The sequence below is a fragment of the Microbacterium sp. Leaf436 genome (genome assembly GCF_001424715.1).
GTDB lineage: Bacteria > Actinomycetota > Actinomycetes > Actinomycetales > Microbacteriaceae > Microbacterium.
Genome location: NZ_LMRB01000003.1, coordinates 115344 through 573855 on the forward strand (window position 1 = coordinate 115344; position 458512 = coordinate 573855).

423 protein-coding genes, 18 tRNA genes and 2 other RNA genes (2 of these 443 only partly in view) are annotated in these 458512 nt (G+C 70.3%); 296 read left to right on the forward strand and 147 right to left on the reverse strand.

Annotated elements, in window-relative coordinates; translation table 11 throughout:
- On the reverse strand, positions 1-1374 hold the 5' portion of the coding sequence (locus ASG45_RS09445) for a zinc-dependent metalloprotease (protein WP_235561611.1). Its footprint begins 48 nt before the window's first position; the window shows 1374 of its 1422 coding nt (coding positions 1-1374); it begins with the start codon at positions 1372-1374; its stop codon lies beyond the left edge, outside the window.
- A 186-nt stretch (positions 1375-1560) separates the two neighbouring features.
- Between ASG45_RS09445 and ASG45_RS09450 the strand changes: the two genes are divergently transcribed.
- Together ASG45_RS09450 and ASG45_RS09455 are read left to right on the forward strand one after the other, a co-directional pair.
- The gene (locus ASG45_RS09450) at positions 1561-2688 is read left to right on the forward strand and encodes a YlbL family protein (protein ID WP_055836282.1); all 1128 of its coding nucleotides are present in this window, start codon (positions 1561-1563) and stop codon (positions 2686-2688) included.
- A gap of 43 nt (positions 2689-2731) precedes the next feature.
- Positions 2732-5689: a UPF0182 family membrane protein gene (locus tag ASG45_RS09455; RefSeq protein ID WP_082516551.1), complete on the forward strand. Its 2958-nt coding sequence runs from the start codon at positions 2732-2734 to the stop codon at positions 5687-5689.
- Positions 5690-6528: 839 nt separating this feature from the next.
- Here ASG45_RS09455 and ASG45_RS09460 read toward each other — a convergent pair.
- The 7 genes from ASG45_RS09460 to idi are packed head-to-tail and all read right to left on the reverse strand — an operon-like array spanning position 6529 to position 12167.
- Positions 6529-7422 carry a prenyltransferase gene (locus ASG45_RS09460; protein WP_055836285.1) on the reverse strand — a complete coding sequence of 298 codons (894 nt, stop codon included), beginning with the start codon at positions 7420-7422 and terminating at the stop codon, positions 6529-6531.
- Positions 7419-7766, reverse strand: coding sequence for a lycopene cyclase domain-containing protein (locus ASG45_RS09465; protein ID WP_055836287.1), 348 nt, complete (start codon positions 7764-7766; stop codon positions 7419-7421). The genes ASG45_RS09460 and ASG45_RS09465 overlap by 4 nt, the downstream gene beginning before the upstream one ends.
- Complete coding sequence (locus tag ASG45_RS09470) at positions 7763-8131, reverse strand: lycopene cyclase domain-containing protein (RefSeq protein ID WP_055836290.1); 369 nt, start codon at positions 8129-8131, stop codon at positions 7763-7765. The genes ASG45_RS09465 and ASG45_RS09470 overlap by 4 nt, the downstream gene beginning before the upstream one ends.
- A 1-nt stretch (position 8132) precedes the next feature.
- Positions 8133-9689, reverse strand: coding sequence for a phytoene desaturase family protein (gene crtI, locus ASG45_RS09475; RefSeq protein ID WP_055836293.1), 1557 nt, complete (start codon positions 9687-9689; stop codon positions 8133-8135).
- On the reverse strand, positions 9686-10555 hold the full coding sequence (locus ASG45_RS09480; protein ID WP_055836296.1) for a phytoene/squalene synthase family protein: 870 nt from the start codon (positions 10553-10555) through the stop codon (positions 9686-9688). The genes crtI and ASG45_RS09480 overlap by 4 nt, the downstream gene beginning before the upstream one ends.
- Positions 10552-11619 (reverse strand): polyprenyl synthetase family protein, encoded by a 1068-nt coding sequence (locus tag ASG45_RS09485; protein WP_055836298.1) that lies wholly within the window; start codon positions 11617-11619, stop codon positions 10552-10554. The genes ASG45_RS09480 and ASG45_RS09485 overlap by 4 nt, the downstream gene beginning before the upstream one ends.
- Entirely contained in the window at positions 11616-12167 is a 552-nt protein-coding gene (idi, locus tag ASG45_RS09490; protein ID WP_055836301.1) for an isopentenyl-diphosphate Delta-isomerase, read from the reverse strand. Before idi ends, ASG45_RS09485 begins: the two co-directional genes overlap by 4 nt.
- A 109-nt stretch (positions 12168-12276) precedes the next feature.
- Between idi and ASG45_RS09495 the strand changes: the two genes are divergently transcribed.
- A complete protein-coding gene (locus tag ASG45_RS09495) occupies positions 12277-12708 on the forward strand; it encodes a MarR family winged helix-turn-helix transcriptional regulator (protein ID WP_327037388.1) in 432 nt (143 codons plus the stop codon).
- On the opposite strand, the gene ASG45_RS09500 is transcribed toward ASG45_RS09495, so the two are convergent.
- The 4 genes from ASG45_RS09500 to ASG45_RS09515 all read right to left on the reverse strand — a co-directional run bounded on the left by ASG45_RS09500 (position 12692) and on the right by ASG45_RS09515 (position 15026).
- Complete coding sequence (locus ASG45_RS09500) at positions 12692-13351, reverse strand: formylglycine-generating enzyme family protein (protein WP_055836304.1); 660 nt, start codon at positions 13349-13351, stop codon at positions 12692-12694. The genes ASG45_RS09495 and ASG45_RS09500 overlap by 17 nt on opposite strands.
- The gene (locus ASG45_RS09505; protein ID WP_055836307.1) at positions 13348-14268 is read right to left on the reverse strand and encodes an SMP-30/gluconolactonase/LRE family protein; all 921 of its coding nucleotides are present in this window, start codon (positions 14266-14268) and stop codon (positions 13348-13350) included. Before ASG45_RS09505 ends, ASG45_RS09500 begins: the two co-directional genes overlap by 4 nt.
- 48 nt (positions 14269-14316) lie before the next feature.
- Positions 14317-14805: a hypothetical protein gene (locus ASG45_RS09510; protein ID WP_055836310.1), complete on the reverse strand. Its 489-nt coding sequence runs from the start codon at positions 14803-14805 to the stop codon at positions 14317-14319.
- Positions 14806-14952: 147 nt separating this feature from the next.
- Positions 14953-15026, reverse strand: a tRNA-Met gene (locus tag ASG45_RS09515).
- Positions 15027-15287: 261 nt separating this feature from the next.
- On the opposite strand from ASG45_RS09515, the gene ASG45_RS09520 reads away from it, so the two are divergent.
- Positions 15288-16094 (forward strand): carbon-nitrogen hydrolase family protein, encoded by an 807-nt coding sequence (locus ASG45_RS09520; RefSeq protein WP_055836313.1) that lies wholly within the window; start codon positions 15288-15290, stop codon positions 16092-16094.
- 43 nt (positions 16095-16137) lie between these two features.
- Here the strand turns inward: ASG45_RS09520 and ASG45_RS09525 are convergent, their stop codons facing one another.
- On the reverse strand, positions 16138-17343 hold the full coding sequence (locus tag ASG45_RS09525) for an aminotransferase class I/II-fold pyridoxal phosphate-dependent enzyme (RefSeq protein WP_055836316.1): 1206 nt from the start codon (positions 17341-17343) through the stop codon (positions 16138-16140).
- Positions 17344-17619: 276 nt separating this feature from the next.
- Here ASG45_RS09525 and ASG45_RS09530 point away from each other — a divergent pair, with 276 nt between their 5' ends.
- The 3 genes from ASG45_RS09530 to ASG45_RS09540 all read left to right on the forward strand — a co-directional run bounded on the left by ASG45_RS09530 (position 17620) and on the right by ASG45_RS09540 (position 22008).
- Entirely contained in the window at positions 17620-19161 is a 1542-nt protein-coding gene (locus ASG45_RS09530) for a S1C family serine protease (protein WP_055836318.1), read from the forward strand.
- Positions 19162-19261: 100 nt separating this feature from the next.
- The gene (locus ASG45_RS09535) at positions 19262-20554 is read left to right on the forward strand and encodes a CDP-glycerol glycerophosphotransferase family protein (protein WP_082516552.1); all 1293 of its coding nucleotides are present in this window, start codon (positions 19262-19264) and stop codon (positions 20552-20554) included.
- Positions 20551-22008 (forward strand): CDP-glycerol glycerophosphotransferase family protein, encoded by a 1458-nt coding sequence (locus tag ASG45_RS09540; RefSeq protein ID WP_055836321.1) that lies wholly within the window; start codon positions 20551-20553, stop codon positions 22006-22008. Before ASG45_RS09535 ends, ASG45_RS09540 begins: the two co-directional genes overlap by 4 nt.
- 49 nt (positions 22009-22057) lie before the next feature.
- On the opposite strand, the gene ASG45_RS09545 is transcribed toward ASG45_RS09540, so the two are convergent.
- Complete coding sequence (locus ASG45_RS09545; RefSeq protein ID WP_055836325.1) at positions 22058-23140, reverse strand: glycosyltransferase family 2 protein; 1083 nt, start codon at positions 23138-23140, stop codon at positions 22058-22060.
- Positions 23141-23182: 42 nt separating this feature from the next.
- Between ASG45_RS09545 and ASG45_RS09550 the strand changes: the two genes are divergently transcribed.
- Positions 23183-24436 (forward strand): hypothetical protein, encoded by a 1254-nt coding sequence (locus tag ASG45_RS09550; protein ID WP_055836328.1) that lies wholly within the window; start codon positions 23183-23185, stop codon positions 24434-24436.
- A gap of 12 nt (positions 24437-24448) precedes the next feature.
- Here ASG45_RS09550 and ASG45_RS09555 read toward each other — a convergent pair whose 3' ends face one another.
- The 3 genes from ASG45_RS09555 to ASG45_RS09565 form a co-directional block, all read right to left on the reverse strand.
- Positions 24449-25786 (reverse strand): maltokinase N-terminal cap-like domain-containing protein, encoded by a 1338-nt coding sequence (locus ASG45_RS09555; RefSeq protein WP_055836331.1) that lies wholly within the window; start codon positions 25784-25786, stop codon positions 24449-24451.
- A gap of 70 nt (positions 25787-25856) precedes the next feature.
- Positions 25857-26813, reverse strand: a complete 957-nt coding sequence (locus ASG45_RS09560; RefSeq protein WP_055836335.1) for a hypothetical protein — start codon at positions 26811-26813, stop codon at positions 25857-25859.
- 157 nt (positions 26814-26970) lie between these two features.
- Entirely contained in the window at positions 26971-27663 is a 693-nt protein-coding gene (locus ASG45_RS09565) for a phosphocholine cytidylyltransferase family protein (RefSeq protein WP_055836338.1), read from the reverse strand.
- Between the two features lie 836 nt (positions 27664-28499).
- Here ASG45_RS09565 and ASG45_RS16485 point away from each other — a divergent pair.
- The 3 genes from ASG45_RS16485 to ASG45_RS09585 are packed head-to-tail and all read left to right on the forward strand — an operon-like array spanning position 28500 to position 31815.
- Positions 28500-29960: an ABC transporter ATP-binding protein gene (locus ASG45_RS16485; RefSeq protein WP_235561597.1), complete on the forward strand. Its 1461-nt coding sequence runs from the start codon at positions 28500-28502 to the stop codon at positions 29958-29960.
- On the forward strand, positions 29936-31498 hold the full coding sequence (locus tag ASG45_RS09580; protein ID WP_055836345.1) for a hypothetical protein: 1563 nt from the start codon (positions 29936-29938) through the stop codon (positions 31496-31498). The genes ASG45_RS16485 and ASG45_RS09580 overlap by 25 nt, the downstream gene beginning before the upstream one ends.
- 50 nt (positions 31499-31548) lie before the next feature.
- Positions 31549-31815 carry a DUF3039 domain-containing protein gene (locus ASG45_RS09585; protein WP_055836348.1) on the forward strand — a complete coding sequence of 89 codons (267 nt, stop codon included), beginning with the start codon at positions 31549-31551 and terminating at the stop codon, positions 31813-31815.
- Between the two features lie 3 nt (positions 31816-31818).
- Here ASG45_RS09585 and ASG45_RS09590 read toward each other — a convergent pair whose 3' ends face one another.
- Both ASG45_RS09590 and ASG45_RS09595 read right to left on the reverse strand, forming a co-directional pair.
- Entirely contained in the window at positions 31819-32307 is a 489-nt protein-coding gene (locus ASG45_RS09590) for a hypothetical protein (protein WP_156459418.1), read from the reverse strand.
- A 209-nt stretch (positions 32308-32516) separates the two neighbouring features.
- Positions 32517-33842, reverse strand: a complete 1326-nt coding sequence (locus ASG45_RS09595) for a nicotinate phosphoribosyltransferase (RefSeq protein ID WP_055836353.1) — start codon at positions 33840-33842, stop codon at positions 32517-32519.
- A 249-nt stretch (positions 33843-34091) separates the two neighbouring features.
- On the opposite strand from ASG45_RS09595, the gene murI reads away from it, so the two are divergent.
- From murI to ASG45_RS09620, 5 genes are all read left to right on the forward strand, one after another.
- Positions 34092-34946: a glutamate racemase gene (gene murI, locus ASG45_RS09600; protein ID WP_055836356.1), complete on the forward strand. Its 855-nt coding sequence runs from the start codon at positions 34092-34094 to the stop codon at positions 34944-34946.
- Positions 34943-35668, forward strand: a complete 726-nt coding sequence (gene rph, locus ASG45_RS09605) for a ribonuclease PH (RefSeq protein WP_055836360.1) — start codon at positions 34943-34945, stop codon at positions 35666-35668. Before murI ends, rph begins: the two co-directional genes overlap by 4 nt.
- 2 nt (positions 35669-35670) lie before the next feature.
- On the forward strand, positions 35671-36267 hold the full coding sequence (rdgB, locus tag ASG45_RS09610) for an RdgB/HAM1 family non-canonical purine NTP pyrophosphatase (protein ID WP_055836363.1): 597 nt from the start codon (positions 35671-35673) through the stop codon (positions 36265-36267).
- A gap of 16 nt (positions 36268-36283) precedes the next feature.
- Positions 36284-37102: a glycosyltransferase gene (locus ASG45_RS09615; RefSeq protein ID WP_055836366.1), complete on the forward strand. Its 819-nt coding sequence runs from the start codon at positions 36284-36286 to the stop codon at positions 37100-37102.
- 135 nt (positions 37103-37237) lie between these two features.
- A complete protein-coding gene (locus ASG45_RS09620) occupies positions 37238-38155 on the forward strand; it encodes a cation diffusion facilitator family transporter (protein ID WP_055836369.1) in 918 nt (305 codons plus the stop codon).
- Between the two features lie 79 nt (positions 38156-38234).
- On the opposite strand, the gene ASG45_RS09625 is transcribed toward ASG45_RS09620, so the two are convergent.
- Positions 38235-40733, reverse strand: coding sequence for an ATP-dependent DNA ligase (locus tag ASG45_RS09625; RefSeq protein WP_055836372.1), 2499 nt, complete (start codon positions 40731-40733; stop codon positions 38235-38237).
- Positions 40734-40814: 81 nt separating this feature from the next.
- Here ASG45_RS09625 and ku point away from each other — a divergent pair, with 81 nt between their 5' ends.
- The gene (ku, locus tag ASG45_RS09630; protein WP_055836375.1) at positions 40815-41675 is read left to right on the forward strand and encodes a non-homologous end joining protein Ku; all 861 of its coding nucleotides are present in this window, start codon (positions 40815-40817) and stop codon (positions 41673-41675) included.
- Position 41676: 1 nt separating this feature from the next.
- Here ku and ASG45_RS09635 read toward each other — a convergent pair whose 3' ends face one another.
- A complete protein-coding gene (locus tag ASG45_RS09635) occupies positions 41677-42441 on the reverse strand; it encodes a DedA family protein (RefSeq protein ID WP_055837845.1) in 765 nt (254 codons plus the stop codon).
- A gap of 48 nt (positions 42442-42489) precedes the next feature.
- A tRNA-Leu gene (locus ASG45_RS09640) sits at positions 42490-42571 on the reverse strand.
- A gap of 137 nt (positions 42572-42708) precedes the next feature.
- Between ASG45_RS09640 and ASG45_RS09645 the strand changes: the two genes are divergently transcribed.
- Positions 42709-43734, forward strand: coding sequence for an NADPH:quinone reductase (locus ASG45_RS09645; RefSeq protein WP_055836379.1), 1026 nt, complete (start codon positions 42709-42711; stop codon positions 43732-43734).
- Positions 43735-43875: 141 nt separating this feature from the next.
- On the opposite strand, the gene ASG45_RS09650 is transcribed toward ASG45_RS09645, so the two are convergent.
- Together ASG45_RS09650 and ASG45_RS09655 are read right to left on the reverse strand one after the other, a co-directional pair.
- Positions 43876-45672 carry a M20/M25/M40 family metallo-hydrolase gene (locus ASG45_RS09650; protein WP_156459419.1) on the reverse strand — a complete coding sequence of 599 codons (1797 nt, stop codon included), beginning with the start codon at positions 45670-45672 and terminating at the stop codon, positions 43876-43878.
- A 203-nt stretch (positions 45673-45875) separates the two neighbouring features.
- Positions 45876-47147, reverse strand: coding sequence for an MFS transporter (locus ASG45_RS09655; protein ID WP_055837847.1), 1272 nt, complete (start codon positions 47145-47147; stop codon positions 45876-45878).
- Positions 47148-47217: 70 nt separating this feature from the next.
- Here ASG45_RS09655 and prfB point away from each other — a divergent pair, with 70 nt between their 5' ends.
- The 4 genes from prfB (at position 47218) to smpB (ending at position 50991) form a co-directional block, all read left to right on the forward strand.
- A complete protein-coding gene (prfB, locus tag ASG45_RS09660) occupies positions 47218-48327 on the forward strand; it encodes a peptide chain release factor 2 (RefSeq protein ID WP_055836385.1) in 1110 nt (369 codons plus the stop codon).
- 127 nt (positions 48328-48454) lie between these two features.
- Positions 48455-49501 (forward strand): cell division ATP-binding protein FtsE, encoded by a 1047-nt coding sequence (gene ftsE, locus ASG45_RS09665; protein ID WP_055836389.1) that lies wholly within the window; start codon positions 48455-48457, stop codon positions 49499-49501.
- Complete coding sequence (gene ftsX, locus ASG45_RS09670; protein WP_055836391.1) at positions 49498-50415, forward strand: permease-like cell division protein FtsX; 918 nt, start codon at positions 49498-49500, stop codon at positions 50413-50415. Before ftsE ends, ftsX begins: the two co-directional genes overlap by 4 nt.
- Before the next feature lie 99 nt (positions 50416-50514).
- Positions 50515-50991, forward strand: a complete 477-nt coding sequence (smpB, locus tag ASG45_RS09675) for an SsrA-binding protein SmpB (protein WP_055836395.1) — start codon at positions 50515-50517, stop codon at positions 50989-50991.
- A 92-nt stretch (positions 50992-51083) separates the two neighbouring features.
- Here smpB and ASG45_RS09680 read toward each other — a convergent pair whose 3' ends face one another.
- Positions 51084-51740, reverse strand: a complete 657-nt coding sequence (locus ASG45_RS09680) for an SIMPL domain-containing protein (protein ID WP_055836399.1) — start codon at positions 51738-51740, stop codon at positions 51084-51086.
- Between the two features lie 244 nt (positions 51741-51984).
- Between ASG45_RS09680 and ssrA the strand changes: the two genes are divergently transcribed.
- Positions 51985-52355: a transfer-messenger RNA gene (ssrA, locus tag ASG45_RS15905) on the forward strand.
- A gap of 97 nt (positions 52356-52452) precedes the next feature.
- On the opposite strand, the gene ASG45_RS09685 is transcribed toward ssrA, so the two are convergent.
- The gene (locus ASG45_RS09685) at positions 52453-52992 is read right to left on the reverse strand and encodes a YaeQ family protein (protein ID WP_055836402.1); all 540 of its coding nucleotides are present in this window, start codon (positions 52990-52992) and stop codon (positions 52453-52455) included.
- A 125-nt stretch (positions 52993-53117) separates the two neighbouring features.
- On the opposite strand from ASG45_RS09685, the gene ASG45_RS09690 reads away from it, so the two are divergent.
- Entirely contained in the window at positions 53118-53486 is a 369-nt protein-coding gene (locus ASG45_RS09690) for a hypothetical protein (protein WP_055836406.1), read from the forward strand.
- Between the two features lie 48 nt (positions 53487-53534).
- On the opposite strand, the gene ASG45_RS09695 is transcribed toward ASG45_RS09690, so the two are convergent.
- Positions 53535-54113 carry a hypothetical protein gene (locus tag ASG45_RS09695; protein WP_055836409.1) on the reverse strand — a complete coding sequence of 193 codons (579 nt, stop codon included), beginning with the start codon at positions 54111-54113 and terminating at the stop codon, positions 53535-53537.
- Positions 54110-54931 carry an inositol monophosphatase family protein gene (locus ASG45_RS09700; RefSeq protein WP_055836412.1) on the reverse strand — a complete coding sequence of 274 codons (822 nt, stop codon included), beginning with the start codon at positions 54929-54931 and terminating at the stop codon, positions 54110-54112. Before ASG45_RS09700 ends, ASG45_RS09695 begins: the two co-directional genes overlap by 4 nt.
- 102 nt (positions 54932-55033) lie before the next feature.
- Here ASG45_RS09700 and ASG45_RS09705 point away from each other — a divergent pair.
- Both ASG45_RS09705 and ASG45_RS09710 read left to right on the forward strand, forming a co-directional pair.
- Positions 55034-55109: transfer RNA gene (locus ASG45_RS09705), tRNA-Lys, on the forward strand.
- Positions 55110-55220: 111 nt separating this feature from the next.
- A complete protein-coding gene (locus tag ASG45_RS09710) occupies positions 55221-55790 on the forward strand; it encodes an NUDIX hydrolase (protein WP_055836415.1) in 570 nt (189 codons plus the stop codon).
- A gap of 211 nt (positions 55791-56001) precedes the next feature.
- Here the strand turns inward: ASG45_RS09710 and ASG45_RS09715 are convergent, their stop codons facing one another.
- From ASG45_RS09715 to ASG45_RS09730, 4 genes are all read right to left on the reverse strand, one after another.
- Positions 56002-57696, reverse strand: a complete 1695-nt coding sequence (locus tag ASG45_RS09715) for an HNH endonuclease signature motif containing protein (protein ID WP_055836418.1) — start codon at positions 57694-57696, stop codon at positions 56002-56004.
- A 180-nt stretch (positions 57697-57876) separates the two neighbouring features.
- Positions 57877-59100 (reverse strand): MFS transporter, encoded by a 1224-nt coding sequence (locus ASG45_RS09720; RefSeq protein WP_055836420.1) that lies wholly within the window; start codon positions 59098-59100, stop codon positions 57877-57879.
- Positions 59097-59552: a MarR family winged helix-turn-helix transcriptional regulator gene (locus tag ASG45_RS09725; RefSeq protein WP_055836423.1), complete on the reverse strand. Its 456-nt coding sequence runs from the start codon at positions 59550-59552 to the stop codon at positions 59097-59099. Before ASG45_RS09725 ends, ASG45_RS09720 begins: the two co-directional genes overlap by 4 nt.
- Positions 59553-59587: 35 nt before the next feature.
- Positions 59588-60349 carry an IclR family transcriptional regulator gene (locus ASG45_RS09730; protein WP_055837849.1) on the reverse strand — a complete coding sequence of 254 codons (762 nt, stop codon included), beginning with the start codon at positions 60347-60349 and terminating at the stop codon, positions 59588-59590.
- Between the two features lie 187 nt (positions 60350-60536).
- Here ASG45_RS09730 and ASG45_RS09735 point away from each other — a divergent pair, with 187 nt between their 5' ends.
- From ASG45_RS09735 to ASG45_RS09745, 3 genes are all read left to right on the forward strand, one after another.
- On the forward strand, positions 60537-61307 hold the full coding sequence (locus tag ASG45_RS09735; protein WP_055836427.1) for a CoA transferase subunit A: 771 nt from the start codon (positions 60537-60539) through the stop codon (positions 61305-61307).
- A gap of 84 nt (positions 61308-61391) precedes the next feature.
- On the forward strand, positions 61392-62045 hold the full coding sequence (locus ASG45_RS09740) for a 3-oxoacid CoA-transferase subunit B (RefSeq protein WP_191914919.1): 654 nt from the start codon (positions 61392-61394) through the stop codon (positions 62043-62045).
- A gap of 58 nt (positions 62046-62103) precedes the next feature.
- Positions 62104-63306, forward strand: a complete 1203-nt coding sequence (locus ASG45_RS09745) for an acetyl-CoA C-acetyltransferase (RefSeq protein ID WP_055837854.1) — start codon at positions 62104-62106, stop codon at positions 63304-63306.
- Between the two features lie 56 nt (positions 63307-63362).
- Here ASG45_RS09745 and ASG45_RS09750 read toward each other — a convergent pair whose 3' ends face one another.
- Complete coding sequence (locus tag ASG45_RS09750) at positions 63363-63617, reverse strand: hypothetical protein (protein WP_055836430.1); 255 nt, start codon at positions 63615-63617, stop codon at positions 63363-63365.
- A gap of 200 nt (positions 63618-63817) precedes the next feature.
- Here ASG45_RS09750 and ASG45_RS09755 point away from each other — a divergent pair, with 200 nt between their 5' ends.
- From ASG45_RS09755 to serA, 9 genes are all read left to right on the forward strand, one after another.
- Positions 63818-65275, forward strand: a complete 1458-nt coding sequence (locus ASG45_RS09755; RefSeq protein ID WP_055836433.1) for an alpha,alpha-trehalose-phosphate synthase (UDP-forming) — start codon at positions 63818-63820, stop codon at positions 65273-65275.
- Positions 65272-66063: a trehalose-phosphatase gene (gene otsB / locus ASG45_RS09760; protein WP_055836436.1), complete on the forward strand. Its 792-nt coding sequence runs from the start codon at positions 65272-65274 to the stop codon at positions 66061-66063. The genes ASG45_RS09755 and otsB overlap by 4 nt, the downstream gene beginning before the upstream one ends.
- Positions 66064-66161: 98 nt before the next feature.
- The gene (ilvD, locus tag ASG45_RS09765; protein WP_055836440.1) at positions 66162-67880 is read left to right on the forward strand and encodes a dihydroxy-acid dehydratase; all 1719 of its coding nucleotides are present in this window, start codon (positions 66162-66164) and stop codon (positions 67878-67880) included.
- A gap of 43 nt (positions 67881-67923) precedes the next feature.
- Positions 67924-69729, forward strand: coding sequence for an acetolactate synthase large subunit (locus ASG45_RS09770; protein ID WP_055836442.1), 1806 nt, complete (start codon positions 67924-67926; stop codon positions 69727-69729).
- A gap of 1 nt (position 69730) precedes the next feature.
- Entirely contained in the window at positions 69731-70240 is a 510-nt protein-coding gene (ilvN, locus tag ASG45_RS09775) for an acetolactate synthase small subunit (protein ID WP_055836445.1), read from the forward strand.
- Positions 70241-70303: 63 nt separating this feature from the next.
- On the forward strand, positions 70304-71329 hold the full coding sequence (gene ilvC / locus ASG45_RS09780) for a ketol-acid reductoisomerase (RefSeq protein ID WP_055836447.1): 1026 nt from the start codon (positions 70304-70306) through the stop codon (positions 71327-71329).
- A gap of 159 nt (positions 71330-71488) precedes the next feature.
- Complete coding sequence (locus ASG45_RS09785) at positions 71489-72049, forward strand: hypothetical protein (protein WP_055836450.1); 561 nt, start codon at positions 71489-71491, stop codon at positions 72047-72049.
- Entirely contained in the window at positions 72046-72384 is a 339-nt protein-coding gene (locus tag ASG45_RS09790) for a hypothetical protein (RefSeq protein WP_055836453.1), read from the forward strand. The genes ASG45_RS09785 and ASG45_RS09790 overlap by 4 nt, the downstream gene beginning before the upstream one ends.
- 207 nt (positions 72385-72591) lie before the next feature.
- Entirely contained in the window at positions 72592-74196 is a 1605-nt protein-coding gene (gene serA, locus ASG45_RS09795) for a phosphoglycerate dehydrogenase (RefSeq protein WP_055836456.1), read from the forward strand.
- A 237-nt stretch (positions 74197-74433) separates the two neighbouring features.
- On the opposite strand, the gene ASG45_RS09800 is transcribed toward serA, so the two are convergent.
- Entirely contained in the window at positions 74434-74976 is a 543-nt protein-coding gene (locus ASG45_RS09800; protein WP_055836461.1) for a TetR/AcrR family transcriptional regulator, read from the reverse strand.
- A gap of 79 nt (positions 74977-75055) precedes the next feature.
- Here ASG45_RS09800 and ASG45_RS09805 point away from each other — a divergent pair, with 79 nt between their 5' ends.
- From ASG45_RS09805 to ASG45_RS09825, 5 genes are all read left to right on the forward strand, one after another.
- Positions 75056-76594, forward strand: coding sequence for an MFS transporter (locus ASG45_RS09805; protein WP_055836464.1), 1539 nt, complete (start codon positions 75056-75058; stop codon positions 76592-76594).
- A gap of 25 nt (positions 76595-76619) precedes the next feature.
- Positions 76620-77669, forward strand: a complete 1050-nt coding sequence (locus tag ASG45_RS09810) for a 3-isopropylmalate dehydrogenase (RefSeq protein ID WP_055836467.1) — start codon at positions 76620-76622, stop codon at positions 77667-77669.
- Between the two features lie 55 nt (positions 77670-77724).
- The gene (locus ASG45_RS09815) at positions 77725-78831 is read left to right on the forward strand and encodes a branched-chain amino acid aminotransferase (protein WP_055836469.1); all 1107 of its coding nucleotides are present in this window, start codon (positions 77725-77727) and stop codon (positions 78829-78831) included.
- A gap of 284 nt (positions 78832-79115) precedes the next feature.
- Positions 79116-79883 carry a fumarylacetoacetate hydrolase family protein gene (locus ASG45_RS09820; RefSeq protein WP_055836472.1) on the forward strand — a complete coding sequence of 256 codons (768 nt, stop codon included), beginning with the start codon at positions 79116-79118 and terminating at the stop codon, positions 79881-79883.
- The gene (locus ASG45_RS09825) at positions 79876-81126 is read left to right on the forward strand and encodes an MFS transporter (protein ID WP_055836475.1); all 1251 of its coding nucleotides are present in this window, start codon (positions 79876-79878) and stop codon (positions 81124-81126) included. Before ASG45_RS09820 ends, ASG45_RS09825 begins: the two co-directional genes overlap by 8 nt.
- Before the next feature lie 93 nt (positions 81127-81219).
- Here the strand turns inward: ASG45_RS09825 and ASG45_RS09830 are convergent, their stop codons facing one another.
- Complete coding sequence (locus tag ASG45_RS09830; RefSeq protein ID WP_055836478.1) at positions 81220-82308, reverse strand: aminotransferase class V-fold PLP-dependent enzyme; 1089 nt, start codon at positions 82306-82308, stop codon at positions 81220-81222.
- Positions 82309-82389: 81 nt separating this feature from the next.
- Here ASG45_RS09830 and ASG45_RS09835 point away from each other — a divergent pair, with 81 nt between their 5' ends.
- From ASG45_RS09835 to ASG45_RS09860, 6 genes are all read left to right on the forward strand, one after another.
- Complete coding sequence (locus ASG45_RS09835; protein WP_055836480.1) at positions 82390-83352, forward strand: LysR family transcriptional regulator; 963 nt, start codon at positions 82390-82392, stop codon at positions 83350-83352.
- A gap of 10 nt (positions 83353-83362) precedes the next feature.
- Positions 83363-84877 carry a glutamate--tRNA ligase gene (gene gltX, locus ASG45_RS09840; protein WP_055836484.1) on the forward strand — a complete coding sequence of 505 codons (1515 nt, stop codon included), beginning with the start codon at positions 83363-83365 and terminating at the stop codon, positions 84875-84877.
- A 100-nt stretch (positions 84878-84977) separates the two neighbouring features.
- Positions 84978-85049: transfer RNA gene (locus ASG45_RS09845), tRNA-Gln, on the forward strand.
- Between the two features lie 101 nt (positions 85050-85150).
- Positions 85151-85840, forward strand: a complete 690-nt coding sequence (locus ASG45_RS09850; RefSeq protein ID WP_156459420.1) for a hypothetical protein — start codon at positions 85151-85153, stop codon at positions 85838-85840.
- A 126-nt stretch (positions 85841-85966) separates the two neighbouring features.
- Positions 85967-86179: a hypothetical protein gene (locus ASG45_RS09855; protein ID WP_055836492.1), complete on the forward strand. Its 213-nt coding sequence runs from the start codon at positions 85967-85969 to the stop codon at positions 86177-86179.
- 87 nt (positions 86180-86266) lie between these two features.
- The gene (locus tag ASG45_RS09860; RefSeq protein ID WP_055836494.1) at positions 86267-86680 is read left to right on the forward strand and encodes a hypothetical protein; all 414 of its coding nucleotides are present in this window, start codon (positions 86267-86269) and stop codon (positions 86678-86680) included.
- Positions 86681-86733: 53 nt separating this feature from the next.
- Here the strand turns inward: ASG45_RS09860 and ASG45_RS09865 are convergent, their stop codons facing one another.
- A complete protein-coding gene (locus ASG45_RS09865; protein ID WP_055836496.1) occupies positions 86734-87414 on the reverse strand; it encodes a TetR/AcrR family transcriptional regulator C-terminal domain-containing protein in 681 nt (226 codons plus the stop codon).
- A 102-nt stretch (positions 87415-87516) separates the two neighbouring features.
- Between ASG45_RS09865 and ASG45_RS09870 the strand changes: the two genes are divergently transcribed.
- The 5 genes from ASG45_RS09870 (at position 87517) to ASG45_RS09890 (ending at position 92834) form a co-directional block, all read left to right on the forward strand.
- Complete coding sequence (locus ASG45_RS09870) at positions 87517-88533, forward strand: SDR family NAD(P)-dependent oxidoreductase (protein ID WP_055836498.1); 1017 nt, start codon at positions 87517-87519, stop codon at positions 88531-88533.
- Between the two features lie 169 nt (positions 88534-88702).
- On the forward strand, positions 88703-89485 hold the full coding sequence (locus tag ASG45_RS09875; protein ID WP_055836503.1) for a DeoR/GlpR family DNA-binding transcription regulator: 783 nt from the start codon (positions 88703-88705) through the stop codon (positions 89483-89485).
- Positions 89482-90447 (forward strand): 1-phosphofructokinase family hexose kinase, encoded by a 966-nt coding sequence (locus ASG45_RS09880; RefSeq protein ID WP_055836508.1) that lies wholly within the window; start codon positions 89482-89484, stop codon positions 90445-90447. Before ASG45_RS09875 ends, ASG45_RS09880 begins: the two co-directional genes overlap by 4 nt.
- A gap of 19 nt (positions 90448-90466) precedes the next feature.
- Positions 90467-92536 (forward strand): PTS fructose transporter subunit IIABC, encoded by a 2070-nt coding sequence (locus ASG45_RS09885; protein WP_055836512.1) that lies wholly within the window; start codon positions 90467-90469, stop codon positions 92534-92536.
- A 28-nt stretch (positions 92537-92564) separates the two neighbouring features.
- Complete coding sequence (locus ASG45_RS09890; RefSeq protein ID WP_055836516.1) at positions 92565-92834, forward strand: HPr family phosphocarrier protein; 270 nt, start codon at positions 92565-92567, stop codon at positions 92832-92834.
- Between the two features lie 169 nt (positions 92835-93003).
- Here ASG45_RS09890 and ASG45_RS09895 read toward each other — a convergent pair whose 3' ends face one another.
- The gene (locus tag ASG45_RS09895; protein ID WP_055836519.1) at positions 93004-93642 is read right to left on the reverse strand and encodes an MBL fold metallo-hydrolase; all 639 of its coding nucleotides are present in this window, start codon (positions 93640-93642) and stop codon (positions 93004-93006) included.
- A 186-nt stretch (positions 93643-93828) separates the two neighbouring features.
- Between ASG45_RS09895 and ASG45_RS09900 the strand changes: the two genes are divergently transcribed.
- Both ASG45_RS09900 and ASG45_RS09905 read left to right on the forward strand, forming a co-directional pair.
- Positions 93829-93904: transfer RNA gene (locus ASG45_RS09900), tRNA-Glu, on the forward strand.
- Between the two features lie 214 nt (positions 93905-94118).
- Complete coding sequence (locus ASG45_RS09905) at positions 94119-94928, forward strand: hypothetical protein (protein ID WP_156459421.1); 810 nt, start codon at positions 94119-94121, stop codon at positions 94926-94928.
- A 3-nt stretch (positions 94929-94931) separates the two neighbouring features.
- On the opposite strand, the gene ASG45_RS09910 is transcribed toward ASG45_RS09905, so the two are convergent.
- Complete coding sequence (locus ASG45_RS09910) at positions 94932-96554, reverse strand: tyrosine-type recombinase/integrase (protein WP_156459422.1); 1623 nt, start codon at positions 96552-96554, stop codon at positions 94932-94934.
- A gap of 274 nt (positions 96555-96828) precedes the next feature.
- Here ASG45_RS09910 and ASG45_RS16195 point away from each other — a divergent pair, with 274 nt between their 5' ends.
- From ASG45_RS16195 to ASG45_RS16200, 3 genes are read left to right on the forward strand one after another with little or no spacing between them, the layout of a single operon-like run.
- Positions 96829-97266, forward strand: coding sequence for a hypothetical protein (locus tag ASG45_RS16195; RefSeq protein ID WP_156459423.1), 438 nt, complete (start codon positions 96829-96831; stop codon positions 97264-97266).
- Positions 97260-97757 carry a hypothetical protein gene (locus ASG45_RS09915; RefSeq protein ID WP_156459424.1) on the forward strand — a complete coding sequence of 166 codons (498 nt, stop codon included), beginning with the start codon at positions 97260-97262 and terminating at the stop codon, positions 97755-97757. Before ASG45_RS16195 ends, ASG45_RS09915 begins: the two co-directional genes overlap by 7 nt.
- 46 nt (positions 97758-97803) lie before the next feature.
- Positions 97804-98286 carry a hypothetical protein gene (locus tag ASG45_RS16200; RefSeq protein ID WP_156459425.1) on the forward strand — a complete coding sequence of 161 codons (483 nt, stop codon included), beginning with the start codon at positions 97804-97806 and terminating at the stop codon, positions 98284-98286.
- 4 nt (positions 98287-98290) lie between these two features.
- On the opposite strand, the gene ASG45_RS09920 is transcribed toward ASG45_RS16200, so the two are convergent.
- Positions 98291-98785 carry a hypothetical protein gene (locus ASG45_RS09920; protein ID WP_055836531.1) on the reverse strand — a complete coding sequence of 165 codons (495 nt, stop codon included), beginning with the start codon at positions 98783-98785 and terminating at the stop codon, positions 98291-98293.
- A 196-nt stretch (positions 98786-98981) separates the two neighbouring features.
- On the opposite strand from ASG45_RS09920, the gene ASG45_RS09925 reads away from it, so the two are divergent.
- The 4 genes from ASG45_RS09925 (at position 98982) to ASG45_RS09940 (ending at position 106554) form a co-directional block, all read left to right on the forward strand.
- Entirely contained in the window at positions 98982-103745 is a 4764-nt protein-coding gene (locus tag ASG45_RS09925; RefSeq protein ID WP_082516587.1) for a DEAD/DEAH box helicase, read from the forward strand.
- 134 nt (positions 103746-103879) lie between these two features.
- Complete coding sequence (locus tag ASG45_RS09930; RefSeq protein WP_235561598.1) at positions 103880-104575, forward strand: hypothetical protein; 696 nt, start codon at positions 103880-103882, stop codon at positions 104573-104575.
- A 9-nt stretch (positions 104576-104584) separates the two neighbouring features.
- The gene (locus tag ASG45_RS09935; protein WP_082516555.1) at positions 104585-105607 is read left to right on the forward strand and encodes a DUF4238 domain-containing protein; all 1023 of its coding nucleotides are present in this window, start codon (positions 104585-104587) and stop codon (positions 105605-105607) included.
- Positions 105608-105651: 44 nt separating this feature from the next.
- A complete protein-coding gene (locus ASG45_RS09940) occupies positions 105652-106554 on the forward strand; it encodes a hypothetical protein (protein ID WP_055836542.1) in 903 nt (300 codons plus the stop codon).
- A gap of 136 nt (positions 106555-106690) precedes the next feature.
- Here the strand turns inward: ASG45_RS09940 and ASG45_RS09945 are convergent, their stop codons facing one another.
- On the reverse strand, positions 106691-107275 hold the full coding sequence (locus ASG45_RS09945; RefSeq protein WP_055836545.1) for a recombinase family protein: 585 nt from the start codon (positions 107273-107275) through the stop codon (positions 106691-106693).
- Between the two features lie 188 nt (positions 107276-107463).
- Between ASG45_RS09945 and ASG45_RS09950 the strand changes: the two genes are divergently transcribed.
- Positions 107464-108150: a hypothetical protein gene (locus ASG45_RS09950; protein WP_055836549.1), complete on the forward strand. Its 687-nt coding sequence runs from the start codon at positions 107464-107466 to the stop codon at positions 108148-108150.
- Positions 108151-108170: 20 nt separating this feature from the next.
- Entirely contained in the window at positions 108171-108377 is a 207-nt protein-coding gene (locus tag ASG45_RS16205) for a hypothetical protein (protein WP_156459426.1), read from the forward strand.
- Between the two features lie 29 nt (positions 108378-108406).
- On the opposite strand, the gene ASG45_RS09955 is transcribed toward ASG45_RS16205, so the two are convergent.
- Positions 108407-110857, reverse strand: a complete 2451-nt coding sequence (locus ASG45_RS09955; protein WP_055836552.1) for a hypothetical protein — start codon at positions 110855-110857, stop codon at positions 108407-108409.
- 7 nt (positions 110858-110864) lie between these two features.
- Between ASG45_RS09955 and ASG45_RS09960 the strand changes: the two genes are divergently transcribed.
- Together ASG45_RS09960 and ASG45_RS09965 are read left to right on the forward strand one after the other, a co-directional pair.
- Positions 110865-111107 carry a hypothetical protein gene (locus ASG45_RS09960; protein ID WP_055836554.1) on the forward strand — a complete coding sequence of 81 codons (243 nt, stop codon included), beginning with the start codon at positions 110865-110867 and terminating at the stop codon, positions 111105-111107.
- Between the two features lie 131 nt (positions 111108-111238).
- On the forward strand, positions 111239-111820 hold the full coding sequence (locus tag ASG45_RS09965) for a hypothetical protein (protein WP_156459427.1): 582 nt from the start codon (positions 111239-111241) through the stop codon (positions 111818-111820).
- A 13-nt stretch (positions 111821-111833) separates the two neighbouring features.
- On the opposite strand, the gene ASG45_RS09970 is transcribed toward ASG45_RS09965, so the two are convergent.
- From ASG45_RS09970 to ASG45_RS09980, 3 genes are all read right to left on the reverse strand, one after another.
- Complete coding sequence (locus tag ASG45_RS09970) at positions 111834-112028, reverse strand: helix-turn-helix transcriptional regulator (protein WP_055836561.1); 195 nt, start codon at positions 112026-112028, stop codon at positions 111834-111836.
- 351 nt (positions 112029-112379) lie between these two features.
- Complete coding sequence (locus tag ASG45_RS09975; RefSeq protein WP_055836564.1) at positions 112380-113462, reverse strand: DUF4349 domain-containing protein; 1083 nt, start codon at positions 113460-113462, stop codon at positions 112380-112382.
- The gene (locus ASG45_RS09980; RefSeq protein ID WP_055836568.1) at positions 113459-114013 is read right to left on the reverse strand and encodes an RNA polymerase sigma factor; all 555 of its coding nucleotides are present in this window, start codon (positions 114011-114013) and stop codon (positions 113459-113461) included. The genes ASG45_RS09975 and ASG45_RS09980 overlap by 4 nt, the downstream gene beginning before the upstream one ends.
- A gap of 155 nt (positions 114014-114168) precedes the next feature.
- Here ASG45_RS09980 and ASG45_RS09985 point away from each other — a divergent pair, with 155 nt between their 5' ends.
- On the forward strand, positions 114169-115224 hold the full coding sequence (locus tag ASG45_RS09985; RefSeq protein ID WP_055836571.1) for a TerC family protein: 1056 nt from the start codon (positions 114169-114171) through the stop codon (positions 115222-115224).
- 204 nt (positions 115225-115428) lie between these two features.
- On the opposite strand, the gene ASG45_RS09990 is transcribed toward ASG45_RS09985, so the two are convergent.
- Positions 115429-116742: an LLM class flavin-dependent oxidoreductase gene (locus tag ASG45_RS09990; protein ID WP_055836574.1), complete on the reverse strand. Its 1314-nt coding sequence runs from the start codon at positions 116740-116742 to the stop codon at positions 115429-115431.
- Positions 116739-118061, reverse strand: coding sequence for an O-acetylhomoserine aminocarboxypropyltransferase/cysteine synthase family protein (locus ASG45_RS09995; RefSeq protein ID WP_055836577.1), 1323 nt, complete (start codon positions 118059-118061; stop codon positions 116739-116741). The genes ASG45_RS09990 and ASG45_RS09995 overlap by 4 nt, the downstream gene beginning before the upstream one ends.
- Positions 118062-118354: 293 nt before the next feature.
- Between ASG45_RS09995 and leuC the strand changes: the two genes are divergently transcribed.
- The 6 genes from leuC to ASG45_RS10025 all read left to right on the forward strand — a co-directional run bounded on the left by leuC (position 118355) and on the right by ASG45_RS10025 (position 124773).
- Positions 118355-119875 carry a 3-isopropylmalate dehydratase large subunit gene (gene leuC / locus ASG45_RS10000; RefSeq protein WP_055836580.1) on the forward strand — a complete coding sequence of 507 codons (1521 nt, stop codon included), beginning with the start codon at positions 118355-118357 and terminating at the stop codon, positions 119873-119875.
- Position 119876: 1 nt separating this feature from the next.
- On the forward strand, positions 119877-120473 hold the full coding sequence (gene leuD / locus ASG45_RS10005; RefSeq protein WP_055836584.1) for a 3-isopropylmalate dehydratase small subunit: 597 nt from the start codon (positions 119877-119879) through the stop codon (positions 120471-120473).
- Between the two features lie 63 nt (positions 120474-120536).
- Positions 120537-121910, forward strand: coding sequence for a UDP-N-acetylglucosamine 1-carboxyvinyltransferase (gene murA, locus ASG45_RS10010; RefSeq protein ID WP_055836587.1), 1374 nt, complete (start codon positions 120537-120539; stop codon positions 121908-121910).
- Complete coding sequence (locus tag ASG45_RS10015) at positions 121907-122656, forward strand: lysophospholipid acyltransferase family protein (protein WP_055836590.1); 750 nt, start codon at positions 121907-121909, stop codon at positions 122654-122656. Before murA ends, ASG45_RS10015 begins: the two co-directional genes overlap by 4 nt.
- Positions 122646-123788, forward strand: coding sequence for an NAD(P)H-dependent glycerol-3-phosphate dehydrogenase (locus ASG45_RS10020; protein ID WP_055836593.1), 1143 nt, complete (start codon positions 122646-122648; stop codon positions 123786-123788). Before ASG45_RS10015 ends, ASG45_RS10020 begins: the two co-directional genes overlap by 11 nt.
- The gene (locus ASG45_RS10025; protein ID WP_055836596.1) at positions 123688-124773 is read left to right on the forward strand and encodes a D-alanine--D-alanine ligase family protein; all 1086 of its coding nucleotides are present in this window, start codon (positions 123688-123690) and stop codon (positions 124771-124773) included. Before ASG45_RS10020 ends, ASG45_RS10025 begins: the two co-directional genes overlap by 101 nt.
- 69 nt (positions 124774-124842) lie before the next feature.
- Here ASG45_RS10025 and ASG45_RS10030 read toward each other — a convergent pair whose 3' ends face one another.
- Positions 124843-125346 (reverse strand): DUF3515 family protein, encoded by a 504-nt coding sequence (locus tag ASG45_RS10030; RefSeq protein ID WP_055836600.1) that lies wholly within the window; start codon positions 125344-125346, stop codon positions 124843-124845.
- Positions 125347-125371: 25 nt separating this feature from the next.
- Between ASG45_RS10030 and thiL the strand changes: the two genes are divergently transcribed.
- Positions 125372-126376, forward strand: a complete 1005-nt coding sequence (gene thiL, locus ASG45_RS10035; RefSeq protein ID WP_055836603.1) for a thiamine-phosphate kinase — start codon at positions 125372-125374, stop codon at positions 126374-126376.
- 84 nt (positions 126377-126460) lie between these two features.
- Here the strand turns inward: thiL and ASG45_RS10040 are convergent, their stop codons facing one another.
- Entirely contained in the window at positions 126461-127024 is a 564-nt protein-coding gene (locus ASG45_RS10040; protein WP_055836607.1) for an RsmD family RNA methyltransferase, read from the reverse strand.
- Between the two features lie 99 nt (positions 127025-127123).
- On the opposite strand from ASG45_RS10040, the gene ASG45_RS10045 reads away from it, so the two are divergent.
- The 6 genes from ASG45_RS10045 (at position 127124) to mutM (ending at position 132326) form a co-directional block, all read left to right on the forward strand.
- Positions 127124-129304, forward strand: coding sequence for an ATP-dependent DNA helicase RecG (locus ASG45_RS10045; RefSeq protein ID WP_055836609.1), 2181 nt, complete (start codon positions 127124-127126; stop codon positions 129302-129304).
- Between the two features lie 42 nt (positions 129305-129346).
- Complete coding sequence (gene coaD, locus ASG45_RS10050) at positions 129347-129844, forward strand: pantetheine-phosphate adenylyltransferase (protein ID WP_055836612.1); 498 nt, start codon at positions 129347-129349, stop codon at positions 129842-129844.
- Between the two features lie 147 nt (positions 129845-129991).
- Positions 129992-130486: a YceD family protein gene (locus ASG45_RS10055; protein WP_055836614.1), complete on the forward strand. Its 495-nt coding sequence runs from the start codon at positions 129992-129994 to the stop codon at positions 130484-130486.
- Between the two features lie 2 nt (positions 130487-130488).
- A complete protein-coding gene (rpmF, locus tag ASG45_RS10060; protein ID WP_055836618.1) occupies positions 130489-130698 on the forward strand; it encodes a 50S ribosomal protein L32 in 210 nt (69 codons plus the stop codon).
- Between the two features lie 52 nt (positions 130699-130750).
- Positions 130751-131443, forward strand: a complete 693-nt coding sequence (gene rnc, locus ASG45_RS10065; RefSeq protein ID WP_055837861.1) for a ribonuclease III — start codon at positions 130751-130753, stop codon at positions 131441-131443.
- Positions 131436-132326: a bifunctional DNA-formamidopyrimidine glycosylase/DNA-(apurinic or apyrimidinic site) lyase gene (mutM, locus tag ASG45_RS10070; protein WP_055836621.1), complete on the forward strand. Its 891-nt coding sequence runs from the start codon at positions 131436-131438 to the stop codon at positions 132324-132326. Before rnc ends, mutM begins: the two co-directional genes overlap by 8 nt.
- A gap of 75 nt (positions 132327-132401) precedes the next feature.
- On the opposite strand, the gene ASG45_RS10075 is transcribed toward mutM, so the two are convergent.
- Together ASG45_RS10075 and ASG45_RS10080 are read right to left on the reverse strand one after the other, a co-directional pair.
- A complete protein-coding gene (locus tag ASG45_RS10075; protein ID WP_055836624.1) occupies positions 132402-133484 on the reverse strand; it encodes a GNAT family N-acetyltransferase in 1083 nt (360 codons plus the stop codon).
- Between the two features lie 70 nt (positions 133485-133554).
- Complete coding sequence (locus ASG45_RS10080; protein ID WP_055836626.1) at positions 133555-133821, reverse strand: hypothetical protein; 267 nt, start codon at positions 133819-133821, stop codon at positions 133555-133557.
- 461 nt (positions 133822-134282) lie between these two features.
- On the opposite strand from ASG45_RS10080, the gene smc reads away from it, so the two are divergent.
- The 3 genes from smc (at position 134283) to ASG45_RS10095 (ending at position 139256) form a co-directional block, all read left to right on the forward strand.
- Entirely contained in the window at positions 134283-137801 is a 3519-nt protein-coding gene (smc, locus tag ASG45_RS10085; RefSeq protein ID WP_055836630.1) for a chromosome segregation protein SMC, read from the forward strand.
- Between the two features lie 4 nt (positions 137802-137805).
- Entirely contained in the window at positions 137806-138678 is an 873-nt protein-coding gene (gene ftsY, locus ASG45_RS10090) for a signal recognition particle-docking protein FtsY (protein WP_055836633.1), read from the forward strand.
- Between the two features lie 77 nt (positions 138679-138755).
- Positions 138756-139256 (forward strand): DUF2004 domain-containing protein, encoded by a 501-nt coding sequence (locus ASG45_RS10095; RefSeq protein WP_055836636.1) that lies wholly within the window; start codon positions 138756-138758, stop codon positions 139254-139256.
- Positions 139257-139376: 120 nt separating this feature from the next.
- Here ASG45_RS10095 and lipA read toward each other — a convergent pair whose 3' ends face one another.
- Together lipA and lipB are read right to left on the reverse strand one after the other, a co-directional pair.
- On the reverse strand, positions 139377-140411 hold the full coding sequence (gene lipA / locus ASG45_RS10100; RefSeq protein ID WP_200943410.1) for a lipoyl synthase: 1035 nt from the start codon (positions 140409-140411) through the stop codon (positions 139377-139379).
- A complete protein-coding gene (lipB, locus tag ASG45_RS10105; protein WP_055836639.1) occupies positions 140408-141046 on the reverse strand; it encodes a lipoyl(octanoyl) transferase LipB in 639 nt (212 codons plus the stop codon). Before lipB ends, lipA begins: the two co-directional genes overlap by 4 nt.
- 63 nt (positions 141047-141109) lie before the next feature.
- On the opposite strand from lipB, the gene ASG45_RS10110 reads away from it, so the two are divergent.
- A complete protein-coding gene (locus ASG45_RS10110; RefSeq protein ID WP_055836642.1) occupies positions 141110-141658 on the forward strand; it encodes a TetR/AcrR family transcriptional regulator in 549 nt (182 codons plus the stop codon).
- Positions 141659-141733: 75 nt separating this feature from the next.
- Positions 141734-143278, forward strand: coding sequence for a signal recognition particle protein (ffh, locus tag ASG45_RS10115; protein ID WP_055836644.1), 1545 nt, complete (start codon positions 141734-141736; stop codon positions 143276-143278).
- 85 nt (positions 143279-143363) lie between these two features.
- Here the strand turns inward: ffh and ASG45_RS10120 are convergent, their stop codons facing one another.
- Positions 143364-144086 carry an SGNH/GDSL hydrolase family protein gene (locus ASG45_RS10120; protein WP_055836646.1) on the reverse strand — a complete coding sequence of 241 codons (723 nt, stop codon included), beginning with the start codon at positions 144084-144086 and terminating at the stop codon, positions 143364-143366.
- Between the two features lie 46 nt (positions 144087-144132).
- A complete protein-coding gene (locus ASG45_RS10125; protein WP_055836648.1) occupies positions 144133-145296 on the reverse strand; it encodes a glutamate--cysteine ligase in 1164 nt (387 codons plus the stop codon).
- A gap of 252 nt (positions 145297-145548) precedes the next feature.
- Here ASG45_RS10125 and rpsP point away from each other — a divergent pair, with 252 nt between their 5' ends.
- Genes rpsP through trmD form a run of 4 tightly spaced genes read left to right on the forward strand, consistent with a single transcriptional unit; the run spans position 145549 to position 147557 of the window.
- Entirely contained in the window at positions 145549-145962 is a 414-nt protein-coding gene (gene rpsP, locus ASG45_RS10130; protein ID WP_055836651.1) for a 30S ribosomal protein S16, read from the forward strand.
- 5 nt (positions 145963-145967) lie between these two features.
- The gene (locus ASG45_RS10135; protein ID WP_055836655.1) at positions 145968-146198 is read left to right on the forward strand and encodes an RNA-binding protein; all 231 of its coding nucleotides are present in this window, start codon (positions 145968-145970) and stop codon (positions 146196-146198) included.
- Positions 146198-146866, forward strand: coding sequence for a ribosome maturation factor RimM (gene rimM / locus ASG45_RS10140; RefSeq protein WP_055836658.1), 669 nt, complete (start codon positions 146198-146200; stop codon positions 146864-146866). Before ASG45_RS10135 ends, rimM begins: the two co-directional genes overlap by 1 nt.
- 1 nt (position 146867) lies before the next feature.
- A complete protein-coding gene (gene trmD, locus ASG45_RS10145; protein ID WP_055836661.1) occupies positions 146868-147557 on the forward strand; it encodes a tRNA (guanosine(37)-N1)-methyltransferase TrmD in 690 nt (229 codons plus the stop codon).
- Between the two features lie 139 nt (positions 147558-147696).
- On the opposite strand, the gene map is transcribed toward trmD, so the two are convergent.
- Positions 147697-148479: a type I methionyl aminopeptidase gene (gene map / locus ASG45_RS10150; RefSeq protein ID WP_055836664.1), complete on the reverse strand. Its 783-nt coding sequence runs from the start codon at positions 148477-148479 to the stop codon at positions 147697-147699.
- Positions 148480-148587: 108 nt separating this feature from the next.
- Between map and ASG45_RS10155 the strand changes: the two genes are divergently transcribed.
- The 10 genes from ASG45_RS10155 (at position 148588) to ASG45_RS10200 (ending at position 156594) form a co-directional block, all read left to right on the forward strand.
- Entirely contained in the window at positions 148588-149079 is a 492-nt protein-coding gene (locus ASG45_RS10155) for a hypothetical protein (protein ID WP_055836667.1), read from the forward strand.
- Between the two features lie 159 nt (positions 149080-149238).
- The gene (gene rplS / locus ASG45_RS10160; RefSeq protein WP_055837868.1) at positions 149239-149586 is read left to right on the forward strand and encodes a 50S ribosomal protein L19; all 348 of its coding nucleotides are present in this window, start codon (positions 149239-149241) and stop codon (positions 149584-149586) included.
- A 144-nt stretch (positions 149587-149730) separates the two neighbouring features.
- Positions 149731-150480, forward strand: coding sequence for a signal peptidase I (lepB, locus tag ASG45_RS10165; protein WP_055836669.1), 750 nt, complete (start codon positions 149731-149733; stop codon positions 150478-150480).
- Entirely contained in the window at positions 150471-151130 is a 660-nt protein-coding gene (locus tag ASG45_RS10170; protein ID WP_055837870.1) for a ribonuclease HII, read from the forward strand. Before lepB ends, ASG45_RS10170 begins: the two co-directional genes overlap by 10 nt.
- Before the next feature lie 89 nt (positions 151131-151219).
- Entirely contained in the window at positions 151220-151543 is a 324-nt protein-coding gene (locus ASG45_RS10175) for a DUF2469 family protein (RefSeq protein WP_055836674.1), read from the forward strand.
- 92 nt (positions 151544-151635) lie between these two features.
- Positions 151636-151998 carry a YraN family protein gene (locus ASG45_RS10180; RefSeq protein ID WP_055836677.1) on the forward strand — a complete coding sequence of 121 codons (363 nt, stop codon included), beginning with the start codon at positions 151636-151638 and terminating at the stop codon, positions 151996-151998.
- Positions 151995-153518, forward strand: coding sequence for a YifB family Mg chelatase-like AAA ATPase (locus tag ASG45_RS10185; RefSeq protein WP_055836680.1), 1524 nt, complete (start codon positions 151995-151997; stop codon positions 153516-153518). Before ASG45_RS10180 ends, ASG45_RS10185 begins: the two co-directional genes overlap by 4 nt.
- A complete protein-coding gene (gene dprA, locus ASG45_RS10190) occupies positions 153515-154666 on the forward strand; it encodes a DNA-processing protein DprA (RefSeq protein ID WP_055836683.1) in 1152 nt (383 codons plus the stop codon). Before ASG45_RS10185 ends, dprA begins: the two co-directional genes overlap by 4 nt.
- A 132-nt stretch (positions 154667-154798) precedes the next feature.
- On the forward strand, positions 154799-155704 hold the full coding sequence (locus ASG45_RS10195; RefSeq protein ID WP_055836686.1) for a tyrosine recombinase XerC: 906 nt from the start codon (positions 154799-154801) through the stop codon (positions 155702-155704).
- 269 nt (positions 155705-155973) lie between these two features.
- Positions 155974-156594, forward strand: a complete 621-nt coding sequence (locus ASG45_RS10200; protein ID WP_055836689.1) for a DUF3060 domain-containing protein — start codon at positions 155974-155976, stop codon at positions 156592-156594.
- 59 nt (positions 156595-156653) lie between these two features.
- On the opposite strand, the gene ASG45_RS10205 is transcribed toward ASG45_RS10200, so the two are convergent.
- Complete coding sequence (locus ASG45_RS10205; protein ID WP_055836693.1) at positions 156654-157154, reverse strand: murein hydrolase activator EnvC family protein; 501 nt, start codon at positions 157152-157154, stop codon at positions 156654-156656.
- 314 nt (positions 157155-157468) lie between these two features.
- Here ASG45_RS10205 and rpsB point away from each other — a divergent pair, with 314 nt between their 5' ends.
- The 9 genes from rpsB to ASG45_RS10250 all read left to right on the forward strand — a co-directional run bounded on the left by rpsB (position 157469) and on the right by ASG45_RS10250 (position 164244).
- On the forward strand, positions 157469-158398 hold the full coding sequence (gene rpsB, locus ASG45_RS10210; protein WP_055836696.1) for a 30S ribosomal protein S2: 930 nt from the start codon (positions 157469-157471) through the stop codon (positions 158396-158398).
- Between the two features lie 154 nt (positions 158399-158552).
- Entirely contained in the window at positions 158553-159380 is an 828-nt protein-coding gene (gene tsf, locus ASG45_RS10215; protein WP_055836699.1) for a translation elongation factor Ts, read from the forward strand.
- Between the two features lie 116 nt (positions 159381-159496).
- The gene (pyrH, locus tag ASG45_RS10220; RefSeq protein WP_055836701.1) at positions 159497-160216 is read left to right on the forward strand and encodes a UMP kinase; all 720 of its coding nucleotides are present in this window, start codon (positions 159497-159499) and stop codon (positions 160214-160216) included.
- Between the two features lie 75 nt (positions 160217-160291).
- The gene (frr, locus tag ASG45_RS10225; RefSeq protein ID WP_055836704.1) at positions 160292-160846 is read left to right on the forward strand and encodes a ribosome recycling factor; all 555 of its coding nucleotides are present in this window, start codon (positions 160292-160294) and stop codon (positions 160844-160846) included.
- Between the two features lie 3 nt (positions 160847-160849).
- A complete protein-coding gene (locus tag ASG45_RS10230) occupies positions 160850-161899 on the forward strand; it encodes a phosphatidate cytidylyltransferase (protein ID WP_055836707.1) in 1050 nt (349 codons plus the stop codon).
- Positions 161896-162471, forward strand: a complete 576-nt coding sequence (locus ASG45_RS10235) for a DivIVA domain-containing protein (protein ID WP_055836710.1) — start codon at positions 161896-161898, stop codon at positions 162469-162471. Before ASG45_RS10230 ends, ASG45_RS10235 begins: the two co-directional genes overlap by 4 nt.
- 49 nt (positions 162472-162520) lie before the next feature.
- Positions 162521-163225 (forward strand): transglycosylase SLT domain-containing protein, encoded by a 705-nt coding sequence (locus ASG45_RS10240; RefSeq protein WP_235561599.1) that lies wholly within the window; start codon positions 162521-162523, stop codon positions 163223-163225.
- 9 nt (positions 163226-163234) lie between these two features.
- Positions 163235-163522 (forward strand): hypothetical protein, encoded by a 288-nt coding sequence (locus tag ASG45_RS10245; RefSeq protein WP_055836713.1) that lies wholly within the window; start codon positions 163235-163237, stop codon positions 163520-163522.
- On the forward strand, positions 163522-164244 hold the full coding sequence (locus ASG45_RS10250; protein ID WP_055836718.1) for an alpha/beta hydrolase: 723 nt from the start codon (positions 163522-163524) through the stop codon (positions 164242-164244). The genes ASG45_RS10245 and ASG45_RS10250 overlap by 1 nt, the downstream gene beginning before the upstream one ends.
- A gap of 60 nt (positions 164245-164304) precedes the next feature.
- Here ASG45_RS10250 and ASG45_RS10255 read toward each other — a convergent pair whose 3' ends face one another.
- Positions 164305-165378, reverse strand: a complete 1074-nt coding sequence (locus ASG45_RS10255; protein ID WP_055836721.1) for an AI-2E family transporter — start codon at positions 165376-165378, stop codon at positions 164305-164307.
- A 174-nt stretch (positions 165379-165552) separates the two neighbouring features.
- On the opposite strand from ASG45_RS10255, the gene ASG45_RS10260 reads away from it, so the two are divergent.
- Together ASG45_RS10260 and ASG45_RS10265 are read left to right on the forward strand one after the other, a co-directional pair.
- The gene (locus tag ASG45_RS10260) at positions 165553-167355 is read left to right on the forward strand and encodes a hypothetical protein (protein ID WP_055836724.1); all 1803 of its coding nucleotides are present in this window, start codon (positions 165553-165555) and stop codon (positions 167353-167355) included.
- A complete protein-coding gene (locus ASG45_RS10265; RefSeq protein ID WP_055836728.1) occupies positions 167352-168293 on the forward strand; it encodes a tetratricopeptide repeat protein in 942 nt (313 codons plus the stop codon). Before ASG45_RS10260 ends, ASG45_RS10265 begins: the two co-directional genes overlap by 4 nt.
- A 55-nt stretch (positions 168294-168348) precedes the next feature.
- On the opposite strand, the gene glgB is transcribed toward ASG45_RS10265, so the two are convergent.
- The 3 genes from glgB to glgX all read right to left on the reverse strand — a co-directional run bounded on the left by glgB (position 168349) and on the right by glgX (position 174726).
- A complete protein-coding gene (gene glgB / locus ASG45_RS10270; RefSeq protein ID WP_055836736.1) occupies positions 168349-170490 on the reverse strand; it encodes a 1,4-alpha-glucan branching protein GlgB in 2142 nt (713 codons plus the stop codon).
- On the reverse strand, positions 170487-172571 hold the full coding sequence (locus ASG45_RS10275; RefSeq protein WP_235561600.1) for an alpha-1,4-glucan--maltose-1-phosphate maltosyltransferase: 2085 nt from the start codon (positions 172569-172571) through the stop codon (positions 170487-170489). The genes glgB and ASG45_RS10275 overlap by 4 nt, the downstream gene beginning before the upstream one ends.
- Before the next feature lie 67 nt (positions 172572-172638).
- Positions 172639-174726, reverse strand: coding sequence for a glycogen debranching protein GlgX (gene glgX / locus ASG45_RS10280; protein WP_055836739.1), 2088 nt, complete (start codon positions 174724-174726; stop codon positions 172639-172641).
- A gap of 49 nt (positions 174727-174775) precedes the next feature.
- On the opposite strand from glgX, the gene ASG45_RS10285 reads away from it, so the two are divergent.
- From ASG45_RS10285 to ligA, 3 genes are all read left to right on the forward strand, one after another.
- Positions 174776-175957, forward strand: a complete 1182-nt coding sequence (locus ASG45_RS10285) for a cysteine desulfurase family protein (RefSeq protein ID WP_055836741.1) — start codon at positions 174776-174778, stop codon at positions 175955-175957.
- Positions 175958-175966: 9 nt separating this feature from the next.
- Positions 175967-177064, forward strand: a complete 1098-nt coding sequence (gene mnmA, locus ASG45_RS10290) for a tRNA 2-thiouridine(34) synthase MnmA (RefSeq protein ID WP_082516557.1) — start codon at positions 175967-175969, stop codon at positions 177062-177064.
- A gap of 140 nt (positions 177065-177204) precedes the next feature.
- Complete coding sequence (gene ligA, locus ASG45_RS10295) at positions 177205-179751, forward strand: NAD-dependent DNA ligase LigA (protein WP_235561601.1); 2547 nt, start codon at positions 177205-177207, stop codon at positions 179749-179751.
- 222 nt (positions 179752-179973) lie between these two features.
- On the opposite strand, the gene ASG45_RS10300 is transcribed toward ligA, so the two are convergent.
- Positions 179974-180387 carry a hypothetical protein gene (locus tag ASG45_RS10300; RefSeq protein ID WP_055836747.1) on the reverse strand — a complete coding sequence of 138 codons (414 nt, stop codon included), beginning with the start codon at positions 180385-180387 and terminating at the stop codon, positions 179974-179976.
- Between the two features lie 120 nt (positions 180388-180507).
- Positions 180508-182187 (reverse strand): long-chain-fatty-acid--CoA ligase, encoded by a 1680-nt coding sequence (locus ASG45_RS10305; protein WP_055836750.1) that lies wholly within the window; start codon positions 182185-182187, stop codon positions 180508-180510.
- Positions 182188-182332: 145 nt separating this feature from the next.
- On the opposite strand from ASG45_RS10305, the gene gatC reads away from it, so the two are divergent.
- From gatC to ASG45_RS10335, 6 genes are all read left to right on the forward strand, one after another.
- Positions 182333-182632 carry an Asp-tRNA(Asn)/Glu-tRNA(Gln) amidotransferase subunit GatC gene (gene gatC / locus ASG45_RS10310; protein WP_055836752.1) on the forward strand — a complete coding sequence of 100 codons (300 nt, stop codon included), beginning with the start codon at positions 182333-182335 and terminating at the stop codon, positions 182630-182632.
- The gene (gene gatA, locus ASG45_RS10315; RefSeq protein WP_055836757.1) at positions 182629-184149 is read left to right on the forward strand and encodes an Asp-tRNA(Asn)/Glu-tRNA(Gln) amidotransferase subunit GatA; all 1521 of its coding nucleotides are present in this window, start codon (positions 182629-182631) and stop codon (positions 184147-184149) included. The genes gatC and gatA overlap by 4 nt, the downstream gene beginning before the upstream one ends.
- A complete protein-coding gene (gene gatB, locus ASG45_RS10320) occupies positions 184149-185666 on the forward strand; it encodes an Asp-tRNA(Asn)/Glu-tRNA(Gln) amidotransferase subunit GatB (RefSeq protein WP_055836760.1) in 1518 nt (505 codons plus the stop codon). The genes gatA and gatB overlap by 1 nt, the downstream gene beginning before the upstream one ends.
- A gap of 124 nt (positions 185667-185790) precedes the next feature.
- Positions 185791-187047, forward strand: a complete 1257-nt coding sequence (locus ASG45_RS10325) for a DNA polymerase IV (RefSeq protein WP_055836763.1) — start codon at positions 185791-185793, stop codon at positions 187045-187047.
- Positions 187048-187110: 63 nt separating this feature from the next.
- Positions 187111-187431: a hypothetical protein gene (locus tag ASG45_RS10330; RefSeq protein WP_055836765.1), complete on the forward strand. Its 321-nt coding sequence runs from the start codon at positions 187111-187113 to the stop codon at positions 187429-187431.
- Positions 187406-187999 carry an aminobenzoate synthetase gene (locus tag ASG45_RS10335; RefSeq protein ID WP_055836770.1) on the forward strand — a complete coding sequence of 198 codons (594 nt, stop codon included), beginning with the start codon at positions 187406-187408 and terminating at the stop codon, positions 187997-187999. Before ASG45_RS10330 ends, ASG45_RS10335 begins: the two co-directional genes overlap by 26 nt.
- A gap of 94 nt (positions 188000-188093) precedes the next feature.
- Here the strand turns inward: ASG45_RS10335 and ASG45_RS10340 are convergent, their stop codons facing one another.
- From ASG45_RS10340 to ASG45_RS10365, 6 genes are all read right to left on the reverse strand, one after another.
- The gene (locus ASG45_RS10340; RefSeq protein WP_235560608.1) at positions 188094-188576 is read right to left on the reverse strand and encodes a DUF2017 family protein; all 483 of its coding nucleotides are present in this window, start codon (positions 188574-188576) and stop codon (positions 188094-188096) included.
- On the reverse strand, positions 188573-188881 hold the full coding sequence (gene clpS, locus ASG45_RS10345) for an ATP-dependent Clp protease adapter ClpS (RefSeq protein WP_055836772.1): 309 nt from the start codon (positions 188879-188881) through the stop codon (positions 188573-188575). Before clpS ends, ASG45_RS10340 begins: the two co-directional genes overlap by 4 nt.
- Positions 188872-189153, reverse strand: a complete 282-nt coding sequence (locus ASG45_RS10350) for a metallopeptidase family protein (RefSeq protein WP_374754289.1) — start codon at positions 189151-189153, stop codon at positions 188872-188874. Before ASG45_RS10350 ends, clpS begins: the two co-directional genes overlap by 10 nt.
- 239 nt (positions 189154-189392) lie before the next feature.
- Positions 189393-189468: transfer RNA gene (locus tag ASG45_RS10355), tRNA-His, on the reverse strand.
- Positions 189469-189504: 36 nt separating this feature from the next.
- Positions 189505-190131 (reverse strand): oligoribonuclease, encoded by a 627-nt coding sequence (gene orn, locus ASG45_RS10360; RefSeq protein ID WP_055836780.1) that lies wholly within the window; start codon positions 190129-190131, stop codon positions 189505-189507.
- Between the two features lie 35 nt (positions 190132-190166).
- Positions 190167-190242: transfer RNA gene (locus ASG45_RS10365), tRNA-Arg, on the reverse strand.
- A gap of 101 nt (positions 190243-190343) precedes the next feature.
- On the opposite strand from ASG45_RS10365, the gene ASG45_RS10370 reads away from it, so the two are divergent.
- On the forward strand, positions 190344-190556 hold the full coding sequence (locus ASG45_RS10370) for a hypothetical protein (RefSeq protein ID WP_055836783.1): 213 nt from the start codon (positions 190344-190346) through the stop codon (positions 190554-190556).
- A 10-nt stretch (positions 190557-190566) separates the two neighbouring features.
- On the opposite strand, the gene yczE is transcribed toward ASG45_RS10370, so the two are convergent.
- Positions 190567-191175, reverse strand: a complete 609-nt coding sequence (gene yczE / locus ASG45_RS10375) for a membrane protein YczE (RefSeq protein WP_055836786.1) — start codon at positions 191173-191175, stop codon at positions 190567-190569.
- Between the two features lie 61 nt (positions 191176-191236).
- Between yczE and yczR the strand changes: the two genes are divergently transcribed.
- Positions 191237-192655 (forward strand): MocR-like transcription factor YczR, encoded by a 1419-nt coding sequence (gene yczR, locus ASG45_RS10380; protein WP_055836789.1) that lies wholly within the window; start codon positions 191237-191239, stop codon positions 192653-192655.
- A gap of 139 nt (positions 192656-192794) precedes the next feature.
- On the opposite strand, the gene ASG45_RS10385 is transcribed toward yczR, so the two are convergent.
- Positions 192795-193052, reverse strand: coding sequence for a hypothetical protein (locus ASG45_RS10385; protein ID WP_191914978.1), 258 nt, complete (start codon positions 193050-193052; stop codon positions 192795-192797).
- Between the two features lie 205 nt (positions 193053-193257).
- On the opposite strand from ASG45_RS10385, the gene ASG45_RS10390 reads away from it, so the two are divergent.
- The 4 genes from ASG45_RS10390 to ASG45_RS10405 all read left to right on the forward strand — a co-directional run bounded on the left by ASG45_RS10390 (position 193258) and on the right by ASG45_RS10405 (position 196792).
- Positions 193258-193812: a single-stranded DNA-binding protein gene (locus ASG45_RS10390; protein WP_055836792.1), complete on the forward strand. Its 555-nt coding sequence runs from the start codon at positions 193258-193260 to the stop codon at positions 193810-193812.
- Between the two features lie 67 nt (positions 193813-193879).
- On the forward strand, positions 193880-194392 hold the full coding sequence (locus tag ASG45_RS16490) for a DUF6993 domain-containing protein (protein WP_055836794.1): 513 nt from the start codon (positions 193880-193882) through the stop codon (positions 194390-194392).
- Between the two features lie 170 nt (positions 194393-194562).
- Complete coding sequence (gene ettA, locus ASG45_RS10400) at positions 194563-196242, forward strand: energy-dependent translational throttle protein EttA (RefSeq protein WP_055836803.1); 1680 nt, start codon at positions 194563-194565, stop codon at positions 196240-196242.
- A 67-nt stretch (positions 196243-196309) separates the two neighbouring features.
- Positions 196310-196792 (forward strand): acyl-CoA thioesterase, encoded by a 483-nt coding sequence (locus ASG45_RS10405; protein WP_055837884.1) that lies wholly within the window; start codon positions 196310-196312, stop codon positions 196790-196792.
- A 13-nt stretch (positions 196793-196805) separates the two neighbouring features.
- Here ASG45_RS10405 and ASG45_RS10410 read toward each other — a convergent pair whose 3' ends face one another.
- Entirely contained in the window at positions 196806-197675 is an 870-nt protein-coding gene (locus ASG45_RS10410) for an acyl-CoA thioesterase (RefSeq protein WP_055836806.1), read from the reverse strand.
- A gap of 53 nt (positions 197676-197728) precedes the next feature.
- Between ASG45_RS10410 and ASG45_RS10415 the strand changes: the two genes are divergently transcribed.
- Together ASG45_RS10415 and ASG45_RS10420 are read left to right on the forward strand one after the other, a co-directional pair.
- Positions 197729-198397: a hypothetical protein gene (locus ASG45_RS10415; RefSeq protein ID WP_055836809.1), complete on the forward strand. Its 669-nt coding sequence runs from the start codon at positions 197729-197731 to the stop codon at positions 198395-198397.
- A 170-nt stretch (positions 198398-198567) separates the two neighbouring features.
- Positions 198568-199431, forward strand: a complete 864-nt coding sequence (locus tag ASG45_RS10420) for a hypothetical protein (RefSeq protein WP_055836812.1) — start codon at positions 198568-198570, stop codon at positions 199429-199431.
- A gap of 202 nt (positions 199432-199633) precedes the next feature.
- Here ASG45_RS10420 and ASG45_RS10425 read toward each other — a convergent pair whose 3' ends face one another.
- The 5 genes from ASG45_RS10425 to pepN form a co-directional block, all read right to left on the reverse strand.
- Positions 199634-200083 carry a globin domain-containing protein gene (locus ASG45_RS10425; protein WP_082516559.1) on the reverse strand — a complete coding sequence of 150 codons (450 nt, stop codon included), beginning with the start codon at positions 200081-200083 and terminating at the stop codon, positions 199634-199636.
- Positions 200080-201327, reverse strand: coding sequence for a mechanosensitive ion channel family protein (locus ASG45_RS10430; RefSeq protein ID WP_055836815.1), 1248 nt, complete (start codon positions 201325-201327; stop codon positions 200080-200082). Before ASG45_RS10430 ends, ASG45_RS10425 begins: the two co-directional genes overlap by 4 nt.
- Positions 201328-201397: 70 nt before the next feature.
- Positions 201398-202207 (reverse strand): ABC transporter permease, encoded by an 810-nt coding sequence (locus ASG45_RS10435; protein WP_055836818.1) that lies wholly within the window; start codon positions 202205-202207, stop codon positions 201398-201400.
- Complete coding sequence (locus ASG45_RS10440; RefSeq protein WP_055836821.1) at positions 202204-203115, reverse strand: ABC transporter ATP-binding protein; 912 nt, start codon at positions 203113-203115, stop codon at positions 202204-202206. The genes ASG45_RS10435 and ASG45_RS10440 overlap by 4 nt, the downstream gene beginning before the upstream one ends.
- Positions 203116-203244: 129 nt before the next feature.
- Entirely contained in the window at positions 203245-205794 is a 2550-nt protein-coding gene (pepN, locus tag ASG45_RS10445) for an aminopeptidase N (protein ID WP_055836824.1), read from the reverse strand.
- Positions 205795-205944: 150 nt separating this feature from the next.
- Between pepN and ASG45_RS10450 the strand changes: the two genes are divergently transcribed.
- The 5 genes from ASG45_RS10450 (at position 205945) to ASG45_RS10470 (ending at position 210968) form a co-directional block, all read left to right on the forward strand.
- Positions 205945-207132 (forward strand): ferrochelatase, encoded by a 1188-nt coding sequence (locus ASG45_RS10450; protein WP_055836825.1) that lies wholly within the window; start codon positions 205945-205947, stop codon positions 207130-207132.
- A 93-nt stretch (positions 207133-207225) separates the two neighbouring features.
- The gene (locus ASG45_RS10455; RefSeq protein ID WP_055836828.1) at positions 207226-207768 is read left to right on the forward strand and encodes a ribose-5-phosphate isomerase; all 543 of its coding nucleotides are present in this window, start codon (positions 207226-207228) and stop codon (positions 207766-207768) included.
- Positions 207768-208760, forward strand: a complete 993-nt coding sequence (locus ASG45_RS10460) for an Fpg/Nei family DNA glycosylase (RefSeq protein WP_055836831.1) — start codon at positions 207768-207770, stop codon at positions 208758-208760. Before ASG45_RS10455 ends, ASG45_RS10460 begins: the two co-directional genes overlap by 1 nt.
- A 94-nt stretch (positions 208761-208854) precedes the next feature.
- Positions 208855-209478, forward strand: a complete 624-nt coding sequence (locus tag ASG45_RS10465) for an FMN-binding negative transcriptional regulator (RefSeq protein WP_200943411.1) — start codon at positions 208855-208857, stop codon at positions 209476-209478.
- On the forward strand, positions 209475-210968 hold the full coding sequence (locus ASG45_RS10470; RefSeq protein WP_055836835.1) for an amidohydrolase: 1494 nt from the start codon (positions 209475-209477) through the stop codon (positions 210966-210968). Before ASG45_RS10465 ends, ASG45_RS10470 begins: the two co-directional genes overlap by 4 nt.
- Before the next feature lie 109 nt (positions 210969-211077).
- On the opposite strand, the gene ASG45_RS10475 is transcribed toward ASG45_RS10470, so the two are convergent.
- The 5 genes from ASG45_RS10475 to ASG45_RS10495 form a co-directional block, all read right to left on the reverse strand.
- Positions 211078-211563, reverse strand: coding sequence for a Dps family protein (locus tag ASG45_RS10475; protein ID WP_055836838.1), 486 nt, complete (start codon positions 211561-211563; stop codon positions 211078-211080).
- 110 nt (positions 211564-211673) lie between these two features.
- On the reverse strand, positions 211674-212891 hold the full coding sequence (locus ASG45_RS10480) for a signal peptidase I (protein WP_055836840.1): 1218 nt from the start codon (positions 212889-212891) through the stop codon (positions 211674-211676).
- On the reverse strand, positions 212876-213376 hold the full coding sequence (locus tag ASG45_RS16390) for a hypothetical protein (protein WP_055836845.1): 501 nt from the start codon (positions 213374-213376) through the stop codon (positions 212876-212878). The genes ASG45_RS10480 and ASG45_RS16390 overlap by 16 nt, the downstream gene beginning before the upstream one ends.
- Positions 213373-213888 carry a hypothetical protein gene (locus ASG45_RS10490; RefSeq protein WP_055836848.1) on the reverse strand — a complete coding sequence of 172 codons (516 nt, stop codon included), beginning with the start codon at positions 213886-213888 and terminating at the stop codon, positions 213373-213375. Before ASG45_RS10490 ends, ASG45_RS16390 begins: the two co-directional genes overlap by 4 nt.
- 13 nt (positions 213889-213901) lie before the next feature.
- Positions 213902-214498, reverse strand: coding sequence for an alternate-type signal peptide domain-containing protein (locus ASG45_RS10495; protein ID WP_055836851.1), 597 nt, complete (start codon positions 214496-214498; stop codon positions 213902-213904).
- A 161-nt stretch (positions 214499-214659) separates the two neighbouring features.
- Between ASG45_RS10495 and ASG45_RS10500 the strand changes: the two genes are divergently transcribed.
- Both ASG45_RS10500 and ASG45_RS10505 read left to right on the forward strand, forming a co-directional pair.
- Complete coding sequence (locus tag ASG45_RS10500) at positions 214660-215232, forward strand: gamma carbonic anhydrase family protein (RefSeq protein ID WP_055836854.1); 573 nt, start codon at positions 214660-214662, stop codon at positions 215230-215232.
- 339 nt (positions 215233-215571) lie between these two features.
- Positions 215572-215958 (forward strand): A1S_2505 family phage non-structural protein, encoded by a 387-nt coding sequence (locus tag ASG45_RS10505; RefSeq protein WP_055836858.1) that lies wholly within the window; start codon positions 215572-215574, stop codon positions 215956-215958.
- 12 nt (positions 215959-215970) lie between these two features.
- On the opposite strand, the gene ASG45_RS10510 is transcribed toward ASG45_RS10505, so the two are convergent.
- Positions 215971-216044 (reverse strand) — tRNA-Gly (locus ASG45_RS10510).
- A gap of 255 nt (positions 216045-216299) precedes the next feature.
- Between ASG45_RS10510 and ASG45_RS10515 the strand changes: the two genes are divergently transcribed.
- The 7 genes from ASG45_RS10515 (at position 216300) to ASG45_RS10545 (ending at position 222987) form a co-directional block, all read left to right on the forward strand.
- Positions 216300-216373: transfer RNA gene (locus tag ASG45_RS10515), tRNA-Pro, on the forward strand.
- Positions 216374-216446: 73 nt separating this feature from the next.
- Positions 216447-217916 (forward strand): trigger factor, encoded by a 1470-nt coding sequence (gene tig / locus ASG45_RS10520; RefSeq protein WP_055836861.1) that lies wholly within the window; start codon positions 216447-216449, stop codon positions 217914-217916.
- Between the two features lie 413 nt (positions 217917-218329).
- A complete protein-coding gene (locus tag ASG45_RS10525; RefSeq protein WP_055836863.1) occupies positions 218330-218818 on the forward strand; it encodes a tetratricopeptide repeat protein in 489 nt (162 codons plus the stop codon).
- Positions 218819-218896: 78 nt separating this feature from the next.
- A complete protein-coding gene (locus ASG45_RS10530; RefSeq protein ID WP_055836866.1) occupies positions 218897-219481 on the forward strand; it encodes an ATP-dependent Clp protease proteolytic subunit in 585 nt (194 codons plus the stop codon).
- Between the two features lie 23 nt (positions 219482-219504).
- Positions 219505-220167, forward strand: a complete 663-nt coding sequence (locus tag ASG45_RS10535; protein WP_055836869.1) for an ATP-dependent Clp protease proteolytic subunit — start codon at positions 219505-219507, stop codon at positions 220165-220167.
- 269 nt (positions 220168-220436) lie between these two features.
- The gene (clpX, locus tag ASG45_RS10540; RefSeq protein ID WP_055836872.1) at positions 220437-221705 is read left to right on the forward strand and encodes an ATP-dependent Clp protease ATP-binding subunit ClpX; all 1269 of its coding nucleotides are present in this window, start codon (positions 220437-220439) and stop codon (positions 221703-221705) included.
- A gap of 160 nt (positions 221706-221865) precedes the next feature.
- Positions 221866-222987, forward strand: a complete 1122-nt coding sequence (locus tag ASG45_RS10545) for an epoxide hydrolase family protein (protein WP_055836874.1) — start codon at positions 221866-221868, stop codon at positions 222985-222987.
- A gap of 69 nt (positions 222988-223056) precedes the next feature.
- Here the strand turns inward: ASG45_RS10545 and ASG45_RS10550 are convergent, their stop codons facing one another.
- Entirely contained in the window at positions 223057-225108 is a 2052-nt protein-coding gene (locus ASG45_RS10550; RefSeq protein WP_055836877.1) for a M3 family metallopeptidase, read from the reverse strand.
- Positions 225109-225189: 81 nt separating this feature from the next.
- Between ASG45_RS10550 and ASG45_RS10555 the strand changes: the two genes are divergently transcribed.
- Both ASG45_RS10555 and ASG45_RS10560 read left to right on the forward strand, forming a co-directional pair.
- The gene (locus ASG45_RS10555; protein ID WP_055836879.1) at positions 225190-225783 is read left to right on the forward strand and encodes a winged helix-turn-helix domain-containing protein; all 594 of its coding nucleotides are present in this window, start codon (positions 225190-225192) and stop codon (positions 225781-225783) included.
- Complete coding sequence (locus ASG45_RS10560) at positions 225780-225992, forward strand: hypothetical protein (protein ID WP_055836883.1); 213 nt, start codon at positions 225780-225782, stop codon at positions 225990-225992. The genes ASG45_RS10555 and ASG45_RS10560 overlap by 4 nt, the downstream gene beginning before the upstream one ends.
- A gap of 1 nt (position 225993) precedes the next feature.
- Here the strand turns inward: ASG45_RS10560 and ASG45_RS10565 are convergent, their stop codons facing one another.
- Complete coding sequence (locus ASG45_RS10565) at positions 225994-226242, reverse strand: hypothetical protein (RefSeq protein WP_055836886.1); 249 nt, start codon at positions 226240-226242, stop codon at positions 225994-225996.
- Complete coding sequence (gene valS, locus ASG45_RS10570) at positions 226242-228809, reverse strand: valine--tRNA ligase (RefSeq protein WP_055836891.1); 2568 nt, start codon at positions 228807-228809, stop codon at positions 226242-226244. The genes ASG45_RS10565 and valS overlap by 1 nt, the downstream gene beginning before the upstream one ends.
- Before the next feature lie 244 nt (positions 228810-229053).
- Here valS and ASG45_RS10575 point away from each other — a divergent pair, with 244 nt between their 5' ends.
- The 8 genes from ASG45_RS10575 to ndk all read left to right on the forward strand — a co-directional run bounded on the left by ASG45_RS10575 (position 229054) and on the right by ndk (position 240469).
- On the forward strand, positions 229054-230667 hold the full coding sequence (locus ASG45_RS10575; protein WP_055836895.1) for an ABC transporter substrate-binding protein: 1614 nt from the start codon (positions 229054-229056) through the stop codon (positions 230665-230667).
- Positions 230668-230681: 14 nt separating this feature from the next.
- Positions 230682-231659, forward strand: coding sequence for an ABC transporter permease (locus ASG45_RS10580; protein WP_055836899.1), 978 nt, complete (start codon positions 230682-230684; stop codon positions 231657-231659).
- Positions 231656-232465 carry an ABC transporter permease gene (locus ASG45_RS10585; RefSeq protein ID WP_055836902.1) on the forward strand — a complete coding sequence of 270 codons (810 nt, stop codon included), beginning with the start codon at positions 231656-231658 and terminating at the stop codon, positions 232463-232465. Before ASG45_RS10580 ends, ASG45_RS10585 begins: the two co-directional genes overlap by 4 nt.
- On the forward strand, positions 232462-234081 hold the full coding sequence (locus ASG45_RS10590) for a dipeptide ABC transporter ATP-binding protein (protein ID WP_235561602.1): 1620 nt from the start codon (positions 232462-232464) through the stop codon (positions 234079-234081). Before ASG45_RS10585 ends, ASG45_RS10590 begins: the two co-directional genes overlap by 4 nt.
- A 795-nt stretch (positions 234082-234876) precedes the next feature.
- A complete protein-coding gene (gene ileS / locus ASG45_RS10595) occupies positions 234877-238290 on the forward strand; it encodes an isoleucine--tRNA ligase (RefSeq protein WP_055837896.1) in 3414 nt (1137 codons plus the stop codon).
- Positions 238287-239639 carry a bifunctional folylpolyglutamate synthase/dihydrofolate synthase gene (locus tag ASG45_RS10600; protein WP_055836905.1) on the forward strand — a complete coding sequence of 451 codons (1353 nt, stop codon included), beginning with the start codon at positions 238287-238289 and terminating at the stop codon, positions 239637-239639. The genes ileS and ASG45_RS10600 overlap by 4 nt, the downstream gene beginning before the upstream one ends.
- Entirely contained in the window at positions 239636-240049 is a 414-nt protein-coding gene (locus tag ASG45_RS10605; protein WP_327037594.1) for a DUF4233 domain-containing protein, read from the forward strand. The genes ASG45_RS10600 and ASG45_RS10605 overlap by 4 nt, the downstream gene beginning before the upstream one ends.
- A 3-nt stretch (positions 240050-240052) precedes the next feature.
- Positions 240053-240469: a nucleoside-diphosphate kinase gene (ndk, locus tag ASG45_RS10610; protein ID WP_055836910.1), complete on the forward strand. Its 417-nt coding sequence runs from the start codon at positions 240053-240055 to the stop codon at positions 240467-240469.
- A gap of 111 nt (positions 240470-240580) precedes the next feature.
- Here ndk and ASG45_RS10615 read toward each other — a convergent pair whose 3' ends face one another.
- Entirely contained in the window at positions 240581-240817 is a 237-nt protein-coding gene (locus ASG45_RS10615) for a PLDc N-terminal domain-containing protein (RefSeq protein WP_055836914.1), read from the reverse strand.
- Positions 240818-240898: 81 nt separating this feature from the next.
- Positions 240899-241495, reverse strand: coding sequence for a vitamin K epoxide reductase family protein (locus ASG45_RS10620; RefSeq protein ID WP_055836918.1), 597 nt, complete (start codon positions 241493-241495; stop codon positions 240899-240901).
- Positions 241496-241774: 279 nt separating this feature from the next.
- Between ASG45_RS10620 and ASG45_RS10625 the strand changes: the two genes are divergently transcribed.
- Positions 241775-244462: an Rne/Rng family ribonuclease gene (locus tag ASG45_RS10625; protein ID WP_055836920.1), complete on the forward strand. Its 2688-nt coding sequence runs from the start codon at positions 241775-241777 to the stop codon at positions 244460-244462.
- Positions 244463-244543: 81 nt separating this feature from the next.
- On the opposite strand, the gene ASG45_RS10630 is transcribed toward ASG45_RS10625, so the two are convergent.
- Positions 244544-244810 (reverse strand): DUF4031 domain-containing protein, encoded by a 267-nt coding sequence (locus ASG45_RS10630; protein WP_055836923.1) that lies wholly within the window; start codon positions 244808-244810, stop codon positions 244544-244546.
- A 212-nt stretch (positions 244811-245022) separates the two neighbouring features.
- Here ASG45_RS10630 and rplU point away from each other — a divergent pair, with 212 nt between their 5' ends.
- From rplU to rsfS, 9 genes are all read left to right on the forward strand, one after another.
- A complete protein-coding gene (gene rplU / locus ASG45_RS10635) occupies positions 245023-245331 on the forward strand; it encodes a 50S ribosomal protein L21 (RefSeq protein ID WP_055836929.1) in 309 nt (102 codons plus the stop codon).
- 18 nt (positions 245332-245349) lie between these two features.
- Positions 245350-245610 carry a 50S ribosomal protein L27 gene (gene rpmA, locus ASG45_RS10640; protein WP_055836932.1) on the forward strand — a complete coding sequence of 87 codons (261 nt, stop codon included), beginning with the start codon at positions 245350-245352 and terminating at the stop codon, positions 245608-245610.
- A gap of 95 nt (positions 245611-245705) precedes the next feature.
- The gene (gene obgE / locus ASG45_RS10645) at positions 245706-247250 is read left to right on the forward strand and encodes a GTPase ObgE (RefSeq protein ID WP_055836935.1); all 1545 of its coding nucleotides are present in this window, start codon (positions 245706-245708) and stop codon (positions 247248-247250) included.
- On the forward strand, positions 247247-248083 hold the full coding sequence (gene proB / locus ASG45_RS10650; protein ID WP_055836938.1) for a glutamate 5-kinase: 837 nt from the start codon (positions 247247-247249) through the stop codon (positions 248081-248083). The genes obgE and proB overlap by 4 nt, the downstream gene beginning before the upstream one ends.
- A gap of 4 nt (positions 248084-248087) precedes the next feature.
- The gene (locus ASG45_RS10655; protein ID WP_055836941.1) at positions 248088-249347 is read left to right on the forward strand and encodes a glutamate-5-semialdehyde dehydrogenase; all 1260 of its coding nucleotides are present in this window, start codon (positions 248088-248090) and stop codon (positions 249345-249347) included.
- 51 nt (positions 249348-249398) lie between these two features.
- The gene (locus ASG45_RS10660) at positions 249399-249623 is read left to right on the forward strand and encodes a hypothetical protein (RefSeq protein ID WP_055836944.1); all 225 of its coding nucleotides are present in this window, start codon (positions 249399-249401) and stop codon (positions 249621-249623) included.
- A 10-nt stretch (positions 249624-249633) separates the two neighbouring features.
- Positions 249634-250230, forward strand: coding sequence for a nicotinate-nucleotide adenylyltransferase (nadD, locus tag ASG45_RS10665; RefSeq protein WP_055836947.1), 597 nt, complete (start codon positions 249634-249636; stop codon positions 250228-250230).
- A complete protein-coding gene (locus ASG45_RS10670; protein WP_055836950.1) occupies positions 250227-251483 on the forward strand; it encodes a hypothetical protein in 1257 nt (418 codons plus the stop codon). The genes nadD and ASG45_RS10670 overlap by 4 nt, the downstream gene beginning before the upstream one ends.
- Positions 251480-251860 (forward strand): ribosome silencing factor, encoded by a 381-nt coding sequence (rsfS, locus tag ASG45_RS10675; RefSeq protein ID WP_055836953.1) that lies wholly within the window; start codon positions 251480-251482, stop codon positions 251858-251860. The genes ASG45_RS10670 and rsfS overlap by 4 nt, the downstream gene beginning before the upstream one ends.
- 100 nt (positions 251861-251960) lie before the next feature.
- Here rsfS and ASG45_RS10680 read toward each other — a convergent pair whose 3' ends face one another.
- Genes ASG45_RS10680 through ASG45_RS10690 form a run of 3 tightly spaced genes read right to left on the reverse strand, consistent with a single transcriptional unit; the run spans position 251961 to position 254922 of the window.
- Positions 251961-252884 carry a TAXI family TRAP transporter solute-binding subunit gene (locus tag ASG45_RS10680; RefSeq protein ID WP_055836955.1) on the reverse strand — a complete coding sequence of 308 codons (924 nt, stop codon included), beginning with the start codon at positions 252882-252884 and terminating at the stop codon, positions 251961-251963.
- Entirely contained in the window at positions 252881-254269 is a 1389-nt protein-coding gene (locus ASG45_RS10685; protein WP_055836958.1) for a sensor histidine kinase, read from the reverse strand. The genes ASG45_RS10680 and ASG45_RS10685 overlap by 4 nt, the downstream gene beginning before the upstream one ends.
- Entirely contained in the window at positions 254266-254922 is a 657-nt protein-coding gene (locus tag ASG45_RS10690; RefSeq protein ID WP_055836961.1) for a response regulator transcription factor, read from the reverse strand. Before ASG45_RS10690 ends, ASG45_RS10685 begins: the two co-directional genes overlap by 4 nt.
- Before the next feature lie 192 nt (positions 254923-255114).
- Between ASG45_RS10690 and ASG45_RS10695 the strand changes: the two genes are divergently transcribed.
- Positions 255115-256479, forward strand: coding sequence for an MFS transporter (locus tag ASG45_RS10695; RefSeq protein WP_055836964.1), 1365 nt, complete (start codon positions 255115-255117; stop codon positions 256477-256479).
- Between the two features lie 154 nt (positions 256480-256633).
- Here the strand turns inward: ASG45_RS10695 and ASG45_RS10700 are convergent.
- The 5 genes from ASG45_RS10700 to ASG45_RS10720 all read right to left on the reverse strand — a co-directional run bounded on the left by ASG45_RS10700 (position 256634) and on the right by ASG45_RS10720 (position 260249).
- Positions 256634-256706, reverse strand: a tRNA-Ala gene (locus tag ASG45_RS10700).
- Between the two features lie 42 nt (positions 256707-256748).
- Entirely contained in the window at positions 256749-257657 is a 909-nt protein-coding gene (locus tag ASG45_RS10705; protein ID WP_055836967.1) for a hypothetical protein, read from the reverse strand.
- Positions 257654-258364, reverse strand: a complete 711-nt coding sequence (locus ASG45_RS10710; protein WP_055836970.1) for an SOS response-associated peptidase — start codon at positions 258362-258364, stop codon at positions 257654-257656. The genes ASG45_RS10705 and ASG45_RS10710 overlap by 4 nt, the downstream gene beginning before the upstream one ends.
- A gap of 167 nt (positions 258365-258531) precedes the next feature.
- Positions 258532-259563 carry an App1 family protein gene (locus ASG45_RS10715; protein ID WP_055836972.1) on the reverse strand — a complete coding sequence of 344 codons (1032 nt, stop codon included), beginning with the start codon at positions 259561-259563 and terminating at the stop codon, positions 258532-258534.
- A 5-nt stretch (positions 259564-259568) separates the two neighbouring features.
- Positions 259569-260249 (reverse strand): DedA family protein, encoded by a 681-nt coding sequence (locus tag ASG45_RS10720; protein ID WP_055836975.1) that lies wholly within the window; start codon positions 260247-260249, stop codon positions 259569-259571.
- A gap of 41 nt (positions 260250-260290) precedes the next feature.
- Here ASG45_RS10720 and ASG45_RS10725 point away from each other — a divergent pair, with 41 nt between their 5' ends.
- From ASG45_RS10725 to holA, 5 genes are all read left to right on the forward strand, one after another.
- Positions 260291-261541 (forward strand): anthranilate synthase component I family protein, encoded by a 1251-nt coding sequence (locus tag ASG45_RS10725; RefSeq protein WP_055836978.1) that lies wholly within the window; start codon positions 260291-260293, stop codon positions 261539-261541.
- A 67-nt stretch (positions 261542-261608) separates the two neighbouring features.
- Complete coding sequence (gene leuS / locus ASG45_RS10730; protein WP_156459428.1) at positions 261609-264182, forward strand: leucine--tRNA ligase; 2574 nt, start codon at positions 261609-261611, stop codon at positions 264180-264182.
- Between the two features lie 226 nt (positions 264183-264408).
- The gene (locus tag ASG45_RS10735) at positions 264409-265050 is read left to right on the forward strand and encodes a helix-hairpin-helix domain-containing protein (RefSeq protein WP_055836984.1); all 642 of its coding nucleotides are present in this window, start codon (positions 264409-264411) and stop codon (positions 265048-265050) included.
- A 44-nt stretch (positions 265051-265094) separates the two neighbouring features.
- Positions 265095-267395 carry a ComEC/Rec2 family competence protein gene (locus ASG45_RS10740; RefSeq protein ID WP_055836987.1) on the forward strand — a complete coding sequence of 767 codons (2301 nt, stop codon included), beginning with the start codon at positions 265095-265097 and terminating at the stop codon, positions 267393-267395.
- 160 nt (positions 267396-267555) lie between these two features.
- Complete coding sequence (holA, locus tag ASG45_RS10745) at positions 267556-268593, forward strand: DNA polymerase III subunit delta (protein ID WP_055836989.1); 1038 nt, start codon at positions 267556-267558, stop codon at positions 268591-268593.
- A gap of 440 nt (positions 268594-269033) precedes the next feature.
- Here the strand turns inward: holA and rpsT are convergent, their stop codons facing one another.
- Complete coding sequence (gene rpsT, locus ASG45_RS10750; protein WP_055836993.1) at positions 269034-269294, reverse strand: 30S ribosomal protein S20; 261 nt, start codon at positions 269292-269294, stop codon at positions 269034-269036.
- A gap of 117 nt (positions 269295-269411) precedes the next feature.
- On the reverse strand, positions 269412-270134 hold the full coding sequence (locus tag ASG45_RS10755; RefSeq protein ID WP_055837002.1) for an alpha/beta fold hydrolase: 723 nt from the start codon (positions 270132-270134) through the stop codon (positions 269412-269414).
- A gap of 172 nt (positions 270135-270306) precedes the next feature.
- Between ASG45_RS10755 and lepA the strand changes: the two genes are divergently transcribed.
- The 15 genes from lepA to ASG45_RS10830 all read left to right on the forward strand — a co-directional run bounded on the left by lepA (position 270307) and on the right by ASG45_RS10830 (position 286037).
- On the forward strand, positions 270307-272151 hold the full coding sequence (lepA, locus tag ASG45_RS10760; protein WP_055837006.1) for a translation elongation factor 4: 1845 nt from the start codon (positions 270307-270309) through the stop codon (positions 272149-272151).
- A 22-nt stretch (positions 272152-272173) separates the two neighbouring features.
- Entirely contained in the window at positions 272174-272818 is a 645-nt protein-coding gene (locus ASG45_RS10765) for a DUF1990 family protein (RefSeq protein WP_055837008.1), read from the forward strand.
- The gene (gene hemW, locus ASG45_RS10770; protein ID WP_055837011.1) at positions 272818-274035 is read left to right on the forward strand and encodes a radical SAM family heme chaperone HemW; all 1218 of its coding nucleotides are present in this window, start codon (positions 272818-272820) and stop codon (positions 274033-274035) included. The genes ASG45_RS10765 and hemW overlap by 1 nt, the downstream gene beginning before the upstream one ends.
- 140 nt (positions 274036-274175) lie before the next feature.
- Positions 274176-275216 (forward strand): heat-inducible transcriptional repressor HrcA, encoded by a 1041-nt coding sequence (gene hrcA / locus ASG45_RS10775; RefSeq protein ID WP_055837014.1) that lies wholly within the window; start codon positions 274176-274178, stop codon positions 275214-275216.
- Positions 275217-275265: 49 nt separating this feature from the next.
- Positions 275266-276393 (forward strand): molecular chaperone DnaJ, encoded by a 1128-nt coding sequence (gene dnaJ / locus ASG45_RS10780; RefSeq protein ID WP_055837017.1) that lies wholly within the window; start codon positions 275266-275268, stop codon positions 276391-276393.
- A gap of 2 nt (positions 276394-276395) precedes the next feature.
- Entirely contained in the window at positions 276396-277130 is a 735-nt protein-coding gene (locus ASG45_RS10785; protein ID WP_055837021.1) for a 16S rRNA (uracil(1498)-N(3))-methyltransferase, read from the forward strand.
- 207 nt (positions 277131-277337) lie between these two features.
- Positions 277338-277685, forward strand: a complete 348-nt coding sequence (locus tag ASG45_RS10790; protein WP_055837024.1) for an HIT domain-containing protein — start codon at positions 277338-277340, stop codon at positions 277683-277685.
- A 49-nt stretch (positions 277686-277734) separates the two neighbouring features.
- Positions 277735-278757: a PhoH family protein gene (locus ASG45_RS10795; RefSeq protein ID WP_235561613.1), complete on the forward strand. Its 1023-nt coding sequence runs from the start codon at positions 277735-277737 to the stop codon at positions 278755-278757.
- Complete coding sequence (ybeY, locus tag ASG45_RS10800; RefSeq protein ID WP_055837030.1) at positions 278754-279221, forward strand: rRNA maturation RNase YbeY; 468 nt, start codon at positions 278754-278756, stop codon at positions 279219-279221. The genes ASG45_RS10795 and ybeY overlap by 4 nt, the downstream gene beginning before the upstream one ends.
- Positions 279218-280528 (forward strand): hemolysin family protein, encoded by a 1311-nt coding sequence (locus ASG45_RS10805; RefSeq protein WP_055837033.1) that lies wholly within the window; start codon positions 279218-279220, stop codon positions 280526-280528. The genes ybeY and ASG45_RS10805 overlap by 4 nt, the downstream gene beginning before the upstream one ends.
- Positions 280525-281418: a GTPase Era gene (gene era / locus ASG45_RS10810; protein WP_055837036.1), complete on the forward strand. Its 894-nt coding sequence runs from the start codon at positions 280525-280527 to the stop codon at positions 281416-281418. Before ASG45_RS10805 ends, era begins: the two co-directional genes overlap by 4 nt.
- A gap of 77 nt (positions 281419-281495) precedes the next feature.
- On the forward strand, positions 281496-282443 hold the full coding sequence (locus ASG45_RS10815) for a quinone oxidoreductase family protein (protein ID WP_055837039.1): 948 nt from the start codon (positions 281496-281498) through the stop codon (positions 282441-282443).
- 186 nt (positions 282444-282629) lie between these two features.
- Positions 282630-284390, forward strand: a complete 1761-nt coding sequence (gene leuA, locus ASG45_RS10820; RefSeq protein ID WP_055837043.1) for a 2-isopropylmalate synthase — start codon at positions 282630-282632, stop codon at positions 284388-284390.
- 23 nt (positions 284391-284413) lie between these two features.
- On the forward strand, positions 284414-285202 hold the full coding sequence (locus ASG45_RS10825; RefSeq protein ID WP_082516566.1) for a methyltransferase domain-containing protein: 789 nt from the start codon (positions 284414-284416) through the stop codon (positions 285200-285202).
- A gap of 52 nt (positions 285203-285254) precedes the next feature.
- Positions 285255-286037 (forward strand): MOSC domain-containing protein, encoded by a 783-nt coding sequence (locus ASG45_RS10830; protein ID WP_055837047.1) that lies wholly within the window; start codon positions 285255-285257, stop codon positions 286035-286037.
- A 64-nt stretch (positions 286038-286101) separates the two neighbouring features.
- On the opposite strand, the gene ASG45_RS10835 is transcribed toward ASG45_RS10830, so the two are convergent.
- Positions 286102-286806: a trimeric intracellular cation channel family protein gene (locus ASG45_RS10835; RefSeq protein WP_055837050.1), complete on the reverse strand. Its 705-nt coding sequence runs from the start codon at positions 286804-286806 to the stop codon at positions 286102-286104.
- Between the two features lie 190 nt (positions 286807-286996).
- Between ASG45_RS10835 and recO the strand changes: the two genes are divergently transcribed.
- The 12 genes from recO to ASG45_RS10895 all read left to right on the forward strand — a co-directional run bounded on the left by recO (position 286997) and on the right by ASG45_RS10895 (position 299963).
- On the forward strand, positions 286997-287725 hold the full coding sequence (gene recO / locus ASG45_RS10840; protein WP_055837054.1) for a DNA repair protein RecO: 729 nt from the start codon (positions 286997-286999) through the stop codon (positions 287723-287725).
- On the forward strand, positions 287722-288525 hold the full coding sequence (locus ASG45_RS10845; protein ID WP_055837057.1) for an isoprenyl transferase: 804 nt from the start codon (positions 287722-287724) through the stop codon (positions 288523-288525). The genes recO and ASG45_RS10845 overlap by 4 nt, the downstream gene beginning before the upstream one ends.
- 57 nt (positions 288526-288582) lie before the next feature.
- Entirely contained in the window at positions 288583-289266 is a 684-nt protein-coding gene (locus ASG45_RS10850; protein ID WP_055837060.1) for a DsbA family oxidoreductase, read from the forward strand.
- Between the two features lie 80 nt (positions 289267-289346).
- On the forward strand, positions 289347-290513 hold the full coding sequence (gene dusB, locus ASG45_RS10855) for a tRNA dihydrouridine synthase DusB (protein WP_055837065.1): 1167 nt from the start codon (positions 289347-289349) through the stop codon (positions 290511-290513).
- A gap of 1 nt (position 290514) precedes the next feature.
- Positions 290515-291837, forward strand: a complete 1323-nt coding sequence (locus ASG45_RS10860; protein ID WP_156458893.1) for a deoxyguanosinetriphosphate triphosphohydrolase — start codon at positions 290515-290517, stop codon at positions 291835-291837.
- The gene (gene dnaG, locus ASG45_RS10865; RefSeq protein ID WP_055837070.1) at positions 291837-293690 is read left to right on the forward strand and encodes a DNA primase; all 1854 of its coding nucleotides are present in this window, start codon (positions 291837-291839) and stop codon (positions 293688-293690) included. Before ASG45_RS10860 ends, dnaG begins: the two co-directional genes overlap by 1 nt.
- A gap of 46 nt (positions 293691-293736) precedes the next feature.
- Entirely contained in the window at positions 293737-294510 is a 774-nt protein-coding gene (locus ASG45_RS10870; protein ID WP_055837073.1) for an ATP-binding cassette domain-containing protein, read from the forward strand.
- A 62-nt stretch (positions 294511-294572) separates the two neighbouring features.
- Positions 294573-294645: transfer RNA gene (locus tag ASG45_RS10875), tRNA-Asn, on the forward strand.
- Between the two features lie 209 nt (positions 294646-294854).
- Positions 294855-297200 carry an acyltransferase family protein gene (locus tag ASG45_RS10880; RefSeq protein ID WP_055837076.1) on the forward strand — a complete coding sequence of 782 codons (2346 nt, stop codon included), beginning with the start codon at positions 294855-294857 and terminating at the stop codon, positions 297198-297200.
- A gap of 37 nt (positions 297201-297237) precedes the next feature.
- Positions 297238-298167, forward strand: a complete 930-nt coding sequence (glsA, locus tag ASG45_RS10885; RefSeq protein WP_055837081.1) for a glutaminase A — start codon at positions 297238-297240, stop codon at positions 298165-298167.
- 117 nt (positions 298168-298284) lie between these two features.
- Positions 298285-298659, forward strand: coding sequence for a hypothetical protein (locus tag ASG45_RS10890; RefSeq protein WP_055837084.1), 375 nt, complete (start codon positions 298285-298287; stop codon positions 298657-298659).
- Positions 298659-299963 (forward strand): glutathionylspermidine synthase family protein, encoded by a 1305-nt coding sequence (locus tag ASG45_RS10895; RefSeq protein WP_055837087.1) that lies wholly within the window; start codon positions 298659-298661, stop codon positions 299961-299963. The genes ASG45_RS10890 and ASG45_RS10895 overlap by 1 nt, the downstream gene beginning before the upstream one ends.
- A gap of 15 nt (positions 299964-299978) precedes the next feature.
- On the opposite strand, the gene def is transcribed toward ASG45_RS10895, so the two are convergent.
- On the reverse strand, positions 299979-300545 hold the full coding sequence (gene def / locus ASG45_RS10900) for a peptide deformylase (RefSeq protein WP_082516567.1): 567 nt from the start codon (positions 300543-300545) through the stop codon (positions 299979-299981).
- Between the two features lie 41 nt (positions 300546-300586).
- Between def and ASG45_RS10905 the strand changes: the two genes are divergently transcribed.
- Both ASG45_RS10905 and ASG45_RS10910 read left to right on the forward strand, forming a co-directional pair.
- Positions 300587-301549 (forward strand): DMT family transporter, encoded by a 963-nt coding sequence (locus tag ASG45_RS10905; protein WP_181015958.1) that lies wholly within the window; start codon positions 300587-300589, stop codon positions 301547-301549.
- Positions 301550-301646: 97 nt separating this feature from the next.
- A tRNA-Ile gene (locus ASG45_RS10910) sits at positions 301647-301720 on the forward strand.
- A gap of 207 nt (positions 301721-301927) precedes the next feature.
- Here ASG45_RS10910 and ASG45_RS10915 read toward each other — a convergent pair.
- The 5 genes from ASG45_RS10915 to ASG45_RS10935 form a co-directional block, all read right to left on the reverse strand.
- Positions 301928-302950: a CNNM domain-containing protein gene (locus ASG45_RS10915; protein WP_055837090.1), complete on the reverse strand. Its 1023-nt coding sequence runs from the start codon at positions 302948-302950 to the stop codon at positions 301928-301930.
- Positions 302947-304350 (reverse strand): hemolysin family protein, encoded by a 1404-nt coding sequence (locus ASG45_RS10920; RefSeq protein WP_055837093.1) that lies wholly within the window; start codon positions 304348-304350, stop codon positions 302947-302949. Before ASG45_RS10920 ends, ASG45_RS10915 begins: the two co-directional genes overlap by 4 nt.
- Before the next feature lie 238 nt (positions 304351-304588).
- Entirely contained in the window at positions 304589-305284 is a 696-nt protein-coding gene (locus ASG45_RS10925; RefSeq protein ID WP_055837095.1) for a hypothetical protein, read from the reverse strand.
- Positions 305281-306192, reverse strand: coding sequence for an ATP-binding cassette domain-containing protein (locus ASG45_RS10930; protein WP_055837098.1), 912 nt, complete (start codon positions 306190-306192; stop codon positions 305281-305283). Before ASG45_RS10930 ends, ASG45_RS10925 begins: the two co-directional genes overlap by 4 nt.
- A complete protein-coding gene (locus ASG45_RS10935) occupies positions 306189-306587 on the reverse strand; it encodes a GntR family transcriptional regulator (RefSeq protein WP_055837101.1) in 399 nt (132 codons plus the stop codon). Before ASG45_RS10935 ends, ASG45_RS10930 begins: the two co-directional genes overlap by 4 nt.
- 231 nt (positions 306588-306818) lie before the next feature.
- On the opposite strand from ASG45_RS10935, the gene ASG45_RS10940 reads away from it, so the two are divergent.
- The gene (locus ASG45_RS10940) at positions 306819-307160 is read left to right on the forward strand and encodes a DUF7882 family protein (protein ID WP_070407949.1); all 342 of its coding nucleotides are present in this window, start codon (positions 306819-306821) and stop codon (positions 307158-307160) included.
- Positions 307161-307220: 60 nt separating this feature from the next.
- On the opposite strand, the gene ASG45_RS10945 is transcribed toward ASG45_RS10940, so the two are convergent.
- Positions 307221-308639 (reverse strand): sensor histidine kinase, encoded by a 1419-nt coding sequence (locus ASG45_RS10945; RefSeq protein WP_055837104.1) that lies wholly within the window; start codon positions 308637-308639, stop codon positions 307221-307223.
- On the reverse strand, positions 308636-309310 hold the full coding sequence (locus tag ASG45_RS10950) for a response regulator transcription factor (protein WP_055837107.1): 675 nt from the start codon (positions 309308-309310) through the stop codon (positions 308636-308638). The genes ASG45_RS10945 and ASG45_RS10950 overlap by 4 nt, the downstream gene beginning before the upstream one ends.
- A 145-nt stretch (positions 309311-309455) precedes the next feature.
- On the opposite strand from ASG45_RS10950, the gene ASG45_RS16215 reads away from it, so the two are divergent.
- The 3 genes from ASG45_RS16215 (at position 309456) to ASG45_RS10965 (ending at position 311678) form a co-directional block, all read left to right on the forward strand.
- A complete protein-coding gene (locus tag ASG45_RS16215) occupies positions 309456-310016 on the forward strand; it encodes a hypothetical protein (RefSeq protein WP_156459429.1) in 561 nt (186 codons plus the stop codon).
- A 78-nt stretch (positions 310017-310094) separates the two neighbouring features.
- Positions 310095-311003, forward strand: a complete 909-nt coding sequence (locus ASG45_RS10960; RefSeq protein ID WP_200943412.1) for a hypothetical protein — start codon at positions 310095-310097, stop codon at positions 311001-311003.
- A 171-nt stretch (positions 311004-311174) separates the two neighbouring features.
- On the forward strand, positions 311175-311678 hold the full coding sequence (locus tag ASG45_RS10965; protein ID WP_055837115.1) for a DUF3145 domain-containing protein: 504 nt from the start codon (positions 311175-311177) through the stop codon (positions 311676-311678).
- 140 nt (positions 311679-311818) lie between these two features.
- On the opposite strand, the gene ASG45_RS10970 is transcribed toward ASG45_RS10965, so the two are convergent.
- The 6 genes from ASG45_RS10970 to aceE all read right to left on the reverse strand — a co-directional run bounded on the left by ASG45_RS10970 (position 311819) and on the right by aceE (position 319499).
- Positions 311819-313057, reverse strand: coding sequence for a beta-ketoacyl-[acyl-carrier-protein] synthase family protein (locus ASG45_RS10970; RefSeq protein ID WP_055837117.1), 1239 nt, complete (start codon positions 313055-313057; stop codon positions 311819-311821).
- A 67-nt stretch (positions 313058-313124) separates the two neighbouring features.
- A complete protein-coding gene (locus ASG45_RS10975; RefSeq protein ID WP_022880558.1) occupies positions 313125-313373 on the reverse strand; it encodes an acyl carrier protein in 249 nt (82 codons plus the stop codon).
- A gap of 68 nt (positions 313374-313441) precedes the next feature.
- Positions 313442-314446: a beta-ketoacyl-ACP synthase III gene (locus tag ASG45_RS10980; RefSeq protein WP_055837120.1), complete on the reverse strand. Its 1005-nt coding sequence runs from the start codon at positions 314444-314446 to the stop codon at positions 313442-313444.
- Positions 314443-315363 carry an ACP S-malonyltransferase gene (locus ASG45_RS10985; protein ID WP_055837127.1) on the reverse strand — a complete coding sequence of 307 codons (921 nt, stop codon included), beginning with the start codon at positions 315361-315363 and terminating at the stop codon, positions 314443-314445. Before ASG45_RS10985 ends, ASG45_RS10980 begins: the two co-directional genes overlap by 4 nt.
- A gap of 82 nt (positions 315364-315445) precedes the next feature.
- Positions 315446-316615 carry a PucR family transcriptional regulator gene (locus ASG45_RS10990; RefSeq protein WP_055837903.1) on the reverse strand — a complete coding sequence of 390 codons (1170 nt, stop codon included), beginning with the start codon at positions 316613-316615 and terminating at the stop codon, positions 315446-315448.
- A 157-nt stretch (positions 316616-316772) separates the two neighbouring features.
- On the reverse strand, positions 316773-319499 hold the full coding sequence (gene aceE, locus ASG45_RS10995; protein ID WP_055837128.1) for a pyruvate dehydrogenase (acetyl-transferring), homodimeric type: 2727 nt from the start codon (positions 319497-319499) through the stop codon (positions 316773-316775).
- A gap of 206 nt (positions 319500-319705) precedes the next feature.
- Here aceE and ASG45_RS11000 point away from each other — a divergent pair, with 206 nt between their 5' ends.
- Positions 319706-320401 carry a DUF1345 domain-containing protein gene (locus tag ASG45_RS11000; protein WP_055837129.1) on the forward strand — a complete coding sequence of 232 codons (696 nt, stop codon included), beginning with the start codon at positions 319706-319708 and terminating at the stop codon, positions 320399-320401.
- Between the two features lie 6 nt (positions 320402-320407).
- Here the strand turns inward: ASG45_RS11000 and ASG45_RS11005 are convergent.
- Positions 320408-320480 (reverse strand) — tRNA-Val (locus ASG45_RS11005).
- A gap of 94 nt (positions 320481-320574) precedes the next feature.
- On the opposite strand from ASG45_RS11005, the gene ASG45_RS11010 reads away from it, so the two are divergent.
- The 3 genes from ASG45_RS11010 (at position 320575) to rnpB (ending at position 323483) form a co-directional block, all read left to right on the forward strand.
- A complete protein-coding gene (locus ASG45_RS11010; RefSeq protein ID WP_055837130.1) occupies positions 320575-321303 on the forward strand; it encodes a zinc ribbon domain-containing protein in 729 nt (242 codons plus the stop codon).
- Positions 321304-321318: 15 nt separating this feature from the next.
- Entirely contained in the window at positions 321319-323025 is a 1707-nt protein-coding gene (locus tag ASG45_RS11015; protein WP_055837132.1) for a bifunctional 3'-5' exonuclease/DNA polymerase, read from the forward strand.
- A gap of 85 nt (positions 323026-323110) precedes the next feature.
- Positions 323111-323483: RNase P RNA component class A (gene rnpB / locus ASG45_RS12260), an RNA gene on the forward strand.
- Positions 323484-324510: 1027 nt separating this feature from the next.
- Here the strand turns inward: rnpB and ASG45_RS11020 are convergent.
- Together ASG45_RS11020 and ppgK are read right to left on the reverse strand one after the other, a co-directional pair.
- Positions 324511-324912 (reverse strand): DUF732 domain-containing protein, encoded by a 402-nt coding sequence (locus ASG45_RS11020; protein ID WP_055837135.1) that lies wholly within the window; start codon positions 324910-324912, stop codon positions 324511-324513.
- Positions 324913-324981: 69 nt separating this feature from the next.
- A complete protein-coding gene (gene ppgK, locus ASG45_RS11025; RefSeq protein ID WP_055837137.1) occupies positions 324982-325767 on the reverse strand; it encodes a polyphosphate--glucose phosphotransferase in 786 nt (261 codons plus the stop codon).
- Between the two features lie 97 nt (positions 325768-325864).
- Between ppgK and ASG45_RS11030 the strand changes: the two genes are divergently transcribed.
- From ASG45_RS11030 to ASG45_RS11040, 3 genes are read left to right on the forward strand one after another with little or no spacing between them, the layout of a single operon-like run.
- Positions 325865-326074: a hypothetical protein gene (locus tag ASG45_RS11030; protein WP_055837140.1), complete on the forward strand. Its 210-nt coding sequence runs from the start codon at positions 325865-325867 to the stop codon at positions 326072-326074.
- Between the two features lie 26 nt (positions 326075-326100).
- Positions 326101-327441 (forward strand): type I glutamate--ammonia ligase, encoded by a 1341-nt coding sequence (gene glnA / locus ASG45_RS11035; protein WP_055837906.1) that lies wholly within the window; start codon positions 326101-326103, stop codon positions 327439-327441.
- Between the two features lie 11 nt (positions 327442-327452).
- Complete coding sequence (locus ASG45_RS11040) at positions 327453-330443, forward strand: bifunctional [glutamine synthetase] adenylyltransferase/[glutamine synthetase]-adenylyl-L-tyrosine phosphorylase (RefSeq protein WP_055837143.1); 2991 nt, start codon at positions 327453-327455, stop codon at positions 330441-330443.
- A 54-nt stretch (positions 330444-330497) separates the two neighbouring features.
- Here the strand turns inward: ASG45_RS11040 and ASG45_RS11045 are convergent, their stop codons facing one another.
- Entirely contained in the window at positions 330498-332192 is a 1695-nt protein-coding gene (locus ASG45_RS11045) for a long-chain-fatty-acid--CoA ligase (RefSeq protein ID WP_055837146.1), read from the reverse strand.
- A 116-nt stretch (positions 332193-332308) separates the two neighbouring features.
- Between ASG45_RS11045 and ASG45_RS11050 the strand changes: the two genes are divergently transcribed.
- Positions 332309-332620, forward strand: a complete 312-nt coding sequence (locus tag ASG45_RS11050) for a DUF2277 domain-containing protein (RefSeq protein WP_055837149.1) — start codon at positions 332309-332311, stop codon at positions 332618-332620.
- A 74-nt stretch (positions 332621-332694) separates the two neighbouring features.
- Here the strand turns inward: ASG45_RS11050 and phoA are convergent, their stop codons facing one another.
- Positions 332695-334596, reverse strand: coding sequence for an alkaline phosphatase (phoA, locus tag ASG45_RS11055; RefSeq protein WP_082516570.1), 1902 nt, complete (start codon positions 334594-334596; stop codon positions 332695-332697).
- A 162-nt stretch (positions 334597-334758) separates the two neighbouring features.
- Between phoA and ASG45_RS11060 the strand changes: the two genes are divergently transcribed.
- Entirely contained in the window at positions 334759-335151 is a 393-nt protein-coding gene (locus ASG45_RS11060) for a hypothetical protein (RefSeq protein ID WP_055837153.1), read from the forward strand.
- A gap of 85 nt (positions 335152-335236) precedes the next feature.
- Entirely contained in the window at positions 335237-336199 is a 963-nt protein-coding gene (locus ASG45_RS11065) for a hypothetical protein (RefSeq protein ID WP_235561603.1), read from the forward strand.
- A gap of 93 nt (positions 336200-336292) precedes the next feature.
- Here ASG45_RS11065 and glnA (ASG45_RS11070) read toward each other — a convergent pair whose 3' ends face one another.
- The gene (gene glnA, locus ASG45_RS11070; protein ID WP_055837159.1) at positions 336293-337717 is read right to left on the reverse strand and encodes a type I glutamate--ammonia ligase; all 1425 of its coding nucleotides are present in this window, start codon (positions 337715-337717) and stop codon (positions 336293-336295) included.
- A gap of 101 nt (positions 337718-337818) precedes the next feature.
- On the opposite strand from glnA (ASG45_RS11070), the gene ASG45_RS11075 reads away from it, so the two are divergent.
- Entirely contained in the window at positions 337819-338277 is a 459-nt protein-coding gene (locus ASG45_RS11075; RefSeq protein ID WP_055837162.1) for an RDD family protein, read from the forward strand.
- 44 nt (positions 338278-338321) lie between these two features.
- Here the strand turns inward: ASG45_RS11075 and ASG45_RS11080 are convergent, their stop codons facing one another.
- Complete coding sequence (locus tag ASG45_RS11080) at positions 338322-339032, reverse strand: DUF4191 domain-containing protein (protein ID WP_055837167.1); 711 nt, start codon at positions 339030-339032, stop codon at positions 338322-338324.
- Positions 339033-339154: 122 nt separating this feature from the next.
- Here ASG45_RS11080 and ASG45_RS11085 point away from each other — a divergent pair, with 122 nt between their 5' ends.
- On the forward strand, positions 339155-340159 hold the full coding sequence (locus tag ASG45_RS11085; RefSeq protein WP_055837170.1) for a hypothetical protein: 1005 nt from the start codon (positions 339155-339157) through the stop codon (positions 340157-340159).
- 17 nt (positions 340160-340176) lie between these two features.
- Here the strand turns inward: ASG45_RS11085 and sucB are convergent, their stop codons facing one another.
- Genes sucB through ASG45_RS11100 form a run of 3 tightly spaced genes read right to left on the reverse strand, consistent with a single transcriptional unit; the run spans position 340177 to position 344789 of the window.
- On the reverse strand, positions 340177-341898 hold the full coding sequence (sucB, locus tag ASG45_RS11090) for a 2-oxoglutarate dehydrogenase, E2 component, dihydrolipoamide succinyltransferase (RefSeq protein ID WP_055837173.1): 1722 nt from the start codon (positions 341896-341898) through the stop codon (positions 340177-340179).
- 54 nt (positions 341899-341952) lie between these two features.
- Positions 341953-343326, reverse strand: coding sequence for a dihydrolipoyl dehydrogenase (lpdA, locus tag ASG45_RS11095; RefSeq protein WP_055837176.1), 1374 nt, complete (start codon positions 343324-343326; stop codon positions 341953-341955).
- Positions 343323-344789: a leucyl aminopeptidase gene (locus tag ASG45_RS11100; RefSeq protein ID WP_055837180.1), complete on the reverse strand. Its 1467-nt coding sequence runs from the start codon at positions 344787-344789 to the stop codon at positions 343323-343325. The genes lpdA and ASG45_RS11100 overlap by 4 nt, the downstream gene beginning before the upstream one ends.
- An 86-nt stretch (positions 344790-344875) precedes the next feature.
- Between ASG45_RS11100 and ASG45_RS11105 the strand changes: the two genes are divergently transcribed.
- The 3 genes from ASG45_RS11105 to ASG45_RS11115 all read left to right on the forward strand — a co-directional run bounded on the left by ASG45_RS11105 (position 344876) and on the right by ASG45_RS11115 (position 348148).
- Positions 344876-345802 carry a PAC2 family protein gene (locus ASG45_RS11105; protein ID WP_055837183.1) on the forward strand — a complete coding sequence of 309 codons (927 nt, stop codon included), beginning with the start codon at positions 344876-344878 and terminating at the stop codon, positions 345800-345802.
- 319 nt (positions 345803-346121) lie between these two features.
- Positions 346122-347453, forward strand: a complete 1332-nt coding sequence (locus ASG45_RS11110) for an RNA polymerase sigma factor (protein ID WP_055837186.1) — start codon at positions 346122-346124, stop codon at positions 347451-347453.
- Entirely contained in the window at positions 347450-348148 is a 699-nt protein-coding gene (locus tag ASG45_RS11115; RefSeq protein WP_055837189.1) for a coenzyme F420-0:L-glutamate ligase, read from the forward strand. The genes ASG45_RS11110 and ASG45_RS11115 overlap by 4 nt, the downstream gene beginning before the upstream one ends.
- 138 nt (positions 348149-348286) lie before the next feature.
- Here the strand turns inward: ASG45_RS11115 and ASG45_RS11120 are convergent, their stop codons facing one another.
- Complete coding sequence (locus ASG45_RS11120; protein ID WP_055837192.1) at positions 348287-349309, reverse strand: sugar-transfer associated ATP-grasp domain-containing protein; 1023 nt, start codon at positions 349307-349309, stop codon at positions 348287-348289.
- A 45-nt stretch (positions 349310-349354) separates the two neighbouring features.
- Here ASG45_RS11120 and ASG45_RS11125 point away from each other — a divergent pair, with 45 nt between their 5' ends.
- A complete protein-coding gene (locus ASG45_RS11125) occupies positions 349355-350005 on the forward strand; it encodes an alanine racemase C-terminal domain-containing protein (protein WP_055837195.1) in 651 nt (216 codons plus the stop codon).
- Positions 350002-351045: an alanine racemase gene (locus ASG45_RS11130; RefSeq protein WP_055837199.1), complete on the forward strand. Its 1044-nt coding sequence runs from the start codon at positions 350002-350004 to the stop codon at positions 351043-351045. The genes ASG45_RS11125 and ASG45_RS11130 overlap by 4 nt, the downstream gene beginning before the upstream one ends.
- 90 nt (positions 351046-351135) lie before the next feature.
- On the opposite strand, the gene ASG45_RS11135 is transcribed toward ASG45_RS11130, so the two are convergent.
- Positions 351136-351357 (reverse strand): DUF7455 domain-containing protein, encoded by a 222-nt coding sequence (locus ASG45_RS11135; protein ID WP_055837203.1) that lies wholly within the window; start codon positions 351355-351357, stop codon positions 351136-351138.
- 161 nt (positions 351358-351518) lie between these two features.
- On the opposite strand from ASG45_RS11135, the gene ASG45_RS11140 reads away from it, so the two are divergent.
- Positions 351519-353591: a DNA gyrase/topoisomerase IV subunit B gene (locus ASG45_RS11140; RefSeq protein ID WP_156459437.1), complete on the forward strand. Its 2073-nt coding sequence runs from the start codon at positions 351519-351521 to the stop codon at positions 353589-353591.
- 75 nt (positions 353592-353666) lie between these two features.
- Here the strand turns inward: ASG45_RS11140 and ASG45_RS11145 are convergent, their stop codons facing one another.
- Positions 353667-356126, reverse strand: a complete 2460-nt coding sequence (locus ASG45_RS11145) for a DNA gyrase/topoisomerase IV subunit A (protein ID WP_055837208.1) — start codon at positions 356124-356126, stop codon at positions 353667-353669.
- Between the two features lie 70 nt (positions 356127-356196).
- Between ASG45_RS11145 and ASG45_RS11150 the strand changes: the two genes are divergently transcribed.
- Entirely contained in the window at positions 356197-357324 is a 1128-nt protein-coding gene (locus ASG45_RS11150; protein WP_055837211.1) for an alkaline phosphatase family protein, read from the forward strand.
- Positions 357325-357394: 70 nt separating this feature from the next.
- On the opposite strand, the gene sepH is transcribed toward ASG45_RS11150, so the two are convergent.
- Positions 357395-358432, reverse strand: a complete 1038-nt coding sequence (gene sepH, locus ASG45_RS11155) for a septation protein SepH (protein WP_055837214.1) — start codon at positions 358430-358432, stop codon at positions 357395-357397.
- Positions 358433-358654: 222 nt separating this feature from the next.
- Between sepH and ASG45_RS11160 the strand changes: the two genes are divergently transcribed.
- Positions 358655-358948, forward strand: coding sequence for a DUF4193 domain-containing protein (locus ASG45_RS11160; RefSeq protein WP_055837222.1), 294 nt, complete (start codon positions 358655-358657; stop codon positions 358946-358948).
- On the opposite strand, the gene ASG45_RS11165 is transcribed toward ASG45_RS11160, so the two are convergent.
- Positions 358923-359414 carry a DUF3093 domain-containing protein gene (locus tag ASG45_RS11165; RefSeq protein WP_055837225.1) on the reverse strand — a complete coding sequence of 164 codons (492 nt, stop codon included), beginning with the start codon at positions 359412-359414 and terminating at the stop codon, positions 358923-358925. The genes ASG45_RS11160 and ASG45_RS11165 overlap by 26 nt on opposite strands.
- A 12-nt stretch (positions 359415-359426) precedes the next feature.
- Between ASG45_RS11165 and dut the strand changes: the two genes are divergently transcribed.
- The 5 genes from dut (at position 359427) to dxs (ending at position 366341) form a co-directional block, all read left to right on the forward strand.
- Entirely contained in the window at positions 359427-359882 is a 456-nt protein-coding gene (gene dut, locus ASG45_RS11170) for a dUTP diphosphatase (RefSeq protein WP_055837227.1), read from the forward strand.
- Positions 359879-360502 carry a DUF3710 domain-containing protein gene (locus ASG45_RS11175; RefSeq protein ID WP_055837231.1) on the forward strand — a complete coding sequence of 208 codons (624 nt, stop codon included), beginning with the start codon at positions 359879-359881 and terminating at the stop codon, positions 360500-360502. Before dut ends, ASG45_RS11175 begins: the two co-directional genes overlap by 4 nt.
- Positions 360499-361254, forward strand: coding sequence for a DUF3159 domain-containing protein (locus ASG45_RS11180; protein ID WP_055837234.1), 756 nt, complete (start codon positions 360499-360501; stop codon positions 361252-361254). The genes ASG45_RS11175 and ASG45_RS11180 overlap by 4 nt, the downstream gene beginning before the upstream one ends.
- 133 nt (positions 361255-361387) lie before the next feature.
- A complete protein-coding gene (locus ASG45_RS11185; RefSeq protein ID WP_055837237.1) occupies positions 361388-364228 on the forward strand; it encodes an aconitate hydratase in 2841 nt (946 codons plus the stop codon).
- A gap of 166 nt (positions 364229-364394) precedes the next feature.
- Positions 364395-366341 carry a 1-deoxy-D-xylulose-5-phosphate synthase gene (gene dxs, locus ASG45_RS11190; RefSeq protein ID WP_055837240.1) on the forward strand — a complete coding sequence of 649 codons (1947 nt, stop codon included), beginning with the start codon at positions 364395-364397 and terminating at the stop codon, positions 366339-366341.
- A 162-nt stretch (positions 366342-366503) separates the two neighbouring features.
- On the opposite strand, the gene ASG45_RS11195 is transcribed toward dxs, so the two are convergent.
- The 4 genes from ASG45_RS11195 to ASG45_RS11210 form a co-directional block, all read right to left on the reverse strand.
- Positions 366504-368642: a 3-hydroxyacyl-CoA dehydrogenase NAD-binding domain-containing protein gene (locus ASG45_RS11195; RefSeq protein ID WP_055837243.1), complete on the reverse strand. Its 2139-nt coding sequence runs from the start codon at positions 368640-368642 to the stop codon at positions 366504-366506.
- The gene (locus tag ASG45_RS11200) at positions 368639-369847 is read right to left on the reverse strand and encodes a thiolase family protein (protein WP_055837246.1); all 1209 of its coding nucleotides are present in this window, start codon (positions 369845-369847) and stop codon (positions 368639-368641) included. The genes ASG45_RS11195 and ASG45_RS11200 overlap by 4 nt, the downstream gene beginning before the upstream one ends.
- Positions 369848-369919: 72 nt before the next feature.
- Positions 369920-371116, reverse strand: coding sequence for a ribonuclease D (locus ASG45_RS11205; RefSeq protein ID WP_055837249.1), 1197 nt, complete (start codon positions 371114-371116; stop codon positions 369920-369922).
- A complete protein-coding gene (locus ASG45_RS11210) occupies positions 371109-371699 on the reverse strand; it encodes a DUF3000 domain-containing protein (protein ID WP_055837908.1) in 591 nt (196 codons plus the stop codon). The genes ASG45_RS11205 and ASG45_RS11210 overlap by 8 nt, the downstream gene beginning before the upstream one ends.
- Positions 371700-371724: 25 nt before the next feature.
- Between ASG45_RS11210 and ASG45_RS11215 the strand changes: the two genes are divergently transcribed.
- Positions 371725-372942, forward strand: coding sequence for an alpha/beta hydrolase family protein (locus ASG45_RS11215; protein ID WP_055837252.1), 1218 nt, complete (start codon positions 371725-371727; stop codon positions 372940-372942).
- Positions 372943-372984: 42 nt separating this feature from the next.
- Here ASG45_RS11215 and ASG45_RS11220 read toward each other — a convergent pair whose 3' ends face one another.
- Positions 372985-373425, reverse strand: coding sequence for a SufE family protein (locus ASG45_RS11220; RefSeq protein ID WP_181015961.1), 441 nt, complete (start codon positions 373423-373425; stop codon positions 372985-372987).
- Positions 373426-373459: 34 nt separating this feature from the next.
- Complete coding sequence (locus ASG45_RS11225) at positions 373460-374362, reverse strand: sulfurtransferase (RefSeq protein WP_055837257.1); 903 nt, start codon at positions 374360-374362, stop codon at positions 373460-373462.
- Between the two features lie 120 nt (positions 374363-374482).
- Between ASG45_RS11225 and zapE the strand changes: the two genes are divergently transcribed.
- The 3 genes from zapE (at position 374483) to ASG45_RS11240 (ending at position 377579) form a co-directional block, all read left to right on the forward strand.
- Positions 374483-375520, forward strand: a complete 1038-nt coding sequence (gene zapE, locus ASG45_RS11230; protein ID WP_055837261.1) for a cell division protein ZapE — start codon at positions 374483-374485, stop codon at positions 375518-375520.
- 166 nt (positions 375521-375686) lie between these two features.
- Positions 375687-376961 (forward strand): ammonium transporter, encoded by a 1275-nt coding sequence (locus ASG45_RS11235; protein ID WP_055837263.1) that lies wholly within the window; start codon positions 375687-375689, stop codon positions 376959-376961.
- Positions 376962-377033: 72 nt separating this feature from the next.
- Positions 377034-377579 (forward strand): type II toxin-antitoxin system PemK/MazF family toxin, encoded by a 546-nt coding sequence (locus tag ASG45_RS11240; protein ID WP_082516571.1) that lies wholly within the window; start codon positions 377034-377036, stop codon positions 377577-377579.
- A 177-nt stretch (positions 377580-377756) separates the two neighbouring features.
- On the opposite strand, the gene ASG45_RS11245 is transcribed toward ASG45_RS11240, so the two are convergent.
- Positions 377757-377829, reverse strand: a tRNA-Val gene (locus ASG45_RS11245).
- 163 nt (positions 377830-377992) lie between these two features.
- Here ASG45_RS11245 and ASG45_RS11250 point away from each other — a divergent pair.
- From ASG45_RS11250 to ASG45_RS11260, 3 genes are all read left to right on the forward strand, one after another.
- Positions 377993-378064, forward strand: a tRNA-Gly gene (locus ASG45_RS11250).
- Positions 378065-378129: 65 nt separating this feature from the next.
- Positions 378130-378200: transfer RNA gene (locus ASG45_RS11255), tRNA-Cys, on the forward strand.
- Positions 378201-378226: 26 nt separating this feature from the next.
- A tRNA-Val gene (locus ASG45_RS11260) sits at positions 378227-378298 on the forward strand.
- A 150-nt stretch (positions 378299-378448) separates the two neighbouring features.
- Here ASG45_RS11260 and ASG45_RS11265 read toward each other — a convergent pair.
- Together ASG45_RS11265 and ASG45_RS16220 are read right to left on the reverse strand one after the other, a co-directional pair.
- Positions 378449-378658 (reverse strand): hypothetical protein, encoded by a 210-nt coding sequence (locus tag ASG45_RS11265; protein WP_055837266.1) that lies wholly within the window; start codon positions 378656-378658, stop codon positions 378449-378451.
- A 475-nt stretch (positions 378659-379133) separates the two neighbouring features.
- The gene (locus tag ASG45_RS16220) at positions 379134-379316 is read right to left on the reverse strand and encodes a hypothetical protein (RefSeq protein ID WP_156458880.1); all 183 of its coding nucleotides are present in this window, start codon (positions 379314-379316) and stop codon (positions 379134-379136) included.
- A gap of 150 nt (positions 379317-379466) precedes the next feature.
- On the opposite strand from ASG45_RS16220, the gene ASG45_RS11270 reads away from it, so the two are divergent.
- From ASG45_RS11270 to ASG45_RS11280, 3 genes are all read left to right on the forward strand, one after another.
- Positions 379467-379874 (forward strand): PPOX class F420-dependent oxidoreductase, encoded by a 408-nt coding sequence (locus ASG45_RS11270; RefSeq protein WP_055837269.1) that lies wholly within the window; start codon positions 379467-379469, stop codon positions 379872-379874.
- A 200-nt stretch (positions 379875-380074) separates the two neighbouring features.
- On the forward strand, positions 380075-380458 hold the full coding sequence (locus ASG45_RS11275) for a DUF7882 family protein (protein WP_055837273.1): 384 nt from the start codon (positions 380075-380077) through the stop codon (positions 380456-380458).
- A 39-nt stretch (positions 380459-380497) separates the two neighbouring features.
- The gene (locus ASG45_RS11280; RefSeq protein WP_055837276.1) at positions 380498-380890 is read left to right on the forward strand and encodes a TIGR03618 family F420-dependent PPOX class oxidoreductase; all 393 of its coding nucleotides are present in this window, start codon (positions 380498-380500) and stop codon (positions 380888-380890) included.
- A gap of 3 nt (positions 380891-380893) precedes the next feature.
- On the opposite strand, the gene ASG45_RS11285 is transcribed toward ASG45_RS11280, so the two are convergent.
- On the reverse strand, positions 380894-382045 hold the full coding sequence (locus ASG45_RS11285; protein WP_082516572.1) for an SLC13 family permease: 1152 nt from the start codon (positions 382043-382045) through the stop codon (positions 380894-380896).
- Between the two features lie 82 nt (positions 382046-382127).
- Here ASG45_RS11285 and thrS point away from each other — a divergent pair, with 82 nt between their 5' ends.
- Genes thrS through ASG45_RS11300 form a run of 3 tightly spaced genes read left to right on the forward strand, consistent with a single transcriptional unit; the run spans position 382128 to position 385344 of the window.
- The gene (thrS, locus tag ASG45_RS11290) at positions 382128-384113 is read left to right on the forward strand and encodes a threonine--tRNA ligase (RefSeq protein WP_055837279.1); all 1986 of its coding nucleotides are present in this window, start codon (positions 382128-382130) and stop codon (positions 384111-384113) included.
- Positions 384110-384676 (forward strand): HIT family protein, encoded by a 567-nt coding sequence (locus tag ASG45_RS11295; protein WP_055837282.1) that lies wholly within the window; start codon positions 384110-384112, stop codon positions 384674-384676. Before thrS ends, ASG45_RS11295 begins: the two co-directional genes overlap by 4 nt.
- 56 nt (positions 384677-384732) lie before the next feature.
- On the forward strand, positions 384733-385344 hold the full coding sequence (locus ASG45_RS11300) for a hypothetical protein (protein ID WP_055837284.1): 612 nt from the start codon (positions 384733-384735) through the stop codon (positions 385342-385344).
- A gap of 61 nt (positions 385345-385405) precedes the next feature.
- Here the strand turns inward: ASG45_RS11300 and pdxY are convergent, their stop codons facing one another.
- Together pdxY and ASG45_RS11310 are read right to left on the reverse strand one after the other, a co-directional pair.
- On the reverse strand, positions 385406-386260 hold the full coding sequence (pdxY, locus tag ASG45_RS11305) for a pyridoxal kinase PdxY (protein ID WP_055837287.1): 855 nt from the start codon (positions 386258-386260) through the stop codon (positions 385406-385408).
- Entirely contained in the window at positions 386257-387612 is a 1356-nt protein-coding gene (locus ASG45_RS11310; protein WP_055837291.1) for an aminotransferase class I/II-fold pyridoxal phosphate-dependent enzyme, read from the reverse strand. Before ASG45_RS11310 ends, pdxY begins: the two co-directional genes overlap by 4 nt.
- A 96-nt stretch (positions 387613-387708) precedes the next feature.
- On the opposite strand from ASG45_RS11310, the gene pdxS reads away from it, so the two are divergent.
- The 10 genes from pdxS to ASG45_RS11360 all read left to right on the forward strand — a co-directional run bounded on the left by pdxS (position 387709) and on the right by ASG45_RS11360 (position 397900).
- Positions 387709-388593, forward strand: a complete 885-nt coding sequence (pdxS, locus tag ASG45_RS11315; protein ID WP_055837293.1) for a pyridoxal 5'-phosphate synthase lyase subunit PdxS — start codon at positions 387709-387711, stop codon at positions 388591-388593.
- Positions 388583-389200, forward strand: coding sequence for a pyridoxal 5'-phosphate synthase glutaminase subunit PdxT (gene pdxT, locus ASG45_RS11320; RefSeq protein WP_082516573.1), 618 nt, complete (start codon positions 388583-388585; stop codon positions 389198-389200). The genes pdxS and pdxT overlap by 11 nt, the downstream gene beginning before the upstream one ends.
- Before the next feature lie 10 nt (positions 389201-389210).
- Positions 389211-389969 carry a YebC/PmpR family DNA-binding transcriptional regulator gene (locus ASG45_RS11325; RefSeq protein WP_055837296.1) on the forward strand — a complete coding sequence of 253 codons (759 nt, stop codon included), beginning with the start codon at positions 389211-389213 and terminating at the stop codon, positions 389967-389969.
- A gap of 48 nt (positions 389970-390017) precedes the next feature.
- Positions 390018-390620: a crossover junction endodeoxyribonuclease RuvC gene (gene ruvC / locus ASG45_RS11330; protein ID WP_055837300.1), complete on the forward strand. Its 603-nt coding sequence runs from the start codon at positions 390018-390020 to the stop codon at positions 390618-390620.
- 9 nt (positions 390621-390629) lie between these two features.
- Positions 390630-391250 (forward strand): Holliday junction branch migration protein RuvA, encoded by a 621-nt coding sequence (gene ruvA / locus ASG45_RS11335; protein WP_055837302.1) that lies wholly within the window; start codon positions 390630-390632, stop codon positions 391248-391250.
- Positions 391243-392289 (forward strand): Holliday junction branch migration DNA helicase RuvB, encoded by a 1047-nt coding sequence (gene ruvB / locus ASG45_RS11340; RefSeq protein WP_055837305.1) that lies wholly within the window; start codon positions 391243-391245, stop codon positions 392287-392289. The genes ruvA and ruvB overlap by 8 nt, the downstream gene beginning before the upstream one ends.
- A gap of 80 nt (positions 392290-392369) precedes the next feature.
- A complete protein-coding gene (locus tag ASG45_RS11345) occupies positions 392370-392846 on the forward strand; it encodes a preprotein translocase subunit YajC (RefSeq protein ID WP_055837308.1) in 477 nt (158 codons plus the stop codon).
- Positions 392847-392896: 50 nt separating this feature from the next.
- A complete protein-coding gene (gene secD, locus ASG45_RS11350; protein WP_055837311.1) occupies positions 392897-394603 on the forward strand; it encodes a protein translocase subunit SecD in 1707 nt (568 codons plus the stop codon).
- Complete coding sequence (gene secF / locus ASG45_RS11355) at positions 394603-395589, forward strand: protein translocase subunit SecF (RefSeq protein ID WP_055837316.1); 987 nt, start codon at positions 394603-394605, stop codon at positions 395587-395589. The genes secD and secF overlap by 1 nt, the downstream gene beginning before the upstream one ends.
- Positions 395590-395650: 61 nt before the next feature.
- Positions 395651-397900: a RelA/SpoT family protein gene (locus ASG45_RS11360; protein ID WP_055837319.1), complete on the forward strand. Its 2250-nt coding sequence runs from the start codon at positions 395651-395653 to the stop codon at positions 397898-397900.
- On the opposite strand, the gene ASG45_RS11365 is transcribed toward ASG45_RS11360, so the two are convergent.
- The 3 genes from ASG45_RS11365 to ASG45_RS11375 all read right to left on the reverse strand — a co-directional run bounded on the left by ASG45_RS11365 (position 397879) and on the right by ASG45_RS11375 (position 400714).
- A complete protein-coding gene (locus tag ASG45_RS11365) occupies positions 397879-398556 on the reverse strand; it encodes a hypothetical protein (protein WP_055837322.1) in 678 nt (225 codons plus the stop codon). The genes ASG45_RS11360 and ASG45_RS11365 overlap by 22 nt on opposite strands.
- 64 nt (positions 398557-398620) lie before the next feature.
- Positions 398621-399913, reverse strand: coding sequence for a DUF349 domain-containing protein (locus tag ASG45_RS11370; protein ID WP_082516590.1), 1293 nt, complete (start codon positions 399911-399913; stop codon positions 398621-398623).
- A 519-nt stretch (positions 399914-400432) separates the two neighbouring features.
- Positions 400433-400714 (reverse strand): hypothetical protein, encoded by a 282-nt coding sequence (locus ASG45_RS11375; RefSeq protein ID WP_055837924.1) that lies wholly within the window; start codon positions 400712-400714, stop codon positions 400433-400435.
- Positions 400715-400857: 143 nt separating this feature from the next.
- Between ASG45_RS11375 and ASG45_RS11380 the strand changes: the two genes are divergently transcribed.
- The 11 genes from ASG45_RS11380 (at position 400858) to ASG45_RS11430 (ending at position 412871) form a co-directional block, all read left to right on the forward strand.
- Positions 400858-402285: a replication-associated recombination protein A gene (locus ASG45_RS11380; protein ID WP_156459430.1), complete on the forward strand. Its 1428-nt coding sequence runs from the start codon at positions 400858-400860 to the stop codon at positions 402283-402285.
- A 187-nt stretch (positions 402286-402472) separates the two neighbouring features.
- Entirely contained in the window at positions 402473-403102 is a 630-nt protein-coding gene (gene rpsD, locus ASG45_RS11385) for a 30S ribosomal protein S4 (protein ID WP_055837326.1), read from the forward strand.
- 192 nt (positions 403103-403294) lie between these two features.
- Entirely contained in the window at positions 403295-403582 is a 288-nt protein-coding gene (locus ASG45_RS11390; RefSeq protein ID WP_191915104.1) for an ATPase, read from the forward strand.
- Positions 403583-403644: 62 nt separating this feature from the next.
- Entirely contained in the window at positions 403645-406314 is a 2670-nt protein-coding gene (alaS, locus tag ASG45_RS11395) for an alanine--tRNA ligase (protein ID WP_055837329.1), read from the forward strand.
- Entirely contained in the window at positions 406311-406784 is a 474-nt protein-coding gene (gene ruvX / locus ASG45_RS11400) for a Holliday junction resolvase RuvX (RefSeq protein WP_055837333.1), read from the forward strand. Before alaS ends, ruvX begins: the two co-directional genes overlap by 4 nt.
- A 1-nt stretch (position 406785) precedes the next feature.
- Positions 406786-408636, forward strand: a complete 1851-nt coding sequence (gene mltG / locus ASG45_RS11405) for an endolytic transglycosylase MltG (RefSeq protein ID WP_055837336.1) — start codon at positions 406786-406788, stop codon at positions 408634-408636.
- Positions 408630-409472, forward strand: coding sequence for a shikimate dehydrogenase family protein (locus ASG45_RS11410; protein ID WP_055837935.1), 843 nt, complete (start codon positions 408630-408632; stop codon positions 409470-409472). Before mltG ends, ASG45_RS11410 begins: the two co-directional genes overlap by 7 nt.
- A 4-nt stretch (positions 409473-409476) precedes the next feature.
- Positions 409477-410703, forward strand: a complete 1227-nt coding sequence (gene aroC / locus ASG45_RS11415; protein WP_055837339.1) for a chorismate synthase — start codon at positions 409477-409479, stop codon at positions 410701-410703.
- 79 nt (positions 410704-410782) lie between these two features.
- Positions 410783-411271: a shikimate kinase gene (locus tag ASG45_RS11420; protein ID WP_055837939.1), complete on the forward strand. Its 489-nt coding sequence runs from the start codon at positions 410783-410785 to the stop codon at positions 411269-411271.
- Positions 411268-412344, forward strand: a complete 1077-nt coding sequence (gene aroB / locus ASG45_RS11425) for a 3-dehydroquinate synthase (protein WP_055837343.1) — start codon at positions 411268-411270, stop codon at positions 412342-412344. Before ASG45_RS11420 ends, aroB begins: the two co-directional genes overlap by 4 nt.
- A complete protein-coding gene (locus tag ASG45_RS11430) occupies positions 412341-412871 on the forward strand; it encodes a GNAT family N-acetyltransferase (protein WP_055837345.1) in 531 nt (176 codons plus the stop codon). Before aroB ends, ASG45_RS11430 begins: the two co-directional genes overlap by 4 nt.
- A gap of 106 nt (positions 412872-412977) precedes the next feature.
- On the opposite strand, the gene ASG45_RS11435 is transcribed toward ASG45_RS11430, so the two are convergent.
- From ASG45_RS11435 to ASG45_RS11445, 3 genes are all read right to left on the reverse strand, one after another.
- Positions 412978-414297: an MFS transporter gene (locus ASG45_RS11435; protein ID WP_055837349.1), complete on the reverse strand. Its 1320-nt coding sequence runs from the start codon at positions 414295-414297 to the stop codon at positions 412978-412980.
- A 13-nt stretch (positions 414298-414310) separates the two neighbouring features.
- On the reverse strand, positions 414311-415216 hold the full coding sequence (locus ASG45_RS11440; RefSeq protein WP_055837353.1) for a shikimate dehydrogenase: 906 nt from the start codon (positions 415214-415216) through the stop codon (positions 414311-414313).
- A gap of 436 nt (positions 415217-415652) precedes the next feature.
- Positions 415653-416285 (reverse strand): TetR/AcrR family transcriptional regulator, encoded by a 633-nt coding sequence (locus tag ASG45_RS11445; protein ID WP_055837357.1) that lies wholly within the window; start codon positions 416283-416285, stop codon positions 415653-415655.
- 50 nt (positions 416286-416335) lie between these two features.
- On the opposite strand from ASG45_RS11445, the gene ASG45_RS11450 reads away from it, so the two are divergent.
- The 35 genes from ASG45_RS11450 to ASG45_RS11625 all read left to right on the forward strand — a co-directional run bounded on the left by ASG45_RS11450 (position 416336) and on the right by ASG45_RS11625 (position 457379).
- The gene (locus ASG45_RS11450) at positions 416336-418156 is read left to right on the forward strand and encodes a bifunctional sugar phosphate isomerase/epimerase/4-hydroxyphenylpyruvate dioxygenase family protein (RefSeq protein WP_055837360.1); all 1821 of its coding nucleotides are present in this window, start codon (positions 416336-416338) and stop codon (positions 418154-418156) included.
- 13 nt (positions 418157-418169) lie between these two features.
- On the forward strand, positions 418170-418628 hold the full coding sequence (locus tag ASG45_RS11455) for a type II 3-dehydroquinate dehydratase (protein ID WP_055837362.1): 459 nt from the start codon (positions 418170-418172) through the stop codon (positions 418626-418628).
- A 111-nt stretch (positions 418629-418739) separates the two neighbouring features.
- Complete coding sequence (efp, locus tag ASG45_RS11460; protein ID WP_055837365.1) at positions 418740-419300, forward strand: elongation factor P; 561 nt, start codon at positions 418740-418742, stop codon at positions 419298-419300.
- A gap of 18 nt (positions 419301-419318) precedes the next feature.
- The gene (gene nusB, locus ASG45_RS11465) at positions 419319-419729 is read left to right on the forward strand and encodes a transcription antitermination factor NusB (RefSeq protein WP_055837367.1); all 411 of its coding nucleotides are present in this window, start codon (positions 419319-419321) and stop codon (positions 419727-419729) included.
- Between the two features lie 142 nt (positions 419730-419871).
- Positions 419872-422823 carry a DEAD/DEAH box helicase gene (locus ASG45_RS11470; protein WP_055837370.1) on the forward strand — a complete coding sequence of 984 codons (2952 nt, stop codon included), beginning with the start codon at positions 419872-419874 and terminating at the stop codon, positions 422821-422823.
- A gap of 120 nt (positions 422824-422943) precedes the next feature.
- Positions 422944-424506, forward strand: a complete 1563-nt coding sequence (locus ASG45_RS11475; protein ID WP_055837373.1) for a Rieske 2Fe-2S domain-containing protein — start codon at positions 422944-422946, stop codon at positions 424504-424506.
- 143 nt (positions 424507-424649) lie between these two features.
- Positions 424650-425180: a bifunctional pyr operon transcriptional regulator/uracil phosphoribosyltransferase PyrR gene (pyrR, locus tag ASG45_RS11480; protein ID WP_055837376.1), complete on the forward strand. Its 531-nt coding sequence runs from the start codon at positions 424650-424652 to the stop codon at positions 425178-425180.
- The gene (locus ASG45_RS11485; protein WP_055837379.1) at positions 425177-426145 is read left to right on the forward strand and encodes an aspartate carbamoyltransferase catalytic subunit; all 969 of its coding nucleotides are present in this window, start codon (positions 425177-425179) and stop codon (positions 426143-426145) included. Before pyrR ends, ASG45_RS11485 begins: the two co-directional genes overlap by 4 nt.
- Positions 426142-427464, forward strand: coding sequence for a dihydroorotase (locus tag ASG45_RS11490; protein WP_055837383.1), 1323 nt, complete (start codon positions 426142-426144; stop codon positions 427462-427464). Before ASG45_RS11485 ends, ASG45_RS11490 begins: the two co-directional genes overlap by 4 nt.
- Entirely contained in the window at positions 427461-427964 is a 504-nt protein-coding gene (locus ASG45_RS11495) for a PH-like domain-containing protein (RefSeq protein WP_055837386.1), read from the forward strand. Before ASG45_RS11490 ends, ASG45_RS11495 begins: the two co-directional genes overlap by 4 nt.
- On the forward strand, positions 427961-429130 hold the full coding sequence (carA, locus tag ASG45_RS11500; protein WP_055837389.1) for a glutamine-hydrolyzing carbamoyl-phosphate synthase small subunit: 1170 nt from the start codon (positions 427961-427963) through the stop codon (positions 429128-429130). Before ASG45_RS11495 ends, carA begins: the two co-directional genes overlap by 4 nt.
- Positions 429123-432410 carry a carbamoyl-phosphate synthase large subunit gene (gene carB, locus ASG45_RS11505; protein ID WP_055837393.1) on the forward strand — a complete coding sequence of 1096 codons (3288 nt, stop codon included), beginning with the start codon at positions 429123-429125 and terminating at the stop codon, positions 432408-432410. The genes carA and carB overlap by 8 nt, the downstream gene beginning before the upstream one ends.
- On the forward strand, positions 432407-433267 hold the full coding sequence (pyrF, locus tag ASG45_RS11510; protein WP_055837396.1) for an orotidine-5'-phosphate decarboxylase: 861 nt from the start codon (positions 432407-432409) through the stop codon (positions 433265-433267). The genes carB and pyrF overlap by 4 nt, the downstream gene beginning before the upstream one ends.
- The gene (gene gmk / locus ASG45_RS11515) at positions 433260-434165 is read left to right on the forward strand and encodes a guanylate kinase (protein WP_055837399.1); all 906 of its coding nucleotides are present in this window, start codon (positions 433260-433262) and stop codon (positions 434163-434165) included. Before pyrF ends, gmk begins: the two co-directional genes overlap by 8 nt.
- A 342-nt stretch (positions 434166-434507) precedes the next feature.
- Positions 434508-434762, forward strand: coding sequence for a DNA-directed RNA polymerase subunit omega (gene rpoZ, locus ASG45_RS11520; protein WP_055837405.1), 255 nt, complete (start codon positions 434508-434510; stop codon positions 434760-434762).
- Between the two features lie 121 nt (positions 434763-434883).
- The gene (metK, locus tag ASG45_RS11525) at positions 434884-436077 is read left to right on the forward strand and encodes a methionine adenosyltransferase (protein WP_055837408.1); all 1194 of its coding nucleotides are present in this window, start codon (positions 434884-434886) and stop codon (positions 436075-436077) included.
- 244 nt (positions 436078-436321) lie between these two features.
- Positions 436322-438304, forward strand: coding sequence for a hypothetical protein (locus ASG45_RS11535; protein ID WP_055837414.1), 1983 nt, complete (start codon positions 436322-436324; stop codon positions 438302-438304).
- A gap of 61 nt (positions 438305-438365) precedes the next feature.
- Positions 438366-439283 carry a methionyl-tRNA formyltransferase gene (fmt, locus tag ASG45_RS11540; protein WP_055837416.1) on the forward strand — a complete coding sequence of 306 codons (918 nt, stop codon included), beginning with the start codon at positions 438366-438368 and terminating at the stop codon, positions 439281-439283.
- A complete protein-coding gene (locus ASG45_RS11545; RefSeq protein WP_055837419.1) occupies positions 439280-440650 on the forward strand; it encodes an RsmB/NOP family class I SAM-dependent RNA methyltransferase in 1371 nt (456 codons plus the stop codon). Before fmt ends, ASG45_RS11545 begins: the two co-directional genes overlap by 4 nt.
- 122 nt (positions 440651-440772) lie before the next feature.
- Positions 440773-441444 (forward strand): ribulose-phosphate 3-epimerase, encoded by a 672-nt coding sequence (gene rpe, locus ASG45_RS11550; protein WP_082509713.1) that lies wholly within the window; start codon positions 440773-440775, stop codon positions 441442-441444.
- Positions 441445-441817: 373 nt separating this feature from the next.
- Positions 441818-442081 carry a phosphoribosyl-ATP diphosphatase gene (locus ASG45_RS11555; RefSeq protein WP_055837422.1) on the forward strand — a complete coding sequence of 88 codons (264 nt, stop codon included), beginning with the start codon at positions 441818-441820 and terminating at the stop codon, positions 442079-442081.
- A gap of 46 nt (positions 442082-442127) precedes the next feature.
- Positions 442128-442970: an ATP phosphoribosyltransferase gene (gene hisG / locus ASG45_RS11560; protein ID WP_055837425.1), complete on the forward strand. Its 843-nt coding sequence runs from the start codon at positions 442128-442130 to the stop codon at positions 442968-442970.
- Positions 442970-443734 (forward strand): imidazole glycerol phosphate synthase subunit HisF, encoded by a 765-nt coding sequence (gene hisF / locus ASG45_RS11565; RefSeq protein ID WP_055837428.1) that lies wholly within the window; start codon positions 442970-442972, stop codon positions 443732-443734. The genes hisG and hisF overlap by 1 nt, the downstream gene beginning before the upstream one ends.
- On the forward strand, positions 443731-444069 hold the full coding sequence (hisI, locus tag ASG45_RS11570; RefSeq protein ID WP_055837432.1) for a phosphoribosyl-AMP cyclohydrolase: 339 nt from the start codon (positions 443731-443733) through the stop codon (positions 444067-444069). The genes hisF and hisI overlap by 4 nt, the downstream gene beginning before the upstream one ends.
- The gene (locus tag ASG45_RS11575; protein WP_055837435.1) at positions 444069-444656 is read left to right on the forward strand and encodes a Trp biosynthesis-associated membrane protein; all 588 of its coding nucleotides are present in this window, start codon (positions 444069-444071) and stop codon (positions 444654-444656) included. The genes hisI and ASG45_RS11575 overlap by 1 nt, the downstream gene beginning before the upstream one ends.
- A gap of 129 nt (positions 444657-444785) precedes the next feature.
- Positions 444786-445016, forward strand: coding sequence for a DUF6704 family protein (locus tag ASG45_RS11580; RefSeq protein ID WP_055837438.1), 231 nt, complete (start codon positions 444786-444788; stop codon positions 445014-445016).
- 2 nt (positions 445017-445018) lie between these two features.
- Positions 445019-445795 (forward strand): indole-3-glycerol phosphate synthase TrpC, encoded by a 777-nt coding sequence (gene trpC, locus ASG45_RS11585; RefSeq protein WP_055837441.1) that lies wholly within the window; start codon positions 445019-445021, stop codon positions 445793-445795.
- Positions 445792-447135 (forward strand): tryptophan synthase subunit beta, encoded by a 1344-nt coding sequence (gene trpB, locus ASG45_RS11590; protein WP_055837444.1) that lies wholly within the window; start codon positions 445792-445794, stop codon positions 447133-447135. The genes trpC and trpB overlap by 4 nt, the downstream gene beginning before the upstream one ends.
- A complete protein-coding gene (trpA, locus tag ASG45_RS11595; protein ID WP_055837447.1) occupies positions 447132-447923 on the forward strand; it encodes a tryptophan synthase subunit alpha in 792 nt (263 codons plus the stop codon). Before trpB ends, trpA begins: the two co-directional genes overlap by 4 nt.
- A gap of 10 nt (positions 447924-447933) precedes the next feature.
- Positions 447934-448938 carry a prolipoprotein diacylglyceryl transferase gene (gene lgt / locus ASG45_RS11600; RefSeq protein ID WP_055837450.1) on the forward strand — a complete coding sequence of 335 codons (1005 nt, stop codon included), beginning with the start codon at positions 447934-447936 and terminating at the stop codon, positions 448936-448938.
- Positions 448939-448990: 52 nt separating this feature from the next.
- Positions 448991-453568 carry a glutamate synthase large subunit gene (gene gltB, locus ASG45_RS11605; protein WP_055837454.1) on the forward strand — a complete coding sequence of 1526 codons (4578 nt, stop codon included), beginning with the start codon at positions 448991-448993 and terminating at the stop codon, positions 453566-453568.
- On the forward strand, positions 453561-455027 hold the full coding sequence (locus ASG45_RS11610) for a glutamate synthase subunit beta (protein WP_055837457.1): 1467 nt from the start codon (positions 453561-453563) through the stop codon (positions 455025-455027). The genes gltB and ASG45_RS11610 overlap by 8 nt, the downstream gene beginning before the upstream one ends.
- A 54-nt stretch (positions 455028-455081) precedes the next feature.
- Positions 455082-456527 carry a pyruvate kinase gene (pyk, locus tag ASG45_RS11615; protein WP_055837460.1) on the forward strand — a complete coding sequence of 482 codons (1446 nt, stop codon included), beginning with the start codon at positions 455082-455084 and terminating at the stop codon, positions 456525-456527.
- Between the two features lie 77 nt (positions 456528-456604).
- Positions 456605-456685 (forward strand) — tRNA-Leu (locus tag ASG45_RS11620).
- A 73-nt stretch (positions 456686-456758) separates the two neighbouring features.
- The gene (locus ASG45_RS11625) at positions 456759-457379 is read left to right on the forward strand and encodes an ANTAR domain-containing response regulator (protein ID WP_055837463.1); all 621 of its coding nucleotides are present in this window, start codon (positions 456759-456761) and stop codon (positions 457377-457379) included.
- A gap of 121 nt (positions 457380-457500) precedes the next feature.
- Here ASG45_RS11625 and ASG45_RS11630 read toward each other — a convergent pair whose 3' ends face one another.
- Positions 457501-457932, reverse strand: coding sequence for a hotdog fold thioesterase (locus ASG45_RS11630; protein WP_055837944.1), 432 nt, complete (start codon positions 457930-457932; stop codon positions 457501-457503).
- 59 nt (positions 457933-457991) lie between these two features.
- Here ASG45_RS11630 and polA point away from each other — a divergent pair, with 59 nt between their 5' ends.
- Positions 457992-458512: the 5' portion of a DNA polymerase I gene (gene polA / locus ASG45_RS11635; RefSeq protein WP_055837466.1), read on the forward strand. The gene runs 2119 nt beyond the window's last position; the window shows 521 of its 2640 coding nt (coding positions 1-521); the start codon lies at positions 457992-457994; the stop codon falls past the right edge of the window.

A 458512-nucleotide genomic window follows, 5' to 3' on the forward strand; every position in this document is an offset into this window, starting at 1 on the left:
GTCGCCGGGGAGCACATCGCCCGGGAGCACGTCGCCGGGGAGGGCCTCGTCCGCCGAGGAATCGGCATCCGTCGCGCCATCGCGGCCGTCGCCACTGGTCTCTTCGGCGATGAGCTGGGCGAGAGCGTCGTCCATGGCATCCGAGGGAGCCGCTTCGCCCCGTGATGCGGCGGTCAGACGGGCGATGAGGGCGGCGGGGTCGTCGATGTCGTCGGCCGACGGCATGAGGTCGGGGTAGTCCCACAGTGCGTCGCGTCCGGCGACGCCCACGGCGTCAGTGACGGAGCGCCACATCGCGGCGGCCTCGCGCATGCGACGCGGACGCAGCTCGAGACCGACGAGCGAACCGAGCGCCTGCTCGGCGGGCCCGCCCACGGCACGGCGTCGACGCACGGCCTCGGCGATGCGCGCGGCCGACGGGAGGCGCGAGGTGGCGTCTTCGGTGACGACGTCGACCCAGCCCTCGATCGTCGCCAGGAGGTTCTCGAGACGCGTCAACGCCGCTGTCTGCTCCTCGGAGCGCGCCGGCAGCAGCGCGCCGCTCTCGAGCGCGCCGCGCAGCTCTTCGGGCTGCGACGGATCGAAGCGCGAGGCGAGGTCTTCGAGGGCGTCGGTGTCGACGCGGATGCCGTGGGCGAAGTCGCGCACCTGCGCGATGACGTGCAGCCGCAGCCACCGGGCGTGCCGGAAGAGGCGGGCGTGCGCGAGCTCGCGCGTGGCGAGGTACAGCGCGAGCTGGTCGTCGGGGATCTCGAGATCGCGACCGAAGTCCGCGAAGTTCTGCGGCAGGATCGCCGCGTCGCCCTCGGGCATGACCGGGATGCCGACATCGCCGCCGCCGACGACCTCGGTCGACAGGCGACCGACGACGTGCCCGAGCTGGGTGGCGAAGAGCGAACCGCCGACCGTGCGCATGAGCCGCCCGGCGCCCGCGATCATCTCTTGCATGTCGTCGGGTGCCTGCTGGCCGAGGGCCTCGGTCAGCGCGTCGGCGATGCTGGTCGCGACGGGTTCGGCGAGCTCCTGCCAGAGGGGCAGGGTCGCGCTCACCCAGGCGCCGCGGGTGACCACGCGCGGGGGACGCGGAAGGTCCGAGATCGTCGTCGCCTCGCCGAGCCAGAGACCGGCGAGCGTGAACGCCTGGTCGATGTCGGTGCGCTGGCCCGTCGACACGCCGAGGCCGTCCTGGTTGGCGATGTGCAGGGCCTGGCGTTCGGCGAGGCTCCAGTCGACGCCCTCCTGCGTGCCGGCGAAAGCGCCCTGCAGTTGGTTCATCACCTGCTGCAGCATGGCCGGATCGATCTGCATGCCCGACAGGCGCGACAGCTGCTCGGGGTCGATGCCGCTGGTGTCGCCCGACATGAGGCGACGCATGAGTTCCTGGAACTCTTCTTCGGGGCTCCGGTCGTCGGCGCCTCGGTCGTCGTCTGCCACTTCAGCCGCCTTTCAGCCGGGTCATCGGGATCACGACCTACGCTAGTCGCACGCTTCCCCGCTTCCCCCGGCACGGCTCCTCGCCGCTTACGCCGCGCGCGAACGACCCGGCAAAGGATTGAGACCGTGACCCTGTTCGACGACAACGCCTCCGTCGTGCCCGCATCGCCGCAGCGGTGGCGGCGCAGCACCGTCGCGGGCCTGTGGTCGCTCGCGATCGCCGTGATCCTGCTGTTCGTGATGACCTTCCTGCCGTCGGCGTACGTCATCCAGCAGCCCGGACCCGTGTTCGACACCCTCGGCACCTCGACCAACGCCGAGGGCGAGGAGGTGCCGCTGATCAGCGTGCCCGACGAGGACGACGACACCTCCACCGGTCAGCTCGACCTGCTCACCGTGCAGGTCAGCGGCAACCGCGAGCGCACACCGTCGTGGATCGAGCTCGCGCTGGCCTGGTTCGACCGCTCGCGCGCCGTGGTGCCGATCGACCGCATCTTCCCCGCCGGGCAGACGACCGAGCAGCGCAACACCGAGAACGCCGCCCTCATGACCGACTCGCAGGTCGAGTCCTCGGCCGCGGCGCTGCGGGCGCTGGGCTACGACGTGCCGCAGCAGATCGCCGTCGCGACGGTCGATGACTCGGGTGCGGCGGCCGGCCTGCTGCAGCAGAACGACGTCCTCACCACGGTCGACGGCGTCGCGGCGCCGAACGTCGACGCCGTGCGCGCGGCGGTGCAGGCAGCCGCCGGTGCGCCGGTGACGATCGGCTACGAGCGCGACGGCGCAGCCGGGACGGTCGAGATCACCCCGCGCCAGACCGACGTCAACGGTCAGCAGCAGTACCTGCTGGGCGTCGGCCTCATGCTCTCGTTCGACCTCCCCGTCGACGTCAAGATCCAGCTGAACGACGTGGGCGGCCCGAGCGCCGGCATGATGTTCGCCCTCGGCATCATCGACAAGATGTCCCCGGGCGACCTCACGGGCGGACAGCACATCGCCGGCACCGGCACGATCGACGCCGACGGCAACGTGGGCCCCATCGGCGGCATCCGACAGAAGCTCTACGGAGCACGGGATGCCGGGGCCACCTGGTTCCTCGCACCCGCGGCGAACTGCAACGAGGTCGTCGGCCACGTGCCCGACGGCATCCGGGTGTTCTCGACCTCGACGCTCCAGGAGTCGCTCACGGTGCTCCAGACGATCCGCGACGGAGGCGATCTCGACGCCCTCCCGACGTGTGGTTCGGGATCGTAGCATTCACGGCGTACCCCGAGAAGGGCGCGCCTAGGATGGGGGAGTGACCACGACCTCAGCGCCGAACCAGGCCACGCCCCCGAACCGCTCACGACGGATCATCTCGATCACCCTGGCGGTGATCGCAGCTCTCCTCGTCGCCTTCTTCGTCTTCGCGAACCTGTACTCCGATTGGCTGTGGTTCGCCCAGCTCGGCTTCACGGAGGTGCTGACCACCCAGTGGATCGGGCGCACCGTGATGTTCGTCGTGGGCTTCCTCGCGATGGCGGTGCCTGTGTGGGGCGTCATCCAGCTCGCTTACCGACTCCGCCCCGTCTACGCGCGTCTGAGCTCGCAGCTCGACCGCTACCAGGAGGTCGTCGAGCCGCTGCGCCGCCTGGCGATGTGGGGCATCCCGATCTTCTTCGGCTTCTTCGCAGGCTTCGCGGCATCCGCCCAGTGGGAGACCACCTGGCTGTGGTTCAACGGGGTCGCCACCTCGGTCACCGATCCCCAGTTCGGCCTCGACACCGGCTTCTACCTGTTCGGGATGCCGTTCTACGCGGCCGCGCTCGGCTTCGCCTCGGCCGTCGTGCTCGTCAGCCTGCTGCTCACCGCCGTGGTGTCGTACCTCTACGGCTCGGTGCGGGTCGGTCAGCGCGAACTGCGCATCTCGAAGGCCGCGCGCATCCAGCTCGCGATCCTCGCCGGTGTCTACCTGTTGCTGCAGGGTGCGAGCCTCTGGCTCGACCGCTTCCGCACGCTCGTCGAGCCGTCGGAGCGCATCACCGGACCGGGCTACGTCGGTGCCAACGCCGTCATCCCCGGACAGACGATCCTGGCGATCGCGGCGGTCATCGTCGCGGCGGCGTTCTTCGTCACGGCTTTCATCGGCCGCTGGCGCTACCCGCTCATCGCCACCGCGCTGCTGGTCGTCTCGGCGATCGTCGTCGGTGCCGCGATCCCGTGGGCGGTGAACACCTTCCAGGTGCGCCCGAACGAGCTCGCCCTCGAGAGCCAGTACTACCAACGCAACCTCGACGGGACGAAGGCCGCGTACGGCATCGACGGTGTCGAGAAAGAAGACTTCCAGGCCGAGACGCAGGCCCAGGCCGGTCAGCTGCGCAACGACGCCGAGTCCACCGCGCAGCTGCGCATCATGGACCCCGCGATCATCGGCCCCACCGTGCGTCAGCTCGAGCAGTACCGCGCGTACTACCAGTTCAACACCCCGCTCGACGTCGACCGGTACACGATCGACGGCCAGACGCAGGACACCGTCGTGTCGCTGCGCGAGCTGAACATCGGTCAGCTGGGCGATGCCGCATCGTGGCAGAACACGACCCTCGTCTACACCCACGGCTACGGCATGGTGGCGGCAGCGGGCAACGAGCGCACCGCCGACGGCGACCCGGTCTTCCTCGAGCAGGCCATCCCCGGCACCGGTTTCCTCACCGACCTCAAGTACGAGCCGCGCGTGTACTTCGGCGAGCAGTCGCCGGCGTACTCGATCGTGGGCGGAGAAGAGGGCGGCGAGCAGATCGAGCTCGACTACCCGCTGGGTGCCGACGGGGGCAGCGAGACCCGCACGACCTTCGCCGGCGACGGCGGACCGAGCGTCGGCAACGTGTTCAACCGGCTCATCTACGCGCTGAAGTTCCAGTCCGAGCAGATCCTGTTCTCGGACTACGTCAACTCCGAGTCGCAGATCCTGTACGACCGCAACCCGAAGGAGCGCGTGCAAAAGCTCGCGCCCTACCTGACCCTCGACAGCGACCCGTACCCCACGGTCGTCGACGGACGCATCAAGTGGGTCATCGACGGCTACACCACGAGCGCGAACTACCCGTACTCGTCGGGCGTGTCGCTGTCGCAGGCCATCGCGGACTCGAACAACCCGGCCCCCACCTACGCGCTGGATGACATCAACTACATCCGCAACTCGGTGAAGGCCACGGTCGACGCCTACGACGGTTCCGTGAGCCTCTACGCCTGGGACGACGAAGACCCGCTGCTCAAGGCGTGGCAGAACATCTACCCCACGACGATCAAGCCGTGGACCGACATGTCCGCCGATCTCATGAGCCACGTGCGGTATCCCACCGACCTCATGAAGGTGCAGCGCTCGATGCTCGGCGTCTACCACGTCGACGACGCGCGCTCCTTCTTCCAGCAGGACAACCGGTGGACGACGCCGAACGACCCGCAGGACCCGGCCGCCTTCCAGCCGCCGTACTACCTGACGATGAAGATGCCGAGCCAGGACGACCCGTCGTACTCGATGTTCACGAGCTTCATCCCTGCCTCGCAGGGCGGGCAGGCTCGAAACGTGTTGACGGGCTACCTCGCCGTCGACTCGAACGCGGGCGATCAGAAGGGGACGAAGCGCGAGGACTACGGCCGATTGCGCATGCTGGTGATCGATTCGTCGACCACGGTGCCCGGACCCGGACAGGTGCAGAACACGTTCGACTCCGACACCAACGTGTCGTCGCAGATCAACATCCTGAAACAGGGACAGTCGCAGGTGCTCAACGGCAACCTGCTGACCCTCCCGGTCGGCGGCGGTCTGCTCTACGTGCAGCCGGTGTTCGTGCAGTCGTCGGGCGACACCAAGCTCCCGCAGCTGCGGCGAGTCCTCGTGGCGTTCGGTAACAAGATCGCGTTCGAGAACACCCTGAGCGAAGCGCTCGACACCCTGTTCGGCGGCGACTCCGGAGCCAACACCGGCGACGAGACGGTCACCCCGACCGACCAGGGCGACGGCACCGGGAACACCGGGGGCACCACCCCGACGGTCCCGGCCGGCGACTACGCGGCCGCGTTGGCCGAGGCACGCAGCGCCCTCGAAGCGCGTCAGTCGGCGTTGACGAGCGGAGACCTCGCGGCCTTCGCGACGCAGGACGCCCGCCTCACCGCGGCCGTCCAGCGCCTGCTCGACCTCGAGAGCGAAGGCCAGGGCGGCACGGTGTCGCTCGACCCGTCGGCGACCCCGACCCCCGAGGCCACTCCCGCGGGCTGATTCCGCTCACCGACGCCGGCGCTCCGCTCACGCGGGGCGCCGGCGTCGTCGTTGCCGCCGCGGATCCCCGTTGAGTGTCCACGACACGCCGTGTCGCCCCGGGCCGGGACGGCGCGTCTTGGACACTCGACGGTGGGGTGCTGGCATCCCGGGCCCGTCCATGTGCGGTGACGGCCGCGACGCCGCGCTCACCGTGCCGCGCTCACCGCGGCGCCCACCCTGTTGAGTGTCCACGACACGCCGCGTTACCTCGGCCCGCGACGGCGTGTCTCGGACACTCAACGGTGGGGTGCCGGCATCCCGCGCCCGCCCGTGCGCGGTGACGGTCGCGCTGCCGACCGCGACGCCGCGCTCCCCGCGCCGCGCGCCCCGCGCTGCCCACCCCGTCGAGTGTCCACGACACGCCGCGTCGCCCCGGCCCGCAACGGCGTGTCTCGGACACTCGACGGTGGGGTGCCGGCATCCCGCGCCCGTTCGTGCGCGCTGCCGACCGCGACGCCACGCTCACCGCGCCGCGCTGCCCACCCCGTCGAGTGTCCGAGACACGCCGCATCACCCCGGCCCGCAACGGCGTGTCTCGGACACTCAACGGTGGGGTGCTGGCATCCCGCGCCCGTTCGTGCGCGGTGACAGCCGCCCTGCCGACCCCGACGCCACGCTGACCGCTCCCCGCGTCGCGCTCACCGCCCCCGCCCACCCCGCCGAGTGTCCACGACACGCCGCATTGCCCCGCGCCGCAACGGCGTGTCTCGGACACTCAACGGTGGGGATGCCGCCACCCCCGCACCCGTTCGCGCGCGCGGACGGACGCGCGGGCCGAGCGCGGCGCCCGCGACGCGTCAGGCGCTCAGGAACCACCACCAGATCAGGAGCATCGTCGTGCCGAAGCCGGCGATCTGGTTGAGCCAGAGGAAGCGGTTCCATCCGGCGGTGGCGCGGTCGCTCTCGGCGTCGGTGACGTTGCGATACGGCCAGCAGACGACGAGGTACGGGATGACGAGCACGGCGGCCAGCGGCCCCGGCCACGCGGTGAGCAGCATGGCGACTCCGGCCAGGGCGTAGGCGACGAGGGCGAAGCGCACGGTCCAGCGGGCGCCGCGCGCCGTGGCGATCGACGAGATGTCGGCGGCGCGGTCGGCTTCGACGTCCTGCACGGCGCCGAAGGCGTGCGACGCGATGCCCCACAACGCGAAGGCGACCAGCACGGCGACGAGCTGCCAGGTCCACGTCGCCCCGGCGAGTACGAGGCCGTACACGGCGGGGGAGAAGAAGTGGATGCTGCTCGTCATCGAGTCGGCGAACGGGCGCTCCTTCAGCCGCAGGGGAGGGGCGGAGTAGAACACGACGAAGAACAGGCTGATGGCCAGAACGAGCCACGACAGCGGCGATCCGATGGCGACGAGGTACACCACGAACGGCACGCACGACAGCGCCGAGGCCCACAGGGTGATGCGGTGCATGCGCTTGTCGAGCACGGCGCCGTGGGTGCCGCCCTTGCGCGGGTTGCGCAGGTCGGACTCGTAGTCGAAGACGTCGTTCACCCCGTACATCGCGAGGTTGTACGGCACGAGGAAGAAGATCGCGCCGACGATGAGCGGGGCGTCGATCTGCCGGGTCGTGAGCAGGTACGCCGCGGCGAAGGGGAAGGCGGTGTTGATCCAGCTCACCGGCCGTGAGGACACGAACAGCTCGCGCAGCACGCGCGCGGGGGTGAGGGCGGCGGGGGTGGTCATGCGGGGTCCTTCCGCGACGAACGCGAGGGTGAGGGCTGCGGCGACGGAGACCGCGACGAAAGCAGGGTGTACACCGCGGGCACGAGGAACGCGGCGCACAGCGGGTACGCGAAGTCCTCGATCGGGGCGAGGCCGAGACGCAGCCCGCTCAGGTGCTCCTCGGGGTATGAGAACAGGTCGACGGCGATCATGAGGTTGTCGAACACGAGGGTGAGACCCGCCAGGACAAGGGCGGTGAGCCCCGACGAGACCATGCGCTCGGCGAAACGCGGACGCCGGAGTGTGGCGAGCGTCACGAGGACCGTGACGATCACGAACGGCAACACGATCAGCGGGTACGTCACGTCCGCTCCCCGGGCGCCCCCGCGGGGTGCCGCGCCGAGACGCCGAGCCCCCGTCGCCGCGCCGCGCGCCGCTCGAACACCGCGAACATCACGATCGACAGGTAGCTGAGGAACAGCAGGAAGAAGACTTCCTCGAGGGGCAGGTGAGGGGCGACCATGACCCCGACGAACAGCGGGCTCTCGCCCTTGACGAACACTCCGGTGACGATGCCGACGACGTCCCAGACGAGGAAGAACGCCGTCGACAGCAATACCGCGGCACTGGTGCGCACCGGGGCGACGCGCAGGGCCAGACCGAACTTCAGATCGATCGCGATCATGCCGGCAAATGAGAAGAGGATCGCGCCCAGGTAGATCCCCGGCACCTCAGACCGCCGTGTGCACGGGCTCTGCGAGGGGACCGGCGGAGGTGTCGCCCGTCAGGCGCTTGACCACGAGCTCCGCCGAGATCAGGCACATCGGCAGGCCGATCCCCGGAAGCACCGAGGTGCCCGCGTAGTACAGGTTGCGCACCTTGCGGGAACGGTTCTTCGGTCGGAAGATCGCGCTCTGGTTCAGCGTGTGCGCGAGTCCGAGCGAGTTGCCGTGCCACGCGTGCAGGTCGTTCGCGAAGTCCTCGGGGGCGATCGTGCGGCGCACGACCACGCGCTCGGCAAGATCCGGGATGCCGGTCCACTCGGCGATCTGCGCGATGACACGGTCCGCGGCCTTCTCGATCCGCTCGTCGCCGGCTCCCGAGACGCCTCCGCGTCCGCTCACGGGGTCGGCGGGCACGGGGACGAGCACGAAGAGGTTCTCGTGTCCCTCGGGTGCCACGGAGTCGTCGGAGGCGCTGGGGCGGCAGATGTAGATCGAGGCGGGGTCGGGGATCTTCTTGTTCTCGCCGAAGATCGCGTCGAAGTTGGTGTGCCAGTCGTCGGTGAACAGCAGGGTGTGGTGGGTGAGCTGCGGAAGCTCGCCCTTCACCCCGAGCAGCAGCAGCAGGGCGCCGGGGCTGGGCACCTTGTCCTTCCACCACTTCTCGGGGTACTGACGGTCCTTCTCTTCGAGCAGGTCGTTCTCGGTGTGGTGGAGGTCGGCGCCCGACACCACGGCATCCGCCGAGATGACGCGGCCGTCGGCCAGACGCACGCCGCGCGCGACACCCGACTCGGTGATGATCGCATCCACCGGCGACGAGGTCTCGATCTGCACGCCGCGCTCACGCGCGAGCCGCTCGATGGCCGTGATGATCTCGGTCATGCCGCCCCGGGGGTAGAGCACGCCGTCGCCGAGGTCGAGGTGGCTCATGAGGTGGTACAGGCTCGGCACCTCGAACGGGGAACCGCCGAGGAACACCGCCGGGTAGGCGAGGATCTGCTGCATTCGCGTGTTCTTGAAGTCCGTCGTCACGCGCTTCCACAGCGTGCGGGTGAGCAGCGGGATGAGCGTGGGCAGACGCTTGACCAGCGCGGGGTCGCGCAGGCCCTTCGTCGACGAATACGGGTCGTACAGGAACTTCGAGGTCGACAGCTCGTAGGCGTCCTTGGCGGAGTCCAGGTAGGCGTCGATGTTGTCGCCGGAGCCCGGCTCGTGCTCTTCGAACAGGGCGCGCACCGCTTCGCGTCCCGAGACGATGTCGATGGGCTCGCCCTTTCCGGGAGGGCCGTAGACGCGGTACGCCGGGTCGAGACGCACGAGATCGAGCTGCTCCGCCGCGCTCGTGCCGAGCAGGCGGAAGAAGTGGTCGAACACCTCGGGCATGAGGTACCAGCTGGGGCCCGTGTCGAAGCGGAAGCCGTCGCTCTCCCACGACCCCGCTCGGCCGCCGAGGGCGTCTCGGGCTTCGAAGAGCTGGACGTGGTGACCCCGGTCGGCCAACAGGGCGGCGGTGCCGAGTCCGGCGATCCCGCCTCCGACGACGACGATGCGCTGGGCGCTCATGAGCGTGAACCTTTCGGGGGACGCCCGAGGAGGGCGCGGGCGGCGAGGGTGGCTTTGACACCGTCGGGGACGCGGACGCGGGGGGCGCCGGCGGGAGACGCGCGCAGTCGACGCGACAGCTCGGCGAACAGGTCGTGCGCCGTGGTCACCGCCGCGCGGCAGTCGGGCGGGAGGGTGGGGATGACGGCGGCGGCCGCCGCCAGGTCGGCGTCGATGCGATCGAGCACGGCGATGCGGCGCTCGTCGTCGGCCGCGCCGTCGAGGTAGTCGCGCCCGAGTCGGTCGGCGTCGTCGGCGAGGTCGCGCAGGAAGTTGACGTCTTGGAAGGCGGCGCCGAGGCGTCGCGCGCCGTCGACGAGGTCGGCCGCGGGCCGGGCGGGCGCCGACATGCCGGCGTTGAGGAACACCTGCAGGCACATCAGTCCGACGACCTCGGCGGAGCCGTAGACGTAGGCGTCGTGCGACAGGTCGTCGTGGGCGGCGGTGTCGAGGTCGGTGCGCATGGATGCGAAGAACGGGGCGATGAGATCGGCTCCGATGCCGCATTCCCGTGCGGTCCGGGCGAACGCGTGCACGACGAGGTTGGCGCTGAAGCCGGTGGCGATGGCATCCATCACCTCGGTCTCGAGACCGTCGAGAACGGCGCGCTCCCGCTCGGGCGTGAGGCCGGCGTCGTGAGCGGGACCATCGACGATCTCGTCGGCGACGCGCACCAGGGCGTAGATGTTGCGCACGTGCGGGCGGGGTCGCGCGCCCAGCAGCCGGGCGGCGATGCCGAACGACGTCGAGTACCGGTTGATGACGGCGGCGGCCGCGTCGTCGGCGGTCTGGGAGTACAGCGCCAGACCCGTGGGGACGGAGCTCACGGCATGCGCCCCTGCACGGCGTCGACGAGGTTCAGCAGCATGGACTGGCACGCGGGCGGCAGCGTGGAGGCGGCGGCGATGCCTCGAGCCTCGTCGAGCGTCTCGCGCACGAGATCCTCGAGTCGCGCGCGGGCACCGGATGCCGACAGCGCCACCTGCGCGGCGCGCACCGCCACCGGGCCGGTGTGGGCGTGCGCCAGGGCCTCGCTGACGACGGGCCAGTTCTCGCTCTCGCGGGCCAGGGAGATGAGGTGGGTCTTCTTCGCCTCGCGGAGGTCGCCGCCCTCGTCCTTGCCCGCGTCAGCAGAGGTGCCGAACGCACCGATGAGGTCGTCGACGAGCTGGTAGCCCAGGCCCAGACGCTGACCGAAGCGCGACAGCGCGTGTCGGAGCGGCGCGTCGGCGCCCGCCATGACGGCGCCCGCCTCGAGGGGGGCCGAGAAGGAGTACACGGCGGTCTTGTCGTGGGTGGTGCGCAGGATGGACTCCGCGTCGACCTCACCGCCCGACACGGCGTTCTCGACGTCGGACAGCTCGCCGGCCGCCGAGATGAGCACGGCGTCGTCGATCAGGCGCAACAGTTCGGCGCGGATCGGCGCGGGGATCTCGGCGAGGGCGACCAGGCGTCCGGCCTCGTGCAGCAGCAGGTCGCCGGCGAGGATCGCGGCGGCGTCTCCGAGCAGGGCTGCGCCCACGGCATTTGCCCCCCGACGCAGTCCGCGCTGGCGGAACTCGCCGCCGACGTTGGGGACGCCGCGGCGCTCGGTGTCGTGGTCGATGACGTCGTCGTGCACGACGAACGCCGTGTGCAGCAGCTCGAAGGCCGCGGCGACCTCGAACAGGGCGGGGCGCGCGATGTCGGGGCCGTCGAGCGTGTCGAAGGCGGCGACGACGAGCAGGGGGCGGAAGCGCTTTCCGCCCTCGGCGGCGCGACGGATCGCGGATGCCAGCGCCCGGGCGCCGTCTCCGAGATCGGCCACGCGGCTGTCGAGGCGGGCCAGTGCCGCTTCGATCGCGGCGTCGATGCCCTCACGGGCGACGGGAGTCGTCGACAGCGCGATCATGAGGCGCGCCGCACGGCGGGAGAGGAGTCGAAGAGGTGAAGTTGCTGGGCCTGGAGGACGAGCCAGGGGCTGAACGCCCAGGGAGTCGCCTCGAGCGACGCGGCGAGCTCGAGGGGGTCGACCCAGCGGTACTCGGCGACCTCGTCGGGGTTCGGCTGGGGCTCGGCGTCGGTGCGCGCGATGTAGACGGGGCAGATCTCGTGCTCGACGATCCCGCTGGCGTCGACGGCGCGGTAGCGGAAGAGCGGCAGCGCCACCTCGAGGTCGCGCAGCGGGAGGCCGACCTCGAACTCCGCGCGGCGGTGCACCGCCGAGGCCACGGGCTCGGCCGGTCCCGGGTGCCCGCAGAAGGAGTTCGTCCACACGCCCGGCCACGTCTTCTTGTGCAGAGCCCGGCGGGTGACGAGCACCTCACCGGCGGCGTTGACGACGTGGCACGAGAAGGCCAGGTGCAATGCGGTATCGGTGTCGTGCACGCTCGCCTTGGGCGCGGTGCCGATTTCGTTGCCGAAGTCATCGAGAAGGACGACATACTCGGTCTCGCTCATCGTGCCTCCTGTTTGCTAGTTTAGCTAGCGATGTCAGCGACTATACCCAGCCGGAAAGGGGGTGTCCACCGTGAGGAAACCCGCTTCGGCGTCTGGTACGCGACCCGCTGTGACCGACACATTACGTGCGGTTCAGACCCTCAGTGACGCCCTTGACCGCATGCACAGCGGCATGAAGGGCGACATGGACATGAACGCGAGCGATCTCGCGACGCTGCGCATGCTGACCATCCGCGAATACCGGGGGCAGAGCGTGAGTCCGCACGACGTCGCGACGCACCTGCGCATCTCGACCGCGTCGACCACGAAGCTCATCGACCGCCTCGTCGCGTCCGGCCACCTGGAGCGCCGGCCGCACCCGTCCGACGGTCGCGCGCGTGTGGTCGTGCTGACCGAGAAGTCGCGGCGGGAGTTCTTCCAGCACTTCGGTGCTCATCTGAGCGCGATGGGAGAGGTCGCCGCGCGGTACGACGACGCCCAGCTCTCCACGATCAACGACTTCCTGGGTTCGCTCACCGAGGCCATCACGACCGACGGCTGAGGGCGCCGCGCGCCACGCGCACGCCGACGTCGTCGTAGGCGTCGCGGGGACGACCGGCGCGACGGGTGGCCGCGCGCACCTGTGCGGCGCTGTCGGCCCAGCCACCGCCGCGGAACGTCCGTGTCTCGCTCGCGCCCTCGGGGTCGAAGCGGTCCCAACACCACTCCGACACGTTTCCCAGCGTGTCGAACAGGCCGTGCAGGTTGGGCAGACGCAGGCCCACATCGACGGGGGAGCCCAGGCGATCGGCGGCCGTCCATCCGATCTCGCGGATATGGCCGTAGGTCGATCCGGTCGCCCCGGCGCGGCACGCGTACTCCCACTCGTCTTCGGTGGGGAGGCGGAACCCGTCGCCCTCGGCATCCCAGTCGACGACCTCTCCGTCGAACGAGTAGACCGGGTCGAGTCCCTCCCACTCGCTCAGCGCGTTGCAGAGGCGGATCGCGCGGAACCAGCTCACCTCGACGGCAGGGCGCCGGGGATGCCGCGCGGACACCCCGAGATGCTCGGCGAGCTGTTCCTCGGTGATCGGGTACACGCCGATCTCGAAGTCCGCGACGGTGATCTCACGCCGCTCGGCTCCCCGCTGGTCGCCCCGCAGAACGGTGCCCGCGGGGATGCGGGTCATCTCGACGTCGCTCACGCGAGCTCCACCATCCACAGGTCGCTGTCGCCCGTGATGAACAGGCGCTTCTCGTCGGCGTCGAAGGTGCAGTTGCTCACCACGTGAGGAGTGGGGATGACGCCGAGGCGCCGACCGGTGTCGTCGACGATCACGACGCCCGCCTCGCTCGAGATCCAGAGCCAGTCTCGGCTGTCGACGACGAAACCGTCGGGGATGCCGGCATCCACCGTCGCGAAGGTGCGCGGGGCGCCGAGCGTCTCGCCGTCCCAGCTGCACGCGACGACGCGGGGGAGACCGTCGGCGCGTGACTCGGCGACGTAAAGGGTGCGCTCGTCGCGGCTGAAGGCGAGGCCGTTGGGCTGGTCGAGGTCGATCATGCGCTGCAGGGCCTCGCCCTCTCGCCAGCGGTACACGCTCTGGTGGTCGATCGCCGGATCCGCGGGGTACCCCTCGCGGGGGTCGGAGATGCCGTAGGTGGGATCGGTGAACCAGATCGCCCCGTCGGAGGCCACGACGAGATCGTTCGGGCTGTTCAACGGCCGGCCCTCGAACGCGTCGGCCAGAACCGTCGTGCCCTCGGCGTCGGTGCGGCTGATCGCGCGACGGCCGTGCTCGGCCTGTACGAGGCGCCCCTGGGCGTCGAGGGCATTGCCGTTGGCGAATTCCGAGCGATCACGCACGGTCACGATGGCCCCGTCTTCGCGCCACGCGAGCGTGCGGCGACCGATCACGTCGCTGAAGACGAGCGACTGCTCGGCGGGCCGCCACACCGGTCCCTCGGCCCACGTCGCGTCGGCGTAGAGCGAGAGCAGGCGCGACGACGCGGGCAACACCGACGCGAGGCGGTCGTCCCACACGCGCGGGGGAGCGACGTCGACGGGCTGCGGCTCCCGCGGGTTCTGCAGGACCTGGCCGTCGAGGGAGAAGCGGAGCATGCCCCCAGTCAACCTGGTGCCCCGGCATCGCGAGGCCGGGTTGACGGCTCAGCCGAACGGGTGCGGCGTGGGAGCACCGGGCGAGGCGGCGAACTGGATGAGCACCTGCAGGCACGGCTCGTCGCCGACCGTGCCCGAGAGGTGTCCGGTGCTGCCGTCGACCTCGGTGGTCTCGGTGTCCTGCCCGAAGTGCAGGTCGCCGGGTCCCATCTCGACGCGGGAGCCGTCCTGCGTCTCGAGGAACCACCGACCGCGGAGCGGGATCACCCACTGCGGATGGGGAGAGGGATGCCACTGACCGACCCATCCGACCGGGAGCGCCGCGAAGAGCACCGCCGACACCTCGCCGGGGAAGGGGCGCATCCACTGGGGGTCGGCGCCGCCCCCGACGCTCTGCAGTCCGAAGCCGCGCAGCATCGACTCGTCGAGGCGGCTCCGGCCGTCGAGTCCCGTCCACATGTGCACGAAGGGGAGTGCCGGCGGGCTGCTCTCATCGCGGCCGTCGTCGTCGAGCGGGGTGGTGGTCGTGGTGCGCATGCCCCGAGTCAAGCAACGAGGTCGCGAGGGAAGGGCCGGGTTGACGGCGCGCGCGCGGATGTCGCGGTGTGCGAATGGCAGCGGGCGGGAAGCGTCGCCGAGAAAGGCAGAAGGCCCCGGATCTGACGATCCGGGGCCTTCTTCTTGTTGCGGGGGCAGGATTTGAACCTACGACCTCTGGGTTATGAGCCCAGCGAGCTACCGAGCTGCTCCACCCCGCGGCACAAGAGAAAACATTACGCCGAGATGAACCGGAGCACAAATCCGCAGGGGTGGCCCGGGCGTGTTGCAAAATAATGTCCTGGTGAGCGGCATCTTCGGGGATCTCGGGTGTCACGGGCGTCGACCGGCGTGGTTGCGGTCGACGTCGTCGTGAACCGTGCTGCCGGCGGCACAGACGGGGTCGTGCGCGCCCTGGTGATCCTCGTACTGTGGGTCGTGGCGCCGGCGTTCACCGGGTGCCGCCGAGAGGAGAACCCGCGATGAGCCACGACACCGTCGGCGTCGCCGTCGCGCAGTTCGCGCCGGCCGCTTCCCGCGAGGGCAACCTGGCCGACATCGACGCCACCACCCGCACCGCGGTGTCGCGCGGTGCGCGCGTGGTGGTGTTCCCCGAGTACTCGAGCTACTTCGTCGACCCCTTCGACGACTCGCTCGCGCAGAACGCCGAGGACCTCGACGGCCCCTTCGTCTCGGCGCTGACCACCCTGGCCGCCGAGCTCGACGTGATCGTCGTCGCGGGGCTGCTCGAGCGGGCCGACGACGGCCGACGGGTGCGCAACACCGTCGTGGCGGTCGGTGCAGACGGCATCCGCGCGGTGTACCGCAAGCTGCACCTCTACGACGCCTTCGGCCAGCGCGAGTCGGACTGGGTCGAGCCGGGTGAGATCTCGCCGCCGCAGACCTTCGAGGCGCACGGCCTGCGATTCGGTCTGATGACCTGCTACGACCTGCGCTTCCCCGAGGTGGCGCGCACGCTCGCCGACGCCGGTGTCGAGGTGGCACTCGTGCCGGCCGAATGGGTGCGGGGGCCACTCAAGGAGCACCACTGGCGCACCCTCGTACAGGCACGGGCCATCGAGAACACGTTCTTCGTCGCGGCGGCCGACCACCCGCCGCCCCTCGGCGTGGGGCACTCGATGATCGTCGACCCCCAGGGCGTCGCCCTCGCGCAGGTGGGCACGGCGACCGACGTCGCCGTCGCGCACATCGACCCGGATGCCATCGCCCGGGTGCGCCGGGTGAATCCGGCCCTCGCGCTGCGACGATTCCGCGTGACGCCGCGCTGACGGGCGTCGCAGGCGTGCTGCGCCTGGGCGACCGCCCGACCGGTCAGCCGCGCGACATCCCCGCGAGCCGCTCAGCCGCGTCGGTGAGGACCTCGACGCGCTTGCAGGCGGCGAAGCGCACCAGGGTGGCGTACTGTCCGCGATGCGGCGGCGACACGAAGGCGGTGAGGGGGATGCCGACGACGCCCGCGCGAGCGGGGAGCTCACGGCAGAACGCGTCGGCGTCGACGGCGCCGAGCGGGGCGGCATCCACCACCGTGAAGTACGAACCCCCCGGCGTCGACACGTCGAACCCCGCGGCGCGCAGGCCCGTGCCGAGCAGGGCGGCCTTGGCGGCCATCTCCGCCGCCACCGAGGCGAAGAACGCGTCGGGGAGGCGCAGACCCACCGCGATCGCGGGCTGGAAGGGCGACGCCCCGACGTAGGTGAGGAACTGCTTCACCGCGAGCACGGCCGACACGAGGGCGGCGGGACCGGTGACCCACCCCGTCTTCCACCCCGTCAGCGAGAACGTCTTGCCGGCCGACGAGATCGACAGCGTGCGCTCAGCGGCGCCGGGAAGGGTCGCCAGCGGTACGTGGGGTGCGTCGAACACGAGGTGCTCGTACACCTCGTCGGTGACGATGATCGCGTCGTGCAGGTGCGCGAGACGCACGATCTCGTCGAGCACCTCGCGCGAGAAGACCGTGCCGGTGGGGTTGTGCGGATCGTTGACGAGGATCACGCGCGTGCGGTCGGTGACGGCGGACGCCAACTGCGCGAGGTCGGGCTGGAAGTCGGGCCAGCGCAGCGGCACCGGCACGAGGCGTGCACCCGAGAGGGCGACGCACGCCGCATACGAGTCGTAGTAGGGCTCGAACACGACGACCTCGTCGTCGGGGCCGTCGACGAGAGCCAGCAGGGTGGCGGCGAGCGCCTCGGTGGCCCCGACGGTGACGAGAACCTCGCGCGTCGGATCCAGCTCGATGCCATAGAAGCGCCGCTGGTGCTCCGCGATCGCGGCCAGCAGGTCGGGGAACCCCCGCCCGGGGGCGTACTGGTTCACCCCGTCGGCGATGGCGCGGCGAGCCGCTTCGAGCACGGGCTCGGGCCCGTCTTCGTCGGGGAAGCCCTGTCCGAGGTTGAGCGCACCGGTGGAGGCGGCGAGCGCGCTCATCTCGGCGAAGATCGTGGGAACGGCGCTGCCGTCGGGCGAGAGGAGGCCCGCTCCGCGGGCGGTGCGCTGCCAGGCGCCGGGGATCTGCTGCATGGTGGGGCTCTCCGAAGGAACGGGGCGGGTGGCTTTCACCGTAGCGGAGCCCCGGTCGGGGCCGGCGACCGAGGACACCCGGATGCCGGGAGCCACGGCATCCGCGCCGCCGACGTCGGGCGGTGGGAGAGGGGGCGGCATGTCGCGCCCTCGTGCGCAACCGGGGCATGCCCCGCGGGCGACTGCTGTTACACCCATAGAGAGGGCTCACGCGCGTCATAGGTAGACCACAGGATGCGCGGTCATCGTAGAAGCGCCTGGAAGAAGGAGCACCCCATGAGCGACACCACGAACAACCGTCCTGACGGTCACGACGACAGCACCACCCCCGCGGGCGACGCCGCCGCGCCCACGCCCTCGCAGCCCGAGGCCCCGCGGGCCGAGGCGGCGAACGTGCCGCCGAAGCCGACGCGCTCGCCCGCCGCGGCCGCCGCCGCCTGGCCGCCGCCCGTCGCGGGCAGCGCCGCGCCGCAGCCGACCGCGCCGCAGCCCACCCCCGGCTACGCCTCGGCCCCCTCGGGCGCCACCTCGCCCACCGGTCAGGCCTTCGGCCCCGCCGCGTCGGGCGCGCACCCCACCCTCGTGCTGCCCGAGAACGCCGCGCACGCCACGCCGCGCAAGAAGAGCTCCGTGCCGCGCATCGCCGCCCTCGTGGTGGCGGCCGCCCTCGTCGGCGGCGCCGCCGGTCTCGGGGGCACCTACGCGGGCCTCAGCATGTGGGGCGGATCCGACAGCTCCACCGTCGCCGGCCCCACGGCCGTCACCGTGAACGACCGCGACGACGTCAACGAGACCGCGGCCGTGGCATCCAAGGTCGTCCCCAGCGTCGTCACCATCAGCGCCACCGGCACCTCGTCGGGCGGCACCGGCTCGGGCGTCATCCTGAGCGACGACGGCTACGTGCTCACCAACACGCACGTCGTCACCCTCGACGGGGCCACCGGCGACGCCAAGATCTCGGTCACCACCTCCGACGGTCACGTGTACGCCGCCACGGTGGTCGGCACCGACCCCACGTACGACCTGGCCGTCATCAAGCTCGAGAACGCGACGAACCTCACGCCCATCGAGTGGGCCGACTCGTCGAAGCTCAACGTCGGCGACGCCACCACCGCCATCGGCGCCCCGCTGGGCCTGCCCAACACGGTCACCACCGGAATCGTCAGCGCGCTCAACCGGTCGATCCAGGTCGCGTCGTCCGCCGCGCCGAAGGACGGATCCGAGCAGGACCAGGGCTCCGAGCCCGGAGGCGAGAGCCCGTTCCGCTTCGACTTCGGCCAGGGCCAGCAGTCGCAGCAGGCGACCCAGACCATCAAGATCGCCGTCATCCAGACCGACGCCGCCATCAACCCGGGCAACTCCGGCGGAGCACTCGTCGACAACGAGGGCAAGCTGATCGGCATCAACGTCGCCATCGCCAGCGCGGGCGGCTCGTCGTCGGGTGCGCAGTCGGGCAACATCGGCGTCGGCTTCTCGATCCCCTCCGACATCGCCAAGCGCATCTCGCAGGAGATCATCGACAACGGCTCCGCCACCCACGGCCTCTTGGGCGCCTCGGTCCAGGATGCCGCGTCGATCCAGGGAGCGACCACGACCGGCGCGTACGTGGCCGAGGCCACCAGCGGCGGTGCGGCCCAGGCCGCGGGCCTCACGAAGGGCGACGTCATCACGGCGTTCGACGGCGTGCCCGTCACCAACTCGATCGACCTCACCGCCCAGGTGCGCGCGCTCGCCGCGGGCGCCCAGGCCGAGGTGACGTACAACCGCAACGGTCAGGAGAAGACCGTCGAGGTCACCCTCGGCACGATGCAGAACTGACCTCGGATCGGGTCGTCGCCGACCCGCCGCCCGCCGCCGGACGACCGGAGCGGGTCCTCCTCTCCAGGTGACGGACGCCACCCCGCGATAAGCTCGCGGGGTGGCGTCTTTCTCGTTCGGTGCGGGGAACGCGCAGAAACTCCGCCGTCTTCCGCTGTATCTCGCGGGTCGGCTCCTGACGTTGCTGGTGCCCCGGTCCCGCGACGAATGGGTCTTCGGCAGTGCGGTCGGCGTCGCCGACGGTGCTCTGGCCCTGCACCGGGTCGCCGCCGACCACGGTGAGAAGACGACGTGGCTCGTCGCCGACGACGGGCAGGTGCGGACGGCCCGGGATCTCGGCATCCGGTGGGTCAGGCGCGACTCGGCACGCGGCCTGTGGCGCACCGCGCGCGCCCGGGTGATCGTGGTGACGCACGGCTTCGGCGACGTGCAGCGTTACGCCGTCGGCGGGGCGTTCGTCGTGCAGCTCTGGCACGGCATTCCGCTCAAGCGCATCGGCCTCGACTCGGCCGAGACCACGCGCGCTCCCGTGCTGCCGAGCGTGCTGAGTCCGGTGCTGCGGCTGCTGTACCGGCGCACCACGCGTCGAATCGACCTGGTGCCGGCCGCCTCGCATCTCGTGCGGGGCCGCCTCGAGACGGCGTTCGCGCTGACCGACGCCCAGGTTCCCGTGACGGGGGAGCCCCGCGTCGACGTGCTGTCTTCCGGCGAAGCGGCGGAGCGCCGTGCCCGTGCCCGCGCGGCGCTGCAGACGCTCACGGGCACGCTGCTCGGCGAACGTCCCGTCGTGCTCTACGCCCCGACCTGGCGAGACGGCGACCCCGATCCGGCGATTCCCACGGCCGACGAGTGGGCGGCCATCCGCGCCGTGCTCGACCGCCACGACGGCGTGCTGCTCGTGCGCTCGCATCCCCTCGGCGCGGGGGAGTACCGACCTCCCTGGCCCACCGATCGGGTGCGTCCGCTCGGCAGCGACCTCGTCGCCGACGTCACGCCCCTGCTCCCCGGTCTCGACGTGCTGGTGACCGATTACTCCTCGCTCGCGTTCGACGCCGCCCTCGTGCCCCTGCCGGTGGTCTTCTTCGCCCCCGACCTCGAGGCGTACACGGCCCGCCGCGGCCTGTACGGGCGCTATGCCGACGTCGCCGGCGACGTTCCCGCCCGCACGTGGAGCGCGGCGGTCACCGCCATCGAGGCCGTCGTGAATGACCCGACCGAGGCGCTGGCCGCCTCCGTCGCACGCAGCGCCACCGTGCACGCGCACCGCGACGGACGGAACGCCGAGCGCGTGCACCGCCTGATCCGTGACCGCCTCGATCCCCGCGGCACGACACCCGGCACCGGCGTCCTGCGCGGTGCGCGCCGGCGGACGACGAGAAAGGCGACGCGATGACCGAGGCGCGGTTCTTCGACGACGACGGCACTCCCGCGCTGGAGCTCAGGGGAACGGGCGCCCGTCCGGCATCCGTCGACCTGGTGGGTGCCCGGGCGCGATCCACCGCGCGACTCTCCGGACGCGGGCGTACCTGGCGCGCGGTCATCCCCCTGCGGGCCGCGCGGTGGGGTGGATCGGCGCTGGCCCTGCCGTCGGGTCGGTACCGCCTGCGCATCGACGCGGACGGGGCTCCGGATGTCGCGCCTCCGGCGACGACCCTGCCGGAGGTCGCCCTTCCGGGTCTCCGCGCGGCGTTGTCGGACGGCACGGTCGTCATCGGCCCTCCCGGTGACCCCGCCGACCGCACGCCGGCGGGCCGGGCCGCTCTCGAGCGCCGGTACGCGCGCGAACGCGACCCGCTCGAGAACGCCGTGTTCTTCGAGAGCTTCTACGGCCGCACCGCCGGCTGCAACCCGCTCGCGATCGACCGCGAGCTCGCCCGCGTGGCACCGGGGGTGACCCGTTACTGGAGCGTCGTCGACCACTCCGTCGACGCGCCCGCCGGAGCCGTCGCCGTCGTCGAGGGGAGCCCCGAGTGGTGGCGTGCCCGTGGGGTGTCGCGACTGCTCGTGGTCAACGACTGGCTGCGGCGCCGGTTCGTGCGCCGCCGCGGGCAGGTCGTACTGCAGACCTGGCACGGCACGCCCCTCAAGCGCCTCGCGCTGCACCGGCCCGGGTTCGACCCGCGTCGTGCGCTCGCGGTGCTGCGCGAGAGCCGCCGGTGGAACGTGCTGCTCGCGCAGAGCCCGTACGCGGCGCGCGTGCTCACCCGCGCCTACGCGTTCCTGCGTCGACCGGTGTGGATCGAGGGCTACCCGCGCAACGACGCCCTGCGCACCGACGACGGCGCGCTCACGCGCCGACGCCTCGGCATCGGCCCCGACGAACGGGTGCTGCTGTACGCCCCCACCTGGCGCGACGACCGCGAGGCCATGGTCGACTTCGTCGACCCGGCGGCCCTCGCCCGCGCCGCCGACGCCGTGGTGCTCGTGCGCGGCCACACGCGCACCCTGCAGCCGGGCCGAGACGCCGACGGGGCGCGGGTCATCGACGTCACCGGGTACCCCGACACCAGCCGCCTGCTCGCCGTCGCCGACGCACTGATCACCGACTACTCCTCCGTGATGTTCGACTTCAGCGTGACGGGCAAACCCCTGTACTTCCTCGTGCCCGACCTCGAGCACTACCGGGGCGAGCTGCGCGGGTTCTACTTCGACCTTCTCGACGCCGCCCCCGGGCCCGTCGTGCGCACGCAGCACGAGTTGGAGCGAGCCCTGGCCGAGGTCGACCCCGACGTCTTCACCGAGCGGTACGCGCGCTGGCAGCGCGAGTTCACCGCCCGTGACGACGGGCGCGCCGCCGAACGCGTCGTGGCGCGCATCCTCGACCAGGGTTTCGTCGACCGCGCCTGATGCCCTCGCCTCACGTGCGCGACCGGACGCCTCGACGAACGGGGCAGGGCTAGGGCAGAGGCGTGTTCCGGCCGTCCAGGCGCGACGTGTCGACGGTGTCGCGCGCACCGCGCGCGAGCGCCCAGACGAACCCCCACCCCCACGAGACGTGCATCGACGGCAGCACGGCGGCCGTCCACGCCTTGTCGCGCCACCCGCGGCCGCCGCCCCGACCGAGAGCGACGAGGGCGATGAGCAGGGCGTACCCGGCGACCGGCAGATGCAGCACCCAGGAGCGCCCCCGCCGACGGCGGCCGAGCTGCACCCCGGCCGTCACCGCCGAGACCGCCGCCGCGCCCACCAGCGCCGGGGGAGCGAAGTACCGCAGGGAGTTGCCGCGCCCGTAGCGGCGCACGAGCTCGCCCCGCCATGCCCCCGTGGCGCGGAACTGGCGCACGAGTCGCGTCCAGCTCTCGCGCGGCCAGTAGACCGCTTCGAGCCGCGGGTCGAACCAGACGCGGTACCCGGCGCGCCGGATGCGCAGGTTCAGCTCCCAGTCCTCGCCGCGGCGGATGCTCTCATCGAACAGTCCGACCTCGTCGAGCACCGCGCGCCGCATGACGCCGAGGTACGCCGACTCGGCGGGGCCCTCCTCGGTGCCGCCGTGGTACGCACCCCCGCCCAGGCCGACGCGGGAGTTGTAGGCCCGGGCGACGGCGCGCTGGAAGGGGGAGCGCCCGTCGGCGCGCATCACTCCGCCGACGTTCGCGGCCTGCACCCGCGCGAGGGTCCGCAGCGCCCGCCGCGCGTAGCCCGGCGCCAGTTCGGAGTGGGCGTCGACGCGGACGATCGTGGGGTACCGGCTGGCGCGGATGGCCCGGTTCAGCCCCACGGGGATGTCGGCGGCGGGGTTCTCGATCAGCACGATGCGGTCATCGGCATCCGCCAGTTCTCGAGCGAGGGCGTCGGTCCCGTCGGTGGAGGGGCCGAGGGCCACGACCAGCTCGACGGGTCCGGGGACGTCCTGCGCGAGGGTGGAGGCGACGGCGCGACGCAGGTACCGCTGCTCGTTGAGCACGGGCATGACGAAGCTCACGCCGGCATCGTCGGGGGGAACGGGCGCGTCTCTTTCGCCGAGGGTCGAAAGGGGCATCCGTCGATCCTGTCACGAGAGGCTGGCCGGTACCCTGGAACGATGCCCCTCGCCCGCGACACCCGGCTCGCTGTGGGCCTGCTCCGCAAAGCCCTCGCCACCCGACGCGCGCGCCGCGACCTGCGCGCGGCGCTCGACGCCCGCGGTCCACTGCCCGAGGGGCGGTTCCGCGTGGCGGTTTACTTCGCCGACGGCGCCGCGAACATGTACCAGATGCGGCAGTGGTACGCGCCCCTGCAGCACCTGGCCGAACGCTGGCCGGTCGTCGTCATCAGCCGGGCGATCCGCGGGGCCGACGCGCTCCTGCGCGACGACGCTCTGCCGGTCGCGTACGCGCCGACGGTCGCCGACGTCGAGCGGGTGCTGAGCGAGCAGGACATCCGCGTGGTGTTCTACGTCAACCAGAACACCCGCAACTTCCAGATGTTCCGCTACGGGCGGCGCTGGCACGTGTTCATCAACCACGGCGAGTCCGACAAGATGTACATGACCACGAACCAGGTGACGGCGTACGACTACGCCTTCGTCGCCGGAGACGCGGCCCGCGAGCGGCTGTCGCGGGAGCTCTGGGACTACGACCTCGATCGCCGCACGTTCTCGATCGGGCGCCCGCAGGCCGACCACTACGGCGGTGAGCCGCCGTTCCCGCCCGACGAGCGCACCGTGGTGCTGTACGCCCCCACGTGGGAGGGCGACCGGCCCTCGGCGCGGTACGGCTCGGTCCTCACCCACGGGGAGTCGCTCGTCGCGGCCCTGCTCGCGACGGGACGTCATCGCGTGATCTACCGCCCGCACCCGCGGTCGGGCATCGTCGATCCGGCGTACGGGGCGGCGAACGCCCGCATCGCGGCGGCACTTCAGGCCGCCAACCGCGCCGACCCCGGCGCGGGCCACGTGCACGACACCGGCGCCGAGATGGGCTGGCAACTCACCGCGGCCGACCTCGCGGTGGTCGACATCTCGGCGATGGTCTACGACCGTCTCGCCGTGGGCAAGCCCCTGCTCATCACGCGGCCCGTGGACCCCGCGGCCGTCGTCGACGAGGGCGGATACCTGTCGGCGTGCGAATGGCTGGATGCCGCGGCATCCGGCGACATCGTCGGACACGCCGAGCGCGTGCTCGACGACCCCGCGTCGGGTGAGCGTCTCGCGCACTGGGTGCGGCACTACTTCGGCGACACCACGCCGGGATCGGCCACCGTCCGGTTCGAGACCGCGGTGGCCGAGCTCATGACGCGCTGGCACACCTGGCACGCGCGCGAAGAATCGCGCCACGACACCCCGCCCTCGGACTGAGGCTCCGGGCCGTCACTCCAGCGGAGCGAGCCGACCGATCGCGGCGAGGGGGATGCCGACCCAGTCGGGGCGGTTGCGCGTCTCGTAGATCGCCTCGTAGACGGCCTTGTCGAGTTCGAACGCGGCACGCAGCGTCTCGTCGTCCGTGCTCTGGGGGCCGGCGGTCTCGGCGTAGCCCTCGAGGAACGCCTGCTGGGCGGCGATGACCCACGCGCGCACCGCGGCGCCGTCGTCGTCGGCCACGGCGCCCGAGACGTAGTCGAACGAGCGCAGCATGCCGGCGACGTCGCGCACGGCGACGTCGGGCTGCAGGCGTTCGGCGATGGGACGCAGCGGCTCGCCCTCGAAGTCCAGCAGCACCCAGCCGTTGCGGGCGGTGTCGAGCACCTGCCCGAGGTGCAGGTCGCCGTGCACGCGCTGCAGCGCAGGCCAGGGGGCGGTGGCGGCGGCCGCGTACACGGCACGGATGCGGTCGGCGTACGGCTCCAGCGCCGGGACCTCGGCGAGGGCGATCGACAGACGCCGCTCCCACGCACCGACCACGGCCGCGCGGTCCTCGGCGTCGGGCTCGCGCGTGGGGAATGCCCGCGCGAGCGAGACGTGCATGCCGGCGACGCTCGTGCCGAGCGCGTGGGCGCGCGCAGCGAAGTCGTCGTCGGCGGCCGCGGCGTCGAGGGCGACGCGCCAGGCGTCCTCGACGCCGTCGAAGAACTCCTGGGCGAAGGCGAGCGACCCGCTGACGGGAACGCCCTCGGGCGTCACCCACGATCCGCGCACCTCACCGATCGCGGCGGGCACGAACGCCGCGCCGGCGGCGGCGAGAGCCGACTGCAGCTCCACGTCGGGGTTGATGCCCGGATGCACCTGCCGGAAGAGCTTGCAGATCACGGGAAGGCCGGCATCGTCGGGCCGGAAGATGAGCGAGGTGTTCGACTGTTCGCCGCTCAGCACGCGGGCGGTGGCGCGGGGCGCGGGCGCTTCACCGTCCGGCGAGGCGAGGGCGAAGGCGGTGAGGCCGTCGTCGGGGGTTCCCGCCGCCCCGCCGCGAGTGACCCAGGAGTACAGCAGGTCGGTGAAGGCGGGGTCGGTGGTGGCATCCGCCCACACCCGCCCCTCGTCGGCCGCGCCGATCAGGCTGCCCGGCAGCACGGAACCCTCGGCCCGCACGACGACAGGTACCTGATAGAGGATCGCCGGCGCCGCAGCGTCGTCGCGCACGAGAAGCAGTCGCGTGTCGGTCGCGTCGAGTGCCCAGTCGGCCACGATGGTCAGCCGCGGATCGCGGCCCTTCGTGCCGTACCAGCGCTGACGCGGCATCCAGACCGCGAGGAGATCGAGGAGGTCGCCCATGCGGCGAGGCTAACGCGCCAGGGCGAACGACGCGCGGGACTTGCGCCGGAGGCCGTGTCGGTGAGATGGGTCAGGATGCCGCGCCGGCGGTCTCGCCCGTCGTGTCGTCATCGCGTGCACCCTCCGCACCCGTGCGGCGCCGACGAGGCAGGGCCTTTCGGGCCGCGGAGCCGGTGCGGCGACCCGCGCCGCCGACGACCTCGGCGATCGCGCCGCCCACGCGGTGGATACCGCCCAGGGTCGCACGTTCCATCGTCTCGGCACCGGGCCTCGGCTCGAGGTCGGCGGGGAGCTGGAGCGGGGCAGACCCGAAGGCTCGTCGCGCGTTGACGAGAACGCGCCGGCCGAGGAGGTGGTTCCCCGCACCTCCGACGACGGCCCCGACGCCGAAGGGGAGGGCCTTCCCGAGCCACGACGCGCCGCCGCGCGTGGCGAACTGGCGCACGAACATCGTCTTGAGGCGGTCGACGAGGGGACCGACCGCGGCGCGCGGCAGGGTCTTGGTCACCATCTCGCCCCAGTAGCTCGCACGGGTGCCGCCGCGACCGGCGGCCTGCGAAGCGAGCTGCGACACGAGGTCGACGCCCTCTTTGCCGAGCAGCAGAGCGAGAACCAGCGCCCGACCTCGATCGGGGTCCGCCACGACGAGCCCGTGCACCTCGGCGACCGACTGCGCGTACAGCGCGGTGGCCTCGAGGAAACCGACGGTCTCGACCCCGCTCAGCGCGAGGGTCACACCGGTGCCGATACCGGGGACCACCGCGGTCGCCCCCACGGCCGCGCCTCCGGTGGTGACGGCGGCGAGGTAGCGGCGCTCGAGGATCCGCAGGATCTCGTCGGGAGCGGCATCCGGATGCCGCAGCCGGATGCTGCGGAGATGCGCGAGCACCGCGGGGCGCTGCACGGCGAGCACGCGGTCGAGCATGCGGACGGTTCGGGGGTGTTCCTCCGACCCTGCCGGGGGGAGCCCGCCCTTCCAGGGCGCGTCGTCGGGGAGGGAGTGGATGCGGTGCACCTTCTCGGACATGGAACCATCCTTGCTCGTCGCGCGCCGAGGCGAGGGCGACTTGACGATGACGTGTCGGCGCGTGCGGGGGAGAGGTTCGGGGCCCTGCCGAATGACGGTCGGGTGAGGCCTTCGCCGCGCAGTGCCGCCGGAGGACCCCGACGACTGACCGCGACGGTCAGACGAAGAGGTTTGCCCGCTCGAGGTCTTCGGCGAAGTCGACCTCGACCGCGTAGAGATCGGAGATGTCGAGCGGTTCGACGCGCATGCCGTCCTCGGCGATCGCGAGCTCGATGCCCCGTTCGAAGTAGTCCTGGTCGTCGACGCGCTGCAGCTGACGTTGCAGGGCCTTCTTGTCGCGCGCCGAGACGTAGTTGATGCCCACGGCTTCGCCGATGCCGCCGACGACGACCTTCGACAGCTCGGCGATGAAGCCCTCGGCATCCACCGTGTACTTCACCTCTTCGTCGCTGACATTGGCGGTGTCGACGGTCACGAAGGAACGGTCCGCGTCGATGAGTTCGACCGCGCGACCGAGGACGCGGGGATCGAAGACCACGTCGCCGTTCATCCACAGCACTCCGCCTCGGCCGCTCTTGGCCAGCGCGCGCAGGAGGCTCTTCGAGGTGTTGGTCTGGTCGTATCGGTCGTTGTAGACGTAGTCGACGTGCGGGAACGTGTCGACGATGGTCTCGGCGCGGTAGCCGACGACGCTGGTGATGCGAGCCGTGCGGCCGAAGGCGGCGCGGATGTTGTCGTGCTGCTGCTGCATGATGCTGCGGCCGTCGGCGAGCACGGTGAGGGGTTTCGGCAGGCTGCGGCCGAGGCGCGAGCCCATGCCCGCGGCGAGGATCACGATCTGAACAGTCAAGGCTGGCTCCTGGGGGGATGAGTCGTCATGTCCGGTTCACCGGAATGTCACGCCTTCGTGTTCGATCGATGCTAGCGAAAGGGCCCTGTGAGGTGGCATGATTCGCGCCGGTCGTTGTGGTTTCGTGATGCCGTCCTGGGGTTGCGTCCCGCGACCCGGCGTCGGGCGATGTCGGAGGTGCTTGCTAGTTTGGGATGATGACAGCGTCGCTGCCGCAGCCCCCCGAAAGTTCCTCGTCCGACACCGAGGGCGCCGCGGCGAGCGCCGAATCCTCCGAGTCTCCGCAGCCGGCCGCGAAACCGCGAGCCCCACGCGCTCCGCGTACCACCGCACCCCGCGCTCCCCGTCGTCCTCCCGCTCGTCCGAAGGCGACGGTCGAGGCGGCAGATGCCGCGACCGACGCGTCCGCGGATCCGTCCGAGGCCGCCGACACGCCGCAGCCCACGCCGAAGCCGCGAACTCCCCGCACGACTGCCAGCCGCGCGGCGTCCACAGGCGCGGCGCCGCGCACCCCCGCCAAGAAGCCGGCCGCGCCGCGTACCTCCGCAGCGTCCGCATCCACGTCATCGACCCCGCGCACGACGGCCGCGAGAAAGCCCGCGGCCAAGCGCCCCACGGCGAAGAAGCCGGCGACGCCCCGCGCGTCTGCGGCGACCGAGACGGGCGTCGACGCCGCCACGCCGCCCGACGCGGTGGTTCCGTCACCCGACCTCGTGATTCCGCCGCGTCCTCCGCTCCCGGTGCGCACGACGGATTCCGGCGCCTCGGCAGACGCGATCTCCCCCGACGCCGTGCCCGCGGATCCCGCGACCACGGACGCTGTGGCGGAGAACGCTGTGCCTGCCGATGCTGTGCTCGCGGATCCCGCGACCGCCGATGCTGTGCCCGCCGATCCCACTCCCGCCGACGTCGCCGTCGAGGAGCCCGTCGTCTCCGAGGCCGCCCCCGGTGCCGACGCTGCGAGCGCCACTGACGAGGACGAGACCGCGATCGACGCGCCGGCTGACCAGGCATCGCCGATCTCCGCCGCTCACCCCGACATCGTGGTCGATACGCCTCTCGCCGACAGCGAGACGGGCCCCGCCGACGCGCTCACCCCTTCGGTGGCCGACGACGCCTCGGGGGAGTCCGAGTCGGCCGAGCCCGAGGCGACCGAGCAAGAGGCCACCACCGAGCCCGCGCCGACAGAGCTCGAGGCAACGGAACCCGAACCCGCGGAGCCCTTCTCCGATCCGACGCCTCCCGATGTCCGGGTCGCTGACGAGAACGATGTCGTCCTTTCAGACGAGATCGACCCCGCGTCCGAGGCCGGGGCGACGCGCGAGTCCCCCCTCGCGTCCGAGGCCGGGCCGGCGGGCGAGACGGAGTCCTCGCCCGAGAACGACGCCCAGACCGTGCGCGACGAGCCCGAGCTGGCAGCCGATCCGGAGCCCGAGCCCGCACCCCTCACCACCCCGCACTCCGGCTCCGCGTCAGCCGATACCGCCGATGCCGCTACGGCGGACGCCGACCGTGCCGACCAGGACAGCGCCGACGCCGTCCCGGCGCTCACGCTGCGCGGCGTCACCAAGACGTTCGGCGAGCTGCGGGCCGTCGACGCGATCGACCTCACCGTGCCGGCGGGTTCGTTCTACGGCCTCGTCGGGCCGAACGGGGCGGGCAAGACGACCACTCTGTCGATCATCGCCGGCCTGCTGCGCGCCGACGGCGGCACCGTGCAGATCAACGGTGTCGACGCCGCCCGCCGCTCACGCGAGGCGAAGAAGCTCATCGGCGTGCTGCCCGACCGTCTGCGCACCTTCGACCGGCTCACGGGTCGGCAGCTGCTGTCGTACTACGGTGCGCTGCGCAGTCTTCCCGCGCCCCTGGTCGAGAGTCGCATCGCCGACCTGGCGCGCGCGTTCGATCTCGTCGACGCCCTCGCACGGCCGGTCTCGGACTACTCCGCCGGTATGACGAAGAAGGTCATGCTCGCCGGCGCGATGATCCACTCGCCGCGACTGCTCGTCCTCGATGAGCCGTTCGAGGCCGTCGATCCCGTCTCGAGCGCGGTCATCCTCGACATCCTGGGCACGTACGTCGACCACGGCGGCACCGTCATCCTCTCCAGCCACGGCATGGAGCTCGTCGAACGCGTCTGCTCGCGGGTGGCGGTCATCGTGTCGGGCCAGGTGCTCGCCGAGGGCACCGTCGACGAAGTACGCGGCGAGGCGACGCTGGAACAGCGCTTCCTCGAGCTCGCGGGTGGTCTGGGCGACGTGGAGGGCCTGGAGTGGTTGCACACGTTCTCCGCCTGAGACTGGCGATGATGTGGGGCGCCCTGCGGGGCGATCCCCGCGAGGTCGTCCGGCGCGTCATCGGTGTGGTCCTCCTCGTCGCTGCAGCGGCGGTCGCGGCCGTGAGTGCCGCGGGTCTCGCGGATGCCGATCGGCTGACCACCGCCGTGGTCACCGTGCTCGCGGGGTCGGCGGTCACGCTCGGCTTCGCGGTGGGTCCGCCCGTCACCGCCTCGATCGACCCGCTCGACCCCCGACGATTCGCGGTGGTCGGGCCGGAGCCGCGGCCGCTCGCCGGCGCCCTCCTGCTCGCCGGGTTCCTCAGCGTCCCGGTTCTCGTCGTGCTGGTGCTCGGGGTGAGCCTCGCCGTCGCGTGGGGCGCCCATGGTGCCGCGGCGGTCGCCAGCGTGGCCTCGGTCGTGCTCGGTCTCGCCACGTGCGTGCTGTTCGCCCGCGTCAGCATGGCGCTCGGTGCGCTCGTGCAGCGCCCGCGGCAGTCGCGGGAGCTCATGGGCGTGTACCTCGTGGCCGTGCTCGTCGTCGTCGTTCCGGTGGGGGTGTTCCTCGGCTCGCTCGAATGGCGCGGGGCCGTTCCCTCTCAGCTCGCCTCGGCCGCGGAGATCCTGGCGTGGACGCCGATCGGCGCCGCCTGGGGGATCGCGTTGGCACCGTCGGCGGGGGCCGCCGTCGGAAGCCTGGTCGTCGCCCTCGCCACGGTCGGTGTGCTGGCCGTCGCGTGGTTCGTCCTGGTGGACCGCCTGCTCACCACGACCCGTCGTCCCGTCGCCGCGCGCGAGCGCGGGGGAATGGGATGGTTCGCGATCCTCCCCGGTACGCCCGGGGGAGCGGTCGCCGCCCGCAGCCTGTCGTATTGGCTGCGCGACCGCCGCTACATCGTGAACGTCATCATCGTGCCCGTCGCCGCCGTCGTGTCGACCGTGCCGCTGCTGGTCGCGGGCGTGCCCTTCGAGATCGCGGTGCTGCTGCCCGTGCCGATCATGGCGCTGTTCTTCGGATGGCTCCCGCACAACGACCTCGCCTACGACTCCACCGCGTTGTGGATGCACATCGCCTCGGGCGTGCGCGGTGCGCCGGATCGCATCGGACGTCTCGTTCCGGTGCTGCTGATCGGCCTGCCGGTCCTCGCGCTCACCCTTCCCCTCGCGGTGGTGGCCCACGGCCGCTGGGCCGTCTTCCCCGCCCTGGTCGGAGTGTGTGCGGCCCTCTTCCTGGCGGGGCTCGGCTTCTCGAGCATCTCGTCGGTCGTGGCGCCCTATGCGGTGTCGCGGCCCGGAGACAGCCCGTTCCAGCAGCCTCAGCGGTCGGGCTCGGGGGGCGTCATGGCGCAGGGCCTCGTGATGGTGGGAGCGCTGCTGGCCGCGGCCCCCGCGATCTGGCTCACCTGGCGTGCCGTGGCGGGCGACTCCATCGACGCGATGTTCGCGCTGGCGGTCGGCGTCGGCACGGGACTCGTCGTGCTCGTCGCGGGTGTGGCGATCGGAGCGGCCCTGTTCGAGCGCCGCGGAACCCGTCTGATGGAGTTCGCCGAGGCGACCTGACGTGGGCTCCACCGTCCCCTCGGCGCGGTCCGCGGCTACACTGGCTGACCATGAGCACGCCTCTCGACAGTCCTGACAGCGGGGGTCTCGCGACCCTGGATCGAGAGCTCGAAGAGCTCATCCGCGAAGAGAACATCGAGCCCGGTGACCACGAGCGTTTCTCGCATTACGTCAAGAAAGACAAGATCCTCGAGTCGGCCCTCACCGGCAAGCCGGTGCGGGCGCTGTGCGGCAAGAAGTGGACCCCGGGCCGCGATCCCGAGAAGTTCCCCGTGTGCCCGCAGTGCAAAGAGATCTACGAGTCGCTCATCAAGTGAGCGTCAGACCACCTCGACGGTCGTCGTCGCCGAGGTGGTTCCGTCGGAGCCGTACAGCGCCAGCGTGAAGCGATAGGTCCCCACGGGCAACGGGTGGAACCCGTCGAGCGGGTAGGTACGGACGTCTTGGGCGTACCCGCCGATCGAGATGGTGAGCACCCCCGTCATCGATGACGGCCCGAGGGGCCCGTCCACCGAGACGGTGTACGGAATGACCGCCACCGCGGGGTCGGGCCGCGGCCACCACACGATGTTCTGGTCGTACCGCGCGCGGACGTACACCGCGATCGGTCCCCGGTTGGTGTTCGTCGCCGGGTCGTATTCGTGCAGATCCTGCGCCGCGAAGTCGGAGCTCGGGCGGATCTTCGCGACCGGGACGCCGCCGCCGGATGTCGCCAGGGCGGGGGTCACCGTCACCGACACGATCGCGGGAACCGCCCACGCGGCCGCGGAGATCACCCGGCGGCGCGTCGATCGAGGAGCGTTCGGCATCAGGATCCCCTCCTGCGGCGTCGGTGGCCGCATCGCAGAACGCTCCACGCTAACCGGGGGGTCTGCGTGAGAACGCCGCCTCCGCGTTCCGCTCACCCCGCGTCTCACCCGTTTGCGATCACAGACCGAACCGCACGCCGACGTGCGTGCGCGATGCGCCCCCGCGGCATCCCCTGTTCACGCCGGTGCAGGGGCAAACCGCCCGTCGGTCAGCCCGCCTCGCGGTACTCCGTCGGCAGGGCGGGCTCCGACCCGCTGAGTGCGAGCGCCCGCACCGGCAACTCCTCGCGCACGCGGGCGTGGTGCGCGCGTGCCGCCTCGACGCCCTCGTGGCCGAGGGTTGCGGCATCCGCCTCGCCGTCGACCATGAGCGTGGCCTGGAGGGGACGGGCATCGGGATGCTCGGCGGCGGTGGACAGTTCCTCGAACCCGTCGCTGACCATGATGAGCTCCGAGGTGGCGGTCCCCCCATCGAGGGTGCGGAACGCCGCCTTGCGGCCCCCGTGCGAGGCCTTCTGCGCCGATGCCTTCGCGACACCCACCCATGAGCCGTCGGCGGATTCGCGCGCGACGAGCTTGAACACCAGACCCGCGGTCGGAACGCCGGAGCCGGTCGCGACCGACGTGCCGACGCCGTAGGAGTCGACCGGAGAGGCCGCGAGCGCGGCGAGCGCGTACTCGTCGAGGTCGCTCGTGACGGTGATGCGCGTGCCCGTGGCGCCGAGCTCGTCGAGCAGCGCCCGCACCTCGCCCGCGACGATCGGCAGGTCGCCCGAGTCGATGCGTACGCCGCCGAGCTGCGGACCGGCCACGCGCACGGCGGTTCGCACGCCCTCGGCGATGTCGTAGGTGTCGACGAGCAGGGTGGTCCCGCTGCCGAGCGCGTCGATCTGCGAACGGAAGGCGTCTTCCTCGCTGTCGTGCAGCAGCGTCCACGCGTGGGCGGCGGTGCCCATCGTCGGCACGCCCCAGCGACGCCCCGCCTCGAGATTGCTGGTGGCCGAGAAGCCGACGATGTAGGCGGCACGCGCGGCGGCGACCGCTGCCTCTTCGCTCGCGCGACGCGAGCCCATCTCTGCGAGCGGTCGGTCGCCGGCGGCGATGCTCATGCGCGCTGCCGCCGTGGCGACGGCGGAGTCGTAGTTGAGGATGCTGAGCGCGAGCGTCTCCAGCAGCACCGCCTCGGCGAAGGTTCCCTCCACGGTCAGCAGGGGGGAGCCGGGGAAGTACAGCTCACCCTCGCGGTAGCCGGTCACCGATCCCGTGAAGCGGTAATCGGCCAGGAAGTCGAGGGTCGTGGCATCCACCACTCTCGCGTCCCGCAGGTAGCGCAGTTCGTCGTCGCCGAAGCGGAAGTCGCGGATCGCCTCGAGCAGCCGGCCGGTGCCCGCGACGACACCGAAGCGGCGTCCGCCCGAGAGTCGGCGCCCGAACACCTCGAACACGCAGCGTCGCGAGGCCGTGCCGTCGCGGAGGGCCGCGTCGAGCATCGTCAGTTCGTAGCGGTCGGTGTGCAGGGCGGTGCTGCGGCTCATCGCGCCAGCCTATTCCGGCGTCGTGGGCAGCTCGGGAGTTTGTGCGCGTATTCATACGGCCTTGCGCTGTGCCGAATTCCTGAGTTCTGCGCCCGCGAACACCCCTGAGGGCTGGATCGGCTTGGGCGCGCGGAAGTCCTCAGGAGTTCGGCACGCGCCCCGCACCGCCCCCGCGCCCCCGCCGCAGGTGTGCGGCCCCCGCGGCCCCGCACCGATCCGTGTCGGCCCTGCCCGGTAGGCTGGGCACCTATGGACAACGCGCCGATCGGGATCTTCGACTCGGGAGTCGGCGGTCTCACCGTCGCCCGGGCCGTGTCGGCGCAGCTGCCGCGCGAGTCGATCCTCTACATCGGCGACACCGCCCGCTCTCCCTACGGCCCGAAGCCCATCGCCGACGTGCGCAAATACGCGCTCGAGGTGCTCGACACCCTCGTCGAGCAGGGCGTGAAGATGCTCGTCATCGCCTGCAACACCGCGTCGGCGGCGATGCTCCGCGACGCGCGCGAGCGCTATGACGTACCCGTGGTCGAGGTGATCGGCCCCGCCGTGCGCACCGCCATGTCGACGACCCGCAACGGCCGCATCGGCGTGATCGGCACGGCCGGGACGATCGGCTCGCGGGCGTACCAGGACATGCTCGAGGTCAACGAGAACCTCACGGTGTTCGCCGAGGCGTGCCCGCGATTCGTCGAGTTCGTCGAGGCCGGCGTCACCGACTCGCCCGAGGTGCTCGCCACCGCCGAGCAGTACCTCGCGCCGCTGCGGCACGCCGGGGTCGACACGCTCGTGCTCGGCTGCACGCACTACCCGTTCCTCGAGGGCGCCATCAGTTACGTGATGGGTCCCGAGGTCAGCCTGGTGTCGAGCGACAGCGAGACGGCGAAAGACGTCTATCGCCAGCTCGTCTCACGCGACCTCCTGGCGAGCCCGGATGCCGTTCCGACGCACCGCTACGAAGCCACCGGGTCGTCGGCCGACGACTTCCTGCGCCTGGCGCACCGCCTCATGGGCCGCGAGGTGCGCGAGGTGCAGCTCGTGCAGACCGGCGCCATCGACCTGCCGCGCCGAGGCACGGCATCCCTTTCGTCCGAGGAGGACACATGACCCGTAAAGACGGCCGCACCGCCGATCAGCTCCGCCCCGTCACCATCGAACGCGGATGGTCGGCACACGCCGAGGGCTCGGCCCTCGTCACCTTCGGCGGCACCAAGGTGCTGTGCACGGCGTCGTTCACTAACGGCGTTCCCCGCTGGCTCACCGGCAAGGGCAAGGGGTGGGTCACGGCCGAGTACGCCATGCTGCCGCGCGCGACGAACAGCCGCAACGACCGCGAGAGCATCAAGGGCAAGGTCGGCGGTCGCACCCACGAGATCTCGCGCCTGATCGGCCGGGCGCTGCGCGCCGTCGTCGACACCAAGGCGCTGGGCGAGAACACGATCGTCATCGACTGCGACGTGCTGCAGGCCGACGGCGGTACCCGCACCGCCGCCATCACGGGTGCCTACGTCGCCCTGGCGGATGCCATCGCCTGGGGACGCGAGAAGAAGTTCATCGCGCAGCGCTCCGAGGTGCTGCGCGACTCGGTCGCGGCGGTGTCGGTCGGCATCGTCGACGGCGAACCGCTGCTCGACCTGGCCTACGTCGAAGACGTGCGCGCCGAGACCGACATGAACGTCGTCGTCACCGGTCGCGGTCTGTTCGTCGAGGTGCAGGGCACCGCCGAGGGCTCGCCGTTCGACAAGGCCGAGCTCGACCGCCTGCTCGAGCTGGGCGTGAACGGCTGCGCCGAGCTGCGCGGCATCCAGATCGCGACGCTCGAAGGCTGACCATGCCGCGCATCGTGCTGGCCACGCACAACCCGCACAAGGTCGAGGAGTTCCAGGCGATCGTGGCCGAGGTGCGCCCCGATCTCGACGTCGTCGCCTATGACGGTCCCGAACCGGTCGAGGACGGCGTCACGTTCGCGGCGAACGCGCTGATCAAGGCGCGTGCGGCCGCGGCCCACACGGGGCTGCCCGCGTTGGCCGATGACTCCGGGATCGCCGTCGACGTGCTCGGCGGGTCGCCGGGGGTGTTCTCGGCCTACTGGGCGGGGCACAAGAAGGACTCCGCGGCCAACCTGGAGCTGTTGCTCGATCAGTTGTCCGACGTCGCCGATCCGCACCGCGCGGCGCAGTTCGTGTCGGTGATCGCGCTCGTGCGCTCCGACGGCACCGAAGAGACGATCGAGGGACGCTGGCCGGGCCGCCTGGCGATGCAGCCGGCCGGACCGGGTGGGTTCGGGTACGACCCGATCTTCGTGCCCGACGGTCAGCCCGCCGATGCCGAGCGGACGGTCGGCGAGTGGAGCGCGGCCGAGAAGAACGCGTCGTCGCACCGGTCCCGCGCCTTCGTCGCCCTCGCGCCGCTCCTCGAGTCCCTCTGAGCGTGGAGGAGGACCGATGAGCCCTCTTCCGTCGGTGTCGATCATCGTTCCCGCCTACAACGAAGAGGCGGTCATCGAGCAGTGCCTGAACGCCATCGTGGGCCAGACGCTCCCCGCCACCGAGGTGCTCGTCGTCGACAACCGCTCGACCGACGGCACGCGCGCGGTGGTCGAGGGCGTGAGCGCGCGGCATCCCGACGCCGGCATCCGTCTGCTGCGTCAGGACGACCGCCAGGGACTGGTGCCCACCCGCAATCTGGGGATGGATGCCGCCACCGGCGACGTGCTCGCGCGGATCGACGCCGACACCGTCCTCAAACCCGAGTGGGTGGCCCGGGTCTCGCACATCTTCGCGTCGACAGACGTGGATGCCGCGTCGGGACCCGTCGAGTACTACGACCTGCCTCTGCGTGCGGTGGGACATCAGATCGACGATGCCTTCCGACGCCTGCAGGTCAAGCTCGCCGGCGACTTCGTGTTCCTGTTCGGCAGCAACATGGCCGTGCGGCGGGAGGCGTGGCACGACGTGCGGGAGTTCCTGTGCGACGACGAGGCCGACGTGATGCACGAAGACCTCGACATCGCCATCCACCTCGCCCTCGGGGGGCGTCGGATCGGCTACTTCTCGCGGATGGTCGCGGGCATCGGCGCGCGGCGCCTCGACGACCGCCCTCGGGACTTCCGGCGTTACATCGACCGTTTCGAGAACACGTACGCCGCGCACGGCATCCGCGACGTGCGACTCCGGGCTCCGATGGCGGTGTTCCTCGGCGTGTACCCGGCGCTGCACGCGCATCGGCGGATCCAGGCGCAGCTGAATGCACGTCGGCGCTGACCGAGAAGGCGGTCGGGCGACCGCGTCGGGCCGGGACAACCCTGTCGGGTCGCCGCGGGGGAGCCGACACCGGTTCTCATTCCCGACTACCGCGATATCACGCGGCGCCCGCGGTGCGCGGCCTAGCCTGAAGTCATGCACGATCACGCGCCTGCCGGCGGCATCCGCGATGCCGGCAACAGACGTCTGCTCACCATCGCTCTCACCCTGACCGCGACGGTCATGGTCGTGCAGATCGTGGGGGCGATCCTGTCGGGCTCGCTCGCCCTGCTGGCCGACGCGGCGCACATGTTCACCGACGCGGCCGCGCTCGTGGTGGCGCTGATCGCCACGGCGATCGCCGCCCGCCCGGCCGATGACCGCCGCACCTTCGGATACCAGCGTGCCGAAGTGCTCGGCGCGCTCGCGAACGGCGTGATCCTCATCGCGCTGTGCGCCTGGGTGGGCGTCGAGGCCGTGCAGCGGCTGCTCGCGCCGGCCGACGCCGAGGTGCAGGGCGGGCTCATGCTCGTCGTCGCGACGGTCGGCATGATCGCCAACGCCGTGTCGATGTGGGTGCTCGGTCGCGCGCAGAAGCGCAGCATCAACGTGCGCGGCGCGTATCTCGAGGTGCTGGGCGACCTGGTCGGGTCGATCGCGGTCATCATCGCGGCGATCGTGATCGTGACGACCGGATTCGCGCAAGCGGATGCCATCGCCTCACTGCTCATCGCGGTGCTGATCGTGCCGCGTGCCATCGGTCTTCTGCGCGAGGTCGTCGTCGTGCTCACCGAGTCGGCGCCCGTCGGCGTGCACGTGGCCGAGATCCGGCAGCACCTGCGCGAGGCCGACGGCGTGGTCGACGTGCACGACGTGCACGTCTGGCAGCTCACGCGGGGCGCGCCGGTGTTCAGCGCGCACGTGATCGTCGACGACGCGGCGCTGTCGGACGGTCGCGCCGCCGCGATCCTCGCGACGCTGCAGGGCTGCCTCGCCGAGCACTTCGACGTGGAGCACTCGACCTTCCAGCTCGAGCCCGCCGGGCACGTCGAGCACGACTCACAGCACGCGTAGAGCCGGGGATCCCGCCGGGCTCGGCCCGGGTCGGCGAGGGCGCGCATACGCCCGGGCTCCGCGCTCAGCCGGCCCGTGCTCAGACCTCCCGCACCACCTCGCCCGGATCCTTGTCGGGCCGCAGACCCCGCCAGCGTGCCTGGCGCAGGATGCCGCCGGGGGTGAACTCCGCGAACTCCACCTCGGCGACGAGTTCGGGCCGCACCCACAGCGCGTCGCGGGCGTCGGCGGCGGGCACCCCCACGAACGGGTCGGTGTCGCTGCCGAGCGCACCGAGCACCTCGCCGAGTCTGGCCAGCGTCTGCTCGCCGAAACCCGAGCCGACCCGGCCCGCGTAGTGCAGGCCGTCCGGCCCGGGAACACCGACCAGCAGCGACCCGATCGTGCCCGCGCGGTTGCCCTTGCCCGGGCGCACGCCGCCGATCACGACCTCCTGCGTGCGCGAATGCTTCACTTTGAGCCACTGTTCCGAACGCTCGCCGCGGCGGTAGGCCGAACCGGGATCCTTGACCACGACGCCCTCGAGTCCGAACCGGCCGCTCGTGGCGACGGCGGCGTCGACGTCGTCGAACACGGGCGGCAACACGACGGGGGGCCCGGCATCCTGCGCCAGCGCCTCCAGGATGCCGCGCCGCTCGGTCAGCGGCAGGGCGGCGACGTCGCGCTCACCGACCGAGAGCACGTCGAACAGGTACAGCTGCACCGGTGTCCGCCGCGCTTCGCGCTCGATCTCGCGGGGCTGTGCGAGGTTCATCCGCTTCTGCAGCAGGGGGAAGCTCGGGCGCCCCTGCGCGTCGAGCGCGACGATCTCGCCGTCGACGACCGCGGGCTTCGGGCCGAGTCCGAGGTCGACGGTCGTGAGTTCGGGGTAGGCGGCGGTGAGGTCGTTGCCGTTGCGCGATCGCAGGCGCAGCCGCTCGCCGTCCCAGAGACCGATTCCCCGGATGCCGTCCCACTTCATCTCGACCCACGGCTCGCCCCAGCGGCCGGCGGCGGCTCGGGCGATACCGGCCGTGGCGGCGGTGGACAGCATGGGGCGCAGCTGCGCGGGGCTCGGGAGACTCGCGGGGGTCGGGGAACGGGCGGGGCTCGGGGGCGTCGGCGACGTCGAGGTACGCGGCGCCGACTCGGGGGAGGATTCCGGCTCGGGCGCGGCCCGATCCGCGCGGCCGTGATCGAGGGCCACCACCGGGTCGCCCTCGCTCTGCGGCCGACCCTCGGCATCCGTCTTCATCCGGTGCAGCAGCCACTGCGACTTCTCGCCCGCGCCCTCCGTGCGGATGAGGGCCAGACGCACTCGGCCGAGCGGCCCGTCGGGCCCGCCCTCGAGGGTGGCGATGACCTCGTCGTCGCGCCATTTCTCGAGCTCGTAGGTGCCCGTGTCCCACACCGTCATGATGCCGGCGCCGTACTCGCCGCGGGGGATCTCGCCGGCGAAGTCGAGGTACTGCATCGGGTGGTCCTCGGTCATGACCGCGAGGCTGTTCTTCGCCGTCGTCGGGGGGACTCCCTTCGGGACGGCCCAGCTGACCAGTACCCCGTCGTGTTCGAGTCGCACGTCCCAGTGCAGACGGGTGGCGTGGTGCTCCTGGATGACGAAGCGAGGGAGACCGTCGGGTGCGGCGTCGGCGTGCGGGGCATCGGGCACGGGCTCGGGGGTCGCGCCCGCCGTGCGCTTGGAGATGTACGCGCGGAGCGGTCCCGCGTCGCGCTCGACCGGCGAGAGCGGATCGCCGGGGCGATCGAGCACCTCGGTGAACAGCAGGTGGCGCAGGCCGGGGTCGTCGAGCTCTTCCCACGTGCGCGGTGCCGCGACGGTCGGGTGCGATCGTCCCCGCAGCGAGTACGGCGCGATCGTGGTCTTCGAGCCGTTGTTCTGGCTCCAGTCGATGAAGACCTTCCCGGGGCGCGCGGACTTCGACATCTGACTGACCACCAGGTCGGGGTGGTCGGCTTCGATCGCCCGGGCGAGTTCTTTCGCGATGGCGCTGGCGGCGTCGCTGGACTGGCGGCCGTCGAGGTGCGCGTAGAGGTGGATGCCCTTGCTGCCGCTCGTCACCGGCAGCGGGTCGAGGCCGATGTCCTGCAGGATGACGCGCGCCCACCGTGCCACCTCGGCGCACTCGGCCAGGCCGACGCCGGGTCCGGGGTCGAGGTCGAGCACCAGGCGATCGGGGGGGAGTTTCTCGCCGTCGGGCGAGAACCGCCACTGCGGCACGTGCAACTCGAGGCTCGCGACCTGCGCCAGGTAGACGACGGTGGGCAAATCGTCGACGAGGGGGTAGTCCTTGGCGCCCGAGGAGTGGTCGATCGGCAGGCGCCGCACCCAGGTCGGCGCTCCGGGTTCGAGGGCCTTGGCGAAGAAGGGCTCGCCCGGGTCGGCGTCGGTGCCGACCCCGTCGGGCCAGCGCTTGCGGGTGACGGGACGCTCCCGCACGTGGGGGAGCAGGCGCGGGGCGATACGGGTGTAGTAGTCGATCACCTCGCCCTTGGTGGTCCCCGTCTCGGGGTACAGCACCTTGTCGAGGTTCGACAGGCGCAGGCGGCGTCCGCCGATGCGCACCGTCTGCTCCGTCATCGCCCCAGCGTAGAGCGGGGGCGAGTCCCTCGCGCGGCAACCCCCTCGGCATCCGCCCCTCTTTCGGTGTTCACTGTTCCCATGCGATCGATCTGGAAGGGCGCCCTGACCTTCGGCCTGGTCAACGTGCCCGTGAAGGTGTACTCGGCCACCGAGGACCACGACGTCTCTCTGCACCAGGTGCACAACAAGGACGGCGGGCGCATCCGGTATCAGCGCATCTGCGAGGTCGACGGCGAGGTGGTGCCCTACGCCGACATCGATCGCGCGTACGACGACGGCGAGCAGACGGTCGTGCTGACCAAAGACGACCTCGCGTCGCTGCCGAGCGAACGCAGTCGCGAGATCGAGGTGGTCGAGTTCGTCCCCAGCGATCAGGTCGATCTGCTGACCCTCGACAAGGCGTACTACCTCGAGCCCGACTCCTCGTCGCCGAAGGCGTACGTGCTGTTGCGCAAGACGCTCGAGCAGACCGACCGCACCGCGATCGTGCGCTTCTCGCTGCGTCAGAAGACGCGGCTCGCGGCCCTGCGCGTGCGCGACGACGTGCTCGTGCTGCAGACGCTGCTCTGGGCCGACGAGGTGCGCGAGGCTGCGTTCCCCGCGCTGGATGAGAGCGTGCGCATTTCGGCGAAGGAGCTCGAGATGTCGGCCTCTCTGGTCGAGAGCTTCTCGAAGGATTTCGACCCCGAGGAGTTCACCGACGAGTACCAGGCCGAGCTGCGCACCCTCATCGACGCGAAGCTCGAGCAGGGCGACGCCATCGACACCGCGGCGACCTTCGGCGAGCAGGAGAGCGACGACGACGGCGGCGAGGTCATCGACCTCATGGAGGCCCTGCGCGCGAGCGTCGAGCGCAGCCGCGCCGCCCGCACCGAGAAGGCCGACGACGCGCCGACCAAGAAGGCGCCGGCGAAGAAGAAGAGCTCGAAGGCGTCCTGAGTCAGCGCGCGGGCTGGTCGCCGTCTTCGAGCGTCTTCGGGTCGAGCGTGAGGGCCTCGGCCTCGGCGTGCGTCACCACTCCGTGGCCCGCGGCGGCGTCGCGCTTGGCGGCGGCGCGTTCGCGGAAGTAGTGGATGCCGATGAACACGACCGTGCCCGCGACGGCGGCGAGCAGGATGACGTCGATGTACTCCGTCACGATGTCGCGGATGAACGGGATGTATCCCACCACGTAGCCGAGCATGGTGAGGCCGATGCCCCAGATGATCGCGCCGATGAGGTTGTACAGCGTGTACTTGCGCCACGGCATGTGGCCGACGCCGGCGGCGATGGGGGCGAACGTGCGCACGACGGGCACGAAGCGGGCGAGGATGACGGTCAGACCGCCGAACCGCTCGAAGAACGCGTTCGTGCGCTCGACGTTCTTCCTGCTGAAGATGCCGGATTCCTTGCGCTCGAAGATCGAGGGCCCGGCCTTGTGCCCGATGTAGTACCCGACTTCACCGCCGATGAAGGCGGCCACACCGATGGCGAGCGCCACCCACCAGGCGTTCAGTCCGAACACGCCGTTGGGTGCCTGCGGGGTGGAGTGCGAGAGCAGCCCGGCCATGATCAGCAGGGTGTCGCCGGGCAGCAGGAAGCCGATGAGCAGACCGGTCTCGGCGAAGATGATGAAGCACACGACCAGCAGCGCCCAGGGCTGCGAGTTGGTGATGATCGTCGCGGGGTCGAGCCACGGGAGCAGCGCGCTGGTGGTGTGGATCACATCGGTCCCGTCGGGTCGGAGTATCGGTGCGGGGAGCAGCGAGAATCGTGCGGAAGGGGGGACTTGAACCCCCACGCCCGAAGGCACAGGAACCTAAATCCTGCGTGTCTACCGATTCCACCACTCCCGCGAATGGGTTCATTCTAGGTCCGCGTGAGCGGCGCTACGTGTGAAGCGGCCCCCAACCGCCGCGACCTCACCCGCGGGTGGTGCGCGGGGGCGACACGCCGGGGGAATGCGGGCGTCGACCGCGTGCTTGTCTTCCGCATGAAGGCGATCACGTACTCCCAGCCCGGTGACTCCTCCGTTCTCTCGCTCGCGGAGCGCCCGCTTCCCGAACCCGGCGCGGGCGAAGTGCGCGTGCGCATCGTCGTGTCGGGGGTGAACCCCACCGACTGGAAGGCCCGGGCCAGCACCGACCGGCCACTCGCGTTCGACGAAGTGACGCCCAACCAGGACGGGGCGGGAATCGTGGATGCCGTCGGCGACGGCGTCGAGGGTCTCTCGGTGGGCCAGCGGGTGTGGGTATACCTCGCCGCGCACCAGCGTCCGACCGGAACCGCGGCCGAGTACTCGGTGCTCCCCGCCGAGCGCGCCGTCCCGCTGGCCGACGCGGCGTCGTTCGAGCTCGGCGCGAGCCTCGGCGTTCCCGCGATGACGGCCCACCGCGCCCTCACCGTGCACGAAGACGGCCCGTCGCGCCTCGCCCCGGGCGCCCTGTCCGGGCGCACCGTGCTCGTGCAGGGCGGGGCCGGAGCGGTCGGACACGCCGCCATCCAGCTCGCCGTCTGGGCCGGAGCCACCGTCATCGCCACGGTCAGCAGCGACGCGAAAGAGGCGCTCGCGCGCGCGGCCGGCGCCCACCACGTTCTGCGCTATCCGAACGAGGCGCTCGCCGACGGCATCCGCGAGCTCGCTCCGAACGGGGTCGAGCACATCGTCGAGGTCGCCATCGCCGACAACGCCGGTCTCGACGTCGAGGTGATCGCGAACCACGGCACCATCGGGTACTACGCCGACAACGGGGGCGATGCCTTCACGGCGGCGGTGCGCGCGAGTTTCGCCAAGAACGTCCGCTGGCAGGGCCTGCTGCTGTACACGGTGGGCGAGCGCGCGCTCGCCGCGGCCGCCGAAGACGTCTCGGCCGCGGTGGCGGCCGGAGCGCTGCCGGTGGGCGAGGAGGCCGGACTGCCCCTCAGCGGGTTCCCCCTCGACCAGACCGCCGCCGCGCACGACGCGGTCGAGGCGGGCGTCACCGGTAAGGTCCTGATCCGCGTGGCCGACGAGCGCTGAGCCCCGACCGACCCGCAGGGCAGCGGGACGGATCGTCCCGCCTCGAACGACGACGTCCCGCCGGGATCACGCACCTCACGGTGCGGATCCCGGCGGGACGGTCGTTCCGGGGCCGCGCGTCTCACGCGGCCCCGGTCCTCGTCACTGCTGCGGACGTCGGCGGACGACGGCGGTGCCGGCGGCCACGATGACTCCGAGGGCGAGCATGCCGATGCCGATGGCGGGCAGCGGCGAACCCGCGACGTCGGAACCGGTGCGCGGCAGGTTGCTGCCGGGGCCGTTCGCGCCGGGACCCGTCGTCGCCGTGGGCACCGGGCTCGGGGTGGCCGTCGGCTCGCCGGTGGGCTCACCCGTCGGCTCCGGGGTCGGCTCGGTGGTGGGCTCGGGCGAGGGCTCGCCGGGCGTGGGCTCGGGAGTGGGCTCCGGATCGACGGCGGCGTCCCACGCCAGGGCGAAGGCGGCGTGCCCGATCGCGGGAGTGAAGATGTCGATCGAGTCGCGGTTCACGTTCGCGAGGGTGTCGTCGACCGTGTGGTAGTTGCGGTCCATGAAGACCCCGGGGGTGCCGCCGAAGAGCTCGGCCTGCTCGTCGGTCTTGATGTCGTCGCCACCCGAGAAAAGGCCGCCCGAGGGGATGCCGTTGTCGATGAACGCCTGGTAGTCCGAGCGACCCGAGTACTCGGAGTCGATCCACGGCTGTTCGATCGAGTCGAAGTAGTCGGTGTAGATCTTCTCGATCTCGACCGAACCGTCGGGGATGGTCACCCCGTCGGCGGGGAACGTCGAGCGATCGGCGTCGTACACGCCCACCGTGAAGTTCTCGGAGCCGATCATGTCGTAGTTGAGGTACGCCGAGATGCGCGCGAGTTCGGCGGGGTCGTTCTGCACCAGGTCGTCGACGTAGGCGGTCGAGCCGAGCAGGCCGATCTCCTCGGCGCCCCAGAGCGCCAGACGGATGCGCTTGTCGTTGGGAACCTCGGATGCCGCGACCTTCTCGGCCAGGGCGAGCACGGCGGCCGAGCCCGAGGCGTTGTCGTTCACGCCCGGGCCTTCGGCCACGCCGTCGAGGTGCGCGCCGATGACGACGGTGTCCTCGGGGTCGCCCGCGATGCTGTCGGCGATGACGTTGAAGGTCTGTGAGACGAGGAACTGCTTCTCGATGACGGCGGTGCCCTCGACGGGCGCGTCGGCGGCAGCGGCCTCGACGAGAGCGGCGAGCGTGTCGCCGGCGGACTGGGGAAGGGTCGCCGCGGGGGAGTCCTCTTCGTTGCGGGGACCCGAGCCGACGTTGGTCAGCTGGTCGTCGGGCGAGATGCCCTCTTCGGCCGGCCGTTCGTTGTTGTAGACGAAGACGCTGCCCGCTCCGGCGGCCGAGGCGAAGTCGATCTTCTCCTCGAAGGTGCAGACGCCGCGCTGGACCAGCACGATGGCGCCGGCGGGGACGGTGGCGTAGTCGGTCGCGGCGCAGCCGATGTGCGTGCCCTCGGCGTCGAGGGGCAGCGCCAGAGCCGCGGTGTACGGCTCGTCGGTGCCTTCGCTGTTGTCGAAGTGCGAGCCGGTGTAGGTCGTGCCATCGACGGTCAGCGAGGCTTCGCCCAGCTCGGAGTAGGGCACGTCGAAGGTCTGCCGCGAGACGGTGAACGCCCCGGTGCCCTCGAGGATCTGCTCTGCGTACTGCGCCGCGGCCTCGTAGCCCGGACCGTTCCAGGTGCGGTAGCCCTGATCGGCGAACGACTCGGTGATGTCGGCCAGCTCGGTCAGGTGGGTCATGACGTCGGCGCCGGTGAGGCCGAGGTCGTCGGGGGCGTCGCCGGGGGCGGGGGCGGCGAACGCCGCGGGGGCGATCATCAGGGCGCCGCCGACGAGAGCGCTCGTCGCCAGCACGGCCGACGCGCGTCGAGCGCGTGAGGCAGTGGGGTGCAGGGTGTTCCGGGGCACGATGGGGAAACCTCTCCGCGGGCACCATCGCCCGCTTCATCCAGGGGGAATGACACGTCACCGTCAAAATGGCGATCGCGTGACCGATTCTCATCGGAAATTCATCAGATGGCCAGAGTCCGCCGGATTTTTTACCGTCCCGAAACACGTCCCGGCTGTCGGGGGAGTGTCGGATGGCAGCCGTTCCGGCTCGCTCCCGCGCGTCAGGGGCGGCGTCGAGGGACGTATCGCGGCACCCATCGCACGAACCCGATCGCGCCGAGCAGGGCGATGAATCCCATGGCCCCCACGCCGACCGACAGCGAGACGAGCGCGGTCAGAGCCGACACCAGCAGGGGGGCGGTCGCGCCCCCGGCGTCGGTGAGCGTGCGCCACGAACCGAGGAACGCGGCCGGCTCCGTCGGCGGGGCGATGTCGGCACCCAGGGTGAGCAGGATGCCGCTCGACAGCCCGTTGCCGACGCCGAGCACCGCGGCGAACAGGGCGAACCACATCTCCGCGCTGCCGAGGTCATGCGTGAACGAGAGCGCGAGGAAGCCCGCCCCCATCAGCACCATCGCGGGCAACGCCGCCCACAGGCGCCCGAAGCGGTCCATGACCTGGCCGCTGGCGTAGAACAGCGCGAAATCGATGGCGCCCGAGACTCCGACGACCACGGCGATGGTCCCGGCATCCAATCCCAGCGACACACCCCAGAGCGGCAGCACCACCTGACGCGCCGAGCGGACGGCAGACAACGAGGCCGCCGCGAGACCCAGGCGCGCGAGCACACCGCGGAAGCGCCACATCGTGCGGAACACCCCCACCCGCTCGACGACGGGAATCGCTCCGGTCACCGGCTCGCCGCTGTCTTCGGCATCGCGGGAGTCGGCCTCGCGGGAGTCGGGGTCGCGGGAGTCGCCCTCGTTGCGTCGGCTCACGGAGCCCGCGCCCACCGGCACGGCCTTCTCGGGATCGGGCCCGAAGAACACCAGGAGGATCGTCGCGACCTGGCACACGGCGAAGAAGACGATGGATGCCGTCTCGTCGCCGAAGATCCCCAGCAGCGCCGCCGAGACGAACGGCCCGACGAACATTCCGAGGCGGAAGGTCCCGCCCAGCAGCGACAGCGCGCGAGCGCGAAAGTGCAGGGGCACCCGGGTGGTCATGAAGGAATGGCGCGCGAGGGCGAACGCCGCGGCGCAGAATCCGATGAGGAACACGGCCGCGGCGAACAGCAGCAGGGAGTTCGCGAAGACCACTCCTGTCAGACCGCCCAGGATCACGATGCCGGCGACACCCATCGTCAGGCGCTCGCCGAATCGCGCGACCGCCCATCCGGCGGGGATGTTGCCGCAGAGCTGGCCCACGACCAGGGCCGCCGCCACGAGCGCGGCCACGGCGACGTCGGCCCCGAGGCGGTCGGCGATCACCGGGATGAGGGGGATGACGGCCCCCTCGCCGAGGGCGAACAGCAGGGTGGGACCGTAGATCATCGGCGCGAAGCTCACCAGCACGTTCCGGGGAGAGTCGGCTGTCACCGTCTCCACGATAGGCTGAATCCAAATGCTCGAACTCGATCTGACCGCCGACATCCAGGCTCTTCGCTCGACCTTCGCCGATATCCAGGCCGTGGTCGACGTCGATGCACTCACCGCCGACATCGCTCGCCTCAGCGAAGAGGCCGGCGCACCCAACCTCTGGGACGACGTCGACAACGCTCAGAAGATCACCAGCCGTCTCAGCCACCGCCAGGCCGAACTCAAGCGCGTGACCGAGATCGAGCAGCGCCTCGACGACCTCGAGGTGCTCGTCGGTCTCGCGATCGAGATGGACGACGACGAATCCGCCGACGAGGCGCGGCGCGAGCTCGCTTCGCTCAAAGACGTGATCGGTCAGCTCGAGGTGCAGACGCTCCTCGACGGCGAGTACGACCCGCGTTCGGCGGTCGTCACGATCCGCTCCGGCGCCGGGGGCGACGACGCCACCGACTTCGCCGAGATGCTGCTGCGCATGTACCTGCGCTGGTGCGAGCGTCACAAGTACCCCGTGAAGGTCATGGACACGTCCTTCGCCGAGGGCGCGGGCATCAAGTCGGCCACCTTCGAGGTCGACGTCCCCTACGCCTACGGCACCCTGTCGGTCGAGGCCGGCACGCACCGCCTGGCCCGCATCAGCCCGTTCGGCGGCGCCGACAAGCGCCAGACGAGCTTCGCCGCGGTCGAGGTCATCCCCGTGATGGAAGAAGCCGTCGAGGTCGAGGTCCCCGAGGGCGACATCCGCGTCGACGTCTTCCGTTCGTCGGGCCCCGGCGGACAGTCGGTCAACACGACCGACTCCGCCGTGCGCATCACCCACCTCCCGACCGGCCTCGTCGTGTCGATGCAGAACGAGAAGTCGCAGATCCAGAACCGTGCGGCCGCCATGCGCGTGCTGCAGACTCGACTGCTGCTGCTCAAGCGCGAAGAAGAGGCCGCGAAGAAGAAGGAACTCGCCGGCACGATCACCGCGAGCTGGGGCGACCAGATGCGCTCCTACTTCCTCTACGGCCAGCAGCTCGTGAAAGACCTCCGCACCGGGTACGAGGTCGGCAACCCCGCGGTCGTCTTCGACGGCGACCTCGACGGGCTCATCGCCGCCGGCATCCGGTGGCGCAAGCGCAAGGACGACGACTGATCCGCGACCCCCGCGGTCCGAGAGTCCTGTGGATGCCACCACCCCGGCATCCATAGGACTCTCTCGGTTTGCGGACACGGCGCGTCCTGTCGAGGTCGTCGGGGCACCCGCTTAGGCTCATCGAGCCATGATCCGGTTCGAGAACGTCACCAAGCGGTATCGCGGCACCGCGAAGCCCGCCCTGAACGCCGTCGACTTCGAGGTGCAGCGCGGGGAGTTCGTCTTCCTCGTCGGTGCCTCGGGTTCCGGCAAATCGTCGTGCCTGCAGTTGATCCTGCGCGCCGAGACCCCCAGCGACGGTCGTGTCGTGGTGCTCGGTCGCGACCTGCGCACGCTGTCGAACCGCAAGGTTCCCTACTTCCGTCGCCACATCGGCTCGGTCTTCCAGGACTTCCGCCTGCTGCCGAACAAGACCGTGCATCAGAACGTGGCTTTCACCCTGCAGGTCACGGGCGCTTCGCGCGGGTTCATCCAGCAGGCCGTGCCCGAGGTGCTCGCGCTCGTCGGTCTCGACGGCAAAGAGAAGCGCCTTCCTCACGAGCTGTCGGGCGGTGAGCAGCAGCGCGTCGCGATCGCCCGCGCGCTGGTCAACCGTCCCCAGGTTCTGCTCGCCGACGAGCCGACCGGAAACCTCGACCCCGGCACGTCGATCGACATCATGCGTCTGCTGGCCCGCATCAACGCCGGTGGCACGACGGTGGTCATGGCGACCCACGAGGCCGGCTTCGTCGACCAGATGCAGCGTCGCGTGATCGAGCTGAGCGGGGGCGAGATGGTGCGCGACGAGCGCCACGGCGGCTACGGCGACACGTCGAGCCTGCCCCGCCTGGCCCCCGAGGTCGAGAAGGGTGCGGCCGCGGTCGCCGCCCTCACGGCCGTGCTCGAGGTGCAGCGCGAAGTGACCAACATCTCCGGCCCCGTCGAGCCCCTGCGCGGCCCCGAGGGCGCGCCGGCCCCGTCCGCTCAGCCCGCCGCGGCCCCCGCGCGCGCGTCGGCGACCCCGGGCGCCACGCCCGCCGTGACCACACCGTCCGACGACGCCCCGCGCGAGCCGGGCACCAACACGCGCTCCATCCCGGTCAGTACGCCGGACGTCGACGCCCTGGGCCTGGCCGACCGGCTGGGACTGGGCGGGAAGAAAGACCGCAACGACGAAGTGGGACCCACGTCATGAGGTTCGGGCTCATCCTCTCGGAGGCCTTCACCGGCCTGCGTCGCAACGCGTCCATGGTGATCTCGGTCATCCTGGTCACCTTCGTGTCGCTGACCTTCGTCGGCGCCGCGATGCTCATGCAGATGCAGATCGGCAAGATGCAGTCGTACTGGGCCGATCGTGCCCAGGTGGCGGTGTTCATGTGCGCGGCGGTGTCCGACGTCGACACCTGCACCCCGGGGCAGGCCGCGACGCAGGAGCAGATCGACGCCGTCAAGGCGACGCTCGACGGCGAGGCGCTCGCCCCGCTCATCCGCGACTACACCTACTCGACGAGCGACGAGGTGTTCGAGAACGCGAAGAGCCTGCTGTCCGACGACATCGCCGACGTGGTGACGGCCGACCAGTTCAACGCGACCTTCAGCATCAACCTCGTCGATCAGAATCAGGCCGACGTCATCTCGGAAGCCTTCGGCGGCCAGACCGGCGTCGAAGAGGTGAAGGACCAGATGCAGTACCTCGAGCCGCTGTTCCAGGCGCTGACGGTCGCGACCTACGTCGCCGTCGGCATCGCGGGTCTCATGCTCATCGCGGCGGTGCTGCTGATCGCGACGACCATTCGCCTCTCCGCCTTCGCCCGACGGCGAGAGCTCGGCATCATGCGCTTGGTCGGCGCCTCCAACCGCTTCATCCAGACGCCGTTCATCGTCGAGGGCGTGTTGGCGGCCCTCATCGGGTCGGCTCTGGCGAGCGTGGCCGTCTGGGCGATCGTGGGGGTCGGAGTCAACCAGTACCTGCGCGACCGCATCGGCTTCATCACGTCGTGGGTGGGACTGTCCGACGTCGCTTTCGTGATCCCCGTCATCGTGGTGATCGGCGTGATCCTCGCCGCGCTCAGCGCGAGCTTCGCGATCCGTCGCTGGCTGCGCGCCTGAACCCCTGCGTTGTCCGGCATCGGATCCCGGATGCCGGTGACCCCGGCATCCTGTACGCTGGAGGGCTCTGTGTGCCCATGATCATGAGGAGGTGGCACCATGCCTCGTGAGCAGGGTGAAAAACTGATCGCGTCGAACAAGAAGGCGCGCCACGACTACGCCATCGAGAAGACCTACGAGGCCGGTCTCGTGCTGACCGGAACCGAGGTCAAGTCGCTGCGGCAGGGTCGTGCGAACCTCACCGACGGGTACGCCTACATCGACGGCGGGCAGGCGTATCTCGATGCCGTGCACATCCCCGAGTACTCGCAGGGTCACTGGACGAACCATTCGGCCAAGCGCACCCGCAAGCTCCTGCTGCACCGCGAAGAGATCGTGAAGCTCTCGCACGCGGTGTCGGCCGGCGGGTACACGCTCGTTCCGCTGCGGTTGTACTTCCTCGACGGTCGCGCGAAGGTCGAGATCGCGGTGGCCAAGGGCAAGCGCGAGTTCGAGAAGCGTCAGACCATCCGCGAACGCGAAGACAAGCGCGAAGCCGAGCGCGCCATGCGTACGAAGAACCGGCTGGGTGACTGAGGTCGGATTCGTGGCGGTGACCTGCGTTGCCGTGACGCTCGTTGCGGTGACCTACGTGCGCGTTCAGCGCGCTGGGTTGCCGCGGGACGCGGTCATTCCGCGCGGAAGCGCCCCTCGACGACCGACCTCACGACGATCTCGGGCGGCTGCAGGCTGAACGACGGGCCGCTCGAGTCCGAGGCCGCGGCGAAGCGCGCCGACAGGTGTGCCGTCGGTTCCGGCCGTGCCCCGAGCAGGCCGGCGTCGGCGATCTCGACCGGTGACACGGAGGCCAAGCCCAGAGCGCCCGCGTACGCGCCCGCGCGCTCGACGGCGACGTGTACGGCGGCGGCGGCCACGTCGCTCTCGACGCGCACGCGTGTGGCAGGGGAGAGGCGCCATTCCACGGCGATGACCTGCACGTCGTCGGACTCGGTGACGTCGCCGAGCCACCACGACAGGGCCCCGGCGTCGGTGAACGTCGCCGACAGCTCGACGCTGGCGTGGTGCACGAGCGGCAGCTGCGCGCCGTCGCTGTTCCACGGTCGGTCCGACCAGACCGACACCCGAGCACTCGACCATTCCGACACCTCGCCGGAGCGCAGGTGCGCCACCAGGCCGTCCTGCACCGACGAGGCTCGTACCTGAGCGCCCTCGATCACGGGTCCGCGGGACGGCCCGTCGGTCGACACCGTCACCCGGACGGCGGCCTCTTCGGCGCGCACGCGTGCTTCGCTCTCTCCTCGGACGGTGACCACGACCTCGCTCATGCGGTGAGCCTACGCGAGGGGTGTGGTCGTTCTGCGGATGAGATCGAGGGGGAGGGGTGCGGGGGCCGCTCGTGGTGCTGACCGCCGCGGGGTCGCGTCGAGTTCCCGGCACCACCTCGCCACCGCTGCGGGCCACGCGGAATGCGCCGGGTGTCGGAGCGTTGTAGACTGTGAGGCTCCGGTGCTTCGGCATCCGGATTGGTAATTCAACAGCGTGACAGTGGCCGCTCCACACGGAGTTCACGGGGCTGATCGGTTTCGACAGCGTCTGCGAACCCGCGAGAAAGCGGGCCGAGGATGTGGGGTTATCTCGTAAACGCTCCCTGCAAAACAATAAGTGCCGATGCTAAGCGCACTGACTTCGCCCTCGCTGCGTAAGCGAGCCCGATAGTCCGTCAGACCGTGTGCGACCCCGCCACGGATCCTGGCGTCATTTAGGGGTCTTGCTGTGTGATGGCGTCTGGACGTCACACGGGACTTTTCCCAGGCTGGGCTTGTCGACTTAGGTGTCTGTGACAAAGGTCGGAGCCGAGTAGAACGTCTGCACAGACTGCGCCCGGAGAAAACGCGGAGACCCAGCGTTGGACGGGGGTTCGATTCCCCCCAGCTCCACGAGTCACTGTCACGTGAGAAAGCCCTCGTTCCCGCCCGTTTCGGCGGGGACGAGGGCTTTCTTGGTTTCGGGATCGAACCGAGCGCGTGGTCTGCGCGCTCAGGCGGCCGTGCGGGTGTGCACGTCGCTCTCGCCCGACACCTCGTTGAGTTCGAGGTACACGCGCCCCTCGGTGCGGGTGAGGGTGGCCGTGTTGCGCCGCTCGATGCCTTCGGAGACGCGCTCGACGAAGCCGGGCTCGAAGCTGTGCAGCAGCAGGTCCTCGGCGCGGTGGATGCGTTTGCCCGCCCACGCGGCGGCGACCTTCTCGGGGTCGCGGTGCGTGTAGACGACGGTGCGCTCGGCCTTCATGCTGCCGTTGTGCAGGCGGGCGGCATCGGGGGCACCTACCTCGACCCAGGCGACGATCGAGCCGGTCAGGTCGCGCACCATCACGGCGGGCTCGTCGGTGGCGGCGACGCCCTCGCTGAACGTGATGCCCTCTTCGTACTCGAGGCAGTACGCGAGCACGCGAGTCAGCATGTACGGGGCGGTCTCGGAGGGATGCCGCGCGACGCGCAGGGCCAGCTCCTCGTAGACGCCGCGGTCCACGTCGGACAGTTGCACGGTGAACGTGTGAATGGTCGCGCCGATAGCCACGAGGCTCGAGCCTACGTCAGGACGGGGCGGGGAAAAGGCTCGCGCGAAGCGGGGCGGTCCGCCCCGGTGGCCGGTCGGCTGCGGGACGGTTGCCGCGCATGCCGCCCCGACCGTAGCGTCGAGGGATGCCAGACCCCCGCGCCGCACGGATCGACGTCGGTCCGTTCCACCTCGCTCCCACCCCGAACGCCGGAACCTGGACCGCCCTCGCGCGCCGAGGCACGGGGACCGGTCCCGGGCAGAGCGGGGGTGCGCCGGCATCCGGGCTCAACGCTGCCGATGACGACGGGGACCGGGGTTCGGGTCTGCACGCGACCCAGCGGCCGGGGGAGCCGGCATCCGGGATCACCGCCTCGTGGGCGGATTGGGTCGCGTTCGCCCACCGCGTCGTGCAGGCGGATGCGCTGTGGCGCGATGTCGAGGCGCGTGGTGACGCCTGGGACGAGGGGTTCGGGGCCGCGCGCGATGCGGCTGCGGTCAACCCGTACCGGTGACCGCCCGGGTGGACGCCCTCGACCGGGTGTACCGAGGCGGGGGGTGCGTTACTGGGGACCCTCGACGAGCACCAGGCTCTGCCGGGTGTCGGCGAGCTTCACCCAACCGTCACCGAACAGGTAGGTGATGCCGTACCCGTCGCCGTCTGTGCTGATCGCCCACGAGGGGTCCTCGGTGATGTAGGTGCCCGCGTCGCCGACCTCGCGACGCCAGCCCGAGGCGGCGAGCTCCTTTTCGGCCGCCGCGGCGTCGGTGTCGTCGATGCGTGCCCAGCCGAACATCTGCACGCGATCGGTCGTGATCTTCTGATCACCCCACTTGCACTGGATGCCCTCGTCGAGCTCGATGCTTCCGATGCGGAACGGCTCGGACTGCGCACTCCACCCCAGGCTGACGAAGTCGTCGGCCGTCGCCCGGGGAATGATGTTCTGGCAGGTCGGGTCTTCTGCGACGGGGTCGGTGGTCGGTGTGGCCTCGGGTGCTGCGGAGGCCGACGGCGTCGAGGTAACTGCTCCCGCCGGTGCCTCCTGAGGCGCTGCCGGTCCCGAACACCCCGCGAGGACTACGAGGGCGACGGCGGTCAGCGTCGTCGTCGAGAGCGCGAGGGCGAGGGGACGGCGCCTCACGAGGCGTCCTCGTGCAGCAGGGCGAAGAACGCGTCGTGCAGCAGGCCGTTGGTCGCGAACGACGACTCGGCGTCGAGACGGTCGGTGCCGTCGAACGCCGTGAAACGTCCGCCGGCTTCGCGCACGATGGGGGCGATGGCGGCGATGTCGTACTCCTTGACTCCGAATTCGGCGACGAGTTCCAGCCGACCCTCGGCGAGCCACATGTAGGGCAATGCGTCACCATAGGCACGATCGCGCCACACCGCTCGCGTGAGACGTTCGAGAGCGGGAAGGTGATCGACGTCATCCCACTGCTCGATGCTCTGGAAGCTGATGCTCGCAGCCGACACCTGGTCGATGCCCGAGACGTGGATGCGGCGCTCGTCGCCGGTGGCGGTGGTCGTCCACGCGCCCTGCCCGGTGGCGGCCCACCAGCGTCGACCGATCGCCGGCTGACTGACGACGCCGATCTGCGGTACGCCGTCGACGGTGAGGGCGATCAGCGTCGCCCAGACCGGGATGCCGCGCATGTAGTTGTGGGTGCCGTCGATCGGGTCGATGACCCACCGGCGTGCGGTGTCGCCCGAGGTGCCGAACTCCTCGCCCAGGATGGCGTCGTCGGGCCGCTCGGCATCGAGGATCGCGCGGATCGCGCGCTCGGTGGCGAGGTCGGCTTCGGTGACGTGGGTGCGGTCGGGTTTGGTGTCGATGCGGAGGTCGGCCGCGTCGAAGCGTTCCATGGCGACCGCGTCAGCGGCGTCGGCCAGCCGCAGCGCGAGGGCGAGGTCGTCGGTCAGATTCGTCGAGGTCGCGGAGGGGTCAGCAGTGGAGGACACCGCACCAGGATAACCGGCGCTCCTGGCACGATTTGGTGTCGCCCCGTCATGCCTGGTAACGTAATCCCTCGGTTCGAGACGCCGATTTCGAACTGTGAAGACGCACCTCTAGCTCAATCGGCAGAGCAATTGACTCTTAATCAATGGGTTCTCGGTTCGAGTCCGAGGGGGTGCACCACCTCCGAAATTCCCCTCTCGCCTCACCAGGGCGAGGGGGGATTTTCGCATTTTCGGGGCGATTCTCCGGGTGCCTGTCGGTTGTCCCGCGGCAAGATGGAGGGGCCCGCGCGTGCTCGTCGCGGCGCAGACGGGGGATGCCATGGCCGACGACGAACTGTGGGACGTGACCGACGTGCAGGGCACTCCGACGGGTGGGCTGCACCGCCGGGGGGATGGACCGGTGCCGGAGGGCTCGTTCCACATCGTGGCCTCGGTGTGCGTCGTCGCCCCGAGCGGTCGGGTGCTGATGAGCCGACGCGCCGAGGGGAAGGACTACCCGCTCGCGTGGGAGTTCCCCGCGGGCAGTGCCCTTCGAGGAGAGTCGAGCCGCGGCGGGGCGGTCCGCGAACTCGAGGAGGAGACCGGTATCGCCGTCGCCCCGGACGACCTCGTCCTCGTGGGCCGTGTCGTGGAGCCGAGCGCCCTCTTCGACCTCTGGGTCGCGCGGGTGGCGAGCGAGGTCACTCCGATCCCAGACCCGGAAGAGGTTCTGGATGCCGAGTGGGTCACGCTCGACGTCGTGCACGAGCGGTGGAAGGACGGTGTCTTCGCCACGCCGTGGAACATGCGGTTCGATCAGCTCTGGGACGTGCTGGGGGAGCGGGTGCGTGAGGGCGATGCCGAGGTGACGGGGGCGTAGGGCTCCGTCGCGCTTCGCTCGGTCAGAACGGCGGCGGATCTTTCTCGACTTCGTGGCCGCGCGGGGACGTCCACGCCGAGGGGACGGGGACGTTGAGCTTCGTCGCGCTTCGCTCGGTCATAACCGCGGCGGATCTGTGTCGATCTCGTGGCCGCGCGGGACGTCCGCGCCGAGGGGACGGGGGTGTAGAACTCCGTCGCGCTTCGCTCGGTCAGAACGGCGGCGGGTCTGTCTCGACCTCGTGGCCGCGCGGGGAGGTCCATCGCACATCGCCGGTGTCGGGATCGCGGGAGGGACTCCAGCGCGATTCGTGCCGCAGTCGGTGATGATGTCGACACTCGGGTTCGAGATTGTCGGCGTCTGTCGCGCCTCCCTCGGCCCATGCCGTGAGGTGGTCGATGTCGCAGTCCCGTGCGCTCCGCGCGCAGCCCGGGAACACGCATGTCGGTGAGGTGACGCCCAACCACCGGCGCAGCGCGGCCGTCACGCGATACGAGGTGCGATCGAGCGCCAACGGAGCCCCGCTGAGCGGGTGGGTGAGCAGACGGGTCCAGCTCGTGGCGCCACCCGCGAGGCGACGGGCGGTGTCGAGGTCGATCGGACCGTACCCGTCGAGGGTCGCCGGTCCGTCATCGCCGCCGAGGAGCGTCAGCGCGGGAACGGTCACGACGATCGAGGCGCGCGAGGGGGCGGGGCGCGCGTTCTTCACGCGTGGGTGCGCCGTGGCCTGTTCGGGAGTCCGCGGGGTGGTTGTGGAGCTGACCGGCACTGTGGGTGTCGCGGTGGCCGGTGCGGAGCCTGGGCGCGCGCCGTCGACCGTGTCGGCTCCATCCAGCAGGTCGGCCAGCGTGTCGGCGCGCAGCTGCGCCAGTGTCCGTTCTTCGTCGGTGGTCGCGCGCAGGTGTCGGGCGAACCGGTCGACGCGCGCCATCGCCGCGTGGGCACGATCCGCCGGCAGCAGCGCGCTCAGTGTCGCCATGCCGTCGAGTTCCGCCGTCACCCATACGCCGCGGTCGCGAGCGGCTCGCGCGTGTCGCTGCTCGAGGGAGTCGGCGTGGACGCGTTCGCGAAGCGCGCGCGCAGCCACGACGAACTTCGCGGGCGTCAGGGTGCGCGCGCGTTCCGAGGCGCCGTCGTCGAAGGTCGCCCACGTTTCGGGGCTGTCGGGCAGGCTGTCCGCGAGACGAGCGGTCTCGACGGCATGTCGCTCCGACGTGCGCCCCTCGGTGAAGTCGCTCCAGGTGCGCGGACAACGGTCCTGCATGCCCTCTGCCTGCGAACCGCGGACGCGAACCGTCTGTTCGGAGAGGCGCAGGCGCACGGCGATCTCGGCGACGGCCGCGCGCTGAGCCAGGTCGCACCGGTCGCGCGCGATGGCCGCGGCCCCACGACGTCGCGGGTCGCTCCCCACGCCGTCGAGCGTGGGATCGGGGCCGACCCAGGGTTCGGGATCGATGCTCGCGCGGCTCACGAGAAGCGCGATGAGCCGGTACCCCTCGGCGGTGGCCCGGCGCTGCGTCACCGCTGCGACCTCGAGCGCGCGGAGCAGAGCGTCGACGTCGGCGTCGCCGTCGAGGAGCGGCGGGCTCGCGACCTCGCCAGTGTCTGCGGTGGGGGTCGAGCCGTCCTGCGGTGCGCTGGTCAAGCCGTCGTGCGCGGTGGGCGCCGGGTCGTCGCCGCCGGGGTCGTCATCAGAGTCGACGATGTCGGTCGACTTGTCGATCTCCGCCCACGAGAACTCGCCGGACGCACGCTCGTCGCCACTCTCATCGCCGTCGAGAAGCCCGAGCTCTCTTGCCCAGAGCGTGTCCGCTTCGAGCTGCAGATCTCGGGCGCTCGGAGGGGGCACATCGCGCCACCATTCGACGGCCCGGCGGCTGTCGTTCACGGGGGCGGAGAGGCTCATGTCCAGACGGTATCGGCAACCTCCGACATCGGCGGAAGGACCGTTCGCGGGGCTCCTCGGTGGGCCATCCGGCCTTGGAGGGGTGTCGATGCGGGGCCACGGTGCACCCTTCGCCCCTCACCGACGAAGGGCCCCGCCCCGCGACGCACGCCGCAGACCGAGGCCCCTCACCCCGCCCCGTCAGGCGGCGTCGCCGATCAGCACCGCAGCGCCCTCGTCCGCGGCATCCGCGTGTGCTCCGTCGATGTGGGCCAGCAGGCGGCGTCCGAACAGGATGCACGCGCTCGAGATCACGACCGACACTGCGGCCATGAAGTACGGCACTCCGGCGCCGTAAGCGTGCCAGAGCAGCGCGGCCAGCGGGGGAGCCACGGCCCCGCCGAGGAACCGCACGGCCGAGTAGGCCGATGACGCGACCGAGCGCGGAAGGTCGGTGGCCTCCATGACCGCTTCGGTGAGCGCGGTGTTCACCACGCCGAGCACGAGACCTCCGACGACGATGCAGACCACCAGTGCCGTGGCCGACGACACCACGAAGGCGGCGACCAGCAGATCGACGGCCAAGAGCGGCAGGGCGATCAGCAGCACCGTCGTCAGGCGCAGGTGCCGAAGCAGCAGCGGGGCGACCCACACGCTCGTGACGGCGAGCCCCAGGCCCCAGCCGAAGAACGTCAGGCCGATCCCCATGGCCCCGAACCCCAGCGGGAACGGTGAGAAGGCGAGCAGGGTGAAGAAGCCGATGTTGTAGAACAGCGCGGTGGCCGCGAGGATCGCCAGCGCGGGGCGACCGAGAGCGCGGAACGGCGCACTGAACGCGATCGGCCGCCGCTCGGGCGTCGGTCCGCGCAGCAGCAGGGTGACCGCCACGAACGCGATCGCCATGAGCACGACCACCCCGAAGAACGGTCCGCGCCAGCTCGCCTCGCCCAGGATGCCGCCGAGCAGCGGGCCGATGGCGATGCCGAGGCCGAGCGCCGCCTCGTACAGGATGATGGCGGCCGAACTGCCGCCGGATGCGGCTCCGACGATGGTGGCCAGCGCCGTGGAGATGAAGAGGGCGTTGCCGAGGCCCCAGCCGGCGCGGAAGCCGATCACGGCATCCACGCTGCCGCTCAGGGCGCACAGCAGCGAGAACACCACGATGAGCCCGAGGCCGACCAGCAGGGTCGCCTTCGCGCCGATGCGGCTCGAGATCCAGCTGGTGACGAGCATCGCGAGTCCGGTGACCACGAGGTAGCTCGTGAAGAGCAGCTCGGTCTCGACGGGGCTCGCCTGCAGAGCGTCGGCGATGGCGGGGAGGATCGGATCCACCAGGCCGATACCCATGAAGGCGACGACGCAGGCGAACGCCACCGCCCACACCTGTGCGGGCTGCTTCCAGACGCTGGGGGTGGCGCCGCTCATCGACCGGCTCCGATCGTCTCGCGCGCGGGGGCGGGCTGCAGGCCCACGCGGGCCGACAGGGCGCCGGCGGCGACGCGCACGGCGTTCCATTCGGCATCCGTCAGATCCGCCACGTGCGGGGCGAGGGCGGCGCGCAGCGACTCGAACCAGCGGGTGAGCGCCTCGATCCCGGCGTCGGTCGCGGCGATCACGCTGACCCGCGAGTCGGCGGGGTCGGCCTGTCGGGCCACGAGCCCCGCGGCGTCCATCTGGTGGACGAGGCGGGTCATGCCGGGCTGGGTCACCCGGCTGAGGGTGGCCAGGTCGCCGAGGCGCTGGGGGCCGTGGTCGCGCAGCAGCGTCAAGGTGCGCCACTGCGCGCCGGGGGCGTCGTTCTGGGTGTCGATGGCCGCGATGCGCGTGAGGGCGTGCACCGCGAGCAGGAGTTTCTGCAGGTCGTCGTCGCGGGTCATACCAAAAGCATACCGCAGGTATATACCTGGGGTATCTAACGCGAGCCGAGGCGCGTCGACAGCTGGTGCGCGTGCGAGAGCAGGATGCGCCCGAGCTCCGCCAGCCGTTCGCCGCCGAAGCGGAACTCCACGCCCGTGAGGCTCAGTGCCCACTGCGGGTCGCCGTCGCGGGTGAACACGGCCGCGCCGATGCCCCAGCTGCCCTCCACGATGAGCCCCGGGTTCACCGCGTAGCCGCGTGCCTTCGTGTCACCGATCCGCGTGCGCAACCGCGCGGACGAGTGCGAGGCGCCCCACTTCTCGACCAGTTCCGGATGCCGCTCGAGATACGCGTCCACATCCTGGGGCGGAAGGAACGCGAGGATCGCCAGGCCGGCCGACGCGACGCCCAGCGGGAACCGCACGCCCTCCGAGAGCACGAACGAACGAATGGGGAAGCTACCGTCCTCGCGGACCAGGCAAACGGTCTCGTCCCCGCGACGCACCGAGAGGAAGGCGCTCTCCTCGGTGCGGACGGCGAGCGAGCGCACGATGTCGCGCGCCGTCGCGGTGATGTCGAAGCGGGATGCCGCGACGCTCCCCATCAGGTACAGCTCCGGCCCCGGAAGCCAGTGGCCGCTGTGCTCGTCACGGTCGACGAGGCCCTCGGCGCGAAGGGCCGTGAGCAGCCGGTGCGTGGTCGGGCGGGTGAGGTCGGCGTCGCGGGCGAGGTCGCCGACTGTCGCGCCACGTGCGCCCGCCGCCGTCACGAGGCGCAGCAGGTGCGCGGCTCGGGCGATCGCCTGAGCGCCGGGCACCCCGCGCCCGCCCGCGGACGGGGTGGGCGATCCGCCGCGTCGACCCGCGCCGTCGTCGGGGTCGATTCCGGATGCCGTGTCCACGATGTGGACGCTACGCCCCGACCCATCCACATGGCAAGAACCCACTGCCGGTCCCGGCGCTCGCCGGAGCAGCATGGGACGACGCAGACACGAAGGAGTTCGCGTGATCGACAAGACCTGGAGCTCGGCCGCCGAGGCCGTCGCCGACATCCCCGACGGGGCGTCCCTGGCCGTGGGCGGGTTCGGCCTGTCGGGCAACCCCATCGCCCTCATCGAAGCGGTGCTCGCCCAGGGCACCCGCGACCTCTCGGTCGTCTCGAACAACTGCGGCGTCGACGACTGGGGACTCGGCATCCTGTTGGGGGCCGGACGCATCCGCAAGATGACCTCGTCGTACGTCGGCGAGAACAAGGAGTTCGAGCGGCAGTTCCTCTCGGGCGAACTCGAGCTGGAACTCACGCCCCAGGGAACGCTCGCCGAGAAGCTGCGTGCGGGGGGCGCCGGTATCGCCGCCTTCTTCACCCAGACCGGCGTGGGCACGCAGGTGGCCGAGGGCGGTCTGCCCCGCCGCTACGACGGATCCGGGGGCATCGCGGTGGCCTCGCCCCCCAAGGACGTGCGCACGTTCGACGTGAACGGCCAGCCCCGGGAATTCGTGCTCGAAGAGGCGATCACGACCGACTTCGCCCTCGTGCACGCCTGGAAGGGCGACCGCCACGGCAACCTCGTGTTCCGGAAGGCGGCGCGCAGCTTCAACCCCCTCGCGGCGATGGCCGGGCGCACGTGCATCGTGCAGGTCGAGACCCTCGTCGAACCAGGCGAGATCGAGCCCGACGCCGTGCACCTGCCCGGGGTGTTCGTGCACCGCATCGTCGAGGTGGGCGAGGTCGAGAAGCGCATCGAGAAGCGCACGGTGAGCGGGAGCGCCCGATGAGGTGCCGCGCGTGCCGGCGTCCGTCGCCGCCCCGGACGCCGATCGCCTCCGCCCCGTCCGCGTCGACCGAGAAGAGGATCTGACATGCCCCTGACCCGCATCGAGATGGCCGCGCGTGCCGCCCTCGAACTCGCCGACGGCGCCTACGTCAACCTCGGCATCGGCCTGCCCACCCTCGTGCCCAACCACGTGCCCGACGGCGTGACCGTCGTGCTGCAGTCCGAGAACGGCATCCTGGGCGTCGGTCCCTATCCGACCGACGACGCCGTCGACGCCGACCTGATCAACGCCGGCAAAGAGACGGTGACCACCCTCCCGGGGGCAGCGTTCTTCGACTCCGCGCTGAGCTTCGGCATGATCCGCGGGGGGAAGATCGATGCCGCCATCCTCGGGGCGATGCAGGTGTCGGCATCCGGCGACCTCGCGAACTGGATGATTCCGGGCAAGATGGTCAAGGGCCCCGGCGGCGCGATGGATCTCGTGCACGGAGCGGCTCGCGTGATCGTGCTCATGGAACACGTCGCCAAAGACGGAACGCCCAAGATCGTCGACACCTGCTCGCTGCCGCTGACCGGCCGGGGCGTCGTCGACCGCATCATCACCGACCTGGCCGTCATCGACGTGACCGACGAGGGGCTCGTGCTCACCGAGCTCGCCCCCGGTGTCACCATCGAAGAGGTGCAGGATGCCACCGAGTCCGCCCTGATCGTCGCGCCCGGCGTCGCCGCACGGCCCTGACGGCCCCGCTCCACCGTCTCCCCGACCGGAAGGACACCCCATGTCACTCGACACCGCCATGTCACACGACACCGACGTCGTCATCGTCGCCGCCGCCCGCACGCCCCAGGGACGGCTGAAGGGGCAACTCGCTCCGCTCACCGCCGTCGAGCTCGGCGCCGCGGCGATCCGCGGGGCGCTCGAACGCGGCGGGATCCCGGCCGCGTCGGTCGACGCGGTGCTCGTGGGCCAGGTGCTGCAGGCCGGAGTCGGGCAGAACGCCGCGCGCCAAGCGGCCCTCGCCGCCGGCATCGGCTGGGACGTGCACGCCGCGACGGTCAACAAGGTGTGTCTGTCGGGCCTCACCGCGATCATCGACGCCGCGCGCATGCTGCGCCTCGGCGACGCCACGGTCGTCGTCGCCGCCGGTATGGAGTCCATGACCCGCGCGCCGCACCTGCTGATGAACTCGCGCGAGGGCTACGCCTACGGCTCGGTCGAGGTGCTCGACCACCTCGCCCACGACGGGCTGACCGACGCGTACGACCACGAGAGCATGGGCGCGTCGACCGAGCGGGCGAACACGCGGTACGAGGTGTCGCGCCAGGATCAGGATGCCGTGGCCGCCCGCTCGCACCAGCGGGCCGCCGCCGCGCAGGCGGCCGGGGTCTTCGACGCCGAGATCGTGCCCGTGACCATCCCGCAGCGCAAGGGAGAGCCGCTCGTCGTGCGCGCCGACGAGGGGATCCGCGCCGACACCACGGTCGACACCCTGGCGAAGCTGCGCCCCGCCTTCGCGGAGGGCGGGTCGATCACGGCCGGCAACGCCTCGCAGATCTCCGACGGCGCCTCGGCCGTGGTCGTCACCTCCCGTCGCATCGCGGCCGACCACGGCTGGGACGTTCTCGCCGTGGTGGGCGCCGCCGGCCAGGTCGCCGGCCCCGACAACTCGCTGCACGCCCAGCCCGCACGCGCGATCGCCCGTGCCCTCGACGCGCAGGGGCTGACCGCGGGCGACCTCGACCTCGTCGAGATCAACGAGGCCTTCGGCGCGGTCGTCGCCCGCTCCCAGGCCGAGCTCGGTCTGTCCGACGACGTGGTCAACCCGCACGGCGGCGGCATCGCGATCGGTCACCCCATCGGAGTGTCGGGCAACCGCCTCGTGGTGCACGCCGTGCACGAGCTGGTCAAGCGCGGCGGTGGCACGGCGGCCGTGGCGCTCTGCGGCGGCGGCGGCCAGGGCGACGCGCTGATCCTCACCCGCGCGAACGTCGCCGGCTGAAACACGGAACGGATGCCGCGACCTCGAGGCCGCGGCATCCGTTCGCCGTCAGGGGGTCAGCGCGAGAGGCGCTTCTTCAGCAGCTTCTGCTGCTTCTTCGACACGGGGGAGTCGCCCGCGATGACTTTGCCGCGGCGTGCCCGGCGGGTGTCGACGACCGAGCCCACGGCGAGGGCTAGGGTGATGCCCCAGCTGAGCCACGCGAGCGCGACGCGCCACGTGAACGGCTCGTCGTTGCGCAGGGCGCGCAAGAGCGTGACGCCGCCGGTGATGGCGCTGAGAAGACCGGTTCCGAAGATGTACTGGCGCATGCGCCCAACCTACCCAGGGTGGGGGAACGCACGCCGCGCCTTGACACGGTGACGCGCCGACGCGTCGATCGTTCGAGCTCGGACGCCGCGTCGACCGCGGGAGCGCGCCACGTTCGGCCGACGCTCGTGTCGCATCCCGTCCAGCCCCCTGCGCGTTTCCGCACCGCTGTTAGCCTGAGAGCAATTCCCGAGGAGGACCTGTGACCCAGGCCGAGTTCGTCGTCGTCGCCAATCGTCTGCCCGTCGATCGCACCCCCGACGGCGAGGGATGGCGGCGATCCCCGGGAGGGCTGGTCACCGCCCTCGAGCCCGTCATGCGCAGTGCCGAGGGCGCCTGGGTCGGCTGGGCGGGTCAAGCCGACGTCGAGGTCGAGCCCTTCGAGTTCGACGGCACGCTGCTGGTGCCGGTCACCCTGTCAGCCGCCGACGTGCAGCTGTACTACGAGGGCTTCTCGAACGACACGATCTGGCCGCTCTACCACGACGTGATCTCCCCACCCACGTACAAGCGCGCCTGGTGGGAGGCCTACGTCCGCGTGAACCAGCGCTTCGCCCGGGCCGCCGCCGATGCCACCGCCGAGAACGGCACCGTGTGGGTGCAGGACTACCAGCTGCAGCTCGTGCCCAAGATGGTGCGCGAACTGCGCCCCGACGTCACGATCGGGTACTTCCACCACATCCCCTTCCCCGCATACGGCCTGTACTCGCAGCTGCCGTGGCGCAAGCAGGTGCTCGAGGGGCTCCTCGGCGCCGACGTCATCGGCTTCCAGCGCGTGGCCGACGCGGGCAACTTCGCCCGTGCCGTGCGGCGTCAGCTGCGCTACGAGACCAAGGCCAGCGGCATCCTGGTGCCCGACGGCGAGGGCGGCACGCGCGTCGCGCTCGCGAAGGCGTTCCCCATCTCGATCGACGCCGAGTCGTACATCGAGCTCGCGCAGCGCCCCGACATCCAGCAGCGCGCCCGCGAGATCCGCGAGGGTCTCGGCAATCCGCGCAAGATCCTGCTCGGTGTCGACCGCCTCGACTACACCAAGGGCATCCGCCACCGCCTCAAGGCGTGGGGCGAAGTGCTCGAAGACGGACGCGCCACGGTCGAAGACGCCACCCTCGTGCAGGTCGCGAGCCCCAGCCGCGAGCGCGTCGACGCCTACATGCAGTTGCGCGACGAGATCGAGATGACCGTCGGGCGCATCAACGGCGACTACGACACCACCACGCACACCGCCATCCGCTACCTGCACCAGTCCTACCCGCGCGAAGAGATGGTGGCGCTGTTCCTCGCCGCCGACGTCATGCTCGTCACGGCGCTGCGCGACGGGATGAACCTCGTGGCCAAGGAGTACGTCGCCAGCCGCATCGACAACCGCGGAGTCCTCGTGCTGAGCGAGTTCGCGGGTGCCGCCGACGAGATGGGCAGTGCGCTGAGGATCAACCCGCACGACATCGACGGGCTCAAGGATGCCGTGATCCGCGCGATCGACATGCCCGCGGCCGAGCAGGGACGACGCATGCGCACTCTGCGCAGGCGCGTGCGCGAGCACGACGTCGAGGCCTGGTCGCGCGGCTTCCTCGAAGCACTCTCGGCCTTCCACGACAAGACCAGCGCGACCGCCGCGGTCGAGGTCGAGGCGGGCACCGAGGGCGAGGACGCCCGATGACCGCGCCCGACGCGGCCATTGAGGCCGTCGCCACCACCGAGACCCTGCTCGTCGCCCTCGACTTCGACGGCACACTGTCGCCTCTCGTCGACGAACCGCTCACGGCCCGCATGACCGCGGGTGCGCGCGCGGTGGTCGACGAGCTCGCCGCGCTTCCCCGCACGACCGTGGCCCTCGTCTCGGGCCGGACCCTCGCCGATCTGCGCGTCATCGCGGAGCACGGCGACGACTCGCCGATCTGGTTGGCGGGTTCGCACGGCGCAGAATTCCGGATGCCGGGGGAGCAGACGACGGTCTCGTCCGACGCGGCGGCCGACACCGCCGACGAGACCGCGCTGCGCGACCGTCTCACGGCCGAGATCTCGCGCGCCGTCGCCGAGATCCCGGGCGTGCGCATCGAACCGAAGCAGTACGGTCTCGGCGTGCACACCCGCACGGCGGACGCCGGGGGAGCCGAGGCCGCGCGCGCGACGGCCGATCGACTGGTGCAGGCGCAGGCGCCGACCTGGCGTCGGCGCACGGGCCACGACATCCTCGAGTACTCGTTCCGTCACGAGGGCAAGGACTCCGCGGTGCGGCACCTGCGCGAACGCCTCGGCGCCACCGGCGTGCTGTTCGCCGGAGACGACGTCACCGACGAAGACGCCCTCGCCTCGCTCGAGCCGGGCGACCTCGGGGTGCGCGTGGGCGGGGGAGAAACCGTCGCCGCCCTCACCGTCTCCGACATCGACGGGTTCGTCGAGGTGCTCGAGACGGTGGCGCGGCTGCGCGCCGCGCACACCGGCTGAGAGCGCATCCCGTCGGCGCACATCCGACCGTGACCGGTAATCGAAGGATCACGCGTCGACGGGCGTGGCAGGGTCGGCACGCGCAATAGACTTCAGCAATGCCCGCACCGCAGAATCCGAACAACGGCGAGTTCGACATCAAGCCCCGCAGTCGCGTCGTCACCGACGGCATCGAAGCCACCACGTCGCGCGGAATGCTCCGCGCGGTCGGCATGGGTGACGAGGACTGGGACAAGCCCCAGATCGGCATCGCGTCGAGCTGGAACGAGATCACGCCCTGCAACCTCAGCCTCGACCGCCTCGCTCAGGGCGCGAAAGAGGGGGTGCACTCCGGCGGCGGATACCCGCTGCAGTTCGGCACCATCTCCGTCTCCGACGGCATCTCGATGGGCCACGAGGGCATGCACTTCTCGCTCGTCTCGCGCGAGGTCATCGCCGACAGCGTCGAGACCGTCATGATGGCCGAGCGCCTCGACGGGTCGGTCCTTCTCGCCGGTTGCGACAAGTCGATCCCGGGAATGCTCATGGCATCCGCCCGTCTCGACCTCTCGAGCGTCTTCCTGTACGCCGGCTCCATCGCCCCCGGCTGGGTCAAGCTCAGCGACGGCACCGAGAAGGACGTCACGATCATCGACTCCTTCGAGGCCGTCGGTGCGTGCCTCGCGGGCAAGATGAGCGAAGCCGACCTCAAGCGCATCGAGTGCGCGATCGCCCCGGGCGAGGGCGCGTGCGGCGGCATGTACACCGCCAACACCATGGCCTCCGTCGCCGAGGCCCTGGGCCTCAGCCTCCCCGGCTCCGCCGCACCGCCGTCGGCCGACCGTCGCCGCGACTACTTCGCCCACCGTTCGGGCGAGGCCGTGGTCAACCTGCTGCGCCAGGGCATCACCACGCGCGACATCCTCACCAAAGAGGCGTTCGAGAACGCCATCGCCCTCGCCATGGCGCTCGGCGGTTCCACCAACGTCGTCCTGCACCTGCTCGCGATCGCCAACGAGGCCGAGGTCGACCTCGACCTGCACGACTTCAACCGCATCGGCGACAAGACGCCGCACGTCGCCGACATGAAGCCGTTCGGCCAGTACGTCATGAACGACGTCGACCGCCACGGCGGCATCCCGGTCATCATGAAGGCCATGCTCGACGAGGGCCTCCTGCACGGCGACGCGCTCACCGTCACGGGCAAGACGCTCGCCGAGAACCTCGCCGACCTCGACCCCGACCCCGTCGACGGCAAGGTCATCCACTCGTTCGACAACCCGATCCACGCCACCGGCGGCATCACGATCCTGCACGGGTCGATGGCGCCCCAGGGTGCGGTCGTGAAGTCGGCCGGCTTCGACGGCAACGTCTTCGAGGGCCCCGCGCGCGTGTTCGAACGCGAGCGCGCCGCCATGGACGCCCTCGAGGCGGGGCAGATCGCCGCCGGCGACGTCGTCGTCATCCGTTACGAGGGCCCCAAGGGCGGCCCCGGTATGCGCGAGATGCTCGCCATCACCGCCGCCATCAAGGGCGCGGGTCTCGGAAAAGATGTACTACTCTTGACGGACGGTCGATTCTCAGGCGGCACAACCGGACTCTGCATCGGCCACATAGCTCCCGAAGCGGTGGACGCAGGTCCTATCGCCTTCGTGCGCGATGGTGATCTGATACGGGTCGATATCGCCGCTCGCACCCTCGACTTGATCGTCGATGAGGCCGAGCTGAGTTCCCGCCGTGAGGGCTGGGAACCGCTCCCCCCGCGCTATACCCGTGGCGTTCTGGCCAAGTACTCCAAGCTCGTGCACTCCGCCGCGGAGGGCGCGGTCACGGGCTGACGGCCGTCCCCTTCTCACCTTCTCTGGTTCTCGAGGTACCACCATGTCCGTCGATTCCACCACGGCCATTCCCCGGCCGCCCGCACGCACCGCACCGGCACCCGTGCTCACGGGTGCGCAGGCGGTCGTCCGATCGCTCGATCTTCTCGGGGTGACCGACGTGTTCGGTCTTCCGGGCGGGGCGATCATGCCCGTCTACGACCCCCTCATGGACGACGAGAACGTCCGCCACATCCTCGTGCGCCACGAGCAGGGCGCCGGCCACGCGGCCGAGGGCTACGCGGCCGCATCGGGTCGCGTCGGCGTGGCGATCGCCACGTCGGGCCCCGGTGCGACCAACCTCGTCACCGCCATCGCCGATGCCTACATGGACTCGGTCCCGCTGGTGTGCATCACCGGTCAGGTGTTCTCGACCCTCATGGGCACCGACGCCTTCCAAGAGGCCGACATCGTCGGCATCACCATGCCGATCACGAAGCACTCCTTCTTGGTCAAGGCCGCCGACGAGATCCCCGGTGCCATCGCCGCGGCCTTCGAGATCGCCTCGACCGGCCGCCCCGGCCCCGTGCTCGTGGACATCACGAAGGACGCGCAGCAGGCCGAGGCGCCCTTCGTCTGGCCGCCCAAGATCGACCTGCCCGGCTACCGCCCGGTGACCAAGGCGCACGGCAAGCAGATCCAGGCCGCGGCGCAGCTGCTGGCCACCGCCAAGAAGCCCGTGCTGTACGTGGGCGGCGGCGCGATCCGTTCGAACGCCTCGGCCGAGCTCAAGGTGCTCGCCGAAGCGACGGGCGCCCCCGTGGTGACGACGCTCATGGCGCGCGGCGCGTTCCCCGACTCGCACGACCAGCACCTCGGCATGCCGGGCATGCACGGCACGGTGCCCGCCGTGCTCGCGCTGCAAGAGAGCGACCTCATCGTCTCGCTCGGCGCGCGCTTCGACGACCGCGTCACGGGCAAGGCGGCGCTGTTCGCCCCCCACGCCCAGGTGGTGCACGTCGACATCGACCCCGCCGAGATCTCGAAGATCCGATTCGCAGACGTGCCGATCGTGGGCGACCTGCGCGAGGTTCTCATCGACCTCGAGGCCGCCTTCCGCGCCGCAGACGCGGAGCAGCCGCACGACTACACCGAGTGGTGGACGTACCTGAACGGACTCCGCGAGGAGTTCCCGCTCGGATACGCCAAGACCACCGACGGTCTGCTGTCGCCGCAGCAGGTGATCCAGCGCATCGGTGAGATGACCGGACCCGAGGGCGTGTACGCCTCGGGCGTCGGACAGCACCAGATGTGGGCCGCGCAGTTCATCAAGTACGAGCGTCCCAACGCGTGGCTCAACTCCGGCGGTGCCGGCACGATGGGCTACGCCGTTCCCGCGGCCATGGGCGCCAAGGTGGCCCAGCCCGAGCGCGCGGTGTGGGCGATCGACGGCGACGGATGCTTCCAGATGACCAACCAGGAGCTCGCGACCTGCGTCATCAACGACATCCCGATCAAGGTCGCGATCATCAACAACTCCTCGCTCGGCATGGTGCGCCAGTGGCAGACGCTGTTCTTCGACGGACGCCACTCCAACACCGACCTCAACACCGGGCACGGCACGCGCCGCATCCCCGACTTCGTGAAGCTGGCCGAGGCGTACGGCTGCCTCGGCATCCGGGTCGAGAGCGAAGACGAGATCGACGCCGCCATCCAGCTCGCGCTCGACACGAACGATCGCCCCGTGGTGATCGACTTCGTCGTGAGTGCCGATGCCATGGTGTGGCCGATGGTGCCGCAGGGCGTCAGCAACAGCTACGTCCAGTACGCCCGCGACCACTCGCCCACGTTCAGCGAGCAGGAGGACTGACATGTCGAGGCACGTGCTGAGCCTCCTGGTGGAGGACAAACCGGGTCTGCTGACCCGCGTCGCCGGGCTCTTCGCCCGTCGCGGCTTCAACATCGAATCCCTCGCCGTGGGCGTGACCGAGGTGCCGGGCCTGTCCCGCATCACCGTCGTCGTCGACGTCGAGGGGCTGCCGCTCGAGCAGGTGACGAAGCAGCTGAACAAGCTGATCAACGTCATCAAGATCGTCGAGCTCGACCCCGCGGCATCCGTGCAGCGCGAGCACGTGCTCGTGAAGGTGCGCGCCGACAACTCGACGCGGGCCAACGTGCTCGAGGTCGTGAACCTCTTCCGCGCCTCGGTCGTCGACTACGCGTCCGACGCCATCGTGATCGAGATCACCGGCGACAAGGGCAAGGTCGAAGCGTTCTTGAAGGCCATCGAGCCCTTCGGCGTGAAGGAGCTCGCACAGTCCGGGCTGCTCGCGGTCGGTCGCGGCGGCAAGAGCATCACCGAGCGCGTCCTGCGCGGCTGAGCTTTTTCACTTCCATTCACCAGCGGCCCCGGAGCGGGCCACGATTCAAGGAGAAACATCCTCATGGCAGAGATCTTCTACGACGACGACGCCGACCTCGCGATCATCCAGGGCAAGAAGGTCGCCATCGTCGGCTACGGCTCGCAGGGCCACGCGCACGCGCAGAACCTCCGCGACTCGGGCGTCGAGGTCACCATCGCCCTCAAGGACGGCTCCAAGTCGGCCGCCAAGGCGCAGGAAGACGGCTTCGAGGTCAAGAACGTCGCCGACGCGGCCGAGTGGGCCGACCTCATCATGATCCTGGCGCCCGACCAGCACCAGCGCTCGATCTTCGCGGACTCCATCAAGGACAAGCTGACCGCGGGCAAGACCCTCGCCTTCGCGCACGGCTTCAACATCCGCTTCGGCTACATCGACGCCCCCGAGGGCGTCGACGTCATCCTCGTCGCCCCCAAGGCCCCCGGCCACACCGTGCGTCGCGAGTACGTCGCGGGTCGCGGCATCCCCGACATCATCGCCGTCGAGAGCGACGCCTCGGGCTCGGCCTGGGACACCGCCCTCTCGTACGCGAAGGCCATCGGCGGCACGCGTGCCGGCGTCATCAAGACCACCTTCACCGAAGAGACCGAGACCGACCTGTTCGGTGAGCAGGCCGTGCTCTGCGGTGGCATGAGCCACCTCGTGCAGGCGGGCTTCGAGACCCTCGTCGAGGCCGGCTACCAGCCGCAGATCGCGTACTTCGAGGTGCTGCACGAGCTCAAGCTCATCGTCGACCTCATGTGGGAGGGCGGCATCGCCAAGCAGCGCTGGTCGATCTCCGACACCGCCGAGTACGGCGACTACGTCTCGGGCCCCCGCGTCATCTCGTCCGACGTGAAGAAGAGCATGCAGGGTGTGCTCGCCGACATCCAGTCGGGCGCGTTCGCCGAGCGCTTCATCGCCGACCAGGACAACGGCGCCCCCGAGTTCCTCGAGCTCCGCGAGAAGGAGCAGGGTCACCCGATCGAGGCCACCGGCAAGGAGCTGCGCGGTCTGTTCGCGTGGAAGCAGCAGGACAGCGACTACGTCGAGGGCTCGGCCGCGCGCTGAGTCCGTCCACTCGAACGCCCCGGAACCTCGCGGTTCCGGGGCGTTCGGTGTTTCCCGAGGGGGCGACGGTCATCGGATGCCGCGTGCTCGGCCGTCGCACGAGTTCCCCGTCCGGCGGGGCGCGGGCGGCGGGCGGGGGAGCGGCACTAGCGTGGACGCGTGAGTACTCCGCGCGATGACGACGCCCTCTCGTGGGGCGGTGACGACGATCCGACGCTCGACGTCGGAGACAAGCGCGCCCCCGAGCATCCGAGCGGTACCGGGCCCGACCCGCTCGTGCCCGAGCCGCGGCCCGAACCCCTCGTGCCCGAGCCGGTCCACCGTCCCGAGGCGGAGGCGCCCGCCGTTGACGCCCCGGTGCTCGAGACCGCCGCGGACGCGCCGGTCGAACCGGCTCCCGACGACACCCCGGCCGCGCGGAGCGCGGCGCCCCTCGGCAACGCGGGCCTCGTCGGCATCGGCATGGTGGCCGCGACCTTCCTGCTCTTCGCCGTCGGCTGGTTGCTCGCCGGTCGGCAGCTGCAGGGACTCGGCATCCCGATCCCCGAGGTCACCGTCGTCGCGATGACGATCGGCGCCACTCTCGCCCCGATCGTGTGGTTCGTCGCCGTGCTCGTGCTGACGCGCGGGTGGCGCACCTGGCAGCGGTTCCTGCTGCTGATCCTGGGCATCGTCCTGCTCGTTCCCTGGCCGTTCCTGTCGATGGGATCCCTCGCATGAGTGCGCCCGCCCGCCCGCGTCACCTGCCCACCGGCCTCGTCGTGACCATCGCCGGTCTGTTCGGCCTCTTCTACGCCTACGTCGTGTGGAGCGCTGTTGCGCTGCTGATCCTCCAGGCCACCGGCCCGCTCGGCCTGAACGGCCTCGGGTGGGTCGTGTACATCCTCCCCATCGTGTTCCCCCTGATCGCGTTCGGCGCCGCGTTCGCGATCGGCCAGCGGCGCAAGGCGGGGGAGTTCGCCATCGTCCTCCTCGCGGGTCTGACGCTGTCGGCTGCGTTCTGGCTGGCCATCGTCGGGTACGGGACGACCTCGTACGGGCTCTACGGCGGGTGATCCGAGGCGCCGACGTGCCGGCGCGGCTCGGCGCTTCCACATCCGCGTCGGGCTTTCGGCATCCGGAACTCTCCGTCACACGGTCGGGGGCGTCCTCGGCTCCGCGCTAGGCTGGCAGACGGCCCGCACGCTTCGCGCTTCCGGTTCGCGCCGGACAGGCACAGGGGTGCGCGCCGGTCCCCACGCACCGTTTCGAAGGACGCATCCGTGACGAAGCCCGTCGTGCTCATCGCCGAAGAACTCTCTCCCGCCACGATCGACGCGCTCGGCCCCGACTTCGACGTGCGCAACGTCGATGGGACCGACCGCCCCGCGCTGCTCTCGGCTCTCGCCGATGCGCACGCGGTGCTCGTGCGCTCGGCCACCAAGATCGACGCCGAGGCCCTGGCCGCGGCGCCCTCGCTGAAGGTCGTCGCCCGCGCCGGTGTCGGTCTCGACAACGTCGACATCAAGTCGGCCACCGCGGCCGGCGTCATGGTGGTCAACGCGCCGACGTCGAACATCATCTCGGCCGCCGAACTCACCGTCGGCCACGTGCTGAGCCTCGCGCGCCACATTCCGGCGGCGCACGCCTCGCTCGCGCAGGGCCTGTGGAAGCGCAGCTCGTTCACCGGCACCGAGCTGTTCGAGAAGACCATCGGCATCATCGGTCTGGGTCGCATCGGCGCCCTGATCGCCGCCCGCCTGCAGGGCTTCGACATGCGGGTCATCGCCTACGACCCCTACGTCACCGCCACCCGCGCCCAGCAGCTGGGTGTGCAGCTGGTCTCGCTCGACGAACTGCTCGAGCAGAGCGACTTCGTCACCATCCACATGCCGAAGACGCCCGAGACGACCGGCATGATCGGCGCCGAGCAGCTCCGCCGCATGAAGACGTCGGCCTTCGTCATCAACGTCGCCCGCGGTGGCCTCATCGACGAGAACGCGCTGTACGAGGCCCTCACCACGGGCGAGATCGCCGGTGCCGGACTCGACGTGTTCTCGACCGAACCCCCCGCAGAAGACGGGCCGGCGCGTCGCCTGCTCGACCTGCCGAACGTCGTCGTCACCCCGCACCTCGGTGCGAGCACCGACGAGGCGCAAGAGAAGGCCGGCGTCTCGGTCGCCCGCTCGGTGAAGCTCGCCCTCGAGGGCGACCTGGTGCCGGATGCCGTGAACGTCGCCGGTGGAGCGATCGATCCGTTCGTGCGCCCCGGTATCGCGCTCGTCGAGATGCTCGGTCAGTTCTTCAGCGGCCTGGCCGACAGCGCCCTGACCAGCCTCGACATCGAGGTACGCGGCGAGCTGGCGCAGTACGACGTGAGCGTGTACCGCCTCGCCGCCCTCAAGGGGATCTTCAGCCAGATCGTCAGCGAGACCGTCTCGTACGTCAACGCCCCGCTCTTCGCCGAGCAGCGCGGCGTCGAGGCGCGATTGGTCGTCGAGGCCGAGAGCCCGCTGTACCGCAACATCACCATCCTGCGGGGAACGCTGTCCGACGGCTCGACGCTGACCGTGGCGGGTACCCTCGCCGGCACGCGCATGGTGCCCAAGGTCGTCTCGATCAACGGCTACGACATCGAGGTGCCGATCGAGCAGCACCACCTCGTCATGCGGTACGCCGACCGCCCCGGCATCGTCGCGATCTACGGCCAGAAGCTGGGCGAAGCGGGCATCAACATCGCCGGGCTCCAGGTCGCGCGGCCCGACGCCACTGGACGCGCCCTCTCGGTGCTCACCGTCGACTCGCCCGTTCCCGACGACATTCTCGGCGCTATGCGCGAGGCCGTGAACGCCGACCTGTTCCGCCAGATCGAGATCGTCGAGGGCTGAGACCCGCACGGCATCGGGGGAGGGGGTCGCGGGTGCGGCCCCCTTCTTCGTTCCCGGGGTTCGCGCGCCGGGTGGGTACCCCGGTGGCGTGCGGGGCTGGTTCCGCCCGGCGTGCGCGGGGTTCGTTTCACACGGCGCGTGCGCAGGTTCCGCGATGTGCACGAACTCAGGGGCATCCGCCCCGGATCGACGGAGTTCGAGCGAATCGCGGAGGTCGCGCGCGGGCCCCCGAAGGACTCAGGTGGTCGCTGAGACCACGGCCTCGATCAGCTTGTCGAGGTCGGCGCCCTCGAGCGCGGGGCCGGGGACGGCGTTGAGGTCGAGTACGGCGTTGAAGTACAGCCCGTCGCTTACCAGCAGCACCATCTGCAGGGCGGTCTCGTCGCGCGTGTGCGCGCGCAGGCTCTCTTCCCACAGCTCGCGCACGCGGCGGAGAGACGCGGATGCCGTGTCGTTGCCGTTCTGCGCCAGTCTCGACACCGCGAGGATCGTGACGTCCAGTGCCGAGCCGGTGTTCTGCGAGGAGCGCAGATGCGCGGCGACGACGCCCTCGGTGGAGTTCTCGATCTCGGCGACGTCTTCGCGGGCGAGGTGCTCGAGGCGCTCGACCAGGGCGGCCTCGAGGGCGCTCTTGGAGTTGAAGTGGTAAAGAAGGCCGCCTTTCGACACCCCCGCGGCGCGGGCCGTCGCATCCATGGTCGCCGCGCGTTCACCGTCGTCGACCAGGATGCGGGTGAACGCATCGAGGACGGCGTCGCGGGCGAGTGGGGGGCGGCTCATGGCTCCTCGATCGTACTGGCGGATGGGGCTGACACTCTGTTACTATACCGGCTGGACGGTTTAGAAACGGAATCCGAAAATGCTCACCTCGTCGTTGCCCACCCATGAGATCACCGTGACCCGCGCGGGGTGGCGGGGATGGTTCGCGCTGGCGGTGCTCATGCTGCCCGTGCTGCTCGTCTCGGTCGACAACACGGTGCTGAGCTTCGCGCTGCCCGAGATCTCGCTGGCGCTGCAGCCGTCGAGCATCGAGCAGCTGTGGATCATCGACGTCTACCCGCTCGTGCTGGCCGGGCTGCTCGTCACCATGGGCACCCTCGGCGATCGCTTCGGTCGCCGCCGCATGCTCCTCATCGGGGCCATCGGCTTCGCCGCCGTGTCCGCGCTGTCGGCGTTCGCGCCCACCGCGGCCCTGCTGATCACCGGTCGCGCCCTCATGGGCGTCTTCGGTGCCATGCTCATGCCGTCGACGTTGTCGCTGCTGCGCACCATCTTCCGCGACCGCGATCAGCGCCGCATCGCCATCGCCGTCTGGGCCTCCGGCTTCTCGGCCGGTGCCGCTCTGGGCCCGATCGTCGGCGGCTTCCTGCTCGAGCACTTCTCGTGGGGCTCGGTGTTCCTCATGGCCGTACCCGTGCTGGTGCCGCTGCTGATCCTCGCCCCCTTCTTCGTCCCCGAGAGCCGCGACCCCGCCCCGGGTCGTTTCGACCCCCTCAGCGTGCTGCTCTCCCTCGCCACCATGGTGCCGATCGTCTACGGCATCAAGAAGCTGGCCGTCGAGGGACCGATCTCGCTCGCACCCGTGCTCTTCGTCGTGGGCGTCGCCTTCGGCTGGCTCTTCGTCCGTCGTCAGCGTCGCCTCCCCTCGCCCATGCTCGACATGACCCTCTTCCGCCAGGGCACCTTCTCGGGCGCCATCCTGGTCAACCTGCTCAGCGTGGTCGGCCTGGTCGGCTTCCTCTACTTCGTGGCTCAGCACCTTCAGCTGGTGGTCGGGCTGTCGCCGATGGTCGCGGGCTTCGCGCTGCTTCCCGGACTCGTGTTGATGATCATCTCGGGTCTGGCCGTCGTGGCCGTGGCGAAGCGTTTCTCGCCCCGCATCGTCGTGCCCGTCGCGCTGTCGTTCTCGGTGGTGGCGTACGTGATGGTCGCGATCTCCACGGCCGACCTCGCCCTGCTGATCATCGCCTTCGCGCTGCTGGGCATCGGCATCGGCGCCGCCGAGACCGTGTCGAACGAGCTCATCCTCTCCAGCGCGCCGTCCGCGAAGGCGGGCGCGGCCAGCGCGGTCTCCGAGACCGCGTACGAGGTGGGTGCCGTGCTCGGCACGGCGGTGCTCGGTGGCATCCTCGCCGCGTTCTATCGGGCGCAGCTCGTGCTGCCGGCGGGGCTGCCCGAAGAAGCAGCGCACGCCGCGCGCGAGACTCTGGCGGGAGCCGTGGCGGTGTCGAACACGCTCTCCGACCCCTCTCTCGCCGAGTCGCTGCGTCTCGCGGCGGCGCACGCCTTCGACTCGGGTGTCGTGATCACCGCGCTCATCGGTGCGGGGCTGATCGTCGTCGCCGCCGTGATCGCTGCCACTACCCTGGGAGGATCCCGCAGCACGTCGAAGAAGTGACGTGCCCCGAGCTCTGAGGAGAGCGATGTCGCGTGTCGTGAAGCTGGCCGTCATTCCCGGTGATGGCATCGGTCCCGAGGTGGTCGCCGAGGCCGTCAAGGTCCTCGACGCCGTCACCGCCGCATCCGACGTCACGTTCGAGAAGACCCCGTTCTCGCTCGGCGCGGGTCGCTACCTCGAGACCGGCGACACGCTCACCGACGACGACCTCGCCGCCATCGCCGCACACGACGCGATCCTGCTCGGCGCGGTCGGGGGAGTGCCCGGCGACCCGCGCCTGAAGAACGCGAACATCGAACGCGGGCTGCTGCTGAAGCTGCGTTTCGCTCTCGACCACTACGTCAACCTGCGTCCGTCGAAGCTGTACCCCGGAGCTTCCGGCCCGCTCGCCGATCCGGGCGAGATCGATTTCGTCGTCGTGCGCGAGGGCACCGAGGGGCCCTACGTGGGCAACGGCGGCTCCATCCGACAGGGCACCCCGCACGAGATCGCGAACGAGACCTCGGTCAACACGGCCTTCGGTATCGAGCGCGTCGTCCGCTACGCCTTCGCCCTCGCCGAACGTCGCCGCCAGACGCTCACCCTCGTGCACAAGACCAACGTGCTCGTGCACGCGGGCGGCATGTGGAAGCGCATCGTCGACGCGGTGGCATCCGAGTTCCCGGGGGTCGCCGTAGACTACCTGCACGTCGACGCGGCAACCATCTTCCTGGTCACGAACCCGGGCCGCTTCGATGTGATCGTCACCGACAACCTCTTCGGAGACATCCTGACCGACCTGGCCGGCGCCGTCACCGGTGGCATCGGCCTCGCCGCATCGGGCAACATCAACCCCGACGGCGCGTTCCCCTCGATGTTCGAGCCCGTCCACGGATCGGCGCCCGACATCGCGGGCACCCAGAAGGCCGATCCCACGGCCGCGATCCTCTCCGTCGCCCTGCTGCTCGACCACCTCGGGCTCACCGACGAATCCGCCCGCATCACCCGCGCGGTCGAGAGCGACATCGCGAGCCGCGCCGGCGCCCGCACCACCGCCCAGATCGGCGACGCCATCGCCGCCGGCGTCCAGGCGTAACCTGGACGGATCGGCCCGCATCGCCTCCGCGCAATCGACAGATTTTGGATCACTGATGACGACCATCGACACCGACCCCGACACCGGACTCGACCCGCTCGAGTTCTCGGTCACCCGTAACCTCGCGGCCAAGAACGCGGCCGATCGCGACGCGATCCTGGCCGCTCCCGGCTTCGGGCAGAGCTTCACCGACCACATGGTCGACATCTGCTGGTCGGTCCGCGGCGGATGGCACCGCCCGCGCGTCTCGCCGTACGGCCCGATCTCGCTCGACCCGGCCGCGGCCGTCCTGCACTACGGCCAAGAGATCTTCGAGGGCATCAAGGCCTACCGCCACGCCGACGGATCGGTGCACACGTTCCGTCCCGACCAGAACGGTCGCCGTCTGCAGCGCTCCGCGCGGCGCCTGGCGCTGCCCGAGCTGCCCGTGCCCTACTTCCTGCAGTCGCTGCGCGAGCTCATCGCCGTCGACGGCGCCTGGGTGCCCTCCGGCGAAGACCAGAGCCTGTACCTGCGCCCGTTCATGTTCGCGAAAGAGGCGTTCCTGGGCGTGCGGCCCGCGCACAAGGTCGCCTACTACCTCATCGCGAGCCCGGCCGGCGCCTACTTCAAGGGCGGCGTGAAGCCGGTCTCGATCTGGCTCAGTGAGGATTACTCCCGCGCCGGTAAGGGCGGCACGGGAGCGGCGAAGACCGGCGGCAACTACGCCGCGAGCCTGCTGCCGCAGTCCGAGGCCTACGAGAACGAGTGCGACCAGGTCGTCTTCCTCGACCAGGACCGCAACGTCGAAGAACTCGGCGGCATGAACGTGGTGTTCGTCTACAAAGACGGCACGATCGTCACCCCGCAGTCCGACTCGATCCTCGAGGGCATCACGCGCGACTCGCTGCTGCAGCTGGCCCGCGACCGCGGTCACCACGTCGTGGGGCGCAACGTCTCGCTCGACGAATGGCGCCAGGGGGTGGCATCCGGAGACATCGTCGAGGTGTTCGCCTGCGGCACCGCCGCCGTCGTCACCCCGATCGGTCTGCTCAAGGGCCGCGACTTCATCGATGAGCAGCCCACGGGCACCCTGGCTCTCGAGCTGCGCCAGGAGCTCACCGACATCCAGTACGGTCGCGCCGAAGACAAGCACGGCTGGCTCTACCGCCTCGACGCCTGAATCGAGGCGACGGACGGAGGGACTCCCGGGCGACCGGGGGTCCCTCCGTTTTTCATCGAGGGCGGCCGCGCCCGTGCCCGATGAACGCGTTCCCTCCCGAGACACTCCGCGCCGCGGCGTGTGTCGCGAGGATCGGCGTTTATCGCGTCGGAGCGGCGCGCGCGGCTGGGCCCGTTCTCGCACCGGTTCACGGCGGGCCGGGAGAGAGGGCTCGCGTGGGGGCGGGCCGCTCATCGGGCCGGCGGCGGGACGGGCGTGTCGGAGCCCGCCGATAGGCTGGAGCGGTGAAGATCGCTCGATTCAGCTACCAGGAGTCCATCCGCTACGGCATCGTCGACGACGGTGAACTCGTGGTGCTCGCCGGCGACCCGATGTTCGCCGGGTTCGAGACGACGGGGGAGCGCGTTCCGCTGGGTGAGGTCGCCCTGCTCGCGCCGGTCATCCCGCGCTCGAAGGTCGTCTGCATCGGCAAGAACTACCACGATCACGCGGCCGAGATGGGCGGGGAAGCCCCCGCCGAGCCGCTGATGTTCCTCAAGCCGAACACCTCGGTCATCGGGACGGGCGACGTGATCGTGCGCCCCACGAGCCTGACCTCGCACACCGACTACGAGGGCGAACTCGCCGTCGTCATCGGCCGCATCGCCAAGAACGTCCCCGCCGAGCGGGCGAGCGAGTACATCTTCGGTTACACCGTCGCCAACGACGTCACGGCGCGCGACCTGCAGCGTTCCGACGGGCAGTGGTCGCGGGCGAAGGGCTTCGACACGTTCTGCCCCGTCGGTCCCGTCATCGAGACCGACCTCGATCTCGACGCCGCCGCGATCACCACGCGCGTCAACGGCGAGGTGCGTCAGCAGGGGCCGGTCTCCGACATGATCCACGGCATCGGTGCACTCGTCGCGTACGCCTCGGCGGTGTTCACCCTGCTCCCGGGAGACCTGATCCTCACCGGCACCCCGGCGGGCGTCGGTCCCTTCGATGCCGGCGACACGATCGAGATCGAGGTCAGCGGCATCGGGGTGCTGCGCAACACCGCGCGCGATGCCTGACCTCGCCGCGCCGACGGGTATCGACCTCGCCGCCGCTCAGCGCCGCACGGTGCGGGTGCTGGCGGCGGGACAGGTGCTCACCGGCGTGGCATTCGGCGCGACGCTGTCGCTCGGCGCTCTTCTGGCCGCCGACCTCTCAGGGCAGGAGGCGCTGTCGGGCTTCGCCACGGCGGCGGTCACGCTCGGTGCGGCGTTGACGGCGATCCCGCTCGCGCGCCTGGCGGGGCGCCGCGGTCGGCGGGTCGCCCTCACCACGGGAAACGTCGCGGCCCTGATCGGAATCGTCCTCGTCATCGCGGCGGCGGGTCTTCGGCTCTTCCCCCTGCTGCTCGTGGGGATCGCGCTCATCGGTGCCGGCAACGCCGCGACCCTGCAGTCGCGCTTCGCCGCCACCGACCTCTCGAGCACCGCCCGCCGCGGCCGCGATCTGGCGACGGTGGTGTGGGCGACCACCGTCGGCGGGGTCGTGGGGCCCCTGCTCCTCGCGCCGGGGGAGCTGATCGGGGCGAGCGTCGGCATGCCGCGCCTGACCGGCGCCTACCTCTTCTCGTTCGCCGCCCAGGTCTGCGCGTTCGCGCTGTACGTGCTGGTCCTGCGTCCCGACCCGCTGCTGCTCGCCCAACGTCTCGACCGCGAGAAGACGGCATCCGCCTCCGCGCCCGCTCCGCAGGCCGATCACCCCGGCCTCGCCCGCTTCGCCATGCTGGCCGTCGCCGCCTCGCACGTGACGATGGCGTCGGTGATGGCGATGACGCCGGTGCATCTGTCGCACATCGTGGCTCCGGATGCCGTGACCCTCGCCGTCGGTGTCACGATCGCCGCGCACGTGTTCGGCATGTACGGGCTGTCGCCGGTGTTCGGCGCCCTCGCCGATCGGTTCGGCCGCATCCGCGTCATCGTGCTCGGGCAGGTGCTGCTGGCGGCTTCGCTCGCCGTCGCCGCCACGCTGCCGGATTCGCAGGCGGGGGTGTTGGTCGCGCTCGTGCTGCTGGGGCTGGGCTGGAGCGCGGCAACAGTGTCGGGCGCGGCGCTGCTCACCGAGGCGACCCCGCTCGCGCTCCGTCCGCGCCGACAGGGCCGCAGTGACACCCTCATGACCGCGTGCGCGGCGGTGGGATCGGTGCTCGCCGGCCTGATCCTCGGGGCGGTGGGCTACGACGGCCTGGCGCTCTGGGCTCTGGTCCCGGTGTCGACGGTCTGCCTGAGCGCGATCCTGCTGCGCCGGACCCGCACCCCCGCGTGAGCCGCGAGAATCTGTCGCTTCGGAGACCCCCGAAGCGACGATCTCTGGCGACTCCCGCGCGACGCGCGGGAGCGCCGGGGCGCCGGGGCGCGGTCAGATCGCGTAGACCAGGCCGTCGAACGGGGACAGGTCGGAGTCATTGCGCACGCCGAGGGCGTGCAGGGCGCGGTCGACGTCGAGCTCGTCGTTGAACACGTGGAACGCCACCCGGGCGCGGCCCGCGCGTCCCGACGCCGTGATGCCGTGGGCGGTGAGCTGGGCGAGGGCTTCGCCCGTGGCATCCGGCCACGTCACGATCGCCGAGGGGCGGGCGGGGTGAGCCAGGCCGAGACCGTCGCGGAAGCGCGCCGCGAGCCCGGTGGCGTGGGCGTAGATGGCGGTGATGTCGGCGTCGGCGAAGAGAGCGAGAGCGGGAGCTGCACCGACGAACGCCTGCCAGGCGGGTGACACGTCGAAGCGTCGGGCGTCGGAAGCCAGCGTGCCGCCGGTGCCGTAGCACGATGACCACGGGTCGTCGCCCGAGTACCAGCCGGCCTGCACCGGACGGATCTCGCGCGCGAAGTCGGGATCGATCGTGAGGAACGCCACTCCGCGGGGGCAGCACAGCCACTTGTAGGTGTGGCACACCGTCGCGTCGAACATCGTCGCGTCGATCGGAAGCCACCCCGCGGCCTGAGTGAGGTCGCAGAGGGTGCGGGCGCCCGCTCGCGCCGCGGCGGCGGCGACGCCGGCGGCATCCGCCACCTCGCCCGTCGCCGACTGCACCAGCGAGAACGCCACGAGCCACGTGTCGGGCGAGACCGCATCGGCGAGTTCGTGCAGGGGAGCGGTGCGCAGGCGGATGCCGCGTCCCGCGTGGACGAAGGGCGCCACGAGCGACGAGAAGTCGCCCTCGGCGCAGAGCACCTCGGCACCGTCGGGCACCGACGCGGCGATGAGCGAGACCAGCACCGAGGTCTGCGAGCCGATGGCCACGTCGCCGACGGGCGCGCACACCAAGCGGGCGAACGACGATCGGGCCTGCTCGACGGCCAGCGACGCCGCGACGACGTCGGGACGACCGGATGCCGCGGACTCGAGGTCGGCGCGGACGGCGGCGACCGTCGCTCGCGGCGGGAGGCCGAGGGTGCAGGCGGCGAGGTAGTCGCGGCCACCGGCGAAGTGCGAGGTGAGGCTGCTCATGTGTTCCAGGTTCCCGCCGAACGGGTTATTGCACCAGGGCAGGTGTTGCATGAGAAGCATCAAGAATGCTTATGTATGGGGATGAGCGAGACAGACGACGTCCTCGATGCGAACGCCCTCCGCGTCGTCAAGGCGATCGCCGACACGGGGTCCATCACCGCCGCCGCCCGCGCGCTCGGTTACAGCCAGCCCGCCGTGAGCCAGCAGCTGCGTCGGCTCGAGCGGCGCGCCGGGTTGCCGATCGTCGAGCGGGTCGGACGCGGCATCCGGCTCACCGAGGCCGGCCTGGTGCTCGCGCGGCACGCCGCCACCGTCACCACCGCGCTCGACGCGGCCGCCGGCGACCTCGCCGAGCTGCGGGGGCTCCGCGCGGGGCGCGTGCGCATCGCGGCGTTCCCCTCTGCCTCGTCGACGGTCGTGCCGCGCGTGATCGCCGCGGTCACCGCCCGGCGTCCGGGAGTCTCGATCAGCTTCATCGAGGCCGAGCCGCCCGAAGCCATCTCCGCCGTGCGCGAGAACCGCGCCGACATCGCCCTGACCTACAGCTACCCGGGTGATCGGCGCGAACACCTGGAGTCCGCGGCATCCGGACTCTCGGCGCGGGTGATCGGCGACGACGACACCGTCGTGGTCGTGCCCATCGGGCACCCCGCCGCCGCCCACGACCCGATCGATCTGTCGCGGCTCGCGGGGGAGCGCTGGATCGCGGGCTGCCCGCAGTGCCGCGGACACCTGCTCGAGGCCTGCGGGCGGGCCGGATTCACGCCGGACATCGCGTTCGAGACCGACAACTTCATCGCGGTCGAAGCCCTCGTCGCCCAGGGGGTCGGCATGGCGATCCTGCCGCGCATGGCCGTGGTGTCATTGCCCCTGCTCGCCGGAATCGCCGCTCCCCGTCTGCCGGCCGCCGAGGCGCGCACCCTGCACGTGGTCACCGCGCGGGGAGCGGAGCACGTTCCCGCCGTGGGGGCGGCTCTCGAGGTGATGACCGACGTGCTCGCCGATCACCTCCGTCTCTCGGGAACCGGCACCGCCCGCCGGTAGGATCGAGGCGATGTCTGCCACGCCTGATCCCCGCACCACGACCGCCTCCGGCGCCGACGTTCGCGTCCGCTTCTGCCCGTCTCCGACGGGTCTGCCGCACGTAGGTCTCATCCGCACCGTCCTGTTCAACTGGGCCTACGCCCGGCACAACGGCGGCAAACTCGTCTTCCGCATCGAAGACACCGACGCCGCGCGCGACAGCGAGGAGAGCTACCAGCAGCTGCTCGAGGCGCTGCGGTGGATGAACATCGACTGGGACGAGGGCGTCGAGGTGGGCGGCCCCCACGCGCCGTACCGGCAGTCCCAGCGTCACGACATCTACCGTGAGGTGCTCGACAAGCTCATCGCGGCCGGGGCCGTCTACGAGAGCTACTCCACCGCCGACGAGATCGACGCGCGCAACGCGGCCAACGGTCGGGCGAAGCAGCTCGGCTACGACAACTACGACCGCGACCTCACCGACGAGCAGAAGGCCGCCTTCCGCGCTGAGGGGCGCGAGCCCGCGTGGCGCGTGCGCGTGCCCGACGAGGACCTCACCTACGTCGACCTCATCCGCGGCGAGGTGACGTTCCCGGCCGGATCGTTCCCCGACTTCGTGGTCGTCCGCGCCGGCGGCATCCCGCTGTACACGTTCGTGAACCCCGTCGACGACGCCCTCATGGGCATCACCCACGTCATCCGCGGCGAGGACCTCATGCCCTCCACCGCTCGCCAGCTCGCGCTCTACCGCGCGCTGCTCGACGCCGGCGTCACCGACTACGTTCCGCGCTTCGGACACATGCCGCTCGTGCTGGGAGAGACCGGCAACAAGAAGCTCTCCAAGCGCGACCCGCAGGCCGACCTGTTCCTGCAGCGCGAGAAGGGCTTCATCCACGAGGGCCTGCTCAACTACCTGTCGCTGCTCGGATGGTCGCTCGCGAGCGACCGCGACGTGTTCTCGCTCGACGAGATGATCGCCGCGTTCGACATCGCCGACGTCAACCCCAACCCGGCGCGCTTCGACCAGAAGAAGGCCGAGGCGATCAACGGCGACCACATCCGCCTGCTGGATGCCGATGACTTCGCGTCGCGGATCGTCCCCTACCTCGCGGGTGCAGGTCTCATCGCGGAGCAGCCGAGCGAGGAGCACCGCGCGATCATCGCGTCGGCAGCTCCCCTCGTGCAGGAGCGCGTGCAGCTGCTCGGTGAGGTGCCGGGCATGCTCGGGTTCTTGTTCGTCTCCGACGTGGAGTACGCCGAGGACGCCCTGAAGGGCCTTCCGGCCAACGCGGGCGAGGTGCTGGTCGCCTCGGTCGCCGCCCTCGAGCTCGTTCCCGAGTCCGCCTTCACCACCGAGGCGGTGCAGGCGGCGTTGTCGAGCGCTCTGGTCGACGAGCTGGGGCTCAAGCCCCGCATCGCCTACGGCCCCCCGCGCGTCGCCCTCACGGGCCGCCGGGTGTCGCCGCCGCTGTTCGAGTCGATGGAACTGCTCGGCAAGGCCGACACCCTCCGCCGCCTCGGCGCCCTGGTGCAGCACCTGGGCTGAGCGGAGCGGCCCGCGCGACGCGCGCGGGCCGGCCCCGTTTTGGCACTCGGGCCGACGTCGCGTAAGCTTGTCTCTCGGCACGAGTTACGGCTCACCGCCTTGGGGTATGGTGTAATTGGCAACACGGCGGTTTCTGGTTCCGTTGTTCTTGGTTCGAGTCCAGGTACCCCAGCAAGACGAAAAGCCCCGGTCATCGCTTATGTTGCGAGAAGCCGGGGCTTTTGCTTTCTTCCCGCCCCGACGTGATGCCGCACTCGCGAAGGGGCACGCCGCATGACCCGAACCACACCGCCACCCCCGCGGCCTCCGTCGGCGCAGCAGCGGCGCCGACGCAGAGAGCAGCTCGCGACGTGGATCACCCTGTCGGTGGTCGTCGTCATCTGCGCGGCCGTCGGCGTCGGCGCGTACGCGATGGCGAACTCCTGGTGGGTCGTCGAGGATCCCGCGCCGTCGGCCGACCAAGAGCTGTCGGACGGACAATCCCGATTCGACCGCGCCGGGACCGACTTCTTCAACCGGCAGCGCGCCGTCGTCATCGATCTGACGACCTCGGCGTCGGCCAGCGACCTGGGCCTCCCCGCCGACGCGGACACGCCGGTGGAGACCCTCGTGCCGCTCACGGTGACGGTGCGGGCCGACGGGGAGTCCCTGGATTTCTCGGGCGCGACGTGGTTCGCGCTCGCGACGCGCGGCGATCTCCTGTCGGCGGTGAGCGTGCAGCCGGCCTCGAGCACGACGTGGGTCAGCATCCGCGCCGACCTCGAGCAACGGGCGGAGCAGTGGGGATGGTCCGAGGCCGACGTCGCCACCCTCGCGCAACAGGTCGGCGACGCGGCCCGCGCCGAGGGCCAGGCGACCACGGCGAGCCTGCCGCCCACGCCCCTCGGCAGCATCACGGTCTCGGCCCACGTCGCGGTCGACGCCGACGGGCGACTCTCGTTGCAGTACGTCTTCGCCCGCTGATCGGGCGAGGGTCGCGTGCGGCGCGAGGAACGGCATCCGGTTTGGCGTGGGGGAGATCGGCGCCCGCCGGGCCGTGGTCGTCCGAGAGGCGATGCGCGACCGGTCGTGACGAGCGAGAATGGTGCCATGGGTCTTTTCGTGCAGCGTCCCGAAGAACCGAGCGAGTGGGCGGGCCTTCCCGGCGAGCCCCAGCGGCCGCGCAGTCGCGCCGAGGTCCTGCCCGACGACGCTCCACTCGACGTCGCGTCGCCCGCTCTGCTCGGGCTCGGTGAGACGTCGATCTCGTCGATCGAGATCCCGGTGACCGCCGTCGACGACAGCACGTCGCCGGAGGAGTAGGGGGCGCGTTCGTCGGGGGTGAGCATGGCTTCGCTACGATCCCCTCAGTGCCCGCGTCGACGGGCCGGAGCCGGAAGCAGGTCACCCGTGAAGCGTTGGTCCCTCGTCGTCGCTGTCGTCGCCCTCCCGCTGCTGGTCGCGGGATGCACTCCCTCCGCGTCGGGCGACACGCCGGTGACGGGCTCGAGCGCGAGTCCCGCGGCGTCCATCGGTTCGCAGGCGCTTCCGCCGACGGTCGTCTCGCCCGGAGAACTCGACACCCGCGACGCGACGGTCGTCGTGGCGACCGCCCTCGTGCTCGCGGTGCCCGACGGCACCGAAGCCGAGTGGAGCGGGACGACGGCGGATCCCACGATCGCGGAGTTCTCGGCCGGCGGAGCGTCGGAGGGCGCCGTCTTCCGTCCGGGGTTCGAGGCGCGCAAGGTGGGCACCACGACCGCGACGCTCACCGGCCCCGACGGCCAGCAGATCGCGTTCACGATCTCGGTCGTCGCTCCCTGACGGGGAAGCACGCGCGAGGACTCCGTCCGGGTGCGTGCCTCCCCGCGGGGTCCTCAGCGGGTGTTCGTGAGCCGCGCGGCCATTCCCTCGAGCAGAAGGTCGATGCTCATCTGCAGCTGCGTGTCGTCGAAATCGACGAGGTCGGCTCGAGCGAAGCGTCGAAGGGCCGGGAGGTGTGCGCTCTCCGCCTCGTCGAGTGCGAGACGCAGTTCCGGAACCTGCGGGTGCCCCGACGGCTGCTGCGCGATGAGTTGCTCGCGTGCCAGAGCGCCGGCCATGGTGGTGAGCGCCGCCAGACTACGGGCGGCGGTCTCGTCATCGAAACCGGCCTCCGTCATGATGCGCAGGGTGCGATCGACGGGCTCGAGGAGCGCGACGTTGGCAGCCGTGAGGCGCACGTACACGCCGAGACCCCTGGCGGCGAGGACGGCACCGTGCATCGACAGCGCCAGGAGTCGACACGCTTGCCGCCAATCGGCATCCGGGGGAAGAGCAAGGGTGCCGAAGTTCCCGGTGAACGCCTCGAAGGCCACAGCCTGTCGAAGGGCGCCCACGTCGCTGACGTGATGATGCACCGCCGCGCGGTCGACGCCGAGTCGGTCGGCGACGGCCTTGACGGTGATCGTCTCGGCGTCCAGGTCTCGCGCCGCCTCGACGATCCGGGCCGCGGTGAGTCCGGCGCGGGTGCCGCGCCCGCGCCGAGGCCCGTCCGGGGTCGTCTCGTCGTCGGTCACCCGTCCATCCTAGGCGTCGACGATTGTATTCACGGGCGTGAATACCTACTCTGAGCATGGTCGTCTCACTGAGGGACGCCGCCTCAACAGAAGGAGAACGCAATGGCCGGGACATCGGGACACGTGACCGCCGACAGCACCATCGGCTCATGGTTGGAGCATCCCGTCGGCGGCCCGCTGATCCGCGGACTCCTACGGGAGTCCGGAGTGGGCGATGACGTCCTGGGTCCCGTCCGGGAACTCCCGCTGCAGCAGCTCGTGACGATGAGTCAGGGCAAGATGCCGCAATCCGTGGTCGACGATCTGGTCTTGCGCGCGAACGACGGGGTCGTTCCGCCGTCGGGGGACTCGGCGGGATGGGTGGAGAAGATCACGCCGGGTCGATTCGCGGGGAAGACGGTCGTCGTCACCGGTGCCGCCGGCGGGATCGGTCGTGCGACGGCCGTGCGCATCGCGCGAGAGGGTGGTCGGGTCGTGGCGGTCGACATCAGCCGCGACCGGCTCGCCGAGACCGCGGCCGCCGCCGAGGGCGCCGAGATGGTCGTCGTCGTGGGAGACATCACGCGGCAGCAGGACATCGACGAGATCGTCGCAGCCGCCGGGGACCGCATCGACGGCCTGGCGAACGTCGCCGGCATCAACGACGACTTCTCGCCTCTGCATGAAACCAGTGACGAGATGTGGGATCGAGTGATCGGTATCAATCTCACCGGGGGCTTCAAGCTGTCGCGCGCCGTCGTTCCGCTCATGCTCGCGGCGGGGTCCGGGGCGATCGTGAACGTCACTTCCGAGGCGGGGCTGCGAGGCAACGCCTCCGGGAACGCGTACACGGTGTCCAAGCACGGCGTGATCGGTCTGACGCGGAGCGCCGCGTTCATGTACGGGCCGCAGGGGCTGCGCGTCAACGCGGTCGCACCGGGCGGCGTCGCCACCGGCATCCCGATGTCCGCCCACCCCTCTGTGGCGGGATCCGCCCGCCTGGCGCCGTTCCAGCAGGCGATCCCGACGATCGCCACCGCCGAGAAGCTCGCCGCGTCCATCACGTTCCTGCTCAGCGACGACGCGGTGAACATCAACGGGGCGATCCTGCCCTCCGACGGCGGGTGGTCGGTGCAGTAGTCGCCCGTGTCGAGGGGACGGGTGCCGGGGAGTGCGCAGGCCCGTCTCCTCGACACCCGGCTCGGGCGGCCCCGCGACGTTCCTCGCGTCGGTACGGACCTGGATGCCGCGGAGTATTGCTGTGTGTTGTTTCGTGTTGTATCGTGTGGGAATCTTCGAAGGAGATCCCGTGTACGCAATGGAGCGCCAGCAGCTCATCGAGCGCGAACTGCGCGAGGTCGGACGCGTCAGCGTCATCGACCTGGCCCGCCGCTTCGACGTGACGACCGAGACCGTGCGTCGCGACCTCGACCGCCTCGAGGGCACCGGATCTCTGCGCCGCGTGCACGGTGGGGCGGTCGGTGTCGACCGGGCCAGCACGGCGGAATCCTCGCTCACCGAGCGGCGTGAGCGCCGCGGTGACGCCAAGCGCGCGATCGCCGCCGAGGCGGCCGGCCTTCTCGGAGCGGACTTCCGCGGGTCGATCTTCCTCGACGGCGGAACGACGCCCGCCGCCGTGGCCGCGATGCTCCCCGCCGCGCTCGACGCCGGCTCCGGGGTCGAGGTCGTCACGCATTCGCTCGAGGCGGCGCACCTGCTCGCTGGCGAGGAGCGTCTCTCGCTCACCACCATCGGCGGACGGGTACGCGGGGTGACCGCCGCGGCCGTCGGTGCGCACACCGTTCGCACCATCGGCCAGCTGCGCCCCGACATCGCCTTCGTCGGCACGAACGGTCTGAGCGCCGGCTTCGGGCTCAGCACGCCCGATCCCGACGAGGCCGCCGTCAAGACCGCCATCATCCAGTCGGCCCGTCGTGTCGTACTCGTCGCCGACGCGGCCAAGTTCGGAGAGGAACTGCTCGTGCGTTTCGCCCGACTCGACGAGATCGACGTGCTCGTCACCGACGCGGCCCCGCCCGCCCCGCTCGCGGAGGCCCTGGCCGACGCCGACGTCGAGGTGCGTGTCGCATGATCGTCACCCTGACCGCCAACCCTTCGGCCGACCGCGCCGTGGTGCTCTCCGACGCCCTCGCCCCCGGTGAGGTACAGCGCGCGCTGTCGTCCCGCGAAGACGCGGGCGGCAAGGGCGTCAACGTCGCCCGCGTGGTCACGGCGGCCGGAGCCCCCGCGCGCGCCGTCGTCCCCGTCAACGCGCACGACCCGTACCGGATGCTGCTCGAAGACACCGCCATCGCCCTCGACCTGGTCGAGGTCGCGGGGCGCGCCCGGGCCAACCTCACCATCACCGACCCGGCGGGCGAGACCACCAAGCTCAACCTGCCGGGTGCCGAGCTGTCCGGCGCCGAAGCCGAGGCTCTGGTCGCCGGCGTCGTCGCCGCGGCCGAGGGCGCCACGTGGCTCGTGCTCGCCGGATCGCTGCCGCCGGGCGTTCCCGCCTCGTTCTACGCCGATCTCATCACGGCGGTCCGCGTGCGCTGGGGCGCCGCCGCTCCGCGCGTGGCGGTCGACGCCTCGGGGCCGGCGCTGGCCGCGGTGGTCGCCACCGCCCGTCCCGATCTCATCAAGCCCAACCACGAAGAGCTCGCCGAGCTCGTCGGTGACGACGCCGCCGGCGACGCCGATGTGCTCACCGAAGCGACCCGCCGTGCACGCACGCTCGTGCCCGAGCGGGTGGCATCCGCCCTCGTGACCCTCGGGGCCGACGGTGCCCTGCTGTTCACGGCCGACGGCGCGTGGCGCGGTCGCGCCCCCCGAATCCAGGTCGCCAGCACGGTCGGCGCGGGCGACAGCTCGCTCGCCGGCTACCTGCTGGCCGACCTCGAGGGAGCCTCGGCTCCCGACCGTCTCGCGCGGAGCATCTCGTACGGCGCCGCCGCCGCGACCCTGCCGGGGACTCAGGCCCCGACACCGGCCGATCTGCCCGCGGGCACGATCGCCGTCTCCGACTTCTCCACCCACACCGCAACATCCTGACCACGGAGGTCACCAGACAATGTCCGACATCATCACCGCGGAGCTCGTCACCCTCGACGCGCCCCTGGGCACCGACAAGCAGTCGGTGATCCGTGCCCTGGCCGAGCGCGTCGTCGCGCAGGGTCGCGCGACCAGCGCCCAGGAACTCTTCGACGACGCCTGGGCCCGTGAGCAGAAGGACGAGACCGGCCTGCCCGGCGGCATCGGAATTCCGCACGCCCGCAGCGCCTCGGTCACCGAGCCGACCCTCGCGTTCGCGCGTCTGACGCCCGGGGTCGACTTCGGCGCCCCCGACGGCCCCGCCGACATCGTGTTCCTCATCGCCGCGCCCGCCGGTGCCGACGAGGCGCACCTGGCGGTGCTGTCGCAGCTCGCGCGGAGCCTCATGAACAACGACTTCATGTCGGGTCTGCGCGCCGCGCAGACGCCCGCCGACGCCGTGCGCATCATCACGGATGCCGTGACCCCGGCCCCCGCCGCTTCGGCCCCCGCCGCAGCACCTGCCGCCGCGGCGGCCCCCGCCGCCACGCGCGCCGAGACCCGTGCCGCGGGGCGCACGAAGAAGATCGTGGCGGTCACCGCGTGCGCCACCGGCATCGCCCACACCTTCATGGCCGCCGACGCGCTCACCGCCGCCGGCGCCGAGACCGAGGGCGTCGAGCTGATCGTGGAGCCGCAGGGCTCGAGCGGCTACAAGGCCCTGCCGCAGAGCGTCATCGACGACGCCGACGCCGTGATCTTCGCGGTCGACGTCGACGTGCGCGAACCCCAGCGCTTCGCGGGCAAGCCCGTCGTGCGCGCCGGCGTCAAGCGCGGCATCGAGCAGCCGAAGCAGCTCATCGCCGAAGCCCTCGCCGCCAGCGACAACCCGAACGCCGCGCGCGTGCAGGGCGGTGCCGCCGGTGCGGGTGCCGCCGAGGCCCCCATCGCCCAGCAGTCGGTCGGCCGCCGCATCCAGCGGTGGCTGCTGACCGGTGTCAGCTACATGATCCCGTTCGTCGCCGGTGGCGGTCTGCTGATCGCCCTCGGGTTCCTTCTCGGCGGGTACCAGGTCACGCAGAACGCGGCCAACGTCATCATCCAGAACTCGCTGTGGGATCTGCCGACCGAAGGCATCACGTCGTCGTTCGGCCCGCTGGGCCAGTACCTCGGCTCGGTCGCGTTCATGATCGGGTCGACCTCGATGGGCTTCATCGTGGCCGTGCTCGCGGGCTTCATCGCCTACGCGATCGCCGATCGCCCCGGCATCGCCCCGGGCTTCGTCGCCGGTGCCGTCGCCGTGCTCATGAACGCCGGCTTCATCGGCGGCATCATCGGTGGTCTGCTCGCCGGTTTCATCGCCTGGTGGCTCGGTCGCTTCGACGCCCCGCGGTGGCTGCGCGGCCTCATGCCGGTGGTAATCGTGCCCTTCCTCGGCTCGATCTTCGCCTCGGGGCTGATGATCCTCTTCCTCGGACGCCCGATCGCCTCGCTCATGGCCGCCCTCACCGAGGGCCTCACCGGCCTCGCGGGCAGCGGTGCCGGCGCGATCGTGCTGGGCGTGATCCTCGGCCTCATGATGTGCTTCGACCTCGGTGGCCCGGTCAACAAGGTCGCCTACGTCTTCGCCACCACGGGCCTCGCCGCCGCCACCCAGTCCAACACCACGCCGTACCTGATCATGGCCGCGGTCATGGCCGCGGGCATGGTGCCGCCGCTCGCGATGGCGCTGGCCTCGACCGTGCTCGCCCGCGGCCGGTTCACGCCGGTCGAGCGTGAGAACGGCGCCGCAGCGTGGCTGCTGGGTGCTTCGTTCATCTCCGAGGGCGCGATTCCGTTCGCCGCCGCCGACCCGCTGCGCGTCATCCCCGCCTCTATGGTGGGCGGTGCGATCACCGGTGGACTCAGCATGATCATCGGCGTGCAGTCGTTCGCCCCGCACGGCGGCGTGTTCGTGTTCTTCGCGATCAACCCCTTCTGGGGTTTCGCGCTCGCAATCGCGTTGGGTACGGTCGTGACGGCGCTGATCGTCGTCGCGCTCAAGCGCATCGGCGCTCAGAAGGACCCGTCCGTCGCCGAGACCGCTCCCGCGGCCACGGTCGCCGCGTAATACCCCCGTCGAATCGAGAGGATTCACCATGGCAGAACGTCAGGCCACCATCGCCAGCGCCTCGGGCCTCCACGCCCGTCCCGCGAAGCTCTTCGTGCAGGCCGTGCAGGAGAAGAAGATCCCCGTCACGATCGCAGCCGAGGGCGGTGCCGACCTCAACGCCGGCAGCATCCTCTCGCTCATGGGCCTGGGTGCCGGTCACGGCACCGTCGTGACCCTGAAGGCCGAGGGCGACGGCGCCGAGCAGGCGCTCGACGAGCTCGTCGCTCTTCTCGAGACCGACCTCGACGCGCAGTAAGCACCGCGCTTCACAACACCGGATGCCACGGGCCCCAGGGCTCGTGGCATCCGGTGTTTCGCGTACGGGTGGCGGGCCGAACTCCTGAGTTTCGCCGATCGGTGCGGGCTGTCGGCCGCCGAAGGGCCCGGGCGCGCGGATCGTTCAGGAGTGTGGCCCGGTCCGAGCCTCAGACGTCGAGAGTGTCGCCCGGCTGCAGATCGACGAACGATCCGCCGTTCTGCTCAGCGGCCCAGGTGAGGCGCGCGGCGCCCATCTGCTTGCCCGCCGTCGACAGGGTCATGTCATGGGTGGCGAACACACGGTCGGGCTTGACGTCGAGGACGAAGTCGATGGCGTCGCCGATCTTCAGCCACGGGGCACCGACGGGCGCGGCCAGCAGCTGCACCTTCGAGCGCTTCGGGACGGCGTACGAATCGCCGGGGTAGTACAGCGCGTCGTTGACGAGCACGCCGACGTTGTCGACGTTCGGGATCGACTCGTGGATGACCGCGTGCGTCCCTCCGAAGAACTCGAGGTGGAAGGGGCCCACGTCGAGACGGTCGCCGGGGGAGACCGCGATGACGTCGAAGCCGGCGGCCGCGTGCACCACGCCCTCGGGACCGTAGATCGGAACGCCGGGGTGGGCCTTCTGCAGGCGCGTGAGGTGATCGGCCGTCCAGTGGTCGGCGTGTTCGTGGGTGATGACGACGCCGACGAGACCGACGAGGTCTTCGAGCGGCGAGGTGAAGCTCCCGGGGTCGACGACGAGGGTGTGTCCCGACTCGACGAGGACCAGGGCGGCGTGTTCGTGCTTCGTGAGGCGCATGCTCCCAGTGAACTCCGCGACCGCGCGGGCGGCAACCGCTGGCGGGGGAGGCGAAGTCGGGCTATCGGCTCTTCCGCCCGCCGCGTTCTCGCGGTACCGTGGCCGGACACGCCCGGGAATTCGGTGGTTCCGGCCCCGATTTTGCGTGCGCGCAATTCGTGGTGCATACTTGAACGGTTGCGAAGCGGCCCCATCGTATAGCGGCCTAGTACGCTGCCCTCTCACGGCGGTAACGCGGGTTCGAATCCCGCTGGGGTCACCAACATTATTAGCGCCCCGGTTCCCTTGAAAACAAAGGGAACCGGGGCTCTAGTGCTTTCCACGCTGCCACTCCACAGCGTCAGCGCGCTCCTGTCTTGGACACACTTTGGACACACCGGCGAACAGCCCACATCTCACAGGCGGTGCGGATCGCCGCGTTCTGGCGGCGTCCTGACACTGCCGTGCGCCGACGCGTGGACGCTACGGTTAGGAACATGGCAGCCGGTGGTGGAGACATAGTTCCCGAGGTCATCCGTGAATTGATGATCGTTGAGCGCAGCGTGGGCAGCACGCTGTCGCAGTCCCTCAAGAGCCCCGGCGGGCTGAGCCCGCTCGTGCATGGCGCTGGGGGAGTGCGTGAGCAAGTCGTGCTCTACGCCACGAAAGCCATCGAGAAGTCCAGCGGGAGCGTCACCCGCGAGAAGGTGATCCTCGCGGCTGTGGTCGCGGGGGTCAGCATCGGCGGCACGTTGCTCGTCACGAAGGGTGTCCCGAAGATCAAGCAGGTCTGGGCGGACAAGAAGGCAGAAGCTCAGGACATCGAAGCTGAGTCGGAGGCGGGCTCCGAGATCGCAACCGTGCCCGCACCGACGAACGATGTGTCGCGCCAGGCAGGCGACGAGATCGAAGAGTCGGTGATCGAGATCACGAGTGAGCAGTGGTTCACGCTGTTCTTTGAAGCACTCGCTCACCGTGCAGCGAGCAACGCCCACCGCGCCATCAGCGCAGAGCAGTGGGCGACACTCGTCAGCGCTCGTATCCTCGACGATGAGGGCACTCGGGAGCTTGCAAGTGCGATGCGTGAACTGACACCCGAGGAGATCAACGAGAGAGTCGATCTGATCTTGGAGAAGCACCCCGAGCTACTGACCGAAGACCCGGAAACCGTGGTCGAACGTGTGTTTGGCGAAGAGTCAGACGCGCTACTGCTCCCAATTCAGACGCAGGGCTCAGTCATGCCGCAGCGGGCATTCGAGATCACTGAGCCCACTGACGATGACGAAGACGAGACCGACAAGGCGTAGGCGCTACTTGTCGTCCCACATCGGGTCGTCGAAGGCGATGGGCTCGACCCTGGAATTGGCAGGGGCGAAGTTGGCGGAAGTCGTGAGTGAACGCACCTTCCAGTCGAGCCGTTCCGCTACGTCGTCCAGGTCGTCCTCGAAGAGATCGGCGTACACGTCGAGGGTCACGCTTGCTTTCTCGTGACCAAGCGCGCGCTGGAGTGCCTTCACGTTTGCGTTCTCCGACACCGCGAGGCTCGCGTATGTGTGTCGGAGTTCGTGTGGTTCGATGTCGCCGAGCGGCTTCGCGGGCGGCAGATCAGCGTCGAACGCAGCCTGTAGCGCTCGTTCGTCCATGAGCTTGACGGCGGGGGAGAGCCATCCCTTGCGGAAGCTCGCGTTGCGCAGCCATGAGCGGGTGCGTACTCCGACGAACAGCGGCTCCTGTTCAAGCACACGAAGGTGCTCTCGAAGAAGCTCGGACTGTCGAGGTCGCTTCGCGATCTGGCTCTCCAGGCGCGCGATCCGCTCGGGCACCTTGCTGACCCGAAGTTCGAGCCCTGCGATCTGCGGGAGACGGCTCAGAGCGCGCTCAGCGACCGCCAGGCGCTCGTCCACGGGCTCGGTGGGCATCCCGGCGGCGATGCGCGCTTCCCGGTCTTCCTGAAGCCCCTGGATGCGCGCGTCGAGCAGGGTGCGCTCGGCGCGTACCTCATCGAGGCGAGCAATGAGTTCGCCCTCACGCATCCGTACCCGATCCAGTTCGGCGTTCTTGTCGGCGAGCAGTTTCAACTGCGCGCGCAGGGTGGCAGCGTCTACATCGAGTTCCGCGCGACGCCGCTCGATGTGCTTGCTCAAGAGTTCGGCGACGAACGAGGGGATGGGCACCGATCGTGCGGCGTAGGACTTCGGTACATCCTCGATCTGCTTGCCATCGACCTGAACGATCGTGTGGGCGACCGAGATTCGGCGCTTGCGGAGGTCAACATCGTTGATTCGCAGTCCAGCAAGCTCGCTCCACCGCAGACCTGTATACGCGAGCGTGAGGGCAACCAGACCGTAGCCATGCTCCTCTCCGTGGTTCGTCTCGTTGACCGCCTCGTAGAGATCGCCCACCTGCGCGTGGTCGAGATAGCGCTTCGGCTTCTTGGCGAGCTTCGGTTGGGCGATCTTGCTCGCGGGGTTGCTGTGGATGCGGTTGTGGTCGACGGCGTAGGACAGGATGCCGCGCAGCACAGAGACGGTCTTGCGGATCGTCTCGGGCTCACCTTCCAAGGTGCGCACCCACTCGCCAACATCACCCTTGGTCAGATCTCCGATGCGACGTTCGCCGAGATCGGGGATGACCCGGATACGCACGATGCTGCGGACGCGGGAGAGGGTGGACTTCTTGGTGCCCTTGGTATCGGCGGAACGAGCGGCAAGCCATTCCTCAGCGACCTCCGCGACCGTCGCGCGACCGAGCGAGGGATCGACGAATGACCCCTGAGAGCGACGCACCTCCATCGAAAGCTGGAACGCCCGCGCGGCGGCACGGGTGGTGAACCCGCCCTTTGCTCCCGCAGTGCGGTCGGGCTTGCGGTAGCGCACCTTGTACCGGGTGCCCTTCGCTGTCGAGTAGGTGGAGATGCCGTTTTTCGCTTTCACGACCACATCATGGTCGGGACGGCACCGAACGGAATCGAGAGGAACCAATCGCGCCAGGATTGTGCGCCGCGTGTGGCTAAGTGAGCGGACAGAAATCCCTGTTCAAAGGGCTAAACGTCAGCGTGAGACTCGTAGCCGAACTATTCTGAAATTGCCCGAAAGGCGGCGGTTCGATCGGCTCCGACCATGATGTGGTCGTGTCCGATCCGAGGGCGGTGTGAGCAGCAGTTGAGTGCCTGCTCACACCGCCTCTTCCTCTTCTTCCGGAGTCTCAATGTCTGCCGCGTTCTGGCTCGATGCCCGCGTCCTCGGGATGCCTTCGACGACCGAGGCATGGGTGAATGAACTCTCCGATGCGTTGAGCCGCGTCCGGTGCATTTATCCACTGGACACCGTCGTGATCCTTCCTCCGCTGCTGTCGCCCACGGTGCGTCGTCGAGTCGAACTCTTTTCGCCCGACGACATCGTTGGTTCAACGTCGGCATCCGCCGCTGCGGTCTCCGGGGCGGTCGTCACCGACTCTCGTCTGCGCCAGACGCGAGGGGCGGCGGTCGGGTGGTTCCTTGCGATTGACGGGCACCGCGATCGCCTCCGTGCTGCCTCGATCCCGATCGCGCTGATGCCTTGCGGATTCCGTGTTGATCCGCCGCCGGTCGATGATGTCGAAGCACCATTGCTCGAATACGCGCGTAAGACTGGTGCAGGGTGGTGAGTCCGCGACAGCGACCAACTCTTCGGCTGCCGGGTCTCGTGGTCATCGAATCGTCAGCATTCGCGACGCCATTCCTCGCCGACGATGACCACGTCGTCGATGTGTGCGCGTGGCTGAGCTATGAGGTGTCGAAGTGGCTCCCCGGAGCCGAGACCATCATCTGCTTTCCGCCCGACACGGTGCTGTCCAACTGGGCGCGCGGAATCCAGCAGCGCCTCGCCTACATCGGAGTTCGCACGAGCACGCGGGATCGCATCGCGTCAGACCGCCTGCGTACGCGGATGCTGTGGCACGCGGTCGCCGAGAACGAGCGCGTGGAACGTCTGCGTCTCGAACTCGCGGCAGACCGCGAGCATCGCTTCCAGATTCGACTCGGCGAGATGGTGGAAGTCGAGGTGATCGCCGCAAGCGTCATCGAGCACGCAGCGATAGTCGCGTTCCCCACCGGCGTCTACGACGATGAGGTGCTGCCGGACGAGGAACCCTTCTGATGCGCGCCTCGGGTGCTCGGAGAAGTCACGCCGCTAGCGTGAGAATGTGACCGATCTCGACCTCGAAGCGCTGCCGCTCTCAGACTTGTTTGATCTTCACGCACGCATCCAGCGCGAGTTCGGGAGGCGTGGTGTCTCGCGCACCTCTGGCGCGATTCAGGGCGAGGTCGGTGAAGGGCTCGCGCTTGCGGTCTACGGAGGGACGCTACCGCCTCCGGGAACACGGGCGTACGACCTCACGGATGCACAGGGGCGGCTCGTTCAGGTGAAGACCCGTACGCTGCCGCCAGGCGTGAGCCGCATGTTTCAGTTTGACTCGCTGGACTTCGATCTGGCGGTATGCATTCGCTTCGATCGTGATAACAACGAACTCGACTGGGCACGAGAGTACGAGGTCGAGGAACTTCGATCGCTCGTGAGTCCTCACGCTGACGGTCCTCGACTTCCGATGGGTCGCGCGAAGGCAAGCGGGCGTGACGTGACCGCCACGTTCCGTGCTGCCTACGACGTTCTTCGCGGCATCGGCTAGGGGTTCACGCGGAAGCGATGACCCCATCGAGTCGTGCGTACGCATTTCGCATCTCCTCGGTGACATCCACCCCAAGTGTCTTTACGCGAGCGCCCGTCAGCGTCGTCGCATTCGTCCACCCGCTTGTCGAGCCATGACCCGTGACCTCGTCGCTCGTGAGTTCGCGCGCATAGGTGATGTCGAGCGTTGCAGGATCAAATGTCAAGAAGATAGCGCTCGTGAAGTCGAACGATCTGAACTGACTGAACTTACCTCCGGTGCCCGCCATGATCCGCGCTTTGACCTGAATGCGGTCGCCCGCGACCGTCGTCACGTCGTGCGACTTCGTGGAGTTCGGTTCCAACATGCCGCCGCGAGCGATCCACACAATGCGTTCCGCAACGTCACCGAGCGGCGCGTTTCGGCTTCGGACGATGCCACGTCGAAGCAACTCACGGAGGGCATCCTCGATGCGTTCGAGCAGTTGTCGCGCGCTGAGTGCTGAGAGATCGTCGGACACGTTCGCAGACTAACCGAAGCGTCGACCCGGAGTCGTCGCAGCCACTCGATAGATTGAGCTTGAGGCTTCCCCGGACGAATTGAGCGCACCTGTGTCGAACGACGACGTACACGTAAGTAGCATCCACGATGTTCTAGAGCAGTACCGAAAGGTCGCGTTCGACGAGTACGACAAGGGTGCGCACTTTGAGCGTCTGATGCAGGCGTTCCTGCGAACCGAGCCACAGTACGCCGAGTTGTACGACGAGGTCTGGCTGTGGTCGGAGTACCCCGAGCGTGGCAACCGCACCGACACTGGCGTCGATCTCGTCGCGCGCAACCGTGACACCGGCGACCTCACGGCGATCCAGTGCAAGTTCTTCGCTCCTACGACCACGGTCACGAAGGCGATGCTCGACTCGTTTCTCTCCGCGTCCGGGAAGATGACCGAGAACGGTGCTCCTGAGTTCACCTCGCGCCTAGTGATCTCGACCTCCGACAAGTGGGGCAAGAACGCAGAAGACGCAATCTCGGGGCAGTCCATCCCTGTCGAGCGCCTGCGTGTGCAAGACCTCGATGACTCGTCGATCGACTGGTCGCAATTCGTCTGGAACGAGCCCACGAAGCTCGAGAAGAAGCGCCTCAAGACGCCGTTCGACTATCAGAGCGTCGCGATCGACGATGTCGTTGCAGGATTCACAGACCGTGATCGCGGAAAGCTCATCATGGCGTGCGGGACGGGCAAGACCTTCACCTCGCTCCGGCTCGCGGAAAAGGTTGTCCCGCTGGGCGGCACCGTCCTGTTCCTCATGCCGTCAATCGCGCTATTGTCTCAGACGCTCAAGGAGTGGACGATCCAGGCAGAGGTGCCGATGCGCTCTTTCGCGGTCTGCTCCGATGTGTCGGTCGGTAAGCGTCGCACCGAGGAAGACATCCCTGTCACCGACCTTGCTTTCCCCGCGACGACGAACGCATCGGCGCTCGTCAAGCAGTTCTCACAGGGCGATGGCTCTGACAAGCTGACGGTGATCTTCTCGACCTACCAGTCGCTCCCCGTGATCTCGAAGGCGCAGGGGATGGGGCTCCCGGAGTTCGATCTGATTGTGAGCGACGAGGCGCACCGGACGACCGGTGCTGCGATGTCGGACGATGACGAGTCCGCGTTCATGAAGGTGCACGATCAGAGCTTCGTGCAGGGCAAGAAGCGCCTCTACATGACCGCGACCCCGCGCATCTTCTCGGACGGCACCCGCAAGAAGGCGGGGGAGATCGGCGCGAAGCTCGCCGACATGGACGACGAGGCGGTCTACGGACCTGAGTTCCACCGCCTCGGCTTCGGACAGGCAGTCAGCATGGGACGACTCACTGACTACAAGGTTCTCGTGCTCGCCGTCGATGAGACGTTCGTCGCGCGGGAGTTCCAATCCTTGATGTCCCAGGACGGCTACGAACTCGCGATGGAGGATACCGCGAAGATCGTCGGCACCTGGAACGGTCTCTCGAAGCGCTCGGTGATCCCTGGCGAGTACGAGGACGACCCGCTGCCGATGCAGCGTGCAGTGATGTTCGCAAAGGACATCGCAACTTCTCGCAAGCTTGCGGACGCATTCCAGCAGGTAGTCGAGGGAGAGATTGGGCGCATCGAGGGATCGGGCGAGGACACTTCGCGCCTGCTTCACGCGGAAGCGCGTCACGTTGACGGGACGCAGTCGATGCTCGTGCGCAACGAGAAGCTCGATTGGCTCAAGGAAGCGTCTCCGGACAGCACTGTCCGAATCCTCTCGAACGCGAAGTGCCTGTCGGAAGGCGTGGACGTTCCTGCGCTTGACGCGGTGATGTTCATGAACCCTCGCAAGAGCGTGGTCGACGTGGTGCAGTCAGTCGGTCGCGTCATGCGCAAGATGGCAGGCAAGAAGTTCGGGTATGTGATCCTCCCGATCGCGATTCCTGGTGGTGTCGAACCTGACGAAGCGCTCAACAACAACGACAAGTACCGCGTCGTCTGGCAGGTGCTCCAGGCGCTCCGAGCCCACGACGAGCGGTTCGACGCTGAGGTCAACAAGATCGACCTCACGAAGAAGACCAACCGTCTGATGGTTGATGTGATCGGTGCGGGCGGGGGCAAGAGCGATAACGAGGAGGACTCGGCGACCAAGGGAGCAGACAAGGTGCAAGGCGCTCTGCAGCTTGACTTCTCGAAGATCGAAGCCTGGCGTGACGCGATCCTCTCCAAGATCGTCCAGAAGGTCGGTCAGCGGCGGTACTGGGAGAACTGGGCAACGGATGTCGCGGCGATCGCGCAAGCCCACTCGGAGAGGATCAACGCGCTCGTTCAAGGTGACAACAAACTGATTCGCGACGAGTTCGAGGCGTTCACTGAGGGTCTGCGGCTCAATCTGAACCCTGATATCTCGCACGATGACGCGGTGCAGATGCTCTCGCAGCACCTCATTACCCAGCCCGTCTTCGACGCACTATTCGAGGGCTACGCGTTCTCCGAGAACAACCCTGTCTCGCAGGTCATGAACGCGATGGTTCGTGTGCTCGACGGCGAGAACCTTGAAAACGAGACGACGAAACTGGAGTCGTTTTACGAGTCCGTGCGGGTGCGCGCAGCGGGCATCGACGACGCGGCGGCGAAGCAGACGATCGTCAAAGAGTTGTACGAGAAGTTCTTCTCGACAGCGTTCTCTAGAACGAGCGAAAAGCTCGGCATTGTGTACACCCCGAACGAGATAGTGGACTTCATCATCCACTCAGTCAACGACATACTGCGTGACGAGTTCGATACATCCATCTCCGACGAAGGGGTACATGTCCTCGACCCGTTCACCGGAACCGGCACCTTCATCGTCCGGCTGCTCCAGTCGGGTCTCATCAAGCCGCACGACCTAGCGCGGAAGTACCGCTACGAGTTGCACGCGAATGAGATCGTGCTGCTCGCGTACTACGTCGCTGCGATCAACATCGAGGAGACATACCACTCGCTTCGAGGCGGCGAGTACGTGCCGTTTGATGGAATCGTTCTGACCGACACTTTTCAAATGTTCGAGGACGACGACGAACTTGATGACATGGGAGTCTTCCAGGCGAACAACGACCGAGTGATCGCACAGAAGGAACGCGACATCCGTGTCATCATCGGCAACCCGCCGTACTCTGCCGCGCAAAAGTCGGAGAACGATGCCAACAAGAACAACGTGTACAAGACACTCGACTCGCGGATTCGGGATACCTACGCGAAGCGGAGCACGGCAACCCTCAAGTACAACCTCTACGACTCGTACATCAGAGCCATTCGTTGGGCATCCGACCGCATCGGTGATTCAGGGGTCATCGCCTACGTCTCCAACGGTGGTTATCTGGACGCGAACACGGCTGATGGACTTCGACTTAGTCTGGTCGACGAGTTCACGAGCATGTACATCTTCAACCTCCGAGGCAATGCGCGTACTTCCGGCGAGCGCCGACAGCAGGAGAAAGACAACGTTTTCGGGCAGGGCTCGCGCGCCACGATTGCCGTCGCACTGTTCGTGAAGAACCCGGCTGGGTCTTCGCCAGCGAAGCTCTACTACCAAGACATCGGCGACTATCTGACGCGAGACCAGAAGCTCGCCAAGATAGGGAATTTGAGATCTGCGTCCGGAGTTTCTTGGCGGCAGATAGAACCCTCTCCCGAAGGTGACTGGGTCGCGCAGCGCGATGCGACCTTCGCTGGGTTCCCACCGATTGCGACCAAAGATCAGAAGTCGCGGGAGGCTCGATTTTTCGCAACCTACTCGCATGGCTTGGTCACATCACGCGACGCATGGGTCTACAACTACTCCAGGGAGGCTCTGACCGACAACGTCAAGCGCCTCATCGCGAACTACAACATCGAAGTCGAGCGCTGGAAGAGTTCTGGTGGCGAAGGCGAGCCGCGTGATTTCGTGTCGAATGATGCAACCAAGGTCAACTGGAGCCGCGACCTCCTAGCTCGACTCCAGAAAGGCAGAAGCGCTGACTTCGCCCCAGACTCGTTAGGGCGTCTGGTTGCCTACCGTCCGTTCTCGAAGCAGCTTTCCTACTACAACCCGGTGTTCAACGCCATGAGCGGGAAGCTGGCGTTGGTTTTCCCCGACGCTTCAACCCCGAACATTGGAATGTATGTCGTCGGCATGAGTTCCGCAGTCCCGTTCTCAGTCTTGATGCTCGACTGCATACCCGACCTTCATGTCACCGGGGCAGGTAGCGGCGGTCAATTTTTCTCGCGCTACACCTATCGTGCGGTAGAGAACGACCCTTCAACACTGTTTCCCGAGGACGGCACGCTGGGCGTCTTCGATGAGATGGATGGCAAGCTCACTGCCCCGGTTGAGGCGGGGTTCGAGCGGATCGACAACATCACTGACGAGATTCTGACCGACTATCGACTGTCGTTCGGGAAGGGCGTGACGAAGGACGACATCTTCTTCTACGTCTATGGGCTGCTGCACTCGCGCGAGTACCGGGCAGAGTTCGAGGCTGACCTCAAGAAGATGCTCCCGCGCATCCCGAAGGTGAAGGCGTTCAAGCAGTTCGTCGAAGCCGGTCGTGCGATGTCCGAGCTTCACCTGAACTACGAGACCGTCGAGCCCTACCCGCTGATCGAGAACGTCACGCCGAACGCCTCGCTTCGTGTGACCAAGATGCGTTACGCGAAGGAGGGTCGCCAGGACAACAAGACGACGATCATCTACAACGACAGCATCACCCTCACTGGCATCCCGGAGGAGGCGCAGGAGTACCTGCTCGGCTCTCGCTCTGCGCTCGACTGGATCATTGAGCGGTATCAGGTGAAGACCGACAAGGCGTCGGGCATCGTCAACGATCCGAACGCTTGGGGTGACGAGCACGGCGATCCGCGCTACATCCTCGACCTCATCAAGAGGATCACGACGGTGAGTGTCGAGACGGTCAAGATCGTCAACGGGTTGCCGTCTCTGGAGGTCGTCGGCGCGTGACTCCCTCGATGGGGAGCCGCGCGCAGCAGAGCGCGATTCAACGCGCGATCTCACAGGAGGCTTACCTCTCGCGAGCCCTGTTGGGGGCGGGAACGACCTCGATTCGTCTGTCCTCTTCGGGCGATCCGGGGCGCATGTACGAAGCATTCCTCGGACTCGCGCAGGGTGTTGAGCGGATCGGAAAGCTGATCCTGGTTGCGGATCACTACGCCCGAACAGGCACGTTCATGGCTCCGGGCGAAGTCGAGCGCTATCGTCACGATCTCAAGCGTCTCGTGCGAGCAGTTGAGGATGTTGCGACCGCGCGAGGGGTGTCGCTCGATGACGCGCCGTCCTCGAACGCAGGCTCGAAAGCAGTCGTCCGATTCCTCACGAAGTTCGCCGAGACCGACCGCTACTACAACCTCAACCGGCTTGCTCAGGGCGACAGCGTGACGATCGACGACCCGATCGCGAGATGGGTAACGATCGTTCGAGCAGAAGCCCCCGAGCGGCGGCGGTCGCCTGCGCGGGAGCGGCAGGAAGCCATGAATCGCTCGATGGCGCGGTATATGGATGAGAACATTCCACTGGCGATTCTGGACTTCACCTCTCTGAGCGGCGCGGCGCTCAATTCTTACGAAGCGATGACCGTGCAGACACAGCTTGACGAGTGGGTTGCAGTCGAGGGGATGCTCCTCGCTATCCGACCGATTCGGTTCTTGTCTCGGACGATCGCGTCCCTGGACTACGCGCGAGGTCTCCCCGTGTTCACCGAGTTCTTCGATGACTGGATGATGCAGGACTCCTACCTGCGGCGTCGGCGTCGGTTCCCGCTTCATCGGAAGTAGGCGATCGCAATGGGTGCGGAACCTAACCCGGCGAAGTGGCACCACTATGTTCCCCGGATGCTGCTGCGCGGGTTCGCAACGGACAAAGACTTGATTACTGCCGTTCGCCTACCTGGTGACACGACGTTCACAGCGACGACGAAGAGTGTCGCAGCAAAGAAGCACCTCTACTCGGTCGAAGCGGAGGGGCAAGCACCTGACGCATTCGAGAAGTCCCTCGGTGAGGTGGAAGCCGACGCGAGCCGGATCATCCGTCAGATCGTGGAGGGACGTGCGCGACTGAGCGAAGAGGATCGCAACGGGCTCGCGTTCTTCATCGCGCTCCAAGCCGCTCGCGGACCCGAGACGAAGCGCAGCATGGAGCACGTCGCGAGCGAGGCGCTGAGAATGCAGATCGGTGCGGGCGGCAAGGAAGCGCTGCGACGCAAGGTCGCTCAAGAGGCGGAACGCGAGCCCACGAACGACGAGCTCGAAGCGCTCTGGGATCGGGTCATGGAGCCCGGAGCAGTCCTCGCCCCGATGACCAACCTCGCTTTCGTCAAGCACATCGTCACCACGGCGCAAGGGCTCTTGCCGTACATCTCGGGTCGCCCCTGGACGGTGCATCGCTTCGCTCAGCGATCGCTGATCGTCTCGGATTCACCGGTCGGGCTCATCCCGCACCCCGACGATGAAGACGACAATCCGTGGGGCGGCGTTGGCTTCATGGGCGCGTGGGGAATCACGTTCCCGCTGACGCGCAAGGTCGGCATCATGATGTCCGACCCGATGGTGTTCGCAGGTTTGATACCGGTCGAGCGCGTGCGCGCGGGTCACTTCGACCAGACGATGCAGGGCACGGCAGCCGTCGAGAAGCTGTTCAACGAGATGACCGTGCGCGGCGCTCGGGAGTGGGTCTACCACCACCCCGACGATGCGAGATTCGTTCCGAGCGACCTTCCTGAGCCCGATTTGCTTGGTGTGCAAATGGTGGGCGAGCGGATCGAGTTCAACGGGGAGCCGATGTTCCCCCGCGCAGAGAACCACGCCTAACGTGAAGTTGTTGTCGAGCCATAGGTTGAACAGGTAGGTAAATCATGTCCCCACTCTTCAAGCGTCGTCGCGAGCTTGCTGCGCTCGAAGAGCGCGAACGTCAGGGCGAGTCCTTCTGGACGGAGTCGTTCTCCACCGAAACCCGGAACCGACTACTGCTGGTGATGGCGCACAGCGATGGAGGCAGCGATTATCGCGCGATCGAGGCAGCGAAGCGCGTCCTGCTTGCAGACCTTGGTCAACTTGCGCTCTTCGGCAACGGTCAAGGGGATTCGCGACAGCACTTCTTCCGCTACCTCACTGAGTGCGACGATGACATGGTTCCCTCGGTGATCGAGGCGTTCATGGAGGGGTACGCCACCGCGTTCGAGCAAGAAGCCGCTCGTCAAGCTTTCGCCTCGGGGCTCGTACATGGCGGCTCTCGAATCCCTTTCAATGCCTCGCTCATCCGTGAGATCAACCGCGTCCTCGCCGAGGATCGGATCGCATTCGAACTGATCGATGGTGAAATGGTGCCCTTCGCATCACGAGAACTTCACGTTGAGGTGGTGGAGCCCGTCTTGCGTCTTCTTGCGAAGCCCGGATGGGAGCGGGTAGAGAAGAGCTACCAGAGCGCGCTTTCCGAGATCGCGCGCGGTGATGGAGCGGACGCGATCACCGATGCGGGCACCGCGCTCCAGGAAGCACTAGTACACCTTGGCGCTGAGGGCAACCAACTCGGCGACCTCACGACCTCGGCGAAGAGCAAGGGCATCATCGCGTCGCATGACGCCCCGCTGCTCCAGACGATCGACAAGGCGTGCCGGTGGGCGTCTGCCGACCGGAGCAACACCGGTGACGCGCACAACGCCGACGAGGCGAGCCGTGAGGATGCCTGGTTCACGGTTCACGTTGTCGGCGCGATCCTGTTGCGACTGTCGCACGGCGGCTCGCGGGTCTCCGGCTGACTCGTCAGGATCACTCGCGAGACGATCGAACGCGGTTAGGCGACCGCGTCGGCGATCTCTGCGCGGGTCACCCCCAGGTGGTTCATCGCGCGGATGTGATCGACCTTCTCGCGTGTGAGTCGATCCTTGTCGTAACTCATACTGAGCCAAACTGACCCACTGCGCGGTAAGCGGTTGCGCGCGAGACGCCGAACCGTGAGGCAACCTTGGCTGCGCTCTGGTCGCCGCGATGAGCCATCGCGAGAGCGAGGTCACGCAACCGATCGTCGCTGAGCGCAGGGCGACGACCGAGTTGTGTGCCATTCGCACGTGCGGCGTCAAGACCCTCTCGGACACGAGCGCGAATCAGCGATCGCTCGAACTCCGCGACCGCACCGAGGAGCGTGAGCAGGAGCTTCGAGGTGGGAGAGGAGGGGTCAATGTCGAACGACTCGGCAGCGCTTCGGATCGCGATGCCGTCATCCGCAAATACCTCTACGGTGCCGACCAGTCCGGTGACCGAACGTGCGATGCGATCCAGGCGATCGACGCAGACGGTGTCCCCGCGTCGCGCGTAGGCGCGCAACTCCATCCACCCGGAGCGCTGCTCGACCGGGGTCGATCCTGAGACGCCGATATCCTCGAACCACCGCTCGATGCCGAGGGCGCTTAGTGCAGCGCGCTGACTGTCAGTTGTCTGTTTGTCGCTCGTGCTCACGCGCAGGTAGGCGAGGTGTGCCATCTCACAATCCCCTTCGAGCGCATTCCGAGACGCTCATAGATGTGAGACGACTTGTGAGACAGAAATGCGATCGTGTCAGGTTCGACTACTCGGTACATTCCGCCTGTCGCACATACATTTGTTTCTGCGACGCCGCCTCGCGGTCATCATGGTCGGAAGATGTCGGAGCGCCGGGTTAGCTTGAATCCATGTGGATGCTCGCGACCGAACCCCCTGCCGACCTCGTCCCAACGTGGATCGAGGCGATCGCGACCCTCGTCGGTGTCGTCGTCGCTCTCGTCGCGATCGTCTTCACCGTGGTGCAGTTGCGACTCACTGCTCGACAGATGCGTGACACTGCGATCCAGGAGGCGAAGAATAGCGAAGCTCGCACGCGTCCGTATGTTGGGATCGAGATCGTTCCGGGTATCGCAGGTTCGGGCTCGATGGACATCATCATCGAGAACCACGGCAAAACCACTGCTCGGAACATCAAAGTCAGCCTGGTCGACGACACCTTTCAAGCTCAGTCAGAAGGCGACGAGATCGGCGAAGCGCTTGGGCGGCTGTTTGCCACAGGCTTCGATCTCGCTCCCGGAGCGCATCGCCGCGTCTTCTGGCAGTTTCCCGCCGACGAGAACTCATCGCCGCGAGGTCACATGGGCACACCAGTCGCTGCTGGCATCGCGTTCTCTTATGAATGGGTTCCAGGGGACGAGCGACCGGTGCGGCGCTACGAAGACTCGATCCGGTACGACTTGACCGAGTACCCGAAGTTGATCCCGCTCCCTGGGACGGGTTCTACCGCACAAGGCTCATCGTCGGACGCTCAGAATAAGAACCTGCTGAACGTTTTGCGCGCGATCGCGGCGAACGTTGCTGAGATCAGGCGATAGCGGGGCAGTATCTTGAACAGATGTCGGATAGCCCACTTGCGATCTGCCCGCGCTGCGGCGCGATGGTGCAGGTCTACGAGTCGGGCGCTGGTCTCTACCTCGGTTGCCCGGAGGTCGGTTGCTCGTGGATGAGCACTCCGATCAACCTCGAACCCGGAGACGGCGACATCGAACCGATCCTTCGTGAGATTGAGCGCATGGAACAGGAAGACCCCGACGCAACGTAGCGCCGGGGTCATCCTGCCCTCGTGGTGGCTTACGCGGTCTGGCGACGGCGGATCATGTAGACCCCAGTGGCTCCGAAGAGCGCGAGGAGTGCGACGCCACCGACCCAAAGAGCAGGGGTAGAGTCTCCGCCCGTCCAGGCGATGGTGCCGTCGCCCTTCACGCTCAGGGTCTCGTCCGGCTCACCGCACTCGCCGGTGCTCACCGTGCGACCCAGGGCGTCCTTGGTCGTCTCGATGAAGTACACCTTCGTGTTGGTGCCGAGCTTCTCCGGCGTGAACTTGGCGGAGTCGATCTCCAGGTTCTCAGCCATGCCGCCCGTCAGGGGCTCGCTCGTCCACTCGAAGACCTGGGTCTCGGCGGTGCAAGCCTCGGTGACCGGAGTCGTGTCCGAAGCCTGGTAGCCGACGATGGTGACCGTAGCGCCCTCCGGCACGTAGCCGTTGAGGATCGCCTTGTCCCAAGCCTGCTCGCCGGTGTCGACCGTCTGGTCGCCGTTGTCGGTCTGCGCCTTGGTGGTCACATCGACGATCACTGCGGACTCCTCGGCGATGCCGCACTCACCACGGTGGATTTCGATGGACTCGCCATCCTCCGGGTTGTACGCCAGCGTCTCGACCCACAGGTACTTGCCGAACTCCTCGGGAACGAAGCTCTCGGAGGTGAACTCGCCCTCAGCGGTGACGCGGATTGCCTCAGCGGTCGTGAAGACCGGCTCGGCGTCGCAGACCCACTGCAAGTTGTTGGCACCCGGCTCCGTCGAGGGCTCGAAGCCCTCGGGGTAGTCGATTGCCCACTCGCCGGTCTCAGCGTCCTTGACGACGGGAACCTTGTACGCCTCGAAGGTCAGGTCGTAGCCCGACTCAGCGATCGGTCCGGTGACCGTCGCCACGTCAAACAGACCGGGCTCCTCGCCGAGCTTCGCAGCAGGCTGCGCCTGCGTGGTCACCTCGGGAACGACGACCTTAGTGGTCTCGTTCGGCAGACCGCAGATTCCACGGCTGACTTCCTCGCCACCGGGCGTGGTCACGACCTCGACCCAGTGGTACTCGCCCTCGGGCTGTGCCGGAGCGTTCGGGGACTGGTAGGTGCCCTCAGCGTCGATCGTCTGCTGGGTGCTCGTCCAGAGGAGGTTGCCCGCCTCACAGACCCACTCGCCTGCGTCGTTCTTCGTTGCCTCGTAAAGCTCGAAGTGCAGGTCGAGACCATCGGTCGGGATGCGACCGGTGACCACAGCGGTGTCCCAGATCGGGTCGCCCACGGGAACGTCGGTGCGTGCGTGGGTCGTGACGACCGGGGCGACGACCTTCGTCATCTCAGCGGGGATACCGAACTGGTCAGCCCAGTCGAGCATGTAGCCCTGGAACTCAGCGGGCTGCGAACCCTCGTTGATCTCCCAGACCCACACGACGTAGCCCTCACGCGCCGGAGCGGTGAACGGCGTCGGGTTGTCGTAGGTGCCGGGACCGGTGGCGACGATCTGGGACGTACCCAGAACCTCGGCTCCAGCCGGAACCTCGTCGGAGATCGCCGGAGCGTCCTCACCCTCGACGAAGTATGCGGTGCCGTCGAAGGTGACCGGCACGCGAGCGCCGTCCGCCTGAATCCAGCCACCGGACGAACCGATGGTCAGCGAGTCGCTGACCTCGTCGGTGATGGCGACCTCAGCCTCGGGAACCTGTGACACAGCGACGATCTTCGATGGCGAGATCGTGGACTCGATCGTCTGCGCGAAAGTGTCGGTGAAGCTGTAGTCGGCGGGCATGTAGGTCGCGACCTCGGGTGCCTGGTCAGCCGATTCGATAGACCACTGCCACGAATACCAGCCTGGCTCCAGAGCACCGATCTCCGCGTCCGCTTCGTAGGTGCCGGGTCCACTCAAAGTGACCGGGATGTCGGTCGCAGCGACGGGTGCCCACGACGGTGCGGTCGGGCTCTCGTCGGGCAGAGCGAGGAACGGACCGTAGAGCGTGCCGCGAGCGTCGACAGGAACGTATTCCCCACCCGTGCCCTGCGGCCACGGGTTCGCAGCCGGATCGGTCGGGTTGGCGATCGTCGCGAACAGAGTGTCCGTGAAGGTCTCACCCTCGGCGATGAACACCGGAGCCTCGGTGGACACAATCGCATCGAAGATGATGATCGGTGCCACCGATCCTGCGCTGAGATCGAACGTCGCGGGTGCCGGTGAGCCGACCGTCGCGGTTGTCTGACCGTCCGAGTGAAGAATCCGGACAGACTCGCTGTAGCCGCTTCCGAGCACGGTAGCCGTGCCGGTCGCGGAGATGTCGTATGTCGGCTGACCGGCATCGACGGACGGCGAGTAGTTGCCCGTAATGGGGATGCGAAGACCATTGGTCGCGTTGACCGACATTGTGTTCGTCCCGGTCGCTGTGAAGACAGCGCCAGTCAACGTCAGCACGGTGTCCGCGTTGGCTACACCGGCGAGGTTGACGACGAGTTCTCCGTCGCGATAGTTCGTCATCTACGGAATGCGCAACCGGATCGAGATCGCGAATGTCGTCGCTGATGCGGGCGGAGATCGCGCGATCCAGGTGGTGCGACACGAAATCGCCCACGCAATCGCGTACCGTGCGGGAAATTGCATGGACGCTGGGCTGAACACCGAGATCACTGCTCAGTACGTCTCGATGAAAATTTGGGGCTTCTACGTGGATAACTACCGTGCCCCGACTGCCGCTGAGAACGACGCGCTGCGCGCCGTCTGCGGCTAGTCCCTATAGACAGCTCTGAGTGGTGTCAGAGCCGAGACCCCGTCCCTGCACTCTCATCCTTGGTGCAGCCAGGCGGGGTCTCACCCTTCTCAGAAACGGAACTCATCATGCGCAGGATCGGCTCCTGGATCATGCAGAACGACCTCCGCTTCCTCGTCGCTGTGGGCGTCGCGATCCTGCTGCTGGTCGTCATCGTGCGACCACTCTTCTGGGGTGGTTTCACTGCCACCGAGGGTGCGATCTACGAGCGCCCCGCGACCGTCTCGCAGGACGTGGAGGATCGTGCGCTGGAGCACGCGCTCCTGCTCGTGTATGAAGTCGAGATTCGCTTCGATGCTGAACGTGTGTGCCCTTCCGACGCGGACGCCTGCGTTCGCGACATCGACCCGCAGATCATTCACCTCGATCAGAGTCTCGGAGAGATAGCGCTCGACCAGCCGGGACTCTTCGTGACGATCGTGATCCACGAGGCGGCTCATGTCTACGACCTTGAGCACGATCTTGACCTGGCACCGTTCCGCGAGTTCGACGACATCATCGAACCGCGCGAGGTCTTCGCGGACTGCGCGGCTCAGGCGATCGTGCTGATTGCTGATCCGAGTTACCTCGAATGCCCGGAGGAAGGTCGACTTCTCGCGCTCGACATACTTGGCATCGAGAGCGTCCGGCTGGGGTGGGTCGGCGACCGCATCTCACTCGACGTGCGTCGCTGAGGATCGAGTAGAGCTAGGCAGCCGTCGAGGTCATCTTCCGGCTGTCGAACCAAGCGCGAACGTCAGCGCGGCGGTAGCGAATGTCGGTGCGGCTGAGCTTGAGGAACGGGGGAGTGCTTGCCCCTCCGAGAAAGCGCATCTTTGCGAGCCGCTGCCTGTTGAATCCGAACTCCTCGCAGACCTCGTTGATGCTCATCAAGTCGTCCATTTGGTGTCCCTTTCTTCGTGGTCGCGCTCATCATGGTCGGGACATGAGTGGATCGAAGCGGGGTTGGGCGAAGTCTTCGGAATCGGACACATTTTGGACACGCCACTACGGAATCGAGGGGAATCGAGGAAGCTCAACCGGACTCAGGAAGCCCGGAATCTCGCGGAACTGGGCGAGAAAGTACCCCACGGATAGTGCTACGAAAGCCCTCTCACGGCGGTAACGCGGGTTCGAATCCCGCTGGGGTCACCACAGAGAAAAAGGCTCCGACCATGTGGTCGGGGCCTTTTTCGTGTCTCGGTTTCTTGCGCCTCGGTGGCGCGCCCGCGCGGCTCCGGGCCTGAACCCGTCTCAGTCCTCGCTCGCGGCGCGGCGCCGACGCACCAGGCGACGCGTCCCCCAGACCACGGCGAAGACGACTCCCGCGACGGCGATCCACGGCAGCAGGAACCCCAGGCCGATGACGACGCCGTTCAGCGTCGCGACGAGGCCGTTCCAGCCGGCGATGAGCCCGTCGCCGAAGCCGGCGGGGTCGGCGGTGACGGATGCCGCGGGCTCGGTCAGTTGCACGCTCAGCGTCGACATCGCCACCTGCGACTCGACCGACTGCAGCACCTGCCGGTCGCTGTCGAGTTGCGCCTGACGCTCCGCGAGTGCGGACTCCGCGGTGATGAGGTCGGACACCGATGCCGCTTGGGCGAGGAGTTCGGTGAGGCGCGCCACCGAGGCCTCTCCGGCCGACACCCGGGCACGCAGGTCGACGGCTTGCTCGGTCACGTCGGAGCGGGTGACGCTCGTCGCCGTGACCTCGCCGACCTCGCGGAGGCCGTCCATCACCGAGGTGAGGGTGTCGGCGGGTACGCGCACGGTGATCCAGCCCGACGACGTCGGTGACACGGCGGCGGAGCCGTCGATCGGCAGGCCCATCGCCCCACCGCCCAGCTGGGACGACTCGACGTATCCGCCGACGCTCGTCGCCGTGGCCGAGATCGTGTCGATCGCCGCGGTGAGATCGTCGACCTCCACGGTGCTCGACCCGGTGGCGACGATGTCCCGGGTGCCGGCGTCTCGAGTGCCCGCGTCGAGTGCGACCGAGGAGTCTCCCGCTGCGCCCGACCCCGCGGCCGCCTCCTGGCCCGGGGCTGCGGGCGCACTGTCGACACTTCCGGCGTCGAACCGTTCGCCGGCCCACGGGGCGCCCTCGGCCGCGCCGGAGCCGGCCGCCGCAGACCCGCCGGAGCTCTGGGAGGTGGTCAGGGTGGGGCCGACCACGGCCGCGATCACCACGACGGCGGCGGCTGCTCCGACCCCCGTCCAGATACCGCGACGGCGTCGACGCACGCGGTCGCGCTCGTGGCCGATGCGCGCGAAGACGGCGTTCTCGATGGCATCCACGCGATCCGCGGGAAGCGAGGGCAGGGTGGGGCTGGTCATGGGGTCTCGGTCTCCATCGCGGTGGCGCGTACCCGGGAGCGGATACGGGAGAGGCGGTTGCGCACGGTGCCGTGGGATACGCCGAGCTCCGCGGCGGCGGCCTCGTAGCCGTACCCCTCCGCGGCGCACAGGCGGAAGATCTCGCGGTCCAGCTCGCTCAGGCGGTCGACGGCCGCGAGGATGGCCGCCACCGTCTGGGCCTGCACGACCTGCGCCTCGACGTCGACGGCCGCGGGGATCTCGTCGTCCAGCGCCGCGTGCGATCCGTGGCGCCGACGCGCCCGCAGGCGGTTCTGCGCCTGCAGTCGGCACACCGTCGCGAGCCAGGGGAGGAGCGACGCCCCCTCCAACCGCAACGACGGGATCTTCCGCCACGCGACGACGAACGTCTCTTGCACGACGTCCTCCGCGTCGCTCGCGTCGCCCACCAGGCCGAAGGCGATCCAGTACACCGGACGCGCGTACGCGCGGTACAGCTCGCGGTACGCGACCTCCGACCCGCCGGCGGCGCGCGCCACGAGGGCCCTGTCGTCGATGACGTCGTGGGTCATGGCATCCGTCCCGCTCCCGGTCGATTCCCGTGAGCACTCTCTCACTGAGAGGTGTCCGCCCGCGCGTGATCGTCTCGCATCCGGTGGGGACGAGGGGCGGGGCCGGAGCCGGGCACCCGATAGAATCGAGCGTTTCCCCGACGAAAGGCCCCGCCATGGAGCTGCAGCTCGACCCCGTCTTCCAGACGGTCACTCTGGTGGTCCTGGTGCTGATCCTGGTCGCCGACCTGCTCATCATCCTCAAGCGCCCGCACATCCCCGCGGCGAAGGAATCGACGCTGTGGGTCGTGTTCTACGTCACGCTCGCCCTGATCTTCGCGGGTGTGCTGTGGATCGTCGCCGGGGGAGAGGTCGCCGGGCAGTTCGTCGCCGGGTGGTTGACCGAGTACAGCCTGTCGATCGACAACCTCTTCGTGTTCGTGCTGATCATGGGGCAGTTCGCCGTGCCCCGGCGCTATCAGCAGGAGGTGCTGATGGTGGGCATCATCATCGCGCTGATCCTGCGCGGGGCGTTCATCCTCGTGGGCGCCACCATCATCGAGAACTTCAGCCCGATCTTCTACCTCTTCGGCGCCTTCCTGGTCTACACCGCGATCCGCCAGGCGTTCCCCGGCTCCGAACACGACGGCGACTCGCAGAAAGAGAACCTCATCGTGCGGACGCTGCGCCGCGCCCTGCCGATGAGCGACGCGTACGACGGCAAGAAGATCGTCACGCGCGTCGACGGCAAGAAGCTGTTCACCCCGATGATCATCGTCTTCGTCGCGATCGGTGTCACCGATCTGCTGTTCGCGATCGACTCGATCCCGGCGATCTTCGGCATCACCCAGAGCCCGTTCATCGTCTTCACCGCGAACCTCTTCGCGCTGATGGGGCTGCGCCAGCTCTACTTCCTGCTCGGCGACCTGCTCGATCGCCTCAAGTACCTGCACTACGGGATCGCGTTCATCCTGGCGTTCATCGGCGTGAAGCTCGTCTTCCACGCGATGCACGTCAACGAGCTGCCCTTCCTCAACAACGGCGAGCCGATCGAGTGGGCGCCCGAGATCTCGACGTGGGTGTCGCTCGCCGTGATCATCGTGTCGATGGCGGTCGCCACCGTCGCCAGCCTGATCGCCGCCCGTCGCGAGCCCGCCGCCGTCGGAGCACAGGATGCCGTCGCCGACGAGAAGGGCACCCCGACGACGGTGGAGCACCCGGAGCGCGACTGACGTTTCGCCTCGCACGCCCTCCTGGGCACACACGTCAGCCCCGAGGCGGGCGTGTCCCACTTCGTGCAGGTGAACGCCGGTCTTTCTGCACCAAGTGGGACATCACGCGCGAGGCTGGGGCGGCGCTCTGTGGCGTGTCCCACTTTGTGCGGGTGGGTGACTGATTTCCTGCACGAAGTGGGACACGGTGTCGCGCCGGGGCGCTCAGAACGCGCGGAGGTTCGCGTGCAGGCCGCCGTCGACGTACTCCTCGCGCAGAATGCCGCGCCGACGCAGGATCGGGACCAGGTCGTCGAGCACGCGGTGCACGGTGACCGGGTGCAGGTCGCCCCACAGCAGCACGCCGTCGTTGCCCCAGGTGCCGAGCTCTTCGATGCGGTCGGCGAACTCGTCGGCCGTCCCCACGAAGCCGCTGCCGTCGTTCAGTCGTCCGAGGCGTGCGTGGGCGCCCAGCAGTGTGCGCAGCGGCGCGTCGTCGTCGTGCTTCCCGACGAGTCGCCGGATGCTGCCCTCCGACACGTGCTCGCCGAAGATCGACCGGTCCAGCGGGCGGTCCAGATCGAGGGCCGTCAGATCGGTCTCGAGGTCGCTCGACTGCTTGCGGGCGATCGCGATCAGCGCCTCGTCGTCGGGGTGGGCGGATGCCGCGACCAGGCGGTCGGCTTCTTCCGGCGACGACACGAGCACGGGTTGGATGGCGAACAGGATCTTGATGTCGTGGGCCGAGCGCCCCGCGGCTTCCGCCGCGGCGTGGATGCGTCCGCGGTAGGCGCGGATGCTCGCCTCGTCGAGGGGGGCGAGCGCCAGTTGCACATCGGAGTTGTGCCCGGCGAACGACAGGCCCCGCCCGGATCCGCCGGGTGACACGATCGCCGGCTCGCCGTCGGTGAAGGGAACGGCGTTCAGCGGACCGTCGAAGCCGAAGTGCTCGCCGCGGTGACGCGTGGCGTGCAGTTTCGTCCCGTCGGCGTAGACGCCGCTGCGCTCGTCCTCGACGAGCGCGCCTTCACCCCAGCTGCGCCAGAGGTCCCGGATGCCGCTGAGCCACTCCTCGGCGCGGTCGTAGGCCGCGTCGTGTCCGAGCTGCGGGGCGGGGGAGAAGTGCCGGGCGCTGCCGGTGTCGGTCACCACGTTCAGCCCGAGGCGGTGCCCGCTCAGGTGCTGAAGGGTCGCGAACTGCCGGGCGGCCGTGTACGGCAGGTACGCCGCCGGGTTGACCGTGGGCACGACGCCGAGGTACCGCGTGGCGGCGAAGAGGTAGGGGGCGAGCAGCAGCGGATCGTGCTTGGGGCCGCCGAACGCGTGGCGCACGCGGAGGTCGATGGTCTCGGCACTGCCCAGCGAGGGGGCGTCTTCGATGATCAGCAGATCGAAGCCCGCCTGCTCCAGGGTGCGGGCGGAGTCCTGGTAGAGCCCGGGCTGCGTCCACCGGTGGTTCCACCGCAGGTAGGGGTGGCCCCACCCGTGGGGGCCGAAGCCGCGGGCGAGGAACCAGCCGAAGTGCTGCAGACGGCTCACAGCACGACCACCTCTCGCTCGACGTCCGACGAGAGCCCGGCGAGACCGTCGAGCGCCTGAGCGAGGTCGGCGAGCAGGTCGTCGATGTCTTCGATGCCGATCGAGAAGCGCAGCGTGCCCGGGAAGACCCCCGCGCGCTCGCGCTCGGCGACCGTGCGCGCGGCGTGCGAGGTGCTCTGCGGGTGCAGCACGAGCGAGCGCACATCGCCCAGGTGGGTCATGTGCGTGATCACCTCGACCGATTGCACGACGTGGCGGGCCGCTTCGAGACCGCCGCGGAGGGTCACGGTGAACACCGAGCCGCTGCCGCGGCGCAGGTAGCGCGCACCGAGCTCGTGGTGCGGGTGCGATGCCAGGCCCACGTGGTCGACGCGCTCGACCTCGGGGCGCTCCTGGAGCCACCGCGCCACGGCGAGGGCGTTCTGCGACTGCCGCTCGACGCGCAGGCTGAGGGTCTCGATGCCCTGGCCGATCAGGAAGGCGTTGAGCGGCGACGGCGAGGGACCGAACCGCGGGGCGACGCTCTCGCGGATGTAGGCCCCGCGCGCGCGTCCGCCGTGCTTCTCGGCGTAGCTCGCCCCGCCCAGGCGGTCGGTCTGCACGAGGTGGGGGAACCGGTGCCCCGAGGCCGCCGCGTCGAAGCGTCCGTCGTCGACGATGACGCCACCGAGCACGGCCCCCTGGCCGGCGAGGAACTTGCTCGCCGAGTGCACGACCACGGCCGCGCCGTGCTCGAGGGGCCGCAGGAGGTACGGGGTGGTGAACGTGCTGTCCACGACGAGGGGGATGCCGTGCTGCCGCCCGATCGTCGAGACCGCGGCGATGTCGAGCACGTCGTTACGGGCGTTGGAGAGCGTCTCGGCGAAGAAGGCGCGCGTGCGCGGGGTGATGGCATCCCGCCACGCGTCGAGGTCGGAGGCGTCGACGAAGGTCGTCTCGATCCCCAGGCGGGCGAGGTTGTCGAGCAGGAGCCCGCGGGTGCCCTCGTAGATGTGCTCCGACACGACGACGTGATCGCCGGCGCCCGCGAGCGCGAGCAGGGCGACGGTGACGGCGGCCTGTCCGCTCGAGACGAGCACGGCCTGGTCGCCGCCCTCGAGAGAGGCGAGACGCTCCTCGACCGCCTGGACGGTGGGGTTGCCCGTGCGGGTGTAGCCGAAGCCGGCGCCCGTGCCGAAGTGCTCGGCGGACTCGTCGAGATCGGTGAATGTGAAGCCGGCCGTCAGGTAGATCGGGAGCGCGCGCGGCGACGCGGACACGGTCGAGGCGCCCACGTGCACCTGTCGGGTCGAGAATCCCGGTTCTGCGTTCGCGGCCATGCGGCACGCTCCTTCCTGCGGCGTGTCGACAGGCTTTCACGCGGGGCCGGGGAGCGCCCAAACGTGCGGCGCCGTGTTACGTCGTCGACGCCGCGCGTTCTCGCTCCCGCGCCGCCGACGGCCTCGCGATCGACGCCGGCGGCGACGGCTGTGCCGGTGTCGCCGGTGGTATCGTGGCGAGGTGCGGATCGCCGGCCTCCTCCTTAGCGGCCGCGACGAGACCTTGTTCTAGGCCTATCTCGTCGCGGAGTTCGTCGCGGGCCTCACACCCCTCCCGAGGAGAAACGCAAACCATGAGCAGCGCATCGATCGACGGCATCCGCATTCCGGATCGTCCTCGCACCCTGGCCGAGAAGGTCTGGGACGACCACCTCGTCGTCAAGGGCGAGAACGGCCAGCCCGACCTCATCTACATCGACCTGCACCTCGTGCACGAGGTCACCAGCCCCCAGGCCTTCGACGGTCTGCGCGCCGAGGGCCGGCCGGTGCGCCGGCTCGATCTGACGATCGCGACCGAGGACCACAACACCCCCACCCTCGACATCGACAAGCCGATCGCCGACCTCACCAGCCGCACGCAGATCGAGACGCTGCGTCGCAACGCGGCCGAGTTCGGCGTGCGCCTGCACTCCCTGGGCGACAAGGAGCAGGGCATCGTGCACGTCGTGGGCCCGCAGCTCGGCCTCACCATGCCCGGTGTCACCGTCGTCTGCGGTGACTCCCACACCTCCACCCACGGGGCGTTCGGGGCGATGGCGTTCGGCATCGGCACCAGCGAGGTCGAGCACGTGCTCGCCACGCAGACGCTTCCGCTCAAGCCCTTCAAGACGATGGGCATCACCGTCGAGGGCGACCTGCGCCCGGGCGTCACGGCGAAAGACATCATCCTCGCGATCATCGCCAAGATCGGCGCCAACGGCGGCCAGGGCTACGTGCTCGAGTTCCGCGGCAGCGCGATCCGGTCCCTCTCGATGGAGGGGCGCATGACGATGTGCAACATGTCGATCGAGGCCGGCGCCCGCGCCGGCATGATCGCGCCCGACGAGACGACCTTCGCCTACGTCAAGGACAAGCCGCACGCGCCGCAGGGCACGGACTGGGACGAGGCTGTCGCGTACTGGCGCACGCTCCCGAGCGACGAGGGTGCGGTGTACGACGCCGAGGTCTTCCTCGACGCCGCCGACCTCGAGCCCTTCGTCACCTGGGGCACGAACCCCGGTCAGGGCGTGTCGCTGTCGGACGTCGTGCCGACCCCCTCCGACATCACCGACCCGAACGAGCGCGCGGCCGCCGAACGGGCGCTGGAGTACATGGATCTGGCGGCGGGCACCCCCATGAAGGACATCCCCGTGGATGCCGTGTTCATGGGCTCGTGCACCAACAGCCGCATCGAAGACCTGCGCGCCTTCGCCTCGGTGATCCAGGGCCGCACCAAGGCCGAGAACGTGCGCGTGATGGTCGTGCCGGGCTCCGCGCGCGTGCGCCTCGAGGCCGAGGCCGAGGGCCTCGACAAGGTCTTCATCGACTTCGGCGCCGAGTGGCGCTTCGCCGGGTGCTCGATGTGCCTCGGCATGAACCCCGACCAGCTGGCGCCGGGCGAGCGCTGCGCCTCGACCTCGAACCGCAACTTCGAGGGACGCCAGGGCAAGGGCGGCCGCACGCACCTGGTGTCGCCGCTCGTCGCCGCGGCCACCGCCGTGCGTGGCACGCTCTCGAGCCCCGCCGACCTCGACGCGATCGCGAGCGACGGCACCCTGATCACCGGCGGTGCCGCCCGAACCGATGAGACCGTTTCGACCGGGGCGGAGGCCTGACATGGAGAAGTTCAGCACCCACACCGGTGTCGCCGCCCCGCTGAAGCGCTCGGCCGTCGACACCGACCAGATCATCCCGGCGGTCTACCTCAAGCGCGTCACCAAGACGGGCTTCGAAGACGCCCTGTTCGCCAACTGGCGCCAGGATCCCGAGTTCCTCCTCAACCAGGACGCCTACCGTTCGGCATCCGTGCTCGTCGCCGGCCCCGACTTCGGCACCGGCTCGAGCCGCGAACACGCCGTGTGGGCGCTGCGCGACTACGGGTTCAAGGTGGTGCTGAGCCCCAAGTTCGCCGACATCTTCCGCGGCAACTCGGGCAAGCAGGGCCTGGTCACGGGCGTGATCACCGAGAACGAGGTCGAGCGCATCTGGGCCGCCATCGAGGCGCAGCCCGGTATCGAGATGACCGTCGATCTGCAGGCCAAGACCGCCACGGTCGGCGACCTCCAGGTCTCGTTCGAGATCGACGATTACACTAGGTGGCGGCTTCTCGAAGGGCTCGACGACATCGGGCTCACGCTGCGTGACGAAGACAAGATCACGCAGTTCGAGGCGCGCCGCGAGGCATGGCGGCCACGGACCCTCCCGGTCCGCTGAATCCGATCGACCCGATCGGTTCGATTCGCCGCCCCTCGTCCACGAAGTGAGGTCCACCCCCCTATGAGCACACTCGTCACCGATTCCGCAGATCAGAACCCCGGACAGCCCGACTGGGAAGCGGCCGAGACCCTCACGATCCGCGGCGGTCGCCCGCTGCGCGGCACCGTCGAGGTCAAGGGGGCCAAGAACCTCGTCACCAAGGCGATGGTCGCAGCCCTTCTCGGCGGCACCACCAGCACGCTGCGCGACGTGCCCATGATCAGCGACGTGAAGGTCGTGCGTTCGCTCCTCGAGGTGCACGGCGTGACCGTGACCGAGGGCGACGAAGAGGGCACGCTGCACCTCGATCCCTCGGGCGCGGTCGCCGCGCACTTCGAAGAGATCGACGCGCACGCGGGCGCCTCGCGCATCCCGATCCTGTTCTGCGGACCGCTGCTGCACCTTCTCGGCGAGGCGCTCATTCCCGACCTCGGTGGATGCCGCATCGGCGACCGTCCGATCAACTTCCACATGGACGCGCTCCGCGCCTTCGGTGCGGTCGTCGACAAGAGCTACGAGGGCATCCGCATCACGGCCCCGAACGGCCTGCACGGAGCGAACATCACGCTGCCGTACCCGAGCGTCGGGGCGACCGAGCAGGTGCTGCTCACCGCGGTCCGCGCCAAGGGCGTGACGGAGCTGCGCAACGCCGCCATCGAGCCCGAGATCATGGATCTCATCGCGGTGCTGCAGAAGATGGGCGCGATCATCTCGTACGAGCCCAACCGCGTCATCTTCATCGAGGGCGTCGACAAGCTCGACGGCTACGACCACCGCGCGATCTTCGACCGCAACGAAGCCGCATCCTGGGCGTGCGCGGCACTGGCGACCGACGGCGAGATCTTCGCCAAGGGCGCCCGCCAGCAGGACATGCTGACCTTCCTCAACGTCTTCCGCAAGGCCGGCGGATGGTTCGACGTCCGCGAGGACGGCATCCTGTTCCGTCGTGGCGAGTCGCTCAAGCCCGTCATGGTCGAGACCGACGTGCACCCGGGCTTCATGACCGACTGGCAGCAGCCGCTCATCGTGGCGCTCACCCAGGCGTCGGGAACCTCCACCGTGCACGAGACCGTCTACGAGAACCGACTCGGTTTCACCGAGGCCCTCAACAAGATGGGCGCCGACATCGTCGTGCACCCCAAGGGGCTGTCGAGCGCCGACCGGCGCGTCCCGCGTCGCGATCTCGAGCAGGCGGCCGTCATCAACGGCCCGACGCCCCTGCACGGGGCCGACGTCGAGGTTCCCGACCTGCGCGGCGGCTACAGCTACGTCATCGCCGCGCTGGCGGCCGAGGGCGAGTCGACGGTGCGCAACATCGGCATCATCCGCCGCGGCTACGAGAAGTTCCTCGAGAAGCTCACCGCTCTCGACGCCGACTTCCGCGTCGTGGGGTGACGCGCGTGGCCGCTTCCTCCGAGAAGAGCCGCCCGAGTGCCTTCTGGCCGCTCGCGGCGATCATCGTCCCGATCACGGGTCTGTTCGCGCGGATCGAGATCCGCGGGGCCGAGAACCTCCCTCGCGAGGGCGCGTACGTGATCGCTCCCAACCACAACTCCGAGTTCGACCCCGTGATCGTCGCGGTCGCCGTCTGGCGGCTGGGTCGGGCCCCGCGGTTCCTGGCCAAGGAGAGCCTCTTCAGGGTCCCCGTGCTGGGTGCCGCGCTGAAGGCCACGGGCATGGTGCCCGTGCCCCGCGCGTCGACCAGCGCGAACCAGTCGATGAAGGCCGCCGAGCAGATCGCGCGCGACGGCCGCGGTGTGATCGTCTACGCCGAGGGCACTCTCACGCGCGACCCCGACCTGTGGCCGATGCGTGGCAAGACGGGAGCCGTGCGCCTGGCCCTCGCCGCCGATCTGCCGCTCATCCCGATGGCGCAGTGGGGCGTGCAGCAGATCCTGCCCCGCTACGGCAAGCTGCGCTTCCCCCGGCGTTCGCACGTCATCGTGGAGTTCGGTCCGGCCATGGACATGAGCGAGTACCGGGCAACCCCGACGCACCCGGCGACGCTCACCCGAGCGACCGACGCGATGATGAATCGGATCACGGCCCTGCTCTCCGGCATCCGGGGTCTTCCCGCCCCCGCCGAGCGGTGGAACCCGTCGCAGCACGGGCAGAACGAGACGGGGCGCCTTGAGCCGTAGGAATGCGCCACCCCTCGCCGGCCCCAAGGTCGCCGTCGTCGGCGCCGGGAGCTGGGGGACCACCTTCGGCAAGATCCTGGCCGACGGGGGAGCCTCGGTGGTCATGTGGGCCCGACGCGCCGAGCTCGCGGCCGAGATCACCGAATCGAAGCGCAACAGCCGCTATCTCGCCGGGATCAACCTGCCGCGCACCATGACGGCGACCACCGACCTCGCCGAGGCGCTCACCGGCGCCGAGCAGATCTATCTCTCGGTTCCCAGCCAATCGCTGCGCGAGAACCTCGCCGCCATCAAGCCGCTCGTGCAGCACACCGACGTGCCCATCGTCTCTCTCATGAAGGGCGTCGAGAAGACGACCGGGCTGCGCATGAGCCAGGTCATCGCACAGGTGCTCGAGTGCGACCCGGCGCGGATCGCGGTGGCATCCGGCCCGAACCTCGCCCTCGAGATCGCGCGCGAGCAACCGACCGCGGCGGTCATCAGCTCGCTCAGCCCCGAGACCGCCGAAGCGGTGGCCCGTCGTGCGCGCAACCGGTACTTCCGCTCCTTCGTCAACACCGACGTCATCGGCACCGAGTTCGGCGGAGTGCTGAAGAACCTCATCGCCGTCGCCATCGGCATCGTCGACGGCGTCGGCTACGGCGAGAACACGAAGGCGTCGATCATCACGCGCGGCCTCGTCGAGATGACCGACTTCGCGGTCGCCCAGGGCGCGCAACCCGAGACGCTCCAGGGTCTCGCGGGCCTCGGCGACCTCATCGCGACGTGCCAGTCGCCGCTCAGCCGGAACAACACCGCGGGGCGCCTGCTCGGTCAGGGATACGGCTACAAAGAGGTGGTCGCGCAGATGCAGCAGACCGCCGAGGGGCTGGCCTCGGTCGCCCCGGTGCTGCAGCTGGCGAAGCAGGTCGGTGTCGACATGCCCATCGTTCAGCAGGTGAAAATGGTGCTCGACGGCACCATGGACCCGCGCGACATCGCGCCGCACCTCACGACAGACGACGACCAGCCGCAGGGCGAGAGGACGCAGAATGACCAAACCGGTGGTGGTGGTGCTCTTCGGCGGGCGCTCCAGCGAGCATTCGATCAGTTCCGCCACGGCGGGCGGGGTTCTGCGGTCGATCGACCGTGAGCGTTTCGAGGTGATCCCGGTCGGGATCACCCGCGACGGCGCCTTCGTGCTCGAAGACGACGATCCCGACAAGTTCGCCCTGCGCCCCGAGGCCCTGCCCCAGGTGGTCGACAACGGCACCCGCGTGCGGATGCCCGACTCGACGCTCTCGCGGGAGTGGACGGTGACGGATGCCGATGGCATCCGGTCCCTCGGCGAGGTCGACGTGGTGATGCCCATCCTCCACGGCCGCTTCGGCGAAGACGGAACGGTGCAGGGCCTTCTCGAGCTGCTCGGCATCCCCTACGCCGGCGCCGGGGTGCTCATGTCGGCGATCGGGATGAACAAGAACGTCACCAAGCGCGTGCTGCGCTCGGCGAACGTCCCGGTCGTGCCGTGGGTCGCGGTCACGCGCGCCGACCTCGCCCGCGACCGGGCGCTGTGGGAGCGCCGCATGCGCGCCCTCGACCTTCCGGTGTTCGTGAAGCCGAACCAGGCTGGCTCGAGCGTCGGCGTCACGAAGGTGTCGCGCTGGGAAGACCTCGATGCGGCGCTCGAGACCGCCTTCGCCGAAGACGTCCTCGCGCTCGTCGAGCAGACCATCGTCGGGCGCGAGCTCGAGTGCGGCGTGCTGCCCGGGCGAGACGGGGGAGCGGTGCGCGTGAGCGTCGCCGGAGAGATCGTGGTCACGGGGCGCGAGTTCTACGACTTCGAGGCCAAGTACCTCGATGCCCCCGGCGTCGATCTCGTGTGTCCCGCGGAGCTCGGCGACGGTGAGCTCGCCGAGATGCAGCGCATCGCCGCCCAGGCCTTCGAGGCGATCGGCGGGCAGGGCCTCGCGCGCGTCGACTTCTTCTACACGGGCACCGAGTTCTACGTGAACGAGGTGAACACGATGCCGGGCTTCACCCCGATCTCGATGTTCCCCACCTGTTGGATCGCCTCGGGTCTCACGTATCCCGACCTCATCAGCGACCTTCTCGACGCGGCGCTCGAGCGGGTCTGACGCGCGTCGACGGGCACCGGCCGGAGCGTCGCCGACGGGGGCGCCGCGCGCGGCGTGCGGTCGCGCCGTTCAGGGCGTCGGGGTCGGCGCGGGCGTCGCGTCCGAGACCGAGGTGCACACCGAACCGGTGGCGGGCAGGTACTGGCGGATGAGCGGGCCCAGCGCCTGGGCGACGTCGCCACTGCTCGCGATGTCGTAGTCGAGGAAGACCTGGACGGCGGGCTGACGCCCGAACGTCGTCAGGGTGTACCGGTTCTGGTCGGCCTGCGACTCGTCGACGATCCAGTCCACGCCGTCGAACGAGCGGCACGGCAGCGTCGAGGGGCCGGGGGCTTCGAGGCCGCAGGTCATGAGGATCGCGGCCGGGTCGCCCCAGGCGCCGGTCGCCTGCGCATCGGTCCAGCGGCGGTCCTGCCCCGAGATCGAGGCCGGCAGACGCGAGACGACCTCGGCGCACGCGGCGTCGTTGGCGAGCTTCGCGGGCTGCATCGGCACGGTCGTGCTGCACGCCGCGAGCCCCGGGATCAGGGCGACGGCGGCGAGGAGCGCGAGGGTCCGAGTTGAGCGGGGCACCCCTCCAGGCTAATAGCGTGGAGGGGTGACCGACGCCGAGACCACCCGTGAGACCACCGTGGGAGAGCTGTCCGAGGGGCAGATCCTGCGGGGCATCCTCGACCGCCTTCCGCCCTCGACGGCGCCGGTGGGTCCGGGCGACGACGCGGCCGTGCTCGCGGTGCCCGACGGGCGCGTGGTCGCGACGACCGACACCCTGGTGCACGGCCCCGACTTCCGGCTGGCGTGGTCGTCGCCCTTCGACCTGGGCTTCAAGTCGGCGGCCGTGAACCTCGCCGACGTGGCCGCGATGGGGGCGCGACCGATCGCGCTGCTCGTCGCCCTGGCGATGCCCGAGTCGACACCGGTCTCGTTCGTGCGCGGATTCGCCGACGGACTCGCGGCCGCGTGCGCGGAACTCGCCCCCGGCTGCGCGGTCGAGGGCGGCGACCTCACGGTCTCGGACACGCTGACCATCGCGGTGACCGCGCTCGGCAGCCTCGACGGTCGGGAGCCGGTGCGCCGATCGGGCGCGCGGGCGGGCGACGGTGTCTACGTCATCGGCGAGCTCGGGCTCGCGGCGCGCGGCCTCGAGGTGCTGTTCGGGCGGTTCACCGACGCCCAGGGCGCGCCGCTGCCCGTCACCGACGACACGCGCGCGGCGCTCAGCGCCGTCGACGCCCTGGCCCTGTCGCGACAGCTCGCTCCGCGCCCGCCCCTCGCCGAGGCTCTGCGCGCGGCCGACGCGGGGGCGACGGCGATGATGGACGTGTCGGACGGCCTCGCTCTCGACGCCACCCGCCTGGCCGACGCCTCCGGCGTGACGGTGGCCTTCGACTCCGCCACCCTGGGCGAGAACCCTGCCCTCGCTCTCGCGGGCGGGGAGGACCACGGCTTCCTCGTCACCTTCGCCCCGGATGCCGAGCCGCTCGGTCATCGCGTGGGAACCGTCGTGCCGCGCGGTGCCGACGCCGTCACGGTGGACGGCCGCGCGTGGACGGGGCGCACCGGCTGGGATCCCTACCGCGATTGGGACGCGGGTCGCGGCTGATCACCGCCGCCGTCCGGGGCCAGTGGGCCGTGTCGTCGTCGGCGCGGGCCGGCGACTCCCCGCACCAGCCCGGGAGCGCCGGCGTCAGAGCGTCGGTCGGCCCCACCACATGGTCGTGTCGCCGTAGGCGCGGTCGCGCTCGGCCTCGAGGCCGGCGGCCGCCCAGTCGGGCGCGGTCGAGCGCGTGGCCCGCTCGACGATGACCGTGGCATCCGCGCTCAGACGGGGCGCCAAAGCGACCAGTGCCCGGGTCAGCTCGTCGTCGCCGAGGTCGTAGGGCGGGTCGAGGAAGACGAGGTCCCACTCGGCGGTGGATGCCGACAGGAACGTCGTCACGTTCGCGCGGTGCACCCGCGCGGGGGCGGTCACCCCGGCCGAGCGCAGGCGGTCCGCGTTCGTGCGGATCAACGCGGCCGCGGGGGCCGACAGCTCCACGAGATCCGCGGAGGCGGCTCCGCGGCTGAGGCTCTCGAGCCCGAGGGCCCCGGAGCCGGCGTACAGGTCGGCGACGCGGGCGTCGTCGAGCAGCCCCGCCGACTCCAGCGCGCCGAACAGCGACTCTCGAACGCGGTCGCTGGTGGGGCGGGTGCCCTTCGGGGGGACGTCGAGGACGGTGCCGCCGCCGCGGCCGGAGATGATGCGCGTCACGGTCTCAGCCTAGGCTCCGGCGCGGCCGGTCACCGCGCGCGTATGCACAGCCCCGTGCGGCCGGACGACGGTGTCGGCGGCTCTCCCTAGACTCGGAGCATGCCCGCTCTCACGCTCGCCTCCCGTCTCGACGGTGTCATCGGCGGCAAGACGGCGGCCGCGTTCGATCGCGCGTTCGGCATGAAGACCGTGGGCGAACTCCTCGAGCACTACCCGCGTCGCTATGCCCGACGCGGCGAGCTCACGCCGATCGCGACGCTGCCGCTCGGTGAGCCCGTGACCATCGTGGCCGAGGTCGTGAGCGCGAGCGAGCGGCGTATGCAGAACCGCCGCGGGTCGCTTCTCGAGGTCGTGATCAGCGACGGCGACGGGCGCATGTCGCTGACCTTCTTCAATCAGCCCTGGCGCCTTAAAGAGCTCACCCCGGGTCGCCGGGGCATCTTCTCGGGCAAGGTCGGCGAGTACCGGCGGCAGACGCAGCTCACCAACCCCGACTACGAGCTGTTCGACGACATCGCCGAAGCCCGGGCCGAAGCCGAGGTCACCGCCAAGCGCCCCATCCCGATCTACCCGGCCACCAGCTCGGTCCCCAGCCCCCTCGTGCAGAAGACCATCTCGCTCGTGCTCGACGCCGTGGGCGACATCGACGATCCGCTGCCCGACGACCTGCGGGCGCGCCGAGGGCTCGTCGACGCCCGCACGGCGCTCGAACACATCCACCGGCCCGAAGACGACGACGACATCGCTCCGGCCGTGGCGACGCTGCGCATGCACGAGGCCTTCGTGCTGCAGACCGCCCTCCTGCAGCAGCGGCAGTTCGTGCGGGCCCTGTCGGCCACGAAGCGTCCCGCCGCCGCGGGCGGGCTGCTCGAGAGGTTCGACGCGATCCTGCCGTTCGAGCTCACCCCCGACCAGCAGAGCGTGGGTGCCCGGATCGCCGCCGACATGATCGGCGACTGGCCGATGAACCGGCTCGTGCAGGGCGAGGTGGGGTCGGGCAAGACGCTCGTCGCCCTGCGGGCGATGCTGCAGGTCGCCGAGTCGGGCGGGCAGTCGGCACTCATCGCCCCCACCGAAGTGCTCGCCGCTCAGCACCTGCGCTCCATCGCCCGCATGCTGGGCCCCGAGCTCGCGCCCGAGCTCATGCCGACCCTGCTCACCGGCCAGCTGCCCGCCGCCGAGCGCCGCAAGGCCGCGCTCCGGGTGGCCTCGGGGCAGGCCCGCATCGTCGTGGGCACCCACGCGCTGCTCAGCGCCCGCACGACCTTCGCCGAGCTGGGCTTCGTCGTCGTCGACGAACAGCATCGCTTCGGTGTCGAGCAGCGCGAGGCACTGCGCTCCAAGGGCGAATCGCCGCACACGCTCGTGCTCACGGCGACGCCGATCCCGCGCACCGTCGCCATGACGGTGTTCGGCGATCTCGACGTCTCGACCATCCGCACCATGCCGGCCGGGCGTGCCGGCATCCAATCGTTCGTGGCTCCGCTGGCCGAGAAGCCCGGGTGGTTCGCGCGGGTGTGGGACCGGGTGGCCGAAGAGGTGCGTCTCGGACGCCAGGCGTTCGTCGTGTGCGCGGCCATCGATGCCGAACAGCTCGCCGCCGACGAGAAGACCGACGAACCCGCCGACGCCCCGGCCGCGGCGGCCGCCGCCGAGAGCGGCCGCACCCGGTGGGGCGTCGTGCAGGTCGAAGAGATGCTGTCGCGCATGCCGTCGTTCGCGGACATCCGCGTGCAGATCCTGCACGGCAAGCTGCCGGCCGACGAGAAGGACGCGGTCATGCAGGCCTTCGCGCGCGGCGACATCGACGTCCTCGTGGCCACAACCGTGATCGAGGTGGGCGTCGACGTGCCGAACGCTTCGACCATGGTGATCCTCGAGGCCGATCGCTTCGGGGTCTCGCAACTCCACCAGCTCCGCGGACGCGTGGGCCGCGGCGGGGTGCCGGGCCTGTGTCTGCTGGTCACCGAGGCGTCTCCGGGTTCGTCATCGCGATCGCGTGTCGAGGCCGTAGCGAGCACGCTCGACGGCTTCGCGCTGGCCGAGGTCGATCTCGAGCTGCGGGGCGAGGGCGATGTGCTCGGCGGGGCGCAGTCGGGCGTGCGCTCGTCGCTGCGACTGCTGCGCGTGGTGACCGATGCCGATCTCATCACCGAAGCCCGCGCCGAGGGGGAGCGGCTGCTGGCCGACGATCCGACGCTGGAGCGGCATCCCGGTCTGGCGGCCGCGCTCGAGCGCCGCGTCGGCGTGGAGGAGCGGGCGGCGCTCGCGAAGTCGTGACGGCGCGGGCCGGGTGCGGGGCGTCGTCGGTAGGCTGACGGCATGAACCCCCGGATCGCCGTCGTCCCCGGCTCATTCGACCCGCCGACCCTCGGTCACCTCGATGTGATCCGCCGCGCGGCGGGGCTGTTCGATCAGCTCCACGTGCTGGTCGTGCACAACCCGGGCAAAGAGGCGATGCTGCCCCTCGCGCAGCGGCAGTCGCTGCTGGAGCAGTCGATCTCGGAGGCCGGGATCGAGGGCGACGTCATCGTGGCGGCCTGGAGCATGGGGCTCCTGGTCGACTACGCCACCGAGGTCGGCGCCCGAGTTCTCGTGAAGGGCATCCGTTCGCAGGTGGACGTGGCCTACGAGACCCCGATGGCGATCGTCAACCGCGACCTCGCCCACGTCGAGACGGTGTTCCTGCTGCCCGATCCCTCGCACGCGCTCGTGTCGAGCTCGCTCGTGCGACAGGTCGCGGGGCTCGGCGGCGACGTGTCGCCGTACGTCCCCCCGGCCGTCGCCCGTTTCCTCGACACCGGGGCACGCGGGCTCTGACCGCGGGTCCCACCGGTCCGCGGCGGGTCGCGACGCGGCATCCGGCCCGTGTTCAGGGGCGCGCGGGTAGCATAGACGACCGTGAGAACCCGCCGACCCGGTCCCTTCCAACTCCCCGTACGTGACATCGAGCACCACGCGGGAGAGATGCGCGAGCACAGCCTCGACATCCCCGCGCCCGAGAAGTGGGGTGAAGGACTCGTCTCGATCCCCGAGGCCGAGCCCCTCGAGATCGAGGTGCGTCTGGAGTCGGTGCACGAGGGCATCCTCGTGTCCGGCACCGTCGACACCACCGCCACCGGCGTGTGCGGCCGATGCCTCATCGACATCGAGGAGCCTGTCGAAGTCGAGTTCCAGGAACTTTTCACGTATCCTGGGAACGAAGCGAGTGACTTCGACGTTCAAGACGACCACGTGGATCTTGAAAATCTGGTCCGGGACACCATTGTCCTGTCGCTTCCGTTCCAGCCGGTGTGTCAGCCGGACTGCCCCGGGCTCGACCCGAATACGGGCGAGAGGCTGACGGAAAGCACCGGCGACACGGAGCAGACGTCCGTTGATCCTCGATGGGCTGCGCTCCAGCAGTACACCCCAGACGACGGCGATGCGCTCCGCGCCGCCCCCAAGACAGAGAAGAGCTAGCCATGGCAGGTAACCCCCCGAAGCGGAAAGTCTCCCGCTCGAACACCCGCTCGCGCCGCGCGCAGTGGAAGGCCGAACCCACTCCGCTGGTGAAGACCATCGAGAACGGCAAGGTCGTCTACAGCCGCCCCCACCAGGCCAAGGTCGTCACCGACTCGCAGGGCACCGAACTCTTCATGGAGTACAAGGGCCGCAAGGTCGCCGACGTCTGATCGTCGCCCGCGACGAGACACTGCGACGCGAAACACTGTGACGCGAAACACCGTGACGCGAAACACCGTCGGGCGCTCAGCGCTCACCGAGAAGCTCGGGGTCCACATCGACCCCGAGCTTCTTTCGCTTGCCCTGACCCACCGCTCGTTCGCCTACGAGAACGGCGCCATCCCGCACAACGAACGTCTCGAGTTCCTCGGCGACTCGGTGCTGGGCCAAGCCGTGACCGTGCGGCTGTTCACCCGGCATCCGGATCTCGACGAGGGAAGCCTCGCCAAGCGACGCGCGAGCGTCGTGTCGACCGTGGCCCTCGCCGAGGTGGCGCGCACCATCGGCCTCGGCGATCACGTGCGGCTCGGCCGGGGCGAGATCCTGACCGGCGGTCGTGATAAGGATTCGATCCTCGCCGACACCATGGAAGCCGTGATCGGGGCGACGTTCCTCTCGGCGGGACCGGATGCCGCCACCGACATGGTGCTGCGCCTGGTCGAACCGCTCTTCGCCGACCCCGAACGCTACGGCGCGGCGATGGACCCGAAGACGAGTCTGCAAGAGATCGCTGCGCGGCTGGGGCTTCCGGCTCCCGTCTACGGCGTCGAGGCGACCGGGCCCGACCACGACCGTCGCTTCACGGCCACCGTGACCGTCGGCGAGGTCGTGACCACGGGTGCCGGGTCGAGCAAGAAGCAGGCGGAGATGGCCGCCGCCCTCACCGCCTGGCGCGAACTCGACGCGCGTGCCTGAACTCCCCGAGGTCGAGGTCGTCCGCGCGGGACTCGAACCCGCGGTCACCGGCGCCGTCATCGCGTCGGTCGACGTGCGCGACGAACGCGCCCTCACCCGGCACACCGGGGGAGCCGCGCACTTCGAAGCCGAGCTCACAGGTCGCCGCATCTCGTCGGCGGTGCGCCGGGGCAAATTCCTGTGGATGCCGGTCTCCGACACCGAGGCCATCGTCACCCACCTGGGCATGAGCGGTCAGATGCTGCTTCGTGTTCCCGGGGCACCCGAAGAGCGCCACGAGCGCATCCGCATCGAGCTCGAGCACCCTGCGCACGGGCCGTTGTCGGTGGTCTTCGCCGATCAGCGCACGTTCGGATCGCTCGCGGTCGACACCCTCGTGGACACCGCCGACGGCGCCGCGGCGGGGCGTGGATCCGACCTCGCCCGGGTGCCGACGCAGGTGGCCCACATCGCCCGCGATCCCCTCGACCCCGCCTTCCGCGCCGATCGCTTCCGCGCGCGCCTGGCGCACACCGCATCGGGCATCAAGCGCGTGCTGCTGGATCAGACCGTGGCCAGCGGCATCGGCAACATCTACGCCGACGAGTCGCTGTGGGCCGCGCGCATCCACCCCGAGACCGCGGCGTCGGCTCTGTCGACCCGTGCCGTGAACCGTCTGCTGGCCGAGGTGCAGGCCGTGCTCGAGAAGGCCCTCGCCGAGGGCGGCACGAGCTTCGACGCGCAGTACGTCAACGTGAACGGGCAGGCCGGGTACTTCGCGCACTCGCTCAACGCCTACGGCCGCACCGGTCAACCGTGCCCGCGATGCGGGCGCCCGATCGTGCGCGTGTCGTTCATGAACCGCTCGAGCCACTTCTGTCCGTACTGCCAGCGCGTGCGGTGAGCGACCCGCCGGCGCCCGGTTCCCGCGCGCCGCGGTTCGCGGGACGCGCGGGAACCTCTCCCGGTCGGGCGGATGTCAGTCGAGCACCTTCTTCCACACGCCCTCGTAGGCGACCGGAACGAACCCGATGCGCTCGTTGATCGACAGCATCGGGCGGTTCTCTTCGGCGTTGTACGTCATCACTCGCGGAGAGTCGGGGGCGATCTCGCGCCAGGCCTGCAGGGCGGCGCACTTCACCAGCATCCCCAGGCGGTGGCCGCGGTGGGGCGCCGTGACAAGGGTGTCCTCCTGATGCGACATCGCCGAGCGGTCCTTGCCGATGACGAGTTCGGTGAACGCCGCCAGCTCCCCGGAGTCCACGTGCTGCGCGGCGGTGATGAGCATGTGGCGACCCGCGTCGAGGTAGGTCGCCTCGAAGCGGCGGACGCGCGCGGCATCCCACACCTCCTCGTCGAACTCGAGGTCGGCCGAGGGGGCGTCGGTGACCATGCGGGACTTCATCGCGGCGAAGGACTCGACGAACTCGTCCGGGGTCGGGAGCGCCCACTGCACGACGCGATAGCCGCGGGCCGCGCGCTCGGCCTCGTCGAGCAGGTCCCGCACCCGCGGTGCGGCGCCGGCGAGGTCGAGGCTGCTGACGCGCATGACCTGCTCGAGGGTGCTCCCCGAGGCCTGGAAGAAGCGCGCCGCGTGGTCGCGCGGGACGGAGCCGAATCCGGTCGGTGCGGCCAGCCGCGGTCCGTCGGTCTCGGGGTGCTCGGCCCAGGCCTGCAGCACGGTGCGGTGATGCTCGCGCGCGGTGCGCTCGATCAGGGCGAAGGCGGCCCGACCGATGCCGCGGTTCCGGACGGAGCGTCGGAGCTCCACGAGCCAGAACCCGGTGCGCGCCCCCTCTTCCTGCGGCAGGTCGAGTGAGGCACGACCCACGACCTCACCGTCGAGCACGGCCAACCAGCAGTAACGCACCTGAGAGGGGTCGGGCTGGTACGACGGCAGCAGCTCGTCGGCGGGCATGGAGTTGTCGTCGTGTCCGGAGATCTCGGCGTAGACCAGGTTTCGCACCCGGGCCATCTCGCGGAAGTCGGCGGCATCGGGGGCATCGATCGAGATCGGCACGTGCAGGGGGCGCAGCTCGAGGCCGGCGGGAAGCGAAGTCATGTCGTATGTGTCTTTCTTGCGGGGAGAAGGGGGCGAGCAGTGCCGCCCCCGAGGGGACGGCACTGCCGGGTCAGGCCGGCGGACGCTGCAGCGCGGCGGCGCGGTACCAGTCGCGTTCGCGTTGGGTGCGCTGGGCGTCGTGCTGCCGTGCCCGGTGGACGGCGGCGGCACGCCGCTCGATCGCGTGGATCCGGGCGGCGTGACGGGTCAGCAGCCAGAGGCCGAGACGCAGGGTCAGTCGGTCGAGGCGGCCGACCGGGTGGTCGGTGACGGGGATGGTGAGAGGGGCGGGCGCGGCAGATGCAGAGTGCGGCGCGTGCGTGGGCAGAGTGCTCATGCGGAGGCTCCGAGAAGAGAAGAGCGGAAAGAATCGCGCGAGCCGAGCTCGCACGGGAAGGATCCAGAGGATCGGGTGCACGGCATCCGAGGGATACGGCACGGGAAGCGGAGACGGACGGCGTCTCGACGCGAGGTGACAACCCCGTGGGGCGGGTCAACCCTGGCGGGAGGGCATTCCGACGGCGGTGGTCACTCCGGTGAACGGTGCGGAGAGCACGGGAACGGCGATGAAGCCGGTGGCGGTGAAGCCGGTGAGAGTGCGAATCATGGGAGGACCTCCTTTCGTCGTCGGTTGCGACCACCGACGCTAGCGAGGTGCGCGCGCGAATGTCAAGCGTTCGTCCAGATTGGCGTGCCCTCCGGGCGCGTCGCGACAACGGTGCGCGGCTTGGCGCCGCGGAATCCCGCGGAATCTCGGGTACCGTGAGGCCGTACTCGATCGCGGGAAGGCGGGGTGACATGCACCTCAAGAGCGTGACGCTCAAGGGCTTCAAGTCCTTCGCCTCGTCCACGACCTTCGCCCTCGAACCCGGCGTCACCTGCATCGTCGGGCCGAACGGATCGGGGAAATCCAACGTCGTCGACGCCCTCGCCTGGGTGATGGGCGAGCAGGGAGCGAAGACGCTCCGCGGCGGCAAGATGGAAGACGTCATCTTCGCCGGAACGTCCACGCGTGGACCCCTCGGGCGCGCCGAGGTGCACCTGACGATCGACAACAGCGACGGCGCCCTGCCCATCGACTACAGCGAAGTGACGATCAGCCGCACGCTGTTCCGCACCGGCGCGAGCGAATACGCCATCAACGGACAGACGTGCCGACTTCTCGACGTGCAGGAGCTGCTGAGCGACTCGGGCCTGGGCCGCGAGATGCACGTCATCATCGGCCAGGGCCGCCTCGACACCGTTCTGCAGGCGACGGCCGAGGATCGGCGCGGGTTCATCGAAGAGGCGGCGGGGATCCTCAAGCACCGCCGTCGCAAAGAGAAGACCGCGCGCAAGCTCGAGGCCATGGAGACCAACCTCACCCGTCTCAGCGACCTCGCGGGGGAGCTGCGACGCCAACTGAAGCCGCTCGGCAAGCAGGCCGAGGTCGCACGCGAGGCCGCGACGATCGCGGCGGTCGTGCGCGATGCGAAAGCCCGGCTGTACGCCGACGAACTGGTGCGCCTGCGCGGGCAGCTCGCCGACGCCGCCCGCGCCGAGAGCGAGCGGCACACCGAACGCCTGGGCTTGCAGGAGCAGGCCGATGGGCTGCGTCAGCGGGTGGAGCGGCTCGAGAACGACCAGCGTTCCGAGGCGGTCGACCGTGCGCGCAGCGTCGCCTTCGCGCTCGAGCAGGTGCAGGAGCGTCTGCGCGGGCTCTACAGCCTGGCCGGGCAGCGTCTGACGCTGCTCGCCGACGACGACGCCGACGGCGCGGGGTTCGCCCCCACGGTGACGCAGACCATGATCGACGACGTCCGCGCCGAGATCGACGACATCGCTGCCGGTCTCGGAGACGCGCACGACGCCGCCGCGGATGCCGCACGGGCCGTGGCGCGGGCTCGCGCCGAGCTCGACGCCCTCGACACCGAGATCTCCGCGCAGAGCGCGCTGGTGTCCGAGCACGACATGCGCCTCACCACCCTGCGCGGAGCCGCGGATGCCGCCCACTCGGCCCTCACCGCGGTGCGCGCGGGCGTGGAGCGTCAGCAGCGTGCGCTCGAGGCCGCGCTCGCCCGGCGCGCCGAAGCGGAAGAGGCGCGGGCGGCGCTCGATCCCGACGTCGTGCCCGAGGCGTCCACCGTCGAACACGCCACGGCGTACGAGCGCGCCCAGCGCGACGCGAACGACGCCGAGACGCAGGTGGCGGCGCTGCGGGAACGCCTGCACGCGGCCGAGCGCGAGCGCGACGCGCTGTCGGCGCAGACGGCCGCGCTCGGACGCGCGCTGGACGTGCGCAACGCCGCGGCCGAACTGATCGCGGCCGGGGGCACCGGCATCCGGGGGCTCGTCGGAGACGACGTGCGGGTGACGGCCGGCTTCGAGGCGGCGATCGCCGCCGCCCTCGGCACCCTCGCGGAGGGTCTGCTCGTCGACGACATCGACGCGGCGTTCGCCGCTGCCCGGACGGCCGCCGACTCCGATCTGGGGCTCGTCGAGATCGCGATCGCCGATGCCGCCGTCTCGGACGCCCCGCCGACGGTGGCGGGCGGGGTGCCCGCCGCGCAGGTCGTCACGGCCTCGTCGGGGGTGAGCGCCATCCTGTCGCGGGTGGTCGTCGTGGACGACCTGGCGACCGCCCGGACGGCTCTGCCCTCGCTCGCCCACGACATCACCCTGGTGACCCGCGCCGGAGAGGTGCTGACCGCGCGCACCCTGCGCGCCGGTTCGGGAGCGGGCGGTTCGCGCCTCGAGCTCGCCGCCGAACGCGCCGCCGCGAGCGAGCGGCTCGACGAGATCGTCGTGATCGCCGATTCGTTGCGCGAGGCCCTCGGCGACGAGCAGCGTCACCAGAGCGAGGCGCGTCAACGCACCAAGGACGCGCTGTCGACCCTGCGCGCGCACGACGCCGCGCTGGCGGCGCACGCCGAGAAGGTGAACCGCGTGACGGTGCGGCATGAGGCCGCCGTGGCGGAGTGCGAACGCCTGGCGGCCGGACTCGCGCAGACCGAGGCCGCCGTCGCCGAGGCCGAGGCCACCGCCCGCGTCGCCGAGGAGGCGCTGCGCCGTGCCCAGGAGACGCCCCGCCCCATCCTCGACGTGTCGGCGCGCGACGGATTCCTCGCCGAGGTCGAGGCGGCGCGCGAGGGGGAGATGCGGGCGCGACTCGACATCGAGACGCTCCGCGAGCGGGTGCGCGCGGGCGAGGCCCGCATCGTGCAGCTCGAGCAGCAGCGGGAGCGAGAGCGCGCGGCGGCCGACGAGGCGGCGCGACGCACGGTCATCCGTCGCGCGCAGCGCGAGATCGCCGCCGAGGTCGCCGGGCACCTCCCGGCGGTGCTCGACTCCGTGGATCGATCGGTGAGCGAGGCACGCGTCGAGCTCTCCGCCGCGGAGTCGGCCCGAACGGCCGTGACCGAGCAGTTGAGCCGAGCGCGCACCGAGGAGAGCGGGGTGCGCGAGCGCCTGGCGCGTCTCACCGAGAGCGTCCACGGTCTCGAGCTGCAGATGCACGAGCAGAAGCTGCACATCACCAGCCTTCTCGAACGCGTGCACTCGGAGCTCGCGCTCGACGAGAGCATTCTCGTTTCGGAATACGGTCCCGACCAGGTCGTTCCCGGCGAGGGCGACGGTGACGGCGTGCCCTTCGACCGCGCGGCGCAGAAGAAGCGTCTGCAGGAAGCCGAACGCAAGCTCGGCCAGCTGGGACGGGTGAACCCCCTCGCCCTCGAGGAGTTCGCGGCCCTCGAGCAGCGGCACGCGTTCCTGACCGAGCAGCTCGCCGACCTGCAGCAGACGCGCGCCGACCTGCAGACGATCATCGCCGAGCTCGACGACCGCATGCAGACGATCTTCGTCGCGGCCTTCGAGGACACGCGGGTCGCCTTCACCGAGATCTTCCCCATCCTGTTCCCGGGCGGTGCGGGGAGCATCTCGTTGACCGACCCCGACAATCCGCTCACCACCGGCATCGAGGTGTCGGTGCGCCCGGTCGGCAAGAAGATCGAGCGGCTGTCGCTGCTGTCGGGCGGGGAGCGCTCGCTGGCGGCCGTGGCGTTCCTGACCTCGATCTTCACCGCGCGACCCAGCCCCTTCTACATCCTCGATGAGGTCGAGGCGGCGCTCGACGACGCCAACCTCGGTCGCCTGCTGGGGGTGTTCGAGAAGCTCCGCGCGAGCAGCCAGCTCATCGTCATCACCCACCAGAAGCGCACGATGGAGATCGCCGACGCCCTCTACGGGGTCTCGATGCGTCAGGACGGCGTGTCGGCCGTGGTCGGACAGCGCGTGGGCGATCGCGCCGCCGCGCGGGGCGAAGCCGCCCCCGTAAGCTGAAGCAATGGCTGAGAACTCCTGGTCGCTGGGTCGCGCGCTGCGCGGACTCTTCGTCAAACCCACGATCGACGAGACGACGTGGGACGACCTCGAGACGGCGCTGTTGACCGCCGATTTCGGCCCCGACGTGACCGAGCGCCTGATCGACGAACTGCGCGAGAAGGTCGAGCGCTTCCGCACGACCGATCCGCGCGATCTGCAGCGCATGCTGCGCGAGACGCTCGAGGAGCACTTCGCGAAGTTCGACACCACCCTGCGACTCACCGAGCGGCCGGCCGTGGTGCTCGTGGTCGGGGTGAACGGCGTGGGCAAGACGACCACGATCGGCAAGTTCGCGAAGTTCCTGCAGCGCTACGGCCGGACGGTCGTGGTGGGTGCCGCCGACACGTTCCGCGCGGCAGCCGTCGACCAGCTTGCCACCTGGGCCGAGCGCGGCGGCGCGACGATCGTGCGCCCGCAGCACGAGGGCCAGGACCCGGCATCCGTCGCCTTCCAGACCGTCGCCCACGCGAAAGAGACCGGCACCGAGATCGTGCTCATCGACACCGCGGGGCGCCTGCACACCAAGGGCGGGCTCATGGACGAGCTCGGAAAGATCAAGCGCGTCGTCGAGAAGCAGGCGCCCATCAGCGAGGTCCTCCTGGTGCTGGATGCCACGACCGGCCAGAACGGACTGATGCAGGCGCAGGCCTTCCTCGACAGTGCCGGGGTCACCGGCCTCGTGCTCACCAAGCTCGACGGGTCGGCGAAGGGCGGCTTCGTGCTCGCCGTGCAGGAACTCACCGGCATCCCCGTCAAGCTGCTCGGCCAAGGCGAGGGCATCAACGACCTGACCGGTTTCACCCCGCACGTGTTCGCGGCCTCGCTCGTCGACTGATTGCGGGACCCTTATCGCAGTCGGCGCCCCAGGCGGGTCGCCTTCCCGAAGTCGGGGCTGACTGCTTACATGGACTCATGGCCATCGAGCACGATTTCTTCGGACTCCTCGAGTCGGGTCCCGACGGTTCGATCTTCTGGTCGGAGAACGTGGAGTTCGGCGATCAGAGCGTCACGGTCGACTTGACCGCCCCCGACCAGGACGACGTCTCGGTCGACGCGCTCGATGTCGCGGCCTCGCTCATCTCCACGCTCGAGGCAATCGACCTCGTGGCGCGCAACGCCATGGTGAACGAGCTCGACACCCGCACGAGCGAGGTGACGGAGTACATCCTGCAGCAGCAGGCCACCCTCGGTGACGAGCTCGAGGACTTCCTCACCGACGTGACCGGTGACACGCACATCGACGTCATCAAGGCGCTGCAGCTGATGAGCATGACGATCCTCGTCGACGAGCACGGGGGAGCCGACCCCTTCGCGGTGCTCGAGTACGCCCTCGATCCCGACGCCACCGACGATGCCCTGCTGGTGAACCTGGGCTCCGACGGTCAGGTGCAGTCGGTCACCAGCGCCGACTGAGGCCCGAGCCCGAGACGGCCGGGCTCACGACGCGGGTGAATGCCCGCGCGGACGTGCGAGAACGACGGCTGCCGTCTGCCGCCGTGGCGACGAGACGGCCGCCGCCGCCGACGAACCGCGTCAGACGGCCTGCGCGAAACCGGCGTCGGCGGCGGCGATGTCCTTCGCGAGGTGGGCAAGGTGCGGCGGGATCTCGCGGCCCATCGACACCATCGACTGCGCCCACAGGCGCCCCGCGCGGTACGACGAGCGCACCAAGGGACCGGCCAGCACGCCCAGGAAGCCGATGCGCTCGGCCTCTTGCTTGAACTCCACGAACTCGGCGGGCTTCACCCAGCGCTGCACGGGAAGGTGCCGGGGCGTGGGGCGCAGGTACTGCGTGATGGTGATGATGTCGGTGCCGGCCGCGCGCAGGTCTTCGAGCGCCTGCACGACCTCCGCGGGCTCCTCGCCCATCCCGAGGATGAGGTTCGACTTGGTGATGAGGCCGGCCTCGCGCGCGGCGGTCAGCACGCCGAGCGAGCGCTCGTACCGGAACGCGGGACGGATGCGCTTGAAGATGCGGGGCACCGTCTCGACGTTGTGCGCGAACACCTCGGGCCGCGACGAGAAGACCTCGTCGAGGTGCGAGATGTTGCCCGAGAAGTCGGTGGCCAGGATCTCGACGCCCGTGCCCGGGTTCTCGGCGTGGATGCGTCGCACGGTCTCGGCGTGCAGCCACGCGCCCTCGTCGGGCAGGTCGTCGCGGGCGACGCCCGTGACGGTGGCGTAGCGCAGCTGCATCCGCGTCACGCTCTCGGCGACACGGCGCGGTTCGTCGGTGTCGTAGTCGGCGGGCTTGCCCGTGTCGATCTGGCAGAAGTCGCAGCGCCGCGTGCACTGCGATCCGCCGATGAGGAAGGTCGCCTCGCGGTCCTCCCAGCACTCGAAGATGTTGGGGCAGCCGGCCTCCTGACACACCGTGTGCAGTTCCTCGGTCTTCACGAGGTTCTGAAGCGCCGTGTACTCGGGCCCCATCCGGGCCTTGGTCTTGATCCACTCGGGCTTGCGCTCGATCGGGGTCTCGGCGTTGCGCACCTCGAGACGCAGGAGCTTGCGTCCGTTCGGAGCGGTGGATGCCGGGGCCCCGGCCGCTCCGGTTCCGCAGGCGCTCACGCGGCCACCGCCGCGTACTCGGCGCGGAACGCGCGCTCGATCGCCGGGGCGAGATCGGCGGGGGAGACGTCGCGGCCGATCACCTCGCTCACGGTCGTGACCCCGGCATCCGAGATCCCGCACGGGACGATGCGCCGGAAGCCGGCGAGGGAGTTGTCGCAGTTGACGGCGAAGCCGTGCATGGTCGCACCTCTTTCGACGCGGACTCCGATCGCCGCGACCTTGTCGACGCCGAGGGGGCGCCGGACCCAGACGCCGCTGCGTCCCTCGATGCGGAAGCCGTCGACCCCGTGCTCGGTGAGAGCCGAGATGAGCAGTGCTTCCAGTCGCCGCACGTGGGCGACCACGTCGATCGGCTCGGGCAGACGCACGATGGGGTAGCCCACCAGTTGGCCCGGTCCGTGCCAGGTGATCTTTCCCCCGCGGTCGACGTCGACGACCGGGGTGCCGTCGTCGGGCCGCTCGTGGGCCTCGGTGCGCTTGCCGGCCGTGTAGACGGCCTCGTGTTCGAGGAGCAGCAGGGTGTCGGGCCGGGTGCCGGCGACCACGTCCGCGTGGATCGCCCGCTGGTGGGCCCAGCCGTCGAGATAGGGCACGTAGTGCGGGGAGAGCCCCGCGTGGTGGATGTCGATCATCGACCGCTCCCAATGTTGGATTGCGTCCAAGAATACATGCGACGAGCCGCCTAGGCTGAAGCGGTGACCCCCGAGCCCCGCAGCGGACGCCCCCGCGCCTCGTCGCAAGAGGTGCTGGCCGAAGCCGCGTGCGAGCTGTTCCTCGAGCGCGGCTACGACGCCACCTCGGTGTCCGACATCACCCGCCGGGTCGGCGTCAGTCGTTCCAGCTTCTTCAATTACTTCGCCGCGAAGAGCGACGTGCTGTGGTCGGGGTTCGATGAGCGTGTGGATGCCGCCCAGCGGCACCTGCGCACGGGGTCGGCGATCGATGAGACCCTGATCCGCATCGGAGAGGGGTTCGCTCCCGACGCCCTCGCCCTGGCGATCACGAACGCCGACGCCATGGGCATCGCCGCCGAGCTCGACCGCGATCGCGCCATCCGGCAGTTCCGGCTGCAGCGGGATCTCGCGGCGCGGTTCGTGCGGGACGGGATGCCGGAGCTCTCGGCCGAGGTGCGCGGGGGAGCCCTCTCGGCGGCGGTTCTGGCTGCCGTCTGGGCGTGGGCGGACCGCACCGCAACCGGGCCGGCGCTCCGTGACATGCTCACGGCGGCCCTCGCTCTCGCCTGAGCCCGGCGGCGCCGAGGCCACGGGCCACGCGGGACGGCAGCGCCTTTCGCGCCACCCGCGTAAACTCGTCTCATCATGGCGACTTTCGGCACCCTCTCCGACCGGCTCACAGAGACCTTCCGCAACCTCCGGAAGAAGGGCCAGCTCACACCCGCCGACGTCGACGGGACCGTGCGCGAGATCCGCCGGGCCCTGCTCGACGCCGACGTGGCGCTGCCCGTGGTCAAGGAGTTCACGGCGGCGGTGCGCGAACGCGCCCTCGGCGACGAGGTCAACCGCGCGCTGAACCCTGCGCAGCAGGTCGTGCAGATCGTGAACGACGAGCTCGTCGGCATCCTGGGCGGTCAGCAGCGACGGCTGCAGTTCGCGAAGAACCCCCCGACCGTCATCATGCTCGCGGGCCTCCAGGGCTCCGGTAAGACGACCTTCGCCGGCAAGCTCGCCAAGATGCTCGAGAAAGACGGGCACACCCCGCTGCTGGTCGCCTGCGACCTCCAGCGTCCCAACGCCGTCAACCAGCTGCAGGTCGTCGCCGAGCGCGCCGGTGCCGCCATCTACGCCCCCGAGCCGGGCAACGGCGTCGGCGATCCCGTGAAGGTCGCCCGCGACGGCGTCGCCTACGCCACGCGCCAGCAGCACGACATCGTCATCATCGACACCGCCGGCCGCCTCGGCGTCGACGCCGAGCTGATGAAGCAGGCCGCCGACATCCGCACGGCGACCCAGCCCGACGAGGTGCTCTTCGTCATCGACGCCATGATCGGCCAGGATGCCGTCAACACGGCCAAGGCGTTCCAGGACGGCGTCGACTTCACCGGCGTCGTGCTGTCGAAGCTCGACGGCGACGCCCGCGGTGGTGCGGCCCTGTCGGTGGCCTCGATCACCGGTCGGCCGATCATCTTCGCGTCGACGGGTGAGGGTCTCGACGACGTCGAGCCGTTCCACCCCGACCGCATGGCGTCGCGCATCCTCGACCTCGGTGACATCCTCACCCTGATCGAGCAGGCGCAGTCCGCGTTCGACGAGGCCGAGGCGATGGCGGTCGCCGAGAAGCTCGCGACCGAGACGTTCACGCTCGAAGACTTCCTGCAGCAGATGCAGCAGATGAAGAAGATGGGCTCCATGAAGAAGATGCTCGGGATGCTCCCGGGCATGGGCAACATGAAGCAACAGCTCGAAGACTTCGACGAGCGCGAGATCGATCGCACCGAGGCCATCATCCGCTCGATGACGCTCGGCGAGCGTCGCAACCCCAAGATCCTCAACGGCTCGCGTCGCCTGCGCATCGCTCGCGGTTCGGGCATGACGGTGACCGACGTCAACCAGCTCGTGCAGCGCTTCGACCAGGCAGCCAAGATGATGAAGACCGTCGCACGGGGCGGTGTGCCCAACATCCCCGGCATGGGTCCCGTCGGCGGAAAGCCCGGCGCCTCGTCGAAACGCGGCAAGCAGCAGAAGGCGAAGGGCTCGCGCTCGGGCAACCCGGCCAAGCGCGCGGCCGAGAACGCCGGGGTCGCCGAGGCGACCGCTCCGACCGGTTCGGGCTTCGGTCTGGGCGGCCAGGCCGCGCCGAGCGAGGCCGACCTCGCCGAGCTTCAGAAGATGCTCGGTCGGGGCTGACCCCGCGACGAAAGCTGCTCGGTCGCGGCTGACCCCGCGACGAGAGCTGCGCGGTCGCGGCTGACGCCGCGCCCGGGTCGTCGGGTCAGGGCAGCACGTCGGCGTCTTGCAGTGCCGACATGACCGTCTGCTCGATCGCGCGCTGACCCCGCGGCGTCGGGTGCACGTCGTCGGGCTGCATCCATTCGGGGTGCCCGACGAGCGGCTGACCGACATCGACGAAGGTCCCCCCGGCGTCGTCGATGGCGTCTCTCAGGGCCTGCGAGGTGACGGCGGTGTCGTCGGGGACGTCGGCTTCGTCGTTCCAGATGGTGCTGAGTCCGACGATGCGCGCGTCGGGTGCCGCCTCGCGCAGCAGCTCGATGGTGTCGGCGGTGTCGTCGCGGATCTCGTCGCCGTCCTCCCAGAAGTCGTTGCTCGAGGATTCCACGACGATCAGCTGTGGGTGCAGGGCGGCGACGGCGGGCGCGAGCCCCGAGAAGGGCACCCCGCAGTCGCCCGTGACGACGAAGCCCGCTCCCGCGCAGGCGAGGTTGGTGAGGTTCAGGTGCGCGCGCGTGCCGAGCAGCACCGGCCACGCCTGCTCCGGTTCCAGCCCGAACCCCGACATGAGGGAATCGCCCACCGTCACCACGCGCAGGGGCGCGGGCGTCGACGAGGGGATCGCTGTGGGGGAGGGGCGCAGCACCGGATCGGCGAACGTCGGCTCGGGCCGAGCGGTCGACGTCTCGGCGGCGCAGGCGGTGAGGAGCACGCCCAGGCCCACGGCGATCGCCGTCGTGACCACCAGAGAACGCCCGCGCATCATGGAGCGATCCTATGAGGGCGACCCTATGAAGGGGCGCCGAGCCCGCTCACACCCGCAGCGAGGCGAGGTGCTCGCGCAGGGTGGGTCCCGCGCGGAACTCGCGGATCAGGTGGTGCACGACCTCGCGCAGATCGCCGTCGGCGGCCTCGGCCACCGCGACCTGGCGAGCGGAGCTGCCGCCGGTGGCGAGGATCGTCTCGAGCCCGGCGAACTCGCGCGCGCAGTGCAGCTCGGCCGCGACCTCGGCGAGCTCCTGCATCGTCGAACGCAGGTGGTCGACCACCGGCAGCTGCGTGCCGTCGCGATCCACGATGACCCGCGCGTCCAGACCGTAGCGGGCCGCGCGCCACTTGTTCTCGCGGGCGTACCAGGGCGGGATGCCGGGAAGCTCGCGGCCCTCGTCGATCAGGCGCGAGAAGTGCTCCACGAGCGTCTGTGCGAGGGCGGCGACCGCGGCGAGCTCGGGCAGGGTCGACATCCCGTCGCACGCGCGGATCTCGACGGTGCCCCACTTGGGCGCCGGACGGATGTCCCAACGCACCTCACTGGCATCCGCCATGACCCCGGTGCGCACCATGTCGTCGAGGTAGCGCTCGAAGTCGCCCCAGGTCTCGAGCTGCCAGGGCAGACCCGCCGTGGGCAGCTGCTGGAACACGAGGGCGCGGTTCGAGGCGTACCCCGTGCGCTCGCCCGCCCAGAACGGGCTGGATGCCGAGAGGGCCTGCAGGTGCGGGAGGTAGACGGTGAGGGCGTTGACGATCGGCACGACCTTCTCGACGTCGTCGACGCCGATGTGCACGTGCACACCCCAGATCATCATGTTGCGGCCCCACCACTGCGTGCGCTCGATGAGCGAGTGGTAGCGCGTCTTGTCACTGACCTGCTGGTCGAACCACTGCGCGAAGGGGTGGCTCCCGGCGCACAGCAGCTCGACGCCGAGCGGCTCGGTCTCTTCGCGAAGAGCGCCGATCGCATCGGCGATGTCGTCGACGGCGCCGGCGACGGTGTCGCCCACGCCGCTGGTGACCTCGACGGTGTTCGTCAGCAGCTCACCCGTGACGGTGAAGCGCTCGAGCGCGGTGCGGTCCTCGAGGCGTTCGAGGATCTCGGGGGCACGGGGGACCAGGTCGCCCGTCTCGCGGTCGGCGAGCATGAGCTCCCACTCCAGCCCCACGGACGAGCGCGTCGATGCAGCGAACGGCAGCCTCATGCGGCTCAGTCTCGCATGCGGCATGCGGTGGATCGCGCCGGTGGAAACGCCGTGTTACGCCGACTCCGGCGCGTCGCGGCGTGTCATTCGACGTCGCTGTCGCGGGTGGGGCGACGGATCTGGCAGAATAGAGGGTCGGACCCACCACTCGACCCTCTATCCAGTGTCGGTCCGCCCTTTTGAGCTTCCGCCGGGTGTGCACCCCACGCTCCAGGCGTTCGGTTCGTTCGTTTTCCATCATCAGGAGTCATCGTGGCTGTCAAGATCCGTCTCAAGCGCCTCGGAAAGATCCGCGCGCCCTACTACCGCATCGTCGTCGCCGACTCGCGCACCAAGCGCGACGGTCGTGTCATCGAAGAGATCGGCAAGTACCACCCGACCGAGGAGCCCTCGTTCATCGAGGTCGACTCGGAGCGCGCGCAGTACTGGCTGTCGGTCGGCGCCCAGCCCACCGAGCAGGTCGCCGCCATCCTCAAGCTCACGGGCGACTGGGGCAAGTTCAAGGGCGACGCCAACGCCGTGTCCACCGTCAAGGTGCGCGAGCCCAAGGCGCCCTTCCAGCCCGACGCCGCCAAGAAGTCGGTCGTCAAGCCCAAGGCCGAGAAGAAGGCTGCCGAGGCCCCCGCCGAGGCATCCGCCGACGCCGCCGAGACCTCGGCCGAGTAATTCCCGTGCTGTCTGCCGCGCTCGAACACGTCGTCAAGGGGATCGTCGATCACCCGGACGCCGTGACCATCCGTTCCAGCACCTCGCCCCGCGGCGATGTGCTGGAGGTTCACGTTCACCCCGATGACCGGGGTCGCGTGATCGGGCGCGGCGGACGCACCGCCAGAGCACTGCGCACCGTCGTGTCCGCCCTCGCCGACGGGCGTCGCGTTCGCGTCGACGTCGCCGACGACTGATGGCGGCCGACGACACCGCGGGCTCCCAGCCCGCCAAGACCCAGCTCCGCGTCGGGCGCCTGGTCAAGGCCCACGGCCTCAAAGGCGCCTTCAAGCTGGAGCTCTACACCGACGACCCCGACGGGCGCTTCGTCCCGGGCAGCACCTTCACTCTGCAGGTGCCCGAGTCGTCGCCGTGGCACGGCCGCGAACTGACCGTTCGCGAGTTCCGGTGGATGAACTCGCACCCCGTCGCCTTCTTCGAAGGTGTCGACGACCGCAACGCCGCCGAGGCGCTGGTCAAGGCCATCCTGTGGATCGACCAGGACTCCGAGACCGCCCCCACCGAAGACGACGCCTGGTACGACCACCAGCTGGTCGGTCTCGACGTGGTGCGTGACGGCGACATCATCGGTCGCGTGGTGCGGGTCGATCACTTCCCCGCGCAGGACCTGCTCATCGTCCGCCTGAGCGGCGACGAGCGCGAGGTCCTCGTTCCGTTCGTGAGCGCGATCGTTCCCGAAGTCGACATCGCCGCCGGTCGCGTGGTCGTCACGCCCCCGGCCGGTCTCTTCGAAGAGCTTCCGTCGGTCGAGGGCGACGAGCCCGAGCCGGACGCCGCCGACCTCGAGGCGCACGTCGACGAGACGCCCGACGCCGACGAGGCCACCGACGCGCGCGAGGACTGACGTGCGCATCGACATCGTGTCGATCTTCCCGACGATCTTCGACGCGCTCGAGGTGTCGCTGCTGGGCAAGGCCCGTCAGAGCGGTCTGCTCGACGTGCGCGTGCACGATCTGCGCGACTACACGCACGACCGTCACCGCACGGTCGACGACACGCCCTACGGGGGCGGCGCCGGCATGGTCATGAAGCCCGAACCCTGGGGCGAGGCGCTCGACGACGTCACCCGCGATGCGCCCGAGCGGCCCGTGATCGTCTTCCCGTCGCCCGCCGGCGAGCGGTTCTCGCAGGCCACCGCGCGCGAGCTGTCGACCGCCCCGCACCTCGTCTTCGGATGCGGTCGCTACGAGGGCATCGACGAGCGCGTCTTCGACTACGCCGCCGAACTCGGCGAGGTGCGTCTCATCAGCCTGGGCGACTACGTGCTCAACGGGGGAGAGGTCGCCGTGATGGCGATGGTCGAGGCCATCGGCCGCCTCGTGCCCGGCGTCGTCGGCAACCCCGAGAGCCTCGTCGAGGAGTCCCACGAAGACGGGCTGCTCGAGTATCCGTCGTTCACCAAGCCCGCGGTGTGGCGCGAGCGCGAGGTGCCCCCGGTGCTGCTCAGCGGCAACCACGGTGCGGTGGGCTCGTGGCGACGCGAGCAGCAGCTCGAGCGCACGCGACAGCGCCGGCCCGACCTGCTCGCCGACTGACCCCGCCGCCCCGGGTGTACGCCTCGCGGCCCGGGGCGGAGGGGGAGTCCGCATCGGGTGCGCCCCGCGCTCGGCACCGGCCTGCCCTGTGAATGACGGATGCCGCGACCCCGAGGCCGCGGCATCCGTCGATCGCGTGTCAGTCGACGCCGAGGAACGAACGGTCCGTGAGCACGATCGGGCCGTCGGCGGTGATCGCGACCGTGTGCTCGGAGTGCGACCCGCGCGAGCCGTCGGCGCTGCGCAGCGTCCAGCCGTCGGGGTCGGTGACCAGCTCGTCGGTCGTGTGCAGGAACCACGGCTCGAGCGCCACGACGAGGCCCGCACGCAGCGGGTAGCCGCGTCCTGCCTTGCCGTCGTTGGCGACGTGCGGATCGCCGTGCATCGTGCGTCCGACGCCGTGACCGCCGAAGTCGGTGTTGATGCTCAGGCCCTCGGCGTGGGCGACCGCGGCGATGGCCGCCGAGATGTCGCCGATCTTGTGGCCGACGGTCGCGGCGTCGATCGCGGCGGCCAGAGCGCGCTCCGAGGTGTCGATGAGCGCCAGGTCCTCCTCGCGGGCCGTGCCGACCACGAACGACACGGCCGAGTCGGCGACCCAGCCGTCGACCGACGCCGCGAAGTCCAGCGAGACGAGGTCGCCGTCGCGCAGGACGTAGTCGTGGGGGAGGCCGTGCAGCACGGCGTCGTTGATCGAGGTGCACAGCACCTTGCCGAACGGGCTCGCGCCGAACGAGGGGTGGTAGTCGATGTAGCAGGACTCGGCACCGGCGGCGCGGATCATGTCGTGGGCGCGGCGATCCAGGTGCAGCAGGTTCGTGCCCACCTTGGTCTCGTCGCGCAGGGTCGCGAGCACCTCCGCGACGAAGCGGCCCGCCGGACGCATCGCTTCGATCTCGGCCGGGGTGCGAAGTTCGATCATGGTGTTCCTCTCGTGGAACATCCATTCTCCCCGACGCGGCGCCCTCGCGCCGAGACGGGCAGAGGGTTCTCATAGGCAGCGCACATTCCCGCGCCGTAGCATCGGTCCATGGCGCTGCGCAGACTCTTCCTCGGCTGGTTGTTCCCGGCCGCCTTCGTCCTGCCGCTCTGGCTGTTCGTCGGATGGATCGTCTTCTCGGGCGGAAGCGGGTGGGCTCTGCTGTGGCTGTTCGTCGCCCTGCCGGCCGTCTTCGTCTCGCAGGTGCTGCTGTCACTGCTCATCCGCGGACGTGCGAGCGTGCGCGAGTCGCGCGCGGTGTCGTGGCGCGATGTGGCGGGCCTGGGGCTGTGGCACGTGGTGATCGTCGCGCTGGGCTTCTTCGACTCGCGCGTGTTCTTCCCGCTGCTGGTGCTGTCGGTCGTCGGTGCGCTGCTGCTGTTCTGGTCGTCGCTGGCGCAGTTGTGGAACGAAGCGCGGGGCGCGGTCACCGTGCTGCACGCCACCGACGGCACGGCCTACATCCCGCCGGCGCAGGAACGCCCGGCGACCCAGCCCGCGGACGACGTGATCGTCGTCTCCGAAACGCGCCGTCCCGACTGAGCCGGTTTTGCCGCGCTCGGTGTCCGTGGCAGAATAGGCGTTTGTGCCCTGACCGGCTCTGCCTCAGGGGAGTCCGCCGCATCCGCGGCTTCGGGCACGCCTCACCTTTTCCCCTTTTATCGTGCGATCGACCTGTGGCGGTCGCAGGAAGTGAAGATCATGCAGATCCTCGACTCCGTCGACGCAGCCTCGCTGCGGTCCGACATCCCCGTCTTCGCCCCCGGCGACACCGTCAAGGTGCACGTCAACATCACCGAAGGCACGCGCTCGCGTGTCCAGGTCTTCCAGGGCGTCGTCATCGGCCGCTCGGGCGATGGCGTCCGCGAGACGTTCTGCGTCCGCAAGGTCAGCTTCCAGGTCGGCGTGGAGCGCACGTTCCCCGTCCACAGCCCGGTGATCGACCACATCGAGGTCGTCACCCGCGGTGACGTCCGTCGCGCCAAGCTCTACTACCTGCGCAGCCTCCGTGGCAAGAAGGCCAAGATCAAGGAGAAGCGCGACCGCTGAGTCCGCTCCCCTCGAACGCCCCGTGGATTTCACCCACGGGGCGTTCGGCGTTTTCGCGGCGGCGTCGGTCATCCGTCGGGGCCCCGATGTGCGACCCTTGTCCGTGCGGTTCTCCGGTGTGCGGCGGACCCGGTGAAGGAACACATGAACGACCAGACCGCCTCGACCCCGGATGCCATGGCATCCCGTTCCGACGGTCGGCGTCGTCGCGGGTGGGGACTGTTCTTCCGCGACCTCGTGGTCATCGTGCTCATCGCGCTTGTCGTGTCGTTCCTGGTCAAGACGTTCGTGGTTCGGTCGTTCTACATCCCGTCGGCGTCGATGGAGAACACGCTGATGATCAACGACCGGATTCTGGTCGATGAGCTGACCCCCCGTTTCGGCGAGTACTCGCGCGGCGACGTCGTCGTGTTCCGCGACCCGGGCGGATGGCTCGACACCACACCGGCCGCTCCGCGGTCGCCGCTCGTCGAGGGCGTCGACTGGGCGCTCTCGCTGTTCGGCCTGTCGGCGCCCGACAGCGACGACCACCTGATCAAGCGCGTGATCGGCACCGCCGGCGACCACGTCGTCTGCTGCAACGCGCTCGGGCAGACCACCGTCAACGGCGTGCCGCTCGACGAGAGCTACGTGCGCCTCGCGCCCGGCGCCACGGCTCCCGAGCCGGTTCCCTACGACATCACGGTGCCCGAGGGCTCGCTCTGGGTGCTCGGCGACAACCGCAACAGTTCGCGCGACTCGCGCTTCAACCAGGATCAGCCCGGGCTGGGCTTCGTTCCCGTCGACAACGTCGTCGGGCGCGCCTTCCTCAAGACGTGGCCGCTCGACCGGTTCGGCCTCGTCGACTTCCACCACGAGGTGTTCGCGGGGGTCCCCGCGCCGGGATCGCCGTGATCGAGCCCACCCTCACGCTCGAGCGTCGCCTGCTCAAGGAGCACGCGATCGTCATCGCCTGCGACGAAGTGGGTCGCGGGGCGCTGGCGGGACCGGTGGCGGTCGGCGCGGCGGTGGTCGACCCGGCCCGTTCACGCAAGCGCGTGCCGATGGGGCTGCGCGACTCCAAGCTCGTACCCGAGGCCCGTCGCCCCGAGGTCGCCGCGCGGGCGGCGGCGTTCGTGCAGCACAGCGCCGTCGGGTGGGCGAGCTCCGTCGAGGTCGATGAGATCGGCATCATCCGTGCCCTCGGGCTCGCGGCGGTCCGGGCGATCGCCGACCTGCGCGCCCACGGCGTCGTGCCCGAAGAAGCGCTCGTGATCCTCGACGGCAACCACGACTACATCACCCCGGCGGGCGAGTCGGGGCTGACGGTGCGCCCGATCATCAAGGCCGACCGCGACTGCGCGAGTGCGGCCGCGGCATCCGTCATCGCCAAGGTCGCCCGGGACACGCTGATGGTCGGTCTGCACGACGACCTGCCCGCCTACGGGTGGGCGCGCAACAAGGGGTACGCGAGCCTCGATCACCGCGACGCCATCGCCGTGCACGGCATGAGCGAGCACCACCGGCATTCGTGGGCGATCGCCGCGGCGCCCACGCTGTTCTGACGACGCCGATCCGACGACGCCGAGGGACGCGCCCGGGAGCGCGCCCGCGTGCGGCTCGGCGCCCGACGCCCGCCTAGGATGGGAGAACCATGGATGACGACGTCTTCGAGGACTACGACCGCGAACTCGAACTGGCCCTTTACCGCGAGTACCGCGATGTCGTGCGCCAGTTCACCTACGTGATCGAGACCGAGCGACGGTTCTACCTGGCCAACGACGTCAATGTCGTGCGCCGCGACACCGAGCACGACTTCTACTTCGAGATCTCGATGACCGACGTGTGGGTGTGGGACATCTACCGCGCCGACCGGTTCGTGAAGTCGGTGCGGGTGCTGACCTTCAAGGACGTCAACGTCGAAGAGCTCTCGCGCCATGACTTCCAGCTGCCCGACGAGCTGTCGCTCGACAACTGACGCTCCTCCACAGCGGCCCGATCTCTCGGGCTCTCCACCGATGACGGTTTCGACGCCGCGGACGGGGTGAGCCGGATGCCACGCTCTCGGGCATGGCAGCGAAAGACGACCTCGGCCGAGCCGGGGAAGAACGCGCCGTCGCCTTCTTGACGGGTGACGGTTACCGGATACTGGCGCGGAACTGGCGGTGCGCACAGGGCGAGCTCGACATCGTCGCCGAGCACGGGCGCACTCTCGTCGTGGTCGAGGTGAAGACCCGCCGGAGCGAGGACTTCGGTCACCCGTTCGAGGCGATCGACGCGCGCAAGGCGGCTCGCCTGTGGCGGTTGGCCATGGCGTGGATCGCCGCTCACCCCGACGCGGCACGCGGCCGCCATCTGCGCATCGACGCGATCGCCCTCGTGGGGGACGATCCGGCGACGGCCCGCCTCGAGCACCTCGAGGACGCCCTGTGAGCGTGGCGCGCACGTGGGCCGTGGCGCTGACGGGCCTGCGCGGAGACCCCGTCGAGGTCGAGGCCGACGTGTCGTCGCAGACGCCGGAGTTCGCCATCATCGGACTCCCCGACAAGTCCCTCGGCGAAGCAGGACGCCGGGTGCGCAACGCCTGCGCCAATCGTGGTCTCGATCTGCCGAAGCGGCGGATCACCGTGAACCTCTCGCCGGCGAGTCTTCCCAAACGCGGGTCGGGGTTCGACGTTGCCATCGCCGTGGCCGCGCTGGCGACGACCACGCGCATGGATGCCGCCCGCGTCGCCGCCACCGTGCACATCGGCGAGCTGGGACTCGACGGGCGGCTGCGCCCGGTGCCGGGCATTCTTCCCGCGGTGGTCGCTGCCCGCCGCGCGGGGCACGCACGGGTCGTGGTCCCCGCGGCCAATGCGGCCGAGGCCGCCCTCGTCGAGGGGGTCGAGGTGTTCGCCGCCACCTGCCTGGCCGAGGTCGTGCGCTGGCACGGAGGGGCGACCGACGCCGTGGAGCTGGACCCCGTCACGGCTCCGACGGTCGACGACTCCTCCGATGAGAGCCACGAACTCGCCGACGTCGTCGGGCAGGCCGATGCCGTCGACGCGCTCGTCGTGGCGGCGGCCGGCGGCCACCACATGCTGATGAGCGGGCCCCCGGGCGCGGGCAAGACCATGCTGGCGCGTCGGCTCCCCGGCATCCTGCCCCCGCTCGACGACGACGCCGCGCTGTCGGTGGCGTCGGTGCGCTCCCTGTCGGGCGAGACGGTGACCCGGTTGTCGCGGACACCGCCGTTCGAGAGCCCTCACCACGGCGCGACGGCCGCCGCCCTGATCGGGGGAGGGTCGGGCGTGGTACGCCCGGGCGCCATCGCCCGCGCCAGCGACGGGGTGCTGTTCCTCGACGAGGGTGGTGAGTTCCCGGCGGCGGTCCTCGACGCCCTGCGCCAACCGCTCGAGAGCGGCGTCATCCAGGTGCACCGATCGGGGGTGGCCGCCACCTATCCCGCGCGTTTCCAACTCGTGGTCGCGACGAACCCCTGCCCGTGCGGTCAGTACGGGGTGGCCGGGGGAAGGTGCGAGTGCGCCCCGCAGGCGATCCGGCGGTACACGCGTCGACTGTCGGGTCCCCTCCTCGACCGGATCGACATCGACCTGCGCCTCCAGCGCGTATCGGCCGCGCGACGCGAGAGCGACACGCGGACGGTGACCACCGCGCAGGCGCGCGAGACCGTCGCGCGGGCGCGAGAACACGCGGCGGTCCGGTGGGCCGCAACCCCGTGGCGTCGAAACGCCGACGTGCCGGGGACCTGGTTGCGCGGCCCCGCGGCACCGTCGCCCGCCGTGCTGAGCCCGCTCGACGCGGCACTGCGGCGTGGGGCGCTGACCCTGCGCGGCTACGACCGGCTGCTGCGGGTGGCGTGGACCGTCGCCGACATCGCCGGTCATGAGCGGTTGCAGCCCGACGACGTGGGTCGAGCGCTGTACCTGCGGCGGGGGATGAGCGCGTGAACCTCCCCGATCTCGAGGCACCGGCCGCGCGCCGCGCCCTCCGCGGGCTCCGGCGCGCCGAGGGCGACGAGGGCTCGGCCTACGCCCGCGCGATCTGGAGCGTTCTGCTCGAGCCCGGCGACGGGGTGGCCGGGGCCCTGATCGCGGCGCACGGGCCGGTCGACGCGCTCCGTCTCGTCTCGCGCGGAGAGGGGGCGGAACTCGGGGACGCGCGCGCACGGTGGCTGCCGCGCCTGCAGCCCGATTCGATCACCGCCGCGCTGGAGTCGGCCCGTCGGGCGGCGGTCGACCTCGTCGTGCCGGGCGACGAGGACTGGCCGGTGAAGCTCGACGACCTCGGTGCCCATGCCCCGGTGGCTCTGTGGCGGCGGGGCCGATCTGCGGCTCCCGTCGGGCCCGTCGTCGCCCTTGTCGGGGCGCGCGCCTCGACGGCCTACGGCGAGGGGATCGCTGCCGACCTCGCCGCCGAGCTCGCTGCGGACGGCGTCACGGTGGTGTCGGGAGCGGCGTACGGAATCGACGGCGCGGCCCACCGCGCCGCGTTGAGCACCGCGGGAACGACGAGCGCCTTCCTCGCCGGAGGCGTCGACCGTTCGTATCCGCGCGGGCACGAAGCCCTGCTGACGACGATCGCCGCGTCGGGTGGGGTGTGGAGCGAGACACCGTGCGGAGCCGCACCGACGAAATGGAGGTTTCTCGCGAGGAACAGGCTGATCGCGGGGTTCGCCGATGCCGTGGTCATCGTCGAGGCCGGGTGGCGCAGCGGCTCGCTCAACACGGCTGCACATGCGGCGACGCTCGGTCGCACCCTGGGGGCGGTACCCGGGCCGGTGACGAGTGCGGCCTCGGCCGGCTGCCACCGCATCCTGCGCGAGTACGACGGAGTGTGCGTGACCTCGGCTGCCGACGTGCGCGAGATGCTCGGCGGCGCGGGAGCGGGCACATCGGCCGACGAGGGGCGTACCGACGAGAGCACCCGGATCATGGACGCCCTCTCCGCGCGGTCGGCGCGGCCGACCGACGAGGTCGCGCGGCGGAGTGGGCTGGCGCCCTCGCACGCCGTCGCGCTCCTGGGCTTCGCCGAGCTCGAGGGGCGGGCGATGCGCGACAGCGAGGGGGACTGGCTCCTGATGCACGGCGCGCGATGAGAGGGAGGGCGGCGGGGTGCCCGATGCTCGGCGCGTGGCCGCGTGAGCGCCTTCGGTCGTCCGTTCGGTCCGATCGCGGTCTGAGCGCGCGTCGTGTCGGGCTCCGCCGTGCGTGGCGGGCAGGGTGGAGCCGTGCGTGTGTCGGAAGCCGTCGAGGGGTATCTCACCCACCTCTCCGACGTGCGCCGGCTCTCGTCGGCGACGGTGCGCGCGTATCGGGCCGACCTGGCCGACCTCACGGGGGCGACCGGCGATCCGGACGTCGCGGCGCTCGGCGTCGAGGACCTCCGCGAGTGGCAGTGGGAAGCGTCCAGATCGGGGCTGTCGAAGGCCACCGCGGCGCGGCGGACGTCGGCGGTTCGCGGGTTCCTCGCCTGGGCGAAGGATGCGGGGCTGATCGACGGCGACCCGGCGCAGCGCCTCGTCGCCCCCAAGCGCGGTCGCACGCTGCCGGCCGTCGCCACTGCCCAGGCACTCGAGGGTGTCCTCTCGACGGCGGCCGAGAACGCGCGCGAGGGCGATCCGCTGGCGCTGCGCGACCACGCCCTGCTCGAGATGCTCTACGGCTCGGGCGCCCGCGTGTCGGAGATCTGCGGTCTCGACCTCGACGACATCGACCCCGAGCGTCGCACCCTGCGTCTGCGCGGGAAGGGCGACAAGGAGCGCGTCGTGCCCTACGGCGTTCCCGCCGGCCTCTCCCTCGACGCCTACCTGGTCCGCGCGCGCCCGGTCCTCTCGGCGCGCGGTGAGGGGGGCGCGGGACGCGCGGTGTTCCTCGGTGCGCAGGGGCGGCGCCTGGGCCCACGGGCCGTGCACTCCCTCGTCTCGCGCACCGTGGCCCCCGTCGTCGGCGCTGAGACCCTGGGGCCCCACGCGCTGCGCCACTCCGCAGCGACGCACCTGCTCGACGGGGGCGCCGACCTGCGCGCGGTGCAGGAGATCCTCGGACACGCCAGCCTCGGAACCACGCAGATCTACACCCACGTCTCGGGCGAACGGCTGCGGGAGGCGTACAAGCTCGCGCACCCGCGGGCCTGAGCATTCACGGGCCTGAGCCGCCGGGGGGCTTGGAGCCGGGGCGTATGGCATCCGCGCGCCGGGCATCCCATCGCCTGAGCATCAGCGCACCCCACCAGCAACGGGGTCGAGTAGGCGCGGGCCGCGCGAGCTCAAGCGTGCACGGGCTCAGTCCGGCGTGGGCCCGCGCGTGCCCGACCCCGCGTGACGGCCCGATACCGCGACCCGATGCACGCTCTGCGCGGCCAGCCGCTGGCGCTCGCCCCGTCGGCGGACGTAGCGTGAGCCGGGTGAATCGCCGATCCGTCTCCGCCGCGGCGGGTGCCGTCGTGCTCGTCCTCTCGCTCGCCGGGTGCGCGCTGCAGCCGACGCCCGTAGAGACGCGCCTCCCCCCGGGAGCGGTCGTCACCTCCGCGCCTCCGACCGCGGCCGCGCCCTCACCGACGGTCGTCACCTCGCCCCCGACCACGGCGCCGACGGTCGCACCCGTGCCCGATCCCTCGACGCCGGCGTCGGACCCCGATGCCCTCTCGTGCGGCGACGGAGGCTCGCAGAACGTCTCGGGCGCCGAACAGACGGTCCGCGTCGTCGGCACCTGCGCCGAACTCACCGTCTCGGGGTCCGCGCTGACGGTGGATGCCGCGGGCGCGACGATCCGTTCCCTGCGCGTCTCGGGCGATCGCGTCCGGGTGTCCGCGTCGGCGATCGATGCGCTCGTCGTGCAGGGCAACGATGCGGCTGTCTCGTCGGGCGGCGCCATCGGCAGCGTCGACCTCAGCGGCGACCGCACGACCGTCGACGCCGGTGGTGCCGTCTCATCGGTCACGGTACGCGGACAGGACAACATCGTCCGCGCCGGCGGGGGAGTCGGCCAGACCACGGTCGATGGTCGCGGTAACCAGATCGGCTGACGCCCGGCCGCCCGCAGCGAGCAGGTGACGTCGCGGAAGCGCGCCGCCCGGTCCCGTCGTCAGCAGCAGGGCAGCAGAACCGCTCGCGGAACGCCGCCCAGCAGACGCAGCGGATTGATGTACTCGCCGTCCAGCCGCACGCCGAAGTGCAGCGTGTGCGGCCGGGTGTGACCTTCGGGGGCGACGGTGCCCACGACGGCTCCGCGGGCGATGCGGTCACCGGCGACCAGGCCGGTCGCCACGGGCTCGAGGGTCGTGACCAGACCGTCTCCGTGGTCGATGGTGACGACGAGGCGTCCGGCCACCGCTCCGGCGAAGGCGATGCGACCGTCGGCGGGGGAGCGCACCGGCTCGGGGGCTGCGAGGTCGATTCCGCGGTGGCCCGGACCGTAGCGGTGGGCGGGGGCTTCGAAGGGGCGGAGGAGCTGCACCGTCTGCACCGGCCACACCCACCCCCGATCGGCGAGCGGATCGCCGCCGACCGTCGGGTTCGCCGCGAGCAGCAGGGCGAGGATCATCGCGAACCGGAGCGCGCGCAGGACGAGGGGCCGGGGTCGCATGGCCGAAGTCTCCCGCCCCGTTCCGTGCCCTCGAGGGCGAATCGGGCGTGACGGTGACGGTCCCTCTCATGCACGCGGTGGGGAGGAGGCGTCCTGTATGCTGGAGGACGCATCTCGCTTGTCGGGATGACTCCGCGTGCCCTCAGCGCAGCGCGCCGCCCCTCGGGGCAGCGCATCGCGCGGCATCCACACCCCATGGTCCTCCGCTCCGGCGGATGGCGGGTGTGCGCCGGGCACCAGGCTCGTCGAACGCATCGTCCGACGCGAACAACCACAACCACGGCGCGAAAGCGCCCAGAAACAGGAGTACGACCATGGCCGTCGTCACCATCCGCCAGCTGCTCGACAGCGGCGTTCACTTCGGACACCAGACCCGCCGGTGGAACCCGAAGGTCAAGCGCTTCATCCTGACCGAGCGCTCCGGCATCCACATCATCGACCTGCAGCAGTCGCTCGGGTACATCGACAAGGCTTACGAGTTCGTCAAAGAGACCGTCGCGCACGGCGGCACCATCCTCTTCGTCGGCACCAAGAAGCAGGCGCAGGAAGTCCTCGCCGAGCAGGCGACGCGCGTGGGCCAGCCCTACGTCAACCAGCGCTGGCTCGGTGGCCTCCTCACCAACTTCCAGACGGTGTCGAAGCGCCTCGCCCGTATGAAGGAGCTCGAAGAGCTCGACTACGAGAACCCGGCCGAGAGTGGCTTCACCAAGAAGGAGCTGCTGCTCAAGAAGCGCGAGCTCGACAAGCTGCACAAGTCGCTCGGTGGTATCCGCAACCTGCAGAAGACCCCCTCGGCCATCTGGGTGGTCGACGCCAAGCGCGAGCACCTCGCGGTCGACGAGGCCAAGAAGCTCGGTATCCCCGTCATCGGCATCCTCGACACGAACGCCGACCCCGACGAGTTCCAGTACCCGATCCCCGGTAACGACGACGCGATCCGCTCGGTGAGCCTTCTCACGCGCATCATCGCCGACGCCGCCGCCGAGGGCCTGATCCAGCGCCACCAGCCCGCCGGAGAGGCCGAGGCCGAGGCCGCCGAGCCGCTCGCCGAGTGGGAGCGCGAGCTGCTCACCTCGGGCACGTCCGACGAGGCCGCGGCCGAGACCGACGCCGAGACGACCGAGGCCGCCACCGAGTCGGCTGACGACGCCGCGGGCGCCGAGGCTCACGACGAGGCCGTCGCCGACGCGTCGGGCGAGACCGCGACCGAGGTCGCCGACGCCGAGGCCACCGACAGCAAGTAAGCCGCGCGACCCCCGGTCACCCTCGGGTGGCCGGGGCGTCACCCGCACAGGCTACGATCCGGCGGGGTCGTGACCGCCCCCTCTTCGCGAGGGTGGTGACACGGCCCCGCCGGGCTCACATCTAGAACGCAAACGACAAGGAGACCGCCACACCATGGCAAACTTCACGATCGCCGACATCAAGGCGCTGCGCGAGCAGCTCGGCACGGGCATGGTCGACACCAAGAAGGCGCTCGAAGAGGCTGACGGCGACGTCGAGAAGGCCGTCGAGATCCTGCGCCTCAAGGGTGCCAAGGGCAACGCCAAGCGCGCCGACCGTTCGACCAGCGAGGGCCTCGTCGCCGCGCGCGAGGTCAACGGCACCGTCACGCTGCTCGAGCTCGCCTGCGAGACCGACTTCGTCGCCAAGAACGAGCGCTTCATCGCTCTGGCCGACAAGGTCGTCGACGCGGCATCCGCCGCCGGCGCCGACTCGGTGGAGGCCGCCCTGGCCGCCGACGCCGACGGCAAGACCGTCGAGCAGCTCATCTCGGACGAGGCCGCGATCATCGGCGAGAAGGTCGAGCTCCGTCGCGTGCGCACCCTCTCGGGCGACAAGTTCGAGGTCTACCTGCACAAGACCAGCAAGGACCTGCCCCCGCAGGTCGGCGTGGTCCTGGCCTACACGGGTGACGACGCCGAGACCGCTCGCTCCATCGCGCAGCACATCTCGTTCGCCAACCCCTCGTACCTCACGCGCGACGCCGTGCCCGAGGCCGACGTCGAGAAGGAGCGCGAGATCGTCACCGAGATCTCCCGCAACGAGGGCAAGCCCGAGGCCGCCCTTCCGAAGATCGTCGAGGGCCGTGTCAACGCGTTCTTCAAGCAGGTCTCGCTGCTCGACCAGGACTACGCGAAGGACAACAAGCTGTCCGTCGCCAAGGTCGCGTCCGACGCCGGTCTCACCCTGACCGACTTCGCCCGCTTCAAGGTCGGCGCGTAATCCACGCATGACGAGGCCCGGGATGCCATGGCATCCCGGGCCTTTTCCCTGCCCGGGGGTCGTTTCGGTCGACGCGGGCGGGGAGCTAGTTTGTTCAAGACGAGAGGACACCACACGTGATCGATGAAGCCACCAAGCGCCGCCGTGTACTGCTGAAGCTGTCGGGGGAGGCATTCGGCGGGGGCCAACTGGGCGTGAATCCCGACGTCGTGAGCCAGATCGCCCGCGAGATCGCCGAGGCGGTCGACCGGGTCGAGATCGCGATCGTGGTCGGCGGTGGCAACTTCTTCCGCGGGGCCGAGCTGAGCCAGCGCGGCATGGACCGCGGGCGCGCCGACTACATGGGCATGCTGGGCACCGTGATGAACGCGCTCGCCCTGCAGGACTTCCTCGAGCAGGCGGGAGCGGCCACCCGCGTGCAGTCCGCCATCTCGATGACGCAGGTCGCCGAGCCCTACATTCCGCGTCGCGCCGTGCGTCACCTCGAGAAGGGTCGCGTGGTCATCTTCGGCGCGGGAGCGGGGCTGCCGTACTTCTCCACCGACACCGTCGCCGCCCAGCGCGCGCTCGAGATCGGCGCCATCGAGGTGCTGGTCGCCAAGAACGGCGTCGACGGCGTCTACACCGCCGACCCGCGCACCGACGCCGACGCCGTCAAGCTCGATCACCTCACCTACCGCGACGCTCTGCAGAAGGGCCTGAAGGTCGTCGACTCGACGGCGTTCAGCCTGTGCATGGACAACGGCATCGACATGCGCGTGTTCGGCATGGAGCCGGCCGGCAACGTCACCCGTGCGCTGCTCGGCGAGACGATGGGCACCCTGGTCACCACATGACGCGCCGTGCGGGCCCGGGGAGCCGGGTCCGCACGCGGCTAGACTGAGAAGTCAGTCCCAACGAATGGAGTCACCGTGATCGCCGATGTCCTCGCCGATGCCGGAGCGCGCATGGATCGTGCCGTGGAGGCCGCCAAGGAGGACTTCGCGACCGTCCGTACCGGACGCGCGAACCCCCAGATGTTCCAGAAGGTGCTGGTCGACTACTACGGCTCGCCCACCCCTCTCGGTCAGCTCGCCTCGCTGAACAACCCCGAGGCCCGCACGCTCGTGGTGAATCCCTACGACAAGTCGGCGCTGAAGGCGATCGAGCAGGCGATCCGCGACATGCCGAACCTCGGGGTCAACCCGACGAACGACGGCACGATCGTGCGCATCACCATGCCGGAGCTCACCCAGGACCGCCGCAAGGAGTACGTCAAGATCGTGCGCGGCAAGGGCGAAGACGCCAAGGTGCAGGTGCGCAACCTCCGCCGCAAGGCCAAGGACGACCTCGACGCCCTGAAGAGCGATGTCGGCGAAGACGAGCTCGTCCGCGCCGAGAAGGACCTCGATGGCCTCACGCGCACGCACGTCGACAAGATCGACGAGGCTCTCAAGCGCAAAGAGGCCGAACTCCTCGAGGTCTGAGTCATGACCGACCTGCCCGAGACCGGCGACACCGATCCGGTCGATCCGACCGATGCTCGCCGGGCCGATCCGGTGCGCCGTTCGCCGATCACGGGCGAGGGCGTGACCGCAATCGAGTCGCAGCTGCGGGCGATGCGCACCGACGCCGAACAGCACATCGCGCATGCCCGCGCGGAGTTCGACCAGGCCAACGAACGTCTCAAGCAGCGCACGGGCCGCGACCTCATCGTCGCCACCCTGATCGGCGTGGGCATCGGCGTGATCGTGATCGCGTCGCTGGTCTTCGTCAAGTGGCTCTTCGTGCTGTTCGCCGCGGCGGCCATGGTGCTGGGCGTGCTCGAGTTCTCGCGCGCGCTCCAGGTGGCCGGGCGGCGCGTCGACGTCGTACCCCAGCTCGTCATGGGCTTCCTGCTCGTGCTCAGCGGGTTCTTCCTCGGCGCGTGGGTGCACTGGGTCGCCACGCTGGTCGCGGTCGTGGTGGTCATCGTGTGGCGCCTCACCGCGCAGCTGTTCTCGGGCGACGGTCGCGCGCCCATCGAGGTGATCGGCGACGTTCTCGTCGGCGGCTTCGTGCAGCTCTACGTCCCCTTCCTCACCAGCGTCGCGCTGATCCTGCTCGCGCAGCCGCGCGGCGAGTGGTGGGTGCTGGCGTTCCTCATCCTGGCCGTCGCCGCCGATACCGGCGCATACGTGTCGGGCTTGACGTTCGGGCGGGGCGGGCGGCATCCGATGGCCCCCCGCATCAGCCCGAAGAAGACCTGGGAGGGCTTCGCCGGGGCCTGCGTCGCCGCCCTCGTCGCCGGGGCGCTGCTGGCCGTCTTCATGCTGCAGGTGCCGTGGTGGGCGGGTCTCATCTTCGGCGCCGTCGTGCTGGCGACGGCGACGGTCGGCGACCTGGGTGAGTCGATGCTCAAGCGCGACCTCGGCATCAAGGACATGAGCTCGTGGATCCCCGGCCACGGGGGAGTGCTCGACCGCCTCGACTCGATCCTGCCGTCGGCCACCGCCGCGCTGGTGATGTTCTACCTGCTCGCCCCGCTGGGAGTGTCATGACCGAGACCCCGATCCACGATCGAGTGAGCGCGACGCCGTTCCCCGAGGCCTCCGGGCGCTCCAAGGGCTACGAGAAGCGGGCCGTCGACGCCTTCCTCGCGCAAGCGCGCGAGGCGTTCGAAGCGGATGCCGAGGGAGCGCTGCGCTCGTCGGAGATCCGCGCCGCCGCCTTCCCCCTGGTGCGCGGCGGTTACGCGGTCGCCGCCGTCGACGCCGCGCTCGGACGCGTCGAGGACGCCTTCGCCGCCCGCGAGCGGGAGTTCGCCCTGTCGCGGCTGGGCGCGCGGGCGTGGGTCGCCGAGACCCGCGACACGGCCCAGGTCGTGCTCGATCGGCTGGGTCGCCCGCGCGGCGAACGCTTCGATCGTGTCGGCCTGCTCCGTTACGGCTACCGCGTCGACGAGGTCGACGTCGTCGCCGACCGAGTCGCGGGGTATCTGGCGGCGGGCCACCCCGTCACGCCCGAGCAGGTGCGCGCCGTCGCCTTCCGCATGCAGCGCGGCGGATACCGCGAGGCGCAGGTCGACGCCGTGCTCGATGCCGTCGTCGAGGTCATGCTCGCCGTCGGATGACCCGTTCACGTGGCACGCGCCCGCGGGCGTCGGTAGACTCGAGCACACTGTGACTGCCGGTTCAGACCTCTCGCGTGCCTCCTCGTCCCGCGCCGCCCGCCGGGGCGTGGTGTCCGTCGACGTCGTGCCGCCCGCGCTTCCGCGTCGTTCGGCGCCGCGCTGGTCTCGCCGACGCGGAGTTGTCGGTGTCTTCGCCTCGTGTGCCGCGGTGCTCTTCGCCGCCGCGTACGTCGGCCCGATGGGCGCGGCGCTGACGCCGGCCCAGGCGGACGAACCCCGCACGGTCACGCTGTACGCCGAGGGCCTCGGCGACACGCAGGCCGTGTCGACCTCGGGCGAGAAGCAGGCTCCCGTGCTCGATCGCTCGAGCTACAACGTCTACGTCAAGCCGAAGCCGACCCCGACACCGACCCCCACGCCGTCGAGCGGGTCGGGATCGTCGGCGGGCGACGCCGGACCGCTGTTCTACTCCGGCGGCGGTGCCCCGGGGGAGTGGATGGCGGCGGCGGGCATCTCCGACGCAGACATGGGCTACGTCGACTACATCGTCAGCCGTGAGAGCGGCTGGAACCCGAACGCGACCAACCGCTCCTCGGGCGCGTGCGGTCTCGTGCAGGCGCTGCCGTGCAGCAAGGTGCCCGGAAACGGCTACGACCCGGTCGACAACCTGCGCTGGGCCACCGGGTACGCCACGGGCCGGTACGGCAGCTGGGCCGGCGCCTACGCGTTCTGGACCAGCAACCACTGGTGGTGAGCGGCGCCCATGCCCCGCTCCCGTAAACGTCGTCCGGAACCCGGCCGCGGCGAGGATTCCCTCGATCGCCTGATCGCCGGGTGGAAGCGCACCGAGGTCAAGCGCGGGATCGACTGGACCGTGCAGCCGATCTCGGCACCGCAAGCGCTGAAGGACTACGTCTGCCCCGGCTGCGGTCGCGCGGTCGTGGCCGGAACCGCCCACCTCGTCGTCTGGCGGGCCGACGGCGTGCTCGGCGACGCCGCCGACCTCGCCGCCCGACGCCATTGGCACACGCACTGTTGGAGGATCGCCTGATGGAGATACGCGGACCCGTTCTGCTCCCCGCCCGTCGCGAGGACATCGAGCTGCGGACGGTCGACGAGCTCACCCTCGTCGGCGAACTCGCTCTTCCGCTGGAGCGGGAACCCGTCGCGACGCTGGTGACCCTGCATCCGCTGCCGACGGCGGGCGGCTTCATGGACTCGCACATCCTGCGCAAGGCCGCGGGGCGACTGCCGGCCCTGGCCGACCTCGCGGTGCTGCGCTTCAACACCCGCGGCACCACGTCACCCCGCGGGACGAGCGAGGGCACCTTCGACGGGGGAGCGAGCGAGGTCTTCGACGTCGCCGCAGCCGTGGACTTCGCACGCGAGCGGGGTCTTCCCCGACCGTGGTTGGTCGGGTGGTCGTTCGGCACCGAGCTGGCGCTGAAGTACGGTCGCGATCACGACGTCGAGGGCGTCATCCTGCTCTCGCCGCCGCTGCACCGTGCGACGGCCGACGAGGTCGCCGCGTGGGCCGGCGACGCGCGGCGCATGGTCGTGCTGGTTCCCGAGTTCGACGACTACCTGCGACCGGATGAGGCGCGGGAGCGATTCGCGTCCGTTCCGGATGCCACCCTGATCGCCGTCGAGGGCGGGAAGCATCTGTGGGTGGGCGAGACCCAGACCCGTCGGGTGCTCACCGAGATCGTCGCCGCCGTGAACCCCGACGCGCTGCCGCTCCCCGTGGAGTGGGACGGCGACCTCGACGGCTGACGACGGTGTCCCACGCGAGGCGAACGGCTCGGCCGGTCTCGCGGGGTGACGGAGCGTCGATCACCGCTCGTTCTGCCGCGGGATGATCACCTCGCGGTAGATGATGAGGATGCTCGCGGCCACGGGGATGGCGATGAGGGCGCCGAGCAGGTTGAGCAGCGCACCGCCGGCGAGGGCCGAGATCACGACGACGGCACCGGGTACCGAGACGGCGCGGTTCATGATGCGCGGCGAGATGACGTACGCCTCGATCTGCATGTAGACGAGGTAGTAGACCAGCGCGATCAGCGCCGTCGTGGGAGATCCGAGCCCGGGCAGAAGGCACGTCAGCACGATGATCGTCGACCCGGTGAGCGTACCCACGAGCGGGATCAACGAGAAGAAGAAGGCGATCACGGCGAGCACGGCCGGGAACGGGGCGTTGATGATCGACAGGAAGATCGCGCTCAGCACGCCGTTGATCACGCCCAGGCTCACCTGACCCATGACGTAGTAGCCGACGGAATCGGTGATCTTCTCGGCCAGCTCGATGAACCGCGCGCGCTTCGACGCGGGGACCAACTGGTAGACGGCCGACTTGAGCGACGGGGTGGATGCCGTGAAGTAGATCGTCAGGATGAGCACGATGAACGCGCCGCCGACGCCGGCCGCCACCGCACCGCCGATCGTGAGGAGGCTGTTGCCCACCATCGTCGAGATGGACCCCACGTCGAGCGTGGTGACCCACTGCTGCACACCGGCCCACACCTCGTCGAGGCGCAACCAGGGGAGGGTCTGCTCGACCCAGGTCTGCACCTGCGTGACGATCTCGTTCCACCGGGTCGGCTGCAGGAGCTGCTCGATCTGCACCACGAGCTGGGTGATCTGCCCGACGATGATCGGCACGACCATCACGATGATGCCGGCGAAGATCCCCAGCACCCCGAGGATCGTCACGAGGACCGCCGCCCACCGGGGGAGACCGCGCTTCTCGAGGAACGAGACGACGGGATCGAGGCCCAGCGAGAGGAAGAGGGCCGTTCCCACGTACAGCAGGATCGTGGACAGGTTCTCGACGCTGCCGATCAGCAGCAGCCCGACGCCGACGCCGAGCGTCGCCAGCAGCGCCACCTGGAAAGGATTGTGGATCTTCATGACGACGACTCCCGCCTCGGACGGGTGCGACGGCGCCCGTTGTCGTCAGGATACTGACGCCGCGCCCTCGAACGTGCGCGACGGGCCTCGCCGCGAACTTTCAGGCGTCCTCGGCTAGTCTGAAACGTCGATTCTTCGGTGGTGCCAGGGCCGCCGGTGGGGATGGTGTGAAGAGTGAGATTTGTCTGGGCCGTGGTGGCGTTCGTCATCGCCGCCGCCATGATCGGTGCGGGCATCGCTCAGCGGACCGTATTCCAGGGTCCGTCCGAGACCACCGCGGCCGTGCAGACCGAGGGCACCACGCCCTACACGCTCATCGACGGGTCGGTTCTCACCAGCACCCCGGGCGCGCAGACGCTGCGCGTCGCGGGTGACGGAGCCGTGTTCGTGTCGTACGGGCGCACCTCCGACATGCAGGCGTGGCTGTCGGACACGCGGTACACCTCGGTGGTCCCCGGCGGCGAGGGCAGCCTCCAGACGTCGGTCGTCGAGCCCACCGCGACCGCGACGGGCGAGGTCGCCGGGCGCAGCCCGGTCGATTCCGACCTGTGGCTCGACGAGTTCGAACAGACCGGTTCGCTGTCGACCACTCTGCAGCTTCCCGCCGACATGAGCGTCCTGGTGGCCTCGGACGGTATCGCTCCCGCCCCCTCCGACATCAGCGTGACGTGGCCGATCGACGACAGCACACCCTGGGCGGGCCCGCTGATCGTGGGCGGCGGCATCGCGCTTCTCGCCGGTCTCGTGCTGTACCTCCTCGGCATCCGGCACGTGCGTCGTTCGCGCCGCCCGCGCCGCAAGGGCCTCCCGCTGCCCGTGACCGAGCCCATCTCGATCGGCGAGTCCCGGACGGCGGGCACGGGTGTCGTGAGCGAGTCGCCGGCCCGCCGGGGTCGGGTGCGCGGAGCCCTGGGTGGCGGACGACGCGCCCTCATCGCGGTCCCCGCGCTCGGTGTCTCGCTCACCCTGCTCGCCGGCTGCTCCGCCGATGCGTGGCCGCAGTTGGCCGCGACCGAGACGCCGAGTGCGTCCCCGACCGTCATCGTGCCCGAGGGCCAGTTCCCGCCGGCCGTCACCGAGGCGCAGGCGACGCGCATCGTCTCGCGCGTGTCGACCGCGGTGACGCAGGCCGACGCGTCCCTCGACAAGACCGCCGCCGCGACCCGCCTGACGGGACCGGCGCTCGCGGAGCGCGAGACCAACTACACGCTGCGGGCGGCGATCACCGACCGTCCGGCCCTCCCCGCCATCCCGGCCGAACCGGTGCAGATCATCCTGCCGCAGACCACCGGCGCGTGGCCGCGCACGCTCATGACGGTCGTGGAGTCCGCTGACGCGGCGACTCCGACCACGACGATCATGATGATGACGCAAGAGACGCCCTGGGCCGAGTACAAGGCCGCGTACGTCGGAAACCTCGAGGCCTCGACCAACCTGCCCGAGCTGGCCGCCCCGTACGTGGGCGCCACGCAGGTTCCCCCGGACTCGTCGTTCCTGGTCATGGAGCCGCAGAAGGTCGCGGAGGCCTACTCCGACATCATCAACAACGGGCAGAACAGTGCCTCGTACGGCCTCTTCGACACGGCGAACGACCTGCTGCTGACCGCCATCCAGGACAACAAGACCAAGCGCACCGACGAGCTGAATCAGACGGGTCAGGGCACGGCCGAGATCAGCTTCGCCGCCTCGGCCGGTCCCGCCTCGCCGATCGCTCTGGCCACCCTCGACACCGGCGCGATCGTCGCGGTCAACGTGTACGAGAGCGACACGGCCAAGCCCACGAACGCCGACGCCGTGATCAAGCTCGACAACAACCCGGCGGTGAAGGCGCTGACCGGCGTCGACCAGTCGGCGACGGGCTTCACCACCACCTACTCCGACCAGGTCTTCTTCTACGTCCCCAGCCAAGGCTCGGACGACCAGATCCGCCTGCTCGGTTACCGATCCAGCCTCCTCGAAGCGAAGGTGTCCCCGTGAGCACTCCCGCCCCCGGTTCCGTCATGCGCGGTGCCGTCGACCTCTCGTCGCTGCGCAACCGCCCGCAGCCCCCCGCCGCCGGTGAGGCCGCCCCGGCGGCCCCGCCGTCGGGAGCGCTGCCCCTCGTCTTCGACGTCACCGACGCCAGCTTCGGCGAGGTGCTCGAGCTGTCGCGGACCGTTCCGGTCGTCATCGACCTGTGGGCGGAGTGGTGCGGTCCCTGCAAGCAGCTGAGCCCCGTGCTCGAGAAGGTCGTGACCGAGCTCGCGGGCCGTCTCGTGCTCGCCAAGGTCGACGTCGACGCCAACCCGCAGCTCGCCCAGGGCTTCCGCGCGCAGTCGATCCCGATGGTGCTGGCGCTCGTCGCCGGCCAGCCCGTGCCGTTGTTCACGGGCGCCGTCCCCGAGGAGCAGGTGCGCGAGGTGTTCGCCCAGCTGCTGCAGCTCGCGGCCCAGCACGGCGTCACAGGCACGATCCCCGTCGACGGCGCCGCCGATGCGGTCGCCGAGCCCGAAGAGCCGGTTCTGCCCCCGCTGCACGCCGAGGCGTTCGCCGCGATCGAAGAGGGCGACTACGCCCGGGCGATCACCGCCTACGAGCAGGCGCTCGTCGAAGACCCCCGTGACGCCGACGCCCGCGCCGGACTCGGACAGGTGAGCCTGCTCGCCCGTGTGCAGGATGCCGACCTGCAGGCCGCCCGTGCGGCCGCGGCCGCAGCTCCGACCGATTTCGACGCGCAGTTCCTGGTTGCGGACCTCGACCTCGTGGGCGGCCACGTCGACGACGCCTTCGCGCGTCTGCTCGATCTGTTCGCCGAGCTCCCGGCCGACGATCGGGCGCCCGTTCGCGAACGCATCCTCGAGCTGTTCGGTCTCGTCGGCGACGACGACGCCCGCGTCATCCGCGCGCGTACCCGTCTGGCATCCCTGCTCTTCTGAGCCGACGACGAAGGCCCCACCCGATCGAGGGTGGGGCCTTCGTCGTGCGCCGAGGTCAGCTCTCGGCGCGGTGGTGCAGCCACAGCACGCCCAGGGGCGGGAGCGTGACGACGGCGCTGCCGCGGGAATCGGTCGTCACCGCACCGAAGTTGCCCTGGCCCGAGCCGCCGAACGCCTCGGCATCGCTGTTGAGGATCTCGGTCCACGTTCCCGCTTCGGGCAGGTCGATGGGGAAGTCCCCGAGCGGGACGCCCGAGAAGTTGCACAGCACGGCGATGGTGTTGCCGTGGTGGTCGCGGCGCGCGAACGCCAGCACGTTGGGGTTCCACGCGGGAGCGCCCAGACGCGAGAACGCGGCGCCGTCGTGATCGCGCGACCACAGGGCGGCCTGGTCGCGGTACACGCGGTTGAGCTCGGCGACGAAGGCGTGCAACTGCGCGTGCGAGGGCTGGTCGAGCATCCACCAGTCGAGGCCGCGCGACTCCGACCACTCCGACATCTGGCCGAACTCCTGGCCCATGAAGAGCAGCTGCTTGCCCGGGTGGCCCCACATATAGGCGAGGAACGCACGCATGTTGGCGAGTTTCTGCCAGTGGTCGCCCGGCATGCGGCCGAAGAGGCTCCCCTTGCCGTGCACGACCTCGTCGTGGCTGATGGGGAGCACGAAGTTCTCGCTGAACGAGTAGACGAACGAGAACGACAGCTCGCCCTCGTGGTGCGAGCGGTACATGGGATCGCGCCCGATGTACTGCAGCGAGTCGTTCATCCAGCCCATGTTCCACTTGAACCCGAAACCGAGTCCGGCGTGCGAGGTGGGGGCGGTGACCCCGGGGAAACTGGTCGACTCCTCGGCGATGATCGCGATGCCCGGATAACGCTTGTACGAGGTCGCGTTGACCTCCTGCAGGAATCGGATGGCCTCGAGGTTCTCACGCCCGCCGAACTGGTTGGGAGCCCACTCGCCGTCATTGCGCGAGTAATCGAGGTAGAGCATGGATGCCACGGCATCCACGCGCAGACCGTCGACGTGGAACTCCTCGAACCAGTACAGCGCGTTCGCGACGAGGAAGTTGCGCACCTCGTTGCGGCCGTAGTCGAAGATGAGCGTGCCCCAGTCCTTGTGCTCGCCGCGCCGGGGGTCGGGGTGCTCGTACAGGGGTTCGCCGTCGAAGCGCGCGAGCGCGAACTCGTCTTTGGGGAAGTGGCCGGGGACCCAATCCATGATCACGCCGATGCCGGCCTGGTGCAGCCGGTCGATGAGGTAGCGCAGGTCGTCGGGGTCTCCGAAGCGGCTCGTCGGAGCGTAGTAGCCCGAGACCTGGTAGCCCCAGGAACCGCCGAACGGGTGCTCGGCGAGCGGGAGGAACTCGACGTGCGTGAAGCCCTGGGCCCCGACGTAGTCGATGATCTCGTCGGCGGCGTCACGGTACGACAGCCCTGGTTTCCACGACGCGAGGTGCAGCTCGTAGATCGACATCGGGCGGTCCAGCGGAGCGGTCGTCGAGCGTTCCTCGATCCACGCGTCATCCGCCCAGGCGTACTCGGACTCGGTGACGACCGAGGCCGTGGCCGGGGGGACCTCGGCCAGGCGGGCCATCGGGTCGGCCTTCTGGATCCAGGCGCCGCCGCGGGTGAGGATCTCGAACTTGTAGCGGGTGCCCGCGCCGATGCCGGGGACGAAGAGCTCCCAGACGCCGCTGCCGCCCATCGAGCGCATCGCGCTGCCCGTGCCGTCCCAGCCGTTGAAGTCGCCGATCACGCGCAGGGCGCGGGCGTCGGGCGCCCACACCGTGAAGGCCGTGCCGGCGGAGCCATCCATCTCGCGGACGTGGGCGCCCAGGATCCGCCAGAGTTCTTCGTGGCGCCCCTCGGAGATGAGGTGCAGGTCGAGCTCGCCGATCGAGGGAGCGTGCCGATAGCCGTCGTCGGTGGCGTTCTCGACCCCGTCGTCGTAGGTCGTGCGCAGCGTGTACCGGCCGGGGTTCTCGGTGAGAGCGGCCTCCCACACGCCGCCGTGCACGTGCTCGAGGGTGACGCTGTCACCGGTGGCGAGATCGGCAGCCACCTCGCGCGCGAGAGGACGCCGCGCGCGCAGGACCCAGCCGTCGGCGCCCTCGTGCACGCCGAGCACGCTGTGCGGGTCGTGGTGCGCGCCGTTCGCCACGGCATCCAGGATCTCGGGAGGAAGAGTGGTCATCGGTTCTCCTTGACGTGCAGGATGTGCACGGGCTCGGTGAAGGCGTCGAGACGCACGAAGTTGTGGTCGGCCCAGGTCCAGACCTGTCCCGTCACGAGATCTTCGACGTCGTACGACGTTCCCGGTTCGACACCCCAGACGGTGGTGTCGAGGTGGACGGTGCTCTCGCGGGTCGAGTGCGGATCGACGTTGGCGATCACGATGATCGTGTCGCTCTCGCCGGTGGGTGACAGGGCCGCATCGAGGTGCTTCGAGTAGACGAGGATCGCGTCGTCGTCGCTCCAGTGCACGCTGAGGTTGCGCAGCTGGCCGAGGGCGGGGTGCGCGCGTCGAGCCTCGTTGAGGATGCGCAGGTACGGGGCCAGCGAGTCGCCCGCCGCCTCGGCACCGGCCCAGTCGCGGAACTTGTACTCGAACTTCTCGTTGTCGATGTTCTCTTCGGCACCGGGACGCGCGACGTTCTCGTACAGCTCGTACCCGGCGTACACGCCGTACGTGGGGGCCGCGGTGGCGGCGATCGCGGCGCGGATCTTGTACGCCGGTCGGCCGCCGAACTGCAGGTACTCGGTGAGGATGTCGGGAGTGTTCACGAAGAGGTTGGGACGGAGGAAGTCGTCGGTCTCGTGCGCGAGGCCCGAGAGGAACTCCTCGAGTTCTTCCTTCGTGTTGCGCCACGTGAAGTAGGTGTAGCTCTGCTGGAACCCGGCCATCGCGAGCCCCTGCAGGGGAGCGGGGCGCGTGAACGCCTCGGCGAGGAAGACCGCGTCGGGCTCTTCGGCGCTGACGGTGGCGATGAGCCACTCCCAGAACTGCAACGGCTTGGTGTGCGGGTTGTCGACGCGGAAGATCTTCACGCCCTGGGCGATCCAGTGGCGCACGATCCGCAGCACCTCGGCGCGGATGCCGTCGGGGTCGTTGTCGAAGTTGACGGGGTAGATGTCCTGGTACTTCTTCGGCGGGTTCTCGGCGAAGGCGATGGAGCCGTCGGGCAGCGTCGTGAACCACTCGGGGTGCTCGGTGACCCACGGGTGGTCGGGAGAGGCCTGGAGGGCGAGGTCGAGGGCCACCTCGATGTCGTTCTCGCGCGCCGCGGCGACGAAGGCGCGGAAGTCGTCGAGAGTGCCGAGGTCGGGGTGCACGCTGTCGTGCCCGCCCGCGGCCCCGCCGATGGCCCACGGCGAACCGGGGTCGCCCGGCTGGGTGACGAGGGTGTTGTTCGGGCCCTTGCGGTTGGTCTGACCGATCGGATGAATCGGCGGCAGGTACAGCACGTCGAAGCCCATCGCGGCGACGGCGGGGAGGCGCTCGGCGGCGGTGCGGAAGGTTCCGCTGACGACGCTGCCGTCCTCGGCGCGCGTGGCGCCCTCGGAGCGGGGGAAGAACTCGTACCACGAGCCGACACCGGCGCGGGTGCGTTCGACGAGCAGTTCGGCGTCGCGCCCGACCGAGACCAGACCCATCAGGGGCCGGGCGTGGAACAACGCGGCGATCGCGGGGTCGCGGACGATGTCGAGGGCGACGTCGTCGTGCGTGTCGGGGTCGCGGAGTGCCCGCGCGGCGTCGTACAGCACGTCTTTGTCGCTGCCGGGGCGCTTCTTCTCGCCTCGGGCGCGGTCGAAGAGCTGAGCGCCCATCTCGCGCATGACGGCGACGTCGACGCCCGCGGCGATCTTCAGGTCTGCCGCGTGCTCCCAGGTGGCGAAGTCGTCGGCGTAGGACTCGAACCGGAACCGCCAGACACCCTGCTCGAGGGGGACCACGAGCGCCGACCAGCGGTCGAACCCGTCGTTCAGTGGGCTGAGACGGTGCAGTGATTCGTCGCCCGAGGGCGAGAACAGGCGCACGTGCACGCCGATCAGATCGTGTCCCTCGCGGAAGGCGGTCACCGTGAAGGGCACGGCTTCGCCGACGAAGGCCGACGGTCGGAACCGCCCGCCGGGAACACTCGGATGCGGAAGGGCCAGGGGGATGCGTGGGGTGACCACGTTCCGTGACGTCGGTGTCGGCTTGACCGGCCGCACGGGGATCGAGGCGGCACTGCGCCAGGGCAGCTCGGGCGTGAGAGTCGTCGTGTCAGCCACGGTCCGAACCTACCGCGGGGCGACGACGTGCCCTCACCTTTCTCGCGCCCTTGACAGGGCGCGTCGGTTACTCGACGCGGAACAAACGCATCGATGCGCCCGCCAGCGAGACCGTCTCGCCGGGGGCGAAACGCTCCCCGCCGGGGGTCGGCGCCTCGTCGGCACTGGACCACAGCGAGACGTAGGCCGTGCCGGCATCGTCGTCGAGAGCGGGCAGCACGATGTCGGCCGGCGCCTCGGTCCCGTGCACGACCAGCAGGACCTGGTTGAGGTCTTCGTGCTCGGGCGTCGAGGTCGCGAGGTATTGCAGCGTGCGATGCGCGGGGTCGTTGAAGGCGTCACTCGACATCGTGCGCCCCTTCTCGTCGAACCACTGCATGACCGAGGCCGAGGGGATGCGCTCCCCGAGTCGGGCGAACCGCCGAGGACGCAGGGCCGGGTTGTCGCGGCGGATCTGCAGCAGACGCTGCGTGTGCGCGAACAGATCGCGCTGCCAGGGTGCGAGATCCCACGACAGCCAGGTGAGGGCCGAGTCGTGGCAGTAGGCGTTGTTGTTGCCCCGCTGGGTGCGTCCCATCTCGTCGCCCGCGGTGATCATCGGGATGCCGGCCGAGACGAGCAGCGTTCCCATCAGGTTGCGCATGGCCTTGCGACGGGTGGCGAGGACGCGTTCGTCATCGGTGCGTCCTTCGGCGCCGTGGTTGAAGGAGCGGTTGGTGTCGGCGCCGTCGCGGTTCTGCTCGCCGTTGCCCAGGTTGTGCTTGACGTCGTACGAGACGAGGTCGCGCAGCGTGAAGCCGTCGTGCGCCGTCACGAAGTTGATGCTCGCGAGCGGTCCGCGCTCCTCCGAGAAGGTGTTCGAGGAGCCCGCCAGGCGCGTGGCGAAGCCGCCGATCCCCACGGGGGCGGTGTCGGCGCGGCGGGCGTAGTCGATGTCGCTCAGCCAGAAGTTGCGCACCCGGTCGCGGTAGCGGTCGTTCCACTCCTGCCAGCCGTCGCCGAAGTTCCCCGTCTGCCACCCGCCCATGCCGACGTCCCACGGCTCGGCGATGAGCTTCACGTCGGCGAGTTCGGCGTCGTCGCGGATGGCCTGGAGCAGCGGATGCTCCGGCGTGAACGAGTGCCGCTCGTCGCGGCCCAGCGTGACGGCGAGGTCGAAGCGGAACCCGTCGATCTGCACGTCGTTGGCCCAGTAACGCAGCGAATCGAGGACCAGCCGCGCGGCGGCGTCGGTCGAGGTGTCGACCGCGTTGCCGCACCCGGTCTCGTCGATGTAGGCGCCGTCGTCGGTCTGGCGGTAGTACGACCGGTTGTCGATGCCCCGCAAGCTCGTGCGGGGGCCGCCGATGCCCTCTTCGGCGGTGTGGTTGTAGACCACGTCGAGGATGACCTCGAGGCCGGCCTCGTGGAGCAGCTTCACCATGCCCTTGAACTCGCGCAGCACCGCCTCGGGACCCTCGGCGCGGCTGGCCGCGGTGGCGTAGGCGGCGTGCGGGGTGAAGAAGTTGAGGCTGTTGTAGCCCCAGTAGTTCGTCAGCCCCAGCTGCAGCAGACGCGGCTCGGTCGCGAAGGCGTGGATCGGCAGCAGCTCGACGCTGGTGATGCCGAGCGACAGGAAGTGATCGATCATGGCGGGGTGCGCGAGACCGGCGTAGGTGCCGTGCAGCGCCGGCGGAATGAAGGGATGCCGCTTGGTCAGCCCCTTCACGTGGCCCTCGTAGATCACGGTCTTGTCCAGCGGCACGCGCGGTTTCGTCGACGTGCCCCAATCGAAGCCGCCCTCGACCACGACCGCGCGCCAGTCGCCGAAGTTGCCCGAGACGAGCCCCCGCGCGTACGGCTCGACCAGGAGCGTCTGCGGATTGAAGGTGTTGCCGGGGCCGAGCGGACCGCCCACGCGGATGGCGTAGCGGGCTCCGGGCCGCAGCAGAGCGGAGGTCGCCTCGAACACCCCGTCGCCGAGGGGGACCATCGTCACCGTCTCGGTCGCCCAGTCGAGGTCGACGTCGTCGAACACGAGCATCTGCATCGCGTCGGCGTGACCCGACCACACCCGGAGGGTGCCGCCATCGGGGCCCAGCCTCACTCCGAGATCGTCGAAGGCGCTGCCGAGCAGGCCGGGGCGGGCGGGAAGGACAGTCTCGGGTCGGACCATGCGTCTTAGGGTAGTGAACGGCGGCAGGCGTCGTCGGAAGGACAGCACGATGCAGGTCTACCTCGATCACGCAGCGACCACGCCGTTGCGCGCAGAAGCGCGCGCTGCGTGGCTCGCCGCACACGATGTGCTGGGCAATCCGTCGTCGATCCACGGGGCCGGCCAGGCGGCGCGTCGCTTGCTCGAAGACGCCCGCGACCAGCTCGCCCTCGTACTGGGGTGCCAGCCCATCGAGATCGTCTTCACCGGCAGCGGCACCGAGGCGACCAATCTCGCCCTGAAGGGGCTGTGGTGGTCCCGCCCGACCGGGGTCGACGCCCTCGTCCTGCCCGACGGCGAGCATCACGCCACGCTCGACGTCGTGAGCTGGCTCGCCACCCAGGGCGCACTCGTACGCCCGGTCGGCCTCGACGCCGTCGGTCGGATCGACGCCGACGCGTTCGCCGCGGCGCTGCCGGGAACCGCCGTCGCCACCGCGCTCGTGGCCAACAACGAAGTCGGGACGGTGCAGAATCCGGCGGCGCTCGCGGAGCTGGCATCCGGAGCCGGGGTTCCGCTGCACCTCGACGCCGTCTCGGCACTCGGTCAGATCGCGGTGGACTTCGCGGCCTGGCGAGGTGCGGGCACCGCGGCCGGGGGACTGGCGGCGATGTCGGTCTCGGCGCACAAGGTCGGTGGCCCCGTCGGGGTGGGGGCCGCGGTGGTGTCGCGGCACGCGACGCTGACGGCCCTCGTGCACGGGGGTGGGCAGCAGCGGGGGCTCCGCGCCGGAACGCAGGACGTCGCGGGAGCCGCCGCCTTCGCCGCCGCGGCCACCGCCGCCGAGGCCGAGCGCGAGGCCGAGAACGTGCGGCTCGGAGCGCTGCGCGATCGCCTGGTCGACGGCATCCTGAGATCCGTCCCCGCGGCGCGCCTGCTGGGCGATCCGACGGATCGGCTCGCCGGAAACGCGCACGTGCTGTTCCCGGATGCCGCGGGCGAGACGCTGCTGTTCCTGCTCGACATGGCGGGGATCGCCGTGTCGACGGGGTCGGCGTGCCAGGCCGGTGTCGCCGAGCCCTCGCACGTCGTCCTCGCTCTCGGACTCGACGACCGCGCCGCCCGCTCGGTGCTGCGGTTCAGCCTGGGACGCACCTCGACGTCGGCGGACGTCGAGGCGGTGCTCGCCCGTCTTCCCGACGCGTACGCCCGGGCCGTGGCATCCGGCGCCCGTTCAGCCCCGCGTTCGTAGACTGGACCCATGCGAATTCTGGCGGCGATGAGCGGTGGCGTCGACTCCGCGGTGGCCGCGGCCCGCGCGGTGGAGGCGGGCCACGACGTGGTGGGCGTGCACCTGGCGCTGTCGCGCGCGGGCGGAACGCTGCGCGCCGGCAGTCGCGGATGCTGCACGATCGAAGACGCGATGGACGCCCGCCGCGCCGCCGACAAACTCGGCATGCCCTTCTACGTCTGGGATTTCTCGGAGCGTTTCCGCGACGACGTCATCGACGACTTCGTGTCGGAGTACCGCGCGGGGCGCACTCCCAACCCGTGCATGCGGTGCAACGAGAAGATCAAGTTCGCGGCTCTGCTGGAACGCGCTCTCGAGCTCGGCTTCGACGCCGTGTGCACCGGGCACTATGCCACGCTCATCGACACGCCCGACGGGCGGGAGCTGCACCGTGCGTCCGACAACGCCAAGGACCAGTCGTACGTGCTGGGCGTGCTGACGGCGGAGCAGTTGGCCCACACCTACTTCCCGCTGGGGTCGACCCCGTCGAAGGCCCTGGTGCGCGCCGAGGCGGCCGAGCGCGGATTGACGGTGGCACAGAAGCCCGACAGCCACGACATCTGCTTCATCCCCGACGGCGACACGCGCGGCTGGCTCGCCGACAAGGTCGGGGCCGAGCGCGGCGAGATCCTCGACCGCTCGGGCGCCGTCATCGGCACGCACGAGGGGGCGCACGCCTTCACCGTCGGTCAGCGGCGGGGCCTTTCGCTCGGCGTTCCCGCCTCCGACGGCAAGCCGCGCTTCGTGCTCGAGGTGCGCCCGATCAACAACACCGTCGTGGTGGGGCCGAAAGAGGCACTCGCGTGCGCCGAGATCGCGGGGGAGCGCTTCACCTGGGCCGGCCGGGCACCCGCGGGGGACCGCTTCGTCTGCCACGTGCAGATCCGCGCGCACGCCGACCCGGTGCCCGCTTGCGCTTCTCTGGTGGACGGTGTGCTGACGGTACGGCCCGATGCGCCCTTCGACGGCGTCGCCCCGGGCCAGACGGCTGTGCTTTATGACGGCACGCGCGTGATGGGCCAGTTCACGATCGACCGGACGGTGTCGGCGGTGCCGGTCGACGCCTGACCTTCTCGCGCGGGCGTGGGGGTCCGCCGGCGGTGATGAGCGGAGGGTGTGGGTTCGGGGGAGGGTGGATGCCGTGGCATCGGTCCTCCGTTGGTCCCTGGCACTCCGCTCATCACGCCAGTGAGGCAACCCCGACGGCGATGTCGGGACCCCTCCCTAAGCTGGAGGACGTGACCGAGCACGACCAGCTTCCCGACCTTTCTCTCGACGACGCGCGCGTCGAGGCGGCCGACCTGACGCAGCGCATCGTCGACGCGCGCGAGGCGTACTACGGCCGGGACGCCGAGCTCGTCGACGACGCCACCTACGACGGATGGATGCAACGACTCGAGGCCATCGAGCGGTTGCACCCCGAGTTGCAGGGGCAGGACAGTCCCACGCAGTCGGTGGGCGCCGCCGAGGCGACCGACCTCGCCACCATCGAGCACGCCGAGCGCATGCTGAGCCTCGACAACGTCTTCTCGCCCGACGAGCTGCGCGACTGGGCGGTGAAGACCGAGGCGGCGGCGGGTCGAGCGGTGCACTGGCTCAGCGAGCTCAAGATCGACGGCCTCGCCCTCAACCTCCGCTATGAGCACGGCGTTCTCACCTCGGCGGCCACCCGGGGCGACGGGCGCGTCGGTGAGATCGTGACCGACAACGCGCTCCGTCTCGCCCGCGTTCCGCGACAACTGTCCGGCGAGGGGCATCCCGCCCTCGTCGAGGTGCGCGGCGAGGTGTTCATCCCCGTCGCGAAGTTCGAGAACCTCAACAGACTGCAGGGCGAGTACCGAGAGCGCGCGGTGGCCGAGTCCCGCGAGCGCGCCGCCGGTCGACGCGGCACCCGGGCCTTCGACGAAGAGAAGGCCGAGCAGGCGGCCGCGCGACGGTTCCCCGCCTTCGCCAATCCGCGCAACGCGGCCAGCGGCGGACTGCGCCAGCAGATCGAGAAGAAGACCGGCCTCGAACTCGAGGCCGGCCTCGCCCGCATCGACTCCCTCTCCCTGTACGTCCATGGCCTCGGCGCGTGGCCCGATCCGCCGGTCGCCGCCCAGAGCGAGATCTACGACCTGTTGGCGTCGTGGGGACTCCCCACGTCGCCGTACAGCCGGGTCGAATCGTCGATCGACGGCGTTCTGTCGTTCGTCGCGCACTACGGCGCGCACCGCCACGACGTGGAGCACGAGATCGACGGCGTCGTGGTCAAGGTCGACGAGCTGGCGCTGCACGACGAGCTCGGCGCCACGAGCCGCGCTCCGCGCTGGGCCATCGCCTACAAGTACCCGCCGGAGCAGGTCAACACGAAGCTCATCGACATCGTCGTCTCGGTCGGGCGTACCGGGCGGGCCACGCCCTTCGCCGTGATGGAGCCGGCGAAGGTCGCCGGCAGCGTGGTGCGCCAGGCCACTCTCCACAACCAAGACGTGGTCAAGGTCAAGGGCGTGCTCATCGGCGACACCGTCGTGCTGCGCAAGGCCGGCGACGTCATCCCCGAGGTCCTCGGCCCGGTGGTCGAACTGCGCGACGGCACGGAACGCGCGTTCGTCATGCCCGCCGACTGTCCCGAGTGCGGCACCGCGCTGCGCCCCGCGAAAGAGGGCGACATCGACCTGCGGTGTCCGAACGCCCGCTCCTGCCCCGCGCAGGTGCGGGGGCGTGTCGAGCACATCGGCTCCCGCGGCGCGCTCGACATCGAGGCGCTCGGCGAAGTGACCGCCGCGGCGCTCACCCAGCCCGAGGTCCCCGACCGCCCACCCCTCGACACCGAGGCGGGGTTGTTCGATCTCACGATCGAGCAGCTCGTTCCCATCGAGGTCGTCGTGCGCGACTCCGAGACGGGCGAGCGCAAGGTCGACCCCGACACCGGAGACCTCGTGCGTCGCGCGCCGTTCCAGAAGCTCGGCCCGGCCACGTATCCGCCGGGGACCGAGGACCTCGATCCCGCCGAGCGCCGACGCCGCGGCATCCGCAAGGATCACCGCGAGGTGCGTCCGTCGGAGCAGGCGCTGAAACTGGTGGCCGAACTCGAGAAGGCCAAGACCAAAGACCTGTACCGTCTGCTCGTCTCGCTGAACATCCGCCACGTCGGACCGGTGGCCGCCCGCGCGCTCGCGCAGTGGTTCGGATCGCTGGATGCCGTCCGCGCGGCCTCGCGAGAAGAGCTCGCCGCCGTCGAGGGCGTCGGGGGCATCATCGCCGACGCGGTCATCGACTGGTTCGAGGTCGACTGGCACCGCGAGATCGTCGAGCGATGGACGGCCGCGGGCGTGCGCTTCGCCATTCCCGGCCACCCGGGGCCGGGCGCCGCGGCAGCCGCCGGTGGTGTGCTCGCGGGGCTCACGGTCGTGGCGACCGGGTCTCTCGAGGGGTACTCCCGAGAGGGGGCGCAGGAGGCCATCCTCGCCGCCGGAGGCAAGGCCGCGTCGAGCGTGTCGAAGAAGACGGACTTCGTGGCGGCCGGCCCGGGAGCCGGGTCGAAGCTGGCGAAGGCCGAAGAGCTCGGTCTGCGCATCCTCGACGCCGCACAGTTCCGCGTGCTGGTCGAGCAGGGGCCTGCGGCTCTTGACGGCGGTGACGGCGGCAACGCGGATGCGATCGCCGACGCGACCGCTGACGTCACCGCAGACGGCGGCGCGAGGGCTGTCGGCGACGTAGACGAAGCGACCTCTGAGACGCCGACCTCCGACATGCCGACCTCGGACGACTGAGCAGCCCCGGCCCCCCGCAGACGCCCCCCGGAGCGCAGACACCGCAGGCCGTTCGCGTGCGCGCACATCCGTGGGGTCGCAACGACGGCCTGACCGCACCTACCGTGGGAGATGCCCGAGGTCCGCGCCGCGGAGAGGCGGCAGTCCCGGATCGGCCCCTCCCTCCCGCACGGAGGGGCGGAGCCGACACCGGCCCCGCCCCTCAGCGCGCGTATCGCGACGTCAGCCGGCGCAGACCGCCGCGGCGTCGGTGAAGCTCTGCTGCAGCGTCTGCACCTGCTCGCCCAAGCCGTCGACGCCGCTCGGGTCGGCGACGACGCCCTCGAGGAAGGCGACGTAGTCGTTCAGCGCACCGCTCGCCTGGGCGGCGGCGGGGGCGACCTCGGTGTTCGTGATCGACGAGAAGGCGTCGTCGACGTTCGTCGCGAGGCTCTTGAAACTCGTCATCGCGGCCTCGGGGTCGGACGAGCTCATCGACGAGCCCGCCTTGCTGACCTCTTCGAACTGCGTCTTGACGATGTCGCACGCGTCGGCCTTGGACTGATCGGCCGCCGGAGCGCCGCCTCCCGAACAGCCGGCCAGCAGCAGCAATGCCGACGCCGCCAGGGCGGCGAGCGGAGTGCGCTTGATGATCATGTGATCCCCCTCTGTCTCCCCGGGCGGATCGCTCCGGGTGGGGCTCACGATATCGAGGGCACGACGAGGGGCGCCATCTTGCACCGGGGACTTGTGTCGGAGCCGCGCGGGGCCTCTCGTTCAGCCGCCGAGCAGCTGATCGCGCACCTGCCGGCGCAACACCTTGCCGATCAGCGAGCGGGGCAGCTCGTCGACGACCACGAGACGCTTGGGCACTTTGTACGGGGTCAGGATGCCGCGCGCGAACGCCCGCACCGCCTCGGCGTCGAAGTCAGCCGGGGTGGTCGGCACGACGGCGGCGACGACGTCTTCACCCGAATGTTCGCTCGGCACGCCGACCACGGCCACATCGGCGACGGACGGGTGCTGACGCAGCACGTTCTCGACCTCGGTCGGTGCGACGTTGAAGCCGCCGGTGATGATGAGTTCCTTGATGCGGTCCACGATGCGCACGAACCCGTCGTCGTCGATCGTCACGATGTCGCCCGTGCGGAACCAGCCGTCGACGAACACGGACTCGGTCTCTTCGGGTTTGCCGTAGTAGCCCGAGAACACCTGGGGACCGCGCACGAGCAGCTCGCCCCGTTCGACGTCGGTGCGGGGGTCGTCGGGGTCGACGACGCGGCACTCGGTGCCCGGCAGGGGGAGCCCCACGGTTCCGGCGACCCGGTTGCCGGCCACGGGGTTCGCCATGAGCACGGGGGAGCACTCACTGAGCCCGTATCCCTCGACGAGGTAGCCGCCGGTGGCCTTCTCGAACGGCACGACGAGGTCGTGGGGCAGTGCCATCGCCCCCGAGATCGCGACGTCCGTTCCGGCCAGCGAGATTCCCTGGGCCTCGGCGGCGGCGAGCAGCCGTTCGGCGATCGGCGGAACGAGGGGCAGGAACGTCGCGGGGTGCTTCTTCGTCACGGCGAGCACGAGGTCGGGGTCGAACTTCGGGAAGAGCACGAGCCGCGCGCCCATCGACATCGCGAAGGTCAGGCACAGGGTCAGCCCGTAGGCGTGGAACATCGGCAGCACCGCGTAGACGACGCACCCCTCGCCGCGCACGATCTGCGGAACCCAGGCGCGGGCCTGGGCGGCGTTGGCGAGCAGGTTGGCGTGCGTGAGCATGGCGCCCTTGGGGGTGCCCGTCGTTCCGCTGGTGTACTGGATGATCGCGAGATCGTCGGCGGTCGGTCGCGGGTGCGACTCGGGCAGCGGCGCGTGACGGACGAGCTCGGTCCAGGGGGTGGCATCCCGCGTCTTCTCGGTGAGCGCGGCGCGGGACTCGCGGGCCTTCGCGATCGGCAGTCGGAGCGCGAGACGCGTGAGCCGAGGCATCGCCAGGGTGACGTCGACCGACACCAGTGTGCTCACCCGCAGGTCGGCGGGGAACTCCTGCACCGTGCGCACGACCTTGCTCCAGACGATGGCGTGCTTCGCGCCGTGGTCTTCGAACTGCTTGCGCAGCTCGCGCGGGGTGTAGAGCGGGTTGTGTTCGACGACCACCGCTCCGAGCCGGAGCACGGCGTAGAACGCCACGATGTGCTGAGGGCAGTTCGGTAGCACGATCGCGACGGGGTCTCCGGCGCGTACGCCGTGGGCCGCCAGAGCGGCTGCCGCCCGCGAGATCTGCGCCGACATGTCGGCGTAGGTCGTCTCGCGTCCGAAGAACTGCAGCGCCGGGGCGTCGGGATAGTCGCGCGTCGAGGCGTCGACGATGTCGACGAGCGAGCCGGTCTGGGCTCCGACGTTCTCGGGGACGCCGTCGGCGTAGCTGCGGGTCCAGGGACGGGGCGGGTCGAAGCGCGTCACGCGGCCAGCCTACGGCGAGGGGCGAGCGCCCCGCCGTCGGAACCGGCCCGGCGTTCCGCACAGCGGGGATACGCGCGGCATGTCACCGGTCTCCGCTCGTCCATCGCGGCCCGGCGCGCGGCGCCGCGCGAACTAGACTCGACGGGTGTCTGAAATCACTCCTGATCTCGTGCGCCATCTCGGTGTGCTCGCTCGGATCCAGTTGAGCGACGAAGAGGTCCACAGCCTCACCGGCCAGCTGGATGCCATCGTCGACAACATCGCGAAGGTGTCCGAGGTCGCAACGCCCGACGTCGTCGCCACGAGCCACCCGATCCCGCTCGAGAACGTGTTCCGCCCGGATGTCGTTCAGCAACCGCTCACGCGCGAGCAGGTGCTGCAGAACGCACCCGACCAGGCCGACGGCCGATTCCGCGTGACCGCCATCCTGGGGGAGGAACAGTGACCGACCTGACCCGCCTGAGCGCCGCCGACCTGGCCGCCGCTCTCGCCCGCAAAGAGGTGTCGAGCGTCGAGGCGACGCAAGCGCACCTCGACCGCATCGCCGCCGTCGACGGCGACGTGCACGCGTTCCTGCACGTCAGCGACCACGCCCTCGAGGTGGCGGCCGACATCGATCGCCGCCGCGCCGCGGGTGAGCAGCTCCACGAGCTCGCCGGTGTGCCCCTCGCGGTGAAGGACGTTCTCGTCACGACCGACATGCCCTCGACCAGCGGATCGAAGATCCTCGAGGGCTACATGTCGCCCTACGACGCCACCGTCGTCGCGCGCTCGCGCGCCGCGGGCCTCGTGCCCCTGGGCAAGACGAACATGGACGAGTTCGCCATGGGTTCGTCCACCGAGTTCTCGGCCTACGGTCCCACGCGCAACCCGTGGGACCTCGACCGCATCCCGGGCGGCTCCGGCGGTGGCTCCGCCGCCGCCGTGGCGGCGTTCGAAGCTCCGCTGGCCCTCGGCTCCGACACCGGGGGGTCGATCCGTCAGCCCGCTCACGTGACCGGCACGGTGGGCGTCAAGCCCACGTACGGCGGAGTCAGCCGCTACGGCGCCATCGCCCTGGCATCCAGCCTCGATCAGGTGGGTCCGGTCACCCGCACCGTTCTCGACGCCGGTCTGCTGCACGACGTCATCGGCGGACACGACGCGAACGACTCGACGTCGCTCTCCGACGCGTGGCCCTCGTTCGCCGCGGCTGCCCGCGAGGGCGCCACCGGTCAGGTGCTCAAGGGGCTCAAGGTCGGCGTCATCCGCGAACTCGACGACCAGGGCTTTCAGAAGGGGGTCTCCGACTCGTTCCGCGCCTCGCTCACCGCGATGCAGGAGCAGGGTGCCGAGATCGTCGAGATCAGCGCCCCGCACTTCGAGTACGGTGTCGCCGCGTACTACCTGATCCTCCCCGCCGAGGCGTCGAGCAACCTGGCCAAGTTCGACTCGGTGCGTTTCGGCATGCGGGTGAACCCCCAGGGCCCCGCCACGGTCGAGAACGTCATGGCCGCCACGCGCGACGCCGGCTTCGGTCCCGAGGTCAAGCGCCGCATCATCCTCGGCACCTACGCGCTGTCGGCGGGCTACTACGACGCCTACTACGGCAGCGCCCAGAAGGTGCGCACGCTCATCCAGCAGGACTTCGACGCCGCCTTCGCCGAGGTCGACGTCATCGCGACGCCGTCGGCGCCGACCACGGCATTCCGCCTCGGCGAGAAGATCGACGACCCGCTGCAGATGTACCTCAACGACATCACCACGATCCCCGCCAACCTGGCCGGTGTCCCGGGCATCTCGGTGCCGAGCGGCCTCGCCGCCGAAGACGGCCTGCCCGTCGGCATCCAGTTCCTCGCCCCCGCCCGCGAAGACGCGCGTCTGTACCGCGTCGGCGCGGCGCTCGAGGCGCTGCTGGTCGACCAGTGGGGCGGACCGCTGCTGGACAAGGCCCCCTCTCTCACGAACGGAGCGTCGAGCTGATGGCGAAAGATGCGCTGATGGACTTCGACGAGGCGCTCGAGCGATTCGAGCCCGTCCTCGGTTTCGAGGTGCACGTCGAGCTGAACACCGCGACGAAGATGTTCTCGTCCGCGCCGAACCCGGCGAACGAGGCCCACCACGGCGCCGCGCCGAACACCCTGGTCGCGCCCGTCGACATGGGACTGCCGGGTGCGCTCCCGGTCGTGAACGCCGAGGCGATCCGTTCCTCGATCAGCCTGGGGCTCGCCCTCGGCTGCTCGATCGCGCCGTCGAGCCGCTTCGCGCGGAAGAACTACTTCTACCCCGACCTCGGCAAGAACTACCAGATCTCGCAGTACGACGAGCCGATCGCCTTCGAGGGCTCGGTCGAGGTCGAGCTGGCCGACGGAACGCTCGTGACGATTCCGATCGAACGCGCCCACATGGAAGAGGACGCCGGCAAGCTCACCCACATGGGTGGCGCGACCGGTCGCATCCAGGGCGCGGAGTACTCGCTGGTCGACTACAACCGCGCGGGTGTCCCGCTGGTCGAGATCGTCACCAAGCCGATCATCGGCGCCGAGCACTCGGCTCCCGACCTGGCGAAGGCGTACGTGGCCACGATCCGCGACATCGTGCGCGGTCTCGGCATCTCCGAGGCCAAGCTCGAGCGCGGCAACCTGCGGTGCGATGCGAACGTGTCGCTGCGCCCCCGCGGGCAAGAGAAGCTGGGCACGCGCACCGAGACGAAGAACGTCAACTCGATGCGTTCGGTCGAGCGCGCCGTGCGGTACGAGATCCAGCGCCAGGCCGCGATCCTGGCCCAGGGTGGCACGATCACGCAAGAGACGCGCCACTGGCACGAGGACACCGGTCGCACCTCTCCCGGGCGCCCGAAGTCGGATGCCGACGACTACCGCTACTTCCCCGAGCCCGACCTGCTGCCCGTCGTACCGGCTCCCGAGCTGATCGAGGAGCTGCGCGCGGCTCTTCCGGAACCCCCGGCCGCTCGTCGCCGTCGTCTGAAGGCCGAGTGGGGCTTCACCGACCTCGAGTTCCAGGACGTCGCCAACGGTGGTCTGCTCGACGCCGTCGCCGAGACGATCGCCGCCGGTGCCACCCCCGCGACCGCGCGCAAGTGGTGGACGGGTGAGATCACCCGCGTCGCCAACGCGCAGGAGCGCGACGCCGCCGACCTCGTCTCGGCCGCGCATGTCGCCGCTCTGCAGCAGCTGGTCGAGGCGGGCACCCTCACCGACAAGCTCGCCCGTCAGGTGCTCGAGGGCGTCATCGCGGGCGAGGGCACCCCGCAAGAGGTCGTCGACGCCCGCGGCCTGGCCGTGGTCTCCGACGACGGAGCGCTCATCGCGGCAATCGACGACGCCCTCGCGGCTCAGCCCGATGTGCTCGCGAAGATCCGCGACGGCAAGGTGCAGGCCGCCGGCGCCGTCATCGGCGCGGTCATGAAGGCGATGAAGGGCCAGGCCGACGCCGCGCGCGTGCGCGAGCTCGTGCTGGAGCGCGCCGCCGCCCAGTAGAACGCCCCGGATGCCACGGCACCGCCGCCCCACGAGGGGCCGGTGCCGTGGCATCCGTCGTTTCCCGTCGGTGTCGACGCCTCCACTCCGCCCGATGTCGGAGGTCGGGGGGAGAATGGATGCCATGGGACGAGGCGACGGCACCGGGAGGCTCGTCTCGCGTCCCGACGCCGACGACACCGGCGCGGGCATCCTGCACGTCGATATGGACGCCTTCTTCGCGTCGGTCGCCGTGCTCGACGATCCCTCGCTCGCGGGCAAGCCCCTGATCATCGGCGGCTCCGAGGGCCGCGGAGTCGTGTCGAGCGCGTCGTACGAGGCACGACGGTACGGGGTCAAGTCGGCCATGCCCGTGGCGATCGCCCTGCGGCTCTGCCCGACGGCGATCGTCGTCAACCCGCCGTACCAGCGCTACACCGAGATGTCGCGGCAGGTCATGGCGATCTTCCACGACGTGACCCCGCTCGTCGAGCCCCTGTCGATCGACGAAGCCTTTCTCGACGTGCGCGGAGCGCGCCGCCTGTGGGGGAGCCCCGCCACCATCGCCCGCGATCTGCGAGCCCGGGTCAAGGCCGAGACCGGATTGACGTGCAGCATCGGTGTCGCGGCCACCAAGCACGTCGCCAAGATGGCGTCCACCATCTCGAAACCCGACGGACTGCTGGTCGTCTCGGCCGCCGACACCGAGGCGTTCCTCCGGCCGCGCTCGGTGCGCGCCCTGTGGGGCGTGGGCCCGAAGGCGGCCGAGGCGTTGGAGTCCCGGGGGATCCGCCTGGTGTCCGACATCCTCGACACCCCGCGGCACGCGCTCGACCAGGTGCTGGGCGCCGCCATGGGCGAGCGCATCTGGCACCTGTCGCGCGGGGTCGACGCGCGCGAGGTGCACACGGGTCGCGCCGAGAAGAGCGTGGGACACGAAGAGACGTTCCACACCGACATCTCCGACACGCGCACCCTGCACGTCGAGTTCCGTCGACTCGCCGACCGCGTCGGGGCCCGCTTGCGCGCGCAGCAGTACGAGGCGTCGACGATTGCGATCAAGGTGCGTTTCTCGGACTTCACCACGCTCAGCCGTTCGCGCACGCTCGCCGAGCCCACCTCGGTCGGACAGCGCATCGGCGACGCGGCGATCGAGCTGTTCGATTCCATCGACCGCCGCCAGGCGGTGCGCCTGGTGGGCGTGCGGGGCGAGAAGCTCAAGCCCGCGGCCATGGCGGCGACGCTCTGGGACGACGATGCCGAGTGGCGCCGCATCGAGGGAGCGCTCGACGGGGCCACGGCGCGCTTCGGGCGCGGTGCGGTGACCCGGGGGTCGCTCCTCGGCCCCACGCGCGGCGGGGGCGCTCTGCCCACCAACCCCCGGCCGTCGTACGACCACTGACACGCCGTCGGCGTCGACGCAACGCCCTTGGGCCGCTGATCCCCGGGCCGGTACGGTGGGCTCATGCCCAACATCGCTCTGGAACTCGGCCAGCAGTCCACCCACTTCGGCGTCACCTCCGCCTACGGCGAGCAGCAGGACGTCGACGGCGTGCGCATCGTTCCCGTCGCCCTGGTGTGGGCCGGGTACGGCGGCGGCTCCGACGAGCAGGGCAACGGCGGCGGTGGCGGCGGTGGCTACACCCTGCCTCTCGGTGCCTACATCCGCCGCGGCGACGACCTGCGGTTCGACCCGAACCTCGTGTCGCTGCTCGCCGTCGGCATCCCGTTCGTGTGGGTCGCCGGTCGCGCGCTCAGCCGTGTCATCCGCGCCCTCAAGAAGTAGCGCAGACCCGGTCGACGACGCCCTGGCCGCAGCGACGGCCTCCGTCGTGGCGCGCGTCAGCGCCCTAGGCGTGGCGAATCCGGTGATCGTCGTCGACGGCCGCAGCGGCGCGGGCAAGAGTTCTCTCGCGCGTCGGCTCGTCGCCGCGTGGCCGGGTCGCGGTCGGGTGCAGCTCGTGGCCCTCGACGACCTCTATCCCGGCTGGGGCGGGCTCGCCGCGGGGGCGGAGTACGCCCGCGAGACCGTGTTGTCACCGCACGCGCGGGGCATGGTGGGCGTCTGGCAGCGGTGGGATTGGCAGAGCGACGCGCGCGCCGAGGCGCACGCCGTCGACCCGTCTCTTCCTCTCGTCGTCGAGGGCGCCGGGGTGCTCACTCCGGAGTCGGCGCGCCTGGCCGATGTCACGGTGTGGGTCGACGCTCCATCGTCCTCCCGCAAGCACCGCGCGCTCGACCGCGACGGCGACACCTACCGACCGCACTGGGACGGCTGGGCGGCGCAAGAGGAGCAGCACCTCGTCGCGCACGATCCGGTGTCGTTGGCGTCGGTGGTCGTCCGGGTGCCGTAACGCGACGGCGAGTCCGGCGCCTGGTCGGCACGACGTGCAGAACGCCCCGTGACCGCCCGCGCGCCAGGGGCACGGCATCCGGAACTCTCCGCGTTCAGCGCCGATCGAGAGCGGTGACGAGGCCGTCGAGACGGTAGCCGATCCAGTCGTAGATGCCGAAGCGCGGATCGTCGGGCTGGTGGTCGTCTTCGCTCTGGATGCCGAGACGCGTGGCCAGCACGAGCCGCACGGCCGAGAGGGTGCGCATCCACGCCAGGGCCTCGGTCTCACCGAGTGCGACCGAGATCGTGGCATCCGGATCGCCCTCGGCGTCGAGGTCCCCGCCGTCCATGCCCAACGTCCGCAGCACGATCGCGGCGTCGTCGGCCCGTCGTCCGAGCAGGTCGTCGCCGGTGAGGCGGCGGAACTCCCGCGTGGCGTCGTCGTCGTCGGGATAGGCGTCGGGTAGCAGGCGTGCCACGGCGGGGTCGTCGTCGCGTCGACTGTCGGCGATCACGTCGCGGAACTGACCCACGATGCCGGCCAGGTGGAGGGCTTCGAGACCACTGATCTCGAGCACCACGATCTGCTCGCTCACGCGGGCTCCTTCCGCACGGTGGCCCAGAGTCCGAAGTCGTGCATCGCGTGCGTGTGGGCTTCCATGACTTCGCGAGGACCGCGCGCCACGACGGCGTGCCCGTCGTGGTGGACGGCGAGCATCAGTCGCTCGGCCGTGGCGGTGTCGAAGCCGAAGTAGGTGCGGAAGACGTGGCGCACGTAGCTCATCAGATTGACGGGGTCGTTCCACACGACCGTCTGCCACGACGACGGTGGCTGCGCGTTGAGGTCGGTCTCGTCCACGACGTCGAGGTCGGGTGTCGCGAGCCCGGCCATCATGCCCATCCCAGCTCGTGCAGACGCTCGTCGTCGATGCCGTAGAAGTGCGCGATCTCGTGCACGAGCGTGGTGTGGATCTCGTCGCGCAACTCGCCCTCGTCGTCGCACGCGGCGAGGTGGGGTTCGCGGTACAGGATGATCCTGTCGGGCAGTTCGCCGACGCCGTAGCGCTCGCGCTCGGTCAGGGCCCATCCGTCGTACAGGCCCAGCAGATCGAGGGAGCCGTCTTCGGGGCGGTCTTCGACGACGAACACCACGTTGTCGAGCCCGTCGACCATGTCGTCGGGCAGGCGGTCGAGTTCATCGACGACCAGGCGTTCGAACGCTTCGGCGTCGAGGTCGAGGGCCGCGCGCGTGTCGGCGTCGTCGTTCACGGCGGGCCTCCCGGGGTCGCAAGCCGATCGATGGATGCCGAGCCGGCGACGCCGGCGGACACAGACGATTCTACGGGCGCTGCGCCCGGGAGTCCGGGACGACGAAAGCCCGGCGAGAGGACTCGACCGGGCTTTCGTGGGTGTGGGGTGGCTAACGGGACTTGAACCCGCGACCCCCGCGACCACAACGCGGTGCTCTACCGACTGAGCTATAGCCACCATGTGTCCGCCGCAGCAGACAACTGAACGATTATGTCATAGGTCCAGCGCGAACGACGACACGGCCGAGGCCGAGACGACCTTCGCCTCGTCGCTGGTGGGACCCGGCTGCGGCACGAAGACCGCGGCGCGGTAGTAGGCGAGTTCGCGGATCGATTCGCGGATGTCGGCGAGGGCGCGGTGCCCGCCGTGCTTCGCGGGCGCCTGGAAATACGCGCGTGGGTACCAGCGGCGCGACAGCTCTTTGATGCTCGACACGTCGACGTTGCGATAGTGCAGCCAGCGGTCGACGCGCGGCATGTACTTGGCGAGGAACATGCGGTCGGTGCCGATGGTGTTGCCCGCCAGCGGGGCCTTGCCCTCGACGGGCGCGAACCGCTGGATGTACTCGAGCGCCTGGAACTCTGCGTCAGCGAGGCTGACCCCGTGGGGGATCTCGTCGAGCAGTCCCGACGAGCGATGCATGTCGGTGACGAACTCGCCCATGTTGTCCAACGCGGAGTCATCGGGCTTGATCACGATCTGGAAGCCGGGGTCGAGCACGTTGAGCTCGAAATCGGTCACGACGACGGCGATCTCGACGAGCTCGTCGACCGCGAGGTCGAGTCCCGTCATCTCGCAGTCGATCCAGACGAGACGGTCGTTCTCGGAGGCGTTCACCATCCCCTCAGTCTAGTGAGGGGCTCCGACACGGCATCTGGTCCCCCAGACACGATTCGAACGTGTGACCGGCGGATTAGAAGGCCGCTGCTCTATCCACTGAGCTACTGGGGGTCCGCTCCAGGATATCCGTCGGGCCGTTCCGTCGACACCAGCCCCTGGTGCGGCCGGACGCGCGAGCGTAATCTGCCGCCATCGAGAGCGAAGGAGCACTCATGTCCGAGACCATCACGCACCGCCGCCTCTGGGTCGCGTACGGCCCCTCCGGGGTCGTCGGCAAGATCCAGAAGGATGCCGAGGGATACGCCGTCCATATGGCGGGCAAGGACGAGCGGCTGGGGGTCTATCCGTCGATGGAGATCGCCAAGAACGCGCTGCATTCGCACCTGAAGCCCGGCAGCGATCGCCCCGAGTTCCGGGAGCACTGAGCGTTCGAGGTCACACCCGGGCCGGGCGGCGCGCGCGTCGCGACGGTTCGGGCGTGGCCAGGAGCGGAAGCGCGACGTGGACCAGGGGTCCGATACCGAGGGCGAACACGACGGTGCCGATCCCCACCGTTCCGCCCAGCATCCACCCCAGAACGAGCACGCTGCCCTCGACCCCGAGGCGGCAGGCCCAGATGGGCCATCCGAAGCGCGCGTGCATGCCCGTCATGAGGCCGTCGCGCGGACCGGGGCCGAAGCGCGCGCCGATGTACAGACCGGATGCCACGGCCACCAGGACGACGCCCGCCACGAGCATCGCCGCCTGGACCCAGAACACGTCGGGGTGGGGGAGGACACCGAGCGCCACCTGCATGCTCGTCCCCACGAGAAGGATGTTCGCGACGGTACCCACGCCCGGCTTCTGGCGGAGGGGGATCCAGAGCAGCAGGACCCCCAGGCCCACGATGTTGGTGATCCATCCGATGCCGATCCCGGACACCCGCGAGATGCCCTGCGCGAAGACCGTCCACGGGTCGACGCCGAGGCCCGCGGAGACGGTGAACGCGCAGCCCACGCCATAGAGCGCGAGTCCGACGATGAGACGGGTGATGCGGGAGAACATGAAGGAATCCAATCACGTGATTGGCTTGGTCGAATAAGGCCAATACGGATACCGTGGCCCCATGGATTCCCGCATCTCCGCCCGCGCTCTGGCTGAAGCACTCGGGGGGTGGCGGGGGACCGGCCCGGCGTACGAGGCGCTGGCCGACGGCGTCAGACTGCTCTGCCTCGACAACCGCCTCGCGCCCGCGACCGCGTTGCCCGCCGAACGCGAACTCGCGACGGCGCTGTCGCTGAGCCGCACGACCGTCGCCGCCGCGTATCGCAGCCTGCGGGACACCGGCCACATCGAGAGTCTTCGCGGCAGCGGGAGCGTCACCCTTCCCGTGGGGCGCAACGATCCCGGACGCTACGAGGCCGACGACACGATCATCGACCTGCAGCAGGCCAGCCCGGCGGCGTGGCCGGGGCTTCCGGCCGTCGTCTCGGAAGTGGCCCAAGACGCCCCCGCGCTGGTCGCCCGAATCGGCTACGACGTGGTCGGCGATCCGACACTGCGCTCGGCGATCGCCGAACGCTATGTGCGGCGCGGTCTGCCGACGGACCCCGATCAAATCCTCGTCACGACCGGTGCGCAGAGCGCGATCCACCTGATCGCGTCGATCCTGCTGACGCGCGCCGACCGAGTGATGATCGAGACGCCGACCTATCCGCACGCAGCGGACGCCTTCCGCCGTGTCGGCGCGCGCCTGGTCGGCGTTCCCGTCGACCCCGAGCGCGGCTGGGACCTGGAGCGGGCGGCACAGACCTTCGCGCGTGCCCTGCCGACCCTGGCGTACCTCATGCCCGACTTCCACAACCCCACCGGCCGCACCATGACCTCGCTCGAGGCGGCGACCTTCGTCGAGGGCGCCCGTCGGGTGGGGAGCGTGCTGGTGCTCGATGAGACGACGGCGGAACTCGACATCGATCGGCGCGGGACGGCCGCGCCGTTCCCGGACGACGACCGGATCATCCGTGTGGCGTCGCTCGGCAAGACCGTGTGGGGCGGGCTCCGCGTCGGATGGATCCGCGCCGCGCCCGACATCATCCGACGGCTCGCCGCCGGTCGCCCCGTGCACGACCTGGGCACACCGGAGTTCGAGCAGGCCATCGCGGCGCGTCTCGTTCCCCGGCTGGACGAGATCTCGGTGCAGCGCGGCGACCTGTTGCGCGCCGGACGGGACAGCCTGGTCGCGGCGCTTCGCCGAACCTTCCCCGAGTGGGAGGTGCCCCAACCTTCCGGTGGCGTCTCGCTGTGGGTGGGCATCGGGCACCCGCTCAGCACCCCGCTGGTGATGAACGCGCGGGCGCGCGGGCTTGCTTTGTCGGCGGGTTCGCGTTTCGCGGTCGAAGGAGGCCACGATCGCCGGCTGCGGCTGCCCTTCACCGCGGCACCCCCGACCCTCGAGCGCGCGGTCGACATTCTGCGCACCGCCTGGGACGACGTGCGCGGCGGCGGCTCCGTCGCAGCGCGCGACGAGCTCTCGACGGTCGTCTGACGTCGGTCGAGCTGCCTCTGCGCGCGGAGCGCCGCGTCGGCGCGCGGGGCGCGGTCGCGCGGCTGAGCCGGGGGAGGGCGGTGTCGGCGTCTGAGCGCGCGGAGCGCGGTGCCGGCGGCTGAGCCCGCGGGGCACCGGGTCAGCGGCTGTACCGCAGGCACTCGAAGGCCTCGGATGACGACCAGAACGCGCCGAGCTCACGGAAGCGTCCCGAAGCGGCATGGAAGCGCTCGGCGGTGTACCGCCAGCCCCCCTCGGCCGCGATCGCGCGAATGTGACCCACCACGAGGCCGCGTGGGTCGGCGACGCGCCACAGACCCGCGGCGACATGGGTCGCCGCGCCCCACCCGGCCGGACGCGGAGCCGGGGCGAGGTCGTTCCAGAGTGCGGTGCTCATGCGGACACGGTAGAACCAACCTCCGACATCGCCGCGGACGGGGGATCTCACCCGTCCTCCCCACGACAGGGATCGCTCGATCCCTCCCCGGATGTGCGGTTCGGGCCCGCGCGGACCAGGCGAGTGCGGTCATTCTGGCGGGGCTCCGGCATCCGTCGGGCACACGGATGCCGGAGCGCACTACACACACCGAGAGGACTTCATCATGAGCGACCACATCACCCTGGTGGGCAACATCGTCGGCGATCTCGAGCAGCGCTCGACGCGCGGAGGCGGGACCGTCGCGGCCTTCCGTCTCGCCGTCGGCGAGCGACGTCTCGATCGGGAACGCGGCGAATGGGTCGACGGGCACACCAGCTTCTATGCCGTGTCCGTCTTCGGCGAGTTGGGGGCGCACGCGCTGCGGTCGTTCCAGAAAGGGGAGCGCATCATCCTCAACGGCCGCCTGCGGCTGCGGGAATGGGAGACCGAGAGCAAACGCGGCGTCAGCGCCGACGTCACCGCCGAGGCGATCGGCCACGATCTGCGGTGGGGGATCTCGCGCTTCGAACGCACGCCGCGGCCGGAGTCGTCGAATGCTCCCGCGGGCCCCGCGGTCGTGGCGGCGGCATCGGCCGGACGAACGGCGGCGGCGGCCCACAGCGACGCCGACGGATGGGCACTTCCGGGAGGGGAGTCGCCCGAGGCGGCGACACGCGACGAGAACGAGTCCGGCGCTGCCGCCGACTCGTCGGCCGAGCCCGTCGACGCGCCCTTCTGAGACGGTCGGCGCGGGGGCGGAGGCCGTCGAGGCTGCGGTCGCGGGCCGCGTCCGTAGGATTGACCGCGTGTCCCGCTCCCACGGTCGTCCCCTCGCCGCTCTGACTCTTCTGGCCGTGCTGTCGCTGGCCGGCTGTACGGGCGGCCAGTCGCCGACGACGCCCCAGGGGTCCGCGACGCCTGCGGCCATCGCCACCGAGGGGACGACGCCCTCCGACGCCGGTGCCGCCACCAGCGCTCCGGCGCCGGTCGCACTCGTGCCGAACGGAACAGCCGCCGAGAACCTCCCGTACTTCGCGCAGATCGTCGGTGCGGTCTGGTCCGGACCCGATCAGGTCGCCGGTCGTGCCTACATCGACGCCCTCGCCGCAGCCGGGTTCGACAAGGGGTCGATGCAGGTCACGGCCGACCAGACCACGATCGGCAACCCCGCCGAGAGCATCGAGTTCTCGGTGCGCCTCGGTGGCGACTGCCTGGTCGGTCAGGTCGGTCCCTCGATCGGCAACCCCGTGTCGACGGTGCTTCCCGGGTTGTCGGCCGGGGGCTGTCTGATCGGACAGACGCGCACGATCGACTGGTGAGCCTTCGCGCCCGATCCGGGCGAGGCCCTTGGGTGCGCGTGCCCTCCCTCGGCGCCGGCGGTCCGACCTCCCCGCGCGACGCGGACCTCGAGCGACGGGCGTCCACCGATCGGCAGCAGCGGACCCCGGGCGTCGGCGCGGAGGCTCTGCGCCCCTAGACTGGAGAGGTTATGGCGGAATACATCTACTCCATGGTCCGCGCCCGTAAGTCTGTGGGCGACAAGCTGATTCTCGACGACGTCACGATGTCGTTCCTCCCGGGTGCCAAGATCGGCATGGTCGGGCCGAACGGTGCGGGAAAGTCGACGATCCTGAAGATCATGGCCGGTCTCGACGTCCCGTCCAACGGCGAGGCGCGGCTGAGCCCGGGCTTCACCGTCGGCATCCTCATGCAGGAGCCGGAGCTCGACGACAGCAAGACCGTCCTCGAGAACATCCAGGACGGCGTGGCGATCAAGCCCAAGCTCGATCGGTTCAACGAGATCTCCGCCCTCATGGCCGATCCCGACGCCGACTTCGACGCCCTTCTCTCCGAGATGGGCACGCTGCAGGAAGAGATCGACGCCGCCGACGGGTGGGACCTCGACTCCCAGCTGGCCCAGGCGATGGACGCCCTGCGCACCCCGCCCGCCGATGCGTCGGTGGTGCCGCTGTCCGGTGGTGAGCGCCGGCGCGTCGCGCTCGCGAAGCTCCTGCTGCAGAAGCCCGACCTGCTCCTGCTCGACGAGCCCACGAACCACCTCGACGCCGAGAGCGTGCTCTGGCTCGAGCAGCACCTGAAGGCCTACAAGGGCGCCGTCATCGCGATCACTCACGACCGGTACTTCCTCGACAACGTCGCCGAGTGGATCGCCGAGGTCGACCGCGGTCACCTGTACCCCTACGAGGGCAACTACTCGACCTACCTCGAGAAGAAGGGCCAGCGCCTCGAAGTCCAGGGCAAGAAGGACGCCAAGCTCGCCAAGCGCCTCAAAGAGGAGCTGGAGTGGGTGCGCTCCAACGCCAAGGGTCGCCAGGTCAAGTCCAAGGCTCGACTCGCCCGCTACGAAGAGATGGCAGCCGAGGCCGAGCGCACGCGCAAGTTGGACTTCGACGAGATCCAGATCCCCGCGGGTCCGCGTCTGGGCGGCATCGTCATCGATGCGAAGAAGCTCGAGAAGAGCTTCGGCGACCGCTCGCTGATCAGCAACCTCAGTTTCAACCTTCCCCCCAACGGCATCGTCGGTGTCATCGGGCCCAACGGTGTGGGTAAGACCACGCTGTTCAAGACGATCGTCGGTCTCGAGCCGCTCGACGGCGGCACGCTGAAGATCGGCGAGACCGTCAAGATCAGCTACGTCGACCAGTCCCGCGCGAACATCGACCCCGAGAAGACCCTGTGGGAAGTCGTGTCCGACGGACTCGACATCATCACGGTCGGCAAGACCGAGATCCCCTCCCGCGCGTACGTGTCGAAGTTCGGCTTCAAGGGACCCGACCAGCAGAAGAAGGCCGGTGTGCTCTCGGGCGGTGAGCGCAACCGCCTCAACCTGGCGATGACGCTCAAAGAGGGCGGCAACCTGCTGCTGCTCGATGAGCCCACCAACGACCTCGACGTCGAGACACTGAGCTCGCTCGAGAACGCGCTGTTGGAGTTCCCCGGCTGCGCCGTGGTCATCACTCACGACCGGTGGTTCCTCGACCGCATCGCGACGCACATCCTCGCCTACGAGGGCACCGAAGAGCACCCCGACCAGTGGCACTGGTTCGAGGGCAACTTCGAGGCCTACGAGCAGAACAAGATCGAGCGCTTCGGTGCCGACGCCGCCAACCCGTCGCGGTCGTCGTACCGCAAGCTCACGCGTGACTGACGCGGCCGCCGCGTCGGCGGGCGCGGCATCCCCCGACGAGGGTCCGGTCGCCGCCGGACCCTCGCGGGTGCACGTCCCCATCCACCTGCGGTGGGGCGACCTCGACGCGCTCGGGCACGTGAACAACACCGCGATGCTGAAACTGCTCGAAGAGGCGCGCCTGCGGGCCTTCTGGTACAGCGACGGCGACGAAGAGCCCCTGCCGACCGCGGTGTTCGACATGGACGTCCTCGCCAGCGGCGGGGAACGCGCAACCCTCATCGCGCGGCAGGAGATCGAGTACTTCCGACCGACGCCGTACACCCAGCGCCCCTTGGACGTGCGGATGTGGATCGGCGCGATGGGCGGCTCGAGCGCCGACATCTGCTTCGAGGTCTACAGTCCGGTCGGCGATCCCGAGCGCGTGCTCTACGCGCGCGCCACGGCCGTCGTCGTGCTCGTCGACACCTCGACCGGTCGCCCGATCCGATGGACCGATGCGGAGCGCGCGGCATGGGCGCCCTACACGGGCGATCCGATCGAATACCGGCGGCGAGCCGCCCGCGCCTGAGCCTTCGGCGCCGTCAGTCGTTCGGCACCCGCACCATGACCTCCTGGGCCACGCTCGCGACCAGCACGCCGTCGCGCGAGTAGATGCGCCCGGTCGACAGGCCTCGGCCGCCGCGGGCGTTGGGGGACTCCTGCACGTACAGCAGCCAGTCGTCGACGCGACCCGGACGGTGCCACCACATGGCGTGGTCGAGGCTCGCGACCTTCAGGTTCGGGACGTTCCACGCGACGCCGTGCGCGCGCATGATGGACTCCTGGATCGTGAGGTCGCTGAGATACGCCAGCGCCGCGCGGTGCACCGCCGGGTCGTCGGGCAGTGCGCGACGCGTGCGCATCCACACGGCCTGTCGCGGCACCCGCGGGCCCTCGACCGAGGTGTAGATGGGCGACGGGACGTGCAGCACGTCGACCGGTCGCTCCGAGAACATCCGGCGGCTGAGCGGGTGGAGTCCCTCGGCGTCGAACGGCGCGAGGTCTTCGGGCTGAGGGATGCCGTCGGGCATCGGTTCGGCGTGCTCCAGGCCCGGGTGCTCGTCCTGGAACGAGGCGATCATCGAGAAGATCGGGACGCCGGCCTGGTAGGCCTGCGTGCGCCGGGTCGAGAACGAGCGTCCGTCGTGGATGCGGTCGACCGAGAAGGTGATGCCGTCGGCCGGGTCGCCCGGGCGGAGGAAGTACCCGTGCATCGAGTGCACCGCGCGTTCGGGCGGGAGCGTGCGCGACGCGGCCACGACCGACTGGGCCAGCACCTGGCCGCCGTACACCCGCCCGAACGGCATGGGCTGCGAGACACCGGTGAAGATGTCCTCGGTGGTGCGGGCGCCGGCGTCGCGCAGGTCGAGCACCGCGAGGAGCGACGCCACGGGATCGAGGGCATCGGTCATGGTGACTCGCTTTCCGGCGCAGCGAGCCCGCGCCGCTTGATAGTTTAGGGCGGGTGTCCGCGCGCCTGTTGTTCCCCGACCCCCAGGCGGCAGCCGACCTGCTGACCTTCGCCTCCCGCACGATCCGTCTGGGTGACGGCACCGTGCGCTTGCGTGCCGACGGGGGAGTGCTCGTCGCCACCGCCGCCCCCCTCGCTCCCCGCGGGTTGCTCGACGCCACCCCGACGGTGCTGGGCCTGCGCGTCTCGGCGATCGATCCCGAGCTCGAGTGCGACCTCGTGGTCGACGCCTCCGCGCTGCTCCCGGCCCCTGACGACGCCTCAGCGGTCGTCCTTCCCGAGACCGCCACCTCGCCCGCGTGGGCGGGGATCTCGCCCCCGCGCAGCGGATGGGAGCAGAAGGATGCCATCGACGCCGCCGTTCTGGCATCCCGAGCCCAGTACGGGGTCGCCGCCGTCGCCGACGCGCTCCCCGCCGATGCGGGTGAGGACATCGTGCGGGTGATCCGCGCGCAGGTGTGGGGTCAGCCCGACGACGCCCTCGGGGGTCTGCCGCTCGGCACCGCCTTCGCGGCCTTCGCGCTGGGCTTCATCGCCGGCAGCGAGATGGCGCCCGTCCGCACGAGCGGTGCGTGGACGCGCGTGAGCCTCGCTCGCGGTCACGTGCTCGTTCGAGGCCCCGTGCGCTCGGGGCTGACCGCCGTGCGCGCGACCGGGAGCTGATCCAGCCCGCGCATAGGTGGCCGCTTTACGCTGAGGGAAGCAAGGGGAGTACTCCCGTCGCGATGCATCCGTCATCACGAGCCCACCGTTGGGCTCCGGGTGCGTCGGTCCCGTCCGGGGCGGAGGAGACCTTGACGTCGCAGTTTCCGCTGCCCGTCGAGAGGTACCCCATGGTCTCGTTCTCCCGTCTGTTCGATCTCGCTTCGAAGGCCGTCGACAAGGCGTCGTCCTCGTCGTCCTCGCGGGACGGCTCCGCTCCCCACCCCTCGTCGGGTGCCTCCCGCGACTGGCGCACCATGGTGCGCTCCGCCGCCGATGCCGTCACCGGTGACCGCCGGGCGGACTCCGCGCCCGCTCCCTCGCCCGTCGCCGATTCGCGCCGAGACACCGGCCGATACGCTCCGCCGCCCACGTCGGGCTCGGCCCCGGCGCTCTCGGCCGACGACCGCGGGGCGATCGCGCGGTACGACTACCTGCTGCGCACGGCCGACCCCGATCGCGTGGAGCAGATGCATCGCGAGGCCTTCGCGCGACTGACGCCCGAGCAGCGCGCGCACGTGCGCGAGCGCATGGATACCGACCTGCACCCGCACGAGCGTCCGCGCTCGGACGCCCCCGACGACCTCGCCCGCACGGCCGCACGCGCTGAGGCCACGCGTCCGGGTCGCATGTCGCAGCTGCTGTCCCGCGCGGGCCGCGGCGGGCTGATCGGCGCGGGAGTGGTGGGTGCGGGCGGGCTGCTCGCCGCCGTGGCCGGCGGAGCGATCGTCAGTGCGGTCGCGGGGCCCCTGCTCGCGCAGGCGGGTCAGCTGGGCGTCGACTTCGCCGGGCTCGCCGAGGGCGTCGACCTCGACGCTCTGGCATCCGGTGTCGACCTCGAGACACTCGCGGGCGGCGTCGATCTGGGGGCGGCGGGCGACTGGGCCGGCGGCGCGCAGGACGCGGTGTCGGGTCTGGGCGATCAGGTCGGCGGGCTCGGCGAACGTTTGTCGAATTTCGACATCCCGGGCTTCGGCGACTTCCTCGGACGCTGAGGCGGCTCGACGACCCGCTGCACCGCGTGAATGCGCGACGGTGCGCGGGCGGCCAGCTTCGAGCCAGCTGACGTGGCGCCAGTCGAGGTTGCGCCGGTCGACGCGGCAAGGCGGACGGCGCGGCCGACCCGACGGCGCGCGGGCCGGTATGACCACGGCGCCGGAGCGGCGGTGATCGGCACCCGCCGCCCCGTGACGTCGCTCAGTCGGCGGCGCGTACCGGGAGACCCGTGTCGGGGCGCCCGTTCTGCTGCGGCCCGATGCCGCGGGGCTCGAACGTGTTGACCATCGCGTAGGCGGCGCGCTCGAGGTAGTCCCAGAGGGGCGCCTCGAACGCGGGCGGCAGCGCGATCTCGTCGACGGCGGCGCGCATGTGCCGAAGCCACCGGTCGCGGGCGTCGGGATCGACGTGGAACGGCATGTGGCGCATGCGCAGACGCGGATGACCTCGAGTCTCGCCGTAGGTCGCCGGCCCACCCCAGTACTGGGCGAGGAAGAGCGTCAGACGTTCGGCCGCCGGCCCGAGGTCTTCTTCGGGGTACATGGGCTTGAGCACCTCGTCGCCGGCCACGCCGCGGTAGAACGCATCGACCAGGTGACGGAAGGTGTCCATGCCGCCGACCTGGTCGTAGAAGCTGATGGGTTCGGTCACGACTGCTCCTCCTGGTCGGCACGGACGGCCGGAGGCGTCGGCTTGGCGACGTCGGCCCCGGGCACCTCGGCGCCCGGGAGATCCAGGGTCGCCGTCGGGGTCTCGTCGCGCACGGCCTTCTTCTTCGTCTTCGTGGGGACGGCGTCGTCGTGGTCGTCGGCGGTGTCGGACGACTCGATCCGGCGGCCGCGGGGCTTCCAACGCGGGCGGTCGGCGCCGGGCGCCACCGGCGTCTCTTTCGTCTTCGGCGGGTGCGCGCCGCGCACGCTCTGCGCGCCCTCGGGCCCGCTGAGCATGATGGAGTTCAGCTGGGGCAGGGCGATGCCCATCGCATCGATCGCACGCTTGAGGCGCGCGCGCAGCTCGCGGGCGACGTCGTCCTTGGCACTCGAGCGCGTCTTCATGACCAGGCGGATGACGAGAGCGTCACCGCTGATGGACTCGAGGCCCCAGATCTCGGGCTGCTCGATGATGCGCGAGCGCCATTTGGACTCTTTCGACATCGTCTTCGCCGCGGCGAGCATCGCCGTCTCGACGTCGTCGATGTCGGCGTCGGTGGGAACGGCGAGGTCGATGATGACGCGCGACCAGCCCTGCGACATGTTGCCGATGCGGGTGATCTCGCCGTTGCGGACGTACCAGAGCGTGCCGTTGACGTCGCGGACGTGGGTGATGCGCACGCTGACGAACTCGACGATGCCGGTCGCCAGGCCCAGGTCGACGACGTCGCCGATGCCGATCTGGTCTTCGGCGACGATGAAGATGCCGTTGAGCACGTCTTTGACGATGTTCTGCGCGCCGAAACCGAGGCCGGCACCGACGGCGGCCGTGAGCAGGGTGAGCGAGGCCAGGGCGTTCGGCGCGACGATCCCGGCGACCCACACGAGCGCCACGATCACCAGGATGACGTTGACGATGTTCTGCAGGATCGTGCCGAGGGTGCGCGTGCGCTGCACGAGTCGCACCGCGCTGAGCGGGGACCGGTCGAGGGCCTGGGTGTCGTCGACGCGCGCCTTGCTCTTCGCGCCGTTGACGATGCGGTCGACGACGCGACGGATGATGACGCGCAGGATCCAGGCGGTCACGGCGATACCGACCACGATCCCGAGGATCTGCAGCAGAACGCCGCCGAACCCGAGCAGCTGAGAGCCGATCCAGGTCCAGGTATCGATGTTGGTCAGATCACCGGGGGAGGTGATGGCGGGCGAGGGGGTCGGTTCGGGGACTTCGGCGAGAACAGACATCCGTCACAGCGTAACGACGGATGCCTCGGCGCTGGCTGAGCGTCGAGGCATCCGTGGTGGGGAGGAGGGGTCAGACGTCGCGCGACCGCAGGGAGATCCAGCCCAGCACGAGCGGCGCGAGGGCCCACGCGGCCAGGGTGAGGGCGCCTTGGCCGAGTTCCGTGCCGCCGGGCGTGGTGAGCTGCACCGCGGCGTTGACCGGGAGGTAGTCGGCCGCGTCGAGGATCCACTGCCAGCTCGGTCCCGCGAACGAGAACAGGCTGAACACGATGGGCAGCACGAAGAGCACCCCGACCGTGGCCGCGATGGCACCGGCGCCGCTGCGGATGACGAAGCCGAAGCCGAGACCGATCAGCGTGAAGGCCGCCATCGACACGACCCCCAACGCGAGAGGGACCAGGGACTCCGAGGGCGTCGACCAGTCGAGGCCCGTGCTGACCAGCGGCGCGGTCACGGCGATCGCCACCGCGTAGATGACGACGGTGGTCACGGCCATGACGAGTGCGACGACGAGGGCCTTGGCCACCAGCACCGCCCCCCGACGGGGTTCGGCGGTGAGCGTCGAACGGATCATGCCGGTCGAGTACTCACCCGTGATGACGATCGCACCGAGGATGCCGGCGACCAGCATCGTGAACTGCGTCGGCGCCAGGATCACGTTCGCCGCGGGGAAGCCGCCGCCGATGTCGCTCGAGGCCGCGGCGATCAGCAACGAGATCCCGACCGACAGGGCGGCGGTGACGCCGAGCGACCACCAGGTGGAGCGCAGGGTGAGCATCTTGATGCTCTCGCTCTTCATCAGGTGGATGAAGCTGAGGCGGTGCGCGGTCGAGGCGTGGGCGTGGGCCCGCGTGGTCGGCGCGGAAGCGACGGCGGTCATGCGATCTCCTTGGTCTTGTACTCGACCGAGTCGTCGGTGAGGGCGAGGTAGGCGTCCTCGAGCGAGCCCGCTCGCGGGGTCAGTTCATAGAGGGGGATGCCGCGAGCGGCGGCGAGGTCGCCGACCGTCTGCGCCGTGACGCCGGTGATCTGGGCGGCACCGGGCTCGGTGGCCGTCACCGTGGCATCCGGGATCTGCAGGGCCGAGACGAGGTCGGCCAGGCGCGGGGAGCGCACGAGCAGGGTCGTGGTGGTCCAGGTGCCGACGAGGTCGGCGAGCGGCGCATCGGCCAGGACACGTCCGCGGCCGAGCACGATGACGTGGTCGGCGGTCTGCGCCATCTCGCTCATCAGATGACTCGACAGCAGCACGGTGCGACCCTCGCCCGCCAGATGGCGCACGAACTGGCGCACCCACCGCACGCCCTCGGGATCGAGGCCGTTGACCGGCTCGTCGAGGATGAGGGTGTGCGGGTCGCCGAGGAGAGCGGCGGCGATTCCGAGACGCTGGCCCATACCGAGCGAGAACTTTCCCGCCCGCTTGCCGGCGACCGAGCCGATGCCGGTGAGCTCGATCACCTCGTCGACGCGGCTGCGCCCGATGCCGTGCGTCGCGGCCATGGCGCGCAAGTGGTTGCGCGCCGAGCGTCCGGTGTGGATCGCCTTGGCGTCGAGCAGCACGCCGACCTCGGTGAGGGGGGAGCGCAGACGGCGGTAGTCCTGCCCGCCGACGGTGACCGAACCCGTCGAGGGACGGTCGAGACCGACGATCATGCGCATGGTGGTCGACTTGCCCGCGCCGTTGGGGCCGAGGAAGCCGGTGACGCGGCCGGGGGCCACGGTGAACGAGACGTCGTCGACGGCGGTCTTGTCGCCGTAACGCTTGGTGAGGTGCTCTGCAACGATCATGCCTTCACGCTACGGAGGCGCCCCGGGCGGGGGCATCCTCCCAGGGGATGATCCGGGTCCACCCGGGGATGACCCGCGAACGACGAATGCCCCCTCCCGGTGAGGGAGGGGGCATTCTGAGGAGCTCGATTACTGCGAGTCGCGCTCCTGGACCGACAGCGCACGCTCCACGCCGGCGAGGTTCTCGCCGACGAGGCGGCGCAGCGCCGGGGCGGCGTCGGCGTTCTGCGTCAGCCAGGCGCGGGTCGCATCGCGCAGGGCGGTGTTCGCGAGGGCGGCGGGGTACAGACCCACGATCAGGTACTGCGCGATCTGGTAGCTGCGCGACTCCCAGATCGGCAGCAGCATCGCGAAGTACGGCTCGACGAAGTCGGCCAGCACGTCGACCGTAGCCGGGTGCGTGAAGCCGAGGGCGGTCGAACGCACGATCGTGTTCGGCGCGTCGGCGTTGTCGATGAGCGAGTTCCACGCCTGCTGCTTCGCCTCGTGCGTGGGCAGCGAGGCCTTCGCCTGGGCGGCGAGCTCCCCACCCTTCGAGGTGTTGTCGGCCGCGCGGGCCGCGTCGATGTCGTCGGCCGACACCGCGCCGGCCGTAGCCAGCGAGATGAGCAACTGCCACGACAGGTCGGTGTCGATCTCGAGGCCGTCGAGCACCGTCTCGCCCGAGCGCAGGGCCCGCACCGTCTCGGCGTGCGCCGGAGTCGAGGCCGCCGAGGCGAACGCGGTGACGAACTGCAGCTGGCTGTCGCTGCCGGCCTCGGCGGCCTGGGCGAGCGCCCAGAGGCCGTCGGCGACGCGTGCACGAGCCGCCTCGCGCGACGCGGGCGTCACGTACGAGTTGGCGGCGAGCTGCAGCTGACCGAGCGTCGTGCGCACCGTCGTGGACTCGGTCTCGGAACCGATGTTGCGCAGCACGAGATCCAGGTAGTCGGTGGCCGAGGACTCGGCATCCCGGGTCTGATCCCAGGCGGCGCCCCAGACGAGCGAGCGGGCCAGCGGGTCGGAGATGTCCTTGAGGTGGGCGATCGCCGTGGCGAGCGAGCGCTCGTCGAGGCGGATCTTCGCGTAGGCCAGGTCGTCGTCGTTGAGCAGCACGAGATCGGGACGACGGATGCCGCGGAGCTCGGCGACCTCGGTGCGGTCACCGTCGACGTCGATCTCGACGCGGTGCACGCGCTCGAGCGCTCCGGCGTCGTTGAGCGAGTAGAAGCCGACGCCGAGGCGGTGCGGACGGATGGTGGGGTAGTCGGCGGGCGCCGTCTGCACGATCGCGAAGCGCGAGATGGTGCCGTCGGAGCCCTCTTCGATGAGCGGCGAGAGCGTGTTGACGCCCGCCGTCTCGAGCCACTTCTTCGACCAGTCGCCCAGGTCTCGGCCGCTGGTGGCCTCGAGCTCGACGAGCAGATCGCCGACCTCGGTGTTCGACCACTGGTGCTTCTGGAAGTACGCGCCGACCCCGGCGAAGAACTGCTCGATCCCGACCCAGGCGGCGAGCTGCTTGAGCACCGACCCGCCCTTGGCGTAGGTGATGCCGTCGAAGTTGACCTGCACGTCTTCGAGGTCGGTGATCTCGGCGACGACCGGGTGGGTCGAGGGGAGCTGGTCCTGACGGTAGGCCCAGGTCTTCTCCATCGCGTTGAAGGTGGTCCAGGCGGCTTTCCACTCGGTGGCCTCGGCGGTGGCGATCGTCGACGCCCATTCGGCGAACGACTCGTTGAGCCAGAGGTCGTTCCACCACTTCATGGTGACGAGGTCGCCGAACCACATGTGGGCGAGCTCGTGCAGGATCGTCACGACGCGGCGTTCCTTGACCGCGTCGGTGACCTTGCTGCGGAAGACGTAGGTCTCGGTGAAGGTCACCGCGCCGGCGTTCTCCATCGCGCCGGCATTGAACTCGGGCACGAAGAGCTGGTCGTACTTGGCGAACGGGTATGGGAACCCGAACTTCTCCTCGAAGTACGCGAAGCCCTGGCGCGTCTTGTCGAAGACGTAGTCGGCGTCGAGGTGCTGCCAGAGGCTCTTGCGGGCGAAGACGCCGAGGGGGATGACGCGGCCGTCGGCGCTGGTCAGCTCCGAGAAGGTCGCCTCGTACGGACCCGCCACGAGCGCGGTGATGTACGACGAGATGCGGGGCGTCGGGGGGAAGTCCCAGCGGGCGGTGTCGTCGCCGACGGCGACGGGCTCGGGCGTGGGGGAGTTGGAGACGACCTTCCAGCGCGCGGGGGCGGTCACCGAGAACGTGAAGGCGGCCTTGAGATCGGGCTGCTCGAACACCGTGTACATGCGGCGGGAGTCGGGAACCTCGAACTGCGAGTAGAGGTAGACCTCGCCGTCGACGGGATCGACGAAGCGGTGCAGGCCCTCGCCGGTGTTCGTGTACTCGCAGTCGGCCTCGACGACGAGCTCGTTCTCGGATGCCAGCTCGTCGAGCGCGATGCGCGAGTCGACGAACACGGCGGCCGGGTCGAGGGATCGGCCGTTCAGCGTGACGGAGTGCACGGTGCGCGCGATGAGATCGATGAACGTCGATGCGCCCTCGGTGGCGGCGAAGGTGACGACGGTGCGCGAGGAGAAGACCTCGTCGCCGCGGGTGAGATCGAGCTGCACGTCGTAGGCGTGCGTGTCGACGACGGCGCGGCGTTCCTGCGCTTCGATGCGGGTGAGGTTCTCTCCTGGCACTGGCGTACTCCCTGGGATGAGGGTGGATCGTCGCAGATCGAGCGCTCTCGCGGGTGACGACGGACGCCGTCGGCGACGATGACAACCAGATAAGCCTAGTCACGAGATAACCCGCGCCCGGGCTCGCCATGCAGGTGCGAGGATGTCTGCGTGAGCACGACCGACACGGACACCACCCCTGAACCCGTCCTCTATGCCTCGCCCGCCGCGGCGTCGGGGCCCAAGTGGGTCGAGACGCCCGTCGCGTACGACGGCATCCTCCTCGCCGGATTCGGCGGCCCGGAGGGGCAGGACGACGTCATCCCCTTCCTCCGCAACGTCACGCGCGGACGCGGCATCCCCGACGAGCGCCTCGAAGAGGTCGCCCATCACTACCGCCACTTCGGCGGGGTCAGCCCCATCAACGAGCACAACCGCGAGTTGAAGGCGGCTCTGGAGGCGGAGATCGCTGCGCGCGGGCTGGGCCTGCCCGTCTACTGGGGCAACCGCAACTGGGCGCCCTACCTCGAAGAGGCCGTGACCGAGGCCGCCGAGGCCGGCCACACCACTCTTCTGGCGATCGCCACGAGCGCGTACAGCTCGTTCTCGAGCTGCCGGCAGTACCGCGAGGACTACGCCCGCGTGCTCGAGTCGACGGGGCTCGGCGAGACCGTGACGATCGACAAGGTGCGCCAGTTCTTCGACCACCCCGGCTTCGTCGACACGTTCCTGCGCGGAGTGACGGATGCCGTGGCCGGCTTCGTCGCCGACGGGATCGCGCCCGAGAAGATCCGCGTGCTGTTCTCGACCCACTCCATTCCGATGGCCGACGCCCAGCGCTCGGGCCCCCGTGACGTCGAGTTCGGCGAGGGGGGCGCGTACGAGGCCCAGCACAAGGCCGTCGCGGAGGTCGTCATGGCCGCTGTCGCCGACGCCGTCGCCGAGGTCGAGTGGGAGCTCGTCTACCAGTCGCGCTCCGGCCCGCCCACGCAGCCCTGGCTCGAGCCCGACGTCAACGACGTGATCGCCGAACTCCCCGGCCGCGGGGTCGAGGCCGTCGCGATCGTGCCGCTCGGCTTCGTCAGCGACCACATGGAGGTGCTCTGGGACCTCGACACCGAGGCCATGGAGGCCGCCGAGGAAGCCGGCATCCGGGCCGTCCGCACGCCCACCCCCGGCGTCGACCCGGCCTACGTCTCGGGCCTCGTCGACCTCGTCGAGGAGCGACTGAACGGCACTCCGAAATCGGAACGCCCGCACCTGACCGACCTGGGGCCGTGGTATGACGTGTGCCGCCCCGGCTGCTGCGAGAACATCCGCGCCGGGTTCAAGCCCGTCGCCGCGGGCGTTCGCCCCTGACCCGATCCGACGCCGCCCGCTCTCTCTTCCGGGGAGCGGGCGGCGTCGTCGCGTCCGCCCCCTGATGTCGGCGGCCGTCAATAGGATGAGCGCATGCGCATCCACATCGGCACCGATCACGCCGGTCTCGAGTTCTCGACCCAGATCCAGCACCACCTCGCCGCCCAGGGGCACGAGGTCGTCGACCACGGCCCCCTCGAGTACGACCCGCTCGACGACTACCCGGCCTTCTGCATCCGCGCCGCTCAAGCGGTCGTGCGTGATCAGGCCGACGGCGTCGACGCGCTCGGCGTCGTCTTCGGCGGCTCGGGCAACGGCGAGCAGATCGCCGCGAACAAGGTGCTGGGCGTGCGCGCCGCGCTGGTGTGGAACGTGTCGACCGCCGAGCTCGCGCGCGAGCACAACGACGCCAACGTCATCTCGATCGGCGCGCGTCAGCACACGTTCGACGAGGCCGCATCGTTCATCGACCGCTTCATCGCGACACCGTTCTCGGGCGAAGAGCGCCACGCGCGCCGGATCGGCCAGCTCGCGGCGTACGAGCAAGACGGCGTGCTGCTGCCCGACCCGCGGGCGGCTCGCGGCGAGAACACCCTGACCGACGCCAGCGACTCGTTCGACCCCGAGGCAGGCTGATGCCCGAGGGGCATTCCGTCCACCGCATCGCGCGGCAGTTCGACCGCAACATCGTGGGGCGCGTCGTGGCGGCATCCAGCCCCCAGGGTCGTTTCGTCGAGGGCGCGTCGGTGCTCGACGGGCGCGAAGCGGTCGAGGTGCGGGCCGTCGCCAAGCAGATGTTCCTGCGGTTCGACGGTGACGTGTGGCTTCGCGTGCACCTGGGCATGTACGGCGCGTGGGACTTCTCGGGCGAGGTGGCGCTCGACGCGACGATCGCCTCGGCGAACGGCCGCATGGGGCACACCAACCAGCGCGGCACGACGTTCGACGACGCGCCGATCCTCGACGCCGCGGGCGAGAACTCCCTGAGCTCGATCGGTGCCCCCCGGCGCGCGCGGGTGCGCATGTCGGAGCAGACGACCGGTCTCGACGAACAGGTCGAGTGGCCACCGCCTGTGGTCGGCGCCGTGCGGCTGCGTCTTCTCACCGAGACGACGTGCGCCGATCTGCGCGGCCCCACGGCCTGCGTGCTGCAGACGCCCGACGAGGTGGCGGCGACGATCGCGAAGCTCGGCCCCGACCCTCTCGTCGACGACGTCGCCGAGGGCGAGGAACGCTTCACCGCGACCGTCAAGAAGAAGCCCACCGCCATCGGCCTGCTCCTGATGGATCAGGCCGTGGTCAGCGGAATCGGCAACGTCTACCGCGCCGAGATCCTGTTCCGCGCCCGGCAGAACCCGCACACGCCTGGCCGCGACGTGCCCGAAGAGGTCGTCCGCGGCATGTGGCGCGACTGGGTGCGACTGCTGTCGATCGGCGTCGAGACCGGCCAGATGATGACGATGGACGACCTCGACCCAGAGGCGTATCGCCGTGCCATGGCCCGTCGCGACGACCGGCACTGGGTCTACCACCGCGCGGGTCTGCCGTGCCGCGTATGCGGCACCGACATCGTGATGGAAGAGGCGGCGGGGCGCAAGCTGTACTGGTGCCCACGCTGCCAGGCCTGATCTGCCGGGGCCAGCCACGTCGACGAGCCCGGTGCCTCGCGCGCCGCGTCGGCGGATGAGCCTGGTGAAGCCCGCCGCGTTCTAGGCTGATCCGGTGCGCCAGAACCCCAGCTTCGCGATGACCGACGTCGGTGAGATCCGGCGTCTCATCGACCGCCACCCGTGGGTCACCCTCGTCGGTCAGGGCGACGACGGTCTCGTCGCCTCGCACTATGCGGTCATGCTCGACGACCAGCGAGACGACCTGACCATCGTCGGGCACGTCGGCAAGCCCGACGACGCGATCCTCGGTCTCGGCGACCGCGAGCTGCTCGTGGTGGTGCAGGGCCCGCACGGATACATCACTCCCCGGTGGTACGGCGACGTGCCCGCCGTCCCCACCTGGAACTTCGTGTCGGCGCACCTCTCCGGCATCCCGGAGATCCTGACGCCCGGCGAGAACCTCCGCGTACTCGAACGTCTCGTCGAGCGGTTCGAGGGCGACGCCGACGACGCGCGGACCCTGTACGCCCTGCCGAACGACGCGACGTTCGTCGAACGCCTCGAGCGCGGCACCGTCGGCTTCCGCCTGACACCCACGCGGGTCACGGCCAAACGCAAGCTGAGCCAGAACAAGAGCGCCGAGGTGGTCGAGACCATCATCGCGGGGCTGTCCGCACAGCACCCCGAGCTCGCCGGCGAGATGCGCCGCGCCGAAGACGCCCGGGGACGCGCGTGATCGGCGAGCACGTCGGATTCCTCCGCGCCGTGCGGGTGGCGGGGCCGGGTCGTGAGTTCCTCCCCACCTCGGAGCCCGTCGACCTCGTCATCGCCGACGGGGTGATCGCCGACATCGCCCCCACGGGGAACCTCCGGCCCACCGGCGTGGTGGTGGACGGGGAGGGCGGCTGGCTGCTGCCCGGCCTCTGGGACCACCACGTGCACGTGCTGCAGTGGGCCCTGGTCGCCGAGCGCGTGCCGCTCGGCGAGGTCGCCTCGGCGCGCGATGCCGCATCGATCATGGCGTTCGCCCCCGAGAGCGACGGACGCCGCATCGGCGTCGGCTTCCGCGACGGGCTGTGGCCCGACGAGCCGAGTCTCGCCCTGCTCGACGCCGCGACCGGAGACGGGGCGACCTACCTCGTCAACGCCGACGTGCACAGCGTCTGGATGAACAGCGCCGCGTTCCGTCGCGAGGGCTTCGAGCCCGTGGCATCCGGGATGCTGCGCGAAGAGGACGCCTTCGAGATCTCGCGCCGACTCAACGCCATGGAGCCGGACCGTGCCGACGACGCCGTCGAGCGCATGGCTCGCGCCGCCGCGGCACGCGGGATCGTCGGACTCGTCGACCTCGACATGACGTGGAACGACGAGCCCTGGCAGCGGCGGGTCGCGCGGGGCTTCGATACGCTCCGCGTCTCGTACGGCACCTACCCGCAGCACCTCGACCGCGCGATCGCCGAGGGCCTGCGCACCGGCGACCGGGTGCGCGGGGCGGCGCACGACCTCGTGCGCGTCGGACCGCTGAAGGCCATCACCGACGGGTCGCTCGGAACCCGCACGGCGGCGTGCGCCCACCACTACCCGGGTGAGATCGGCAACCACGGACTGCTCACCGTGCCCCCCGACGCCCTCGTCGACATGATGACGCGGGCGACCGCCGCGGGGCTCGAGTGCGCGATCCATGCCATCGGCGACGTCGCGAACGCCCACGCTCTCGACGCGTACGCACGCACCGGTGCGGTGGGCACCATCGAGCACGCGCAGCTCGTCGCGCACGCCGACATTCCGCGTTTCGCCCGGCTGGGCGTCGCGGCGAGCGTGCAACCCGAGCACGCGCTCGACGATCGCGACATGACGGATGCCATCTGGGCCGAGCAATCCGCGCAGCCCTACCCCCTGCGCGCCCTGGTCGACAGCGGGGCGAACGTGCGGTTCGGCTCCGACGCGCCCGTGGCGTCGCTGGATCCGTGGGCGGCGATGGCGTCGGCCGTGTTCCGCACGCGCGACGGGCGCGACGCCTGGCACCCGCACCAGCGGATCGACATCGACACCGCCATCGCGGCATCCACCGCCGGAGGATCGACGGCGCCGGCGCAGATCAGTCCCGGGGCCCTGGCGGATCTCGTCATCGTGGGCGACGATCCGCACGCCGCCGACGAGCGGGGCCTGCGCGCCATGACGGTGCGCACGACGCTGCTCGCGGGGCGCGTGACGCACGGCGCGTGACGCACACGTCCTCGCCGCTTCGGATTCGCGCGCGACGACACCCCCGGCGTCTTGTGCGCGGGGACGACGAAGGGGGCGGCGCCGAAGCACCGCCCCCTTCGTGGAGGAATTACGCCGCGAGGTGGGCGAACAGGAACCAGCGGTCCTTGTCGAGACCGCGCTTGATCTCGATGGCGACGTCCTGGCTCGTCATGTCGAGCTCGTCGAGGCCCTCGATGGCGGCTTCGATGTCGAGCAGCACGGCGTCGATGTCGGCGATGACGGCGCGGATGACGACGTCGGACTGCGCGAAGCCGGCGGGCACCTCGGTGGCCTTCGCCTTGGCCGCGACCGTCGACAGGCGCGCGTCGATGGGCAGGCCCAGGGCGACGATACGCTCGGCGGCCAGGTCGGCCCAGTCCTGCGCGTGAGCCACGACCGTGTCGAGCAGCTCGTGCACGCCGATGAAGTTGGATCCGCGGACGTGCCAGTGCGCCTGCTTGCCGTTGACGACGAGCGCCTCGAGGCCGATCACGACGGGGGACAGGAACTGCGCGGTGCCGGACGCCATGGTGGAGTCGACGGTGGTGGCGGCGGCGGTGTGAACGGTGCTCATGTTTGCTCCTTAGGCGACGTTCGAAGTCTCGATGGATGCAACGCTACTCAGTCGCGGACATTCCGCAAGCAAGATGAGGCTCGGCTAAATACCTGATGAATAGGCAATCCTCACCTATGCTCCCGCCTTCTCGTCGCCAGCGCGAGCCCCGCTCCCACGGCTCCGGCCGCCACGAGCGCGACGGCGGCGAGCGGGTCCGTGCCCCGCCCCGTCCGGGGCAGCGCATCGCCGGGCGATCGGGGCGAGTCCGGGTCGGCGCCCTCGACGTGCTCGCTGAGCCGCACGACGGGCGTGGCGCTCGTCGCCGCCCGTCGCATGTCGTTGCCCGCCGCGGCATCCATCCGCACGCCGATCGCGATGCGCACCGTTCCGCCGGCCGGGATGACGGCGCTGCGCCATTCGGCGCCCGGCGCGACCGTCTGATCGTCGACGGCGAGTCGCAGGGCCCCCGCCAAGGTGGGGCGCGTGCCGTCGGCGCCCGGGAGGTCGAGGCGAACCGCAGCGCGAGCGGGATCGCTGCTGACGTTGCGGATCCACACGGGCGTGGTGAGCGTGATTCCCGGTGCGAGACGGCCGAGATCGTCGATCGGGCGCAGCGAGCCGTCGGAGACGAATCGGATGCCATCGGCGCTGAGCTGCAGGTTCGCCTCCGCCGCGTCGCGGGACGCGGCCGCCGGCTCCCCGGCTCTCGCTGGCGCTGGAGCGACGAAGGGGGTGAGAGCCGCGACGGCGACGAGCACGGCGAGCGTCGCCGCGGCAGCCCGCCGACGCCGGGTCCGCACCACGTCTGTGACCAGCAGCGCGACGCCGTACCCGACGATGAGGACCCCGACCACGGCGACGATCGCCCCTCGGTCGTGCCCGCCCAGCAGCACACCCGGATACCCGAGGTACGGCACCGCCATGATCACCGTGCCGCGCAGTTGCTCGCGCTGCACGGGGGGATCGTCGACATCGTTGGCGTCGCCGCGTGTCACGAGCAGCCGGTCTCCGCCCGTGCTGCTCGTCGTCCCGACGACCCGGTGCGTGACGACCGCGGGGTCGCCCGAGCGGATCTGGTACGTCACGACGTCGCCGATCCGCACGTCGTCGATCGACGCGGCGCGCACCGCGATCATGGTGCCGGGCGGCATCCCGGGCTGCATGCTCCCGGTGAGCACGGTGTAGGTCTGAGCCCCGAGCAGGTTCGGGATGACGATGGTCAGCAGCGCGAACAGGGAGAGGACCAGGATGACGACCGTGCCGACGACCGAACGCAGACGGGGCCCGCGGGAGCGCGGGCGGGGGTGGGCCTCGCGCGTGGAGCGTCGGGTCAGGTTCCCTGACACTTCAGCCCTCCGGTCAGCAGACCACCGAGCAGGCTCGACAGCACGACGGGCTGTGCGTTGCCGGCCGCGGATTCCCACGCACCGACGCGGGCTTTGACGGTCACGAGGACCGACCCCCCGGTGAGGAGGGAACCGAGGGCCAGACCGAGGTTCTCGAGCAGCGAGCCGCGCACCTCGAAGAACAGGTTCGTCTGGTTCTGGCTGAGCGATGTTGTGCTGCTGTTGACGGTGTTCCCGAGCGTCACGTCGTAACCGGTCGCGCCCTCGACGCTCGCCCATTCGATCCGCGCGGCGCGGGGGCTCGACGTCACGTTCTTGCACTGCGTCACGGGTGCGGCGAGCGAGCCCGTCGATAGCGAGAACGCGGGCGCCGCGGCGGTCGACTGCCAGGCGGCCTCTGCGGGCGGAGCGGTCAGACCCCAGAGGAACGACAGGGCGACGGCGCCGGCGATCACCGACCGGCCCCCCGGCGACAGCCCCGTCACGAGAGCACCTGATCGGCCGTCACCGTCATCGACGGCGAGATGGCTGTGTTCTGCGCGGTAGACGGCGCGTCTGCGCGCAGCGTCACCCGCAGGCACAGGTCGACCGACTGTCCCGTCCTCAACCCTCCCGCCGGGGCGTAAGAACCCCCCGGCGGGATCACGGTGCCGCTCCCGCACGCTCCGACGAACACCTGCGTGGTGACCCACGTCGACTGGGTCGTCGGCGTCGCGCTGAGCTTCCAGCGGAGCGTCGTCCCGCTCCCCGTCGCGGTGACTCGCAGCGTCGCGGTGTCGCTCACGCCGCTCGGGTACAGCGGCTTCCACGCCGACCAGGAACCCACCCACTGCGTCGCGAGGGCCAGGTCACCGGATGCCACGACCCCCGCGGCGAGGGGCACGCGGCTCTGCCAGAACGCCTGCGCCGCGGTGGTCCCCCCACCGAGCACGAGGACCGTCGCCAGCATCGCTCCCCAGCGCAGCCGTCGCGGGACGCCGTCGTCACGCTGCGACATGCCGAGGCCCGTGTCAGGAGGTCGCCTGCGACAGCGCGAAGGCCACACCGTTGAGGTCGACGGTGCTGTTGACCCCGTTTCGCTGGTCGGTGGTGGAGCGGAACGTGATGGTCAGAGTGGCGGTCACCGTCGCATCGGTGTCGCCGGTGATGCGGTAGGTGTTCGGGGTGGTCTCGGCGCCGAGGCCCGGCACCGTCAGGTCCACGTCGAGATAATCCGCGAGCGCACCCGTGGTGAAGTCGTCGCCGAGGGCCGCGGTGAGGTCCGCGGCGATGGTGTCACCCTCCAGCGTCACGGTCAGCGGTTGCGACAGCGTCAGCACGTCGCCCGGAACCAGTCTCACATCGCCCAGGTCTGCCTCGTCGACGGCCGTGGCCGGCTGCAGTGCGCCCGCCAGGGTCCACGAGCCCGCCCCCAACGTCAGGTCGAGGTCTCCCGACTCCACGGTGCCGGCGCTCAACGCGGTCTCGGTCGACCAGTACGCGTACGTGCCGGCGCCACCGAGCAGGAGGGCGGTGCCGGCGGCGATCGCGAGGATCGCGACGCCTCGAGGGTGGCGCCGAACCGAACGGGTGCGGGTGGCGGGGGATGTTTCAACGGTGCGGGACATGATGTTCTCCAGGGCGGGATGCGGCTGCGGTGCGGGACCGAACCTATGAGCGCCGCCCGTCCGCGGCGCTACCGGTTTCGCCTTCCCGGTAGGCGAAGCGGCGCTCGCCGGTAGTCGGGCCGCGCGTGCGGCCAGTAGTCGCGGGTCGTTAGGGTCGGGCCATGACCATCGCTCGCGACGCCGTCGTGCTCGCCCTTCCCGATGCCGCTCCCGAGATCGACGACACCGCGTTCGTGGCATCCGGAGCCCGAGTCGTGGGGGACGTGCGACTGTCGACGGATGCGAGCGTCTGGTACAACGCGGTTCTGCGGGGCGACAGCGCGACGATCACCGTCGGCGCCCGGAGCAACGTGCAGGACAACGTCTCGGTCCACGTCGACGCCGGACGCCCCGTCGTCATCGGCGCCGACGTCTCGGTCGGACACAACGCCGTCGTGCACGGGTGCACCATCGGCGACGGTTCGCTGATCGGCATGGGGAGCGTGATTCTGTCGGGTGCCGATATCGGTCCCGGCTGCCTCATCGCCGGGGGAGCGGTCGTGCTCGAGGGCACCGTCGTGCCGGCGGGATCGCTCGTCGCAGGCGTTCCGGCCCAGGTGCGTCGCGCGCTGACCGACGAGGAGCGCGCGAAGATTCTGCGGAACGCCCAGACGTACGTGGCGCACACTGCTCGGCATCGCACCGCGTCGCCGGTCACGGACCTCGATCAAGACCCGGACATGTGGACGGACTGACCCGGGGCGAGCGAATCGACGCGTCCGACGGGTGAAGTTCCGCGGCTCTGACGGGGGTCCGCGCCGGGACTGTGGTGTCGTGGCGAGTGGTGTCGCTGTCGGCGATGCCGTCGCCGCCCGGGAGCCGCCATCTGCGCAACCGCCTCGTCGATCCGCCGTGAGCGGGTCCGTCTCGCAGCGGCGCGCGGATCGTGGCCGCGCGGGTCCTGGCGGCGAGCAGTGCTCTACGCCGCCTGCGGATTCGACGTACCCACGGAGGCGCAGGCGGGCCTCGAGCTCGATCTGTCGCTGGGCGGGTGGGCCGGCCCCGAGCAGCAGCGCGACGCGTAGTCTCGCGAGATGCACATCACGACGCTCCGCCCCGACGAGGTCTTCGTGTTCGGATCGAACGCGTCCGGGGCGCACGGCGGAGGAGCCGCGCGGTTCGCCCTGGACCGTTTCGGAGCGGTCTGGGGCCAGAGCGAGGGGCTGCAGGGGCAGGCCTACGGCATCGACACGATGTCGGGACTCACGGTGTTCGAGGAGCAGGCACGGCGATTCGTCGCTTTCGCGGCGGATCACCCGCATCTGCGGTTCCTCGTCACCGAGGTCGGGTGCGGGATCGCAGGATATCGACCCGCGCAGGTGGCCGGGTTCTTCGCGGGAGCCGGGCAGAACGTCGTGCTGCCGGAATCGTTCCGCGAGGAGAGTCGTCGGCGATCGGATGACGATGCGGAGAATCCCTAGGCGCGGGACGGGTGGAGGGGCTGACGAGAATCGAACTCGCATCATCTGTTTGGAAGACAGAGGCTTTACCACTAAGCTACAGCCCCGAAATCCGGCGACTCGAGGAGTCGCGGAATCGGACTTCTCTACTCTACGACACCCGTGGGAGTGCCTCCGACACCATGCGGGGGCACTCGTGCACGGGCGGGTGGCTCCTCGGCATCCGGAGGACCGGCAGGAAGTGCCGCCCGCGGACGCATCCTGAGCGGATCAGACAACCCCGCCGCAGAGAAACCGGCGTGCCCAGGCCGATCGACTAGACTTTCCTCGGTCGTTTCGTCGGCGCGTGCCGCGCGTCGCCCCGGGGCGTAGCTCAGCTTGGTAGAGCGCCCGCTTTGGGAGCGGGAGGCCGCAGGTTCAAATCCTGTCGCCCCGACGTCACGGCCCCACAGACCACAGGCCCAATCGGCCCCCGCGTGCGCGCGGGCCACACGAGGAGAACGAACCGCATGGTCAACAGCACCGTCGAGAAGCTCAGCCCCACCCGGGTCAAGCTCCACATCACGGTCTCGCCCGACGAGCTCAAGCCGAGCATCGCTCACGCCTACGAGCACATCGCGCGCGACGTGCAGATCCCCGGCTTCCGCAAGGGCAAGGTCCCCGCCCCGATCATCGATCAGCGCATGGGCCGCGGCGCGGTCATCGAGCACGCCGTCAACGAGGGCCTCGACGGTTTCTACCGCGCGGCCGTCGACGACCAGGAACTGCGCGTCATCGGTCGCCCCAACGCCGAGATCATCGAGCTCCCCGAGCTCAAGGACTTCTCCGGTGACCTGGTCATCGACGTCGAGGTCGACGTGCGCCCCGAGTTCGACCTCCCCGCCTACGACTCCCTCACGGTGACCGTCGACGCGGTCGAGGCCGATGAGGCCGGCATCGACGCCGAGCTCGACCGCCTTCGTGCGCGCTTCGGCACGCTCGTCACGGTCGACCGCCCCGCGACCACCGGTGACTTCGTCGAGCTCGACCTGGTCGCCACCATCGACGGCGCCGAGATCGACCGCGCCGAGGGCGTCTCGTACGAGGTCGGCTCGGGCGAGCTGCTCGAGGGCATCGACGAGGCCATCGAATCGCTCACCGCCGACGAGCAGACCACGTTCCGCTCGAAGCTGGTCGGCGGTGACCACGCGGGCGAAGAGGCCGAGGTCGCGGTGACCATCACCGCCGTCAAGGAGCGCGAGCTCCCCGACGCCGACGACGACTTCGCGCAGATGGCGTCGGAGTTCGACACGCTCGCGGAGCTCCGCGAGTCGCTGAGCGAGCGCGTGTCGCAGCAGGCCGTGTTCACGCAGGGCTCCGCCGCGCGTGACAAGTTCATCGAGGCCCTGCTCGAGGCCGTCGACATCCCGGTTCCGCCGGCGCTCATCGAAGACGAGGTGCACACGCACCTCGAGGGCGAGAACCGCCTCGAAGACGACGAGCACCGCGCCGAGGTCACCGAGGCGAGCGAGAAGCAGTTCCGCACGCAAATGGTGCTCGACAAGATCGCCGAAGACGCCAACGTGCAGGTGTCGCAGGACGAACTCACGCAGTACCTGATCCAGTCGGCCGCGCAGTACAACATGGCGCCGCAGGACTTCGTCAACGCGCTCCAGCAGGGCAACCAGCTGCCCGCGCTCGTCGGTGAGGTCGCCCGCAACAAGGCCCTCGCGATCGCGCTCGGCAAGGTGTCCGTCGTCGACACGAACGGCAAGGCCGTCGACCTGACCGGCTTCGTCGCCGTCGAGGGCGAAGAGCCCACCGAGGGTGACGACGAGGTCGTCGAAGAGGCGCAGGAGATCGCGGACGCCGCGGCCGACGCCGACGCCGTCGTCGAGGCCGAGGAGGCTCCCGTCGAGGAGGCCCCGAAGAAGGCTCCCGCCAAGAAGCGCGCGCCCGCCAAGAAGAAGGCAGACGACAAGGCCGCCGAGAGCGAGTAAGTCGTGACGAGGGGGCGGGTGCTACGGCATCCGCCCCCTTTCCCGTTCCCGGACTCTCTGTTGAGTGTCCAAGACACGCCGCGCGCCGCGCGCTCTGAGCGGCGAGTCTTGGACACTCAACAGGGGGTTTGCGCCCCGGAGGGATACGCGCGGGACGGCGCGCGGGCCGCGGGCCGAAACCCGGGAGTGCGCACGCGGGGCGTAAACCCGAGGGTTCGCACCCGGGCGCGAACCCCCGGGGGTGCGCACCCGGGCGCGAACCCCCGGGGGTGCGCGTGCGCGCGGGGCGGCGCGCCGGGCGCCGGCCCCGAATGCTGTTGAGTGTCCAGGACACGCCGCGCCCAACTTCGGTGATGCGGCGTGTTGTGGACACTCAAGTGAGAAGGACGACGCCGAGAGGGCGGAGCGACGACATGGACGACTGGCAGGACCGAGTGGATGCCGTGTGGGCAGACGAGACGCTCGAACCCACCGCGGTGATCGCACGGATCGACGAACTGGCCGCCGAGCGGCCCGACGACGACGCCGTCGCGCTGTTCGAGCGAGCCGGCGCACGGGACTCCGCGGGCGTCGAGAACGAGGCGGAGGTGCTCTACCGCCGCGCGCTCGCCCTCGGCCTCGACGACGAGCGACGCACCCGCGCCACCATCCAGCTGGCGAGCACGATCCGCAACCTCGGCAAGACCGAGGAGGCCCTGGCGCTGCTCCGCGCCGAGTACGAGCGCGAACCGCGCGGACCGCTGCACGATGCCGCCGCGGCGTTCTACGCCCTCGCGCTGGTGTCGACCGGTGCGCCCGAGCAGGCGGCATCCATCGCCCTCCGGGCCCTCGCGCCGCACCTGCCGCGCTATACCCGCTCGGTGACCGGGTACGCGCAAGAAATCGCCGACGGATCCCGCTGATCCGCCCGCGGCGAACACGGCATCCCGGCCCGCGGCCCGCCGGTAGATTCGTTGCAGATCACCGGAAGAGGAGCACACATGCCCGAACCCCTTATGGCAACTAGCGTCTTCGACAGGCTGCTGAAGGACCGCATCATCTGGCTCGGTTCCGAGGTGCGCGACGATAACGCCAACGAGATCTGCGCCAAGATCCTGCTGCTGGCCGCAGAGGACTCGCAGAAGGACATCTACCTCTACATCAACTCGCCCGGCGGCTCCATCACCGCCGGCATGGCCATCTACGACACGATGCAGTTCGTCCCGAACGACATCGTGACCGTCGGTATCGGCATGGCGGCGTCGATGGGTCAGCTGCTGCTGACCAGCGGCACCAAGGGCAAGCGCTACATCACGCCCAACGCGCGCGTTCTGCTGCACCAGCCGCACGGCGGCTTCGGCGGAACGTCGAGCGACATCCAGACGCAGGCGCAGCTCATCCTCGACATGAAGCGTCGTCTGGCAGAGATCACCGCCGCGCAGACGGGCAAGAGCGTCGAGCAGATCAACGCCGACGGCGACCGCGACCGCTGGTTCAGCGCCGCCGAGGCTCTCGAGTACGGCTTCGTCGACCACATGCGCGAGCACGCCACCGACGTCACCGGCGGCGGCGGGACCGCGGCCTGAGGCCGAGAGGAAAGGACACCGACATGAACATCCCCACTTTCGGCGGCGCAGCGTCGCACATGCCCAGCAGCCGCTACGTTCTTCCTCAGTTCGAGGAGCGCACGGCCTACGGCTACAAGCGCCAGGACCCGTACAACAAGCTGTTCGAAGACCGCGTGATCTTCCTCGGCGTGCAGGTCGACGACGCGTCGGCCGACGACGTGATGGCCCAGCTTCTCGTTCTCGAGTCGCAGGACCCCGACCGCGACATCATCATGTACATCAACTCGCCCGGTGGCTCGTTCACGGCCATGACGGCGATCTACGACACGATGCAGTACGTCTCGCCGCAGATCCAGACCGTCGTGCTCGGTCAGGCCGCGTCGGCAGCCTCCGTGTTGCTTGCCGCCGGTGCCCCCGGCAAGCGCCTGGCGCTGCCGAACGCCCGCATCCTGATCCACCAGCCCGCCATGGGCGAAGCGGGTCACGGGCAGGCGTCCGACATCGAGATCCAGGCGCAGGAGATCCTGCGCATGCGCACCTGGCTCGAGCACACGATGGCTCACCACACCGGCCAGGACGTCGCGAAGATCAACAAGGACATCGACCGCGACAAGATCCTGTCGGCGCAGGAGGCCCTCGAGTACGGCCTCGTCGACCAGGTGCTGACCACGCGCAAGCGCATGCCCGCGGCTCTCACCGCCTGACGCGCTTCTCGTCTCGAAGCCCCGCAGACCCGTTTCGGTCTGCGGGGCTTCGTCGTTCCTCGCGCGACTCGCCAAGAATGGTCCCTCGAGGGTGGTCCGCAGCGACATATCTCGGCGACTCGCGCGCGGGAAACGGGGGAGAGAACGGATGCCGGCGTCCGCCCTGGGCGATCACGACACCGCCGCGGCCCCAAATGCCCTTGGTTCGTACGGGCACGGGTTAGGCTCGGGTACACACCGGCGGGGGCCGGGTGACAGGAGGAACCGGCATGGCACGTATCGGTGAAAGCGCCGACCTGTTCAAGTGCTCCTTCTGCGGCAAGAGCCAGAAGCAGGTGCAGCAGCTCATCGCCGGTCCCGGCGTGTACATCTGCGACGAATGCGTCGAGTTGTGCAACGAGATCATCGAAGAGCGCATGGCCGAGTCCTCGGCGGGAGAAGTCGCCGAGTTCGACCTCCCCAAGCCCCGCGAGATCTTCTCGTTCCTCGAGGAGTACGTCGTCGGTCAGGAGGCCGCCAAGCGTGCCCTCGCCGTCGCCGTCTACAACCACTACAAGCGCGTGCGCTCGCACGGCACCCTGCAGCCCGCCGAGGCGCGTGCCGAAGAGATCGACATCGCCAAGAGCAACATCCTGCTGCTCGGTCCCACCGGCTGCGGAAAGACCTACCTCGCGCAGACCCTGGCCAAGCGTCTCAACGTGCCGTTCGCGGTCGCGGATGCCACGGCGCTCACCGAAGCGGGATACGTCGGCGAAGACGTCGAGAACATCCTGCTGAAGCTGCTGCAGGCCGCCGACTTCGACGTCAAGCGCGCCGAGACCGGCATCATCTACATCGACGAGGTCGACAAGATCGCCCGCAAGGCCGAGAACCCCTCGATCACGCGCGACGTGTCGGGCGAGGGCGTGCAGCAGGCCCTGCTGAAGATCCTCGAGGGCACCGTCGCGTCGGTTCCCCCGCAGGGCGGGCGCAAGCACCCGCACCAGGAGTTCATCCAGATCGACACGACGAACGTTCTGTTCATAGTGGCCGGCGCCTTCGCGGGGCTGGAAGAGATCATCTCCGCCCGCGTCGGCAAGCACGGCGTCGGTTTCGGCGCCCCGCTCCAGCGGAAAGAAGATGCGCCCGACCTCTTCAGCGAGGCGCTTCCCGAAGACCTGCACAAGTTCGGTCTCATCCCCGAGTTCATCGGTCGCCTTCCCGTCGTGGCATCGGTCTCGCCGCTCGACCAGGACGCGCTGATGGAGATCCTCACCGCCCCGCGCAACGCCCTGGTCAAGCAGTACCAGCGCATGTTCGAGCTCGACGGCGTGCAGCTGGAGTTCGACGAAGACGCGCTGCGCGCCATCGCCGACCTCGCGGTGCTGCGCAAGACGGGTGCCCGCGGTCTGCGCGCGATCCTCGAAGACGTGCTCGGACCGATCATGTTCGATGTGCCCTCGGCCGATGACATCGCCAAGGTGGTCATCACGCGGGCGTCGGTCGAAGACCGTGTGCCGCCGACGATCGTGCTCGCGCAGAAGCGCCGGAGCGCCTGAGCGCGAACGCCCGGCTCGTCTCGCCTGAGAAGATCGGGACCGTTTCGAACGACGGCGGCGCCGTAGCGCGAGCGTCCGCACACGCGGTCCTGCACCGGCGGTGACCAGACGAGCCGTGGCGTCGGCGAGCGATGTCGGAGGTGGCCGCTAACCTCGCGACATGGTCAGCGTCACACCCTTTCGAATCTCCGTTCCCGAGCACGACCTCGTCGACCTCCGAGAGCGTCTGCGCCGTTCCCGGCTGCTCCCGGATTCCCCGGGCCGACCGGCCTCGGGCATGACGGCCGACTACCTCGCCGAGCTGGTGGAGTCCTGGGCCGACTTCGACTGGCGCGCCCGCGAGGAGTGGCTGAACGCGCACCCGCAGGTGCTCGTCGACGTCGAGGGGGCGACGTTGCACGCCGTCCACCTCCGCGCACCCGACCCCGAGGCGCCGGCCCTGCTCGTCATGCACGGGTGGCCGCACACCTTCGCGCTGCAGCTCGACTTCGCGGAACGCCTGCAGTCTCGCATGCATGTCGTGGTCGTCAGCCTGCCCGGGTTCGGTTTCTCGACGCCCTATCGGGAGGGGCCGATGACCGATGAACGGCTGGTGCGGTCCGTGCACGAACTCATGACCGAGCATCTCGGATACGAGACGTACGTCACCTACGGCGAAGACGTCTCGGCGTCGATCAACGACCTTCTGGCGGTGCGGTATCCGAATCAGGTGACCGGCATCATCGCGACGCACCCCCACTTCGCCGCCCCGAGTGACGCGACCCTGTCCGCGGTCCCCGAGGTGCAGGCGTTCCGGGCTCATCTGGAGCGCGAGCGCGCATCGGGCGGCGCGTACAGCCACGCGCAGGCGACACGGCCCGACACCCTGGCGGTCGGACTGAACGACTCGCCCGCAGCGCTGCTGGCGTGGATCGTCGAGAAGTTCGTCGAGTGGGCCGACGTCGACACCGACGATCCGCGCTCGCTCGAGACGCGCATCTCCCGCGAGAGGATCCTCACCGAGGTGACCCTCTACTGGGTCACGCAGACGATCGCGACGTCGTTCCGGCCCTACTTCGACCATCACTCCGCCGACGCCGAGCCCGCCGCGACGACGACCGTGCCGGCTGCGGTCTTCATCCAGCGCCATGAGGCCGACTACCCCGAGGTGATGGCTCGGGCGTTCTACCGCGACCTGCGGGTGTTCGAGCGCCTGTCCGAGGGCGGTCATTTCGCCGCGGCCGAGGTGCCGGAGGCGTTGGCGCAGCGCGTCGGCGACTTCGTCGAGTCGCTCACCGGCTGAGCGTGCTCGGTGACGTCCCGCCGTGGCCCCGCCCACGCCCGTCGGCGGCGAGGGCCACGGCGGGACGCCTCAGCCCGTGAGACCGCGGCGCTCCAGCAGCGGCTGGATGTCGGCGTCGCGCCCGCGGAAGTCGCGGTAGGCCGCCAGCGGATCGCCCGAGCCGCCGACGCCGAGCAGGCGCTGCCGGAACCGATCGCCGTTCTCTCGGCGCACGCCACCGTTGGCGCGGAACCACTCGACCGTGTCGGCGTCGAGCACCTCGCTCCAGATGTACGAGTAGTAGCCCGCGCTGTACCCGCCCGAGAACACGTGGGCGAAGTACGTCGACGAGTACCGGGTCGGCACCGCCGGGATGTCGAGGCCGATGTCCGCCAGAGCGGCGGCCTCGAACTCGGCGACGTCGATCTCGGCCGCCGCCTCGTCGACGGACAGGCCGTGCCAGGCCTGGTCGATCCACGAAGCCGCCAAATACTCGCTCGTGGCGAAGCCCTGGTTGAACGCCTCCGACGCGTGCAGGCGCTCGACGACGTCAGCGGGGAGGGGCTCGTCGGTGTCGATGTGGCGGGCGTAGTTCGTCAGGACCTCGGGCCAGAGGATCCACATCTCGTTCACCTGGCTGGGGAACTCCACGAAGTCGCGGTGCACGGCGGTACCGGCGAAGTGCGGGTACGTGACCGTCGCGAAGAGCCCGTGCAGAGCGTGGCCGAACTCATGGAACAGCGTGGTGACCTCGTCGAGGCTCAGCAGCGTCGGCGTACCGGGCGCGGGCTTGTTGACGTTGAGGTTGTTCACCACCACGGGCGCGGTGCCACGCAGCGCCGACTGCGTGACGATCGAGTTCATCCACGCGCCGCCCCGCTTGGTGTCGCGGGTGTACAGGTCGAGCAGGAACAGGCCCAGCTCGCTGCCGTCGGCGTTGTGCACCTCGAACACGCGCACGTCGGGGTGATAGCCCTGCAGGTCGTGCCGCTCGCTCACGCGGATGCCGTACAGCTGCTCCGCGGCGAAGAACACGCCGTCGCGCAGCACGCGCTCCGCCTCGAACCAGGGCCGGAGTGCCGCACGATCGAGGTCGTACTCGGCTGCCCGAACCCTCTCGGTGAAGAACGCCCAGTCGTGCGCCTCGATCTCGATGTCGTCGGCGTCGGCGATGCGCTGGAGCGCGGCCTGCTCGGCGCGGGCATTCGCCGCGGCGGGGGCAGCCAGGCGGCGCAGCAGCTCGTGCACGGCGGTGGGCGAGCCGGCCGTCTGGTCGGCGAGGATGGCCGCGGCGTGCGACGGGTACCCCAGCAGGGCGGCACGCTCGGCGCGCAGTCGCACGATGTCGCGCAGCACCGCACGGTTGTCGTGCGCGTTGCCGCGGGTCCCGCGCGAGCGGGAGGCCTCGAGCAGGCGTCGGCGACTCTCACGGTTGGTGAGCGACGCCAGGTAGGGGTGACCGGTGTACAGGGTCAGGGTGACGACGTAGCGGCCCTCGAGACCGCGGGCGGTCGCCGCCTGGGCTGCGGCCGACAGTTCGCCGGCGCCGAGACCGTCGAGCTCGGCGACGTCGTCGAAGACGACCGCGAGGTCGTTCGTGTCGGCGAGCAGGTTCTTCTCGAAGGCGGTGGTGAGCACCGACAGCCGCTGATTGAGGTCGGTCAGCTGGGCCTTCTGCGCATCGTCGAGACCGGCGCCGGCGAGGGCCATCTCGCGGTGGTGGCGTTCGACGAGGTACCGGCTCTCGGGATCCAGCTCGAGGTCGTCGAGGGAGGAGTGCACCGCCGCGATGCGGGCGAACAGGGCCGCGTCGAGCTGAATGGCGTCGCCGTGCGCGGCCAGGAGCGGCGCGAGTTCTTCCTCTACGGCCTGGATCTCGGGCGTTCCGTCAGCCGACGACACGGTGTAGAATGCCCTCGCGACGCGGTCGAGCAGGTCACCGCTGCGCTCGAGCGCCAGGAGTGTGTTCTCGAACGTCGGAGCATCGGTCTGCGCCGTGATGGCGTCGACCTCGGCCCGGTGGGCGTCGAACGCCGCGCGGAACGCGGGGAGGTAGTGCTCGGCGCGGATGCTGCCGTAGGGCGGCAGGTCGTAGGGGAGAGCGGGCGGTGAGAGGAGGGGATTGGTCACGGCATCCGTCATCGTTCCAGCGTAGTCACGCGTTCAGCGACCGGATGCAAAGAAGTGCTTGCAAAGAAACCCGTGCAAAGGTATCTTTGCATCATGACCGAGCAGAACCGACCCCGGGAACGCGTCCTCGACGCCGGTGCCCTCCGCGCGCTCGCCCACCCGCTTCGCGTCCGCCTGTTCGACCTGCTCAGCCAGTACGGCGCCCAGACGGCGAGCGGCCTCGCGACGCTCACGGGGGAGTCCACGGGCGCGACGAGCTATCACCTGCGTGCGCTCGCGCGCCACGACCTCATCCGCGAGGTCGAGGGGCGCGGCACCGCTCGCGAGCGCTGGTGGGAACGCCCGGTGGGTGCGATCACGCTCACCAACCCCGAGCTGGCCGAGACCCCGGCCGGTCGTGCGGTGCAGGAGGCCGTCGCGAGCGAGACCCTCACCCTGCGGCAGCATCAGCTCATGCGCTTCGTGCGCGACGGCTGGGAAGAAGCACCCGACTGGCGCGATGCCACGCTCATCGCCACGGCGAGCGCCCGACTGACGTCGGCGCAGATGGCCGACCTGAGCGCACGCCTGCAGGCGGTGATCGACGAGACGACCGACCGGTACCGCGATCAGACCGGCGACGACGTTCGCGTGGTGACCATGCGTGCCGACGTCTTCCCTCTTCCCGCCGACGGAGTCGCCTCATGACCGCCCTCACGACCACGGCGCCGCGCACGCTCGCCCCCACCGCCCTCGACCGCGCCCTGCTGGGTCTGTCCCGCATGCTCGCCCGAGCCGCGGAGTCCCGCATGCGGGCGCGGGCGATGAGGCCCGTGAACAGCGAAGCACGGCACGCCGCCAGAGGCGACGGGCGGTCGCCGTACGCCGAGGCGGAGTTCTACCTGCGCGTGCGCTGACTCAGGCGAACTCGTCGTCGTCGTCGTAGCGCACGACGACCTCGCCCGCGGCATCCTGGGTCACGACGACCCCGGTGTCGAGCTCGGCGACCGCACGCCCCTCGAGGAACGTGAGCGTCCACCGCGGGGCGGGGGCGCTCAGGCCGTCGGGGGTGAGTGCGGCCTCGACCGCGGCGATCTGCGCGTGCAGCGCCTCGGGCACGGCCTTCGGCGGCTGCTCGCGGGCGGTCCAACGGGTTCCGAGCTGCATCAGTCCTCCTGGGGTGCGAACACGATGTCGGTGACCGTGGTGGTCTCGGCCCCGACGAAAGAGATGGTCTCGATGCGGCCCACGGCGCGCAGATCGCCCTCGGCCAGACGCAGGGCCTCGACGTTCGGACCCGAGACGGTGAGCGAGGTGACCGCCGTCTTCTGCGAAGCCTTGGCCTCGGTCTTGGCGCGACGGATGCCGATCAGCGCGGCGCTGACGGCGGTGAGCACGGCGGGGTCGCCGTCGATGCCGAGCGGCTCCGGCCACGCGGCGGTGTGCACCGAACCCTCTTCGAACCACGACCACGTCTCTTCGGCCGCGAACGACAGCACCGGGGCGAACAGGCGCACGAGCGCCGACAGGGCCGTGCGCAGCGCGAGCGCTGCCGACGCCTGACCCACGTCGGACTGGTCGTACGCGCGTTCCTTGACCAGCTCGAGGTAGTCGTCGCAGAACGTCCAGAAGAACGACTCGGTGATCTCCAGCGCCCGCGCGTGGTCGTACGCCTCGAAGGCGACGGTGGCGTCTCGAATCACGGCATCCAGGGTCGCGAGCATCGACGCGTCGAGGTCGTGCGTGACCTCGGCGCCCTCGGGCACGGGGAAGGACAGCACGAACTTCGCCGCGTTCAGCAGCTTGATCGCCAGGCGCCGACCGATCTTCACCTGCGTCGGGTTCTGCGGGTCGAAGGCGGCATCGGTGCCCAGGCGGCTCGACGCCGACCAGTAGCGCACGGCGTCGGAGCCGTGCTGCTTCAGGATGTCGGCGGGAGTGACGACGTTGCCCTTCGACTTCGACATCTTCTTGCGGTCGGGGTCGACGATGAAGCCCGAGATCGCGGCATCCGACCAGGGGCTCCGGTCGTCTTCGAGGGCGCTGCGCAGCATCGTCGAGAAGAGCCAGGTGCGGATGATGTCCTGACCCTGCGGACGCAGGTCGAACGGTGCGACGAGGTTCCACAGCTCCTCGTCGCGCTGCCAGCCACCGGCCAGCTGCGGGGTGAGCGACGACGTCGCCCACGTGTCGAGGATGTCGAGCTCGGGGTCGAAGCCGCCGGCCACTCCACGCTGGTCCTCGGTGTACCCCGGGGGCACATCGACCGTCGGGTCGACCGGGAGCGCGGCGAGGTCGGGCGTCAGGACGCGCGCGTAGTCGCGCTCCCCGTTCTCATCCAGCGCGTACCAGACGGGGATCGGCACCCCGAAGAAGCGCTGGCGCGAGACGAGCCAGTCGCCGGTGAGGCCGTTGGTCCAGTTCTCGAAGCGCACGCGCATGAAGTCGGGATGCCACGACATCTCGCGCCCGAGCGAGACGAGACGCTCGCGCAGCTCGGCATCCCGCGCACCGTTGCGGATGTACCACTGGCGCGTCGAGACGATCTCGAGCGGGCGGTCACCCTTCTCGAAGAACTTGACGGGGTGGGTGAAGGGCTTCGGGGCGCCCTCCATGGCGCCTGCCTCCTGCAGCAGCTCGACGATGCGCTTCTTGGCGCTGAAGACCGTCTTGCCGGCGAGTTCGCCGTACGCCGCCTTCGCGGCATCCGTCACGATCACGTCGGGGGCGTCGGCGACGATGCGTCCGTCCTTACCGATGATCGTGCGGTTCGGAAGGTCGAGCTCGCGCCACCAGATGATGTCGGTCACGTCGCCGAAGGTGCAGATCATGGCGATGCCCGAGCCCTTGTCCTTCTGCGCGAGCGGGTGGGCGAGCACCGGCACCTCGACGTCGAAGAGCGGGGTGCGCACGGTCGTGCCGAAGAGGGGCTGGTAGCGCTCGTCGTCGGGGTTGGCCACGAGAGCGACGCACGCGGCGAGCAGCTCGGGGCGGGTGGTCTCGATGAACACATCGCCGGAGCCGTCGGTCTTCGCGAACCCCACGCGGTGGTAGGCGGCGGGTTGGTCGCGGTCTTCGAGCTCGGCCTGGGCGATGGCCGAGCGGAAGTCGACGTCCCACAGGGTCGGCGCCATCGACTGATACGCCTCGCCGCGCTCGATGTTGCGCAGGAACGCCAGCTGGCTCGTGCGGATCGAGTCGTCGGAGATGGTGCGGTAGGTCTGCGTCCAGTCGACGCTGAGTCCCAGCTCGCGGAAGAGCTCCTCGAACTGCTTCTCATCCTCGATCGTGAGCTGCTCGCAGAGCTCGATGAAGTTGCGGCGGCTGATCGGCACCTGGTCGGCGGCCTTGCTGCTCTTGTTGTCGCCGCCGGCGAACGGCGGGGTGAAGTCGGCGTCGTAGGGGAGCGAGGGGTCGCAGCGCACGCCGTAGTAGTTCTGCACACGGCGCTCGGTGGGCAGGCCGTTGTCGTCCCAGCCCATCGGGTAGAACACGGTCTTGCCGCGCATGCGCTCGAAGCGCACCTTCACGTCGGTGTGCGTGAACGAGAACACGTGACCAATGTGCAGGCTCCCGGATGCCGTCGGCGGCGGGGTGTCGACCGAGTAGACGCCCTGCCGGCCGCTCTCGGCGGCGCGCAGGCGGTCGAAGACGTATGTGCCGCGTTCTTTCCACGCGGCGTCCCACTTCTGCTCGAGGCCTTCCAGGGCGGGCTTGTCGGGAATCGTGGCCATGGGAGTACTCCTCGAGCGATATGGGCGGCACTGTGTGAGCGTGCCTGAAGGGGTTGGCCTCCAGGATACCGGGGTCGCCGTGCGCGCGTGGCGCCGGCGGGCGCGTGCTCGGCGATGTGCGCAAAGTCCGTGGGGTGGGGTGGATGCCGAGGTGCACAACGGCCCACGGCGTCGAGGTTTCCGCACCGCGTCCAGGAACCCGGGTAGTCTGAAACTTCCCCATCGAAAACTCCGAGGTTCGTCCATGCCTTCTTCGCTCTCCCGTCGCGTGCTGTCGGCGGTCGCCGTCGCCGCGGTCGCCGCCCTTTCCCTGTCGGCGTGCTCCGGCTCCGACCCGGGCGCCTCGGGCGACGGCGAGATCGTCTGGGCGATCGAGGGCGCGAACCTCTCGGCCGGGCACATGGACCCGCAGACGAGCCAGCTCGACGTGTCGGCCATGGTGCAGCGCGCGGTGCTCGATTCGCTCGTGTTCCAGGAGGCCGACGGTTCGTTCTCGCCGTGGCTCGCCGAGTCGTGGGACGTCGAAGACGGCGGCGCGAGCTACCTCTTCCGCCTCCGCACCGACGTCACCTTCCACGACGGCACGCCCTTCGACGCGGCGGCCGTGAAGGCGAACTTCGACCGCATCGTCGATCCCGACACGGCGTCGGCGCAGGCGGCATCCATGCTCGGCGGCGACCTGTACGCCGGCACCGACGTGGTCGACGAGCACACGGTGCGCGTGCGTTTCTCGCAGCCCTACGCCCCGTTCCTGCAGGCCGCGAGCACGGCGCTGCTCGGGTTCTACTCGCCGGCCGTGCTCGAGACGAAGGCCGACCAGCTCAAGGCCGGCGGCCCCGGCGTCACGGTCGGCACCGGCCCCTTCGAGCTCACCGAGTACACGCCCGATCAGGACATCGTGTACACCCGCAACGACGACTACACGTGGGGCCCCGACGGGGGCGGCAAGCCCGCGTTCCAGACCCTGCGCGTCGACATCCTGCCCGAGGCCTCGGTGCGCGTCGGCGCGCTGTCGAGCGGCCAGGCCGACGTCGTGACCAACCTGCCCCCGAACCTCGTCAGCCAGGTCCCCGCCGACGACACCGTGGAGTCGATCGAGTACCCCGGCCTGCCCTACTCGCTGTTCCTCAACGAGAAGTACGGCGTCTTCGCCGACGAGAAGGTGCGCCAGGCCTTCACGCGGGCCATCGACGTCGACACCGCCGTGCAGGAGATCTTCTTCGGCCAGTACCCGCGCGCCTGGAGCATCCTCGGCTCCACGACCCCCGGCTACGACGCGAGCCTCGAGAACTCGTGGCCCTTCGACGCAGCCGCAGCGGGCGCCCTGCTCGACGAGGCCGGATGGACCGGACGGGATGCCGATGGCATCCGCACCAAGGACGGCCAGCGCCTCACGGCCCGCTGGATCGCCTGGACCCCCGTGCCCGACGACCGCGCCGCACTCGCCAACGCCGTGCAGAGCGACCTCAAGGCGGTCGGATTCGACCTGCAGCGCGAGGTGCTGGAGCCCGGTGCGTACAACGAGCAGTACGGCCCGAAGACCTACGACGTCACCGACTGGGGCTTCTCGGGCGTCGACGCCGATCTGCTGCGCAGCCACCTCGCCACCGACGGCTTCCAGAACGCCTCGCAGGTGAGCGACCCCAGCGTCGACGCGCTGCTCGCCGAGGGCGCGTCGACCACCGACCCCACCGCGCGCGCCGAGATCTACGCCCAGGTGCAGCAGTGGAACGCCCAGCACGCCGCGATCGTGCCCCTGTACAGCCCCGCGCTCATCAGCGCCGTCCGTCCCGACGTGACCGGCCTGACGTTCGACCTCTACGGTCGGCCGCTGTTCGCCACGGCCGCCGTCGGCTGAGACTCGGACCCGGAATGCCACGATCTCGCTCGCGCGCCCTGCTGAGGCGCATCGGCGGGATCGTGGCATCCGTCGTCGTGGTGCTGTGGGGGGCCGCGACGCTGGCGTTCGTGGCGTTCCGCATCATCCCCGGCGATCCGGTCGACGTCATGCTCGGCCCGCAGGCGCAGGTCAGCGACGCGGTGAAGGACGGGATCCGCAGCGAGCTGGGCCTCGACCGCCCGGTCTTCGAGCAGTACGGCGCCTTCCTCGGCCGGCTGCTGCGCGGCGACCTGGGGGAGTCGTACCAGTTGCGCCAGCCCGTGACCGAGGTGATCGGGCGTCAGCTCGGACCCACGCTGCAGCTCTCGGCCCTCGCACTCGTGATCGCTGTGCTGCTGGCCCTGGCCAGCGCCCTGCTCGTGCGCGGGCGGACGGGCCGAGCCTTGGCATCCGGGATCGAACTCGTCGTGCTCTCCTCGCCGGTGTTCTGGACGGGACTCGTGCTGCTGTCGGTCTTCTCGTTCCAGCTCGGGTGGTTCCCCGTGTCGGGGGCGAGGGATGCCGCGGCCCTCGTGCTGCCCGCGGTGACCCTCGCGCTGCCGGTCGCCGCGCTGCTGTCGCAGGTGCTGCGTGACGGCGTGGAGTCGGCCGAACGGGAACCGTTCCTCACGACCGTGCGTGCCCGCGGGGCGACGCCACTGCGCGAGAGCGTGCACCACACCCTGCGCCACGCGAGCGTCGGCGGCGTGACGCTCGCGGCCTACCTCGTCGGCTCGCTGCTGGGGGGTGCGGTGCTGGTCGAGACGGTGTTCGCGCGTCCCGGAATCGGCCGCGTGACCCTCACCGCGATCACCGATCGCGACCTGCCCGTCATCACGGGAGTCATCCTGCTGAGCGCCCTCGTCTTCGTCGTCGTGAACACGGTGGTCGACCTCGTCGTGCCCGTGCTCGACCCGCGGCTGCGGCGGGCCGACGCCGCCCTGCGCGCCCGGGTGGGGGTGCCGGGGTGAGGGGCCGCGTCGTCGCACTGAGCACGGCGGGCGCCGTTCTCGCCGTCGTCGCCCTCGCCGCCTTCGCGCCGGGGCTGCTGGCCACCCACGACCCGCTGCTGACCGACGTGCGGGCGGCGCTCCAGCCGCCGAGTGGCGCCCACTGGTTCGGCACCGACCAGAGCGGACGCGACGTCTATTCGCGCGTGGTCTTCGGCGCGGGACGCTCGGTGGGCATCGGACTGCTCGCGACGGGGCTCGCGCTGGTCGTGGGCGTGATCGTCGGGTCGCTGTCGGCGATGGCACCGCGCCTGGTCGACGCCGCGGCGATGCGCGTCGTCGACGTGCTGCTGGCGTTCCCCGAGTTCCTCGTGGCGCTGCTGGTCGTCGCCGTTCTCGGTCCCGGGCCGGTCAACGTCGCGGTGGCCGTCACGATCGCCGCCGTCCCCGTGTACGTGCGCCTGGCGCGCGCGCAGACGCGCACCTCGGCCGCCGCCGAGCACGTCGAAGCGGCGCGGATCGTGGGGGTTCCGGCGGTCACCGTGCACGTGCGGCACGTGCTGCCGGGGGTCCTCGGCGCGGTGAGCGTGCTGGGCACCATCGGCATCGGCACGAGCATCCTCGCCGCCGCGGGCCTGAGCTTCCTGGGCCTCGGACCGACCGAACCGACACCGGAGTGGGGACTCATGCTCTCGGCCGGACGCAACCTGCTGCTGCAGGCGCCCTGGGTCGCCGTGTTCCCGGGCCTCGCCATCACCGCGACGGTGGTCAGCGTGAGCGTCGTCGGTCGTATCCTGCGCGCGCGGGCCGAGGAGCGCGGCGCGTGAACGGGCGAGAGGGGCGGGGCGTGGCGGCGGCGGGTGTGAGCGGCGCGGGCGGGAACGGCGCGGGCGGCGTGCACGTGCGCGGGCTGCGCATCGCCGCCGGCGACACCGAGCTCGTCCGCGGACTAGACCTCGACGTCGCGCCGGGGGAGTGCGTCGCGATCGTGGGGGAATCGGGCACGGGCAAGTCGCTGAGCGCTCGCGCCCTGCTCGGACTGCTCCCGCGCACGCTGTCGTGGAGCGCCGACGCCCTGCGCATCGACGGCGTCGACGCGCGCGCCCTCGGCGAGCGGGCCTGGCGCGGACTCCGAGGACGTCGCATCGCCCTCGTGTCGCAGGACGCCCTGGTCTCGCTCGACCCCCTGCGCCGGATCGGCGCCGAGGTCGCCGAGCCCCTGCGCATCCACGAACCCGCCGTGCGCGGCGACGCCCTGCGCGATCGGGTGCGCGCGGTGCTGGAACGCGTGGCCCTGCCCGAGCCCGACCGGCGGGCGCGTCAGTACCCGCACGAGCTGTCGGGCGGCCTGCGCCAACGCGCGCTTCTCGCGTCGGCGCTGGCGGCGGGTCCCGGCATCCTCGTCGCCGACGAGCCCACGACGGCACTGGATGCCACCGTGCAGGCGCGCGTGCTCGATCAGGTGCGCGCGATCGCCGACAGCGGCGTGGCCGTGGTGTTCATCAGCCATGACCTCGCTGCCGTCCGCCGCGTGGCCGACCGGGTGATCGTGCTGCACGACGGACGCGCGATCGAGACGGGGACCACGGCCGAGGTGATGACCGCCCCCCGAGACCCCCACACCCGTGCGCTGGTCGATGCCACCCGGCACCCGCCGTTGCATCGCGCACCCCGCACCGACGCTCCGCTGGCCTCGGGCACCTCTCTGACGAAGCGGTTCGGCGACCGCGCGGCGGTCGACGACGTCTCGTTCACCGTGCGGCGCGGCCGCACGCTCGCCGTCGTCGGGGAGTCGGGCTCCGGCAAGACGACGCTCGCGCGCATGATCGTGGGCGTCACCGAACCGGATGCCGGGACCCTGACCTTCGACGGCCGCCCGTGGTCGCCCCGCGCGGCGAGGGGCGCCGCCCGTCGTCGCGTGCAGCTCGTGCAGCAGAACCCCTGGGGCGCCCTCGACCCGCGTTGGAGCGTCGGACGCACGCTCGGCGAGGCTGTCGCCGCGGCGGGTGTGCCGCGGGCCGGCCGTCGGGCCGCGGTCGGCGACCTGCTCGACGAGGTGGGGCTCGGCTCGGCGTTCGGCCGACGGCTTCCGGCCCAGCTGTCGGGCGGTCAGCGTCAGCGCGTCGCGATCGCTCGCGCCCTCGCCGCCGACCCCGACCTGCTCGTGCTCGACGAGCCGGTGTCGGCGCTCGACGCGACGGTGCGCGAGCGGATCCTCGAACGGTTGCTCGCCCTCCAGCGCGAGCGCGACCTCGCGATGGTGTTCATCACGCACGACCTCGACGTCGTGGCCTCGATCGCCGACGACGTCATCGTGATGAAGGACGGCCGCGTGGTGGACTCGGGCACCGTGTCGTGCGTGTTCGCCGATCCCCGGCATCCGTTCACGAGGGAGTTGCTCGCCGCCGCGGGCGTGGGTACCGGCCCGTCCGCCGACGGGTGAGCTGCGCGCGCACGCCCGCACGCGCGACTGCGCGACTGCCGGCCGTCGGCAGCGGGCGGCCGACCGCGCGGGCGCAGCCCCGTTGAGTGTCCAGGACACGCCGCGTCCGCAGAGCCTCAAGCGGCGTGTCCTGGACACTCAACGCCTCTGTCGGCCCGCACGCGCCTGCCCGGCCCGCGCGCGCCACCGTCCGGCCCGCGCGCGCCACCGTCCGGCCCGCGGCATCGGGCGCCCGACCGTGCGGGCGCAGCCCCGTTGAGTGTCCAGGACACGCCGCAACTGCACCGCCACACGCGGCGTGTCTTGGACACTCAACGCCTCTGCCGACTCGGTCGCGCGCCCGCCCGGCCCGCGCCCGCCCGGCCCGCGCCCGCGCCCGCCCGGCCCGCGGCACCGGGTGCCGACCGCGCGGGCGCAGCCCCGTTGAGTGTCCAGGACACGCCGAACCCGCACCGCCACACGCGGCGTGTCTCGGACACTCAACGCCCTTGCTGCCCCACGCCCGCAACCGCCGCCCCACGCCCGCACCACCCCCCCGCGACGCAACCTCAAGCCCCGCCGCACCCCACCGCACCGCACAACAGCCCGAGCGCGTAGACTGGGCGCATCAGCACCGATCCGGCCATCACCGGGGAGCTCTCGGAAGAAACGGGTCACGGCCCGCGGTAGAACCGAGCGGGGCAGGCCCGTCATCGCCGCAGTGAGAGAGGCGTCCTCGCGAGAGGGCGCAACGCAGGGTGGTACCGCGGTCCGCAAGGATCGTCCCGGCGAGTGAACCTCGACCCGCGGAGTGACATGACCTACCCACGCCCCTCATCCTTCGGCCCCGCCGCCGACGCGTCCGCGAGCCCGGATGCCATCACCCCGGCGTCCGCGGCATCCGTCGTCCCGAGCCCTCGCTTCCCGGCGATCGAGAACGACACCCTCGCGTTCTGGGAGGCCGACGACACCTTCCGCGCGTCGATCGCGAACCGCGACGGCGGCGAGGAGTGGGTGTTCTACGACGGCCCGCCCTTCGCCAACGGCCTGCCGCACTACGGGCACCTGCTCACCGGCTACGCCAAGGACGTCTTCCCGCGCTTCCAGACCATGCGCGGCAAGAAGGTCGACCGCGTCTTCGGGTGGGACACCCACGGTCTCCCGGCCGAGCTCGAGGCGATGAAGCAGCTCGGGATCACCGAGAAGGACGAGATCGAGCGCATGGGGGTCGCCACCTTCAACGCCAAGGCCCGCGAGTCGGTGCTGGAGTACACGCGCGACTGGCAGGACTACGTCACCCGCCAGGCCCGCTGGGTCGACTTCGACCGCGGGTACAAGACGCTCGACACGACCTACATGGAGAGCGTGCTCTGGGCCTTCAAGACCCTGCATGACAAGGGCCTCGCGTACGAGGGCTACCGCGTGCTGCCCTACTGCTGGCGCGATGAGACCCCCCTGTCGACGCACGAGCTGCGCATGGACGACGACGTCTACAAGATGCGCCAGGATCCGTCGGTCACCGTGACCTTCCCGCTCGTCGGCGCGAAGGCCGAGGCGCTCGGGCTCACCGGCGTGCGGGCGCTGGCGTGGACGACGACGCCGTGGACCCTGCCGACGAACCTCGCTCTCGCGGTGGGTCCCGGCATCCGGTACGCGGTCATCGAGGGCGGTCCCCACGGTGCCGCCGACGTGCACCGCGCTCCCGACGGCACCCCCGACGAAGCGATCGAGGCCACCGCCCACCGCTATCTGCTCGCCGAAGACCTGCTGCCGGGCTACGCGAAGGACCTGGGGTACGAGACCCCGGATGCCGCCCGCCAGGCCGTGCAGACCACGCTCACCGGCTCCGAGCTCGAGGGAGTGTCGTACGACCGCCTCTTCGACTACTACGCCGACGCCGAGACGTGGGGGACCGGCAACGCCTGGAAGATCCTCGTCGACGACTACGTCACCGTCAGCGACGGCACGGGCATCGTGCACCAGGCGCCCGCGTACGGTGAGGACGACAAGCGCCTCGCCGACGCCGCGGGCCTGCCGACGATCATCTCGCTCGACGACGGCGGCCGGTTCCTCTCGGCCGTGACCGACGTGGCCGGCGAGCTGTGGATGGAGGCCAACCGGCCCCTCATCCGCCTGCTCACGCAGCAGGGCCGTCTGCTTCGCGAGGCGTCGTACGAGCACTCGTACCCGCACTGCTGGCGCTGCCGGAACCCCCTGATCTACAAGGCCGTGTCGAGCTGGTTCGTGCGGGTCACCGAGATCAAGGACGACCTGCTGGCGAACAACCAGCAGATCACCTGGGTGCCCGAGAACGTCAAGGAAGGTCAGTTCGGCAAGTGGCTCGAGGGCGCACGCGACTGGTCGATCAGCCGCAACCGCTACTGGGGCTCGCCGATCCCGGTGTGGAAGAGCGACGACGCGAACTACCCGCGCGTCGACGTGTACGGCTCTCTCGCCGACATCGAGGCCGACTTCGGCCGCCTGCCGGTGAACGGCGACGGTGAGGTCGACCTGCACCGCCCCTACATCGACGACCTCACGCGCCCGAACCCCGACGACCCGACGGGACGCTCGACGATGCGACGCATCGAAGACGTGCTCGACGTCTGGTTCGACTCGGGCTCCATGCCGTTCGCGCAGGTGCACTACCCGTTCGAGAACCACGAGTGGTTCGACGAGCACGCCCCCGCCGACTTCATCGTCGAGTACATCGGGCAGACGCGCGGCTGGTTCTACGTCATGCACGTTCTCTCGACCGCGCTCTTCGACCGCCCGGCCTTCACGGGTGTGTCGTGCCACGGCATCGTGCTGGGCAACGACGGACAGAAGATGTCGAAGTCGCTGCGCAACTACCCCGACGTGCGCGAGGTGTTCGACCGCGACGGCTCGGACGCCATGCGGTGGTTCCTCATGTCGTCGAGCGTGCTGCGCGGCGGCAACCTCGTCGTGACCGAGGAGGGCATCCGCTCGGGGGTGCGCGAGTTCCTGCTGCCGTTGTGGAACGCGTGGTACTTCTTCGCCACCTACGCGAATGCGTCGGGGGAGGGCTACACGGCCGAGTGGCGCACCGACTCCACGGACGTGCTCGACCGCTACATCCTCGCCCTCACCGGCGACCTCGTGCAGGGCGTCGCCGCCGACCTCGAGGGGCTCGACTCCACGACCGCGGCCGAGCGTCTGCGCGACTTCGCCGAGGTGCTGACCAACTGGTACATCCGTCGCTCGCGCGACCGTTTCTGGGTGGGCGTGACCGACGACCCGACCAGCCGTGAGGCGTTCGACACGCTCTACACGGTGCTCGAGACGCTCACCCGCGTCGCCGCCCCCCTGCTGCCGCTGGTGACCGAGCGCGTGTGGCAGGGGCTGACGGGTGGGCGCAGCGTGCACCTGACCGACTGGCCCGACGCCGACGCGTTCCCCGCGGCCGCCGACATCCGCACGGCGATGGACACCGTCCGCGACGTCTCGAGCGTCGCCAACGCGCTCCGCAAGCGCGAGGGCAAGCGCGTGCGCCTGCCGCTGCCGCGCTTGACGGTGGTGACTCCGGATGCCACCGGCTTGGCGCAGTTCGACGACATCCTGCGTGAGGAGCTCAACGTGAAGAACGTCGAGCAGGTCACCCTTCAGGCCGGCACCGCCGCCGAGTACGGCATCACGCACCGCCTGTCGGTCAACGCCCGCGCCGCGGGTCCGCGCCTGGGCAAGCAGGTGCAGCAGGCGATCAAGGCCGCCCGCGAGGGCGACTGGAACGAGGTCGACGGACAGGTCGTCGCCGGCGGTATCGCGCTGGAGCCCGCCGAGTACGACCTGGTCGTCGAGACCGCGGGTCGCCCCGAGGGCGAGGCTCTCGCCGTGCTGGCGACGGGCGGCTTCGTGCTGCTCGACACCGTCACCACCCCCGAGCTCGAAGCCGAGGGCCTGGCGCGCGACATGATCCGCGGCATCCAGGACACGCGCAAGGCCGCAGGCTTCGACGTGAGCGACCGGATCTTCCTCTCGCTCACCTTCGTCGACGACGCCGACGCGCGGGCTGTGGCTCAGGCGTTCGACGTCGCGGGCGTGGCATCCGAGACCCTCGCCGAAGCCGTCGTGCTCGCCGGCCCCGAGCAAAGGCTCATCGAACGCGGGGCCATCGCCCCCGCCGAGTACGAGACCCAGATCGCGGCGAAGACCTACGCGAACGTCGGCGCGGTCACCGTCGCCGTCGCCCGCATCGGAGGGACCGCATGAGCGACCGCACCAGGGCCGACGCGGTCTACAGCGCCCTGCTGGAGCGCCAGGGGGAGCAGTGGGTGCAGCCGCGCGTCGATCGCACGCGCCGCGTGCTCGAGCTGCTCGCCGACCCGCAGCGCACCTACCGCGTGATCCACGTCACGGGCACGAACGGCAAGACCTCGACCAGCCGCATGATCGAGAGCCTGCTGCGCGGCCTGGGGCTGCGCACGGGCCTGTTCACGAGTCCGCACCTCGAGCGCTTCACCGAGCGGATCCTCATCGACGGCGAACCGGTGGCGGATGCCGCGATCGCCGACGCGTGGGACGAGATCACGCCGTTCGTCGACATGGTCGACGCCGAGCTCACCGCCGCCGACGATGCGCCGCTGACGTTCTTCGAGCTGCTGACGGTGCTGGCCTTCGTGGTCTGCGCCGACGCGCCGATCGACGTGCTGGTGCTCGAGGTCGGCATGGGCGGGGAGTGGGACTCCACCAACACCGCCGACGGCGACGTCGCGGTCTTCACGCCCATCGACATCGACCACACCGACCGCCTGGGCTCCACGATCACCGAGATCGCGACGGTCAAGGCGGGCATCATCAAGCCCGGCGCCGCCGTCGTCTCGGCCGCGCAGCCCGACGCGGCGCTCCGCGTCATCCGCGCGCGCGCCGAGAAAGAGGGCGCGACCGTGTCGGTGGCCGGCTACGGCTTCGCGCTCGAGGCCCAGGCGCTGGCCGTCGGCGGGCAGATGCTGACGATCCGCGGGGTCGCGGGGTCGTACCCCGAGCTGTACCTGCCGCTGTACGGCGCCCACCAGGGCACCAACGCCGCCCTGGCGGTCGCGGCCGTGGAGTCGCTCATCGGCGGGGGCACGCAGCCCCTGGCCGCCGAGGTCGTGGCCGACGGCCTGGCGAACGCCACCTCGCCCGGGCGCCTTCAGCTCGTCGGGACGGCGCCGACCGTCTTCGTCGACGCGGCGCACAACCCGCACGGCGCCCGCGCGCTCGTCGCCGCCCTCGACGAGGCGTTCGACATCGACGAGTGGGGTGCCGTCGTCGGCATCCTGGACGGCAAGGACGCCCGGGGCATCATGTCGGCGCTCGTGCCCGCCGTCGCGCGCGTGTTCGCCACGGCCCCCGCGAGCGACCGCGCCAGCGACCCCGACGTGATCGCCGACGTCGCCGAGGCGGCCGACCTGCCCGTCACCGTGCACCCGACGCTCGAAGACGCCGCCGACGCGGCGCGCGCGTGGGCCGCCGAATCCGACCGGCGCGCGGTCATCATCGCCGGTTCCGTCGTGCTCGCGGGCGAGGCGCTGCGGCTGTCGGAGCTCGAGGACTGGAAGTCGGGGTGGCAGGCGTGAGCCCGCGCACCCCCCGGGCCCCGCGCGTGCGGCGACGGCGCGGTGCGCTCGAGTCGCTCGGCGCCGTCGTGCTCGGCTTCGAGTCGATCGTGGTGTTCCTCGGCGGCCTGGTCGTCTACGGCCTCAAGGTGCTGCCCTTCGGCATCGAACCCTGGTGGGGCATCGTCGGCGGTGTCGTCATGGCGGTCGCCATGGTCGCGGTGGCGGGGCTGCTGCAGCATCGCGCGGCGATCGTCGTCGGCTGGGCCCTGCAGATCCTGCTGCTGCTCGGCGGATTCCTCGTTCCCGCCCTCGCGGTGGTCGCCCTCATTTTCGGTGGCATGTGGGCGTATGCCACCATCAAGGGAGCGGCACTGGATCGGCAGAACGCCCGACGCGCCGCTCATCCCGACCTCTCGAACGGAGAATGACCCATGGCTACCGAAGAGACCCTCGTCCTGGTCAAGCCCGACGGCGTCGCCCGCGGACTGACCGGCGCCATCCTCGCCCGCATCGAGGCGAAGGGCTACGCGCTCGTCGACATCCGCCTCGTCGAGCCCGACCGTGAGCGCCTCGCCCAGCACTACGCCGAGCACGAGGGCAAGCCCTTCTACGAGCCGCTGCTGGAGTTCATGCTCTCGGGCCCGTCGGTCGCGATCCGGCTCGCCGGAAACCGCGTGATCGAGGGCTTCCGCTCGCTGGCCGGCACCACCGACCCGACCACGGCCGCCCCCGGCACCATCCGCGGCGACTTCGGCCGCGACTGGGGCCTCAAGGTGCAGCAGAACCTCGTGCACGGCAGCGACAGCACCGAGTCCGCCGAACGCGAACTGGCGATCTGGTTCGCCTGATCCCGGATGCCGAGATGGCCGCCGCCCCCGAGGGGGTGGCGGCCATCGTCGTCTGATCGGCCCGCGCGGCCGCACGGTCTGTCGAATCGGATCCGTGCGGCAGCGCGTCGCTCAGCTGCGCGCGACCCCGCGCCCCGCACGACGGCCGGCGGCGAGCCAGGCGACCGGCCCCAGAACGGGGACGAGCAGAATGACCACGGCCCACAGCACCACCGTCAGGGACGACAGCCGGGCCGCTCCGCGGGACAGGCTGACGATCGCCCAGACGGCGAGAGCGAACGCGACCAGTGCGACGACCGCCCACACGACGTCGTACGCGGCCGGCACCAGCGGGTTCATCGCATCCATTCCTGGAGGATAGGGCCCGCGAGGCGAGCCGCGCGACTCGGATGCCCGTCGCCGGGCCGGCGGGTCAGGGCCGCCGCGACCTCACAGCTGCGCGAGCACATCGAGCCGCAGCTGCGCGATCACCGCGATGACGGCGAAGGCCACGATGCTCATCAAGGGCACCCACACCATGAGACGGTCGGCGACCTCGCGCACCCGCGCGCCCGGAAGGACTCCCTCGCGCAGCACGTGCAGGGTCACGACGAAGAACGAGGGGATGACGACCGACCACGTCGCCATGCACCACGGGCAGAGAGTGGCCAAGACGAACAGGCTCTGCGCGATCAGCCAGATGACGAAGGTCAGCGCCAGAGCGAAGCCCAGCCAGAAGAGGGCCCAGAACCAGCGCGCGAATCGGGCGCCGGCCAGCAGCGCGACCCCGACCACGATGGGGGCGATCCACGCCGACAGTCCGATGATCGGGTTGGGGAAGCCGAACACGCTTCCCTGCGACGACTGCAGATTGGCCGAGCACTGCACGAGAACGCTGAAGTCGCACGACGCGGCGGCCGTGGGATCCATGAGCTGGTGGAACCGCTCCATCGTCAGCGAGAACGCCGCCCACCAGCCGACGATCCCGGCGAAGATGAGCCAGACCGCCGTGACGATCGGACGACGGGTCGTGACGGTTTCGCTCATGCCGCGATTCTGCCACCGCTGACTTCTCCGCCGGCTGAAGACGGCTCGTCGTCGACCTTCTGCGGGCGAAACGCGTGGTCCGTGCGATAATGAAAGCTGATGTGACCGCGGCCGCGCCGCAGGAACATCACCCAGAAGACTTCGGGCGATGACCGCCCATCGCAGCAAGCGCCACAGGCCTGCTGCAGACCGAGTGAGTTCGCGGCCCCGCCGGGTGCGGCGCCGCATGAGATTTCGCCGGGTGACGCGCGGTGTCGCCCGCTAGGGAGTATCCCCGATATGGCCGACAAGACCGACGATCAGACCCCCGCTGACCAGGTGACGCCCGAGACCGAGGCTCCGGAATCCGAGACCCTCGCGTCCGAGACGGAGGCCGCCGCGGGATTCGTGCCCCCCGTCGACGACGAAGAGGCCGCGGTGCAGGATGCCGAGCAGGCCGCCGCCGACGACGTGGCACCCCCCGCCGTGCTCGACGAGGGATCCGGCGACGCGCCGGCTCAGGCCGCCGCCGGTGACGACGTTGCCGGTGATGACGTCGCCGAGGCGAACGCCGCGAGCGTCGAGGAGCCCACCGTGGACGCCTCCGTGGCGGACCAGGGCGCCGACGCCACGGCATCCGCTGCCGAGGTCGCCGCTCCCGACGTCGCTGAGTCGGAGGCTCCGGCTCAGCCCGAGGTCGCCGCGCAGCCCGAGGCTCCCGCGCAGCCCGAGGCTCCCGCGCAGCCCGAGGTCTCCGCACAGCCCGAGGCCGCCACCGAGTCCGAGGCTCCCGCGCGTCCCACGGCCGTCTCGCTCGGACTGCTGCCCGAGGTCTTCGTCTCGGCCGTGTCGACGGCGCTGCACTTCTACGCCCCCGCGCTGCCGGCCTTCCCGGTGCGCGACGACGTCGATGACCGCGACGACCGTGACGAGCGCGACGACCGCGACGACGACGGCCCCCTCGAGCGCGGCTCCGCCAACGCCCGTCGCCGCAACCGCCGACGCGGCGGTGTCGACGTCGCCCCCGCCGAGCAGCACGAGGCCCCCGCAGCCCCGGTGCGACAGCGCGCGGTCGAGCTCATCACCGAGCCGCAGCGCATCAAGGGCTCCACGCGCCTCGAGGCGAAGAAGCAGCGTCGCCGCGATGGCCGCGAGGCCGGCCGTCGCCGCCCCGTCGTCACCGAGGCCGAGTTCCTCGCCCGTCGCGAGGCCGTCGACCGCGTGATGGTCGTGCGGTCCAAGGCCGGCCGCATCCAGATCGCCGTGCTCGAAGACAACGTGCTCGTCGAGCACTACGTCGCCCGCAACCAGGACGCCTCGCTCATCGGCAACGTCTACCTGGGTCGCGTGCAGAACGTGCTTCCCAGCATGGAGGCGGCGTTCGTCGACATCGGCCGCGGCCGCAACGCCGTGCTGTACTCCGGTGAAGTCGACTGGGACGGCGTCGAGACCAACAATCAGCCGCGTCGCATCGAGCTCGCGCTCAAGTCGGGCGACCGCGTCCTGGTGCAGGTCACCAAAGACCCCGTGGGACACAAGGGCGCCCGCCTGACGAGCCAGATCTCGCTTCCCGGCCGTTACCTCGTCTACGTGCCCAACGGCACGATGAACGGCATCTCGCGCAAGCTCCCCGACACCGAGCGCGCGCGCCTGAAGAAGATCCTCAAGGAGGTGCTCCCCGAATCGTCCGGCGTCATCGTCCGCACGGCCGCCGAGGGCGCCACCGAGGAGCAGCTCACCCTCGACGTGCAGCGCCTCACCTCGCAGTGGGAGCACGTCTCGAGCCAGATCAAGACCATCCAGGCCCCCGCTCTGCTGCACTCCGAGCCCGACCTGCTGGTCAAGATCGTGCGCGACGTCTTCAACGAGGACTTCACGCGCATGCTCATCCAGGGCGACGAGGCGCTGCAGACCATCTCGAGCTACCTCCAGGGCGTCGCCCCCGACCTGCTCGAGCGCGTCGAGAAGTACGAGGGCGAGCAGGACCCGTTCGACGCGTTCCGCGTCACCGAGCAGATCGAGAAGGCTCTCGACCGCAAGGTCTGGCTGCCCTCGGGCGGCTCGCTCGTGATCGACCGCACCGAGGCCATGACGGTCGTCGACGTCAACACCGGCAAGTTCGTCGGCTCGGGCGGCAACCTCGAAGAGACCGTCACCAAGAACAACCTCGAAGCGGCCGAAGAGATCGTGCGCCAGCTGCGCCTGCGCGACATCGGCGGCATCATCGTCGTCGACTTCATCGACATGGTGCTCGAATCCAACCGCGATCTCGTGCTGCGTCGCCTGATCGAATGCCTCAGCCGCGACCGCACGAAGCACCAGGTCGCCGAAGTCACCTCGCTCGGCCTCGTGCAGATGACCCGCAAGAAGCTCGGACTCGGCCTGCTCGAGACCTTCAGCGAGGCGTGCGACGTGTGCGCCGGTCGCGGCGTGGTCGTGCACCACGACCCCGTCGTCAAGCACCGCCCGGCCGGGAACGGCAGCAGCAACGGCGGCGGCAACACCGGCTCGTCGAACCGCCGCGGTCGCGGGGGCAACACTCCCGCGAACGGCAACGGATCGAACGGCCATGCCGCACACGGCGGTGGCGCGTCGGCCGGAGCCTCCTCCACCGGCAACGGGGGAGCGACGCCGACCGGCGGCACCCACGTGATCACCGAGGGCGTGAAGTCCGCTCTCGCTCAGATCGCGGCATCCACCGTGAAGCCGACCCTCGATGACCCCGCCGTGGTCGAGGCGGCCGTGGTCGCGTCGGTGGAGGCCGTCGTCGAGGCCCAGGCCGAGGCACCCGCACCGGTCCGCGAGAAGCGTCCGCGCAAGAAGCGCGAGCCCAAGGCGCCCCGTACCGAGAAGGACGCCCTTCTCGAGTCGGTGCTCGAGGCCCTCCCCGAGCCCAAGGCGCCCGGTCAGGGCCGCTCACGGCGCCGTGTGACGACCGCGGCGCTCACCGGCACCCCCGTCAACGCGCAGCCCTCCAGCGAGGCCTGAGTCCGCTCCCTGGTGCGTGTGGGGCCGAGACCCATCGTTCCCGACCTCGGTCGGGCGACGGGTCGCGGCCCCACACGGGTGTCAGCGGCGTTCGCGCGCCGTGATCCGCAGGCCCGAGGCTCGCAGGCGTCGAACGAGCTCCTTGCCGCCGACGTGCTGGGCTCCGGCGGCGACCAGGTCGGCGTGCCGCTCGTCGGGGATGTCGTAGTGGTCGAGATCGAACGCGCGGCGGGGGATTCCGGCCGCGGCGGCGAAGGCGTGCAGTTCGTCGAGGTCGCTGTCGCTGACCAGGTGCGCCCACAGTCGTCCGTGCGCGGGCCACTGCGGATCGTCGATCAGAATCACCATCCCGCGATCCTAGGTCGACACGCGGGCCGAATGCTTTTGCCGGATGCCGCCCGGTGAGCTAAACTTGACCCTTGGTGCGTCGCGTCCGCCCTTACTGGAGCGTGACCCCGCGGGCTTTGCTCGCCGGATCGCACCGAGACTTGGGTCGCCAGACCCTCCCGACGTCATCAGACAACCGGAGCTCCGCGCTCCCGAACGAAAACAGGTGTGAAGTGGTTTACGCAGTTGTGCGCGCCGGCGGCCGCCAGGAGAAGGTCCAGGTCGGCACGGTCGTCGTGCTCGACCGCCAGAAGGCGAAGATCGGCGAGAGCATCCAGCTGCCCGCCGTCCTGTTCGTCGACGGCGACGCGGTCACGACCGACGCCGACAAGCTCGCGAAGGTCTCGGTCACGGCCGAGGTCCTCGGCGAGGAGCGCGGTCCGAAGATCGTGATCCAGAAGTTCAAGAACAAGACCGGCTACAAGAAGCGCCAGGGCCACCGCCAGGACCTCACGCGCGTCAAGATCACCGGCATCAAGTAAGAGCCAGGAGACGCAGAGATGGCACACAAAAAGGGCGCAAGCTCCACCCGTAACGGTCGTGACTCCAACGCACAGCGCCTCGGCGTGAAGCGCTTCGGCGGTCAGGTCGTCCTCGCCGGCGAGATCATCGTCCGCCAGCGCGGCACGCACTTCCACCCCGGCGCCAACGTCGGCCGCGGTGGCGACGACACCCTGTTCGCCCTGGCCCCCGGTGCGGTTCAGTTCGGCGCCAAGGGCGGCCGCAAGGTCGTCAACATCGTCACCGCAGCAGCGGAGTAATACCGAGCGCTCAGCGCTTCAGAGGGGGTGGGCACACAGCCCGCCCCCTCTTCTTTTCTTCCCGGCACCCGCCGGTCCGTCCTGAAAGGACACTCATGGTCACCTTCGTCGACCGCGTCACCCTGCACCTCCGTGCGGGCAAGGGCGGCAACGGCTGCGTCTCGGTGCGCCGCGAGAAGTTCAAGCCTCTGGCCGGCCCCGACGGCGGCAACGGCGGCAGCGGCGGCGACGTCGTGCTCGTCGCCGACCCCCAGGTCACCACGCTGCTGTCGTACCACCACTCGCCGCATCGCACCGCCGGCAACGGTGGTTTCGGCATGGGCGACCACCGCTCGGGCGCGATGGGCGAAGACCAGGAGCTCCCCGTGCCGCTCGGCACGGTCGTGAAGGACCCCGACGGCACCGTGCTCGTCGACATGCTCACCCCGGGCATGCGCTTCATCGTCGCCCCCGGTGGTCTCGGCGGCCTCGGCAACGCCTCGCTGTCGTCGCCCAAGCGCAAGGCCCCCGGCTTCGCGCTGCTCGGAACGCCCGGCTGGGAGGGCGACGTCGTCCTCGAGCTCAAGACCGTCGCCGACATCGCCCTCGTCGGCTTCCCGTCGGCGGGAAAGTCGAGCCTCATCGCGGCCGTCTCGGCGGCGCGACCGAAGATCGCCGACTACCCCTTCACCACGCTGCACCCCAACCTGGGCGTCGTGCAGTCGGGTGATATCCGCTTCACCATCGCCGACGTCCCGGGTCTCATCGAGGGCGCGAGCGAGGGCAAGGGCCTGGGCCTGGAGTTCCTCCGCCACGTCGAACGCTGCACGGCTCTCGTGCACGTGCTCGACTGCGCCACGCTCGACCCCGGTCGCGACCCGCTCACCGACCTCGACGTCATCCTCGCCGAGCTCGGCGCCTACCCCGTGCCCGAGGGGCAGACCCCGCTCCTCGAGCGCCCGCAGATCATCGCGCTGAACAAGATCGATGTGCCCGAGGCCCGCGAGCTCGCCGACTTCGTGCGTCCCGACCTCGAGGCCCGCGGTTTCCGCGTGTTCGAGATCTCCACGGTCAGCCGCACGGGCCTGCGCGAACTCACCTTCGCCCTCGCCGACGTGGTCGAGCAGCACCGCCTGGCGTCGATCGACGAGGCTCCGGTGGAGCGCATCGTCATCCGCCCGCAGGGCACTCGCAAGGACTTCGAGATCAAGGTCGAGGGCGGTACCTACGGTCCCGTCTACCGCGTGCTCGGCGACAAGCCGGTCAAGTGGGTGCAGCAGACCGACTTCCAGAACGAAGAGGCCGTGGGCTACCTCGCCGACCGTCTCGCGCGCCTGGGCATCGAAGAGGGCCTCTTCCGCGCCGGTGCGGTCGCCGGTGCGACCGTCGTCATCGGCCCCGGCGACGGGATCGTCTTCGACTGGGAGCCCACGCTCACCTCGGCGGCCGAGCTCATGACGGCCCCCCGCGGCACCGACCCCCGTCTCGTGCAGAACCCGCGCCGCACCTCGTCGGAGCGCCGCGAGCGGTACCACGAGCGCATGGATGCCAAGGCCGAGGCCCGCGCCGAGCTCGAGACCGAGCGGCGTGCCGCCCGGGCCGTGGGCATCGGCGCCGACGGGGATCCCTCGTTGTCGTCCGCCGAGGACGAGGAGCGGTGAGCGCGACCTCCCGCTCCGCGATCCCGGGAGCCGGCCGCGTCGTGGTGAAGGTGGGCTCGTCGTCGATCAGCGGCGACGGGGCGCACCGGATCGACACGATCGTCGAGGCTCTCGCCCACGCGCGCGGCGCGGGGACCGAGGTGGTGCTCGTCTCGTCCGGGGCGATCGCGACGGCCCTGCCGTTGCTCGACCTCGGCGGCCGACCCAACGACCTGGCGACGCAGCAGGCCGCGGCCGCCGTCGGTCAGAACGTGCTCATGTGGCGCTACCAGACCTCGCTCGACCGCTTCGGCCTGCTCGCCGGGCAGGTCCTGCTCACGGCGGGCGACCTCGAGAACGCCACGCACCGTTCGAACGCGCGCCGGGCGATGGAACGGCTGCTGGGTCTCGGCATCCTGCCCATCGTCAACGAGAACGACACCGTCGCGACCCACGAGATCCGTTTCGGCGACAACGACCGGCTCGCCGCTCTCGTGGCGCAGCTGATCGGTGCCGACGCACTCGTGCTGTTGAGCGACATCGAGTGCCTGTACACGCTGCCGCCGAGCGAGCCCGGAGCGCGCCCGATCGTCGATGTGGCGTGGGGCGACGACCTGTCACAGTTCGAGTTCGGCGCCGGCGTCGTCAACGGCGTGGGGACCGGGGGAGCGGCGACCAAGGCGTCGGCCGCGAAGCTGGCCTCCACCGCCGGCGTCGGGGTGCTCGTCACCAGCGCCGACCTCGTCTCATCCGCTCTCGCGGGCGATGCGGTGGGCACCTGGTTCGCCCCGAATCCCGACCCCGTCACCCTCGCCACCGGCCCGGTGGGCGCCGTGGGCGCGCCGGTACACTGAGCGCATGACCACGATCGCCGCCTCCGTCGATGAGCGCCTGCGTCTGGCCAAAGACGCCGCGCGCGAGATCGGGCTGCTCGATTCCGAGCGCAAGACCGCTCTGCTGAACGCGGTCGCCGACGCGATCGAGGCGGCGTCCGCCGAGATCGTCGCTGCCAACGCCGACGACCTCGAACGCGGACGAGCGGATGCCATCGGCGACGCCCTCCTCGACCGCCTGCGCCTCGATGCCGGACGCGTCGCAGCCCTGGCGGCGGCGGTGCGCGATGTCGCCGGCCTGCCCGACCCCGTCGGCCGCGTGCTCGACAGCCGAACGCTCGCCAACGGACTCGCCCTCGAGAAAGTGGCGGTACCGTTCGGGGTCGTCGGGTCGATCTACGAGGCGCGCCCGAACGTCACGGTCGACATCGCCTCTCTCGCTTTGCGCTCCGGAAATGCGGTCGTGCTGCGCGGCGGTTCCGCGGCGCAGAGCACCAACGCGACCCTCGTCTCGGTCATGCGCGCGGCGCTGCAGGCCCAGGGCGTCAGCCCCGAGGCCGTGCAGAGCGTCGACGACTTCGGCCGCGACGGCGCGCGTGCGCTCATGAATGCGCGCGGACTGGTCGACGTGCTCGTGCCGCGCGGAAGCGCGTCGCTGATCGAGACGGTCGTGACCGAGTCGACCGTTCCGGTCATCGAGACCGGGGCCGGCGTGGTCCACGTCTTCCTCGACGCCACGGCCCGTGACGACTGGGCGCGCGACATCGTGCTCAACGCCAAGACCCAGCGGCCGAGCGTGTGCAACGCCGTCGAGACGGTGCTCGTCCACCGCGACGCGGCCGATCGCCTGCTGCCCGAGTTGCTGGCGTCACTGTCCGATGCCGGGGTGACCGTGCACGGCGACGACGTCACGCGGGCACACGACGCGCGCGTCGTCACCGCGACCGAAGACGACTGGGCGCGTGAGTACGGGACGCTCGACCTGGCCGTGCGTGTCGTCGACGACCTCGACGACGCCCTCGCCCACATCCGCCGTTACTCGACCCACCACACCGAGTCGATCATCACGGCCGATCAGGCCTCGGCCGACCGGTTCCTCGCCGAGGTCGACTCGGCCGTGGTCATGGTCAACGCCTCGACGCGCTTCACCGACGGGGGAGAGTTCGGCTTCGGCGCCGAAGTCGGCATCTCGACTCAGAAGCTTCACGCCCGCGGTCCCATGGGCCTCGCCGAACTCACGAGCACCAAGTGGCTCGGGCGCGGCGACGGCCAGGTCCGCGCCTGACCGCCTAAAATGGGCTGCGCGCCCCGCGCAGACCTCTCGAACGGAGCACAGATGACTTTCGTCTCACTTCTCGCCCACGCTGCAGAAGAAGGCGCCCACCACGGCGGCAACGTGCAGGCCCAGACCTTCTGGTTCGGCGCCGTCGCGTTCGTCGTGTTCGTGTCGCTGAGCCTGGTCACGCTGTCGTACCGCAACGTCGCCAACCGCCACGCGCACAAGGCCGACGCCTACACGAAGAAGCACGGGACGCCCACCCCCGAGGCGCACGGCCACTGAGGCCCACCGTATGTCGGTGACGCGCGCCCCTCGGATCGGGGTCATGGGTGGGACGTTCGATCCCATCCATCATGGTCACCTCGTCGCGGCCAGCGAGGTGGCGCAGTCGTTCGACCTCGACGAGGTCGTCTTCGTGCCCACGGGTCGCCCGTGGCAGAAGGACGACGTCACCGAGAGCGAGCACCGCTACCTCATGACGGTGATCGCGACGGCCTCGAACCCCCAGTTCACGGTGAGCCGCGTCGACATCGATCGGGAAGGCCCCACCTACACGATCGACACGCTGCGCGATCTGCAGGAGCAGCGTCCGGGAGCCGAGCTGTTCTTCATCACCGGTGCCGACGCCGTGGCGCAGATCCTGGGGTGGCGAAACCATCAGCAGCTGTGGGATCTCGCGCATTTCGTGGCCGTCTCGCGGCCCGGACACGTGCTCACCACCGAAGGCCTGCCCACCGAAAACGTGAGCCAGCTGGAGATCCCGGCGCTGTCGATCTCGTCCACAGACTGCCGCGCCCGTGTGCGCCGAGGACACCCCGTGTGGTACCTCGTGCCCGACGGCGTCGTGCAGTACATCGCGAAGCACCACCTCTACCGGAGCAATGCATGAGCACTTCCGAGAACCCCGAGACCCCCGCGCTGACCCGCCGTCAGCTGCGCGAGCTCCGCCACACCGGCGCGACGCCGATCATCGCGCCCGAGACGGATGCCGAGTCCTCGGCGCCCGCGACCGACAGCACCGCCGAGACGGCGGCGCCCGCCGAGACGGCGGCGCCCGCCGAGACGGCGGCGCCCGCCGAGACGGCGGCGCCCGCCGAGACCACGGCGTCGAGTGCACCGGTCGTCGACGATGCCGCCGCGTCCGACGCCACGGTGAACGATGCCGCTGCCGACGTCGCGGATGCCGACGTGCCTGCTGCCGAGACCCCGGCGGTCGACGACGCGGCCCCGACCGCGTTGTTCCCCACAGCGAAGTCCACCGACGAGCCCGCGCCCGCGGCATCCGGTGCCGACGACAACGCCCGCGACGACAACGCACGCGCAGACACCGCTCGTGAAGACACCGCGCGCGACGACACTCCGGCCGCCGCGCGCCCCTCGGCCTTCGAGCCTCCGTTCAGCGACCACGGCGCCGACTTCGGCGTTCCGGGACTCACGCGCCGCCAGGCGCGCGCGCAAGAGAAGATCCGCACTGCCGCGGTTCCGGTCATCACGCCCGACCTCGAGCCCGCCCTGCCGCGCCAGAACTCCCCGTTCGCTCCGCTGCCCCAGGCCGAGCCGACGCGTCCGGCGATCTTCCGCCCGTCGGCGCCCGACACCGCCGAGACGCCCGCCGCGGCCGATGACGCTCCCGGCGCGTCGGTCGTGAACCCGGCGCTCGGTTCCGAGCTGCTCGACGGCGCCAAGCCCGACGTCACCCTGCCCGACTCGTTCGACCAGCTCATCGCGCGCAACGCCTCGGCGAGCGGCGCGGTGTCGACGCCGAACGCGCTGATCCTCTCGCAGACGCCCTCGGGCGTGCCGCTGGTCGGCCCCGTCACCGCGACGGGCGAGGTCATGATCACCGGCACGTTCGAGCTACCCGAGGGCCTCGGCTCCGTCGGTCACGCCCCGGGCACGACCGACGGTCGCGACGCCGATGCCGTTCTTCTCGACGGCGAGCTCCCGCCCGCCTCGTCTCCCACCCCGATCGCGGCCAGTGCCGCCATCAGCACCGTCAAACAGCCCGGCGAAATCATTCGCCCCCCGGCGCCCGAGAAGGGGAGCAAGCTCCTCATCGGCCTCATCATCACGACCGGCGCGCTGGCGCTGGCGGTGGCCGTCACCCTCGTGCTCGCCTTCACGACAGGAGTCTTCCGATGACCGCCACCGCCAACGGACGGGAGATGGCGCAGATCGCCGCTCTCGCCGCCGACGCCAAGAGCGGCGACGACATCGTCGCCCTCGATGTCTCCGAGCCCCTTCCGCTCGTCGACATCTTCCTGCTCGTCACCGGTCGCAATGAGCGCAACGTCGCCGCGATCGCCGACGAGATCGAAGACAAGCTGCTCGAGCACGGCCACAAGCGTCTGCGCCGCGAGGGGCGTCAGGAGTCGCGCTGGGTGCTGCTCGACTTCGGCGACCTCGTGGTCCACGTCTTCCACGAGGAAGAACGTGTCTACTACGGCCTGGAGCGCCTCTGGAAGGACTGCCCCGTCGTTCCGATCGAGCTGCCGACGCCCGCGGGCGCGCCCGAGTAACGACCCCCACGACAACGCCCTCGGCCCTCACGGCCGGGGGCGTTCTGTGTGCGTGGGGCGTGTTCGCGCCGGCCCGTTCGCGCCGTGCCCGCCCGATCACTCAGCCGTAGCGTTGGCGATACCGCCGCTCGGCCGCCGCGTGCAGGGCGATCGGCAGGGTGTCGATGAGGCTCGCCGGAGTCAGGTACTGGATGCCGAGGGCCCCGGGCGCCACGAGGCGCGCCGCGTCGTCGATGAGCACGTCGACGACGCGCTCCACGAGCGTGTCGTCGAGGTCGGGGCGGGCGAGCAGCAGGTTGGCGACGCCGATGGCGGGAACCGGGGAGTCCGCGCCGTAGACGCCGGCGGGGATGGTCGTGGCCACGTACGCGTCGGGGTAGCGCTGCAGGAGCGTCGGCAGCACGGGCGTCGTGTCGAGCACCGCGATGGGGGTGCGGGCGGCGAGCTCCGCGATCTGGGGCGTCGGCACCCCGCCCGACCAGAACAGCGCGTCGATGCGGCCGCGCTCCAGATCGACGACGGCATCGCGGAGCGGCCGCTCGGTCGCCGACGCGGGCGAGAGTCCCGCGGCATCCATCACGCGGCGCGCGGTCGCGGCCGCCCCCGAGCCGGGGGCGCCCAGCGAGACGCGCGTTCCGGCGAGCTCCGCGAGCGAGCGCGGGCCGTCGGGTGCGCGGACGAGGCACTGCAGGTAGTTCTGATAGACCCGTCCGATCGCGACGACCTCACCGCTCGTCGACGCCGCTGCCGCCGAATCCGCCAGCGAGAGAGCGAGCTCCACGCGGCCCTGCGACAGGAGGGCGAGGTTGTCGACGCTGCCCTCGGTCTGCAGGGCGGTGATCTCGAACGCCCCGGAACCTCGGGCGACGTCGCTCAGCAGCTGGCCGAACTGCAGGTAGCTGCCGCCGGGTTCGCCGCAGCCCAGCGTCAGCACGGTCGGCGCGGTGGGCACGCACCCCGCCAGTACGACGGTGCCCGCCGCGGCGCCCGCCCACAGGAAGCTGCGCCGCGAGACCCCCGTCACGTTCTGTCCCAGATCAGGTGCGCCGCGAGTCCGCCCTCCTGCGAGCGCCCCAGCTCCAGCCGTCCGCCGGCGGCCCGCATGAGCTGCGCGACGATGGCGAGCCCGAGGCCGGTGCCGGTGGTGCCGCCGTCAAGACCGGCGCGCCAGAAACGCGTGCCCAGGCGCGGAAGGTGCGCGTCGTCGAGCTGAGTGCCCGAGTCCTCCACGCGCACTTCGAGGCGTCCGGCATCCTGTTCCACGCTCACCCGCACCCGCGCGCCCGCACCGGCGTACTTCGCCGCGTTGTCGAGCAGCACGTCGAGCATCTCGTCGAGGTCGGCACGGCCGCAGGGGACCACGGCCGCCGGGGAGTCATCGATGCTGAGCGTCAGTCCCGCGGCGTGCAGGCGCGCACGGTGCCGTTTCACCAGGTCGGCCGCGGTGACCGAGCATTCGCGCGGAGCGCCCTCGTCTCGGGCGTCGTCGTGACCCTGGGTTCGCGCGGCAGCGCGGTGCTCCGCGTTGGCGAGAGTCAGCATGCGTTCCACGGTGTGCTCGAGGCGATCGAGGTCGTCGTCGACGGCGGAGAGGTCGTCGGCCGCGTCACCGTCGCGGGCGAGGCCGTCCACGCGCAGTCGGATGGCGGCGAGGGGCGTCCGCAATTGGTGCGAGGCATCGGCGACGAAACCGCGCTGCTGCTCGAGGCTGTTCTCGACCTCATCGGCCATCGTCGCGAACGCCCGGCTGAGGCGGCGCAGCTCCGGCGGTCCCGAGGGACGCAGCGGTGCGGGACCGCGGTGGGCGGTGAGGTCGGCGACCGCGGAATCGAGCGCGCGCACCGGGCGCAGGATCCAGCGGGTCCACAGCAGCGAGGCGACCATGAGGGCGCTGAGCAGCAGCACCCCGATCGCGGCGATCACGGCCCACGCGCGCGAGACGTCGGCTTGCGCGCCCCGCAGGTCGACCGCGAGCACCACGACGCCGGCCGACAGATCACCGGCCGCGATCACGGGCACCGCGACGAGGGCGCTGCGGGGTCCCCAGGGGGTGACGCGGGGGAGCGACAGCTGGGGAATGGCCCGCGAAGCCGCGGTGACGAGCTGATCGACGTCGGCATCGCGGTGCAGCTCGCCCGCCGAGGCGACCGGTTCCCCGCTCTCGTCGAGGACGAGCACCGACTCCGCGTAGACCGCGTGGAAGCGCTCGAGGTAGGCCTGGAGTCCTTCGGCGTCGGACTGCACCAGCGCCGTCCGGGCACGCTGCACGACCTGGTCGAGCGCCGCGGTGCGCTGCAGGGCGAGCTGCTGCGTGCGGGAGTCGGCGAGCGACTGCGCCACGGGGATGAGCACGGCGATCACGGCGATGAGACCGAAGACGAGCAGGGGGAGCAGCACCCGCAGCTTCACGCGGCATCCTCGAGGCGGTAGCCCAGGCCGCGGATGGTCGTGATCGTCACCTCGGGGAGCTTCTGGCGCACCTGCCCCAGGTGCACGTCGAACGATCGCGACGATGCCACGTACGCGTCTCCCCAGACTTCGTCGAGGATCTGCCGACGGCTCACCGCCTGCCCCGCGCGTCGGGCGAGGGCGTACAGGATGCCGAACTCGTTGGGCGTCAGCGCGACCTCGCGGTCGGCGGCGTGCACGCGGTGGGCGTCGATGTCGATCTCGACCGACCCGACTCGCACGCGCAGGGGCTCGTCGGGCGGGCTGTAGCGACGGGTGACGGCCAGGAGCCGCGCCAACAGCTCGTGGAGGCGCACCGGCTTGACGAGGTAGTCATCGGCGCCGAGCGACAAGGCCCGGACGGTGGAGCGCTCGTCGCCGCGGGCGGTGACGACGATGACGGGGAGCTGGCTCACCTCGCGCAGTTGGCGCAGTACGTCGAGCCCGTCCATGTCTTCCAGCCCGAGATCGAGCAGCACGACCTGGGCGTCGCGATGGCGCAGCAACACGTCGCTGCCCCTCGCGACACGGGTGCACGCGTGCCCGGCGCGCGTGAGCGCCGAGACGAGCGCCGCGGCGACCGAGCCGTCGTCCTCGGCTACGAGTACGTGCATGGCCCCATCGTAGGCTCACGCGCCGGGGTCGCCCCCGGCGGCGGGCCGGGGTCAATGTAAGGCGCATGTAAGGATCTCGGGACGGGCCCCCGCGCGCCGCCACGATAACGGGATACGACTCGTCGCCGCCGCCGGGCCCCGTCTTCGACGGCGTACGAGACGAGAACCGTCCATCGACCGATCGGATTACCCATGTCAACGACGACGACGATCCCCACGAGCCTGCGACGCTCGATATCGAACACGCTGAAAGGTTCGGCCGGCAACCTGGTCGAGTGGTACGACGTCTACGTCTACTCGGTGTTCGCGGTGTACTTCGAGTCGCAGTTCTTCGACTCCGACGACAAGAACTCCTCCCTCTACGTGTGGGCGATCTTCGCCGTCACTTTCCTCATGCGTCCGATCGGATCGTGGTTCTTCGGCCGCTTCGCCGACCGCCACGGACGCCGGCTGTCTCTCACCGTGTCGGTGTCGCTGATGGCGTTCTGCTCGCTCGTCATCGCCCTCGCCCCGACGGCCGAGGCGATCGGCGCCGGAGCCGTCGTCATCCTGGTCTTCGCCCGCCTGGTGCAGGGCTTCGCCACCGGCGGCGAGTACGGCACGAGCGCGACGTACATGTCCGAGGCCGCCATGCCCGGTCGTCGTGGCTTCCTGTCGTCGTTCCACTACGTCACGCTCGTCGGTGGGCACGTGCTCGCCCAGACGACCCTGCTCGTCATGGTGCTCACCCTCGACGACGAGGCCATCTCGGCGTGGGGCTGGCGCGTTGCCTTCGCCATCGGCGGGGTCGCCGCGGTGGCGGTGTTCTGGATGCGCCGCACCATGGACGAGTCGCTCGAGCAGAGCGTCATCACCGACAACAAGTCGGGCCGTTCGAAGGAGTCCGGCTCGATGCGCGACCTGCTCGTCAACAACTGGCGTCCGCTGCTGCTCTGCTTCGCCGTCACCGCGGGCGGGACCGTCGCGTTCTACACCTACTCGGTCACCGGACCGAACATCGTCAAGACCGCCTTCTCGGGCGGCGACGTCGTGGCCGGCACGATCATCAACCTGGTCGCCCTGACCGCACTCATGCTCATGCAGCCCATCGGCGGCTGGCTCTCCGACAAGGTCGGCCGCAAGTCGCTCCTGGTGTTCTTCGGCGTCGGCGGCGTGCTCTACACGTGGTTCCTGATCACGATGCTCCCGCAGCAGACGAACGAGTTCGCGGCGTTCGCGATCCTGCTCGGAGGCTTCATCATCCTCACCGGATACACCTCGATCAACGCGCTGGTGAAGGCCCAGCTGTTCCCGACCCATGTGCGGGCGCTCGGCGTCGGCCTCGGCTACGCGCTGGCGAACTCGCTGTTCGGCGGCACGGCCCCCCTGCTGTACGCCGGGGCGCAGAGCGCCGAGCAGGTGCCCGTGTTCATCGTCTACGTCACGGTCATCATCGCGGCCTCGCTCGCGGTGTACATCTTCGCCCTGCGCAACAAGGCCCCGAACTGGCTCGACGATGAGCTCCTCATGCGCGAGGCCCAGCAGGCCAAGACGCGCGTACCGGTCTCGTCGCGCTGAGTCGTCTCACCGGATGCCCCTCCCGCACGGGAGGGGCATCCGTCGTGTGGCGAAGGGCCGGGAACGGATGCTGGGAGCCCGCCGACGCGGCCGGAACCCACACATCGACCGGAACGACGAAAGCCCCCGCCGAAGCGGAGGCTTTCTCTCTGGGTGGACCTGAGGGGACTCGAACCCCTGACCCCCTGCATGCCATGCAGGTGCGCTACCAGCTGCGCCACAGGCCCGGATATTTTGTTTTCCGCCCCCTTCGAGGCAACTCCATGAGCTTACAACACAGATCGCGGGCGTAAGAAATCGGCGCGGCCGGGCGTGTCGTCGGTGCCCGTGACCGCGCGGATGACGTCGCGCCGCAGACCCTGACCACGCTCGCTCAGGCTCCTCTGACGGGCCACGTATTCGGCCTTGCCCTCGGCCGTTTCGATGGGGACGGGCAGGTAGCCCCAGTCGCGCAGGTCGTAGGGCGAGGCCTGCATGTCGAGGGTGCGGATGTCGCGGGCGAGCTCGAACGTCGCGAGCAGCAGGGGGCCGGGAACGAGAGGACCGAGCTTCACGGCCCACTTGTACACGTCCATGCCCGCGTGCAGACAACCGGGCTGCTCGCGCTCGGCCTGGTCGTCGCGTGAGAGGGGCGTGCGGTTCAGCGGCACCGCATCGGGCGTGAAGAAGCGGAACGCGTCGAAGTGCGTGCAGCGCAGGTCGTGGGCGTCGACCACCGCGTCGGTCCCGTCGCGGCCGAGCCGCAGCGGCACTGCGTGCCGCACCTCGTCGGCGCGGTAGGCCATGGCCCACTCGTGCAGCCCGAAGCAGCCGAACTGCGCCGGTCGGTCGGCGGTGGCCCGCAGCAGCGAGACGATGCCGCGATACAGGGATCCGCGCTCGGTGCGGAAGCTCTCGGCATCCACGCGCACGCCGTCACGGTCGCTGCGGTACCAGCGCCAGGCGGCGCGCTCGTCGGCGTCGCCGAGCACGACATCGATGCCGGGGTGCCAGCGCCGCAGGATCGCCGGCTTGTACGAGTAGTAGGTGAACAGGAAGTCTTCGACCGGGTGCTTCTCGGCCCGACTCGCCCGCGCGCGATGGTCGGCGGTCAGCGCGTCGGCGCGTGCGGCGTGCGCATCGGCGAGAACGCTCCACTCGGCGCGCGAGAGCGTCGTCGTGTCGAGGACGGCGCTCACTCGACGGCGTCGATCAGCGCGGGGGAGTCGTTGCGCACATTGCCGACGTCGGACGACACGACGTGGTCGTCGAGCGTCTCGGCGACGTCGGGTGCCGCGTCGATCGCGGCGTCGAGCACGTCGCCGACGTTCTCGGTGGTCGGGTCGAGCCAGGCGTCGGCGAAATCGGGGTCGAGGAACAGCGGCATGCGGTCGTGGATCGATCCCAGGCGGCCGATGGCGTCGCGGGTGAGGATCGTGCAGCTGAGCACCCACCGGGCGGGGTCGTCGTCGGCGAGCGAGGGGTCTTTCCACCACTCGTACAGCCCGGCGAAGAACAGCGGCGAGCCGTCGGACGGGTGGATGTAGTGGGGGGTCTTGCCCTCGTCGGTGGTCTTCCACTCGTAGTACCCGGATGCCGGGATCACCGCGCGCCGCTTGATGAGCGCCGTGCGGAACATGGGCTTGTCTTCGACCTCTTCGGCGCGGGCGTTGAACGCGCGGGCGCCGATCTTGACGTCTTTGGCCCACCCGGGCACGAGCCCCCAGCGCGCGACCTCGAGGCGTCGGACGGGGGGTTCGCTCTTGATCGAGTCGAGCACGATGCCCACGCGCGACGTGGGCGCGATGTTGTACGACGGCGGGGGCAGCTCGTCGGCCTCGACGTCGACGCGCAGCACCCCCACGAGCTGGGAGGCCACGTTGGCTACGACGAAACGACCGCACATGCTTCCACCGTACGCGCCCCCTCCGACATCGAGCCGTGTGCGGCGTCCGGAGCCGGCTGCCTTCGCCGCGCGTGCGTGATGGAGGCCGGCGATTCGCACACACGGCCCGGATGCCACGGGGGTCGTGCGCATTGCTGAGGCAACGCCCGGCGACACCCCGCCCGCGCTCAGCCCTCTCGCGAGATGACCCCGGCATCCTGCAGTCGCTCGAGCAGGCCCGCGCCGTCGGACTCGCTCACCCACGGCACCTCGGCGGCCGAGTGGTCGTCGACCACGGTGCGCCCACCGGCCAGCACGGCCTCGGCGGGCAGCAGCCGGCGGATGGCGACGGCGGCGACGCTCCGCGGATTCTCGATGGCGAAGCCGGTGTAGATGGCGTCGTCGTGCTGACCGTCGTCACCGACGAGCAGCCACTTCACCTGGGGGAACTCCCGCGCGAGACGGCGGAGGTTCTGCTCCTTGTGGTCGCGACCGCTGCGGAACCAGCGGTCGTGCGTGGGGCCCCAGTCGGTGAGCAGGAACGAACCCGCCGGGAACAGGTGCCGACGCATGAAGCGCGTCAGGGTGGGCGCGACGTTCCACGCACCGGTCGACAGGTAGATCACCGGCGTACCGGGGTTCTCCCGCGTCAGCCGCTCGAGCATGACCGCCATCCCCGGAACGGGCTGGCGGGCGTGTTCGTCGAGCACGAAGGAGTTCCAGGCCGCGAGCAGCGGACGCGGAAGGGCGGTGACCATGACGGTGTCGTCGATGTCGCTCACGACGCCGAAGCGCACGTCGGAGCCGACGATGAACACGCGGGTCTCGGTGGGCTCGCTGCCCTCGACCGACATGGTGATGTCCTGCCAGCCGGGCGCGAGCGTCGCGGGGAGCTTGGCGTCGATCACCCCGCCACGGTCGGCGGTGACCTCGTGCGTCACCCCGTCGATGACGATGTCGACGCGCGCCATCCCCACCGGAACGGCGGCGAACGCACGCCAGCCGCGCAGGCTCGCGGACTCTCCGGTCGAGGTGCGCTTGATCGGCGGGGCGATCAGCACGCGACCGAGCACGCGCACCCACTCCTCGGTTCCATAGCCCGGAAAGCCGGTGACCACGGGACGCAGGTGGCGGGCGCGCGCCCGACGTTCGCGCCAGCGGTGGAACCGGCGCTCGAGTCGGGCGAACCAGAGCACTTTGGCGCGAGAGGAGCGAGACATTCCGCTCAGTCTTTCACGTCGCCGTCCGCTGGTCCGAGGGAAGTCGTCTCTTCGGCCAGATGGCGACGTTCCGCGCGCTCGATCAGCTTCTTGGCGACGAAGACCAGCACGAGGAACACCACGAGGATGCCGACGAAGAGGTAGCCGGCGTAGTGCAACTGATCGGCGAGCTCGCGGTAGGTGCCCGCGGCGGTGGCCGCGACCGTGATGTACAGCCCGGCCCAGATCAGGCACGCGGGGGTCGTCCAGGCCAGGAACCGGCGGTAGCTGTACCCGCTCATCCCCACCGTCAACGGCACGAGCGAGTGCAGCACGGGAAGGAAGCGCGAGAGGAAGATCGCCGGTCCGCCGCGTCGGCGGAGATACCGGTCGGCGCGATCCCAGTTGCGTTCGCCGAGCTTCTGGCCCAGCCGCGAGGCACGGATGCGGGGGCCGAAGTACCGGCCCAGCCAGAAGCCGAGGCTCTCGCCGATCAGCGCGCCCAGGACGACGGCTGCGCCCAGCAGCACTCCTTCGAGGGGCGACGCGATAGCGGTGCCCGCCACGATGACCATGGTGTCGCCGGGAACGATCAGACCGACCAGCACGCTCGTCTCGAGCACCATCGCGACACCGGCGACGATCGTGCGCAGCACGGGGTCGACGTTCTGAACGACGTCGAGCAGCCACGTGAGGATCTCGTTCACCCCGTCACCCTATGGCCGTCGGCCACGCCTAGCCTGGGAGCGTGCCGCACTCTACCGCCCCGGTCGCCCTCGCCGCGTGGGTCGACCCCGAAGCGGTGTTCCTGCACCTGTTCGCCGACGCCGATCACGCGTTCTGGCTCGATGCCGGGGTCGACGCGACCACGGGGTGGAGCTGGATGGGAACGGGTGTTCCCGACTCCTCGTCCGCCCCGCTGGATCGGGATGCCACCTCACCCGGCGTCGCCTCCGGAGCAGCCGACGAGGCAGCGGGCGCGTTCCGCGGGGGATGGGTCGGCTGGCTCACGTACGAGGGTGACCCGGTCTGGCTGCGGGTGGAGACGTTCCTCGCGTTCGACCACGCCGCACGCCGCGTGTGGGCCTTCGGCGACGCCGAGATCGCCCGGCGCGCGGCCGAGGCGCCCGCGCCGCCGCCGGTGCCCGCCGCGGAGCGCCGGGGTGCGGCATCCGGTCGCGTGACACCCACCCGCTACGCGGAACTCATCGAGGCCTGCCGCGCGCGCATCCGCGAGGGCGACGCCTACCAGCTGTGCCTCACCACGCGATTCACCGTGCCCGGAGCCGTCGACCCCGTGGCGGTGTTCCGGCGCCTCCGCCGCGCCTCGACCTCGCACCACGCCGGCTTCGTGCGCTCCGGCGACACGGCACTGGCGAGCGCGTCGCCCGAGCGCTTCCTCGAGGTGCGCGGCGGGGCCGTGCACACCCACCCCATCAAGGGCACGCGTCCGCGCTCGACCGACCCGGTGCGCGACGCCGCCCTGGCCGACGCCCTGCGCACGGATGCCAAGGAGCGCGCCGAGAACGTCATGATCGTCGACCTCATGCGCAACGACCTGTCGCGGGTGTGCGAGCCGTCGAGCGTGGGCGTCGACCGTCTTCTCGAGGTCGAGAGCTACCCGCACGTGCACCAGCTCGTCAGCGAGGTGTCGGGGCGCCTGCTTCCCGGCACACGCGTCGGTGCGCTGCTCGAAGCGACCTTTCCGGCCGGCAGCATGACGGGCGCCCCCAAGCAGTCGGCGATGCAGATCCTCGCCGGCCTCGAAGAAGCCCCGCGCGGCGTCTACTCCGGCGCCTTCGGATGGATCGGCGACGACGGCGCGGCCGATCTCGCCATGGTCATCCGCAGTGTCGTCGTCGACGCGGATGCCGCCTGGGTCGGCGCCGGCGGGGGGATCACGTGGCGTTCGGTCGCGGCATCCGAAGTCGCGGAGGTGGGGATCAAGGCGCGGGCGCCCCTCGCCGCCCTCGGCGCCGAGGTACCGCCCGGGTGGTGACGTCCGGGTCCGATAGCCTGGACGCTGGCCCCCGCGGCCTCCCCGACCTTCACGATTGGCTTCACCCGTGTCTCAGAATTCCGCACCCGACCCCCGCGAAGGTGGCTTCGACACCCACGCCATCCAGGCGAAGTGGCAGCGAGCGTGGGCCGACAAAGATCCCTTCCGTGCCGGCGGCGACGATGACACGCGCCCCCGCAAGTACGTGCTGGCGATGTTCCCGTACCCCTCGGGCGACCTGCACATGGGTCACGCCGAGAACTACCTGTACTCCGACATCGTCGCGCGCTTCTGGCGTCACCGCGGCTACAACGTGCTCAACCCCATCGGATGGGACTCGTTCGGCCTGCCGGCCGAGAACGCCGCCATCAAGCGCGGCGCCGACCCGGTCGAGTGGACCTACGCGAACATCGCGCAGCAGAAGGAGAGCCTGAAGGACTACGGCGTCTCGTTCGACTGGAGCCGTGTGCTGCACACCAGCGACCCCGAGTACTACCGGTGGAACCAGTGGCTGTTCCAGAAGCTGTACGACAAGGGCCTCGCGTACCGCAAGGACGCCCTCGTCAACTGGGACCCGGTGGATCAGACCGTGCTCGCCAACGAGCAGGTGCTGCCCGACGGCACCAGCGAGCGCAGCGGTGCCGTCGTGGTGAAGAAGAAGCTGACGCAGTGGTTCCTGCGCATCACCGACTACGCCGACCGCCTGCTCGACGACCTGAACCAGCTCGAGGGCTTCTGGCCGAGCAAGGTCATCCAGATGCAGCGCAACTGGATCGGACGCTCGATCGGCGCCGACATCGAGTTCGAGATCGAGGGCCGCGACGAGAAGATCACCGTCTTCTCGACCCGCCCCGACACGCTGCACGGTGCGACGTTCTTCGTCGTGGCGCCCGAGTCCGACCTCGCGGCCGAGCTCGCGGCATCCGCGGATCAGGGCGTGCGCGAGAGCTTCGAGGCGTACCTCGCCCAGGTGCAGCGTGCGACCGACATCGAGCGCCAGGCCACCGACCGGCCGAAGACCGGCGTGTTCCTCGGGCATCACGCGATCAACCCGATCAACGGCGAGAAGCTGCCGATCTGGGCCGCCGACTACGTGCTCGCCGACTACGGTCACGGTGCCGTCATGGCCGTGCCCGCGCACGACCAGCGCGACCTCGACTTCGCCCGCGCCTTCGACCTGCCCGTGCGGGTCGTCGTCGACACCCTCGCCCCCGTCACCGGGGCGATCCCCGTCATCGAGCTCGACGATGACGGCGTGCCGATCGACCCGCTGGGCGACGTCGACGAGACCGACCCGGTGAAGACCGGCATCGCGCTCACCGGAGATGGCCGCATGGTCAACTCGGGTTCGCTGAACGGCCTGTCCAAGCGCCACGCCATCGCGCGCATGATCGAGGAGCTCGAGGCCAAGGGCGTCGGCCGCGCCGCCAAGACGTACCGCCTGCGCGACTGGCTCATCTCGCGTCAGCGCTACTGGGGCACGCCCATCCCCATGCTGCACGGCGAAGACGGCTCGATCACGCCGGTCCCCGCCGACCAGCTGCCCGTCACCCTGCCGTCGGTGGAGGGCCTCGACCTGAAGCCCAAGGGCACCTCGCCGCTGGGGGCCGCGACCGAATGGGTCGAGGTCACCGACCCCGAGACCGGCCAGACGCTGCTGCGCGACCCCGACACGATGGACACCTTCGTCGACAGCTCGTGGTACTACCTGCGCTTCCTGTCGCCGGACAGCTCGACCGAGGCGTTCTCGGCTCGCGAGGCCAATAAGTGGGGCCCCGTCGACTTCTACATCGGCGGCGTCGAGCACGCCATCCTGCACCTGCTGTACGCGCGGTTCATCACCAAGGCGCTGTTCGACATGGGCCTGGTGGAGTTCACCGAGCCGTTCTCGAGCCTCATCAACCAGGGCATGGTCATTCTCGACGGCACCAAGATGTCGAAGAGCAAGGGCAACCTGGTCTTGTTCCAGGAAGAGCTCGACGCGCACGGTGCCGACGCCCTGCGCGTGGCGCTGGCCTTCGCCGGCCCGGTCGAAGACGACAAGGACTGGAACGACGTCTCGACCACCGGAGCGGCGAAGTTCCTCGCCCGCGCCCTGCGCATCGCGCACGACGTCGACAGCGACACCGACGTGGTGTGGGCCGAAGGCGACCCCTCGCTCCGCCGCGTCACGCACCGCCTGCTGGCCGAGGCGCCGAACCTCGTCGAGCAGACGAAGTTCAACGTCGTCGTCGCCCGCCTGATGGAGCTGGTCAACGCCACCCGCAAGGCGATCGACGGAAAGGCCGGCGCGAGCGACCCCGCCGTGCGCGAGGCGGCCGAGGTCATCGCGATGACCCTCGACCTGTTCGCCCCGCACACCGCCGAAGAGATGTGGCAGACGCTCGGCTACACCGGCTTCGTGGGGCTCGCGACCTGGCGCCAGGCCGACCCGACGCTGCTGGTCGAAGACACCGTCACCGCCGTCGTGCAGATCGACGGCAAGGTGCGCGCCACGCTCGAGGTGTCGGCCAAGATCGGCGGCGACGAGCTCGAAGCCCTCGCCCGCGGCGACGAGCGCGTGCTCCGCGCGCTCGGTGAGCGCGAGATCGTGCGCGCGGTCGTGCGTCCGCCGAAGGTGGTCAGCTTCTCGACCAAGTAGGTTCTGATTCCGGATGCCACGTCCCCGGCGCTCCACGGAGCGCGGGGGCGTGGCATCCGTCGTTCTGATCCGACCGTTCGTCCGCCGGCGGCGACCTCGGGTTGCCGTCCGCGTTCGTCAGGGCATATGAGACGCCGCTCCTCCCCAGGGAGGCTTTCCGCGCGAGCGTTCACCGATCGACGTGGGAGGGGCACGAGCGGGTGGGGGTGCTGCCTACTGTCGCGGTGTGACCGAGAACGTCGTCCTCCCCGCCGAGGCCCGGCCTCCCCACGCGGGGGAGCCTCTGCCGGCGCGGGCGCGGCTGGGGGTCGGGGCGGTCGTCGTGCTGGTGCTGCTGGCGTTCGCCGTCACCATCGGGATCGGCATGGTCCGGGGCGCGACCGGGACGGAGGTCGTCGAGCCCGCCGTGTCGGCGTCACCCCCCTCCGCCGCCGACCCGCAGGTCGGTGTCTACGTGCACGTGGCGGGCGCGGTGCGCGAGGCCGGGCTCTACCGGCTCGAGGTCGGCGACCGCGTCGCCGATGCGGTCGCGCGCGCGGGCGGCTTCGCCGAGGACGCCGCACGAGACGGGGTGAATCTCGCGCGGCCCGTTGCGGACGGCGAGCAGATCGTCGTCCCGGTGACGGGGGCGGAGGTCACCGCCGGGGGAGCCGCTCCGGCCGCGGGCGCCTCGGACGGCGTCGTCGATCTGAACACGGCCACGCGCGAGCAGCTCGACACGCTCCCGCGGATCGGCCCCGCTCTGGCCGACCGCATCATCGCGTGGCGCGACGAGAACGGCCGCTTCACCAGCGTCGACGACCTGTCGTCGATACCGGGGTTCGGCGACAAGATGATCGAGGCCCTGCGCGACCTGGTGCGGGTGTGAGCGAGCGGCGTGCGCTGCGGAGACGGGCACTCCGGCCGATCTCGGTGGCCGTCACCACCTGGGGCTTCGCGGGGCTCGCCACCGGGCTCCCCGACGCCCGCGTCCTCGCTCTCGTCCTCGCCGCGGGGGCCGGTCTCGCCGCCCTCGCCTTTCTGGGCAGACGGCACGCGGTCCTCGCCGTCGCCACCATCGCCGTCGCCTGCGCCGCGGCATCCGTGTCGAGCGTGGCTTTCGTGGACGCCGTACGCGAGCAGGTCGACGCTTTGCAGGTGGAGGGCGGCCGGCAGCTCGTGCTCGAGCTCACGGTGACCGGACGCATAGACGGCGCCCCGGACGGCGGGGCGTGGTTCGACGCCGTCGCCACGGAGGTCCGCGCCGGGAGCGTGCAGCTCTCGGGAGACATCCCGGCCCGCATCGGAGTGGATGCCGAGGGGCGCCGGGTCCTCGCCGAGGCCGCGATGGGCAGCGAGGTAGAGGTCGTCGGTCGGGCTCTGCCCGCCGAGCCGGGGGAGCGGGCGGTGCTCGTCGTCCGGGCCGAGGAGGTCGCGAGAGCGGCACCGCCGGGCGGGGTCTGGGGATGGTTGGAGGGGCTCCGCAGCCGCCTCGTCGCATCGACCGACGGACTCCCGCAGCCCGGTGCCGGCCTCGTGCCGGGCCTCGCGGTGGGCGACACCTCGAGCCTCGACGCGGCGACCGAGACCGCGATGACGGTCTCGTCTCTTTCGCACCTCACGGCCGTGTCCGGTGCCAACTGCGTCATCGTGGTCGGGGCGGCCTTCGCCCTGCTCGCCCTCTGCCGCGCACCACGGGGAGCACGTATCGTCGGGGCGCTGCTCGTGCTCGCCGGCTTCGTCGCGCTGGTCACCCCCGAACCCAGCGTCGTGCGCGCCGCGGCCATGGCGTCGGTTGCGCTCCTCGCCCTGGCCCTGGGCAGACCGGCGGTCGGGATCGCCGTGCTGTCGCTGGCGACGACCGTGCTGCTGATCGTCGACCCCTGGCTCTCGAGGTCCGTGGGCTTCGCGCTCTCGGCCGCGGCCACCGCCGCCCTGCTCGTCCTCGCGCGTCCCCTCGCCGCCGGCCTCGAGCGCTGGATGCCGCGGGCTCTGGCGCTCGCGATCGCCGTGCCGGCCTCGGCGCAGCTCGTCTGCGGCCCGCTGATCGTGTTGATCGATCCGCATGTGCCGCTCCTGGGCATCGTCGCGAACCTGCTCGCCGATCCGGCGGCCGCCCCCGCCACCATCGCGGGCGCTCTCGCCGCCATCGCCCCGTTCCCCTGGCTGCAGGACGGACTCACCGCCCTGGCGTGGATCCCCGCCTCGTGGATCGCCGCTGTCGCGCACACGACCGCGGGGATCTCGGCGCAGAACATTCCGTGGCCCGACGGCCTGCTCGGCGCCGGGCTGCTCGGGCTGGTCGGCGCCGCCGTGTTCGTCGCCGTCGTCCGCCCCCGCCGCCTGCCCCGCACCGCGGCCCTCGCCGCCATGGCTTCCGCCGTCAGTCTCGGCCTGATGCTCGGTCAGTCGGCCGTCCGCACGCTCGCGGGGCCGCTCACCGTCCCGGCGGCGTGGCAAGTGGTCATGTGCGACGTGGGGCAGGGCGATGCCACGCTCTGGCGGTCCGGAGCGGCGGTCGCGCTCGTCGACACCGGGCCCGACCCGGCGAGCCTCACCGGTTGCCTCGAGAAGTTCGGGGTGGAGCGCCTCGACCTCGTCGTGCTGACCCACTTCGACCTCGACCACATCGGCGGTGCGTCTGCGGTGCTCGGGCGCACCGACCTCGTGCTCCACGGCCCGACCGACGGGGGCGCCGACCAACGGCTGCTCGAGCGCTTCGCAGTCGCCGGTGCCTCGCTCACGCAGGCGACGGCCGGGACGACCGGCACGCTGGGTGCCACGCACTGGCAGGCTCTGCACCCGCCGCCGCGAGCGGAGCCGGGCAACGACGCCAGCGTCGCCATCGACATCGCCGGCCCGGGCTTTCCCCGCACGACGATGCTCGGCGATCTGGGCGAGGAGGCCCAGGAATCCCTCCTCCGACGCGCCGACGTGCCCCCGGTGCAGGTCGTGAAGGTCGCGCACCACGGCAGCGCCGATCAGGACGCCGACCTCTACCGGCGACTCCACGCCGCGATCGGACTGATCGGCGTGGGTGCCGACAACCGCTACGGCCATCCCACGGCATCCCTCCTGTCGATCCTCGAGAGCACGGGCACGACCGTGGGGCGCACGGATCGCGACGGCGCTCTCGCCGTGTGGATCGACGGGCAGGGCCGTCTGTCCCTCTGGCGCGAGAACGGTCCCGCTGTCGACAACGTTCCGAGCCCGACATCGTCTGTGCCCCGGTAGTCGTGCATGCTCCGGTTCAGGTGGTGTCGGTGGCTGGCCGCACCGGGAAAAGAGCGTCGCACCGGGCCACGCGGGGCGACGCAAGTTGCCGCGTCGTCGTCACGTTCCCGCGCCTCCGCACCGCGGCTTCGATGTCGGACCCGGTCGGTAGGCTGGGGGAGTGACCCCGGCACCCCGACGCTCCGCCCCCGCGAAGACCAAGTCGGCCATTCCCCAGGTGTCCTGGCGCACCCCGCAGCCCGCGCCCGTCGTGCTGATCTCCGGTCCCGAAGAGGTGTGCGCCGAGCGCGCGACCGCCGGCATCCGGGCACTTCTCAAGAGCGAAGACCCGAGCCTCGAGGTCACCGACATCCGCGCCGACGATTACGCCGCGGGCACCTTGCTCGGCGTCACGTCTCCCTCGCTGTTCGGCGAGCCCCGCCTGGTCCGCGTGAGCGGCGTCGAGAAGTGCAGCGACACGTTTCTCAGCGAAGCCGTGTCGTACCTCTCGCAGACGCAAGAGGGCGCCACCGTCATCCTGCGCCACACCGGGGCGAGCGTGCGCGGCAAGAAGCTCCTCGACGCCATCCGTGCCGGGCAGGGCGCCGGCATCGAGATCCCCTGTGCGGCGGTGAAGCGCGACTCCGACCGCTTCGACTTCGCCGTGGGCGAGTTCAAGGCCGCGCACAAGCGCATCGCCCCCGTCGCCCTCCGCTCCCTGGTCTCGGCGTTCGCCGACGACCTCACCGAGCTCGCCGCCGCGTGCCAGCAGCTCATCGCCGACGTCCCCGGCGACATCGACGAGCGCATCGTCGAGCGGTACTACGGCGGGCGGGTCGAGACCTCGGCATTCACGGTCGCCGACACCGCCATCGCCGGGCACTACGGCCCCGCCATGTTGGCGCTGCGGCACGCGCTGGCATCCGGAGCCGACCCGGTACCCCTCGTGGCCGCGGTCGCCATGAAGCTCCGCACCATGGCCCGGGTCGCCGGAACCCGCGAATCCTCGTCGGCGGCCGCGCAACGCCTCGGCATGAAGGATTGGCAGGTCGACCGTGCACGGCGCGACCTGGTCGGGTGGACCGGCAACACCCTCGGCATGGCCATCCACGCCACGGCCCGCGCCGACGCTGAGGTGAAGGGCGCGTCGCGCGACGCGGTCTTCGCGCTCGAGCGCATGATCACGATCATCGCCACCCGCGCACCGTACGGCGGCTGACCGCGCACGGTCGGCTCGCCGGCTGTGGGCTCGCAGGGCAGATCCGTGAGCAGGGGAGGGCGTGGGCTGAGCGGAGGACCGGATCGAGGCCGCGCGTCCTCCGCTCGCCCCTGCCCCTCCGCTCGCCACGGTTCGTCGGCCCACGAGCTCCAGCGGACGGGGACGCCCGCACCTCCTGGCATCCACGCGACGAGGCACGCGCGAGCTCACACCTGCTGCGCGGCGCAGATCCGTGACCAGGGGAGGGCCCGGGCTCAACGGAGGACCGGATCGAGGCCGCGCGTCCTCCGCTCGCCCCCATCCCTCCGCTCGCCACGCCTCATCGGCCCCCGCGCAGTCCACAGCACCCACCCCGACGCCCCCTACGCTTTCGCGCCCTACCCCGGAAACGACGAAGCCCGCCCCGCGTGATGCGGGACGGGCTGTCGGAAAGGTGCGACTCAGAGAGCGGCGACCGACTTCGCGATGGCCGACTTGCGGTTCGCGGCCTGGTTCTGGTGGATGACACCCTTGCTCACGGCCTTGTCGAGCTTCTTGGTCGCGGTGGCGAGCGCCTTGAGAGCGCCTTCCTTGTCACCGGCCAGCACAGCCTGCTTGGTGCGACGCACGTGCGTCTTCAGCTCGCTCTTGACGGCCTTGTTGCGCTCGTGCGCCTTGTCGTTGGTCTTGTTGCGCTTGATCTGCGACTTGATATTCGCCACGTCGACGGTCTTTCGTTTGAAGTGAATATGGAAGAGCCGGGCGAGCGGTAGAGGGACGCTGCACCGGCATCGTGGAGGTCGGGAAAAACCCCACACGCAAGCCAAGGACCAACTCTATCAGGTCGCCGCCTCGACGGTGGTGAGCGCCACGTCGACCAGCGCGTTGAACACGCGGGGCCGCATCGCCGTCACCAGGTGCGTGGTGCGGGGGACGACGATCAGCTCGGCCTCGCGCGCCACCGACACGAACAGCTTCTCGTTGGCGCGCAGTTGGTCCCACTGCCCGTTGATGAACCACAGCGGAACCTCGATGCGGCGCAGCGACGCCAGAAGGTCGAGCACCGACAGGCTCGCCAGGGCGGTGTCCTGCGCATCGAAGGCGTATCCGCCCGCGCCGAAGTCGGGCCGCGTCTCGGGCGGGAGCGTGCGGTCGAGCACGCGGTTGGTGAGCCCCAGGCCGCGGTCGGGCAGGCTGTCGAATCGCCGCGCGAGGAAGCGGTAGGCCGCGAGGCCCACACCCCGCGGGATCGAGGTGCACGATGCGGCGATGAACGCCGCGACCGGCGGCGGGTCCTCGCGCCCCACGTACTCGATGCACAGCAACCCGCCCATCGAATGGCCCACGAGCAGAACGGGGCCGCGGGTCGCGGCATCCTGCACCGCCCGGTCGATCGTGGCGAACGCCTCGTCGAGAGTGAACTCCTCGCCGCGGCGGGTGCCGTGTCCGGGCAGATCGACGGCGACGGCCGGGTTGCCGCGCTCGTCGAGGTGGGCGAGCTGCGCGCGCCACATCGTCGCCGAGGTGCGGATACCGTGCACGAACACGACCTGGACCGTCATGGCATCCAGGGTAGAAGCCGTTCGCTGCCGACCGGCTGTGCGTCGCGTCCCCCACGCGCCACGCGTTCCCGCGCGTGGAACGGGTGATCTCGACCCGCAGGGGACACCCGGATGCCGGACCCCGGGCATCGCGGACGGCGATGTCGGCGCGCCACCGTAGAATCGACGGAACATGTCACCGCGCGCCCTGAAGCCCCTCGAGCCGTCTGCCACTCCGCCGGAGCAGATCCGCAACTTCTGCATCATCGCTCACATCGACCACGGCAAGTCGACGTTGGCCGACCGCATGCTGCAGATCACCGGCGTCGTCAGCGACCGCGATATGCGGGCGCAGTACCTCGACCGCATGGACATCGAGCGTGAGCGCGGCATCACGATCAAGTCGCAGGCGGTGCGGATGCCGTGGGCCACCGCCGACGGCACGTTCGCCCTCAACATGATCGACACGCCCGGCCACGTCGACTTCACGTACGAGGTCAGCCGTTCGCTCGCCGCGTGCGAGGGAGCGATCCTGCTCGTCGATGCCGCGCAGGGCATCGAGGCGCAGACGCTGGCCAACCTGTATCTCGCACTCGAGAACGATCTGACGATCATCCCCGTGCTGAACAAGATCGACCTGCCGGCCGCCGACCCCGAGAAGTACGCGGCCGAGCTCGCCGGACTCATCGGCGGCAAGCCCGAAGACGTGCTGCGCGTCAGCGGCAAGACCGGCATGGGCGTCGAGGAGCTGCTCGATCTCATCGTCGACAAGATCCCCGCCCCGGTCGGCAAGCCCGACGCCCCGGCACGCGCCATGATCTTCGACTCGGTCTACGACGCCTACCGCGGCGTGGTCACGTACGTGCGCATGATCGACGGCTCGCTGCAGCCGCGCGAGCGCATCCAGATGATGTCGACCACCGCGACGCACGAGCTGCTCGAGATCGGTGTGTCGAGCCCCGAGCCCGTGCCCACGCGCGGTCTCGGCGTCGGCGAGGTCGGCTACCTCATCACCGGTGTGAAAGACGTGCGCCAGTCGAAGGTCGGCGACACGATCACGACGCACCGCAAGCCCGCCACCCAGGCGCTGCCCGGGTACACCGATCCGAAGCCCATGGTCTTCTCGGGTATCTACCCCATCGACGGCAGCGACTACGCCGAGCTGCGCGAAGCCCTCGACAAGCTCAAGCTGTCCGATGCGTCGCTGCAGTACGAGCCCGAGACCTCGGTCGCGCTGGGCTTCGGCTTCCGCGCCGGGTTCCTCGGCCTGCTGCACCTCGAGATCATCACCGAGCGCCTCTCGCGGGAGTTCGGTCTCGACCTCATCACCACCGCCCCGTCGGTGACCTACGAGGTCACCACCGACACGGGCGACACCGTCTCGGTCACCAACCCCAGCGAGTACCCCGACGGTCGCGTCGCCTCGGTCTCGGAGCCGATCGTCAAGGTCGGCATCCTGCTGCCCAAGGACTACGTCGGCACCGTGATGGAACTCTGCCAGTCGCGCCGCGGAACGCTCCTGGGCATGGACTACCTCAGCGAGGACCGCGTCGAGCTGCGGTACCACATGCCCCTCGGCGAGATCGTGTTCGACTTCTTCGACCACCTCAAGTCGCGCACGCAGGGCTACGCGAGCCTCGACTACGAACCCGCCGGTCAGCAGACCGCCGACCTCGTGAAGGTCGACATCCTGCTGCAGGGCGACAAGGTCGACGCGTTCAGCTCGATCGTGCACCGCGAGAAGGCCTACGCCTACGGCACGCTCATGGCCGAGCGCCTGCGCAAACTCATTCCGCGCCAGCAGTTCGAGGTGCCCATCCAGGCCGCGATCGGCGCCCGCATCATCGCGCGCGAGACGATCCGCGCCATCCGCAAGGACGTCCTCGCGAAGTGCTACGGCGGTGACATCACCCGAAAGCGCAAGCTGCTCGAGAAGCAGAAAGAGGGCAAGAAGCGCATGAAGATGGTGGGCCGCGTCGAGGTGCCGCAGGAAGCCTTCATCGCCGCCCTCTCGGGCGACGTCGAGGCCAAGAAGTAACGACCGATTCGAGAGGAAGATCATGCGCCGGCAGAACTTCACCGACGACACGGTCGACTACGCGGCGGTGGGCGCCACTCAGGCCCCCGACCTCATGCAGTATCCGCCCGAGCGTTCCGTGCCCGCCGAAGACGCGTGGCGTATCGGCAGCGGCGAAGAGCGCTTCGTCGCCGCGGGCGAGTTGCTGCTCGCGTGGGCGCCGCTGCGCAGCGAAGAGTTGAGCATCACCGACGTGCGTCCCGCGTCGGGCGCCGGCTACGCGGGCGTCGGCTTCGACGCCGAGGGCGCTCCGGTCGCCCCCAGCCGCCTCGAGGCCGAGCAGCGCTTCGCCGCCGACGGCACCCCGTTCGTCAGCCCCGGCACGGGTGTGCGCCTGCACGGCAAGGTCGACGGACACCGCGCCGATGCCGAGCTGCGGGTCATCTCGGTGTTCGAGGAGCCGCGCCGCGTCGGATTCATCCTCGGCACGGTCGGACACTCCATCGTGAGCGGCGAGGAGCTGTTCGCGCTCGAGTGGCGCGACAACGACGAGGTCTGGTTCGTGGTGCGCGCGTTCGACCGCCCCACCGCGCCGTCCTACAAGCTCCTCACCAGCCGCGTGCGCCGTCGTCGCAAGGCGCTGTTCACGCGGTACCTGCGCGCGATCTCGCCGCTGTACACGTCCTGATGGGCGGACCGCTTCCCCTCGGAGACCCCGCGCCCACCGACGGTCGTCTGCCCGACGACCTGACCATCGACCCGTCGGTCGACTTCGGGGTCTACCTGCACGTGCCGTTCTGCCGCGTGCGCTGCGGCTACTGCGACTTCAACACCTACACGGCCAGCGAACTGCGCGGCGCCCGGCAAGACGACTTCGCCGACACGCTCGCCGCCGAGGTACGCCTGGCGGGCGGGGTGATGGATGCCACGGGCGGCCGCCGCACGGCATCCACGGTGTTCTTCGGTGGGGGTACGCCGACGCTCCTGCCTCCCGGCGATCTGGCGCGCATGCTCGACGCTGTGCGCGCGGAATTCGGCATCGCCGAGGGGGCCGAGGTCACCGTCGAGGCCAATCCCGACACCGTCGACGACGCCGTGGTCGAGACGCTGGCCGCGGCGGGCGTCACGCGCGTGTCGATCGGCATGCAGTCGGCCCGCCCGCACGTGCTCGCCGCCCTCGACCGCACCCATGACCCGGCGAACGTCGCGACCGCCGTCGCCGCGGCCCGCCGCGCCGGGCTCGACGTGTCGCTCGACCTCATCTACGGCGCCCCGGGGGAGTCGCTCGACGACTGGCGGGCGTCTCTCGAGGCCGCCGTCTCGCTCGCTCCCGATCACATCTCGGCCTACGCGCTCATCGTCGAAGACGGCACGAAGCTCGCCCGCCAGATCCGCTCGGGCGCGGTCGTGGAGCCCTCCGACGACCTGCAGGCCGACATGTACGAGCTGGCCGACGAGCTGCTCGCCGACGCCGGGTACGACTGGTACGAGGTGTCGAACTGGTCGCGCGGCGTCGCCCACCGTTCGCGGCACAACCTCGCCTACTGGCGCGGCACGGACTGGTGGGGGTTCGGACCGGGCGCCCACAGCCACGTCGCGGGGCTGCGCTGGTGGAACGTCAAGCACCCGGCCGCCTACGCCCAGCGCCTCGCGGCGAACGAGTCGCCGGCCGCCGCGCGCGAGCGCCCCGACGAGACGGCCCGCCGCCTCGAATCGGTGCTGCTGCGCAGCCGCATCCGCGAGGGTCTCGCCGTCGGCGAGCTGCACGGCGAGGGCCGCAAGGCCGTGGCGTCGCTCATCGCCGACGGGCTCATCGAGGGGACGGATGCCATCCGGGGCCGCATCGTGCTGACCCGCCGCGGACGCCTGCTGGCGGATGCCGTGGTGCGCGCGCTCACGGTCTGATCCGCGCCGTCGCATCTCGCGGCGGGACCGCCGGCACGCGCGGGGGATCCGGCATCCGCGAGCCCCCGACGGGGCACGCCGTCGATCGGCGTAGAATTGGCACTCAGTCAAGTCGAGTGCCAGACGGGGAGGAGCAGCGCATGGTGTCGGAACGCGGCCTCCAAGTGCTCCGCGCGATCGTGCAGGATTACGTCGACACGCGTGAACCCGTCGGCAGCAAAGCGATCGTCGACCGGCACGCGTTCGGCGTGTCGGCGGCGACCATCCGCAACGACATGGCGCTGCTCGAAGACGAAGACCTCATCGTCGCCCCCCACACCTCGTCGGGCCGCGTGCCCACCGACAAGGGCTACCGCGTGTTCGTCGATCACCTCGCCGAACTGCGCCCGCTCTCGGGAGCGCAGCGCAGCGCGATCACCTCGTTCCTCGACGAGGCGGGTGATCTCGACGACCTGCTCGCCCGCACGGTGCGTGCCCTGACGCAGTTGACCGGCCAGGTCGCGATCGTGCAGTACCCGTCGTTCGCGCGCGCCAACCTCTCGCACGTGGAGCTCGTCGCCCTCGGCGGCCCGCGCGTGCTCGTCATCCTGGTCACCGACACCGGCCGCGTCTCGCAGCGGATCGCGCTCGTCCCTGCCGAGCCGGTCGAGGCCGACATCGTGCAGCTGCGCGCCCGCGTGGGCGCGGTGCTGGTCGGGCGTTCCGTCGCCGACTGCGCTCAGCAGGTCGCCGCGGTCGTCGCCGACGGACCCCGCCCCGGCATCGCCCTCGACGCCGTCGCCGACGCCGTTTTCCGCGTCGTCGGCGAGGAGCTCGAGGAGTTCCGTCAGGATCGCCTCGTCATGGCTGGGGCGGCGACCCTCGCCAAGCGCGAATCCGACTTCCGCGGCAGCATCTACCCGCTCCTCGAAGCCATCGAGGAGCAGGTGACCCTGCTGCGGCTCATGACCGAGATGGTCGCCGACGAGAAGGGCTTGTCGGCCAGCATCGGCCGCGAGAACGAACCCTTCGGACTGATCGAGGCCTCGGTGCTCGCCAGCCGGTACGACGGCTCGACGGGCGGTGCCCGCGTGGGCCTGCTCGGCCCCACCCGCATGGACTACTCCTCCAACCTCGCGGCGGTTCGCGCCGTCGCGCACTATCTGACCCGGATGCTCGAAGACGACGACAGCGCGCGCTGACGAGCACCCCACCGAGAACGACCCCGCACCCGCGGACAGGAAGGCGATTGTGGCTGACCACTACGAGGTCCTCGGCGTCGAACGAGACGCCAGCGCCGACGAGATCAAGAAGGCGTACCGCCGTCTCGCTCGTCAGTTGCACCCCGACGTGAACCCCGGTGACGACGCGTCCGAACGCTTCAAGCTGGTCACGCACGCGTACGACGTGCTCAGCGACCCCGAACAGCGTCGCCGCTACGACATGGGCGGCGACCAGAACCCCTTCGGCGGGGGCGGGGGAGCGGCCGGCTTCGGCGGCTTCAGCGACATCTTCGAGACGTTCTTCGGCGGGGCCCAGGGCGGCGGCGGCGGGCGTGGACCGCGTCCGCGTTCGCGTCGCGAGCGCGGTCAGGACGCCCTCGTGCGCGTCACGCTCGATCTGGGCGACGTCGTCTTCGGTACCCACCGCGACCTCGACGTCGACACCGCCGTCCTGTGCGAGACCTGCCAGGGAGCCTGCACGCAGCCGGGCACGAGCGAAGTCACCTGCGACATCTGCCACGGCTCCGGTCACGTGCAGCGCACGGTGCGTAGCCTGCTCGGCAACGTCGTCACCAGCCAGCCCTGCAACGTGTGCCACGGACATGGCACGACCATCCCCTACCCCTGCGGCACCTGCCAGGGGCAGGGGCGCGTACGCGCCCGCCGCACCGTGTCGGTCGACATCCCCGCCGGCGTCGAGTCGGGCCTTCGCCTGCAGCTTCCCGGTTCGGGTGAGGTCGGCCCCGCCGGCGGCCCCAACGGCGACCTGTACCTCGAGATCACCGTCGATGCGCACGAGGCTTTCAGCCGCGAGGGCGACGACCTGCTCGCCACCCTCGAGGTGTCGATGCCGGATGCCATCCTCGGCACCACCACGACGATCGATGCCCTCGATGGAGCCGTCGAATTCGAGGTGCGCCCGGGCGTGCAGTCGGGCGACGTGCTCACCATCAAGGGCCGCGGCATCACGCCGCTGCGGGGAAGCCAGCGCGGGGACCTGAAGGTCGGCGTGCACGTCGTGACGCCCACGCGCCTCGACCACAAGGAGCGCGCCCTCATCGAGGAGTTCGCCAAGCGCACGAAGGCCCCCCAGCCGCGCCTGGCCGAGCACCAGCAGGGCATGTTCTCGAAGTTCCGCGACCGCTTCCGGCACTGACCGTGGCACTGCACTTCGTCACCAACGAGGCGGCATCCGCTCAGACGGGTGAGGTCGTGGTGCTCACCGGGGCCGAAGCGCACCACGCCGCAGCGGTCCGCCGGGTGCGGGTCGACGAGGCGGTCACGCTCGGCGACGGCCGTGGGGCATGGCTGTCGGGCCTCGTCACGTCCGCGACGCCGAAGCAGGTCGAGGTGCGGGTGACGGGCCGCGAGGAGCATCCGGCCCCGTCGCCGCGCTTCGTGCTCGTGCAGGCGCTCGCCAAGGGCGACCGCGATGAACTCGCGGTGCAGGCGGCGACCGAACTCGGTGTCGACGCGATCGTGCCGTGGCAGGCGGCGCGGAGCGTCTCGCGCTGGGACGCCAAGGCCGACAAGGGCCTCGCCCGGTGGCGCACCATCGTGCGCGAGGCGGCGAAGCAGGCGCACCGCGCGTGGATCCCCGACGTCGAGGGCATCGCCCGCACGGCCGACCTCGTGCGCCGCGCCGGCACCGATCTGGTGCTGGTGCTCGAGCCCTCGGCATCCGATCGCCTCACCGCGGTCGCCGTCGAAGCCTCCGACGATCGCGACGTGGTGCTGGTGGTCGGGCCCGAGGGCGGGATCGCCCCCGAGGAGCTCTCCGCGCTCGAAGGCGCCGGCGCTCGACTCGTGCGCCTGGGCGACACGGTGCTGCGCACCTCGACCGCGGGGGCGGCGGCGATCTCGGTGCTCTCGGCGTCGCACGGGCGCTGGTGACCTCCCGCCGCGTTCCGATCCTCCCGTCCGGGGCGCGAAACGTCCCGCCCCGCCCGTCCGGGGCGCGGAATGTGCACCGGGGCGCACAACAACCGCCCCGGTGCACGGTTCGCGCCCCGTCCACGAGTCGCACGGCTCGATGCGCCCCCTCGTCCGTCGAGCCTGCCCCCGACCTGCGTGTCGGAGCCCGTCACTAGACTGGATGCCATGAGCGAACCGTCGATCTTCACGCGCATCCTGCAGGGCGAGATCCCCGCCGAGATCGTCGCCGAGACCGAGAACGCCTTCGCGATCCGCGACATCGCCCCGCAAGCGCCGGTGCACCTGCTCGTCATCCCCAAGTCGCAGCAGTACCGCAACGTCGTCGAGCTGGCGGCGGGCGACCCCGACCTGCTCACCGAGCTCGTGGGACTCGCAAACAGCGTCGCCGCCGAGCATGCCGACGGCGACTTCCGGTTGATCTTCAATACCGGCGAGGGCGCCGGCCAAACCGTCTTCCATGTGCACGCCCACGTCCTCGCGGGTGGCCTGAACGAAAAGAGCGTGGGTGTCTGACTCCGCCGAAGAATCCGTCGTCGACCGCATCGAGGTCGACGGCGTGGCCATGGTGCAGCTCCTCGGACCGCAGGATCGCCTGCTGCGCGTCGTCGAGAAAGAGCACCCCGGCGTCGACGTGCACGTCCGCGGCAATGAGATCACGCTGTCGGGGACCGCTTCGGCTGTCGCCGCGGCGCGGGGCCTCGTCGACGAGCTGCTCGCGATGACCCGCTCGGGTCACGGCCTCGACCCCTCCGACGTGAAGAGCTCGAACCGCATGCTCTCCGACGGCGGTCCCCGTCCGTCCGAGGTCATGGGCGAAGCGATCCTGTCGTCGCGCGGCAAGGTCATCCGCCCCAAGACCGCCGGGCAGAAGGCCTACGTCGACGCGATCGACGAGAACACCATCGTGTTCGGCATCGGCCCCGCCGGTACCGGCAAGACCTACCTCGCCATGGCCAAGGCCGTGCAGGCGCTGCAGCGCAAAGAGGTCGCCCGCATCATCCTCACCCGCCCCGCCGTCGAAGCCGGCGAGCGTCTGGGCTTCCTGCCCGGCACGCTCACCGACAAGATCGATCCGTATCTGCGCCCGCTGTACGACGCGCTCAACGAGATGATGGACCCCGACATCGTGCCGAAGCTCATGGCGACGGGCACGATCGAGGTCGCACCTCTCGCGTACATGCGCGGACGCACGCTGAACGACTCGTTCGTCGTGCTCGACGAGGCGCAGAACACCACGCCCGAGCAGATGAAGATGTTCCTCACGCGCCTCGGCTTCGGCACGCGCATGGTCGTCACCGGCGACATCACCCAGGTCGACCTGCCCCAGGGCGCGTCGGGTCTGCGTCTCGTCACCCGCGTGCTCGACGACATCGACGACATCCACTTCTCGCGCCTGACCAGCGAAGACGTGGTGCGTCACAACCTCGTCGGTCGCATCGTCGACGCGTACAGCGAGTACGACGAGAAGCGTCTCGTCGCCCGCCGTGAGCGCGACGAGGCCTCCGAGTTCGCCACCCGTGCGGAGCGACGCGGCTCGAGTGCCGCCGGTCCCCGCGATCACCTCCCGAGACGAAACCGCTCATGACGATCGAGATCAACAACGAATCCGACCACCAGATCGACGAGCAGGTGCTGCTGCGCCTGATGGAGTACAACCTCGGCGAGCTGCACGTCAGCGGCGACGCCGACGTGGCCATCGTGCTCGTCGACGAGGGCGCCATGGAGTCCCTGCACGTGCAGTGGATGGACGAACCCGGCCCGACCGACGTGCTCAGCTTCCCGATGGACGAACTGCGACCCGGGTCGGAAGATGCGCCCACCCCGGCGGGTCTGCTCGGCGACATCGTGCTGTGCCCCGCCGTCGCCGAGACCCAGGCGGTCGCGGCGAAGCACTCCACGCAAGACGAACTGATCCTGCTCACCACCCACGGACTGCTGCACCTCCTCGGCTTCGATCACGCCGAGCCCGATGAGGAGCGCGAGATGTTCGGTCTTCAGCGCGAGCTCATCGCCGGCTTCCAGGCCGTCGAGCGCCAGCGCCGCGCATGACCGAAGCGCTCCTGCTCGTCGCCGCCGTCCTGCTCGTCGCCTTCGGCGGGCTGATGGCGGCGTTCGAGGCCGCGCTCGGGGTCACCTCGCGCACCGACCTGCTCGAGCTGGGCGCCTCGGGGCGCAACGCCACGTCGCTGCGTCGCATCGCCGACGACACCAGTGCGCACGTGACGGCTGTCGTGTTCATCCGCGTGCTCGCCGAGACCACCGCCGCGGTGCTCGTCACCGCGGCGTTCATGCTGCTCTTCGACGACATCTGGCTGGCCGTCGCGGCCGCCGCCGTGCTCATGACGGGCATCTCGTTCGTCGCCGTCGGGGCGAGCCCCCGCTCGGTCGGTCGCCAGCACGCCCGCGGTCTGCTGCGCGGCGGGGCACCCGTCATCCGGGGCATGCGCATTCTGCTCGGGCCCCTCGCGCACGGCCTCGTCGCCGTCGGCAACCGCGTCACCCCCGGAGTGCCGCACTCGACGTCGTTCGCGTCAGAGGAACAGCTGCTCAGCATCATCGACGAAGCGGCCGAGAATGAGCTCATCGAGCAGGACGACCGCGAGCTCATCCACTCGGTGTTCGACTTCACCGACCGCTACGTCCGCGAGGTCATGGTCCCGCGTACCGACATGGTGACCGTCGGGGCCGCCGCCACCTCGCGTGAGGCCCTCGCTCTCTTCCTCGAGAAGGGCGTCTCGCGCGTTCCCCTCGCCGACGACGAGGCCGACGACGTCGTGGGGATGCTGTACCTCAAAGACCTCGTGCAGTTCGGCTTCCGCGACGAGGCGGGGTGGCGCGACGCGCCGATCCGCCGCATCGCCCGTCCGGCGGTGTTCGTGCCCGAGTCGATGAAGGCCGAGACCCTGCTGCAGCAGATGAAGAAAGACGCCGTGCACGTGTGCTTGGTCGTCGACGAGTACGGCGGCGTGGCGGGCCTCGTGACCCTCGAAGACCTGATCGAGGAGCTCGTGGGCGAGATCGCCGACGAGTACGACGCGCCCACCAGCGAGATCGTCGAGCTCGACGACAACCGGTACCGCGTGAACGCGCGCTTGGGCCTCGACGAGGTCGGCGACCTCTTCGGTCTCGAGCTCGACGACGAAGACGTGGATTCGATCGGTGGACTGCTGGGCAAGGCCCTCGGCCGCATCCCCCAACCGGGGGCGACGGCGGAACACTCCGGTCTCGTCATGACCGGCGGGGCATCGCGCGGCCGCAACCGCGGCATCGCCACGGTGATCGTGGAGCGCGCCGAGACTCCGAACGACGACAACGCCGAGGCCGATGGCCCCGCGCGTGAGAGGAACGACAGATGACCGACACCCGATCCGGTTTCGTGACCTTCGTGGGCAGGCCGAACGTCGGCAAGTCCACCCTGACCAACGCCCTCGTGGGCGAGAAGGTCGCGATCACCAGCGAGAAGCCGCAGACCACGCGTCGCGCCATCCGCGGCATCGTCAACCGCCCCGGCGGTCAGCTCGTGCTCGTCGACACCCCCGGCATCCACCGCCCGCGCACCCTGCTCGGACAACGTCTGAACGACCTGGTCGAACAGGTGCTGGGCGACGTCGACGTCATCGCCTTCTGCGTTCCGGCGACCGAGAAGGTCGGTCCGGGTGACCGCCGTATCGCCGAGTCACTGTCGGGGTACCCCCGCGCCAAGAAGGTCGCGCTGGTCACCAAGACCGACGCCGCCTCGCGCGATCAGATCACGCAGCGCCTCGTCGAGGTCGACGCGCTGCGCGAGGACTGGGCCGCGGTCATCCCGCTCTCGGCGATCACCCACGACCAGCTCGACGTGCTCAGCGACGAACTCCTGGCGCTCATGCCCCAGGGGCCCGCGCTGTACGACGCCGACATCGTCACCGACGAGACGCTCGAAGATCGCATCGCCGAGATCATCCGCGAAGCGGCGCTGCACGGCGTGCGCGACGAGCTCCCGCACTCCATCGCGGTCACGGTCGATGACGTCGCCGCGCGCGAGAACAGCGACCTCACCGACGTGTGGGCCAACATCGTCGTCGAACGTGACAGCCAGAAGGCGATCATCATCGGCCACAAGGGCTCCCGCCTGGCCGACGTCGGTGCGCGTGCGCGCGCGGGTATCGAGCCCCTCGTGGGCAGCCGGGTGTATCTCTCGCTGCACGTCCGCGTGGCCAAGGAATGGCAGCGCGACCCCAAGCAGCTCGGACGCCTCGGCTTCTGACTCCCACCCGGCCGCGCCGCACCCGCGCCGCGTTTCCGGGCGCACATGAGACGAACGACACGACGAAAGGTGCAGCCATGGCGATGAGGTGGACGGCTCCGGCCGCAGGACCGATCGAGACCTGGGTCTTCGACGAGGTCGAGGTGGCTCCGCCCGGCGAGGGTGAGGTCACGGTGCGCGTGCACGCCGCGGGCATCAACCCCGCCGATGCCAAGCACGTCGCCCAGGCGCGCCCGGGGGCCGAGTTCCCCGTCGCCATCGGCTACGAGCTCTCCGGCGAGGTGACGGCCGTCGGTCCCGACGCGGTCGGCGGCTCCGGCGCGCTGCACGTCGGCGACGAGGTCGTGGCGTTCCGCGTGCAGGGCGCATACGCGACCGAGATCACGGTGCCCGCCCGCGACGTCTTCGCCAAGCCCGCACGGCTCTCGCACGCCGAGGCGGCCAATCTGCTTCTGGCGGGAACGACGGCGGCCGAGATGATCCAGGTCACGCGGGTGACCGCGGGTGACACGGTGCTGCTCCACGCCGCCTCGGGCGCCGTCGGCGTGAGCCTGCTGCAGCAGGCGCGCGAGCTCGGTGTGCGCGTGATCGGCACGGTGGGACCGGATGCCGACGAGTCGGCGGCACGCGTCCGCCACTACGGCGGTATCCCGGTGGCCTACGGCGACGGCCTCGCCGAGCGCGTCGCGACCGCCGCCGAGGGAGCTCCCGTCGTCGCCGCGTGGGATGCCGCGGGCACCGACGAGGCGATCGACGTCTCGCTCGCGCTGGTGTCGGAACGCGACCACATCGTCACGATCGTGCGTCCCGACCGCGCCGAGGCCGACGGGTTCCTGTGGATCGCAGGTTCGCGGCCGGAGAGCGCCCGGTTCCGCGACATCGCCCGTGCCCGCGTTCTGGAGCTGGCGGCATCCGGGGCTCTCGAGGTGCCGGTCGCGCGCACCTACCCGCTCGCCGATGCGATCGACGCCGTGGGCTTCGTCATGACCGGCCACCCGGGCGGCAAGGTGGCGTTGCTGGCGTAGTGGCGGCGCGGCTGGGGTACAGACGCCAGCGACGCGGGGCCTTCGCGTGGGACTGCTACGATCGCTCCATGCGCTTCGGTGGCCTTCTTCTTCTTAGTTGCCGCGACGAGTCCTCGTTCTAAGGGCCTTCCTCGTCGCGGAGATCGTCGTCGGCCCCACCGAACGAATCTAAAGAAGCGACACATCATGAAGAACACCCAGAAGCCCACGTCCGCTCCGGTGCACAAGTACCGTCCGTTCCACGAGCAGATCCGGGTCGACATGCCCGATCGCACGTGGCCGTCGAAGCGCATCGAAGTCGCCCCCCGCTGGTGCGCCGTCGATCTGCGCGACGGAAACCAGGCCCTCATCGATCCGATGAGCCCCGAGCGCAAGCGCGTGATGTTCGACCTGCTCGTGAAGATGGGCTACAAGGAGATCGAGGTCGGCTTCCCCAGCGCCAGCCAGACCGATTTCGACTTCGTGCGCCAGCTGATCGAAGAGAACCTGATCCCCGACGACGTCACCATCCAGGTGCTGACCCAGGCGCGTGAACACCTGATCGCCCGCACGTACGAGTCGATCGCCGGTGCGAAGCAGGCCATCGTGCACCTGTACAACTCCACGAGCGTGCTGCAGCGCGAGGTCGTGTTCCGCACCGACCAGCAGGGGATCGTCGACATCGCGCTCGAGGGCGCCCGTCTGTGCAAGCAGTACGAGGCGACCATTCCTCAGACCGAGGTCTACTACGAGTACTCGCCCGAGAGCTACACCGGTACCGAGCTCGAGTTCGCCCTGCGCATCTGCAACGAGGTGCTGGAGGTCTTCCAGCCGACGCCCGAGCGCAAGGTCATCCTGAACCTGCCCGCCACGGTCGAGATGGCCACCCCGAACGTCTACGCCGACTCGATCGAGTGGATGTCGCGCCACCTCAACCACCGCGAGAACGTCATCCTGTCTCTGCACCCGCACAACGACCGCGGCACGGCCGTCGCGGCGGCGGAGCTCGGGTACATGGCCGGCGCCGACCGCATCGAGGGCTGCCTGTTCGGCAACGGGGAGCGCACCGGAAACGTCGACCTCGTCGCCCTGGGCGTCAACCTGCTGACGCAGGGCATCGACCCGCAGATCGACTTCAGCGACATCGACCAGGTCAAGCGCACCGTCGAGTACTGCAACCAGCTGCCCGTGCCCGAACGCAGCCCCTGGGCCGGCGACCTGGTGTTCACCGCATTCAGCGGTTCGCATCAGGATGCCATCAAGAAGGGCTTCGAGGCGATGGAGGCCCGCGCGGCATCCGAAGGCAAGAGCATCGACGACATCGAGTGGGCGGTTCCGTACCTGCCGATCGACCCGAAGGACCTGGGTCGCTCGTACGAGGCGGTCATCCGCGTCAACTCCCAGTCGGGCAAGGGCGGCGTCGCCTACCTGCTGAAGGCCGACCACGCGATCGACCTGCCCCGCAAGCTGCAGATCGAATTCTCGGGCGTCGTGCAGACCCGCACCGATGCCGAGGGCGGCGAGGTGTCGAGTGCCCAGATCTGGGACATCTTCACCGACGAGTACCTGCCCGCCGAAGACCAGGACCAGCGCTGGGGTCGTTTCGAGCTGCTGTCGACGCGCTCGTCGAGTGACATGTCGGGCGACGTGCACCTCGATGTCGCCCTGCGCGACGGCGACGAGACCCACCCCGCCTCGGCCGTCGGAAACGGCCCCGTGGCCGCGTTCCTCGAGATCGTGCGCGCGCAGGGCTTCGACGTCACGCTCTACGACTACGTCGAGCACGCCCTGAGCTCGGGCGGCGACGCCCAGGCCGCGGCGTACGTCGAACTGCAGGTCGACGACCAGCGCCTGTGGGGCGTCGGCATCGACGGTGACATCTCGACGGCGTCGCTGAAGGCGATCGTCTCGGGAGTGAACCGCGCGATCCGCACCCGTCAGTCGGCCGACGCCCTCGCCGGCGTCTGACCTCGAGGCCGAAGAACACGGCCGTGGCCTACGCCCACGGACACCACGAGAGCGTGCTGCGTTCCCACGCCGCACGCACCGTCGCCGACTCAGCGGCGTACCTGGTGTCTTCGTTGTTCGCCGGCGCCCGCATCCTCGATGTGGGCGCCGGCCCCGGCACCATCACCGTCGACCTCGCCGACCGGGTCTTCCCGGGGCGGGTCGTGGGAGTGGATGCCGCGCCCGACGTCGTCGAGGTCGCCCGCGTCACCGCGGGGGAGCGCACGAACGTCGAGTTCCGCATCGATGACGCGTACGACCTCGATGCGCCCGACGGGTCGTTCGACATCGTGCATGCGCATCAGGTCCTTCAGCACCTGGCCCGACCCGTCGACGCCCTGCGTGAGTTCCGCCGCGTGGCGGGGCCCGAGGGCCTGGTCGCGGTGCGCGACGTCGACTACGGCGGGGTGATCTGGCATCCACGGATCCCCGCCCTCGACGAGTGGCTCGAGATCTACCACGGGGTGCACCGCGGGGTGTCGGGCGAGCCCGACGCGGGCCGGCGGCTCAAGGCGTGGGCGCGCGAGGCGGGGTTCGCCCGCATCGAGGCGAGTGCGAGCGTGTGGGTCTTCGACACGCCCGAGAAGCGGGCCTGGTGGGGCGGTATGTGGGCTGACCGCGTCGTCGCGTCGGCGTTCGCGGGGCACGCGAAGAGACTCGGACTCGCCGACGACGCCGCGCTGCAGCGCATCTCCGACAGCTGGCGCGAATGGGCCGCGCACCCCGACGGGTGGATCCTGCTGCCGCACGGCGAGGTGCTCGCCCGGGCCTGACCCGCGGCTGACCCGCGCGGGGGAGCGGAGCGATGGGTGCGAGGATGAATCCGTGCCCACCGTCTCCGCTCTGTACCGCTATCCCGTGAAGGGCTTCACCCCCGAACGGCGCGACCGCCTCGTCATCCAGGACGACGGGCGGGTGCAGGGCGACCGTGCCCTCGTGTTCCGCTTCGCCGACGCGCTCGAGCCCGAAGACGCGACCTTCCCGAAGAGCCGCGGCCTGGCGCTGATGACCTTCCCCACGCTGGCGCGCGTCGATCTCGCGTATGACGACGAGAGACAGACATTGCGGCTCCAGGTCGACGACATCGACGTCGAGGCCGACCTCAGTCCCGCGGGCCGCGCGCGTCTCGCCGACGCCGTGACGGCGTATCTGCGCACGACCAGCGACGCGAAGCTGCTCGATGCCGACGGCATCCTTCCCCTCGGGCTGCTCGGCGACGGCCGCACCGCGAGGTTCCAGGACCGCCCGCGCGGATACGTCTCGCTGCACGGCGCCGCGTCGGTCGACGCCCTGGATGCCAGGGTGCCCGCGCCCGTCGACGACCGGCGATTCCGCTCGAACATCGTGGTCGGCGACACCGCCGCGTGGGCCGAGCTCGACTGGCGCGGTCGCGTGCGCATCGGCGAGGTGGAATTCGAGGTGCAGAAGCCGATCGAGCGCTGCGCCGCGATCACCGCCAACCCCGACACCGGAGTGCGCGACGCGCGATTGCTGCGCGTGCTGACGACGGAGTTCGGCCAGGACGAGCCGACGCTCGGCATCCTGCTGCTCCCCGCGGACGGGGGCGGCACGGTCCGCGAGGGCGATGAGGTCGTCGTCGACGCGTGAGTCGCCAGGATTCGTTGCTTCGGGGCGGCGCCAAGCGACAAACCTGGATGGGCTTGCGCGCGGTTCAGGCGGGGTCGTCGGTGCGGATGATCGGGATGCCGGTGGTCTCGACCGCGACCTTGCGGCGGTAGAGCTTGCGCTGCTCCGGGAGCGAGAGGTCGAACAGCACCGCAAGCACGCGGATCACGGTCGTCACGACGACGCCGATCACCGCGGCGAGGGGCAGGGGCACGCCGAAGGCGGCCGTGACGGCGAGCACCGCGCAGCCGCCACCCGCGGCGACGGCGTAGAGCGACCCCACGTGCATGATCGCCACCGGCAGGCCCATCAGCACGTCGCGCAGCACGCTGCCGCCCGCGGCGGCGACCACACCGACGAAGATCGCGGGCACGGCGGGCATGCCCAGGGCGAGCGCCTTCGACGTGCCGAACGCACCGAACAGACCGATCACGACCGCGTCGAGCATGACGATCGCGCGGTTGAGGCGTTGAAAGATCCCCGACAGCAGCATGCCGATGATCGAGGCCAGCGTCGCGGTGATGAGATACCAATTGCTCTGCAGGGTCGCGGGCGTCAGCCCGAGCAGCAGGTCGCGGATCAGACCGCCGCCCATCCCCAGCAGGATGCCGATGATCGCGACGCCGAGCAGATCGAGGCGCCGCTGCCCCTGGAAGCCCGACGCGAACAGCGCCCCCTGCACGCCACCCAGGGCGACGGCGGTGAGATCCGCCCACAGGGGGATGACGAAGACCGAGTTCACGGCATCCATTCTCCCCCCTTCGGTCTTGCCGCCCGCGGGGGTGGTCCACCTGTCGGACCGGTGGGGCTGGTGACGCCTCCCGGGGCGCGTGGGCCACTGCAGCGTGGGGCGGTCCGACAGACGGACCATTCCACGCCGCAGACCCGGCCGCGCGCGCGCCGCGCAGGCCTCTCACGGGATCGCCGAACGATAATGGACTGTGCCCACCTACCGCGATGAAGTCGTGGTCCTGCGTACCCAGAAGTTGGGGGAGGCGGATCGCATCCTCACCCTGCTCAGCCGCCGCAACGGCAAGATCCGCGCGGTGGCGAAGGGCGTGCGGCGCACCTCGTCGCGGTTCGGCTCGCGCCTCGAGCCCTTCATGGTGGCCGACGTGCAGTTGGCGACCGGCCGCAATCTCGACATCGTGCAGCAGGCCGAGTCGCTCGGCTCGTACGGTGCCGACATCGTCGCCGACTACGACAGCTACACCACCGCCAGTGCGATGGTCGAGACCGCCGATCGGTTGAACGAGGCCGAGGCGACCCCGCAGCAGTATCTGCTGCTCGTGGGTGGGCTGCGCTCGCTCGCCCGCAGCGACCACGCGGCACGGAGCGTGCTGGATTCGTACCTGCTGCGGGCCATGGCGCTGTCGGGCTGGGCACCCGGACTCGGTGAGTGCGCGCGCTGCGGCACCGTCGGCGAGCACGACTACTTCCTTCCCCAGCTCGGCGGCGTCATCTGTTCGACGTGCGCGCCGGCCGGCTCTCCTCGGGTCGCGCGCGACACGGTCGATCTGCTGCGCTCGCTCATGGCGGGGGAGTGGGATGCCGTCGACGCCGCCGCCGGGCGCACCACCGCCGCCGCGTCGGGGCTCGTCGCCGCCTACGCCCAGTTCCATCTCGAACGGGGCATCCGTTCGCTCTCGCACCTGGAGGCGCATCCGTGACCCCGAAGCCCTTCACCCACCGCGACGCCGTGCCCTACCGTCCCCTCGACTGGACGGAGCAGTACCCACCGGCCTACCCGAAGGGCGCGGTGCCGGAGCACGTCGCCATCGTCATGGACGGCAACGGACGCTGGGCGAACCGGCAGGGTCTCACCCGCGTCGAGGGCCATCGGGCGGGCGAAGCGGCGCTGCTCGACGTCGTCGCCGGCGCGATCCAGGCCGGGGTGAAGCACCTGTCGGTGTACGCCTTCTCGACCGAGAACTGGTCGCGCTCTCCGGACGAGGTGCGCTTTCTCATGGGCTTCAACCGCGAGGTGCTGCACCGCCGTCGCGATCAGCTCAACGAGTGGGGGGTGCGCATCCGCTGGTCGGGCCGCAAGCCGCGCCTGTGGGGCTCGGTCATCAAGGAGCTGCAGCACGCCGAACGCCTCACCGAGGGCAACTCCACGCTGACGCTCACCATGTGCGTGAACTACGGCGGGCGCGTCGAGATCGTGGATGCCATGCGGCGCATCGGCGACGACATCGCCGCAGGCCGGCTCAAGCCCTCGGCGGTGACCGAGAAGCTGATCCGCAAGAACCTCTACCAGCCCGACATGCCCGACGTGGATCTGTTCGTGCGATCGAGCGGCGAGCAGCGCACGTCGAACTTCTTGCTGTGGGAGTCGGCGTACGCCGAGATGGTCTTCCTCGACACGTTGTGGCCCGACTTCCGACGTACGCACCTGTGGGACGCGATCGGGCTCTACCTGTCGCGCGACCGTCGCTTCGGCGGCGCGATCGACACCCCCACCGCCTGATTCCGGCGAAGATGCCGCCAACGGAATAGATCACAAGCTCGAGAGGTTGCACGCGATATGACGGATGCCATCAAGATCGACGTGTGGAGCGACATCGCCTGCCCCTGGTGCTACATCGGCAAGCGCAACCTCGAGAACGGGTTGGCCGCGACCGCCGCCGATGACGACGCCCCCGTCGTCGAGATCGAATACCACTCGTTCGAGCTCTCGCCCGACACCCCCGAAGACTTCGACGGCGGCGAGGTCGACTACCTCTCGCAGCACAAGGGCATCTCGCCCGAGTCCGCGCGCGAGATGCTCGACCGCGTCACCGGCGTCGCCGCCGACGCGGGGCTGACCTACCGCTTCGACATCCTCAAGCACACCAACACGGTGAAGGCGCACGAGCTCCTGCACTTCGCGAAAGAGAACGGGCGTCAGCTCGAGCTCGCCGAACTGCTCATGTCGGCGTACTTCCTCGAGGGTCGCCACGTCGGCCGCGACGACGACCTCGTCGACCTCGCGGTGGAGGCGGGCCTCGACGCCGACGCGGCACGCGAGGCCCTGGCCTCGCAGCGCTACCGCGCGGCCGTGCGCGCCGACCAGGAGCAGGCGCAGCAGTTCGGGATCACCGGCGTGCCGTTCTTCGTCATCGACGGCAAGTACGGCGTGAGCGGTGCGCAGCCGGTCGAGGCGTTCACGCAGATCGCCCGCCAGGTCTGGGGCGAGCGTCGCGAGGCGTCGGAGACCGCCGACGCGTGAAGCTCCTCCACAGCGGTGCCCGTCCCGGCGTCTGACCGGACCGGGCACCGCTGTCTCGTGAGGTCTGGGAGAATGAACGAGTGAATACGGCATTGGCTCCGGCGCGGACGCTCCGCATCGGCAACATCGAACTCGACGCCCCCGTCGTGCTCGCCCCCATGGCCGGCATCACGAACACCGCGTTCCGTCGACTGTGCCGCGAGTACGGAGCAGGGCTGTACGTCAGCGAGATGATCACGACGCGCGCCCTGGTGGAGCGCAACGAGACCACCCTGCGCCTCATCCGCCACCACGAGTCCGAGACCCCCCGCTCGATCCAGCTCTACGGCGTGGATCCCGCGACGGTCGAAGCGGCGGTGCAGATGATCGTCGACGAGGACCACGCCGACCACATCGACCTCAACTTCGGCTGCCCGGTCCCCAAGGTCACCCGGCGCGGCGGAGGAGCGGCCCTGCCGTGGAAGCTCTCGCTGTTCCGTGAGATCGTCGAGCGCGCCGTGCGCGCCGCCGGTGACAAGCCGCTCACGATCAAGATGCGCAAGGGCATCGACCCCGACCACCTCACCTACCTCGAGGCCGGACGCATCGCCGAGGGCGCGGGAGTGGCATCCATCGCCCTGCACGCCCGCACGGCATCGGAGTTCTATTCGGGTCACGCCGACTGGAACGCGATCACCACGCTCAAAGAGACCGTGACCGGCGTGCCCGTCCTGGGCAACGGAGACATCTGGTCGGCCGAGGACGCCGTGCGCATGATGGCCGAGACCGGGTGCGACGGCGTCGTCGTCGGCCGCGGCTGCCTCGGGCGTCCCTGGTTGTTCGGCGATCTCGCGCGGGCCCTCGGCGGCCCCGACGCCGCCCACGGCGCCCCCGTCGACGCCACCCTCGGGTTCGTCGCGCGCGCCTTCCGCCGTCACGCCGAGCTGCTCGTGGAGTTCTTCGACGACGAGGGGCGCGGATGCCGTGACATCCGCAAGCACGTCGCCTGGTACTTCAAGGGCTACCCCGTCGGCGGCGAGCTGCGAGCCAGCCTCGCGACGGCCTCGACCCTCGACGAGATCGACGAGCTGCTGGCGACGATGGAGCTCGACGCGCCGTACCCCGGCGCCCCGGCCGAGGGTCAGCGCGGGCGGGCGGGCACGCCCAAGCGCCCGGCCCTGCCCGACGGATGGCTCGAGTCCCGCGAGATCGGCGACGCCGCCGGCCGCGCCCTCGCCGACGCCGAACTGGACCACAGCGGTGGCTGAGCTGAGCACGGCGACCGCTCGTCCGCTCGGCTACGTCGACGCCGACGCCGCCCGCTTCCACGTCGAGAAGCACCGTTCGCAGCGCGACGACTTCGCCCGCGATCGTGCGCGCGTGCTGCACTCCGCCGCCCTGCGGCGCCTCGCGGCGAAGACGCAGGTGCTGAGCCCCGCCAGCCCCGCCGACTTCGCCCGCAACCGACTCACGCACTCGCTCGAGGTCGCGCAGGTGGGCCGCGAGCTGGCGACGGCCCTGCAGCTGTCGCCCGACGTGGTCGACACGGCCTGCCTCAGTCACGACCTCGGTCACCCGCCCTTCGGCCACAACGGCGAACGCGCCCTGAACGACTGGGCGGCCGACATCGGCGGCTTCGAGGGCAACGCGCAGACGCTGCGGATCCTCACGCGCCTGGAGCCCAAGACCTTCGGCGCCGACGGCGAGCCGTTCGGGCTCAACCTGACGCGTGCGAGCCTCGACGCGACCTGCAAGTACCCCTGGACGGTCGACGAACCCGTCCCCGATCCGGGCGGGCGGCTCAAGTTCGGCGTCTACCCCGACGACGAGCCCGTCTTCCACTGGATGCGCGGGGGAGCGCCCGCACGCCAGCGCTGCATCGAGGCGGAGGTCATGGACCTCTCCGACGACATCGCGTACTCGGTGCACGACTTCGAAGACGCGATGGTCAACCGCTACATCGACCCCGCCCGCCTGGCATCCAGGGTCGGCCGTGACGGTCTGCTCGACGCGATCCAGCGGTGGGTCGGCTACGACTTCGTGCGCGACGACCTCGCCGAGGGGCTCGAGCGACTCATGTCGATGCCCGAGTGGATCCCCTCGTTCGACGGCACACGCCCCGCCCTCGCTCGCCTGAAGAACCTCACCTCCGACCTCATCGGCCGCTTCGCGCGCGCGGCGACCGCGGCGACGCGCGAGGCCTACCCGGCCGACGAGCTCACCCGCTACCGCGCCCACGTGATCGTCCCGGCCGAGGTCGAGACCGAGATGGCCGTGCTGAAGGGCATCATCGGGGCCACCGTCGTGTCGATCGACGGCCGCAAGGTGCTCTACCGCGAGCAGCGCCACGTGCTGAAGCGCCTGGCATCCGCCCTCTGGGAGAACCCCGGCGCGCTCGACGCCCTGCACGCCCCCGACTTCGAGGCCGCCGCCGACGACACCGCACGTCGCCGGGTGGTCGTCGACCAGGTCGCCAGCCTCACCGACCAGCTCGCGATCGCCTGGCACAACCGCCTGGTGGGCGACGTCGACGCCGCCGAGCTGGGCGTCTGGGCGCCGGGCACCCGCGCACCCCGCGGAGCGGATGCCTGATGGCGCGCATCCGCCAGTCCGACATCGACGAGGTCAAGGGGCGGGTCAACATCGCCGACGTCGTCGGTGAACGCGTCGCCCTGAAGTCCGCGGGCGTCGGGTCGATGAAGGGCCTGTGCCCGTTCCACGACGAGCGCAGCCCCAGCTTCCACGTGCGGCCGCAGGTGGGCTACTACCACTGCTTCGGATGCGGCGAGTCGGGCGACGTCTACTCGTTCCTGCGCGCGATGGACCACGTCTCGTTCACCGAGGCCGTCGAGCGCATGGCGGCGCGCGTCGGCTACACGCTGCACTACGAAGACGGCGGCGGGCCGGCTCCCGAGACGACCGGGCGGTCGCGCCTGTACGCGGCCAATGCCGCCGCCGCCGAGTACTTCCGCGCCCAGCTCATGACGCCCGAGGCCGAGACCGGGCGCCGCTTCCTCGGCGACCGCGGGTTCGACGCCGGGGCCGCCGCGCACTTCGGCGTGGGGTACGCGCCGAAGGGCTGGTCGCACCTCATGGACCACCTGCTCGCCCAGAAGTTCACGCGCGATGAGCTGTTGCAATCCGGACTCGTGTCGCAGGGGCAGCGTGGCGTGTACGACCGTTTCCGCGGCCGGCTGGTGTGGCCGATCCGCGACATCACCGGTCAGGTCATCGGGTTCGGGGCGCGCAAGCTCTACGACGACGACCAGGGCCCGAAGTACCTCAACACCCCCGAGACGCCGGTCTACAAGAAGGCCCAGGTGCTGTACGGCCTCGACCTGGCCAAGCGCGACATCTCGCGCTCGCACCGCGTGGTCGTCGTCGAGGGCTACACCGACGTGATGGCCTGCCATCTGGCGGGCATCACCACCGCGATCGCCTCGTGCGGCACGGCCTTCGGCAGCGACCACATCACGGTGCTCCGCCGCGTCATGGGAGACGACAGCGCCTCGGGCGAGGTGGTGTTCACCTTCGACCCGGATGCCGCGGGGCAGAAGGCGGCGCTGCGCGCCTTCGCCGACGAGAAGCGTTTCGCCGCCCAGACGTACGTGGCCGTGGCCCCCGAGGGCCTCGATCCGTGCGACCTGCGCCTGCAGCGCGGCGACGGTGCCGTGCGCGCGCTCATGGAGAACAAGGCGCCGATGTTCGAGTTCGTCATCGACCAGCGGCTCAAGGACTTCGACCTGTCGAGCGTCGAGGGGCGCGCCGGTGCCCTGCGCGCCGCGGCCCCGATCGTGGCAGACATCCGCGACCCGGCGCTGCGCCCCGGCTACGTCCGCGTGCTCGCCCGACGCCTCGGCCTCGACCTGCCCGAGGTCGGGAGCGCCGTCGAGCGTGCCGCGCGCGGCGCGGACCGTGCCGAGAAGCGTGATACGCAGCGCGGGGGAGCGGGCGAGACGGAGCGCCCCGTGATCGCGCAGTCGGTGAGCCTGGCTTCGCTGCCCAACACGCGTGACGTCGCCCTCGAACGCGGCGCGATGATGGCCTTCCTGCAGTACGGGCATCGCATCGAGCCCGACCTGTTCCTGCGCGCCCTGCAGTCGCCGTTCGGACACCCCGCCCTCGAGGCCGTGCGCAGCTCGCTGGCCGCCACCGATCTGTCGCAGCCCGGGTGGGCCGTGGCCGCCGTCGAGGCGGTGCGCGAGCCTTTCCGCACCCTGGCCGCCGAGCTGTTGACGGCCGAGTTCCCGGCCCGCACCGAAGACGGCGCGGTCGCCTCGGCCAACGACCTGGCGCGAGGACTCCTCGTGCGCGAACTGGAGCGGGAGAAGAACGAGCTGCTGCGCGGCATCCAGCGGGTTCCCGCGGACTCCGAAGAGGGCCGCCGCCTGCGCATCCGACTGCGCGAACTGGACGGCGACCGCCAACGACTCGTCGCGCAGTAGGGACGCGCTGCTGGCATCGGCCCCCGCGGTGGGCGAGGATGAAGGAATGCCCCGGTCCCACGACACCGACGTCGCCCTCCGTGCCGACGACCTCTCGCTCGCTCGCAGCGGCGTCCGCGTCATCGACGGGATCACGTTCTCGTTGGGCGCGGGCCAGACCCTCGTCGTGCGCGGCGCCACGGGGTCGGGCAAGACCTCGCTGGTGTCGTTGCTCGCCGGCCATCCCGACGACGGGCTCACCGTGGTCGGGGGCGACGCCCGCGTACACGGGATCTCGGCGCGCCGGCCCGGGCGCGCCCGCCGGGAGTGGACGTTCCACACCGGCTACCTGCCTCAGGGCGCCGGCGCGGGGCTCCCGTCGCGCCTGACCGTGCAGGACGTCATCGCCGAGCCGATCACGAGCCGCGATCGCAAGGTCAACACCCGGGCGCTGGCGGTGCGCGTCGCGACTCTGCTCGACGAGATGGAGCTCCCGCTCGGCACGGCTCCGAAGTATCCGTACGAGCTGAGCGCGGGGATGCGGCAGCGCGTGGCGCTCGCCCGCGCCCTCGTGCTCGAACCGCGGCTGTTCGTCGCCGACGACCTGTACGCCAACCTCGATGTCGAGGTGCGCGCCGCCGCCCGTGCCTCGATCCTGCGCCGTCGTGACGAGCGCGGCATGGCGACACTGGTCGTCACGAACGACGCCGATGCCCCCCGTGACCTCGACGCCGACGTGCTGGTTCTGCACGCCGGGCATGCCGTCGCGTTCGGCCACAGTGTCGAGGCTCTGCAGTGGACACCCGACGGCACGCCCGAGCGACGTCTTTCGGCGGGCTGATTTTTCGCACGCCCCCGCGTGCTGTTAGTATCGTGGGGTTGCCCACCGCGAGGTGCGCATGATCCTCGGTAGCTCAATTGGCAGAGCAGTCGGCTGTTAACCGACAGGTTCTTGGTTCGAGTCCAAGCCGGGGAGCGAGAGTACCGCGTCATCTAACGTGGCTCTCACCTTAGGCCCGGGCTTCCACCCCGGGCCTTTCCTCTTTTCCGGGCGATCATCGCGGGCCCGGGACGGGCGAGTCGCACGTCTCGCGCTCTGAACAGCGGCCACCTGTGCTCGGCGTATGGGAGCGGTTCCATTAGACTCGCTCCGGCCGTCGCTCGGCGGCCGGAGAGGACGCCGCCGTGACCGCACCCGCAGCCCCCGCGCGCCGCGATCTCCAGGGGCTCCGGGCGTTCGCCGTCGTGGCCGTGGTCGCCACGCACCTGACGGGATGGCCGCGCGGAGGCTTCGTCGGCGTCGACGTGTTCTTCGTGCTCTCGGGGTTCCTGCTCACCGGCATCGTGCTGCGCGATCTGGACGCCTCCGGCACCGTGCGCCTGTCGACGTTCTTCGCCCGACGCCTCCGCCGCCTTCTGCCCGCGGCCCTCGTCGTGCTGGCCGCCACCGTGGGCGCCGCCTTCGTGGTGTTCCCCGGTACCCGCGCCGAGAGCATCGTGGGCGACGCTCTCGCCGCGGTCGGCCTCGTCTCGAACTGGCGCTTCGCCCTCGAGGGACGCGACTACTTCTCCACCATCGCCGTCTCACCGCTGCAGCACTTCTGGTCGCTGTCGATCGAGGAGCAGTTCTCGCTGCTCTGGCCCCTCCTCGTCATGCTGCTTGTGCTCATGCTCCCCGTCGCGCGTCGGCGGAGCACGGGGGCGCGCGTCGCGGTGGGCCTGCTGTCGAGCGCCGTGGTTCTGGCATCCGCTGCTCTCGCCTGGGTGCAGACCCCGCTCGACCCGAGCGTGGCGTACTTCTCGACCGGAACCCGCGCGGGCGAACTCGCGACCGGCGCCGTCGTCGCGACCCTCGTGCCGCTCCTGCTCCGGATGCCGAGCCCCCTGCGCGCCCTGCTCTCGTGGGCCGGGGTGGCGCTCGTCGTCGCGTCGTTCTTCGTCGTCGATCCGACGGCGCCGTTCCCCGCCCCCTGGGCCGTGATGCCCGTCGCGGGCGCGGTGCTGGTGATCGCGGGCGGCACCGGTGGCGACCCGCGTCACCGCTCCCTCTTCGTCGTCTCGAATCCGCTGGCGGTCGCGATCGGCAACGCGTCGTACTCGCTGTACCTCTGGCACCTTCCCGTCATCGTCTTCGCCGGGGCGCTGCTGGCGCCCGGGCCCGCGGCCACCGGCATCACCGTGCTGGTGATGGTCGTGCTCACCGTTGCGACCTACCTCGGCGTCGAGCAGCCGCTGCACCGCTCGCCGTGGCTGGTCCGCCCGAGCGGGGGCGCTCCGCCCGCTGAGGTCGCGGCCGCCTCGACCCCTGCCCTCTCCGAGGTCGCAGTTCCGACACCACGGGCCGCCGCGCTCGCGTCTCGCCCCGCCGGATGGGTGCCCGGGCAGCGGTATTACCCGGGACGGCGAGCGACCGAGAGCGCGACCACCGAGGCGGTCGCTCCGGAACCGGCCCCCGCTGCAGAAATCACCCCGCCGCAGCCCGCGCCGGTGCCCACCCCGGCGCCGGCCCGAGGCTCCGGTGACTCCTGGGCCGAGTGGAGAACGCGCTTCGCCCCGCGGATCGCCCTGGCCGGCGCCACCCTGGCGATCGGGGCCGGAGCGACCGTGCTCGCGGTGTTCTTCGCGTACGGGGCGCCGGTCATCGTCGCGCCCGCCGCACCCGTCGCCGCCGCTCCGGTGGCTGACGCCGGCGCCGCCCTCGCCGCTTTGCAGAGCGAGCTCGCCGCGGCGACGACGGCGTCGAGCTGGCCCGATCTGCATCCCTCGCTCGACGAGGTGATGCGCGCCACCTCGGCCACCGATCCCGCGCACGACTGCTTCACCCCCGACATCGCTCCCGACGCCGGCCGCTGCACGTGGGGGAACGCCGACGCTCCGCGGCACCTTTACCTGGTCGGCGATTCCAGCGCGATGGCCTACGCGCCCGCCTTCCGAGCCCTCGCCGACGCGAGCGGCGGAGCGTGGCGCGTCACGACCGTCGGAATGTACGGATGCCGTTTCACCGACGCCCTCATCGAGAGCCGCGACCCCGCGGTGACGGCCGGGTGCGCCGGGCGCAAGTCCGACATCGCCGCGATGGTCGCGGCCGATCCCGCCGACCTGCTCGTCGTGTCGAACGCCTACACGCTCGCCCGCACGGTCGACGGGCGGGACCTCAACGCCGCGGAGCTGGCATCCGGGGTCGCGAACGAGGTCTCGGGGTGGGCGCCGGCCGGGCACACCGTGTTCCTCGCGCCTCCGCCGCACGGCGCCGACCTGGGACGCTGCTACTCCCCGCTCACGGGCCCGGCGGCGTGCCTCGCCGCCGTCGACGACGTGTGGACGCAGATGCAGGCCGCCACCGAGGCGCAGGCGGCCGCCACCGGCGAGGCGGCGATCGACGCGTTGCCGTTCTCGTGCTGGCAGGGAGTCTGCCCCGCGTTCGCCGGCGACACACCCGTGCGGTACGACGACATGCACCTGACACCGGCGTTCGCCGAGCGCCTCGCGCCGATCCTGCGCGACGAGCTCTCGGCCCGCGGACTGTACTGACGGCCCCGCGCGCTCGCTCGGCTGACAGGCTGGGGGAGTGACCTCGCCCCCCGATCCCCGCTCCCTCGACCTCGACGCGCTCCGATCGCGCCTGCTCTCGGAGCGCGGTGGCACGGTCGACGACAGCATCCCGCAGCTGGCCGACGCCGATCCCGACCTGTGCGCTCTCGCCCTGGCGCTGCCCGACGGCACCGTGCGCACCAGCGCCCAGGCCGATGTGCCGTTCAGCGTGCAGTCGGCGGTCAAACCCTTCCTCTTCGCGCTCGCCCTCGTCGACACCGACGGAGAAGCCCTCGATCTCGTGGGCATCGAACCCACCGGTGAGGCCTTCGACGCGATCAAGCTCGAAAGCGGCACCGGTCGGCCGCCGAACCCCATGGTCAACGCGGGGGCGCTGCTGACGGCCTCACTCGTCGAGGGAGACGGACCCGAAGAGCGCAGCGCGCGGATCGCCCGGGGCCTCTCGGCCTTCGCCGGCCGCGACCTGCTCGTCGACGAGCAGGTCGCACACAACGAGCATCTGCTCGGCGACCGCAACCACGCCCTCGCCCACCTCATGCGGGCCGAAGGCGCGCTGCAGCCCTCGGCCGACGACGCGGTGGCCGTATACGCCCGCGCGTGCGCGACCCTCGTCGATGCCGAGACCCTCGCGGTCATGGGCGCGACCCTCGCGCTCGGCGGCGTGAACCCCCGCACCGGCGAACGCGTCGTCTCCGCGCGCGTGGCCCGTGACGTCGTCTCGGTCATGGCGACCTGCGGGGTGTACGACGGGTCGGGGCGGTGGATGCGCGCGGTCGGCGTGCCCGCGAAGTCGAGCGTGTCGGGGGCGATCGTGCTGTCGGCGCCGGGGCGTCTGGGAGCCGCCGTCGTCAGTCCGCCCCTCGACGATCAGGGCACGAGCGTGCGCGGCCGCCGGGCGAGCGAGATGCTCAGCGACGACCTGCAACTGCACAGCTTTTCGGTCTGAACGCGCTTCTCCACCGACGCCGGAGGGCGCGCCCCGTGCATCTCGACCCACACCGCCCGTGCGTGTGAGAGCATCGGCGTGACCCCCCGATCCCCGCCTGATCTCGCAGGAGAACCGATGCCCCCCGTCGCGCGCCGCCGCGCCTCACGTAGCGTGTCCGTCGGCGTCGTCGCCGCCCTGGCCGCCACCCTCACGGGCTGCGGGCAGGGGACGAACGTCTCCGAGGACTACGCCCAGATCTGCCAGGACAACGCGACCGAGAAGCGCCTGCCCGACGACGACTGCAACAACCACGGCGGCGGGGCGCACTGGTACTTCCTGCCCCTCGGGTCGGGGAGTCGCGCGGTCCCGGCCGTCGGCCAACCCGTCTCGGGCGGCGTCGACACCCTGCCGGGCGGAAAGACCGCGGCCAAGGGCATCTCGGGCGACGGCGCGAGCGTCTCGCGCGGTGGGTTCGGCGGCTCGGGATCCGACGGAAGCCACGGCGGCTGATGCGCCGCATCGAGCTCGAGCCGCGCCCCGGCTGGGAACGCACGATCAAGCAGTCCGGCCTCATCTACTCCCGCTCCCTGCGCGACGACGGCACGGCGGTCGAGTACTGGAACGACGGCGCGGCGTACGTCTTCACCCTTGCCGAGGTCGAGGAACTGGAGCGGCAGACCGAGGAGCTGCACCGCATGTGCCGTGAGGCGGCCCGGTACCTGGCATCCGGAGAACTCGGCTCGCTCGGGCTCACCCCGAAAGCGTTCGAGCTCGCGCAGTGGTCGCTCGAGCAGGACGAACCCGACGTGTACGCCCGCTTCGATCTGGCGTACGCCGGCGACGGCACCCCGGCCAAGATGCTCGAGTACAACGCCGACACCCCCACCGGACTCATCGAGGCCTCGCTCACGCAGTGGTTCTGGCTGCAGGACCGCATCAAGACCGGTGCGCTCCCCGCCGACACCGACCAGTGGAACGGCCTGCATGAAGCGCTCGTCGCGCGGTGGCGCACCCTTCTGCACCGCTCGCTGAACGAGGGCGAGGGCGGTCGCCTGTTCGTCGCGCACTCGGATGCCGACATCTACGGCGAGGACTGGGACACCGTCGCCTACATGCGCGACCTCGCCGCCGAGGCGGGGTGGGAGCACACCGGCATCGAGATGAAGGACATCGGCTGGCACCACGGCGCGCGCCAGTTCGTCGGCGTTCCCGAGGCGTGGGGCTCGTCGCGCAGCATCGCCGCGCTGCCCGGCGACACCCCGGGCACCCAGTACCCCGTCATCCGCAACCTCTTCAAGCTGTACCCGTGGGAAGACCTGGTCTCGGGTGAGGACCGGGTCATCGGCGACCAGGAGTTCGGCGCCCTGCTCATCGCCGGACGCGGACTCTTCGGCCGCTGGTACGAACCGGCGTGGAAGATGTTCCTCTCGAACAAGCTGCTGCTGGTCGCGCTGTGGCGGATGTACCCCGGGCACCCGAACCTGCTGCCCGCCTACGCCGACGGCCCGAACGGCATGACCGACTTCGTGGTCAAACCCGTCTTCGGCCGCGAGGGCGACGGCATCCGTGTGCACCGCGCCGACGGCAGCGTCGCCTCGAACGGTCAGGAGTACCGACGCGAAGGCACCGGGCGCGAGCGCGTATGGCAGCAGTACCACGAGCTGCCCGACTTCCGCGGGTCGCGGGGCAGCAATCACCCCGTGCTCGGGTCGTGGGTGGTCGACGACGAGGCGCACGGGGTCGGCATCCGCGAATCCGACGGACCCATCACCGACTACTACTGCCGCTTCGCCCCGAACATCATCGAGGGCTGAGACCGGGCGGACCGCTCAGGCGTCGATATCGTCGACGCCCGGCATCCACGAGACGCCGGGCTTGCCCCACTTGCGCTTCTTCGCGATCTTCGCGACGACCCGGCTGTCTTCGTCGTCGAGGCGGTCGACGTACAGGATGCCGTCGAGGTGATCGAACTCGTGCTGCAGGATGCGCGCGCGCCACCCGGTGACCTCGACGCGCACCGAGTGCCCGTCGAGATCGGTCCCCGTCATCAGCGCGGCCTCGGACCGTCGCAGCGGGAAGCGCTCCCCGGGGAACGACAGGCACCCCTCCGACTCGTCGTCGGGATCGGGGTACCCCGGCTCGGCGGGGCGGATCCACAGCTCGGGGTTGATGACCACTCCGCGCCAGGGGAGTCCCTCGTCGTCCTCGTACGTGTAGGTGAAGATGCGCAGGCCCACACCCACCTGCGGCGCCGCGAGACCGACACCGGGGGCGGCGTCCATGGTCTCGAACATGTCGGCCACGAGGGTGCGCACCTCGTCGGTGATCTCGTCGACGCGGGCAGCGGGGGCGTGCAGCACGGGATCGCCCATGATGCGAATCGGGAGTACGGCCACGTCTCCAGCCTAACCAGCGAGCGGACCGTTATCGTCGAGGGGTGATCCCGCTCGATGTCTCCCTGACCGACGGTATCGACGATCTCGTCGGCATCTTCCGCGATCCGCGCATCCTTCTCGGCATCCCGCTCGCCCTTCTCGGCGCGGTGTTCATGTCGTTCGGAGCGCAGTACCAGCACCGGGGCGTGCAGAAGGTGGAGCGCCTTTCGGGCAAGACCACCGGCGGCCTCTCGCGCAAGCAGCTCACCTCGCTGCTGACGCGTCCGTCGTGGGTCGCGGGCACCGTGATGCTCGCGCTCGCCATCGTCTGCCAGCTCGGGGCGCTCTCGGTCGCGCCGCTCATCCTGGTGCAGCCGCTGGGTGCGATCGCGCTCGTCATCACGACGGTGCTGAACGCCCGGGTCTCCCACCACAAGCCCACCCGGCAGTCGCTCATCGCGATCGCCCTGTGCGTCGGCGGCATCTTCATCTTCGTGACCATCGCCGCGTTCTTCGCCACCGAGCACGTGGTCACCGAGCGCGAGCTGCTGATCATCCTCGGCATCCTGGCCGTGGTCGTCGTGGTCTTCGGTGCCTTCTGGATGCTGGTGCGTCGCCGCGCGCAGGCCCTGTTCTACATCATGGCCGCCGGCGTCATCTACGGCTTCGTGGCCACCCTCGCCAAGGTCATCATCAGCCGCATCCAGGCCGGCAACTTCGAGTGGCTCACCCTTCTCTGCGTCGTCGCGCTGGTCGCCGCCGTCGCCGTCGGCGCCTACTTCGTGCAGACCGCCTACTCGGTCGGCCCGCCCGACCTGGTCATCGCCGGACTCACCGTGATCGACCCGATCGTGGCCGTGCTGATCGGCCTGCTGGTGCTGGGCGAGGCGTCGACCGCCCCCGCGTGGGCGTTGATCGGCTTCGTCATCGCCGGCGCGATCGCCACGTGGGGCGTCATCCAGCTCACCAAGCACCACCCGCAGATCGCCGGCGACGGCAAGCCCGCCAAGCCGCGCGTGCGCTGAGCTGGATGGTGGTCCCGCGCCGGGCTGCGGCGGCGGTCCGGCCCTGAGCCCCGCTTTTCTCGGCGGACGATGGATGCCGGTAGGCTCGTCGTCGCTGGGGGCGGTGGCCAAGCTGGTCAAGGCAGCGGGCTCATAACCCGACGATCGTGGGTTCAAGTCCCACCCGCCCTACGTTCCCCTCCGTCAGGCCGCGCATGATCGGAGGGCGTTTTCTCTGCCCTCACACCGTCGCGTGGGCTGCCGAACCATCTCCCGGACAGGACGGTAGTCACTGGTCGGGCGGGTTCGATACGAGAAGTGGTCGCATGCGCGCCAACCGCTCACGACGAGTGGCGCAACGGTCCCGCTCCGCCCAGCGCGAAGCGGGACCCGCACCACCTACCGTGCGAGCGGAACGAGTTCCCCCGCGCCGGGCAGGATCTCGCGCAAAAGGTCGTCGAGGGTGACCACCCCGATCAACCGCTCGCCGTCGACGACCGTCGCCAACTGCACGCGACCGCGCCGCATGCGCGCCAGAGCGTCGTACGCCGACGCCGACGGCTCCAGCACCAGGGGCTCGCGCGCGATCTCGAGCGCCGGGGTCGTCGGGTCGACGGTGAGCGTGTCGCGCACGTGGGCGACGCGCGAGGTCGCACCCGCGCCGACGAGGATGCGCAGGTGCGTCGACGAGGCGGCGACCGCCTGGATGTCGGCGACCGTCGCATCCGCGGCGACCGACGTCGGCGTGCGATCGGTGCGCACGATGTCGCCGACCGTCAGCGTCCCCAGCGCGATCGCCTGCGCGATCGGCTCGGAGTACTGCTTCTCGAGCGTGCCCGCCCGACGCGAGTGGGCGACGAGTTCGCGTATCGTGTCGGCATCCTGCCCACCGGCGGCGGCCTTGTCGACGGGCTCCACGCCCGAGGCCTTCACGAGGCGGTTGGCGATGTGGTTGATCCACAGCAGGAACGGGCGCAGCGGCCAGGTGAGGGCGCGGGCCAGGATGCCGGTGGCCTTCGCCGCCGTCTCCGGGTGGGCGATCGCCCACGACTTCGGCGCCATCTCGCCGATCACGAGGTGGAGGAACGTCACCACGATCAGCGCCAGCATGAACGCGATGACCCCGGACAGAACGGGAGGAAGCCCCCACTGCTCGAGAATCGGTGCCAGGGCGTAGTCGATGGCCGGCTTGGTGATCGCGCCGAGCAGGAACGTGCAGGCGGTGATGCCCAACTGCGCGAAGGCGAGCATGACGGTCAGCTCGTTGACGCCGCGCAGGGCGGCGCGCGCCGAGGCGCTGGTCGCTGCCTCTTCTTCGAGCCGGTGACGTCGAGCGGCGAGCAGCGCGAACTCGACGATCACGAAGAACGCACTCGCGACGATGAGCGCGGTGGTGATGAGAGCGACGGTCCAGCCGTTCATCGGGCCACCTCCCCGTCGATCGCGACGACGTCGTCGGCGGGCTCGGCATCCCGGTCCACCTCGTGCAGGTCGACCTTCAGCTGCGAGGGCACGTGCCGGTCGACCTCCACGACCTCGATCGCGAGCCAGCGCTCGATGTCGAGACCCTGCACCGTCTCGGACGCACGCTCGGGCAGATCCACGCGCACGATGACGCCGACGGTCGGAAGGTCGCCGTGCGTCTCGATGACGAGACCGGCGACCGTCTCGACGTCGCCCTGGGTGAGGTCGTGGCCGATGAGTCGCTCGAGCTCGTCGAGATGCAGATCGCCGGGAACGCTCCACGCGTCGTCGCCGACCGAGGCGGCCTCGGCGACCTCGACGTCGTGTTCGTCGGAGAGTTCGCCGATGACCTCTTCGGTCAGGTCCTCGATGGTCAGGATGCCGTCGAAGTTGCCGTACTCGTCGACGACGCACGCCAGTTCATTGCGCGTCTGGCGCATGCGATCCAACGCGACGGGGAGCAGCATCGAGGTGGGCAGCACGACCGCGGCGCGCATGACGGCGGCCACGGGGGTCTCGTCCGACGGGTTCTCGCGCAGCACGTCGATGAGTTCGACGACGCCGACGGGGGAGTCCTCGTCACCGATGACGGGGTAGCGGGTGTGCCCGGTGGCCATCAGGGCGCGCACCTCGCCCACGGTGGTCTCGGGGGTGACCGAATCGATCTGGGAACGCGGGATCATCGCGTGCTCGACGTCGCGGTGCGGAAAGTCGAGGATGCGGTCGATGATCATCGACAGATCGTCGGGCAGGTCACCGCTCGCGCGGGACTCCTCGATGATGGCCTCGAGGTCGCGCGCGGTCGCGCTGTCGTCGACGTCTTCGAGCGGCTCGATCCGCAGCACCCGCAACAGGGCGTTGGCGGCGACGTCGAAGACCGAGATCAACCAGCCGAACAGCAAGAGGTAGATGCGCGTCGGCACGGCGAGGGCGCGCGCCAGCGGTTCAGGGTCGGCGATGGCGAGGTTCTTCGGGTACAGCTCACCGAAGATCATGGTCACGATCGTGGCAAGCAACAGGGCGCCGACGGTGCCGATCAGCACCGAGACGGCCGGATCGATCCCGATCCCGCCGAGCAGCGTCCCGAGTGATTCACCGATGAGCGGTTCGGCGACGTAGCCGATCAGCAGACCGGTGACGGTGATGCCGAGCTGCGCGCCCGACAACATGAACGACGTGCGCTTGGTGATGGCGAGGACGCGCTTCGCCTGGGCGTCGCCCTTCTCGGCCAACGCCGCCATGCGCGAGCGGTCGACCGACATGTACGCGAACTCCTGCGCGACGAAGAAGCCGCAGGCCACGATGATCGCCAGAGTCACGATGACGCCCACCAGGAGCGTCAGGGCCGCAGCCAGCATCAGATCTCACCCCCTCTCGGAAAGAGGGGGCTCGAAGATCGGCCCTCCTGGTCAGTGGAGGTGCGGTGAGGGCTCACGGGGTTGTCTCTCTCGTGGGTCGGGTGATCGCAGATCCCTTCGATGCTACCGAGACCGCTCCCGCGTAGCTGGGCATTCGCCTCGCCGCCGGGGCTCGCTGCCCGCGCCGGAACGCGAAGGGGCCGGACCGCCGAGACGGTCCGGCCCCTTCGCATCCGGGTCAGGGGACGGCGCGGCGCAACGTCGCGAACGACGATGTTGCGAGCACCGCGGTGAGCACGATCCCGCAGACCGCGAGGCCGAGGGCGCCGAGCGTGAGAACGATGTCGGCGACCCCCTGCCACGACCGCGTCACCGTGATCAGCCACACCACGAGCACGAGGAGCAGGCCGACGCCGACCAGGGTGACCGTGGTCACCAGGCCGCCGAAGCGCTTGAACACGGTGGCGGCCCAGAAGCCGATGACGAAGAAGAACATCGCCAGGGCGAAGTAGGCGACCCCCGCGGCGAGCGGACCGGCCTCCCACACCCACGGGATGTAGAAGAACCACCCGTTCATCCCGTAGCCGTTGGTCGCCCGCTCGATCATGCCGCCGAGGACGAAGACCACCGACAGCAGTGCCGCCGTCAGCGCAGCGGTCAGGAGGGTGCCGGCGAAGAAGTCGCGACGGGTGACGCTCATCGCCTGCGAGAACGGGAACGTCCGCGTCAGGGACTGGGCGCCGATGACGCCGAAGTACCACAGGGGCGCCTGCACCCCGCCGCTGATCATCACGCCGCGCGCCCCCGCCGACTGGATGATGCCGTAGAGCAGCAAGCTGATGGCGAGAGAGCCGAACAGGATGATCAGGGGGATCCAGACGAAGGTCTGGCGGTTGATGAGCTGCAGACGGACGACGTTCAGCGCGCGGTTCATCGCAGCGCTCCTTCCGGAAGAGTGGCGGCCGACGCGCTCGCCGCGTGCGGGGTGGCTCGGACGATGAACTCCTGCAGCGAGACGGGCGAGACCTCGAGCCGCGCCTCGGCGAGGGCGCGCCGATCGACCGGGGTCAGGGCGCCCAGGATCGTGACCGAGGCGACGCCTCCGAGCGTTTCCCGGTGCAGCACCTCACGGCCCGCGCAGAAGGCGTCGACGGCGGCGGCGTCTCCGACGACGGTCGCTGCCCGCTCCCGCACGGCGTCGGTGTCTTCGTCCATCACCACGCGGCCGCCGTCGAGCACGATGACGCGTTCGAGCAGGTTGGCGACCTCGTCGATGAGGTGGCTCGAGAGGATGATCGTGCGCGGATGGGAGGAATAGTCCTCGAGCAGACGGTCGTAGAAGATCTGACGGGCCACCGCGTCGAGTCCGAGGTACGGCTCGTCGAAGAAGGTGATCTCGGCGCGCGATGCCAACCCGATGACCACTCCCACGGCCGAGAGCTGACCACGCGAGAGCTTCTTGATCGTTCGGGTCACGGGGATCTGGAGCTGCCGGATGAGATCGGCGGCGAGTTCGTCGTCCCAGTTCGGGAAGAAGATCTTCGCGGCCGCAAAAGCGTGGGCGGGCTTGGCGTCATCGGGATACTTCTGGCTCTCGCGCACGAAGCACATCCGCGACAGCACCCGCGGGTTCTCGTACGGGTCCTCGCCGAACACGCGCACGCGCCCCTCGGTGGCGAAGTTCTGCGCGGTCAGGATCGACATCAGGGTGGTCTTGCCGGCGCCGTTACGCCCCAGCAAGCCGTAGATGGCGTCTTTCTCGATGCGGAACGACACGTCGTTCAGGGCGGCGGCGTCACGGTAGCGCTTGTGGAGGCCGGCGACCTCGATCACAGCGGTCATCGGGCGATCCCTTCGTTGGTGTGGGCGGGGGAGGAGCCGAGCGCCGCGCGCTCGCGGATGAGGTCGGCGAGATCGTCGGGGCCGAGGCCCAGCGTGCGGGCCTCGGTGAGGAGGGGCTCGACGAAGCGGTCGGCGAATGCCGAGCGACGCTCGCCCAGGAGCTGTTCCCGTGCTCCGACCGCGACGAACATGCCGATGCCGCGTCGCTTCTGCAGCACGCCTTTGTCGACGAGCATGGTGATTCCTTTCGCTGCGGTGGCGGGGTTGATGCGGTGGAATGCCGCCAGTTCGTTGGTGGAGGGCGCACGGCTCTCCTCGGCCAGCGAACCGTCGACGATCGCGTCCTCGACGCTCTCGGCGATCTGGAGGAACAGCGCTCGGCCGTCGTCGATCATGCGACCTCCGTCTATTGGTTAATTACTTGACTAAGTAACCATGCAACGAAGGTCGCGCACGTGTCAAGCGCCGGCCCCGAAACGACACGCCCGGCCCGAAGACGGCCTCACCCGAACGCGCCCCACCCCCGATCCGGGTGGCAGAATAGAGGTCCCGCATTGCCTCGCTTCCCGGCGTGGTCCCGCCCTTGCTCAACAGGTGCGCTTCGTCGCGCCAGAAATGGACCCGCCGTGGGACGCCTCATCTACCGTGACCGCGCGTCGTTCGATATCGACGACCGCATCCTCGCCCATCTCCGCATCGTCGTGATGAACAAGCTCCGCCGCAACGAGGGCTTCATGCTCCAGCTGCCGGTGAACGAGGGCGTTCGGCAGGCCAGCCTCTGGATCCACGCCTCCAACGCGCTCGTCATGCAGTTCTACGGGGGACGCGAACCCGCCATCGACCGCGAACTCGTCGACCAGATGATGCACGACGCCAGCGGCGCCGATGGGCTCACGCTCACCGCGGCGGGCATCGCCCCGCTGCCGATCGCGACCCGTCAACCCGCGGGGGTGCGCGCCGGACGCTGACCCGGTTTCGCACCGGTGGTCATCGCGTCCGCCGGTGCGGTCGGTCGCGACGGCGCCCGGTCAGTCCGAGACCGGCAGCGTCAGCTCGAAACGCGCCCCGGCATCACGGGGAACGTTTCGTACCTCACCGCCGTGCGCTCGGGCGATCCCGCGCGCGATGGGCAGGCCGAGGCCCACGCCGCCCGAGGGCGAGCGCGCGGCGTCCAGGCGCACGAGACGGTCGAAGATGCGCTCCCGCTCCTCGGCCGGCACGCCCGGACCGTCGTCGATGACCGCGACGGTGGCGGCGCCGCCCGTCGCCGCGGCCTCGACGACGACCGTGCCGCGCCCGTTCGTCGCGCGCGCGGCGTTCTCGACCAGGTTCGACAGCACCTGCGCGATGCGCCCCGCGTCGATGCGCACCGGCACGGCGGCATCCGGAACCACCGACGACACCTGCAGCGACGGGTGCACGAGCTGGGCGCGCTCGACCTCGGCCGCCACGATCGTCCGCAGATCGACCGAACTCCGCGTCAACTCGAGCCCCTGATCCACCCGGGCCATCGTGAGCAGGTCGTCGACCAGACGGGAGGCGCGCTGGGCCTCGCGGGCGACGTGCGCGGCGAGCATCTCGCGCTCGGGTCCGTCGAGATCGGCGCGCACCAGCGTGTCGGCGGCGGCGCGGATGCCGGCGACCGGCGTCCGCAGCTCGTGTGCGGCATCCGAGAGGAACACGCGCAGGCGGGCCTCGGCCTCGCGCGCGGATTGCTCGGCTCCCGTGACGTCGTCGAGCATGTCGTCGAGTGCCGTCGCGACCCGACCGATCTCGGTGTCGGATCGCGTGGGGTGCAGGCGTCGCCCGCGTTCACCGGCTCCGATCGAGCGGGCCACCTCCGAGACCCGGTCCAGGGGCTGCAGCGTGCGACGCACGACGAGGGTCACCGCTCCGGCGGCCACCACGAGCACGCCGACCGAGGCGATCGCCATGATCCACCGCACCTGGCCGAGCGTCTCGCCGATCCCGGCGGCGGATGCCGTGAGGCTCAGTGTCGAACCGTCGCTCAGCGTGGAGGTCAGCGTCACGAGGTCGGCGTCGCCCGTGACGGCCGAGGCGACCACGCTCACGTCGGTCGACGCGGAGGGGAGGGGCGCCGACCGCTCGGCCGGACCGGGGCCGCCGGGACCGGGCGGCCCGTCACGCAGCTGCTCGGGGCTCGGCCCCGCGACGACCGAGTCGCCGCCCGCGCTGTCGATGCGCACCGACAGGCCCTGATCCGACAGTCGCTCGGCCAGGTCCTCGTCGTCGACCGTGCCGACGAGCGAGGCGGCCGCGGCGGCGCGGTCGCGCAGGCGCTCCTCGATCTGGCCGCGCAGGCGGGCGCCGAGGGCGACGTCGACGACGACCGAGAGCACGATGAGCAGCAGCGCCACGAGGGCGACGACCGCGACGATGGTGCGCCGCCGCAGCGACCCCGCGCGCAGCGGCCGGGTGTCGCTCACGGCGTCACGCTCAGGCGGTAGCCGAGCCCGCGCACGGTGTGGATGAGCCGGGGACCGTGCGCCTCCATCTTGCGGCGCAGCGCGCTCAGGTGCACCTCGACCAGGTTGGGGTCGTAGTCGTCGTACCCCCACACCTGCGTCAGGATCTGCGCCTTCGACAGCGTGCGACCACGACTCTCGGCGAACAGCCGCAGCAGGCGGAACTCCGTCGCGGTCAGATCGAGCGACGATCCGGCGCGGCGCGCGGTCGTGGCATCCGGATCCACCACGAGGTCGGCCACCTCGATGGTCTGCGGCAGACGACCGCGGCGACGGAGCACGGCGCTCGTACGCGCGATGAGCTCGGCCATGGTGAACGGTTTCACGACGTAGTCGTCGGCGCCCTCGGCGAAGCCGCGCAGACGATCGTCGACCTCGTCGCGGGCGGTGAGCATGATGACCGCCGCGTCGCTGCTGGAGCGCACGAGCGGAAGCAACCGGATGCCGGAGGGCCCGGGCATCATCCAGTCGAGCACCACCAGGTCGGGGCGGAACATCTCGAGGCGCTCGGCGAGGTCGGTGCCGTCGGGCGCGGCCTCGGCGACGAATCCGTCGGCGCGCAGGGCGGTCGCGACGGCGACGCGGATGGTCTCGTCGTCGTCGAGCACGAGCACGCGGGCAGCAGAGGACATCCTCCCCACGCTAGGGCCCATCGCTGCATGCCCGTTATGCGAACGGCCTGGGTTGACCGCACGGTCGGCGGCTTCAGGTTCGCTTCAGTCCCCGCTCGAAGGCTGGTACTCGAGACGGTGACCGACACCGCCGCAGAAAGTGATCATGAACGACGACAACCCCACCCTCCCGCTGCCCCGCATGGACGACGCGCACGAGCCGCGTCGTCGGTCGTGGAAGCGTCCCGCCCTCATCGTCGGCGCGGTCATCGTGGCCGCCGGCCTCACCGGCGGCACCGCCGCCCTGGCGTCGTCGGGCGGCATGACGCCCGTCGCGTCGGTCACGTCGGCGCCGAGCGCCGACGGCGTCTCGCCGAGCACGACCACGCCCACCCCGGGCACGGCCCCGAGCGGTGCCCCGACCGCGCCGGCCGACGGTTCGGCCCCCACGCCTCCCGCCGAAGGCACGGCCCCCGCGGCCCCGGGTCCCGGAGCCAAGCCGGGCGAGTGCGGACCCGGTGGTCCCGGCGCGCCGACCCCGCCCGCCGACGGCACGGCCCCGACCCCGCCCACCGACGGCACCGCTCCCACCCCGCCGACCCCGGGCTCCGGACCGGGCGCCGGGGAGCGTCCCACGCCCCCGACCGACGGCACCGCTCCCACCCCTCCGGCCCCGGGCACCGAGCCCGGCACCGGCGCCACGCCTCCGGCCCAGCCCGGTTCGTGACACCTCACCCGCGCTGATCGTCGCGCCACGCCCCTCGGCGTGCAGCGCGCGGTCAGCGCGGTGGGGCACGATCGAGGGGTGGCGAACAGCACGCGGTCCCGCCGCCCGACCCCCGGACGCCCCCGCGCTCGCCCTTCTCGTCGGCGTCGGCCCGCACCACGTGTCCTGCGTCGCCGGCGCGTCATCGTCGGAGTGGTCGGCATCCTGCTCGCGGGCCTCGTCGTGCTGGCGATCGTGCCGCTGGCCGGCCTCGTCTCGGCCTGGAACGCCGAGACGCGCCGCCAGGCCATCGATCTGACGACGTTCGATCCCGGCACCCTCATCAGTGACGCCGACTTCTACGACCTGAACGCCCTGTCGGCCGGCGAGATCCAGGATTTCCTCGACGCACAGGTGGGCGAGTGCCGCAACGACTCCTGCCTCGCGGTCCTGCGGACCACCCTTCCCCCTCGGGGGCCGATCGTCTCGGATGCCACGGGAGAGACGGTCTGCGAGGGCTACGACGGCGGGGAGCTGACGGCGGCCGAGATCATCGACCGCATCCAGCGCGCGTGCGGCATCTCGGCGAAGGTGCTGTTGGTCACGCTGCAGAAAGAACAGAGTCTCGTCGCTGGTCGCACCGCCCGAGCACCCGAACCGCGCGAGCTCGGCGCGGCGATGGGGGCTCGCTGCCCCGACGACGCCGCATGCGATACGGGCGCCGAAGGTTTCGCCGCCCAGGTGGCCCAGGGCGCGACCGACCTGAAGTCGTACAGCGCCTCCGACTTCATGCGGCAACCCGGCACGCACTACATCGCCTACTCGCCCGATGCCGCGTGCGGCGGCTCCGACGTGACGATCACCAACGAGGCCACCGCGGCGTTGTACAACTACACGCCCTACCAACCCAACGCCGCGGCTCTCGCGGCACGCTGGGGGACGGGCGACGGGTGCTCGGCCTACGGCAACCGCAACTTCGCCCTGTACTGGGCCCTCTGGTTCGGCTGATCTGCGGCGACCCTGACGCCGCGCGGAGCAGGCCGAACGACCTCACCATCTGCAGCGAAATCACAGTGTTGTGATTTCGTTATGAACGGGCGATAATGGCCGGACAACCGAACAATCGCCGGCACTCCATCACAGGTCGTAGGGGAAGACGTACCTGACGAAGGAGAGACCATGGCGATCACGTCTTCGCGCGGAGTGATTCTGATCCACTCCGCGCCCCGCGCGTTGTGCCCCCACCTCGAGTGGGCGGTCGGACGCGCTCTCGGCCGCGCCGTCAACTTCGACTGGGCCGAACAGCCCGTGCTGACGGGCAGCCGCCGCGCGGAGTTCTACTGGGAGGGCTCGGTCGGATCCGGCGCCGCCCTCGCCAGTGCCATCCGCGGGTGGGAGCACCTGCGCTTCGAGGTGAGCGAAGATCCCACGCCCCGCAGCGACGGCGGGCGCTGGATGCACACGCCGGGTCTCGGCATCCACTACGCGCAGACGGACGCGGCGGGCAACGTCGTCATCGGCGAGGACCGCGTGCGCTACGCGATGGACGTCGCCGGCGGCGACGCCTTCGAGCTGCAGCGCGAACTCGACATCGCGCTCGGCTCCGCCTGGGACGAAGAGCTCGAACCTTTCCGCCACGCCAGCGACGACCAGCAGATCGTCTGGCTGCACAAGGTGGGGTGAAGACGTCGGGCGGGGGAGGCGCCACTACCGGAGGCCGGTGATCGCACCCGGCATCGAGACCGCGTATCCCTCGCCCGACAAAGGCAGAACGCCCCCGGCGTCCCGATTCGATTCGGGATGCCGGGGGCGTTCTTCGTGCGTCAGACCGAGGCGATCGCGACGACGGCGTTGTGACCGCCGAAGCCGAACGAGTTGCTGATCGCGAGCTGGTCGCCGGAGCCCAACTCGACCGGCGCACCCGAGAGCGCGAAGGGCACGTCGGGGTCCTGCTCGGTGAGGTTGATGGTCGGAGGCGCGACGCGGTTCTTCAGCGCCAGCACCGTGAAGATGGCCTCGAGCGCTCCCGTGCCACCCAGCAGGTGGCCCGTGGAGGCCTTCGTCGCCGACACCGGGATCTCGTCGATCCGGTCGCCGAACACCGTGTGGAGGGCCTTGTATTCGTTCGGGTCGCCCACGGGGGTCGAGGTGGCGTGCGCGTTGATGTGCGTGACGTCGTCTGCCGATGCCCCGGCCATCTCGAGCGCCAGGCGCACCGCGCGGGCGGCTCCCGTGCCCTCGGGGTCGTTGGCGGTGATGTGGTACGAGTCGGCGGTGACGCCGCCTCCCACGATCGAGGCGTAGATCTTGGCGCCGCGGGCCAGGGCGTGCTCCTCGGTCTCGAGGATCAGCACACCCGCGCCCTCGCCCATGACGAAACCGTCACGGTCGATGCTGGCCGGACGCGAGGCCGTCTCGGGGGAGTCGTTGCGCTTCGACAGCGCCTGCATCGACGCGAACGAGGCGATGGTGATCGGGTGGATCGCCGACTCGCTTCCGCCCGCGATCACGACGTCGGCCAGACCGTCGCGGATGTGCTGCACGGCGTTCACGATCGATTCGGTGCTCGAGGCGCAGGCCGAGGCCACGGTACGCGCGAACGCCCGGGCGTTGAAGTGCAGCGAGAGGTTGCCGGCGGCCGCGTTCGGCATGAGCATCGGCACCGTCATCGGCATGACGCGACGCGGGCCCTTCTCACGCAGCACGTCCCAGGCGTCGAGCAGCGTCCACACGCCGCCGATGCCGGTGGCGAAGTCGACGCCCAGGCGGTCGGGATCCACGTCGGGCGAGCCCGCGTCTTCCCAGGCCTCTTTGGCGGCGACCATGGCCAGCTGCGCCGAGGGGTCGAGACGCTTGGCGACGGGACGATCCAGAACCGTCTCGGGTCGCACGAGCGCCTCGGCGGCGAAGGTGACGGGCAGGTTGTACTTCTCGACCCATTCGTGCTCGAGGGTGCGCGCGCCGGAGGTGCCGGCGAGCAGCGCCGACCAGCTCTCGGGGGCGGTACCGCCGATGGGCGAGGTGGCACCGATGCCGGTGACGACGATGCGGGATGTGCTCATGGGTGAAGGATCCTTGGTCCGACCGGAAAGACATGACCGGTGGGGGCCGAAGCCCCCACCGGGAGAGTCAGGACTGGTTCGACGTGATGAACGTGACAGCGTCGCCGACGGTCTTGAGGTTCTTGACCTCGTCGTCGGGGATGGTGACGCCGAACTTCTCCTCGGCGTTGACGACGATCGTCATCATCGAGATGGAGTCGATGTCGAGGTCATCGGTGAACGACTTCTCGAGGGCGACCTCGTCGGCCGAGATACCGGTCTCGTCGGTGATGAGCTCGGCAAGGCCGGCGAGAACCTCGTCGTTGGTGAATGCCATGATGTCTCCTGTTTGTTAGGGGTGGACCCTGACGGGCCCCGATCAGTCTAGAGTTCGGCGACGCTGCGTCAGGGAAGGACGACGACCTGCGCGCCGAACACGAGACCGGCTCCGAAGCCGATCTGCAGGGCGAGCCCGCCGCTGAGCTCGGGGTGCTCCTCGAGCAGGCGGTGGGTGGCGAGCGGGATGGATGCCGCGGAGGTGTTGCCCGTGGTCTCGATGTCGCGGCCGATGACCACCGTCTCGGGCAGACCCAGCTGCTTGGCGAACTCGTCGATGATGCGCATGTTCGCCTGGTGCGGCACGAAGGCGGCGAGGTCCGACGGCTCGATGCCGGCCGCCTCGATCGCCTGACGCGCGACCTTGACCATCTCCCAGACGGCCCAGCGGAACACGGTGGGACCCTCCTGGCGCAGCGTCGGCCACGGCGCGGCTCCGTCGCGGAACTGCGTCAGCGTGGCGTTCATGCCCACGGCATCCGCTTTCGATCCGTCGGATCCCCACACGGTGGGACCGATGCCGGGGGTGTCGCTCGGGCCGATGACGACCGCGCCCGCACCGTCGCCGAGGAGGAACGAGATGCTGCGGTCGGTGGGGTCGACGATGTCGCTGAGCTTCTCGGCGCCCACCACCACCACGTGCTTCGCGAGACCGCCGCGCACGAGGGCGTCGGCCTGGGCGACGCCGTAGGCGAAGCCGGCGCAGGCCGCGTTGAGGTCGTACGCCGCCGCGGGGTTGGCGCCGATCCGGTCGGCGACGATCGCCGAGGCCGAGGGCGTCTGCTTGGGGTTGCTGATGGTCGCCACGATCACGGCGTCGATGTCGGCCGGCGCGACGCCCGACTTCTCGACGGCCTCTCGGGCGGCATCCGAGGCGAGGTCGATGACGTCGGTCTCGGCGTTCGCACGAACGCGCGTGACGATGCCGGTGCGCTGGCGGATCCACTCGTCGCTCGAGTCGATGGGGCCGACGAGGTCGTCGTTCGGCACGAAGTTCTCGCCGCGCGCGGCGCCGTACGCGTAGATGCGCGTGTGGGCGGGGCCCTGCAGCTGACGGAGGGTGGGGGTGCTCATGCCTGGTCTTCTTTCAGGAGTGAGACGGCCGCGTCGAGGTCGTCGGGGGTCTTGACCGCCACGGTCGGCGTGCCGCGCAGGGCGCGCTTGGCGAGCCCGGTCAGGGCGCCCGCGGGCGAGAGTTCGATGATGCCGGTCACACCCTGCTCGGTGAACGACGCCATGCAGCGGTCCCAGCGCACGGGCGAAGCCACCTGGGCGACGACGAGGTCGAGCGCGCGGCGCCCCTCGCCGACGGTCGTGCCGTCGGAGTTGGTCCAGAGCGTCGTCGAGGGGTCCGACACCGACACGTCGGCGGCGGCGGAGCGCAGCGTCTCGACGGCGGGTTCCATGAAGCGCGTGTGGAACGCGCCGGCGACCTGCAGGGCGATCACCCGGGTGCCGCGCGGGGCTTCGGCGGCGAGCTCCGCCAGAGCGGGCAGTTCGCCGGCGGCGACGATCTGACCGCCGCCGTTGTAGTTGGCCGGGGTGAGCCCGAGCGCTTCGAGACGCTCGAGCACGGCCGCCTCGTCTCCTCCGACCACGGCGCTCATGCCCGTCTCGACGGCCGAGGCCGCCTCGGCCATGGCGCGCCCGCGCAGTCCGACCAGGCGCAGGGCGTCGGCCTCGTCGAGGACGCCGGATGCCGCGAGGGCGGCGATCTCTCCGACGGAGTGCCCCGCGACACCGGCGGGTCGAGGGGCGTCGGATGCCGTCAGGGCCGACCACGACAGCAGGCTCGCCGCGACGATGAGCGGCTGCGCGACGCTGGTGTCGCGGATACGGTCGGCGTCCCACTCGGTTCCGGCGGCGACGAGATCGACGCCGGCCTGCTCGGAGTAGGCCTCAAGGCGCTCCCGCGCTCCGTCGAGTTCGAGCCAGGGAGACAGGAACCCAGGAGTCTGCGAGCCCTGCCCGGGGAAGACGGCGATGATCACCGTTCCATCCTGCCAAGGATCAGGCGCGGGGTTCTGGAGATATCGACACAGAAATACGGCGTGTCTTTGTGCGCGCCGTGCATCAGCGCGGCAGAGAGGAGCGCCGACCGGCGGGTCCGCGTCGACGCGTGGCGTCGGTTCCGATCGATCCGAGGATCAACGCGGTCTGCAGGATGAGCGCCTCGCGGGGGCCCGTGGCATCCCATCCGATGACCTCCGACACCCTCTTGAGGCGGTACCGCACGGTGTTGGGGTGCACGTAGAGCTCGCGCGCGGTGGCCTCGAGAGACCGACCGTTGTCAAGGTAACTCCAGAGCGTGGCGACCAGGTCGGCGCTGTGCGCCTGCAGGGGGCGGTAGACACGCTCCACCAGCGTCTGCTTCGCCACGGCGTCTCCGGCGAGAGCCCGCTCGGGCAGAAGGTCGTCGGCCTCGACCGGGCGGGGGGCGTTCCTCCACGCGCGCGCGACGGCGAAGCCCGCCAGCGCGGCGCGGGCACTCTGTCCCGCGTCGACGAGAGCGGCGACGGGAGGCCCGAGCACGAGGTGCCCCGTGCCGAAGCCGGGCTCGAGGCGCTTGGCGATCTCGGTGAAGGCGAGCTCGGTGACCTCGTCACCCCCGCGGGCGGGGAGGTCGGCGCGTCCGAGCACCAGCACGAGTCGCGATCCCTGCACACCGATGAGCACGTCGACGCCGAGCTTGCGCGCGGTGCGGCGCACCTGGTCGACGTCGAACTGCGGGGGAGTGGTGCCCACCAGCACGGCGACCTCGCCGTGGCCGTGCCAGCCGAGGGCCGCGATGCGGCTGGGGAGTTCGTCATCGGCTTCGCCGGTGAGGATCGAGTCGACGACGAGGGCCTCGAGCCGGGCGTCCCAGAGGCCTCGGGCTTCGGCTGCGCGGGCGTACACGTCGGCCGCGGCGAACGCCACCTCGCGCGAGTAGAGCAGCATGGCCTCGCGCACGGTCTTGCTGCGCCCGGCGACGCGTTCCTCCATGACCTCGACGGTCACGCGTACCAGCTGCAGCGTCTGGGTGAGGCTGACGCTGCGCAACAGCTCGCGGGGCGCGGCGGCGAAGATGTCGGAGGCGATCGCGGGGGTCTGCGCCGGGTCCTCGACCCACTGGGTGAACGAGGTGATGCCGGCCTGGGCGACGAGTCCGACGGCCGAGCGGCGCGCCGGGGGCATGCCGGCGTACCAGGGGAGCGTGTCTTCGAGACGTTGGATGGTCGCCGTGGCGAGGTCGCCCGAGATGCGGCGGAGCCACGCGAGAGTCTCGGCCTTGTCGCGCGCGACGCGGTCGGTGCCGGCGGGCGCGGCGCCGGTCTCGCCACCGCCGGAGGAAACGCGATCGGGACCGGCCCCACCCGAAAGGGCGGGGCCGGTCCCGATCTCCGGATCGCTCACGCGATCAGGCCTCGCCACCCGCGTTACCGCTGGTGCCGGCGTTGACGTCGTGCAGACGGTACTTCTCGATCGCCTGTCCGACGACGGCGCGATCGACCTTGCCCTCTTCTGCCAGCGCCTGCAGGGCGCGAACGGCGAGCGAGGGGCCGTCGATCTTGAAGAAGCGACGGGCCGCGGCGCGCGTGTCCGAGAAGCCGAAGCCGTCGGCACCGAGCGTCCAGTAGTTCTGCGGAACCCACTGGCGGATCTGGTCCTGGACGGCGTGCATCCAGTCGCTCACGGCGACGACCGGGCCCTCGGCCTCTTTCAGCTTGTCGGTGAGGTAGGCCACGCGGGGCTCCTCTTCGGGGTGCAGGAAGTTGTGCTCGTCGGCGGCCAGGCCGTCGCGGCGCAGCTCGGTCCACGAGGTGACCGACCACACGTCGGCGACCACGCCCCAGTCGTCCTTCAGCAGGCGCTGGGCCTCGTGCGCCCACGGCACACCGACACCCGACGCGAGGAGCTGCGTGCGGGGGCCATCGCCCTCGCCGGAGGAGATGTGGTGTATGCCACGGACGATGCCGTCGACATCGACACCCTCGGGCTCGGCCGGCTGCACGTAGGGCTCGTTGTAGACCGTCATGTAGTACATGACGTTCGGGTCGGGGTGGTTGCCGCCGTACATTCGCTCGATACCCGAACGCACGATGTGCGAGATCTCGTAGCCGTAGGCGGGGTCGTACGACACGGTCGCCGGGTTGGTGGACGCCAGCAGCTGCGAGTGTCCGTCGGCGTGCTGCAGGCCCTCGCCCGTCAGCGTCGTGCGACCGGCGGTCGCGCCGATGATGAAGCCGCGCGCCATCTGGTCGCCCGCCGCCCACTGGGCGTCGCCCGTGCGCTGGAAGCCGAACATCGAGTAGAAGACGTAGACCGGGATGAGCGGCTCGCCGTGCGTGGAGTACGCCGTTCCCGCAGCGGTGAACGCCGCGAGAGCGCCGGCCTCGTTGATGCCGACGTGGATGATCTGCCCCTGCGGGCTCTCCTTGTACGCCAGCAGCAGCTCGCGGTCGACCGAGGTGTAGTGCTGGCCCTTGGGGTTGTAGATCTTCGCCGTCGGGAAGTACGCGTCCATACCGAACGTGCGCGCCTCGTCGGGGATGATCGGCACGATGCGGTGACCGAAGTCCTTCACCCGCAGCAGGTCCTTGAGCAGACGCACGAACGCCATGGTCGTGGCGATCTCCTGCGTGCCCGAGCCCTTCTTGGGCAGCGCGTACGCGGCATCGCCGGGCAGTTCCAGGCCGACGTGCGTCGTGCGACGCTCGGGCAGGAAGCCGCCGAGCGCGCGACGACGCTCGAGCATGTACTGGATCGTCTCGTCCTGCTCACCGGGGGTGTAGTACGGCGGCTGGTACGGGTTCTCTTCGAGCTGCGCGTCGGTGACCGGGATGTCCATCGCGTCGCGGAACGACTTGAGGTCGTCGAGCGTCAGCTTCTTCATCTGGTGCGTGGCGTTGCGGCCCTCGAAGTGGGGACCGAGGCCGTAGCCCTTGATGGTCTTGGCGAGGATGACCGTCGGCTGGCCCTTGTGCTCCTTGGCCGCCTTGAACGCGGCGAACACCTTGCGGTAGTCGTGGCCACCGCGCTTGAGGTTCCAGACCTGGTCGTCGGTGAAGTCCTTGACCAGCTCGAGGGCGCGGGGGTCGCGGCCGAAGAAGTTCTCGCGCACGTAGGCGCCGTTCTCGGCCTTGTAGGTCTGGTAGTCGCCGTCGGGGGTGCTGTTCATGAGGTTGAGCAGCGCGCCCTCGGTGTCGCGGGCGAGCAGGTCGTCCCACTCGCGGCCCCAGACGACCTTGATGACGTTCCAGCCGGCACCGCGGAAGAAGCTCTCGAGCTCCTGGATGATCTTGCCGTTGCCGCGGACGGGTCCGTCGAGGCGCTGGAGGTTGCAGTTGACGATGAACGTCAGGTTGTCGAGGCCCTCGTTGGCCGCGACCTGCAGCTGACCGCGGCTCTCGACCTCGTCCATCTCGCCGTCGCCGAGGTAGGCCCAGACGTGCGAGTCGCCCACGTCTTTGATGCCGCGGTTCGAGATGTACTTGTTCGACATCGCCTGGTAGATGGCGTTGATCGGGCCGAGACCCATCGAGACCGTCGGGAACTGCCAGAACTCCGGCATGAGACGGGGGTGCGGGTACGACGGGATGCCGTTGGGCGCCTGCGACTTCTCCTGGCGGAAGCCGTCGAGCTGCGCCTCGGTGAGGCGGCCCTCGAGGTAGGCGCGGGCGTAGGCACCGGGGGAGGCGTGGCCCTGGATGAAGATCTGGTCGCCGCCCGAGGGGTCGTCGAGACCGCGGAAGAAGTGGTTGAAACCGACTTCGTACAGGGCGGCCGACGAGGCGTAGGTCGAGATGTGCCCGCCGACACCGATCCCGGGGCGCTGAGCGCGGTGCACGGTGACCGCGGCGTTCCAGCGGATCCACTTGCGGTAGCGGCGTTCGAGCTCCTCATCACCGGGGAACTCGGGCTCGTTCTTGAGCGCGATGGTGTTGATGTAGTCGGTGGTCGGAACCATCGGCACATTGAGGTGCAGTTCCTTGGAGCCCTTGAGCAGGCTCAGCATGATCTCGCGGGCGCGAGCCGGACCCTTCGCCTGGACGAGCTGTCGCAGGGATTCCTGCCACTCCCCGGTCTCTTCCGGGTCGCTGTCCTGCGGCCCCTGCGAATACGGATCCTGGTCGTGAACAGTCACGGAAGACCTTTCGTCGTCTGGCAGGTCATGCCAGAGAATCGCCATAAAAGTGCGGCAACCCTTGTTCGCTCCGCACAATCAACCAGCGTCCAGCCTAGCGAGTCTCAACGACATCGGCTGTTCATGAAGACCGAGTCGACTCTCCCGGGTGCTCGGATGCCTCGATGTCGAGCATCCGTGATCGGGCAGAGGAATACCCTGAGCGCGTGAACACGCACGATCGCGCGGGATTCCGCACACGCCCCGAGCACCGGTGGCCCGTGCTGATCGCCCTGGCGGTGGGCACGGGGCTCTACGCCGTCCTCCCGAGCGACGCCTCCGGCATCCTGCGCTACGTGGTCGTGATCGCGGGTGTGCTGTGCGCGATCCCCATGGTGGTGACCAACCCGGCGCGGCTCACCCGGGAATCACGCGTGGGGCGCGGCTTCGCTCTCGCCTTCACCGCGGTGCTGCTGCTCGCGAACCAGGTGGCGCTCCTTCTGCTCGTTCAGCAGCTGCTGCGCGGAGAGGGGAGTGGGGCGACCACCCTGCTCGGCGCGGCGCAGGTGTGGGCGATCAACGTCATCGGTTACGCCGTCGTCTATTGGGAGATGGACCGAGGCGGTCCCATCGCCCGGCGCCGCGACGCGCGCGACGCCCTGCCCGCGGCGGACTTCCAGTTCCCCCAGGACTCCGACCGCGACGCGGTGAGCGAGGTGGCCCGCCGCTCGTCCGACGTCGAGGACTGGGCGCCCGGCTACGTGGACTACCTGTACTTCTCGGCATCCAACGCCATGGCCTTCAGCCCCACCGACGTGATGCCGCTGAGCAGCCGCGCGAAGGTGTTCATGATGGTGCAGGCCATCTCGGGCTTCATCCTGCTCGCGCTGGTGATCTCGCGCAGCGTGAACATCCTGAACTGAGTGCGGTGGGCCCTGCCGGGATCGAACCGACGACATCCACGGTGTAAACGTGGCGCTCTACCAGCTGAGCTAAAGGCCCGGGATGCCATGAGTCTACGAGCCTTCGCGCATCGGATGTGCATCGGCGGCGGCCGCGGCTACGGATGTCGGACCCCCGGGGTAGCGTGGGTCCTGTGAATGCCGACCCCGCCGACCAGCGCAAACTGCTCGATCTCGCCGATCTCGATGCCCGCATCCTCCGTGATCAGCACCTGTCGGCGAACCCTCCGCAGGCTCCGCGCGTGCGGGAGCTGCTGGCGCAGCGCGCGACACTCTCGCAAGAGCTGTCGGCGCGGGCCAACGCGCGTGACGACATCACCGCAGAGATCGCGCGGCTCGAGTCCGACGTCGCCGTGGTCGACGCCCGCATCGCCCGCGACACCCAGCGTCTCGCCGCCGCGACCAACCCCAAGCAGGCGCAGGGCTTCGAGAGCGAGCTCACCTCCCTCAACCGCCGTAAGGGCGACCTCGAAGACATGGAGATCGCGCTCATGGAGCGCCTCGAGACGGCCGATGCCGCGATCGCCGAGCAAGAGACCGTGATCGCCGAGACCAACGCCCTCGGCGCCGAGCTCAGTGCCGAGGCCAAGACCGTCGTCGCCGACGCCACGACGCGTCTCGAAGGTGCCCGCCGCGACCGTGACGCCGTAGCGGCCTCGGTCCCCGCTGCGCTCCTGGCGCTCTACGAGCGCCTCGCCTCCCGGGGGAACGGCGCAGGCCTGCTCCGTGCCGGCGCCTGCGAAGCCTGCCGCATGGTGATCCCGCCGAGCGACATCGCGACGATCCGACGCGCGCAGACCGACGACGTCGTGTTCTGCCCCGAGTGCGGCGCCATCCTCGTCCGCACCGAAGAATCGCGGTGACCCCCGCCGACGTCCGTGGCGTCTGACACGGTCCTCGTCGGACGCGCCGTCTCGGGCAAGATCGCCCTGATCGACCTCGATGCCGAAGCGGCACCGGTCCGCACGACCGAGGTCGCCCGAGACGCGCTGGCCGCCACCATCGCCGCGCGTGAGGAGGCCGGCGACGTCCGATGGATCTGGTCCGACACGCCCACCTGGTACGGACCGCTCCTGACCGGGGGAGTGCGGGTCGCACGAGCGTGGGACCTCCGGCTCGTACACGTCCTCCTCCGCGACGCCGCGGCGATCGACGCCGACCACAGCCTGCGCGATGCGCGTCACTGGGATGCCGCCGCCGCGGCCCCCGAGAGCGGTGACACACTCTTCGACCTCGGCGACGCGGCATCCGGTCTGCCCGACACCGCCGTCGAAGCGCTGGCGGAGTACCGGCGTCAGCGCGCCGCCCTCGACGGCTCACCGGGGGCGGGGTCGCTCCGGCTGCTCTGCGCCGCCGAATCCGCCGGAGCGCTCATCGCCGTCGAGTTACACGCCGTCGGTGTGCCGTGGAGCGTCGAGGCGCACGAGCGGATCCTGCACGACGAGCTCGGCCCCCGGCACGGTGGCGGCCTGCCCGCCCGCATCGAGCAGACCGCGGCGGCGGTGCGCGCGGCCCTCGGCGATCCCTCGGTGTCGCTGGACTCCCACCCGCGTCTGCTGCGGTCGCTGCACCGCGCCGGTCTGCTCGTCGAATCGACAAGTCGGTGGGAGCTGAGCGAGCACGACCATCCGGTGGTCGCCCCGCTCATCGCCTACAAGAAGCAGATGCGGCTCTACACGGCGAACGGCTGGGCCTGGCTGGCCGAGTGGGTGCGCGACGGCCGTTTCCGCCCCGTCTACGTGCCCGGTGGCGTCGTGACCGGAAGGTGGGCGTCGTCGGGCGGCGGCGCTCTGCAGATCCCCCGGCAGTTGCGCACCGCCGTGCGGGCAGACCCCGGCTGGACGCTCGTGACGGCCGACGTCGCGCAGCTCGAACCGCGGGTGCTCGCAGCCATGGCGCGGGACACGGCGCTGGCCGAGGCGGCATCCGGTCGCGACCTGTACGCCGGCATCGTCGACACCGGGGCCGTGGCCAGCCGCCCCGAGGCCAAACTCGCGATGCTGGGGGCGATGTACGGCGCGACCACGGGCGAGAGCGGTCGCCTGCTGCCGCGCCTGCGGCGCACCTTCCCCCGCGCCATGCGCCTCGTCGACGACGCCGCGCGCACCGGAGAAGACGGTGGGCTCGTGCACACCTGGCTCGGGCGCACGTCACCCACGGCGGGCGAGGACTGGCGAGCGGTGCAGTCCCGCGCGAGCGATGCCGAGGCGTCGGGGGTCGACGAGACGCGGGCCCGGCGCTCCGCTCGGGACCGCGGACGCTTCACCCGCAACTTCGTCGTGCAGGGCACCGCCGCGGAGTGGGCATTGGCCTGGCTCGCCGACCTACGCGCGCGCCTGGCGACGATCCCCGCGGTGGATGCCACCGACGCGGCGCCCGCGTCGGGACCGGTCTTCGATCGGGTGCCGCACCTGGCGTTCTTCCTGCACGACGAGATCGTCGTCCACACCCCGGCCGTGCATGCCGACGCGGTCGCCGACGCCGTCCGTGCCTCCGCCGCGTCGGCGGGGCGACTGCTCTTCGGCGCATTCCCCATCGACTTCCCGCTCGACCTGCGCATCTCGGAGACGGCCGAGAAGGGCTGAGCCATCGCCCGGATCGCCCGGGGTCGGCCCGACCGAGGCGGCGGCGGGGCGACGGCGGACCCGCCGGTAGACTGAATGACGCGAATGGGTCGGCTGGACGGTCGCGTCACGGGTTCGCCCGTGCCGAGGAACGTCCGGGCTCCACAGGGCAGGACGGTGGGTAACGCCCACCCGGAGCAATCCGCGAGACAGTGCCACAGAGAGTAGACCGCCCGCACCACGCTCGTCGTGGGAGCGGGTAAGGGTGAAAGGGTGGTGTAAGAGACCACCGGGGTCGTGGTGACACGACCCGCGAGGTAAACCTCGTCCGGAGCAAGGCCAGACAGGGGATGTTGACGCGGCTCGCCGAGTCCCCGGGTAGGCCGCTGGAGTGGCACGGCAACGTGTCGCCGAGAGAGATGACCGTCCACGGGGCTTCGGCTCCCGGACAGAACCCGGCGTACAGGCCGGCCCATTCGCCCTATTCCCCGTGACCTGCGGTTTCCTCAGACGACACCGTTTGCATTCCGCAGAGAGTCCGCGCGAGCGCCGAGAACGCTGCCCACGGATTCCTGCGTCCGATCGTCGGAGTCCGCCCACATGTGGCCGTAGGTGTTGAGAGACTCGGTCGCGGACTTGTGCCCGAGACGCCCCTGCACGGTCTTGACGCTCTCGCCGTACCGGATGAGCAGGCTCGCGTAGTAGTGCCGGAGAGCATGGTTTCACGCCCAGGCGGGAATCCACGCAACCGCTACGAACGCAACGGGACCAGCCAAAAGCACCAGCGCAACTCCCGCTCCTACCGCCCAAGACCACCGACGAAACAACGTGACGGACGCGATGAGCGCGACCGCAAACGTCAACCCCAGTACCACCGTCGATACGGTGGCCGCAGCAAGCCGATCGCTGACGAAGCAGTTTCGTGGCCCGGGGTAGGTGAGGACGCATACCTCCGGTCCCGTGGGCACGGCAACGGACCAGATCAGCAGGACAGCGGCGACTGCGCACAGAACCATGATCGACGTCCCAACAATCAGGCTCGGCGCGGTTCGTTCTGCAGTCAGCTTTCCATCGCGGACGCCCATACGCTGATCGTACGAGTGCATTGACTCGCCCGGCGTGCTCCATGCCCCTTCGACCCGCGCCGCTACTAGTTTCTTGTCGCGTATCGAAAAATGCCAACATTGCGCCGGGTAAGGGGTCGTACCACCGGAACCTCGCGCTCTTACCCTGCTCGCCGTGCTCGGCGCGATGTACGGTGCCGCCACCGGCGAGAGCGGTCGCCTGCTGCGTGCAGGCCGGCCCATTCGCACCCCACACTGCGCCCAATCGATGTCCCGCTCGGGAGCGGCGTGAATCACCGGGTCGAACCGGGCCGCCACCCGAGCGGGCGCGAACCCTGGTCTCAGCCGCGGAGGGAGCTTCGTGCCGCTCGTCGGAGAGCGCGAATGTCGCCTCGCGACAGCCGCGTATCGCCGACGCGAGCGCCCGCGGCCCGGGCCGCCGTCACCCGCAGAGTGCGACGGACGCCGCGTCGACGATGGCGGTGGCGTCGTCGCTACCCGCCTTCACCGTCCGGCCCGCCACCGTGAGAGCGATGTCGTCGTCGTCGATTCCCTGGGCGAGCTGGTCGCAGGCGGCCTGCCCGGCGGCGAGCAGGTCGGCGTCGGTGGCGGAGAGGAGGACGCTGTCGGCCGCGCCGCCGTCTCGGATCTCGCTCAGGTACGCAGTCTCGTCCCGCGGGGCGTCGGTCGCGTCTCCACCGACGACGATGGTGGAATCCCCGTTGGTGAACGTTCCCGACTGGCCGGGGGTGATGGTGATCGTCTCCGACGTCGTCTCGCTGGTACAGCCCGCGAGGAGCACGAGAGAGAGCGAAACGGCGGCAAGGGCGAGGGGGCGCTTCATGCCGTCACCCTATCGACCCTGACATCCACCTGGGAGCTCGACCCGGCGTCGAGCTCAGCCTCGGGACGGCTACTTGATGGCGGGCAGCGCCTCGGGCACGGCCACCGCGAGCGAGGCCGCACCGATGATGCCGGCGTTGTTGCGGTGCTTCGCGGGCACGATCGGGGCACGCAGCTTCAGCAGCGGCAGGAAGTTCTCGGAGTGCTTCGACACCCCACCGCCGACGACGATCAGGTCGGGGCTGAAGAGGAACTCGACGTAGTCGTAGTACCACTGCAGACGCTTCGCCCACTTGTCCCACGACAGCTCCTCGCGCTCCATCGCCGAGTAGGCGGCGAAGTGCTCCGCGTCTTTCTTGTGCCCGGCGCGCTGCAGGTGGCCCAGCTCGCTGTTCGGCACGAGCACGCCGTCGTAGATCATGGCCGAGCCGATGCCCGTGCCGAGGGTGGTGAGGATGACGAGACCGTCGACGCCCTTCGCGGCGCCGTAGCGCACCTCGGCGATGCCGGCCACGTCGGCGTCGTTGGCGAAGTGGATGCCACGCGAGAGTCCGTCTTCGAAGAACTTCTCGGCCTCGAAGCCGATCCACGACGACGACACGTTGGCGGCCGACAGCGTCTTGCCGCTCTTCACGATCGCCGGGAAGGCGACGCCGAGAGGCAGATCGGCCGGGGCTTCGAGGGTGTCGAGCACTTGGCGCACCGCGGCCAGCACGTCGGCGGGTTCCGCCCCCGCGGGGGTGGCGACCTTCACCCGATCGCTGACGAGTTCGCCGGCATCGAGGTCGACGATCCCCGCCTTGATGCCGGTTCCGCCGATGTCCACTCCGACCGCACGCGATGCATTCGTTGCCATACCCCCCAGCCTATCCAGGCGCACGGTCGGGATCAGTAGGATCGGGGGAGCACCGGCGGTTCCGCGCCGAGACGCGATACCCACCGAAGGAGCCATCGTGAGCGACGAGAGCAACAAGTACTGGTACAACCTCGAGACCAAGCAGGTCGAGCAGGGCTTCGCCTCTCCGATGGCCGACCGCGCCGGCCCCTTCGACACCGCCGAAGAAGCCGAACGTGCGCCCGAGATCCTGCGCCAGCGCTCCGAGAAGTGGGATGACGACGACGCCCGCGACGCGGACTGGGGCTCCGACGGCGTCAAGGCCTGACAGCCTTACCGAAACGAGGGATGACGATGGACAAGCAGCGCGATTTCGTCCTGCGGACGATCGAAGAACGGGGCGTGAAGTTCGTCCGCCTCTGGTTCACCGACGTGGTGGGAACGCTCAAGTCGGTGGCGATCGCCCCCGCTGAGGTAGAGGGGGCCTTCACCGAGGGCCTGGGCTTCGACGGATCGGCGATCGAGGGGCTGACGCGTTCCTACGAGTCCGACCTGCTCGCGCACCCCGATCCCACGACCTTCCAGATCCTGCCGTGGCGCGGCGAGATCGACCCGACGGCGCGCATGTTCTGCGACATCACCACGCCCGACGGACAACCGGCCGTCGCCGACCCCCGCCACGTGCTCAAGCGCACGCTGGCGAAGGCCGCCGACGCGGGGTTCACGTTCTACACGCACCCCGAGATCGAGTTCTACCTGCTCAAGTCGTCGCAGCTCGGTGCGGATGGGCGCCCGCAGCCGGTCGATTCGGCGGGCTACTTCGACAACGTCCCGGGTGGGACGGCGCACGACTTCCGTCGTCGCTCGGTGCGCATGCTCGAAGACCTCGGCATCTCGGTCGAGTTCAGCCACCACGAGGGTGGTCCCGGGCAGAACGAGATCGATCTGCGGTACGCCGACGCCCTCACCACGGCCGACAACATCATGACGTTCCGCACGGTGGTGAAAGAGGTCGCCATCGAGCAGGGCGTGTACGCGACCTTCATGCCGAAGCCCATCAGCGGCCAGCCCGGCAGCGGCATGCACACCCACCTGTCGCTGTTCGAGGGCGACATGAACGCCTTCTACGAAGAGGGCTCGCAGTACCAGCTGTCGAAGGTCGGCCGTCACTTCATCGCCGGCCTGCTGCGCCACGCGAACGAGATCTCGGCCGTCACCAACCAGTTCGTCAACTCGTACAAGCGCCTCTGGGGCGGCGACGAGGCTCCGAGCTTCATCTGCTGGGGTCACAACAACCGTTCGGCCCTCGTGCGCGTTCCGCTGTACAAGCCCAACAAGGGGCAGTCCACGCGCGTCGAGTACCGCGCGCTCGACTCCGCGGCGAACCCGTACCTGTCGTACGCGCTCATGCTCGCGGCCGGGCTCAAGGGCATCGAGCAGGAGTACGAGCTGCCGGCCGAGGCCGAAGACAACGTGTGGTCGCTCACCGACGCGGAACGCCGCGCCCTGGGATACGCGCCGCTGCCGGCGAGCCTCGACCACGCTCTCGAGTACCTCGAGGAGTCCGAGCTCGTGGCCGAGACGCTGGGGGAGCAGGTCTTCAAGTACGTGCTGCTCAACAAGCGACGCGAGTGGCAGCAGTACCGCGCCCAGGTCACGCCGTTCGAGCTCGAGAGCAACCTCGAAGCGCTCTGACGGAAGCCGCCATGACCTCAGGTGACCGCACGACCGCGCTCACCGCACTCGCCCGCACCGGATTCTCGCAGCTCGCCGAAGCAGACACCCTGCTCGGCGAGCTCGCGGAGCTGGTGGGCGTGGAGCGGGCCGGCGCCATGCAGCTCGCCCAGCGCGTGGCCGATCCCGATCGCGCCCTGTGGGCGATCGTGCAGGTGGCGCGCCGCGACGCCGACGCGGTGCGCGGTGCGGCGGGCGATCCGGGCGCGTGGCGGGCACTCTGGGACATCGTCGGCGCCTCCGACGGGTTCGCGGAGTTCTACCTGCGTCACCCCGACGAACTGCGTCACCTCTCGGGTGCGGGTCTGACCCTGCCCGACGAGCCGACCATGCGGGCCGAGCTGCTGGCATCCGTCGGCGACGTCGAGGGTTTCGCGACGGATACCTCGGATGCCGCCTGGGTCGCGCTCCGCGTGCGATACCGGCGTCTTCTGGCGCGCATCGCCGCCTACGACCTCGGTCAAGACGATCCCGCCGGCGCGATCGACATCGTCTCGGCCTCGCTCGCCGACTTGGCCGGCGCCGCCCTCGAGGCATCGTTGAGCGTGGCGCGCGGCCGCGTGAGCGGCACGGGCCCGGCGGCGTTCCCGAGGGCGCAGGTCGAGGCCACCCGATTCGCGATCATCGCGATGGGCAAGACCGGCGCCCGTGAACTCAACTACGTCAGCGACGTCGACGTGATCTTCGTCGGCGGCTCCGCCGACGAAGACATCGTCTCCGAAGCGCGCGCCATCGACATCGGCACGCGCCTCGCCGTGCAGACGATGCGGGGCATCTCGGGGCCCGAGATCGAACCGCCCCTGTGGGAGGTCGACCCCAACCTGCGCCCCGAGGGCAAGCAGGGCGCTCTGGTGCGCAGCCTCGCCTCTCACCAGCAGTATTACGCCCGCTGGGCCAAGAGCTGGGAGTTCCAGGCGCTGCTGAAGGCGCGCCCGCTGGCGGGCGATGCCACCCTCGGCGCCGAGTACGTCGCCGCGGTGCAGCCGCTCGTCTGGCACAGCGCCGCGCGCGAGAACTTCGTCGAAGGCGTGCAGCGCATGCGCGAGCGGGTGACCGACCACATCCCCGCCGCCGAGGTCAATCGCCAGCTCAAGCTCGGTCCGGGCGGCATCCGCGACGTGGAGTTCACCGTCCAGCTTCTGCAGCTCGTGCACGGCCTGACCGACGAGCGCATCCGTCAGCGCGGCACGCTCGACGCCCTCGACGCCCTCGTCGCCGAGGGGTACATCGGCCGCTCCGAGGCCGAGGCGTTCGGCCGCGACTATCGCCTGCTGCGTCTGCTCGAGCACCGCCTGCAGTTGCGCGGCCTGCGCCGTACCGCTCTGCTGCCCGAGAAGGACGACGACCTGCGGGTCCTCGCGCGCGCGTCGCGGCTGGCCGACTCCGCCTCCGGGGTGCAGACGGTGTGGGAGGGCATCAAGCGCGAGGTGCGCGACATCCACGTGCGCCTGTTCTACCGCCCGCTGCTGTCGGCGGTGGCGGCGCTGCCCGAGGGCGAGCGCACCCTGTCGACCGAGCAGGCGCGCGATCGTCTGGCGGCCATCGGCTTCCGCGACCCGGCCGGCGCCCTGCGTCACATCGCCGCCCTCACCAGCGGACTGAGCCGCAAGTCGACCATCCAGCGGCATCTCATGCCGATCATGATCCGGTGGTTCGCCGACGGCGTCGATCCCGACTACGGCCTCCTCGTCTTCCGCCGCATCAGCGAACGCCTCGGCAACACACCCTGGTTCCTGCGCATGCTGCGCGACTCCGCCGGCGCCGCCGAGAGCCTCACTCGCGTGCTCTCGGGCTCGCGATACATCGGCGAGTTGATGGAGTGGATTCCCGAGTCGGTCGCATGGCTCGACGACGACGCGTTGCTGCGGCCCCGCTCCGGCAAGGCTCTCGAAGAAGAAGCGCGGGCGATTCAGACGCGCTGGCAGAACATCGACGACGCGATGCGCTCGGTGCGTGCGCTCCGACGCCGCGAGATGCTGCGCGTGGCGATGGCGGCCGTGCTCGGCACAGTCTCGCTCGAGGAGCTGTCCGACGCGCTGTCGACGATCACCGAGGTCACGATCCAGGCCACTCTGCGGGCCGTGCGACGCGTGGTCGTTCCCCCCGAAGACGACGACCTCGATTTCGCGGTCATCGCCATGGGGCGCTTCGGCGGGCGCGAGATCGGCTTCGGCTCCGACGCCGACGTGATGTACGTCTACCGTTCGAACGGCGTCGATCCGCAGCGGGCCGGCACCCTGGCGCTCAAGCTCGTCGCGGGCCTGCGCGAGCACTCCGAAGACCACCGACTGCCGCTCGATCTGGATGCCGAGCTGCGTCCCGAGGGGCGGAGCGGCCCCCTGGTCCGCTCGATCGAGTCCTACGCCGAGTACTACCGGCGCTGGTCGCTCTCGTGGGAGGCCCAAGCGCTGCTGCGTGCCCGTGGCGTCGCGGGCAGCGTCAAGCTCATCAACGCGTTCATGGACCTGGCCGATGAGGTGCGTTACCCCGTCACCGCCGATGAGAACGGCCTGCGCGAGATCCGGCGCATCAAAGCCCGCGTCGAGAACGAGCGCCTCCCGCAGGGCGCCGATCCCGCGCGCCATCTCAAGCTCGGTCCGGGTTCGCTGAGCGACGTCGAGTGGCTCGTGCAACTGCTGCAGCTGCAGCACGCGCGCACCGTTCCGGGAATGCGCACCACCTCGACGCTGGGGGCTCTCGAGGCCGCCGTCGAGGCGGGGGTCGTCGAGCCCGACGCTGCCGAGAAACTCGCGGCCGCGTGGCATCTCGCCAGTCGCCTGCGCTCAGCCAACACCCTGCTGTCGGGGCAGACCAGCAACGTGCTTCCCACGGACCGCCTGCGCCTCGACGGGATCGGACGCATCCTCGAGTACGCCCCGCGCTCCGCGACGCAGGTCGAAGAGGACTACCTCGGCGCCACGCGACGCGCCCGCCGCGTGTTCGACAAGCTGTTCTACGGCTGACGCGAGGGGCGTGGGGGATACCGACGGCTCGACGCCGTGGCATCCCTCCGGCCGTCAGGCCATCAGGCGCTCGCGCACCTCTCGCCGCTGCACCTTGCCGATGAGCGAACGCGGCAGGTCGTCGACGACCACGATCCGACGCGGCACCTTGTAGTCGGCCAGTCGCGTCTTGCAGTAGTCGCGCACGGCGTCGGGAGCGATCTCGACCCCGTCGCGCACGACGATCGCCGCCGCCACGTCTTCGCCTCCGCGCGCCTTGGGCAGGCCGACGACCGCGGCCCCCTCGATGTCGGGGTGCGAAGTGAGCACGTCTTCGACCTCGCTGGGGGCGACGTTGAAGCCACCGGTGATGATGATCTCTTTCAGGCGATCGACGATCGTGACGAACCCGTCGGGCGAGACCGAGGCGATGTCACCCGTGCGCAGCCACCCCCCGTCGAGCAGCGTCGCCGCGGAGTCGGTGGGGCGGTTCCAGTACCCCTGGAACACCTGCGGGCCGCGGAGCAGCAGCTCGCCCGTCTCGCCGAGCGGCAGATCGTGCGACGGGTTCTCGGGGTCGACCACGCGGATGTCGGTGCTGGGGAAGGGCACGCCCACCGTTCCCGGCCGCCGTGAGGGACCGATCGGGTTGCCGAGCGCGACCGGTGAGGACTCCGTCATCCCGTACCCCTCGACGAGCAGACCGCCGGTGGCCGCCTCCCAGCGGTCGACGGTGGCGACGGGCAGGCTCATCGCCCCCGAGATCGCGAAGCGCACGGTCGAGAGGTCGATGGTGCCGCGCGCTCCGGCTCGCGCGAGCTGGTCGTAGATCGGCGGCACCGCCGGCAGGAAGGTCGGCGGGCTCTTCTTCGCCGCGGATACCACGAGCTCGAGGTCGTACTTCGGGAACAGCACCAGCTTCGCGCCGATGCTCATCGCGAAGGTCAGGCAGAGCGTCAGACCGTACGCGTGGAAAAGGGGGAGGACGCCGTAGAAGGTCTCTTCGCCATCGCGCAGACCGGGCACCCACGCCCGACCCTGCATGGCGTTGGCGCGCAGGTTGCGGTGCGTGAGCACCGCGCCCTTCGGAGTACCGGTCGTCCCGCTGGTGTACTGCAGCAGCGCGATGTCATCGAGGACGGGGCCGCGGTGCTTGCGCGACAGCGTGCCGTGCGTGAGCACCTTCTCCCACGCGACGGCGCGCTTCGACTGCGGCGTGGCGGTGAGTTGCGCCCGCGCGGCACGGGCCTTGGCGACCGGCAGGCGCAGAGCCACCCGCTTGCCGAGGGGGAACGCCGCGGTGATGTCGACGCTCACGATGTGCTCGAGAGCCAGGTCGGAGGGGAACTCGGCGACCGTGTCGACGAGCTTGTCCCACACGATCGCGAAGCGCGCACCGTGATCCTCGAACTGGTGACGCAGCTCGCGCGGGGTGTAGATCGGGTTGTGCTCGATCACGATGGCCCCCAGCCGCAGCGCGGCGTAGAAAGCCACCACGTGCTGCGGACAGTTCGGCAAGACCAGGGCCACCCGGTCGCCGGCGCGCACACCTAGACGACGCAGGCCCTCGGCCGCCCGATCGACCTGCGCGCCCAGGTCTCGGTACGTGGTCGTCGCTCCGAAGAACTCCAGCGCCGTCTGCGCGCCGTACCGCGTCACCGCGGCGGCCAGCATTTCGGACAGGGTCTGCGACGGTTCGTCGATCTCGTGCGGCACACCCTCGGCGTAGGAGCTCAACCACGGACGCGAGGCGTAGGGGAAGGTCGACATGTTTCCATCCTTCCGTGCCCCACCAATATGGCCGCGCACCTTGACCTGGGGGGATGCCGGGAACTCGACCGACGCGAATCTTCCCTCCACCGGCGTCGCGGCCTACCCTTTCGGGCATGTGCCGCAACATCGTTCCCCTGCACAACTTCACCCCACCCGCCACCGACGACGAGTGCCACGACGCCGCGCTGCAGTTCGTGCGCAAGATCGTGGGCACGACGAAACCGTCGCGGGCCAATCAGGACGTGTTCGATCGCGCGGTGGGCGAGGTCGCGGCATCCGTTCGCCATCTGCTCGACGAGCTCGTGACGAACGCCCCGCCGAAAGTGCGCGAGGACGAGGCCGCCAAACGGCAGGCACGCTCGGCGGAGCGCTACGAGGCGATCCGGGTGTTCCAGGCGCAGAAGCGCAGCGAGCGGGCCGGCTGAGCCCCCGCCTGTCGGCGGAACGCGACGACGCCCGCCCCCGCGAAGCGGTGGGGACGGGCGTCGACGAATCAGGCTCAGACGAACTCGGTGTGACGGCGACGACGCGCGCGCAGGTACGCACCGGTGGCGAGCAGGCCCACCGCGAGGACCGCTGCGCCGAGGGGGAGTGCCGCGCCGGTCGACGCGAGCGGACCACCGTTGCCCGCTGCTCCGCCACCACCGCCGGCACCGGCCGACGACGACGGGGGCGGGCTCGGGGCGATCGGGGGAACCGGGGCGGCGGCGGCCGAGACGGTCACCGTCGCGGTCTTCGTCACGCCCGTCTGCGCACCGCGCACGGCGATCTCGAACGCGCCCTCGGTGGTCGGGGCGGTCATCTCGAAGCGCGCCGCACCGCGCAGGGCGTCGCGCTGGCCGAGAGCCGTGGAGTCCCCGGCGGAACCGACCAGTTGCCAGTCAGCCGAGAAGCCCTCGGCGGACACCGTGATCGTGTCTCCGGGGCGCACCTCGGCCGGCACCGAGATCGACGCGTTCGCACTGAGCGAGGCGAGATCGGGTGAGAGGGCGAGACCGTTCGCCGCGGTGAAGAACAGGTCGGTCTGGTCGGTCAGGCCCACGACGTTCGCCGCCCCGGGGCCGTAGCCCGCGATGCGCACCTGAGCGCCGGTGTGCTGCTGCGACTCGCCGAGCGCCGACGTGCCGTACGCCACGATCATCGGCTGGCCGTCGGCCGTCAGCAGGTGGGTGTTCAGGCCGGGGATCGCCGAACCGACGATCTGGCTCGTGTGCGCGTGGTCGGCGGTCACCACGACCAGGGTGTCACCCTGGGTGCGGGCGAAGTCCAGCGCGACCTGAACGGCCTCGTCGAGGTCGACGGTCTCGCCGATCTGACCGCAGGCGTTCGCGGCGTGATCCTGCTTGTCGATGCTCGCGCCCTCCACCTGCAGGAAGAAGCCGTCGTCGCCGTCGAGCAGGTCGATCGCCTTGGAGGTCAGGGATGCCAGCGACAAGCCGGTCGCCAGACGCTCGGGGTTCTCGGCGCACGACGTCGGGGCGGGCAGCTCTCCACCCGCGGTGAGGTCGGTCGCCTCCGGTCCCGACCAGCGCACCGGGGAGTTCCCCTCGGTGAACAGGCCCAGCAGGGGCTGGTCGGCATCCGCGACGGTGACGGCGTCGAGAGCCGCCGCGTCGTCGACGAGCGTGTACCCGCGGTCCTCCGCCTGGGCGAAGAGCGTCTCACCCTCCCACGGACCGGCTTTCGCGGTCTGCGCGAAGCTCGCCGAGCCTCCACCGAGGGTGACGTCGGGACGCACGTTCAGCAGCTGCTCGCTGATCGAGCCGAGCCCGCCGTTCTCCAACGCCTCCGTCGCACAGTTCTCCGACGTCTGGTCGGGACCGTAGCATCCGCGCGCCGAGATGTGCGAGATCTGCGCGCCGGGGGTGGCATCCTGGATCTCCGCCGTCGAGACGTTGCCGGTCTTCAGACCGTTCGCCTTCGCGATCTCGAGCAGGGTCGACTGCGCCGTGTTCTGGTAGTCGACGCTCAGCCGACCGTTGACCGTCTTCGTCCCGGTCGCCCAGGCGCTGGCCGTCGACGCCGACTCCGACGCGTAGTTCGGCTGTCCCTCCTCGTTGACCGAGTAGGTCGTGTACTGCCCAGTCAGCGGGAGGGCGTCGATCCCGGCGAAGCGTCCGCCCGCGCCTTCCGCGTAGTTGCGCGCCACGGTGATCTCGGAATCACCCATCCCATCGCCGATGAGCAGGATGACGTTCTTGGCCGGCCCGTCGACGAGCGACGCACGAAGCGCCTCGGTCATGTCACCGTCGTTCCGAGCGGCGCCGCCGTGCTCGGTGATGTCGCCGGGGGTGGAGGCGAGGGCCGGAACGGCCACGAGCGCCACGGAGGTCGAGGCGGTCAGCGCCACCGCAACGGCCGCGACGGCCGTTCGGAGACGCCGGGAGGTACGTGAGTGCATGGGGGATCCTTCGTCGTGTCGGTGCGGTCGTCGATCGCGCATTCAGCCCACCGGTGTGAGGACACCTCCGCACCATGCTCAGATGAAGATCGGGTGTCCAGACGGTAGTCACTCGTCCACCGACCCCGATCGGAGGGGTGCGCCCGCCTAGGCTCGGGCACGATGACCATCGCCGTCTCGCCTCCCCCCGGCCGACGCGCCGTCGGGCGCGGCATGCGGCTGATGCTCGCGCTGTTCCTCGTGTTCAGCGCGTGGGCGACGACGCACGTCGACGACGGCGTCGGCGATCACGAGGGCACCGCTCATACGGCCTTCACGGTCGGCTCCCTGATGAACGTCGACGACGCGCCGACCGCCGGAGTCGTTCCTCCCGTCGAGGCCGACGCGACGAGCGTCATGGCCGTGGACGGCACGACGGCAGTCGTGCTCGCTGCCGTCGACGCCGTCGCCCGCGCGACGGTCTCGACGGTGAACGCCGACACGAGGGCGGAACCGTCTCTCGATCCGCCGCCGCCGCGGCATCCGCTCCTTCTCCACACCATCTCCCGCACCTGAGTCCCGACACCCCGCCGCTCGCCGGCGGGTCGCGGTCGTCCGCCGACGACCGATCGTGTCGGAAACCAGGATCGGGAGATTCACCGTGTCAGCTGCCGCCCACACCCATCGCAGCGCCCGCTCGACGTCGCGGGGTCGCCGCCACGTGAGAGCGGTCGCCGATGATGTCGCCCACCTCGTCGAGCGCGCCGCGCCCGCCCACGGGCCCGCCGCCCGGGTCACGGTCGGACGCCACGCCGACGGTGGGGGCGCGGCGGAGGTGGTCACGGTCCTGCTCGAGCGGACCGCCGCTCCGGCGCGGGCCCGCCCGCACGGCATTCGGATCGAGCAGACCGTCGAGATCGATCGTCTCCCCGTCGTGGACGACGATCTGCGCGCCCGCCTGCTCGGCGCCCAGACCACCTCGCTGCTGCTCGTGGGCGGGGCCGGTCGGGGCAAGACGACGCTCGCGCGGTGGCTGGCCCACCGCCGTGGTCGGCCGCTCGCGACGCTCGACCTCGCGACCACGGGGGACCGTTCGGCCGCGTCCCTCGCCGATGAGATCCGACGGGGGACCACCGGCGGGATGACCCTCTTCATCGACAACGCCCATCTCCGCGGGCCGGCCGCGCTCTCGCTCCTCGTCGGCGTTGCCCCCGAGCCCGGTGTGACGGTGGTGGCTTCGGAGGCTCCGGATGCCGCCCACCTCGTCGATCAGGTCGTCACGCTCGAGCTCCCCGGCATCGCCGCCATCGAAGCGCTTCTGCGAACCGACGTCTGCGATGTCGATGCGAAGACGGCTCGCGTTCTCGCGGCGCTGAGCCTGGGGGAGACCCCGGCGTCGATCGCGCGCGGAATCGAACGCGCTCGGCGCTTCTCGTCGATGACCGAGGTCAGCGTCCCCGAGGCGCTGCGCGCCGTGACGCTGGAGAGGTTCTCGACGTGGTCGCCCCGGCGGCGGAGCGATGCCGCCCTCGCGCTCCTTCGGCTCGGGGATCTCAGTCAGCGCGCCGTGAGCGCGGTGACCGGGGTGAGCCGCGACACGCTGCGTCGCCGGGGCGCGGCCTGAGGGTCGGCAGGCGACGGGTCGAGCGCAGGAGTGCAAACGACGACGCCCGCCCCCGCGCAGCGGCGGGGACGGGCGTCGACGTGATGCGGGCGATCAGACCCCGAAGTACAGCTCGTACTCGAAGGGGTGCGGACGCTGGGCCATCGGCTGGATCTCGTTCTCGATCTTGTACTCGATCCAGGTCTCGATGAGCTCCTCGGTGAAGACGCCACCGGCGAGCAGGAACTCGTGGTCGGCACGGAGGGCCTCGAGCGAGTCGAGCAGCGAGTTCGGAACCTGCGGGATGTTCTTCGCCTCTTCGGCGGGAAGCTCGTACAGGTCCTTGTCGACGGGCTCGTGCGGCTCGATGCGGTTCTTGATGCCGTCGAGGCCCGCCATGAGCTGCGCCGCGAAGGCGAGGTACGGGTTGCCCGAGGCGTCGGGCGCACGGAACTCGATGCGCTTGGCCTTGGGGTTGGTGCCCGTGATCGGGATGCGGATGGCCGCGGAGCGGTTACCGGCCGAGTACACCAGGTTGACCGGCGCCTCGAAGCCCTTCACCAGACGGTGGTAGCTGTTGAGGGTCGGGTTGGTGAACGCGAGCACTGCGGGGGCGTGCGCCAGCAGACCACCGATGTACCAACGAGCCACGTCGGACAGGCCGCCGTAGCCGGCCTCGTCGTAGAACAGCGGCTTGCCGTCGAGCCAGAGCGACTGGTGCGTGTGCATGCCCGAGCCGTTGTCGCCGAACAGCGGCTTCGGCATGAAGGTGGCGACCTTGCCCCACTCTTCGGCGGTGTTCTTGACGATGTACTTGAACTTCAGGATGTCGTCGGCGGAGTGGACCATCGTGTCGAAGCGATAGTTGATCTCCTGCTGACCGCCCGTGCCGACCTCGTGGTGCGAGCGCTCGAGCACGAAGCCCGCGTCGATCAGCTTGAGGGTGATGTCATCGCGCAGATCGGCGGTCTTGTCGACCGGCGAAACCGGGAAGTAGCCGCCCTTGTACGGGGTCTTGTTGGCGAGGTTGCCGCCCTCTTCGACTCGACCGGTGTTCCAGGCGCCTTCCTCGGAGTCCACCGAGTAGAAGCTCGAGTTCTGCTTCACCTCGAAGCGGACGTCGTCGAAGATGTAGAACTCGGCCTCGGGGGCGAAGAACGCGGTGTCGGCGATACCGGTGGAGGCGAGGTACTTCTCGGCCTTCTTGGCGACCTGACGGGGGTCCTTGCCGTAGATCTCGCCGTTACGCGGGTTGTAGATGTCGAAGACCATGATGAGGGTCTTCGCCTCGCGGAACGGGTCGAGGTATGCCGTCGTCACGTCCGGGATGAGCTGCATGTCGGACTCGTGGATGTTCGCGAACCCGCGGATCGACGAGCCATCGAACAGCTGTCCGACGGTGAAGAACTCCTCGTCGACGGTCGAGGCGGGGATGTTGAAGTGCTGCTGCACACCAGGAAGATCCGTGAAACGGATGTCGAGGAACTTGACGTCCTCGTCCTGGATGAAGGTGAGCACCTCGGACGAATCTTTGAACATGAAGACTCCAGAGGTAGAACATTCGGGATCGGCGGGCTTCGCCCAGCCTCCTCGACCATACCCAGAACCGGTGTCCCGGTCATATCTCGCATGTTTCGAGCATGTTACGCGGTGCCGATTACGCTGGGTCCGTGAGCGTCCCTGCCGAGAACGACTATCCGGGCCAGCGGCTCGGCCTTCCCCGCGAGGGTCGCGGTTCGATCGCCCGTCCGGGGCGCCGGATCGCGGCGCTGCTGATCGATGTGGCCACCGCGGGGCTGATCGGATTCGCCTTCTTCTCGACGCCCGATGCCGTCACCGGCGTCCCGTTCGCGAACCCGGTCGCGTCGAACCTCATCTTCTTCGTCGCGCAGATCCTCTTCATCCCGCTGATCGGCGGCAGCCCCGGGCACCGACTCCTGGGAATGCGTCTGGAATTGGCATCCGGGGGATGGGTGGGCCTCTGGCGCCCGATCGTGCGCACGGTGCTGCTGGCGCTGATCATCCCGGCCGTCGTGTGGGATTCCGACCAGCGCGGCCTGCACGACAAGGCCGTCGGCACGATCCTCGTCCGCAGCTGACATGAGAAAGGCCCCCGCCGTGGCGGGGGCCTTTCTCATGAGGGTCAGCGAGGACGCGGGGAGCGCATCTTCGTCGGGTCGACACCCTTCGGGATCGGAAGCGACGTCAGTCCAGGCGAGACCGACGAGATGCGCTTGATGACGGCCGCCATCGTGGCGCGGTCGACCTTCTTGGGCAGACCCTTGATGGCGGAGGCGAGCTTGGCGATCTCGACCTCGTCTTCACCGTGTCCGACGTAGAACACCGTCACGGGAACGCCGGAGGCGACGCGCTGCACACGGCCGCGCTCCTCGCCGACCAGGCGCGTGAGGCGGCTGCGCGCACCCTCACCGATGAGAACCACTCCACCGCGGCCCACGGCGCGGTACAGCGCCTCCTGGGTGCGGGGGTTCACGCCGACCGGGGTGTCCGAGGCCTGCCAGTGGCGTCCGAGCGACGACGACAGCACGTGACCGGTCGCACCGGGCATGCCGTCGATCTTCTTGTACATGGCCGTCGTCGACAGGCGGGTCATCGTGATCATGGATGCCAGGACGCCGGCGAGCAGACCGGTGAAGCCCCACAGGATGACGCTCCACACCGCGAGCGGCGGGATGAGGAATCCGATGACGACGCCGAGGGCGATGCCCACCAGAACGATGCCGGCCAGCAGGAACGGCAGCCAGCGGTACTCCTTCTGCGTGAAGGTGTACAGGGTGCGGAGCTGCGAGAAGAATCCCGGACGCTTCTCGGGCGTGGAAGTGCGAGCGGCCATAGGAACGATCTTATCTTCGCCTTCGGCTCGCCCTTCCTCCCCAGGGGCCTGATTCGTCGGATCGTCCCCGATTCGGCGTTCTTCCTGCTCCCCGCGCCCGCCTGGTCGAGCACCATCGGGGCATGAGCAGCTCCGCCGCATCCGTCCTCGTCGAACCGTTCGGCGCCTACCTGCAGCGGCGTGCCCGCAGCTCCGTCGACGTCTCGCCGGGTGAGGCGGTCACCGCCGCCGTGGGACTTCTCCGCGGATGCCGCCGGGTGGAGCCCCCCGCGCACCTCGTGCGGTGGTGGCTGAGCGCCACCGGGCGACCCTCGGCGGTCTTCGACGACGGCGGAGTCGACCCGATCGCCGCCACGGCCGAGAGCCTGTCCGAGCTGGCTGCGGTGATCCCCGACGCCCCGACTCGTCAGCTCGTGCAGTCCGCTCGCGAGAGCGTGCTCACCCGACCGCCCCGCGAGTGGGAGGCGGTGGAACGACGGTTGTTCCGCCACGCGTCGCCGTTGCCGCTGATCCTAGGACCTCTGGCTCCCGTGGACCGGCCCGCAGAGACCGTGACCACGCTCCCGACGAAGGCCGGAGGCGTCCTCGCCCTCGTCGACGCCGACCTCTCGGATGCCGTGTGGGCGGCCGTACGCGATCTCGCGCAACGCTGGAGAGCCTCGCGGCCCCTGCGTCTCACGGTCGTGGGGGTGTGCGCCGCGGCGCTGGTCCTCGGCGTCTCCATGCTGATGCCCTCCGGAGACGGCGGATCGGGATCGACCTCCGTCGTCCCCGACGCCGCCGTCAGCGCGGCCGCGACACCCGCCGCGGCCGCGGCGCCCACCGTCGATCCCCGCGTGCCCCTGTCGGACGACGTGGCAGAGAACGCACGCATCACCCTCGAGCGCGCGGCGCAGTGCCAGGCCGACACAAACTGCGAGAGCGAGACGTGGGAACACGGCAGCCCGCGGGGCGACGCGCTGATCCCCGTGACGGATGCGACCGCCGTGCAGATGGTGGACGACTTCGGAGGAGTGAGCGTCGTGCGCGTCTCCGACAGCAGCAGCGCCCAGTACGTCACCCTCGTGCGCAGAAACGACAGATGGCTGGTCCGGACCGTCAAGACGATCACGGACCAGCCATCATGAGCTGGTGTTCAGCGGTGTCAGATGCCGAGGTCGCCCTCGAACTGCGCAGCCTCGAGGCGCGCCTTGACGGCGCCGAGGAAACGGGCGGCGTCGGCACCGTCGATGATGCGGTGGTCGTACGACAGCGCGAGGTAGACGTAGGAGCGCACCGCGAAGGCGTCCTTGCCGTCGACCGACACCACGCCGGGCTTCTTCACGACGGCACCGAGGCCGAGGATCGCCGACTGCGGCAGGAACACGATGGGCGTGTCGAACAGCGCCCCACGCGAACCGGTGTTGGTCAGCGTGAACGTGCCGCCGGCGAGCTCGTCGGGCTTCAGCTTGTTGTCGCGCGTGCGGGCAGCCAGGTCGGCGATCTCGCGAGCGAGCTCCGCGATGTTCTTCTCACCGGCGTCCTTGATGACGGGCGTGAGCAGTCCGCGCTCGGTGTCGACCGCGATGGACACGTTCTCGTGCGCCGGGTAGACGATCTCGTCGCCCTCGACGGTGGAGTTGATGATCGGGAACGCCTTGAGCGCCTCGACCGCGGCGATCGCGAAGAACGGCAGGAACGACAGCTTGTCGCCCGTCTTCTGCTGGAACTCGCCCTTCATGCGGTCGCGGAGCGACGACAGCTTGGTGACGTCCACCTCGACCACGGTCGTGAGCTGGGCGGTCGCCTGCATCGACGCCACGGCACGCTCGGCGATGACCTTGCGCAGACGCGACATCTTCTGGGTGGTTCCGCGCAGCGGCGAGGCCTCGACGGGAGCCGGAGCGGCAGCAGGCGCGGCGGCGGGAGCTGCCGCGGGAGCGGCCTTGGCCGCCTCGGCAGCCTTGAGGACGTCTTCCTTGCGGATTCGTCCACCGACACCGCTGCCCTTGACCGAGGTCAGGTCGACGCCCTGCTGCTGGGCGAGGCGCCGCACGAGCGGAGTGACGTACGTGACGTCGTCGTTCGACGAGGCCGAGGCCTGCGGGGCAGGCTTCTCCGCGGCCGGAGCGGGCTTCTCGGCCGGCTTCTCCGCGGCGGGAGCGGGCTTCTCGGGCGCGGCGGGAGCCGGCTGCTCGGCGGGCTTCTCTTCGACGACGGGCTTCTCTTCGGCAGCGGGCTGCGCGGGGGCCTCGGGCTCCGCGGCCGGGGCGGCGCCGCTGCCGATGCGGGCGAGCGCCGCGCCGACGTTCACCGTCTCGTCTTCCTGCACCAGGATCTCCTGCAGCGTGCCGGCGACGGGGGAGGGGATCTCGGTGTCGACCTTATCGGTCGAGATCTCGAGCAGCGGCTCGTCGACGGCGACGTCATCGCCGACCGCCTTGAGCCAGCGCGTGACCGTTCCCTCGGTGACGCTCTCACCGAGTTCGGGGAGCTTCACCTCGGTCGAGTCTGCGGAGGCGGCGGGCGCCGCCTGTGCGGCGGGCTGCTCGGCGGCGGGTGCGGCGGCCGGGGCGGCCTCTTCGACGGGGGCCTGCTCAGGCTCGGCGGGGGCGGCCTCGGGCGCGTCGTCCGACGATGCGGAGCCGGAGCCGTCGCCGATCTTGGCGAGGATGGCGCCGACCTCGACGGTCTCGTCTTCCTGGACCAGGATCTCCTCGATGACGCCCGAGACGGGCGACGGGATCTCGGTGTCGACCTTGTCGGTCGAGATCTCCAGCAGACCCTCGTCCTCCTGGACGGTGTCACCGACCTGCTTGAGCCAGCGGGTGACCGTTCCCTCGGTGACGCTCTCGCCGAGAGCGGGGAGGACGACGGAAGTGCTCATGGATATGTCTCCTTCGTACCGGATGCGGTACCTAGCTTAGTGACCGGTTTGTGGTCAGAGTGCGTGCAGGGGCTTGCCGGCGAGGGCCAAGAAGGCCTCGCCGAGCGCCTCGCTCTGGGTGGGGTGGGCGTGGATGAACGGTGCGATGTCTTCGGGATGCGCTTCCCAGCCGACGGCGAGCTGTGCTTCGGAGATCAATTCACCGACGCGGTCGCCCACCAGATGAGCGCCGACGACGGGCCCGTCCACGCGTCGGACGATCTTGACGATGCCCGACGTGCCGATGATCTCGCTGCGCCCGTTGCCCGCGAGGTTGTACTCGTAGGCACGGACGGCCTCGGATCCGTAACGATCCTGCGCCTGCGCTTCGGTGAGGCCGACCGAGGCCACCTCGGGGTGCGAATAGGCGACCCGCGGCACGTCGACGTCGGGGACGAGAACCGGCGAGAGGCCTGCGATCTCCTCCGCGACGAAGATCCCCTGCTGGAACCCGCGATGGGCGAGCTGGAGGCCGGGGACGATGTCGCCGACCGCCCAGACGTGCGCAGCCGCCGTGCGAAGGCGCTCATCGGTCGTGACGAACCCGCGGTCCAGCACGACGCCCGCCTCCTCGTAGCCGAGGCCGGCCGTGACGGGCCCGCGACCCACGGCGACGAGCACATAGTCCGCAACGAGGTCGGAACCGTCGTCGAGCGTGACCGTGACCGCGTCGGACGTCGAGGCGAGCGAGGTGAAACGCCGACCGAGCTGGAAGGCGATGCCGCGTTTGCGGAACGCGCGCTCCAGGGCTTTGCTCGAGGCCACGTCTTCAGCGGGGAGCAGGTGATCGAACGCCTCGACGATCGTCACCTCGACGCCGAACGAGCGCCACACGCTCGCGAACTCGACGCCGATGACGCCCCCGCCGAGCACGACGACCCGCTCGGGGATCACGTCGAGGTCGAGAGCCTGCTCGCTCGTGAGCACGCGTCCGCCGATCTCGAGCCCCGGCAGGCTTCGGCTGTACGAGCCCGTTGCGAGAATGACATCGGTTCCGTGGTACACGTCGTCGCCGACGCGAACGGCCGGACCCTCGACGAGCGTGCCCTCGCCGTGGACGACCCGGATCCCGCGCGCCGAGACGAGCCCCTCGAGGCCCTTGAACTTCTTCGCGACGATGCCCTCGCGATAGGCGCGCACGCGCAGCGGATCGATGCCCGCGAGGGTGACGTCGACACCGATGGATGCCGCGCCGCGTGCCGCGTCGGCGACCTCGGCGGCGTGCAGGAGCGCCTTCGTCGGAATGCACCCGCGGTGCAGGCACGTTCCGCCGAGCTTGTCCTTCTCGACGAGCACGACGTCCTTGCCGAGCTCGGCGAGGCGCAGGGCCGCGGCGTAACCGCCACTGCCTCCGCCCAGCACGACGACGTCGGAGGTGACCTCGGTCATCGTGCGGCGTCCGAGGCGAGCATCTCGACCAGCGAACGGACCGTGGCGCCCGTGACGCCCTTGTCGGTGAACCCGAACGGCGCCGACTTGTTCATGCCCACACCGGCGATGTCGAGGTGCACCCAGGGGATGCGGGCGGCGTCGGCGGCGTCCGAGACGCGACCGACGAAGTGGCGCAAGAAGAGGCCGGCGAACAGCGACCCACCGGCGGGATCGCCGATCTTCGCGTTCTGCAGATCGGCGATGGGGGAGTCCAGGTCGTCGACCATGTGGTCGGGCAGCGGAAGCTGCCACGCGAGCTCGGCCACGCGGCCCGCGGCGGCGAGGTACGTGGCCACGGCCTCGTCGTCACCCATCACGCCGGTGTGCCGGTTGCCGAGGGCCACGGTGATGGCCCCCGTCAGGGTCGCGACGTCGACGATGAGATCGGGGTTCTCGCGGCTGGCAGCAGCCAGACCGTCGGCGAGGACCAGACGGCCCTCGGCGTCGGTGTTCAGCACCTCGACCGTCGTGCCGTCGAGAGTGCGGAGCACGTCACCGGGGCGGATCGCGCGACCCGACGGCATGTTGTCGGCGATGCACAACCACGCACTCACGCGGACGGGCAGCTGCATCTCGGCCGCGGCCTTGAGGACGGCCAGCACGGTCGCCGCTCCGCACATGTCGTACTTCATGCCGACCATCGAGGCCGGGGGCTTCAGCGACAGTCCACCGGTGTCGAAGGTGATCCCCTTGCCGACGAGCGCGACATGACGTTCGGCACCGGCGGGGGAGTAATCGAGGCGCACCATGCGGGGCGGCCGGTCGGAACCCTGCCCGACGCCCAGGATGCCGCCGAAGCCGCCCTCGCGCAGGGCCACCTCGTCGAGCACCTCGACCTCGACCGGGAGGCCGGCGACGGCCTCGACGGCGGCGTCCGCGAAGTCGGCGGGCCCGAGCCATTCGGCGGGCGTGGTGACCAGGTCTTTGACCAGCGCCACGGCGCCGGAGATGGCGGACACCGCGGCCGTGTCGGCCTCGGAGGGAGCCTCGGCCGTCGAGACCGTCACGCGCGAGGCGCGCGGCTTCGGCGCCTTCTTCTTGTACGCGGCGAACCGGTAACCGCCGAGCGCCGCACCCTCGGCGAGGGCCCGCCAGGGCGCGGGCACCAGCGAGGCGACCGCGACGTGTTCGAAGCCCGTGAGCTGACGAAGGCCCGTGCCGGCCGCGTCGCGGAGCGCAGCGGCATCCGGCGTGGCACCGGCGCCGACGACCGCGACCGGCGTCGTCACACCGGGGACGTGCACGCGCTGGAACGATCCGACGGCGCCGGTGAAACCCACGGCCGAGAGAGCGGCACCGAGGCCGTCCCACCCGTCGGGATCGGGGGATCCCTCCGAAACGGTGGCGGCGATCAGCAGAATCGCGTCGGAGGGGATGTCACGGACGGGGGCGTCGGTATGCGCCACGGAGGGAAAGGGCATGGGCTCCATCCTAGGTTCGCGCGTGTTCGCTAGCAGCGGGACGCTCCGTCGCCCGGCGCATCCGAGACGGCTCGTAGAGTGGATCCATGCCCCACATCGCCCCGCTGTACGACCGCGCCCCCGCCGCGCCGCCCGTGCCGTCGGGCCTGCCGCTGGTGATCGCCCTGACCGGCTTCACCGACGCCGGCGGGGCCGTGACCCGGCTCGTCGAGTACTTCCGCGCCGACCTCGAGCCCAACCCGCTCTACGTCTTCGACAACGACATGCTGCTCGATTACCGTGCGCGGCGCCCCCTCATCACCTTCGTCGAGGACCACCTCACCGACTACCGCCCGTCGAAGCTCGAGTTGTCGCTGGCCCACGACTCGCTGGGGCACCCGTTCCTGTTGCTGGCCGGATACGAGCCCGACTTCCTCTGGGAGTCGTTCTCCGAGACGATCCTCGAGCTCTCCGCCGGCCTCCAGGTCTCGTCGATCACCTGGGTGCACGCCATCCCCATGCCGGTTCCGCACACGCGCCCGATCGGCACGACGGTCAGCGGCACCCGCTCAGACCTGGCCGAGGCGCACTCGGTCTGGCGTCCGCACACCCAGGTTCCCTCGACCGTCGGTCACCTGCTCGAATTCCGCTTCGCCGAGGCCGGCGCCAAGGTCGCCGGCTTCGCCCTTCTGGTTCCGCACTATCTCGGCGACACCGAGTACCCCGCGGCAGCCCTCGCGGCCCTCGACAGCCTGACGGTCGCGACCGGGCTCGTCTTCTCGGGAGAGGTGCTGCGCGAAGAGAACCGTGAGTTCCTCGGCAAGGTCTCCGAGCAGGTCGAGGGGAGCGACGAGCTCACCCGCATGCTCGAGAACCTCGAAGAGCGCTACGACGCCTACATGGCCGGATCGACGTCGGCCACGCCGATCATCCACACCGGTGATCTGCCGAGCGCCGACGAGCTGGCGGCCGAGCTCGAGAGATTCCTGGCCACCCGCCCCGGAGACGATGACCGCCGAGGTCGCCTGGGCTGACCCCGCCGACGCCGTCGTCCAGGCGCGCCGCACCCGCCCGGCCAGCGGTCGGGTTCCCTGACAGTCGACGCGTCGCCGGTCCGTACGCGCCCACGACTGGGCACCCGGGGAATGATCGCCGCGTGCGTGACGTTGTCTACGCATAGATCCCCGGCCCACGTCAAGTCCCGGGCGGGGGATGTGAGACAATGAAGAACCTGACCCGTTGTCAACCGGACCAGGAGCCCCCGCTCCTCGGTTCGGGACTTGACAAGGGTCTTACTAGTGTCCGAGAACGACCGGCGGCCGTGCAGCGTACGTTCCCGGTGAAAGGCGAAACGTGGCAGTCACGACGACCAAGACCCGCTCCAAGAGTGTGAAGGACGCCGAGCTCGCGAACTCCGAGGAGACCGTGACGGCGTCGACGACGACGACCGCGAAGAAGGCTCCCGCCAAGAAGGCCCCCGCCAAGGCCAAGGCGACGCCCGCGAAGGCCAAGACCAAGGCGAAGAAGGACGACGACCTCGAAGAAGACGAAGAGGTCGAAGACGAGGGCGATGTCGAGGTCGAGGTCGACGACAGCGACGACACCGACACCGACGCGGCCAAGACCGCGACGAAGAAGTCCGACGACGACACCGACGACGACGACGACGAGAGCCCGAAGGCTCCCGCCGAAGCGCTGCCGACCGGCGCCATCGTCATCTCGTCGAGCGACGAAGACGACGTCCCCGTCTACTCCGCGCAGATCACCGGCGCCACCGCCGACCCCGTCAAGGACTACCTGAAGCAGATCGGTAAAGTCCCACTGCTGAACGCGGCCGAAGAGGTCGAGCTCGCGATGCGCATCGAGGCGGGTCTCTTCGCCGAAGAGAAGCTGTCGAACATGTCGGCCGCCGAGAAGACCAACCAGGTCGGACTCGACCTGCAGTGGGTCGCTCGTGACGGTCAGCGCGCCAAGAGCCACCTGCTGGGCGCCAACCTGCGCCTGGTCGTGTCGCTCGCCAAGCGCTACACCGGTCGCGGCATGCAGTTCCTCGACCTCATCCAGGAGGGCAACCTGGGCCTGATCCGTGCGGTCGAGAAGTTCGACTACACCAAGGGCTTCAAGTTCTCGACCTACGCCACCTGGTGGATCCGTCAGGCCATCACGCGCGCCATGGCCGACCAGGCCCGCACCATCCGCATCCCGGTGCACATGGTCGAGGTCATCAACAAGCTCGCGCGTGTTCAGCGTCAGATGCTGCAGGACCTCGGTCGCGAACCCACGCCCGAAGAACTCAGCCGTGAGCTCGACATGACCCCCGAGAAGGTCATCGAGGTGCAGAAGTACGGCCGCGAGCCGATCTCGCTGCACACGCCCCTGGGTGAAGACGGCGACAGCGAGTTCGGTGACCTCATCGAGGACACCGAGGCCGTCGTCCCCGCCGACGCCGTGGGCTTCACCATGCTGCAGCGTCAGCTCGAGTCCCTCCTCGACTCGCTCAGCGAGCGTGAAGCGGGTGTCATCCGCATGCGCTTCGGCCTCGGCGACGGTCAGCCCAAGACGCTCGACCAGATCGGCGACACGTTCGGCGTCACGCGCGAGCGCATCCGCCAGATCGAGTCGAAGACGATGGCCAAGCTGCGTCACCCGAGCCGCTCGCAGTCGCTGCGGGACTACCTCGAATGAGCGGCGAGGCCAACGCCGGCAAGGCGCTCACCGTCACCGTCGAGGGCACCTCGTACGCCCGTATCCCGATCCGCACGCGGGTCGTCATGCCGGGAGACGACCTCGACGCCTTCGTCCTGGAGTACGCGAAGGATGCCGTGCAGCCGGGCGACCTGCTGTTCGTCACCGAGAAGATCGTCGCGATCACGCAGGGCCGGTCGTACAAGCTCGACACGATCACGCCGCGCAAGCTCGCGCTGTTCCTGTCGAAGTACGTCACTCGCACGCCCTACGGCATCGGTCTCGGCATGCCCGAGACGATGGAGATGGCGCTGCGCGAGTGCGGCACCCCGCGCATCCTGTTCGCCGCGGCCGTCTCGGCCGTGACCAAGGCGTTCGGTCGGAAGGGCGATTTCTACCGCATCGCCGGCGACAAGGCCCGCGCGATCGACGGCCCCACCAAGGGAACGATCCCGCCGTACAACCAGGCCGTGGTCCTCGGTCCGGAGCGCCCGCGCGAGGTGGCCGCTCACCTGAAGTCGCTGCTCGGCGTCGACCTGCAGGTCGCCGTGGTCGACATCAACGACCTGGGGGGCAACATCCTCGGCTCGACGATGGACAAGGCCGGCGAGAAGCGTCTCGTCGCGATCCTCAAGGACAACCCGCTGGGCCAGGGACACGAGTCCACGCCGCTCGGCATCGTGCGCCACAGCTGACACCACCCGTCGAAAGCCCGCTCCGGTCTCGGAGCGGGCTTTTCGTCGTCCGTGCGGCACAACTCCTGCATCAGTGGCGCGCGATCAGACACCGAAGGCCCACCCCCTCACGGGAGCGGGCCTTCTCGACGTCCTGCCTCAGAAACCGATCGCGGCGCGGTAGCGCGGCTTGTGACCGGTGCGGATCCCGGTGACGCTCGGCTTGTTCTCGTACACGCCGGCACCCCAGTTGCCCTCGACAAGCACGGGGCCGTCGGGACCGACGACGATGTCCCAGCCCACGTACTGCACCTGCGGCACGACGCGTGCGACCTGGTCGACGAAGGCTTTCACCTCGTCGATCATCGGCAGCTGGAAGTCGGCGATGCGGGCGCCCGAGTCGGGGTGCAGTTCGTGCACGTGCCCGTGCGAGTCGTAGCCGGCGCCGAGCGCGTGGCCGTTCTCATCCAGCATCGTGTAGAAGCCGCCGAAGGTCATCTGGTCGCTCACGGCTCCCCGGCCGAACTTCTGCGCCATCGCGAGGATGTGCGTGGTCGAGCCGTCGAAGAACGCCGTGACCCGGGTGGTGTTCACCGTTCCGGGGCAGACCGCGGCGAGATCGTCGTGCTGGCGGATGACCTCTTCGACGAGAATCTCCCCGCGCTCGAGCAGGCCCCGGTGGAAAGCGCTCCAGTCCTCGACCTCGGCCGCGTGATAGCGGTGCACGCCGGTCCCGGCCTGGCCGACCGGCTCCTTGGTGACGATGGTGCCCAGACGCTCGGTGAACGACTTCAGGGCGTCGGCGTTGTCGGCATCCACGACCATCCACTCGCGGCGCAGGAACTCGCTGAAGCGACGGTCGAACTCGACCTTGTCCTGGAAGATCCCGCGGTAGTCGGGGTGGTCGTACTTCTGCGAGATCTGATTCGACACGGGGTGCGTCATGTACGTCTCGCGCTCGGCGGGCGTCAGGATCGCGAAGTCGTAATCGATGTAGTCCTGGAAGCCGACGTTCTTCACACCGGCCTGGAAGAGCATGTCGGCGACCACGAGCGGCAGCGACTTGCCGTGCTGCTCCGCGGCTTCTTTGGCACGCTCGACCACCGAGCCGACGTCGATGCGACGGGCGCGTCCGGCGAGGTAGCGGAGGCGGGTGACGGGGGAGAAGCCCTGGGTAGGCATGCACGCTCCGGGATCGGGGGAGAAGGACCCCGTTAGTCTAGATGTGTGACCTCCACGCTCCCTGCCCGCACGCCCGCGGCGGGGGGAGTCGCGCCCGTGGCCCTCGTATCGGAGTCCGCTCTGCGCGCCAACGCGCCCCTCGCTCTCGCGGCCGGTGCGGCTTCCGGCGCCGACGACGTCTTCACGGCGGACGGCTGGGGGCACGGCGCGGCGTGGGTGGCATCCGTGCTGTCCGATCTCGACATGGATGCCGCCGCCCTCGACGCCGCGATCCTGTTCGGCCTGCCCGGCTCGCACGCGCGCCCGGTGCTGTCGCTGCGCGGACGATCCCTCGGCTCCAAGCCCCTGTTGCGCGGGGAGGGCGTCTCGTACGGGTACACGCACCGCGCCCCCCACGACACGACCATCGCTCTGGTCACCGGCGGCTATGCCCAGGGCGTCGTGCGCTCGCTCGGCAATGCGGTGACCGTCGCCATCGACGGGCGCCGTCACCGCATCGTCGGCCGCGTCGCCATGGACGTCTGCGTCGTCGACGTCCAAGACGCGCCCGTCGCCCGGGGGGCCGAGGTGGTCTTCTTCGGCGACCCGGCCGACGGCCACCCGTCGCTCGCGGAGTGGACGGATGCCACCGGCCTCACCGCCGCGGAGATCGTCGCGATCGTCGGCGCCCGGGCAGACCGCAGGGTGGCCGCGTGAGTGCCGTCTACCGCGTCGACCTCGACGCCTTCGCCCGCAACCTGCGCCGCGTGCGCGAGGCCGTCGCCCCCGCCGTCCCCATGCTCGTCGTGAAGGACGATGCCTACGCCCACGGGCTCGACCGGATCGTGCGGCGCGCGGGCGAGGAGGGCGTCCGCTGGTTCGGTGCGTTCGACGTCGTCACCGGCGCCGCGGTGCGCGCGATCGCCGGGCCCGACGTGCGCATCTTCGTCTGGCTCATCGGTGGGGCCGACGACCTGGCCGCGGGCATCGCGGCCGACCTCGACCTCGGCCTCGGCGACGAGGCCCTGCTCGACGACCTCGCTCGGCTGCCGGCCGATCGCCCCGCGCGCGTCCACCTCAAGATCGACACGGGGCTGCACCGCAACGGCATCCGACCCGAGCGGTGGCAGGGGGCCCTCGCGCGCACCGCCGCGTTGGTCGGCTCCGGACGCGCCGTGCTCGAGGGGATCTGGTCGCACATCTCCGAGGCCTCGGATGCCGACGACGACGCCGCCCGCGCCCTGTTCCTCGCCGCGCGCGATCAGGCGCGCTCCGCCGGCCTCGACCCGCGCTTCTCGCACCTCGCCGCCAGCGCGGCCGGATTCGCACGCGGGGAGTTCCGCGAAGACCTCGTGCGGGTGGGGGCGTTCTCGTACGGCATCCGTCCCGCCGGCGGCCCGAGCGAGACGGACCTCGGTATCGAGCCCATCGCCCGTCTCACGGCGACGGTGACGACCGTCGACATAGCGGGCGTGCACCTCGACGTCGGCAGCCTGCACGGCCTTCCCAGCGCCCTGTCCGCCCGCTTCGACGTCGACACCCCCGGGGGCCCCCGCCGGGTCGAGGCGATCCGCCCGACCGAGACCGTCCTCGCGCCGTGGGATGACGCGGCACCCGGCGACGAGGTCGTGATCTTCGGTCGGGGAGCCCGCAGCAGCGCGACCGACCTCGCCGAGCTCATCGACACGATCGGCGAAGAGATCGCCCTCCGCGTCTCGCCGAGCCTTCCCCGGGTCTACGACGCCGACGGGCGCTGAACTCGCGACCGACGCCAGGGACCGCGAACGCGAAACGGGCCCCGTCCCACTCCCGGAGGAGTGGTGCGGGGCCCGTTTCGACGTACCGGCTCAGTCGGCGGCGGTGAGACGCGCGGTCTCGTCGTGCCACGAGGTGGCGATGCTGCGGAGCTTCTCTTCGTACTTGCGGCCGTGGTGCGCGCAGAACAGCAGCTCGCTGCCGTTCACCTCGGCGGCGATGTAGGCCTGCGCTCCGCACGAGTCGCAGCGATCAGCCGCCGTCAGGCGGTGGTCGAGGACGGCTGACGCTTCGGGTGCAGTCGTAGTGGTCATCTCGGGTGCCCTCCTCAGTGGTCGTTGGGCGAGTCCCCATATACAACCACGCGGATGTTTCCCCTATGCCGCGGCGTGATCACATTTCGCTGTGCGCGTACGACGACCCGACCTCGCTGTGTGTCTGCAAGCGATGTCGGCGGCCCCGATTACGCTGGGAGATCGTGACGTCCGAGTACTCCGCCCATCATCTGCAGGTCCTCGAGGGCCTCGAAGCCGTGCGCAAGCGCCCGGGTATGTACATCGGCTCGACCGACTCCCGGGGCCTCATGCACTGCCTGTGGGAGATCATCGACAACTCCGTCGACGAAGCCCTCGCCGGCCACGGCACGCGCATCGACATCGTGCTGCACGCCGACGGCAGCGTCGAGGTGCGCGACCGGGCCCGTGGCATCCCCGTCGACGTCGAACCGCGCACCGGTCTCACGGGCGTCGAGGTGGTCTTCACCAAGCTGCACGCCGGAGGAAAGTTCGGCGGCGGCTCGTACGCGGCCTCGGGGGGACTCCACGGCGTCGGCGCCTCGGTCGTGAACGCGCTGTCGGAACGACTCGACGTCGAGGTCGACCGCGCCGGCAAGACCTACGCGATGTCGTTCCACCGCGGCGAACCGGGCCGGTTCGCGGGCGACACTCCCGACTCGGCCTTCACTCCGTTCGAGCGCAGCAGCGAGCTGAGGGTCATCGGCAAAGCCCCGCGCGGGGTGACCGGAACCCGCATCCGGTACTGGGCGGATCGGCAGATCTTCACCAAAGACGCGGCCTTCGGCCTCGATGATCTCGTGCAGCGCGTGCGCCAGACGGCCTTCCTCGTGCCGGGCCTCGAGATCGTGGTGCTCGACGATCGTGCCGAAGAACGCGTCGAGACCAGTTACCGCTTCGACGGCGGCATCTCGGAGTTCGCCGAGTTCCTCGCCCCCGACGCCGCGGTCACCGACATCTGGCGGCTGACGGGGACCGGATCGTTCACCGAGACCGTCCCCGTGCTGCAGCCCGGCGGCTCCATGGTGCCCACCGAGGTCGAGCGCGCGTGCGAGGTCGACATCGCCGTGCGCTGGGGCACCGGTTACGACACCACCAGCCGTTCCTTCGTGAACATCATCTCGACGCCCAAGGGTGGCACGCACCAGCAGGGCTTCGAGCAGGGCCTGATGAAGGTGCTGCGCGCACAGGTCGAACAGAATGCGCGCAAGCTCAAGGTGGGCAACGACAAGGTCGAGAAAGACGACCTGCTCGCCGGTCTCACGGCCGTGCTCACGGTGCGCCTGCCCGAGCCGCAGTTCGAGGGCCAGACCAAAGAGGTGCTCGGCACCCCCGCGGTGCGACAGATCGTGGCATCCGTCGTCACCCAGGAGCTCACGGCGCTTTTCGCCTCGCCAAAGCGCGACGACAAGGCGCAGACGGCCCAGCTGCTCGAGAAGATCGTCTCCGAGATGAAGGCCCGCATCTCGGCGCGCACGCACAAAGAGACCCAGCGCCGCAAGAACGCCCTCGAATCGTCGTCGCTGCCCGCGAAGCTCGTCGACTGCCGATCGAACGACGTCAACGATTCCGAGCTCTTCATCGTCGAGGGCGACTCGGCCCTGGGAACGGCGAAGCTCGCCCGCAACAGCGAATACCAGGCGCTGCTGCCGATCCGCGGCAAGATCCTGAACACGCAGAAGGCATCGATCAGCGACATGCTGTCGAACGCCGAGTGCGCCTCGATCATCCAGGTGATCGGCGCGGGGTCCGGGCGCTCGTTCGACCTGAGCGCGGCGCGCTACGGCAAGATCATCCTCATGAGCGACGCCGACGTCGACGGGGCGCACATCCGCACCCTGCTGCTGACGCTCTTCTTCCGGTACATGCGACCGCTCGTCGAAGAGGGCCGCGTCTACGCCGCGGTGCCGCCCCTGCACCGCGTCGTCGTCATGAATCCGGGTACCAAGCCCAACGAGACGATCTACACCTACAGCGAGCAGGAGCTCCACGCCCTGCTGACGAAGCTCAAGCGCAGCAACAAGCGCTGGCAGGAGCCCGTGCAGCGGTACAAGGGCCTCGGCGAGATGGATGCCGACCAGCTCGCGACCACGACCATGGACCGGGCGGGCCGCATGCTGCGCCGTGTTCACGCCGAGCACATCGAGCAGGCAGCCGAGGTCTTCGACCTGCTCATGGGCAGCGACGTCGCTCCGCGCCGGGAGTTCATCATCGAGTCGAGCGACCGCCTGGCACGGGAGCGCATCGACGTCTGAGTGTCGGACGACGCCTCGTCAGCCCGTCGTGGACCAGACGGCGCGCGCCGTGCGGCGCGGCGCCGTCGGCGCGCGTCAGCGGATGGCGGTGCCGATCGCGCCGATGACGGCGTCGAGCGGCTGACCCGACGCGTCGCGCTTCGCGCCCGCCTCGGGCAGAGCCCGCACGGCACCATCGGCGCCGACGGCGCGGGGATCGGTGCCGACCCAGGCCAGCACGAGGGCGTCTTCGCCGCGCAGCAGGCGCTGCGCGCGCACGCCACCGGTGGCACGGCCCTTCGCCGGGTACTCGGTGAACGCCGAGACCTTCGCGCTGCCCGCATCGGTGCCGGGAAGGGCGGCCGAAGAACCCGCGACGGTGACGACGACCGCGTCGAACGCCGACGCCCCCACGACCGCGAAGGCGATGACGTGAGCGCCGTCCGCGAGCCGGATGCCGGCCATGCCCCCCGCGGAACGGCCCTGGGGGCGCACCGACGAGGCTTCGAAACGCAGCAGCTGCGCGTCGCTCGCGACGAAGACGAGCTCGGCGTTGTCTCCCGCGGGTGCGGCGCCGACGACGCGGTCGCCGTCGCGCAGCGAGATGATCTCGATGTCGGGCTTGGTACCCAGCTCGCTCGCGGCGACGCGCTTGACCACGCCCTGCGCGGTGCCCAGTGCGATCATGGGGCCCCCGACGAGGGGGACGAGTGCGACCACCGTCTCGCCCTTGGCGAGGGTGAGGTACTGCTCCACCTTCGTGCCGGCGGCCACCTGCACGGCGTTGGCCGGGACCGAGGGAAGGTCGACGGGAGAGAAACGCACCAGGCGCCCCGCCGAGGTCACGGCACCGATGTCGCCACGCGTGGTCGTGTCGACCGACGAGCGGATCGCGTCGTGCTTGGACCGACGGGCCGGGGGCACCACCCCGCCGGCGGGCGCGTCGGCGATGAGCTCGGCGCGCACCATGCGACCGGTCGACGAGAGGTAGACGCGGCACGGGGCGTCGGCGATCTGCAGGTCGGCGGCGGCGGCTGCGGCAGCACGGGCCGACCGGGGTTGCACCGGCCCGCCGTTGAGCAGCATCGTGCGCCGGGGCGTGCCGTACGCCTCGGCGGCGGCATCGAGTTCGGTCGCGACCAACTGTCGCAGGAGCGTCTCGCTGCCGAGCAGTTCGACCAGCGCGGCGATCTCGGCGTGCAACTGATCGCGCTCAGCCTCGAGCTCGATGCGCGAGAACTTCGTCAGGCGCCGCAGGCGCAGCTCGAGGATGTACTCGGCCTGCAGATGTGAGAGGTCGAAGACCTCCCGCAGCTTGGTTCGAGCCTGGTCGCCGTCGTCCGAGGAGCGGATGACCTGGATGACCTCGTCGATGTCGAGGATCGCGATCAGCAGGCCCTCGACCAGGTGCAGGCGTTCGCGCTTGCGCGCCAGGCGGTACTCGCTGCGGCGCGTGACCACCCGGATGCGGTGCTCGATGTACACGCGCAGCATGTCGCGCAGCCCCAGCGTCTGCGGCTGACCGTCGACGAGGGCGACGTTGTTGATGCCGAACGAGTCCTCGAGGGGGGTCAGCCGGTACAGCTGCTCGAGCACGGCCTTCGGGTCGAAACCGGTCTTGATGCCCACGACCAGGCGCAGACCGTGGTTGCGGTCGGTGAGGTCGGTCACATCGGCGATGCCGGTGAGCTTCTTCGCCTGCACGGCGTCTTTGATCCTCTCGATGACCCGCTCGGGTCCGACCAGGTAGGGCAGCTCGGTGAAGACGATGCCCGTACGCCGGGGGCCCAGCGACTCGATCGACGCCTTCGCCCGGGTGCGGAAGCTGCCTCGGCCGTTCGTGTAGGCGTCCTTGATGCCGTCCAAGCCCACGATGATCCCCCCCGAGGGGAGATCGGGGCCCGGGACGAACTCCATGAGCTCCTCGACCGTGGCATCCGGATTCTGCAGCAGGTGCGTGGCCGCCCCCACGACCTCGATGAGGTTGTGGGGCGCCATGTTGGTCGCCATGCCCACCGCGATGCCGGTCGCACCGTTCACGAGCAGGTTCGGGAAGGCGGCGGGGAGCACCTCGGGCTGCTGGAACTGGCCGTCGTAGTTGGGGATGAAATCGACGACGTCCTCGTCGAGGTTCTCGGTCAGCGCCAGGGCGGCCGCGGCCAGACGGGCCTCGGTGTAACGGGGAGCTGCGGGGCCGTCGTCGAGTGAACCGAAATTGCCGTGACCGTCGACCAGCGGCACGCGCAGCGAGAACGCCTGCGCAAGGCGCACGAGCGCGTCGTAGATCGGGGCGTCGCCGTGGGGGTGCAGCTTTCCCATCACCTCGCCCACGACACGGGCGCTCTTCACGTGCCCGCGGTCGGGCCGGAGCCCCATCTCGGCCATCTGGTACAGGATGCGCCGCTGCACGGGCTTCAACCCGTCACGCGCGTCGGGAAGGGCGCGCGAGTAGATGACCGAGTAGGCGTACTCGAGGAAGGACCCCTGCATCTCGGTGGAGACATCGACGTCTTCGATGCGCTCGGTCACGGGGGCGGAGGAACGGGAATCGGGCATAGAGGAGGTCTCGGGTCGGGCGGGCGTCCGGATCGGACGGGGATCGGAGCCGTGTGGAAGACTTGCTCCGATGTCACTCAGCCTACCGGCGGACCCGCCGCGCTCCCGGAGCCTCACCGGTGTGGTGACGCAGACCATCGCCGCGTTGTCGGGGGAGTCCGACTGGCTCGCCCCCGCGCGCAGTGCGATCGTGTTCGTCGTCGACGGCCTGGGCAGCCACAACCTCGCCGCGCGTCGCGGACACGCGCGCTTCCTGTCGTCGGCGGGCGGGCGTCGCGACGTCGCGCGCACGGTGTTCCCCTCGACCACCGCCGCCGCCCTGACGAGTCTTTTGACCGGCACCGACCCCGGTGTGCACGGCATCGTGGGCTACCGCGCCCGCGTCCCGGGCACGCGCACCGCCCCCAACCAGCTGCACGGCTGGGAGACCGACGGCCTCGATCCGCACACGTGGCAGCGCAGCCGGCCCCTGCTCGAGCAGCGCGTCGACGCGGGGCACCCGTGCTTCGTCGTGTCGCGCCCGGCCTACGCCGGAACCGGCTTCACCGAAGCGACGCTGCGCGGCGCCGAGCTCGTCTCGTCGAACGACATCGACGAACGCGTGCGCCTCGCGGCCGACTTGGCCGCCCGGCATGCCGGAGCCCTGGTGTACCTCTACGCCCCGGAACTCGACACGGCGGGCCACCGCGACGGCTGGGAGTCGGATCGCTGGACCGACGCGCTCGAGACGGTGGATACCGCCGCCCGCCGCCTCGCCGAGTCGATCGACGCGGGCACCGGCGTGCTCGTGACCGCCGACCACGGCATGGTGGACGTCCCCGCGCACAAGCACGTGCTGCTGCGCGACGGCGACGAGCTGCTCGACGGCGTCGACCTGGTCGGGGGCGAACCCCGCATGCTGCACCTCTACGCCGACGAGGGGCGAGCGGATGCCGTGGATGCGGCCTGGAAGGCCCGCGAGGCGTCGCGCGCCTGGGTGCTGACCCGCGACGAGGCGATCGCGGCGGGCCTGTTCGGTCGGGTCGACGACGAGGTACGGGAGCGGATCGGCGACGTCGTCGTCGCGGCGCGCGGTCGCTTCGCCTACTACGACGACCGCGAGGCCGACAAGCGACCCCAGCGCATGATCGGCCAGCACGGCTCGCTGACCGAAGAGGAACGCACGGTGCCGCTGCTGCGCCTCGGCGCCTTCGCCTGAGCCGTCTCGCGCGGGCGGGGTCCCGGCATCCGCCCGCGCACCATCCGCGTGCGGGACCGGGGAGAGAGCGTCAGCTCTCGTCGGTGCGCGCCCCGAACACGATCTCGTCCCACGACGGCATCGACGGGCGCCCCTTGGTGCGCCGCGCGGAATCCGCCGACGACGAAGACGAACGATCCGGGTCGGCGGGGGAGTCCGCGTCGGTGGACGGCGTCGGCTCGACCGCGTCGAACAGCGACACCGGGGGGCCCGACGGACGCCGCTCCGGCGACGGCTCGCTCTCGGTCATGCCGGGGAGCGGTTCGCGCTGCCCACGACGACGGCGCAGGGCCTCGAGCAGGTCGGCCGTCTCCGACGAGGCGACCGGGGCGTCGGGAGCGCGATTGATGGCCGCGGCCTGCACGGCGGGGGCGATGGGGCCGGTGCCTTCGACTCCCGGCTCGTCCTCGATGTCGAGGCGACGGGGACCGAACGACCCGCTGTCGAAACGCGAGTCGTCCTTCGAGACGGTGTCGAGGGCGCGGAGGCGCGGGATGAGCCCCTCGGGGAGCGACCCCTGCCGTGAGAGCTGGATGGCGTCGGCGTTCTGCGGCGACAGGCTGCTGCGGCGCGGGTCGAAGCCCCACCGCGCGTCGTGGTCGATGCCGTTGGCCGTGAATTCGAGCTTCACCAGCCAGCTCGAACCCTCTTTCCAGCTGGTCCAGCGCTCGGCCGAGGCACCGGCCTCGCCGAGCTTGGCGCGCACGGCCGCACCGAAAGTGATGGGGGCGTCGTGCTCGAGGGCACCGCCGAGCAGCACCGGGACGGCCAGGGCCTGACCGACGACGTGCTCGCGCTCGGCGAGGACCGGGCGCTCGAAACGCTCGACGTCTTCGACGCGGGCGTTCAGCAGGGTCGCCACCTCGCGGGCCGACATCCCGGCGCGGATGTGCGCCTGGATCTCGCGGGGGCTGGGGCGCGGGGCACGGTCGTCGTCGCTGCGATCACGACGGGCGCGGCGCGCCTCGGCGCGCAGCACGTCGTCGAGCGGCAGCGCGAAGCGCTCGCCCGCCTGAGTCGCGACGACGAGGACGTCGTCCTCGGTGCCGATGACTTTGAGCTGTTCCATGCGAAACACCCCTCCGATCTGCGGTCGAGGCCCATGCTGACACGCTCGCCGCGTGGTTCCGGGAATATCGCGGGCGCGCCGCGAGTTTCACGCCTCGCCCAATACGCAACCCGTCCCCCGAGCATTTGCTTATCGAGGTCGGGTCATGCAAACTATGGCCGCCCGATCGGGCACCCGATGGGGCACAGCACCACAAAACACTGGAAGTAGAGACCTGCACGCATGGCAACGGATTACGACGCACCGCGCAAGACCGAGGACGACAGCGAGTCGATCGAGGCCCTCAAGGAGCGCGTGCCCGACAAGGCGTCGGGGTCGATCGACAACGAGGACGCCGACAACCCTTCGGGCTTCGAACTGCCCGGCGCCGACCTCTCCGACATCGAGCTCGATGTCGTCGTTCTCCCCGCTCAGGAAGACGAGTTCACCTGCATGAACTGCTTCCTCGTGAAGCACCGCTCCCAGATCGCAGAAGAGAGCGGCCCCGGCTTCATCTGCCTGGAGTGCGCAGCCTGACCTGAGCACGCTGGATCGCCGCCACCAGGCGATCCGGCGTGCGGGTGGACACCACCCACGACGGGGTCGGATCGTCGGGGTCGGTCACGGGAATCGTGACGACACCGTCGACACCACCCCGGATGACGTGCCAGGCCCGGTGGTCGAGACCACTCCCGCGGGCCGTGCGCGCCTCTTCGGCGGCCACGCCGACGGGGGTCCCCAAGAACTCCACCGGGATGTGGCCGCGACCCGCGCGCAACTCGCCGTCGCGGATCTCTACGACGGGGGAGATGGCGACGAGACCCACCACGATCGCCACAGACACCAGGAGCCCGATGAACAGGGCCAGCGTGGTGTCGAGCGGTGAGAACACCAGGGCGGCCATGGGGCCGCACACGGCGGCGGCGACGAGCGCCCAGAGCGACGGGCTCAGACGCTCTCGATAGTCGGCTGCGGTGCGGATGCCGCACCCCCTCTTCTGCATTACCCTCGTGGGGTGACCGAAACGGTGGACGTCCCAATTGTCGCATCCGAGCCCCCGGTCTTCGCCCACCCCGGCGACGCCGGTGCCGACCTGATCGCCGCCGAGGCCGTGCGCCTGCAACCCGGGCGCCGCGCACTGGTGTCCACCGGCGTGCGCATCGCCCTCCCCGAGGGCCACGCGGCCTTCGTGGTGCCCCGCAGCGGGCTCGCTGCGAAGCACGGCATCACCGTCCTCAACTCCCCGGGCACGATCGACGCCGGGTACCGCGGCGAGATCAAGGTGGCCCTGCTGAACACCGACCTCGACGAGGCCTATGACATCGCGGTCGGAGACCGCATCGCCCAGCTCATCGTGATGCCCGTCCCGCCCGTGCGCTTCGTCCCCGTCGACGAACTTCCCGACAGCGTGCGCGGCGACGGCGGTTTCGGATCGAGCGGATACCAGAGCCTTCAAGGGAGCACACGATGACCGACAACGACCAGCCCGGCACAGACCAGCCCGGAACCGAGGTCGTCACGGCGGCCAAGAGCGCCCCGGCCGATCGCGACAGCGCCGGCCCCTTCGACGAATCCGAAGCGAACCCGGTACGCCCCTACATCGACCTGGGCGGCATCAAAATCCTCCCGCGCGAAGGACTCAACCTGCGCCTCGAGGTCGAGGAGCAGACCAAGCGCATCGTGGCCGTGGGCCTCGACTACTCCGAGTCCACCCTGCAGGTGCAGCCCTTCGCGGCCCCGCGCACCAGCGGCCTGTGGGAAGAGACGCGCGAGCAGATCCGACAGCAGGTCAAGCAGCAGGGCGGCCGCGTCGAGGAGCGCGAGGGCCCGCTGGGTCCCGAGCTGCTCGCCGAGGTGCCGGTCATGGCCGGCACCGACGGCTCTGCCAAGCGTCTGGCCCGCTTCGTCGGCGTCGACGGCCCGCGCTGGTTCCTGCGCGGGGTTATCGGGGGAGCCGCGACCTCCGACGTCGCGGCCGCCGCCGCGGTCGAAGACCTCTTCCGCTCGATCGTCGTGGTGCGGGGCACCTCGCCCATGCCGCCGCGCGATCTGATCCCCCTCCGGATGCCGGCGACCCCCGGCACCGCATGAGCGACGACTCGCCGCGCCCGGCGCACGACGACGCCCGCGTCCCCCTCGAGCCGCCCTCGGCCGCAGACAGCGTCGGAGCCGCGCTGGGGAACGCCGCGCGTCGCGCGGGCCTCGACCCCGCGAAGCACAGCTCCACCGGCGCTGCCGTGTGGTCGGCGATGGGCGGGTGGCGCGGCATCCTGGAATCGGTGCTGCCGTCGCTGGCGTTCGTCGTGCTGTTCACGGTCACGATCGATCCCGAGACGCGCCAGGGCAACCTCTGGGTGAGCCTCGGGGTGTCGGTGGGTCTCGCCGTGGTCTTCACGCTGGCGCGCCTCATCGCGAAGTCTCCGCCCAGCGCCGCCATCGGCGGTCTGCTCGCCACCGCGGGCGCCGCGATCCTGGCCCTGGTGACGGGCCGCGGTCAGGACAATTTCGTGCTCGGGTTCTTCACCAACGGCGCGTACGGCACGGCCTTCCTGGTGTCGGCCCTCATCGGCTGGCCGCTCATCGGTCTCGCGGCGGGCTACCTGCTGGGCGAGGGCACGGCGTGGCGGGCGGACCGCCGCAAGCGTCGGGCCTACACCTGGCTCTCGATCGCCTGGGCGGCGCTGTTCGCGGCGCGCCTGATCGTGCAGCTCCCGCTGTACTTCGCCGGCGACGTGACCGCGCTCGGCACGCTGAAGATCGTCATGGGCCTGCCGCTGTTCGCCCCGATGCTCGCCGTGACGTGGCTCGTGGTGCGCGCTCTCACTCCTCGCCGAGAGTCCTGATAATATCTTGACATCAAGATAAATCCGTCGCCCCAGACGGTTAGGTCGACCTTCCTGGCATCGACGTCTCCGCGCGGGGAAGATGGGAAACTGCGGGTCTACGCCTGCGCATTCGCCGACGAAGGAGACGATCGTGTCCACGGTTGACAGCTTCGGTGCCAAGAGCACCCTGACGGTCGGCAGCACCGACTACGAGATCTTCCGCATCGACACGGTCGCCGGTTACGAGAAGCTCCCGTTCAGCCTCAAGGTGCTGCTCGAGAACCTGCTCCGCACCGAGGATGGCGCGAACGTCACCAAGGAGCAGATCCAGGCGCTCGGTTCGTGGGTCCCCACGGCCGACCCCGACACCGAGATCCAGTTCACGCCGGCACGCGTGGTCATGCAGGACTTCACCGGTGTGCCCTGCATCGTCGACCTCGCCACCATGCGCGAGGCCGTCACCGCCCTGGGCGGCGACCCCAACAAGATCAACCCGCTCTCGCCCGCCGAGATGGTCATCGACCACTCGGTCATCGCCGACCTGTTCGGCAGCGAGAACGCCCTCGAGCGCAACGTCGAGATCGAGTACGAGCGCAACGGCGAGCGGTACCAGTTCCTCCGCTGGGGCCAGACGGCCTTCGACGACTTCAAGGTCGTCCCCCCGGGAACCGGCATCGTGCACCAGGTCAACATCGAGCACCTGGCCAAGGTCGTCTACGATCGCACCGTCGACGGCGTGCTGCGCGCGTACCCCGACACCTGCGTCGGCACCGACTCGCACACCACGATGGTCAACGGCCTGGGCGTGCTCGGCTGGGGCGTCGGCGGCATCGAGGCCGAGGCGGCCATGCTCGGCCAGCCCGTGTCGATGCTCATCCCGCGCGTCGTCGGCTTCAAGCTCACCGGTGAGATCCCCGCCGGGGTCACCGCGACCGACGTCGTGCTCACCATCACCGACATGCTGCGCAAGCACGGCGTCGTCGGCAAGTTCGTCGAGTTCTACGGCGAAGGCGTCGCCTCGGTGCCGCTGGCCAACCGCGCCACCATCGGCAACATGAGCCCCGAGTTCGGCTCGACGGCCGCCATGTTCCCCATCGACGACGTCACCCTCGAGTACCTGCGCCTCACCGGCCGCGACGAGCAGACCGTCGACCTTGTCGAGGCGTACGCCAAAGAGCAGAAGCTGTGGCACGACCCGTCGCGCGAACTGTCGTTCAGCGAGTTCATCGAGCTCGACCTCTCGACCGTCGTCCCCTCGATCGCGGGCCCGAAGCGCCCGCAGGACCGCATCCTGCTGTCCGAGGCGAAGTCGCAGTTCGAGAAGGACATCCTGAACTACGCCGACGCGTCGGTCTCGGACTCGATCGTCGACCTCGAGGTCGACGGCACCTTCCCCGCCTCCGACCCCGGTTCGGTCCCCGGCGAAGAAGAGGAAGACGTCACCGACAGCGAGGTGCTCATCTCGTCGGGGCACCCCGTCAACGCCTCGAACCCGGTGCGCGTGACGACGCCCGACGGGCAGTCGTACCTGCTCGACAACGGCGCCGTCACCCTGGCCGCCATCACGTCGTGCACCAACACCTCGAACCCCTCGGTCATGATCGCGGCGGGCCTGCTCGCCAAGAACGCCGTCGACAAGGGCCTGAAGCGCAAGCCGTGGGTCAAGACGACGCTCGGACCGGGCTCGAAGGTCGTCACCGACTACTACGAGAAGTCGGGCCTCGACAAGTCGCTCGAGGGCCTCGGCTTCTACACCGTCGGCTACGGCTGCACGATCTGCATCGGCAACTCGGGTCCGCTCATCGAAGAGGTCTCCACGGCCGTCAACGAGCACGACCTGGCCGTCACCGCGGTGCTCTCGGGCAACCGCAACTTCGAGGGTCGCATCAGCCCCGACGTGAAGATGAACTACCTGGCCTCGCCGCCGCTGGTGGTCGCCTACGCGCTGGCCGGCTCGATGAACTTCGACTTCGAGACCGACGCGCTCGGCACCGACCAGAACGGCGAAGACGTCTTCCTGAAGGACATCTGGCCGGCCCCCGACCAGGTGCAGTCGATCATCGACGCGTCGATCTCGCGTGAGCAGTTCATCACCCAGTACGCCACCGTCTTCGAGGGCGACGAGCGTTGGAAGAACCTGCCCACCCCGACCGGCCCGACCTTCGAGTGGGACGCCGACTCGACCTACGTGCGCAAGGCTCCGTACTTCGAGGGCATGACCATGGAGCCCGACGCCGTGCGCGACATCAGTGGCGCGCGCGTCATGGCGACGCTCGGCGACTCGGTCACCACCGACCACATCAGCCCGGCCGGCAACATCAAGGCGGGCACGCCCGCCGCGCAGTACCTGATGGACCACGGTGTCGCGCAGAAGGACTTCAACTCCTACGGCTCGCGCCGCGGCAACCACGAGATCATGATCCGTGGCACGTTCGCGAACATCCGCCTGAAGAACGAACTGGTCGCCGCCGTCAACGACGGTCAGATCATCGAGGGCAGCTACACGCGCGACTTCACCCAGGCCGGTGGCCCGCAGACGTTCATCTACGACGCCTGCATGAACTACCAGGAGCAGGGCACCCCGCTCGTCATCTTCGGTGGCAAGGAGTACGGCTCCGGCTCGTCGCGTGACTGGGCGGCCAAGGGCACGAACCTCCTCGGCGTGAAGGCCGTCATCACCGAGAGCTTCGAGCGCATCCACCGCTCGAACCTCATCGGCATGGGCGTCGTCCCGCTGCAGTTCCCCGCCGGCGAGAGCTGGAAGACCCTGGGTCTCGACGGCACCGAGATCGTCTCGATCGAGGGCCTCGAGCAGCTCAACGAGGGCGTCACGCCCAAGACGGTCAAGGTCATCGCGACCCCGAGCGAGTTCTCTCCCGAGGGCAAGCAGCCGATCGAGTTCGACGCGGTCGTGCGCATCGACACCCCCGGTGAGGCCGACTACTACCGCAACGGCGGCATCCTGCAGTACGTGCTGCGTTCGCTGGTCTGACACACCCGCACCGTCGTGCCCCGGGAGCCTCGCTCCCGGGGCACGCGGCGTTTGCGGAGACCACGAAACGACCGTGATCGCAAGGCGTTGCCGGGCCCGACCGGCCCCCCGAGACTAGAATCGACAAGTATTCGCACCACTGCGTCTACCGCACGAGAGGAGTCGCATGGCTCTCCTACCCGGCATTCACGGTCCCCGTGACCTCGACGACCTGGGCCCCGCGCAGCTGCGTCAACTGGCCGCTGAGGTCCGGTCGTTCCTCGTCGAGAACGTCTCGCGCACCGGCGGCCATCTCGGTCCGAACCTGGGCGTCGTCGAGCTGACGATCGCCCTGCACAAGGTGTTCGACTCGCCCGCCGATCCCATCATCTTCGACACCGGTCACCAGTCGTACGTCCACAAGATGCTCACCGGGCGTCAGGACTTCGCCAACCTCCGCTCGCGCGGGGGATTGGCCGGGTATCCGCAGCGCTCCGAGAGCGAGCACGACGTCGTCGAGTCCTCGCACGCGTCGAGCTCGCTGAGCTGGGCAGACGGGGTCTCGCGCGCGTTCTCGCGCACCGGACGCACCGATCGTCACGTGGTCGCCGTCGTCGGAGACGGCGCGCTCACGGGCGGCATGACGTGGGAGGCGCTGAACAACATCAGCGACGACAACGACCGCAACCTCGTCATCGTCGTCAACGACAACGGGCGCTCGTACGCCCCGACCATCGGCGGCATGGCGCGCTACCTCAACCGTGTCCGTACGAACGACGCCTACCGCACGCTCCACCGCGGCTCCGACACGCTGTTCCGGCGCCTGGGCCCCGCGGCTCGCGCCGTGTACCGCGGCGTCCGCGGCGGCACGCACGGGTTCCTCTCGCGCTTCACGAACAACGAGGCGCTGTACAGCAACCTCGACATCAAGTACCTAGGCCCGGTCGACGGGCACGACTTCGACGTGCTGATCGAGACGCTCGAGCTGGCCAAGTCGTACGGCGCTCCCGTCATCGTCCACGCGATCACCGACAAGGGCAGCGGATACGCCCCGGCACTCAGCGACACCGCCGACCAGTTCCACGCGGTGGGCAAGATCGACCCGATCACCGGCGAGGCCGTCAGCTCGGGCGGTGGCCTGCAGTGGACCGACGTCTTCGCCGAGGAACTCGTGGCCGTCGGCGCCGAGCGCGACGACGTCATCGCCATGACGGCCGCGATGCTGCGGCCGACCGGGCTGCAGCAGTTCGCCGAGCGGTTCCCCGAGCGCGTCTACGACGTCGGCATCGCCGAACAGCACGCCGTCGCCTCGGCCGCCGGTCTCGCCTTCGGCGGCCTGCACCCCGTCGTGGCGATCTACGCCACCTTCATGAACCGTGCGTTCGACCAGGTCATGATGGACGTCGCCCTGCACAAGGCGGGGGTGACGTTCGTTCTCGACCGCGCCGGCGTGACGGGTCCCGACGGCCCCAGCCACCACGGCATCTGGGATCTCGCGATGCTGCAACTCGTCCCGGGCATCCGCATCGCCGCGCCGCGCGACGCGAGCCGTCTGCGCGAGGAGTTCCGCGAGGCGACCGCCGTCGAAGACGCCCCCACCGTCGTGCGGTACCCGAAGGGCAAGATCCCCGACGACCTCGATGCGATCGAGCGTCTCTCCGACGGCGTCGACGTGCTCGCACGCGGCTCGTCAGAAGATGTGCTGCTCGTCGGCATCGGCCCGATGGTGCACCTGGCGATGGAGGTCGCCGAGCGGCTTCGCGCGCAGGGCATCGGCGCGACGGTGATCGATCCCCGCTGGGCCATCCCGGTGCAGCCCTCGATCGTCGAACTCGCCCGTACGCACCGTCTGGTGATCACGATCGAGGACGGCATCCGAGTCGGCGGGGTCGGCACCCGTGTGCGTCAGGTGCTCCGCGAGGCCGGCGTCGACACGGCGGTCGACGAACTCGGCATCCCCGACGCCTTCATCGACCACGCGACGCGCGAACAGATCCTCGAGGATGCCGGGCTCACGGCGTCGAAGATCGCCCACGACGTGGTGGCCCAGGTGCTCGGCACCCGCATCCCCATGGCCCGACAGACGCCCACCGGGTCGATCCCCACGTTCGACTGGGAGAAGTCGCGCCCGTGACGTCCGCGCCGTGACGCGCGAAGATCGGGCCGGACCGCGCGAGTTCCGGCCCGATCTCGTCGTGCGGGTCGTTCCCACGACGCTGCACGCCCCGAGACGGCGCCCCGATCCGCGGGTACGACAGCGGCGCCGCCCCCTCGGGGACGGCGCCGCTGTGGTGCGTCAGGCTCCGATGCCGCGAATGGGCGGGTGGTGGAACGTGTCGCCGAAGGCGCGATCCGACGCTCCCTCGCGATCGAGGTACGGCGAGGCGCCGCCGTCGATGAAGGGCCATCCGGCGCCGAGGATGAGGCACAGGTCGATGTCTTCGACCTCGGGCACCACGCCCTCGTCGAGCATGATCTTGATCTCCTGTGCGAGGCCGTCCTGCACGCGGGCGAGGATCGTCTCGGGCGCGACCGGCGTCTTCCCGGTGACGAGAACCTTCTGCGCGGCCTTCGTCCAGCCGGTCACGCGACCGCCCTTGTCCTTCTCGACGACCTCCGGGAGCGCGGCGAGCTCGTGGAAGTTCTCCGACGAGAAGAAGCGGTCGGGGAACGCGTGCGCCATCGTGTCCTGCACGTGGGCGGCGACCTTCCATCCCACGAGGTCGATGAGCTGGAACGGCCCCATCGGCAGGCCGAGAGGTGCGAACGCCTTCTCGACCGTCGCGATCGGGGTGCCCTCGTAGACCGCGCGTGCCGCCTCGCCCATGACCTTCGCCAGCAGACGGTTCACGACGAAGCCGGGTGCATCGGCGGTGAGCACCGCGTTCTTGCCCAGGCCCTTCGCGACGACGAACGCCGTCGACAGGGCGGCGTCGCTCGTGGCAGCCGTCTTCACGACCTCGATGAGCGGCATCACCGCGACGGGGTTGAAGAAGTGGAAGCCGACGAGACGCTCGGGGTTCTGCAGCACCGAGCCGATTTCGGCCACCGAGAGCGACGAGGTGTTCGTGGCGAGGATCGCGTCGTCGGCGACGATCTTCTCGATGGCCGAGAACACCTCCTGCTTGACCCCGACCTCTTCGAACACCGCCTCGATGACGAAGTCGCAGTCGGCGAACTCCGAGCGGTCGGTCGTGCCGTGCACGAGGGCGCGCAGCTGGTTGGCGGTGTCGCCGTCGAGGCGGCCCTTGGCTTCGAGCTTGCCGATCTCTTCGCGGATGGATGCCACGCCCTTGTCGACGCGCCCCTGGTCGAGGTCGGTGATGATCACGGGAACCCGGAGCTTGCGCACGAACAGCAGCGCGAACTGCGACGCCATGAGACCGGCGCCGATGACGCCGACCTGGGTGACCTTCTTCGCGAGCGCCTTGTCGGGAGCCCCGACCGGACGCTTCGCGCGCTTCTGCACGAGATCGAAGGCGTACATGGATGCCGCGAACTGGTCGCCCGTGATGAGGTCGGCGAGAGCTTCGTCTTCGCGGGCGAAGCCCTCGGCCCTCGTGCCGCTCTTGGCCTTGTCGAGCAGGTCGAGCGCGACGTAGGGGGAGCGGGGGACGGTGCCGATCTTGGATTCGAGCATGCCGCGGGCCATCTTGATCGCGATGGGCCACTTGGTCAGGCGCTCGAGCTTGCCCGGCTCGTTCTTGCGCTCGACCTTCACCCGGCCGGTGAGCACGCCGTCGGCCCACCGCAGCGAGTCCTCGAGGTACGAGGCCGCCGGGAAGATGGCATCCATGATCCCGAGGTCGAAAGCCTGCTGCGGCTTGAGCATGCGGTTCTGCTTGAGCGGGTTCGAGATGACGACCTCGAGCGCGTTCTCGATGCCGATCAGGTTCGGCAGCAGGTAGGCGCCGCCCCAGCCGGGGATGATGCCGAGGAACACCTCGGGAAGGGCCACCGCCGCGGCCGAGGCGTCGACTGTGCGATACGTCGAGTTCAGCGCGATCTCGAGACCGCCGCCCAGGGCGAGGCCGTTCACGAAGGCGAACGAGGGCACGCCCAGCTCGGAGAGCGAGCCGATCACCTGATGTCCGCGCTGGGCGATCAGGCGGGCGACGTCTTTCGAGGGCAGCTTCGCCACGTCGGACAGATCGGCGCCGGCCGCGAGGATGTACTGCTTACCCGTGATGGCGACGGCGTGGATCTCGCCGGCCGCGGCCCGGCTCTTCAGCGTCTCGAGCGTGCGCCCGAGCTCGGCGAGCGTCGCCGGCCCCAGGGTGTTGGGGCGGGTGTGGTCGCGACCGTTGTCGAGCGTGACCAGGGCGAGCACGTTGCCCGAGGGCAGGCGCACGTCGCGGACGGGGGAATGGGTCACGACCTCGTCGCCGGTGAGGGCGTCGAGGGGCGAGAAGTCGATGGCGGCGTAATCGGTCACTTGCGCTTCTTCTTTCCGTCGAAGAAAGGGTTCTCCCAGATGACCGAGCCGCCCTGACCGAGTCCCACGCACATGGCGGTGAGGCCGTAGCGCACGTCGGGACGCTCGGCGAACTGGGCGGCCAGCTGGATCATGAGACGGACTCCGGATGCCGCGAGCGGGTGGCCCAGGGCGATGGCGCCGCCCCACGGGTTCACGCGCGGATCGTCGTCGGCGATGCCGAAGTGATCGAGCAGCGAGATCACCTGGATGGCGAAGGCTTCGTTGAGCTCGAACAGACCGATGTCGTCGATCGTGAGTCCGGCCTTCTTGAGCGCCTTCTCGGTCGAGGGGATGGGTCCGATGCCCATGATCTCGGGCTCGACGCCGGCGAAGGCGAACGAGACCATGCGCATCTTCGGAGTGAGACCGAGCTCTTTCACGGCACCGGAACCGGCGAGCAGGCTGATGGTCGCACCGTCGGTCAGCGGCGACGACGTGGCCGCGGTGACCCGTCCGTGCGGGCGGAACGGTGTTTTGAGCGTCGCGAGTCCCTCGAGGGTCGTCTCGGGTCGGCGGCCCTCGTCTTCGGTCGCGAGTCCCCACGCGCCCTCGGCGTTCTTCACCGCGACAGAGACGAGGTCGGGCTGGATCTTGCCGGCCTCGTAGGCGGCCTGCACCTTGTGCTGGCTGGCGACGCCGAAGCGGTCGGCGCGGTCCTTGGTCAGGTGGGGGAAGCGGTCGTGGATGCGCTCGGCCGTCACGCCCATGTTGAGCGCGCCCGGGTCGACGAGCTTCTCGGCGACGAAGCGGGGGTTGGGGTCGACGTTTCCGCCGATGGGGTGGCGGCCCATGTGCTCCACGCCGCCCGCGAGGGCGACGTCGTACATGCCGACGCCGATCGAGGCACCCATGGTGGTGACGCTCGTCATGGCTCCCGCACACATGCGCTCGACCGCGAAGCCGGGCACCGTCATCGGCAGACCCGCGAGGATCGCCGCCGTGCGTCCCAGGGTCAGCCCCTGGTCACCGGTCTGCGAGGTGGCGGCGATGGCCACGTCGTCGATCCGGTCCTTCGGCACGTCGCCGTTGCGCTCCATCAGCCCGATGATCGCCTTGACCACCAGATCGTCGGCACGCGTGTTCCAGTACATGCCTTTTTCGCCGGCGCGCCCGAAGGGGGTACGCATTCCGTCGACGAAGAAGACGTCCGTCATCTCGGCCACTCTGCCTCCATTGTTTGGGATGACCCCCAGCCTAGGAAGGCGGTTCGGCGCCCGAGAATCGGTTGTCCGAACCTACGAATCCGTGACGGGGACGTCGTCTTCCGTGTTGAGGGAAGCTACAAAGCTATCGGCGATCACCTGTGCGGTCTGATCAATCTGCCAGGGTCGAGCACCCCACTCCGCCAGCGCCGCGCCGACGGCGTCGGCCGTGAGCTCGGCGGGGGGAGCCCACGCCACGCGGCGCAACGTCTCGGGGGTGAGCAGGTTCTCGGTCGGCATGTGCAGCGCTTCGGCGCGCTCCTCGACGGCGGGACGCGCCGCCTTCAGCCGCCGGTCGGCATCGGGGTTGCGATCGACCCACGCGCGGGGAGGGGGAAGCGTATCGCTCGGCACCCGGTCGGCGGGCAGCTCGGTCGCCTCGCGCCCGGCGACGATGGCGTTCCACCACCGGTCGAGCTGCGTCCGGCTCGCTCGTCCGTTGAACTCCTTGATGCCCGCGAGCGCCTGCTTGGTCGCCGGGTCGGCCATCACGGCGGCGACCAGAGCGCGATCGGGTACGAGTCGCCCGGGGGCGATGTCCTGCTCCCGCGCGAAGTCTTCGCGCGCCTGCCAGAGCGAGCGGGCGATGGCGAGCGATCGTCGACCGCGCACCGAATGCAGGCCGCTGAGGCGACGCCACGGGTCTTCGCGCGCGGGCTTGGGCAGACGCTCGAGCACCGCCTGGAACTCCTGGCGGGCGAACTCGGTCTTCTGCTGCTCCTCGAGCTCGGCGACCAGCACGTCGCGCACGTCGATCAGGTGCTCGACGTCGAGAGCGGCGTACTCGAGCCAGGATGCCGGAAGCGGGCGCGTCGACCAGTCGGCGGCCGAGTGCGCCTTGGCCAGCGTGATGCCGAGCGTGTGCTCCACCACGGCCCCGAGGCCGACGCGCTCGTGACCGAGAAGGCGCGAGCCCAACTCGGTGTCGAAGATGTACGGGGGCTCGAGACCCCGTTCCCGCAGCGACGGGAGATCTTGGCTCGCCGCGTGGAACACCCACTCCGCATCGCCGATCGCCGCTTGCAAGGGCGCGAAGTCGTCGATGGTGGACGGGTCGAAGAGGAACACTCCGGCGCCGCGGCGGAACACCTGGATCAGGTAGGCCCGCTGCGAGTAGCGGAAACCCGACGCCCGTTCGACGTCGACGGCCACGGGACCCGTGCCCGCCGCCAGACTCTCGCACGCGGAGCTCAGCCCCGCGGCATCCTCGATGACGATGTACTCAACCACGCGTGGGCCTCCGGGCTCCGAACACGGCAACACCCTCCGACCCCGGGGGGAGGCCGGCGAGCATGCACACAAGCTCCGCCCACGCCTCGAGGTGCGGGCGGAAGGGACCGCGCGGCGTCCATGACGCGCGAAGTTCGATCTGCGACCCCTCGCCCTGCGCGGCGAGGGCGCCGAAGCCGGTCGAGAGGGTCTTGGTAGCGGTGCCCGACTCCGAGTGACGCTCCGCGCCGCGTGAGTCGAGGGCGTCGATGAGCCACGACCACGCGACGTCGGCGAGCAGCGGGTCGATGCCGATCTCGGGCTCGAGCGGTGCCTGCGCGAAGCAGACGATGCGCCACGCCCCACCCCACGGCTCGGGCTCCTCGGGGTCGTGCAACAGGATGAAACGCCCGGTGCCGAAGGGCGAATCCGTCGCGTGCTCCTCGGGCCGCACATCGCCGGCCAGCGCGAGTGAGAAGGGCGCCAGTCCCGCGGGGGAGGCGATCTCGCGCACGACCAGATCGTCGCGGAACATCGTCGCGCGCACCTCGTCGCCCGCGCGCACGAAGGGGCTGGCGGCGTCCCCGGGGCGCTGGTCAGTCACGGCCACAGACTAGAGTGAGGCCACGATGAACGCTCCCAGGCGCGCCGCGGGTCCGCGCGCATCGCGGCGCACGGTCGCCGGTGTGCGCCTCGCCCTGTCCTCCCTCTCCCTCGCTCTCGGGGTGTCTTCTGCCGCCCTGGCCGCCGTGTCGCTGCGCGTCGCCCGCACCGTGGTCACGCCCGCCGGTCGGGTTCCGAACGTGCGCATCGCCTCGGTCGACGCGGCGGCGCAGACGATCACCCTCGACCGCACCCCCGACACCGAATTGCCCGGCCGGTACGGCCTCTTCACCGTGGGGAGCGTCGACTACCTGCGGGTGGGGTCCATCGTCGGCAGCGACGCGACGACCGTCACCCGCAAGCTGCTGACGCACGTGCCCGCCGACGGCGACCTAGCGCCCGAGGCCGCGTTCAGCGGCTGGTACTACGACCAGCCGGAAGACCTGCACCTCCCCGTGCGTTCCGTGACGATCGACACCCTGATCGGCGCCTGCCCCGCCTGGGAGTTCCCGGCGCCCGCCGACACCGACGTGTGGGTCATCCAGGTGCACGGGCGCGGCACGACGCGCGCCGAGACGCTGCGGGCCGTCCCCGTCTTCCACGACCTCGGCATCACGAGCCTGGTCGTGTCGTACCGCAACGACGGCGAGGCCGCGCCGAGCGCCACCGGCACGTACGCGCTGGGGGCGACCGAGTGGCACGACCTGGATGCCGCGATCGGGTACGCCCGCGCGCACGGCGCGCGCCGCGTCATCGTGATGGGCTGGTCGATGGGCGGAGCCCTGGCCCTGCAGGCGGCGTTCGACTCGCCGCACGGCGACATCATCGCCGGTCTCGTGCTCGACTCGCCCGTCGTGGACTGGCGCACCGTCCTCGCCTATCAGGGGCGTCTGATGCGCCTGCCCGCACCGGTGTTCGGCCTCGCCCAGCACCTCATCGGGTCGACCTGGGGCGCCGCCCTGCTCGGCAGCGGCGAACCCATTCCGCTCGACCGCCTCGATGGAGTCGCGCGGGCGGCCGAGTTGCGGCATCCGGTGCTCCTGCTGCACAGCGACGACGACGGGTTCGTCCCCGCCGACGCCTCGCACGCCCTGGCCGCCGCGCGGCCCGACCTCGTCACCATGGAGACCTTCGAGGTGGCGCGCCACACGAAGCTGTGGAACTACGACGAGATGCGGTGGACGGATGCCATCCGCTCGTGGGTGCGCGCCCAGGGCCTCGCGGTCGGCGATCCCGAGGGCTGAACACCTCCCGCGCCCTCGCCGAGCGCACGCGTGCGGCGGGTCTCAGCCGGCGCGCTTCGCGCGCACCTGACGCTTCGCGCGCATGAGCATGCCCGTCATCCCCGCGATGCGCAGCGGACTCACCGCGCGCGTCAACCCGATGCTCTGCGGGAAGTCGTCGGGCACGGCCAGCATCTCGTCGGCGCTCAGCCCGGTGAGCCCCTGCGACAGGATGCTCGCGAACCCGCGCGTGGTCGGCGCCTCGGCGGGAGCGGTCGCGTGCATCGCGACGCGATCCTCGGCGTCGACCGTGACGATGATGTACACCGGCGACTGGCACTCGACGACGCGTTCACGCATCTCGGGGTGGTCGGCGTACTCGGCCGGCACCGCCGGCAGCTCCTGCGAGAACTCCAGCAGCAACTGCAACCGGTCGGGCTCGTCGAGCTCGAGGAACTCCTCGCGGATCTCGGCGAGGCGGGCGGGGAGGGCGTTGTCGGACATCTCCGTCATCTTCCCACGCCCGCGACGACCGCGCTCAGCGCGCGGGCACCTCGCCCGGCTCCGACCCCGCGACGATCGGCACGCGCACGGCGCTGCCCCACTCGGTCCACGATCCGTCGTAGTTGCGCACGTCCTCGAAGCCGAGCAGGTGCTTCAGCACGAACCAGGTGTGGCTCGAGCGCTCGCCGATGCGGCAGTACGCCACGATCTTGTCGCCGTCGGCCAGTCCGGCTCCGTCGCGGTAGATGGCATCCAGCTCCGCGCGCGACTTGAACCCGCCGTCCTCGGCGACCGCCTTGCTCCACGGCACGCTCTGGGCGCTCGGGATGTGTCCTGCGCGCAGCGCGCCCTCTTCGGGATAGGCGGGCGCGGTGGTGCGCTCGCCGGAGTACTCCTCGGGGGAGCGCACATCGATGAGCGGGTTGCCGAGGTGCGCGAGCACGTCGTCTTTGTATGCGCGCAGGAGGGAGTCGTCGCGCTCGACCACGGGGTAGTCGGTGGGCTCGACGACCGTCTTGTCGGTCGTGACCGGACGCCCCTCGCCGATCCACTTGTCGCGTCCGCCGTCGAGCAGGCGCACGTCTTCATGGCCGAAGAGCGAGAACACCCACAGGGCGTACGCGGCCCACCAGTTGTTCTTGTCGCCGTAGATGATGACGGTGTCGTCGCGCGAGATGCCCTTGCGGCTCAGCAGCTCCGCGAAGCCCTCTCCGTCGACGTAGTCGCGCACGACGGGGTCGTTCAGCTCGGTGTGCCAGTCGACCTTGACCGCGCCCGGGATGTGACCAACCTCGTAGAGGAGCACGTCTTCATCGGATTCGACGACGACCAGGCCCGGCTGACCGAGGCGTTCCTGAAGCCAATCGCCGGTGACGAGCCGGCCCGGCTCGGCGTAGTCGGCGAATTTGGGGGAGGTGGTGTCGAACTCGACGGTCACGGGCGTCTCCTCGGTCGGGGTGTCGGATGCGGCGGCATAGGGTGGACACCGCACCTCCGACCCTAGATCGGCTGTGTCGGGGCCAGCACCCCTCTCGTAAGACTCGGACACAGGACGACCATGACTTCTACGCCCGCGACGACCGGCCTCATCCACCTCGGCGACCGCGAGCCCGCGGTCACGGGTGCCGAGATGGTGAACGCCCTGGTGCCGCCCCCGCAGTTCGACGGCGCGACGTTCGAGTCGTACCGGGCAGACGACGCGTACCCGTCGCAGCAGGAGTCGAAGGAACTGCTGCAGGCGTTCGCCGGCAAGCAGTCGGCTCCGGCGAAGAAGGGCGGATTCTTCCGCCGCGCCGAGAAGGCTCCGGCCGTCAAACCCGGCGTCTATCTCGACGGCGGCTTCGGCGTCGGAAAGACCCACCTGCTCGCATCGATCTACCACGCCATGCCCGCGCGCCGGAAGTACTTCGGCTCCTTCATCGAGTACACCGCCCTCGTCGGCGTGCTCGGCTACGCCAAGGCCGTCGAGCTGTTCCGCGGATCCGACCTGCTGTGCATCGACGAGTTCGAGCTCGACGACCCGGGCGACACGATGGTGATGACGCGACTTCTCGGCGAGCTCGTGGCATCCGGCACCCGGTTGGCCGCCACCTCGAACACCCCGCCCAACGCGCTGGGCGAGGGCCGGTTCGCCGCCCAGGACTTCTTGCGCGAGATCCAGTCGATGTCCGACAGCTTCCGCACGATCCGCATCGACGGCACCGACTTCCGCCAGCGCGCCATCGACGGCTCCGCCAAGGTGCTGTCGGACGACGACTACCGTGCGGCGATCGATGCCGCGGCGGCCGGGGGAGTGGCATCCGACGACGCGTTCTCGGACCTCGTCGCCCACCTCGCCCGCGTGCACCCCTCGCGCTTCATCCGCCTCATCGACGGTGTCGACACCATCGGCCTGCGGGACGTCGAGGTGCTGCACGATCAGTCGGCCGCGCTGAGACTGGTCGCCTTCATCGACCGCGCGTACGACGCGCAGATCCCGATCCGGGCCACCGGCGTGCCGCTGAACACGGTGTTCGGCGAAGAGATGCTCGGGGGCGGCTACCGCAAGAAGTACCTGCGCGCCGTCTCGCGCCTGGTCGCGCTCACGCACTCCTGAGGCTCTCTCATCACCGCCTCTCGGCCCGACGAAACGTGATGTTTACCGGGGCGGGCCTGCTGTAACCCGCCGGTAACACGAGGCGAACGACGACGGTAACCCGGGCTGACGACACTGAGGGGACCCGACGCTTTACCTGCGTCCCTGCAGAGAGGTTCCCTCCGAGATGGATCAAGGCAACACCGCATTCATCCTGATAGCAGCCGCCCTCGTGCTGCTGATGACGCCAGGACTCGCGTTCTTCTACGGCGGCCTCGTCAAGGCCAAGAGCGTCATCAGCATGATGATGATGAGCTTCGGCGCAATGGGTCTGATGGGGGTCCTCTGGGTCCTCTACGGATACGCCATCGCGTTCCCCGCAACCGACTCCGGGGTCACCAACTTCCCCTGGATGCTCGACTTCAACGAACTCGGCCTCACGGGCGTGCTCGAGACCCCCGAGGGCGCCGCTTACCCGCCGCTCGCCTTCGTCGCCTTCCAGGCGACCTTCGCGATCATCACCGTCGCGCTCGTGTCGGGCGCCATCGCCGACCGTGCCAAGTTCGGTGCGTGGATGATCTTCGCCGGCATCTGGGCCACGGTCGTCTACTTCCCCGTCGCCAGCTGGGTCTTCAACTTCGGCCTGGCCGAGGACGGCTCGTTCTCGTACGGCGGCTGGATCACCAAGGGCCTTCAGGACGTGTTCGGCGTCGGGGCGATCGACTTCGCCGGTGGAACCGCGGTGCACATCAACGCCGGTGCCGCAGCCCTCGCCCTGGCGATCGTGCTCGGCAAGCGCGTCGGCTTCCAGAAGGGCGCCCACGTTCCCCACAACCCGCCGTTCGTGCTGCTGGGCGCGGGTCTGCTGTGGTTCGGCTGGTTCGGCTTCAACGCGGGCTCCGAGCTCGCCGCTGACGGCACCGCGGCTCTGGCCTTCGTCAACACGATCGCCGCCCCTGCCGCCGCTCTTCTCGCCTGGCTGATCGTCGAGAAGATCAAGGACGGCAAGCCCACCTCGGTCGGCGCCGCCTCGGGTGCCGTCGCGGGCCTCGTCGCCATCACCCCGGCGTGTGCCGCGCTGACGCCCGTGTGGGCCATCGTGCTCGGCCTTGTCGCCGGTGCCGTCTGCGCCCTGGCGATCGAGCTGAAGTTCAAGCTCGGCTTCGACGACTCGCTCGATGTGGTCGGCATCCACCTCGTCGGTGGTCTGATCGGAACGCTGTACCTCGGCATCTTCGCCAACAACACCGGCCTCATCTACAGCGGCTCGTTCAACCAGCTGGTCGTTCAGGCGATCGCCGCCCTTGCGGTGCTGGTGTACTCCTTCGTGCTCGCCTTCGTCATCGGTCTCGCGATCGAGAAGACGATCGGCTTCCGCGTGAAGAACGAAGACGAGATCGCCGGCATCGACACCGTCGTGCACGGTGAAGAGGGCTACGTGCTCTCGGACGTGCGCGGCTGATACCGCCTCACCCCGAACGGGGCGTCACCGATTCGTCGGTGGCGCCCCGTTCTGCGTGCCTAGGGTGTGGGTATGGGAACCACGTCTCGCCTGCTCTCTGCCCTGTTGGGCATCCTGCGTCCGTCGACGACCGCGCCGACGTCGCGGGGCGACCGGCGCAGCACCACTCCCGTACGGCCTTCACAGCCCGCTGCGACGTCGTCGGCGCCCGCCGGCGCCCAGACCGTCGAGATCGAGCCGCCCCGGCGTCTGACGGTCTCGTACGCCCCCGAACGCGACAACGCCCCCGACGGTGGCGAGATCATCTGGACGTGGGTGCCCTACGAGGAACGCGACGGTCGGGGCAAGGACCGCCCCGTCCTCGTGATCGGTCGCGCGGATGCCACCCACTCCTACGCCGTCCGTCTGACGAGCAAGCCGCACGACGGCGACCGCCAGTACCTGGCGCTGGGTACGGGGGACTGGGACCCGCAGGGCCGGCCCTCCTGGCTCGACATCGAGCAGGTGTACCTGGTGCCCGACGCAGGCATGCGACGCGAGGCGGCGGCGCTGGACCGTCGTCGGTTCGACACGGTCGCGGCGGCGCTGACAGCGCGGTACGGCTGGCGGCGCGGCTGACACCCGCTTCGGCGCCGATCATCGGGGCCGTCGAGGTGAGGAACGCCACGACGGGATAGACCCGGAGCGGTTCGCCGGCCGTGGCCGCAGGGGACCGCCGACGGTGCTCGCGGGCACCGCCCATGCGAGACATCGCCGGAGAAACGACGAAGCCCCCGGCGGACCGGGGGCTTTCGGTGGGCGATGCCGGACTCGAACCGACGACCTCTTCCGTGTGAAGGAAGCGCGCTACCAACTGCGCCAATCGCCCGCATCTCGTACGGGACTCATCGATCGTACCGGATGCCGAGGAGTGCTCCGAACCATAGGCCGCGCAGCAGAAGGAGACACGCGCGGGGCGCGCCCCGTTTTGCGCCGGCGCTCAGATCAGGTAATGTCTTACGAGTGCTCGGGGCAAGCCCCGGGAACAAAATGCGGATGTAGCGCAGTGGTAGCGCATCACCTTGCCAAGGTGAGGGTCGCGAGTTCGAATCTCGTCATCCGCTCGAGTGAAGAGGTCTTCGTCAGGGAAACCGACGGAAGATCACGACACGTGGGTCGAACCACACACGGTGGCGTGGCCGAGCGGCTAGGCACCGGCCTGCAAAGCCGTTTACACGGGTTCGAATCCCGTCGCCACCTCGCTCATAACAGAACAGCCTGTATAGGCGCGATTGGCGCAGCGGTAGCGCGCTTCCCTGACACGGAAGAGGTCACTGGTTCGATCCCAGTATCGCGCACAGCTCAGTATCGTCGAAAACCCCCGGACTTCCGGGGGTTTTTTGCGTTACGACACGGCGCCCTCGACGATCGCGATTCGCCGGAGATCGGCATCCCGTCGACGAGTGCCGGCACCGTGCCGTGGGGGAGCGACCCGCTTCGAGCCGGTTTCACGCCTCCGGCGGCTTGCGCCGACGACGGGCGCCCAGCTCGACGCCGAGGCGCACGCAACCGATGAGGATGAGCACGAAACCGAGCACCACCACGTTCCACCGCCACAGCCCCTCCCCGTCGAAGAGAGACGACGAGGCGAAGGCGAGGATCGCCGCGAGGAAGAGCCACCCGGCGATCTGCGGGGGAGTGTCCTTCTTGTCCGTCATGAGCCCCACGATAGGCAGGACCATCGACGGCGACCTCCGCCGCGAGGGGGAGATCCCACCGGCGCACCCGGGAATCCGAGGTGGAGACTCCCGCCCCAGGCAGGGGGGTGCCGAGGGGGCGGGGCGGGAGCCTTGACGAGGCTACACGATTGTCCCCCAAATGGGGGACACGGACCCCTCTCGCTCCGTCTCTGCGTGTCGCGCGATGACACACGGCGCGCGTGTCGCGCAATGACACACGGCGCGCGTGTCGCGCGATGACACACGGCGCGCGGGGCGCACGGCGGATCTGGGCGAGGGGGGAATCGTTCCCGCCGCCAGTAAGGGGGGCTGGTGAAGTGCCTGACGGCGGGAACGTTCTGACGCTAGGGCATGTCCCCCAAGTGGGGGACGGGTAGCGGGCAGACTTGCGCCCACCTTGAGGTTCTCTTCAGCCGACCTTGAGGTTGCACGTCCCGGTCGCTCGACGTCGGGATCAGAGCACCCCGATGCTCTCCAGGTACTGCGCGACGCGTTCGTGCGCGACGGTGTCGACCGACTGGCCGCCGGGACGCCGCACCGCCGTCAGCAGGGTCACGGAGTCGTTCGACAGCCCGAACTCGTGGGTGTGCAACGACACCACGACAGCTCCCACGCGTGGCACCACATAGCTCCCCATGTCCTCACCGTAGAGCGTTCATCTGCGCCATGGAAGCGCTCCCATGACATGTGCGCGAAGTGCACAGGGCGCGCGCGATCGGTCCGGGAACACTCCTTGACGAGCGCAACCCCGGTCAGTGCGCGGCGACCGCGCAGTACCGTGGGCGACATGACCGTTCCCGACACCCTCTGGCGCGAGATCGCGGCATCCCCGTTCGTCTCCCTCGGCACCTATCGCAAGAACGGCGCCCTCGTCGCGGTTCCGGTGTGGGTCGCCCGCGACGGCGACGAGCTCGTCGTGACGAGCGAGCGCAACACGGGCAAGGTGAAGCGCCTGCGCAACGACCAGCGGGTGACCCTGCGCCCCTGCAGTCGGATGGGAGCGGTGGAGCCGGATGCCATCACGGTCGAGGCGCACGGCCGCATCGCTGGGGCCGCGACCGACGACGCGCACGCCGACGCGGCCCTGCGCCGCAAGTACCGCCTGCAGTACCGGCTGATCCTGGGGTTCGAAGCCCTCGTGCGCCGGGTCCAGCGCAAGCCCGGCGACCGCGTCATCATCCGCATCTCGCGCTGAGCACCGAGCGACCGTCGGCGGCAGCCCGGCCGCGGAGCGCCGCGACCTGGCCAGATTCCGCACGACGACGCGCGGGTGTTCTCGACTGCCGAGCATCCGCGAGACGTTAGAGGCGGAGAACCGGTCGACACCGCCGGCCACCGCGCTCGACATTTCTCGCCGAGGGAAGCGCGGTCCGGCGTCGATCTGCGGGGGGCATCATGGGCAAGTTCATTTACGACAGCAACATCAAGGTCGATTTCGAGGACCGCCTCCTCGCCCACTTGCAGGCCGTGATCATGGCCAAAGTACGTCGCGGGGAGAGTTTTCCTTTCACCTGGAAGGACGACATCAGCACCGGGGGCGGGCGGACGACGGTCTACATCCACCCGAACGTCTCGCTGGTGTTCAAGTATCACGGCAGCCGCACTCCGCAGCTGAGTTCGGCCTGGCTGCACGCGCTGACCCACAACGCCAACTCCGGCCGCGGTCTCTACGTCATCCCCGAACCCGACGAGTTCACGCCGCGCGACAGCGCTCCGCGCGATGAGATGGTCTTCCGCGAGGTGCCGAACGACCAGCATCCCGCGTTCACGAAGTCCTGAACGGGAATAGCCCACCCGACGGCGACGGTTGAGACGGGCATGAGCGACTGGACCGACGCCAAGCCCTACTTCGAAACCGACGCGATCGCGCACCTCGCAACCCTCATGCGCGACGGGTCCCCGCACTCCGTCCCGCTGTGGGTGGGCGTCGACGGCGATCGCCTCATGATCTTCACCGAGGTGGACACGCTGAAGGACCGCAACCTGCTCCGCGACCCCCGCGTGGCGATCTCGGTCACGGGCGCCGACAACGCCTACGCGATGGCGTTCGTGCGCGGCGAAGCGGGGGGACGCATCGACGGCGACGCAGCCCTGCCGTACGTCGACCGCATCTCCACGCTGTACACGGGCGCACCGTATGAGATGCGCGAGGGACTGGCGGTGTGGTTCATCGAGCCCCGCAAGTCGTGGGCGCGCGCGTACGAGAGCTGACGTTCAGAACGCCAGCGGCAGCACGCCGAGGACGAGGATGATCGGCGCGATCACCGCGCCGAGGAGCACGAAGCGGCTCCAGCGCACCTCGACGCCCGCTGCGACCAACCGGTCGTGCCAGAGAAGGGTCGCCAGCGACGCCCAGGGCGTGACGATCGGTCCCGCGTTGACACCCACGAGCAGGGCCGCCAACCGCACGGGCGACCCGGCGACCGACTCGAGCGCCAGGTAGCCCGGCAGGTTGTTGATGCCGTTCGCCGCCAGCGCCCCCACCCCGGCGAGCTGCCAGAGCGAGACGAGGTCGTCGCCCGTTCCGGCGAGCACCGAGGTGATCCGCCCGATCCCCAGGGCTTCCAGCGCGCCCACCGCCAGGAACAGACCGCCCGCGAACACGAGAAGCGACCACGGCACCAGCCGGATGCCGAGAGTCCGGGGCGCCCGCCACGCGAACACTGCGATGAGCACGACGGCAGCGCCGACGGCCGGCATCCACGGCTCGAGACCGACCACGAGCAGCGGCAGCAGGGCGAGGGTCACCACCCCCGACACGCGCAGCAGCACGGGATCCGAGACGGTGGGGGAGGCGGCATCCGGGTACGTCTTGGGCAGGCGACGCAGGAACACCAGCGTCAGCACCACGACCGACACCGCGATGGCGATGAACGCCGAGGGTCCGAGCAGAGCGAGGAACGCGACCGGGTCGTGCCCGCCGCCGAGAGCTTCGGATGCCAGCAGGTTGGTGAGGTTCGACACCGGCAGCACCAGCGAGGCGGTGTTGGCCAGCACCACGGTCACGAACGCGAACGGCAGCGGATCGAGCTTGCGCGCGACCGCCATCGACACCACGACCGGTGTCAATAGCACCGCGGTGGTGTCCAGCGACAGGAAGGCCGTCGCCACCGTCGCGAGGGCCACGACCAGCACCCACAGCAGCGCCGTGCGTCCCCGGGCGATCCGGGCCAGGCGTGCGGCGACGACGTCGAACAGGCCGGCCTTCGACGCCAGTTCGGCGACGACGGTGACCGCGACGACGAACAGCAGGATCGGCCACACGCGATCGGCGACGGCGAGGGCGTCGTCGGCGGGGAAGATGCCGGTGAGCAGCGCGATGATCCCGAGGATCCACAGCACGCCGCCGATGATGGCCAGAGTCACCGCTCCACTATGGGGCACGTCGGGTGCGGTCGAGACCACGCCCGCCGGGTAGCCTGGAAACGACCCCTTCAGGAGATGTTCTGTGACTGATTTCCCCGCCGATGGCTTCGCCCTCTTCCCCGACCGTTCGGTCGTCGCTCTGCGCGTCAACGGGGAACTGAAAGACCTGGCCACGACCGTGACGGCCGACGACCAGGTGGAGCCTGTCACGATCGACAGCGCCGACGGACTCTCGATCCTGCGCCACTCCACCGCGCATGTGCTCGCGCAGGCGGTCCAGCGCGTCAAGCCCCAGGCCAACCTCGGTATCGGCCCCCCGGTCACCGACGGCTTCTATTACGACTTCCAGGTCGACGAGCCCTTCACTCCCGAGGACCTCAAGGTCGTCAAGAAAGAGATGGAGCGCATCGTCCGCGAGAACCAGCGGTTCGTGCGCCGCGTCGTCACCGACGACGAGGCGCGGGCCGAACTCGCCGACGAGCCGTTCAAGCTCGAGCTCATCGGGCTCAAGGGCGGTTCCGCCGAAGCCGCAGAAGGAGCCTCGGTCGAGGTCGGCGCGGGCGAGCTGACGATCTACGACAACGTCACCCGCGACGGCGAGACCGCGTGGAAAGACCTGTGCCGCGGACCCCACGTTCCCGGTACCCGCCTGATCGGCAACGGCTGGGACCTCACCCGCATCGCCGGCGCGTACTGGCGCGGCAGCGAGAAGAACCCGCAGCTGCAGCGCATCTACGGCACCGCGTGGCCCACGAAAGACGAGCTGCGCGCGTACCAGCACCGCCTCGAAGAGGCCGCCAAGCGCGACCACCGCAAGCTCGGCAAGGAACTCGACCTGTTCTCGTTCCCCGACGAGATCGGCCCGGGGCTGGCGGTGTTCCATCCCAAGGGCGGCATCATCCGCTACGAGATCGAGCGCTACATGCGCGAGCGCCTGCTCGCCAACGGCTACGACGTCGTGAACACCCCGCACATCACCAAGGGCGACCTGTTCATGACGAGCGGTCACCTGCAGTGGTACGCCGACGGCATGTACCCCCCGATGGTGCTCGACGAGGTGGTGGATGCCGACGGTCACGTCTCGCGCGAGGGTCAGGCGTACTACCTCAAGCCGATGAACTGCCCGTTCCACAACCTCATCTTCCGCTCGCGCGGCCGCAGCTACCGCGAGCTGCCGCTTCGCTTGAGCGAGTTCGGATCGGTCTACCGCTACGAGAAGAGCGGCACCCTCGCGGGCCTCACCCGCGTGCGCGGCATGACCCAGGACGACACGCACATCTACGTCACCGCCGAGCAGGTGAAGGGCGAGCTGACCCACAGCCTCGACTTCGTGCTGCAGACCCTGCGCGACTACGGCCTCAACGACTTCTACCTCGAGCTGTCGACGAAAGAAGACGGCAACCCGAAGTTCATCGGTGACGACGCGCTCTGGGTCGAGGCGACCGAGACGCTGCGCGAGGTCGCCGAGGCCTCGGGACTCGAACTCGTGCCCGACCCGGGCGGGGCGGCGTTCTACGGTCCCAAGATCTCGGTGCAGGCGCGCGATGCCATCGGTCGCACCTGGCAGATGTCGACGATCCAGCTCGACTTCAACCAGCCCGAGCGCTTCGAGCTCGAGTACACCGGTCCCGACGGCGAGAAGCACCGCCCCGTGATGATCCACCGCGCCCTCTTCGGCTCGGTCGAGCGCTTCTTCGCGATCCTGCTCGAGCACTACGCGGGCGCGTTCCCGGTGTGGCTCGCACCGGTGCAGGTCGTGGCGGTTCCCGTCGCGGCCGAGTACGGCGACTACCTGGCCGGGATCGTCGCCGATCTGAAGTCGAAGGGCGTTCGCGCCGAGGCCGACCACAGCGACGACCGCATGCAGAAGAAGATCCGCACGCACACCACCCACAAGGTGCCGCTCATGCTGATCGCCGGCGAGCAGGACCGCGCCGCCGGCACGATCTCGTTCCGCTTCCGCGACGGCACCCAGCTCAACGGTGTCCCCGTCGCCGAGGCCGTCGCCCGCATCACCGGCGCGATCGCGGGCCGCACGCTCGTGAACACCGCCGAGGATCTGGCGTGACGAACGATCCGGATGCCGGGGCGGCGGCCGAGCCGTCGATCGTCGACGCCGCGGATCTCGCGGGGGTGCCCGACGAGTTCCAGCGACTGTGGACGCCGCACCGCATGGCGTACATCTCGGCGGGCCGCGAGCCCATGGAGAAGAACTGCCCGTTCTGCGCGGCGCCCGAGAAGTCCGACGAGGACGGGCTGATCGTCGCGCGCGGCACGACCGCGTACGTGCTGCTCAACCTCTTCCCGTACAACTCGGGCCACCTGCTGGTGTGCCCGTACCGTCACATCGCCACGTACGACCAGGCGACCGACGAAGAGGTCGCCGAGATCGGCGCGCTCACCCAGCGGGGCATGCGCGTGCTGCGCGCGGTGTCGAACTGCGACGGCTTCAACCTGGGCATGAATCAGGGTGCGATCGCCGGCGCCGGAGTCGACGGGCACCTGCACCAGCACATTGTTCCGCGCTGGGCATCCGACGCGAACTTCTTCCCGATCATCGCCAAGACGAAGGCGCTCCCGCAGCTTCTGGGAGACGTGCGCCGCACGGTGGCCGAGGCGTGGAACGCCTGAGCGGATTCATCCACACCCCGTCGGCGCACACGTCGCGCAGTGACTAGCGTGAGCGGATGGACCTTCGCCTCCGCCCTCTCGTCCTCTCGTTGACGCTCGTGGGAGTGCTGCTCGGCGCGACCGCCTGCATCCCACTCCCGAGTCCGCGAGATGCCGAGAGCGTCGCCACTCCCGGGCCGACCACCGAGGAGTCGCCGACCGAGGGGTCGTCGTCCGCGGCACCCGACGACGACACCGACGCCGACGAGCTGGGCGACGCGTTCGCCGAACGCGAGGAGTTCTTCCGCGCCCAGCAACTGCCGATGGACGGTACGCCCCTGGTCGCGGTGACGCCCGCGCAGAAGCAGTTCATCGCCGAGCAGCGCGCGTACGTCGAGGGACAGGGGGCTTCCTGGTCGGCGCAAGACGAGAGCATCACGCTCGCCTTGGCGGCCGACGCGTGCGAGACCGCCATCCTCAGCGCGCACGAAGTCGATGCGACCACCCTGCAGACCCACGTCGACACGTCTCCGCTGTTCGCCGCAATCCTGCCGAAAGACACCGACGCCGCGACGCGGGCCGCGGGCGAGCGCAACGTCGCCAGCGTCATGATCTTCGGAACGTCGTTCCTCTGCCCCGACGACGCCCCCGCGTGGCAGGCGGCGTATCTCGAGGTCTACGGCGGCTGACGCCGGCCGCCGGAGCGATCGATCACACCGGGCGAGCGGACGATCGCGATGCGACGGCCGCTCAGCGCACCTGGCGCACCGAGAACTGCAGGCGCGGGTGCGCGTACGCCTCCTGCGACTCGATGAGACGCAGCTCGCGCGAGCCCGACTCGTAGGTGTTGGTGAGCAGGTCGAAGACGCTCGACGCCGTGCGCGCGAGCGCGTCGGCCGCGTCGCCCCCGCTGCGGCGGTAATGCGCGGTGAACAGGGCGGCCGTGACATCGCCCGAGCCGTTGGCCTTCATCGGGATGAGCGGGGTCTGCACGATCCACGCGCCGTTGTCGTCGACGACCATCATCTCGATCGTGTCGGCTTCGCGGTCGGGGCGCTCGACGCTGGTGACGAGGATCGTGCGCGGACCGCGGTCGCGCAGTGCGTCGGCCGAGTCCAGCGTCGAGTCGATGCTGCCGGGCTCGGTGCCGGTGAGGAAACCGAGCTCGAACTGGTTGGGGGTGAGGATGTCGGCGACGGGCACCACGCGCTCGCGCAGCAGCTCGGGGATGGCCGGTGCCACGAAGCAGCCCGACTTGGCGTTGCCCATGACGGGGTCGCAGGCGTACACGGCATCCGGATTCGCCCGCTTGACCCGCGCGACGGTGTCGATGATGACGTCGGCGATGCCCTCGCCGCCCTGATAGCCCGAGAGCACCACGTCGATCTCGGGGAACACCCCGCGGTCCTCGATGCCGGCGATCACCGCGGCCACGTCGTCGGGCGCGATGAGGGGTCCGCGCCACGCGCCGTATCCGGTGTGGTTCGAGAAGTTGACCGTGTAGACCGGCAGGACCTCGACGCCGATGCGCTGCAGGGGGAAGACGGCGGCGGAGTTGCCGACGTGCCCGTACGCGACGGCCGACTGGATCGAAAGCACCTTCATGTGTCGATCCTCCCACTTCGCGCCCGCGCGGGGAGCACGCCCGCCGACAGTGTGCCCGCGGCGATCGCGATGTCGTCGGCGAGGGAGTCGGCCAAGTCCGCGTCGAGGTCGTGCACGGTCAGACGCAGGAACGATCCCGCGTGCTCGGGCGCGAGGAAGAACGGGTCGCCCTCGCGCACGAGCCAGCCGCGCCGCATGAGCTCCTCGCGCACGGCGGCTGCGGGAACGGGGAGCGGAACCCAGAGGTTCAGGCCGTCGCCCGGGCTCACCGCCAGCCCGCGCGCACTCAGCGCTTCGGCGAAGGCCGCGTTGCGGTGCGCATAGTGCGCAGCCGCCCGTTCGATGCCGGCGCGCACGGCCTCGTCGGTGACGAGCGCGAGGGTCATGCGCTGCAGCAGGTGGCTGACCCAGGTGGTGCCGGGGGTCAGGCGCACGGCGAGGCCGTCGGCGGTGTCGACGTCGGATGCCGTGACCGCCAGGCACGTGTCGGGTCCGAGGAACTTCGACATCGAACGGATACGCGCCCACCGGCGCTGACCCGGGCCGATCACCGAATGCAATGCCGCCCGCGACAGCAGCGAGAAGTGGTCGTCCTCGATGACGAGCACGTACGGATGCTCGGCGAGCACCGCACGGAGGGCCGCCGCGCGCTCCGCGGTGAGGCTGGCCCCCGTGGGGTTGTGCGCGCGAGGCGTGCAGATGACCGCGCGCACCCCCGCCTGGAGTGCGACGCGGAGCCCCTCCACGGTCATGCCCTCGGCATCCACCGCCACGGGCACCGCGCGATACCCGCCGGTGCGCACGGTGTGCAACGCCGACAGGAAACAGGGGTCTTCGAGGGCGACGGCGTCGTCGCGCTGCAGGGACTGGGCCAGCAGGCGTTCGATCGCGTCGCTCGCACCGCTGGTAACGGTGATGCGCAGTTCGTCGTGGGGAAGCTGGTCGGCCATCCACTCGCGCGCCCAGGCCTCGAGGCCCGGGTCGATGACCGGTTCGCCGTACAGCACGGGTCGGGTCGAGCGCGCGAGGGCCGCGGTGGGGTCGGGGATGCGCCCGGGGGCGGGGTTTCCCGTGCCGACGTCGCGCAGCACGGTGTCGGGCGCGTACCCCTCTTGAGCGACGGCGGCGCGGTCGACGACCCGCGTGCCGCCCCGGCCACGCGCCTCGACGAGGCCGGCTTGCGCGAGCTGACGGTAGGCGGCGACGACGGTGTTGCGATTGACCCCGAGGTCGGCGGCCACGGCTCGCACCGACGGCAGCAGGGTGCCGGGGGCGAGCTCCCCGCGCTCGATGCGCGTGCGCAGGTCCGCGGCGATTCCGGATGCCGACCGGCCGGTCATGTCGATGGTCATACGCCCCCCTGGGTCGGCGTCCAGCCTATGTCCTGAGCCATGCTACGTTTTGGCCTAAGTCAATGAACGCGCCCCGAAGGGCGGAACGGAGTGGACATGACCGACACCGGAACCTCCCGCGTCAAGCGCGGTCTCGCCGAGATGCTCAAGGGCGGCGTCATCATGGACGTCGTCACGGCCGACCAGGCCCGCATCGCCGAAGACGCCGGCGCCGTCGCCGTCATGGCGCTCGAGCGCGTGCCCGCCGACATCCGGGCCCAGGGCGGCGTGGCGCGCATGAGCGATCCCGACCTGATCGACGACATCATCGCGTCGGTGTCGATTCCCGTCATGGCCAAGGCCCGCATCGGCCACTTCGTCGAGGCGCAGATCCTGCAGGAGCTCGGGGTCGACTACATCGACGAGTCCGAGGTGCTCTCGCCCGCCGACTACGTGAACCACATCGACAAGTACGACTTCACCGTGCCGTTCGTCTGCGGCGCCACCAACCTGGGCGAGGCGCTCCGCCGCATCACCGAGGGTGCCGCGATGATCCGCTCGAAGGGCGAGGCCGGCACCGGCGACGTCTCGGAGGCGACCAAGCACATCCGCACCATCCGCGGCGAGATCAACGCCCTGCGCGCCAAGACCAAGGACGAGCTGTACGTCGCCGCCAAGGAGCTGCAGGCCCCCTACGACCTCGTCGCCGAGATCGCCGAGACCGGAAAGCTGCCCGTCGTGCTCTTCACCGCCGGGGGAGTGGCCACCCCGGCCGACGCCGCCATGATGATGCAGCTCGGCGCCGACGGTGTCTTCGTGGGCTCCGGCATCTTCAAGTCGGGCAACCCCGCCCAGCGCGCCGCGGCCATCGTCAAGGCCACCACCTTCCACGACGACCCCAAGATCGTCGCCGAGGCGTCGCGCGGGCTCGGCGAGGCGATGGTCGGCATCAACGTGTCGGATCTGGCCGCCCCGCACCGACTCTCCGAGCGTGGCTGGTAGTCCCCGCGTCGGCGTCCTCGCCCTGCAAGGCGACGTGCGGGAGCACCTCGCCGCGCTGACGGCCCTCGGCGCCGACGCCCGTCCGGTGCGTCGGCCCGAGGAGCTCGCCGCAGTGGAGGGACTCGTCCTTCCCGGCGGCGAGTCCAGCGTCATCGACAAGCTGGCCCGCGCGTTCGGGATGCAGGCGCCGATCCGCGCGGCGATCTCCGACGGCATGCCGATGTACGGCACGTGCGCGGGCCTGATCCTGCTCGCCGATCGCCTCGACGGCGCGATCGAGGGCCAGCAGACCTTCGGCGGCCTCGACGCCCGCGTCGCGCGCAACGTCTTCGGCAGCCAGACCGCCTCGTTCGAGACCGACCTCGAGGTCCCCGCCCTCGGCGCCCCTCCCGTGCACGCCGTCTTCATCCGCGCCCCCGCGGTCGTCGAGTGGGGTCCGGATGCCGAGCCCCTCGCCGCGCTTCCCGACGGACGCGTCGTCGCGATCGAACAGGGCTCGCTCCTGGGCACCGCCTTTCACCCGGAGTCGACCGGGGAGCTGCGCTTCCACCGTCGCTTCCTGGATCGCGTTCGCGCCCGACGCGGTGCGGGCGCGCCCGCGCTCTAGACTGGAACGCATGTCCGGACACTCCAAATGGGCCACGACCAAGCACAAGAAGGCGGTCATCGACTCCCGCCGCGCCAAGTCGTGGGCCAAGCTCATCAAGAACATCGAGGTCGCGGCGAAGCTCGGTGGGGCCGACATGCAGGGCAACCCGACGCTGTTCGACGCGGTGCTGAAGGCCAAGAAGACCTCGGTCCCCAAAGACAACATCGACCGTGCGATCAAGCGCGGCGCCGGGATCGGCGGCGAGGCCGTCGAGTACGCCTCGATCCTGTACGAAGGCTACGGACCCAACGGCGTGGCGTTCCTGATCGAGTGTCTGACCGACAACAAGAACCGCGCCGCGGCCGAGGTGCGCACCGCCCTCAGCCGTAACGGCGGCACCCTCGCCGACCCGGGCAGCGTCGCCTACAACTTCGCTCGTAAGGGCGTCATCGTCGTTCCCTCCGAGGGCACCAGCGAAGACGACGTCATGCTCGCCGTGCTCGAGGCCGGCGCCGAAGAGGTCGAGCCCCACGGCGAAGGCTTCGGCGTCATCACCGAGGCGAGCGACCTCGTGTCGGTACGAAGCGCCCTGCAGGACGCCGGGATCGAGTACGACTCGGCCGACGTCGAGTTCGTCCCCTCGCTCAAGGTCGAGGTCGACGCCGACACCGCCCGCAAGGTGTTCCGCCTCATCGACGCGCTCGAAGACAGCGACGACGTGCAGAACGTCTACACGAACTTCGACCTCAGCGCCGAGGTGCAGGCCGAGCTCGAGAACGACGAGTAAGGGCGCGCCCTCGTTTGCGACACGGCTCCTGCGCTTAGCGTGGGGGCCGTGTCCCGTTCCCTCCGCGTCCTCGGCATCGACCCCGGCCTGACCCGCTGCGGCATCGGCGTCGTCGACGTCTCGCCCACCCGCGCGGCGTCGCTCGTGCACGTGGGCGTCGTGCGGTCCGCGCCGACCGATCCGATCGAGAAGCGCCTGGCGGCTATCGCCGCGGGGATCCGCGAGGTGCTGCACGCGCACGATCCTCACGTCGTCGCCGTCGAGCGCGTCTTCGCACAGAACAACCGCCACTCGGTCATGGGCACCGCCCAGGCCAGCGGCATCGCCCTGCTGCTGGCCGCCGAACACGGCATCCCGGCAGCCACCCACACCCCCAGCGAGGTGAAGGCCGCGGTCACGGGGTACGGCGCCGCCGACAAGCTGCAGGTGCAGACGATGGTCGCCCGCGTGCTGCGCCTGGACGCCCTGCCACAGCCCGCCGATGCCGCCGACGCCCTGGCGATCGCCCTCTGCCACGCGTGGCGCGGGGGAGCGGCATCCCCCGCGGACGACTCGGCACTCACCCCCGCGCAGCGCGCCTGGCGCGACGCCGAGAAGCGACGCACGCCCCCCACGCGTGTCGCTCGAACACATGTACGAACCGCGCCCTAGGCTCGGAGGATGATCTCCTCGCTGCACGGTTCGGCGGCCCACGTCGCCGACGATTCACTGGTCATCGTGGTCGGCGGCGTCGGCTTCTCGGTGGCCGTGACCTCCCAGCTCGCCCGCACCGTGCACATCGGCGACGACGTGCACCTGCACACGAACCTCATCGTGCGTGAAGACGCGCTCTCGCTGTTCGGCTTCGAGTCCCGCGAGGAGCTGACGGTGTTCACCCAGCTGATCGGCGTCACCGGGGTGGGTCCCAAGTCGGCGCTCGGCGTACTGTCGTCGCTCACCGTGCCGCAGATCGCGCAGGCGGTCGCAGACGACGACGACGCCCCGTTCCGTCGCGTGTCGGGCATCGGCCCGAAGACCGCGAAGCTCATCGTCGTGCAGCTCGCCGGCAAGCTCGCCGTGGTCGCCGCCGCCGCCCCCGCGGTCGCCTCGGTCCGCGGCGCCGTGCCCGCGCAGGTGACGCAGGCGCTCATCGGTCTGGGCTGGACGGAGCGGACCGCCGCCGAAGCCGTGGCATCCGTCGCCGAGAACGCCTCCGAGGCCGACCGCGCGTCGGTGCAGGCGCTGTTGCGCCTCACCCTCGCCCTGCTCGGCCCCGCGCGCAAGGAGCCGGTGAGTGGCTGACGTGCGCGACGCCGGCACGCCCGACGACGAGATCGAGCTCGCGATCGAGGGCGCCCTGCGCCCCACCTCGCTCGCCGAGTTCGTCGGCCAGCAGAAGGTGCGCGGGCAGCTGCAACTGCTGCTCGACGCCGCCCGCATCCAGCAGCGCTCGCCCGACCACATCCTGCTGTCGGGCCCCCCGGGTCTCGGCAAGACGACGCTCGCCATGATCGTCGCGCACGAGAGCGGACGCCCGCTGCGTCTGTCGAGCGGACCGGCGATCCAGCACGCGGGAGACCTGGCGGCCCTGCTGTCGTCGCTCACCCCCGGCGAAGTGCTCTTCATCGACGAGATCCATCGCATGGCGCGCTCGGCCGAAGAGATGCTGTACCTCGCGATGGAGGACTTCCGCATCGACATCATGGTCGGCAAGGGCGCGGGCGCGACGAGCATCCCGCTCGATCTCGCCCCCTTCACCCTCGTCGGGGCGACGACACGCGCGGGGCTCCTCCCCAACCCCCTCCGCGACCGCTTCGGTTTCACCGCGCACTTGGAGTACTACGAACCCGAGGAGCTCGAGCGGGTCGTGTCCCGATCGGCATCCATGCTCGACGTGGGCCTGCCCGGCACCTCTCGGTCCGAGATCGCCCGTCGCTCGCGCGGGACGCCCCGCATCGCCAACCGCCTTCTGCGCCGCGTGCGGGACTACCTCGTCGTGTACGGCCCCTCCGACGGCGCCGCCGAGGGAGACGCCGACGTGCGGACGGTGGGCGCCGCCCTCGACCTGTACGACGTGGATGCCATCGGACTCGACCGCCTGGACCGCGCGGTGCTTGACGCGCTCGTCCGCCGCTTCCGCGGGGGACCGGTGGGGCTGAGCACCCTCGCCGTCGCCGTCGGCGAGGAGCCCGAAACCATCGAGTCGGTGGTCGAGCCGTACCTCGTGCGCATCGGTTTCATGGGGCGCACGCCCCGCGGACGCGTCGCCACCCCCGAGGCGTACGACCACCTCGGTGCTCCCCACCCCGACGGCGTCCTCCGGTTCAGCCAGGGGTCATGACCTATACTCGGCGAGGGATTCCCCGACCCCCGCTAGGCAGTGCCGCACGGCGCGCCTGAATTGAAAGGTGCACCGCCTCGATGGATATCGCCCGGTTCTTCGCCGATTACGGCATCATCATCCTGCTCATCGGCCTGCTGGTCTTCATGTTCTACAGCTCGCGCCGTCGGATGAAGAAGCAGAAGGCCGACATCGAGCAGAAGGCACGCGAGACCGTTCCCGGCGCCGAGGTCCTCCTTCAGGGCGGCCTGTACGGCACCATCGTCGAGTACGACGGTGAAGACCTCGACAAGCCCGCGCACGTCGAGATCGCTCCCGGCGTCGTGATCAAGGTGCACAGCCAGGCCGTGCTCCGCATCGTCAACCCGGCCGAGGGCTTCGTGACCGAAGACGACTTCATCGACGCCGAAGAGGCCGAGGCCGAGTACATCGCCGGTGTCGCCGACGGCGACATCACCTCGATCAGCGACGACCGCCGCGCCGCGCGTCAGGACGAGCACACCGAGGCCGGTCTCACCGAGGCCGAGCGTGCCGACAAGGACCGCCCGCAGGCCTGACGCCCTCACCGGCCCCTTCCTCGTTCACCGCCGCACAGAAAGCCGACTCCGTGGCGCCCTCGACTCCTGTCCGTCATGCCTGGCGCGTGTTGACCGGATTGCTCGCCATCACCGGCGTGCTCTTCGGCATCAACGCGCTGGGCGTGTACGCCTTCTCCGCAAGTTCCTGGACCCCCGAGCTCGCGCTCGACCTCCAGGGCGGCACGCAGATCATCCTGCAGGCCCAGACCACCGACGGGGCCAACCCCGACAGCGAACAGCTGCAACAGGCCGTCTCGATCATCCGCCAGCGCGTCGACGCCTCGGGCGTGAGCGAGGCCGACGTGGCCACCGAGGGCGGCCGCAACATCGTCGTGCAGATCCCGGGCGAGGCCGACGAGGCCACCCGCGAACGGATCCAGAGCTCGGCTCAGCTGCAGCTGCGCCCGGTGCTGTTCACCGGCTCGCCGGCCACGACGTTCGTCGGCCAGGACGGCAACACCACGCCGTACCCGACGCCCGACCCGTCGCTGCCCGCGACCCCGACCGCGTCGCCCACCAACGGCAGCGACCCCGCGTGGATCACCCCGGCGCTGCAGGCGCAGTTCCTCTCGTACGACTGCGCGAACCCGCCGAGCAACCCCGCGCAGGCTCCCGCCGATCAGCCCATGATCACGTGCGGTCAGGGCGATTCGACCAAGTACATCCTCGGTCCCGTCGAGCTCGACGGCACCGACATCTCCAACGCCACCAACGGCCAGGAGCAGAACACCGGCCAGTGGGCCGTCAACCTCGTCTTCAACGACCAGGGCACGCAGACCTTCGCGGAGATCAGCCAGCGCCTCTACGGCGCTCAGGCCCCGCTCAACCAGTTCGCCTTCGTGCTCGACGGCAGCGTGCTGTCGGCGCCGTCGATGAACGGCATCATCGTCGACGGCCGCCCGAGCATCACGGGAAGCTTCACGCAGGAGTCGTCGAAGGCCCTCGCCGACCAGCTCAAGTACGGCGCCCTGCCGCTGAGCTTCCAGGTGGTCAGCTCCGACACCGTGTCGGCGACCCTGGGTTCGCAGCAGCTCCAGGTGGGCTTCATCGCCGGTCTGATCGGTCTGGGCCTCGTCGCGATCTACTCCCTGATCGTGTACCGGGCCCTCGGCACGGTGATCATCGCCTCGCTCGGCGTGATGGCGGTGCTGACCTATCTCGCCCTGTGCATCCTGGCGTGGCGGGCCGGCTTCCGCCTGTCGCTCGCCGGTGTGGCCGGTCTGATCGTGACGATCGGCTTCACGGCCGACTCGTTCATCGTCTACTTCGAACGCATCCGCGACGAGCTGCGCGACGGCAAGTCGATCACGGCCGCCGTCGAAGACGGATGGTCGCGCGCCAAGCGCACCATCTACATCTCGAAGTCGATCAACATCCTCGCCGCCGTCGTGCTGTACATCCTGGCCGACTCCACGGTGAAGGGCTTCGCGTTCACGCTGGGGCTCACCACCGCGATCGACATCCTGATCTTCATCCTGTTCACCCACCCCGTGATGCAGTTGTTGGCACGTACCCGGTTCTTCGGGTCGGGACACCCCCTGTCGGGCATGGACCCGCACGCGCTGGGCGCCGTCTACCGCGGCCGCGCCGAGTTCCGTGCTCCCGTCGCCGACGCCGGCCGTGCGAAGCGCTCGCGCGGTGAGGCCCAGCGCCGCCAGACGATCGCCGAACGCAAGCAGGCCGAACTCGCCGCCGCGCGCAGCGATAGCCGCTCGACGAAAGAGGGAGACGTCTGATGCGCTCCATGACGCAGCTCGGCAACGACCTCTACTCCGGGAAGACCTCGTTCCCGTTCGTTCAGCGCCGTCGCCTCTGGTTCATCATCGCCGCCGTGCTGGTGATCGGCGCGGCCCTCGTGCCGCTCATCCGCCCGGTGCAGTTCTCGATCGAGTTCACCGGCGGCTCGCAGTTCACGGTGTCGAACCCGGCCTCGTTCGACCAGTCGCTCGCCACCGACGCCGTGACCTCGGTCGTGCCCGGTGCGAGCACGCGCGTCAGCACCATCAGCGACCAGGCCGTGCGCGTGCAGACCGACCAGATGGACAACGACGAGACCCAGGCGGTGGCCGCAGCCCTGGCCTCCGCCTACGGCGTCGATGCGTCCGAGATCACGAACTCGTTCATCGGACCCACCTGGGGCAACGACGTCACGCGCCAGTCGCTGTGGGGTCTGTCGATTTTCCTCGCGCTGACCTTCCTCATCCTCGCGCTGTACTTCCGCACGTGGAAGATGTCGGTCGCCGCCATCATCGGCCTCGTCGACGTGCTCGTCATCACGATCGGCGTGTACGCGCTCTTCGGCTTCGAGATCTCGCCGGCCGCCGTCATCGGCTTCCTGACGATCCTCTCGTACGCGCTGTACGACACCACCGTCGTCTTCGACAAGGTGAGAGAGAACACCCGGGATGACGGCGAGATCTCCGGCCGCACGTTCGCGGAGTCGGTCAACCTCGCCGCGAACCAGACGTTGATCCGATCGATCAACACCACGGTGGTCGCCATTCTCCCCGTCGGCGCCATCCTCTTCATCGGCGTGCCGCTGGGCGCGCGCACCCTGAGCGACATCTCGCTGTCGATCTTCGTCGGCACGATCGTCGCGGCGTACTCGACGCTGTTCGTCGCCGTTCCGATGTATGCCCTCCTGCGTGAGAAGGAGAAGCCGATCGCCGAGCGCGATGCCCGCGTCGTGGCCGCACGCGAGAAGGCGGGCGTCCCGGCCTGACGCCGGGGCCCCGCCCCGCGGGGCGTAGACTTGATCGACTGGCCGTGAGGAAGAGGTGGCGATGACCGAGACCGCGTCGTCCACGCCGCCCCCGTCGTCACTGCGCCGCCTGGTGCCGCGCATCTTCTCGCGCGCCGCCCGCCGCGACGACGTCGACAAGCTGCTGCGCACCGTCCGCACGCACCACCCCAAGGGCGATCTCGCGATCGTCGAACGGGCCTACGCGGTCGCCGACAAGGCGCACGACGGACAGAAGCGCCAGAGCGGCGAGCCCTACATCACCCACCCGTTGGCGGTGGCGCAGATCCTCGCCGAGCTGGGTCTGGGGCCCAAGGCGATCGCGGCGGCGCTTCTGCACGACACCGTCGAAGACACCGGCTACCCCCTCGACGAACTCGCCGCCGACTTCGGCGATGAGGTGGCCATGCTCGTCGACGGCGTCACCAAGCTCGACAAGGTCAAGTACGGCGACAGTGCCCAGGCCGAGACGGTGCGCAAGATGATCGTCGCGATGTCGAAAGACATCCGCGTGCTGCTCATCAAGCTCGCCGACCGCCTGCACAACGCGCGCACCTGGGGCTTCGTCCCCCCGCACAAGGCCGCGAAGAAGGCGACTGAGACGCTCGAGATCTACGCCCCGCTGGCACATCGTCTCGGCATCCAGGCCATCAAGAGCGAGCTCGAAGACCTCTCGTTCGCGGTGATGCACCCGAAGCTCTACGCCGAGATCGAGAGCCTGGTGAGACAGCGCACTCCGCAGCGCGAGCAGTACGTGCAGAACGTCATCGACTCCGTCGACGCCGACCTACGCGAACTGCGGGTACGCGGCCGGGTCATGGGGCGACCCAAACAGCTCTACTCGGTGTACCAGAAGATGGTCGTGCGCGGGCGCGAGTTCGACGACATCTACGACCTCATCGGCATCCGCATCCTCGTCGGCACGGTGCGCGACTGCTACGCCGTGCTCGGTGCGATCCACGCGCGGTGGACGCCGCTGCCGGGGCGCTTCAAGGACTACATCGCCACTCCCAAGTTCAACCTGTACCAGTCGCTGCACACGACGGTGCTCGGACCGGGTGGCCGCACGGTCGAGATCCAGATCCGCACGCACGAGATGCACCAGCAGGCCGAGTTCGGTGTCGCGGCCCACTGGAAGTACAAAGAGCGCATGGCCGGCGGCAAGACGGATGCCAAGGCCGTCGACGCCGACATGGCATGGATCGCGCACATCTCGGACTGGCAGGCAGAGACCGCCGACCCGGGGGAGTTCCTCGACTCGCTGCGGTTCGAGATCGGCGCGAAAGAGGTCTACGTCTTCACGCCGAAGGGGCGCGTCGTGGGTCTGCCCACGGGGGCGACGCCCGTCGACTTCGCGTACGCCGTGCACACCGAGATCGGCCACCGCACCATGGGGGCGAAGGTCAACGGTCGCCTGGTGCCCCTCGAGTCGGCCCTGCAGAGCGGCGATGTGGTCGAGGTCTTCACGTCGAAGAACCCCGACGCCGGCCCCAGCCAGGACTGGCTCGGCTTCGTCAAGAGCACCCGCGCGCGCAACAAGATCCGCGGGTGGTTCACGAAGGAACGTCGCGAAGAGGCCATCGAGCAGGGCAAGGACTCCATCGCCCGCGCCATGCGCCGGCAGAACCTTCCCCTGCAGCGTCTGATGAGCCAGGACTCGTTCACCGAGGTCGCGCGGCTCTTCCACTACGAAGACGTCTCGGCGCTGTACGCCGCGGTCGGCGAGGGTCACGTCTCGACCCAGTCGGTGATCGAGAAGGTCACAGCTCTGGTCAACGTCGAGGAGTCGAACACCGGCCCCATCGACATCCCCGTCGGACGCAGCCGGGCCCCGCGCGGTGGCGACTCGGGAGTGCTCGTGCGCGGCGCGCCCGACATCCTGGTCAAGTTGGCCAAGTGCTGCACCCCCGTGCCGGGTGATCAGATCGTCGGCTTCGTGACGCGCGGCAGCGGCGTCTCGGTGCACCGCGGCGACTGCACGAACGTGAAGTCGCTCAAGGAAGAGCCCGATCGACTCATCGAGGTCGAGTGGGCGCCGACCTCGAAGAGCGTGTTCCTCGTGCAGATCCAGGTCGAGGCCCTCGATCGCTCGGGCCTGCTCAGCGACGTCACGCGGGTGCTCAGCGAGCACCACGTCAACATCCTCTCGGCCACCGTGTCGACGACGAACGACCGACTCGCGCTCAGCAAGTTCGTGTTCGAGATGGGCGACACCGTGCATCTGGATCGGGTGCTGAACGCGGTGCGCCGCATCGATGCGGTCTACGACGTCTACCGCGTCACGTCTTCCTGAGGGGCGACGCGGTCCTCGTCCGCGCCGGCACGGGCGATCGCCGTGACCCGTGACCCCGGGCGACCGTCGAGCATCTCGCGGCTCCGCGAGATGGGCTGCTCATCGTCGCCGGGCTCTGCTGCTCCGCGTGCGTACCGCAGCGCGTCGACGGCTCGCCGACCGTAGGGGAAGCGCGGGTGCGCCCGCAGCCAGAGCGTCGCTGCGGCGGCGATCCTCGGCTCCTCGGCGGCCCACGCGCAGGCCACGGCTCGCTCGGCGGCGTCGCCGGAGCGAGCGAGATCGATCAGGGTGCGCGCCGGCGTGGTGACGTGAACCCCCGCGACGGTGACGACGTCGGCCGCCCCGAGACGCACCTCGTGATACTGCGCGCGGGCGGTTCCCCGCACGATGTGGCGTATCGCGCTCACCCGTTGCGCGTGGTGGCGGGTCGGCTCGACGGTCTGTCCACCGTGTATCCACGCCGCGCTCGCGCGTACCGCCGCCCAGCGATCTCCGAGGAGCGGACGGAGGCTTCGCGCACGCATCCACGGGCTCTCGACGGCATCGGCGGGCATGAACCCCTCGCCCAGGGCGACCAGGATGCCGTCGAGGCACGCGGCCGTGAGCTCGGCCAGGGCCATGCGCTCGTCGGCGAAGAACAGGAAGGGCGACACCATCCCGTCAGTGTGACGCGAGGGTGTCGCCCTTTCTGTTGACCGTAGAGATCTGTGGAGAACCCGCTCAGCCGCCGAGGGCGCGCAGCCAGGTCCGTCGCGCTTCGAGGGCCTCGGACGCCTGAGCCGCCGCGCGCTTGTCGCCGCGCGCGGTGGCGTCGGCGAGCTCGGCCTCGAGCTTGTCGATCGCGTCGGACAGCTGGCGCGTCATGTCGTTGGCACGCGCCTTCTGCTCGGGATCGTTGCGCTTCCAGTCGGCGTCTTCGCGGGTGCGCACGCTCTGCTCGATCTTGCGCAGGTCGTCGTCGAGGGCGCGTTCCTTGTCGCGCGGGAACACGCGACCGATCTCGTCCCACTGGCGCTGGATGGCGGTGAGCTTCTGTCGCGCGGTGGCGAGGTTCTTCTCGTCGACGAGCGGAGCCGCCTCGGCGAGGAGCACCTTCTTCTGCTCGATCTTCTCTTTCGAGGCCTCGGTCTCGGCGGACTCCCGCTCGATGCGAGCGCCGTACAGGGCGTCACCGGCGGCTTTGAAACGCGCCCACAGAGCGTCGTCGACCTTGCGGCCGGCGCGGCCCGAAGCCTTCCACGCGTCGAGCAGGTCGCGGTAGGCGCCGATGCCGTCCTCGCCGCGCGGGGCCAGGGCCTCGGCGCGCTCGACGAGACGCGTCTTGGCGTCGCGCGCGACCTTGTGGGTGTCGTCGAGCTGCGAGAAGTACTCGCGGCGGTGGCGGTCGACCGTGGCGCGGGCGTCGCGGAACCGGCGCCACAGCTGCTGCGCGGTCGACTTCGACAGGCGGGGCCCGTTCTGCTGGTGGGCCTGCCAGCGGTCGAAGAGCGCCGCCATATCGGCGGTCATCTGCTTCCACTGCACGGTCTGCGGGTCGCGGGCGGCCAGGGCCTCGGCCTGCTCGACGATGGCCGTGCGCTCGCGCACGGCTTCGTCGACGGCCTCCTTCGCGGCGGCCGCCTCGGTCTCGCTGGCTTCGGCGAGCTGCGACGTGAGGGCGTCGAGGCGCGCGACCAGGGCGGCGAGGTCGCCGACCGCGGCGGCGCCGTCGAGCTTGCCGCGCACCGTCTTGGCCGTCGAGCGCAGATCGCCGGCCGACGCACCGCCGCGGCGGTGGCGCACCTCGAGCAGGGTCACCTCGCTCGCGAGGTCGGAGTACTTGCGCTCGAAGTAGGCCAGTGCTTCGGCGGGCGTGCCGTCGGGGTACTGTCCCACGGCGCGCCAGTCGTCACCCTCGCGCACCGAGACGGTGCCGTCGTCGTCGACGCGGCCCCACGGCTCGGTGGGCGCGCTCGACGCGGGGGCGCCGGCAGGCTTCGAGGGAACGGGGGCACCCGGGCGCGGACGAGCCATGGGGGTGGCGGCGGGACGCGGCGACGGCGCCGGCGTGCGAGGCGCGGAGGGCTCCTCCGACTGTTCGGCGGCGGCAGGCTCGTCGGCACCGGGTTCGTCAGCGCTGGGCTCATCGGCACTGGGCTCATCGCCGTCGGTCGCGGCGGGGGTGCCGAACGCGGCGTCGACCGCGTCGGCATCGGGGGCTGCGTCGTCCGTGTCATCGGATGCCGCGGACGGGTCCACGTCGGGGACGGAGTCGGCGCCGTGGTCGTCGGAGGCGACGGGCGAGTCGACACCGGGCGAATCGGCACCGGGTGAATCGGCACCGGGCGCGGAATCGGCCTCGGCGGCCGTCGCGCCCTCGGGCGCGGCGGTGGGTTCGACCTCGGCATCACTCGCGCCGTCGCGCGGGTCGGAGGTCTCGGGGGTGGGAGCGGAAGTCACGGGTAGCACCTCATCGCGGCAGAACCGCCTGGGGGAGTAGGACTCTCCGAGCCTAGTACGGGCCGCACCCACGGAACAGGATGCCGCCCCGGCTCACTCCGTCGGCACCGGTGCGGGCGTCTCGGGAATGGCCGTCGGCGCCGGGGTGGTCGGCGCATCGGTGACGGCGGGCACGGGTGCGCCCGGACCCGCGACGAAGTAGAACGTCTGAGCGGCCCCGGCACCGAGGATGACCGCGAGTCCGACGACGATGCCGATCACGGTGTCGCGGCGACGCCGACGCCCCTGGCGTTCGTGCAGCTCGAGGCGCGCCTGGTAGACCCGCGCGCGCTCGCGCTGCTCCCTTGTCTGACGGTCTTTCCCCCGCGTCACCACATCGACCTCCTCGCGCTCGGACGCCTCGATCCTACGCACGGGCCCCACGGACCGAGGTGCCGGCGGTCGTCCGGCGGCCTCCGACGAGAGCGGCGGGGACCGCTGCTCGCTCCGGTGTCGGAGGCCCCGGTTAGCCTGGAGCAGTGACCCGTGCCTCTGCCCTCTTCCAGGGCTCAACCCCGCTCGCGGTGCGAATGCGACCCGTCAGCCTCGATGAGGTCGCCGGCCAGGGTCACCTGCTGCGCCCCGGCTCTCCGCTGGTCACCCTCGCGACCACCGACTCCTCGGCATCCGTCTCGGCGGTGTCGGTCATCCTCTGGGGTCCTCCCGGAACGGGCAAGACCACGCTGGCACAGGCCATCGCGCGCTCGTCGGGGCGTCGTTTCGTCGAGCTGTCGGCGATCACCGCGGGTGTGAAGGACGTTCGCGAGGTCATGCAAGAGGCGCTGACGCAGCGCGACCTGTACGGGCAGTCGACCATCCTCTTCCTCGACGAGATCCACCGGTTCACGAAGGCCCAGCAGGACGCCCTGCTCCCGGGAGTCGAGAACGGGTGGGTCGTGCTCATCGCCGCGACGACCGAGAACCCCTCGTTCTCGGTGATCTCCCCGCTGCTCTCGCGCTCCCTGCTGCTGACGCTGCGCCCCCTGGGCGACGACGACCTCGGCGCCCTCGTCGATCGGGCGGTGACCGACCCGCGCGGACTCGCGGGGCGCGTCGTGCTCGACGACGAGGCCCGCGCCACGCTGGTGCGCCTGGCATCGGGCGACGCCCGTCGCGCCTTGACCGCCCTCGAGGCCGCCGCCGCGGTCGCCGGTGACGACGGCGGGGTCGCCGCGCCGGTGGCCACCCGTGCCGCCGACGGCGATGACGATGACGACGACGACGAATCGGATGCCGGGACAGACGACCCCTCGCGTCCCGCCGACGATCTGCCGGTCATCACCGCCGACCACATCGCCCAGGCCGTCGATCGCGCTCTGCTGAGATACGACCGTCAGGGCGACGAGCACTACGACGTGATCAGCGCGTTCATCAAGTCGGTGCGCGGCTCCGACCCCGACGCCGCGATCCACTACCTCGCCCGCATGATCGAAGCGGGGGAGGACCCGCGCTTCATCGCCCGACGCCTCGTCATCTCGGCCGCCGAAGACATCGGCATGGCCGACCCGCAGGCCCTGCAGATCGCCGTCGCCGCGGCCGACGCCGTGGCGTTCATCGGCATGCCCGAAGGGCGCATCCCGCTCGCCGAGGCGACCGTGTACCTCGCGACCACGGCCAAGTCGAACGCCGCGTACAACGCCATCAATGCGGCGATCGCCGATGTGCGCGCCGGCGGTTTCGGACGCGTCCCGATGCACCTGCGCGACGCCCACTACCCGGGCGCCAAGCGCCTGGGCCACGGCAAGGGATACAAGTACGCCCACGACAGCGAGATCGGCATCGTGACGCAGCAGTACCTGCCCGACGAGCTGCGGGGCAAGCGTTACTACGAGCCCACGAACCACGGCACCGAGCGCGATGTCTCGGCACGGCTCGAGAAGATCCGCCGCATCCTCGACGGGCAGTGACACCCGCGCAGGGGTCTCGCCGAGTGCTCTGATAGCATGAACCGGCTCGAAACAGGGTTTTCGGGCATCCCCTCCTTCCAGTGATCACCTTCCGGTGCGCCCCGGCGTGCGCTTCGGATCGGGCGGAAGGGGGCGATACGCCCGCGAGCCGCGAAAGGCGCGGCCGCGTCATCGGAAGGAGCACTTCGTGACCACGAAGTCTCAGGACCGCCGTAAGGTGCGTCTGTCGCGAGCCCTCGGCATCGCGCTCACCCCCAAGGCCGCCCGCTACCTCGAGAAGCGTCCCTACGCTCCGGGTGAGCACGGTCGCACCAAGCGCAAGGCCGACAGCGACTACGCCGTTCGTCTGCGCGAGAAGCAGCGTCTGCGCGAGCAGTACGGCATCCGCGAGAAGCAGCTGCGCATCGCGTTCAACGAGGCCCGTCGCACCGACGGCCTGACCGGTGAGAACCTGGTCGAGCTGCTCGAAATGCGTCTGGATGCCCTCGTCGTGCGCGCGGGCTTCGCCCGCACCACCGCGCAGGCTCGCCAGCTCGTCGTGCACCGCCACATCATGGTCGATGGCCAGCTCGTGGACCGCCCGTCGTTCCGCGTCAAGCCGAACCAGATGATCCACGTCAAGACCAAGAGCGAGGGCCTCGAGCCCTTCCAGGTCGCCGCCGCCGGTGGGCACGCCGAAGTGCTGCCCCCCGTTCCGGGCTACATCGAGGTCGACCTGGCGACGCTGCAGGCTCGCCTGCTCCGTCGCCCCAAGCGCGCCGAGGTGCCCGTCACGTGTGACGTGCAGCTCGTCGTCGAGTACTACGCCGCCCGCTGATCTCAGCGAGCTGAAGGGCGCCGGGTTCTCCCGGCGCCCTTCTTTCGTTCTGACCGCGCTCCCCGCTCACCGCCCGATCGCCCTCGGATGCCGGAGGGCACGGCATTCATCGATCCCTCTTTCGCGGCGGACAGGGGTGGTCGCCTACGATGAGGGATGCCGCGACCGCGGCGTCGTATCGAGGAAGAAGTGGTGATCGTGAGAAGCCTCGTCTGGTTCGCCCTGGGCATCGTCGGCGGATTCGTCGCCGCCCACATGGTCAACAAGGACCCCCGCGGGCAGGAAGTCCTCGCCCAGCTCGACTCGCGCATCGGCGAGTTCACCGATCACATGAGCGACGCGTACCGCCAGCAGGAGACGCGTCTGTCGGAGATCATCGACGACGTCAAGAGCGTGGCATCCACGGCGGTCGACAAGACAGCGGACGCCGTCGACGACGCCGCAGCGGCTGCCAAGAAAGCCGCTTCGCCCTCCGACTGACCTCCCCGGCATCGGGTTCCGCGTGTCGGGGCCGATTCCTCACGCGCACGGAAAGACCCGCCATGAAAACCGCCGAGATCGCCCAGCGCTTCCTCGACTTCTTCGAGAAGAAGAATCACACGATCGTCCCGTCGGCCTCGCTCGTCACCGACGACCCGGCCCTGCTCTTCACCGTGGCGGGCATGGTGCCGTTCATCCCGTACCTGAGCGGCGTCGTTCCGCCGCCGTACCCCCGGGCCGCCGACGTGCAGAAGTGCATCCGCACCAACGACATCGAAGAGGTCGGCAAGACCCCCCGCCACGGGACGTTCTTCCAGATGCTCGGCAACTGGTCCTTCGGTGACTACTTCAAAGAGGACGCGATCCGCTTCGCCTGGGAACTGCTGACCTCGCCCGAATCCGAGGGCGGCCTCGCCTTCGACGCGAAAGACCTGTGGGTCACGGTCTACGAAGAAGACGACGAGGCGCACGATCTGTGGCGCTCGCTCACCGACCTGCCCGAGGAGCGCATCCAGCGTCTGGGCAAGGACACGAACTACTGGTCGACCGGTCTTCCCGGTCCCGCCGGCCCCTGCTCCGAGATCTTCTTCGACCGCGGACCCGCGTACGGCATCGACGGCGGCCCCGCCACCGACGACGACCGCTACGTCGAGATCTGGAACCTCGTGTTCATGCAGTACGAGATCACCAACGTGCGCTCGAAGTACGACTTCGACATCGTCGGCGAGCTCCCCGCCAAGAACATCGACACCGGCATGGGCCTGGAGCGCATCGCGTTCCTCAAGCAGGGCGTCGACAACATGTACGAGACCGACCAGGTGCGCCCCGTGCTCGACCTGGCAGCCAAGCTGGCCGGCAAGGCCTACGGCCACGAGTCGCACGAGGACGACGTTCGCCTGCGCATCGTCGCCGACCACGTGCGTTCCTCGCTCATGCTGCTCGCCGACGGCGTCACGCCCTCGAACGAGGGCCGCGGGTACATCCTGCGTCGCATCATGCGCCGCGCCATCCGCTCGATGCGCCTGCTGGGCGTCGAGGGTGCGACCTTCCCCGAGCTGTTCGCCGCCTCGCGCGATGCGATGAAGGAGTCCTACCCCGAGGTCGGCACCGACTACGCGCGCCTCTCGGCCTACGCGATCGCCGAGGAGCAGACGTTCCTGCGCACGCTGGCCGCCGGCTCGGCGATCCTCGATCAGTCCGTCGTCGAGGCGAAGAACGACGGGGGCACGACGCTGTCGGGCTCGGAGGCCTTCCTCCTGCACGACACCTACGGCTTCCCGATCGACCTGACGCTCGAGATCGCCGAAGAAGCCGGCCTGTCCGTCGACCGCGCCGCTTTCGACGAGCTCATGCTCGAGCAGCGCACCCGCGCCAAGGCCGATGCCCGCGCCCGCAAGGGAACGATCGCCGACCAGAGCGCCTACCGCGAGTTCCGCGCGCTCGGCGAGACGGTGTTCACCGGCTACACCGAACTGCAGACGGAGTCGACGGTGCTCGGCATCCTGATCGACGGCCGCGGCACCGACCGCGCCGCCGAGGGGCAGATCGCCGAGATCATCACCGCCGAGACGGCTCTGTACGCCGAGTCGGGTGGCCAGGTCGCCGACAAGGGCGTGATCGTCGGCCCCGGGTACGAGCTCGAGGTGCTCGACGTGCAGCGTCCCGTTCCGGGCCTCGTCAGCCACACCGTCGAGGTCAGCACCGGCGAGGTGTCGGTGGGGGCGCGCGCCACGACCGTCGTCGACGCCCTCAACCGCCACTCGGCGCAGCAGGCGCACACCGCCACCCACCTCGTGCACGCCGCGATCCGCGACACGCTCGGCAAGAGCGCCACCCAGACCGGTTCGCTCAACCGCGCGGGCTACATGCGCTTCGACTTCAGCTGGGGCGCCGCGCTGTCTCCCGAGACGCGCACCGAGATCGAGGACATCGCCAACAACGCCGTCCGCGACAACCTCGAGGTCACCACGCGCGTGATGTCGCTCGACGAGGCGAAGGCCGCGGGTGCCATGGCGCTGTTCGGTGAGAAGTACGGCGACACGGTGCGCATGGTCGACGTCGGCGGACCGTGGTCGCGCGAGCTCTGCGGTGGCACGCACGTCGCCCGCAGCTCCGAGATCGGCCTGGTCAACCTGGTGGGGGAGCAGTCCGTCGGTGCCTCCAACCGCCGCGTCGAGGCGCTCGTCGGGCTCGACGCGTTCCGCGATCTCGCCGCCGAGCGGGCGATCGTGTCGCAGCTGAGCTCGAGCCTGAAGACGCCGCGCGAACAGCTCACCACCCGCATCGCCGACCTCGCGGCCAGCCTCAAGGCCGCCGAGAAGAAGATCGCCGCGTTCGAGGCTCAGGCCCTGAGCGGGCGTCTGCCGCAGCTCGTCGAGTCGGCCGTCGCGGTCGGCGCCGTGCGGGTCGTCGCCCAGAGCCTCGGCGAGGGGGCCTCGGCCGACGATGTGCGCTCGCTCGCCCTGCAGGTGCGCGATCGGCTGGGGTCCGACCCCGCCGTCGTGGCTCTCGCCTCGGTCGCCGGCGGGCGCGCCACGGTGGTCGTCGTCACCAACGAGGGCGCGCGCGAGCGCGGCCTCGCCGCGGGTGCCCTCGCCAAGAACGCCGCGGGCGTGCTCGGCGGTGGAGGTGGCGGACGCCCCGACGTCGCCCAGGGCGGCGGAACGGACGCCGCGGCCCTGCCGACGGCGCTCGAGGGCATCGTCACCGACGTGCGGGCGACCGCCGCGTGACGGGATTCCGGCGCGGTATCCGCCTGGGGATCGACGTCGGGCGCGCCCGGGTGGGCGTGGCCCGCTCGGACCCCGACGGCGTGCTCGCCGTGCCCGTCGAGACCGTGCCGCGAAAGGGTGAGCCGGTGCGGCGGATCGTCGAGCTCGCGGCGGAGTACGAGGCGTTCGAGGTGCTGGTCGGCCTGCCGCTGAACCTCCGGGGCGACGACACCCCGTCGACGACCGACGCCCGCGCGTTCGCCGCCGCCCTCGCCGAGGCGTTGACGATGCCGGTGCGCCTGGTCGACGAGCGTCTGAGCACGGTGTCGGCGCACGGCGTCCTGCGAGAGGCAGGCCGTTCCCAGCGAGCGTCTCGTAGCATTGTGGATCAAGTCGCCGCCGTGGTGCTGCTGCAGCAGGCGCTCGACGTGGAGCGACAGTCCGGCGAGCCGGCCGGACCCACCGTCTCACCGGGACAGGAGCCCGCCTGACATGCCCGAGAACCAGCCTCCCGAGAACGATCCGTTCGCTGATCTGTACGGGCGCCTTCCCGACCCGCGCACGGGCGCACGCCCGTCTGCCGCCTCGACGCCGGACGGTGCCGAGGGAGAGACCCTCTCGCCGCGCCGCGCCGCCCGCGAGGCCCGCCGCGCCGCGACCGGTCCCACCGCCACCTCGGCGGCGGACTCGAACGTGTCGGAAGCCCCCGCGCAGGGCGATTCGACCGTCGGGGACACCGCCGCGCCGTCGTCCCCCGCGCCCGCCGCGGGCGCTCCCGACGCCGCCGCGCGTCCCGTGGACGCCCCGCGATCCGCCGTCGGCGACGACGCGTCACGCCCGGCCGCCGGCGACGCTCCGGCGCCCCGGCCGGCCGTGGCCGCTGCGCGCGATGACGTCTCCGCGCCTCGCGCCGAGGCTCCCCGCCCGACCGCGGCGGCCGAGCCCCCCGTCACACGGCGCTTCGACGCCGCCCGACGCGCCGATGCCCCCGCCGCCACCCCGCGTTCCGCCGAGTCGCCGCGCCGCGCGTCGACCGACGTCCCCGCCGCCCAGCGTCCCGACGCCGCTCGCCGTGCCGAGACGCCCCGGACGACCGAGCCGTCGCGCGACCGCGAGCCCGCTCTCGTCGGCGCCGGCGTCGGTGCGTCGGCCACGTCCGCGTCGCGGGGTCCGGTGGCATCCGGATCACTCGAGGAGCTCTTCACCGGCGAGACCACCACGCACGACATCGGCTCCCCGCCGCCGCGTCCGCCGAAAAAGCGCCGTCGCATCGGCGGCTGGATCGCCCTCGGCGTGGTCCTTCTCCTCCTCGCCGGCATCGTCGGTGGAGGTTTCGCGCTGTGGAACACCTACGGCACGCGCGTGCAGGCGTTCTTCGGCACGAGCGAGCCGATCGAGTTCGACGCCGGTCAGGCGACGGGCGAAGCCCGCATCACGATCGTCGCGGGTGACACCGGCGAGTCGGTCTCGCCGAAGCTCTTCGACGCGGGGATCACCAAGGCCTCGAACTCGCTGTACAAGTACATGCTCGACAACTCCGTCGTCTTCACGTTCCAGCCGGGCATCTACAAGCTCCAGCAGCAGATGACGTCCGAGGCCGTGCTCACGGCGCTCCGCGACCCGGTGAACCGTCTCGACAACTCCGTGCAGCTGCGCGAGGGGCTCACCCTCAACCAGTCGCTCGACCTGATCTCGGAGCAGATCGGCATCCCGCGCGAGGAGCTCACCGCCGCGGCCGCCGATCCCTCGCAGTACGGCGTTCCCGCCGGCACCCTCGAGGGCTGGATCTTCCCCGCCACGTACGACTTCGACGAGGGCGTCACCGCGAAAGACGTCATCACGCGCATGGTGCAGCGCACCATCCAGTCGCTGGACGCCGCCGGGGTGCCCGAGGCCGATCGGGAGCGCATCCTCACCGTCGCCTCGATCATCGAGCGCGAGGCGCGCAGCAGCGAGGACTTCTATAAGGTCTCGCGCGTGATCGAGAACCGTCTGCAGCCGACGAACCAAGAGACGTTCGGCAAGCTCGAGATGGACTCCACCGTGCAGTACGGTGCGGGCGAGATGGGTAGCGGCTCGGTGAGCACCTCGACCGAGGCGCGCAACTCCGACAACCCGTGGAACACGTACATGTACCCGGGCCTGCCCGTCGGTCCGATCGCGAACCCCGGTGACCTCGCGATCGACGCGGCCATGAAGCCCGCCGACGGTCCGTGGCTGTACTTCGTGACCGTCAACCTCGACACCGGTGAGACGGTCTTCACCTCGACCTACAGCGAGCACGAGAAGGCCGTCGCCCAGTGGCAGGCGTGGTGCGCGGCGAACCCCGACGGCGGATGCTGACCGATCGCACGCGCCTCGCCGTGTGGGGCGACCCGATCGCGCATTCGCGGTCGCCCCGCCTGCACGCGGCGGCCTACGAGGTGCTCGGACTCGACTGGCACTACGGCCGCGAACGGGTGGACGAGGCGGGCTTCCCGGCTGCGCTGAGCGGGCTGGATGCCGACTGGCGCGGCCTCTCGCTCACGATGCCGTTGAAGCACGTCGCCGCTCGCAGTGCCGTCTCGCTCGACGACGACGCCCGACGGACCGGTGCGGTGAACACCTACCTGCTCGACGCCGATGGTCCGCGCGGCTTCAACACCGACGTGGGCGGGCTCGCGCGCGCGCTCGACGAGTTCGGGGTGCGCGCGCCGGGCGTGATCCGCGTGCTCGGTGCGGGAGCGACCGCCACCTCGGCCGTCGTCGCCGCGGCGCGGGCGGGCGCCGGCGTCGTCGAGGTGCGCGCCCGGCGCGTCGAGGCGGCCGCCTCGCTCCGCGCCCTCGGGCCGGAGCTGGGGATCGACGTGCGCGTCCGCGCCCTCGCCGACACCGCCTCGGACGGGGAGCCCGTGGATGCCACGATCGCGGCTCTTCCCGGCGGCACCGATCTCGGACCCCTCGCCGAGGCCCTGGCATCCACGTCGGGACCCCTCGTCGACGTCGTCTACGGCGGCTGGCCCACCCCGCTCGCGCGGGAGTGGGAACGCGCCGGTCGACCCGCCCACGACGGTCTGACGATGCTGCTGCACCAGGCTCTACTGCAGGTCCGCGTCTTCGTCGGCGGCGACCCCTCGCGCTCCGTGGATCGGGAGGACGCCGTCCTGGCCGCGATGCGCACCGCGCTCATGGGAGACTAGGTCCATGCTTCGCGTTCTCACGGCCGGCGAATCCCACGGCCCCGAACTGATCGCCCTCATGGAGGGGATGCCCGCCGGCGTTCCCATCTCGTCCGCGCAGATCCGCGCCGAACTGGCGCGACGCCGACTGGGCTACGGCCGCGGCTCGCGCATGAAGTTCGAAGAAGACGAACTGTCGCTGTCGACGGGCATCGTGCACGGTTTCACCATCGGCAGCCCCATCGCACTCCGCATCGGCAACACCGAGTGGCCGAAGTGGACCGAGGTGATGAGCCCCGAGCCCGTCGAGCTGTCGGACCGCTCGCGCGGACGCGGTGCCGCCCTCACGCGCCCGCGCCCGGGCCACGCCGACCTGGTGGGCATGCAGAAGTACGGCTTCGACGAAGCCCGTCCGATCCTCGAGCGCGCCTCGGCCCGTGAGACCGCCGCCCGCGTGGCGCTCGGCGCGATCGCGCGCTCGTTCCTCGGCGAGCTCGGCATCCGCCTCGTCAGCCACACCCTCTCGATCGGCCCCGTGCGCGTTCCCGACGACGCCGCGCTGCCGACCCCCGACGACGTCGACCTGCTCGACGCCGATCCGCTGCGTTGCTTCCACGCCGACACGAGCGCCGCGATGGTCGCCGAGGTCGACGCCGCGAAGAAGGACGGCGACACGCTCGGCGGCGTCGTCGAGGTGCTCGCCTACGGCCTGCCCCCGGGGCTCGGCTCGCACGTGCAGTGGGACCGGCGCCTCGATGCCAAGCTCGCCCAGGCCATCATGAGCATCCAGGCGATCAAGGGTGTCGAGGTCGGCGACGGTTTCCTCACGACCACGCGCCGCGGTTCGCAGGCACACGACGAGCTGTTCGCCACCGGCGAGGGCATCACGCGTTCGTCGGACCGCGCGGGCGGCACCGAAGGCGGCATGTCGACCGGCACCGTGCTGCGCGTGCGCGCCGGCATGAAGCCGATCGCGACCATCCCCAAGGCCCTGCGCACGGTCGACGTGGCCACCGGTGACACCGCCGCCGCCCACCACCAGCGTTCCGACGTCTGTGCCGTGCCCGCATCGGGTGTCGTGGCCGAGGCGATGGTGGCCATCACCCTCGCGGACTCGGTGCTCGAGAAGTTCGGCGGCGACAACATCGCCGAGACGCGACGCAACCTCGAGACGTACCTGGCCCACCTGCCCGAGACGCTGCGCACCACCGACGCGTCCGACGCCGCGCTGCTCGCGCATGACCTCGCCTGAGGTCGCGCCCGAGCACGCGACGGGCGGCCTCTCGACCGGCGCCGACGCGAACGGCCCCGCCGTCGTGCTCATCGGCCCCATGGGAGCGGGCAAGACGAGCGTGGGGCGTCGCGTGGCGCGCGCGCTCGGCGAGCCCTTCGCCGACACCGACAAGATCGTCGTGCGCGACCACGGGCCGATCCGCGATCTGTTCCTCGCGCACGGAGAGGCCCACTTCCGCGCGCTCGAGCGCGACGCCGTGGCCGAGGCACTGGCCCGCGGCGGCGTCGTGGCGCTGGGTGGGGGAGCGGTGCTCGACCCCGTGACCCGCGAGCGGCTCCACGCGCACCGCGTCGTGCTCCTCACCGTCGCGATGCACGTCGTGGCATCGCGGATCCACGGCGACGAGCGACCCCTGCTGGGCGGCGAAGACCCCGTGGCCCGGTGGCAGCGCATCTTCGATGAACGACGGCCCGTGTACGAAGAGGCCGCCGACATCGTGTTCGACACGTCGTCGGGCCCGCTCGCGCGGGTCGTCGACGACATCGTGGCCTGGGCACGCCGTGTGCCGGCCGGAGAGACGGCATGACCGACACCACCACCATCAGCGTCGCCGGCGACTCCGGCTACGACATCACCGTCGGACGCGGCCTGCTGGCCTCGCTCGGCGAGAAGCTGCCGTCGGCGGCCCGCAAGGTGCTCATCGTGCACCCGCCGACGCTCGCGGCTCAGGCCGAGGCACTGCGCGCGCAGCTCGTGGGCGATCGCGAGGTGCTGCTCGCCGAGATCCCCGATGCCGAGGCGGGCAAGCGCGTGGAAGTGGCCGCGTTCTGCTGGCAGGTGATGGGGCAGGCGGACTTCACCCGCACGGACGCGGTCATCGGCTTCGGCGGGGGAGCGGTGACCGACCTCGCGGGCTTCGTCGCCGCGACCTGGCTGCGCGGCGTCGCGCTGGTGCAGGTGCCCACCACCGTGCTCGGCATGGTCGACGCCGCCGTGGGCGGCAAGACCGGGATCAACACCGCCGAGGGCAAGAACCTCGTCGGCGCCTTCTGGCCGCCCGTCGCGGTCGTCTGCGACCTCGACCTGCTCGAGACCCTGTCGCGAAACGAGGCGACCGCCGGGTTCGCCGAGGTGGTCAAGGCCGGTTTCATCTGGCATCCCGAGATCCTCGACCTCATCGAGGCCGACCCCGAGAACATCGTCGATCCCCGGGGCGACGGATTCCGCCGCTGCATCGAACTCGCCATCGACATGAAGGCGCGCGTCGTCGGCGAAGACCTGCGCGAGGCGGGTCTGCGCGAGGTCCTGAACTACGGTCACACCCTGGGCCACGCCATCGAGCACGCCGAGCGCTATCGCTGGCGCCACGGTGCCGCCATCTCGGTCGGCATGGTGTTCGCCGCCGAGTTGTCGCGCCTGGCCGGCCGTCTTCCCGACGAGGTGGCGCAGCGTCACCGCACGGTGCTGGAGTCGTTGGGTCTTCCCACCTCGTACCGTGCCGGGGCCTTCCAGACGCTCAAGGCGACGATGCAGCGCGACAAGAAGAGCCGCGGCGGCATGCTGCGCTTCATCGTGCTCGACGACCTCGCTCGGCCCACCGTGCTGCAGGCTCCCGACGAGTCACTGCTCTTCGCGGCCTACCAGGAGGTCGGTGCGTGACCCCCGCCGCGCGCCGTGTGCGCGCGGACGAGGGCGCGCGCGTCCGGGAACTGCGGCTGCATGCTGTCCGTGATCCGAACGCCGCCCTGGCGTTCCTGACCACCTACGAGCAAGAGATCGCGCGCGATCCCGCGTTCTGGGACGCCCGCGCGGCGAACGGCGCGAGCGGCGACGCGGGCGCGATGTTCGTGGTCGAGACCGAGGGCGAGTGGGCGGGATCGGCGACGGTGCTCGTGCGCCGGGCCGGCGACGTCGACCACACAGGCCGTCGACGGACCGAGGCGCACGCCGGGATCGTCGGCGTCTTCGTCGACCCGGCGCACCGCGGCTCCGGGGCCATCGACGCCCTGCTCGACGCTGCCGCGGACTGGGCCCGCGCGCTCGGATTCGAGACGCTGTCGCTCGACGTGCACGTCGACAACGGGCGCGCCCAGGCCGCGTATCGTCGCGCGGGATTCATCGCGACGGGCGAAGAGTTCACCACGTCGATCGGCCGCGAGCTCGCCATGACCCGCTCGCTGCGCTGACACGGCCGCCGGAGCCCGGCTCACCCGTCGAGGCCCCGCGCCCACGACCGCGCGCGGGAACGACGAAGGCCCCGCCTCCCGGGGGAGACGGGGCCGAGGTCGGGCGTCAGACCGAGACGGTCGCGCGCTCGCGCGACGACAGACCCAGCTGGTCGGTGGGGACGTCCTTCGTCTCTCGAGCGGTCAGGGCGCTCACCGAGGCGATGATCGCGATGACCGCGGTGAAGATGCTGATGACGACCCAGCCGCCCGCACCGCCACCACCGAGGGCGGCGACGATGCTCGGCGCGAAGCCGGCCATCAGGAAGCCGAGCTGCGTACCGATCGCCATGCCCGAGAAACGCACCCGGGTGCTGAACATCTCGCCGTAGAACGACGGCCACACGGCGTTGGCCGCGGCATACCCGCACGAGAACGTCAGGATCGCCAGGCCGAAGGTGAGCAGGTCGTTCCCGGCGCCCATCGACAGCATGTAGAACGGCATGAACGCCGCCGACGACAGCGCGCCGTAGATGAAGACGGGCTTGCGGCCGATGCGGTCGGCGAGCTTGCCGAACAGCGGCTGAGTGAACAGCGCGACGACGTTGGCGACGACGACGAGCCACAGCGTCACGCTGGCGGCGAGACCGACCTCTTTGCCGTAGGCGATCGCGAGCGTGCCGAACACGGTGGACACCGCGGCGATGAAGGCGCAGAAGATCACGCGGAGCACGTCGCGCCAGTGGTTCTTCAGCAGGGGCACCAGCGGCATCCGCGCGATCTTCCCGTCGGCCTTGGCCTGCTCGAACTCGGGAGTCTCGTGCAGGCTCCGGCGGATGAAGAACGCCACGACCACGACCACCGCGCTCAGCCAGAACGGGATGCGCCAGCCCCACGAGAACTTGATGTCGTCGGGCAGGGCGACCACCGGGATGAAGATGAGGGCGGCGAGGATCTGCCCGCCCTGGGTGCCGGTGAGCGTCCACGACGTGAAGAACGACCGGCGCGAGTCGGGGGCGTGCTCCAGCGTGAGCGACGAGGCCCCCGCCTGCTCGCCGGCGGCCGACAGCCCCTGGGCGAGACGGCACAGCACCAGCAGCGCGGGAGCGAACCACCCGATCTGGGCGAAGCCCGGGAGGCAGCCGATGATGAAGGTCGACAGGCCCATCAGCAGCAGGGTGAACATCAGCACCTTCTGGCGCCCGATGCGGTCGCCGAAGTGGCCGAGGATGACGGCGCCGAAGGGGCGCGCGATGTAGGCGAACCCGAAGGTCGCGAACGACATCACGAGCGCCGCCTGATCGCCCGACGGGAAGAAGACCGTCGGGAAGATCAGGGCGGCGGCGGAGCCGAACAGGAAGAAGTCGTAGTACTCGACGGCGCTGCCCATGAAGCTGGCGGTGGCCGCCTTCACGGGAGTCTTCCGCGTCGTTGCGGGGGTGGTCATGCGAGTGTGCTCCTTATCGGGCGACGGCCGGGTCGGCGGTCGTGTCGGGGATGCTGTCGGTGGTGACGAGGTCGAGGAAGTGGGCGGTCATGCGGTCGGGGTCGGGTCGCGTCCCCGTGATGAGGGCGAACGCGTCGACGGCCTGGTGGACCGCCATACGTCCGCCGCTGAGTGTGCGGCAGCCGCGCTCGCGCGCGGTGATGAGGAGTTCGGTGTCGAGCGGGCGGTAGACGATGTCGGCGACCCACAGCTCGGGGCGGAGGAGCGCGGCGTCGAGGGGGAGCCCCGGGTGCTCGGCCATTCCGACGGGGGTGCAGTGCACGAGGCCGTCGGCGCCGGCGAGCACATCGGCGAGCCGGTCGGGGGCGGCGGTGTCGACGACGGCGAGCGGATGCCGTGACGCCAGGTCGTCGGCGAGGGCCGCGGCGCGCACGGGGTCGAGGTCGACGATGCTCAGCCGCGCGGTACCCAGGCGCAGCAGCGCGTCGGCGACGGCCGACCCCGCACCTCCCGCGCCGAGCTGGACGACGTGGTCGGTCGTGGCATCCGGGAGTCCGTCGGTGAAGGCGGCGGCGAAGCCCGTCGTGTCGGTGTTGTAGCCGACGCGTCCGGTGGGAGTGAACAGCACGGTGTTGACCGCGCCGAGGGCCGCGGCGACGGGGTCGATGCGATCGAGGTGCGCGAGCACGCTCTGCTTGCACGGGTGGGTGACGTTGACGGCGTCGTAGCCGAGCCGTTCGGCCCACGCCAGCACATCGCCGATGCGCTCGGGATCGATGCCGAGGGCGGTGAGGTCGAGCGGACGGTAGACGTAAGTGAGTCCAAGAGCGCGCGCCTCGGCCATGTGCATCGGCGGCGTCAACGAGGGGAGGACCCCCGTGCCGATGAGGCCGACGAGATACGGGTGCGCGTCGATCACGGTACTCCTTCGTTTCCGCGAGCCGGTTATGTACTAACCGGTACGTTCAGAGGAAACCACGCCGAGCGCATCGTGTCAACGACGACTTCGGTATGGCGCCGCGGCCGGGACCCGGGCGCCCGGGCGCGCCCGGATGGTCGAGTGTCCAAGACACGCCGCACGCCGCCGGACCGACACGGCATGTCGTGGACACTCAACGGGGGTCTGGGCCGGGGAGGGGGCCGAGGGGAGGGGCGCGGGGCCCGCCCGGCGCACGCTCAGCGCACGGAGCCCGCCCGGCGCGCGGTCGGCGCGCGGGGCCCGTCCGGATGGTCGAGTGCCCAAGACACGCCGCACGCCGCCGGACCGACACGGCATGCCGTGGACACTCAACGGGGGTCTGGGCCGCGGAGGGGGCCGAGCGCGGTCAGCGCGCGGGAGCCGAGCGGGGGCGCGGTCAGCGGGCGGGGGCCGTCAGCCAACCGACGACCACGTCGCCGATGACCGCGCGCAGGTGCGAGCGCCGGTCGGGCGAGGTGAGATCGACGTCGAAGAGGTGGCCGAACGTGTAGCGGTTGGCGACCTGGAACACGCAGTACGAGCTGATGACGAGGTGCACGTCGATCGCGTCGACGTCGGAGCGGAAGACCCCCGCGGTGCGCCCGCGCTCGAGGATCTCGTCGAGCAGGCCCTTCGCCGGCTGCGACAGGGTGCGGAGCCCCTCGATCTGGCGGATGAACTCGCCGCGGTGGATGTTCTCGATCGCGACGAGACGGATGAAGGCGTCGTGCCCGACGTGGTGGTCGAAGGTCAGCTCAGCGAGCGAGCGGATGGCATCCACGGGGTCGGCGTGATCGACGTCGATCGCCCGCTCCGCCTCGCGGATGCCGCGGTACGCCTCTTCGAGCACGGCCCGGTACAGGCCCTCTTTGCCGCCGAAGTAGTAGTAGATCATGCGCTTCGTGGTGCGCGTGCGGGCGGCGATCTCGTCGACCCGCGCTCCCGAGAAGCCGTCTTCGGCGAAGACCTCGGTGGCCACCGCGAGGAGTTCGGCGCGGGTGCGCTCGGCGTCTCGACGTGCCTCGGCCATTCGGTCAGACTAGTGGACCCGCTTTGTACCAGATGGTACATTCGGCCGCCATGAGGACCTCCATCGCGACCGTCTGCATCAGCGGAACGCTCGCCGACAAACTGCACGCCTGCGCCGACGCCGGTTTCGACGGGGTGGAGATCTTCGAGCCCGACCTGCTCGCCGCCCCCGAGAGCCCCGAAGAGATCGCGGCACTGGCCGGACGCCTGGGCCTGAGCCTCGACCTCTACCAGCCGATGCGCGACGTGGAGGGCGTCGACGAGGCCGCGTTCGCCGCGGTGCTCCGCCGCGCCGAGGCCAAGTTCCAGCTCATGCGTCGCCTCGGCATGGACCTCGTGCTCTGCTGCAGCAACGTCGGCACCGCCACGATCGACGACGACGCCGTCTCCGCCGACCAGCTGCGACGCCTCGGCGACCTGGCCGCGGGATACGGCATCCGGATCGCCTTCGAAGCCCTCGCCTGGGGTCGGTACGTCGACGACTACCGGCGCGCGTGGCGCATCGTGGAGCAGGCCGACCACCCCGCGGTGGGCGTCTGCCTCGACTCGTTCCACATCCTCTCGCGCGGGCACGACCCCGCCGGGATCGCCGCGATCCCCGGCGACAAGATCTTCTTCGTCCAGCTCGCCGACGCCCCGCGCCTGAGCATGGACGTGCTCTCGTGGAGCCGCCATCACCGCCTGTTCCCCGGCGAGGGCGAGTTCGACCTCGCTGACTTCACCGCGCGCATCGTCGAGGCCGGCTACACCGGACCCTGGTCGCTCGAGGTGTTCAACGACACGTTCCGCCAGACCGACCCGCGCCGCACGGCGCTGCACGCCCGCCGGTCGCTGCGCTGGCTCGAAGACGCGGTGGCCCGCGAGATCCCGGATGCCACCACCCACCGCGGCGATCTGTCGATGCTGCCCGACTCGGCGGCCCCGTCGGGCGTCGACTTCGTCGAGGTCAAGGCCGAGGACACCTCCGCGATCGAGGAGCTGCTCGGCCAGCTCGGGTTCACCTCGCGCGGACGCCACCGCACGAAGCCCGTGACCCTGTGGACCGCCGGCGACGCGCGGGTGGTGCTCAACGAGCAGCACGCCCGGGGCTGGGAGCCCCGGCTCGCGGCCGTCGGGCTCGAGGTCGACGACGCCGAGGCGGTCGACCTGCGCATGAACGAGCTGCGGGTACCGCGGGCCTACCGCCGCACCTACGCCACCGAGGAGCGCCTCGACGGCGCGATCGCCCCCGACGGCACCGAGGTGTACTGGGCGCAAGCGGCCGACGAGGGCGACCCGGCGTGGGTGGGCGAGTTCGAGCACGGCGAGGCAGCGCGAGAGACGGCCATCACCGGCGTCGATCACGTCAGCCTCAGCCAGCCCTGGGACGCGATCGAAGAGGCGACGCTGTTCTACACCGCGGGTTTCGCGCTGCGCGTCGACAGCAGCACCGACGTGCCGGGGCCCCGCGGTCTCGTCGCCAGCCGTGTGCTCGTCGCACCGGGCAGCACGGTGCGCCTGCCCCTGAACGTCGCCCCGCCCATCCTCGCCTCGCAACGCGCGGGAGCCGCACTCCCGCAGCACGTCGCCTTCGTCTGCGACGACGTGCGCCACGTCGCCCGTGCGGCGCGCGAACGCGGCTTCGCGCCGCTCGAGATGCCGGCCAACTACTACGACGACATCGCCGCCCGCTTCGATCTGTCGGAGGCCGCCGTCGACGAGCTGCGCGACCTGCACCTCGGCTACGACCGCGACGATGCGGGAGAGTACCTGCACTTCTACACGCGCACGATCGGCGAGGTCTTCTTCGAGTTCGTGGAGCGCGTCGACGCCTACGCCGGCTACGGCGCCGGGACCGCCCCGGTGCGCCTCACCGCGCAGGGGCGGCGCTGATAGCGTGCCCGACATGACCACGCCCCGCCGCCTGCTGCTCGTCAACGGCCCCAACCTCAATCTGCTCGGCACGCGGCAGCCCGAGATCTACGGTCGCGACACGCTCGCCGACGTCGAACGCCTCGTCGACGAGGCCGCCGCGCGTCACGGGCTCGAGGTGCGCGCCGTGCAGAGCAATCACGAGGGCATGCTGATCGACGCGATCCACGACGCACGTCTCGACTGCGCCGGGATCGTGATCAACGCCGGAGGACTCACGCACACCTCCATCGCCCTGCGCGACGCCCTGGCATCCGTCGCCCTCCCCGTCGCCGAGGTGCACATCTCGAACATCAAGGAGCGCGAGGCCTTCCGGCACTTCTCGTACATCGAAGACGTCGCCGTCGTGCACGTCATCGGCGAGGGAGTGCCCGGCTATGCGCGCGCGGTCGACCTGCTGATCCCCGTCATCGCCGGGCTCGCCGAGGGCTGACGCGCCGCGCCCGGGCGCGGATCGCACCGGCGTCGGGGCATCGCGTAGACTCGGTCGCCGGGTGCGCGCCACAGCGCGGACCCTCCTCACACGAAACGGAACAGCGACCTCATGGCATCCACCGCAGACATCAAGAACGGCGTCGTCCTGAACATCGACGGTCAGCTCTGGAGCGTCGTGGAGTTCCAGCACGTCAAGCCCGGCAAGGGCGGCGCGTTCGTCCGCACCAAGCTCAAGAACGTCATGAGCGGCAAGGTCGTCGACAAGACGTTCAACGCCGGCGCGAAGATCGAGACCGAGAACGTCGACCGCCGCGACTTCACCTACCTCTACAACGACGGTGACGGCTTCGTCTTCATGGACGTGCTCGACTACGACCAGATCACCGTGGGAGCCGCCACCGTCGGCGACGCGGCCAACTTCCTGCTCGAGAACCAGCAGGTGCAGATCGCGCTGAACAACGGCAACCCGCTCTACGTCGAGATGCCGCCGTCGGTCATCCTCGAGGTCACCTACACCGAGCCGGGCCTGCAGGGCGACCGCTCGTCGGCCGGCACCAAGCCCGCCACCGTCGAGACCGGCTACGAGATGCAGGTTCCGCTGTTCCTCGAGACCGGCACGAAGATCAAGGTCGACACCCGCACGGGTGACTACCTCGGTCGCATCAGCTGACCCCGTGGTCCTGACAAAATGAGCGCGAGGACCAAGGCGCGCAAGCGCGCCCTCGACATCCTTTTCCAGGCCGACGTGCGCGGCGAAGAGCTCGCGATCATGCTGGCCGCCGAGGCCAAGCGCGCGGCATCCGAGCCCGCGCGTGAAGCCTCGTGGCTGTACGCCCGCGACATCGTCGACGGCGTGATCGACAACCGCGACGCCATCGACGAGCAGATCACCACGTTCTCGAAGGACTGGTCGCTGCAGCGCATGCCGGCCGTCGACCGTGCCCTGCTGCGGATGGCCGCGTGGGAGATCCTCTACAACGACGAGGTTCCCGTGGCCGTCGCCATCGACGAGGCCGTGGAGCTGGCCAAGGAGTTCTCGACCGACGACTCCGGCTCGTTCGTGCACGGCGTGCTGGCGCGCATCGCGCGTTCGTCCTGACCCCTCTCGACGTGTTCCGACGCGGCCCCGACCCGGTGTCGGCGGTCGCGTCGCGTCGTTTCCCGGATGCCGAGACCCGGGTGTCCGCGCGTCAGGCGCCCGCACCCGCGCCGATGTCGGAGGCTCCCGGCAGGATGCTCCCGTGACCTCGTGGCGCGACCTCGTCCCCGCGGGCGAGACGACCGCGTTCGAGCCGCTCGCCCTCGGCGTCGAGCTGCGCCAGCGCGAGGCGTACGACCCGGCGCGGTGGGAGGCCCGCGCGGTCGTGCCGGTGACCCCGCGCTCGCTCGCCCAGCGCCAAGACGACCTGCAGTTGGTCGCACGTCCGCTCGTGCGCGGAGCCCGCGACGCCTGGATCCGCGCCGATGCCACCTGGGATGCCGTGCGCCGATCGTCGGGTCGCTTCGACCCCGCGCACGTTCGCTGGTTCGCCGAACTGCACGCGCTGGCCCAGGCGCTGCGCACCACCGGCCCCTTCGCGCCGTCGGGCGATACGGTCGCCCTCGACGCCGCCGACTCGCCCCTGCTGTGGCCGCTCCTGCGCAGCGGCGAGGTGCTCGGCATCCCGATCGTGCCGATGCATGCGCAGCAGAGCGTCCGCCTCGCGCGCACCGCCACCGCGCGCGTGGCGCTCGACGCGGTGGGCGGGGGAGCGCTGCGCGTCTCGGCCGACCTCGAGATCGACGAGCGGCGCGTCGACGCCGCCCACGCGCGCGCCCTCGGCGCCGCGGGCCTGTTCGCCTACGAACTCGACCGCGACCCCGTGCCGATCGTGCTCGCCGCCGTCGAGCTGCCGATGCCCCTGCCTGCTCTGCTCGGTGGCGCGGTCGTCGAGGTCTCGTCGGCCGAGGCGGCGGAGTTCCTGGCCGAGATGTACCCCCGCCTCGCCCGGCGCGCCCCGCTGTCGGTGGGGGCGGGGGTTCCGGCCCCACCGCCGCCGCGGCCGACCCTCGAGGTCGCCGTGACGTACGCCGACGACGACGTGGCCTTCGTCCTCACCTGGGTGTACCCCGGCACGCACCGCGTCGCCTACGACGCCACGGCCGACGACCCCGAGCGCGACCCCCGCGCCGAAGCGCAGATCGGCGAACGATTCGAGACGGCGTGGCTGGCGGCATCCGACCTGCCGGTGTCGGCGCGCGCCACGCTGCGTGACGCCGACGCGGCGGTGTTCGTCTCGCGCGTGCTCCCCGCCGTCGACCTGCTCGACGAGGTGCGGGTGCGCACGACCGGCACGGCACCGTCGTTCCGCGAGCTCCGGGGCGACCCCTCGCTGCGCATCACGGCGGTGGAGTCCGTCGACCGCGACTGGTTCGACCTGGGGATCGTGGTGACGATCGAGGGCCGGACGATCCCGTTCGCCACCCTGTTCTCGGCTCTCTCCCGCGGGCGCACGCGCATCAAACTCTCCGACGGCGCGTGGTTCTCACTCGCGCACCCCGCTCTGCAGCGGCTCCGCGATCTGCTCGACGAGGCGGCGGCCCTCGACGAGTGGGAGGCCGGGCCGCGCCTGCCGCGCACCCATCTGTCGCTGTGGGCGGAGTTCGAAGACCTCGCCGACCAGTCCGAGGCGGCGGTCGAGTGGCGCCGGCTCGCCCGCGCCCTGCGCGACGTCGCCGACGTGCCGCAGGTGCCGACGCCCCCCGGATTCCGCGCCGAGCTGCGCCCGTACCAGCGCGAGGGCCTGTCGTGGCTGGCCCTGCTGCACCGGCATCGACTGGGGGGAATCCTGGCCGACGACATGGGGCTCGGCAAGACCCTGCAGCTGCTCGCCCTCATCGCCCACGCGAAAAACCTCGGCGACGAGCGGCCGTGGCTGGTGGTCGCCCCGACCTCGGTGCTGCCGACGTGGCGCGACGAGGCCGCGCGGTTCGCTCCCGGCCTGCGGGTCGCCGTCGTCGAAGCCACCGCCGTCCGTCGCGACCGCACCATCGCCGAGGTCGCCGCCGACGTCGACATCGTGGTCGCCCCGTACGGGGTCGTGCGCGCCGATGCCGACGAGTTCGCCGGCCCGCACTGGGCGGGGGTCGTGCTCGACGAGGCGCAGTTCGTGAAGAATCCGGCGACCCGCATCCACCGCGCGATCGCGGCGCTGCGCACCGACGCGGTGTTCGCGGCGACCGGCACCCCCATCGAGAACGGCCTCGACGATCTGTGGGCCCTGCTCGCGCTGACCGCGCCCGGGCTGTTCCCGTCGATCCGGCAGTTCCGCGAGGACTACACGCGCGCGATCGAGCAACTGCCCGCCGACGCCCCCACCGCGCTGTCGGCCGCCGCGGCCGGCGCGCACCGCGAGAAGACGCTGGACCGTCTCCGCCGCCGCGTGCGGCCCTTCCTCCTGCGCCGCACGAAAGACGTCGTGGCGTCCGATCTCCCGCCCAAGCAGGAGCAGGAGATCGCGGTCGCCCTGGGGCCCGCGCACCAGGAGCTCTACGACCGGGTGCTGCAGCGCGAGCGGCAGAAGGTGCTCGGGCTGCTCGACGACCTCGACCGGCAGCGCTTCATCGTCTTCCGCTCGCTGACGCTGCTGCGCATGCTGGCGCTGGCCCCGGGCCTCGTCGACGAGCACGACGCGCACCTGGGCTCGGCGAAGCTCGATGTGCTGCTGGAGCGTCTCGCCGAGGTCGCCGCCGAGGGGCACCGCGCGCTGGTGTTCAGCCAGTTCACCTCGTTCCTCGACCTGGCCGCCGCGCGATTGGATGCCGCGGGTCTGGACTACGCCCATCTCGACGGCAGCACGGCTCGCCGCGGCGAGGTGATCGAGGGCTTCCGCGGGGGAGACGCCCCGGTGTTCCTCATCAGCCTCAAGGCCGGGGGTTTCGGGCTCACCCTCACCGAGGCCGAGTACGTGTTCGTGCTCGACCCCTGGTGGAACCCCGCCGCGGAGTCGCAGGCCATCGACCGCGCCCACCGCATCGGCCAGACCCGGAGCGTGTTCGTCTACCGGCTCATCGCCGCGGGCACGGTCGAAGAGAAGGTGCGGGCATTGCAGCACCGCAAGGCGGCGCTGTTCGACGCCGTGATCGACGACGACGACGACGCCTTCGCGGCCTCGCTCGACGCCGACGACATCCGCGGGCTGCTGGGGCCCTGACGCGGGGCGCAGCGCGGGCACCCCGGCATCCGTTCTCGCGAGCGACCCGCCGTGGCTCCCCGAACCCGTTCAGCCACCCCCGCGTAGACTCGTCAGGTTCGCCAACGACACAGGAGCGACATGAGAATCACCGGCCTCGGCCACGCGGGCATGTTCATCGAGACCGCGGGTGGCAGCATCCTCTGCGACCCGGTCATCGGTCCGAGCTTCTTCGGCTCGTGGTTCCCGTTCCCCGACAACCGCCAGCTCGACTGGGAGCGGTACGGCGCCGCGGACTTCCTCTACATCTCGCACCGCCACCGCGATCACTTCGACCCGGCGGTGCTCGAGCGGTACGTGTCGAAGGACATCCGCGTGCTGCTGCCCGAGTACCCCACCGACGACCTCGAGCGCGACCTGGTGGCCCTCGGGTACACGAACCTTGTGCGCACCGAAGCGGGCGTCCCCCTGCAGTACGGCGATCTGAAGCTCATGATCACGCCGCTGCGCGCCCCCTCCGACGGCCCCATCGGCGACTCGTCGCTGTCGGTCGACGACGGAACCGCGTCGATCCTCAACCAGAACGACTCGCATCCCCTCGACCTCGAGAAGCTCATGGACTTCGGCAAGCCCGACGCCTACTTCACGCAGGTGTCGGGCGCCATCTGGTGGCCCATGGTCTACGACCTGCCGCTCGATGCGAAAGAGAATTTCGCGCAGCTCAAGCGCGACGCGCAGAACAAGCGCGCGATGTACTACATCGAGAAGGTGGATGCCGAGCACGTCTTCCCCATGGCGGGCCCGCCGATGTTCCTGCGCGAAGAGCTCTTCCGCTACAACGGCACCGGCCTCGAGAACGACTCGATCTTCACGGATCAGCGGGAGTTCCTCTCGCACATGAAGCAGCAGCGCCCCGATCAGAAGGGCTACCTGTTCCTCCCCGGCGCCGAGGTCGAGGTGCGGGGGTCCGACGTCACCGTGACGCAGACGCTGTACACCGACGCCGAGATCGACCGGGTCTTCGGCGACAAGTGGAACTATCTCGCCGAACAGCACGACGCGCGCCAGAGCGAGGTCGCCGCCGAGGTGGCATCGCGCGCCGAGATCCTGCCGCCCGCCGAGATGCTGGCCGCGATCAAGGAATGGTGGGAGCCCCTGCTCCGCCGCGCGCGCACGATCCGCAACGGCGTCGGGGGAGCGGTGCGCTTCCGCATCGGCGAGCTCGACATGGTCGTGGACTTCCCCAAGGCGAAGGTGCGCGAGTACGCCGGCGAGGACTGCATCTACTGGTACACGATCCCCGCCGACCTGGTGTCGACGAACATCCGCGACCACGAGATCGACTGGTCGAACTCGATCTTCCTGTCGATGCAGTTCGAGGTCGGTCGCTCGGGCAAGTTCAACGAGTTCCTCACCACCTTCCTCAAGTGCCTCTCGCGCGACCGCATCGAATACGTCGAGAACTGGTACGCCGAGCAGTCGGATCAGACCGAGGATGCCGAGATCGACGGCTGGACCGTGCAGCGTCGGTGCCCGCACCTGCGCGCCGACCTGACCAAGACCGGCAAGATCGAGGACGGCGTGCTGACCTGTTCGCTGCACGACTGGAAGTGGGACCTGGCGACGGGCCGCTGCCTGACGACGACGGGTCACCCGATCCGCTCGACGCGCGCCGCCGAGACGGCCGAGGTCGCCGCGGGCTGAGCCCGCGGCGGGCTGAGCCCGCGGCCGCGGGCGCCACGGCGCCACCGTCCCGGACCTGCCGTCACGGCATCCACCCGCTAGACTCGACCACGAACCACAGCAACCTTTAACCCCGTCCCGTGAGGCGGAGAAGGGAGCGACGGATGAGTACGCGCACCGTTATGCACGATGCCGACATCGCCCGCGCTTTGACGCGCATCTCGCACGAGATCCTGGAGTCCAACAAGGGACCGGAAGGACTCGTCCTCCTCGGCATCCCGACCCGCGGCGTCACGCTCGCGAACCGCATCGGGCCGCTCGTCAGCGAATTCGGGGGAGCGCCGGTCCCGGTCGGCTCGCTCGACGTGACGATGTACCGCGACGATCTGCACCGCAACCCCACCCGGGCGCCGCGCAAGACCGAGATCCCCGCCGGCGGCATCGACGGCCGGGTCGTCGTGCTGATCGACGACGTGCTGTTCTCGGGCCGCAGCATCCGCGCCGCGCTCGACGCGCTGCAGGACATCGGCCGCCCCGCGGCCGTACGCCTCGCGACCCTGATCGACCGGGGGCACCGCGAGCTGCCGATCCGCCCCGACTTCGTGGGCAAGAACCTCCCCAGCGCCCGCGACGAACGCGTCAACGTGCGCCTCGCCGAGATCGACGGCATCGAAGAGGTGACGATCGGATCATGAGGCACCTCCTCGACACCCAGCACCTCTCGCGCACCGCGGCCCTGTCGATCCTCGACGTCGCCGAGGACATGGCCGACACCCAGCGCCGCGAGAACAAGAAGCTCCCCACGCTGCGGGGCAGGACCGTGGTCAACCTCTTCTTCGAGGACTCCACGCGCACCCGCATCTCGTTCGAGGCGGCGGCGAAGCGCCTGAGCGCCGACGTCATCAACTTCTCGGCGAAGGGCTCCAGCGTCAGCAAGGGCGAGTCGCTGCAGGACACCGCCCAGACACTCCAGGCGATGGGGGCGGATGCCGTGGTGATCCGCCACGGCGCGTCCGGCGCCCCGCGGACGCTGGCGACCAGCGGATGGATCACCGCCGGGGTCGTGAACGCCGGCGACGGCACGCACGAGCACCCCACCCAGGCGCTGCTCGACGCGTTCACGATCCGCAAGCGTCTGTTCGGCGATGACAGCCGCGGGCGCGACCTGGCCGGCATCCGGGTCACGATCGTCGGCGACGTGCTGCACTCGCGGGTGGCGCGGTCGAACGTCTGGCTGCTGCACACGCTCGGCGCGCACGTGACCCTCGTCGCACCCCCCACGCTCGTTCCCCAGGACGTCCGCGGCTGGCCGGTCGAGATCGACTACGACCTCGACCACGCCATCGCGCAAGAGCCCGACGCGCTCATGATGCTCCGCATCCAGCTCGAACGCATGAACGCCGCGTATTTCCCGACTGAACGGGAGTATTCACGGCGCTACGGTCTCGACGCGCGGCGTTTGGAGGCCCTGCCGGGCGGTAGCATCGTTCTGCACCCCGGCCCCATGAACCGGGGTCTGGAGATCTCCGCCGAAGCCGCCGATTCCCCTCGCTCGACGGTGCTCGAGCAGGTCACGAACGGCGTCTCCGTGCGAATGGCCGTGCTGTACCTGCTGCTGGCGGGCGAGCGGCCCGACACCGAGAAAGAGGACCTTCGATGAGCCACGCCCCCTCCCAGACGCTTCTGGTCCGCGGCGCGCGCGTCGAGGGAACGGATGCCACCGACCTCCTCGTGCGTGACGGGGTCATCGTCGAGACCGGCTCGGGTCTGTCGCACGCGGGTGCCACCGTCGTCGACGCCGACGGGCTGATCGCCCTCCCCGGCCTGGTCGACCTGCACGTGCACCTGCGCGAGCCCGGGTTCGAGGCATCCGAGACCGTCCTCACCGGATCGCGAGCAGCCGCGGCCGGCGGATTCACCACCGTCTTCGCCATGCCCAACACTTCGCCCACCGCCGACACCGCCGGAGTCGTCGAGCAGGAGCTCGCGCTGGGCGAGGCGGCCGGGTACGTGCACGTGCAGCCCATCGGTGCGGTCACCGTCGGCCAGAAGGGCGAGCGGCTCGCCGAGCTCGGCGCGATGGCCGACTCCCGGGCGCGCGTGCGCGTCTTCAGCGACGACGGCTTCTGCGTCTTCGACCCGCTCATCATGCGCCGCGCGCTCGAGTACGTGAAGGCGTTCGACGGCGTCGTCGCCCAGCACGCGCAAGACCCGCGGCTCACCGAGGGCGCGCAGATGAACGAGGGCGCCGTCTCGGCCGAGCTGGGCCTGACCGGCTGGCCGGCCGTCGCCGAAGAGTCGATCATCGCCCGCGACGTGCTGCTGGCCGAGCACGTGGGCTCGCGCCTGCACGTCTGCCACCTCAGCACCGCGGGGTCGGTCGACATCATCCGCTGGGCCAAGAAGCGCGGCGTGAACGTGACGGCCGAGGTCACCCCGCACCACCTGCTGCTGACCGACGAGCTCGTGCGCGACTACGACGCGCGGTTCAAGGTCAACCCGCCGCTGCGCCGCGAAGAAGACGTCCTGGCCGTGCGCGAGGGCCTGGCCGACGGCACGATCGACATCGTCGCCACCGACCACGCCCCGCACCCCGCCGAGGCGAAGGCCTGCGAGTGGGCCGCCGCGGCGAACGGCATGGTCGGCCTCGAGAGCGCGCTGCGCGTCGTGCAGCTGGCCATGGTCGACACGGGCCTGCTCGACTGGGCCGACGTCGCCCGGGTCATGTCGGCCGCCCCCGCGCGCATCGGCCGTCTCGACGGCCACGGCACCCCGCTGACCGCGGGACGGGCCGCGTCGTTCACGCTGTACGACCCGCGCCCCTCGCGCCCCTTCGGGGTGGGCGACCTGCGCGGCCGCAGCAAGAACTCGCCGTACCTCGGCCGCGAGCTGCCGGGCGAGGTGCGCTGGACCGTGCGTCGTGGCATCCCCACGGTCGTCGACGGCGCCCTGCTCGACGCTCCCGGGGTGCTCGCGTGAGCCGCGAAGGCGCCCTGCTGGTCATGGCCGGCGTCGCCGTCGTGCTGCTGGCCCTGCTGGCCTGGGCCTGGGTGCGACGAACGCGGCGCGATGCGCGCTACACGGCCCCGGTGGGGGAGCTGCCCGAGAACGCCGTCGAAACGGCGATGTTCCCGGGGCTCTACGTCGCCACGACCCGTCACGACGAGCCGCTCGAGCGCCTCGCCATCAAGGGTCTCGGTTTCCGCTCCCGCGTCGACATCACGGTCACGACCCTCGGTGTCGCCCTCGACCTGCCCGGCCAGCCCCGCATCGCGCTCACCCGCGACCGCCTGGTGGATGCCGCTCAGGCCACCGTCGCCATCGACCGCGTGGTCGAACGCGACGGCCTGACGCGCATCAGCTGGCGCATCGACGACGACACCGTCGTCGACACCTACCTCCGACCCCAGGATGCCTCGGCGAAAGCTCTCGCCGACGCCATCCGTCCCCTCATCCTCACGACAGGAAGCGACGCATGACCGCCGTGACCCTTTCCTCACTCATCTCGCGAGACCCCGCCGTCCTGGTCCTCGAAGACGGCACCCGCTACACCGGCCGCGCGTACGGCCAGCGCGGCGAGACCCTCGGCGAGGTCGTCTTCGCCACCGGCATGACCGGCTACCAGGAGACCATCACCGACCCCTCGTACGCGGGCCAGATCGTGCTGCAGACCGCCCCGCACATCGGCAACACCGGGGTGAACGACGAGGACCCCGAATCGCGCCGCATCTGGGTCGCCGGCTACGTCGTGCGCGACCCCTCGCGCATGGTGTCGAACTGGCGCGCCGACCGCTCGCTCGACGACGCGCTCGTCGAAGACGGCATCGTCGGCATCTCGGGCATCGACACCCGCGCCGTCACCCGTCGCATCCGCTCCTCGGGCAGCATGCGCGGCGGCGTCTTCTCGGGCGAGCTCGCGAACCTCGATGCCGACGAGCAGCTGCGCCGCGTCCGCGAGGCTCCCGGCATGGCCGGGCGCAACCTGAGCGCCGAGGTGTCCGTCACCGAGGTCGAGGTGACCGCCGCCACCGCGGAGCGCATCGGCAACCTCGCCGTGCTCGACCTGGGCGTGAAGACCTCGACGATCGACAACCTCGCCGCCCGCGGCTTCGACGTGCACGTCTTCCCGCAGTCCGCGACAATCGACGAGATCCGCGCGATCGAGCCGGTCGCCGCGTTCTACTCCAACGGCCCCGGCGACCCCGCGGCCTCCGACCAGCACGTCGAGCTGCTGCGCGCCGTCCTCGGCGACGGACTGCCGTTCTTCGGCATCTGCTTCGGCAACCAGCTGCTGGGGCGCGCCCTGGGCTTCGGCACCTACAAGCTGCCCTTCGGCCACCGCGGCATCAACCAGCCCGTGCTCGACAAGACCACCGGGCGCGTCGAGATCACCTCGCAGAACCACGGCTTCGCGGTCGACGCTCCGCTGGACGCCGTGGTCGACAGCCCCGCCGGCTTCGGCCGCGTCGAGGTGAGCCACATCGGTCTCAACGACAACGTGGTCGAGGGCCTCCGCGCCCTCGACATCCCCGCGTTCAGCGTGCAGTACCACCCCGAGGCCGCCGCCGGCCCGCACGACGCCAACTACCTGTTCGACCGCTTCCGCGACATGGTTATCGCCACCCAGGAGAAGAAGAATGCCTAAGCGCGACGACATCCACTCCGTCCTCGTCATCGGCTCCGGCCCGATCGTCATCGGTCAGGCCTGCGAGTTCGACTACTCCGGCACCCAGGCGTGCCGCGTGCTCCGCGAAGAGGGGGTGCGCGTCATCCTCGTCAACTCCAACCCGGCGACGATCATGACCGACCCCGACTTCGCCGACGCGACCTACATCGAGCCGATCACCCCCGAGGTGATCGAGACGATCATCGCCAAAGAGAAGCCGGATGCCATCCTCCCCACCCTGGGTGGACAGACGGCGCTGAACGCGGCGATCGCGCTGCACAAGCTCGGCATCCTCGAGAAGTACGACGTCGAGCTCATCGGCGCCGACTTCGAGGCGATCAACAAGGGCGAGGACCGTCAGATCTTCAAGGAGCTCGTGCTCGAGGCGGGCGCCGATGTCGCGGCATCCGTCATCTGCCACTCGATGGACGAACTGATCGCCGGCGCCGAGAAGCTCGGGTACCCGCTGGTGGTCCGACCCAGCTTCACCATGGGCGGCCTCGGCTCGGGCTTCGCCTACGACGAGAACGACCTCCGCCGCATCGGCGGCGCGGGCCTGCACGACTCGCCCACCAGCGAGGTGCTGCTCGAGGAGTCGATCCTCGGGTGGAAGGAGTACGAGCTCGAGCTCATGCGCGACACCGCCGACAACACGGTGGTCGTCTGCTCGATCGAGAACGTCGACCCGGTCGGCGTGCACACGGGGGACTCGATCACCGTGGCCCCGGCGCTGACGCTCACCGACCGCGAGTACCAGAAGCTCCGCGACATCGGCATCGACATCATCCGCGCCGTGGGCGTCGACACCGGCGGCTGCAACATCCAGTTCGCGGTCGACCCCGCGACCGGCCGCATCATCGTCATCGAGATGAACCCGCGCGTCTCGCGCTCCTCGGCCCTGGCGTCCAAGGCCACGGGCTTCCCGATCGCCAAGATCGCCGCCAAGCTCGCGATCGGCTACCGCCTCGACGAGATCCCCAACGACATCACCAAGGTGACCCCGGCGAGCTTCGAGCCCACGCTCGACTACGTCGTGGTCAAGGTGCCGCGGTTCAACTTCGAGAAGTTCCCCGCCGCCGACACCACGCTGACCACGACCATGAAGTCGGTCGGCGAGGCCATGGCGATCGGCCGCAACTACACGACCGCCCTGCAGAAGGCGCTCCGCTCGCTCGAGAAGCGCGGATCGAGCTTCCACTGGGGCGAGGAGTCGCGTTCGGTCGACGAGCTGCTCGAGGTGTCGAAGAAGCCGACCGACGGCCGCATCGTCGTGCTGCAGCAGGCGCTGCGCCTGGGCGCGACCGCGCAGCAGGCGTTCGACGCGACGGCGATCGACCCGTGGTTCATCGACCAGATCGTGCTCATCAACGAGGTCGCCGGCTTCATCGCACAGGCCGAGACCCTCGACGCCGACACCCTCCGTCTCGCGAAGGACCACGGCTTCAGCGACGTGCAGATCGCCCAGATCCGCGGTCTCGACGAGGCCGAGGTGCGCGGCATCCGGTACTCCCTCGACGTGCGCCCGGTCTACAAGACGGTCGACACCTGCGCGGGGGAGTTCCCGGCGCTCACGCCGTACCACTACTCCAGCTACGACGTCGAGACCGAGGTCACGCCCTCGGACCGCACGAAGGTCGTCATCATCGGCTCGGGTCCGAACCGCATCGGCCAGGGCGTCGAGTTCGACTACTCGTGCGTGCACGCGTCGTTCGCGCTGTCGGATGCCGGGTACGAGACCGTCATGGTCAACTGCAACCCCGAGACCGTCTCGACCGACTACGACACCAGTGACCGCCTGTACTTCGAGCCGCTGACGCTCGAGGACGTGCTCGAGGTGCTGCACGCCGAGGCGCAGTCGGGCACGATCCTCGGTGTCGTCTGCCAGCTGGGCGGCCAGACTCCGCTGGGCCTGGCGAAGGGCATCGAGGCCGCCGGCTACACGATCCTCGGCACCAGCCCCGAGGCGATCGACCTCGCCGAGGAGCGCGAGCTGTTCTCGCGTCTGCTCGACGAGGCGGGTCTCGTGGCCCCCCGCAGCGGCACCGCGATCGACGTCGACGGCGCCGTGGCGATCGCCGAGGAGATCGGCTACCCCGTGCTCGTGCGCCCCAGCTTCGTGCTCGGCGGCCGCGGCATGGAGATCGTCTACTCGACCGACGCCCTGCGCGACTACTTCGTGCGCGTCGCCGACCAGGCGATCATCGGACCCGGCCTGCCGCTGCTGGTCGACCGCTTCCTCGACGACGCGATCGAGCTCGACGTCGACGCGCTGTACGACGGCACCGACCTGTACATCGGCGGCGTCATGGAGCACCTCGAAGAAGCCGGCATCCACTCCGGTGACTCCTCGTGCACCCTTCCGCCGGTGAGCCTCGGTCGCACGGAGGTCGACCGCGTGCGCGAGGCCACCCTCGCGATCGCGAAGGGCGTCGGCGTGCGGGGGCTGCTCAACGTGCAGTTCGCGATCTCGGCCGGCGTGCTCTACGTGATCGAGGCCAACCCCCGCGCCAGCCGCACCGTGCCGTTCGTGTCGAAGGCCCTCGGCATCCCGCTCGCGAAGGCCGCCAGCCGCATCATGGTCGGCGACACCATCGCCGAGCTCATCGCCGAGGGGCTGCTGCCCGAGGGCGACGGTTCCCGCGTGCCGCTCGACGCACCCGTCGCCGTGAAAGAGGCCGTGCTGCCGTTCAAGCGGTTCCGCACCGCCGACGGTCACACCGTCGACTCGGTGCTCGGACCCGAGATGCGCTCGACCGGTGAGGTCATGGGCATCGACCGCGACTTCCCGACGGCGTTCGCGAAGTCGCAGGAGGCCGCGTACGGCGGCATGCCCACCTCGGGCACCGTGTTCATCTCGGTCGCCGACGCCGACAAGCGCGCCGTCATCCTGCCGGCCCACCGTCTGCAGGAGCTCGGCTTCGAACTGATGGCCACCGAGGGCACGGCCGAGATCCTGGCCCGCAACGGCATCAAGGTGCAGGTCGTCGAGAAGTACTCCGAGACGCAGGGGTCGGGTCAGCAGAACGTCGTCGACCTCATCAACGCGGGCGAGATCGACATGATCGTCAACACGCCCAGCGGCGGCACGGCCCGCGCCGACGGTTACGAGATCCGCGCGGCGGCCGTGGCCGCCGACAAGGCACTGTTCACCACGATGGCCGTCCTGGGTGCCGCCGTGAGCGCCCTCGGCGCCATGAAGGACGGCTTCGAGGTGCGGAGCCTGCAGGAGTACGCCATCGATCGCGCGGGGCGTCTGTGAGCGAAACGTTCGGCCAGCGGCTCAGCGCCGCCCTCGACACCCACGGCGCCCTGTGCGTCGGCATCGACCCCCACGCCGCACTCCTGTCGGCGTGGGGGCTGGATGCCACGGCCCAGGGCGCCCGGGAGTTCGGTCTGCGGGTGGTCGAGGCCGCCGTCGGCCGGGTCGGGGTGGTCAAGCCGCAGGTGGCGTTCTTCGAGCGGTACGGCTCGAAGGGCTTCGCCGCGCTCGAAGACGTGATGGCCGAGGCCCGCGCGGCGGGTCTGCTGGTGATCGCCGACGCCAAGCGCGGCGACATCGGCACGACGATGGAGGGCTACGCCCACGCCTGGCTCGAGCCCGGCTCGCCGCTCGAAGCCGACGCCGTGACCCTGACACCGTACCTGGGCGCCGATTCGCTGCGCGCCACGCTCTCCTTGGCGGTGCATCACCGCAAGGGCGCCTTCGTCCTCACCGCGACGAGCAACCCCGAGGCGCGGGCCGTGCAGAGCGCGATCGTCGACGACGCCCTCGCCGTCGGCGACCACGAGCACGTCGCCGCGCGCGTCGCGCACGACATCAACGAGGCCAACCTCGGAGCGCCCGGAGCCCTGGGCCCGATCGGTGTGGTCGTGGGCGCCACGGTCGACCGCGCCGCCTTCGGCCTCGGCGACGTCGCTCTGGCGGGCATGCCGATCCTGGCTCCCGGCTTCGGCGCGCAGGGTGCCGAGCCCACCGACCTGGGCCGCCTCTTCGGCTACGTCGCGAAGGCGGTCGTGGCCAACGAGAGCCGGAGCATCCTCGCGGTCGGACCCGATCGTCTGGCCGCCCGCATCGATCAGCGCGCCGCGCTCTACCGGGAGACCCTGCATGGCTGAGACCCGTCGCCCGCCCGAGGTCGACCGCGCCGCCGCCTCGCGCCGCGCCGTCGAGGCGCGTCGCGAGCGCGCCGCGCTCAAGCGCGACGTGTCGACGCGCGTGATCTCGCCGCAGGAGCTCCTGCGGCGGGGACTCGCCGACCCGCTGTCGGCGGCCGGGGCCATGCGCGTCACCGAGTTCCTCACCGCCATCCCCGCGATCGGCGAGAGCAAGCGCGACCGCATCCTCGCCTCGCTCGGCATCTCGCCGGTCAAGCGCCTGGGGGGCCTCGGCACCCGGCAGCGCGACGCGTTGCGCGCCTTCCTCGACGGCCGGTGGCCCGAGCCCGGGCCGCGTGACGGACGCAGCCGCCTCATCGTGCTGGCCGGTCCCACCGCGGTCGGGAAGGGAACGGTGGCGGCGCACATCAAGGAGCACTACCCCGAGATCCACCTCTCGGTCTCGGCGACGACGCGCGCGCCCCGTCCCGGCGAGGTCGAGGGCGAGCACTACTACTTCGTCGACGACGCCGAGTTCGATCGCCTGGTCGCCACCGGTGCGCTGCTGGAGTGGGCGGTCGTGCACAACAAGAACCGGTACGGCACGCCCCGCGAGCCCATCGATCGGGTGCTCGCCGACGGCGGCACCGCCCTGCTCGAGATCGACCTGCAGGGCGCGCGCCAGGTGCGGGCGGCCGATCCCTCGGCGACCCTGGTCTTCCTGCTCCCGCCCAGCTGGGACGAACTCGTCCAGCGTCTGGTCGGACGCGGAACCGAAGACGCCGAGGAGCGCGCCCGACGCCTGCGCACCGCCCGCGTGGAGCTCGCGGCCCAGAACGAGTTCGACTACCGCGTCGTGAACGAGGACGTCGCGTCGGCCGCCGCCGACGTCGTCGCCCTGGCCGCCGCGCAGCACTGACGCGTCGCCGACCCGTTGCGGCGTGGTTCGGCCGGGCTCGGGTTGGCTCGGGTTGGCTCGGCGCGCGGGCCGGCTCGGGGCGCGGGCCGGTTGGGGGGCGCGGGCCGATTTGGGGCGCGAATGGTGCAACGGGGCGGACACGGTGCGCCCCGGTGCACCGAACACGCCCCGATGTCGCGCCTTCGGCGTGGCCGACACTGCCGTGGCTGCCCCGCCGGGCGCCGCGGCACACGCCGCGGCGGGCCCTCGGCACAGTCCGAGCCCGCGTCGGCTAGAATACGAGGATGCTTCGGCGCTTCCGGCGCCGCATCCACCCCATCCCGCCGAACCAGGAGGTTCCCCATGGCCGGACGTGACAAGGGCATCATCGACCCGCCCATCGACGCACTGCTCGACAAGGTCGACTCGAAGTACCAGCTGGTCATCTACGCGTCCAAGCGTGCGCGTCAGATCAACGACTACTACTCCGACCTGCACGAGGGCAACCTCTTCGACAACGTCGGGCCGCTCGTCGACTCGACCGTCGAAGACAAGCCGCTGACGATCGCGCTGCACGAGATCCACGAAGACAAGCTGCGTCTGCGCGCTGCGGAGTAATCTCCCGGCGAGACCCGCTCACACGTGAACTGTTCACAGATGTGACGATGCCCCGGACGGCCGTGCGCCGCCCGGGGCATACTTGTGCCCGTCCCCACCTCGCTACCCTCCCGGAGTCGCCTTGACCGACCTGCGCCTGTTCACGTCCGAGTCCGTCACCGAAGGACACCCCGACAAGATCTGCGACCAGATCTCCGACAGCATCCTCGACGCCATCCTCACCGACGACCCCACCGGTCGCGTCGCCGTCGAGACCCTCGTCACGACCGGTCTCGTGCACGTCGCCGGCGAGGTGTCGACCAGCGCCTACGTCGAGATCCCGGCGATCGTGCGCGACGTGGTCAACCGCATCGGCTACACCTCCAGCGACACGGGCTTCGACGGCGAATCGTGCGGCGTCTCGATCTCGATCGGCGCACAGTCGTCCGACATCGCCGCGGGCGTCAACAAGGCGTTCGAGCAGCGCGAGCGGGGCTCGGTCGATCCCCGCGATCTGCAGGGCGCGGGCGACCAGGGCATCATGTTCGGCTTCGCGACGAACGAGACCCCGCAGCTCATGCCGATGGCGATCTGGACCGCCCATCGCATCGCCGAGCGCCTGGCATCCGTCCGCAAAGACGGCACGCTCCCGTTCCTGCGCCCCGACGGCAAGACGCAGGTCACGCTCGGCTACGAGGGCCTGGTTCCGCGCACCGTCGACTCCGTCGTGCTGTCGACGCAGCACCACCCCGACATCTCGCAAGAAGACCTTCGCGCCGAGGTCCAGGCCACTGTCATCGACCCCGTGCTGGCCGAGACGGGTCTCGAGCTGCCCGACGTCAAGTACTACATCAACCCGGCCGGCCCGTTCGTCATCGGCGGCCCCAAGGGCGACGCCGGTCTCACCGGTCGCAAGATCATCATCGACACCTACGGCGGGGCCTCCCGTCACGGCGGCGGCGCTTTCAGCGGAAAAGACCCGTCGAAGGTCGACCGCTCGGCCGCCTACGCCATGCGGTGGGTGGCGAAGAACGCCGTCGCCGCGGGCCTCGCCGACCGCCTCGAGGTGCAGGTGGCCTACGCCATCGGCAAGGCCAATCCCGTCGGGTTGTACGTGGAGTCGTTCGGAACGGCGCACGTGGCCGACGACGTGATCGTGCGCGCGATCCGCGAGGTGTTCGACCTGCGCCCCAAGGCCATCGTCGACCAGCTCGATCTGCTGCGCCCGATCTACGCGCAGACCGCGACCTACGGCCACTTCGGCCGCGAACTGCCCGACTTCACCTGGGAGCGCACCGACCGCGTCGACGAGCTGCGCGCCGCCGCCGGGATCTGAGCGTGCTGCACGGCCGCGGGCCACGCGGCTCCGTCGGCGTTGCGCGTCTCGGGGTTGCGGGCATCGGTGTCGCGGGTCTTGGCGGCGCGCGAGTCGGCGAGGCGGGCGCCAGCATGGTCGGCGTTCCGGGCGTCGGCGTTGCGGGTCTCGGCAGCACGCGCGTCGGCGCCACGGGCCTCAGCACCGCGGGCCTCTGCACCGCGGGCCTGGGCACTGCGCATGGTCACGCCCGCGGAGATGGCTCGTGAGCGAGCGCCGCGTGGCGCGCGTGCAGCTCGAGTCGCCCGTACCGCAGCTCGATCGCCTGTTCGATTACGCCGTGCCGCACCCGCTCGTCCGCGACGTCGCACCGGGTGTGCGGGTGAAGGTGCCGTTGCGCTCGGCCGGCCGCATGATGGACGCCTTCGTCGTCGAGGTCGTGGCCGATGACGGCAGCGAGCGCCCCCTGTCGTCGATCGAGACAGTCGTCTCGCCGATGCCGGTGCTGCCCGAGCGGCTGTACACGCTCGCGCGGCGGGTCGCCGACCGCGCGGCGGGATCGGTGAGCGACGTGCTGCGCCTGGCCGTCCCCAAGCGCATGGTGCGTGCCGAGAAGGCCTGGGCGGCCGCCCCCGCCCCCGAACCGCCCGAGGTCGTTCCCGCCGCCCTCGAGCGCGCCCACGAGCTGCTCGCCCCCTACGCCGACCTCGCCGCGGCGATCGACGGCGGCGAGCGCATCGCCGTCGATGCCCCTCCGCATCCGAGTGCCGACCTGCCGCGCGGCGCGTGGGCCGATCTTCTGGCCGCCGCCGCCGTGCACACGTTGGCCCGGGGACGCAGCGCCGTGCTCGTCGTTCCCGACTACCGCGATCAGGCGCAGCTGCTGGCGGCTCTGGCCGAGCTGGTGACCCCGGATGCCATCGTGCGCGACGATTCCGATCAGTCCGGCCCCGCCCGCTACGCGCAGTATCTGCGTGCCCTCGCCCCGGTGCCGTGCATCGTGGTGGGTCGTCGATCCGGTGTGTACGCCCCGGCGCACGACACGGGTCTCGTGGCCATCTGGGACGACGGTGACTCCCTGCTCGCCGAGCCCCTGGCCCCGGGGGTGCACGCGCGCGACGCCGCCCTGGTGCGGCAGGAGCTCGAGGGTTCCGCCCTGCTGTTCGCCGGGCACACCCGGACGACCGACGTGCAGCGCCTGGTCGAGGTGGGGTACGTCCGTGATATCGTGCAGACCCGTCGCCCCAGCCCGCGCATCGTCCTCAGCGCCACCCGCGAGGGCGAGCAGCGCATGTCGCGCGTCCCGTCGTCGGCGTTCGCGGCGGCCCGTGAGGCGCTGAAGAGCGGTCCCGTGCTCGTGCAGGTCGCACGTCCCGGGTACGCGCCGTCGCTCGTCTGCGCCGACTGCCGTCGCCCGGCCCGCTGCGCGCACTGCGCGGGGCCCTTGCGCGCCGCGCGGCCGGGGGCGACCCCGGTGTGCTCCTGGTGCGGGCGCAGTGCCCACGCCTGGACGTGCGGGCACTGCGGGTCGGCCAAGCTGCGCATGGCGTCGTCGGGCAGCGAGCGCACCGCCGACGAGCTCGGTCGTGCGTTCCCGAACACGCGGGTGATCGTCGCCGACGGTGCGCACCCGGTGGCCGAGGTCGACGACCAGCCCGCCCTGATCATCGCCACTCGCGGGGCCGAGCCCCTGGCACGCAAGGGCTACCGCGCCGTCATCCTGCTCGACGGTGACCGCATGCTGCAGAGCGAGGCCCTACGCATCGCCGAGAGCTGCCTGCGCTGGTGGTCGAACGCCGCCGCCCTCGCCGCCCCGGGCGCTCAGGTGCATCTGGTCGGGGTCGCCGGACCCGTCGCCCGGGCGCTGGCGACCTGGACTCAGCCGGCCTACGCGCGCGGCGAGCTCATCGACCGTGCACCGCTGCGCATGCCGCCCGCCGTGCGGGTGGCCAGCGTCGACGGGCACACCCGCAGCGTCGACGCGCTGCTGGCGTCACTGCGCGAGACGGTGCCCGAGCTCGACCCGCTCGCCATCCTGGGCCCGGTCGACACCTCCGAGACCCCCGACGTCGCCACCTCCCGGGCGCTGGTGCGCTTCGACTACGCACAGGGACGCGCGGTGGCCGAGGCCCTGCGGGCCGGAGTGATCGCCGACGCTCTGCGCGCGCGCAAGTCGCGGAAGAATCGAGGTCCCCAGCCGCGCAGTACGCTCAGAGTTCGTCTCGACATCCCCGAGCCCGACCTGTGAGCGCGTGGCGATCCCGACCACCCGCTCCCCACAGCCCGCTTCGAACCGTCTGAGGAGAACCATGCGCCTCGTCTTCGCCGGCACCCCCGCCGTCGCCGTCCCCTCGCTCCGCGCCCTGGCATCCGGTCCGCACGAGATCGCCGCCGTCGTCACGCGCAGTGATGCACCCCGGGGCCGCAAGCGCGTGCTCACGCCCTCGCCGGTGGCGCAGGCCGCCGACGAGCTGGGTCTGCCGGTGATCAAGGCCGACCGCCTCGACGCCGACGTCACCGCCCGGATCGCCGCGCTCGAGCCGCAGCTCGGCGTGATCGTCGCCTATGGCGGACTCGTGCGCGAACCGCTGCTGTCGACGCCCGCGCACGGGTGGATCAACCTGCACTTCTCCCTGCTGCCGCGCTGGCGCGGCGCCGCCCCCGTGCAGCGGGCGCTCATCGCGGGCGATGCGGTGACCGGGGCCAGCGTCTTCCAGCTGGTCGCCGCTCTCGACGCGGGCGACGTGTTCGCCGAGGAGCGCTATGCCGTTCCCTCCGGTGCGACGTCGTCCGAGGTGCTCGACGCCCTCGCCGAGCTCGGCTCGCCCCTGCTGGCCCGCGTGGTCGACGACATCGCCGCCGGAACGGCCGTCGCCACCCCGCAGGCGGGCGAAGCGACCGTCGCGCCCAAACTCGTGCTCGCCGACGGTGCGCTCGATCTCACCCGCGACGCCGAGGCCCTCCTGCACCAGATCGCCGGGGTCACGCCCGAGCCCGGCGCCCACACCACGCTCGACGGCGCCCGGTTCAAGGTGCTGCGGGCGACCCCCTCCGACGCGCCGCCGCTGCCGCCCGGGAGGGTCGCGGCATCCGGAAGAGACGTCATCGTCGGCACCGGCACGACGCCCCTGCGCCTCGAGAGCGTGCAACCCGCCGGTAAGGGCGCCATGGACGCGGGGGACTGGTTCCGTGGTCTGCGCACGAGCGATCCGGTGCTGGGCGCATGATCGTGCAGGGAGCGCGCTCGGTCGCGTACGACGTCCTGCGTGCGGTCTCGGGTGACGAGGCCTACGCCAACCTGCTGCTCCCGCACGCGATCGTGCGGGCGAAACTCGACGCGAAAGACGCCGGTCTGGCCACCGAGCTCACGTACGGCACCCTGCGCCGTCGTGGCACGTACGACGCGATCATCGCCGCCGCTGCCGACCGGACGATCGACCGCATCGACCCGGCGGTGCTCGACGCCCTGCGGCTCGGCGTGCACCAGTTGCTGTCGACCCGCGTGGCCTCGCACGCCGCGGTCAACGAGTCCGTCGAGCTGGCGCGTCGCCACGGCGGTGGCAAGGGCGCCGCGGGCTTCGCGAACGCGGTGCTGCGTCGAGTCTCGCGCGACACCCCCGGTCAATGGATGGACCGCATCGCCGCCGGCGCCCGCAGCGACGACGAGCGCCTCGGGCTGACGACCTCACACCCGGTGTGGATCGTGCGGGCGCTCCGCCGCGCCCTGACCGCCGAGGGCCGAGCCGACGAGCTCGACGCACTGCTCGCGGCCGACAACGTCGCCCCGCGGGTCGCGATGGTCGCCCTCCCCGGCCTCGCCGAGGTTCCCGACGACGCCACCCACACGCCGTACGCCCCCACGGCGTTCCTCACGCGCGGCGGAGACCCCGAGGCGCTCATCCGTTCTTCCGGTGGCCGCATCCGTGTGCAAGACGAGGGATCCCAGCTCGCGGCCCTCGCCCTCAGCCGCGCGTTCCCCGTGCGCGAGGGAGAGCGCTGGCTCGACCTGTGTGCGGGTCCCGGCGGCAAGACCGCCCTGCTCGGTGCCGAGGCCCTCGCCCACGGTGCGCACCTCGACGCCAACGAGATCGCCCCGGCGCGCGCGGGGCTCGTGCGCCAGGCCGTGGCATCCGTCCCCCTCGACATCGAGGTGAGCGAAGAAGACGGTCGCGAACGCGCGACCCGCACGCCGGGGGAGTACGACCGCATCCTGGTCGATGCCCCGTGCACGGGGATCGGGGCGTTGCGACGCCGACCCGAGGCGCGGTGGCGCAAGACTCCGAGCGACGTTCCCGACCTCACCGCTCTGCAGCAGGACCTCGTGCTCGCGGCCTTCGAGGCGCTGAAGCCCGGGGGAGTCGTCGCCTACGTCACGTGCTCGCCGCACCTCGCCGAGACCGCGGGCGTCGTGGCCGAGGTCAAGCGCGCCCTGGGCGATGCGGTGGAGGAGCTCGATGCCCGCGCCGTCGTGCGCGACATCGTCGATGAGCCCATCGATCTGCCCGACCAGGCCGACGGTTCGCTCCGCGCCCAGCTGTGGCCCCACCGCCACGGCACGGATGCCATGTCGATCGCCCTCCTGCGCAAGCGCTGAGACGCTCACCACCGCGTGAGTCGCCACGATTCGTCGCTCCCACGCCGCCTGCGGCGACAAATCGTGGCACCTCACGCATCCCTGCACCGGGGTCCGCCGACCGACGCGCCCATAATGGTCGAGTGCCTACCGACGCCCCGCGCATCAACCCGAGCATCCTCGCCGCCGACTTCGTGAACATGGAGGCCGAGCTCGCACGCATCGCGGGCGCCGACTTCGTGCACGTCGACGTGATGGACAACCACTTCGTGCCGAACCTCACGTTCGGGCCGCAGATGGTGGGCCGCATCCAGCAGACGAGCCCGGTGCCCCTCGACGTGCACCTCATGATCGACGACCCCGACCGCTGGGCTCCCGCCTACGCCGAGCTGGGTGCAGCGTCGGTCACCTTCCACCTCGAGGCCGCGGCGTCACCCGTGGCTCTGGCCCGGCAGTTGCGCGCGATGGGCGCGCGCGCCGGAGTGGCGGTGAAGCCCGGCACCCCCGTCGAGAACCTGTTCGACGTGCTGAACGAGTTCGACCAGATCCTCGTGATGACCGTCGAACCGGGTTTCGGGGGGCAGTCGTTCATGCCCGAGACGATGCCCAAGCTCCGCTCGCTCGCCGACGAGGCGAAGCGCCGCGGCTCGGCCGTCTGGCTGCAGGTCGACGGCGGCATCGGCGAATCGACGATCGCCCAGGCCGCCGAGGCCGGGGCCGACACCTTCGTCGCCGGATCCGCCGTCTTCGGCGCCGACGACCCCGACCGCGCGATCCAGTCCCTCCGCGCCTCCGCCGCCCGCCACCACCACTGAGCCGCGCCCGCGCCACGCCCGGCGCCGCGTCTCGGCCTATCGCGTGTCGCCCTCACGCATAAACGCTCTTCCTGCGCATAAACGCGCTGCCGTACCGTTTGCGCGCAGGATCAGCGTTTATGCGAGGTGATGGGGGCACCCGGATGCCGTCACCGGGGCCGCGTGAGCGCTGACGGCCTTTCCGCGGCGCGTCGCCCCGCCCGCCGCGGGCGCCACCCACCCCGCCGCACCCGCAGCCGGCACCGCCGCCGCCCGCCGCCCACCCCACCGCACCTGCCGCCGCCGCGCGCCACCCACCCGACCGCGCCGCCCCCGACCGCCGACCGCACCCCCGCGGGCATCCCCACCCCCGCCGACCCGATACCCTGGAACCGTGAAGACCTTCGACGACCTGTTCGCGGAACTCAGCGCCAAGGCCGTCGAGCGACCCGAGGGGTCCGGCACCGTCGCTCAGCTCGACGCGGGCGTGCACGCCATCGGCAAGAAGATCGTCGAAGAGGCCGCCGAGGTATGGATGGCCGCCGAGTACGAGTCCGACGCCGCCGCCGCCGAAGAGATCTCGCAGCTCCTCTACCACCTCCAGACGCTCATGCTGGCCAAGGGCTTGTCGCTCGAAGACGTCTACCGACATCTCTGAGCCCCGCTCCTCCTCCCACAGCTCGCCCCACACGAAAGCCCCCGTCATGCTGCGAATCGCCGTGCCGAACAAGGGGTCGCTCGCCGAAACCGCCGCCGAGATGCTCTCGGAGGCCGGGTACACCGGACGACGCGATTCCAAAGACCTCTACACCGTCGACCCCGTCAACGAGGTCGAGTTCTTCTACCTCCGCCCCCGTGACATCGCGACCTACGTCGGCTCCGGTGCGCTCGACGTCGGCATCACCGGCCGCGACCTGCTGCTGGATGCGCGCATGCCCGGCGCCCGCGAGGTCGAGTCGCTCGGCTTCGCCGGTTCCACGTTCCGTTTCGCCGGTCGCCCCGGACGTTTCACCGAGATCGCCGACCTCGAGGGGCTCCGCGTCGCCACCGCCTACCCGGGCCTCGTCGATGCGTTCCTCGACGAGCGCGGCATCGCCGTCGACATCGTTCCGCTCGACGGCGCGGTCGAGTCCGCCGTGCAGCTCGGAGTGGCGGATGCCGTGGCCGACGTCGTCTCCACCGGCACGACACTCCGTCAGGCGGGGCTCGAGATCTTCGGGCCCGTGCTGCTGCAGTCCGACGCCGTGCTGATCGCCGGTCCCGAAGAGGCCCCTGGCACCGAGACGCTGCTGCGGCGCCTGCGCGGCGTGCTCGCGGCCCGCAAGTACGTGCTGATCGACTACGACCTGCCGGCGGCGCTCGTCGAGCAGGCCGTCGCCGTGGCCCCGGGCCTGGAGTCGCCGACGATCTCGCCGTTGCGCGACCCCGAGTGGGTGGCCGTGCGGGTGATGAGCCCGCGCCGCGACGTGAACCAGGTCATGGACGCGCTGTACGCGATCGGCGCCCGCGCGATCCTCGTCACCGAGATCCTCGCCGCGAGGCTCTGATGACCCTCGCGCGTCGCGTCATCCCGTGCCTCGACGTCGCGGGCGGCCGCGTCGTGAAGGGCGTCAACTTCCTCGACCTGCGCGACATGGGCGACCCGGTCGAGCTCGCGAAGCTCTACTTCGACCAGGGCGCCGACGAGGTCACGTTCCTCGACGTGACCGCCACCGTCGACGAGCGCTCGACGACCTACGACGTCGTCCGCCGCACCGCCGAGCAGGTTTTCATCCCCCTCACCGTCGGCGGGGGAGTGCGCTCGGCCGACGATGTCGCCCGGCTGCTGTCGGTCGGCGCCGACAAGATCGGTGTGAACTCCGCCGCGATCGCGCGCCCCGCCCTCATCGACGAGATCGCCGATCGCTTCGGCGCTCAGGTGATCGTGCTCTCGCTCGACGTCAAGCGGGCGGCATCCACCCCCTCGGGTTTCGTGGTGACCACCCACGGAGGCCGCACCGAGACCACCCTCGACGCCCTCAAGTGGGCACGCGAGGCCGTCGAACGCGGAGCCGGCGAGCTGTTGGTCAACTCGATCGACGCCGACGGCACGAAGCAGGGCTTCGACCTCGAACTCGTCCGTCTGATGCGTCAGGTGGCGGCCGTGCCCGTCATCGCCTCGGGTGGCGCGGGAGCACTGGAGCACTTCGCCCCGGCGGTGCAGGCCGGTGCAGACGCCGTGCTCGCGGCATCCGTCTTCCACTCCGGTCAGCTGACCGTGGGTCAGGTCAAAGACGCGATGGCGTCCGAGGGGATCGAGGTGCGCCGGTGAGCGTCGACCGCGTGAAGTACGACGCCGACGGTCTCGTCGCCGCCGTCATCCAGCAGTTCGACTCGCGCGAGGTGCTGATGGTCGGGTGGATGGATGCCGAGGCCCTCAGCCGTACGCTGACCACCGGCCGGGTGACCTTCTGGTCTCGCTCGCGTCAGGAGTATTGGCGCAAGGGCGACACGTCGGGCCACATCCAGCTCGTGAAGGGGGCGCGCCTCGACTGCGACGGCGACACCCTGCTCATCGAGGTCGACCAGATCGGCGCCGCGTGCCACACGGGCGACCACACCTGCTTCGACGCCGACGACCTGCAGCCGGTCGTGGGGGAACGGTGATGCGTCGCGCCCGATCGATGTCGGTGCTCGCGATGCTGCTGGCGGGAGCCATCGGCGTCATCTCCTCGACGCAGACGTGGATCGATGTCACCCTCGACGACGGCGCGCAGCAGGCGCTCGCGGTGCCCGGCGCCGAGGCGCTCCCGGTGCTCACCCCGCTGAGCCTCGCCGCCCTCGCGCTGGGAGCGGCTCTCTCGATCGTCGGCCCCGTCCTGCGCTACGTCTTCGGTGCCCTGGGTCTCGCGATCGCCGCGCTCGTCGGGTTCGGCACCGTTCAGATGCTCGCGGCCACGCCCGTCTCGGCCACCGCCGCCACGGTCACCGACGCCACCGGCATCTCGGGAACGGATGCCGTGGCCGCGCTCGTGTCGAACCTGTCGCTCACCCCGTGGCCCGCGGTGACGCTGCTCGCACAGGTCGTGCTGGCCGCGGCCGCCGTGTTCACCCTCGTCACCGCGCGCGGCTGGACGTCGGGCGCGAGCCGTAAGTACCGCACCGCCACCGAGGCGGGCGCCGACAGCGGCCGCCCCCACGACGCGATCGACTCGTGGGACGATCTGTCGCGCGGCGACGACCCCACGGCCTGATCCGTCGCGCGGCGGCCGGGTCGAGACCGACCTCGCGACATCGAGACGTCGGGACCGGAGAGACGCTCGCGCTTCGATAGACTTGGTCCACGCTTTCCCCCGCGCCCGCGCGCGACTGTAAGGAGCCCCATGAGCAACCCCATCGGCGATCCCGGCCACGGACACTCGCCCGCCGCCTGGACGGCCGTGATCATCATGCTCGCCGCCTTCGCGTTCGGCACGCTGTTCTTCTGGCTCGACTTGCCCGTGCTCGTGTGGGCCTCGGTGGGTCTGCTCGTCGTCGGCGCCATCGTGGGCTGGGCCATGTCCAAGGCCGGCTACGGCGCGAACGGCGCGAAGTCCAACCCGAAGGCGCACTGACCGTGCTGGCCGATCTCACGGCCGGGGCAGTCGAAGACGCGCAGAAGCGCGAAAGCACGCGCTCTCTGTCGTCGGTCGAGCACGACGCGCTCGCGCAGTCACCGGCGCGTGACGCACTGGCGCTGCTGGCCCCCGCCGACCGGGTGAAGATCATCGCCGAGGTCAAGCGCGCGAGTCCCTCGCGCGGCGATCTCGCCGACATCCCCGACCCCGCGCTCCAGGCCCGACTGTACGAGCAGGGTGGCGCCTCGGCGATCTCCGTGCTCACCGAGGGCCGCAAGTTCAAGGGAAGCCTCGCCGACCTCGAAGCCGTCCGCGCGGCGGTCGACGTGCCGGTCCTGCGCAAAGACTTCATCGCCACGCCGTACCAGGTGCTCGAGGCCCGCGCATCAGGCGCCGACCTGGTGCTGCTGATCGTCGCCGCGCTCGACCAGAAGACCCTGGGCGAGCTGTACACGCTCACGAACGAGCTCGGGATGACCGCCCTCGTCGAGACGCACTCGGCCGACGAGCTGGAGCGCGCCGCCGACATCGGAGCCAGGCTCATCGGCGTCAACGCCCGCAACCTCTCGACCTTCGAGCTCGACCGCGACCTGTTCGGCTCGCTCGCCGATCGCTTCGCGGCCGACGCGACCAAGATCGCCGAATCGGCCGTGCTCACCCCCGCCGATGTGGCTCACTACCGCGCCGCGGGTGCGGACGTCGTGCTCGTGGGCGAGGCCCTCGTCACCGGCGACCCCGTCGCCACGCTCCGCGCGTTCCTCCAGGAGACCTCATGACCACCGTGCGCGATCAGAAGCTGCGCGATCAGAAGGGGCCGTTCTTCGGCGACTTCGGCGGCCGCTACATGCCCGAATCGCTCATCGCCGCGATCGACGAGCTCACCGCGGTCTACGAGTCGGCGATGGCCGACCCGGCCTTCCACACCGAGCTGACCGCGCTGCTGCACGATTACGCGGGCCGCCCCTCGGTCCTCACCGAGGTGCCGCGCTTCGCCGAGCACGCCGGCGGCGCGCGGATCTTCCTCAAGCGCGAAGACCTCAACCACACCGGCTCGCACAAGATCAACAACGTGCTCGGCCAGGCTCTGCTCACCAAGCGCCTGGGTAAGACGCGCGTGATCGCCGAGACCGGCGCCGGCCAGCACGGCGTCGCCACCGCGACCGCCGCGGCCCTGTTCGGCCTCGAGTGCGTCGTGTACATGGGCGAGGTCGACACCGAGCGTCAGGCCCTGAACGTCGCCCGCATGCGACTGCTCGGCGCCGAGGTCGTGCCCGTCACGACCGGCTCGCGCACGCTGAAGGACGCCATCAACGAGGCGTACCGCGACTGGGTGGCCTCGGTCGAGACGACCAACTACATCTTCGGCACCGCCGCGGGCCCGCACCCGTTCCCCGCAATGGTGCGCGACTTCCAGAAGATCATCGGTGAAGAGACGCGAGCGGAGTTCCTCGAGCGCCTCGGCCGCCTCCCCGACGCCGTCTTCGCCTGCGTCGGCGGCGGTTCCAACGCGATCGGCATGTTCGACGCGTTCCTCGACGACGAGGGCGTCGCGCTCTACGGCGTCGAAGCCGCCGGTGACGGCGTCGACACGCCCAAGCACGCGGCATCCATCGGCCGGGGCCGCCCCGGCGTGCTGCACGGCGCGCGCACCTACGTGCTGCAGGACGAAGACGGGCAGACCACCGAGTCGCACTCGATCTCGGCGGGTCTCGACTACCCGGGCGTCGGCCCCGAGCACGCGTGGCTCGCCGACATCGGTCGGGCGCAGTACATCCCCGCCACCGACGACGAGGCCATGCAGGCCCTGCGTCTGCTGTCGCGCACCGAGGGCATCATCCCCGCCATCGAGTCGGCGCACGCCCTCGCCGGGGCGCTGCGCGTGGGGCGCGAGCTGGGCCCCGACGCCATCATCGCGATCAACCTCTCGGGGCGCGGCGACAAAGACATGGACACCGCCGCGCGCTACTTCGACCTGTACGACGCCGAGCACGCGACCGAGGGCCCCGAGGGTGGCGCGCAGACGCACGCCGCAGAGACGGTGGCCGCGGCCCCGGGTTCGCCCGTCGAGGTGACGCCGGCTCCGGATGCCGCGAGCGGTGCGGGAGTGGAGCTGTGACCTCTCGCGTCGCCGCGGCCATCGAGGCCGCCCACGCCGAGGGCCGGGGCGCCTTCGTCGGCTACCTGCCCGCGGGCTTCCCCGACGTCGCCACGAGCATCGAGGCCGCTGTGGCGCTGGCCGAAGCCGGCGCCGACGTCATCGAGCTCGGCCCGCCCTACAGCGACCCCGTCATGGACGGCCTCGTCATCCAGGAGGCCACCCAGACGGCGCTGGCGAACGGGTTCCGCATGCGCGACCTGTTCACGATCATCCGCGAGGTCACCGCCCGCACCGACGTGCCGGTGCTCGTCATGACGTACTGGAACCTCGTCGAGCAGTACGGCGTCGACCGCTACGCCGACGACCTCGTCGCCGCCGGGGGAGCGGGGCTCATCACCCCCGACATCACCCCGGATGCCGCGGCCGAGTGGATCGCCGCGAGCGAGCGCACCGGCCTCGACCGGGTGTTCCTCGCCGCCCCGACGTCGTCCGACGACCGCCTGAGAATGATCGTCGAGGCCTCCACGGGCTTCGTCTACACCGTCTCGACCATGGGGATCACGGGCGAGCGCACCCAGCTCGACGCCGCGGCCCGTGACCTGGTCGCGCGGCTCCGCGCGTTCGGCGCCACGCACGCGTGCGTCGGCATCGGCATCTCCAACGCCGCCCAGGTGGCGGGCGTGGTCGAGTACGCCGATGGCGCGATCGTGGGCACGGCCCTGGTCAAGGCGCTCCGCGACGGCGGCGTCGAAGGGTTGTCCACCCTTGCTCGCGAGCTGTCCGCGGGTGCCGTGCAGCGCGCTTAGACTCGTCAGCATGACGTTCGCCCTCTCGAGCGCCGCCTCCGGCGTGCTCGCCAGCATCCCGAGCCCGACCATCTCGTCGTTCAATATCGGTCCAATTCCCATCCGTTTCTATGCCCTGTGCATCGTCGCGGGAATCATCGTCGCGATCTTCCTCACGAACGCGCGCCTGACGCGTCGTGGCGCCGAGAAGTGGGTCGTCATCGACATCTGCCTGCTGGCGGTCCCGCTCGCGATCGTGGTCGCGCGCATCTACCACGTCGTCACGCACCCGGGCTTCTACTTCGGCCCGGGCTCCAACCCGTGGAACATCACCGAGCCGGGCTCCGTGTGGGCCATCTGGGAGGGCGGCATCGCCATCTACGGCGCACTGATCGGTGGCGCCATCGGCGCGTTCCTCGGCTGCAAGTGGACCGGCATCCGGTTCTGGACCTTCGCCGACGCACTTGCTCCCGGGCTCATCATCGCCCAGGCCATGGGCCGCTTCGGCAACTGGTTCAACCAGGAGCTCTTCGGTCAGCCCACCGACCTTCCCTGGGGCCTCGAAATCGCCGCGGGCAACCCGGCCATCCCCGTCGGACTGCCAACCGGCACGCTTTTCCAGCCGACCTTCCTCTACGAAGTCATCTGGAACCTGCTCGGCGCCGCCGTCATCCTGTGGGCGGGAAAGCGCTTCACCCTGCAGTGGGGCAAGCAGTTCGCGATCTACCTCGTCTGGTACTCCGCGGGCCGCATCGTCTGGGAATCCATCCGAATCGACCCCAGCGAGATCTTCCTGGGCCTGCGCACGAACGTCTGGGCGGCCATCTTCGGCGTCGTCCTGGGCATCGTGATCTTCGCCGTGCAGTCGCGTCGTCACCTCGGTCTGGAGCCGTCGCCCTACGTCCCCGGTCGCGAGAGCAAGGCTCCCGGGGCTGTAGACTCAGGCGACCCCTCTGACTTCGTCGACGTGAGCGAGCCGCCCGCGACGAGCGACACCGTCGGCACCAGCGCCACAAGCAGCCCCGCCACGAACTAATTCTCCGGGCCGACGTCGTCCCATTCGAAGCATCAACGTGAGGACGGTTGATATGGCTTCCAGCCTGCGTTCCGACACCGTCGGAGGAACGTTCCCGGTCCGCCAGGGAATGTACGACCCGTCGTTCGAGAAAGACGCCTGTGGCCTCGCCATGGTCGCCACTCTCCGCGGCGTGGCCGGCCACGACATCATCGATCTGGCGCTGACGGCGCTGCGCAACCTCGAGCACCGCGGGGCGATCGGCTCCGACGCGGGCACGGGCGACGGCGCCGGCATCCTCACCCAGATGCCCGACGCCTTCCTGCGCGCTGTCGTCGACTTCGACCTGCCGCCGGTGGGGGAGTACGCCGCCGGCATGGTCTTCCTGCCGCTCGGCCACGAGGAGCGCACGGCGATGAAGGCGGGGATCGAAGAGATCGCCCGCCACGAGAACCTCGAGGTCCTCGGCTGGCGCGAGGTGCCCGTCGAGCACGAGAACCTCGGCAAGCTCGCCTACGAGGCCCGACCCGCCTTCGAGCAGCTGTTCATCGCGCGCCCGGCCGTCGGCGATCAGCCCGCCCTCTCGGGGATCGAGCTCGACCGGCGCGTGTACCGCCTGCGCAAGCGCGCACGCCACGAGATCGACGCGTACTTCGTGTCGCTGTCGAGCCGGACGCTGGGCTACAAGGGCATGGTCACGACCCTGCAGCTCGAGCCGTTCTACCCCGACCTGTCGGACGAGCGCTTCGTCTCGGAGCTCGCCGTCGTGCACTCGCGGTACTCCACCAACACGTTCCCGTCGTGGCCGCTCGCGCAGCCGCTGCGCATGCTCGCGCACAACGGCGAGATCAACACGGTCAAGGGCAACCGCAACTGGATGCGCGCGCGCCAGTCGCAGCTCGAGTCCGAGCTCATCGGCGACGTGCGTCCGCTGCTGCCGATCTGCACCGAGGGTGCCAGCGACTCGGCCTCGTTCGACGAGGTGCTCGAGTTGCTCACGCTCACCGGGCGCAGCCTCCCGCACGCGATCATGATGATGGTCCCCGAGGCGTACGAGAAGCAGGCCACGATCGACCCCGACCTGCGCGCCTTCTACGACTACCACTCCATGCAGATGGAGCCCTGGGACGGCCCCGCCGCCCTCATCTTCACCGACGGCACGGTCGTCGGCGCCACGCTCGACCGCAACGGCCTTCGCCCGGGTCGCTGGACCGAGACCACCGACGGCCTCGTCGTGATCGGTTCCGAGACCGGCGTGCTCGATTTCGCGCCCGAGCGCATCAAGCGTCGAGGCCGGCTGCAGCCCGGTCGCATGTTCCTCGTCGACACGGCCCAGCGCCGCATCGTCGAAGACGAAGAGATCAAGGCCGAGCTCGCGAGCCTGCAGCCGTGGGGCGAGTGGGTCGACAAGGGCCGTGTCAAGCTCAGCGAGCTGCCCGAGCGCGAGCACATCGTGCACCCGATCGCCTCGATCACCCGCCGCCAGCGCACCTTCGGCTACACCGAAGAAGAGGTGCGCATCCTTCTCACCCCCATGGGTCAGGGTGGCGCCGAGCCCCTCGGCGCCATGGGCAGCGACGCGCCCGTCGCCGTGCTGAGCGACCGTCCGCGCATGCTGTTCGACTACTTCTCGCAGCAGTTCGCGCAGGTCACCAACCCGCCGCTCGACTCGATCCGCGAAGAAGTCGTCACCTCGCTGTCGCTGGGTCTCGGTCCGGAGCGCAACCTGCTCGACTGGGGACCCGACCACACCCGCACGGTCACGCTCGACTTCCCCGTGATCGACAACGACGAGCTCGCCAAGATCCAGCACATCGACACCGCCCTGCGCGGACGGTCGTCGGTGACGATCCGCGGTCTGTACCGCGTCGAGGCCGGTCACAAGGGCCTGCAGAAGCGTCTGACGCAGATGTGCAGCGAGGTCGACCAGGCGATCGAAGACGGTGCCGAGTTCATCGTGCTCAGCGACCGCGACTCGAACAAGGACCTCGCTCCGATCCCGTCGCTGCTCATGCTGGCCGCCGTGCACCACCACCTCATCCGCAAAGAGACGCGCATGAAGGTCGGGCTGGTCGTCGAGGCCGGCGACGTGCGCGAGGTGCACCACGTGGCGACCCTCATCGGGTACGGCGCGTCGGCGGTGAACCCCTACCTGGCGATGGAGACCGTCGAGTACCTCGTGCGGGCGGGCTTCATCACGGGCGTCACGCCGCAGAAGGCCGTCAAGAACCTGATCTACGCGCTCGGCAAGGGTGTGCTGAAGATCATGTCGAAGATGGGCATCTCGACGGTGTCGTCGTACGCCGGCGCCCAGGTCTTCGAGGCCGTGGGCCTGTCGCGCGACTTCGTCGATGCGTACTTCACCGGCACCGAGTCCAAGCTCGGTGGTGTCGGACTCGACGTCATCGCCGCCGAGAACGCCTCGCGCCACGAGTACGCCTACCCCCAAGACGCCGCGGCCCGCGCGCACGAGCGTCTGTGGACCGGCGGCGAGTACCAGTGGCGTCGCGACGGTGCCCCGCACCTGTTCAACCCCGACACGGTGTTCCGCCTGCAGCACGCCACGCGCGAGCGCCGCTACGACATCTTCCGCGAGTACACGCATCTCATCGACGACCAGGCGCACGAGCTCAAGACGCTCCGCGGCCTGTTCGCGTTGCGCACCGACGTGCGTCCGCCCGTGCCGATCGACGAGGTCGAACCGGTCTCGGCCATCGTGAAGCGCTTCTCGACCGGCGCGATGAGCTACGGCTCGATCTCGAAAGAGGCGCACGAGGTCCTCGCGGTCGCCATGAACCGGATCGGCGGCAAGTCGAACACCGGCGAGGGCGGAGAAGACGTCGACCGCCTGCTCGACCCCGAGCGTCGCAGCGCCATCAAGCAGGTGGCATCCGGTCGGTTCGGTGTGACGAGCCTGTACCTCACCCAGGCCGAGGACATCCAGATCAAACTCGCCCAGGGCGCGAAACCCGGCGAGGGCGGTCAGCTGCCTCCGACCAAGGTGTACCCGTGGGTGGCGCGGACGCGCCACGCGACCGCGGGCGTGGGCCTCATCTCGCCCCCGCCGCACCACGACATCTACTCGATCGAAGACCTCAAGCAGCTGATCTTCGACCTCAAGCGCGCCAACCCCTCGGCCCGCATCCACACCAAGCTCGTGAGCCAGTCGGGCATCGGTGCGGTCGCCGCCGGCGTCGCCAAGGCGCTCAGCGACGTCATCCTGGTCTCGGGCCAGGACGGCGGCACGGGTGCGAGCCCCATGAACTCGCTCAAGCACGCGGGTACGCCCTGGGAGCTCGGCCTGGCCGAGACGCAGCAGACGCTCATGCTCAACGGCATGCGCGACCGCGTGGTCGTGCAGGTCGACGGGCAGATGAAGACCGGCCGCGACGTCGTGATCGGCGCGCTGCTGGGCGCCGAGGAGTTCGGTTTCGCGACCGCCCCCCTCGTCGTCTCGGGCTGCATCATGATGCGCGTGTGCCACCTCGACACGTGCCCCGTGGGTGTCGCGACGCAGAACCCCGTACTACGCTCGCGCTTCACCGGCAAGGCCGAGTACATCGTCACCTTCATGGAGTTCGTCGCCCAGGAGGTGCGGGAGTACCTCGCCGCCCTCGGCTACCGCTCGATCGACGAGATCGTCGGGCGCACCGACCTGCTCGACGTGAACGAGGCGATCCAGCACTGGAAGGCGCGCGGGCTCAACCTCGCGCCGATCCTCGAGGGACCCCGCTTCGCCGACGACGAACCGCGTCGACACGCGCGCAACCAGAACCACGAGCTCGAGGAGCACTTCGACGTGCAGCTCATCGAGCGCGCGCAGGACGTGATCGCGCACGGCGGTCAGCTCACGATCGACCTGCCCATCCGCAACACGGCCCGCGCGGTCGGGACCATGCTCGGCCACCACGTCACCAAGGCGCGCGGCGAGCACGGTCTGCCCGAGAACTCGATCGATGTGCGTCTGACCGGCTCGGCCGGACAGTCGTTCGGTGCGTTCATGCCCGCCGGCATCACGCTGCGCCTCGAGGGCGACTCCAACGACTACGTCGGCAAGGGCCTGTCGGGCGGGACGATCGTCGTGCGGCCGCCGCGCGGCTCGTCGTTCGCGGCCTCCGAGAACGTCATCGCCGGAAACGTCATCGGCTACGGCGCCACGCAGGGGCAGATGTTCCTCAACGGCGTCGTCGGCGAGCGGTTCCTCGTGCGCAACTCCGGCGCGACGGCGGTCGTCGAGGGCGTGGGCGACCACGCGCTCGAGTACATGACCGGTGGGCTCGCGGTCATCCTCGGCGCCACGGGCCGCAACCTCGGCGCCGGCATGTCGGGCGGCCAGGCCTACGTCTACCGACTCGACAGCGACCTCGTGAACCGCGAGGCCCTGGCATCCGGCGAGCTCGTTCTGGGCGCCCTCGGATCCGGGGATGCCGAGATCCTGCGCGACCTGCTCGAGAAGCACGTCGCAGAGACCGATTCCACCCTCGCTCGTCGTCTGCTCGACGACTTCGAGACCGAGGTGGACAATTTCGTCCGGGTGCTGCCACGCGACTACGCCGCCGTGCTGCAGACCCGCCAGGAGGCTGTCGCCGAGGGGCTCGACCCCGACGGCGACGTCGTCTGGAAGCGCATTCTGGAGGTGACGGGTGGCTGACCCGAAGGGCTTTCTCAAGACGACGGAGCGCGAGCTCCCCAAGCGTCGACCGGTGCCGGTGCGCATCATGGACTGGAAAGAGGTGTACGAGCCGGGGGATTCGGCCGTCATCAAACGCCAGGCCGGGCGCTGCATGGACTGCGGCATCCCGTTCTGCCACAAGGGCTGCCCGCTCGGCAACCTGATCCCCGAGTGGAACGACCTCACGTGGCGGGGCGAGGGCCGTGCCGCCATCGAGCGCCTGCACGCGACGAACAACTTCCCCGAGTTCACCGGTCGGCTCTGCCCGGCGCCCTGCGAGAGCTCGTGCGTGCTGGGCATCAACCAGCCCGCCGTGACGATCAAGCAGGTCGAGGTCTCGATCATCGACGAGGCCTTCTCGAACGGCTGGGTCGAGCCTGAGCCGCCCGAGCGCCTCACCGGCAAGACCGTCGCCGTCGTGGGCTCCGGTCCCGCCGGCCTCGCCGCGGCACAGCAGCTGACGCGTGCGGGTCACACGGTCGCCGTGTTCGAGCGCGACGACCGCATCGGCGGCCTCATGCGCTACGGCATCCCCGATTTCAAGATGGAGAAGCGCCACCTCGAGCTGCGACTGCGGCAGATGCAGGCCGAGGGCACGCGTTTCCGCGCGGGCGTCGAGATCGGCAAAGACATCTCGTGGAGCGACCTGCGGGCGCGCTACGACGCCGTCGTGGTGGCCACCGGTTCGACCCTGCCGCGCGACCTGGCGATCCCTGGCCGCGACCTCGACGGGGTGCACTACGCCATGGAGTACCTCATCGAGGGCAACAAGGCCGTCGCCGGCGACCAGGTGCCGCAGCAGATCTCGGCCGAGGGCAAGCACGTCGTCGTCATCGGCGGTGGCGACACGGGCGCCGACTGCATCGGCACCGCGCACCGTCAGGGCGCGCTGAGCGTGACGAACCTCGCCATCGGCAAGCAGCCGCCGTCGGAGCGCCCCGAGAACCAGCCGTGGCCGATGATGCCGAACCTCTTCGAGATGGCCTCGGCCCACGAAGAGGGCGGGGAGCGCTCCTTCCTCGCGTCGACCGTCGAGTTCCTCGGCAACGCCGCGGGGGAGGTCCGGGCCCTGCGGGTCGCCGAGACCGAGTACCTCGACGGCCGCCGTGTGCCCAAGAGCGGCACCGAGCGCGAGATCCCCGCCGACCTCGTGCTGATCGCCATGGGCTTCACCGGCCCCGAGAGCGCGCACCTCAGCGACCAGCTGGGCACGCGGTTCACCGATCGCGGCAACGTCGAACGCGATGCCACGTACGCGACCTCGACGCCGGGCGTGTTCGTCGCCGGCGACGCGGGTCGCGGCCAGTCCCTCATCGTGTGGGCCATCGCCGAGGGCCGTGCGGCCGCCGCCGAGGTCGACACGTTCCTCATGGGCGAGACGGTGCTGCCCGCACCGGTGCGCCCGACCGATGTCGCCATCGGCCTTCTGCCCACCTAAGCTGGCAAGGGCCGATCGGCCACTTCCCGAAAATTTCACGGAGCTTGAAACCGGATGAGACGCGCCAAGATCGTCGCAACACTCGGGCCCGCCACGTCGTCGTATGAGATGGTTCGCGCCATCATCGACGCCGGTGTGGATGTCGCCCGCCTCAACCTGAGCCACGGAGATTACTCCGTGCACGATGCCAACTTCGCCAACGTGCGCAAGGCGGCAGAAGACGCCGGTCGCCCGGTCGCCGCCCTCGTCGACCTCCAGGGTCCGAAGATCCGCCTCGGCAAGTTCGAGAACGGCCCCCACGACCTGCTGCCCGGTGACATCTTCAAGATCACCATCGAAGACATCCTCGGCACCAAAGAGATCGTCGGCACCACGTTCAAGGGCCTTCCGCAGGACGTCCGCCCCGGCGACTTCCTGCTGATCGACGACGGCAAGGTCCGCGTCGAGGTCGTCGAGACCGACGGCACCGTCGTGACCACCAAGGTCATCGTCGGCGGTCCGGTCTCGAACAACAAGGGCATCAACCTGCCCGGCGTGGCCGTCAACGTGCCCGCGCTGAGCGAGAAGGACGAAGCCGATCTGCGCTGGGGCCTCAACGCCGGCGCCGATCTGATCGCGCTGTCGTTCGTCCGCGACGCCAGCGACATCACCCGCGTGCACGAGATCATGGCCGAAGAGGGACGCTACGTCCCCGTCATCGCCAAGATCGAGAAACCGCAGGCGGTCGACAATCTCGAAGAGATCATCGACGCGTTCGACGGCATCATGGTCGCCCGTGGCGACCTGGGCGTCGAGTTGCCGCTCGAGGCCGTGCCGATCGTGCAGAAGCGTGCCGTCGAGCTGGCCCGCCGCATGGCGAAGCCCGTCATCGTCGCGACGCAGATGCTCGAATCGATGATCACCAGCCCGGTGCCCACCCGCGCCGAGACCAGCGACGTCGCCAACGCCGTCCTCGACGGTGCGGACGCTGTCATGCTCTCGGGCGAGACCAGCGTCGGCGACTACCCGGTCGTGGTCGTCGAGACCATGGCGCGCATCGTGGAGTCCACCGAGGAGCACGGTCTCGATCGCATCGCGCCGCTGACCAACAAGCCGCGCACCCAGGGCGGCGCGATCACCCTCGCCGCCGTCGAGGTCGCCGACTTCGTCGAGGCCAAGTACCTCTGCGTCTTCACCGAGTCCGGCGACTCGGCACGTCGCATGTCGCGCCTGCGTGCGACCATCCCCATGATCGCGTTCACGCCCGAGCCCGGCATCCGCCGCCGCCTGGCGCTGACGTGGGGCGTGCGCTCCACCCTGGTTGAGCACGTGTCGCACACCGACAAGATGTTCCTGCAGGTCGACGACTACCTGCTGTCGAACGACCTGGCCAAGGTCGGCGACAAGGTCGTGGTCATCTCGGGTTCCCCTCCCGGAATCGCGGGCTCGACCAACGACCTGCGCGTGCACCGCGTCGGCGACGCCGTGCACGGTGCGGCTCCCGGTTACCAGGACGTCTGAGTCCCGACGACGCGCGCCGGTTCGTTCCGGCGCGCGTCGCCTTCGTTCCCGCCCGGTAGATTGGGAACGCAACACCTGCCGGTGTGGCGGAATGGCAGACGCGGGGCACTCAAAATGCTCTGTCGAAAGACGTGTGGGTTCGAGTCCCACCACCGGTACCCGCGACAGCATCCCGTGCGATCGGGGGCTGTGATCCGGGGGATTGTCCCCTCCCAGACTTAGGATGGTTCCGTGACTGATCAAGAAGCCGCTCCGGCCAGCGCTCCGAACGCACCTCGACGCGTCGTCGTGGCCGAAGACGAGTCGCTCATCCGCCTCGACATCGTCGAGATCCTGCGCGACAACGGCTATGACGTCGTGGGCGAAGCGGGCGACGGCGAGACCGCCGTGCAGCTCGCCACCGAGCTGCGTCCCGATCTCGTGATCATGGATGTCAAGATGCCGCAGCTCGACGGCATCAGCGCCGCCGAGAAGCTCAGCAAGAACCACATCGCCCCCGTGGTGCTGCTCACCGCCTTCAGCCAGAAGGAGCTCGTCGAGCGTGCCAGCGAGGCCGGCGCCCTGGCGTACGTGGTGAAGCCCTTCACGCCGAACGACCTGCTTCCCGCGATCGAGATCGCCCTCGCCCGTTACGAGCAGATCATCACGCTCGAAGCCGAGGTCGCCGACATGGTCGAGCGCTTCGAGACCCGCAAGCTCGTCGACCGGGCCAAGGGCCTGCTCAACGAGAAGATGGGCCTCAGCGAGCCCGAGGCCTTCCGCTGGATCCAGAAGGCGTCGATGGACCGCCGCCTGACCATGCAGGACGTCGCGAAGGCGATCATCGAGCAGCTGGCCCCCAAGAAGGGCTGACGAGACCTCTCGCGAAATGGATGCCACTTCGGTGGCATCCATTTTTCGTTCCCGGGGGAGGGGGTCGGCGCAGGAGCAGAGCCTGTCAGCGCGACGGCAAGGGCCGCGCGCGCGACCACGATCAGCGCGCGGGGGCGTCCTTGATCATGTTCGTGATGCGCACCGTCGAGCAACGGCGGCCCTGCTCGTCGGAGATCGCGATCTCGTGCACCGTCAGCGAACGGCCCAGGTGGATCGGTGTGCAGACGCCGGTGACATGGCCCGAGGTGGCGGAGCGCGTGTGCGTGGCGTTGATGTCGATGCCGACGGCCAGACGCCCCGGACCCGCGTGCAGGTTGGCGGCCATCGATCCCAGCGACTCGCCGAGCACGACGTAGGCGCCCCCGTGCAGCAGGCCGACCGGCTGGGTGTTGCCCTCGACGGGCATGGTGGCCACGCACCGGTCGACGGTGAACTCGACCCACTCGAGGCCCATCTTCTCGGCGAGGGCGCCCATTCCGCGCAGCTTCGCCCAGTCGAGGCCGGACACGGAGTCGGAGGGTGTGGACGTCATCATCGCCTTCGTCGGGCCGGGACCGGGGGAGTGTCCGTGGCACTCGTTACGCTGGAGGAGTGACGGATGCCGAAAAGCCTACTCTCCTCGTCGTCGACGGCCACTCGTTGGCCTACCGCGCGTTCTACGCGCTGCCCGTCGACAACTTCTCCACGAAGGACGGACAGCACACCAACGGCATCTACGGCTTCCTGTCGATGTTCGTCAACCTCGTGAAGGCCGAGAAGCCGACGCACCTGGCTGTGGCGTTCGACACCTCGCGGCAGTCGTTCCGCACGCGCGAGTACGCCGAGTACAAGGCGAACCGCAGCGAGTCTCCCGCCGAGTTCAAGGGCCAGATCCCGCTGCTGCAGGACTGCCTGCGGGCGATGGGCGTCCCCGTGCTCGCGAAAGAGGACTTCGAGGCCGACGACATCCTCGCCACCCTCGCCACGCAGGGTGAGGCCGAGGGTTTCACCGTGCTCGTGTGCTCGGGCGACCGCGACACCATCCAGCTCGTCACCGACGACGTCACGCTGCTGTACCCGAACGTGCAGGGCGTGTCGCAGCTGAAGCGCTACGACACCGCCGCCGTCATCGA

What these genes read in the sequence shown, in the direction of transcription:
- ASG45_RS09460 (WP_055836285.1), bottom strand. Translation starts at nt 7,422, where the DNA reads ATGACCACCCCCGCCGCCCTCACCCCCGCGCGCGTGCTGCGCGAGCTG.
- crtI (WP_055836293.1), bottom strand. Translation starts at nt 9,689, where the DNA reads ATGAGCGCCCAGCGCATCGTCGTCGTCGGAGGCGGGATCGCCGGACTC.
- ASG45_RS09485 (WP_055836298.1), bottom strand. Translation starts at nt 11,619, where the DNA reads ATGATCGCGCTGTCGACGACTCCCGTCGCCCGTGAGGGCATCGACGCC.
- idi (WP_055836301.1), bottom strand. Translation starts at nt 12,167, where the DNA reads ATGAGCGAGACCGAGTATGTCGTCCTTCTCGATGACTTCGGCAACGAA.
- ASG45_RS09505 (WP_055836307.1), bottom strand. Translation starts at nt 14,268, where the DNA reads ATGCTCCGCTTCTCCCTCGACGGCCAGGTCCTGCAGAACCCGCGGGAG.
- ASG45_RS09510 (WP_055836310.1), bottom strand. Translation starts at nt 14,805, where the DNA reads ATGCGCACCACGACCACCACCCCGCTCGACGACGACGGCCGCGATGAG.
- ASG45_RS09520 (WP_055836313.1), top strand. Translation starts at nt 15,288, where the DNA reads ATGAGCCACGACACCGTCGGCGTCGCCGTCGCGCAGTTCGCGCCGGCC.
- ASG45_RS09525 (WP_055836316.1), bottom strand. Translation starts at nt 17,343, where the DNA reads ATGCAGCAGATCCCCGGCGCCTGGCAGCGCACCGCCCGCGGAGCGGGC.
- ASG45_RS09530 (WP_055836318.1), top strand. Translation starts at nt 17,620, where the DNA reads ATGAGCGACACCACGAACAACCGTCCTGACGGTCACGACGACAGCACC.
- ASG45_RS09540 (WP_055836321.1), top strand. Translation starts at nt 20,551, where the DNA reads ATGACCGAGGCGCGGTTCTTCGACGACGACGGCACTCCCGCGCTGGAG.
- ASG45_RS09545 (WP_055836325.1), bottom strand. Translation starts at nt 23,140, where the DNA reads ATGCCCCTTTCGACCCTCGGCGAAAGAGACGCGCCCGTTCCCCCCGAC.
- ASG45_RS09550 (WP_055836328.1), top strand. Translation starts at nt 23,183, where the DNA reads ATGCCCCTCGCCCGCGACACCCGGCTCGCTGTGGGCCTGCTCCGCAAA.
- ASG45_RS09555 (WP_055836331.1), bottom strand. Translation starts at nt 25,786, where the DNA reads ATGGGCGACCTCCTCGATCTCCTCGCGGTCTGGATGCCGCGTCAGCGC.
- ASG45_RS09560 (WP_055836335.1), bottom strand. Translation starts at nt 26,813, where the DNA reads ATGTCCGAGAAGGTGCACCGCATCCACTCCCTCCCCGACGACGCGCCC.
- ASG45_RS09585 (WP_055836348.1), top strand. Translation starts at nt 31,549, where the DNA reads ATGAGCACGCCTCTCGACAGTCCTGACAGCGGGGGTCTCGCGACCCTG.
- ASG45_RS09590 (WP_156459418.1), bottom strand. Translation starts at nt 32,307, where the DNA reads ATGCCGAACGCTCCTCGATCGACGCGCCGCCGGGTGATCTCCGCGGCC.
- ASG45_RS09595 (WP_055836353.1), bottom strand. Translation starts at nt 33,842, where the DNA reads ATGAGCCGCAGCACCGCCCTGCACACCGACCGCTACGAACTGACGATG.
- murI (WP_055836356.1), top strand. Translation starts at nt 34,092, where the DNA reads ATGGACAACGCGCCGATCGGGATCTTCGACTCGGGAGTCGGCGGTCTC.
- rph (WP_055836360.1), top strand. Translation starts at nt 34,943, where the DNA reads ATGACCCGTAAAGACGGCCGCACCGCCGATCAGCTCCGCCCCGTCACC.
- rdgB (WP_055836363.1), top strand. Translation starts at nt 35,671, where the DNA reads ATGCCGCGCATCGTGCTGGCCACGCACAACCCGCACAAGGTCGAGGAG.
- ASG45_RS09615 (WP_055836366.1), top strand. Translation starts at nt 36,284, where the DNA reads ATGAGCCCTCTTCCGTCGGTGTCGATCATCGTTCCCGCCTACAACGAA.
- ASG45_RS09620 (WP_055836369.1), top strand. Translation starts at nt 37,238, where the DNA reads ATGCACGATCACGCGCCTGCCGGCGGCATCCGCGATGCCGGCAACAGA.
- ASG45_RS09625 (WP_055836372.1), bottom strand. Translation starts at nt 40,733, where the DNA reads ATGACGGAGCAGACGGTGCGCATCGGCGGACGCCGCCTGCGCCTGTCG.
- ku (WP_055836375.1), top strand. Translation starts at nt 40,815, where the DNA reads ATGCGATCGATCTGGAAGGGCGCCCTGACCTTCGGCCTGGTCAACGTG.
- ASG45_RS09645 (WP_055836379.1), top strand. Translation starts at nt 42,709, where the DNA reads ATGAAGGCGATCACGTACTCCCAGCCCGGTGACTCCTCCGTTCTCTCG.
- ASG45_RS09655 (WP_055837847.1), bottom strand. Translation starts at nt 47,147, where the DNA reads ATGATCTACGGTCCCACCCTGCTGTTCGCCCTCGGCGAGGGGGCCGTC.
- prfB (WP_055836385.1), top strand. Translation starts at nt 47,218, where the DNA reads ATGCTCGAACTCGATCTGACCGCCGACATCCAGGCTCTTCGCTCGACC.
- ftsE (WP_055836389.1), top strand. Translation starts at nt 48,455, where the DNA reads ATGATCCGGTTCGAGAACGTCACCAAGCGGTATCGCGGCACCGCGAAG.
- ftsX (WP_055836391.1), top strand. Translation starts at nt 49,498, where the DNA reads ATGAGGTTCGGGCTCATCCTCTCGGAGGCCTTCACCGGCCTGCGTCGC.
- smpB (WP_055836395.1), top strand. Translation starts at nt 50,515, where the DNA reads ATGCCTCGTGAGCAGGGTGAAAAACTGATCGCGTCGAACAAGAAGGCG.
- ASG45_RS09680 (WP_055836399.1), bottom strand. Translation starts at nt 51,740, where the DNA reads ATGAGCGAGGTCGTGGTCACCGTCCGAGGAGAGAGCGAAGCACGCGTG.
- ASG45_RS09690 (WP_055836406.1), top strand. Translation starts at nt 53,118, where the DNA reads ATGCCAGACCCCCGCGCCGCACGGATCGACGTCGGTCCGTTCCACCTC.
- ASG45_RS09715 (WP_055836418.1), bottom strand. Translation starts at nt 57,696, where the DNA reads ATGAGCCTCTCCGCCCCCGTGAACGACAGCCGCCGGGCCGTCGAATGG.
- ASG45_RS09720 (WP_055836420.1), bottom strand. Translation starts at nt 59,100, where the DNA reads ATGAGCGGCGCCACCCCCAGCGTCTGGAAGCAGCCCGCACAGGTGTGG.
- ASG45_RS09725 (WP_055836423.1), bottom strand. Translation starts at nt 59,552, where the DNA reads ATGACCCGCGACGACGACCTGCAGAAACTCCTGCTCGCGGTGCACGCC.
- ASG45_RS09740 (WP_191914919.1), top strand. Translation starts at nt 61,392, where the DNA reads ATGCCCCTGACCCGCATCGAGATGGCCGCGCGTGCCGCCCTCGAACTC.
- ASG45_RS09745 (WP_055837854.1), top strand. Translation starts at nt 62,104, where the DNA reads ATGTCACACGACACCGACGTCGTCATCGTCGCCGCCGCCCGCACGCCC.
- ASG45_RS09750 (WP_055836430.1), bottom strand. Translation starts at nt 63,617, where the DNA reads ATGCGCCAGTACATCTTCGGAACCGGTCTTCTCAGCGCCATCACCGGC.
- otsB (WP_055836436.1), top strand. Translation starts at nt 65,272, where the DNA reads ATGACCGCGCCCGACGCGGCCATTGAGGCCGTCGCCACCACCGAGACC.
- ilvD (WP_055836440.1), top strand. Translation starts at nt 66,162, where the DNA reads ATGCCCGCACCGCAGAATCCGAACAACGGCGAGTTCGACATCAAGCCC.
- ASG45_RS09770 (WP_055836442.1), top strand. Translation starts at nt 67,924, where the DNA reads ATGTCCGTCGATTCCACCACGGCCATTCCCCGGCCGCCCGCACGCACC.
- ilvN (WP_055836445.1), top strand. Translation starts at nt 69,731, where the DNA reads ATGTCGAGGCACGTGCTGAGCCTCCTGGTGGAGGACAAACCGGGTCTG.
- ilvC (WP_055836447.1), top strand. Translation starts at nt 70,304, where the DNA reads ATGGCAGAGATCTTCTACGACGACGACGCCGACCTCGCGATCATCCAG.
- ASG45_RS09790 (WP_055836453.1), top strand. Translation starts at nt 72,046, where the DNA reads ATGAGTGCGCCCGCCCGCCCGCGTCACCTGCCCACCGGCCTCGTCGTG.
- ASG45_RS09800 (WP_055836461.1), bottom strand. Translation starts at nt 74,976, where the DNA reads ATGAGCCGCCCCCCACTCGCCCGCGACGCCGTCCTCGATGCGTTCACC.
- ASG45_RS09805 (WP_055836464.1), top strand. Translation starts at nt 75,056, where the DNA reads ATGCTCACCTCGTCGTTGCCCACCCATGAGATCACCGTGACCCGCGCG.
- ASG45_RS09810 (WP_055836467.1), top strand. Translation starts at nt 76,620, where the DNA reads ATGTCGCGTGTCGTGAAGCTGGCCGTCATTCCCGGTGATGGCATCGGT.
- ASG45_RS09815 (WP_055836469.1), top strand. Translation starts at nt 77,725, where the DNA reads ATGACGACCATCGACACCGACCCCGACACCGGACTCGACCCGCTCGAG.
- ASG45_RS09825 (WP_055836475.1), top strand. Translation starts at nt 79,876, where the DNA reads ATGCCTGACCTCGCCGCGCCGACGGGTATCGACCTCGCCGCCGCTCAG.
- ASG45_RS09830 (WP_055836478.1), bottom strand. Translation starts at nt 82,308, where the DNA reads ATGAGCAGCCTCACCTCGCACTTCGCCGGTGGCCGCGACTACCTCGCC.
- ASG45_RS09835 (WP_055836480.1), top strand. Translation starts at nt 82,390, where the DNA reads ATGAGCGAGACAGACGACGTCCTCGATGCGAACGCCCTCCGCGTCGTC.
- gltX (WP_055836484.1), top strand. Translation starts at nt 83,363, where the DNA reads ATGTCTGCCACGCCTGATCCCCGCACCACGACCGCCTCCGGCGCCGAC.
- ASG45_RS09850 (WP_156459420.1), top strand. Translation starts at nt 85,151, where the DNA reads ATGACCCGAACCACACCGCCACCCCCGCGGCCTCCGTCGGCGCAGCAG.
- ASG45_RS09855 (WP_055836492.1), top strand. Translation starts at nt 85,967, where the DNA reads ATGGGTCTTTTCGTGCAGCGTCCCGAAGAACCGAGCGAGTGGGCGGGC.
- ASG45_RS09870 (WP_055836498.1), top strand. Translation starts at nt 87,517, where the DNA reads ATGGCCGGGACATCGGGACACGTGACCGCCGACAGCACCATCGGCTCA.
- ASG45_RS09880 (WP_055836508.1), top strand. Translation starts at nt 89,482, where the DNA reads ATGATCGTCACCCTGACCGCCAACCCTTCGGCCGACCGCGCCGTGGTG.
- ASG45_RS09885 (WP_055836512.1), top strand. Translation starts at nt 90,467, where the DNA reads ATGTCCGACATCATCACCGCGGAGCTCGTCACCCTCGACGCGCCCCTG.
- ASG45_RS09890 (WP_055836516.1), top strand. Translation starts at nt 92,565, where the DNA reads ATGGCAGAACGTCAGGCCACCATCGCCAGCGCCTCGGGCCTCCACGCC.
- ASG45_RS09895 (WP_055836519.1), bottom strand. Translation starts at nt 93,642, where the DNA reads ATGCGCCTCACGAAGCACGAACACGCCGCCCTGGTCCTCGTCGAGTCG.
- ASG45_RS09905 (WP_156459421.1), top strand. Translation starts at nt 94,119, where the DNA reads ATGGCAGCCGGTGGTGGAGACATAGTTCCCGAGGTCATCCGTGAATTG.
- ASG45_RS16195 (WP_156459423.1), top strand. Translation starts at nt 96,829, where the DNA reads ATGTCTGCCGCGTTCTGGCTCGATGCCCGCGTCCTCGGGATGCCTTCG.
- ASG45_RS09925 (WP_082516587.1), top strand. Translation starts at nt 98,982, where the DNA reads ATGCAGGCGTTCCTGCGAACCGAGCCACAGTACGCCGAGTTGTACGAC.
- ASG45_RS09930 (WP_235561598.1), top strand. Translation starts at nt 103,880, where the DNA reads ATGTACGAAGCATTCCTCGGACTCGCGCAGGGTGTTGAGCGGATCGGA.
- ASG45_RS09935 (WP_082516555.1), top strand. Translation starts at nt 104,585, where the DNA reads ATGGGTGCGGAACCTAACCCGGCGAAGTGGCACCACTATGTTCCCCGG.
- ASG45_RS09940 (WP_055836542.1), top strand. Translation starts at nt 105,652, where the DNA reads ATGTCCCCACTCTTCAAGCGTCGTCGCGAGCTTGCTGCGCTCGAAGAG.
- ASG45_RS09945 (WP_055836545.1), bottom strand. Translation starts at nt 107,275, where the DNA reads ATGGCACACCTCGCCTACCTGCGCGTGAGCACGAGCGACAAACAGACA.
- ASG45_RS09950 (WP_055836549.1), top strand. Translation starts at nt 107,464, where the DNA reads ATGTGGATGCTCGCGACCGAACCCCCTGCCGACCTCGTCCCAACGTGG.
- ASG45_RS16205 (WP_156459426.1), top strand. Translation starts at nt 108,171, where the DNA reads ATGTCGGATAGCCCACTTGCGATCTGCCCGCGCTGCGGCGCGATGGTG.
- ASG45_RS09955 (WP_055836552.1), bottom strand. Translation starts at nt 110,857, where the DNA reads ATGACGAACTATCGCGACGGAGAACTCGTCGTCAACCTCGCCGGTGTA.
- ASG45_RS09960 (WP_055836554.1), top strand. Translation starts at nt 110,865, where the DNA reads ATGCGCAACCGGATCGAGATCGCGAATGTCGTCGCTGATGCGGGCGGA.
- ASG45_RS09965 (WP_156459427.1), top strand. Translation starts at nt 111,239, where the DNA reads ATGCAGAACGACCTCCGCTTCCTCGTCGCTGTGGGCGTCGCGATCCTG.
- ASG45_RS09970 (WP_055836561.1), bottom strand. Translation starts at nt 112,028, where the DNA reads ATGGACGACTTGATGAGCATCAACGAGGTCTGCGAGGAGTTCGGATTC.
- ASG45_RS09975 (WP_055836564.1), bottom strand. Translation starts at nt 113,462, where the DNA reads ATGACCAGCCCCACCCTGCCCTCGCTTCCCGCGGATCGCGTGGATGCC.
- ASG45_RS09980 (WP_055836568.1), bottom strand. Translation starts at nt 114,013, where the DNA reads ATGACCCACGACGTCATCGACGACAGGGCCCTCGTGGCGCGCGCCGCC.
- ASG45_RS09985 (WP_055836571.1), top strand. Translation starts at nt 114,169, where the DNA reads ATGGAGCTGCAGCTCGACCCCGTCTTCCAGACGGTCACTCTGGTGGTC.
- ASG45_RS09995 (WP_055836577.1), bottom strand. Translation starts at nt 118,061, where the DNA reads ATGGCCGCGAACGCAGAACCGGGATTCTCGACCCGACAGGTGCACGTG.
- leuC (WP_055836580.1), top strand. Translation starts at nt 118,355, where the DNA reads ATGAGCAGCGCATCGATCGACGGCATCCGCATTCCGGATCGTCCTCGC.
- leuD (WP_055836584.1), top strand. Translation starts at nt 119,877, where the DNA reads ATGGAGAAGTTCAGCACCCACACCGGTGTCGCCGCCCCGCTGAAGCGC.
- murA (WP_055836587.1), top strand. Translation starts at nt 120,537, where the DNA reads ATGAGCACACTCGTCACCGATTCCGCAGATCAGAACCCCGGACAGCCC.
- ASG45_RS10025 (WP_055836596.1), top strand. Translation starts at nt 123,688, where the DNA reads ATGACCAAACCGGTGGTGGTGGTGCTCTTCGGCGGGCGCTCCAGCGAG.
- ASG45_RS10045 (WP_055836609.1), top strand. Translation starts at nt 127,124, where the DNA reads ATGCCCGCTCTCACGCTCGCCTCCCGTCTCGACGGTGTCATCGGCGGC.
- coaD (WP_055836612.1), top strand. Translation starts at nt 129,347, where the DNA reads ATGAACCCCCGGATCGCCGTCGTCCCCGGCTCATTCGACCCGCCGACC.
- ASG45_RS10055 (WP_055836614.1), top strand. Translation starts at nt 129,992, where the DNA reads ATGCGCGAGCACAGCCTCGACATCCCCGCGCCCGAGAAGTGGGGTGAA.
- rpmF (WP_055836618.1), top strand. Translation starts at nt 130,489, where the DNA reads ATGGCAGGTAACCCCCCGAAGCGGAAAGTCTCCCGCTCGAACACCCGC.
- ASG45_RS10075 (WP_055836624.1), bottom strand. Translation starts at nt 133,484, where the DNA reads ATGACTTCGCTTCCCGCCGGCCTCGAGCTGCGCCCCCTGCACGTGCCG.
- ASG45_RS10080 (WP_055836626.1), bottom strand. Translation starts at nt 133,821, where the DNA reads ATGAGCACTCTGCCCACGCACGCGCCGCACTCTGCATCTGCCGCGCCC.
- smc (WP_055836630.1), top strand. Translation starts at nt 134,283, where the DNA reads ATGCACCTCAAGAGCGTGACGCTCAAGGGCTTCAAGTCCTTCGCCTCG.
- ftsY (WP_055836633.1), top strand. Translation starts at nt 137,806, where the DNA reads ATGGCTGAGAACTCCTGGTCGCTGGGTCGCGCGCTGCGCGGACTCTTC.
- ASG45_RS10095 (WP_055836636.1), top strand. Translation starts at nt 138,756, where the DNA reads ATGGCCATCGAGCACGATTTCTTCGGACTCCTCGAGTCGGGTCCCGAC.
- lipB (WP_055836639.1), bottom strand. Translation starts at nt 141,046, where the DNA reads ATGATCGACATCCACCACGCGGGGCTCTCCCCGCACTACGTGCCCTAT.
- ffh (WP_055836644.1), top strand. Translation starts at nt 141,734, where the DNA reads ATGGCGACTTTCGGCACCCTCTCCGACCGGCTCACAGAGACCTTCCGC.
- ASG45_RS10120 (WP_055836646.1), bottom strand. Translation starts at nt 144,086, where the DNA reads ATGATGCGCGGGCGTTCTCTGGTGGTCACGACGGCGATCGCCGTGGGC.
- ASG45_RS10125 (WP_055836648.1), bottom strand. Translation starts at nt 145,296, where the DNA reads ATGAGGCTGCCGTTCGCTGCATCGACGCGCTCGTCCGTGGGGCTGGAG.
- rimM (WP_055836658.1), top strand. Translation starts at nt 146,198, where the DNA reads ATGGCGGCCGACGACACCGCGGGCTCCCAGCCCGCCAAGACCCAGCTC.
- map (WP_055836664.1), bottom strand. Translation starts at nt 148,479, where the DNA reads ATGATCGAACTTCGCACCCCGGCCGAGATCGAAGCGATGCGTCCGGCG.
- ASG45_RS10155 (WP_055836667.1), top strand. Translation starts at nt 148,588, where the DNA reads ATGGCGCTGCGCAGACTCTTCCTCGGCTGGTTGTTCCCGGCCGCCTTC.
- rplS (WP_055837868.1), top strand. Translation starts at nt 149,239, where the DNA reads ATGCAGATCCTCGACTCCGTCGACGCAGCCTCGCTGCGGTCCGACATC.
- lepB (WP_055836669.1), top strand. Translation starts at nt 149,731, where the DNA reads ATGAACGACCAGACCGCCTCGACCCCGGATGCCATGGCATCCCGTTCC.
- ASG45_RS10175 (WP_055836674.1), top strand. Translation starts at nt 151,220, where the DNA reads ATGGATGACGACGTCTTCGAGGACTACGACCGCGAACTCGAACTGGCC.
- ASG45_RS10180 (WP_055836677.1), top strand. Translation starts at nt 151,636, where the DNA reads ATGGCAGCGAAAGACGACCTCGGCCGAGCCGGGGAAGAACGCGCCGTC.
- ASG45_RS10205 (WP_055836693.1), bottom strand. Translation starts at nt 157,154, where the DNA reads ATGCGACCCCGGCCCCTCGTCCTGCGCGCGCTCCGGTTCGCGATGATC.
- rpsB (WP_055836696.1), top strand. Translation starts at nt 157,469, where the DNA reads ATGGCCGTCGTCACCATCCGCCAGCTGCTCGACAGCGGCGTTCACTTC.
- tsf (WP_055836699.1), top strand. Translation starts at nt 158,553, where the DNA reads ATGGCAAACTTCACGATCGCCGACATCAAGGCGCTGCGCGAGCAGCTC.
- ASG45_RS10230 (WP_055836707.1), top strand. Translation starts at nt 160,850, where the DNA reads ATGACCGACCTGCCCGAGACCGGCGACACCGATCCGGTCGATCCGACC.
- ASG45_RS10235 (WP_055836710.1), top strand. Translation starts at nt 161,896, where the DNA reads ATGACCGAGACCCCGATCCACGATCGAGTGAGCGCGACGCCGTTCCCC.
- ASG45_RS10245 (WP_055836713.1), top strand. Translation starts at nt 163,235, where the DNA reads ATGCCCCGCTCCCGTAAACGTCGTCCGGAACCCGGCCGCGGCGAGGAT.
- ASG45_RS10250 (WP_055836718.1), top strand. Translation starts at nt 163,522, where the DNA reads ATGGAGATACGCGGACCCGTTCTGCTCCCCGCCCGTCGCGAGGACATC.
- ASG45_RS10255 (WP_055836721.1), bottom strand. Translation starts at nt 165,378, where the DNA reads ATGAAGATCCACAATCCTTTCCAGGTGGCGCTGCTGGCGACGCTCGGC.
- glgB (WP_055836736.1), bottom strand. Translation starts at nt 170,490, where the DNA reads ATGACCACTCTTCCTCCCGAGATCCTGGATGCCGTGGCGAACGGCGCG.
- glgX (WP_055836739.1), bottom strand. Translation starts at nt 174,726, where the DNA reads ATGGTCCGACCCGAGACTGTCCTTCCCGCCCGCCCCGGCCTGCTCGGC.
- ASG45_RS10285 (WP_055836741.1), top strand. Translation starts at nt 174,776, where the DNA reads ATGCAGGTCTACCTCGATCACGCAGCGACCACGCCGTTGCGCGCAGAA.
- mnmA (WP_082516557.1), top strand. Translation starts at nt 175,967, where the DNA reads ATGCGAATTCTGGCGGCGATGAGCGGTGGCGTCGACTCCGCGGTGGCC.
- ligA (WP_235561601.1), top strand. Translation starts at nt 177,205, where the DNA reads ATGTCGGGACCCCTCCCTAAGCTGGAGGACGTGACCGAGCACGACCAG.
- ASG45_RS10300 (WP_055836747.1), bottom strand. Translation starts at nt 180,387, where the DNA reads ATGATCATCAAGCGCACTCCGCTCGCCGCCCTGGCGGCGTCGGCATTG.
- gatB (WP_055836760.1), top strand. Translation starts at nt 184,149, where the DNA reads ATGGCGAAAGATGCGCTGATGGACTTCGACGAGGCGCTCGAGCGATTC.
- ASG45_RS10325 (WP_055836763.1), top strand. Translation starts at nt 185,791, where the DNA reads ATGGGACGAGGCGACGGCACCGGGAGGCTCGTCTCGCGTCCCGACGCC.
- ASG45_RS10330 (WP_055836765.1), top strand. Translation starts at nt 187,111, where the DNA reads ATGCCCAACATCGCTCTGGAACTCGGCCAGCAGTCCACCCACTTCGGC.
- clpS (WP_055836772.1), bottom strand. Translation starts at nt 188,881, where the DNA reads ATGGGCATGATGGCCGGGCTCGCGACACCCGACCTCGACGTCGTGGAC.
- ASG45_RS10350 (WP_374754289.1), bottom strand. Translation starts at nt 189,153, where the DNA reads ATGGTCGACGGGCTCGACAACGTGGTGTTCGTCGTCGAAGACCGCCCC.
- orn (WP_055836780.1), bottom strand. Translation starts at nt 190,131, where the DNA reads ATGGTGAACGCCTCCGAGAACGACCGTCTCGTCTGGATCGACTGCGAG.
- ASG45_RS10370 (WP_055836783.1), top strand. Translation starts at nt 190,344, where the DNA reads ATGTCCGAGACCATCACGCACCGCCGCCTCTGGGTCGCGTACGGCCCC.
- yczE (WP_055836786.1), bottom strand. Translation starts at nt 191,175, where the DNA reads ATGTTCTCCCGCATCACCCGTCTCATCGTCGGACTCGCGCTCTATGGC.
- yczR (WP_055836789.1), top strand. Translation starts at nt 191,237, where the DNA reads ATGGATTCCCGCATCTCCGCCCGCGCTCTGGCTGAAGCACTCGGGGGG.
- ASG45_RS10385 (WP_191914978.1), bottom strand. Translation starts at nt 193,052, where the DNA reads ATGAGCACCGCACTCTGGAACGACCTCGCCCCGGCTCCGCGTCCGGCC.
- ASG45_RS10390 (WP_055836792.1), top strand. Translation starts at nt 193,258, where the DNA reads ATGAGCGACCACATCACCCTGGTGGGCAACATCGTCGGCGATCTCGAG.
- ettA (WP_055836803.1), top strand. Translation starts at nt 194,563, where the DNA reads ATGGCGGAATACATCTACTCCATGGTCCGCGCCCGTAAGTCTGTGGGC.
- ASG45_RS10410 (WP_055836806.1), bottom strand. Translation starts at nt 197,675, where the DNA reads ATGACCGATGCCCTCGATCCCGTGGCGTCGCTCCTCGCGGTGCTCGAC.
- ASG45_RS10420 (WP_055836812.1), top strand. Translation starts at nt 198,568, where the DNA reads ATGGTCTCGTTCTCCCGTCTGTTCGATCTCGCTTCGAAGGCCGTCGAC.
- ASG45_RS10430 (WP_055836815.1), bottom strand. Translation starts at nt 201,327, where the DNA reads ATGTCTGTTCTCGCCGAAGTCCCCGAACCGACCCCCTCGCCCGCCATC.
- ASG45_RS10435 (WP_055836818.1), bottom strand. Translation starts at nt 202,207, where the DNA reads ATGACCGCCGTCGCTTCCGCGCCGACCACGCGGGCCCACGCCCACGCC.
- ASG45_RS10440 (WP_055836821.1), bottom strand. Translation starts at nt 203,115, where the DNA reads ATGATCGTTGCAGAGCACCTCACCAAGCGTTACGGCGACAAGACCGCC.
- ASG45_RS10455 (WP_055836828.1), top strand. Translation starts at nt 207,226, where the DNA reads ATGCGCATCCACATCGGCACCGATCACGCCGGTCTCGAGTTCTCGACC.
- ASG45_RS10460 (WP_055836831.1), top strand. Translation starts at nt 207,768, where the DNA reads ATGCCCGAGGGGCATTCCGTCCACCGCATCGCGCGGCAGTTCGACCGC.
- ASG45_RS10475 (WP_055836838.1), bottom strand. Translation starts at nt 211,563, where the DNA reads ATGAGCACCGTTCACACCGCCGCCGCCACCACCGTCGACTCCACCATG.
- ASG45_RS10490 (WP_055836848.1), bottom strand. Translation starts at nt 213,888, where the DNA reads ATGTCGCAGCGTGACGACGGCGTCCCGCGACGGCTGCGCTGGGGAGCG.
- ASG45_RS10495 (WP_055836851.1), bottom strand. Translation starts at nt 214,498, where the DNA reads ATGTCCCGCACCGTTGAAACATCCCCCGCCACCCGCACCCGTTCGGTT.
- ASG45_RS10500 (WP_055836854.1), top strand. Translation starts at nt 214,660, where the DNA reads ATGACCATCGCTCGCGACGCCGTCGTGCTCGCCCTTCCCGATGCCGCT.
- ASG45_RS10505 (WP_055836858.1), top strand. Translation starts at nt 215,572, where the DNA reads ATGCACATCACGACGCTCCGCCCCGACGAGGTCTTCGTGTTCGGATCG.
- tig (WP_055836861.1), top strand. Translation starts at nt 216,447, where the DNA reads ATGGTCAACAGCACCGTCGAGAAGCTCAGCCCCACCCGGGTCAAGCTC.
- ASG45_RS10525 (WP_055836863.1), top strand. Translation starts at nt 218,330, where the DNA reads ATGGACGACTGGCAGGACCGAGTGGATGCCGTGTGGGCAGACGAGACG.
- ASG45_RS10530 (WP_055836866.1), top strand. Translation starts at nt 218,897, where the DNA reads ATGCCCGAACCCCTTATGGCAACTAGCGTCTTCGACAGGCTGCTGAAG.
- ASG45_RS10535 (WP_055836869.1), top strand. Translation starts at nt 219,505, where the DNA reads ATGAACATCCCCACTTTCGGCGGCGCAGCGTCGCACATGCCCAGCAGC.
- clpX (WP_055836872.1), top strand. Translation starts at nt 220,437, where the DNA reads ATGGCACGTATCGGTGAAAGCGCCGACCTGTTCAAGTGCTCCTTCTGC.
- ASG45_RS10545 (WP_055836874.1), top strand. Translation starts at nt 221,866, where the DNA reads ATGGTCAGCGTCACACCCTTTCGAATCTCCGTTCCCGAGCACGACCTC.
- ASG45_RS10550 (WP_055836877.1), bottom strand. Translation starts at nt 225,108, where the DNA reads ATGACGGATGCCGTGACCAATCCCCTCCTCTCACCGCCCGCTCTCCCC.
- ASG45_RS10555 (WP_055836879.1), top strand. Translation starts at nt 225,190, where the DNA reads ATGACCGAGCAGAACCGACCCCGGGAACGCGTCCTCGACGCCGGTGCC.
- ASG45_RS10560 (WP_055836883.1), top strand. Translation starts at nt 225,780, where the DNA reads ATGACCGCCCTCACGACCACGGCGCCGCGCACGCTCGCCCCCACCGCC.
- ASG45_RS10565 (WP_055836886.1), bottom strand. Translation starts at nt 226,242, where the DNA reads ATGCAGCTCGGAACCCGTTGGACCGCCCGCGAGCAGCCGCCGAAGGCC.
- valS (WP_055836891.1), bottom strand. Translation starts at nt 228,809, where the DNA reads ATGGCCACGATTCCCGACAAGCCCGCCCTGGAAGGCCTCGAGCAGAAG.
- ASG45_RS10575 (WP_055836895.1), top strand. Translation starts at nt 229,054, where the DNA reads ATGCCTTCTTCGCTCTCCCGTCGCGTGCTGTCGGCGGTCGCCGTCGCC.
- ASG45_RS10580 (WP_055836899.1), top strand. Translation starts at nt 230,682, where the DNA reads ATGCCACGATCTCGCTCGCGCGCCCTGCTGAGGCGCATCGGCGGGATC.
- ileS (WP_055837896.1), top strand. Translation starts at nt 234,877, where the DNA reads ATGACCTACCCACGCCCCTCATCCTTCGGCCCCGCCGCCGACGCGTCC.
- ASG45_RS10600 (WP_055836905.1), top strand. Translation starts at nt 238,287, where the DNA reads ATGAGCGACCGCACCAGGGCCGACGCGGTCTACAGCGCCCTGCTGGAG.
- ndk (WP_055836910.1), top strand. Translation starts at nt 240,053, where the DNA reads ATGGCTACCGAAGAGACCCTCGTCCTGGTCAAGCCCGACGGCGTCGCC.
- ASG45_RS10615 (WP_055836914.1), bottom strand. Translation starts at nt 240,817, where the DNA reads ATGGATGCGATGAACCCGCTGGTGCCGGCCGCGTACGACGTCGTGTGG.
- ASG45_RS10620 (WP_055836918.1), bottom strand. Translation starts at nt 241,495, where the DNA reads ATGAGCGAAACCGTCACGACCCGTCGTCCGATCGTCACGGCGGTCTGG.
- ASG45_RS10625 (WP_055836920.1), top strand. Translation starts at nt 241,775, where the DNA reads ATGGCCGACAAGACCGACGATCAGACCCCCGCTGACCAGGTGACGCCC.
- ASG45_RS10630 (WP_055836923.1), bottom strand. Translation starts at nt 244,810, where the DNA reads ATGGTGATTCTGATCGACGATCCGCAGTGGCCCGCGCACGGACGACTG.
- rpmA (WP_055836932.1), top strand. Translation starts at nt 245,350, where the DNA reads ATGGCACACAAAAAGGGCGCAAGCTCCACCCGTAACGGTCGTGACTCC.
- obgE (WP_055836935.1), top strand. Translation starts at nt 245,706, where the DNA reads ATGGTCACCTTCGTCGACCGCGTCACCCTGCACCTCCGTGCGGGCAAG.
- ASG45_RS10655 (WP_055836941.1), top strand. Translation starts at nt 248,088, where the DNA reads ATGACCACGATCGCCGCCTCCGTCGATGAGCGCCTGCGTCTGGCCAAA.
- ASG45_RS10660 (WP_055836944.1), top strand. Translation starts at nt 249,399, where the DNA reads ATGACTTTCGTCTCACTTCTCGCCCACGCTGCAGAAGAAGGCGCCCAC.
- nadD (WP_055836947.1), top strand. Translation starts at nt 249,634, where the DNA reads ATGTCGGTGACGCGCGCCCCTCGGATCGGGGTCATGGGTGGGACGTTC.
- ASG45_RS10670 (WP_055836950.1), top strand. Translation starts at nt 250,227, where the DNA reads ATGAGCACTTCCGAGAACCCCGAGACCCCCGCGCTGACCCGCCGTCAG.
- rsfS (WP_055836953.1), top strand. Translation starts at nt 251,480, where the DNA reads ATGACCGCCACCGCCAACGGACGGGAGATGGCGCAGATCGCCGCTCTC.
- ASG45_RS10690 (WP_055836961.1), bottom strand. Translation starts at nt 254,922, where the DNA reads ATGCACGTACTCGTAGCCGAGGACGACGGCTCGGTCGCCGCGGCGCTC.
- ASG45_RS10695 (WP_055836964.1), top strand. Translation starts at nt 255,115, where the DNA reads ATGTCAACGACGACGACGATCCCCACGAGCCTGCGACGCTCGATATCG.
- ASG45_RS10710 (WP_055836970.1), bottom strand. Translation starts at nt 258,364, where the DNA reads ATGTGCGGTCGTTTCGTCGTAGCCAACGTGGCCTCCCAGCTCGTGGGG.
- ASG45_RS10715 (WP_055836972.1), bottom strand. Translation starts at nt 259,563, where the DNA reads ATGTCTCGCTCCTCTCGCGCCAAAGTGCTCTGGTTCGCCCGACTCGAG.
- ASG45_RS10755 (WP_055837002.1), bottom strand. Translation starts at nt 270,134, where the DNA reads ATGACGGTCCAGGTCGTGTTCGTGCACGGTATCCGCACCTCGGCGACG.
- lepA (WP_055837006.1), top strand. Translation starts at nt 270,307, where the DNA reads ATGTCACCGCGCGCCCTGAAGCCCCTCGAGCCGTCTGCCACTCCGCCG.
- ASG45_RS10765 (WP_055837008.1), top strand. Translation starts at nt 272,174, where the DNA reads ATGCGCCGGCAGAACTTCACCGACGACACGGTCGACTACGCGGCGGTG.
- hemW (WP_055837011.1), top strand. Translation starts at nt 272,818, where the DNA reads ATGGGCGGACCGCTTCCCCTCGGAGACCCCGCGCCCACCGACGGTCGT.
- hrcA (WP_055837014.1), top strand. Translation starts at nt 274,176, where the DNA reads ATGGTGTCGGAACGCGGCCTCCAAGTGCTCCGCGCGATCGTGCAGGAT.
- ASG45_RS10790 (WP_055837024.1), top strand. Translation starts at nt 277,338, where the DNA reads ATGAGCGAACCGTCGATCTTCACGCGCATCCTGCAGGGCGAGATCCCC.
- ASG45_RS10795 (WP_235561613.1), top strand. Translation starts at nt 277,735, where the DNA reads ATGGTGCAGCTCCTCGGACCGCAGGATCGCCTGCTGCGCGTCGTCGAG.
- ybeY (WP_055837030.1), top strand. Translation starts at nt 278,754, where the DNA reads ATGACGATCGAGATCAACAACGAATCCGACCACCAGATCGACGAGCAG.
- ASG45_RS10805 (WP_055837033.1), top strand. Translation starts at nt 279,218, where the DNA reads ATGACCGAAGCGCTCCTGCTCGTCGCCGCCGTCCTGCTCGTCGCCTTC.
- era (WP_055837036.1), top strand. Translation starts at nt 280,525, where the DNA reads ATGACCGACACCCGATCCGGTTTCGTGACCTTCGTGGGCAGGCCGAAC.
- ASG45_RS10815 (WP_055837039.1), top strand. Translation starts at nt 281,496, where the DNA reads ATGGCGATGAGGTGGACGGCTCCGGCCGCAGGACCGATCGAGACCTGG.
- leuA (WP_055837043.1), top strand. Translation starts at nt 282,630, where the DNA reads ATGAAGAACACCCAGAAGCCCACGTCCGCTCCGGTGCACAAGTACCGT.
- ASG45_RS10835 (WP_055837050.1), bottom strand. Translation starts at nt 286,806, where the DNA reads ATGGATGCCGTGAACTCGGTCTTCGTCATCCCCCTGTGGGCGGATCTC.
- ASG45_RS10850 (WP_055837060.1), top strand. Translation starts at nt 288,583, where the DNA reads ATGACGGATGCCATCAAGATCGACGTGTGGAGCGACATCGCCTGCCCC.
- dnaG (WP_055837070.1), top strand. Translation starts at nt 291,837, where the DNA reads ATGGCGCGCATCCGCCAGTCCGACATCGACGAGGTCAAGGGGCGGGTC.
- ASG45_RS10870 (WP_055837073.1), top strand. Translation starts at nt 293,737, where the DNA reads ATGCCCCGGTCCCACGACACCGACGTCGCCCTCCGTGCCGACGACCTC.
- ASG45_RS10890 (WP_055837084.1), top strand. Translation starts at nt 298,285, where the DNA reads ATGCCCCCCGTCGCGCGCCGCCGCGCCTCACGTAGCGTGTCCGTCGGC.
- ASG45_RS10895 (WP_055837087.1), top strand. Translation starts at nt 298,659, where the DNA reads ATGCGCCGCATCGAGCTCGAGCCGCGCCCCGGCTGGGAACGCACGATC.
- ASG45_RS10915 (WP_055837090.1), bottom strand. Translation starts at nt 302,950, where the DNA reads ATGAACGGCTGGACCGTCGCTCTCATCACCACCGCGCTCATCGTCGCG.
- ASG45_RS10920 (WP_055837093.1), bottom strand. Translation starts at nt 304,350, where the DNA reads ATGCTGGCTGCGGCCCTGACGCTCCTGGTGGGCGTCATCGTGACTCTG.
- ASG45_RS10925 (WP_055837095.1), bottom strand. Translation starts at nt 305,284, where the DNA reads ATGAACCGCGCGCTGAACGTCGTCCGTCTGCAGCTCATCAACCGCCAG.
- ASG45_RS10930 (WP_055837098.1), bottom strand. Translation starts at nt 306,192, where the DNA reads ATGACCGCTGTGATCGAGGTCGCCGGCCTCCACAAGCGCTACCGTGAC.
- ASG45_RS10935 (WP_055837101.1), bottom strand. Translation starts at nt 306,587, where the DNA reads ATGATCGACGACGGCCGAGCGCTGTTCCTCCAGATCGCCGAGAGCGTC.
- ASG45_RS10950 (WP_055837107.1), bottom strand. Translation starts at nt 309,310, where the DNA reads ATGTCCTCTGCTGCCCGCGTGCTCGTGCTCGACGACGACGAGACCATC.
- ASG45_RS16215 (WP_156459429.1), top strand. Translation starts at nt 309,456, where the DNA reads ATGAACGACGACAACCCCACCCTCCCGCTGCCCCGCATGGACGACGCG.
- ASG45_RS10965 (WP_055837115.1), top strand. Translation starts at nt 311,175, where the DNA reads ATGGCGATCACGTCTTCGCGCGGAGTGATTCTGATCCACTCCGCGCCC.
- ASG45_RS10970 (WP_055837117.1), bottom strand. Translation starts at nt 313,057, where the DNA reads ATGAGCACATCCCGCATCGTCGTCACCGGCATCGGTGCCACCTCGCCC.
- ASG45_RS10975 (WP_022880558.1), bottom strand. Translation starts at nt 313,373, where the DNA reads ATGGCATTCACCAACGACGAGGTTCTCGCCGGCCTTGCCGAGCTCATC.
- ASG45_RS10980 (WP_055837120.1), bottom strand. Translation starts at nt 314,446, where the DNA reads ATGAGCACCCCCACCCTCCGTCAGCTGCAGGGCCCCGCCCACACGCGC.
- ASG45_RS11020 (WP_055837135.1), bottom strand. Translation starts at nt 324,912, where the DNA reads ATGAAGCGCCCCCTCGCCCTTGCCGCCGTTTCGCTCTCTCTCGTGCTC.
- ppgK (WP_055837137.1), bottom strand. Translation starts at nt 325,767, where the DNA reads ATGGCAACGAATGCATCGCGTGCGGTCGGAGTGGACATCGGCGGAACC.
- glnA (WP_055837906.1), top strand. Translation starts at nt 326,101, where the DNA reads ATGGACAAGCAGCGCGATTTCGTCCTGCGGACGATCGAAGAACGGGGC.
- ASG45_RS11040 (WP_055837143.1), top strand. Translation starts at nt 327,453, where the DNA reads ATGACCTCAGGTGACCGCACGACCGCGCTCACCGCACTCGCCCGCACC.
- ASG45_RS11045 (WP_055837146.1), bottom strand. Translation starts at nt 332,192, where the DNA reads ATGTCGACCTTCCCCTACGCCTCGCGTCCGTGGTTGAGCTCCTACGCC.
- ASG45_RS11050 (WP_055837149.1), top strand. Translation starts at nt 332,309, where the DNA reads ATGTGCCGCAACATCGTTCCCCTGCACAACTTCACCCCACCCGCCACC.
- phoA (WP_082516570.1), bottom strand. Translation starts at nt 334,596, where the DNA reads ATGCACTCACGTACCTCCCGGCGTCTCCGAACGGCCGTCGCGGCCGTT.
- ASG45_RS11060 (WP_055837153.1), top strand. Translation starts at nt 334,759, where the DNA reads ATGACCATCGCCGTCTCGCCTCCCCCCGGCCGACGCGCCGTCGGGCGC.
- glnA (WP_055837159.1), bottom strand. Translation starts at nt 337,717, where the DNA reads ATGTTCAAAGATTCGTCCGAGGTGCTCACCTTCATCCAGGACGAGGAC.
- ASG45_RS11075 (WP_055837162.1), top strand. Translation starts at nt 337,819, where the DNA reads ATGTTACGCGGTGCCGATTACGCTGGGTCCGTGAGCGTCCCTGCCGAG.
- ASG45_RS11080 (WP_055837167.1), bottom strand. Translation starts at nt 339,032, where the DNA reads ATGGCCGCTCGCACTTCCACGCCCGAGAAGCGTCCGGGATTCTTCTCG.
- ASG45_RS11085 (WP_055837170.1), top strand. Translation starts at nt 339,155, where the DNA reads ATGAGCAGCTCCGCCGCATCCGTCCTCGTCGAACCGTTCGGCGCCTAC.
- sucB (WP_055837173.1), bottom strand. Translation starts at nt 341,898, where the DNA reads ATGAGCACTTCCGTCGTCCTCCCCGCTCTCGGCGAGAGCGTCACCGAG.
- lpdA (WP_055837176.1), bottom strand. Translation starts at nt 343,326, where the DNA reads ATGACCGAGGTCACCTCCGACGTCGTCGTGCTGGGCGGAGGCAGTGGC.
- ASG45_RS11100 (WP_055837180.1), bottom strand. Translation starts at nt 344,789, where the DNA reads ATGCCCTTTCCCTCCGTGGCGCATACCGACGCCCCCGTCCGTGACATC.
- ASG45_RS11105 (WP_055837183.1), top strand. Translation starts at nt 344,876, where the DNA reads ATGCCCCACATCGCCCCGCTGTACGACCGCGCCCCCGCCGCGCCGCCC.
- ASG45_RS11115 (WP_055837189.1), top strand. Translation starts at nt 347,450, where the DNA reads ATGAGCGGCGAGGCCAACGCCGGCAAGGCGCTCACCGTCACCGTCGAG.
- ASG45_RS11120 (WP_055837192.1), bottom strand. Translation starts at nt 349,309, where the DNA reads ATGCCTACCCAGGGCTTCTCCCCCGTCACCCGCCTCCGCTACCTCGCC.
- ASG45_RS11135 (WP_055837203.1), bottom strand. Translation starts at nt 351,357, where the DNA reads ATGACCACTACGACTGCACCCGAAGCGTCAGCCGTCCTCGACCACCGC.
- ASG45_RS11145 (WP_055837208.1), bottom strand. Translation starts at nt 356,126, where the DNA reads ATGCCCGATTCCCGTTCCTCCGCCCCCGTGACCGAGCGCATCGAAGAC.
- ASG45_RS11150 (WP_055837211.1), top strand. Translation starts at nt 356,197, where the DNA reads ATGTCACTCAGCCTACCGGCGGACCCGCCGCGCTCCCGGAGCCTCACC.
- sepH (WP_055837214.1), bottom strand. Translation starts at nt 358,432, where the DNA reads ATGGAACAGCTCAAAGTCATCGGCACCGAGGACGACGTCCTCGTCGTC.
- ASG45_RS11160 (WP_055837222.1), top strand. Translation starts at nt 358,655, where the DNA reads ATGGCAACGGATTACGACGCACCGCGCAAGACCGAGGACGACAGCGAG.
- ASG45_RS11165 (WP_055837225.1), bottom strand. Translation starts at nt 359,414, where the DNA reads ATGCAGAAGAGGGGGTGCGGCATCCGCACCGCAGCCGACTATCGAGAG.
- ASG45_RS11175 (WP_055837231.1), top strand. Translation starts at nt 359,879, where the DNA reads ATGACCGACAACGACCAGCCCGGCACAGACCAGCCCGGAACCGAGGTC.
- ASG45_RS11180 (WP_055837234.1), top strand. Translation starts at nt 360,499, where the DNA reads ATGAGCGACGACTCGCCGCGCCCGGCGCACGACGACGCCCGCGTCCCC.
- dxs (WP_055837240.1), top strand. Translation starts at nt 364,395, where the DNA reads ATGGCTCTCCTACCCGGCATTCACGGTCCCCGTGACCTCGACGACCTG.
- ASG45_RS11215 (WP_055837252.1), top strand. Translation starts at nt 371,725, where the DNA reads ATGAACGCTCCCAGGCGCGCCGCGGGTCCGCGCGCATCGCGGCGCACG.
- ASG45_RS11220 (WP_181015961.1), bottom strand. Translation starts at nt 373,425, where the DNA reads ATGTCCGACAACGCCCTCCCCGCCCGCCTCGCCGAGATCCGCGAGGAG.
- zapE (WP_055837261.1), top strand. Translation starts at nt 374,483, where the DNA reads ATGACTTCTACGCCCGCGACGACCGGCCTCATCCACCTCGGCGACCGC.
- ASG45_RS11235 (WP_055837263.1), top strand. Translation starts at nt 375,687, where the DNA reads ATGGATCAAGGCAACACCGCATTCATCCTGATAGCAGCCGCCCTCGTG.
- ASG45_RS11240 (WP_082516571.1), top strand. Translation starts at nt 377,034, where the DNA reads ATGGGAACCACGTCTCGCCTGCTCTCTGCCCTGTTGGGCATCCTGCGT.
- ASG45_RS11265 (WP_055837266.1), bottom strand. Translation starts at nt 378,658, where the DNA reads ATGACGGACAAGAAGGACACTCCCCCGCAGATCGCCGGGTGGCTCTTC.
- ASG45_RS16220 (WP_156458880.1), bottom strand. Translation starts at nt 379,316, where the DNA reads ATGGGGAGCTATGTGGTGCCACGCGTGGGAGCTGTCGTGGTGTCGTTG.
- ASG45_RS11270 (WP_055837269.1), top strand. Translation starts at nt 379,467, where the DNA reads ATGACCGTTCCCGACACCCTCTGGCGCGAGATCGCGGCATCCCCGTTC.
- ASG45_RS11275 (WP_055837273.1), top strand. Translation starts at nt 380,075, where the DNA reads ATGGGCAAGTTCATTTACGACAGCAACATCAAGGTCGATTTCGAGGAC.
- ASG45_RS11280 (WP_055837276.1), top strand. Translation starts at nt 380,498, where the DNA reads ATGAGCGACTGGACCGACGCCAAGCCCTACTTCGAAACCGACGCGATC.
- ASG45_RS11300 (WP_055837284.1), top strand. Translation starts at nt 384,733, where the DNA reads ATGGACCTTCGCCTCCGCCCTCTCGTCCTCTCGTTGACGCTCGTGGGA.
- pdxY (WP_055837287.1), bottom strand. Translation starts at nt 386,260, where the DNA reads ATGAAGGTGCTTTCGATCCAGTCGGCCGTCGCGTACGGGCACGTCGGC.
- ASG45_RS11310 (WP_055837291.1), bottom strand. Translation starts at nt 387,612, where the DNA reads ATGACCATCGACATGACCGGCCGGTCGGCATCCGGAATCGCCGCGGAC.
- pdxS (WP_055837293.1), top strand. Translation starts at nt 387,709, where the DNA reads ATGACCGACACCGGAACCTCCCGCGTCAAGCGCGGTCTCGCCGAGATG.
- ASG45_RS11325 (WP_055837296.1), top strand. Translation starts at nt 389,211, where the DNA reads ATGTCCGGACACTCCAAATGGGCCACGACCAAGCACAAGAAGGCGGTC.
- ruvA (WP_055837302.1), top strand. Translation starts at nt 390,630, where the DNA reads ATGATCTCCTCGCTGCACGGTTCGGCGGCCCACGTCGCCGACGATTCA.
- ASG45_RS11345 (WP_055837308.1), top strand. Translation starts at nt 392,370, where the DNA reads ATGGATATCGCCCGGTTCTTCGCCGATTACGGCATCATCATCCTGCTC.
- secF (WP_055837316.1), top strand. Translation starts at nt 394,603, where the DNA reads ATGCGCTCCATGACGCAGCTCGGCAACGACCTCTACTCCGGGAAGACC.
- ASG45_RS11360 (WP_055837319.1), top strand. Translation starts at nt 395,651, where the DNA reads ATGACCGAGACCGCGTCGTCCACGCCGCCCCCGTCGTCACTGCGCCGC.
- ASG45_RS11365 (WP_055837322.1), bottom strand. Translation starts at nt 398,556, where the DNA reads ATGGTGTCGCCCTTCCTGTTCTTCGCCGACGAGCGCATGGCCCTGGCC.
- ASG45_RS11370 (WP_082516590.1), bottom strand. Translation starts at nt 399,913, where the DNA reads ATGGCTCGTCCGCGCCCGGGTGCCCCCGTTCCCTCGAAGCCTGCCGGC.
- alaS (WP_055837329.1), top strand. Translation starts at nt 403,645, where the DNA reads ATGAAAACCGCCGAGATCGCCCAGCGCTTCCTCGACTTCTTCGAGAAG.
- mltG (WP_055837336.1), top strand. Translation starts at nt 406,786, where the DNA reads ATGCCCGAGAACCAGCCTCCCGAGAACGATCCGTTCGCTGATCTGTAC.
- ASG45_RS11410 (WP_055837935.1), top strand. Translation starts at nt 408,630, where the DNA reads ATGCTGACCGATCGCACGCGCCTCGCCGTGTGGGGCGACCCGATCGCG.
- aroC (WP_055837339.1), top strand. Translation starts at nt 409,477, where the DNA reads ATGCTTCGCGTTCTCACGGCCGGCGAATCCCACGGCCCCGAACTGATC.
- ASG45_RS11420 (WP_055837939.1), top strand. Translation starts at nt 410,783, where the DNA reads ATGGGAGCGGGCAAGACGAGCGTGGGGCGTCGCGTGGCGCGCGCGCTC.
- aroB (WP_055837343.1), top strand. Translation starts at nt 411,268, where the DNA reads ATGACCGACACCACCACCATCAGCGTCGCCGGCGACTCCGGCTACGAC.
- ASG45_RS11435 (WP_055837349.1), bottom strand. Translation starts at nt 414,297, where the DNA reads ATGACCACCCCCGCAACGACGCGGAAGACTCCCGTGAAGGCGGCCACC.
- ASG45_RS11445 (WP_055837357.1), bottom strand. Translation starts at nt 416,285, where the DNA reads ATGGCCGAGGCACGTCGAGACGCCGAGCGCACCCGCGCCGAACTCCTC.
- ASG45_RS11450 (WP_055837360.1), top strand. Translation starts at nt 416,336, where the DNA reads ATGAGGACCTCCATCGCGACCGTCTGCATCAGCGGAACGCTCGCCGAC.
- ASG45_RS11455 (WP_055837362.1), top strand. Translation starts at nt 418,170, where the DNA reads ATGACCACGCCCCGCCGCCTGCTGCTCGTCAACGGCCCCAACCTCAAT.
- efp (WP_055837365.1), top strand. Translation starts at nt 418,740, where the DNA reads ATGGCATCCACCGCAGACATCAAGAACGGCGTCGTCCTGAACATCGAC.
- nusB (WP_055837367.1), top strand. Translation starts at nt 419,319, where the DNA reads ATGAGCGCGAGGACCAAGGCGCGCAAGCGCGCCCTCGACATCCTTTTC.
- ASG45_RS11475 (WP_055837373.1), top strand. Translation starts at nt 422,944, where the DNA reads ATGAGAATCACCGGCCTCGGCCACGCGGGCATGTTCATCGAGACCGCG.
- pyrR (WP_055837376.1), top strand. Translation starts at nt 424,650, where the DNA reads ATGAGTACGCGCACCGTTATGCACGATGCCGACATCGCCCGCGCTTTG.
- ASG45_RS11485 (WP_055837379.1), top strand. Translation starts at nt 425,177, where the DNA reads ATGAGGCACCTCCTCGACACCCAGCACCTCTCGCGCACCGCGGCCCTG.
- ASG45_RS11490 (WP_055837383.1), top strand. Translation starts at nt 426,142, where the DNA reads ATGAGCCACGCCCCCTCCCAGACGCTTCTGGTCCGCGGCGCGCGCGTC.
- carA (WP_055837389.1), top strand. Translation starts at nt 427,961, where the DNA reads ATGACCGCCGTGACCCTTTCCTCACTCATCTCGCGAGACCCCGCCGTC.
- carB (WP_055837393.1), top strand. Translation starts at nt 429,123, where the DNA reads ATGCCTAAGCGCGACGACATCCACTCCGTCCTCGTCATCGGCTCCGGC.
- gmk (WP_055837399.1), top strand. Translation starts at nt 433,260, where the DNA reads ATGGCTGAGACCCGTCGCCCGCCCGAGGTCGACCGCGCCGCCGCCTCG.
- rpoZ (WP_055837405.1), top strand. Translation starts at nt 434,508, where the DNA reads ATGGCCGGACGTGACAAGGGCATCATCGACCCGCCCATCGACGCACTG.
- fmt (WP_055837416.1), top strand. Translation starts at nt 438,366, where the DNA reads ATGCGCCTCGTCTTCGCCGGCACCCCCGCCGTCGCCGTCCCCTCGCTC.
- ASG45_RS11545 (WP_055837419.1), top strand. Translation starts at nt 439,280, where the DNA reads ATGATCGTGCAGGGAGCGCGCTCGGTCGCGTACGACGTCCTGCGTGCG.
- hisG (WP_055837425.1), top strand. Translation starts at nt 442,128, where the DNA reads ATGCTGCGAATCGCCGTGCCGAACAAGGGGTCGCTCGCCGAAACCGCC.
- hisF (WP_055837428.1), top strand. Translation starts at nt 442,970, where the DNA reads ATGACCCTCGCGCGTCGCGTCATCCCGTGCCTCGACGTCGCGGGCGGC.
- ASG45_RS11575 (WP_055837435.1), top strand. Translation starts at nt 444,069, where the DNA reads ATGCGTCGCGCCCGATCGATGTCGGTGCTCGCGATGCTGCTGGCGGGA.
- ASG45_RS11580 (WP_055837438.1), top strand. Translation starts at nt 444,786, where the DNA reads ATGAGCAACCCCATCGGCGATCCCGGCCACGGACACTCGCCCGCCGCC.
- trpB (WP_055837444.1), top strand. Translation starts at nt 445,792, where the DNA reads ATGACCACCGTGCGCGATCAGAAGCTGCGCGATCAGAAGGGGCCGTTC.
- lgt (WP_055837450.1), top strand. Translation starts at nt 447,934, where the DNA reads ATGACGTTCGCCCTCTCGAGCGCCGCCTCCGGCGTGCTCGCCAGCATC.
- gltB (WP_055837454.1), top strand. Translation starts at nt 448,991, where the DNA reads ATGGCTTCCAGCCTGCGTTCCGACACCGTCGGAGGAACGTTCCCGGTC.
- pyk (WP_055837460.1), top strand. Translation starts at nt 455,082, where the DNA reads ATGAGACGCGCCAAGATCGTCGCAACACTCGGGCCCGCCACGTCGTCG.
- ASG45_RS11630 (WP_055837944.1), bottom strand. Translation starts at nt 457,932, where the DNA reads ATGACGTCCACACCCTCCGACTCCGTGTCCGGCCTCGACTGGGCGAAG.